The organism is Bradyrhizobium sp. USDA 4341 (genome assembly GCF_054063755.1).
Genome location: NZ_JBSSGO010000002.1, coordinates 1,619,605 through 2,073,389, shown reverse-complemented (window position 1 = coordinate 2,073,389; position 453,785 = coordinate 1,619,605). Strand labels below are relative to the sequence as shown.

The 453,785-nt window shown below is 64.0% G+C and carries 428 protein-coding genes, 8 pseudogenes and 1 riboswitch (2 of these 437 only partly in view); of the genes and pseudogenes, 264 read left to right on the top strand and 172 right to left on the bottom strand.

Going from position 1 to position 453,785, the window contains the following annotated elements:
- Positions 1–600 carry the 5' portion of a GAF domain-containing protein gene (locus ACVIGB_RS15855; RefSeq protein ID WP_456721919.1) on the bottom strand. 339 nt of this gene lie to the left of the window's left edge, so the window shows 600 of its 939 coding nt (coding positions 1–600); its start codon is at positions 598–600; its stop codon lies beyond the left edge, outside the window.
- 112 nt (positions 601–712) lie between these two features.
- A complete protein-coding gene (locus tag ACVIGB_RS15850; RefSeq protein WP_456721920.1) occupies positions 713–1,507 on the bottom strand; it encodes a class II aldolase/adducin family protein in 795 nt (264 codons plus the stop codon).
- 189 nt (positions 1,508–1,696) lie between these two features.
- On the opposite strand from ACVIGB_RS15850, the gene ACVIGB_RS15845 reads away from it, so the two are divergent.
- Together ACVIGB_RS15845 and ACVIGB_RS15840 are read left to right on the top strand one after the other, a co-directional pair.
- Positions 1,697–3,193, top strand: coding sequence for a M81 family metallopeptidase (locus ACVIGB_RS15845; RefSeq protein WP_456721921.1), 1,497 nt, complete (start codon positions 1,697–1,699; stop codon positions 3,191–3,193).
- Complete coding sequence (locus tag ACVIGB_RS15840) at positions 3,190–4,200, top strand: glutathione S-transferase N-terminal domain-containing protein (RefSeq protein WP_456721922.1); 1,011 nt, start codon at positions 3,190–3,192, stop codon at positions 4,198–4,200. Before ACVIGB_RS15845 ends, ACVIGB_RS15840 begins: the two co-directional genes overlap by 4 nt.
- Before the next feature lie 39 nt (positions 4,201–4,239).
- Here the strand turns inward: ACVIGB_RS15840 and ACVIGB_RS15835 are convergent, their stop codons facing one another.
- From ACVIGB_RS15835 to ACVIGB_RS15815, 5 genes are all read right to left on the bottom strand, one after another.
- On the bottom strand, positions 4,240–4,869 hold the full coding sequence (locus ACVIGB_RS15835) for a DsbA family protein (RefSeq protein WP_456721923.1): 630 nt from the start codon (positions 4,867–4,869) through the stop codon (positions 4,240–4,242).
- A 505-nt stretch (positions 4,870–5,374) separates the two neighbouring features.
- A complete protein-coding gene (locus ACVIGB_RS15830; RefSeq protein WP_456721924.1) occupies positions 5,375–7,297 on the bottom strand; it encodes a flavin-containing monooxygenase in 1,923 nt (640 codons plus the stop codon).
- A 9-nt stretch (positions 7,298–7,306) separates the two neighbouring features.
- The gene (locus tag ACVIGB_RS15825; protein ID WP_456721925.1) at positions 7,307–8,080 is read right to left on the bottom strand and encodes an SDR family NAD(P)-dependent oxidoreductase; all 774 of its coding nucleotides are present in this window, start codon (positions 8,078–8,080) and stop codon (positions 7,307–7,309) included.
- Positions 8,077–8,721, bottom strand: a complete 645-nt coding sequence (locus tag ACVIGB_RS15820; RefSeq protein ID WP_420965222.1) for a TetR/AcrR family transcriptional regulator — start codon at positions 8,719–8,721, stop codon at positions 8,077–8,079. The genes ACVIGB_RS15825 and ACVIGB_RS15820 overlap by 4 nt, the downstream gene beginning before the upstream one ends.
- The gene (locus tag ACVIGB_RS15815) at positions 8,718–10,214 is read right to left on the bottom strand and encodes an AMP-binding protein (protein WP_456721926.1); all 1,497 of its coding nucleotides are present in this window, start codon (positions 10,212–10,214) and stop codon (positions 8,718–8,720) included. Before ACVIGB_RS15815 ends, ACVIGB_RS15820 begins: the two co-directional genes overlap by 4 nt.
- Positions 10,215–10,383: 169 nt before the next feature.
- Between ACVIGB_RS15815 and ACVIGB_RS15810 the strand changes: the two genes are divergently transcribed.
- The 9 genes from ACVIGB_RS15810 (at position 10,384) to ACVIGB_RS15770 (ending at position 18,529) form a co-directional block, all read left to right on the top strand.
- On the top strand, positions 10,384–11,643 hold the full coding sequence (locus tag ACVIGB_RS15810) for an ABC transporter substrate-binding protein (RefSeq protein WP_456721927.1): 1,260 nt from the start codon (positions 10,384–10,386) through the stop codon (positions 11,641–11,643).
- A 95-nt stretch (positions 11,644–11,738) separates the two neighbouring features.
- Entirely contained in the window at positions 11,739–12,641 is a 903-nt protein-coding gene (locus tag ACVIGB_RS15805; protein ID WP_092125855.1) for a branched-chain amino acid ABC transporter permease, read from the top strand.
- Entirely contained in the window at positions 12,638–13,657 is a 1,020-nt protein-coding gene (locus ACVIGB_RS15800; protein WP_456721928.1) for a branched-chain amino acid ABC transporter permease, read from the top strand. The genes ACVIGB_RS15805 and ACVIGB_RS15800 overlap by 4 nt, the downstream gene beginning before the upstream one ends.
- 2 nt (positions 13,658–13,659) lie before the next feature.
- Positions 13,660–14,418: an ABC transporter ATP-binding protein gene (locus ACVIGB_RS15795; RefSeq protein WP_456721929.1), complete on the top strand. Its 759-nt coding sequence runs from the start codon at positions 13,660–13,662 to the stop codon at positions 14,416–14,418.
- The gene (locus ACVIGB_RS15790) at positions 14,415–15,131 is read left to right on the top strand and encodes an ABC transporter ATP-binding protein (RefSeq protein ID WP_456721930.1); all 717 of its coding nucleotides are present in this window, start codon (positions 14,415–14,417) and stop codon (positions 15,129–15,131) included. The genes ACVIGB_RS15795 and ACVIGB_RS15790 overlap by 4 nt, the downstream gene beginning before the upstream one ends.
- Before the next feature lie 84 nt (positions 15,132–15,215).
- On the top strand, positions 15,216–16,442 hold the full coding sequence (locus tag ACVIGB_RS15785; RefSeq protein WP_456721931.1) for a CaiB/BaiF CoA transferase family protein: 1,227 nt from the start codon (positions 15,216–15,218) through the stop codon (positions 16,440–16,442).
- A complete protein-coding gene (locus ACVIGB_RS15780; protein WP_456721932.1) occupies positions 16,439–17,215 on the top strand; it encodes an enoyl-CoA hydratase/isomerase family protein in 777 nt (258 codons plus the stop codon). Before ACVIGB_RS15785 ends, ACVIGB_RS15780 begins: the two co-directional genes overlap by 4 nt.
- Positions 17,216–17,671 carry a MaoC family dehydratase gene (locus tag ACVIGB_RS15775; RefSeq protein ID WP_018272840.1) on the top strand — a complete coding sequence of 152 codons (456 nt, stop codon included), beginning with the start codon at positions 17,216–17,218 and terminating at the stop codon, positions 17,669–17,671. It abuts the gene before it with no gap.
- A 3-nt stretch (positions 17,672–17,674) separates the two neighbouring features.
- Positions 17,675–18,529 carry an HpcH/HpaI aldolase/citrate lyase family protein gene (locus ACVIGB_RS15770; protein ID WP_456721933.1) on the top strand — a complete coding sequence of 285 codons (855 nt, stop codon included), beginning with the start codon at positions 17,675–17,677 and terminating at the stop codon, positions 18,527–18,529.
- Here the strand turns inward: ACVIGB_RS15770 and ACVIGB_RS15765 are convergent, their stop codons facing one another.
- The 8 genes from ACVIGB_RS15765 to ACVIGB_RS15730 all read right to left on the bottom strand — a co-directional run bounded on the left by ACVIGB_RS15765 (position 18,530) and on the right by ACVIGB_RS15730 (position 27,897).
- Entirely contained in the window at positions 18,530–19,732 is a 1,203-nt protein-coding gene (locus tag ACVIGB_RS15765; RefSeq protein ID WP_456721934.1) for a CaiB/BaiF CoA transferase family protein, read from the bottom strand.
- Between the two features lie 29 nt (positions 19,733–19,761).
- Positions 19,762–20,805: a TRAP transporter substrate-binding protein gene (locus ACVIGB_RS15760; protein WP_456721935.1), complete on the bottom strand. Its 1,044-nt coding sequence runs from the start codon at positions 20,803–20,805 to the stop codon at positions 19,762–19,764.
- Positions 20,806–20,845: 40 nt separating this feature from the next.
- A complete protein-coding gene (locus ACVIGB_RS15755; protein ID WP_456721936.1) occupies positions 20,846–22,135 on the bottom strand; it encodes a TRAP transporter large permease in 1,290 nt (429 codons plus the stop codon).
- Complete coding sequence (locus ACVIGB_RS15750) at positions 22,132–22,692, bottom strand: TRAP transporter small permease (RefSeq protein WP_456721937.1); 561 nt, start codon at positions 22,690–22,692, stop codon at positions 22,132–22,134. Before ACVIGB_RS15750 ends, ACVIGB_RS15755 begins: the two co-directional genes overlap by 4 nt.
- A 17-nt stretch (positions 22,693–22,709) precedes the next feature.
- The gene (locus ACVIGB_RS15745; RefSeq protein WP_456721938.1) at positions 22,710–23,741 is read right to left on the bottom strand and encodes a TRAP transporter substrate-binding protein; all 1,032 of its coding nucleotides are present in this window, start codon (positions 23,739–23,741) and stop codon (positions 22,710–22,712) included.
- A gap of 346 nt (positions 23,742–24,087) precedes the next feature.
- Entirely contained in the window at positions 24,088–25,680 is a 1,593-nt protein-coding gene (locus ACVIGB_RS15740) for an ATP-binding protein (RefSeq protein WP_456721939.1), read from the bottom strand.
- The gene (locus ACVIGB_RS15735) at positions 25,677–26,381 is read right to left on the bottom strand and encodes a response regulator transcription factor (RefSeq protein ID WP_456749159.1); all 705 of its coding nucleotides are present in this window, start codon (positions 26,379–26,381) and stop codon (positions 25,677–25,679) included. The genes ACVIGB_RS15740 and ACVIGB_RS15735 overlap by 4 nt, the downstream gene beginning before the upstream one ends.
- Positions 26,382–26,409: 28 nt before the next feature.
- On the bottom strand, positions 26,410–27,897 hold the full coding sequence (locus tag ACVIGB_RS15730) for a DUF4153 domain-containing protein (protein ID WP_456721940.1): 1,488 nt from the start codon (positions 27,895–27,897) through the stop codon (positions 26,410–26,412).
- Between the two features lie 245 nt (positions 27,898–28,142).
- On the opposite strand from ACVIGB_RS15730, the gene ACVIGB_RS15725 reads away from it, so the two are divergent.
- Positions 28,143–29,447: a glycoside hydrolase family 3 N-terminal domain-containing protein gene (locus ACVIGB_RS15725; RefSeq protein ID WP_456721941.1), complete on the top strand. Its 1,305-nt coding sequence runs from the start codon at positions 28,143–28,145 to the stop codon at positions 29,445–29,447.
- Between the two features lie 10 nt (positions 29,448–29,457).
- On the opposite strand, the gene ACVIGB_RS15720 is transcribed toward ACVIGB_RS15725, so the two are convergent.
- The 3 genes from ACVIGB_RS15720 to ACVIGB_RS15710 all read right to left on the bottom strand — a co-directional run bounded on the left by ACVIGB_RS15720 (position 29,458) and on the right by ACVIGB_RS15710 (position 31,854).
- Positions 29,458–30,612 (bottom strand): OpgC domain-containing protein, encoded by a 1,155-nt coding sequence (locus ACVIGB_RS15720; protein WP_212310258.1) that lies wholly within the window; start codon positions 30,610–30,612, stop codon positions 29,458–29,460.
- A gap of 166 nt (positions 30,613–30,778) precedes the next feature.
- Positions 30,779–31,054 (bottom strand): hypothetical protein, encoded by a 276-nt coding sequence (locus ACVIGB_RS15715; RefSeq protein ID WP_212310257.1) that lies wholly within the window; start codon positions 31,052–31,054, stop codon positions 30,779–30,781.
- Positions 31,055–31,215: 161 nt separating this feature from the next.
- Entirely contained in the window at positions 31,216–31,854 is a 639-nt protein-coding gene (locus ACVIGB_RS15710; protein ID WP_456721942.1) for a LexA family transcriptional regulator, read from the bottom strand.
- Between the two features lie 127 nt (positions 31,855–31,981).
- Here ACVIGB_RS15710 and ACVIGB_RS15705 point away from each other — a divergent pair, with 127 nt between their 5' ends.
- The 5 genes from ACVIGB_RS15705 to ACVIGB_RS15685 all read left to right on the top strand — a co-directional run bounded on the left by ACVIGB_RS15705 (position 31,982) and on the right by ACVIGB_RS15685 (position 36,100).
- Complete coding sequence (locus tag ACVIGB_RS15705) at positions 31,982–32,542, top strand: GcrA family cell cycle regulator (RefSeq protein ID WP_456721943.1); 561 nt, start codon at positions 31,982–31,984, stop codon at positions 32,540–32,542.
- Between the two features lie 95 nt (positions 32,543–32,637).
- On the top strand, positions 32,638–33,213 hold the full coding sequence (locus ACVIGB_RS15700) for a DUF6456 domain-containing protein (RefSeq protein ID WP_456721944.1): 576 nt from the start codon (positions 32,638–32,640) through the stop codon (positions 33,211–33,213).
- 362 nt (positions 33,214–33,575) lie between these two features.
- Positions 33,576–33,998: a GFA family protein gene (locus ACVIGB_RS15695; protein WP_173637763.1), complete on the top strand. Its 423-nt coding sequence runs from the start codon at positions 33,576–33,578 to the stop codon at positions 33,996–33,998.
- 295 nt (positions 33,999–34,293) lie between these two features.
- On the top strand, positions 34,294–35,556 hold the full coding sequence (locus ACVIGB_RS15690; protein ID WP_456725164.1) for a CaiB/BaiF CoA transferase family protein: 1,263 nt from the start codon (positions 34,294–34,296) through the stop codon (positions 35,554–35,556).
- A 361-nt stretch (positions 35,557–35,917) separates the two neighbouring features.
- A complete protein-coding gene (locus ACVIGB_RS15685; protein WP_092115610.1) occupies positions 35,918–36,100 on the top strand; it encodes a hypothetical protein in 183 nt (60 codons plus the stop codon).
- A gap of 23 nt (positions 36,101–36,123) precedes the next feature.
- Here the strand turns inward: ACVIGB_RS15685 and ACVIGB_RS15680 are convergent, their stop codons facing one another.
- Genes ACVIGB_RS15680 through ACVIGB_RS15665 form a run of 4 tightly spaced genes read right to left on the bottom strand, consistent with a single transcriptional unit; the run spans position 36,124 to position 39,227 of the window.
- Positions 36,124–36,444 carry a cupin domain-containing protein gene (locus ACVIGB_RS15680; protein ID WP_456721945.1) on the bottom strand — a complete coding sequence of 107 codons (321 nt, stop codon included), beginning with the start codon at positions 36,442–36,444 and terminating at the stop codon, positions 36,124–36,126.
- Positions 36,441–37,181 carry a YqcI/YcgG family protein gene (locus ACVIGB_RS15675; protein ID WP_456721946.1) on the bottom strand — a complete coding sequence of 247 codons (741 nt, stop codon included), beginning with the start codon at positions 37,179–37,181 and terminating at the stop codon, positions 36,441–36,443. Before ACVIGB_RS15675 ends, ACVIGB_RS15680 begins: the two co-directional genes overlap by 4 nt.
- 40 nt (positions 37,182–37,221) lie before the next feature.
- Positions 37,222–38,514, bottom strand: coding sequence for an MFS transporter (locus tag ACVIGB_RS15670; protein WP_456721947.1), 1,293 nt, complete (start codon positions 38,512–38,514; stop codon positions 37,222–37,224).
- Positions 38,514–39,227, bottom strand: a complete 714-nt coding sequence (locus tag ACVIGB_RS15665; protein WP_171948176.1) for a hypothetical protein — start codon at positions 39,225–39,227, stop codon at positions 38,514–38,516. Before ACVIGB_RS15665 ends, ACVIGB_RS15670 begins: the two co-directional genes overlap by 1 nt.
- A 63-nt stretch (positions 39,228–39,290) precedes the next feature.
- On the opposite strand from ACVIGB_RS15665, the gene ACVIGB_RS15660 reads away from it, so the two are divergent.
- From ACVIGB_RS15660 to ACVIGB_RS15650, 3 genes are all read left to right on the top strand, one after another.
- Complete coding sequence (locus ACVIGB_RS15660) at positions 39,291–40,310, top strand: GlxA family transcriptional regulator (RefSeq protein WP_456721948.1); 1,020 nt, start codon at positions 39,291–39,293, stop codon at positions 40,308–40,310.
- 165 nt (positions 40,311–40,475) lie between these two features.
- The gene (locus tag ACVIGB_RS15655; RefSeq protein WP_456721949.1) at positions 40,476–41,609 is read left to right on the top strand and encodes an alpha-hydroxy acid oxidase; all 1,134 of its coding nucleotides are present in this window, start codon (positions 40,476–40,478) and stop codon (positions 41,607–41,609) included.
- A gap of 148 nt (positions 41,610–41,757) precedes the next feature.
- Entirely contained in the window at positions 41,758–41,961 is a 204-nt protein-coding gene (locus ACVIGB_RS15650; protein ID WP_456721950.1) for a hypothetical protein, read from the top strand.
- A 13-nt stretch (positions 41,962–41,974) separates the two neighbouring features.
- On the opposite strand, the gene ACVIGB_RS15645 is transcribed toward ACVIGB_RS15650, so the two are convergent.
- On the bottom strand, positions 41,975–42,160 hold the full coding sequence (locus ACVIGB_RS15645) for a hypothetical protein (RefSeq protein ID WP_050419149.1): 186 nt from the start codon (positions 42,158–42,160) through the stop codon (positions 41,975–41,977).
- A gap of 228 nt (positions 42,161–42,388) precedes the next feature.
- Here ACVIGB_RS15645 and ACVIGB_RS15640 point away from each other — a divergent pair, with 228 nt between their 5' ends.
- Entirely contained in the window at positions 42,389–42,742 is a 354-nt protein-coding gene (locus ACVIGB_RS15640) for a phasin (protein ID WP_456721951.1), read from the top strand.
- A gap of 25 nt (positions 42,743–42,767) precedes the next feature.
- On the opposite strand, the gene ACVIGB_RS15635 is transcribed toward ACVIGB_RS15640, so the two are convergent.
- Positions 42,768–43,028 (bottom strand): hypothetical protein, encoded by a 261-nt coding sequence (locus tag ACVIGB_RS15635; RefSeq protein WP_176530039.1) that lies wholly within the window; start codon positions 43,026–43,028, stop codon positions 42,768–42,770.
- A 196-nt stretch (positions 43,029–43,224) separates the two neighbouring features.
- Between ACVIGB_RS15635 and ACVIGB_RS15630 the strand changes: the two genes are divergently transcribed.
- Positions 43,225–43,527, top strand: a complete 303-nt coding sequence (locus tag ACVIGB_RS15630) for a hypothetical protein (RefSeq protein ID WP_456725165.1) — start codon at positions 43,225–43,227, stop codon at positions 43,525–43,527.
- Between the two features lie 99 nt (positions 43,528–43,626).
- Here ACVIGB_RS15630 and ACVIGB_RS15625 read toward each other — a convergent pair whose 3' ends face one another.
- Positions 43,627–43,812 (bottom strand): hypothetical protein, encoded by a 186-nt coding sequence (locus ACVIGB_RS15625; protein WP_229164048.1) that lies wholly within the window; start codon positions 43,810–43,812, stop codon positions 43,627–43,629.
- Between the two features lie 716 nt (positions 43,813–44,528).
- Here ACVIGB_RS15625 and ACVIGB_RS15620 point away from each other — a divergent pair.
- From ACVIGB_RS15620 to ACVIGB_RS15595, 6 genes and pseudogenes are all read left to right on the top strand, one after another.
- Entirely contained in the window at positions 44,529–44,690 is a 162-nt protein-coding gene (locus ACVIGB_RS15620) for a hypothetical protein (protein ID WP_456721952.1), read from the top strand.
- Between the two features lies 1 nt (position 44,691).
- Positions 44,692–44,946 (top strand): hypothetical protein, encoded by a 255-nt coding sequence (locus tag ACVIGB_RS15615; RefSeq protein WP_456721953.1) that lies wholly within the window; start codon positions 44,692–44,694, stop codon positions 44,944–44,946.
- Positions 44,947–45,466: 520 nt separating this feature from the next.
- Entirely contained in the window at positions 45,467–46,429 is a 963-nt protein-coding gene (locus ACVIGB_RS15610; RefSeq protein WP_456721954.1) for a PBSX family phage terminase large subunit, read from the top strand.
- Positions 46,430–46,868: 439 nt separating this feature from the next.
- Positions 46,869–48,027 (top strand): annotated as a pseudogene (locus ACVIGB_RS15605) (acyl-CoA dehydrogenase family protein).
- A gap of 10 nt (positions 48,028–48,037) precedes the next feature.
- Entirely contained in the window at positions 48,038–48,592 is a 555-nt protein-coding gene (locus ACVIGB_RS15600; RefSeq protein ID WP_456721955.1) for a flavin reductase family protein, read from the top strand.
- On the top strand, positions 48,589–49,275 hold the full coding sequence (locus tag ACVIGB_RS15595; protein ID WP_456721956.1) for a TetR/AcrR family transcriptional regulator: 687 nt from the start codon (positions 48,589–48,591) through the stop codon (positions 49,273–49,275). The genes ACVIGB_RS15600 and ACVIGB_RS15595 overlap by 4 nt, the downstream gene beginning before the upstream one ends.
- 6 nt (positions 49,276–49,281) lie before the next feature.
- Here the strand turns inward: ACVIGB_RS15595 and ACVIGB_RS15590 are convergent, their stop codons facing one another.
- Together ACVIGB_RS15590 and ACVIGB_RS15585 are read right to left on the bottom strand one after the other, a co-directional pair.
- Entirely contained in the window at positions 49,282–50,157 is an 876-nt protein-coding gene (locus ACVIGB_RS15590) for a polysaccharide deacetylase family protein (RefSeq protein WP_456721957.1), read from the bottom strand.
- A gap of 16 nt (positions 50,158–50,173) precedes the next feature.
- Positions 50,174–51,268 (bottom strand): LLM class flavin-dependent oxidoreductase, encoded by a 1,095-nt coding sequence (locus tag ACVIGB_RS15585; RefSeq protein WP_456721958.1) that lies wholly within the window; start codon positions 51,266–51,268, stop codon positions 50,174–50,176.
- Positions 51,269–51,435: 167 nt separating this feature from the next.
- Between ACVIGB_RS15585 and ACVIGB_RS15580 the strand changes: the two genes are divergently transcribed.
- The 8 genes from ACVIGB_RS15580 (at position 51,436) to ACVIGB_RS15545 (ending at position 59,914) form a co-directional block, all read left to right on the top strand.
- Positions 51,436–52,317, top strand: coding sequence for an FAD binding domain-containing protein (locus ACVIGB_RS15580; protein ID WP_456721959.1), 882 nt, complete (start codon positions 51,436–51,438; stop codon positions 52,315–52,317).
- Entirely contained in the window at positions 52,314–52,799 is a 486-nt protein-coding gene (locus ACVIGB_RS15575) for a (2Fe-2S)-binding protein (RefSeq protein ID WP_456721960.1), read from the top strand. Before ACVIGB_RS15580 ends, ACVIGB_RS15575 begins: the two co-directional genes overlap by 4 nt.
- Positions 52,796–55,186, top strand: a complete 2,391-nt coding sequence (locus ACVIGB_RS15570; protein WP_456721961.1) for a xanthine dehydrogenase family protein molybdopterin-binding subunit — start codon at positions 52,796–52,798, stop codon at positions 55,184–55,186. Before ACVIGB_RS15575 ends, ACVIGB_RS15570 begins: the two co-directional genes overlap by 4 nt.
- A gap of 65 nt (positions 55,187–55,251) precedes the next feature.
- The gene (locus tag ACVIGB_RS15565) at positions 55,252–56,505 is read left to right on the top strand and encodes an ABC transporter substrate-binding protein (RefSeq protein WP_456721962.1); all 1,254 of its coding nucleotides are present in this window, start codon (positions 55,252–55,254) and stop codon (positions 56,503–56,505) included.
- Between the two features lie 54 nt (positions 56,506–56,559).
- Positions 56,560–57,444, top strand: a complete 885-nt coding sequence (locus ACVIGB_RS15560) for a branched-chain amino acid ABC transporter permease (protein WP_456721963.1) — start codon at positions 56,560–56,562, stop codon at positions 57,442–57,444.
- 7 nt (positions 57,445–57,451) lie between these two features.
- Positions 57,452–58,438, top strand: a complete 987-nt coding sequence (locus tag ACVIGB_RS15555) for a branched-chain amino acid ABC transporter permease (RefSeq protein ID WP_456721964.1) — start codon at positions 57,452–57,454, stop codon at positions 58,436–58,438.
- Positions 58,435–59,205, top strand: a complete 771-nt coding sequence (locus ACVIGB_RS15550; RefSeq protein ID WP_456749158.1) for an ABC transporter ATP-binding protein — start codon at positions 58,435–58,437, stop codon at positions 59,203–59,205. Before ACVIGB_RS15555 ends, ACVIGB_RS15550 begins: the two co-directional genes overlap by 4 nt.
- Before the next feature lie 4 nt (positions 59,206–59,209).
- Positions 59,210–59,914, top strand: coding sequence for an ABC transporter ATP-binding protein (locus ACVIGB_RS15545; protein ID WP_092115584.1), 705 nt, complete (start codon positions 59,210–59,212; stop codon positions 59,912–59,914).
- A 45-nt stretch (positions 59,915–59,959) separates the two neighbouring features.
- On the opposite strand, the gene ACVIGB_RS15540 is transcribed toward ACVIGB_RS15545, so the two are convergent.
- The gene (locus tag ACVIGB_RS15540; protein WP_456721965.1) at positions 59,960–61,111 is read right to left on the bottom strand and encodes a zinc-dependent alcohol dehydrogenase; all 1,152 of its coding nucleotides are present in this window, start codon (positions 61,109–61,111) and stop codon (positions 59,960–59,962) included.
- A gap of 194 nt (positions 61,112–61,305) precedes the next feature.
- Here ACVIGB_RS15540 and ACVIGB_RS15535 point away from each other — a divergent pair, with 194 nt between their 5' ends.
- The 7 genes from ACVIGB_RS15535 to ACVIGB_RS15505 all read left to right on the top strand — a co-directional run bounded on the left by ACVIGB_RS15535 (position 61,306) and on the right by ACVIGB_RS15505 (position 67,304).
- Positions 61,306–62,313: an ABC transporter substrate-binding protein gene (locus ACVIGB_RS15535; RefSeq protein WP_456721966.1), complete on the top strand. Its 1,008-nt coding sequence runs from the start codon at positions 61,306–61,308 to the stop codon at positions 62,311–62,313.
- A 37-nt stretch (positions 62,314–62,350) separates the two neighbouring features.
- Positions 62,351–63,166, top strand: coding sequence for an ABC transporter permease (locus ACVIGB_RS15530; RefSeq protein ID WP_092115581.1), 816 nt, complete (start codon positions 62,351–62,353; stop codon positions 63,164–63,166).
- Positions 63,167–63,170: 4 nt separating this feature from the next.
- The gene (locus ACVIGB_RS15525; RefSeq protein ID WP_229164081.1) at positions 63,171–63,956 is read left to right on the top strand and encodes an ABC transporter permease; all 786 of its coding nucleotides are present in this window, start codon (positions 63,171–63,173) and stop codon (positions 63,954–63,956) included.
- A complete protein-coding gene (locus ACVIGB_RS15520) occupies positions 63,953–65,011 on the top strand; it encodes an ABC transporter ATP-binding protein (RefSeq protein WP_456721967.1) in 1,059 nt (352 codons plus the stop codon). Before ACVIGB_RS15525 ends, ACVIGB_RS15520 begins: the two co-directional genes overlap by 4 nt.
- Before the next feature lie 9 nt (positions 65,012–65,020).
- A complete protein-coding gene (locus ACVIGB_RS15515) occupies positions 65,021–65,860 on the top strand; it encodes a phosphodiesterase (protein ID WP_456721968.1) in 840 nt (279 codons plus the stop codon).
- A 295-nt stretch (positions 65,861–66,155) separates the two neighbouring features.
- Entirely contained in the window at positions 66,156–66,893 is a 738-nt protein-coding gene (locus tag ACVIGB_RS15510; protein ID WP_092115577.1) for a Crp/Fnr family transcriptional regulator, read from the top strand.
- A 141-nt stretch (positions 66,894–67,034) separates the two neighbouring features.
- Positions 67,035–67,304 carry a hypothetical protein gene (locus ACVIGB_RS15505; protein WP_092115576.1) on the top strand — a complete coding sequence of 90 codons (270 nt, stop codon included), beginning with the start codon at positions 67,035–67,037 and terminating at the stop codon, positions 67,302–67,304.
- A gap of 15 nt (positions 67,305–67,319) precedes the next feature.
- On the opposite strand, the gene ACVIGB_RS15500 is transcribed toward ACVIGB_RS15505, so the two are convergent.
- The 5 genes from ACVIGB_RS15500 to ACVIGB_RS15480 form a co-directional block, all read right to left on the bottom strand.
- A complete protein-coding gene (locus tag ACVIGB_RS15500) occupies positions 67,320–68,411 on the bottom strand; it encodes an amidohydrolase family protein (RefSeq protein WP_456721969.1) in 1,092 nt (363 codons plus the stop codon).
- Between the two features lie 184 nt (positions 68,412–68,595).
- Positions 68,596–69,891, bottom strand: a complete 1,296-nt coding sequence (locus tag ACVIGB_RS15495) for a TRAP transporter large permease (protein WP_176530067.1) — start codon at positions 69,889–69,891, stop codon at positions 68,596–68,598.
- 15 nt (positions 69,892–69,906) lie between these two features.
- A complete protein-coding gene (locus ACVIGB_RS15490) occupies positions 69,907–70,419 on the bottom strand; it encodes a TRAP transporter small permease (RefSeq protein WP_207831406.1) in 513 nt (170 codons plus the stop codon).
- Between the two features lie 42 nt (positions 70,420–70,461).
- Positions 70,462–71,493: a TRAP transporter substrate-binding protein gene (locus tag ACVIGB_RS15485; RefSeq protein ID WP_456721970.1), complete on the bottom strand. Its 1,032-nt coding sequence runs from the start codon at positions 71,491–71,493 to the stop codon at positions 70,462–70,464.
- A gap of 41 nt (positions 71,494–71,534) precedes the next feature.
- Positions 71,535–72,278, bottom strand: a complete 744-nt coding sequence (locus tag ACVIGB_RS15480; protein ID WP_456721971.1) for a GntR family transcriptional regulator — start codon at positions 72,276–72,278, stop codon at positions 71,535–71,537.
- An 81-nt stretch (positions 72,279–72,359) separates the two neighbouring features.
- On the opposite strand from ACVIGB_RS15480, the gene ACVIGB_RS15475 reads away from it, so the two are divergent.
- Positions 72,360–73,166 (top strand): SDR family NAD(P)-dependent oxidoreductase, encoded by an 807-nt coding sequence (locus ACVIGB_RS15475; RefSeq protein WP_456721972.1) that lies wholly within the window; start codon positions 72,360–72,362, stop codon positions 73,164–73,166.
- Here the strand turns inward: ACVIGB_RS15475 and ACVIGB_RS15470 are convergent.
- Together ACVIGB_RS15470 and ACVIGB_RS15465 are read right to left on the bottom strand one after the other, a co-directional pair.
- Positions 73,163–73,861: a molybdate ABC transporter substrate-binding protein gene (locus ACVIGB_RS15470; protein ID WP_456721973.1), complete on the bottom strand. Its 699-nt coding sequence runs from the start codon at positions 73,859–73,861 to the stop codon at positions 73,163–73,165. The genes ACVIGB_RS15475 and ACVIGB_RS15470 overlap by 4 nt on opposite strands.
- Positions 73,862–73,900: 39 nt before the next feature.
- Complete coding sequence (locus ACVIGB_RS15465) at positions 73,901–74,851, bottom strand: Bug family tripartite tricarboxylate transporter substrate binding protein (RefSeq protein WP_456725166.1); 951 nt, start codon at positions 74,849–74,851, stop codon at positions 73,901–73,903.
- A 175-nt stretch (positions 74,852–75,026) separates the two neighbouring features.
- Here ACVIGB_RS15465 and ACVIGB_RS15460 point away from each other — a divergent pair, with 175 nt between their 5' ends.
- The 3 genes from ACVIGB_RS15460 (at position 75,027) to ACVIGB_RS15450 (ending at position 79,179) form a co-directional block, all read left to right on the top strand.
- Positions 75,027–76,097, top strand: a complete 1,071-nt coding sequence (locus ACVIGB_RS15460) for an ABC transporter substrate-binding protein (protein ID WP_456721974.1) — start codon at positions 75,027–75,029, stop codon at positions 76,095–76,097.
- A gap of 123 nt (positions 76,098–76,220) precedes the next feature.
- A complete protein-coding gene (locus tag ACVIGB_RS15455; protein ID WP_456721975.1) occupies positions 76,221–78,320 on the top strand; it encodes a molybdopterin oxidoreductase family protein in 2,100 nt (699 codons plus the stop codon).
- Positions 78,321–78,399: 79 nt separating this feature from the next.
- Entirely contained in the window at positions 78,400–79,179 is a 780-nt protein-coding gene (locus tag ACVIGB_RS15450; protein WP_456721976.1) for an enoyl-CoA hydratase/isomerase family protein, read from the top strand.
- Between the two features lie 392 nt (positions 79,180–79,571).
- Here ACVIGB_RS15450 and ACVIGB_RS15445 read toward each other — a convergent pair whose 3' ends face one another.
- The 3 genes from ACVIGB_RS15445 to ACVIGB_RS15435 form a co-directional block, all read right to left on the bottom strand.
- The gene (locus ACVIGB_RS15445) at positions 79,572–80,000 is read right to left on the bottom strand and encodes a GlcG/HbpS family heme-binding protein (RefSeq protein WP_194460084.1); all 429 of its coding nucleotides are present in this window, start codon (positions 79,998–80,000) and stop codon (positions 79,572–79,574) included.
- Positions 79,993–82,971 (bottom strand): FAD-binding and (Fe-S)-binding domain-containing protein, encoded by a 2,979-nt coding sequence (locus ACVIGB_RS15440; RefSeq protein ID WP_456721977.1) that lies wholly within the window; start codon positions 82,969–82,971, stop codon positions 79,993–79,995. The genes ACVIGB_RS15445 and ACVIGB_RS15440 overlap by 8 nt, the downstream gene beginning before the upstream one ends.
- Positions 82,972–83,066: 95 nt before the next feature.
- Entirely contained in the window at positions 83,067–83,819 is a 753-nt protein-coding gene (locus ACVIGB_RS15435) for a GntR family transcriptional regulator (RefSeq protein ID WP_456721978.1), read from the bottom strand.
- A gap of 132 nt (positions 83,820–83,951) precedes the next feature.
- Here ACVIGB_RS15435 and ACVIGB_RS15430 point away from each other — a divergent pair, with 132 nt between their 5' ends.
- The 10 genes and pseudogenes from ACVIGB_RS15430 to ACVIGB_RS15385 all read left to right on the top strand — a co-directional run bounded on the left by ACVIGB_RS15430 (position 83,952) and on the right by ACVIGB_RS15385 (position 95,100).
- Positions 83,952–85,154, top strand: coding sequence for a pyridoxal-phosphate-dependent aminotransferase family protein (locus tag ACVIGB_RS15430; protein ID WP_456721979.1), 1,203 nt, complete (start codon positions 83,952–83,954; stop codon positions 85,152–85,154).
- A 67-nt stretch (positions 85,155–85,221) separates the two neighbouring features.
- A complete protein-coding gene (locus tag ACVIGB_RS15425) occupies positions 85,222–86,505 on the top strand; it encodes an MFS transporter (protein ID WP_176530080.1) in 1,284 nt (427 codons plus the stop codon).
- Between the two features lie 129 nt (positions 86,506–86,634).
- Entirely contained in the window at positions 86,635–87,030 is a 396-nt protein-coding gene (locus tag ACVIGB_RS15420) for a GFA family protein (protein WP_456725167.1), read from the top strand.
- A 276-nt stretch (positions 87,031–87,306) separates the two neighbouring features.
- Positions 87,307–88,503 (top strand): pyridoxal-phosphate-dependent aminotransferase family protein, encoded by a 1,197-nt coding sequence (locus ACVIGB_RS15415; RefSeq protein WP_456721980.1) that lies wholly within the window; start codon positions 87,307–87,309, stop codon positions 88,501–88,503.
- 46 nt (positions 88,504–88,549) lie between these two features.
- Entirely contained in the window at positions 88,550–89,347 is a 798-nt protein-coding gene (locus ACVIGB_RS15410) for an enoyl-CoA hydratase/isomerase family protein (RefSeq protein WP_456721981.1), read from the top strand.
- 539 nt (positions 89,348–89,886) lie between these two features.
- Positions 89,887–90,864: a tripartite tricarboxylate transporter substrate binding protein gene (locus ACVIGB_RS15405; protein ID WP_456725168.1), complete on the top strand. Its 978-nt coding sequence runs from the start codon at positions 89,887–89,889 to the stop codon at positions 90,862–90,864.
- A 108-nt stretch (positions 90,865–90,972) separates the two neighbouring features.
- Positions 90,973–91,848, top strand: coding sequence for an S-methyl-5'-thioadenosine phosphorylase (locus tag ACVIGB_RS15400; RefSeq protein ID WP_456721982.1), 876 nt, complete (start codon positions 90,973–90,975; stop codon positions 91,846–91,848).
- On the top strand, positions 91,845–92,945 hold the full coding sequence (mtnA, locus tag ACVIGB_RS15395) for an S-methyl-5-thioribose-1-phosphate isomerase (protein ID WP_456721983.1): 1,101 nt from the start codon (positions 91,845–91,847) through the stop codon (positions 92,943–92,945). Before ACVIGB_RS15400 ends, mtnA begins: the two co-directional genes overlap by 4 nt.
- 76 nt (positions 92,946–93,021) lie before the next feature.
- Positions 93,022–93,564: a tripartite tricarboxylate transporter TctB family protein gene (locus tag ACVIGB_RS15390; RefSeq protein ID WP_456721984.1), complete on the top strand. Its 543-nt coding sequence runs from the start codon at positions 93,022–93,024 to the stop codon at positions 93,562–93,564.
- Positions 93,565–93,587: 23 nt separating this feature from the next.
- Positions 93,588–95,100: pseudogene (locus ACVIGB_RS15385) on the top strand (tripartite tricarboxylate transporter permease).
- Between the two features lie 4 nt (positions 95,101–95,104).
- Here the strand turns inward: ACVIGB_RS15385 and ACVIGB_RS15380 are convergent.
- Positions 95,105–96,298 (bottom strand): CaiB/BaiF CoA transferase family protein, encoded by a 1,194-nt coding sequence (locus ACVIGB_RS15380; protein ID WP_456721986.1) that lies wholly within the window; start codon positions 96,296–96,298, stop codon positions 95,105–95,107.
- A gap of 305 nt (positions 96,299–96,603) precedes the next feature.
- Here ACVIGB_RS15380 and ACVIGB_RS15375 point away from each other — a divergent pair, with 305 nt between their 5' ends.
- The 7 genes from ACVIGB_RS15375 to ACVIGB_RS15345 all read left to right on the top strand — a co-directional run bounded on the left by ACVIGB_RS15375 (position 96,604) and on the right by ACVIGB_RS15345 (position 104,428).
- A complete protein-coding gene (locus ACVIGB_RS15375) occupies positions 96,604–98,157 on the top strand; it encodes a lipopolysaccharide biosynthesis protein (protein ID WP_456721987.1) in 1,554 nt (517 codons plus the stop codon).
- Between the two features lie 2 nt (positions 98,158–98,159).
- Entirely contained in the window at positions 98,160–99,998 is a 1,839-nt protein-coding gene (gene asnB / locus ACVIGB_RS15370; RefSeq protein ID WP_456721988.1) for an asparagine synthase (glutamine-hydrolyzing), read from the top strand.
- Between the two features lie 3 nt (positions 99,999–100,001).
- Positions 100,002–101,099, top strand: coding sequence for a glycosyltransferase family protein (locus tag ACVIGB_RS15365; RefSeq protein ID WP_456721989.1), 1,098 nt, complete (start codon positions 100,002–100,004; stop codon positions 101,097–101,099).
- A gap of 146 nt (positions 101,100–101,245) precedes the next feature.
- Positions 101,246–102,085, top strand: coding sequence for a methyltransferase domain-containing protein (locus ACVIGB_RS15360; protein ID WP_456721990.1), 840 nt, complete (start codon positions 101,246–101,248; stop codon positions 102,083–102,085).
- A complete protein-coding gene (locus ACVIGB_RS15355) occupies positions 102,082–102,651 on the top strand; it encodes an acyltransferase (protein ID WP_456721991.1) in 570 nt (189 codons plus the stop codon). Before ACVIGB_RS15360 ends, ACVIGB_RS15355 begins: the two co-directional genes overlap by 4 nt.
- Positions 102,641–103,492: a class I SAM-dependent methyltransferase gene (locus tag ACVIGB_RS15350; protein WP_456721992.1), complete on the top strand. Its 852-nt coding sequence runs from the start codon at positions 102,641–102,643 to the stop codon at positions 103,490–103,492. The genes ACVIGB_RS15355 and ACVIGB_RS15350 overlap by 11 nt, the downstream gene beginning before the upstream one ends.
- 3 nt (positions 103,493–103,495) lie before the next feature.
- Complete coding sequence (locus ACVIGB_RS15345; RefSeq protein WP_456721993.1) at positions 103,496–104,428, top strand: NAD-dependent epimerase/dehydratase family protein; 933 nt, start codon at positions 103,496–103,498, stop codon at positions 104,426–104,428.
- On the opposite strand, the gene ACVIGB_RS15340 is transcribed toward ACVIGB_RS15345, so the two are convergent.
- Positions 104,395–104,805, bottom strand: a complete 411-nt coding sequence (locus ACVIGB_RS15340; RefSeq protein WP_456721994.1) for a hypothetical protein — start codon at positions 104,803–104,805, stop codon at positions 104,395–104,397. The two genes, ACVIGB_RS15345 and ACVIGB_RS15340, sit on opposite strands and share 34 nt — an antisense overlap.
- A gap of 84 nt (positions 104,806–104,889) precedes the next feature.
- Between ACVIGB_RS15340 and ACVIGB_RS15335 the strand changes: the two genes are divergently transcribed.
- On the top strand, positions 104,890–105,609 hold the full coding sequence (locus ACVIGB_RS15335; RefSeq protein ID WP_456721995.1) for a glycosyltransferase: 720 nt from the start codon (positions 104,890–104,892) through the stop codon (positions 105,607–105,609).
- Between the two features lie 23 nt (positions 105,610–105,632).
- Here the strand turns inward: ACVIGB_RS15335 and ACVIGB_RS15330 are convergent, their stop codons facing one another.
- The gene (locus tag ACVIGB_RS15330; RefSeq protein ID WP_456721996.1) at positions 105,633–106,781 is read right to left on the bottom strand and encodes a glycosyltransferase; all 1,149 of its coding nucleotides are present in this window, start codon (positions 106,779–106,781) and stop codon (positions 105,633–105,635) included.
- Positions 106,782–106,826: 45 nt separating this feature from the next.
- Positions 106,827–108,131, bottom strand: coding sequence for a hypothetical protein (locus ACVIGB_RS15325; protein ID WP_456721997.1), 1,305 nt, complete (start codon positions 108,129–108,131; stop codon positions 106,827–106,829).
- 287 nt (positions 108,132–108,418) lie between these two features.
- Here ACVIGB_RS15325 and asnB (ACVIGB_RS15320) point away from each other — a divergent pair, with 287 nt between their 5' ends.
- The 27 genes from asnB (ACVIGB_RS15320) (at position 108,419) to ACVIGB_RS15190 (ending at position 142,712) form a co-directional block, all read left to right on the top strand.
- The gene (gene asnB, locus ACVIGB_RS15320) at positions 108,419–110,233 is read left to right on the top strand and encodes an asparagine synthase (glutamine-hydrolyzing) (protein WP_456721998.1); all 1,815 of its coding nucleotides are present in this window, start codon (positions 108,419–108,421) and stop codon (positions 110,231–110,233) included.
- 76 nt (positions 110,234–110,309) lie between these two features.
- Positions 110,310–111,527: a glycosyltransferase family 4 protein gene (locus tag ACVIGB_RS15315; protein ID WP_456721999.1), complete on the top strand. Its 1,218-nt coding sequence runs from the start codon at positions 110,310–110,312 to the stop codon at positions 111,525–111,527.
- 136 nt (positions 111,528–111,663) lie between these two features.
- Positions 111,664–112,302: a winged helix-turn-helix transcriptional regulator gene (locus ACVIGB_RS15310; RefSeq protein ID WP_456722000.1), complete on the top strand. Its 639-nt coding sequence runs from the start codon at positions 111,664–111,666 to the stop codon at positions 112,300–112,302.
- Between the two features lie 5 nt (positions 112,303–112,307).
- Entirely contained in the window at positions 112,308–112,817 is a 510-nt protein-coding gene (gene nusG, locus ACVIGB_RS15305; RefSeq protein WP_456722001.1) for a transcription termination/antitermination protein NusG, read from the top strand.
- Between the two features lie 116 nt (positions 112,818–112,933).
- Positions 112,934–113,872, top strand: coding sequence for a Gfo/Idh/MocA family oxidoreductase (locus tag ACVIGB_RS15300; RefSeq protein WP_456722002.1), 939 nt, complete (start codon positions 112,934–112,936; stop codon positions 113,870–113,872).
- On the top strand, positions 113,869–114,462 hold the full coding sequence (locus ACVIGB_RS15295; RefSeq protein ID WP_456749157.1) for an acyltransferase: 594 nt from the start codon (positions 113,869–113,871) through the stop codon (positions 114,460–114,462). Before ACVIGB_RS15300 ends, ACVIGB_RS15295 begins: the two co-directional genes overlap by 4 nt.
- 5 nt (positions 114,463–114,467) lie before the next feature.
- Positions 114,468–115,463 carry an NAD-dependent epimerase/dehydratase family protein gene (locus ACVIGB_RS15290; RefSeq protein WP_176530103.1) on the top strand — a complete coding sequence of 332 codons (996 nt, stop codon included), beginning with the start codon at positions 114,468–114,470 and terminating at the stop codon, positions 115,461–115,463.
- A gap of 54 nt (positions 115,464–115,517) precedes the next feature.
- Entirely contained in the window at positions 115,518–117,389 is a 1,872-nt protein-coding gene (gene asnB / locus ACVIGB_RS15285; RefSeq protein WP_092115540.1) for an asparagine synthase (glutamine-hydrolyzing), read from the top strand.
- Positions 117,390–117,536: 147 nt separating this feature from the next.
- The gene (locus ACVIGB_RS15280; protein WP_456722003.1) at positions 117,537–118,280 is read left to right on the top strand and encodes an ABC transporter permease; all 744 of its coding nucleotides are present in this window, start codon (positions 117,537–117,539) and stop codon (positions 118,278–118,280) included.
- Positions 118,264–119,583 (top strand): ABC transporter ATP-binding protein, encoded by a 1,320-nt coding sequence (locus tag ACVIGB_RS15275; RefSeq protein WP_092115538.1) that lies wholly within the window; start codon positions 118,264–118,266, stop codon positions 119,581–119,583. Before ACVIGB_RS15280 ends, ACVIGB_RS15275 begins: the two co-directional genes overlap by 17 nt.
- The gene (locus ACVIGB_RS15270) at positions 119,583–120,410 is read left to right on the top strand and encodes a class I SAM-dependent methyltransferase (protein WP_456722004.1); all 828 of its coding nucleotides are present in this window, start codon (positions 119,583–119,585) and stop codon (positions 120,408–120,410) included. Before ACVIGB_RS15275 ends, ACVIGB_RS15270 begins: the two co-directional genes overlap by 1 nt.
- Positions 120,407–122,944: a lipid II:glycine glycyltransferase FemX gene (locus tag ACVIGB_RS15265; RefSeq protein ID WP_456722005.1), complete on the top strand. Its 2,538-nt coding sequence runs from the start codon at positions 120,407–120,409 to the stop codon at positions 122,942–122,944. The genes ACVIGB_RS15270 and ACVIGB_RS15265 overlap by 4 nt, the downstream gene beginning before the upstream one ends.
- Before the next feature lie 2 nt (positions 122,945–122,946).
- Positions 122,947–123,471, top strand: coding sequence for a metallophosphoesterase family protein (locus ACVIGB_RS15260; protein ID WP_456749156.1), 525 nt, complete (start codon positions 122,947–122,949; stop codon positions 123,469–123,471).
- A gap of 168 nt (positions 123,472–123,639) precedes the next feature.
- Positions 123,640–124,695: an ATP-grasp domain-containing protein gene (locus tag ACVIGB_RS15255; protein ID WP_456722007.1), complete on the top strand. Its 1,056-nt coding sequence runs from the start codon at positions 123,640–123,642 to the stop codon at positions 124,693–124,695.
- A gap of 50 nt (positions 124,696–124,745) precedes the next feature.
- Positions 124,746–125,900, top strand: coding sequence for a class I SAM-dependent methyltransferase (locus ACVIGB_RS15250; protein ID WP_456722008.1), 1,155 nt, complete (start codon positions 124,746–124,748; stop codon positions 125,898–125,900).
- 64 nt (positions 125,901–125,964) lie between these two features.
- Entirely contained in the window at positions 125,965–127,098 is a 1,134-nt protein-coding gene (locus ACVIGB_RS15245; RefSeq protein WP_456722009.1) for a DegT/DnrJ/EryC1/StrS family aminotransferase, read from the top strand.
- Between the two features lie 21 nt (positions 127,099–127,119).
- Positions 127,120–128,580: a glycosyltransferase gene (locus ACVIGB_RS15240; RefSeq protein ID WP_456722010.1), complete on the top strand. Its 1,461-nt coding sequence runs from the start codon at positions 127,120–127,122 to the stop codon at positions 128,578–128,580.
- Positions 128,581–128,658: 78 nt separating this feature from the next.
- On the top strand, positions 128,659–130,605 hold the full coding sequence (locus tag ACVIGB_RS15235; RefSeq protein ID WP_456749155.1) for a glycosyltransferase: 1,947 nt from the start codon (positions 128,659–128,661) through the stop codon (positions 130,603–130,605).
- 47 nt (positions 130,606–130,652) lie between these two features.
- Positions 130,653–132,071: a glycosyltransferase family 4 protein gene (locus tag ACVIGB_RS15230; protein WP_456722013.1), complete on the top strand. Its 1,419-nt coding sequence runs from the start codon at positions 130,653–130,655 to the stop codon at positions 132,069–132,071.
- A 56-nt stretch (positions 132,072–132,127) separates the two neighbouring features.
- On the top strand, positions 132,128–133,525 hold the full coding sequence (locus ACVIGB_RS15225; protein ID WP_456722014.1) for a glycosyltransferase: 1,398 nt from the start codon (positions 132,128–132,130) through the stop codon (positions 133,523–133,525).
- Between the two features lie 22 nt (positions 133,526–133,547).
- Positions 133,548–135,095 carry a glycosyltransferase family 4 protein gene (locus ACVIGB_RS15220; protein ID WP_456722015.1) on the top strand — a complete coding sequence of 516 codons (1,548 nt, stop codon included), beginning with the start codon at positions 133,548–133,550 and terminating at the stop codon, positions 135,093–135,095.
- 12 nt (positions 135,096–135,107) lie between these two features.
- Positions 135,108–136,286, top strand: coding sequence for a glycosyltransferase (locus ACVIGB_RS15215; protein WP_456722016.1), 1,179 nt, complete (start codon positions 135,108–135,110; stop codon positions 136,284–136,286).
- Positions 136,287–136,292: 6 nt separating this feature from the next.
- A complete protein-coding gene (asnB, locus tag ACVIGB_RS15210; RefSeq protein ID WP_456722017.1) occupies positions 136,293–138,155 on the top strand; it encodes an asparagine synthase (glutamine-hydrolyzing) in 1,863 nt (620 codons plus the stop codon).
- 62 nt (positions 138,156–138,217) lie between these two features.
- Positions 138,218–139,303, top strand: coding sequence for a class I SAM-dependent methyltransferase (locus ACVIGB_RS15205; protein WP_456722018.1), 1,086 nt, complete (start codon positions 138,218–138,220; stop codon positions 139,301–139,303).
- A 7-nt stretch (positions 139,304–139,310) separates the two neighbouring features.
- Positions 139,311–140,222 carry an NAD-dependent epimerase/dehydratase family protein gene (locus ACVIGB_RS15200; protein ID WP_456722019.1) on the top strand — a complete coding sequence of 304 codons (912 nt, stop codon included), beginning with the start codon at positions 139,311–139,313 and terminating at the stop codon, positions 140,220–140,222.
- Between the two features lie 8 nt (positions 140,223–140,230).
- Positions 140,231–141,280 (top strand): non-hydrolyzing UDP-N-acetylglucosamine 2-epimerase, encoded by a 1,050-nt coding sequence (wecB, locus tag ACVIGB_RS15195; RefSeq protein WP_456722020.1) that lies wholly within the window; start codon positions 140,231–140,233, stop codon positions 141,278–141,280.
- 127 nt (positions 141,281–141,407) lie between these two features.
- Entirely contained in the window at positions 141,408–142,712 is a 1,305-nt protein-coding gene (locus ACVIGB_RS15190; RefSeq protein WP_456722021.1) for a nucleotide sugar dehydrogenase, read from the top strand.
- A 46-nt stretch (positions 142,713–142,758) separates the two neighbouring features.
- On the opposite strand, the gene ACVIGB_RS15185 is transcribed toward ACVIGB_RS15190, so the two are convergent.
- On the bottom strand, positions 142,759–144,120 hold the full coding sequence (locus tag ACVIGB_RS15185) for a hypothetical protein (RefSeq protein WP_456722022.1): 1,362 nt from the start codon (positions 144,118–144,120) through the stop codon (positions 142,759–142,761).
- A gap of 364 nt (positions 144,121–144,484) precedes the next feature.
- Between ACVIGB_RS15185 and ACVIGB_RS15180 the strand changes: the two genes are divergently transcribed.
- From ACVIGB_RS15180 to ACVIGB_RS15170, 3 genes are read left to right on the top strand one after another with little or no spacing between them, the layout of a single operon-like run.
- On the top strand, positions 144,485–145,546 hold the full coding sequence (locus ACVIGB_RS15180) for a Gfo/Idh/MocA family protein (RefSeq protein WP_456722023.1): 1,062 nt from the start codon (positions 144,485–144,487) through the stop codon (positions 145,544–145,546).
- Positions 145,543–146,010, top strand: coding sequence for an acyltransferase (locus ACVIGB_RS15175; RefSeq protein WP_456722024.1), 468 nt, complete (start codon positions 145,543–145,545; stop codon positions 146,008–146,010). Before ACVIGB_RS15180 ends, ACVIGB_RS15175 begins: the two co-directional genes overlap by 4 nt.
- A gap of 10 nt (positions 146,011–146,020) precedes the next feature.
- Positions 146,021–147,118 (top strand): DegT/DnrJ/EryC1/StrS family aminotransferase, encoded by a 1,098-nt coding sequence (locus ACVIGB_RS15170; RefSeq protein ID WP_456722025.1) that lies wholly within the window; start codon positions 146,021–146,023, stop codon positions 147,116–147,118.
- A gap of 32 nt (positions 147,119–147,150) precedes the next feature.
- Here the strand turns inward: ACVIGB_RS15170 and ACVIGB_RS15165 are convergent, their stop codons facing one another.
- Complete coding sequence (locus ACVIGB_RS15165) at positions 147,151–147,681, bottom strand: HAD-IIIA family hydrolase (RefSeq protein ID WP_456722026.1); 531 nt, start codon at positions 147,679–147,681, stop codon at positions 147,151–147,153.
- A 94-nt stretch (positions 147,682–147,775) separates the two neighbouring features.
- On the bottom strand, positions 147,776–148,999 hold the full coding sequence (locus ACVIGB_RS15160; RefSeq protein WP_456722027.1) for a phenylacetate--CoA ligase family protein: 1,224 nt from the start codon (positions 148,997–148,999) through the stop codon (positions 147,776–147,778).
- A 95-nt stretch (positions 149,000–149,094) separates the two neighbouring features.
- Here ACVIGB_RS15160 and ACVIGB_RS15155 point away from each other — a divergent pair, with 95 nt between their 5' ends.
- Positions 149,095–150,243: an AGE family epimerase/isomerase gene (locus tag ACVIGB_RS15155; protein WP_456722028.1), complete on the top strand. Its 1,149-nt coding sequence runs from the start codon at positions 149,095–149,097 to the stop codon at positions 150,241–150,243.
- Between the two features lie 64 nt (positions 150,244–150,307).
- On the opposite strand, the gene ACVIGB_RS15150 is transcribed toward ACVIGB_RS15155, so the two are convergent.
- The 6 genes from ACVIGB_RS15150 to ACVIGB_RS15125 form a co-directional block, all read right to left on the bottom strand.
- Positions 150,308–151,147, bottom strand: a complete 840-nt coding sequence (locus tag ACVIGB_RS15150; RefSeq protein ID WP_456722029.1) for an ABC transporter ATP-binding protein — start codon at positions 151,145–151,147, stop codon at positions 150,308–150,310.
- A gap of 160 nt (positions 151,148–151,307) precedes the next feature.
- Positions 151,308–152,591 carry an ABC transporter substrate-binding protein gene (locus tag ACVIGB_RS15145; RefSeq protein ID WP_456722030.1) on the bottom strand — a complete coding sequence of 428 codons (1,284 nt, stop codon included), beginning with the start codon at positions 152,589–152,591 and terminating at the stop codon, positions 151,308–151,310.
- A 50-nt stretch (positions 152,592–152,641) separates the two neighbouring features.
- Complete coding sequence (locus tag ACVIGB_RS15140; RefSeq protein ID WP_173637664.1) at positions 152,642–153,715, bottom strand: branched-chain amino acid ABC transporter permease; 1,074 nt, start codon at positions 153,713–153,715, stop codon at positions 152,642–152,644.
- Between the two features lie 3 nt (positions 153,716–153,718).
- A complete protein-coding gene (locus ACVIGB_RS15135; RefSeq protein ID WP_456722031.1) occupies positions 153,719–154,612 on the bottom strand; it encodes a branched-chain amino acid ABC transporter permease in 894 nt (297 codons plus the stop codon).
- Positions 154,613–154,754: 142 nt separating this feature from the next.
- Positions 154,755–156,683, bottom strand: coding sequence for an AMP-binding protein (locus tag ACVIGB_RS15130; protein WP_456722032.1), 1,929 nt, complete (start codon positions 156,681–156,683; stop codon positions 154,755–154,757).
- The gene (locus ACVIGB_RS15125) at positions 156,680–157,501 is read right to left on the bottom strand and encodes an ABC transporter ATP-binding protein (RefSeq protein WP_456722033.1); all 822 of its coding nucleotides are present in this window, start codon (positions 157,499–157,501) and stop codon (positions 156,680–156,682) included. Before ACVIGB_RS15125 ends, ACVIGB_RS15130 begins: the two co-directional genes overlap by 4 nt.
- 397 nt (positions 157,502–157,898) lie before the next feature.
- On the opposite strand from ACVIGB_RS15125, the gene ACVIGB_RS15120 reads away from it, so the two are divergent.
- From ACVIGB_RS15120 to fcl, 3 genes are all read left to right on the top strand, one after another.
- On the top strand, positions 157,899–158,573 hold the full coding sequence (locus ACVIGB_RS15120) for a Crp/Fnr family transcriptional regulator (protein ID WP_092115508.1): 675 nt from the start codon (positions 157,899–157,901) through the stop codon (positions 158,571–158,573).
- 142 nt (positions 158,574–158,715) lie between these two features.
- Complete coding sequence (gene gmd, locus ACVIGB_RS15115) at positions 158,716–159,816, top strand: GDP-mannose 4,6-dehydratase (protein ID WP_456722034.1); 1,101 nt, start codon at positions 158,716–158,718, stop codon at positions 159,814–159,816.
- Entirely contained in the window at positions 159,797–160,753 is a 957-nt protein-coding gene (fcl, locus tag ACVIGB_RS15110) for a GDP-L-fucose synthase (protein WP_456722035.1), read from the top strand. The genes gmd and fcl overlap by 20 nt, the downstream gene beginning before the upstream one ends.
- A 114-nt stretch (positions 160,754–160,867) precedes the next feature.
- Here fcl and ACVIGB_RS15105 read toward each other — a convergent pair whose 3' ends face one another.
- Entirely contained in the window at positions 160,868–161,710 is an 843-nt protein-coding gene (locus ACVIGB_RS15105; RefSeq protein ID WP_456722036.1) for a uroporphyrinogen-III synthase, read from the bottom strand.
- Between the two features lie 135 nt (positions 161,711–161,845).
- Here ACVIGB_RS15105 and purU point away from each other — a divergent pair, with 135 nt between their 5' ends.
- Complete coding sequence (purU, locus tag ACVIGB_RS15100; RefSeq protein WP_173637658.1) at positions 161,846–162,709, top strand: formyltetrahydrofolate deformylase; 864 nt, start codon at positions 161,846–161,848, stop codon at positions 162,707–162,709.
- A 65-nt stretch (positions 162,710–162,774) separates the two neighbouring features.
- The gene (locus ACVIGB_RS15095) at positions 162,775–163,575 is read left to right on the top strand and encodes a metallophosphoesterase (RefSeq protein WP_456722037.1); all 801 of its coding nucleotides are present in this window, start codon (positions 162,775–162,777) and stop codon (positions 163,573–163,575) included.
- On the opposite strand, the gene ACVIGB_RS15090 is transcribed toward ACVIGB_RS15095, so the two are convergent.
- Entirely contained in the window at positions 163,565–163,927 is a 363-nt protein-coding gene (locus tag ACVIGB_RS15090; RefSeq protein ID WP_456722038.1) for a hypothetical protein, read from the bottom strand. The genes ACVIGB_RS15095 and ACVIGB_RS15090 overlap by 11 nt on opposite strands.
- A 290-nt stretch (positions 163,928–164,217) precedes the next feature.
- On the opposite strand from ACVIGB_RS15090, the gene ACVIGB_RS15085 reads away from it, so the two are divergent.
- The 6 genes from ACVIGB_RS15085 (at position 164,218) to ACVIGB_RS15060 (ending at position 170,061) form a co-directional block, all read left to right on the top strand.
- Positions 164,218–165,399, top strand: coding sequence for an ABC transporter substrate-binding protein (locus ACVIGB_RS15085; protein ID WP_456722039.1), 1,182 nt, complete (start codon positions 164,218–164,220; stop codon positions 165,397–165,399).
- 157 nt (positions 165,400–165,556) lie between these two features.
- Positions 165,557–166,426, top strand: coding sequence for a branched-chain amino acid ABC transporter permease (locus tag ACVIGB_RS15080; protein ID WP_456722040.1), 870 nt, complete (start codon positions 165,557–165,559; stop codon positions 166,424–166,426).
- Between the two features lie 7 nt (positions 166,427–166,433).
- Positions 166,434–167,465: a branched-chain amino acid ABC transporter permease gene (locus ACVIGB_RS15075; RefSeq protein WP_456722041.1), complete on the top strand. Its 1,032-nt coding sequence runs from the start codon at positions 166,434–166,436 to the stop codon at positions 167,463–167,465.
- Positions 167,462–168,214, top strand: a complete 753-nt coding sequence (locus tag ACVIGB_RS15070; RefSeq protein ID WP_456722042.1) for an ABC transporter ATP-binding protein — start codon at positions 167,462–167,464, stop codon at positions 168,212–168,214. Before ACVIGB_RS15075 ends, ACVIGB_RS15070 begins: the two co-directional genes overlap by 4 nt.
- Positions 168,207–168,923, top strand: coding sequence for an ABC transporter ATP-binding protein (locus tag ACVIGB_RS15065; RefSeq protein WP_456722043.1), 717 nt, complete (start codon positions 168,207–168,209; stop codon positions 168,921–168,923). Before ACVIGB_RS15070 ends, ACVIGB_RS15065 begins: the two co-directional genes overlap by 8 nt.
- 19 nt (positions 168,924–168,942) lie before the next feature.
- On the top strand, positions 168,943–170,061 hold the full coding sequence (locus ACVIGB_RS15060; RefSeq protein WP_092115497.1) for a cobalamin-independent methionine synthase II family protein: 1,119 nt from the start codon (positions 168,943–168,945) through the stop codon (positions 170,059–170,061).
- A 116-nt stretch (positions 170,062–170,177) separates the two neighbouring features.
- Here the strand turns inward: ACVIGB_RS15060 and ACVIGB_RS15055 are convergent, their stop codons facing one another.
- Positions 170,178–171,908 (bottom strand): caspase family protein, encoded by a 1,731-nt coding sequence (locus ACVIGB_RS15055; protein ID WP_456722044.1) that lies wholly within the window; start codon positions 171,906–171,908, stop codon positions 170,178–170,180.
- A gap of 197 nt (positions 171,909–172,105) precedes the next feature.
- Between ACVIGB_RS15055 and ACVIGB_RS15050 the strand changes: the two genes are divergently transcribed.
- The 3 genes from ACVIGB_RS15050 (at position 172,106) to ahcY (ending at position 176,347) form a co-directional block, all read left to right on the top strand.
- A complete protein-coding gene (locus tag ACVIGB_RS15050) occupies positions 172,106–173,461 on the top strand; it encodes a hypothetical protein (RefSeq protein ID WP_092115496.1) in 1,356 nt (451 codons plus the stop codon).
- Between the two features lie 60 nt (positions 173,462–173,521).
- On the top strand, positions 173,522–174,718 hold the full coding sequence (gene metK / locus ACVIGB_RS15045) for a methionine adenosyltransferase (RefSeq protein ID WP_092115495.1): 1,197 nt from the start codon (positions 173,522–173,524) through the stop codon (positions 174,716–174,718).
- A 201-nt stretch (positions 174,719–174,919) separates the two neighbouring features.
- Complete coding sequence (gene ahcY, locus ACVIGB_RS15040; RefSeq protein ID WP_092115494.1) at positions 174,920–176,347, top strand: adenosylhomocysteinase; 1,428 nt, start codon at positions 174,920–174,922, stop codon at positions 176,345–176,347.
- Positions 176,348–176,839: 492 nt separating this feature from the next.
- Here the strand turns inward: ahcY and ACVIGB_RS15035 are convergent, their stop codons facing one another.
- The 4 genes and pseudogenes from ACVIGB_RS15035 to ACVIGB_RS15020 form a co-directional block, all read right to left on the bottom strand.
- On the bottom strand, positions 176,840–177,634 hold the full coding sequence (locus ACVIGB_RS15035; protein ID WP_456749154.1) for an IclR family transcriptional regulator: 795 nt from the start codon (positions 177,632–177,634) through the stop codon (positions 176,840–176,842).
- A gap of 29 nt (positions 177,635–177,663) precedes the next feature.
- Positions 177,664–178,053: pseudogene (locus tag ACVIGB_RS15030) on the bottom strand (SDR family NAD(P)-dependent oxidoreductase); the annotation flags it as partial.
- Between the two features lie 17 nt (positions 178,054–178,070).
- The gene (locus tag ACVIGB_RS15025) at positions 178,071–179,789 is read right to left on the bottom strand and encodes an FAD-dependent oxidoreductase (protein WP_456722045.1); all 1,719 of its coding nucleotides are present in this window, start codon (positions 179,787–179,789) and stop codon (positions 178,071–178,073) included.
- A 10-nt stretch (positions 179,790–179,799) separates the two neighbouring features.
- Entirely contained in the window at positions 179,800–181,002 is a 1,203-nt protein-coding gene (locus ACVIGB_RS15020; RefSeq protein WP_456749153.1) for an ABC transporter substrate-binding protein, read from the bottom strand.
- 361 nt (positions 181,003–181,363) lie between these two features.
- Between ACVIGB_RS15020 and ACVIGB_RS15015 the strand changes: the two genes are divergently transcribed.
- Positions 181,364–182,293 carry an aspartyl/asparaginyl beta-hydroxylase domain-containing protein gene (locus ACVIGB_RS15015; RefSeq protein WP_456722046.1) on the top strand — a complete coding sequence of 310 codons (930 nt, stop codon included), beginning with the start codon at positions 181,364–181,366 and terminating at the stop codon, positions 182,291–182,293.
- 87 nt (positions 182,294–182,380) lie between these two features.
- Here ACVIGB_RS15015 and ACVIGB_RS15010 read toward each other — a convergent pair whose 3' ends face one another.
- On the bottom strand, positions 182,381–182,536 hold the full coding sequence (locus ACVIGB_RS15010; RefSeq protein WP_171947661.1) for a hypothetical protein: 156 nt from the start codon (positions 182,534–182,536) through the stop codon (positions 182,381–182,383).
- A 466-nt stretch (positions 182,537–183,002) separates the two neighbouring features.
- On the opposite strand from ACVIGB_RS15010, the gene ACVIGB_RS15005 reads away from it, so the two are divergent.
- The 3 genes from ACVIGB_RS15005 (at position 183,003) to ACVIGB_RS14995 (ending at position 186,674) form a co-directional block, all read left to right on the top strand.
- Positions 183,003–184,700 (top strand): NAD-dependent malic enzyme, encoded by a 1,698-nt coding sequence (locus ACVIGB_RS15005; protein ID WP_456722047.1) that lies wholly within the window; start codon positions 183,003–183,005, stop codon positions 184,698–184,700.
- A gap of 200 nt (positions 184,701–184,900) precedes the next feature.
- On the top strand, positions 184,901–186,271 hold the full coding sequence (locus ACVIGB_RS15000; protein WP_456722048.1) for an MFS transporter: 1,371 nt from the start codon (positions 184,901–184,903) through the stop codon (positions 186,269–186,271).
- Between the two features lie 25 nt (positions 186,272–186,296).
- Positions 186,297–186,674, top strand: coding sequence for an SPW repeat protein (locus ACVIGB_RS14995; RefSeq protein ID WP_456722049.1), 378 nt, complete (start codon positions 186,297–186,299; stop codon positions 186,672–186,674).
- A 3-nt stretch (positions 186,675–186,677) separates the two neighbouring features.
- Here the strand turns inward: ACVIGB_RS14995 and ACVIGB_RS14990 are convergent, their stop codons facing one another.
- The gene (locus tag ACVIGB_RS14990; RefSeq protein ID WP_456722050.1) at positions 186,678–186,950 is read right to left on the bottom strand and encodes a hypothetical protein; all 273 of its coding nucleotides are present in this window, start codon (positions 186,948–186,950) and stop codon (positions 186,678–186,680) included.
- A gap of 207 nt (positions 186,951–187,157) precedes the next feature.
- Here ACVIGB_RS14990 and ACVIGB_RS14985 point away from each other — a divergent pair, with 207 nt between their 5' ends.
- Entirely contained in the window at positions 187,158–187,391 is a 234-nt protein-coding gene (locus ACVIGB_RS14985) for a hypothetical protein (protein WP_092125827.1), read from the top strand.
- A 178-nt stretch (positions 187,392–187,569) separates the two neighbouring features.
- Positions 187,570–187,836, top strand: a complete 267-nt coding sequence (locus ACVIGB_RS14980) for a hypothetical protein (RefSeq protein ID WP_176530158.1) — start codon at positions 187,570–187,572, stop codon at positions 187,834–187,836.
- Positions 187,837–187,897: 61 nt separating this feature from the next.
- Here ACVIGB_RS14980 and ACVIGB_RS14975 read toward each other — a convergent pair whose 3' ends face one another.
- Positions 187,898–188,599, bottom strand: a complete 702-nt coding sequence (locus ACVIGB_RS14975) for a fumarylacetoacetate hydrolase family protein (RefSeq protein ID WP_456722051.1) — start codon at positions 188,597–188,599, stop codon at positions 187,898–187,900.
- A 153-nt stretch (positions 188,600–188,752) separates the two neighbouring features.
- Here ACVIGB_RS14975 and ACVIGB_RS14970 point away from each other — a divergent pair, with 153 nt between their 5' ends.
- Positions 188,753–189,928, top strand: coding sequence for a dipeptidase (locus ACVIGB_RS14970; protein WP_456722052.1), 1,176 nt, complete (start codon positions 188,753–188,755; stop codon positions 189,926–189,928).
- A gap of 9 nt (positions 189,929–189,937) precedes the next feature.
- On the opposite strand, the gene ACVIGB_RS14965 is transcribed toward ACVIGB_RS14970, so the two are convergent.
- Positions 189,938–191,749 carry an ABC transporter ATP-binding protein gene (locus ACVIGB_RS14965; RefSeq protein WP_456722053.1) on the bottom strand — a complete coding sequence of 604 codons (1,812 nt, stop codon included), beginning with the start codon at positions 191,747–191,749 and terminating at the stop codon, positions 189,938–189,940.
- Between the two features lie 97 nt (positions 191,750–191,846).
- On the bottom strand, positions 191,847–192,860 hold the full coding sequence (gene galE / locus ACVIGB_RS14960; protein WP_456722054.1) for a UDP-glucose 4-epimerase GalE: 1,014 nt from the start codon (positions 192,858–192,860) through the stop codon (positions 191,847–191,849).
- A 137-nt stretch (positions 192,861–192,997) separates the two neighbouring features.
- Between galE and ACVIGB_RS14955 the strand changes: the two genes are divergently transcribed.
- Complete coding sequence (locus ACVIGB_RS14955; RefSeq protein WP_456725170.1) at positions 192,998–194,038, top strand: glycosyltransferase family 4 protein; 1,041 nt, start codon at positions 192,998–193,000, stop codon at positions 194,036–194,038.
- Here ACVIGB_RS14955 and waaF read toward each other — a convergent pair.
- Positions 194,020–195,084, bottom strand: coding sequence for a lipopolysaccharide heptosyltransferase II (waaF, locus tag ACVIGB_RS14950; RefSeq protein WP_456722055.1), 1,065 nt, complete (start codon positions 195,082–195,084; stop codon positions 194,020–194,022). The two genes, ACVIGB_RS14955 and waaF, sit on opposite strands and share 19 nt — an antisense overlap.
- Positions 195,085–195,219: 135 nt before the next feature.
- Between waaF and rfaD the strand changes: the two genes are divergently transcribed.
- The 6 genes from rfaD (at position 195,220) to ACVIGB_RS14920 (ending at position 203,178) form a co-directional block, all read left to right on the top strand.
- Complete coding sequence (gene rfaD, locus ACVIGB_RS14945; protein WP_456722056.1) at positions 195,220–196,200, top strand: ADP-glyceromanno-heptose 6-epimerase; 981 nt, start codon at positions 195,220–195,222, stop codon at positions 196,198–196,200.
- 18 nt (positions 196,201–196,218) lie between these two features.
- On the top strand, positions 196,219–197,691 hold the full coding sequence (gene rfaE1 / locus ACVIGB_RS14940) for a D-glycero-beta-D-manno-heptose-7-phosphate kinase (RefSeq protein WP_456722057.1): 1,473 nt from the start codon (positions 196,219–196,221) through the stop codon (positions 197,689–197,691).
- Positions 197,692–197,699: 8 nt separating this feature from the next.
- Entirely contained in the window at positions 197,700–198,980 is a 1,281-nt protein-coding gene (locus tag ACVIGB_RS14935) for an O-antigen ligase family protein (RefSeq protein WP_456722058.1), read from the top strand.
- A gap of 83 nt (positions 198,981–199,063) precedes the next feature.
- A complete protein-coding gene (locus ACVIGB_RS14930; protein ID WP_092115479.1) occupies positions 199,064–200,977 on the top strand; it encodes a nucleoside-diphosphate sugar epimerase/dehydratase in 1,914 nt (637 codons plus the stop codon).
- 48 nt (positions 200,978–201,025) lie between these two features.
- Entirely contained in the window at positions 201,026–202,240 is a 1,215-nt protein-coding gene (locus tag ACVIGB_RS14925) for a glycosyltransferase family 4 protein (protein ID WP_456722059.1), read from the top strand.
- The gene (locus tag ACVIGB_RS14920; RefSeq protein WP_456722060.1) at positions 202,237–203,178 is read left to right on the top strand and encodes an NAD-dependent epimerase/dehydratase family protein; all 942 of its coding nucleotides are present in this window, start codon (positions 202,237–202,239) and stop codon (positions 203,176–203,178) included. The genes ACVIGB_RS14925 and ACVIGB_RS14920 overlap by 4 nt, the downstream gene beginning before the upstream one ends.
- Before the next feature lie 67 nt (positions 203,179–203,245).
- Here ACVIGB_RS14920 and ACVIGB_RS14915 read toward each other — a convergent pair whose 3' ends face one another.
- Together ACVIGB_RS14915 and ACVIGB_RS14910 are read right to left on the bottom strand one after the other, a co-directional pair.
- Positions 203,246–204,256, bottom strand: coding sequence for an MraY family glycosyltransferase (locus ACVIGB_RS14915; protein ID WP_456722061.1), 1,011 nt, complete (start codon positions 204,254–204,256; stop codon positions 203,246–203,248).
- Positions 204,257–204,266: 10 nt separating this feature from the next.
- Positions 204,267–205,253 carry a lysylphosphatidylglycerol synthase transmembrane domain-containing protein gene (locus ACVIGB_RS14910; RefSeq protein WP_456722062.1) on the bottom strand — a complete coding sequence of 329 codons (987 nt, stop codon included), beginning with the start codon at positions 205,251–205,253 and terminating at the stop codon, positions 204,267–204,269.
- Between the two features lie 352 nt (positions 205,254–205,605).
- On the opposite strand from ACVIGB_RS14910, the gene ACVIGB_RS14905 reads away from it, so the two are divergent.
- The 7 genes from ACVIGB_RS14905 to ACVIGB_RS14875 all read left to right on the top strand — a co-directional run bounded on the left by ACVIGB_RS14905 (position 205,606) and on the right by ACVIGB_RS14875 (position 215,089).
- A complete protein-coding gene (locus ACVIGB_RS14905; RefSeq protein WP_092115474.1) occupies positions 205,606–207,018 on the top strand; it encodes a mannose-1-phosphate guanylyltransferase/mannose-6-phosphate isomerase in 1,413 nt (470 codons plus the stop codon).
- Positions 207,019–207,267: 249 nt separating this feature from the next.
- Positions 207,268–208,284 (top strand): Gfo/Idh/MocA family protein, encoded by a 1,017-nt coding sequence (locus ACVIGB_RS14900; RefSeq protein WP_092115473.1) that lies wholly within the window; start codon positions 207,268–207,270, stop codon positions 208,282–208,284.
- A gap of 33 nt (positions 208,285–208,317) precedes the next feature.
- Positions 208,318–209,469 carry a DegT/DnrJ/EryC1/StrS family aminotransferase gene (locus ACVIGB_RS14895; protein ID WP_456722063.1) on the top strand — a complete coding sequence of 384 codons (1,152 nt, stop codon included), beginning with the start codon at positions 208,318–208,320 and terminating at the stop codon, positions 209,467–209,469.
- 103 nt (positions 209,470–209,572) lie between these two features.
- Positions 209,573–211,102, top strand: a complete 1,530-nt coding sequence (gene murJ / locus ACVIGB_RS14890; protein WP_456722064.1) for a murein biosynthesis integral membrane protein MurJ — start codon at positions 209,573–209,575, stop codon at positions 211,100–211,102.
- 83 nt (positions 211,103–211,185) lie between these two features.
- Complete coding sequence (locus ACVIGB_RS14885) at positions 211,186–212,124, top strand: DUF1152 domain-containing protein (protein ID WP_456722065.1); 939 nt, start codon at positions 211,186–211,188, stop codon at positions 212,122–212,124.
- A 105-nt stretch (positions 212,125–212,229) separates the two neighbouring features.
- The gene (locus tag ACVIGB_RS14880) at positions 212,230–214,539 is read left to right on the top strand and encodes a xanthine dehydrogenase family protein molybdopterin-binding subunit (protein ID WP_456722066.1); all 2,310 of its coding nucleotides are present in this window, start codon (positions 212,230–212,232) and stop codon (positions 214,537–214,539) included.
- Positions 214,540–214,642: 103 nt separating this feature from the next.
- Positions 214,643–215,089: a c-type cytochrome gene (locus tag ACVIGB_RS14875; protein ID WP_092115469.1), complete on the top strand. Its 447-nt coding sequence runs from the start codon at positions 214,643–214,645 to the stop codon at positions 215,087–215,089.
- Positions 215,090–215,179: 90 nt separating this feature from the next.
- Here the strand turns inward: ACVIGB_RS14875 and ACVIGB_RS14870 are convergent, their stop codons facing one another.
- Positions 215,180–215,602 carry a CHRD domain-containing protein gene (locus tag ACVIGB_RS14870; RefSeq protein ID WP_092115468.1) on the bottom strand — a complete coding sequence of 141 codons (423 nt, stop codon included), beginning with the start codon at positions 215,600–215,602 and terminating at the stop codon, positions 215,180–215,182.
- 166 nt (positions 215,603–215,768) lie between these two features.
- Between ACVIGB_RS14870 and ACVIGB_RS14865 the strand changes: the two genes are divergently transcribed.
- Positions 215,769–216,698 carry a c-type cytochrome gene (locus ACVIGB_RS14865; RefSeq protein WP_456722067.1) on the top strand — a complete coding sequence of 310 codons (930 nt, stop codon included), beginning with the start codon at positions 215,769–215,771 and terminating at the stop codon, positions 216,696–216,698.
- An 81-nt stretch (positions 216,699–216,779) separates the two neighbouring features.
- Here ACVIGB_RS14865 and ACVIGB_RS14860 read toward each other — a convergent pair whose 3' ends face one another.
- On the bottom strand, positions 216,780–217,025 hold the full coding sequence (locus tag ACVIGB_RS14860) for an Lrp/AsnC ligand binding domain-containing protein (RefSeq protein WP_016845986.1): 246 nt from the start codon (positions 217,023–217,025) through the stop codon (positions 216,780–216,782).
- 181 nt (positions 217,026–217,206) lie between these two features.
- Between ACVIGB_RS14860 and thiD the strand changes: the two genes are divergently transcribed.
- The 4 genes from thiD (at position 217,207) to ACVIGB_RS14840 (ending at position 221,284) form a co-directional block, all read left to right on the top strand.
- Positions 217,207–218,004, top strand: coding sequence for a bifunctional hydroxymethylpyrimidine kinase/phosphomethylpyrimidine kinase (gene thiD, locus ACVIGB_RS14855; RefSeq protein WP_456722068.1), 798 nt, complete (start codon positions 217,207–217,209; stop codon positions 218,002–218,004).
- 347 nt (positions 218,005–218,351) lie between these two features.
- Positions 218,352–219,164, top strand: coding sequence for a UDP-2,3-diacylglucosamine diphosphatase (locus ACVIGB_RS14850; RefSeq protein WP_050403538.1), 813 nt, complete (start codon positions 218,352–218,354; stop codon positions 219,162–219,164).
- Positions 219,161–220,252 carry a glycosyltransferase family 4 protein gene (locus tag ACVIGB_RS14845; protein WP_456722069.1) on the top strand — a complete coding sequence of 364 codons (1,092 nt, stop codon included), beginning with the start codon at positions 219,161–219,163 and terminating at the stop codon, positions 220,250–220,252. Before ACVIGB_RS14850 ends, ACVIGB_RS14845 begins: the two co-directional genes overlap by 4 nt.
- A 42-nt stretch (positions 220,253–220,294) precedes the next feature.
- A complete protein-coding gene (locus tag ACVIGB_RS14840; RefSeq protein ID WP_456722070.1) occupies positions 220,295–221,284 on the top strand; it encodes a threonine/serine dehydratase in 990 nt (329 codons plus the stop codon).
- Between the two features lie 73 nt (positions 221,285–221,357).
- On the opposite strand, the gene ACVIGB_RS14835 is transcribed toward ACVIGB_RS14840, so the two are convergent.
- Both ACVIGB_RS14835 and ACVIGB_RS14830 read right to left on the bottom strand, forming a co-directional pair.
- Entirely contained in the window at positions 221,358–222,917 is a 1,560-nt protein-coding gene (locus ACVIGB_RS14835; protein ID WP_456722071.1) for a caspase family protein, read from the bottom strand.
- Positions 222,918–223,055: 138 nt separating this feature from the next.
- Entirely contained in the window at positions 223,056–224,339 is a 1,284-nt protein-coding gene (locus ACVIGB_RS14830) for a hypothetical protein (protein ID WP_456722072.1), read from the bottom strand.
- 75 nt (positions 224,340–224,414) lie between these two features.
- Between ACVIGB_RS14830 and ACVIGB_RS14825 the strand changes: the two genes are divergently transcribed.
- Positions 224,415–225,614, top strand: coding sequence for an MFS transporter (locus ACVIGB_RS14825; RefSeq protein WP_456722073.1), 1,200 nt, complete (start codon positions 224,415–224,417; stop codon positions 225,612–225,614).
- On the opposite strand, the gene dgcA is transcribed toward ACVIGB_RS14825, so the two are convergent.
- A complete protein-coding gene (gene dgcA / locus ACVIGB_RS14820; RefSeq protein WP_456722074.1) occupies positions 225,584–226,585 on the bottom strand; it encodes an N-acetyl-D-Glu racemase DgcA in 1,002 nt (333 codons plus the stop codon). The genes ACVIGB_RS14825 and dgcA overlap by 31 nt on opposite strands.
- Before the next feature lie 134 nt (positions 226,586–226,719).
- On the opposite strand from dgcA, the pseudogene ACVIGB_RS14815 reads away from it, so the two are divergent.
- The 3 genes and pseudogenes from ACVIGB_RS14815 to ACVIGB_RS14805 all read left to right on the top strand — a co-directional run bounded on the left by ACVIGB_RS14815 (position 226,720) and on the right by ACVIGB_RS14805 (position 229,624).
- Positions 226,720–227,854 (top strand): annotated as a pseudogene (locus tag ACVIGB_RS14815) (MlaE family ABC transporter permease).
- A 2-nt stretch (positions 227,855–227,856) separates the two neighbouring features.
- Positions 227,857–228,627 (top strand): ABC transporter ATP-binding protein, encoded by a 771-nt coding sequence (locus tag ACVIGB_RS14810; protein ID WP_173637607.1) that lies wholly within the window; start codon positions 227,857–227,859, stop codon positions 228,625–228,627.
- Positions 228,628–228,748: 121 nt separating this feature from the next.
- Positions 228,749–229,624, top strand: coding sequence for an MlaD family protein (locus ACVIGB_RS14805; protein ID WP_106328293.1), 876 nt, complete (start codon positions 228,749–228,751; stop codon positions 229,622–229,624).
- 39 nt (positions 229,625–229,663) lie between these two features.
- On the opposite strand, the gene ACVIGB_RS14800 is transcribed toward ACVIGB_RS14805, so the two are convergent.
- The 3 genes from ACVIGB_RS14800 to ACVIGB_RS14790 all read right to left on the bottom strand — a co-directional run bounded on the left by ACVIGB_RS14800 (position 229,664) and on the right by ACVIGB_RS14790 (position 236,051).
- Complete coding sequence (locus ACVIGB_RS14800; RefSeq protein ID WP_456722076.1) at positions 229,664–230,026, bottom strand: hypothetical protein; 363 nt, start codon at positions 230,024–230,026, stop codon at positions 229,664–229,666.
- 105 nt (positions 230,027–230,131) lie between these two features.
- Entirely contained in the window at positions 230,132–235,852 is a 5,721-nt protein-coding gene (locus tag ACVIGB_RS14795) for an apolipoprotein A-IV repeat region-like domain-containing protein (RefSeq protein ID WP_456749152.1), read from the bottom strand.
- Positions 235,803–236,051 carry a hypothetical protein gene (locus ACVIGB_RS14790; RefSeq protein WP_456749151.1) on the bottom strand — a complete coding sequence of 83 codons (249 nt, stop codon included), beginning with the start codon at positions 236,049–236,051 and terminating at the stop codon, positions 235,803–235,805. The genes ACVIGB_RS14795 and ACVIGB_RS14790 overlap by 50 nt, the downstream gene beginning before the upstream one ends.
- A gap of 379 nt (positions 236,052–236,430) precedes the next feature.
- Here ACVIGB_RS14790 and ACVIGB_RS14785 point away from each other — a divergent pair, with 379 nt between their 5' ends.
- On the top strand, positions 236,431–236,808 hold the full coding sequence (locus ACVIGB_RS14785; RefSeq protein WP_092115455.1) for an Hpt domain-containing protein: 378 nt from the start codon (positions 236,431–236,433) through the stop codon (positions 236,806–236,808).
- Between the two features lie 161 nt (positions 236,809–236,969).
- Entirely contained in the window at positions 236,970–237,290 is a 321-nt protein-coding gene (locus ACVIGB_RS14780) for a 2Fe-2S iron-sulfur cluster-binding protein (protein WP_092115454.1), read from the top strand.
- A gap of 6 nt (positions 237,291–237,296) precedes the next feature.
- Here the strand turns inward: ACVIGB_RS14780 and ACVIGB_RS14775 are convergent, their stop codons facing one another.
- Positions 237,297–237,758: an acyl-CoA thioesterase gene (locus ACVIGB_RS14775; protein ID WP_028337718.1), complete on the bottom strand. Its 462-nt coding sequence runs from the start codon at positions 237,756–237,758 to the stop codon at positions 237,297–237,299.
- 163 nt (positions 237,759–237,921) lie between these two features.
- Here ACVIGB_RS14775 and ACVIGB_RS14770 point away from each other — a divergent pair, with 163 nt between their 5' ends.
- Both ACVIGB_RS14770 and ACVIGB_RS14765 read left to right on the top strand, forming a co-directional pair.
- Positions 237,922–238,950 (top strand): NAD(P)/FAD-dependent oxidoreductase, encoded by a 1,029-nt coding sequence (locus ACVIGB_RS14770; RefSeq protein ID WP_212310100.1) that lies wholly within the window; start codon positions 237,922–237,924, stop codon positions 238,948–238,950.
- 127 nt (positions 238,951–239,077) lie between these two features.
- Complete coding sequence (locus ACVIGB_RS14765; protein WP_456722078.1) at positions 239,078–239,650, top strand: DUF2147 domain-containing protein; 573 nt, start codon at positions 239,078–239,080, stop codon at positions 239,648–239,650.
- Between the two features lie 43 nt (positions 239,651–239,693).
- On the opposite strand, the gene ACVIGB_RS14760 is transcribed toward ACVIGB_RS14765, so the two are convergent.
- Positions 239,694–241,652, bottom strand: coding sequence for a hypothetical protein (locus tag ACVIGB_RS14760; protein ID WP_456722079.1), 1,959 nt, complete (start codon positions 241,650–241,652; stop codon positions 239,694–239,696).
- Positions 241,653–241,767: 115 nt separating this feature from the next.
- Positions 241,768–242,844: a lysylphosphatidylglycerol synthase transmembrane domain-containing protein gene (locus tag ACVIGB_RS14755; RefSeq protein WP_456654859.1), complete on the bottom strand. Its 1,077-nt coding sequence runs from the start codon at positions 242,842–242,844 to the stop codon at positions 241,768–241,770.
- Positions 242,845–243,462: 618 nt separating this feature from the next.
- Here ACVIGB_RS14755 and ACVIGB_RS14750 point away from each other — a divergent pair.
- The 3 genes from ACVIGB_RS14750 (at position 243,463) to ACVIGB_RS14740 (ending at position 249,516) form a co-directional block, all read left to right on the top strand.
- Complete coding sequence (locus ACVIGB_RS14750) at positions 243,463–244,881, top strand: MFS transporter (RefSeq protein WP_456722080.1); 1,419 nt, start codon at positions 243,463–243,465, stop codon at positions 244,879–244,881.
- Positions 244,882–244,959: 78 nt separating this feature from the next.
- Positions 244,960–246,966 (top strand): alpha/beta fold hydrolase, encoded by a 2,007-nt coding sequence (locus ACVIGB_RS14745; protein WP_456722081.1) that lies wholly within the window; start codon positions 244,960–244,962, stop codon positions 246,964–246,966.
- A gap of 147 nt (positions 246,967–247,113) precedes the next feature.
- Entirely contained in the window at positions 247,114–249,516 is a 2,403-nt protein-coding gene (locus tag ACVIGB_RS14740; protein ID WP_456722082.1) for an EAL domain-containing protein, read from the top strand.
- On the opposite strand, the gene ACVIGB_RS14735 is transcribed toward ACVIGB_RS14740, so the two are convergent.
- A complete protein-coding gene (locus ACVIGB_RS14735) occupies positions 249,513–249,947 on the bottom strand; it encodes a hypothetical protein (RefSeq protein ID WP_092115447.1) in 435 nt (144 codons plus the stop codon). The two genes, ACVIGB_RS14740 and ACVIGB_RS14735, sit on opposite strands and share 4 nt — an antisense overlap.
- Positions 249,948–250,030: 83 nt before the next feature.
- On the opposite strand from ACVIGB_RS14735, the gene ACVIGB_RS14730 reads away from it, so the two are divergent.
- Positions 250,031–250,639, top strand: a complete 609-nt coding sequence (locus ACVIGB_RS14730) for a hypothetical protein (RefSeq protein WP_456725171.1) — start codon at positions 250,031–250,033, stop codon at positions 250,637–250,639.
- An 89-nt stretch (positions 250,640–250,728) separates the two neighbouring features.
- A complete protein-coding gene (locus tag ACVIGB_RS14725) occupies positions 250,729–251,085 on the top strand; it encodes a hypothetical protein (protein ID WP_143046638.1) in 357 nt (118 codons plus the stop codon).
- Between the two features lie 110 nt (positions 251,086–251,195).
- On the opposite strand, the gene ACVIGB_RS14720 is transcribed toward ACVIGB_RS14725, so the two are convergent.
- Positions 251,196–252,539 carry an aminotransferase-like domain-containing protein gene (locus ACVIGB_RS14720; protein WP_456722083.1) on the bottom strand — a complete coding sequence of 448 codons (1,344 nt, stop codon included), beginning with the start codon at positions 252,537–252,539 and terminating at the stop codon, positions 251,196–251,198.
- Between the two features lie 181 nt (positions 252,540–252,720).
- Between ACVIGB_RS14720 and ACVIGB_RS14715 the strand changes: the two genes are divergently transcribed.
- A complete protein-coding gene (locus ACVIGB_RS14715) occupies positions 252,721–252,957 on the top strand; it encodes a DUF1127 domain-containing protein (protein WP_456722084.1) in 237 nt (78 codons plus the stop codon).
- Between the two features lie 488 nt (positions 252,958–253,445).
- Positions 253,446–255,776: an EAL domain-containing protein gene (locus ACVIGB_RS14710; protein WP_456722085.1), complete on the top strand. Its 2,331-nt coding sequence runs from the start codon at positions 253,446–253,448 to the stop codon at positions 255,774–255,776.
- Positions 255,777–256,153: 377 nt separating this feature from the next.
- Here ACVIGB_RS14710 and bfr read toward each other — a convergent pair whose 3' ends face one another.
- Positions 256,154–256,636, bottom strand: coding sequence for a bacterioferritin (bfr, locus tag ACVIGB_RS14705; protein ID WP_456722086.1), 483 nt, complete (start codon positions 256,634–256,636; stop codon positions 256,154–256,156).
- A 224-nt stretch (positions 256,637–256,860) separates the two neighbouring features.
- Here bfr and ACVIGB_RS14700 point away from each other — a divergent pair, with 224 nt between their 5' ends.
- Together ACVIGB_RS14700 and ACVIGB_RS14695 are read left to right on the top strand one after the other, a co-directional pair.
- Complete coding sequence (locus ACVIGB_RS14700) at positions 256,861–257,229, top strand: VOC family protein (RefSeq protein ID WP_092115441.1); 369 nt, start codon at positions 256,861–256,863, stop codon at positions 257,227–257,229.
- A gap of 123 nt (positions 257,230–257,352) precedes the next feature.
- Complete coding sequence (locus ACVIGB_RS14695) at positions 257,353–258,273, top strand: complex I NDUFA9 subunit family protein (protein WP_456722087.1); 921 nt, start codon at positions 257,353–257,355, stop codon at positions 258,271–258,273.
- A gap of 258 nt (positions 258,274–258,531) precedes the next feature.
- Here ACVIGB_RS14695 and ACVIGB_RS14690 read toward each other — a convergent pair whose 3' ends face one another.
- From ACVIGB_RS14690 to ACVIGB_RS14675, 4 genes are all read right to left on the bottom strand, one after another.
- Entirely contained in the window at positions 258,532–260,964 is a 2,433-nt protein-coding gene (locus tag ACVIGB_RS14690; RefSeq protein WP_456725172.1) for an arylsulfatase, read from the bottom strand.
- Positions 260,965–261,517: 553 nt separating this feature from the next.
- Positions 261,518–262,306 carry a Crp/Fnr family transcriptional regulator gene (locus tag ACVIGB_RS14685; RefSeq protein ID WP_456725173.1) on the bottom strand — a complete coding sequence of 263 codons (789 nt, stop codon included), beginning with the start codon at positions 262,304–262,306 and terminating at the stop codon, positions 261,518–261,520.
- A gap of 391 nt (positions 262,307–262,697) precedes the next feature.
- Complete coding sequence (locus ACVIGB_RS14680; RefSeq protein WP_456722088.1) at positions 262,698–263,447, bottom strand: bestrophin-like domain; 750 nt, start codon at positions 263,445–263,447, stop codon at positions 262,698–262,700.
- 432 nt (positions 263,448–263,879) lie between these two features.
- The gene (locus tag ACVIGB_RS14675) at positions 263,880–265,202 is read right to left on the bottom strand and encodes a TAXI family TRAP transporter solute-binding subunit (RefSeq protein WP_456722089.1); all 1,323 of its coding nucleotides are present in this window, start codon (positions 265,200–265,202) and stop codon (positions 263,880–263,882) included.
- A gap of 377 nt (positions 265,203–265,579) precedes the next feature.
- On the opposite strand from ACVIGB_RS14675, the gene ACVIGB_RS14670 reads away from it, so the two are divergent.
- Together ACVIGB_RS14670 and ACVIGB_RS14665 are read left to right on the top strand one after the other, a co-directional pair.
- Positions 265,580–267,025 (top strand): DUF1254 domain-containing protein, encoded by a 1,446-nt coding sequence (locus ACVIGB_RS14670; protein WP_456722090.1) that lies wholly within the window; start codon positions 265,580–265,582, stop codon positions 267,023–267,025.
- Between the two features lie 206 nt (positions 267,026–267,231).
- On the top strand, positions 267,232–267,588 hold the full coding sequence (locus ACVIGB_RS14665) for a transposase (protein WP_456725174.1): 357 nt from the start codon (positions 267,232–267,234) through the stop codon (positions 267,586–267,588).
- Between the two features lie 240 nt (positions 267,589–267,828).
- Here the strand turns inward: ACVIGB_RS14665 and ACVIGB_RS14660 are convergent, their stop codons facing one another.
- On the bottom strand, positions 267,829–268,254 hold the full coding sequence (locus tag ACVIGB_RS14660; protein ID WP_021077991.1) for a universal stress protein: 426 nt from the start codon (positions 268,252–268,254) through the stop codon (positions 267,829–267,831).
- 157 nt (positions 268,255–268,411) lie between these two features.
- Complete coding sequence (locus ACVIGB_RS14655; RefSeq protein WP_456722091.1) at positions 268,412–268,954, bottom strand: SixA phosphatase family protein; 543 nt, start codon at positions 268,952–268,954, stop codon at positions 268,412–268,414.
- Positions 268,955–269,048: 94 nt separating this feature from the next.
- Between ACVIGB_RS14655 and ACVIGB_RS14650 the strand changes: the two genes are divergently transcribed.
- The 5 genes from ACVIGB_RS14650 to ACVIGB_RS14630 all read left to right on the top strand — a co-directional run bounded on the left by ACVIGB_RS14650 (position 269,049) and on the right by ACVIGB_RS14630 (position 277,039).
- Positions 269,049–270,536 (top strand): NAD(P)/FAD-dependent oxidoreductase, encoded by a 1,488-nt coding sequence (locus tag ACVIGB_RS14650; protein WP_456722092.1) that lies wholly within the window; start codon positions 269,049–269,051, stop codon positions 270,534–270,536.
- 85 nt (positions 270,537–270,621) lie between these two features.
- Positions 270,622–271,122, top strand: coding sequence for a peptide-methionine (R)-S-oxide reductase MsrB (msrB, locus tag ACVIGB_RS14645; protein ID WP_456722093.1), 501 nt, complete (start codon positions 270,622–270,624; stop codon positions 271,120–271,122).
- A 269-nt stretch (positions 271,123–271,391) separates the two neighbouring features.
- Entirely contained in the window at positions 271,392–273,227 is a 1,836-nt protein-coding gene (locus tag ACVIGB_RS14640; RefSeq protein WP_456722094.1) for a flagellar hook-basal body complex protein, read from the top strand.
- 46 nt (positions 273,228–273,273) lie between these two features.
- Positions 273,274–275,151 (top strand): flagellar hook-associated protein FlgK, encoded by a 1,878-nt coding sequence (gene flgK / locus ACVIGB_RS14635; protein ID WP_456722095.1) that lies wholly within the window; start codon positions 273,274–273,276, stop codon positions 275,149–275,151.
- Between the two features lie 7 nt (positions 275,152–275,158).
- A complete protein-coding gene (locus tag ACVIGB_RS14630; RefSeq protein WP_456722096.1) occupies positions 275,159–277,039 on the top strand; it encodes a flagellar protein in 1,881 nt (626 codons plus the stop codon).
- 133 nt (positions 277,040–277,172) lie between these two features.
- On the opposite strand, the gene flbT is transcribed toward ACVIGB_RS14630, so the two are convergent.
- Positions 277,173–277,604, bottom strand: coding sequence for a flagellar biosynthesis repressor FlbT (gene flbT / locus ACVIGB_RS14625; RefSeq protein WP_456722097.1), 432 nt, complete (start codon positions 277,602–277,604; stop codon positions 277,173–277,175).
- A gap of 368 nt (positions 277,605–277,972) precedes the next feature.
- Between flbT and ACVIGB_RS14620 the strand changes: the two genes are divergently transcribed.
- From ACVIGB_RS14620 to ACVIGB_RS14610, 3 genes are all read left to right on the top strand, one after another.
- On the top strand, positions 277,973–279,142 hold the full coding sequence (locus ACVIGB_RS14620; RefSeq protein WP_092125809.1) for a flagellin N-terminal helical domain-containing protein: 1,170 nt from the start codon (positions 277,973–277,975) through the stop codon (positions 279,140–279,142).
- 205 nt (positions 279,143–279,347) lie between these two features.
- Complete coding sequence (gene flaF, locus ACVIGB_RS14615; protein WP_050403500.1) at positions 279,348–279,713, top strand: flagellar biosynthesis regulator FlaF; 366 nt, start codon at positions 279,348–279,350, stop codon at positions 279,711–279,713.
- Between the two features lie 28 nt (positions 279,714–279,741).
- Positions 279,742–280,104: a hypothetical protein gene (locus tag ACVIGB_RS14610; RefSeq protein ID WP_092115432.1), complete on the top strand. Its 363-nt coding sequence runs from the start codon at positions 279,742–279,744 to the stop codon at positions 280,102–280,104.
- Positions 280,105–280,121: 17 nt separating this feature from the next.
- On the opposite strand, the gene ACVIGB_RS14605 is transcribed toward ACVIGB_RS14610, so the two are convergent.
- The 4 genes from ACVIGB_RS14605 to ACVIGB_RS14590 all read right to left on the bottom strand — a co-directional run bounded on the left by ACVIGB_RS14605 (position 280,122) and on the right by ACVIGB_RS14590 (position 282,672).
- Positions 280,122–280,508, bottom strand: a complete 387-nt coding sequence (locus tag ACVIGB_RS14605) for a hypothetical protein (RefSeq protein ID WP_456722098.1) — start codon at positions 280,506–280,508, stop codon at positions 280,122–280,124.
- Between the two features lie 162 nt (positions 280,509–280,670).
- On the bottom strand, positions 280,671–281,168 hold the full coding sequence (locus ACVIGB_RS14600) for a hypothetical protein (RefSeq protein ID WP_092115430.1): 498 nt from the start codon (positions 281,166–281,168) through the stop codon (positions 280,671–280,673).
- Positions 281,169–281,191: 23 nt separating this feature from the next.
- On the bottom strand, positions 281,192–281,548 hold the full coding sequence (gene flgJ, locus ACVIGB_RS14595; protein ID WP_456722099.1) for a flagellar assembly peptidoglycan hydrolase FlgJ: 357 nt from the start codon (positions 281,546–281,548) through the stop codon (positions 281,192–281,194).
- Positions 281,548–282,672 carry a flagellar basal body P-ring protein FlgI gene (locus tag ACVIGB_RS14590; protein ID WP_456722100.1) on the bottom strand — a complete coding sequence of 375 codons (1,125 nt, stop codon included), beginning with the start codon at positions 282,670–282,672 and terminating at the stop codon, positions 281,548–281,550. The genes flgJ and ACVIGB_RS14590 overlap by 1 nt, the downstream gene beginning before the upstream one ends.
- 265 nt (positions 282,673–282,937) lie before the next feature.
- Here ACVIGB_RS14590 and ACVIGB_RS14585 point away from each other — a divergent pair, with 265 nt between their 5' ends.
- Entirely contained in the window at positions 282,938–283,351 is a 414-nt protein-coding gene (locus tag ACVIGB_RS14585; protein ID WP_456722101.1) for a flagellar assembly protein FliX, read from the top strand.
- Positions 283,352–283,376: 25 nt separating this feature from the next.
- Here ACVIGB_RS14585 and ACVIGB_RS14580 read toward each other — a convergent pair whose 3' ends face one another.
- Positions 283,377–283,763 carry a winged helix-turn-helix transcriptional regulator gene (locus tag ACVIGB_RS14580; RefSeq protein WP_074131694.1) on the bottom strand — a complete coding sequence of 129 codons (387 nt, stop codon included), beginning with the start codon at positions 283,761–283,763 and terminating at the stop codon, positions 283,377–283,379.
- Between the two features lie 102 nt (positions 283,764–283,865).
- On the opposite strand from ACVIGB_RS14580, the gene ACVIGB_RS14575 reads away from it, so the two are divergent.
- The 3 genes from ACVIGB_RS14575 to ACVIGB_RS14565 all read left to right on the top strand — a co-directional run bounded on the left by ACVIGB_RS14575 (position 283,866) and on the right by ACVIGB_RS14565 (position 286,127).
- Positions 283,866–284,477: an NAD(P)-dependent oxidoreductase gene (locus ACVIGB_RS14575; protein ID WP_456722102.1), complete on the top strand. Its 612-nt coding sequence runs from the start codon at positions 283,866–283,868 to the stop codon at positions 284,475–284,477.
- Between the two features lie 222 nt (positions 284,478–284,699).
- Positions 284,700–285,065, top strand: coding sequence for an RNA polymerase-binding protein DksA (dksA, locus tag ACVIGB_RS14570; RefSeq protein WP_021077973.1), 366 nt, complete (start codon positions 284,700–284,702; stop codon positions 285,063–285,065).
- A gap of 255 nt (positions 285,066–285,320) precedes the next feature.
- Positions 285,321–286,127 carry a phytanoyl-CoA dioxygenase gene (locus tag ACVIGB_RS14565; RefSeq protein WP_456722103.1) on the top strand — a complete coding sequence of 269 codons (807 nt, stop codon included), beginning with the start codon at positions 285,321–285,323 and terminating at the stop codon, positions 286,125–286,127.
- Positions 286,128–286,311: 184 nt separating this feature from the next.
- Here ACVIGB_RS14565 and ACVIGB_RS14560 read toward each other — a convergent pair whose 3' ends face one another.
- The gene (locus tag ACVIGB_RS14560) at positions 286,312–286,740 is read right to left on the bottom strand and encodes a winged helix-turn-helix transcriptional regulator (RefSeq protein WP_456722104.1); all 429 of its coding nucleotides are present in this window, start codon (positions 286,738–286,740) and stop codon (positions 286,312–286,314) included.
- Positions 286,741–286,838: 98 nt separating this feature from the next.
- On the opposite strand from ACVIGB_RS14560, the gene ACVIGB_RS14555 reads away from it, so the two are divergent.
- Positions 286,839–287,867 (top strand): SDR family oxidoreductase, encoded by a 1,029-nt coding sequence (locus ACVIGB_RS14555; RefSeq protein WP_456722105.1) that lies wholly within the window; start codon positions 286,839–286,841, stop codon positions 287,865–287,867.
- 108 nt (positions 287,868–287,975) lie between these two features.
- Entirely contained in the window at positions 287,976–288,761 is a 786-nt protein-coding gene (locus ACVIGB_RS14550; RefSeq protein WP_092115423.1) for a 2-keto-4-pentenoate hydratase, read from the top strand.
- A 228-nt stretch (positions 288,762–288,989) separates the two neighbouring features.
- On the opposite strand, the gene ACVIGB_RS14545 is transcribed toward ACVIGB_RS14550, so the two are convergent.
- Together ACVIGB_RS14545 and ACVIGB_RS14540 are read right to left on the bottom strand one after the other, a co-directional pair.
- On the bottom strand, positions 288,990–289,349 hold the full coding sequence (locus tag ACVIGB_RS14545) for a ClpXP protease specificity-enhancing factor SspB (protein WP_456722106.1): 360 nt from the start codon (positions 289,347–289,349) through the stop codon (positions 288,990–288,992).
- Positions 289,350–289,445: 96 nt separating this feature from the next.
- Positions 289,446–290,198 carry a carbonic anhydrase gene (locus tag ACVIGB_RS14540; protein WP_456722107.1) on the bottom strand — a complete coding sequence of 251 codons (753 nt, stop codon included), beginning with the start codon at positions 290,196–290,198 and terminating at the stop codon, positions 289,446–289,448.
- 548 nt (positions 290,199–290,746) lie between these two features.
- Here ACVIGB_RS14540 and ACVIGB_RS14535 point away from each other — a divergent pair.
- The 5 genes from ACVIGB_RS14535 to ACVIGB_RS14515 all read left to right on the top strand — a co-directional run bounded on the left by ACVIGB_RS14535 (position 290,747) and on the right by ACVIGB_RS14515 (position 292,918).
- Positions 290,747–291,070 (top strand): ArsR/SmtB family transcription factor, encoded by a 324-nt coding sequence (locus ACVIGB_RS14535; RefSeq protein ID WP_050403489.1) that lies wholly within the window; start codon positions 290,747–290,749, stop codon positions 291,068–291,070.
- On the top strand, positions 291,067–291,498 hold the full coding sequence (locus ACVIGB_RS14530) for an SRPBCC family protein (protein ID WP_456722108.1): 432 nt from the start codon (positions 291,067–291,069) through the stop codon (positions 291,496–291,498). Before ACVIGB_RS14535 ends, ACVIGB_RS14530 begins: the two co-directional genes overlap by 4 nt.
- Before the next feature lie 177 nt (positions 291,499–291,675).
- On the top strand, positions 291,676–291,909 hold the full coding sequence (locus ACVIGB_RS14525; RefSeq protein ID WP_092115417.1) for a hypothetical protein: 234 nt from the start codon (positions 291,676–291,678) through the stop codon (positions 291,907–291,909).
- Between the two features lie 33 nt (positions 291,910–291,942).
- Positions 291,943–292,377 (top strand): DUF1801 domain-containing protein, encoded by a 435-nt coding sequence (locus ACVIGB_RS14520; protein WP_092115416.1) that lies wholly within the window; start codon positions 291,943–291,945, stop codon positions 292,375–292,377.
- A gap of 40 nt (positions 292,378–292,417) precedes the next feature.
- On the top strand, positions 292,418–292,918 hold the full coding sequence (locus ACVIGB_RS14515; protein ID WP_456722109.1) for an N-acetyltransferase family protein: 501 nt from the start codon (positions 292,418–292,420) through the stop codon (positions 292,916–292,918).
- A 401-nt stretch (positions 292,919–293,319) separates the two neighbouring features.
- Here ACVIGB_RS14515 and ACVIGB_RS14510 read toward each other — a convergent pair whose 3' ends face one another.
- The 7 genes from ACVIGB_RS14510 to flgF all read right to left on the bottom strand — a co-directional run bounded on the left by ACVIGB_RS14510 (position 293,320) and on the right by flgF (position 298,531).
- Positions 293,320–293,781, bottom strand: a complete 462-nt coding sequence (locus ACVIGB_RS14510) for a hypothetical protein (RefSeq protein WP_456722110.1) — start codon at positions 293,779–293,781, stop codon at positions 293,320–293,322.
- Between the two features lie 212 nt (positions 293,782–293,993).
- Entirely contained in the window at positions 293,994–294,287 is a 294-nt protein-coding gene (locus ACVIGB_RS14505) for an antibiotic biosynthesis monooxygenase (RefSeq protein WP_092125805.1), read from the bottom strand.
- A gap of 96 nt (positions 294,288–294,383) precedes the next feature.
- Positions 294,384–294,818 carry a hypothetical protein gene (locus ACVIGB_RS14500; RefSeq protein ID WP_456722111.1) on the bottom strand — a complete coding sequence of 145 codons (435 nt, stop codon included), beginning with the start codon at positions 294,816–294,818 and terminating at the stop codon, positions 294,384–294,386.
- A 327-nt stretch (positions 294,819–295,145) separates the two neighbouring features.
- Positions 295,146–295,898 carry a flagellar basal body L-ring protein FlgH gene (flgH, locus tag ACVIGB_RS14495; RefSeq protein WP_456722112.1) on the bottom strand — a complete coding sequence of 251 codons (753 nt, stop codon included), beginning with the start codon at positions 295,896–295,898 and terminating at the stop codon, positions 295,146–295,148.
- A 5-nt stretch (positions 295,899–295,903) separates the two neighbouring features.
- The gene (gene flgA, locus ACVIGB_RS14490) at positions 295,904–296,959 is read right to left on the bottom strand and encodes a flagellar basal body P-ring formation chaperone FlgA (RefSeq protein WP_456722113.1); all 1,056 of its coding nucleotides are present in this window, start codon (positions 296,957–296,959) and stop codon (positions 295,904–295,906) included.
- Between the two features lie 2 nt (positions 296,960–296,961).
- Positions 296,962–297,750, bottom strand: a complete 789-nt coding sequence (flgG, locus tag ACVIGB_RS14485) for a flagellar basal-body rod protein FlgG (RefSeq protein ID WP_092115411.1) — start codon at positions 297,748–297,750, stop codon at positions 296,962–296,964.
- Positions 297,751–297,766: 16 nt separating this feature from the next.
- Positions 297,767–298,531 carry a flagellar basal-body rod protein FlgF gene (flgF, locus tag ACVIGB_RS14480; protein WP_456722114.1) on the bottom strand — a complete coding sequence of 255 codons (765 nt, stop codon included), beginning with the start codon at positions 298,529–298,531 and terminating at the stop codon, positions 297,767–297,769.
- A gap of 383 nt (positions 298,532–298,914) precedes the next feature.
- Here flgF and fliL point away from each other — a divergent pair, with 383 nt between their 5' ends.
- From fliL to ACVIGB_RS14455, 5 genes are all read left to right on the top strand, one after another.
- Positions 298,915–299,403 (top strand): flagellar basal body-associated protein FliL, encoded by a 489-nt coding sequence (fliL, locus tag ACVIGB_RS14475; protein WP_050403480.1) that lies wholly within the window; start codon positions 298,915–298,917, stop codon positions 299,401–299,403.
- An 18-nt stretch (positions 299,404–299,421) separates the two neighbouring features.
- Positions 299,422–300,624, top strand: a complete 1,203-nt coding sequence (gene fliM / locus ACVIGB_RS14470; RefSeq protein ID WP_092115408.1) for a flagellar motor switch protein FliM — start codon at positions 299,422–299,424, stop codon at positions 300,622–300,624.
- Positions 300,621–301,088 (top strand): DUF6468 domain-containing protein, encoded by a 468-nt coding sequence (locus ACVIGB_RS14465; protein ID WP_456722115.1) that lies wholly within the window; start codon positions 300,621–300,623, stop codon positions 301,086–301,088. Before fliM ends, ACVIGB_RS14465 begins: the two co-directional genes overlap by 4 nt.
- A complete protein-coding gene (locus tag ACVIGB_RS14460) occupies positions 301,085–301,897 on the top strand; it encodes a MotE family protein (RefSeq protein ID WP_092115406.1) in 813 nt (270 codons plus the stop codon). Before ACVIGB_RS14465 ends, ACVIGB_RS14460 begins: the two co-directional genes overlap by 4 nt.
- Positions 301,898–302,358: 461 nt before the next feature.
- Positions 302,359–306,198: a tetratricopeptide repeat protein gene (locus ACVIGB_RS14455; RefSeq protein WP_456722206.1), complete on the top strand. Its 3,840-nt coding sequence runs from the start codon at positions 302,359–302,361 to the stop codon at positions 306,196–306,198.
- 12 nt (positions 306,199–306,210) lie between these two features.
- On the opposite strand, the gene ACVIGB_RS14450 is transcribed toward ACVIGB_RS14455, so the two are convergent.
- Positions 306,211–307,056, bottom strand: coding sequence for a glyoxalase superfamily protein (locus tag ACVIGB_RS14450; protein ID WP_456722207.1), 846 nt, complete (start codon positions 307,054–307,056; stop codon positions 306,211–306,213).
- Positions 307,057–307,326: 270 nt separating this feature from the next.
- Between ACVIGB_RS14450 and ACVIGB_RS14445 the strand changes: the two genes are divergently transcribed.
- The 5 genes and pseudogenes from ACVIGB_RS14445 (at position 307,327) to ACVIGB_RS14425 (ending at position 310,975) form a co-directional block, all read left to right on the top strand.
- Positions 307,327–307,563, top strand: coding sequence for a hypothetical protein (locus ACVIGB_RS14445; protein WP_092115402.1), 237 nt, complete (start codon positions 307,327–307,329; stop codon positions 307,561–307,563).
- Positions 307,564–307,589: 26 nt separating this feature from the next.
- Positions 307,590–308,538: pseudogene (locus ACVIGB_RS14440) on the top strand (LysR family transcriptional regulator).
- 88 nt (positions 308,539–308,626) lie between these two features.
- Complete coding sequence (locus ACVIGB_RS14435) at positions 308,627–309,337, top strand: SDR family NAD(P)-dependent oxidoreductase (RefSeq protein WP_420964952.1); 711 nt, start codon at positions 308,627–308,629, stop codon at positions 309,335–309,337.
- Positions 309,338–309,359: 22 nt separating this feature from the next.
- Positions 309,360–309,611, top strand: a complete 252-nt coding sequence (locus ACVIGB_RS14430) for a tautomerase family protein (RefSeq protein ID WP_456722208.1) — start codon at positions 309,360–309,362, stop codon at positions 309,609–309,611.
- Positions 309,612–309,733: 122 nt separating this feature from the next.
- On the top strand, positions 309,734–310,975 hold the full coding sequence (locus tag ACVIGB_RS14425; RefSeq protein ID WP_456722209.1) for a YbfB/YjiJ family MFS transporter: 1,242 nt from the start codon (positions 309,734–309,736) through the stop codon (positions 310,973–310,975).
- On the opposite strand, the gene ACVIGB_RS14420 is transcribed toward ACVIGB_RS14425, so the two are convergent.
- The 4 genes from ACVIGB_RS14420 to ACVIGB_RS14405 form a co-directional block, all read right to left on the bottom strand.
- The gene (locus tag ACVIGB_RS14420) at positions 310,972–312,123 is read right to left on the bottom strand and encodes an aminotransferase class V-fold PLP-dependent enzyme (protein WP_456722210.1); all 1,152 of its coding nucleotides are present in this window, start codon (positions 312,121–312,123) and stop codon (positions 310,972–310,974) included. The two genes, ACVIGB_RS14425 and ACVIGB_RS14420, sit on opposite strands and share 4 nt — an antisense overlap.
- Positions 312,124–312,178: 55 nt before the next feature.
- Positions 312,179–313,066 (bottom strand): hypothetical protein, encoded by an 888-nt coding sequence (locus tag ACVIGB_RS14415; RefSeq protein WP_456722211.1) that lies wholly within the window; start codon positions 313,064–313,066, stop codon positions 312,179–312,181.
- An 88-nt stretch (positions 313,067–313,154) separates the two neighbouring features.
- Positions 313,155–313,907, bottom strand: coding sequence for a flagellar type III secretion system pore protein FliP (gene fliP / locus ACVIGB_RS14410; protein ID WP_092115397.1), 753 nt, complete (start codon positions 313,905–313,907; stop codon positions 313,155–313,157).
- Complete coding sequence (locus ACVIGB_RS14405) at positions 313,904–314,839, bottom strand: flagellar biosynthetic protein FliO (protein ID WP_456722212.1); 936 nt, start codon at positions 314,837–314,839, stop codon at positions 313,904–313,906. Before ACVIGB_RS14405 ends, fliP begins: the two co-directional genes overlap by 4 nt.
- Before the next feature lie 371 nt (positions 314,840–315,210).
- Here ACVIGB_RS14405 and flgB point away from each other — a divergent pair, with 371 nt between their 5' ends.
- The 9 genes from flgB to ACVIGB_RS14360 all read left to right on the top strand — a co-directional run bounded on the left by flgB (position 315,211) and on the right by ACVIGB_RS14360 (position 323,587).
- Complete coding sequence (flgB, locus tag ACVIGB_RS14400) at positions 315,211–315,621, top strand: flagellar basal body rod protein FlgB (protein WP_092115395.1); 411 nt, start codon at positions 315,211–315,213, stop codon at positions 315,619–315,621.
- 111 nt (positions 315,622–315,732) lie between these two features.
- Positions 315,733–316,158 (top strand): flagellar basal body rod protein FlgC, encoded by a 426-nt coding sequence (gene flgC / locus ACVIGB_RS14395; protein WP_097675999.1) that lies wholly within the window; start codon positions 315,733–315,735, stop codon positions 316,156–316,158.
- Positions 316,159–316,184: 26 nt separating this feature from the next.
- Entirely contained in the window at positions 316,185–316,496 is a 312-nt protein-coding gene (gene fliE, locus ACVIGB_RS14390; RefSeq protein WP_092115393.1) for a flagellar hook-basal body complex protein FliE, read from the top strand.
- Positions 316,497–316,599: 103 nt separating this feature from the next.
- Entirely contained in the window at positions 316,600–316,863 is a 264-nt protein-coding gene (gene fliQ / locus ACVIGB_RS14385) for a flagellar biosynthesis protein FliQ (protein ID WP_050401183.1), read from the top strand.
- Positions 316,864–316,881: 18 nt separating this feature from the next.
- Positions 316,882–317,652 (top strand): flagellar biosynthetic protein FliR, encoded by a 771-nt coding sequence (gene fliR / locus ACVIGB_RS14380; protein ID WP_092115392.1) that lies wholly within the window; start codon positions 316,882–316,884, stop codon positions 317,650–317,652.
- 107 nt (positions 317,653–317,759) lie between these two features.
- Positions 317,760–318,833 carry a flagellar biosynthesis protein FlhB gene (gene flhB / locus ACVIGB_RS14375; RefSeq protein WP_456722213.1) on the top strand — a complete coding sequence of 358 codons (1,074 nt, stop codon included), beginning with the start codon at positions 317,760–317,762 and terminating at the stop codon, positions 318,831–318,833.
- A 141-nt stretch (positions 318,834–318,974) separates the two neighbouring features.
- The gene (gene cckA / locus ACVIGB_RS14370) at positions 318,975–321,554 is read left to right on the top strand and encodes a cell cycle histidine kinase CckA (RefSeq protein ID WP_092115390.1); all 2,580 of its coding nucleotides are present in this window, start codon (positions 318,975–318,977) and stop codon (positions 321,552–321,554) included.
- Between the two features lie 246 nt (positions 321,555–321,800).
- Entirely contained in the window at positions 321,801–322,760 is a 960-nt protein-coding gene (locus ACVIGB_RS14365; protein ID WP_092115389.1) for a Tim44 domain-containing protein, read from the top strand.
- A gap of 200 nt (positions 322,761–322,960) precedes the next feature.
- Positions 322,961–323,587 carry a lectin gene (locus tag ACVIGB_RS14360; RefSeq protein ID WP_456725176.1) on the top strand — a complete coding sequence of 209 codons (627 nt, stop codon included), beginning with the start codon at positions 322,961–322,963 and terminating at the stop codon, positions 323,585–323,587.
- A gap of 216 nt (positions 323,588–323,803) precedes the next feature.
- Here ACVIGB_RS14360 and ACVIGB_RS14355 read toward each other — a convergent pair whose 3' ends face one another.
- Complete coding sequence (locus tag ACVIGB_RS14355) at positions 323,804–324,211, bottom strand: DUF3606 domain-containing protein (RefSeq protein ID WP_456725177.1); 408 nt, start codon at positions 324,209–324,211, stop codon at positions 323,804–323,806.
- Between the two features lie 153 nt (positions 324,212–324,364).
- Here ACVIGB_RS14355 and ACVIGB_RS14350 point away from each other — a divergent pair, with 153 nt between their 5' ends.
- Positions 324,365–325,072 (top strand): glutathione S-transferase, encoded by a 708-nt coding sequence (locus tag ACVIGB_RS14350; protein ID WP_456722214.1) that lies wholly within the window; start codon positions 324,365–324,367, stop codon positions 325,070–325,072.
- Between the two features lie 143 nt (positions 325,073–325,215).
- Here ACVIGB_RS14350 and ACVIGB_RS14345 read toward each other — a convergent pair whose 3' ends face one another.
- Both ACVIGB_RS14345 and ACVIGB_RS14340 read right to left on the bottom strand, forming a co-directional pair.
- The gene (locus ACVIGB_RS14345) at positions 325,216–325,575 is read right to left on the bottom strand and encodes a GFA family protein (protein ID WP_212310033.1); all 360 of its coding nucleotides are present in this window, start codon (positions 325,573–325,575) and stop codon (positions 325,216–325,218) included.
- Positions 325,576–325,584: 9 nt separating this feature from the next.
- Entirely contained in the window at positions 325,585–326,259 is a 675-nt protein-coding gene (locus ACVIGB_RS14340; protein ID WP_456722215.1) for a methyltransferase family protein, read from the bottom strand.
- A gap of 155 nt (positions 326,260–326,414) precedes the next feature.
- Here ACVIGB_RS14340 and ACVIGB_RS14335 point away from each other — a divergent pair, with 155 nt between their 5' ends.
- Positions 326,415–326,741 (top strand): ArsR/SmtB family transcription factor, encoded by a 327-nt coding sequence (locus ACVIGB_RS14335; protein ID WP_050421144.1) that lies wholly within the window; start codon positions 326,415–326,417, stop codon positions 326,739–326,741.
- A complete protein-coding gene (locus ACVIGB_RS14330) occupies positions 326,741–327,181 on the top strand; it encodes an SRPBCC family protein (RefSeq protein ID WP_456722216.1) in 441 nt (146 codons plus the stop codon). The genes ACVIGB_RS14335 and ACVIGB_RS14330 overlap by 1 nt, the downstream gene beginning before the upstream one ends.
- 100 nt (positions 327,182–327,281) lie before the next feature.
- Here ACVIGB_RS14330 and ACVIGB_RS14325 read toward each other — a convergent pair whose 3' ends face one another.
- Positions 327,282–327,743, bottom strand: coding sequence for a hypothetical protein (locus ACVIGB_RS14325; RefSeq protein ID WP_456722217.1), 462 nt, complete (start codon positions 327,741–327,743; stop codon positions 327,282–327,284).
- 105 nt (positions 327,744–327,848) lie between these two features.
- Positions 327,849–328,166, bottom strand: coding sequence for a Kazal-type serine protease inhibitor family protein (locus ACVIGB_RS14320; RefSeq protein WP_456722218.1), 318 nt, complete (start codon positions 328,164–328,166; stop codon positions 327,849–327,851).
- A 234-nt stretch (positions 328,167–328,400) separates the two neighbouring features.
- Here ACVIGB_RS14320 and ACVIGB_RS14315 point away from each other — a divergent pair, with 234 nt between their 5' ends.
- Together ACVIGB_RS14315 and ACVIGB_RS14310 are read left to right on the top strand one after the other, a co-directional pair.
- Positions 328,401–330,053: a fumarate hydratase gene (locus tag ACVIGB_RS14315; RefSeq protein WP_456722219.1), complete on the top strand. Its 1,653-nt coding sequence runs from the start codon at positions 328,401–328,403 to the stop codon at positions 330,051–330,053.
- A gap of 9 nt (positions 330,054–330,062) precedes the next feature.
- Positions 330,063–330,737: a DUF429 domain-containing protein gene (locus ACVIGB_RS14310; RefSeq protein ID WP_456722220.1), complete on the top strand. Its 675-nt coding sequence runs from the start codon at positions 330,063–330,065 to the stop codon at positions 330,735–330,737.
- Positions 330,738–330,745: 8 nt separating this feature from the next.
- Here ACVIGB_RS14310 and ACVIGB_RS14305 read toward each other — a convergent pair whose 3' ends face one another.
- The 5 genes from ACVIGB_RS14305 to ACVIGB_RS14285 form a co-directional block, all read right to left on the bottom strand.
- Complete coding sequence (locus ACVIGB_RS14305) at positions 330,746–331,042, bottom strand: hypothetical protein (RefSeq protein WP_092115378.1); 297 nt, start codon at positions 331,040–331,042, stop codon at positions 330,746–330,748.
- Positions 331,043–331,121: 79 nt separating this feature from the next.
- A complete protein-coding gene (locus ACVIGB_RS14300) occupies positions 331,122–331,676 on the bottom strand; it encodes an inner membrane-spanning protein YciB (RefSeq protein WP_212310026.1) in 555 nt (184 codons plus the stop codon).
- Between the two features lie 43 nt (positions 331,677–331,719).
- Positions 331,720–332,295 (bottom strand): hypothetical protein, encoded by a 576-nt coding sequence (locus ACVIGB_RS14295; protein ID WP_456722221.1) that lies wholly within the window; start codon positions 332,293–332,295, stop codon positions 331,720–331,722.
- A 120-nt stretch (positions 332,296–332,415) separates the two neighbouring features.
- On the bottom strand, positions 332,416–332,910 hold the full coding sequence (locus ACVIGB_RS14290) for an MAPEG family protein (RefSeq protein ID WP_456722222.1): 495 nt from the start codon (positions 332,908–332,910) through the stop codon (positions 332,416–332,418).
- A gap of 45 nt (positions 332,911–332,955) precedes the next feature.
- Entirely contained in the window at positions 332,956–334,359 is a 1,404-nt protein-coding gene (locus ACVIGB_RS14285) for a carotenoid oxygenase family protein (protein WP_456722223.1), read from the bottom strand.
- Positions 334,360–334,472: 113 nt separating this feature from the next.
- On the opposite strand from ACVIGB_RS14285, the gene ACVIGB_RS14280 reads away from it, so the two are divergent.
- Entirely contained in the window at positions 334,473–335,195 is a 723-nt protein-coding gene (locus ACVIGB_RS14280; protein ID WP_456722224.1) for a TetR/AcrR family transcriptional regulator, read from the top strand.
- A 24-nt stretch (positions 335,196–335,219) separates the two neighbouring features.
- Here ACVIGB_RS14280 and ACVIGB_RS14275 read toward each other — a convergent pair whose 3' ends face one another.
- A complete protein-coding gene (locus ACVIGB_RS14275) occupies positions 335,220–335,822 on the bottom strand; it encodes a hypothetical protein (RefSeq protein WP_456722225.1) in 603 nt (200 codons plus the stop codon).
- 165 nt (positions 335,823–335,987) lie between these two features.
- Here ACVIGB_RS14275 and ACVIGB_RS14270 point away from each other — a divergent pair, with 165 nt between their 5' ends.
- A complete protein-coding gene (locus ACVIGB_RS14270; protein WP_456722226.1) occupies positions 335,988–336,725 on the top strand; it encodes an SET domain-containing protein in 738 nt (245 codons plus the stop codon).
- A gap of 29 nt (positions 336,726–336,754) precedes the next feature.
- On the opposite strand, the gene ACVIGB_RS14265 is transcribed toward ACVIGB_RS14270, so the two are convergent.
- Complete coding sequence (locus ACVIGB_RS14265; protein WP_456722227.1) at positions 336,755–337,189, bottom strand: RrF2 family transcriptional regulator; 435 nt, start codon at positions 337,187–337,189, stop codon at positions 336,755–336,757.
- Positions 337,190–337,272: 83 nt separating this feature from the next.
- On the opposite strand from ACVIGB_RS14265, the gene ACVIGB_RS14260 reads away from it, so the two are divergent.
- Positions 337,273–337,743 carry a group III truncated hemoglobin gene (locus ACVIGB_RS14260; RefSeq protein ID WP_456722228.1) on the top strand — a complete coding sequence of 157 codons (471 nt, stop codon included), beginning with the start codon at positions 337,273–337,275 and terminating at the stop codon, positions 337,741–337,743.
- A gap of 206 nt (positions 337,744–337,949) precedes the next feature.
- Here the strand turns inward: ACVIGB_RS14260 and ACVIGB_RS14255 are convergent, their stop codons facing one another.
- A complete protein-coding gene (locus tag ACVIGB_RS14255) occupies positions 337,950–338,348 on the bottom strand; it encodes a hypothetical protein (protein ID WP_456722229.1) in 399 nt (132 codons plus the stop codon).
- 30 nt (positions 338,349–338,378) lie between these two features.
- Positions 338,379–338,588, bottom strand: a complete 210-nt coding sequence (locus tag ACVIGB_RS14250; protein WP_456722230.1) for a hypothetical protein — start codon at positions 338,586–338,588, stop codon at positions 338,379–338,381.
- A gap of 94 nt (positions 338,589–338,682) precedes the next feature.
- Here ACVIGB_RS14250 and ACVIGB_RS14245 point away from each other — a divergent pair, with 94 nt between their 5' ends.
- From ACVIGB_RS14245 to ACVIGB_RS14235, 3 genes are all read left to right on the top strand, one after another.
- Positions 338,683–339,507 carry a helix-turn-helix domain-containing protein gene (locus tag ACVIGB_RS14245; RefSeq protein ID WP_456722231.1) on the top strand — a complete coding sequence of 275 codons (825 nt, stop codon included), beginning with the start codon at positions 338,683–338,685 and terminating at the stop codon, positions 339,505–339,507.
- A 62-nt stretch (positions 339,508–339,569) separates the two neighbouring features.
- Positions 339,570–340,235 carry a DsbA family oxidoreductase gene (locus ACVIGB_RS14240; RefSeq protein ID WP_456722232.1) on the top strand — a complete coding sequence of 222 codons (666 nt, stop codon included), beginning with the start codon at positions 339,570–339,572 and terminating at the stop codon, positions 340,233–340,235.
- Positions 340,236–340,320: 85 nt separating this feature from the next.
- On the top strand, positions 340,321–340,959 hold the full coding sequence (locus tag ACVIGB_RS14235; RefSeq protein WP_456722233.1) for an NIPSNAP family protein: 639 nt from the start codon (positions 340,321–340,323) through the stop codon (positions 340,957–340,959).
- A gap of 255 nt (positions 340,960–341,214) precedes the next feature.
- On the opposite strand, the gene ACVIGB_RS14230 is transcribed toward ACVIGB_RS14235, so the two are convergent.
- From ACVIGB_RS14230 to ACVIGB_RS14220, 3 genes are all read right to left on the bottom strand, one after another.
- Complete coding sequence (locus tag ACVIGB_RS14230; RefSeq protein WP_456722234.1) at positions 341,215–341,451, bottom strand: hypothetical protein; 237 nt, start codon at positions 341,449–341,451, stop codon at positions 341,215–341,217.
- Between the two features lie 53 nt (positions 341,452–341,504).
- Entirely contained in the window at positions 341,505–342,689 is a 1,185-nt protein-coding gene (locus tag ACVIGB_RS14225) for a GNAT family N-acetyltransferase (protein ID WP_456722235.1), read from the bottom strand.
- A gap of 183 nt (positions 342,690–342,872) precedes the next feature.
- Positions 342,873–343,514, bottom strand: coding sequence for a TetR/AcrR family transcriptional regulator (locus ACVIGB_RS14220; protein ID WP_143046636.1), 642 nt, complete (start codon positions 343,512–343,514; stop codon positions 342,873–342,875).
- A gap of 257 nt (positions 343,515–343,771) precedes the next feature.
- On the opposite strand from ACVIGB_RS14220, the gene ACVIGB_RS14215 reads away from it, so the two are divergent.
- From ACVIGB_RS14215 to ACVIGB_RS14200, 4 genes are all read left to right on the top strand, one after another.
- On the top strand, positions 343,772–344,389 hold the full coding sequence (locus ACVIGB_RS14215) for a hypothetical protein (protein ID WP_456749150.1): 618 nt from the start codon (positions 343,772–343,774) through the stop codon (positions 344,387–344,389).
- 208 nt (positions 344,390–344,597) lie between these two features.
- Positions 344,598–345,866 carry an MFS transporter gene (locus ACVIGB_RS14210; RefSeq protein WP_456722237.1) on the top strand — a complete coding sequence of 423 codons (1,269 nt, stop codon included), beginning with the start codon at positions 344,598–344,600 and terminating at the stop codon, positions 345,864–345,866.
- Between the two features lie 33 nt (positions 345,867–345,899).
- Entirely contained in the window at positions 345,900–347,174 is a 1,275-nt protein-coding gene (locus tag ACVIGB_RS14205) for a DUF1254 domain-containing protein (RefSeq protein WP_456722238.1), read from the top strand.
- A 68-nt stretch (positions 347,175–347,242) separates the two neighbouring features.
- Positions 347,243–349,366 (top strand): hypothetical protein, encoded by a 2,124-nt coding sequence (locus ACVIGB_RS14200; RefSeq protein WP_456749149.1) that lies wholly within the window; start codon positions 347,243–347,245, stop codon positions 349,364–349,366.
- 125 nt (positions 349,367–349,491) lie between these two features.
- Here the strand turns inward: ACVIGB_RS14200 and ACVIGB_RS14195 are convergent, their stop codons facing one another.
- Positions 349,492–349,923 (bottom strand): hypothetical protein, encoded by a 432-nt coding sequence (locus ACVIGB_RS14195; RefSeq protein ID WP_244549519.1) that lies wholly within the window; start codon positions 349,921–349,923, stop codon positions 349,492–349,494.
- 181 nt (positions 349,924–350,104) lie between these two features.
- Here ACVIGB_RS14195 and ACVIGB_RS14190 point away from each other — a divergent pair, with 181 nt between their 5' ends.
- The 4 genes from ACVIGB_RS14190 (at position 350,105) to ACVIGB_RS14175 (ending at position 354,479) form a co-directional block, all read left to right on the top strand.
- Positions 350,105–350,332: a hypothetical protein gene (locus ACVIGB_RS14190; RefSeq protein WP_097676049.1), complete on the top strand. Its 228-nt coding sequence runs from the start codon at positions 350,105–350,107 to the stop codon at positions 350,330–350,332.
- Positions 350,333–350,460: 128 nt separating this feature from the next.
- Positions 350,461–351,891, top strand: a complete 1,431-nt coding sequence (locus ACVIGB_RS14185) for a caspase family protein (RefSeq protein ID WP_456722240.1) — start codon at positions 350,461–350,463, stop codon at positions 351,889–351,891.
- Between the two features lie 72 nt (positions 351,892–351,963).
- Positions 351,964–353,988: a pyrroloquinoline quinone-dependent dehydrogenase gene (locus tag ACVIGB_RS14180; protein WP_456722241.1), complete on the top strand. Its 2,025-nt coding sequence runs from the start codon at positions 351,964–351,966 to the stop codon at positions 353,986–353,988.
- A gap of 197 nt (positions 353,989–354,185) precedes the next feature.
- Complete coding sequence (locus tag ACVIGB_RS14175; RefSeq protein ID WP_092125797.1) at positions 354,186–354,479, top strand: HdeA/HdeB family chaperone; 294 nt, start codon at positions 354,186–354,188, stop codon at positions 354,477–354,479.
- 84 nt (positions 354,480–354,563) lie between these two features.
- Here ACVIGB_RS14175 and ACVIGB_RS14170 read toward each other — a convergent pair whose 3' ends face one another.
- From ACVIGB_RS14170 to ACVIGB_RS14160, 3 genes are read right to left on the bottom strand one after another with little or no spacing between them, the layout of a single operon-like run.
- Positions 354,564–355,025, bottom strand: coding sequence for a PaaI family thioesterase (locus tag ACVIGB_RS14170; protein ID WP_456722242.1), 462 nt, complete (start codon positions 355,023–355,025; stop codon positions 354,564–354,566).
- A gap of 44 nt (positions 355,026–355,069) precedes the next feature.
- Positions 355,070–356,545, bottom strand: a complete 1,476-nt coding sequence (locus ACVIGB_RS14165) for an amidase (protein WP_456722243.1) — start codon at positions 356,543–356,545, stop codon at positions 355,070–355,072.
- A gap of 54 nt (positions 356,546–356,599) precedes the next feature.
- On the bottom strand, positions 356,600–356,857 hold the full coding sequence (locus ACVIGB_RS14160) for a hypothetical protein (RefSeq protein WP_456749148.1): 258 nt from the start codon (positions 356,855–356,857) through the stop codon (positions 356,600–356,602).
- Between the two features lie 90 nt (positions 356,858–356,947).
- Here ACVIGB_RS14160 and ACVIGB_RS14155 point away from each other — a divergent pair, with 90 nt between their 5' ends.
- Positions 356,948–357,253 carry a hypothetical protein gene (locus ACVIGB_RS14155; protein WP_092115351.1) on the top strand — a complete coding sequence of 102 codons (306 nt, stop codon included), beginning with the start codon at positions 356,948–356,950 and terminating at the stop codon, positions 357,251–357,253.
- A 99-nt stretch (positions 357,254–357,352) separates the two neighbouring features.
- On the top strand, positions 357,353–357,583 hold the full coding sequence (locus tag ACVIGB_RS14150; RefSeq protein WP_456722244.1) for a hypothetical protein: 231 nt from the start codon (positions 357,353–357,355) through the stop codon (positions 357,581–357,583).
- Between the two features lie 22 nt (positions 357,584–357,605).
- On the opposite strand, the gene ACVIGB_RS14145 is transcribed toward ACVIGB_RS14150, so the two are convergent.
- The 4 genes from ACVIGB_RS14145 to ACVIGB_RS14130 form a co-directional block, all read right to left on the bottom strand.
- Positions 357,606–357,812, bottom strand: a complete 207-nt coding sequence (locus ACVIGB_RS14145) for a hypothetical protein (RefSeq protein ID WP_092115349.1) — start codon at positions 357,810–357,812, stop codon at positions 357,606–357,608.
- A 738-nt stretch (positions 357,813–358,550) separates the two neighbouring features.
- Positions 358,551–358,730, bottom strand: a complete 180-nt coding sequence (locus ACVIGB_RS14140; protein ID WP_456722245.1) for a hypothetical protein — start codon at positions 358,728–358,730, stop codon at positions 358,551–358,553.
- A 936-nt stretch (positions 358,731–359,666) separates the two neighbouring features.
- On the bottom strand, positions 359,667–359,879 hold the full coding sequence (locus tag ACVIGB_RS14135) for a hypothetical protein (RefSeq protein WP_212310003.1): 213 nt from the start codon (positions 359,877–359,879) through the stop codon (positions 359,667–359,669).
- 885 nt (positions 359,880–360,764) lie between these two features.
- Complete coding sequence (locus ACVIGB_RS14130; protein ID WP_276327620.1) at positions 360,765–360,887, bottom strand: hypothetical protein; 123 nt, start codon at positions 360,885–360,887, stop codon at positions 360,765–360,767.
- 1,253 nt (positions 360,888–362,140) lie between these two features.
- Here ACVIGB_RS14130 and ACVIGB_RS14125 point away from each other — a divergent pair.
- From ACVIGB_RS14125 to recA, 6 genes are all read left to right on the top strand, one after another.
- Positions 362,141–362,488 carry a transposase gene (locus tag ACVIGB_RS14125; protein WP_456721483.1) on the top strand — a complete coding sequence of 116 codons (348 nt, stop codon included), beginning with the start codon at positions 362,141–362,143 and terminating at the stop codon, positions 362,486–362,488.
- On the top strand, positions 362,485–362,829 hold the full coding sequence (tnpB, locus tag ACVIGB_RS14120; RefSeq protein ID WP_071916490.1) for an IS66 family insertion sequence element accessory protein TnpB: 345 nt from the start codon (positions 362,485–362,487) through the stop codon (positions 362,827–362,829). The genes ACVIGB_RS14125 and tnpB overlap by 4 nt, the downstream gene beginning before the upstream one ends.
- A 74-nt stretch (positions 362,830–362,903) precedes the next feature.
- Positions 362,904–364,496: an IS66 family transposase gene (gene tnpC, locus ACVIGB_RS14115; protein ID WP_456721485.1), complete on the top strand. Its 1,593-nt coding sequence runs from the start codon at positions 362,904–362,906 to the stop codon at positions 364,494–364,496.
- A 303-nt stretch (positions 364,497–364,799) separates the two neighbouring features.
- Positions 364,800–365,096: a hypothetical protein gene (locus tag ACVIGB_RS14110; RefSeq protein ID WP_092115346.1), complete on the top strand. Its 297-nt coding sequence runs from the start codon at positions 364,800–364,802 to the stop codon at positions 365,094–365,096.
- Positions 365,093–365,224, top strand: coding sequence for a hypothetical protein (locus ACVIGB_RS14105; RefSeq protein ID WP_276327619.1), 132 nt, complete (start codon positions 365,093–365,095; stop codon positions 365,222–365,224). The genes ACVIGB_RS14110 and ACVIGB_RS14105 overlap by 4 nt, the downstream gene beginning before the upstream one ends.
- Positions 365,225–365,870: 646 nt before the next feature.
- The gene (recA, locus tag ACVIGB_RS14100) at positions 365,871–366,959 is read left to right on the top strand and encodes a recombinase RecA (protein WP_456722246.1); all 1,089 of its coding nucleotides are present in this window, start codon (positions 365,871–365,873) and stop codon (positions 366,957–366,959) included.
- Positions 366,960–367,069: 110 nt separating this feature from the next.
- Here the strand turns inward: recA and ACVIGB_RS14095 are convergent, their stop codons facing one another.
- The 4 genes from ACVIGB_RS14095 to gcvT all read right to left on the bottom strand — a co-directional run bounded on the left by ACVIGB_RS14095 (position 367,070) and on the right by gcvT (position 372,115).
- Complete coding sequence (locus tag ACVIGB_RS14095) at positions 367,070–367,507, bottom strand: acyl-CoA thioesterase (RefSeq protein WP_456722247.1); 438 nt, start codon at positions 367,505–367,507, stop codon at positions 367,070–367,072.
- A 180-nt stretch (positions 367,508–367,687) separates the two neighbouring features.
- Positions 367,688–370,561: an aminomethyl-transferring glycine dehydrogenase gene (gene gcvP / locus ACVIGB_RS14090; RefSeq protein WP_456722248.1), complete on the bottom strand. Its 2,874-nt coding sequence runs from the start codon at positions 370,559–370,561 to the stop codon at positions 367,688–367,690.
- 22 nt (positions 370,562–370,583) lie between these two features.
- Positions 370,584–370,949 carry a glycine cleavage system protein GcvH gene (gene gcvH / locus ACVIGB_RS14085; RefSeq protein WP_456722249.1) on the bottom strand — a complete coding sequence of 122 codons (366 nt, stop codon included), beginning with the start codon at positions 370,947–370,949 and terminating at the stop codon, positions 370,584–370,586.
- Between the two features lie 20 nt (positions 370,950–370,969).
- Positions 370,970–372,115: a glycine cleavage system aminomethyltransferase GcvT gene (gene gcvT, locus ACVIGB_RS14080; RefSeq protein WP_456722250.1), complete on the bottom strand. Its 1,146-nt coding sequence runs from the start codon at positions 372,113–372,115 to the stop codon at positions 370,970–370,972.
- Positions 372,116–372,256: 141 nt separating this feature from the next.
- Positions 372,257–372,345, bottom strand: a riboswitch (glycine riboswitch).
- Positions 372,346–372,550: 205 nt separating this feature from the next.
- Between gcvT and alaS the strand changes: the two genes are divergently transcribed.
- A complete protein-coding gene (alaS, locus tag ACVIGB_RS14075) occupies positions 372,551–375,238 on the top strand; it encodes an alanine--tRNA ligase (protein ID WP_456722251.1) in 2,688 nt (895 codons plus the stop codon).
- An 11-nt stretch (positions 375,239–375,249) separates the two neighbouring features.
- The gene (locus ACVIGB_RS14070) at positions 375,250–376,500 is read left to right on the top strand and encodes a cyclic nucleotide-gated ion channel (protein ID WP_456725178.1); all 1,251 of its coding nucleotides are present in this window, start codon (positions 375,250–375,252) and stop codon (positions 376,498–376,500) included.
- Here ACVIGB_RS14070 and ACVIGB_RS14065 read toward each other — a convergent pair.
- From ACVIGB_RS14065 to ACVIGB_RS14055, 3 genes are all read right to left on the bottom strand, one after another.
- The gene (locus ACVIGB_RS14065; protein WP_456722252.1) at positions 376,497–376,997 is read right to left on the bottom strand and encodes a DUF3455 domain-containing protein; all 501 of its coding nucleotides are present in this window, start codon (positions 376,995–376,997) and stop codon (positions 376,497–376,499) included. The two genes, ACVIGB_RS14070 and ACVIGB_RS14065, sit on opposite strands and share 4 nt — an antisense overlap.
- A 37-nt stretch (positions 376,998–377,034) precedes the next feature.
- On the bottom strand, positions 377,035–378,249 hold the full coding sequence (locus ACVIGB_RS14060) for an NADP-dependent isocitrate dehydrogenase (RefSeq protein ID WP_092115336.1): 1,215 nt from the start codon (positions 378,247–378,249) through the stop codon (positions 377,035–377,037).
- Between the two features lie 161 nt (positions 378,250–378,410).
- Complete coding sequence (locus ACVIGB_RS14055) at positions 378,411–380,138, bottom strand: alpha/beta hydrolase family protein (RefSeq protein ID WP_456722253.1); 1,728 nt, start codon at positions 380,136–380,138, stop codon at positions 378,411–378,413.
- 318 nt (positions 380,139–380,456) lie between these two features.
- Here ACVIGB_RS14055 and ACVIGB_RS14050 point away from each other — a divergent pair, with 318 nt between their 5' ends.
- From ACVIGB_RS14050 to ACVIGB_RS14040, 3 genes are all read left to right on the top strand, one after another.
- Positions 380,457–381,656, top strand: a complete 1,200-nt coding sequence (locus ACVIGB_RS14050) for a TrmJ/YjtD family RNA methyltransferase (RefSeq protein ID WP_456722254.1) — start codon at positions 380,457–380,459, stop codon at positions 381,654–381,656.
- 618 nt (positions 381,657–382,274) lie between these two features.
- Positions 382,275–382,847 (top strand): hypothetical protein, encoded by a 573-nt coding sequence (locus ACVIGB_RS14045; protein WP_456722255.1) that lies wholly within the window; start codon positions 382,275–382,277, stop codon positions 382,845–382,847.
- 370 nt (positions 382,848–383,217) lie between these two features.
- Positions 383,218–384,150: a c-type cytochrome gene (locus ACVIGB_RS14040; RefSeq protein WP_456749147.1), complete on the top strand. Its 933-nt coding sequence runs from the start codon at positions 383,218–383,220 to the stop codon at positions 384,148–384,150.
- Here ACVIGB_RS14040 and ACVIGB_RS14035 read toward each other — a convergent pair.
- From ACVIGB_RS14035 to ACVIGB_RS14020, 4 genes are all read right to left on the bottom strand, one after another.
- On the bottom strand, positions 384,101–384,871 hold the full coding sequence (locus tag ACVIGB_RS14035; RefSeq protein WP_176530295.1) for an SDR family NAD(P)-dependent oxidoreductase: 771 nt from the start codon (positions 384,869–384,871) through the stop codon (positions 384,101–384,103). The genes ACVIGB_RS14040 and ACVIGB_RS14035 overlap by 50 nt on opposite strands.
- Before the next feature lie 11 nt (positions 384,872–384,882).
- Entirely contained in the window at positions 384,883–386,547 is a 1,665-nt protein-coding gene (locus ACVIGB_RS14030; protein WP_456722257.1) for a thiamine pyrophosphate-binding protein, read from the bottom strand.
- A 118-nt stretch (positions 386,548–386,665) separates the two neighbouring features.
- Positions 386,666–387,892 carry an ABC transporter substrate-binding protein gene (locus ACVIGB_RS14025; protein ID WP_456722258.1) on the bottom strand — a complete coding sequence of 409 codons (1,227 nt, stop codon included), beginning with the start codon at positions 387,890–387,892 and terminating at the stop codon, positions 386,666–386,668.
- Between the two features lie 217 nt (positions 387,893–388,109).
- Positions 388,110–388,571, bottom strand: a complete 462-nt coding sequence (locus ACVIGB_RS14020) for a PACE efflux transporter (protein WP_456722259.1) — start codon at positions 388,569–388,571, stop codon at positions 388,110–388,112.
- An 85-nt stretch (positions 388,572–388,656) separates the two neighbouring features.
- On the opposite strand from ACVIGB_RS14020, the gene ACVIGB_RS14015 reads away from it, so the two are divergent.
- From ACVIGB_RS14015 to ACVIGB_RS14005, 3 genes are all read left to right on the top strand, one after another.
- Positions 388,657–389,547, top strand: a complete 891-nt coding sequence (locus ACVIGB_RS14015; protein ID WP_456722260.1) for a LysR family transcriptional regulator — start codon at positions 388,657–388,659, stop codon at positions 389,545–389,547.
- 95 nt (positions 389,548–389,642) lie between these two features.
- The gene (locus tag ACVIGB_RS14010) at positions 389,643–390,371 is read left to right on the top strand and encodes an SDR family oxidoreductase (RefSeq protein ID WP_456722261.1); all 729 of its coding nucleotides are present in this window, start codon (positions 389,643–389,645) and stop codon (positions 390,369–390,371) included.
- A 111-nt stretch (positions 390,372–390,482) separates the two neighbouring features.
- Entirely contained in the window at positions 390,483–391,757 is a 1,275-nt protein-coding gene (locus ACVIGB_RS14005) for a tetratricopeptide repeat protein (protein WP_456722262.1), read from the top strand.
- Positions 391,758–391,801: 44 nt separating this feature from the next.
- Here the strand turns inward: ACVIGB_RS14005 and ACVIGB_RS14000 are convergent, their stop codons facing one another.
- Together ACVIGB_RS14000 and ACVIGB_RS13995 are read right to left on the bottom strand one after the other, a co-directional pair.
- Positions 391,802–393,019, bottom strand: a complete 1,218-nt coding sequence (locus ACVIGB_RS14000; RefSeq protein WP_456722263.1) for a diguanylate cyclase domain-containing protein — start codon at positions 393,017–393,019, stop codon at positions 391,802–391,804.
- Positions 393,020–393,272: 253 nt separating this feature from the next.
- Positions 393,273–393,933 (bottom strand): annotated as a pseudogene (locus ACVIGB_RS13995) (TetR/AcrR family transcriptional regulator).
- Positions 393,934–394,200: 267 nt separating this feature from the next.
- On the opposite strand from ACVIGB_RS13995, the gene ACVIGB_RS13990 reads away from it, so the two are divergent.
- From ACVIGB_RS13990 to cynS, 7 genes are all read left to right on the top strand, one after another.
- Positions 394,201–394,743 carry an OsmC family protein gene (locus ACVIGB_RS13990; RefSeq protein ID WP_456722264.1) on the top strand — a complete coding sequence of 181 codons (543 nt, stop codon included), beginning with the start codon at positions 394,201–394,203 and terminating at the stop codon, positions 394,741–394,743.
- 36 nt (positions 394,744–394,779) lie between these two features.
- Positions 394,780–395,907, top strand: coding sequence for an acyl-CoA dehydrogenase family protein (locus tag ACVIGB_RS13985; RefSeq protein WP_456722265.1), 1,128 nt, complete (start codon positions 394,780–394,782; stop codon positions 395,905–395,907).
- Between the two features lie 47 nt (positions 395,908–395,954).
- Positions 395,955–396,833 (top strand): sulfurtransferase, encoded by an 879-nt coding sequence (locus ACVIGB_RS13980; protein WP_092115324.1) that lies wholly within the window; start codon positions 395,955–395,957, stop codon positions 396,831–396,833.
- A 106-nt stretch (positions 396,834–396,939) separates the two neighbouring features.
- Positions 396,940–398,331 (top strand): CmpA/NrtA family ABC transporter substrate-binding protein, encoded by a 1,392-nt coding sequence (locus ACVIGB_RS13975; RefSeq protein ID WP_456722266.1) that lies wholly within the window; start codon positions 396,940–396,942, stop codon positions 398,329–398,331.
- A gap of 157 nt (positions 398,332–398,488) precedes the next feature.
- Complete coding sequence (gene ntrB, locus ACVIGB_RS13970) at positions 398,489–399,328, top strand: nitrate ABC transporter permease (protein ID WP_456722267.1); 840 nt, start codon at positions 398,489–398,491, stop codon at positions 399,326–399,328.
- Between the two features lie 2 nt (positions 399,329–399,330).
- Entirely contained in the window at positions 399,331–400,242 is a 912-nt protein-coding gene (locus ACVIGB_RS13965; protein ID WP_456722268.1) for an ABC transporter ATP-binding protein, read from the top strand.
- A gap of 18 nt (positions 400,243–400,260) precedes the next feature.
- Positions 400,261–400,749, top strand: coding sequence for a cyanase (gene cynS, locus ACVIGB_RS13960; RefSeq protein ID WP_092115321.1), 489 nt, complete (start codon positions 400,261–400,263; stop codon positions 400,747–400,749).
- Between the two features lie 56 nt (positions 400,750–400,805).
- Here the strand turns inward: cynS and purB (ACVIGB_RS13955) are convergent, their stop codons facing one another.
- A complete protein-coding gene (gene purB / locus ACVIGB_RS13955; RefSeq protein ID WP_456722269.1) occupies positions 400,806–402,236 on the bottom strand; it encodes an adenylosuccinate lyase in 1,431 nt (476 codons plus the stop codon).
- Positions 402,237–402,452: 216 nt separating this feature from the next.
- Positions 402,453–403,277, bottom strand: a complete 825-nt coding sequence (locus ACVIGB_RS13950; protein ID WP_456722270.1) for an isocitrate lyase/PEP mutase family protein — start codon at positions 403,275–403,277, stop codon at positions 402,453–402,455.
- 112 nt (positions 403,278–403,389) lie between these two features.
- Between ACVIGB_RS13950 and ACVIGB_RS13945 the strand changes: the two genes are divergently transcribed.
- Both ACVIGB_RS13945 and ACVIGB_RS13940 read left to right on the top strand, forming a co-directional pair.
- Positions 403,390–404,337: a LysR family transcriptional regulator gene (locus ACVIGB_RS13945; RefSeq protein WP_456722271.1), complete on the top strand. Its 948-nt coding sequence runs from the start codon at positions 403,390–403,392 to the stop codon at positions 404,335–404,337.
- 103 nt (positions 404,338–404,440) lie between these two features.
- Positions 404,441–404,833 carry a hypothetical protein gene (locus tag ACVIGB_RS13940; RefSeq protein WP_456722272.1) on the top strand — a complete coding sequence of 131 codons (393 nt, stop codon included), beginning with the start codon at positions 404,441–404,443 and terminating at the stop codon, positions 404,831–404,833.
- Between the two features lie 39 nt (positions 404,834–404,872).
- On the opposite strand, the gene ACVIGB_RS13935 is transcribed toward ACVIGB_RS13940, so the two are convergent.
- Positions 404,873–405,196, bottom strand: coding sequence for a DUF1476 domain-containing protein (locus tag ACVIGB_RS13935; protein ID WP_456722273.1), 324 nt, complete (start codon positions 405,194–405,196; stop codon positions 404,873–404,875).
- A 349-nt stretch (positions 405,197–405,545) separates the two neighbouring features.
- On the opposite strand from ACVIGB_RS13935, the gene purC reads away from it, so the two are divergent.
- The 6 genes from purC to ACVIGB_RS13905 all read left to right on the top strand — a co-directional run bounded on the left by purC (position 405,546) and on the right by ACVIGB_RS13905 (position 409,559).
- Positions 405,546–406,313, top strand: coding sequence for a phosphoribosylaminoimidazolesuccinocarboxamide synthase (gene purC / locus ACVIGB_RS13930; RefSeq protein ID WP_016843454.1), 768 nt, complete (start codon positions 405,546–405,548; stop codon positions 406,311–406,313).
- Between the two features lie 15 nt (positions 406,314–406,328).
- A complete protein-coding gene (purS, locus tag ACVIGB_RS13925) occupies positions 406,329–406,571 on the top strand; it encodes a phosphoribosylformylglycinamidine synthase subunit PurS (RefSeq protein WP_029083848.1) in 243 nt (80 codons plus the stop codon).
- 12 nt (positions 406,572–406,583) lie between these two features.
- On the top strand, positions 406,584–407,180 hold the full coding sequence (locus ACVIGB_RS13920) for a hypothetical protein (protein WP_456722274.1): 597 nt from the start codon (positions 406,584–406,586) through the stop codon (positions 407,178–407,180).
- Positions 407,181–407,184: 4 nt separating this feature from the next.
- Positions 407,185–407,886, top strand: coding sequence for a phosphoribosylformylglycinamidine synthase subunit PurQ (purQ, locus tag ACVIGB_RS13915; protein WP_092115316.1), 702 nt, complete (start codon positions 407,185–407,187; stop codon positions 407,884–407,886).
- A 5-nt stretch (positions 407,887–407,891) separates the two neighbouring features.
- Positions 407,892–408,872 (top strand): tripartite tricarboxylate transporter substrate-binding protein, encoded by a 981-nt coding sequence (locus ACVIGB_RS13910; protein WP_456722275.1) that lies wholly within the window; start codon positions 407,892–407,894, stop codon positions 408,870–408,872.
- Between the two features lie 81 nt (positions 408,873–408,953).
- Positions 408,954–409,559 carry an invasion associated locus B family protein gene (locus ACVIGB_RS13905; protein WP_456722276.1) on the top strand — a complete coding sequence of 202 codons (606 nt, stop codon included), beginning with the start codon at positions 408,954–408,956 and terminating at the stop codon, positions 409,557–409,559.
- 42 nt (positions 409,560–409,601) lie between these two features.
- Here the strand turns inward: ACVIGB_RS13905 and ACVIGB_RS13900 are convergent, their stop codons facing one another.
- Complete coding sequence (locus ACVIGB_RS13900) at positions 409,602–410,531, bottom strand: DMT family transporter (protein WP_456725180.1); 930 nt, start codon at positions 410,529–410,531, stop codon at positions 409,602–409,604.
- A gap of 139 nt (positions 410,532–410,670) precedes the next feature.
- Positions 410,671–411,045, bottom strand: coding sequence for a winged helix-turn-helix transcriptional regulator (locus ACVIGB_RS13895; protein ID WP_229166542.1), 375 nt, complete (start codon positions 411,043–411,045; stop codon positions 410,671–410,673).
- Positions 411,046–411,152: 107 nt separating this feature from the next.
- Here ACVIGB_RS13895 and ACVIGB_RS13890 point away from each other — a divergent pair, with 107 nt between their 5' ends.
- Positions 411,153–411,866, top strand: coding sequence for a glutathione S-transferase family protein (locus ACVIGB_RS13890; RefSeq protein WP_456722277.1), 714 nt, complete (start codon positions 411,153–411,155; stop codon positions 411,864–411,866).
- A gap of 73 nt (positions 411,867–411,939) precedes the next feature.
- Here the strand turns inward: ACVIGB_RS13890 and ACVIGB_RS13885 are convergent, their stop codons facing one another.
- Together ACVIGB_RS13885 and ACVIGB_RS13880 are read right to left on the bottom strand one after the other, a co-directional pair.
- On the bottom strand, positions 411,940–414,174 hold the full coding sequence (locus tag ACVIGB_RS13885) for an alkaline phosphatase family protein (protein ID WP_456722278.1): 2,235 nt from the start codon (positions 414,172–414,174) through the stop codon (positions 411,940–411,942).
- Between the two features lie 346 nt (positions 414,175–414,520).
- Positions 414,521–415,012, bottom strand: a complete 492-nt coding sequence (locus tag ACVIGB_RS13880; RefSeq protein ID WP_092115310.1) for a PaaI family thioesterase — start codon at positions 415,010–415,012, stop codon at positions 414,521–414,523.
- A gap of 186 nt (positions 415,013–415,198) precedes the next feature.
- Here ACVIGB_RS13880 and purL point away from each other — a divergent pair, with 186 nt between their 5' ends.
- A complete protein-coding gene (gene purL, locus ACVIGB_RS13875; RefSeq protein WP_456722279.1) occupies positions 415,199–417,418 on the top strand; it encodes a phosphoribosylformylglycinamidine synthase subunit PurL in 2,220 nt (739 codons plus the stop codon).
- A 110-nt stretch (positions 417,419–417,528) separates the two neighbouring features.
- Here the strand turns inward: purL and ACVIGB_RS13870 are convergent, their stop codons facing one another.
- Positions 417,529–417,789, bottom strand: coding sequence for a GlsB/YeaQ/YmgE family stress response membrane protein (locus ACVIGB_RS13870; protein ID WP_092115308.1), 261 nt, complete (start codon positions 417,787–417,789; stop codon positions 417,529–417,531).
- Positions 417,790–417,889: 100 nt separating this feature from the next.
- Positions 417,890–418,366 (bottom strand): redox-sensitive transcriptional activator SoxR, encoded by a 477-nt coding sequence (gene soxR / locus ACVIGB_RS13865; protein ID WP_456722280.1) that lies wholly within the window; start codon positions 418,364–418,366, stop codon positions 417,890–417,892.
- A 135-nt stretch (positions 418,367–418,501) separates the two neighbouring features.
- Between soxR and ACVIGB_RS13860 the strand changes: the two genes are divergently transcribed.
- Both ACVIGB_RS13860 and ACVIGB_RS13855 read left to right on the top strand, forming a co-directional pair.
- Positions 418,502–419,617, top strand: a complete 1,116-nt coding sequence (locus ACVIGB_RS13860; RefSeq protein WP_456722281.1) for an efflux RND transporter periplasmic adaptor subunit — start codon at positions 418,502–418,504, stop codon at positions 419,615–419,617.
- Between the two features lie 31 nt (positions 419,618–419,648).
- Positions 419,649–422,726: an efflux RND transporter permease subunit gene (locus ACVIGB_RS13855; RefSeq protein WP_456725181.1), complete on the top strand. Its 3,078-nt coding sequence runs from the start codon at positions 419,649–419,651 to the stop codon at positions 422,724–422,726.
- Here the strand turns inward: ACVIGB_RS13855 and ACVIGB_RS13850 are convergent, their stop codons facing one another.
- Positions 422,727–423,911 (bottom strand): acyltransferase family protein, encoded by a 1,185-nt coding sequence (locus tag ACVIGB_RS13850; protein WP_456722282.1) that lies wholly within the window; start codon positions 423,909–423,911, stop codon positions 422,727–422,729.
- Positions 423,912–424,095: 184 nt separating this feature from the next.
- Here ACVIGB_RS13850 and ACVIGB_RS13845 point away from each other — a divergent pair, with 184 nt between their 5' ends.
- The gene (locus ACVIGB_RS13845) at positions 424,096–424,269 is read left to right on the top strand and encodes a DUF1328 domain-containing protein (RefSeq protein ID WP_021077845.1); all 174 of its coding nucleotides are present in this window, start codon (positions 424,096–424,098) and stop codon (positions 424,267–424,269) included.
- A 126-nt stretch (positions 424,270–424,395) separates the two neighbouring features.
- On the opposite strand, the gene ACVIGB_RS13840 is transcribed toward ACVIGB_RS13845, so the two are convergent.
- A complete protein-coding gene (locus ACVIGB_RS13840) occupies positions 424,396–424,755 on the bottom strand; it encodes a DUF427 domain-containing protein (protein WP_456722283.1) in 360 nt (119 codons plus the stop codon).
- Between the two features lie 186 nt (positions 424,756–424,941).
- Between ACVIGB_RS13840 and ACVIGB_RS13835 the strand changes: the two genes are divergently transcribed.
- Together ACVIGB_RS13835 and ACVIGB_RS13830 are read left to right on the top strand one after the other, a co-directional pair.
- Positions 424,942–425,178, top strand: a complete 237-nt coding sequence (locus ACVIGB_RS13835; protein WP_021077843.1) for a BolA family protein — start codon at positions 424,942–424,944, stop codon at positions 425,176–425,178.
- Positions 425,179–425,208: 30 nt separating this feature from the next.
- Positions 425,209–426,390: a low temperature requirement protein A gene (locus ACVIGB_RS13830; RefSeq protein WP_456722284.1), complete on the top strand. Its 1,182-nt coding sequence runs from the start codon at positions 425,209–425,211 to the stop codon at positions 426,388–426,390.
- Between the two features lie 9 nt (positions 426,391–426,399).
- Here ACVIGB_RS13830 and ACVIGB_RS13825 read toward each other — a convergent pair whose 3' ends face one another.
- The 3 genes from ACVIGB_RS13825 to egtB are packed head-to-tail and all read right to left on the bottom strand — an operon-like array spanning position 426,400 to position 429,100.
- Positions 426,400–426,795 (bottom strand): DUF4345 domain-containing protein, encoded by a 396-nt coding sequence (locus tag ACVIGB_RS13825; protein WP_092115302.1) that lies wholly within the window; start codon positions 426,793–426,795, stop codon positions 426,400–426,402.
- A 29-nt stretch (positions 426,796–426,824) separates the two neighbouring features.
- Positions 426,825–427,793, bottom strand: a complete 969-nt coding sequence (egtD, locus tag ACVIGB_RS13820) for an L-histidine N(alpha)-methyltransferase (protein WP_092115301.1) — start codon at positions 427,791–427,793, stop codon at positions 426,825–426,827.
- Positions 427,794–427,846: 53 nt separating this feature from the next.
- The gene (gene egtB, locus ACVIGB_RS13815) at positions 427,847–429,100 is read right to left on the bottom strand and encodes an ergothioneine biosynthesis protein EgtB (RefSeq protein WP_456722285.1); all 1,254 of its coding nucleotides are present in this window, start codon (positions 429,098–429,100) and stop codon (positions 427,847–427,849) included.
- A gap of 292 nt (positions 429,101–429,392) precedes the next feature.
- On the opposite strand from egtB, the gene grxD reads away from it, so the two are divergent.
- The 4 genes from grxD to ACVIGB_RS13795 are packed head-to-tail and all read left to right on the top strand — an operon-like array spanning position 429,393 to position 432,873.
- Positions 429,393–429,725: a Grx4 family monothiol glutaredoxin gene (gene grxD, locus ACVIGB_RS13810; RefSeq protein WP_212309969.1), complete on the top strand. Its 333-nt coding sequence runs from the start codon at positions 429,393–429,395 to the stop codon at positions 429,723–429,725.
- Positions 429,726–429,727: 2 nt separating this feature from the next.
- Positions 429,728–430,273 carry an O-acetyl-ADP-ribose deacetylase gene (locus tag ACVIGB_RS13805; RefSeq protein ID WP_456722286.1) on the top strand — a complete coding sequence of 182 codons (546 nt, stop codon included), beginning with the start codon at positions 429,728–429,730 and terminating at the stop codon, positions 430,271–430,273.
- 49 nt (positions 430,274–430,322) lie between these two features.
- A complete protein-coding gene (locus ACVIGB_RS13800) occupies positions 430,323–431,609 on the top strand; it encodes a serine hydrolase domain-containing protein (RefSeq protein WP_456722287.1) in 1,287 nt (428 codons plus the stop codon).
- A gap of 1 nt (position 431,610) precedes the next feature.
- The gene (locus ACVIGB_RS13795; RefSeq protein ID WP_456722288.1) at positions 431,611–432,873 is read left to right on the top strand and encodes a serine hydrolase domain-containing protein; all 1,263 of its coding nucleotides are present in this window, start codon (positions 431,611–431,613) and stop codon (positions 432,871–432,873) included.
- Positions 432,874–432,985: 112 nt separating this feature from the next.
- On the opposite strand, the gene ACVIGB_RS13790 is transcribed toward ACVIGB_RS13795, so the two are convergent.
- The 6 genes and pseudogenes from ACVIGB_RS13790 to murI form a co-directional block, all read right to left on the bottom strand.
- On the bottom strand, positions 432,986–434,053 hold the full coding sequence (locus ACVIGB_RS13790; protein ID WP_456722289.1) for a threonine aldolase family protein: 1,068 nt from the start codon (positions 434,051–434,053) through the stop codon (positions 432,986–432,988).
- A gap of 92 nt (positions 434,054–434,145) precedes the next feature.
- Complete coding sequence (rpsD, locus tag ACVIGB_RS13785; RefSeq protein WP_092115295.1) at positions 434,146–434,763, bottom strand: 30S ribosomal protein S4; 618 nt, start codon at positions 434,761–434,763, stop codon at positions 434,146–434,148.
- Between the two features lie 268 nt (positions 434,764–435,031).
- Positions 435,032–435,816 (bottom strand): annotated as a pseudogene (locus ACVIGB_RS13780) (acyltransferase).
- Between the two features lie 117 nt (positions 435,817–435,933).
- Entirely contained in the window at positions 435,934–436,323 is a 390-nt protein-coding gene (locus ACVIGB_RS13775; protein WP_092115293.1) for a cupin domain-containing protein, read from the bottom strand.
- A gap of 302 nt (positions 436,324–436,625) precedes the next feature.
- A pseudogene (locus ACVIGB_RS13770) lies at positions 436,626–437,403 on the bottom strand (HpcH/HpaI aldolase family protein).
- A 60-nt stretch (positions 437,404–437,463) separates the two neighbouring features.
- Complete coding sequence (murI, locus tag ACVIGB_RS13765) at positions 437,464–438,261, bottom strand: glutamate racemase (RefSeq protein ID WP_456722291.1); 798 nt, start codon at positions 438,259–438,261, stop codon at positions 437,464–437,466.
- Between the two features lie 171 nt (positions 438,262–438,432).
- On the opposite strand from murI, the gene ACVIGB_RS13760 reads away from it, so the two are divergent.
- On the top strand, positions 438,433–438,996 hold the full coding sequence (locus tag ACVIGB_RS13760) for a cytochrome b (RefSeq protein ID WP_456725182.1): 564 nt from the start codon (positions 438,433–438,435) through the stop codon (positions 438,994–438,996).
- A 141-nt stretch (positions 438,997–439,137) separates the two neighbouring features.
- Here ACVIGB_RS13760 and ACVIGB_RS13755 read toward each other — a convergent pair whose 3' ends face one another.
- From ACVIGB_RS13755 to ACVIGB_RS13740, 4 genes are all read right to left on the bottom strand, one after another.
- Positions 439,138–440,310, bottom strand: a complete 1,173-nt coding sequence (locus tag ACVIGB_RS13755; protein ID WP_456722292.1) for a M20 aminoacylase family protein — start codon at positions 440,308–440,310, stop codon at positions 439,138–439,140.
- Positions 440,311–440,494: 184 nt separating this feature from the next.
- Complete coding sequence (gene purB, locus ACVIGB_RS13750) at positions 440,495–441,802, bottom strand: adenylosuccinate lyase (protein ID WP_456722293.1); 1,308 nt, start codon at positions 441,800–441,802, stop codon at positions 440,495–440,497.
- A gap of 166 nt (positions 441,803–441,968) precedes the next feature.
- Complete coding sequence (locus ACVIGB_RS13745) at positions 441,969–442,637, bottom strand: response regulator (RefSeq protein WP_092115288.1); 669 nt, start codon at positions 442,635–442,637, stop codon at positions 441,969–441,971.
- Position 442,638: 1 nt separating this feature from the next.
- Positions 442,639–444,009, bottom strand: a complete 1,371-nt coding sequence (locus ACVIGB_RS13740) for a sensor histidine kinase (RefSeq protein ID WP_092115287.1) — start codon at positions 444,007–444,009, stop codon at positions 442,639–442,641.
- A gap of 220 nt (positions 444,010–444,229) precedes the next feature.
- On the opposite strand from ACVIGB_RS13740, the gene ACVIGB_RS13735 reads away from it, so the two are divergent.
- The 5 genes from ACVIGB_RS13735 (at position 444,230) to ACVIGB_RS13715 (ending at position 447,645) form a co-directional block, all read left to right on the top strand.
- On the top strand, positions 444,230–445,009 hold the full coding sequence (locus ACVIGB_RS13735) for a MotA/TolQ/ExbB proton channel family protein (protein WP_092115286.1): 780 nt from the start codon (positions 444,230–444,232) through the stop codon (positions 445,007–445,009).
- Positions 445,006–445,677 carry a hypothetical protein gene (locus ACVIGB_RS13730; RefSeq protein WP_092115285.1) on the top strand — a complete coding sequence of 224 codons (672 nt, stop codon included), beginning with the start codon at positions 445,006–445,008 and terminating at the stop codon, positions 445,675–445,677. The genes ACVIGB_RS13735 and ACVIGB_RS13730 overlap by 4 nt, the downstream gene beginning before the upstream one ends.
- Positions 445,670–446,278 (top strand): hypothetical protein, encoded by a 609-nt coding sequence (locus ACVIGB_RS13725; RefSeq protein WP_092115284.1) that lies wholly within the window; start codon positions 445,670–445,672, stop codon positions 446,276–446,278. The genes ACVIGB_RS13730 and ACVIGB_RS13725 overlap by 8 nt, the downstream gene beginning before the upstream one ends.
- A 642-nt stretch (positions 446,279–446,920) precedes the next feature.
- Entirely contained in the window at positions 446,921–447,055 is a 135-nt protein-coding gene (locus tag ACVIGB_RS13720) for a hypothetical protein (protein ID WP_256375171.1), read from the top strand.
- The gene (locus ACVIGB_RS13715) at positions 447,052–447,645 is read left to right on the top strand and encodes a TetR family transcriptional regulator (RefSeq protein WP_092115283.1); all 594 of its coding nucleotides are present in this window, start codon (positions 447,052–447,054) and stop codon (positions 447,643–447,645) included. The genes ACVIGB_RS13720 and ACVIGB_RS13715 overlap by 4 nt, the downstream gene beginning before the upstream one ends.
- Positions 447,646–447,777: 132 nt before the next feature.
- On the opposite strand, the gene ACVIGB_RS13710 is transcribed toward ACVIGB_RS13715, so the two are convergent.
- Positions 447,778–448,638 carry an SDR family NAD(P)-dependent oxidoreductase gene (locus ACVIGB_RS13710; protein WP_456722294.1) on the bottom strand — a complete coding sequence of 287 codons (861 nt, stop codon included), beginning with the start codon at positions 448,636–448,638 and terminating at the stop codon, positions 447,778–447,780.
- Between the two features lie 74 nt (positions 448,639–448,712).
- On the opposite strand from ACVIGB_RS13710, the gene ACVIGB_RS13705 reads away from it, so the two are divergent.
- From ACVIGB_RS13705 to ACVIGB_RS13695, 3 genes are all read left to right on the top strand, one after another.
- Entirely contained in the window at positions 448,713–449,177 is a 465-nt protein-coding gene (locus ACVIGB_RS13705) for a MarR family winged helix-turn-helix transcriptional regulator (RefSeq protein WP_456722295.1), read from the top strand.
- Positions 449,178–449,305: 128 nt separating this feature from the next.
- Positions 449,306–450,046, top strand: coding sequence for a metallophosphoesterase family protein (locus ACVIGB_RS13700; protein ID WP_456722296.1), 741 nt, complete (start codon positions 449,306–449,308; stop codon positions 450,044–450,046).
- A gap of 5 nt (positions 450,047–450,051) precedes the next feature.
- Positions 450,052–451,524 (top strand): serine/threonine protein kinase, encoded by a 1,473-nt coding sequence (locus tag ACVIGB_RS13695; protein WP_456722297.1) that lies wholly within the window; start codon positions 450,052–450,054, stop codon positions 451,522–451,524.
- Here ACVIGB_RS13695 and rpe read toward each other — a convergent pair whose 3' ends face one another.
- Positions 451,525–452,226 carry a ribulose-phosphate 3-epimerase gene (gene rpe, locus ACVIGB_RS13690; RefSeq protein WP_342728189.1) on the bottom strand — a complete coding sequence of 234 codons (702 nt, stop codon included), beginning with the start codon at positions 452,224–452,226 and terminating at the stop codon, positions 451,525–451,527. It lies immediately after the preceding gene.
- A gap of 250 nt (positions 452,227–452,476) precedes the next feature.
- Between rpe and ACVIGB_RS13685 the strand changes: the two genes are divergently transcribed.
- On the top strand, positions 452,477–453,304 hold the full coding sequence (locus tag ACVIGB_RS13685; RefSeq protein ID WP_456722298.1) for an EF-hand domain-containing protein: 828 nt from the start codon (positions 452,477–452,479) through the stop codon (positions 453,302–453,304).
- A gap of 127 nt (positions 453,305–453,431) precedes the next feature.
- Here ACVIGB_RS13685 and ACVIGB_RS13680 read toward each other — a convergent pair whose 3' ends face one another.
- Positions 453,432–453,785: the end of a P1 family peptidase gene (locus ACVIGB_RS13680; protein ID WP_456722299.1), read on the bottom strand. The gene runs 642 nt beyond the window's last position; only the last 354 of its 996 coding nucleotides appear in the window; the start codon falls outside the window, past its right edge; it ends in the stop codon at positions 453,432–453,434.

The window sequence follows — 453,785 nt, the reverse complement described above, 5'->3', positions numbered from 1 at the left end:
CTGGTCGCCGGTTGTGTAGGGGATGCCGACACCGCAACTGATGCCGATTTCGGATGCGTCCTCCCAGCGCAGGAATCCCTTGGAATTGTGCAGGTCCTTGATGATCAGCGGCATGCCGGCCTTCCAGGTCCGGCCGGTCAGGCCGAAGCCGCGCGGGAATTTGGTGTGACGCGAGTTGAACTCGAACATGTCGGCGGTGCCGTAGTAGCCGTCGACCAGCGCCATCTCGTGGGATTTGTTGGGATCGTTGTGCCAAAGTTCGATCGCGCCGACATGCTTCCTGTCGTCACCGCAGAGCAGCACCATCACCGCCATCAGGAATTCGCCGGCGAACACCGGAAGCGCGACGCCGCAGGTCAGGCCGGCTTCGCGCGCCTCGTCGGTTCGCTTGAAATAGGAATTGGCGAATTCGGTCAGGATGACCGGATGGCCGCTCGCCCAGGCCTTGCCGGGAAGGCCCTCGTCATAGGCGAACAGCGCGTTCTCGCTGATCGCGTTGAACTCGGCGAACTCGGAGCTGTGCAGGCTGCCGCCGAATTCCAGCCGCGTCCGCGTTGGATCGGGCACCCAGAGCTCAACAACGCGAATGAAGGTTTTCATCGCACGCACCTGCCGTCTCGCCGACGGCTAGCATCGGCGATGTCACGGCAAAATGTGCGCTCAAATAGCGGGCAAGCGACGCCCAAAGTTGATGCGAAGGCGCGATTTCGTCTCAGTCCTGGTACGACGGATCGACGCGATCGAGCTTGCGGAGCAGCGCCGGCCAGGCGAGTTCGCCGTTGCGCGCGGCGCGGCCGGGCTTGGGCAGCATCCGCTCATAGGTGTCTTCGAGGATGTTTTGCGGCGGATAGATCAGCTTGGTGTTGCAGGACAGCGCCATCACCTGGGTCTGGCAGGCGCGCTCGAGCCGGAACAGCACGTTGAAGGCGGCGGGCACGGTGCGGCCGACGACGAGTAGGCCATGGTTGCGCAGAATCATCGCCTCGTGGTCGCCGAGGTCGCGCACCAGCCGCTCGCGTTCGTCGACATTGTCGGCGATGCCTTCGAAGTCGTGATAGGCGATGCGCAGGAAGCGCATCGAGGTCTGCGCCAGCGGCAGCAGGCCGCATTCCATCGCGGAGACCGCCATGCCGGCCGGCGTGTGGGTGTGCGCGACGCAGTCCATGTCGTGCTTGGCCATGTGGATGGCGCTGTGAATCACGAAGCCGGCGACGTTGACATCATAGTCGGTGGCGTTGAGCAGCGTGTTGCCCTCGACATCGACCTTGATCAGGCTGGAGGCGTCGATCTCCTCATACAGCATGCCATAGGCATTGATCAGGAACTGGTCGGTGGTGCCGGGCACGCGGCAGGAGATGTGGTTCGCGATCATCTCGGTCATGCCGTACATCGCCGTCAGCCGATAGCAGGCGGCGAGATCGACACGGGCCTGCCACTCCTCGGCGCTCACCTGCTCGCGAACGGATTTCACGACCTTGATCGCGGGCGAGCTGACGGGGGGATTCATGGCGTTCTCTCCTTGAGACATCTGCGGGGCCGGGGCCCGATCGTTGGCGTGGACCATAGCAGAATCGGCACGGCGGCAAGCCGCGCCGCGTCTGCTTATTTGCAGGTCTGGCGGGCAAAAACCGAATGCGGCATTGGCGCACCGCGCCTTCGATGCCAGTATGCGGAGAAACAGTCGAGGCGCACCAAAATGAGCGATCGCAAGATACGTATCGCCGTCCTGCATTTCTCCCACGAAACCGTCTCGTTCCTGCCGAACGAGACCACGCTCGACGACTTCATCTATCCGGGCTCGCCGGCCAAAGGTGAAGCGCTGCTGCAGTTCGATCCGAAGAACTACATGGGCGGCTTCGTGCAGGTGGCGCGCGAGTTCTCCGAGGTCGAACTGGTCGGCATCGAGTCCCCGCTCTGGCCGAAGACCTATACTGGGTCGGGCTGGATCACCCAGGAAGCCTACCGGACCTTCACCGGCAAGATGATTGCCGGGCTCAAGGAGGAGGGGCCGTTCGACGGGGTCTATCTGTGCCTGCATGGCGCGATGGCCGTGCGCGACGTGCCGCGGCCCGAGGCCGATCTGGCGCGGCAGGTCCGCGAGGTGGTCGGCCGCTCCGCCTTCATCGCCGCGACCTTCGACCCGCACGGCAATGAGGATGAGGCGTTCCTCGAACAAGCCGACATGGCGTTCGCCGTCAAATACTTCCCGCACTATGATGCGCATCTGCAAGGCGAACGGGCGGCGCGCATGCTGGTGCGGGCGATCCGCGGCGACTACAGACCGGCGCACAAGACCATCAAGGTTCCCGTGATCTCTCCCACCGTGCTGCAATGGACCGGTGCGCGGCCGTGGATGGATCTCGTGCAGCGCGCGCTGGTGTGGGAGGCCCGCGAGGTCGACGTCTATGTCAACATCTTCTTCGGCTTCCCATTCGCCGATGTTCCCGATGTCGGCATGACCGTGCAGGTCCTGACCAACGACAACCCAAAGCTCGCCGAGCAGGTTGCGCGCGATCTCGCCGGCACGATCTGGCGGCTGCGCGAGGCCTTGCTGCAATCGACCAAGCTCCACAGCATCACCAAGGGCGTCGCGTTGGCCAGGCAGGCCGTCGCCGATGGCAACACGCCGGCGGTGCTGGCCGATCACAGCGACCGGTCGGGATCGGCGACCTGGCTGCTGCGCGAGATCATCGCGCAGGACCTCGCCAACACCGTGATCGCGACCATTGCCGATGCCAGGGCGACGGCAAGCCTGAAGGCGGCCGGCGCCAAGGCCGGCGATGCCTTCGACATGGAGATCGGCGGCCGTGCCGACGAGTCGGCGGGCGATCCGGTTCGCATTCAGGGCACGATCTCGGCTGCAGCCGAGGGGTACGGGCAGTTCTGGGTCTGCGTGCGCTTCGGCCGCAACAATGTGCTGATCCTCTCCACCTATCTGGTGCAGATCATGGAGCCGTTCTCGCTGAAAGCGCTGGTGCCTGACATCGGTGGATTCGAGGTCATGGCGATCAAGTCTCGGGTGCACTTTCGGCGCGGCTTCGACGACAACGGCTTTGCCAAGACGATCGTGCTGGTCGAGCCGGATGAGCCGTTCCTCGGCACGACGCGGCTCGACAAGCTCCCTTACAGGAATGTCGACCTCACACGGTTCTATCCGTACGGCAATCCGGCGTTTTCGGAGGGGGCGTCATGACGGAAGGCCGCTACCGCCTGATTGGCTCGACCGCATCGCCCTATGCGATCAAGTTGCGCGCGCTGATGCGCTACCGGCGGATTCCGCACGACTGGGTCATCATGACCAAAGCGTTGCGCGCGGCGACCGCGCATCTGAAGCCGATGCTGATCCCGGTGCTGCAATATCCCGACGGCAGCTATCACGGCGAGACCACGACGCTGGCCTATGATCTGGAGGCTCGTCACCAGGGGCGGTCGGTGATCCCGGAGGATAAGGCCACAGCCTTCGTCTGCGATCTGCTCGAGGACCTCGCCGACGAATGGGCAGTGAAGCCGCTGTTTCTGTATCGCTGGTGGGATCCGGAAGATCAGACCTATGTCTCGCGCTGGGCCGGCGAGGAGTGGTCGACGTCGGAGGCCGCGGCCGGCAGCCGCGCGGAGATCGAGGAATTCCGGCAGCGGCAGATTTCGCGCATGGTCATTCTCGGCGCCACCGAGGAGAACCGTCCGCTGCTCGAGGAGAGCTATCGCCGGACGCTTGCGGCGTTCGAACCGCATGTTGGCATGAGGAATTATCTGTTCGGCAGCCGGCCGTCGCTGGCGGATTTCGCCTGGTTCGGCCAGCTCAGCGAGATGGCGACCGACCCGACTCCGATGCGGATCATGCGCGAGCGCGCGCCGTTCGCCGATCACTGGGTGCGCCGGCTCGATGATGCCTCCGGTGTGGAGGGCGACTGGTATCCGCGCGAGCAGGCGCTCGGCGGATTCGCCGAGGCGCTGCTGCGGATCGCGGGCGAACTCTATCTGCCGTTCCTTGCCGCTAACGCGGATGCATTCGCCAAAGGCCTCGCGCGCCTTGAGATCAGCGTCTGGGGACTGCCTTACGCGCTGGCGCCATTCAAATACCAGGTCAAGTGCCTGCAGCAGCTGCGCGAGAAATTTGCAGCACTGGATGCCGGCGATCGGGCGGCGTTGAAGTCCGTGCTGGAACGCACCGGATGCTGGGCGATCCTGGATGGAGGGTGATCGATCAGGGACGTTAAGCAGATTAGAAACGCCCGTCGTCTAGGTTCGATGCCTGCTGCCGAGCGCGACCGCGACCGAGTCCGGATGCCTGATCCGCTCGATCAGCATGTCGATGCGGTCGCCGCCCCAGAACAGTTCGCCGTTGAACACGATGCTGGGCACGCCGAAAACGCCGAGCGCTTCGGCCTCGTCGATGATGCGATCGTGTTCTGCGCGGGCAGGGCCGCGAACGTAGGCCTCGAAGGCCTCAGTGGAACCGCCGATCGCGGAAATCACGCCGGCGATCTCCGACAACTCGTCGATCTCCAGCTCGTGGTTCCAGAACCTCCGGAACACCGTGTCATGATAGGGCCGGAACAGCCCATGGCGTTGCGCGAACAGCATTCCGGCGCTGGAGTAGAAGGCGTCGTAGATCCGGCGCGGGCCCTTCATGGTCAGTCCCTGCGCATTGGCGAACCGCCGCGCATCCATGTAGGAGTAGCGCACCTTGCGCCAGAAATGCGGCGTGCGCGCCTCGACCGTGCCCATGAACTCGGGAATGCGAAGCGTGTAGGGCAGCCATTCCAGCTCGACGCCAAAGGTCTCCTCGAGCTCGAACAGCCGCTTGTTGGCGACATAGGCATAGGGAGACTTGTAGTCGGTGTAGATGCGTACAAGCGGCTTTTCCATCATCGCTCCTCACTCCGCGAGGACAATTGTTCCCGATCCCGCGCGGTGACGCAATGCGGTGCGACGAGGGAGAGATGGCGCGCAAACGAATGGGCCCCGGTGCATTCAAGCATCGCGGGGCCCTGCTACTTCGTTTTAGCGAAGGATCTCTGGTGTAGACCAGTGGTGTTTCGGGATCTAAAAGCGCTTGGCCTTTGCGCTCTCGTCCTGCGGATACGTTCAGATTGTCGGCAGTGCACGCGGCTAGCAGCTGCTGTTCGCCTCAACGTGCACCGAGACCTTGCCGCTGAGCAAGGTCGCTGGCTTTCGCCGGTGGCGTCATGCTCCTCTCCAAGGGTGGGCCGACGGACCTCTGTCCGCTTCTCTGCCTGACGGCCGATTCCAAAATCGTCCGTCAATTCCTGCGACGCGGGGAGCAGCCGCTCCCGCACCCCAACAGGTGCAGTCGCCGAAATGCTGCGGCAGATATCGCCTGCTGTCAAGTTAACGAGCGGGGTAATTCAGGTCAGCTTTCCTGTCGCGCCTTGGTCTTTCGATACTGCGTGAAGTCCGGATCATGCGTCATTTTCCAGTAGTCGACGAACCGCCACGGCATTGCCGAGAACACCCGGCCGCTTCTGTTGCGGTAGTAGGTCGTCATGCCCGGATGCGTCCAGATCAGCTGCTCATGCTCGGCATCGACGTTGCGGATGTATTCGTCATGCGCGTCGGGATGCACGTCGATCGCAGCGATATCGTTCTCGATCATCTCGACGAGACAGGCGGAGATGTAGCGGCTCTGGCATTCCGACTGGAAGATTACGCTGCCGCCATGCGCGGGTCCCGAGTTGGGGCCGAGCATCAGAAACAAATTAGGGAAGTCGGGCACGGTGAGACCGAGATACGCGGTCGGATTGTCGTGGTGCCACGCCTGCTTGAGGTTCTTGCCGTCGCGGCCGGTGATGTTGAGACGCGCGGCCATCTCGGAGACCTTGAAGCCGGTCGAGATCACGATGACATCGTGCGGCCGGGATGTGCCGTCGGCCGTGACGATTCCGTCCGCAGCGAAATGGTCGATCTTGTCGGTGACCAGCTCGACATTCGGCCTGGTCAGCGTCTTGAACCAGTTGTTGTCAAGCAGGATGCGCTTGCCGTAAGGCGGATAGGTCGGCATGCACTTCTCGATCAAATCAGGGCGGTCCTTCAGCTCGGAGAGGATGAAGTCGGCCAGCTCCTGGCGATGCCGGTCGTTGCCCTTGTTGACGGCGCGGTCCGGATGCGGCCAGGCCGGATCCTTGCGCAGGAACGGCAGCAGCCCGTCGCCGTAACGCCAGAACATGTTGAAGCGATACCACTGCACATAGAACGGCAGATGGGCGAGCAGCCACTGCGCGCCGTCAGTGATCGGGTCGGAATAGCCCTTCACCGGCCGCGCCCACTGCGCGGTGCGCTGGTAGACGGTGACCGAGGCGACGCGGTCGGCGATCGACGGCACCAGTTGCATCGCAGTCGCGCCGGTACCGATCACGGCGACATGCTTGCCGTCGAGTTTGATGTCGTCGGACCACAGCGCCGAATGAACCTTTTGGCCGGTGAAATCCCCGTCTCCCTTGAAAGGGGCAGGCGAGGGATCGTTGAGTTGCCCGATCGCGCTGACCAGCGCGGTGGACTCGAAGGTCTCTTCACCGCTCGGGGTCTTCAGCGTCGAGATCCAGCGGCGCTTGCCTTCGTCCCAGCGCGAGGCGACGAGCTCGGTCGAGAGGCGGACGTGCTCGCGGATGCCGTATTCGCGCACGACCTTGAGCAGATAGTCGAGCAATTCCTGGCGCTGCGCAAAATAACGCGTCCACGGATTGCGGGCGCCGAACGAGAAGGAATAGGAGTGGTTCGGCGTATCGACGCCGCAACCGGGGTAGCGGTTGACGTACCAGGTGCCGCCGATCTCGTCCTGCTTCTCGACGATCGTATAGGGAATGCCGAGCCGTCCCAGCGCAACGCCGAGCGCGATCGCGCAGACACCGGCGCCGACGATCAGCACATGCTGCTGCGCCAGTCGTTCGTCGGAAGGGCGCTCGCGCCATCGGGCCTCGCGGGGAACGAATCCCATCTCCTCACGCATCAACGGGGCATATTCCGGCGCGACGTTCTCGCCGAGCGTCGCGCGCATCATCCGCAGCATCAGCTCATCGCCGGGATCGGTGATGACGGGTTTCGGCGTTCCGTTCGCGAACAGGTTCAGGACGGCGGCGCGGATCTCGTCCTGGATCTCCTTCGGCACGCCGGCATCCGGATCGGGGATCAGGCGGACGTCGCGCTTCGGCTTGTACGGCGGCTCGAGCCACTTCTCGTCGCCGGTCATGTGCACCAGCACCATCAGCAGCACGCGGATATCGCCCTCGGCGATGGCGGAGGACAGATCGAGGTGTTGGCGCGAAAGCTCGATATTCATGCGTTGTCCTCAGCTGGCCGGTGTGTCCGGCAGACCGCCATAGGCGGCCCAGGTGGTGCCCACGATGTAGCCGGCATCGACCGGCAGGTTGATGCCGGTCACGCCGCTGCTCTGCGGCGAGAGCAGCCAGGCGATCGCCTGCGCCACCTCCATCGGCTCGACCAGCCGGTTCATCGCTGTCGGGCGGGCCAACAGATCCTTGTTCAGGGCGCCCGACGCGATGCCCGCCTCGAGCGCCACTGTGCGGGTGAAGCCGGGCGACACCGCGTTGACGCGTACGCCGGAACGGCCCCATTCGGCGGCGAGCGTCTGCGTGATCTGGATGACGCCGGCCTTCGCCGCGGTATAGGCGTGGATCGGACCCGACGTCATGCCGGCCACCGAGGCGACGTTCGCGATCGCACCGTGACGCCGCTTGGCCATTCCGATGCCGACGCTGCGCGCGACCAGAAAAGTGCCGCGCAGGTCAATATTGACCTCGCGGTCCCATTGCTCCATCCGTACCCGCTCGATCGTGTGCATCTTGCCGAACACGCCGGCCGCGTTGACGAGGCCGGTGATCGGGCCGTGCGCTTTCTCGATATCGGCGACGCCGGTGACGACGGCGCTTTCGCTCGCGACGTCGAACGGCGCCGGCCAGAGGATGGCGGCCGTTCCGACCAGCGGCTCGGGCGCGATGTCGACGATGACGACGCGGTGTCCTTGATCCGCAAGCAGCGTTGCGGTCGCCGCGCCAATGCCGCGACTGCCGCCGGTGACGAGGATAATGCCGTCGGCGCTCATGACTTTCTTCCCTTGTCGCTCGTGGTGAACAGGCCGCGCGTGACCAGCTTCTGGTAGGCCGTGATGACGTAGTCGGGCACGGCGGTGACGCCTTGCTCGGAATAGGAATAGCGGCGGCTGAGATAACCGCGTGCACCCATCAAGACCTGGACGATGGCCTCGAACTCCTCGTCGCTGAAGGTGTTGGTGGCGCCCGCGGCCCGTGCACGCTGCAGGATCCGGACATAGGCATTCGAAATATTGTCGAAATGCTTCTGGTAGCCGATCGGCGCGAAGAACTCGGCCTCGTTGAGGATGCGGAGAAACTCGGGGACCTCGCGGATGAAATCGAAGAAGGCGCTGAAGCGCTCGACCTCCTGCCGGGCTTCGTTGGCAGTGCCGGTGCGTGCATGGATGAAGCGGACCATGTCGAGGCCGATCTTCGGCAGCAGTTGGTCGAGCAGTTCCTGGCGGTTCTCGAAATGATTGTAGAAGGTGCCTTGCGCCACACCGGCGGCTTCGGTGATGCGCGCGACCGAGGCTTCGGCATAGCCGTATTTGCCGACGACCTTGGTTGCGGCGTCGAAGATCTTCTGCTTGGTCCAGGCGTTGCGCTCGACCCGGTTCAGTTTTGTCACTTTGGCGGATGTCGCTTGCGTCATGCGGTGGCCTCGAGTTCGGCGCGGAGCACGCGTTTGAGCACCTTGCCGGATGGATTGCGCGGCAGGCTGTCGCGGATGATCAACTGCCGCGGCACCTTGAAGCCTGCGAGCCGCGCACGGCAGAATTCGGTGAGATCAGTCAGGTCGAGCCTTGCGTCGTCCGCCAACACCACGATGGCGACCGGCTTCTCGCCCCAGCGGTCGTCGGGCAGGCCGATCACGGCGACCTCGCGTACCCCGGGGATTTCGTAGATGGCGCGCTCGACCTCGGAAGAGGCGATGTTCTCGCCGCCGGAGATGATCATGTCCTTCTTGCGATCGGTCAGATAGAGGAAGCCGTCGTCATCGAGATGGCCGACGTCGCCGGTGCGGAACCAGTCGCCGAAGAAGGCCGATGCCGTCTTCTCCGGATCCCTCCAGTAGCCCTGCGTGATCTTCGGGCCGCGCAGGCAGATCTCGCCGTTCTGGCCGGCGGGCAGGCGCTTGCCGGCGTCGTCGCGGATCTCGATCTCGACATGAGCGATCGCGCGGCCGGTCGAGCCGATCTTCTCGATCTCGCGGCCGGCGTCCATGAAGGTATCGCCGCCGCAGCTTTCAGTGAGGCCATAGGCATCGATGTAGCGCGCGTTCTTGAAATAGTCAGAGAAGGCGCGGATGCGGACTTCCGGCGTCTTCTCGCCGCCGCCGATTGCCCATTTCAGGCTCGAGACATCGTAACGCTCGCGGTTCGGGCAGGTGAGGAGGGCCGTGGTCATGACCGGCGCAAACCACGCCGCATTGAGCTTCTCGCGCTCGATGGCGGCCAGCGCCGGCTCGGGCTCGAAGGTGCGGTGAATGCACAGCATGCCGCCATGCCAGAGCACGGCGATGCCGGGCAGGTCGAGCGCGCCGACATGATAGAGCGGGCCGACGACGAGCAGCCGCGTGTCGGCGTTCAGCCCGAGCACCACGGTCTGGTCGGCGGATTTCCAATAAATGTTCTCGTAAGTGAGCATCACCCCCTTGGGGCGATCCGTCGTGCCCGAGGTGTACATCAACCGCATCAGGTCGCGTGGTTGGCGTACATGGATCGGCGCCGGCGCAATGTCCGGCGCAAGATTGGTGACGCTGGATTGCGCGGCTTCATCGAGCAGCACGACCGGTGCATCGCCAGCTGCGATCGCGGCAAATTCCTCGTCGGCGACGAGCAGGCGCGCGCCGGAATTGCCGACGATGTAGCCGACCTCAGCGGCCGACAGGCGATAATTGACCGGCAGGAACACCGCGCCGATATGGCTGGTCGCGAATACCAGTTCGAGAAAGGCCGTGCTGTTCTTCATCAGGACCGCGACGACGTCGCCGGGCGCAATTCCGCGTGTCGCGAGCCAGCTGCCGACCTGCCGGATCCGCAGATCGAAATCTGCATAGGAGACGTCTTCGCCGCGATATTTCAGCGCACAGCAGTCCGGAGTCCGCCTCGCATGAAATGCGATGAAGCTGGAAAGATTGATCATTTGCCGCTCGTCGGGCCGATTCCGGCGCCGCTTTCTCCCTAGATGAATTGTGAGTCGTAATTCATCTTTGGCTTGACGTCACCCCCCTTGCTCTGAAAACATCGTGGCCATGGAGACGAAACGATCTCCGACAGGGATTTGGGAACGCGAACCCGACAGGGAGGGGAATATGACGAGGACCCGGAAACCGGGCATCAGCCGGCGCTCGACGCTTGCGCTGATGGGCGCCGGCGCGGTGACCTTTGCTGCGCCTTGGGTGGCGCGCGCACAGGCCAAGACCATCAAGATCGGCATGCCGACCATTCTATCGGGTCGCGTCGCGCAACTCGGGACGTCCTCGCGCAATGCGGTGATGCTGGAAGTCGAGAAGGTCAATGCCGCAGGCGGCCTTGCCGGGCGGCAGATCGAGATGGTGATCCGCGATTCCAAGGGACAGCCGCAGGAAGCCGCGCGCATTGCGCGCGAGCTCGTCAACACCGACGGCTGCGAGATGCTGCTCGATGGCGAGGCATCGTCGGGATCGTTCGCGGTTCACGAGGTGGCGCGCGATCTCGGCGTGCTCTGCATCCACACCTGCTCGGAAGCATCGTCGCTGACCGCCGATCCCAAGCAGCACATTCCGAACGCCTTCCGTTGCGTGCGGCAGGGCATTCATGACTCGATCGTCGGCGCCGGCTACGCGGCCGGGATCGCCAAGGCCAAGGGCCTGAAGAAGTGGGCGACCTGCTCGCCGGACTATGCCTATGGCCGCGATACCACCGGCGAATTCGTGCTGTACCTGAAGAAATTCGCGCCCGATGTCGAGATCATCAGCGAATCCTGGCCGAAGCTGTTCCAGCCCGATTACACCGAGGTGGTGACCAAGATCCTGCAGGCCAAGCCGCAGGCGCTCTATTCCTGCTTGTGGGGTGGCGATCTCACCTCCTACATCGACCAGGCTAACATCTACGCGATGTTCAACCAGATGGAGGTGTTCGCGGTCAACATGGCCGACTACACCGCGCTCACGGTGGTGAAGAACCTGCCCAAGGGCATCCACTCCGGCGACCGTTACATCAAGACATTCCCGCCGACCCCGGAGAATGCAGCCTGGGGCGATGCCTACAAGGCGAAGTACAACGAGTACCCGACCAACTGGTCCTGGCAGAACGCGACGGCCGTCATGTTCCTCAACGAGGCCGTCAAGAAGGCGAACTCGACCGACGGCAAGAAGGTCGCAGAGGCTCTCACAGGGTTGACTATCAAATGCCCGTTCGGTGCCGACGGCACCGTGACCATGCGCGCCGACGACCACACGTTGGTCGGCTACGCAATCGGCTGGGGCACCACGATCCCGCAGGAGCCCTACGTGCCCGACGTCAAGGCCGGAGACTGGAAGACCATCTTCGAACTCGAAGCCGAGTGGAAGAAGAGCAAGGGCTACACCTGATCCGCATGCGGGGGCGGAGGCAGCGTGCTGTCTCCGCCTTGCATCTGATGTTTGTCGCGCGCCGGCGTTGCGGCCCGCCGTAATGGATGATTCTCGTGGACCTCGACGCGCTCGCCAGTTGCCTCACCAGTCCTGCATGCCTGGTGACGCAGACCACCAGCGGCCTGATCATCGGCATGCTGCTGTTTCTTGTCGCCGTCGGGCTGACGCTGATCTTCGGCGTGCTCAAGGTGGTCAATTTCAGCCACGGCGCCTTCTATATGTTCGGCGCCTATTTCGCGATGACGGCCTATCAGCTCACCGGCAGCTTTGCGCTGGCGATCCTGAGCGGCGCCGTCGGCACCGCGCTCCTCGGCCTGATCTTCGAGCGCGCCTTCATGAGCCGGGTCTACGGCCGCGACGTGCTGATGCAGCTCCTGGTCTGCTATGCCTTCGTCCTGATCTTTGATGACGTGGTCCGCATGATCTGGGGGCCTGAATTCAGGTCGATGGGCATGCCGGCCGCGTTCCAGGTTCCGCCGTTGTTCATCGCCGGCGGCGTGGTGCCGCCATATTATCTGCTGCTGATTGGCGTGGCGCTCGTCGCTGCCGTCGTTCTCGGGCTGGGGCTGGCGCGTTCCCGGATCGGCAAGGTGATCCGTGCGGCTGCGCACAATCCCGGGATGGTGTCGGCGCTCGGCATCAACACCGGGCTGATCTATGGCGGCGTGTTCGCGCTCGGCGGCATGCTGGCGGGACTGGCGGGAGCGCTTGCCGCGCCGGTGCGCTCGCTGACGCCGGGCATGGGTTTCTCGGTGCTGATCGAGTCCTTCATCGTGACCGTGATCGGCGGCATGGGCTCGATCCTGGGGGCCCTGATCGGCGCGCTCCTGATCGGGCTGATCCGCTCGTTCGGATCGCTCGGCTTCCCGCTGTTCACCGAGGGACTGATGTATCTCTTCATGGTGATCGTGCTGGTGTCGCGTCCGACCGGCCTGTTCGGCAAGGAGGTCGCATGACCGAGTTGCAGGCAGGCCAAGGCGCGCAACCCCTCGAAGTGCCCCGGATCGACGCCAGGCCGCAGCGCTATCGCGATCTTTTGATTGCGCTCGCGGCGTTTGTCGTGCTCGCGCTTCTCCCGATGTTCTTCGGCAGCAAGCAGCTGCTCGACTTCGTGATCCGCTGCGCGGCCTATGGCCTGTTCGCGACGTCGCTCAACCTTCTGGTCGGCTGCACCGGGCTGATCTCGTTCGGGCATGGCATGTTTTTCGGCCTCGGCGCCTATGGTTTCGGCCTCATGATGCAGAAGACCGGTGTGCCGATCCCGGTGGCTTTTGTCGCCACGCTGGCGATAACCTTCGTCGTTGCCGTCGTCATCGGCGCGATCTGTGTGCGGCTGAAGGAGATCTATTTCGCCTTCGTCACGCTGGCGTTCCAGATGCTGATCCACTCCACCATCCTGTCGTGGCAATCGCTGACCGGCGGCGACCAGGGCCTGCGCGGTGGCATTCCGCGGCCGCCGTTTCTCGGCATCGACCTCTCGAACCATCTGCATCTCTACATCACGAGCTGCGCGCTGCTGGTGATCGGGCTGCTCTTGATGCGCCAGATCGCGCAGTCGCCGTTCGGCTACACGCTGCGCATGATCCGCGACAACGCCACGCGGGCGAGCTTCATCGGCATCGATGTCTGGCGCGCGAAGCTGACAATCTTCGTGCTGGCGGCGCTGTTCGCGGCGACCGGCGGCATCATCATGGCGCTGTTCGTCTCCGGCGCCTATCCCGAATTCGCTTACTGGACGATCTCCGGCGAGGGCATTTTCATCAACATGCTCGGCGGCGTGACGACCTTCCTCGGGCCGATGGTCGGAACGGTGCTGCTGCTGATCCTCAACGACACCGTGACCCGCCTGACCGAGTATCACGGCATCGTGCTCGGCATCGTGATCCTGTTCTTTGCCATCGGCCTGCGGAAAGGGCTGATGGACTTTGTCGTCGAATGGTTCGCGCAGCGCCGCGGCGAGGGGCACGGTTAGCCATGCTGAAAATTCGCGCCCTCTCGAAATCCTTTGGCGGCGTCAAGGCGACGGACAACGTCTCGCTCGATTTCGCCGACGGTTCGCTCACCGCCGTGATCGGCCCCAATGGTGCCGGCAAGAGCACGTTCTTCAACCTGATCACGGGCGCGCTGCGCCCGGACGCCGGGCAGATCCTGCTCAACGGCATCGACATGGCGGGCAAGACGCCACCGGAGATCGTGCGCCACGGCATCGGCCGCGCCTTCCAGGTCGCGAGCATCTTCCCGTCGCTGACGGTCGAGGAGACGATGCTGGCAGCGGTTTGCGCCGATCAGCGCCGTGCCGGCGTGATGCATCGCCGCTTTCCATTGGCCGAGACGCGCGACCGCGCCGAGCACGCGATGGAGTTGCTCGGCCTTGCCAGCAAGCGCAACAGGACCGCGGCGACGATGTCGCATGGCGACCAGAAGCTGCTCGATATCGCGCTCGCGCTGGTGCTCGATCCCAAAGTGTTGCTGCTCGACGAGCCGACCGCCGGCATGGGTACCGAGGAGCGCTGGCGCATGATCGACAAGGTGCGCGAGCTCTGGGAGGAGCAGAAGATCACCGTCGTGTTCATCGAGCACGACATGGATATCGTGTTCAAGATCGCACCTGAGATCGTCGTGCTGTGTTACGGCCGGATCCTGGCGACGGGGACGCCTGATGCGATCCGCAGGAATGAAGCCGTCATCGAGGCCTATCTCGGCAGCGACGACCACGCGGGAGCGGTGGTATGAGCACGCAGCCGGTGGTGCAGGTCGAGGATCTCGACGTCTACTACGGCACCAGCCAAATATTGTTCGGCGTCGGCCTCTCGGTGCGGAAGGGCGAGACCATGGCGCTGCTCGGCCGCAACGGGGCCGGCAAGTCGACCACCATGAAGGCGATCATGGGATTGGCGCCTGCGCGCCGCGGCAAGGTGACCTTGCGCGGCAACGTGGTCTCCGGGATGAGGCCGCATCACATCGCGCGGGCCGGGCTCGGCTTCGTGCCGGAGGACCGCCAGATCTTTCCCGAGCATACGGTCGAGGACAACCTCGTCATCGGCCAGAAGACGGGGCCGGACGGCGAGGACGAGTGGTCGATCCGCCGCGTCTATGACGTGTTCCCGCTGCTGGAGCCGCTGCGGCACCGGATTGCCGGACGGCTGTCCGGCGGCGAGCAGCAGATGCTGGCGATTGCCCGCACGCTGATGGGCAATCCGGTGCTGCTGCTGCTGGACGAGCCGAGCGAGGGGCTGGCGCCGATCATCGTGCAGCGCATCGGCGAACTGCTGCGGCAGCTCCGCGGCACCGGTGCCACAGTATTGATCGCCGAGCAGAACATGCATTTTTGCCTTGGCCTTGCGAGCCACGCGACGGTTATCGACAAGGGACAGATCGTCTACACATCCTCCATCGATGAGCTGAAGGCCAACGATAACATCCGGCAGCGCTATCTGGCGCTGTAGGCATGATCCGGAAAAGTGTGGAGCGGTTTTCCGAGAGGATCATGCACAAAAGAATAGGGCTCTTCGACAGCTGTGGGAGGACAAATGGCGGGCGAACGCAAGCTGATGCCGACGCACGAGGCGCCGTATCGCGGGCTGAAAGTGCTGGATTTCGGGCAGGGGATCGCCTCGCCCTATTGCGCGATGCTGCTCGGGGTCTACGGCGCCGACGTCATCAAGGTCGAGCCGCCTGAAGGCGACTGGTCGCGCTATTTGGGCACGACCTACGGCAACCACACGACTCTGTCGGCGGTCTATAACCGCGGCAAGCGCAGCCTGTGCCTCGACATGAAGCACAAGGACGGGATCGCGATCGCGCAGCTTCTGGCGCGCGAGGCGGACGTGCTGATTGAAGGGTTTCGTCCTGGTGTCGCGGAGCGGCTCGGGCTCGGCTACGAGAGCCTGTCGCGCGACAATCCGGGCCTGGTCTATCTGTCGGTCAGCGGCTTCGGGCAGAGCGGGCCCTATGCAAAGCGGCCCGGCTCGGATTCGGTGGCGCAGGCGTTTTCGGGACTGGTGTCGGTCAATATCGGGACCGATGGTGTGCCGCACCGGGTCGGCACCACGATCTCTGACGTCGTCACCGGCGTGTACGCGTTCCAGGCGATTGCGACGACGCTGTTCGCACGTGCGACGGTCGGCACAGGCCGCTGGATCGACGTCAATCTCTGCCAGTCGACGTCGGGGCTGCTTGGCCATAAGGTCGCGGAGTTCATCCTCGAGGGCGGTGCCCCGCGCGCGCTCAATGTACCGGCCGGCACCTACCAGACCCAGGACGGCTGGATGATGGTCACGCTGGTGAACGAGCCGCAATACAAGCGGCTGTGCGGTGCGATCGACCGCGAGGATCTCGCCAGCGATCCCCGTTTCGCCGACTTCGCCCGACGTGCGGACGCTGCCGACACGCTGATCCCGCAGCTGCGCGAGGTGTTCCTGACGCAGCCGACGGATGCCTGGCTCGCGCGGCTGCACGCCGCCGATATCATCGCGGAGCGCATCCTCAATCCCGGCGAATGGCTGCGCAACCCGCACGTCGAGGCGACCAGGGCGTCGGTTCGCCAGGATACGCCGGGCGTCGGCGCGGTCTATTCGCCTCGGACGCCGGGGATCGCGAGCCTGTCCGAGGATCATCTTTGTCCTGCGCCGGACGTCGGGCAGGATAGCCGCGCGGTGCTGACAGAGGCTGGTCTTGGCTCGGCCGAGATCGACGGCTTGCTGCTGTCGGGCGCGGTGCGGCAGGCCAAAGCGATGACAGGAGGCAAGACATCATGAGCACGGACCTCGTTCGTTACTCGATCAGCAACCAGATTGCGGAGATTGTGCTGGACCGCGGGCCGGTGAATGCGCTCAGCATCCCCTTGATCGACGCGTTGCTGGCGGCGCTGGCGAAAGCGCGCGATGATGACACGGTGCGCGCCGTCATCATCAGCAGCGCCCACAAGGTGTTTTGCGCCGGACTCGACCTTGACATCGTCAGGGGCAAACCCGCGATCGAGACCAAGGCATTCCTCGAGCGGCTGTATTTCGCGCTGAACGATACGCAGTACCGCATGGGCAAGCCGACGATAGCGGCGGTCGATGGCGCGGTGCGCGCAGGCGGCATGACGATCGCGATCTCATGTGACATGATCATCGCGGGCGACAGTTCGACCTTCGGCTATCCCGAGATCGATGTCGGCCTGATCCCGGCGATCCACTTCGTGCAGTTGCCGCGGCTGGTGGGGAAGCACCAGGCGTTCGGCCCGCTGTTCCTCGGCGAGCCCTTCGATGCCGCGACCGCCTACCGCATGGGGCTGCTCAGCGAAGTGGTGCCGAAGGGCACTGCGCTCGATCGAGCCCGCGAGATCGCGCGGAAACTTGCGGCGAAATCGCCGATCGTGATGAAGATCGGCCGCGATGCCTTCATGCGCGCGGTCGACGCCGATTTCCGCCGCTCGGTGGAGAACACGGCGGAAAGCTTTGTTGTGGTCGCGTCGACGGAAGACTGCCAGGAAGGGCTGAATGCGTTCGTTGAGAAGCGAACGCCCAACTACAAGGGACGTTAAATGGCTGGATTGTATTTCGAAGAGTTCGAGGTCGGGCAAGAATTCCATCACGAGTTCAGCCGGACCGTGACGGAGATGGACAACACCATGTTCAGCCTCCTGACCATGAACCCGCAGCCGCTGCACATCGATGCGCATTTCTCAGAGAAGACCGAGTTCGGCCAGCGGCTGTTCAACAGCCTCTATACGCTCGGCATCATGATCGGTATGAGCGTGTACGACACGACCTTGGGAACCACGGTCGGAAACCTCGGCATGACCGACGTCAAGTTTCCGAAACCAGTCTTTCACGGCGATACCTTGAAAGCGCATACCAGGATCATCGGCAAGCGCGCCAGCAAGTCGCGGCCGACCCAGGGCATTGTCGAATTCGAACACACCATGACCAACCAGCGCGGCGAGGTGGTGGCAAGCTGCCGCCGCACCGGCCTGATGCACTGCAAGCCGAAGGCATAGACGATGCGATCGTTCCTGTTCGTTCCCGGCGACAGCACCCGGAAATATGAGAGCGCGAAGAAGACCGCGGCCGACGCATTGATCCTCGACCTCGAGGATTCCATCGCACCGGAGCAGAAGGTCGTTGCGCGCGGCATCACGCGCGAGATGCTCGATGCGCGCAATCCGGACCAGAAGCTCTATATCCGCGTCAACGCGCTCGACACCGATCTGACGCTCGGCGACCTCGCGGCCGTGATGCCCGGAAAGCCTGATGGCATCGTGCTGCCGAAATGCGCCGGCGCCGCCGACGTCAACAAGCTCGCGCTCTATCTCGATGCATTCGAGGCCGCCTCAGATATCGCGCAGGGCACCACGCGGATCGTTGCGGTCGCAACCGAGACGGCGCGGGCGGTGCTGAAGATCCTGGACTTCGAGAACATGAGCCCGCGGCTCTGGGGCATGATGTGGGGTGCGGAGGACCTTGCGGCCTCGCTCGGCGCAACGCGCAACCGCACCGACCGCCGCTATCATTCGCCCTTCATCCTCGCCCGCGATCTCTGCCTGATCGGCGCAGCAGCGGCCGGCGTGGTTGCGATCGACACGATCGCCACCGATATCAACGATCTCGACGCGTTGGAGGCGGAGGCGATCGCGGCGCGGCAGGACGGCTTCCTCGCCAAGGCCGTGATTCATCCCAAGCATGTCGATGTCGTCAACGCGGCCTTCATGCCGACGGACGAGGAGATCGCATGGTCGGAGCGCGTGATCGCCGCGTTTGCCAACAATCCGTCCGGGGTCGCCAAGATGGACGGCAAGATGCTGGACAAGCCGCATCTGCGCGCCGCCGAGAAAATCTTGGCGTCGCGCAGGAAATAGTCAGTCGGGTTCGATCAGCGCGCCCTCCTTGAGGAGGGCCGCAATCTCGGCATCCGCGAGTCCAGCCTCGCGCAGGATCTCCCGGCCATGCTCGCCGAGGTTCGGCGGATAGGTCCGGATCGATGGCGGCGTCTTGCTCCAGGTGGCGGCCGGGCCGGCCACGCGCAGCGTGCCTTCGGTCGGATGCTCCATTGATTGGATCAGCCCGACGGCGGTCAGATGCGGATCGTCGATCAGGCTGTCGAGGTCGTGCAGCGGCGCGTGCGGAATGTCGGCTTCTTCGAAGAAGCGCATCCATTCGGCGGTGCTACGGGTCTTCATCATCTGCGAGAACCAGTCGTAGACGAAGTCGTAGTTCCGGGTTCGCGCAGAGATGCTGTTCAGCCGCGGGTCGCGGTCGGCTTCGTTCGCAAGGCCGATCTTGGCGAAGAACGCGTTCCATTGTTTGTCGGAATAGACCAGTGCGCAGATGTAGCCGTCGCTGGTTTGATACGGACGGCGGTCGGGCGACAGCAGCCGGGAATAACCCGGCGGGCCGATCGGCGGCTCGAAGCTGCGCCCGGCCATGTGATCGCCGAGCACGAACTGCGCCATGGTCTCGAACATCGGGATTTCGATCGCCTGGCCTTCGCCGGTGCGCTCGCGGTGGAACAGCGCCGCGAGGATAGCGTGAACGGCATTGAGGCCGACGATGCGGTCGGCCATGGTCGCCGGAGAGTAGCGCGGCTCACCGGTGATCCTGCCGGTCAGCGCGGGCAGGGCGGTCAGCCCCTGGATCAGGTCGTCATAGGCGGGCCGGCCGGCATAGGGCCCGGTCTCGCCGAAGCCGTGCAGGCTGGCATAGACCAGCCGCGGGTTGGTCGCGAGCAGATCGTCGGCTCCGAGCTTCAGCCGCGCCATCGCCGCGGGGCGGACGTTGTGGACGAACACGTCGGCATCCGTGGCAAGACGCAGCAGGGCCGCGCGGCCGACGGCCTTCTTCAAATCGAGCACGATTGAGCGCTTGTTGCGATTGCCCTGCAGATACATCGCGCCCATCGCGGAATGGCGCATCGGGGCGGCGTGGCGCATCACATCGCCATCGGGGCTCTCGACCTTGATCACGTCGGCGCCGTAGTCGCCGAGGATCATGGTCGCGTAGGGTCCCATCATCACGCTGGTGAGGTCGATGATCCTGACGCCGGAGAGCGGGCCCGCCGGCACGGATGGTTTGTCTCTCGTCGGCGCCTGGCTCAATGGGTAGCGGCCAGTGCTTCGGTGAAGGCCTTGAAGACGTCGGTGCCGGGCTTGCCGCGCTTGTCGACATCTTTCACCCAATCCTGTGCCACCGACTTGAAGGCGGTGTCGAACACCTTCTTGTCGTCGGCGCTGAAGTTGATGACCTTCATGCCCTGCGACTTGATCTTGTCGGCCGCAGCCTTCTCTCCGTCCTCGAACCGCTTGCAGGCCTCGCGCGTGGTCTGCTCGCCGGCCTCGACCAGCGCCTTGCGCACATTCTCGGGCAGCGACTTGAATTTCAGCTCGCCGATCGAATAGGTGAAGATCGCGGTGCCGAAGTTCAGCCCCTCGGTGCCCGACTTCAGGATCTTGCCGAAGTCGTAGGATGCCGAGCTCTGGTAGGAGAAGATCAGCCCATCGAGCGTGCCGCGGGTCAGCGATTCATAGATCTCGGGCGCGGCCATCCGCACCGGCACGCCGCCGATCGAGCGCATCATCAGGTCCATCGCGCCGCCGGTGGTGCGGATCTTCAGGCCTTCGAGGTCCTTTGCCGTCTTCACATCGCGGCTGGTCGCAAGCTGGACCTGGTAGGCCGGCAGCGCGAGCGTCACCAGCGGCCGAAGCTGGTTCGGCGCGAATTCCTTCGTCTCCAGGATGCCGCCATTGTGCGAGACTTTGTAGAAGGCGAGTGAGCCCTGGCACTCGCTGTCGAAGATGCCGGGCAGTTCGGCGACCGCCGTCAGCGGAAACTTGTCCGACGAATAGGATGGCACGATGTACGAGACGTCGGCGACGCCGAGCGCGGTAAGCTGGGCCATGTCCTTGGCCTTGCCGAGCTGCTCCGCCGGGAAGTGCTGGAACGTGACCTGGCCATTGGTCAGCTTGGTGACGAGCTCTGAAAACGGCTTGCCGACGAGTTCATGGATCACGTGGCCGGACGGCAGGCTGTCGGCAAGGCGCAGGATGATCTTCTCCTCGGCCAGGCCCGGTGATGCGGAGGCTGCCAGCAATGCGGTGCCGACACCTGCGCCGGCGAGGAAACGGGAATAGAAATTCATAACGGTCTCCCAGAGATGGCCGTCTCGACCGACGGCTTCTTCAATGTTGCATGTGGTTCGGCAGCCAGAGGATGATCTCCGGAAATGCCACGAAAATGGCGATTGCGATCAGATGCGCGATGAAATGCGGGAATGTGCCGCGGAACACCTCGCCGACGGGGCGGTGTGCATAACGGGCCACGATGAAGCAGTTCAATCCGATCGGTGGCGTGATCATGCCGACCTCGGCAGTCACGATCTTGATGACGCCGAACCAGATCGGGTCGAAGCCGAGCGACTTGATCAGCGGCAGCACGATCGGAACCGTCAGCACGAGGATCGCGATCTGATCCATGAACGAGCCGAGCACGATGTAGCCGCACAGGATCAGCGTGATGATGATCCAGCGCGAGACGTCGAGCCCGCCGACCCACCCGACGATGTTCTGCGTGACCTGGGTGAGGGTGAAGAAATAGCCGAAGATGTGCGCGCACATGATGATCAGCACGATCATGCAGGTGCCCTGGGCGGCATGCCGTAACGTCGTGTAGAGCGACGTCAGGTTGATCTTGCCCTTCCAGCAGGCGAGACAGAAGGCGCCAAACGCACCAAAAGCCGAGGCTTCGGTCGGCGTCGCGATCCCGAGATAGATTGTACCTGTGACGATCGAGAACAGGACCACCATCGGGCTGACCTGCCAGAGCAGGCTGAACCGCTCCGACCATGTCACGGCCGATATCGTCGGTGCGCGCGAGGGATCGAGCAGCACCAGGATATAGATCGTCGACATGATGATGATGGTGACGAAGACCGCCGGGATGATGCCGCTGATCAGGAGCTTTCCGATGTTCACCTCGGCAAGCAGCCCGAAGATCACGAGCGCCACCGAGGTCGGCAGCAGCATCGCCAGCGTGCCCGAGATCGCGACGACGCCAGCGGCCATTTTGGGCTCGTAACCCTGGCGGATCATCGCGGGCAGGCTGGTCGAAGAGAGTGTCGCGGCGGAGGCTGTGCTGGTACCGCAGATCGAGCCGAAGCCCGCGCCAGCCAACGCGGTCGCCATGCCGAGACCGCCGGGGATGCGTCCAACCCAGGCTGCGGCGGTCTTGAACAGATCGTCGGCGACGCCCGACAGCAGCACCAGGTCTGCCATCAACAGGAACATCGGGATCGTGATCAGCTCGTAGGAGGTGACGGCCGACAGTGGCGTGGTCTGCAGCACGCCGAGCAGGATGGGCAGGCCGCCGGTCAGATAGAGGCCGAGCCCGCCGGAGAATGCCATGGCGAACGCGACTGGTGTTCCGATCGCGAGCAGGAAGAACAGCAGCGCGAGGATGAAGGTCGGGATCATTCGAAACCTCCGGCAGCCTTGTCCGAATGACCGGAGATGGCCGGCAGCGGCAATAAATTCTCGCCGGTCAGGAGGCTAGCGGTATTGGCAATGAGATGAACGGCAAGGCGCAGCGCGAGAATTCCCGCGCCGACCGGCACGAAGATCGAGGACGCCCAGGTCGGCCACGGGATCGCACCGGCCATCACGTCGCCCGATACATAATTGTCGAGCGCGCGCTGATAACCGAGCCAGGCGATCGGAACGAAGATCGCGAGGCCGACGAGGTTGGAGATGATGACGCACAGGCGCTGCATGATCGCCGAGAAGCGCGGCAGCAGGATATCGACGCTGATATGGCCGTTGACCGCGTAGGTGCCGGAGAGGGAGAGAAAGAACACGCCGGCCATCACGTAGAGCGAGATCAGGTCATAGGCCCAGGAGAACGGCCGGTTGAACACGTAGCGCATCACGACATCGGAGAAGACGATGATCATGATCGCAAACATCAATGCCGCGGCGATGGCCGAGGTCACCCTCTCGATGGCGCTCAGAGCCTTCAGGCTTGTCTTGATCACGTTGGGCTCCGTCCGCGTTACTGGGCCGGCACGGCTGCAACGGCAGCACTGAATTCCTTCAGGGCGTCGCTGCCGCGCTTGCCGCGCGCATCGAGCCCGTCGGCCCATGCCTTACCCACGCCTTTCGTCAGGTCCTTGAGCTTTGCGACGACGTCAGGCTGCAAGGTGTCGAAGTGGACGCCTGCGGCCTCCATCGACTTCATGGTCTCGCTGTCCTGCTTCTGCACTTCCTTGCAGGCAGACGGCAGGATTTCCTCGGCGGTGTCGATCATCGCCTTCTGGATCTCCGGCGACAGTTTCTTCCAGGCGTTCTCGCTGATCGAATAGGCGACCACGAAGCTCGCGAAGCCAAAGCCGTCGGTGGAATGCTTCACGAGCTTGTCGGCGCCATAGGCGACGACGCTCTCGAGCGGAAACAGCAGACCGTCCATCGTGCCGCGGGACAGCGACTCATAGGCGTCGGGTGCCGCCATGCGCACCGGCACTGCGCCGATCGCGCGCAAGGTGAGGTCCTGTGCGCCGCCGGTCGACCGCAGCTTCAATCCATTGATGTCGGCTGTGTCCTTCACCGGCTGCTTCACGGTCAGGATACGATAGGGCGGCAGGCTCACCGCGAGCAGCAGGCGTATGCCGTTTGCGGTATAATCCTGCTCTGCAATCACGCCGCTCCGCGCGGCCTTCCAATAGGCGAGCGTGCCCTGGCAGGAATGCTCGAACGCGCCAGGGAGCATCGCGACTTCGGAGACCGGCATCTTGTCGGACACATACGCGGGCGCGATATAGCCGATGTCGGCGACGCCGGTTTGCGTCAGCTTGAGCATGTCGGCGGCCTTGCCGAGCTGCTGGGCCGGATAGTGCTCGAACATCACGGCGTTGTTGGTGCGCTTCTGCACCTCGGCCATCCAGGGCTCGAGCACGAGGCGGACGAGATAGTGTCCCTTCGGAAAGGAATCTGCCACCCGCAGCTTGATCGGCTCGGCTGCGGCCGCCAGATTGATCGATGCGATGAGGAAGCCGTAACCGGCCAGCGCTCGCCGAAGCCCGCCCATATGTCCTGCCCCTGAGTAGCCTTGTTGTTTTGCGCAGCTGCGCACAAACGAATTTGCGCGTCAAGCAGGGCTCGGCTGAGCATGCCTGATCGGACAACCGGAGAGCGCGGGCCACCATGCGCCGACGCGATTGCGAGGGCGGAAGGGATCACGCGAGGACGTCGATGCGCTTGATTTCAAGCCGTAAGCGCGCGACGGCCAACCGGTTGGAAGCTGATGCTGAGAGGCAACCAGATCGCGCTGTCAATTTTGTCCACCACGCGGGAAATTCCTCCGGTGTGCTCGACGGCTCAGCGCCGCTGGCGGCATGGCGCCCGCGATCATCATCGAGCGGGTCTGATCCCGTTCAGACCGCCGGAAACTCCAGCGCGAAAGCGACGCCTCGGCCTGAGGGCAGGAGACGGATCGCGCCGCCATGGGTCACCATGACGGCTTGCGCGATGGCGAGGCCCATGCCGGTGCCGCCGCTGTCGCGGCGGGTGGTGAAGAAGGCATCGAAGATCTTGTCGCCGTTGGCGTCGGAGATCGGGTCGCCATCGTTGCTCACCGTCACCCAGACGGTCGAGGCTTCGGCGGTCGCTTCGAGCTGCACCAATTTGGCATTGTGACGGAACGCGTTGTCGGCCAGGTGCGCCAGCACGATCAGCGCCTTCTCGCCGGACATCCCGATCGGGCGGTCGAGGTCGCCGCTGGCCACGATCGTCCGCTGCGCAAAGCGGCTCTTCAGGTTCGCGATGACGCCAGAGAGTGAGGTCTGCTCGTTCTGCGGAGCGCTCTCCGCGCGCGCCAGCTCGCGCAGCCGCTGGCTCATCGCATCGAGCCGCGCGACGTCGGCAAGGATGTTCGAGATGAAGCTCTGTTGCTCGAATCGGGTCAGCGTATCCGACTTGCTTTGAAGCGAATCCTGCAGCAGCTCGGCCGCGCCCCTGATCGATGTCAGCGGCGATTTCAATTCGTGCGTCAGGTGTGCCGAGAAGGTGGCGATGTAGTCGGAACGCCGCGACAGCTGCTGAGCCATGTCGAGGAAGCTGTCGGAGAGCTGGGCTAGCTCGCGGGTCCCATAGTGCTGCAGGGGCTGAAACGCATTGCGGTCGCCGCGGCCGATCCGCACGGCGCGATCGACGAGCTCGCGCATCGGACGCGTGACCGTACGGGAGAACATCAGCCCGATTGCAACGGTCGCCAGCAGCACGGCCAATGTGGCGAGCAGGAACTTGCCGCGCTCCTGATAGAGATGATCGAAGATGTTGCTCGGCGTCCGCGACGTGTAGATCACGCCGGCGACGTGATCGTTGACGATCACGGGCATCGCGGAGAAGACATGGACACCGACGCCGCGGCTGATCGAATAGATCGGTGGCGGAGGCTTGTCCGGCATGCGGATCCGGAGCGCGGCGCTATACTGGCCGCCAAGCGCCGCGGCCACTTCCTCGATATGGGCAAGCGACTGCCCGACCTCCTGGCGTCCGGCGATCACCACGCCTTGCGGATCGAGAATACGGAAACCCGCCAGCGTGACCTTCTGGGTCTCCAGGATGATGGGCATGAGCGCGGTACCGATCTCGATATAGGCTGGATCCGCCGGCTTCGCCGCCGGCAGCGCGTCGGGCCGCCGCCGCAGCAGGTCGTTGCCGGCGAGATCGAGCGCGGGACGGATCGGCGTCACCTGGTCGTCGGGGTCGGGCAGGGCCTCCTGAGGGACTGTAGCGCCGAGCGGGATGCCATCGCCAAGCCGTGCCTTCACGTGTTCGGCGTAGATCGCGGCAAGGACGCGGCTTTGCGCGATCAGCTCGGCTTGCGTCTGGTGAATCAGCTGATTGTCGTAGAAGCGAAAGAAAAACAGCCCCATCAGTGGCAGGACCGCGACCGAGGCAAGCACGGTGAAGATGACCAGACCAAGCGACGGTCGCCACTTCTGGCGGGCGCGGAACGATGTCATGCTTGTTGCTCGCAGCGACCGAGCTTGAAGCCAACGCCGTGAACGGTTTCGATAACGTTGTCGCAGTTAACGGCTGCGAGCTTGGCCCGGATGTTGCGGATGTGGCTGTCGATGGTGCGGTCGGAGACCTGGATGTTGAGCTGGTAGGCCGCGCTCATGATCTGCTCGCGGTTGAACACCGCCGTTGGCCGCGTCAGGAAGGCGCACAGAATTCCGAACTCGATCGCGGTCAGGCGCAGCGGCGCGCCTGCGAATGCCGCCACGTGCTGCTCGGGATCGACCGAGAGATGTCCCCGGGAGAGCACGCCGGCCTCTGTCCTTGTCTCCGCCTTCCGCGGGGTCAGGCGCCGCAGGATGACATTCACCCGCGCGACGAGCTCGCGCGGGCTGAACGGCTTGGTCACGTAGTCGTCACCGCCGATCTCCAGGCCGAGGACGCGGTCGATCTCGTCGTCACGGGCGGAGAGGAACAGGATCGGCACGTCGGACGATTTGCGGATCTCGCGGCAAACCTCGAGGCCATCGAATTCCGGCATGCCGATATCGAGCACGATCAGGTCCGGCCGCTCGCCGGGAAACCGGGTCAGCGCCTCCTTGCCGTCGCGGGCCTCGGCCACGTTCATGCCGGCCTTCTTGAGCGCGACGCGGATGACCTCGCGGATATGCAGGTCGTCGTCGACGATGAGGATGCGGTGCGTCACGAGTCGTCTCCGAAAACCGGCGCTTCGACTATCCCGGCGCGTTGCTCTGCCGCCCGTCCAGGAAACGCTGAAGCCGCCAGCCGCGAAAGCTCCAGCTGCGCCATGAGGCCATCTGCTGGCGTTGCTGTTCTACAAGGCTATTGCGGCGAGAGACAAGGACCGGGTTGGTGTAACGCAGTTGGATCGCCTGGTCGATGGCCGGAAGCGCGTTCGGGCCGAGCTGCATCAGGTAGTCCATATCCAAACTGACGCCACTGCCCGAGGCTTCGTGGCTGTGACTGACATTATAGTCGGCGATGACGGCGGCGAAATTGATCAGAGAGCCGACATAGAGCACGATGGTCAGTACCAACAGATTGCCGCGGACGAGCCATTCATTCGATGCCCGCAGGGCAATGCGCACCAGAATCAGGATCAGCCCGACGGCGACGAGCAGCATCCAGACGAATGCCGCGACGCGCCAGTAGGTGAGCAAATAGGTTTGGACATAGAGATCAAGCCGGAGCATCGAGGAGATCACCAGTAGAACATTCTGCCCGACCCAGAGGTAGACGAGCGGTCGGATCACCCGCGATTGTTCGGCCGGGCCGCCCGGCCGCATCGCGACCAGAACGAAGGCCGCGGCCAGGAGCGCCGTGACAATCAGTGGATAGGCGCCGCGGTGGGCGTAGGACGCGTAAGTGATGGCGGCGGGAAGCGTTGCGTTGCCCCAGAGATAGATCGCATCGAGAATTGTCTGAATCGAGAACAGCAAGTTGAACAGGATCAGAGAGCGCAGGATGGTGCCTGCGCCGAACAAGTCGATGAAATGATCGGGTTCGGCCGGACCCTGTGCGGAAGATCGCGGTCCGCTGGGCGCGACATTGGTGTGGCGCCGCCACTTGATATGGACGAATGGCCAGACCAGCGCCGATACGAGGATCCAGAACAGCGTGCGACCGAGGCTGAGGCTGGCGGCGGGATTGCCGGGGTTCAGCTGGCTGATCCATATCTCCAGCACCGGATTGGCTGCGACGAACAGAAAGACAAACACGGTTCCGAGCAGCAACGGCACGAACCATAGGATGAACCCCCTGGTGAGGCCCGGCAGGTCGAATGCGCTGACGACGTCCCGGAACAACCTGAAAGGGCTGACCAGAAGGAGATCCACCAGCGAGGCAGCTCCCCTGGTTACGCTGTCAAGACAGGGATTGGTCGTCAGAGCAAGCGCGGTGCCGAGCGCAAGAATGGCGAAGGCCAGCGAGACTGCGTTGACCTCCTCCAGGGCAGGGAGTAGCCCGGCCACAACGATCGCGCCGGCGATCGGCAGCCTGTGGCGAGCGACGTGACCGAAGTTGGCGGCCAGTGACACGCCGGCCAGCGCGAAGGCGAAGAGGACCACCGAGAGTCCGGCGTTCTGATCATAGAACAACCAATCGGCCAGCGCGGCGAGCGCAAGCGCGGCGGCGGCCTTGGCCGGCGGCAAACCATTGGCAATCGAGTGGGTCTCGGTTTCCGGTGACTCTAGGCTTGTCATCATGACCTCTGGGCTGAAGGACGTGTGGACTTCAGCGGTTGCGCTGACGTCATCGACGGGTGTGCGAACGCAATCCTGGTTGCGGCAGGGCGCACCTTGGGTTGGCCGCGTGCAGACGGCGGGAAGGCGATCAGCAGGAGTTCAGGATTGTTATGCAGATTGCGTGCAGAGCGGTCTTATCCGCTCGCTGCGGCGAGTCCGGTCTGATACGGACGATACGTTCGGTCCGTTCACCCGTCGTCCCCATGCAAGTCATCAAGCGCGTCGGCATTGCCCTGGCCTGGATCGTCGGGCTCGTATTCGTCTTGGCCGGCGTCAACAACAACGATCCCTATCTGGTCCCGTTGCGCGGGACGGGCAATCTTCTCCTCGTGCTCGCGAGCATCGCCGTCGCGTTCATGCTGGTCCGCGGCGCCACGTGGCGGAGGCGGACGCGGTCAGGAAGGCTCCTGGTTATCCTGTGGTGCCTGCCGCCGCTTGCGATGCTCGCCGCGCATGGCGTGTTCGAGGTGCGGAAGCACCGCGTTCTCCAGACCGAGCCGGTCCTCGCGCGGTCGCTGGGGCAGCATTTTATCGTCGGCTATCGGTCGTTCGACGAGGTCGCGCCGCTTGTGGAGAAGGGGTTCGTTGTGGGCATCTATGTCACCCGGCGCAACATCGCCGGCAGGACGGCTGGTGCCTTGAAGGCGGAAATCGCCACACTGCAGGCGAGGCGGCGGGCCGCGGGGCTGCCGCCGCTGATGGTCGCGACGGATCAGGAGGGCGGCATCGTTTCGCATCTCGCACCGCCGCTGACAAGGCTGCCAGCATTGGCCTCCCTGGCCGAGCTGGCGCCGGATGAGCAAAAGGCGAAAGCCGAGGAGTTCGGGCGCATCCATGGACGCGAGCTGGCGTCGCTTGGCATCAACCTGAATTTTGCCCCGGTGCTCGACCTGCGACCGGCGGCGAAGCACAACCGGCTCGATTTCAATACGCTGATCAATCAGCGCGCGATCTCCGATGATCCGGCCAAGGTGAGCGCGATCGCGGGCGCCTACATCCATGGCCTCGAGTCCGCGGGCGTCAATGCCACCGTGAAGCACTTTCCGGGATTGGGCCGCGTGCGCGCCGATACGCATCATTTCAACGCCGATCTCGATACGCCGGTCAACGAACTGGAGGCGACGGACTGGCGTCCGTTCCGCGATGTGCTGTCGTCGACCGATGCGCGCCTGATGGTTGGGCATGTCGCGGTGAGTGCGGTCGACCGGGGGCGGCCGGCGTCGCATTCAAAGGCCGTGGTCGACGGGCTGATCCGGAAGAGCTGGAACTACCAGGGCATCGTCATGACGGACGATCTGGTGATGGGCGCGATCTATCAGCACGATGTCTGCACCGCAGTCGTTGAGGCGTTGAACGCGGGCGTCGATCTGTTGCTGGTCGCCTATGACGGGTTGCAATTCTACCGCCTGTTCGCTTGCGCGACGGATGCAGCTGCGCGAGGGGGCCTCGACACCGCCATGCTGCACGACAGCGAGACGCGGCTAAGGCGCGCGCTGCTGGTCGACTAGATCGATGGATTCAGGAATGAGCGCCGACCGCCGATTTGTTGTCCTGCTGCTTCGACCACGAGACGTAGTAGGCGACAGCCGTCATCGCCGCGAGACCGGCGAGGCTGACCGCGACCTGCCTTGTCAGTGAGTAAGGGCCGGTGATCAGAATCAGGTGCGCGGCGAAGGAGAGGAACACGCCTGCACAGAACACGGCCAGCCATTCCTCGCCGCATTTGATGATCGGCTGCAGGGCGTAAGATCGCAGATATCCCCAGTCGCGCGGCACCAACCAGGTGAACAGGAATGTCAGGGTCAGGAAATGCAGGATGCGGTGAGGTGCGACATCCTCCCGGTCGTTCTGCAGCAGCATGTCGCTCAGTCCGCTCGGCATCATTTGGGCGAGTGCCGGGATATCGCTACTGGAGACGATCGTCAGCGCGAACAGCAGGTACAGCAACGCCGTGGCGCGCAGCGCGGCAACGGCCTGCATCGCGCGGATCGCGGGTGCATAGCGCGTGCCGATGAGCGCGAGCCAGCCACCCATCACGAACAGCAATTGCCAGCAGAACGGATTAAGGTACCAATCCCCGTACGGATATGAAGTCAGGTTCCAGTCGAACACGCGGGCGGTAGCGTAAAGCGCCACGGACGCGAGAAGCGTTGCGTTTGGCACGTAGAGCAATCCGAGTACGACGAACGGCTGGAAGGCCATCAGGGCGATGGTGAGTTGCAGCACGTCGAGATTGAGGGGTTTGGCCTGCAGGAACAAGCCGTAGATCAGCGTCCGGATCGGGTGGTCGATGAATCCTGTGATGTTGAACTCGCTGATGATCTCGGGCGCCGCGGTCCGCGTGGCGACATAGCTGATCAACTCGACATAGATCACGAACAGGACGATATAGGCAGCATAGAGCTGCCATACGCGCTTGAAGATCCGGGTTGCTGCCACGACGAATCCGCGCTCCAGCGCCATCCGGGCGTAGATGAGCGTCACCGCATAGCCGCCGATGAACACAAAAAGGTCGGTCGCGCCGCTAAAGCCGAAATTGCGCATGGTCAGCGCACTGACGACGTTGTGCGGAACGTGATCCAGGAACAGAAACCAGTTTGCGATGCCAAGCAGCAGCGCGATCCTGAGATCGCCATCGGCTCTCGCGATCTCGGCGTTTGTTGTCGAAGTCATCTGAAGCTGAAATCTGCCGGCCCGAGAAAACGATTTCGCGAATCTAGTGGGAACCCACGCCCGGTCCGAATAGACTCTGCGTGAACCCTATCTAGTCTGTTTCGGGTTCCGGCCAAGTGGCCGGTCCAAGAAAGATCACGTTCTCGCAATCGCCGCGTGAGCGCGGTCAGACCGGCTCGTGTTTGCGCAGGTCGCGGGCGTGATCCAGTGTACTGGCTTGCAGGTTTGCGCCGGTCGGGGCGACCTCCGGCAGGGCAGCCTCCGCGAGGATATCGTCCGTGATATCCTCGACCGAGCACTCGGCAACCTCGTGGATGAAGCTGATGTTGGTGTATTCCCCTGACGCGACCCGTGAGATGACCTCGCGCCGCGTCATTTCGGGATCGACGATCGCCTCGCGGCCACGGCGGCCATAGTCGATCATCACAACAAAATACTGCATTGCCTGGCGGTTCGATGCGTTGACTTTCGTTGTCCATTATTTCCGATAATCGGAATTATGTCAAGGGAAATTGACGATAATCGGAACTCGGGCGCGGTCGCACCGACCGATTCGGGCCGAAGGCACCCGAATCGGTCAGGTCGGCCCCTGCAGCCGGGCGGCTATTTCTCGGACGACCGTCCGCCCTGCGCCCGGGCTGATTTGCGGCCCTTAGCCGCTGTCTTGCCGCGCAGCCTTTCGATCTGGCCGCGGGGCAGGGTGACGCAGATCTCGCCGATCCATTCGAGCTTGACGCCGTTGATCGGCTTGGCATTGAAGCTCTTCAGGTTGACCGTGCCGGATGAGCTGCCCCGCTCGATCGTCTTCAGATAGCGCTCGCCGCTCTTCAGCCGGACCGCAGCTTCCTCTCCGTAGAAGCTCGACAGCGGATAGCGCTGCTCGCGATACACCACGATGACATCGCCGTTCTCGTATTTCGGCAGCATCGAATCGCCCGAAACCTCGAAAGCGACGGTTTCCTGCGTCATCGGGAAGGGCAGCTCGATCTCGCCGAGACCCTCCGGCGGGACCTGCTCAAGTTCCGGCTGGATCGAGGCACCGGCGCCGACCCGGCCCACGATCGGCACCGCGTTCAGCTCCAGGTATTCCATGATCGGGGCGATCTCCGATGCCTTGATCAAGCGGATTCCCGACAGGATTTCGGACACCGCCCCGGCCCGAACCCCCATTGCGCGGGCAAGCCCGCCCTTGCTCTTTCCCGTCTTTTCCAGAGCTCGTTCGATAAGTGCCGCGTCCAGCATGTTTCATCCTCTCCAAAGCTGGACATACTCTTACCGTTACGATTATCAGAATTCAAGCTTGACTTTTTCTTCGGAATATCGGAAGGTATGCGAGGCGCCGGCGGAATGACAAAAATGGGAATTTGGAATGGATATGGTGAACTGGCTGCCGGAGCATTCGGCTGCCTTGCAGGACCTGCGCGCCCGCGGCTTGTCCTATTCGGAAATCGCTGACACGATCAACGCAACCTTCAGCACGGCCTATACACGCAACGCCGCCCTCAGCCGGGCGCAGCGCATGGGGCTGGCGGGCCTCGATCGGCCAGAGCCATCCCTGCCAGGGCATCTCGATCCACCCAAGCCGGCCTTGCCGGAGCCACCGAGGATCGGGCGCCTGCGTGAAGGGCGGGCCGAGCTCAAGCCCGATCTGCTTCGCTGGCCGAAAAGCTTCACCGAAACGGTGGAGCTGCCCCAACTTCGTTGCGCGGCGGTCGCGCCACGGCACCTTTCACTGTTCGACCTCAAGCGCGGAGACTGCCGCTATCCCTATGGCGGGGATGCCGACGGCGAAACCATGACCTTCTGTGGTCACCCGCGCCGGCCGGGCTCGAGCTATTGCACCCCGCATTTTCACCTGAGCCGCGATCCCGAAGCATCGACGAGGCCGGTACTGAACGACGCCTGGCTTCAAGCCATCGGGGCCATCTGAGGCCGCTCACCTCCCGACCGATCGATGTCGGTCCACACAACCACGGTCGCGCGGACGCCGCCGCGCGCTTTCATCACACATTTCGGAGGTCACCAATGCCGCGCGCAAAACGCCGCAAACCGTACGATCCCGCTGGAACACATGATCGGCGCTCCCAGGATCTGCCCTTCAACGCCGAGGTGGCGACCGTCGAAATCGACGATCCCCTCGCGCTCGAGCCGGGCGAGAAGATCGTTGCCTTTCGCTCGATACGCAACGACCCGCTCGGCCGGTTGCATGCACACCGGCAGATCGACGACACACTGTACCGAAGCGGTCGGGCCTTCCAGAACGATTGGGAGAAGGCCGAGCGCGGCCCTCGCGCGGTGGATACGACGCGTGAATATGTTGACGGCGGTCAGCAACGAGAGCCGATCACGGAGGGACAGCGCCAGGCGACCTTGCGCCTGAATCGCGCCGAGCATGAGCTTGGTGCCGACGGTTCGGCGCTGGTGCACGACGTCCTGATCCTCGGCATGACCATGGAGCAGGTGGGGCAGCGGCGCGGCTTGCGTACGCAGCGCTGGCAGGACTATTTTGCGCGGCGCCTCAAGGAATGCCTGGATCGGCTGGCGCTGATGTACGGGCTTGCCACGCCGAACAAGGTTCCCGTGAAGCACCGTCAATGCTGACTTGAAGTGATGTGCTCACGTGCCGGGTGCCGCTCAGGCATCTGGCGCGGCAGTGATTCATCATGTTGCGGCACTGTGCTTTGCCTCACACTGAGCTCATCCTGATCTGCGTCGAAGACGGTCGACAGCAGCGCGGACTCTCATGTAACTTCGCTCGCGTCGACGACCTGTCCGCATTGGAGCGCCGCGTGATTGCCTCCCGTGCGAGGAATGGTCTGGTACGTCCACAAGGGAGTTCGCAGCGGCTATGCCCGCCTTGATCTTATCCTGCATCGCGAACATCACGAGTAACGTGGGTCGATGCCGGCGCGGAGTCTGATCAATTCACCCTCCGATCAATTCACCCAAGGGAGAACCGAGCGATGAATCACACTGGAACCTGCTTTTGCGGCGCCGTCGAACTCAAGGTCACTGGGGAGCCTGAGGCGATGGGCTACTGCCACTGCCGTTCATGCCGTTCCTGGTCCGGCGGCCCAGTGAATGCGTTCAGCCTCTGGAAGCCCGAGGCGGTCGAAGTCACCAAGGGCGCCGATCATCTCGGAACGTTCGAGAAGACCGCGATGAGCCAGCGCAAATACTGCACCAAGTGCGGCGGTCACTTGATGACGAACCACCCGACGCTTGGGCTCGTCGACGTGTTCACGGCAACGATCCCAACGCTGAAGTTCAGCCCCGGCGTTCACGTCAACTATTCCGAGGCAGTGCTGCCGATACGCGATGGCCTGCCGAAGCTGAAGGACTTTCCGGCCGAGTTCGGCGGCTCCGGCGAAATGATCGCCGAATAGTGCGACGGTTCTCGAGCGGGTGGCGACGAAGCGTCGCTACCCGCCGATGTCCATTCTTCCGCTCGCCGGACGCGCTGACGGATCCGGTATCCGGCGGGTTTCCTTGACATTCGAATCGTTTGACCGTGTCGGCACTGCGGGACCCCCTTGCCGGTGACAGCCATGTCCGGCGAAGGTCCCGCCCTGCAAAATCCGGGTTTGGTTTTGGTGACGCCCTTCCGCTAAAAGGCAGGCAGCGCCGGTCCTGGCAAGGGCCGTCGTATTTCGCCTGACAAAATAACAGAGGAAGCGTCAGATCATGACCAAACCAGAATTGCCAGGGCGCGCGCCGCGCGGGGAGGGAGTTCCGACGGCGCTCGATGGCCTGCTGGTGGTCGATTTCACCCGCGTCGTTGCCGGCCCGGCCTGCACGCAAACGCTGGCCGATTTCGGGGCCGAGGTCATCAAGATCGAGAATCCGGACGGTGGGGACGACACGCGAGCCTACGAGCACGCCGAGATCGGCGGGGAGAGCGCGGCGTATCTGAGCCTCAACCGTAACAAGCGCGGCATTGCGCTCGATTTCAACAATCCGGCCGCGCTCGAAGTCGCGCGCGCGTTGGTCGCCAAGGCAGACGTCGTGGTGGAGAATTTCTCCGGCGGCGTGATGAAGAAATTCGGTCTCGACTATGCGTCGGTGTCGCCGACCAATCCGCGGCTGATCTATTGCTCGATCTCCGCCTATGGCCGCAAGGGTGATTTCGCGCTGCGCCCGGGCTTCGACCCGATTACGCAGGCCGAAAGCGGCTTCATGTCGCTCAACGGCTTTCCGGATGGCGAACCGGTGCGCACCGGGCCACCGATCGTGGACATGGCAACCGGCATGTCGGCCTGCAACGCCATCCTGCTCGCCTTGATTGCGCGGGATCGGCTCGGTCGCGGGCAGCAGGTCGAGGTCGCGTTGATCGACACCGCGGTGTCGATGACCGGCTTCTACGGCATGGCCTATCTCATCAACGGCAACAACCCCGGCCGTTTCGGCAACTCACCTAACGGTTCGCCGACCGTCGGCGTCTACCGGGCGTCCGATGGTCCGCTCTATATGGCCTGCGCCAACGACCGGCTCTATCGCCGGCTCGTGACCGACGTACTCGAGCGCCCGGATCTCGTCACCGCCCCCGAGTTTGCTCACCGCAAGGCGCGGACCGCCAACAAGGAGAAGCTGCGCGCCATCATCGCCAGCGTGTTTGCAAGCGACACGCTCGAGCACTGGATGGCAAAGATGAAGAAGGCCAATATTCCGGTTGGCTATCTGCGTACGGTCGAGGAAGGCTTCAACGCACCCGAGGTGCGCGACCGTCATCGCCTGAGCAAGATCGCGCATCCGACCGCCGGCTCGGTTCCGAACATCGAGTCGCCGGTCAATATGAGCCTGACGCCGACGGTCGATCCCGTTGCGGCTCCGCTGCTCGGTCAGCACACTCGGGATGTGTTGAGCAAGACGCTTGGCTACGACGACCGGCGCATCGCCGCTTTGGCCGAGGCAGGCGCGTTCGGCAAGCCAGGTAACACCGGCTAGCCGTTTGGTCTGAACCAAAGATCAGATGCGCGCTAACCACCTGACCTGAGGCGAGAGGGAAGCCTCTCGCCTCGCAAGATGTCGTTCAGACGTCACGGGCCCCCACCGCGTGCCGGCGGCCTCCGACCCGGAACTGGCCCGTTCGGGACCTCAGTTCGGCTTGCTGCGCAAGTTGTTCCTTGGCATACTTTCAACTTCCTCGGGCTCCGCCCGATCAATCTCGAGACGGGCCATCCGGAGTATGAGGGTTGCCGTGGTCAGGCCAAGGCGTTCGGCCTCTTGCGCTGCGGTGTCGACCTTCTGGGCCAAGCCTTCACGTTTACCTGGGTATGCCATTCGTAATCCTCACCTAAGGTGCGAGATGAAAAATCCCACATACGTTGCAGAGCTGCAGAACAAGCTCGGAGCTCCATCGAGCGAAACACTGGAAAGCCTGCGACTGTTGAAGGCTTTCCTTCGACTTGCGCCCGACCAGCGTTCCGAGGTCATCGAGCTGGTCGAACGTTTGGCGGTTGAGCCGCCGCGCGATCCCTCACTGTCCTGAGGTGTTCGCGTTTTTCCTGGATGTCAGTTGTTCATTGGCCTGGCGGGCGGCTGTGTCGCGATCACGTAGATTGCACCGCCTTCGAGCGCTTCGGATTGATGCCGCGTGCCGGCAGGCAGCAGGATGGTGTCGCCGGCGCCGACGACCCGCTCACCGCCGTCCCAGATGAAGTTCAACCGGCCGCTGATGATCATCAGGATTTCATCGACCGGATGGGTATGGAAGTGATGCACCTTGCCGGCTGAATCATGCTGCAGCTCGACGGACCCCTGGGCCGGGAGCAGGTTCAGGATCTCCGGATCGATGGCAAATTCGGTCTTCGTGCCCGCGATGATTTGGGTCATGCTGCCTGTTCCTTGTTCGCGATAGCTGGCGTCTTGTTCTGCGCGAGCTTGGCAAAGGGGCAGCCTCCGCTCGCATTGTTGTCGTCGTGCAGGAAGTACTGCAGATATTCGCGGCCATCGGTCGCGCCGTAGCGGCCAAGAAGCGGAGAGGGGCTCGCGCTGTCGTACGGGATCAGGCGCTTGCGCACCTCGGCGAACGCGGCGGTCGCCGCCTTTTCCGTCCCGAGGATCTTGTCGAACACCCAGCGCGGCTGGAACGTGAGCATGAAGGCGCTGGATCGGCGGCTCTGGCGCATCACATGAGCGGGCGTCGTGCACACGACGAAAATGGGCTCACCCGCGAACGAGAACTCCCACATCGGATGGTCGATCTGCTCCGGAATCTCTGACGGCCACGGGTTCTTGTCCAGGCGTGCGAGCTGGTCGAGCGTCAGCCACATCTTGCGATAGTAGGCATCGAGCGTCTGCACGGGGCGGGGACGCGTGAACACGATCAAAGAGGTGTTGGGGCCGAACGAGCGCGCCTCCGAAACATATTGTGCGAGCTGCTCGCCGAGCACTGCGACGTCATACGGATCGAGGAAAAGATAGCGGAGCTGATCCTGGCGATGTCCGGTCACCCCGAACACGCAAGGGAACGGTCTTGCCTCGCTGCTCATCTGCGCTTCAAATTCGGAGAACATCACGCTCTGCCAGCTGCTGACCGGAAAGTTTGACCCGACTTCGCCTTTTCTCAAGAACAAGCGCTCCATAACACCCCCTACACTCATAACGACACTAACGAGTTATCAACTTGCTTCTCATCAATAGCGGCCCGGCAATGCCCGGCAGCGACATGAGAAGCAGAATGACGATCAAGGCGCTGTAGCCGCCGTCACCGATCGCGGCCGTGTTGTGCACGGCGTCGGTTCCGGAGGCGTTGCTGGCGGCAAGCATCGCAAAGCCGATGATCGGCTGCGAGACGCCGGCGAAGATCCCGGCCGCGGTGGTGTTCACGGAAGCGCCGACACCGATCAGTTCGGAGGTGTAGAGCTTCTTCACGCATTTCAGCACCAGCGGGACGGTGCCGCCGGCGACGAGCCCCAAGGCCGTGAACACGACGGTGACGTAGGCGAGACCAAATGTCCGGGCGACCTGAGGCAGCAGCATCGCGATCAGCAGCATGCGCAATACGCAAATGCCGATCAATGCGCGGTCGAGCGCCGCCGCGGCACGATCGGCGGCGTGACCGAGGAAGATCGAGCCGAACGCATTGCCGATCATGAAGGCGAGCAGCGGCGTGCCGGCGGCCGTCGGAGAGATATGGAAGAAGTGGGCGACCATCGGAATGCCCCAGACGCCCGACAGCGTCGTCACAACCGCGAAGTGCGACGCGAACGTCATCGCACAACCCCAGTTCGCGATATGAGCCAGCGATTGCCGCGCAGCGATCACGACGCCCTTCAGCGTCTTGTTGCTATGCGATGCCGGATCAGGCTTGAGCGCGAGCTTGGCGAAGGCGAGGTTGGCGAGACCAATGCAGGCGATGAACAGGAAGCAGGCCCGCCAGCCGAACCCCGAGACGGCGGCTGCCAGCGGCGTGGTCGCGATCACGCCTCCGACATAGCCGGAGACCTGCGAGATGCCCGACATCATGCCGAACCGCTCGTCGGCGAAGCTTTGTGCCACGAGCTTGAGGAGTGCCGTGAAGACCAGTGCATCGCCGCAGGCGACAATCAGGCGCGCAGCAAAAACGTCGAGCAGGTTCGGCGCCAGCGCGAACGCTGCGCTGCCGAGCGACGAGGCGATCATGCTGAGGAGGACGACGCGCTTGACGCCGTAACGATCGACCAGCAGGCCGGCCGGAATCTGCATCAAGGTGTAGCCCCAGAAATAGCTCGAGGCGAGCATCGCAACACCGGCCGCATCGGTGTTGAAGTCGTGCATGAAACTGAGGCTTACCGATTGCGGTGACACCCGCTGCAGGAAGGCAATGGCGTAGGCGATGGCCACTGCCGTCCAGGCGAGATAGGCGCGGTCAGTGAAGCGCGACGTCGGGGCGTAAACGGCTTGTTGTCCGAGCATCGACATCACACCCTCGCGTAACCCACCGAGAACAGGGCATCTGCTGAATTCGGAATCTTCCGCGACATCGCAGCATCGACCAGCGACGCGGTGCCACGATAGGCCTGCCGATGGTGTTTAATGTGGCCGTAAGCGCCCCGCATGATCATGTCGGGCAGTTCGAGCGGCTTGCCCGGATAGAGTGAGGTGCACATCTCGACACAGGCCGCCTGCAACGCCGGGTCCTGCGCATCATCGAGCAACGATGGAGTCACTTTTTCGCAAATTTTAGCGTTCGCTGCCCAGACGATCGGATTGCGGGTCCGCCAGCCGTAGAGCACGTTGCCGTCGGCCCTCTCGGCGGCGCCCGAGCACTTCAGAACTTCCGCCGTAAAGAAGCCGTAGAGGCCGCGGCCCTGATGCGCCGGGAGTACTTCTGTCCCGCTGCGATAGATTCCAAGTCCGGCCGACATGTGCAGGATGCGGTAGACCGAGAAGGCCACGAGGCCGGACCCGTCATAGACGAGGATCAGGCTGTACTTCTGGTCGAAGGGTGAGGAGGTTGCCGTCCAATGCGGCTCGGTGGCCTGCCAGTTGACGGCAATGATGCCGTTCATGGCGTCCATCAGCGGCTGGCGGTCGCGGCCTTCGACCCGGGAGGCATCGGGTAGACTGTAGATCGCGTAATCCGCCCAAGGCGATTTGATCGCCTCGTATCCGCTGCCCAGATTTCGCGACATGGCAGAACTCCAGAATTCCATTGCAAGCTATACAGGGCAGCCTCGAATGGCTTAAAGGACAATATGCCCTCGAAAACTGCCAAGCCGCCCCGGCCCGAGCCGCGCGACAAGAAAGCGACACGGCGGATCGCGATCGTTGCCTTTCCGGGCGTGACCTTGCTTGACATTTCGGGGCCGGCTCAGGTGTTCGCGGAGCTGGAGGCGATCGAACTGCCCGGGCCGGACTATTCGCTATCCTATCTGTCGACTTCAGGCGGCTTGGTGCCGACCGATGTCGGTATGATGATCGACACGGCGCCGATCGCCAGTGTTGCGCCCGCCGAGGTCGACACGCTGGTAATCCCCGGCGGACCCGGCATCTGGAAGATCCGCAACGACGCCGAGTTGATGAACTGGATTGCGGAGGCGCTGCCGAAGGCGCGCCGTATCGCATCAGTCTGCCTCGGCGCATTTGCGTTGGCCTGGACCGGGATTCTGGACGGCAAGCGTGCTGCGACGCACTGGCGCTATTGTCCGCGTTTGCAGGACAGCTTTCCCGACATCCGCGTCGAGCCCAACGCGATTTTCGTCAAGGACGGACATGTCTGGTCGTCGGCGGGTGTCAGCGCCGGCATCGATCTGGCGCTCGCGATGATCGAGGAGGATTTCGGCCACACCATCGCGCTCGATGTCGCGCGCAGACTTGTGGTGTTTCTGAAGCGGCCGGGCGGTCAGAGTCAGTTCTCGACCGTCCTTGCGGCCCAGGCGTCGGACGTCGAGGGACGCTTCAGCGCGCTGCACGCCTGGATCATCGAGAACATCACGAGCGACCTCAAGGTCGAGACCCTCGCGGAAAAGGCCGGGATGACGCCGCGCACCTTTGCTCGGACCTATGTCAGCCGCACCGGCATGACACCTGCTAGCGGTGTCGAGGCGCTGCGCGTTGAGACCGCGCGCTTGCTGCTCGAAAGCCGCCAGATCGGCGGCGTGGTCGAGGTTGCCAAGCGCGCGGGATTTGGCGACGACGAACGAATGCGGCGGGCCTTCCTGCGCCACCTCGGCGTGTCGCCGACCGAGTACCGAAACCGGTTTTCGGGCAGCTAGCGCGTGTCGGACGGCTCAGTTCGGAGCCGGCCGCTTCGTGTCGAAACCCGATCTATCTCACAAGCGAATAGCTGGCCTTCGCTGGCCGGATTCGTCGGTCAAGGTGGTAGCTTTTCCGGTTTGTCTGCGGCTAATGTGCCGGCCAAATCGGGAGAAGAAACGACCATGAATGACGGGACCCCCATTCAGCAGGCGCGCAATGTCGAACTCGGCGCCAGCGGCGAGGAATTCCAGAATCTGCACGAATTCGCGCAAAAGGCCCGCGCCAGGCTGAACCAGAACGCCTGGGACTATATCGTCGGCGCCTCGGAAACCGAGACCACGATGCGCCGCAACAGAATGGCGCTCGACGAGATCGCGTTCCGGCCGCGCGTGCTGCGCAACGTCATCAATGTGGATCCATCCACCGAGGTCTTCGGCCGCAAGCTCCGGCTTCCCGTGATGATCGCGCCGGTCGGCGCGCTCGAGATTTTCGATCCGGACGCCGGCGCAGCCGTCGCGCGCGGAGCGGGAGCGTTCGGCGCGGCGCATATGCTGAGTTCGGTGTCGGAGCCGGGGCTGGAGAACACCGCCAAGGCGGCGCCTGACGCCTTGCGCATCTTCCAGCTCTATGTGCGCGGCGACGATGCGTTCGTCGAGGATGTGGTCAGCCGGTCCATCGACAACGGCTACGCCGCGTTCTGCCTCACCGTGGACACAGCCCATTACAGCCGGCGCGAGCGCGACATCGCCAAGCGCTATGTCCGCGAAAGCCGCATCCGCGCCACCGGCGGCGATTTCCAGAAGGGTCTGGAATGGCGGACGGTGAAGTTGATCAAGGACAAGTTCAAGATCCCGCTCATCCTCAAAGGAATCGCCACCGCGGAAGACGCCAAGATCGCGCTCGATCACGGCGTCGACTGGATCTACGTCTCAAATCATGGCGGACGGCAGCTCGACCACGGCCGCGGGTCCATGCACGTCCTGCCCGAGATCGTTCAGGCCGTCGCAGGCCACGCCAAGATCATGGTCGATGGCTCGATCTGCCGTGGCACTGATATCGTCAAGGCCATCGTCTCGGGGGCCGACCTTGTCGGGATCGGCCGTCTGCAATGCTGGGCGCTCGCCGCGGCGGGCGAGGCAGGCATCGTCCGGATGCTTGAATTGCTGGAGGACGAGGTGATCCGCTGCCTTGGGCTGCTCGGCGTCACCAGCTTCGCCGAACTGGACAAGTCCTATCTGCATCCGGCGACGCCGACCAATCTGCCGAGCGTGTTCAGCGCATTCCCGCTGCTCGATATCGATCCCTACCGCTACTGAGCCGCGCCGCTACGAAGACATATGGAGTGATGACGCGATCGGGGCGCCGGGCACCTCGATCGCGCCGGCTCGCCGTCAAACTGTGGTGTCCATGAAGCCGCCGCGGCAAAGACAAAGTCTGATCCAAATGCCGCACTAGTCGAAGCGAATGGCAAACAATCCATTCGCTGAATTTTCACTTGAGCGCGCGATCGCCTTGCGCTGGACCCTCCGTGATATCCAGGCCGGCCGGCTCAAACTGTCGCCGGTCAGCGACGAGGATCTGCGCGCTCTCACGGAGCTCGGTCTGGTCGAACTGTATGACGGCGAGCCCGAGCTGACGGAGGCGGGGGCCTCGGTGCTGAACGACTGAACGGGCCGATAGCCTAGCGCGCGTTCAGGAAGCTTTCGCCGGAGTTGCACGGCGCGCACTGATAGGTCAGCACGTCGTAGACTTGGTCGCGCGGCTCGATCAAGGCGAGCCGCATTTGCGTGCCGCACTTCATGCACGGCATCTCTATGCTGGTCTTGAAGCGGGTGCAGGTCGGTGTTGGACGAACGGCGCGCAGCATCGGATCCCCTTATTCCCCACAAGAGACGCGAACGCGACCAACGACGAGGCCGAATCACTATGCCACAGTGCTGACACGATTGGAATCGGCCTGCGGTGCAGTCCAGTCGCTGCTAGGTAAATTTTCCTTGGCTGCAACAAGTGGGCCTCTCAAGGCTTGGCGATACAGCGCTGACGCCGTCACAATCTATGCTAACCTTGGCAGACGCTTTTTTCAGGGGGCGCGATCATGATTGAGCCGAAGCTTGAAGTTCCCGCCGAGTTGCGCGATCTGGCGGAAAAGACCATTGACCAGGCCGAGCAGGCCTTCAGCCTGTTCTTTGATGCCGCGAGCAAGTCGATGACAGCGATGCCAGGCACCGGGACCGAGATTTCAAAACAGGCGCTGTTGTTCACCGAGCAGAATATGAAGGCGGCGTTCGAGCACGCGCGCAAGCTCGTGCACGCGACCGATCTGCAGGAGGCGATGCGCATCCAGTCGGAATTTCTGCGCAGCCAGTTCACCAATGCCGGCGAACATATGCGGCAGATCAGCGGAAGCGTGATGTCCGCAACCAAGGACGCGACGAAAGGCAAGTTCTAGGGCGGCCTTCGCGGCGCGTCGACGCCTAGCGCCGGCGCGCTGCGGCAACGCCGAGCAGAAAAGCGACAAACAGGCTTGCGAGCGGCGCTTCGCGCGTGACCGCGCTCACGGTGGCGAGGACGCCGCCCGGCCTGCGCGAGGTTGCGATCGCGTCGCTGAGGCGATCAGCCGCCGCTCGAAGTCCGTCCGACACCTCCGTGATGGTACGCGAAACGTCCGTCGCGGTGTCGATCGCCCGCTCACCGAGTGTGGGCTGAAGCGGAGACTCGGGTGTTTCAGAGCTCATGTGCCGTGCCGCGATTTCACTAAAGGTGGGGTGGCCGTTACCCTGGCTATCCGCGCGTGCGCGTAGCGACGTCCACATATCGGGGAAATTCAGCAGCTGGGGATTGGTTCCACCAACATGCCTCGCATTCGCATCGCGGAACCGGAAACTTACACGCCGGTTGCGGCTTGTTTCCGTAGAGGAGACGATGATGACAATGCAGGCGTATGGCATATCGGATGGTCGTTCGGTCAAGCATCGAGATCGGCAGGGCGGAACGCCGCTATTGATCGCGGCCCTGGTTGCGATCCTCGGCGTGCTGGGCATGCTGGTGGTCGACCACGGTCCGTGGAGCAAGCCGAAGGTGCAGCCGGCCGCTTCCGCCAACTACTCAACGACTGGCGAGGCGGCGCGCGCGGCCGGCGCAAAGGTGATGCCGACCGAGCCCAAGACACCGATTGAGCCTGATCCACCCGGCCCAAAGCCCGTTCAGCCGGCAAATCCTAGCACACCGCAATAGATGCGGGCGCTCCCGAGATTGCATCCGACGCAAAGTGCAGGAATTGACTCGTCGGGCAAATCAGCGGCACAAAGCTATAGCCGAAATACTGCGGGACGATCAGCGCACGCTGACGAGCATGCCCCACGCCGCGGCGAACCCGGCACCGACGAGAACCAGCACCGGACTGTCGCAGAAGATACCGCCATACTGGCACATGGCGGTACCGATCGAACCGATCTCATGATGGCCCGCTGCATAGAACAGGCCGGACAGGACCGCGAGCACGGCAGCAACGAAATACATCGGCGCTTCCTCCTTGCAATCTAACTGCGGCGCGGGTCGACCGACGCGAGCCAAAACTGTCCTGATGTCGATCCAAATGTTGTGAGCCACTTGTCCGCTTGACGCGTCGGGCAACTCACCGGCACACTGACATCATCGCAACAAGCATATGGCCGATCGGCGCAACGCGTGTTGCGATTCCGGATCATGCGTCAACTTTCGGTCGAAGCGGTTTCTCACCGTCGAAGCCGACGCATCACATTTTACCGATCGCATTCAGTTCGCAAAAACATTTGACACGTCGGGCAACTCAGGGGCATAATCCGAAAATCAGAAATTGTTGAGCCCGCGCGGAGCAATCCGCGGCGGGCTTTTTGTTTGCCGTTTCACCAATCGGACGGCGGCCGCAACGTCACGACGCCACATCCTCCCAGCCCGTCGCCTGAGCGTCGCAAGCGAGCCGCCGTCCGAACCCATTGAAACGAGCATGAAATTGGCCGGTGCGCGCGAACGCGCCGGCCCTGCGGCGCGGCGAAAGCCGGCGCCGCCCGCGGCCCCACTCGTCAGGGATAAGGTTCGCGCCCCAAAGATCGCCGCCAACTGCGCGATCTGCCGCACATTCCATTCGATGGCCGCATCGCGCGTTGACGGCCGATCAACGAGGTTCGCATGACTGCATATTTGATATCGCTCGCGCTTGCGGGCTTGTTAGCCCTCGTCCTGTGGGAGACAGCCGCATGAGTGCTGAGATCATTCAGTTCATTCCGCGGCCGCGTCACGAACGCGAGCAGACGGACTTCCCCACGATCGTGTTTCGCTCGGTGGTGCCCGATCCCGACACGGATCACTCTGACACCGCCCCAAGCGAATATCTCCCGTCCGATTGGCAGGAGAAGTAAGTTGGCAAAGTCGATTACGCAAATCCGTTCGCTGGCGCGGAGCCATACGAGAAGCGCACTCAACGTACTGGTCGGTGTGATGCGATCGACCAGCGCAACTCCGGCTGCCCGCGTATCCGCAGCCAATGCCATCCTCGATCGCGGCTGGGGCAAAGCGCCGCAGGCGATCGAGAACGGCGACGGAGCGTTCGAACTTGTGCACCGCATCGAGCGAGTCATCGTTGAGCCCGAGGAGGTTGAGGGCGAAGATACCTGACAGCCGCCGCCGCAGTTCATCCAGCTCCAACGGATCGCTTGAGTTGCTTCGTCGAACGTCTTTCCCAAACGTTCAATCACGTCATCGAGAACCCGGACCTATCGTGGCCACTCGCGGCATCGTGTGCTCGGTTCTGCGTTGTTCTGGTCGCGATCCTGGCTGCGATCCGCCGGATAGCCCGCGTAGGCTTATGGAGTACGGTCGTCTTGGCGTGCGTCATCTTGGATTGGGCGGGACTGTCTGTTCTTTTCAGGATCGTTTTGTAAGCATCGACCGGCTGATCTGAAATCTCTCATACCCAGCGATGAGGCCGTCGAGCCCGTTCAGCGGACATCCGATGCGATATCTGCCGCCGTCGGCGTTTGTGATTCCGGACACTTCCGGCGCAGCGAATAGCAATCTGACCGACTGGCTTGCCGACCAGATCAGGGCGCGCCCTCGTCCATGACCGTTCAAGCGAGATGATCACCGCGAGGCGACAGACGGGTGAGCAAGCCTCTTTGCCCTATCGAGAGCAGCCTTGTCGATACTGAAAATTCCAACCGCAAAAGTCTTTGAGCCGCTGCTTCGGCCCGCGCGTTACAAGGGGGCATTCGGCGGCCGAGGATCGGGGAAATCGCATTTCTTCGGCGAGCTTCTGGTCGAGATGTGTCAGGCCGAGCGCGGCACGCTGGCGGTTTGCATCCGCGAGGCGCAGCGAACGCTGGCGCAATCATCGAAGCGGCTGATCGAGAGCAAGATTGCATCGCTCGGTGTCGGTCAAGGGTTCAAGAGCTACTCGGACAGGATTGCGACGCCCGGTGACGGTGTGATGATCTTCCGGGGCATGCGCGATCATACGGCCGACTCGATCAAGAGCCTCGAGGGGTTCAAGATCGCTTGGATCGACGAAGCGCAGTCGCTGAGCGCGCACAGTCTCGCGCTGCTGCGGCCGACGGTCCGTGCGCCAGGCTCGGAATTGTGGGCGAGCTGGAATCCGCGACGGAAGTCGGACGCGGTCGATGATTTCCTCCGGGTGCGCAAGCCGCCAGGGGCTATCGTCGTCAACGCGAACTGGCGCGATAATCCGTGGTTTCCCACGGTGCTCGATGAAGAGCGGCGCACTGATCTTTCGCTCTATTCCGATCGCTACAATCACATCTGGGAAGGAGGTTACGTGCAGGCGTTCGACGGCGCGTACTTCGCGGAGCTCCTGACCCAGGCGCAAAAGGACGGCCGCATCGGCAAGGTGGCCGCAGATCCGCTGCTGCCGTTGCGCGCCTTCATCGACATCGGGGGCGCCGGTGCGACCGCCGACGCCTTCACGATGTGGATCGTGCAGTGGGCCGGTAGTGAAATAAGGATACTGGACTATTATGAGAGCGCCGGCCAGGTGTTGGCGTATCACGTGAACTGGCTGCGCTCGCGCGGCTATCGGCTCTTCCAACCGGCCTCGCCCTGGGCATGGCAGCACACGCTGTATTGGCGGAAGCAGCTCGTCTAGATCCTGCGAGGTGGATCTGACCGTTGCCGAAAGTTCGACGAGGTAGAGCGCCCGGTGGTCGAATGGCCGCCGGGCTTTTTGGCGTTTCTGGTTCGTAGGCCGCACCCTTCGGCAAGCCGCCGTCGTTGGCCGGAGCTTGGCCGCGCATCGAATCTTGGACGAGAGAATGCTAGAGTGCCGCGTCCCGCGCGGACGAAACTTGGCTGAGAGCGTTCCCGTCACCGGACGCCCGGTGGCGGCAGTTGAGAGTTCTGCGCCTTGAATTCGCCGGACGCAGGCTTGCGCGCCTTGATATCTGGTGATCGCTCGATAAACTGAGCCGAACGACCGGTCGCGCGAATGTTTCGGAGATCGAACGAAGGAAGAGACCATGGTTGAGGTTGGCCGCGGGCTCGACACCAAGGTGCCGCTAGGGTCAGATCGGGACCATTATTCGCTCATGGTCGCACGAGCCCGAGCGCTGGCCACCGGCTTTGCGTGAACGGGCTGCGCGGACCGAAGAACTGCGCCGTTTGCCGCCCGAGACCGAGCGGGATCTACACGATTGTGGGCTTTTCCGAATTCTGCAGCCCAAGCGCGTCGGAGGCAGTGAGCTCGACTATGTTGCGCTGGTCGATTGCGCCGACGCCTTGGGGCAGGGCGACGCCTCGGTTTCCTGGAATTTTGCCAATCTTGCGAGCCACCACTGGATGCTGGGTATGTTCGCGCCCGAGGCGCAGAGCGCCGTGTGGGGCGAGAATCCCGATACGCTGATCGCGTCTTCCTTTGTTTTCCCGGCAGGACGGGCCAGGAAGACAAGTGGCGGTTATTTGCTGAGCGGTCATTGGCCGTTCTCGTCCGGGGTGGAAGCGTGCGGGTGGAACATGCTCGCGAGCGTGGTTGCCTCGGATGATGAGGCCGACGGCGTCGAGTATCGGCTCTTCCTGTTGAACAGACGGGACTACAGCATCGACGACACCTGGAACGCGGCGGGCCTGCGCGGAACAGGATCGAACGATGTGCGAGTAACTGACGCATTCGTTCCCGAGCACATGACGGTTGCCGTCAACGATCTTGCGGGTGGCGCAACGCCAGGCAGCGTCCTCAATCCGAACGCGCTCTACATGCTTCCGGTTTTCTCGTTGTTCCCCTATGTGCTGTCTGGGGTCGGTCTGGGAAATGCCCAGGCTTGCCTTGATGATTACGTTGAGATCGCGCGACACCGTGCCTCGACATACAATCGGGCCAAGCTCGGCGATCTGCAGAGCACACAGATCAAGATCGCTGAGGCCTCCGCGAAGATAGATGCCGCACGGCTGATCATGCGCACGAATTGCGTTGACGTGCTTGCAGAGATTCGGCGTGGTGATATCCCCAGCATTGCGGCGAAGACGAAGCTCCGGCGCGATGGCGCGTTCGCGGTCAATTTGTGCACCGAAGCGGTTTCTCTTCTCTTTGCAGCGAGCGGGGCGCGCAGCCTGTTCACCTCGGGAGCACTGCAGCGCCAATTTCGCGATGCGCATGCAGTGAACGCACATCTCGCCTTCAATTTCGACGCGGCGGGCACCAACTATGGGCGAGTAGCTCTTGGGCTGCCGTCTGAAAACCTGACACTTTGAGGCGAGCCGGATGTCTGACTTACCCAAACATCCGCCGGACCCGGCCACTGAACTCGCAAGCGACAGCTCGACGATCGATCCCCGTGACTTCCGCCATGCCCTCGGTATGTTTGCGACCGGTGTGACGATCGTCACCGCGATGTCGACCGAAGGACGTCCGTACGGAATCACTTGCAATTCCTTTGCGTCGGTGTCGCTCAACCCTCCACTCGTGTTGTGGAGTCTGGGGATGTTTTCGCAGGGACTGCCGATCTTCCAGAATGCCAGTCATTTCACGGTCAACGTTCTTGACGCGTCGCAGCAGACGCTGGCGGTAAAGTTTGCCAGATCATCGGGTGACAAATTCGCCGGTGTGAGTTGGTCACCAGGCCTCGGGAACGCCCCCGTGCTTGCCGACGTAGTCGCGAATTTCCAATGCCGGGCCGCCAACCGCTACTACGGCGGCGATCATGTCATTTTCCTTGGGGCGGTGGAGGCCTACGCCTATAACCGGAATCATCCGCTGCTGTTCGCGCAGGGAGGTTTTGGCCGGTTTCTGGCCGACGATGACGGCAACGCATCATGAATCGAAAGGCGTCCGTCAAGCGAACTCGTGCCAAGCAGAGACGGCTGTCGGCCGACGATCGTCGCAGTGAATTCGTCACCAAGGCGACAGAGCTTTTTGCGGAGGAGGGGTTCGGCGGCGGCACGCGAGCCCTTGCTCGCAGGCTCGGTGTGACGCAACCGTTGCTCTACCGCTACTTTCCGAGCAAGGATGATCTCATCAAGGAAGTCTACCGTAAGGTCTATCTCGAGCCCCTTGAAATCGGCTGGGAAAAGTTGCTCTCCGACCGGTCGCGTCCACTCCGCGTGCGGCTTCAGCAATTTTACGAAGGCTACACGGACGCAATCTTCAACCGAAAATGGCTGCGGATCTATCTCTACTCTGGACTGAAGGGCCTCGATATCAATCGTTGGTATGTTGGTATGGTCAAGGACAAGATCCTGACACGCATTGTCAGGGAATGTCGCCACGACGCCGGCCTCGCCACGCAGAGCAGGCCCAGCGCGGCCGAACTGGAGCTGGCCTGGGTGTTTCACGGCGGCATCTTCTATTACGGCGTACGCAAGTACATCTACGAAGCGCCCGTCCTCGAGGACAAGGCGCAGATGATCACTGATGCGCTGGATCTCTTTCTGGCGGGATTTGAGAGGATGTCGGAGAGCGCAACCGATCGTCGGGGGGCACCGATCAAGGTCGTCGGCTGAGCCGGATTACCTTGCCGCCATCTGGTTCCGATACCAATCTCCAATCTCGCTCGCCGTCATGAGCGCGACGCCATCATGGCCAATCACGTAATCGAGCAGGGCCTCCAGATATTTGATTCGATGTGGTACGCCTGTGATGTAAGGATGCACCGAAATTGCCATGATCCGCGCGTTCTCTGCGCCTTCGAGATACAGCCGATCGAACTGGTCGGTACAGCGCGTCAGGAACTGTTCCGAGGGCAGGTGCTGTAGCGCGTGAATGACAATGTCGTTGGTCTCAACGGAATAGGGAATCGTCGTCACAGTTCCGTGCGGTGTCGCGATGTCCTGAGGAAGATCGTCGATCACCCAATCGGCCACGTATTCGATCCCGTTGAGGCGCAGGAGATCGAGTGTTTCTTCGGTCTCGGTCAGGCCCGGGCTTTCCCATGATCGCGGTGGCTTGCCCGTAAATGCGGCGATCGTGTCGACAGCACGCTTGATCGCATCCGCCTGGTTCTCGACCTTGTGCATTGGGCCCTGGACGAACCCATGCCCCATGAATTCGAAGCCCGCCTCGCGCGCCGCCGATGCCACGCGCGGATAGCTGTTGCAGACGTTGGCATTCGTGGCCAGCGTCACCGGTATCTTTCGGTCGGTGAGGGCTTTGAATTGCCGCCAGAAGCCGGCGCGCATGCCGTATTCATGCCACGACCAGTTCGGCACGTCAGGCAGCAGCGGCTGGCCCATTGGTGGACTCAGCACGGTGCGTGGCATCGCATTTTCGATCCGCCATTCCTCGACATTGAGGATGATCCAGACAGCAAGCTTCTTGCCATCAGGCAATGTCAGTTTCGGTCGGTCGACCTGAGCCTGGTACGGAATGCGATCAGTGAAAGCCACGTCGAAACTCCTTAGGTTACGCGGATGATCCGGCGGCGGCGTTGATCTGTGGCAAGACCTTCTCGGCCATCAGGATCATCGATTGGCGGCCAAGCTCGCGATCCTTCCAGTCCTTGCCAGCATAGAGCAAGGTTCCGAAGGTGCCGATCTCTTCCTGGAATGCCAGCAGCTGATCGGCCACGCTCTCGGGCGTGCCGTAGACGATCAGCTTGTCGCAGATCGATTCGAGGGTGACCTCCGAGTCTGGTTGATCTCGCCTCGTCTTGAACAGTTCGAGCCGGCCGCCGCGCTTCAGCTTCGTAAACAACTGGTGATAATAGTACACGTAGGGGCTATCGGGCGACGTGGCATAGGCCCTCGCCGTTGCTGCGTCCTTTGCAACGAACACGCTCTTGGCAACGCGCCAATTGGCGGGGTCGGCGACCCGGTTCACACGCGCGCAACCTTCGACGTATTTGGGCCAGTGGCTCTTCACCCAGGCAGGCATCAGGAAATTCGCCGAGATCGGATCCCAGCCGCGCGCAGCGGCTTCCGTAACGCCTTTTGAGAACGGCGCGACCGCGGTCACCACGATCGGCGGGTGAGGGGTTTGCAATGGACGGGCAATCAATCCTTGGCCAATGTCCTCGATCAAGGTTCGCTGGACCGAGACATTCCAGTATCTGCCCCGCAGATCATAGGGCGGCTTGCCTGCCCAGATATCGAGAACCTGATTGATCGCCTCCAGGAACATGGCATTGCGGTCGGCATCGAGATTGCCGAACGCCTCCGCGTCGGACTGCAATCCGCCGGGGCTTATTCCGAGTATGAAGCGGCCATCAAGCATGTGATCGAGCATGGCGACGGATGCGGCGACCGCTGCCGGATGAGTGTTCGGCATGTTGATGGTGCCGGTTCCAAGCTTGATCTGCCTGGTTGCGGCTGCGAGCCAGGCAATGAATGCAATGCTGGAGGTGATGTTCTCGGCTTTGTCGGTGACATGCTCGCCGACATACGCCTCCGCGAACCCGAGCTCGTCCGCGAGCAGGAAGGCCTCGCGATCCTCCCGGAGCGATTGCCGCCAATCCTTGTCGAGAGGATGGATCGGCATCGTAAAGAATCCGAGCTTCACATCCGCCTCCCTGCGCGTTGAGCTTTAGTTGACAAGGAACCTGCGGCCTTCCCAGGGCGAAGACAAGTCCTGCCGCACAAATAATCACTCGATAAACAAGCTTGACGTTTAATGGGGGCGGCCCTCTAATCGGGCAAACCAAAATTGGGCCGGGAGGCCACGCCCACATGAAAGCTGCGGCTTTCGCCTACGCCCGCGCGACCAGCGTCGTGAATGCGCTGGAGTTGCTTGCCGCGCATGGCGACAAGGCGAAGGTTCTGTCGGGTGGCCAGAGCCTGATGCCGGCCATGAACCTGCGGCTCATCTCCCCGGACATTCTGGTCGATATCGGTGGCCTCGCCGAGTTGCGTGGCATCGCCGTGAGGGGAGACCTGCTGGTTGTTGGTGCGCTGACCCGACATGTCGACCTGCTCAGATCGACAGACGTCGCGCTGCATGCGCCGCTGCTGCGGGACGCCGTTGGCTACGTCGCTCACCCCGCAATTCGCAATCGCGGAACGATAGGCGGTAGTCTTGCGCATGCCGATCCGGCATCGGAGCTGCCGGCCTGCGCTATCGCGCTTGACGCCACGATCGTTGTTCGCGGCCCGACGGGCGAGCGCCGGATTGCTGCGACCGAATTTTTCAAGGGCATCTACGAAACGGCGCTGTCGCCGGACGAATTGCTTGTCGCGATCGAGGTGCCAATCGCAGACCAGGGCTCGACATTCTTCTTTCAGGAGTATGCCCGGCGGCATGGTGACTACGCCGTCGTTGGTCTTGCTGCGCGTGCTGCTGTTGCAACTGGCAGGTTCACTGATCTTCGGCTCGGCTTCTTTGCAGTTGGCGACCGGCCTCTGCTGGCGGCGGCCGCAGGTCGGTTGATCAATGCATCCGTGACCTCTGCCTTGCTTGCAGAAGCGGCAACGGTGCTGGCCGATGAACTCGATCCACAGGAGGATCAGCAGGCTAGCGCGGCGATGCGCCGACATCTTGCTACGGTCTTGCTCCGGCGCTGCGTGGCCGCATTGCTGGCGCGGCCCGATCTGGCAGCGGGAGTGACCGGATGAGCACTCCGGTGTCGGTTTCGCTTCTGGTCAACGGCGAGCCCATTGATGCATTTGTATTGCCGCGTCTCAATCTGGCTGATTTCCTCAGGGAGAATCTGAAGCTGACTGGAACCCATGTCGGTTGTGAGCACGGCGTTTGTGGTGCCTGTACGGTCCGGATCGATGGCGAGATCGTCCGCTCTTGTCTGGTGCTGGCGGTCCAGGCGCAGGGGGCGTCAGTCGAGACAATCGAGGGGCTGTCCGACAGCGGCGAAATCACCGATCTTCAGGCGGCCTTTCGCGAACGCAATGCATTGCAGTGCGGCTATTGCACGCCCGGGATGCTGATGACGGCGCAGGACCTGCTGAAGCATTCGCCCGTACCTGATCGCCAAGCGATCCGCGAGCACCTTTCCGGCAATTATTGCCGGTGCACCGGCTATCAAGCCATCGTGGATGCGGTGGAGGCGACAGCCAGGACGCGCGCGGAGCGGCGGGCATGACGGTGACCCGCACGCCCGCTGAGACACTCTCAGTGCTCGATCGCCCGAATTCCTATATCGGCAAGACGGTGCCACGGCCGAACCTCGACAGGTTGCTGCAAGGGCGTGGACAATATGTCAGTGACCTGGAATTGCCGCGGATGGCGCACGTGGTTTTCCTGCGGTCGCCCTATGCTCACGCCAGAATTGTGGCGATCGATGCCGACGCGGCATGGCGTATCTCCGGCGTCATTTCTATCGTCACGGGTCGAGAGCTTGAGGCTGTCATCACGCCGTGGGTCGGTGTGCTTTCGCACCTGAAGGGATTGAAGTCGGCGCCGCAGCATGCGATCGCGGTCGACAGGGTCTGCTGGCAGGGTGAGGCAGTCGCGGCGATTGTCGCAACCAGCCGTGCGGTGGCTGAAGATGCAATGGAGCAAATTGCCGTCGACTACGAGGGACTCGAGGCGGTCACGGACATGCGCACCGCGCTCGATCCGGCAACGCCAGTCATTCACGCTTCGCTCGGTGACAATCTCGCCTTTGAACGGACCCTCAACGCCGGCGATGTCGACCTGGCATTGTCAGGGTCGGAGGTCATCGAAGCCGACTTCGTATTCGGGCGCCACACCGGCGTGACGCTTGAACCGCGGGCGGTCGTTGCCGACTGGAATGCGGCTGAGGCGCGGCTGACGATCTACCAGGGCACGCAGGCCCCCCATATGGTGCAGAACATTGCAGCCCTGCATCTCGGACTAAGGGAGGCGCAGGTCCGGGTGGTCTGCAAGGATGTCGGCGGCTCGTTCGGTATCAAGGTCCACATCTACGCCGACGAAATGGCCACCTATGCGCTGTCAAAGCTGCTACGGCGGCCGATCAAATTCGTGGCTGACCGTGTGGAGAGCTTCAACACCGACATTCACGCTCGCGATCATCGATGCAGGGGTAGGATCGGCGTCAGGCCGGACGGCACCATCACGGCCTTCGAGATCGACGACCTGACGGGGATCGGCCCCTATTCGATGTATCCGCGCACCAGCGCCATCGAGGCCAATCAGGTGGTCAATCTGGTTGGCGGGCCGTATGTCACGGCGAACTATCGGGCGCGAGCGCGGGTCGTCTTCCAGAACAAGAACGTGATGTGCCAGTACCGGGCGGTCGGACACCCGATTGCCTGTTCGGTCACCGAGGGTCTGGTCGACCTTGCCGCAGCGAAGATCGGCATGGACCCCGTCGAGATCCGCCGGCGCAATTTGATCGCCGACGACGCCTATCCTTGTGCATCACCCTCCGGCATGAAGTTCGAGCAGCTTTCGCATCAAGCTTCGCTGGCCAAGCTGCTGCAGATGATGGATTACGACGCGTTGCGTGCTGAGCAAGCGACATTGCGCGCCAGAAATATTCACCGGGGTATCGGAATCGCCAGCTTCATCGAGGTCACCAATCCCAGTGCCGCCTTCTACGGCGTCGGCGGCGCGAAAATCTCGTCGCAGGATGGCGTTGCGGTTCGACTCGACGCGCAAGGCTCGGTGATCTGCCAGACCAGCATCACGGAGCAGGGGCAAGGGTCGGAATCGCTGACCGCCCAGATTGTGGGCAGCGTGCTGGGCGTTTCGATGGAACGGGTCCGCGTGATCCTGGGCGACACCGACAACACGCCCTATGGCGGCGGCACCTGGGCCTCGCGCGGTGCCGGCATCGGCGGCGAAGCCGCATTGCAGGCCGCCAAGGCTCTGCGCCAGAATATCCTTGATATCGCCGCGGCCATCCTGCAATCGACGCCGGGCGGGCTCGATATCGTCAACAACAGCATCGTCAGTGCCGACGACGGTGCGTCACGGATCGAGCTGAGCGAATTGGCGCGGATCGTCTATTTTCGACCGGACACCCTCCCGCCAGGCATCCAGCCCGAATTGATGGCGACCCGGCATTTCGTTCCGCGCCAGTATCCCTTTGCATTCACCAACGGGGTTCAGGGCTCTTGGCTCGAGGTTGATACCGAGACCGGGTTCGTGACGCTGCTGAAGCATTGGGTTGTCGAAGACTGTGGTACCATCATCAACCCGCAACTGGTCGACGAGCAGATCCGGGGCGGGGTCGTGCAGGGGCTCGGCGCGGCGCTGTTCGAGAAATGCATCTATGACGAGCGCGGCCAGCTGACCAACGCCAACATGGCGGACTATCTGGTCCCGATGTCCGGCGAGATGCCCGATATCGAGATTGGCCACGTGGTGTCTCCGACGCAGGAGTCGGAGCTCGGAGCCAAAGGGGCAGGCGAGGCAGGGACAGCCGGTGCGGCAGCTGCGGTTGCCAACGCGGTCAACGACGCGCTGCGGCCGTTCGGCGCAATAATTACCGAGATTCCGCTCACGCCTCAGGTTATCCTGACGGCCTTGGGACGAATCTGAGGTGGAGACGTTCCGGCAAAGATAACGATAAACAAAACACAGACAGTTCTTGGGGAGGAATAGTCATGACGAACAAGGTCACCAAAGCTGGATCGATATCGCGGCGTCGTCTGCTGACGACGGCAAGCGCCGGCGCCGCTCTCGCCGTCTCGCCTTTTCGCATCAATCTGCTCCAGGCCGAGGAAGCGCCCATCAAGATCGGCTTCCCCGTTCCCTTGACCGGTCCGTATGGCACCGAGGCCCAGGACCAGGTGCGGGCGGGGCAGCTCGCTGTCGCCCAGTTCAACGATGCCGGCGGTCTCAACGGCCGCAAGGCCGAGCTCGTCGTGCGCGACGACAAGCTCAATCCCGGTGAGGCGGCAACGCGGACATTGGAGCTGGTCGAGAAGGAGAAGGTGAATTTCGTCGTCGGCAGTCTGTCCGCGGCAGTTCAGCTTGCGATCAACAACGTCACCAAAGAGCGCGGCGTCATCTTCAATTCGATCAGCCAGTCCGATGCCATCAACGAGGCGGCCGACTTCAGCAAGTACACATTCCACGAAGCGCTGAACCCGCACATGACGTCAGGCGCGGTCGGCCGCTATGCCTTCGCCAAATTCGGCAAGAGGGTTGCGTTTCTCACGGCGGATTACGCCTACGGGCACGAGATGGTTCGCGGCTTCCTCGAGGTCGGCAAGGAGTTCAACGTCGAGAACCTTGGCGACATCCGCCATCCGCTGGGAACGACCGACTTCTCCACCCTGCTGCCGCGTCTCCAGGCGCTGAAGCCCGATATTCTGTGCATCAGCAATTTCGGCCGGGACCAGCAGATTGCGCTGAAGCAGGCGACCGACTTTGGCATCAAGAAATCGATCCAGATCATCGCGCCGCTGCTCTCGCATGCCAGCCGCGTCGCGGCTGGCCCCCAGGCATTCGAAGGCGTCGTCGGCGGCTGCTCGTTCTACTGGGGTATCGAGGACAAGTTCGCCTCGACCAAGGCGTTCAACGATGCGTTCAGCAAAATGTACGACGGCAAGTTGCCCACCGATTACGGTGCGCTCGGCTATGGCGGTGTTCGGACCGTGCTCGAGGCGGTCAAGGGCGCCGGCAGCGTCGAGACCGGCAAGGTCATCGTTGCATTGGAAGCTCTGAAGTACGACGACTACAAGGGGCCGCAATATTATCGCAAATGCGACCACCAGTCGGTGCAATCGGTGCTCGTGATCAAGTCGAAGTCCAAGGACATGAAGAACGAGTCCGATGTGTTCGAGGTCTTGTCGACCGAAGAACCCAACGAGAAGTACCTGCGCACCTGCGAGGCGCTCGGCCACAAGAGCTGAGTTCGTGCGACGGCGCGCGCCGCGGGGCGGTGCGCGCCCTGCTGAGGGGGACAAATGGCGGGCCTGAGCTTTGACCTGATAGCGCTGCAACTGTTTGCCGGGCTGGCGCTCGGCGCCATCTATGTGCTGTTTGCGATCGGCCTCTCGCTGATCTTCGGGATGTTGACGGTCGTCAACTTCGCCCATGGCGCGTTCTACATGGTCGGCGCTTATGTCGGGCTCTATCTGATCTCGATCGGGGGCAATTTCTGGATCTGCCTCATGGCGGTGCCGATCGCAATCGGACTGTTCGGCCTTGCCGTCGAGCGCGTGCTGATCCGGCCGCTTTACGGTCGCGGCATCGACTATCCGCTGCTGCTGACCTTCGGGCTCAGCTACGTGATGGTCGAATGCGTGCGCATTGCCTTTGGCAAGACCGGCTATCCTTTCGACACGCCCGAGGTTCTGCAGGGCGCTGTCGACATTGGCGTCGGCTATTTTCCGCTCTACCGCCTGTTCGTGATAGGCGCGACGGCCGTCGTGCTGCTTGCGCTCTGGCTGTTTCTCGAGAAGACCAGCTTCGGGCTGATTATCCGCGCCGGGGCACGCGATCCGCAGATCGTCCGTGTTCTTGGGGTCGACGTTTCCAAGGTCTGGTTGATCGTGTTCGGGATCGGTACTGCGATCGCGGGCTTTGCCGGCCTGTTGGCCGCGCCGCTTCAAGGCGTCATTCCCGAGATGGGCGGCACGATCCTCGCCGAGGCATTCGTGGTAACGGTCGTTGGTGGGATGGGGTCGATCGGCGGCGCCGTACTGGCAGGCATGCTGGTCGGTGTGGTGGTCAGCATGACCTCGCTGTTCGCTCCCGAGATGGCCAAGGTTTCGATCTTTGCCTTGATGGCGATCGTTCTGATCGTCCGTCCCCAGGGCTTCTTCGGCCGCGCCGGATTGATGAGCTGAGCCCGGCATGACCGAAACCACTCAATCGATCAAACAGGCCGGTGCCAGGACGGGCAGTTGGTATGAGTTCGCGACGCGGCATCGTGCCAGCATTGTCGCGGCGGTTATCCTGGTTTTCCCGCTGGTGATGCCGTTCACGGCTCTCGCCGTGAACATCCTGATCTATGGCTTGTACGCCCTCGGCTTCAACCTCGTGTTTGGATATCTGGGTCTCCTGTCGTTCGGTCATGCGGCGCTGTTCGGGACGGGTGCCTACCTCTGTGGTATCGCCATCGTGCACTTCGGTTGGCCGTGGTATGCGGCGATCGCCGCCGGGGTCGCCGGCGGATTGTTGATGGCGCTGTTGATTGGCGTGCTCGCGATCAGGACCCGAGGCATCTACTTCGCCATGGTGACCATGGCGCTGTCGCAATGTGTCTACTACCTTTTCTACCAGGCGGTTGACTTGACCGGTGGCGAGAACGGCCTTCGCGGCATCAACGTCCGCAACATCGATCTGTTCGGCCTGCGGATCGATTTCATCAATCCGATGGTTCGCTACTACGTCATCGCGGCTTTCGTGATCGCCGCATTCTTTGTGATGTCACGCATTCTGGCGTCGCCCTTTGGTGCCGTCATTGAAGCGGTGCGCGAGAACGAGATGCGTGCCCGCGCGTCCGGCTACGACGTGACCCTGACGCGATTGCTGACCTTCGTCCTGTCAGGCGGTTTCTGCGGCCTTGCGGGTGCGCTGCAGGCCCTGCATTTGTCGATCGTTCCGATCGAAATCCTGCATTACGAGACCTCGGGCCTGGTCGTGATGATCGCTCTCCTGGGCGGTATGGGGACGTTCTTCGGGCCGATGATTGGTGCTGCGGTCTTCCTGGTCCTGGAGAATGTGGTCTCGGTGTGGACCGTTCACTGGCAACTGATCGTTGGAGCCATCTTCATTGCATGCGTGCTGTTCTTCCCGGCGGGCATCTGGGGCACGCTGATCGCGCGGGGCAGACGATGAGCGCCGCAGAAGGCCACGCAGGAGAAATCATTCTGCGCACCAGGGGCGTCGGCAAGACGTTCGGGAAGTTTGTCGCCCTCAACAATATCTCGGCCGAGTTTTCCAGAGGAGCGATCACCTCCATTATTGGTCCGAACGGGGCTGGAAAGAGCACCTACTTCAATCTGCTGTGCGGCGCATTTCCGCCGACGAAAGGCAGTGTTGAGTTCGAGGGCAAGGATGTCACCGGTCTGCCGCAACACCGCTTTGCACATATGGGGATCGCGAAATCCTTTCAGATCACCAGCGTGTTTCCGCAGCTTACGACACGAGAGAACATCCGCGTCGGCCTGCAGGCGCTGGTGTCGCGATACGATATCTGGCGTCCCCGTGCGCGCCTGACCGAACTTGTTGAGCGGGCGGACGAACTGCTGGCGCTCGTCGGGTTGTGGGAATCCCGGGAACGTGCGGCCAAGACGCTGGCCCATGGCGAGCAGCGGGCACTGGAGATCGGCATGGCGCTTGCCAGCCAGCCCCGCTTGCTGCTGCTGGACGAGCCGACGGCCGGCATGAGCCCGGAAGAAACCCGGACCATGATGGATCTGATCGTGAAACTCGCCAAGGAGCGTACGGTCATCCTCGTCGAGCGCAAGATGAAGCTGGTGCTGGGCATCAGCGATCGCATCCTCGTGCTGCACCACGGAGAATTGCTGGCCGAGGGAACGCCACAAGAGGTCCGGCAGAACGAGGCGGTGAAGCGGGTCTATCTCGGTCAGCGGGAGCATTGATGGGATGCTGCAGATCAGCAAGCTCAATGCCTGGTATGGCGCAAGTCACGCGTTACAGGACGTCAGTCTCGAGGTGAGCAAGGGCGAAATTGTCTGCCTGATCGGCCGCAATGGGGCCGGCAAGACGACGACGTTGAAATCGATCATGGGGTTGATGGGGCGGGCGCGCGGCTCGGTTACCTTCAAGGGTGAAGAGCTGCTGCGCCAGCCGGCGCATGTGCGCTTCGCGTTGGGTCTGGCCTACGTTCCGGAGGAGCGGCGGATTGTGCAGGGGCTCACAGTGCGGGAGAATTTGCGGCTCGGGCTGGTTGCCTCGAAGGAGAAGAAGCGGGAAGCCGAGCTGATCGACGAGATCGCTGCGATCTTCCCCCGGCTGGCCGAGCGCATGGATCAAGAGGCGGTCACGATGTCCGGCGGTGAGCAGCAGATGCTGGCAATCGCGCGGGCGATGATCGCAAAGCCCGACCTGATCATGCTGGACGAGCCATCGGAGGGCATCATGCCGGTCCTGGTCGACGAGATGTTCGAGCTGTTCAGCAGCATGAAGGCGCAGGGAACGACGGTTCTGCTGGTCGAGCAGAATGTCGAGCTCGCACTCGGCATCGCCGATCGTGCCTATGTGCTGGACCAGGGGGCGGTGGTGCACCAGGCCTCTGCGCAGGCGCTGCTCGCCGACGACGAGATCAAGGAGCGCTACTGCTCGGTGTGAGCAGGCTCTCGGATCAGCGCGCGTGCCACCGGCACGTACTGAACTTTATTCCGCAGCGCTCGCGATCGCGTCGGCTTTCCGATTGGTGACGACGACCTTGATCGCGTCATCGACGCGGTCCCGCGCATATCTCAGCGCCGTCGGCAGGTCGCCCAGCGGAAACGTGTGCGTGTGGATCCTGGTCGCGTCGAATCGCTTCGCCGCCATCAATTCCATCGCGCGGTGCGTGGCGCTGCGGCCTTCGCCGCGGATGCCGTAGGCGTAGATGTTGTTCCGTACGAGGTGCGCGATGTCCAGCGTCGCGGCCTCGTGCGGGAAGGCGGCCAGGCAGATCTTGCCGCCGCGATTGGTCATATGAATGGCCTGGTTGAGTGTCGCTTCGGTGCCGGCACATTCGACGACATAGTCCGCGCCGATCCCCCCTGTTAGTTGCTTCACGACCTCAACGACGTCTTCGTCGTTGATGTTGATGACGCGGTCGGCCCCCAGTTCCTGGCCGATCGCCAGCCGCTTGTTGCGCGTCCCGGTCAGGATGACCGGGCTTGCACCAAGCGCCTTGGCCACAGCAACTGCGAGAAGTCCGATCGGCCCTGGGCCGATCACCACGACGCTCTCGCCGGCCACCAATCCCCCCAATTCCGTCAAGCCATACATCGATGTCCCGGCAGTCACCACGAGGGTTGCTTCCGCATCGCTCATGGTATCCGGGACGCGCGCCAGCGTATTGATATGATTGACCGCGTATTCGGCGAATCCGCCGTCGGTCGTAAAGCCGTTGGCGCGGTGACCCTTCTCCGGCTTTCCATAGTTGAGGCACGACGTGTACATGCCCTGGCGGCAGCGTTTGCATTGGCCGCAGCCGGCGTGAATCTCGACGCTGACCCGCTCTCCGATCCTGAACTCGTCGACGTTTGGGCCAAGCGCCGCAACCGTGCCCATGTATTCGTGACCCGGCGTAAAGTTCTTGTTGAAGGGCGCGCCGCCTTGAATGCTTGCCGGCGACCCGGCATGGATGATTTCGAGATCGGTGGCGCAGATCGCAACCGCGTCGACGCGCACGAGCACTTCGGTACGCGACGGAATCGGCGTCGGCTTCTCGCGAAGCAGGAGCTGGTCGGGGTCACCAAGGACCCAGGCTTTCATCAGGTCGGGGACGGGAAGATCGGGCGATGTCTTGACGCCGGGCGGCTGGTACATGGGCGCTTCCTCATTCGGCTCGCAGCCTAGCGCGAAACGACGGTTTGCCGCGAGCCTCCGGTCATTGGCATCCGGGCTGCTGCATTTGCTGCACGGCAGCAAGCGCGTCGCAAAACATTCATACGCGGCCTATACTTGGTCGCTCCGTTGATGTTGAAATCCGCATCGCATCCTCTCCCAGACCGGAGCCTGCCATGAAGACCGTCCGCCTTGTCCTTGCGTTGCTGGCGCTGACACTGCTCGCGCCGTGGCAATCCGCCAAGGCGGCCGACGTGATCTGCTACAATTGCCCGCCGGAATGGGCAGATTGGGCATCGATGCTGAAGGCGATCAAGGCGGACCTCAACTACGATATCCCGCATGACAACAAGAATTCCGGCCAGGCGCTGGCCCAGATCCTGGCCGAGAAGAGCAATCCGGTCGGCGATATCGGCTATTTCGGCGTGACCTTCGGCATGAAGGCCAAGGCCCAGGACGCGCTTGAGCCATACAGGCCCGCGCATTGGGATCAGGTGCCCGCCGGCCTCAAGGATTCGGACGGCTATTGGACCACGATCCACTCCGGGACGCTCGGCCTGTTCGTGAACAAGGACGCGCTTGGCGGCAAGCCGGTGCCGGCCTGCTGGAAGGACCTCCTGAAGCCTGACTACAAGGGCATGGTGGGCTATCTCGACCCGTCGTCCGCGGCGGTCGGTTATGTCGGCGCGGTCGCCGTCAATCTCGCGCTGGGCGGCTCGCCCACCAATTTCGATCCGGCGATCACCTTCTTCAAGGAACTGCGCAAGAACGATCCGATCGTGCCCAAGCAGACGTCATATGCCCGCGTCGTCTCGGGCGAGATGCCGATCCTGTTCGACTATGACTTCAACGCCTACCGCGCGAAATATTCAGAGAAGGGCAACTTCGAGTTTGTCATTCCCTGCGAGGGATCGGTGGTGTTTCCCTATGTCGTTGGTCTCGTGAAGAACGCGCCCGACAAGGAAAAGGCCAAGAAGGTGATGGACTATCTGCTGTCCGACAAGGGGCAGGCGATCTGGACCAATGCCTATCTGCGGCCGGCCCGCCCGATCGAGCTGCCGGCTTCCGTGAAGGGCAAATTCCTCCCCGACAGCGACTATGCCCGCGCCAAGAGCGTCGACTGGGGCGAGATGGAGAACGTGCAAAAAGCCTTCGTTGACCGCTATCTCGCCGAGGTCCGCTGAGGCAATATGGTGCCCTCGCAGGGGCACCAATCTTCCGATGTCGCAAAAATCCTTCGTCTGGCTCTGCCTGCTGCCGCTTGTGCTGGTGACGACGGCGTTCTTCCTGTTGCCGATGGCGCGGCTGGTGGTGGCGGGCGCCGAAGGGCCGCACGGGCTTGCCGGATATCTCGCCATCCTGACCGAAGGCCGCTATCGCGCAACGCTGATCAATACGGTGCTGCTGGCGGCGGCAACCACGGTCGTCACGCTGATCGTGGCGACGATCGCCGGAATGTTTCTGCAGCGGCACCGCTTTCCCGGGCGGGCCGTGCTGATTGCGATGCTGACCTTTCCATTGGCCTTTCCCGGCGTGGTGGTCGGCTTCATGATCATTCTGCTGGCGGGGCGGCAAGGGCTGATCGGCGATCTCTCGAACCGGATCTTCGGCGAGAAGTTCGTTTTCGCCTATTCGATCTACGGGCTCTTCCTCGGCTATCTCTACTTCTCGATCCCGCGCGTGATCCTCACCATTATGGCGGCGGTGCAGAAGCTCGATATCGGTCTGGAGGAGGCCGCGCGTTCGCTCGGCGCAAGCCCCTGGGCGGTCCAGCGTGACGTCGTGTTGCCGGCACTGGCGCCGGCCTTCGTTGCGTCCGGCGCGATCGCATTTGCGACCGCAATGGGCGCCTTCGGCACCGCTTTCACGCTGGCGACGAATATCGACGTGCTGCCGATGCTGATCTACACCGAGTTCACGCTGGCCGCGAATTTCGCGACCTCGGCGGCGCTGTCGGTGGGGCTCGGCCTGATCACCTGGCTCATTCTCGCGCTGGCCCGCACGTTCAGCGGCAGCGCGGTCGCGGCGGCTGGGTGAAAGCATGCGCGATCGCCTGATCTTCACCGGCCAGTTCATCTTCACGCTGCTCGTTGCAGCATTCCTGGTGGTGCCCGCTGGGCTTTCGATCTCGGCCGGCGTCACCGTGAATTATTTCCGGGGCATCCAGTCCGGCGTGACCCTGCAATGGGTCGCGCAGGTCTGGGAGCTCTATGCCGGCACCATCCTGCTCTCCTTCGTGATCGCCTTCGCGACACTCGCCGTCACATTGCTCGCCGGCGTTCCCGCGGCCTACGCGCTGCACGCGCGGGGAGGCCGCCTTGCCCGCATCGTCGAGGAGATCATCACGCTGCCCTTGGCGATCCCGGGGCTTGCGATCGCGCTTGCGCTGTTGCTCGCCTATGGGAGCTTTGGCGGCTTTCGCCGCTCCTGGCTCTTCATCCTGGTCGGCCACGTGATCTTCACCATGCCGTTCATGGTGCGCTCGGTCATGGCGGTGTTTGCGACCGTGGACATCAAGACGCTCGATGAAGGGGCTGCCTCGCTCGGCGCATCGCCATGGCGACGCTTTTGCGATGTCATCGTGCCGAACGCGCTGCCGGGAATTCTGGCCGGCGCACTGATGGTGGTCACGCTGTCGCTCGGTGAATTCAACCTGACCTGGATGCTGCATACGCCGCTGACGAAGACGCTGCCGATCGGGCTCGCCGACAGCTACGCCTCGATGCGGCTCGAAGTGGCCTCGGCCTACACGCTGATCTTCTTCGTGATGATCATTCCGCTGCTGGTCGCGATGCAGCTGCTGGCCGACAGGAATCACAAGCGATGAATACGACCGGGCACGGTGCAGCAGTGCGGATCGAGGCCTGCGGCAAGACCTTTGCCGACGGCACGCGCGCTCTTGATCCCGCAACCCTCGACATCGCGCGCGGCGAGACGCTGGTGCTGCTTGGACCATCCGGATGCGGCAAGACCACGATGCTGCGCATCATCGCCGGCCTCGAGTTGCCGGATGCGGGCGGCAAGGTGCTGTTCGACGGCAAGGACATGACCTCGGTCCCGATCGAGCAGCGTAATGTCGGCATGGTGTTTCAGTCTTACGCCCTGTTCCCCAACATGACGGTGGCGGACAATATCGCCTACGGCCTGAAGATCCGGGGTGTTGCCTGGGGCGAGCGTGCCGCACGCGTCGCCGAGCTGGTGGCTCTCACGAACATCACGGGGTTGGAGAACCGCCGCATCGACCAGCTTTCGGGCGGCCAGCGCCAGCGTGTGGCACTGGCGCGCGCCGTCGCGATCCGGCCCGGCATATTGCTGCTTGACGAGCCCTTGACCGCGCTTGATGCCGCCTTGCGGGACCGGTTGCGAGGCGAGCTCAACCGGCTGTTGCGAGCACTCGGAATCACGGCGATCTATGTCACCCATGATCAGTCCGAAGCCATGGAATTGGGCGACCGCATCGTCGTGATGCGGAAAGGTGCGATCGCCCAGATCGGCACGCCGCGCGAGGTCTACTTCGCACCGAAGGACCGCTTCGTGGCGGAGTTCATCGGAGCGGCGAATATCGTGGAAGCTCCGATCGAAAACGGCATGCTGATCCTGCCCGGCGGGCGATTGCCGATCGAGGGTGGCGCGACGGCTGCGAACGCGACCGTCATGATCCGTCCCGAAACCATTCGCGTGACGGACGCCGGGGCAGGGCTGCTCTCGGGAGCAGTTGATTCCGTCAGCTTCATCGGCGACCGGCAACGAATTGTCGTGAGTGGTGCATCGAGCAAGCCGCTCAATGTCGACGCGCCCAATACAATTCAGGCCAAGGTCGGCGATCGAATCGGGCTTTCGATTGCGGCCGACGCCGTTCGTCTGCTCCCTTCCGAACCCTGAGATTGATCGATGCCGCCGAAACCGGTTCTCATCGCACAGATATCCGACCTCCACATCAAGCCGCCGGGAGTGCTGGCCTATGGCCGGGTCGATACCGCGAAGGCGCTTGAACGCTGTGTGGCGGCGCTCGGAGCGTTCGAGCCGGCGCCCGATTTCGTCGTCGTCTCGGGCGACCTTGTCGATACGCCGTCGGTCGAGGAATACGACTATCTCAAGCGATTGCTGGCGCCGCTGCGCCTGCCGTTTGCCGGCATTCCCGGCAATCACGACTCGCGTCAGTGGATGCGCGAAGCGTTTCCGGCCGCGCCCTATGTTCACGCAACAGGCCCGCTCGACCAGAAGATCGAAGTGAATGGCCTCGATCTCCTGCTGCTGGATTCAAGCGTCGCCGGCAAGCCGCACGGCATGCTCGAAGCGTCCACGCTGCAATGGCTGGACGCGGCGCTCGCGACGGCAGCCGACCGGCCGGCGCTGCTTTTCCTGCATCACCCGCCATTCAAGGGCGGCATCTGGCATATGGACCGGCAAGACCTCTTCAATGCCGACGCATTGGCGGAAATCGTCAGGCGTCACCCGCGTGTGCGGTTGATCGCGTGCGGGCACGTCCATCGCGCGATGCTGACCACCTTCGCCGGGATTGCCGTGACAATATGCCCCGCGCCGAACCATGCGGTCGACCTGGACCTCGGACAGCTCCGCGAACCATCGTTCAAGGTGGAACCGCCTGCATTTCATTTGCACACATGGTTTCCCGGGCAGGATTTTGGACAGCTGGTCACACACCAGATCCCCATCGGTCAGTTTGACGGGCCGCATCCGTTCTTTGGGCCGGACGGCAAGCTGCTGTGAGCGGGTGGCGCAGACCCGTCACACGAACGGGTCTTGCCAGGCGAGATTGCGGTTGATGGCGGGTTTTCCAGACCAAGGGCGGCCGTTGCCTACAATTGAGCGTTGCAACTAGCGGCATATTTATTCCAAATTGTACCTTGGATGCCTTCTAGCCCGATTTCACCGGCTCGGACCTTTTGTTGCTGTAGGCCCCCGGTGGGGCTATAGTCCTTTCCGCTTTCATTGATCGATGGCTTGTCGGTGTGTCGCGCTGCTGGCGCGCCGATTGAACGCAACACAATCAGTCTGGATCACAATGACCGGTGCGCTGCCCATAGAACGAACTGCCGGCGCGCCGTTGTTTTCAAACAACAAGCTATCGGTGCTGCGCAAGCATCCGTACTTTGCCGATCTCGAGCCCGAGGCATTCGATCAGCTCTGCCGCTATGCCAAACACACCACGCTGAAGCGCGGAACGACGATCTTCTCCAAGGGCGATCCGGGCACCAGCCTGATCGCGGTGATCTCGGGCACGGTGAAGATCAGCATCTCCTCGCCGGACGGTCGCAACGCGATCCTGAACCTGATCGAGGCGGGAGAGATATTCGGCGAGATCGCGCTGCTCGACGGCTTGTCGCGGACGGCCGACGCCACCGCCAACACCAATTGCGAGCTGTTCGTCATCGACCGGCGCGAGTTCATTCCGTTCGTGCGCAGCCAGCCGACGCTTGCGATGAAGTTCATCGAGCTGCTTTGCGCAAGGTTGCGCTGGACCAGCGACCAGGTCGAGCAGGTGATCCTGCAGGATTTGCCGGGCCGCCTGGCGAGCGCGCTGCTGCGCCTGAGCGACAAGCACAAGCCGCAGGGGCGCACCATCTCGATCACCCAGCAGGAGATCAGCGAGATGGTCGGGATGACCCGCGAGAGCATCAACAAGCAGCTCCGCGCGTGGGCGACACGCGGTTGGGTCAGGCTCGAGCATGGTGCGATCGTCGTGCTGAAGCCCGAGTCGCTGCAGGCGTTGGTCGACGCCGGGGCTGATGACGGCGAGTAGTCGCTCTCCCGTCTGCGCGGTCGCTCCGGCATTTCACGAAATGGTGAACCGGACAAAGCCTGTGAAACCATTCACATCGGCCGCGCGTGCCCTGCGGTAAGTGACGCTTCGGTGGAGCACACTCGCACTGTGGAGGCATCCATGCAGGGCTCTTTCGACAACCGGCAGCAGGATCCGGAAAGCAACTACGGGAGCTTCAGCATCAAGCTGATCGCTCTGCCGGTGCTCGTGATCGTTGCATTGATCGGGATGCTGGTCAGCCACCCCGCCGCAGTGAAATGGATATCGGACGCGGCACAAGCGGAGTTCGCGGGAACCGACGTCGTCGACGTCGATCCATTGACCAAGATTGCGCAGCCGGCACCCACGGCGCTGCCGCACAATGAGATGCGGACGGTGAAGGCCAACTGATCGTCGGCACCGTCGTCACGCGGCAATGCCGAGCAGCTTCGCTGCAGTCCGGCCGAGAATGTTGGCCTTGTCGTCGTCGCTCAGCGATGAGCAGCCGAAGATGTGGTCGGCCGGTGCCATTTGCCATGGATAGGGATAGTCGCTTCCCAGCACAATCTGGCCGGCGCCAACCTGGGCGGCGAGATGCCGGATCGCTTCGGGCGTGAAGACCAGAGAGTCGAAGTAGATCCGCTTGAGATATTCGGTCGGCGCCTTCTGGAGCTTGATCTCGGGATTGCATCCCTTGGGTCCGACCAGGCAGGGATGATCCGAGCGATCGGCATAGGAGGGGAGATAGCCGCCGCCATGCGCGGCGATGATCCTCAGTCCCGGGAAGCGGTCGAGCGTGCCCTCGAAGATCAAATGGGACAGTGCGATCGTGGTCTCGAGCGGGTTGCCGATGGTGTTGCCGAGCCAGCCATTGCCGGTGAGCCGCCTGCCGAGCTCGGGCACGCCCTGCGGATGGATGAAGAGGGGGACGCCGAGTTCCTCGGCCTTGGCCCACACGGGATGAAACCTGGGATCGGAGAATTCGACGCCATCGACCACACCGCCGATCGCGGCGCCCTTCAGCCCCTGTTTCTTCACCGCCGTCTCCAGCTCCTGCACCGCAAGGTCCGGCGCCTGCAGCGTCAGCGACGCGAAAGCCGCGAACCGGTCGGGCTTCGAGGCGCAGAGTTCGGCGAGCTTTTCATTCTGGATCTTCACGATCTTTCCGGCGAGATCGCGATCGCGGTCGTACCAGAACGGATTGATCGAGAGCACCTCCATATCGACGGCCTGCGCGTCCATCGCAGCGAGGCGCTTGTCGACTTCGACGAAGGCCTCGGAGGCGCCGTTGACCGGCGGCAGTTGCAGTTTTCCGGCGTCGGCGCCGAGCAGGGCACCGGCCTCGCGGAAGTGGCAATGCGAGTGAATATCGATCGTCTTGATACGCTTGCCGTCGACGGTGACCGGCAATTTCTGGCGCGATTGCTGCGCATTCGCATTGTGGACGAGCCCGCAGCCGCAGAACACGATGCCCGCCGCCGCTGCTCCCGCTTTCAGGAAATCCCGCCTTGTGGTCATGACGATTGCCTCCCTTGTCTTTTTGTTATGGACGGGGAGCCTAGGGGTGCCGGCGAGCGGTCGCAAGACAACACGCTGTGCGTGTCGCGCAATGTTGATCTGCTCAGACCGGCTTGATCCCGGCCTTGGCGATGATGTCGATGGGTCCGGTGACGGCCGCGGTTCTGCAAGACGCCGCTTGCCCTCAGTGCAGCACCTGGAGTTGCCGCGGCAGCCATAGCGAGATCTCCGGCAGATAGGTCACGCACATCAGGACAAAGAACATCACCGCGTAGAACGGCCAGATCTTGCGCATGACCTGCTCGATCGTGACCTTGCCGACCGCGCAGCCGACAAAAAGAATTGCGCCGACCGGTGGGTGGCACAGGCCGATGCCGAGATTGAGCAGCATGATCATGCCGAAATGGACCGGATCGACGCCGAAGTTCTTCATGACAGGCAACAGGATCGGCGTTGCGATCAGGATCGATGGCGCCATATCGACGAGTGTGCCAAGCACCAGCAGCAGCACGTTGATCAGGAGCAGGATGACGTATTTGTTATCGGAGATCGACAGGAAGAAGGCGGTCATCTTGGCCGGCATCTGCGTCAGGGCCATGATGTAGCCGACGCTGGAGGCGCACGCGATCAGCGTCATCACCATCGCGACGGTGCGCAGTGTGCGATGGAGCAGCACCGGCAGGTCGCGCCAGCGATAGTCGCGATAGATGAACATTGTGACGAAGAAAGCCCAGATGCAGGCGACGGCGCCGGCTTCGATTGCCGTGAAGATGCCGCCGAGAATGCCGCCAAGGATGATAACGAGGGTGATGAGACCCCAGGAGGCATCGATGGCGATCCGGATCGCGTCCTTGGCCGGCACGGTCTGGCCGTGCGGATGCTTTTCGCGATAGGCGACCGCCAGGCAAAGGATGATCAGCGAGAAGCCGAGCAGCAGCCCGGGGAATACGCCGGCCATGAAGAGGGCGCTGATCGAAATCGTTCCGCCCGTCGCAAGCGAGTAAAGCACCGCATTGTGGCTCGGCGGCACCAGAAGGGCCTGCACCGACGAGGTGATCGTGAGATTTGTCGCGAACACGCGCGGATAGCCGTTCTTCTCCATCTGCGGGATCATCACCGAACCGATGGCAGATGTATCGGCGACGGCCGATCCGGAAATGCCGCTCAGGAATGTCGTCGCAAGCACGTTGACGATCGAGAGGCCGCCACGCAGCCGGGTCAGTCCAACCAGCACGTCGGCAAACGCAACCAGGCGGCGGGCCATGCCGCCCTCGGCCATGATCGCGCCGGCCAGCACGAAGAACGGGATCGTCAGCATCGCGACCTTGCTGACGCCGTCGGAGATCTTCAGCATCACCGCTTCCAGGGGAATGCCGATCCACAAGGCGCCGACGATGGCCGCCATCGCCAGCGAGTAGGCGATCGGCATGCCGATCAGGAAACAGAGCAGCATGGTCGCGAGCAGAATGAGGATATCCATGATGGCCTCGCGCGATCAGTCGGCGGAAAGGTCGCGGTGCGGTGCGATCGGATCGGGTGGCGCACCCAGGAAAATCCGCTCGATGATGAACAGGAGCAGACAGGCGCCGCCGATCGGAATCGGAAGATAGGTGACGCCGACCGAAAGCGACGGGAAGTCGGCGATCGTGTTGTACCAGGTCACCTCGACGAGCCGAGCGCCCCAGATGACCATGAACAGTGCGATCAGGCCCATCAGCAACTGGACCACAAGGTCGGTCAGATTGCGAAGCGGATCAGGCAGCTTGTTGGCAAAATATGCGACGTTCATATGCAGATTGAGCCGATATCCGGCGGCCGCACCGATGAACGTCACCACGATGGTGAGCAGCACCGCGAGAGGTTCGGGCCAGGATGCGGCGCTGTTCAGGACATAGCGCGTGAACACTGCCCAGGGGATGACGGCTGAAATCAGGATCAGCGCGACAGAGCCCGTGATGACGCAGGCGAGATACAAATAGTCCATCGCGCGGCGATATGATCCGGCCATGTCCGTTTCCTGCAAGAGGACGATTTCCCGTATGGCGTGACGTCAGGCAGACTGGATGCGCCCGATCATGTCCTCGTATTTCGGGCCGTATTTGTCCCATACCGGTTTGACCGCGTTCTGGAACGGTGCCTTGTCGGCAATCTCGATGATCTCGCACCCGGCAGCCTTCGCCTTTTCCATCGCCTGCTGCTCGTATGTGTTCCAGAGCCCGCGCTCTTCCATCTGCGCCTCGCGGGCAAGCTTCCTGATCAGCGTCTGGTCATCGGCTGCCAGCGCGGACCAGGCGCGTTTCGAGAACACCAGCAGCTCGGGAACGATCAGGTGCTCGGTGAGCGAAAAGTGCTTCGCTGCGGTGTAGTGATTGCTGAAGACGTAGCTCGGGGGATTGTTCTCGGCGCCGTCGATGACGCCGGTCTGCAGCGCGCTGAACACCTGATCGTAGCCCATCGCGACACCGTTGCCGCCCAGCGCGTTCATCATGTCGATGAAGATCGGATTGCCGATGACGCGGAACTTGAGGCCCTTGATGTCGGCGATCGTCTTGATCGCGTGCTTGGTGTTGTAGAGGCTACGTGCGCCGGAATTCATCCAGCACAACGCGACCAGTCCGGCATTCGGGCTTGCCGTGATCTTGTCCAGCAGCTCCTGGCCGATCGGGCCGTCCATCATCCGCTCGGCGTGCGCCATGTTCTTGAACAGGAAGGGCATGTTGACGACGTTGATGTCATCGACGATCGGGCCGATCGAGCCGGCGCTGACGCGCAGCATCTGGACCGCGCCGATCTGAGTCTGCTCGATGGTTTCCTTCTCGCCGCCGAGCTGCATCGAGGGGAACATCTGCAGCGACAGGCGGCCGTTGGTCGCCGCCACAAGCTTCTTGCCGAGGTTTTCCGTTGCGACCACAGTCGGGTAGCCCGGCGGCTGTACGTCCGACGCCTTGAAGACCGCTTTCGACTGGGCGAGGACTGTTTGCGCCGAGGTCGCAACGACCGCGCCAAGGCCGGCGCCGATCTTGATGACGTCGCGACGGTTGAGCCCGGCACCGCGGTGCTGCGATCGATCTGTACGGTTCATGTCATTCCTCCCAAAAATGCCTGGCCGGAGCCCGGCCGCGGTCATGCCGGCTGGCTTTGCTCGTCGAAGAACTCCGGATTGTTGTGCTGGGTGGCCGAGATGTCGGCCAGGAGCCGTTCGAGATGTCTGGCCATCGCGGCTCCGGCGGATGCCGGGTCGCGCGCCTCGATCGCAACCATCACGGCCTCATGCTCGGCGATGACTTCGGCCATCCGTCCACGCTGCGGCAAGGTGAGCCACCGGAAGCGGTCCACGTGAACCTTGACCTGCAGGATCAGCTTCCAGATGCCGGGATGTCCGGCAATTTCGGCGATGGCGGCGTGAAAGGCTTCGTCGGCCTGATGGAATGCTTCGCGATCGGCGGCCATCTCGGCCTCGCGTTGGCGTTCGAGGATCGCGTGCAGGCTGAGGATCTGGCTCGCGCTGGCGCGCTCGGTTGCCATGCGGGTCGTGGTTTCCTCCAGCGACCTACGGACGATAATCGCCTCCGGAAGTGCGGCGAGCGGGATGCGCGACACGAAGATGCCGGATTGCGGGAAGATCTCGACCAGGCCCTCGTCCGACAGGCGCAGGATGGCTTCCCGTACTGGTGTCCGGCTGACGCCATATGCGCGCGCGATCTCAGCCTCGATGATCGGATCGCCAGGCCTGCGCTTCAGCGAGACCAGTTCAGCGCGCAGCTCAGCATAGATCCGCGCCGCCGCAGTTGCGGTCCGCGGACGACCGGTCCGCCGGTGGCCGGCGAGGTTGCGGATCTCCGACTTTTTCGGCGAGCGGGCGGGCATTCTTGCTCCGAAAATTGATATATTAGTATATGAAGTCGTCACGGAAGGCAAACGAGCACCGCTCGCATCCCCGGAGATCACATGACCGACTACCGCAAGCTGTTCGATCTCACCGGCAAGACCGCCGTCGTGTTGGGCGCCGCCTCAGGCATCGGCAGGTCCTCGGCCGAAGCGCTGGCGTCGCTCGACGCACGCGTGCTGTGTGCCGATCGCACGCTCGAGGGCGCGGATGCGACCGCCGCGGCAATCCGGGAGCAGGGCGGAGCGGCAACGGCCGCAGGTTGCGATGCCGCCGACCATGCGGACGTCGAGGCGCTGGCGGCGAAGGCGCTCGCGGAGTTTCGGCGCGTCGACATCGCGGTCACCACGCCGGGGCTGAACATCCGCAAGACCATCCTCGACTACACCGACGAGGACCTCGATCGCGTCATCAACCTCAACATCAAGGGCACGGTGTGGTTCTTCCAGGCGTTCGGCCGCATCATGGTCCAGCAACAGGGCGGTAGCCTGATTGCCTGCTCCTCGGTGCGCGCGGTGACCATCGAGCCGGGGCTTGCAGTCTATGGTTCGACCAAGGCGGCGATCGGGCTGTTGGTCAAGGGCTTCGCGTCCGAGGTCGGGCGGTCCGGCGTTCGCGTCAACGCCATCGCGCCGAGCATTGCGGAGACCGCGTTGACCGGCCCGTTCAAGCAGCGGCCGGATATCTACAACCTCTATGCCGGCCACACCGTGTTCAATCGCTGGAGCAGCGCCGACGAGGTTGCCACCGCCGTCGCTTACCTTGCATCTGATGCGGCGAGCTATGTCAGCGGCAGCACGCTGTTCGTCGACGGCGGCTGGACCGCGGTCGATGGACCGCCGACGGGCCTCACGCAACTGGCGCGTTAGGAGACAAAGCCCGCATTGCTGCGTAGCTCCGACGCATCTGACGACGTCAGCAGTGCGATCAGGCGCTGCGCCTGCGATGCAGCCGAGGCCTGCGTCGCAACGGCAGCCGTATACATGGTTGCGAGCCCGCATCCCGGCGGCAACGTGCCCGATAGCACGACACCCTGCGTGCTGATGATCTCGGTGGATTGCGTGCAACCAATCGGCCGCCGGTCGCTCGACTTGGCCAGATGCCGCATGGCCGTTGCGCCGTTCGGAAAGACTTTCAGCCGATCGGCGACGGCATCGGCGATATCGAGTTGCGCCAGCACCCTGGCGACATGAATTCCAGCGGTTGACGCCTTGGTATCGGGCACGAAGATCGCATCCGCAGCGAGCAGCACCGCGCGCAGGCTGGCGGCGTCCTCCGCGCTCGCCGGCGGGTCGCCGGCGCGGACGGCGAGGGCGGTTTCAACGCGGCCGATGTCAGCGATCGAACTGCGCAAAACCAGCCCTTCGTCGGCAAGCTTCGCGATCAGCGCAGCGGTCAGGATGGCGATGTCGGTCGGAACGCCGGCCCGCAATCTGTCGGCCATGACGCCGACCGCGCCAAAATCACCGGCAATGCCGAGGCCGGTTTCGGCTTCAAACGCTGGCGCAAGGCTGCGCACCAGGCCCTGCGCCGCGCCGCCGCTCAGGATGTTCAACGTCTTCATTTGCACCTGTTCTGTCACCACCGTTTGGCCGCTACGTGCCTATTCGGCCTTGTCCAGTCTTTTGACGACGTCTGCCCACTTCACGATATCGGCGCGCAGAAATTTGTCGAAGGCATCCGGCGTCATGGTCATCGGCACCGCGCCCTGCTCGGCCCAAAACTTCTCGACCTCCGGCCGCCTGACCGCGGCATTCACGGCCGTGTTGAGTTTCTCGATGATCGGCTTCGGCGTACCTGCTGGGGCCATCAAGCCGAGCCAGATCGTCGCCTCATAGCCGGAGACGCCGGCCTCGATGACCGTGGGAACACTGGACAGCACTGCGGAACGCGTCTTGCCGGTTGTTGCCAGCGCGCGCACCTGGTTCTCGGCAACATTCGGTGCCATCGCCGGAACGGCGTCGATCATCATCTGGACCTGGCCGCCGATGACGCCGCTGCGGGCCTCGCCACTGTTGCGGTAGGGCACATGCACGATGTTGATCCCGGCCGTGGCTTTGAACAACTCGCCCGCCATGTGATACGGCGTCCCCTGACCCGACGAGGCGTAGTTCAGCTTTCCGGGCTCTGCCTTTGCAAGCGCGATGAATTCCTGCAGCGTCCTGGCCGGCACGGCGGGGTGGACCACGATCACCAGATCCGAAGTGTTCAGGGTTGCGACCGGCGTCAGGTCGCGCATCAGCTCATATTTGCGCTGAGGCACCAGCGATTCATTGGCGGTCTGGGTGTTCGACATCACCAGAAGGGTGTAGCCATCGGCCGGCGCCTTCGCGGCCTCGAGCGTGCCGATCACGCCGCCGGCGCCGGTGCGGTTCTCCACCACGAAGGGCTGGCCGAGGTTTTCCTGCAAGATGCTGCCGATCTGGCGCGCAACGACATCGGCCGGACCGCCGGGACCAAACGGAACGATGATCCTGACCGGCCGCGCCGGGTAATCCTCGGCGTCCGCATGTGAGCCTGACATCGACACGATCAGCAATGCCGCGACACACATCAAGGCGTACCGAAAGTCCGCCATTGATCGTCTCCCCCAACTTTAGTCTTCTTTCTTGACCAGAAGTCTAGCTGCAACCTGAAGCATCTGTCGACGACAGACATCGTCTTCGCGCATCGGAACAAGGGCGGGAGGACGGTGTACTCAAACTTCGCCATCGCGTGCGGGGAATCAAATGAGGAAACATCCTGGACTATCGCGCCGCGATCTGCTGAAGGGCGCCAGCACCGTGCTGGCGGGGACCGCCTTTTCAACGCGCGTGATGGCCGCCGCGCCAGCTGCGGAACCGGTTACGCCAGCGCTGATCGAGGCGGCGAAGAAAGAGGGCCAGGTCGTCTATTACACCTCGACCGATCTGCCGGTCGCGGAGAAATTGGCGAAAGCATTCGAGGCAAAATATGCTGGGATTACCGTGCGTGTCGAACGCACCGGCGCGGAGCGCGTGTTCCAGCGCGTCGGCCAGGAATACGCCAGCAACATTCATGCGGCCGATGTCGTCAATTCTTCCGACGCCGCGCATTTCATCGTGTGGAAGCGCGACGGCATCCTGGCGCCCTATGTCCCGGAGGAGGTCGCGAAATATTATCCGGAGGAGCATCGCGATGCGGACGGGCAGTTCGCAAGCTTTCGGGTCTGGCTTTCGATCATTGCCTACAACACCAATCTCGTGAAGGCCGAGGATGCGCCGAAGAGCTTCGCCGATCTGCTCGATCCGAAATGGAAGGGCAAGATCGTGAAGGGGCACCCCGGCTATAGCGGCACCATCATGACCGCGACCTATCAAATGCAGCGCGACCTTGGCTGGAGCTTCTTCGAGAGGCTCGCAAAGCAGAACATCATGCAGGTGCAGTCCTCGACCGATCCACCAAAGAAGCTCGACCTCGGCGAGCGCGCGGTGATGGCCGACGGCAACGAGTACAACATCTTTCAGCTGAAGGAGGCCGGCCGCCCGGTCGAGCCGGTCTATGCCACCGAAGGGTCGCCGATCATTGTCGGCCCCAATGGGATCTTCAAGGACTGTCCGCATCCGAATGCGGCAAGGCTGTTTCAGTCGTTCGCGCTCGGACGAGAGGGGCAGCAGCTTAACGTCGAGATCGGCGGCCTCAGGTCGGTCCACGCGCAGGCCCAGGAGAAGGCCGGGCGCGCGCCGTTGAAGGACATCAAGACGATGAAGGACGACCCGGTGGCGGTGGAGAGGGAAGGAGAATCGATCAAATCGCACTACACCCGGATCTTCCGCGTTTGACGAACGGAGTGGGCCGGTAGCCGAGCATTTCGGCGTTTGCCGCATGGCTTATGCGCGGTTTTCGCCCGGACTAAGTCAATAATGCCCCTCGGCGGAGCGGATATTTGATGTTACCAATTTGGCATGAACCAGCATGCCAAGGTCGATATCCGCCATTCCACCTGTCCGCACGACTGCCCCTCGGCATGTGCGCTCGACGTCGAAGTGATCGAAGGACGCTCGATCGGCAGGGTGCGCGGCTCGAAGCGGCAGACCTATACGGCCGGCGTGGTCTGCGCCAAGGTGGCGCGCTACGCCGAGCGGATCCACCATGCCGAGCGGCTGATGCATCCGCTGCGCCGGACCGGCCCGAAGGGCTCCGGCCAATTCGCGCGGATTTCCTGGGACGAGGCGCTGGACGAGATCGCGGCGCGTTTCGACGCTGCCGAGCGGGAGTTCGGCGCCGAGTCGGTCTGGCCGTATTACTACGCCGGCACCATGGGGCTCGTGATGCGCGACGGCCTCAACCGGCTGTCGCATGTGAAGAAGTATTCGCGCTTCTACGGAACGATTTGCTCGACCATTGCGCGCATCGGCTTCGCCGCCGGGACCGGCAAGATCGCCGGCGTCGATCCGCGCGAGATGGGCGTCTCTGATCTCGTCGTGATCTGGGGCACCAATCCGGTGAACACCCAAGTCAACGTGATGACGCATGCGTCGCGCGCGCGCAAGGAGCGCGGCGCCAAGATTGCCGCGGTCGACGTTTACAACAACGAGACTATGAAGCAGGCGGATATCAAGATTCTGCTGCGGCCGGGAACCGATGGCGCCTTCGCCTGTGCCGTGATGCACGTGCTGTTCCGCGAGGGATTTGCCGATCGCGACTACATGGCACGCTATACCGATTGCCCCGGCGAACTGGAGGCACATCTGAAGATGCGCACGCCGGAATGGGCATCAGCGATCTCGGGCGTGCCGGTCGAGGAGATCGAGGCGTTCGCGCGGCTGGTCGGACAGACCCAGCGCTCCTTCTTCCGTCTTGGCTACGGGTTCACCCGCAGCCGCAACGGCGCCGCGCAGATGCACGCCGCGCTGTGCATTCCTGCGGTGACCGGCGCCTGGCAGTATGAGGGCGGCGGCGCATTCTTCAACAATGCCGGCATCTGGCGCTTCGACGAGTCGATCATTGAAGGCCACGATGCGATCGATCCCACCACGCGGGTGCTCGACCAGTCGAAGATCGGCCGCATCCTGACCGGCGATTCCGAGGCGCTGCGCGGCGGCGGGCCGGTGAAGGCGATGCTGATCCAGAACACCAATCCGATGACGGTCGCGCCCGAGCAGGCGCTGGTGCGCCAGGGCTTTGCCCGCGAGGACCTGTTCGTCGCGGTGCACGAGCAGTTCATGACCGAGACGGCGCAGATGGCCGACATCGTGCTGCCGGCGACGATGTTCATGGAGCACGACGACCTCTATTACGGCGGCGGTCATCAGCACATCTCGGTCGGCCCGAAGCTGATCGATCCGCCCGGCGAGTGCCGCTCCAATCACGAGGTGCTGCAGGGGCTCGGCCGTCGCCTCAACGCGGTGCATCCCGGTTTCGACATGACGCCGCGGCAGTTGATAGACGCAACTTTGAAGAAAAGTGGGCATGGCGATATCGAAGCGCTGGAGGCTGATATTTGGCGCGACTTGCAGCCGGATTTTCGCACCTCGCATTATCTCGACGGCTTCGCCCATTCCGACAAGAAGTTCCACTTCAAGGTCGATTGGGGCAAGGTGCCGGTCGGCGCGGGCGGGCTGATGGGCGCGTGGGACAAGATGCCCTCGCTGCCCGACCACTGGACCATCATCGAGGAGGCGGACGCGCAGCATCCGTTCCGGCTCGCGACGTCACCGTCGCGCAGCTTCCTCAACACCAGCTTCAACGAAACGCCGTCGTCGCAGGCCCGCGAGGGCGCGCCGACCGTGATGATTCATCCCGACGATGCGGCCGCGCTGTCGATCGCCGACGGGGAGGCCGTGACGCTCGGCAACATGCGCGGTGAGACCACGCTGACCGCAAAGCTGTTCGATGGCGTTCGCCGCGGCGTGCTGATCGCCGAGTCGATCCATCCCAACAAGTCCCACATCGGCGGGCGCGGCATCAACATGCTGACCGGGGCGGAGGCGGTCGCACCGCTCGGCGGCGCCGCATTCCACGACAACAAGGTCTGGATCAGGAAGGCGTCCGCCGCCGCATAAATCCTGCTTGCAGTCGGCGCCGATCCTGCCGCAAATGTCGGCTGGCAACAGCGCACAGGCAAGAAAACAGGCAGGAAACATGACCGAAAACAGCGCTCTTCTCGAGAAGCGCGGGCAGGCGTTCTGGATCACCATCAACCGCCCGGACAAGCGCAACGCGCTCAATGCCGGTGTGATCGCGGGCATCGCCAGGGGCTACCGCGAGGCGCATGACGACAAGGACGTGCGCGTCATCGTGCTGACGGGCGCGGGCGACAAGGCGTTCTGCGCCGGCGCCGATCTGCAGAACAGCGGCGCGGCATTCTCAATGGATTTCTCGCGCCCGAATATCGACTACGCCGATCTGCTGCGGCTGTCGCAGAACGCGACCAAACCCGCGATTGCGCGGGTCGGCGGCGTCTGCATGGCCGGCGGCATGGGCCTGCTGTGCATGACCGACATGGCGGTGGCCGGCGATCAGGTGATCTTCGGTCTGCCCGAGGTGAAGGTCGGCGTGTTTCCGATGCAGGTGCTGAGCCTGCTGCAGTCGATCGCCCCCGCACGCCTCATCAACGAATGGGCGCTGACCGGCGAGCCGTTCGACGCCAAGACGGCGCAGGCCGCGGGTCTTCTCAACTACGTCGTGCCGGCGGCCGAGCTCGATGCCAAGGTCGATTGGCTGATCGGCCGCATCGTCGACAAGTCACCGACGGCGATTCGTCGCGGCAAATATGCGATGCGGGCGATCGCGTCGATGTCGTTCGACGAAAGCATCGCCTACACCGAAAGCCAGATCGCGCTGCTTGCGATGACCGAGGATGCCAAGGAAGGCCTCAAGGCCTTCGGCGAGAAGCGCAAGCCGACCTGGACGGGGCGCTGAGGCATCACTGTGCCGCTTCGCCTCGCTGCATACGGCCGCTCAGGGTGACGGAATTGGCTTGCTCAGTGTCATCACCCGCGCATGCGGGTGATCCAGTATTCCAGAGACGGTTGTGCTTGAGCCGATAGGCCGCGGCGTACTGGGTCGCCCGGTCAAGCCGGGCGACGACAACAGTGGATGAGGACAAAGCTTCACGTCCTCTCAGGCGCGCAGTATCAAAATATCGAAAACAACCCCATGCAAAGTAGCCGGGCGGCTGCCGGCGTTCGACACGGCAACTTGACACGTCGGGCAAATCAGCGGCATTATTCTATTATACCGAAATCGCGCGAGCGCGCCTCGCTCCCTCTCCCCGGGAGAACGGGGTGAGGGAGCGCGATGCCCATCGCACGCTAGCCCGCGTTGGCTTTCAGGCCGGCGGCTTCGATGCCGGCCACGGCGCAGATCTCGTCATTGTCCGAGGTGTCGCCGCTGACGCCGACGGCGCCGAGCAGGGTCGCGCCGTCCATGATCAGCACGCCGCCGGGGACCGGCACCAGCCGGCCCTGCGCCAGCGTGTTCACGGAATCGATGAAATAGGCCTGCTCCTGTGCGCGCTGAAACAGCGCCCGCGATCCCATGCCCAGCGCCAGCGCACCATAGGCCTTGCCGTGGGCGATCTCGGCCCGCATCAGGCTGGTGCCGTCCTGCGCGGCCGTCACCTTCACCGCGCCGCGCGCGTCGAGGATGGTGACCACCAGCGGCTTCAGCTTCTTCTCGACGCCCTTGGCCAGCGCGGCATCCAGAATCTTGCGGGCAATTTCGAGAGTGAGTTCAGCCATGGGCCTCTTCCTTTGTCGGTAACAATGTGTCGGAATGCGATTTCGCACGTTTCAGGCTTATCGCCAATACGCTGGCGACATGCAGCGGCGTGCGCCCGCTGCCGTCCTTGATCTGGTGCCGGCATGAGGTGCCGTCAGCCACGACCAGCGTGTCCGGATCGGCGCTGCGAACCGCGGGGAGCAGCGACAGCTCGGCCATCTCAATCGAGGCCTGATAGGTCTCCGCGCCATAACCGAACGCGCCGGCCATGCCGCAGCAGCTTGATTCAATGGTTTTAACCTCAAGGCCCGGCACCAGCCGCAGCACCTTCTCCACCGGCTTGAACGCACCGAAGGATTTTTGGTGGCAATGACCGTGCACGACGGCCTTGCCGGCAACCACCCCGAGCGGCAGAGCGAGGCGGCCGGCCTCGGCCTCGCGCACCAAAAATTCCTCGAACAGCAGGGCATGGGTGCTGACGGTCTTGGCGGCGTCATCCGAACGCAGCGACAGCAGCTCGTCGCGCAAGGTCAGCAGGCAACTCGGCTCCAGGCCGATGATCGGCACGCCGCGCGCCGCGAACGGCGCGTAGGTTGAAACCAGCCGGTTGAGCTCGGCACGCGCCTGCTCAACCAGTCCAGCCGACAGGAACGTCCGCCCGCAGCACGGCGGGCGGGCGCTGTCCAATGGCTTCGGCAGATGCACGCGATAGCCGCCGGCGACCAGGACCTCGATCGCGGCGTCGAGATTCTCCCGCTCATAGCTGCGGTTGAACGTATCGGCGAACAGCACCACCTCGCGTCCGTCGGACGGACCCATCACCTCGGCGTCCGGCCGGAAGGCGTCGCGGCGAAACGCCGGCAGCGCGCGCTTCGCGCTGATGCCGGCGAGTTTCTCGAACAGCGCGCGCAGCAGCGGGCTGCGGTTGCGCCAGTTCGCAAGCGGGGCGAAGCGCGAGGCGAGATCGACATAGCGCGGCAGATAGCCGACCAGCCGGTCGCGCAGCGACAGACCATGCGTCGCGGCGCGCGCAGCCAGCACCTCGACCTTCATCTTGGCCATGTCGACGCCGGTCGGGCATTCATGGCGGCACGCCTTGCAGGAGACGCAGAGCTTCAGCGTGTCCATCATCTCGTCGGAGGCGAGCGCGTCCGCACCCAACTGGCCCGAGATCGCCAGCCGTAGCGTATTGGCGCGGCCACGGGTGACGTCCTTCTCGTTGCGCGTCGCCCGATAGGACGGGCACATCACGCCGCCCTCGAGCTTCCGGCAGGCGCCGTTGTTGTTGCACATCTCGACGGCGCCCTGGAAACCGCCGCCGGCGCCGGGATAGGTCGACCAGTCCAGCGCCGTCTTCAATTCGCCGACGCGATACTCCGGCGAATAGCGAAACAGCGAGCGGTCGTCCATGTCAGGCGGATCGACGATCTTGCCCGGATTGAGTGTATTGTCCGGATCGAAGCGCTGCTTGACCTCGCGGAAATCGGCGACGATGCGCGCGCCGAACATCGTCTCGTGGAATTCCGAGCGCACCAGGCCGTCGCCGTGCTCCCCGGAATGCGAACCCTTGTACTCGCGCACCATCGCGAAGGCTTCCTCGGCAATGGCGCGCATTGCCTTGACGTCCTTCTCGAGCTTGAGATTGAGCACCGGGCGCACATGCAGGCAGCCTTCGGAGGCGTGCGCATACATCGTGCCGCGGGTGCCGTGCTTGGCGAAGATGGCATTGAGCCGTTCGGTGTAGTCGGCGAGATGCGGCAGCGGCACCGCGCAATCCTCGACGAACGAGACCGGCTTGCCCTCCTGCTTCATCGACATCATGACGTTGAGGCCGGCGGCGCGGAAATCGGCGATGCCGGATTGCAGCGCGGGCTCGACGATCTCGACCACGCCGCCCCATTTGCGCGGTGGCTTGTCCCAGCCGAAACCGAGGTCGGCCATCAGCTCGTCGAGCTGCTTCAGGCGGGCGAGGTTGTCGGCCTGATCTTCCTCGGCGAACTCGACAACCAGGATCGCGTCGGGATCGCCGCGCACCGCCGCGGAAATGATCGGCTGGAACATCGCGATCTCGCGGCCGAGCGCGATCATGGTGCGATCGACCAGCTCCACTGCGATCGGCCGCAGCTTCACCAGATGCTGGGCCGCGTCCATCGCCTCGTAGAAGCTGCCGAAATGGCAGACGCCGAGCGCCTTGTTGCGGATCACAGGCCACAGCTTCAGCTCGACCTGCGTCGTGAAGGCGAGCGTCCCCTCCGAGCCGACGAGGAGATGCGCCATGTTGTTCGGCGCATTGCGCGGCACCAGCGCGTCGAGGTTATAACCGCCGACGCGTCGCTGCACCTTGGGGAATTTGTCCGCGATCTCGGCCGCCTCGCGCTCGCCGAGATCGAGCATGTAGCGGAACAGCTTCGATCCGCTGTCGGACGCATTGATCCGCGTCAGGTCGCGCGGCACCTCGCCGAAATGCAGCAGCGTGCCGTCGGCGAGCGCTGCATCCATCGACAGCGTATTGTCGCGCATGGTGCCGTAGCGCAGCGAGCGGCCGCCGCAGGAATTGTTGCCGGCCATGCCGCCGATGGTGGCGCGCGACGCGGTCGAGACGTCGACCGGAAACCACAGCCCATGCTTCTTCAGCTGACGGTTGAGATCGTCGAGCACGATGCCGGGCTCGACCACGCAGATGCGGTTCTCGACGTCGAGCGACAAGATCCGGTTCAGGTGCTTGGAGAGGTCGACCACGATGCCGTCATTGACGGTCTGGCCGCATTGCGAGGTGCCGCCGCCGCGCGGGGTCACGATCCGCCCGGCGTCGCGGACGATCGCAAGCGTGCGCAGCGCCTCGTCGACGGTGCGCGGCACCACCACGCCGGCCGGCATGATCTGGTAGAACGAGGCGTCGGTCGCGTAGCGGCCGCGGTTGAAGGCATCGAAAAACACGTCGCCGGTCAGGTCGGACCGCAGGCGCTGTTCGAGCGATGAGGCGTTCTTCATCCCAGATCCGATGTGATCCGCGGCGCAACCCATATTGCCCGGGGATTATTCATTCGATTGAGCCGAGAATTACATTATGAATTCAAAATGAGCAACTAGCTGCCTTGAGGCGTCGCCTCTTGGCCGCTGTCCGGTCCCTCGGCAAGGTGCTCGATGGCAGCGCTCCGCTTGTTGCGCAGATGTCCGAACAGGATGTCGCTGAGCTCGCTGCCGGCGCGGCGGCGCAGCGCATCGAGGATCGCCTCGTGCTCGCGCATCGCCTCGGCCCAGCGTTGCCGCTTGCGGGCGAAATTGGCGGAGTAGCGCACGCGGCGGATCCGGCCCGCGAAGTTGGCGTAGGTTGTCTTCAGCGTCTCGTTGCGCGCAGCCGCGACGATGCTCTCGTGGATCTGCTGGTTGGTCTGGAAGTAGCCGTGCATGTCGCGGTGCAGATAGTGACCGTACATCTCGTAGTGCAGTCGCTCGATCGCCGCGATTTCCTCGTCCGTGATGTTCTCGCAGGCCAGCCGTCCGGCCAGGCTCTCCATTCCGGCCATGACGTCGAACAGTTCCTCGAGGTCGCGCTGGCTGAGCTGGCGCACCCGCGCGCCGCGATTGGGCAAGAGCTCGATCAGGCCTTCGGCGGCCAGCACCTTGAGCGCCTCGCGCAGCGGCGTCCTGGAGATCCCCAGCATTTCGCACAGCTGGCGTTCCGGAACGCGCCCGCCCTCCGGAATGTTGCCTTCCACCACATAGTCGCGGAGCCGCAGCAGGATTTCGCCGTGAAGCGAGACCTCCTGGCGGTCGCTGCCGTTGCCGGCGGCGGGCTGGGTGATCGGAACCCCGGTCTCGGGAATCGCAGATTTCATATTCTGAACAATAATTTGCCGGCGCGGTCGCGTCGATCTCCACAATCGAATACCAAAATTGGATTGAAAATACAAAAAATGAATGCAAAATAGTTGGCCAAGGAGCCGAAATCCGGCAATTGGGAGGTTCTCATGCATCAAGGACGCCATTTTCTGCAGATTCCAGGGCCGAGCCCCGTGCCGGATCGCATTCTTCGCGCGATGGACATGCCGGTCATCGATCACCGGAGCGCGGAGTTTGCCGAGCTTGGCCGCACCGTGCTCGAGGGAAGCGGCAAGATCTTCCAGACCGCGGGCCCGGTGGTGATCTTCCCGTCGTCGGGCACCGGCGCCTGGGAAGCTGCGATCGTCAACACGCTGTCGCCCGGCGACAAGGTTTTGATGGTCGAGACCGGCCACTTCGCGACCCTGTGGCGGCAGCTGGCCGGCCGTTTCGGCATCGAGGTCGACTTCGTTGCCGGCGATTGGCGGCGCGGCGCCGACCCTGCGTTGATCGAAGCAAGGCTTGCCGAGGACACCGCGCACAGCATCAAGGCGGTGATGGTCGTCCACAACGAGACCTCGACCGGCGCGACCAGCCGGATCGCCGACATCCGTGCCGCCATCGACCGCACCGCGCATCCGGCGCTCTTGATGGTCGATACTATTTCCTCGCTCGGCTCGGTCGATTACCGGCACGACGAGTGGAAGGTCGATGTCAGCGTCAGCTGCTCGCAGAAGGGTTTCATGCTGCCGCCCGGCCTCGGCTTCAATGCCATTTCGGACAAGGCCCGCGCCGCGTCGTGCACCAACAAGATGCCGCGCTCCTATTTCGATTGGGAGGAAATGCTGAAGCCGAACGCCAAGGGCTTCTTCCCCTATACGCCGGCGACGAACCTGCTCTACGGGCTGCGCGAGGCGATCGCGATGCTGCTGGAGGAGGGGCTCGACAACGTGTTCGCCCGCCATCGGCGGCTCGCCGCTGCGACGCGTGCCGCCGTCAATCAATGGGGGCTCGAGAATCTCTGCCAGGAGCCGTCGGAGTTCTCGCCGGTGCTGACCGCGGTGATGATGCCGCCCGGCCATGATGCCGATCAGTTCCGCAAGGCCGTGCTCGACAATTTCAACATGTCGCTCGGTGCCGGCCTGTCGAAGGTCGCCGGCAAGGTGTTCCGCATCGGTCATCTCGGCGAGTGCAACGAGCTGACGCTGCTGGGTGCGCTCACCGGCGTCGAGATGGGGCTGTCGGTTGCCGGCGTGCCGCACCGCTCGGGCGGCGTCGAGGCAGCGATGCGGCTGCTCGAGCAGCGCGATCAACGCAACGCGTCGTCGCACCTGAAGGTGATCAGCACATAAGCGCCGACCAACGGCATCCCGCACGCCAACGGCTCAGAAAAATCGCGGATCAGGGAAGGGGAGGGATATGAGGCTTCGGTTCAAGGCCACCCATGTCGTGTTGGCCATGCTCTGCGTGATGTATTTCATCACCTACGTCGACCGCGTCAACATCGGCACCGCGGCCAGCGAGATCCAGAAGGAGCTTGGTCTGTCCAACACCGAGCTCGGCCTGGTGTTCTCGGCCTTCGCCTATCCGTATCTGCTGTTCCAGGTGATCGGCGGCTGGGTCGGCGATCGCTTCGGGCCACGCCAGACCTTGTTCTGGTGCGGCATGATCTGGGCTGCGGCCACCATCATGACCGGCTTCGTCCATGGTCTCGCGGCGCTGTTCATCGCGCGCTTCGCGCTCGGGTTCGGCGAAGGGGCGACGTTCCCGACCGCGACGCGCGCCATGCAGTACTGGACGCCCGCGAACCGCCGCGGCTTCGCGCAAGGTCTGACACACGCGTTTGCACGGCTCGGCAACGCGGTGACCCCGCCGGTGGTCGCGCTCCTGATCCTCTGGCTGACATGGCGCGGTGCATTCGTCGTGCTCGGCGTCGTCAGTCTGATCTGGGGTGTTGCGTGGATCTGGTACTTCCGCAACGAGCCTAGGGACCACGGTTCCATCACGGAGGCCGAGCTTGCGACGCTGCCGCCGCGCCCGCAGGGCGAGCGGCCTAAGGTGCCGTGGGGACCGCTGTTGCAGCGGATGTGGCCGGTGACGCTGACGTATTTCTGCTACGGCTGGTGCCTGTGGCTCTACCTCAACTGGCTGCCGCTGTTCTTCAAGAACAACTACAGCCTCGATCTGAAGAACTCGGCCCTGTTCGCATCCGGCGTGTTCTTTGCCGGCGTCGTCGGCGACAGCATCGGCGGCGTCCTCTCCGACCGCATCCTCGAGCGCACCGGCAATGTGCGGCTGGCGCGGCTCAGCGTGACGATCGTGGGATTCGCGGGCGCGCTGCTCTCGCTGATGCCGATCCTGTTCGTTCACGACATCACGGTGGTCGCGCTCTGCCTGTCGGCCGGCTTCTTCTGCGCCGAGCTCGTGATCGGCCCGATGTGGTCGATCCCGATGGACATCGCGGCGAAATATTCCGGCACCGCCGCGGGGATCATGAATAGCGGCTCGGCGTTCGCGGCAATCGTCTCGCCGCTGGTCGCCGGTTTCGTCATCGACGCCACCGGAAACTGGTACCTGCCGTTCCTGATGTCGATGGGCCTGCTGCTGCTTGGTGGTTTCTCGGCGTTCCTGATGCACCCCGAGCGCCCGTTCGAGGAGGCCGGCGAGTTGGCCGCGCCGCGAAAGGTGGTGGCCGCCGAATGAGCGGCTGAAGGTGTCGGCATGGCGCTCCCGGATATGCATGACTGCCCCCCGCCGGGCGGAGGACAAACCCGGCGAGAATGATGACATGGATACAGTCTTGAAGAGAGGCTGGGAGTAGTGAGCTTGGGTATGCTTAGCGGCGGCTGCCATTGCGGTGAGATCAGGTTCGAAGTCCCCGATCAGGCGGCTTTCAGTACCGTCTGCCATTGCCACGATTGTCGGAGGCAATCTGGAGCGCCGATGCTGGCGTGGGCAATGGTCCCGAAGGCCGCGGTATTGATCCAGGGGAAGCCGAAGATCTATTCGTCTTCAGAAAGCGGCCAGCGCTCGTTCTGCCCGATGTGCGGCGCGGGGCTGTTCTTCAGCAATGGCATTCTCGACCGGATGGGCATGATGCAGGTCAGGATCGCTGCGCTCGACGATCCCAATTCGATCTCGCCCCGGGTTCAGGTGCAGACTGCCGAGCGCGTCGGATGGGTAGGGTCCCTTCACGATCTCCCGGCCTTCGAGCGCTTCCCGAGTTGAGTCGTCGGGATCGCCGGGATTTGGGCCGGTACCCATCAGGGCGGCCGGTACGGTTGGGGCGGGTCCCGCTCCAACAGGCGTGGTCCAGCATTCGTCCAGTCGGCGTCGCGCCGGATCGGTCCGGCCGGGTATGGCCTCGGATGCCAACTCACTGAGCCATCTCAAGAAGAGCTAAGCCATGTGGGCCGCTATGGGCTGATATGGTTGGCTTCGATTTCCGGATAGTGATATGCGAGCGGCTCGCGAAGAGACTGAGCAAGACCGGGAAGGACGCCGATGACCGTGCACACTGGAAGGCATTTTCTGCAGATTCCGGGACCGACCAACGTGCCGGACCGGGTGCTGCGGGCGATGGACATGCCGACCATGGACCATCGCGGTGCCGAATTCGCCGAGATCGGCTTTGCCGTGCTTTCTGCGATGCAGCGTGTGTTCCGCACCAAGCAGCCCGTGATCATCTACCCCTCGTCGGGGACCGGCGCCTGGGAGGCCGCGATCGTCAACACGCTGCAGCCGGGCGACGAGGTCTTGATGTGCGAGACCGGCCAGTTCGCCGTGCTGTGGCACGGCATCGCCGACAAGTTCAAGCTCGACGTTGATTTCATTCCGGGCGACTGGCGCCATGGCGCCGACCTCGAACAGATCGAGGCCAGGCTGTCCGCCGACAAGGCGCACAAGATCAAGGCCGTCTGCGTGGTCCATAACGAGACCTCGACCGCCTGCGTCACCTATCCGCGCGACGTCCGCAAGATCCTCGACACTTTGAAGCATCCGGCGCTCTTGATGGTCGACACCATCTCGGGCCTCGGCTCGCTCGAATATGAGCACGATGCCTGGGGCATCGATGTCTCGATCGCCGGCTCCCAGAAGGGGCTGATGCTGCCGCCCGGCCTGGGCTTCAACGCCGTGTCGGAGAAGGCGCTGGCGGTGGCCAAGGCCAATCCGGGGATGCGCTCCTATTGGGATTGGCAGGAGGTCATCAACATCAACAAGGCCGGCACCTGGCCGTATACGCCCGCCACCAACCTGCTGTTCGGCCTGCGCGAGGCCGTGAAGATGCTGGAGGAGGAGGGCCTCGAGAACGTGTTCGCCCGCCACAAGCGCCACAGCGAGGCGACGCGTGCCGCCATCAAGGTCTGGGGGCTGGAGACGCAGTGTCAGGAACAGGGCGCGCATTCGCCGGCGCTGACGGCGGTGCGCGTGCCTGACGGCCACGACGCCGACCACTTCCGCAAGGTCGTGCTCGAGAATTTCGACATGTCGCTCGGCACCGGCCTCAACAAGGTCAAGGGCAAGGTGTTCCGGATCGGGCACATCGGCCACTTCAACGACCTGATGCTGATGGGCACGCTGTCCGGCGTCGAGATGGGCCTTGATCTTGCCAAGGTGCCGCATCGCAGTGGCGGTGTGCTGGCGGCGATGGAGGTCCTCAAGGGACGCGACCCATCGCAGGTGTCGAAAGCCGTTGCTTGAGTAGGCTGGCCTGAAATCTTATCGCAAAGAACCGAAAGAGCGAGACATGAACGCGCCTGTCGCACCGACCGAAGACCTGATCTACTCCGTCGCGGACGGGATCGCGCGCATCACGTTCAACAGGCCGCAGGCCCGCAACGCGCTGACCTTTGCGATGTATGAGCAGATGGCCTCGATCTGCGAGAACATCAATCAGGACCACTCCATCAAGGCGCTGATCCTGACCGGTGCCGGCGAGAAGGCGTTCGCCTCGGGCACCGACATCTCGCAGTTCCGGGAATTCAAGACCGCGCAGGATGCGCTGGACTACGAGGCGCGGATCGACCGCGTGCTGGGAACGCTCGAACAGTGCCGCGTGCCCGTCATCGCGGCGATCGCCGGCGCGTGCACCGGCGGCGGCGCCGGCATCGCCGCATGCTGCGACATCCGCATCGGCACCGAGGCGACCCGGATCGGCTTCCCGATCGCGCGCACGCTCGGCAACTGCCTCTCGATGTCCAACATCTCGCGGCTGGTCTCGCTGATCGGCCCGGCACGGACCAAGGATCTGATCTTCAAGGCGCGCCTGGTCGAGGCGCCCGAAGCGCTGGCGCTCGGGCTGCTGAACGAAGTCGTCCCCGATGTGGAGACCTTGCAACGCCGTGCCACCGAGACGGCGCAGCTCGTCGCGAGCCATGCGCCGATCACGCTCGAAGTGACCAAGGAAGCGGTGCGCCGCATCCGCCGCACGCTGTCGCGCGACGAAGGCGAAGACCTGATCCTGCGCGCCTATATGAGCGAGGATTTCCGCGAGGGCATGGACGCCTTCCTCAACAAGCGCACGCCGAACTTCAAGGGCAAATAGCGGCGGCGCCAAATCCCTGAGTTGCCCGACGGGTCGACGCCCCCCGCAGCAAAAGTATTTCGCTTTATCAGAAGTGCAACTCAGCGCTATGGAAATAGGCGTCTCACCGATCGAGGGGCGCTGCGCATCGTCACGGCCGCTGCGGTGAGATGCGGTGCACGCCGGTTGCGCGACTGACGAGTGCGCAACGTCGATGTATGATTCACAGTCAGTCCAGCATACTCGGCGTCGTCCCGGCGAAGGCCGGGACCCATAACCACAAATGCCGATTGTTGCGCGATGTTGGAACGACGAGTCCCGTTCACAACCTCTGCCGCAGCGTATGGGTCCCGGCCTTCGCCGGGACGACGATGGTGTGTGCGGTGCTTGCGAGACTCAGGTGACGAGGACCATGTCGCCCACCTCATTCCAAAGTCATAGGTCATGCGGCAGTTCGGCGGCTTGAACTCACCTGCATTCTCGGCACAATGACACCAACCCGCCACCTCGACGGTTTTGCGAAGCCGAACAAATAGATAGGGAAGAAACACGTGGGACAGATTGTGAAGACCACGGCAGCCATCGCGGCCTTGCTGCTGAGCGCGCCCGCCTTCGCCGGCTGGGAGCCGAGCAAGCCGGTCGAGATCGTGGTTGCGGCGGGCGCCGGCGGCGCCTCCGACCAGATGGCGCGGATGATGCAGGCGGCGATCCAGAAGAACAATCTGATGAAGCAGCCGATGGTGGTGTCGCTGAAGGGCGGTGCGTCGGGTGCAGAAGCGCTGATGTACATGAAGTCCAGCGAGGGCGATCCCAACAAGGTGCTGATCGCCTATTCGCTGATCTACATGCTGCCGCTGTCGGCCAAGATCCCGTTCAACTGGCGCGACCTCACGCCGGTGTCGGTGATCGCGCTCGACCAGTTCGTGTTGTGGGACAATGCGTCGGGCCCCAAGACCGTCAAGGATTTCATCGCGGCCGCGAAGGCCGCGAGCGCGCCGTTCAAGATGGGCGGCACGGGATCCAAGCGTGAGGACCATGTGCTGACCGTCTTCATGGAGCAGAAGACCGGCGCGAAATTCTCCTATCTGCCCTACAAGTCCGGCGGCGAGGCCGCGACCCAGCTGGTCGGCGGCCACACCGAGTCCAACGTCAACAATCCGAGCGAAAACCTCGAAGTCTGGCGTGCCGGACAGGTTCGTGCGCTCTGCGTGTTCGACAAGGAGCGCATCGCCTACAAGACCAAGGTCACCGACACGCAATCCTGGAACGATATCCCGACCTGCAAGGAGGAGGGGCTGGACGTGCAGTATCTGATGCTGCGCGCGATGTTCCTGCCGGGCAAGGTCACGCAGGAGCAGCAGGCATTCTATGCCGATCTGTTCCAGAAGGTGACGCAGACGGCGGAATACAAGGACTACATGGAGAAGCAGGCCTTGAAGCCGATCTTCCTCACCGGCAAGGATATGGTCGAGTTCCTCGAGGATGACGACAAGCTCAATGCCTCGCTGATGAACGCGGCGGGCTTCGTCGCGAAATAGCGGTCGCGGTTTGCTTACCTTCGGGTCCGAATTGGCTTGCAAGCGGCAGCGGCGCAGTGATTATTGCGCCGCAGTATGGCCGAACGTCCGGCGAGCCGTGGAGCGATCATGACCAAAGCCGTGTTGGGGATCATCGGCGGATCCGGCATCTACGATCTGCCGGGACTGGAAAATGTCCGGGATGAAACCATCGCGAGCCCGTGGGGCGAGCCATCCGCGCCGCTGCGCCGCGGCGAGATGGCCGGATTGCCGATCGTGTTCCTGCCGCGGCACGGCCAGGGACACGCGCTGTCGCCGTCCGACATCAACTATCGCGCCAATATCGACGTGCTGAAGCGGGCCGGGGTCACCGACCTGGTCGCGCTGTCCGCATGCGGCTCCTTCAAGGAAGAGCTGCCGCCGGGCACCTTTGTGCTGGTCGACCAGTTCGTCGATCGCACCCACAAGCGCGAGAGCTCGTTCTTCGGCAAGGGCTGCGTCGCGCATGTGTCGATGGCGCATCCGGTGTCGCCGCTGCTCGTCAAGCATCTCGCCGCCGCTGCCGAGGCCGAGCGCATCGCGTTCGCGCGCGGCGGCACCTATCTCTGCATGGAGGGGCCGCAATTCTCCTCGCTCGCCGAAAGCCTGACCTACAAGGCGCAGGGCTATTCGGTGATCGGCATGACCAACATGCCCGAAGCCAAGCTCGCCCGCGAGGCCGAGATCTGCTACGCCAGCGTGGCGATGGTCACCGATTTCGATTGCTGGCATCCGGCGCATGATGCCGTGACGGTGCAGGATATCATCCGCGTGCTGAATTCGAACGCCGAGAAGGCCAAGGCGCTGGTCGCGCGTCTGGCGCGGGATTTCCCGCGCGAGCACGAGCCGTGTCCGATCGGCTCGGATCGCGCGCTGGACACCGCGCTGATCACGGCGCCCACGGCCCGCGATCCGCAGCTGCTTGCCAAACTCGATGCCGTTGCCGGACGGGTGCTACGCGCATGAAAGTCGACGGACGACATTTTCGCAGTATCTGGCTGGAGCCCGACGGCTGGTCCGTCGGTGCGATCGATCAGCGACGATTGCCGCATGAATTCATCGTTGCGAAGATCACGACGGCGGATGAGGCCGGCGAGGCCATCAGCTCGATGCTGGTGCGCGGCGCGCCGCTGATCGGCGCCACCGCAGCCTACGGCATGGCGCTCGCGATACGTGCCGATTCCTCCGATGCGGCGCTCGACCGCGCCGGCAAGATGTTGGCTGCGACCCGGCCGACCGCGATCAATCTGAAGTGGGCGATCGACGAGATGCAACACGCGCTCGCGCCGCTCGCAACTTCAGCCCGTGCGGACGCGGCCTATGTCCGCGCCCGCGAGATTGCCGACGAGGACGTCGAGATCAACCGCGAGATCGGCCGCCACGGGCTCGGCCTGATCGAAAAAATCGCTGCGACCAAGAAGCCGGGCGAGCCGGTGAACGTTCTGACGCATTGCAATGCCGGCTGGCTTGCAACCGTCGACTGGGGAACGGCGACGTCACCGATCTACCAGGCGCATGATCGCGGCATTGCGGTCCATGTCTGGGTCGACGAGACGCGCCCGCGCAATCAGGGCGCTTCGCTCACCGCGTGGGAACTCGGTCATCACGGTGTGCCGCACACCGTGATCCCCGACAACACCGGCGGCCATCTGATGCAGCACCGCATGGTCGACCTTGCGATCGTCGGGACCGACCGCGTCGCCGCCAATGGCGACGTCTGCAACAAGATCGGGACCTATCTGAAAGCGCTCGCCGCGCATGACAACGACGTGCCGTTCTACGTTGCACTGCCATCGCCGACCATCGACTTTAGCATCGACGACGGCGTCAGGCAGATTCCGATCGAGCAGCGTGCGGCCAGCGAGGTGACGCACCTCACCGGGCGCACGGCGGATGGACGGATCGAAACCGTGCGCGTGGTTCCGGACGGCTCTTCGGTGGCCAATTTCGGCTTCGATGTCACGCCGGCGAGGTTGGTGACGGGATTGATCACCGAGCGCGGCGTGCTCAGCGCGGATCGTGCTGCGCTTGCGAGCGCATTTCCCGAACGGTCCGGGCGTTAGCTGAAGGCTGCATTGACGGTGGTTGGTTCAGCGCGCTATCCCAATCGTTGCCCTCGCAACCCAGACCGTTCAGTCCATGTCCAATACCGAACTTGAGATCGTCGTCGACGATCCGACCGCGCCTGAAGAGAACTCGCCCGCCGTCGTCAGCACCGGCGTCGTCGACGTCGTCGTCTCGCTGCTGCTGCTTGCGCTCGCATTGGTGCTCGGCTGGGACAATTGGCGCACCGGCGCGTCGTGGGATTCGACCGGGCCGCAACCGGGCTATTTTCCGTTCTATCTCTCGGTGATCCTCGGCGCCGCGAGCCTCTATGGCCTCGGCGCTGCCTTCGTCTTGCGCCGGGAAGCTGCCGAGACCTTTGTCACCCGGGCCCAGTTTCGCCGGGTGATGGCGGTGTTCGTGCCGACCTTCCTGTTCTGCCTCGCCACCCAATATCTCGGCCTCTATGTCGCGAGCTTTCTCTTGATCGCGGGCTTCATGCGCCTCGTCGGCAAGATCGCGCTGTGGAAGTCGCTGCTCACCGCCTTCGTCTTCACCGCGGCGATGTTCGTGACCTTCGACATCGCATTCGACGTCATCATGCCGAAGGGGCCGCTCGAAGCGGCCTTCGGTTACTGAGCTAACCGACAGGATTTCGAAACATGGAAGCCTTCGGTCTCCTGCTGCATGGCTTTGCCGTCCTGTTGACGTGGAAGACACTGCTGTTGATGATGGTCGGCCTCGTGCTCGGCATCTTCGTCGGCGTGCTGCCCGGACTTGGCGGCCCCAACGGCGTCGCGATCCTGCTGCCGCTGACCTTCACGATGGATCCGACATCCGCCATCGTGATGCTGTCCTGCATCTATTGGGGTGCGCTGTTCGGCGGCGCCATCACCTCGATCCTGTTCAACATCCCCGGCGAAGCCTGGTCGGTCGCGACCACGTTCGACGGCTATCCGATGGCGCAGCAGGGCAGGGCGGCCGAAGCGCTGACCGCCGCGTTCACCTCGTCCTTCATCGGCTCGCTGGTCGCGGTGCTGCTGATCACCTTCCTGGCGCCGATGATCTCGTCGTTCGCGCTGAAGTTTGGCCCGCCGGAATTCTTCGCCGTCTATCTCCTGACCTTCTGCTCTTTCGTCGGCCTCGGCCGCGAGGCCAAGCACAAGACCGTGATCTCGATGTCGCTCGGGCTGCTGCTTGCCGGCGTCGGCATGGATACGGTGTCCGGGCAGCTGCGCATGACGTTTGGCTCCGCCGAGCTGCTGCGCGGCATCAACTTCCTCGTCGCTGTCATCGGCCTGTTCGGCATCAGCGAGATCCTGCTCACGATGGAGGAGCGCCTGGCGTTGCGCGGACACGCCGCCAGCATCAGCCTGCGCGTCGTGCTCTCGGTGTGGAAGGACCTGCCGAAATACTGGGTGACGTTGCTGCGCTCGTCCGTGATCGGCTGCTGGCTCGGGATCACGCCGGGGCGGCGCGATCGCGGCGTCCTTCATGGGCTACAACCTCGCAAAGCGTTTCGCCAAGGATCCGGAAAGTTTCGGCAAGGGCCGCATCGAGGGCGTGTTCGCGCCGGAGACCGCCGCGCATGCATCGGGCACCGCGGCCTTGTTGCCGATGCTCGCGCTCGGCATTCCCGGTTCGGGGACCGCGGCGATCCTGCTTGGCGGCCTGATGGTGTGGGGCCTCAACCCCGGGCCGCTGCTGTTCGTCGAGCACAAGGACTTCGTCTGGGGCCTGATCGCCTCGATGTATCTCGGCAACGTCGTCGGCCTGGTGCTGGTGCTGACCACGGTGCCGATCTTCGCCTCGATCCTGCGGGTGCCGTTCGCGGCCGTGGCCCCCATGATCGTGGTGTCCTGCGCGATCGGCGCCTACGCGATCCAGAATGCGATGTTCGATATCTGGCTGATGCTGGGCTTCGGCGTCGTTGGCTACGTCTTCAAGAAGATCGGGATCCCGCTTGCGCCGTTCACGCTCGCTCTGGTGCTCGGCAGCCGTGCCGAGGACGCATTCCGGCTCTCGATGATCGGGTCCGGCGGCGACATGAAGGTGTTCTGGTCGAACGGCCTGGTCGGCACCATCACGAGCCTGGCGATCGTGCTGTTGTTCTGGCCGGTGATCGATCGGGCCTTTGCCGGCGTCGCGCGTCTGGTGCGGCCGGCAAAGGCGTGAAGCGTCAGACGACCTTGCGCTGGCGCAGCTCGGCGATCTCGTCCTGGCCGAAGCCGAACTCAGTCAGCACTTCGTCGGTCTGCTCGCCGAATTCCGGCGGGCGCGCCGCCATCTTGCTCGGCGTTCGCGACAGCGTGACAGGCTGGCTGACCAGCTGGATGTGCCGGTTCTCGTCATTGGGGACGTGCTGGGCCATGCCGAGATGCTTGACCTGGGCGTCCTCGAACATCTGGTCGATCGAGTAGATCGGCCCGCACGGCACACCGGCGGCGTTCAGGTCATGCACCCAGGTCTCGGTCGACTTTGTCTCGGTCAGCGCGTTGATTCGTGCATTCAGCGCGTCGCGGTTCTTCGAGCGCGCCGGTGCGGTCGCGTAGTCGGGGTCGGTGACCAGATCGGGCGCGCCGATCGCCTGTGCGCAGCGCTCCCAGATCCGCCCGCCTGTCGTGGCGATGTTGATGTAGCCGTCGGTGGTCTTGAACACACCGGTCGGGATCGAGGTCGGATGGTTGTTGCCGGCCTGCTTGGCGACTTCCTTTTCCATCAGCCAGCGTGCCGCCTGGAAATCCAGCATGAAGATCTGCGCCTGCAGCAGCGAAGTCTGCACCCACTGGCCCTCGCCGGACACGTCGCGTTCCAGCAGCGCGGTGAGGATGCCGATCGCGCAGAACAGCCCCGCGGTGAGGTCGGCCACGGGAATGCCGACCCGCATCGGGCCGCCGCCGGGCGCGCCGGTCACCGACATCAGGCCGCCCATGCCCTGCGCGATCTGATCGAAGCCCGGCCGCTTGTGATACGGGCCGTCCTGGCCGAAGCCGGAGATGCTGCCATAGACGATCCGCGGATTGATCTTGCGCACGCTCTCATAGTCGATGCCGAGCTTGCCTTTCACGTCCGGCCGAAAGTTCTCGACGATCACGTCGGCCTGCTCGGCCAGCCGCTTGAACACCTCGAGCCCCTTGGGATCCTTCAGGTTCAGCGTCATGGCACGCTTGTTGCGATGCAGGTTCTGAAAGTCCGATCCACCGCGCGGACCGCCCGGCTGCTCGCCGCCGCCGTCCTCCAGCAGCGCGTCGATCTTGATGACGTTGGCACCCCAATCGGCGAGCTGACGCACGCAGGTCGGCCCCGACCGGACCCGGGTCAAATCCAGCACGGTGAACCGGGACAGGGCTTGGGATGCGCGGGGAAAGGGCATTGAGACACCTCTTGTTTGGCGGGCCGCTCTGGGGCTACTGCCTATCTGCCATAGACAATTTGGCTGACCTTTCCAACTGTTACCCGGACAACAAACCGGGCTGGAAACAAACAGGCATGGTTCCGTGCAGATCGGCCTCCGCCTCGGCTGTCGTTCAGGTTTCCCCACACCTGCTTGCAGGCCCCGCCATCCGCCAACCCTCGACAATCACTGCGCCGGCTGCTAGCCCGTCGCCATCCGAGTGAGTTTTTGCCCTTATGGAAGAGGCACTTGAGGCGCATCGAGGCGATGGACCGAAAGCGGGCATGGCGGTGAAAAAGGGTCCATCCCATCTGCTCGGCAATTCGGCATGGAACGCGACGGCGTTCGCGGTCGCGGTGCTGCTCAATCTCGCGATTCTGCCGTTCGTGATCTTCCGGCTCGGCCTTGCCGCGTTCGGGGTTGCGGGCTTGGTGACTGCCTGCGTCGCGCCTGCGCTGATGTTCAGCAATGCGCTTGGCCTCTCGACGGCGCGCGAACTCGCGCAAAGGCTGGAACCGTCCGATCGCGACGAGGCGCGGCGTTTCTTCGCGACCGCCCTTGCGCTCGCGATCGCCGTGGGCAGCCTGATCGCGGCATTGCTCATCCTTGCCGGACCGCCGCTCGCGCGATTGGGATTTCACCTGGGTGGTCCGGCGTCCGACGACCTCGGGCTTGCCTTTGCGCTGGCCGGTGCCGGCTGGCTGTTCCAGTGCCTGTTTGCGGTCTTCCTCTCGCTGTTCACGGCGCGCCAGGATTATCGGCGGATCGCGTCGATCAGCATCACCGGCACGGTGGTGACGACGATGTCGATGTTGCTGCTGATCCCATACGCCCCGCGCGCCTCGACCTTCCTCGGCTGCCAGGCCTTGGGCTTCGCGACGAATCTGCTGATGGCCTTCGCCTGGTCGCGGCACGCCATCAGCGACTGGCTGGCACGGCCCGCGCTCGATCGCAGTGCGCTGCGCGCACTCGTGAAACTTGGCGGCTGGCAGGTCGCGGCGCAAAGCGGCGCGCTGTTTGCCGGACAGGCGGACCGCTATCTGCTCGGTGCGCTGCTGCAGCCGCAATTCGTCGGCTTCTACAGTGTCGCGCAGCGGCTGGAGGAGGCGGTCTACATCGGTGTGCTGAAGATCGGCGAGATCTTGTTCCCGTTCTTCAGCACGCTGCAGAAGGAAGATGACGACCGCAAGGTCGACCTGCTGCTTCGCTCCTCCTGGATTCTCAACGTACTTGCCGCGAGCGCGCTTGGCGGCCTGATCCCGGTTGCAGGCGCGCTGCTGTATCGATGGACCGGCGCCGAGGTCGCCGCCGAGGCGCAGCTGGTGCTGGTGATGCTTGCGATCAGCGGGATATTGGGGTCGAGCGCCAACGTGTTCGCGTTCTATCTGCTGTCGCAGGGACGTTCCAGCTTCAACGCGTTGATCTCGCTCGTCACCGGCGTCTTCACACTGGCGACCAGCGCCATTGCGTTGCCGTATTTCGGCTGGCAGGCAGCCGGCTGGAGCTCCTGCGTCGGGATGGTTGCCCAGATGGTCGTCACGGTGCTGCTGCTGCGGCGAACCTTCAAGCTCTCGGCCATGTGGTCACGGATGCTGCATTTCGTCTTGATCCCGCTCGGCACCGGCATCGCCGTTGCGCTGGTGCTGCGCGCGCAGCTTGGCCATGTGTCGTTCGACCAGGCGCCGTCATGGTGGTATGTGGTGTCGCTCTACGGCGTGTCGGCGGCGGCGATCTTTGTCGCCGCCGTCGCCGTGTCGCAGCTTGGTCCCTATCGCGCCGTCTGCTGGCGGGATCTCCGCGTCATCATCACTCGCTTCTTGCCCTTCAAGGCCGCCTAGACATGTGTGGTATCGCAGGCATCGTCAATCTGCGCGGCGGCCCCGTGGACCCAGCCGACATCTCGCGGCTCACCAGCCTGATTGCGCATCGTGGTCCGTTCGGCGAGGGCACCTGGTTCAACGCGAAGCGAAACGTCGCCTTCGGCCATCGCCGGCTCGCCATCATCGATCCCGGCGAGGGCGGCTATCAGCCGATGGCATCAGGCGACGGCCGCCATGTGATCGTCTACAACGGCGAGATCTACAACTTCCTCGAATTGCGCCGTGAGCTCGAGGCGAAGGGCGCGGTCTTCCGCAGCCAGTCCGACACCGAGGTGATCCTCGCCGCCTGGCAGGCATGGGGCGAGGACATGCTGCTGCGCTTCAACGGCATGTGGGCGCTGGCGATCTACGATACGACGACGGACGAACTGTTCCTTGCCCGCGATCGCTTCGGCATCAAGCCGCTGTTGTACGCGCTGTCGTCCGATCGGTTCGTGTTCGCGTCCGAGCAGCGGGCGCTGGCGCGGAGCGGGCTGGTTGAGACGTCGCTCGATGTCGACGTGGCGCGGCGGCTGTTGCTTGACCCGTTCGGGATCGAAGGCAGCGAGCGCACCCTGTTCGCGCAACTGCGTCGCCTGCAGGGCGGCCACTGCATGTGGTTGCGCCAGGGGCGCGTGCAGGTGCGCCGCTGGTGGCGGACCGTGGATCATCTGCCCGCGATCCCTGATACTGAATCCGAACGCGTCGAGCGGTTTCGCGACCTGTTTCAGGATTCCGTTGCCCTGCGCATGCGCAGCGACGTTCCGATCGGGACGTGCCTGTCCGGTGGCTTTGACTCGTCCGCGGTGATCTGCGCGATGGCGACCCATGAAAAGGCCGGCATGGGGCCGCGCGACTCTACCGCCTGGCGGCACGCCTTTGTCGCGACCTTTCCCGGCGCCAGCAATGACGAGCGGCCGATGGCGGAGGAAGCGGCCGCGTGGGCCGATGTGGCGCCGAGCTTTCTCGAGATCGGGCGCTCTGATGCGCTCACCGACCTCGATCGGATCCTTGACGACAACGACGATGTCTATATCGGGCTGCCGAGCGCGCCTTGGCTGATCTATCGCGAACTCCGGCGCCAGAACGTCACCGTGTCGCTTGACGGCCACGGCGCTGACGAATTGATGGGCGCCTACCTGCAGGAGGGGCAGTCGACCGCATTCCGGATCCGGAACGCTGCCGCCGCGCTCACGTCACGATCGCAGCTGGCGCAGCGCGGCATCGACTTCCTGCGGGCGCAGATGATCAGGCGCCAGGGGCATTATTTCCTGCGGGGAGGCTTGACGGCGATGCCTGCAGCGCTGCCGCTGGTCGCCGAGGATGACGAGTTGCCGAACACGTGGGGCGCGCTGAACCGGCGTCTCTATCGCATGTTCCACTCGACTACTCTGCCGACCATTCTGCGCAATTTCGACCGGCTCTCGATGGCGCACGGGATCGAGGTGCGCATGCCGTTCATGGACTGGCGGCTGGTGACCTACACGATGGCGCTGCCGGAAACGAGCAAGTCGGCCGACGGCATGACCAAGGTGGTCGCGCGGCAGGCGATGGCAAACCTGATGCCTGAGAGTATCCGCACCGCGCGCCGCAAGGTCGGCTTCAACTCGCCGATGCCGGAATGGCTGAACGGGCCATTGGCGGGCTGGACCAATGAGCTGCTCAATCGCAATGTCCCGGCGTTTGCCGAGTTCGTCGACGAAGCGCCGCTTCGAAAGACCGTCGGCCACTTGACGGCATCGCAGAGCTGGGATTGGGAATCCGTCGGCCGGATCTGGCCATACCTGAACATGAAATGGATGTTGGCAAGGTCCGTATAACCAATGCGTCTATTCCAGAATAGCGGTCTCTATCCGTCTTATCTGCCGCGGCTGAACCAGCTCGCGGCAAAAGCGTCAACCTTTGTGGCACGTCGCGACGTGTTCCTGCACGATCGCTTCGGCGCGGCACATTTTCTCGAGCCCGTGCTCGACGGTGCGCCTGAAGCCTTCTTCACCAATGGCGACGACGAAGTGCTGCAGCGCCAGTGGGCGCGTGAGCAGGGCATGAAGGGGACGCCAACGCTCGACGCCATTCTGCTCGCGCAGATCGAGCATCACCGGACCGACGTGTTCTACAATCTCGATCCGGTGCGTTATGCGAGTGCGTTCATCGCCAGGCTTCCGGGCTGTGTGAAGAAGACATTGTGCTGGCGCGCGGCGCCTTCCGGCAATGCCGACCTGACCGCCTACGGCGCGGTGCTTGGAAACTTCCCCTCGATCCTCGAGGCCTGGCGCAGCAAGGGCTGCCGGGCGGAGCTGTTCTTCCCCGCGATCGATCCTGTCATGGAGCAGTACGGCCACGGCGAACGGCCGATCGATGTCGCGTTTGTCGGTGGATATTCGCGGCATCACAGTGCGCGGGGCAGGACGCTCGAACAGGTCGCGGCTCTGGCCGCTGAACGCAAGATCGTGTTCTGCCTCGACGCGTCGCGGCTGACACGGCTTGCCGAAAGCGCGGTCGGTCGGTTGCTGCCGCTGCAAAAGCACCGCAGGCCCGATGTCATCGCGCGAATAGCGCGCCTGCCGCTGTTCGGCAGGGACCTCTACGAGCTGTTCGGGTCCGCCAAGATCGTGCTCAACGGCGCAATCGACATGGCCGGCAACGACCGTGGCAACATGCGTTGCTTCGAGGCGATGGGCTGCGGGTCGCTGCTCGTGTCGGATACCGGCAACTATCCGGAGGCGATGCAGGAGGGTGTCACGATGCGCACTTACGACGCTCCTGAAAGGGCAGCCGAGGCGATTTCGAGCAGCCTGCAGGATTGGCCGCAATGGGCCGCCATCGCCGCGTCCGGCCGAAGCCGCGTGCAGCAGACCTACAGCAAGGCCTCGCAATGGGCCCAGTTTACCGATCTCGTCGCGCGGATTGACCCGTGCTAGAGCGTTTTCGAGCGAAGTGATGCCGGTTCGCGCAAGGAAATCGCGTCAAAACACCAGTCTGGAGCCCCGTTCCGATTCCATCGGGACGGAAAAGGCTCTAGACGGTGCACAGAGCCGGCCAGAGGGCGGGCGATCGGGCCGAGATGATGTCTGCAAGTGACTTGATCCATCAACTGAAATGGGTGGCCGACGGGCTTGCCGTGCCGCTGTTCAGGTTGCGGCCGCGGCCGTTCGGGCCGGGCTATCAGACGGTCAAGCGCGATACGATCACCGCAGCCATCGACGCCGGCCTGCTTCAGGCGGGAAAGGAGCTTCCACCGGGCTACGGTGTCGCCATGGACGAGCGCGTGGTGGAATATCCCTGGGTCTATGGCCGATTGAAGAACGTCGGCAAGATGCTGGACGCGGGATCGACCTTCAACCACGACTTCCTGCTGCAGCGTCCGCCGTTGCGCGGCGCGGATCTCACCATCATGACGCTGGCACCCGAGCGGCGGTGCTATTGGCATGACGGCTACTCCTATGTGTTCGGCGATCTCCGGAAGACGATGTTCGGCGATCAGGTCTTCGACACCGTCGCCAGCATTTCGACGATCGAGCACATCGGACTCGATAATCAGATGCTGTACACGGGCGATCCGCGCGACGCGGAGACCGATCGGGACGGCTTTGTGCCGGCGGTGCAGGAGTTCAAGCGTATTCTCAAGCCCGGCGGGACCTGCCTGATCTCCGTGCCGTTCGGCAAGCGCGAGAATCTCGGTTGGTATCAGGTGTTCGATCTTGCCATGATCGAGCGGATCATCGAGGCATTCGGCGCGGTGTCTCACCATGTCGACTATTTCGGCTATTCGCGACAAGGCTGGTCGCGCCAGAGCGCCGAGGCGCTCGCCGACGCCACCGTTTTCGACATCCACACCGGCAAGGGGCAGGGCAACGACCTTGCGGCGTCGTCGCGCGCCGTCGCGTGCCTGCAGTTGACGGCATGAATCTCGATTATCTGATCCAACGTCTGGTCGGTCGCGCGACGTGCCGCTTGCAGCCAGACGCTGCGCTCGGCCGCTATGCCAGGATCAGAAACATCCGTGGCGATTCCGACAAGATCGTCGTCGGCCGCAATAGCCGCATCCTGGGCGAGCTCCTGACCTTCGCGCATGGTGGGGAGATCAAGATCGGCGAGTGGTGCTATGTCGGCGAGGGCACCCGGATCTGGTCGGCGGCCTCGATCGAGATCGGCAACCGCGTTCTGATCTCGCATTCGGCAAATGTTTTCGACAATCTCACGCATCCGTTGCGGGCGACGGAGCGGCACCGGCAGGTCCAGCAGATTTTCACGCGCGGACATCCGGACGATATCTCGCTTGACGAGAGCCCGGTGAAGCTCTGCGACGACGCCTGGGTCGGCGCGGGCGCAATGGTCTTGCGCGGTGTGACGGTTGGGCAGGGCGCCATCGTCGCGGCGGGCGCGGTCGTGACCCGGGATGTCGCGCCGTTTTCGATCGTGGCGGGCAATCCGGCCGTGCTGGTAAGGGAGCTTGGCCCCGATGAACGGTAAGCGCAAGTTTACCACCTGGGAGGATGCGGTGGTCTGGCTGCGCAATCAGCCGGAGCAGCGCCAGCTTGTGCTCGACGCTTTCTACGACGATCCGCTGGTTGGTGCTGCCGAGCGCTATTTCCAGAGCTCCGAGTGGCAAGCGGTCGCCACGCTGCTCGCCGGCCGGTCAGGTACCGCGCTCGACGTTGGAGCCGGTCGCGGTATCGCGAGCTACGCGCTCGCCCGAACCGGCTTTGCTGTCACGGCGCTCGAACCGGACCCGAGCGCGATCGTGGGAGGGGCGGCGATCCGCGGCCTGGCGCAACAGACGCAACTGCCGATCCAGGTGGTCGAAGAGTTTTCCGAGCGGCTGCCGTTCGCCGATGCGACGTTCGATCTCGTCTTCGCCCGCGCTGTGCTGCACCATACGCGCGATCTCGAGGGGGCGTGCCAGGAGATGTTTCGCGTACTGCGGCCCGGTGGCATGCTGATCGCGGCGCGCGAGCATGTCATCAGCAAGGAGACGGACCTTCCGCAGTTCCTGGCGCAGCATCCGCTGCATCATCTTTACGGCGGCGAACATGCCTTCCTGCTCGATCGCTACACCGGCGCGCTGACCAAGGCCGGGTTTTCCGCGGTCGACACGCTGGCGCCGCTGCAAAGCCCGATCAACCTGTTTCCCTATACGTCGGAGACCCTGAAAGCCGCGATCGTGGCCAAGTTGTCGCAAAAGATTCCGGTTGCTCCGCTATGGCGAACTGCGCTTGCCTCAAATTGGCTGTTCGGCTCGCTGCTGTCGATGGCCGAACGATTCGATCATCGACCGGGCCGGCTCTACTCCTTTGTCTGTCACAAGGCTTAAGCGATGATCGTCTGGGTTACAGGCGCGAATGGGTTCATCGGCCGCCATCTGGCGCATGCGTTGGCGGGGGCAGGCCATGCGGTGCATGGCGTCGGACACGGCGCGCTTGACGCAACGGAAGCCCGGCGGCTCGGCTTGCAGAGCTGGATCAACGGCGAGATCGATGCGGCCAATCTCAACGCGCTCGCGACGGCGCACGGGCTGCCGACGCGTGTCTTTCATCTGGCTGGCGGATCGTCCGTCGGCGTCTCTATCGAACGGCCGTTCGAGGATTTCTCGCGCACTGTCGCGAGCACCGCGCGGCTGCTCGAATGGCTGCGCGGATCCGCGCCAGACTGCGCGGTGATCGCGGCGTCGAGTGCGGCCGTCTATGGCGCCGATCATTTCGGCCCGATCGCTGAAAGCGCGATCGTAACTCCGATGTCGCCCTATGGGCAGCATAAGCTGATGATGGAGCAATTGTGCGCGAGTTACGCGCGGTCGTTCGGGTTGCGTTGCACGGTCGTGCGGCTGTTCTCTGTGTATGGGCCCAACCTACGCAAACAATTGCTCTGGGATATCTGCTCGCGGCTCGACGCCAAGGAGCAGGTGCTCATGCTCGGTGGGACCGGCAACGAGATACGGGACTGGACCGACGTTCGCGATGTCGCGAGGCTGCTTGCAAGCGTCGCGGAAACGTCGTCGTCACAGGAGGCCTTCCGGGTCATCAATGGTGGTTCGGGCCGGGGGACGAGCGTTGCCGACATCGCCGCCGGTCTCATCGGACAGTGGGGGAGCAACACGGTTGTGCGGCACTCGGGTGTAAGCCGCCCCGGTGATCCCATGAGCCTGTTGGCCGATGCTGCGATGCTGCGCCAGATCGGCTTCGATTGGCGCATTCCGCTCGATCAGGGCCTCGCCGATTACGTGGCCTGGTTCAAGGGGCAGGCTTCGTGACGTCCCGCCCATTGCGGTTCGCGTTCAATCACATCTCGCGACGGATTTGGGCCGGCGGGTTCAACTATCAGCGCAATCTGTTCGCGGCGCTCGATCGGTTTCTGCCTGGCGAGTTCGCCCCGGTCGTCTTTGCCGGGACGCGGGCCGACGAGAGTGAACTCGACGAGCTTGATGCGATACCGGGCGTCGAGATCGTCCGATCGGAGGTGTTCGACGGGCAGCCGGGTCTCGCTGCGGCACTCGCGCTTGGTCTGGACCGCGGCGCCGCGGCGGCGTTTCGCTCCGCGCATGTAGATGTTGTGGTTGAATCCGCGCGCTTCTTCGGTTGGCGGCTGGCGATCCCTGCAGTGGCGTGGATTCCGGATCTGCAGCACCATTCTCTGCCTCAGCTGTTTCCGCGGACGGCACGCTGGCGCCGCGAGATTGGCTTTCGCGTTCAGATCGCGTCAGGGCGGACCATCATGCTGAGCAGCGAGAGCGCCTTCCGCGATTTCAGGGCTTACTACCCACACGCCAGCAACCCCGTCAGCGTCGTTCGCTTCGCGACCCAGCCGCCGGCCGCATTCCTGGACATCGACCCGTCAGAGGTCATCGCGGCGTACAATCTGCCGACGAACTACTTCTATCTGCCCAATCAGTTCTATCGCCACAAGAACCATCAGCTTGTCGTCGACGCCCTGGCGATCCTGAAGCGTCGTGGGGTCGAGGTCGTTGTCTGTGCATCCGGCAGCACGGAAGATCGGCGTGAGCCGGGCTACTATGATCTGGTCAACTCCGAGATCCGGAAGCGCGGCCTCGATACGCATTTTCGTCACCTCGGCGTGATCCCGTTGCCGCACGTCTACGCGCTGCTGCGGGCTTCGACAGCCCTGCTCAACCCGTCGCGCTTCGAGGGCTGGAGCACGACGGTCGAGGAGGCGAAGTCGTTCGGCGTTCCGATGATCCTGTCCGATATCGACGTGCACCGGGAGCAGACCGCCGGCGCTGCGCGCTATTTCGGCGTCGATGATCCGGTCGCGCTGGCGGATCATCTGGCGCAAGCCTCACAGGAGGCTCGCGGGCTCGTGGTTCGAAATGTCGCCCCGCATCAGGATGACAACGTCAGGGCGTTTGCGGCAAGCTTTTCAAGAACCGTGCGGCAGGCCGTTCGTCAGAATGCTGGTGAGCCCGTCGCAAAATAGAAGGCGGGGGCTCAAACCTCTGATCACATCGTCATGTTCGGGATCAGCTCGAAGCTGCTATCGGGGCTTTGATAGGCATCCAGCATCGCTTTGGCGATTGACTTCGGGTTGTGCCATCGTTCGACATAAAGTCGCGACGCTTGTCCGCGCATGGACCACTCGGAACGGCGATCAAGAACCGCGGCAATGCTCTCTGCAAGGTCTCCCGGGTTCAGCCGGTAGACAGGCAGTTCGCGCCTGATCGCGTCCGGAACGAACATCATATCTTCTTCCCGGATGTAGCATGCGGCCGGTTTTCCCATCGCCATCATCTCGACCGCGAATCCCCCGTACCATCCCGCCAGCACCTGGTCGATTGCGAGGTCTGCCGACCGATAAATCTCCAGCGCCTGCTCGTGGCTCGTCTTTTCGACAAGGATGAGGTCGAAGTCGTACCGTGACCGCAATTGTTCGAGGGCCTTCAGGATCATCGGTGTACCCTTGATCCGTCCGGCGGTCGGGGCATGAACGATCTTGAGCCGCCCCTGTTCGGAAGGCGGCACAACGTCGAACTTCTCGATCTCGACGTTTGAATATGGGAGGAACTGGCCGTTCGGTACGATGTGTCCGAGTTCCGGATTCAGATAGAAGACCCGGTCGAACAGCGGCAGAACCTTTTCGATCAGAAAGTGCCGCCGATGGTCGAGAGCGTCCGTGCATCGTTGATACAGCTCGCAGTGTTGCGGGGCGCACATCGTCCATTCGTTTCGCCTGTTTCCCTCGTTCGCCAACCGGACATCACAACCTTGCAGGGTCATGAACAGCTTCTTGTCGAACAGGCGGGCGGCGTGCAGGTCTGCGGTCGCCAGTCTGTTGATGATGTCCGTTAGCAGCGATGGCCGGGAGAGCACTGATCCCGGCGCGGAGAGGGGGAAACCCGGCGACAGAAAGGTCTGTCCAAAATAGTAGTGAAGAACATCGTAATGCCACTGGTTCTTCAGACCGAACGCCGCGCTGCGAATGGCCGTCTCGAGAAATCCGGCATCCTTTGCCGATAGCATCCGGTCTGCCGAGTATCCGAGCCATGTGTCGTTGCGAACGACCACGTCGCTGGATGCTCCCAGCTGCCGCTCGGCGCGGGACAGCACCCAGGGCTGATTTCCGACATTGACTGGTCCGTGCAGGATTCTCATGTGCGCGCATTCAGATCCGCCGACGGGCGCGAAGGCCGCACAGGGCTACGAGGCATGATTATCTCTCGCGAACTCGCCGACATGCCTCGTCAGGCTTGCCCGCAGATCCTCGGGCAGATCAGCGGTTTCACAATAGAGCCTTCCGAGCCTCGCTGCGACCGCTTGCAAGCTGTAATGCGCTTCGACATAGCGGCGCCCCGCCTTGCCGATTTCGTTCAGGTCGAGCTCACCCCTCAAGCATCGCTTCAGCACATCATAGATTTCGTCGGGACGCGTGTTGATGATCGGGCAGGTTGCCGGATCGACCATCATTCGGTCGTCGCGCAGAAAGCACAGAACCGGTTTGGCCATGGCCATCGCTTCCAGGGCCGTATAGCCGTGAAAGCCTGCGACGAATTGATCCGCAACGACGTGCGAGGCGCCGAAAAGCTCGATGACCTTCTTGTTGGGAACGCCCTGCACGGAGACCAGCTCGATCTTCTCTCCCTCCTTCACCAGCCGATCAATCGCCTCGATCAGAAGCCTGGTTCCCTTGAAGTGCCCGTGGTTCGGCGCATGCGCGACTTTCAGGACGTCGCCGGCCTTGTAGGTTGGCGGCCGCGCGACGAGCTTGCTTGCGTCAATCGGCCAGTAGTGCATGTCCCGGCAGCCGGGCACGTACGTCACCATATCGCCCATCGCGATCTGCGCGGTCGCACGGCCCTTGAGGCGGTCGATCGACGAGGCGTGCATCTCCGTCGTGCAGACGCAGAACTTGCCCGGAGCCGGGCATTCTTCGCACAAGTTGGGATGACCGAGTTCGAGCGTTGATTCCCGTGCTCGGACGTCGGCGCCGTAGGCGTAGGTATACAATCGCTTTCCCGACCGGAACAGGAGGTCGAGTTCCTCGGGGTTGATGCCATAGCGTCCATCGCTCAGCATCAGGCCGCGGTCATAGAAGTAGTTGAAGAAATCGTAGCGCAGCAGGGCCCACGCCAGAACCAGGCGACGAAACAGGCCGAGGCCTCTTCGGCTGCGCAGCAGTCGAAGGAATCCCTCGAACAGGATGAGGTTGATGTCGAATGATCTCGTCACATAGTAGGTGTTGAACACCAGCGACGAGGAGCGAAAACCCAACATTCGATCGCAGCGTGCGAGAAGCGGCAAGGTCAGGATCGGAGTGGAGGCCCACAACGTACGCACCTTTCCCTTCGCAAGACGCTTCTCGGTGGCGCGCCGCGCCGCGCGAACAAGCACGCGCGTGACGAAACCTGCGATGGCAGATTGGGCCGGCCGGGAAGTTGCAACGTCGTCGGCGGGAAGCGGCGCTTCCGTCAGGGACGTCGGTCCGATGGGTTCGATCTTGTTCACTCAGGGATCCGATGGATGCCAACTCAACATCAGCCAGCAGCTTCTAGCACAGGTTTGGTCCGAAGCGGCCATGCGATGCAGGCCCGGAGAGGCGGTGCAGAATGGGCGGGCGGCCCTCGCTATCTCAGGTTTCAGCCGCGTATGAAAACAGCTTGGACTGGTTCGGGAACGTTGACGTTCAATGCACGAACAGGTTAAGACAGCGGCGGTTTGTTCCAAATGCGCGCATATTCTGACGCGGCGGTTATACCGAGCTCCGCCATCGAATCAATCTGGATAGGCATTTCGTGTGCGGCATATTTGGCCTCATAGATAAGACCGGGCCCGTCGATGCCCGCCAAGTGGACCAGATGACCGATCTCGTTGCCCACCGCGGTCCGGATGGGCGTGGGGTGAGGATCAACGGGAACGTCGGGATCGGACACCGGCGACTGGCCATCATCGATCTGACCGATGACGGCGCGCAGCCGATGCGCGACAGACGGCTCCCGATCTGGATCACCTACAACGGCGAGATCTACAATTACGTCGAGCTCCGCACGGAGCTCGAGGCGCTCGGATACACCTTTCATACGGCTTCGGATACCGAGGTCCTGCTCACAGCCTATGTTTGCTGGGGTGCAGCGTGCCTCGAACGCTTCAACGGCATGTGGTCGTTTGCGATTCACGATGAGCGCGACAACACGCTGTTCTGCGCTCGCGACAGGTTTGGCGTGAAGCCGTTCTACTACGTCAATACGGCGAAGCAGTTCGCGTTCGGCTCGGAGATCCGCCAGCTTCTTCCGCTGATCGAGCGCCCGATCGCGGATGATGATCTGATCAACGATTTCCTCGTTTGCGGCATGACCGACCATACCAGCCGGACCTTCTTCAAGGGCGTCGAGAAATTGCCTCCCGGGCATCGGATGCGCGTCGATGTGTCGACGGGGCAGGTCGAAATCGAGCGCTACTATTCACTCGCGCCTGGGCTGGCCGTGTCTGATGAAGGCAGCGCGGCGAAATCGTTGCGGGAGCTGCTCGATGACGCGACGCGTCTGCGGCTGCGTTCGGATGTTCGGGTCGGAACCTGCCTGTCGGGTGGGCTGGACAGTTCGAGTGTCGCGACGCTGGCCGCGCGGCGCTATGCGCCAGGCTCGAGCGAGCGCTTCTTTGCCATCACGGCCGTGAGCGAGCAGGCGTCCAACAATGAAGAGGCGTACGCGGCGGAAGTTGCAGAACGGGCAGAGTTGAACTGGCTGCGCACCAAGCCGACCTATCAGGAATTTGCATCGACGGCGGAGACTTTGCTCGACGTTCAGGAGGAGCCGTTCGCAGGTCCTTCGATCATGATGCAGTATGCGGTGATGAAGGCCGCGCGATCGAATGGCGTCATCGTGCTGCTCGATGGTCAGGGCGGTGACGAAACGTTGCTGGGGTACCATCGCTACTATGCGGCCTGGCTGCTCGACCATCTTCGCAGCGGTGGCGTCCGTGGATTCCTGTCCGCCTTCGGCGCCGCCACGCGGGCGGGGATTTCGCGCCGGCGGTTGCTGATGTATTTGTTCGGTGCCGGTTCGGCAGGGCTGCGCGCTGCCTATTATCGCTTGCGTTACACTTTCCTGCGAAATCCCGACTTGCCGGAGCCGCTTCGCCGCTTTGCGTCGAAGACGAGGGATGCGCAGGCCATGCAAGTGCTGGAGATTACCGAGACCAATTTGCCGATGCTGCTGCGCTTCGAGGACAAGAACTCCATGCGGTTCGGCATCGAAACGCGACTTCCATTCCTCGACTATCGCTTCGTCGAGTTTGCTTTGGCGCTTCCCACACGCATCAAGCTGAACAAGGGATGGGCAAAATGGCCGCTTCGCGCAGCCATGAGCGATCTGCTGCCGGCCAGCATCACCTGGCGGAGGGACAAGATCGGTTTTGCTGCTCCCGACCGGATCTGGCTCACGCGACACTCCGCCGAGATGTACGACAAGGTGATCGGAAGCGAGCTCTTGGCCCGCTATGTCGACATGCCGAAGCTCAAGAGGAAATTTCACCGGCTCGATCTTGGAATGCGCTGGAGGCTTTATTGCGTTGCGCTCTGGGGTGAGCGCTTTCGGGTCGAAGCGCCATGAGGCCTGATGATTCCTGGATGTCATCGTCGCCGTCGATAACCGCCGGCTTGTCGGCCGCTGCTTTCCGGGCGGCCCGATGAACATCTGGCTATTGCATCCGTTCGCAGGCGGGCCGGGCCTTGGCCGTCACTGGCGTCCGTTTTGGCTCGCAGATGCCTGGGGAAAGATGGGGCATCGGGTCGTGGTGGTCAGTGCCGGCTTCCATCATCTGCACCGGCAGCCGCGCGCTCCGGGGCCGCAGCAGATCAACGGCGTCGACTTCTGGTTCCTCGATACTCCGCGCTATGATGGCGGCAATCTGGGGAGGCTGCGCAACAATCTGAGCTTTGCGCCGGCCTTTCGCTCGGCGACATCGGCGATCGCCACGCAATTCGGCGAGCCGGATCTGATGATCGCGTCCAGCCCGCATCTGTTCTTCATTTCGGCGGCGCGTCAGATCGCGCAGCGCTTCGGTGCCAGGTTCTGGTTGGAGGTTCGTGACCTCTGGCCGGAGAGCATCGTGGCGCTTGGAATGACCCCGACCTGGCACCCGCTCGTGAGGTTGCTCGGCTGGAAGGAGCGGTCCGCCTATCGCGCCGCGGATCGCGTGATCTGTCTTTTGGCCGGTGCGGAAGCCCATATGCGGGCGCGTGGCTTGAGCGCCGGCAAGTTCATCTGGATCCCCAACGGGGTGTCCGACGGTGAGATCCAGAGCGCGCTGACGATCGAAACTCTCGGTCATCCGTTGATCGACCGTATCAATCAGTTGAAGCAGCAGGGCAGGCGGGTTGTCCTCTATGCCGGCGGCATGGGGCCGCCAAACGCAGTGGAGGTCGTTCTCGACGCCGCCGCTGTCCTCGGCAGCACAAGCCCCGAGATCAGTTTCGTTCTGATCGGTTCAGGCACTTCGCTCGCCGCGCTGAAGCAGCGGGCGGCAGGGCTTGCCAACGTGGAGTTTCACGACGAAGTCGATCGGTCGATCGTGCATGGTATGCTGCACGCGTCCGATTGCGCGGTCGTCGCCTTCCACAAGAACGCGCTCTACCATCACGGCATCAGCCCCAACAAGCTGTTCGACTACTGCCTGTTCGCACCGCGCAGCGTCATTGCCTGCGAAGCGCGAGCGCTCGCCGGGCTCGAGGATTTGGTGACTGCGCGATGCGCGCCGGACGACCCCGGCGCACTCGCCGCGTCCCTGCGCGCCGCGCTGGACGGTCCGGCGCGTTCGCGGGCCGAACGCGTCGCTATCGCGCAGCGGTACAGCTATTCGACGCTTGCCGCGCGGTATCTGGCCGAGGCCGGGGATCCGGCCTAGGTGTGGCTGCGGCGACACACGTACCTTGAGTAAATTTGTTTATTATCAATAGCTTACGGTGTTCACCGCGTGAACGAATTCGCTTGACGTTCATCCGGTGAACGCGCTATCAGCCTTTCCAGTGGGGATAGGCGTGATGGCGGGCATTCTACCGACAGATGAGAATGACAGCGACCGGCTGGTGCTCGGTCTGCTCACCTCGCTTGAAGCCGATGGTGCGCAGTCGCAGCGGCGGATCGCGGCCGATCTCGGCGTCGCGCTCGGCCTGGTCAACGCCTACCTGAAGCGGGCGATCAAGAAGGGCTTCGTCAAGGTCGGGCAGGCGCCGGCGCGGCGTTATGCCTATTACCTCACGCCGCAAGGCTTCTCCGAGAAATCGCGACTGACCGTCCAGTTCCTGTCGGACTCGTTTTCGCTCTTCCGCAAGGCGAAGGAGGAGTATGGCAGGCTGTTTGAGCGCGCTCAGGCGCTCGGCTTCAGGCGGGTGGTGCTCGCCGGACAATCCGACCTCTGCGAAATCGCGATCCTGTGCGCGGTCGATGGGCCAATTTCCGTCATTGCGATCGTTGATCCCGATGCAACCGCGACCCGGTTCATTGGTGTCAAGGTCGTTTCCTCCTACGCGTTGGTGGACGAGCCGTTCGATGCGGTCGTTGTGACGCATCTGACGGCGGCGCGCGGTGTATTCGAGCAGGCGGTCAGCAATTTCGGGGCGGAGAAAGTCCTTGCGCCGGATCTGCTGGGCCTGCGTCCAAAGCAATCGTTGGGGGCGTGATGGCCATGGAGCTCAGTTCACGCTGGTACGTCGTTCAGACGCAGGTCAATGCCGAAGCAAAGGCGGCCGCCAACCTCGAGCGGCAGGGATTTTCGATCTATTTCCCCCGTTACCTGAAGCGTCGCAGCCACGCCAGGAAGGTGGAGATTGTGCCGCGTCCGTTGTTTCCGCGCTATCTCTTTGTCGGGATCGATCTCGCGTCGCAGCGGTGGCGTGCCATTCAATCGACGCTCGGCGTGTCGCATCTTGTGTGTGTGGGAGATCGGCCGGCGGTGGTGGAAGACCGCGTCATCGATGCCCTGAAGGGGCGCGAGGACGAAGCCGGCTTCATCACGCTTGCGCGCGGGCCGGCGTTCTCGCCCGGGGATAAAGTGCGAATTGTCGAAGGTGCGTTCGTCGACAGTCTTGCGCTCGTTGAAGACGCCAGCGATCAGCATCGCGTTGCGGTTCTCTTGAACCTGTTGGGCCGCAAGGTCCGTGTTCTTGTCGGGACGGACCTGATCGCTGCGGCGTAACTGCGTCTGCCTCCGGGCAGGCGCAATGGACATGTTTGGCTTGGGTGTGATGTTCGATTCACCCCGAGTGCGGTAGCTTTGCCTGAAGCAGGCAGAAACGTTTGAGAGAGGGGCCCATGACGACTTACGCATTGATCGGCGCTGCCGGCTACATCGCGCCGCGGCACATGCGGGCGATGGCCGAGACCGGCGGCAATCTGGCCGTGGCGTACGATCCCAACGATTCCGTGGGCATCATGGACAGCCATTTTCCGGATGCCGAGTTCTTCACCCAGTTCGAGCTGTTCGATCGCCATGTCGACCAGTTGCGCAGAGGCGGCCGAAAGATCGACTATATGTCGATCTGCTCGCCGAACTATCTGCACGACGCACACTGCCGGTTTGCGCTGCGCTCGGGCGTGGATGCCATCTGCGAAAAGCCACTGGTCCTCAATCCCGGCGACATCGACGAACTGGCCGCCATCGAGCAAGACACCGGTCGCCGCATCTCGACGATTCTGCAATTGCGGCTGCATCCGGCGATCATCGCGCTGCGCGATCGTTTCGCGAACTCGCGCAAGCGCCACAAGGTTGAACTGACATACATCACCTCGCGCGGGCGCTGGTATCACACCTCCTGGAAGGGAGCAGACGCCAAGTCGGGTGGTGTCGCGACCAATATCGGGGTGCACTTCTTCGACATGCTGAGCTTCGTGTTCGGCCCCGCCAGCCGCAACGAGGCGCACCTGCGCGAGGCGGAGAGGGCGGCCGGCTCTCTGGAGTGCGAGCGCGCGGATGTCAGCTGGTTTCTGTCCCTGGACCGCAACGACCTGCCCGACAGCGTGAAAGGCAAGAAGACGACCTATCGCTCGATCACCGTCGACGGCGAGGAGGTCGAATTCTCGGAAGGATTCACTGATCTCCATACGCGCAGCTATGAGGAGATCGTCGCCGGCCGCGGCTTCAAGCTGGACGAAGTCCGCCCCTCGATCGATATCGTCTCCACGTTTCGCGATGCGCCGATCGTCAGAAGCAACGGCGTTCACGCCTTTGCCCAGAAGGCGATGCACAAATGAGCGAGATGCGCGAGGATCCGCGCTTTCCAGGCGTCCTGATCCATCAATCGAGCTACGTTGACGATGGGGCGGTGCTCGGGCGCGGCACCAAGATCTGGCACTTTTGCCACATTCTGGCGCGGACGGTGATCGGCGAGGACTGCTCGATTGGCCAGAACGTGATGATCGGTCCGAACGTTCGGATCGGAAACGGCTGCAAGATCCAGAACAACGTCTCGATCTATGATGGCGTCGAACTTGAGGATGACGTGTTCTGCGGACCGAGTTGCGTCTTCACGAACGTGAACAATCCGCGCGCCGGCGTGTCGCGGAAGGACGAGTTTCGCAAGACGCCGATCGGACGCGGCGCCAGCATTGGCGCCAATGCGACCATCGTCTGCGGACATTCGCTGGGCGAGTACTGCTTCATCGGAGCCGGTGCTGTTGTCACGAAGAATGTCGCCGCATTTTCGTTGATGGCAGGCAATCCGGCCCGCCGGATTGGTTGGATGAGTAGAGCAGGCGAGCGGCTGGGCAGCGATCTGGTCTGCCCACGCACTCACCGTCGTTATGAGCTTCATAATGAAGCGCTGGTTGAAATTGAGGGTTGAAGAAGATGGACATTCGCGGAAAGAAGGTTGTCGTTATCGGGGGCGCCGGGCTGATCGGGTCGCATGCGGTCGATCAGCTGACGCAGACTGATGTCGGCGAGATCGTCATTTACGACAACTTCGTGCGCGGCACGCATGAGAACCTTGCCGGCGCGCTGCGCGACCCTCGCGTCAAGATCTTCGAGGCCGGCGGCGATATCACCCAGGTCGATATCCTCGATGCGGCCCTGAAGGGCGCCGACGGGGTGTTTCAGTTCGCAGCGCTCTGGTTGCTGCAGTGTCACGAATTCCCGCGGACGGCCTTTGACGTCAACGTCAACGGAATGTTCAACGTCCTGGACGGATGCGTGCGCAACGGCGTCAAGCGGCTGGTCTGGTCGTCGTCGGCCTCGGTCTATGGCGATGCCGTCGAGGAGCCGATGACGGAAGACCATCCGTTCAACAACAAGAACTTCTATGGTGCGACCAAGATCTGTGGCGAGGCCATGGCCCGTGCCTACCACTTCCGCTACGGCCTCGACTATGTCGGCCTCCGCTATATGAACGTGTACGGACCGCGTCAGGATTACCGGGGTGCGTATATCGCCGTGATCATGAAGATGCTCGACGCGATCGACAAGGGAGAGGGACCGACGATCCTGGGGGATGGCTCGGAGGCGTTCGATTTCGTCGCGGTGGAGGATTGCGCGCGCGCCAATCTGTGCGCCATGGGCGCGAGCGCGACGGATCGCTTCTACAATGTCGGCACAGGACACCGGACCTCGCTGAAGCAGATCGCCGAGAAGCTCCTGAACCTCACCGGCTCCAATCAGCCGATCAACTATGCGCCGCGGAGCCAGGCCACGCTGGTGCGCAATCGGATCGGATCGCCGAAGCGGGCGCAGGAGGAGATCGGCTTCACCGCCGCGATCGACCTGGACGAAGGGTTGCGGCGGCTGATCGACTGGCGCAGGAGCCATATCGATCAGGTCGATCAGCGTCGTGCCAAGGCTCAAATCTGAAGGTTCAGATCTGACCTCGCACCCGACATCATTGAATAGATCGGCCAGAATAACATGTGTGGCATAGCCGGAATTCTGCACCGCGACGGGCGGCCCGCTTCAATCACCACGTTGACGGCAATGACCGATATCATTGCTCATCGCGGGCCGGACGGAGAGGGCCACTACTGCAACGGTCCCGTTGGACTCGGTCATCGCCGGCTGTCGATCATTGATCTGACCGACGCCGCGCGGCAGCCGATGGAGATGCGCGACGGCCGATTTGTGCTGACCTACAATGGGGAGATCTACAACTTCAAGGAATTGAAGGTCGAGCTTTCGGCGAGGGGCCACGTCTTCAACTCTTCCGGCGACAGCGAGGTGTTGCTGCACGCCTTCGCCGAGTGGGGTCTTGGTGCGCTTCTCAAGTTCAACGGCATGTTCGCCTTTGCGATCTGGGACAATCACGAGCGGAAGCTCACGTTGGCCCGGGATCGCTTCGGCGTGAAGCCGCTCTACTATGCCGAACTTGGGCAGACCTTCGTGTTCGCCTCCGAGCACAAGGCCTTTCGGGCATTTTCGGAGTACAAGCCGCGCGTCGACATCAGGGGGCTGTCGGAATATCTGAGCTTTCAGAACTTCTTCGCTGAGCGGACACTGTTTGCCGGCGTGAAACTGTTGCCGGCCGGTTGCTATCTGCAGATTTCGCAGGACAGCAGGGCCGTTGAGCCGGTGCAGTACTGGGATTTTCATTTCGAGGAGCCCGGGTACGCCGTCGATGAGAATGAGGCGACCGACGAGCTCGATCGGCTGTTCAGGCAGGCGGTCAACCGGCAGCTTGTGAGTGACGTCGAGGTCGGGTGCTATCTTTCCGGCGGCATGGATTCAGGCTCCATCACCGCGCTGGCATCGAGCCAACTGCCGTTCATGCGGACGTTTACGGTCGGCTTCGATCTCAACTCGGCCTCCGGCGTCGAACTCGGATACGACGAGCGGACGAAGGCCGAGCATATGTCGTATCTGTTCAAGACCGAGCACTACGAAATGGTCTTGAAGGCCGGCGACATGGAGCGGGCACTGCCTCAGCTTGCATGGCATCTGGAAGAGCCTCGCGTCGGCCAGTCCTATCCGAATTTCTATGCGGCAAAACTCGCATCCAAATTTGGCAAGGTGGTCCTGACCGGGACCGGGGGAGACGAACTCTTCGGCGGATACCCCTGGCGTTACTACCGCGCTGTCGTGAACGACGACTTCGATCATTATATCGAGAAGTACTTCGGATTCTGGCAGCGCATGGTTCCGAGCGGAACGATGCCGAAGCTACTGGGGCCGGTATGGGATGAGGCCAGGCAGACCTCGCCGATCGACATCTTCAGGGGGGTGTTCAAGGAGCACGCCTCCGAGCTGCGGCGGCCTGAGGATTACGTCAATCACTCGCTCTACTTCGAGGCCAAGACGTTCCTGAACGGGCTGCTTATCGTCGAGGACAAGCTGGCGATGGCGCATGGACTTGAGAGCCGAGTGCCGTTTCTCGACAATGATCTCGTCGATTTCGCAATGAAGCTTCCCGCCAAGATGAAACTCGGCAATCTGACCGAGGTCATTCGTCTCAACGAAAACGAGCCCGGCGGAAAGGCGCAGCGCTATTACGAGCGCACGAAGGACGGCAAGTTGATTTTGCGGAAGATGATGAGCCGGCATATCCCCGACGAGGTGGCGGAGCGCGAGAAGCAGGGCTTCTCCGCGCCGGATGCCAGCTGGTTCAAGGGCGAGAGCATCGAGTATGTCAAACGGAGGCTCTTCAGCAACACGGCCCGCATATACGACCTGGTCGACCGAAAGACCGTTCGCTCGTTGGTCGACGAACATCTGGAAGGACGGGAAAACAGGCGGCTGCTGATCTGGTCTTTGCTCAATCTCGAGCAGATCATGGAAAGCAGCTTTTAGGCACGCACAAATGGGAGCGCGCTGCAGATGAACGGTCTCTTCCCGGCGGCAAGATGGGTGCGGGTTGGCCTCTCGCCATACCGCAACTCCCAGGCCTTATGGACCACGATCAGCCAGATCCGGCGATATCCCGATCTCTTGCGGGAGATGGTCGATCGTGACTTGAGCGCTGCGCATGCGCGGCACGGGTTTGGCGCCTTGTGGATTTTCATTCATCCACTCGTTGTCGTCGGAACATACCTGCTCATCTTCGGCTTCGTGTTGGGCAGCAAGCTGTCGATCAGCGCGGATTTTCCCGGCGATTTCTCTGCCTACATCCTGGCAAGTCTGGTTCCGTGGCTGATGATGCAGGCCGCGCTTGTTCGCGGACCCGGAGCGCTGATAGGGAGCGCAAGTCTCGTCAAGCAGGTTGTGTTTCCGATCGAGCTGCTTCCGATCGCGGCAACCATTGCTGCAACGGTCCCTCATCTGCCGGCGCTTGCGCTCGTCATTCTCTACAAGGCTTATGTGGGCGGGCTCAGCTGGATGCTCCTGCTGCTGCCGGTCGTATTTGCCGTTCATGCAATTCTGGCGATCGGATTGAGCTTCGCCCTTGCTGCAGTCACTCCCTTCTTTCGCGATCTGCGCGAGATCGTCACGGTGTTCACCTCGATCGCGATGTATTTGATGCCGACGGTGTACCTGCCCGACTGGATGCCGCGTGCCCTTCGTCCGTTGATCTATTCGAATCCCTTCAGTTACCTCGTCTGGGTCTACCAGGACGTCCTCTTCTTCGGTTCGTTCAAGCATCCATACGCCTGGGCGGTTACAATCGTGTTCGCGCTGCTAAGTCTGGGGCTCGGATACCGCATGTTTGAAAAGCTGAAACCGTACTATGGCAATGCTCTCTGACAATCGAGACGCCGGCGAACTGATCGCACTTGCCGGGTCATTGGACCCGCAGTGCGCCATTCGCGTCACTGACCTGGGAAAGGCCTATCGGCTCTATCAGCAGCCGTTGGACTTCCTGAAGGAGATCATCACCGGAAAGCCCCGGCACCATGAGCATTGGGCGGTCCAGAATGTTTCCTTTGAAGTGTTGCGCGGGCGCGTAGTCGGCATCATCGGGCCGAACGGCGCGGGAAAAAGTACCCTCCTGAAGATCATTGCCGGACTGCTGGATGCCACAACCGGGCGAGTTGAAGTGGCCGGAAAGCTGTCCGCGATTCTGGAATTGGGGACCGGCTTTCATCCGGATGTGTCGGGTCGCGACAACATCGTGCTCGGCGGCATGTGCCTGGGCATGACGAGAGCGGAAATCGAGGCGAAGGTTCCCTGGATCATCGATTTCAGCGAGCTTGCCGAGGTGATCGATCAGCCGTTCCGGACCTATTCCAGCGGCATGCAAGCGCGGCTCACCTTCGCCACGGCGATCAGCGTCGATCCGGAGTTATTCATCGTCGACGAGGCTCTCGCTGCCGGCGACACCGCATTTGTCAACAAGTGCATGAAGCGAGTTCGTCAGATCTGCGAAAGCGGCGCCACCGTCCTGTTCGTCTCGCACTCGAGCGGGTTGATCAGTGAGCTGTGTGACGAGGCGATCTGGATCGACAAGGGGCGGGTGCTGATGCACGGAAATGCCCAGCGCGTCAGTAAGGCCTATGAGCAGAGTGTTTGGGATATCGAGGAAGCGCGCAATCTCCGGGAAACCAAGAAGCTGAGCGAGTCGATTGAGAGCACGGCCGAAACCGGAAAATACGAGCTTGGCGGCGACACCCTGCAGATCACTGCCGTCGAGGTGATCGACGTCGAAGGCAAGCCGATCGGCGTTGTCAAGAATGGGCAGCCGCTTCGAATCCGGGTGTCGTGGTCGGGCTTCTCCGAGCACAAGCAGATCTACGCAAGTCTGCGGATCGATACCGCGCGGCTTCAGGCTGTGACCGGAATCGAGGGGTACGACGGTGGCCTGTTTCTCGATGGGGAGGATGGTCTGCCGGAACGCGGCAGCGTCATCTACGAGGTGCCCGAGCTCGCTCTTGGCGAAGGACAATATTACATCTCTGCCGCTCTGTGCCGGCACATGCTGCCGAAGGGGGCGGAAGCCATTCTGCATTATGTCGAGAAGGCGGCGCAGTTCTCGGTGTCGCGTAATTCACTGTGGCATTTCAATTATCTCTACGATCCGAAATTCACCTGCAGTATCGAGCGAAGCTGATGACGATGACGGATGGTGATTGGCAGGAGAGGCTCGAGGCGTTCTTTGAGCTTCGCGCACGGCAGATATCGGAGAAACCGACGCTGGATGACCTCTGTTACGTCGCCGGCAGAAATCCGTTTCTCTGGACCGATGAGGACCTGCTTTCCGATCTGAAATCGCACATGTCGAGCCTGATGCAGCTCGACCAGAACTGCAAGGTTCTGGAGGTGGGATGCGCCGCCGGCCTTCTTGCGTTGCTCGTTGCGCCGAACGTCGGCAAGTACGTGGGCGTCGATCTAGCGGAGACCCCGCTCGGCGTTGCGCGACGGCTTGAGCTCCCCAATGCCGACTTCCGCCAGGCGGCCGGGGAGAATTTGCAGTTCGGTGACCGCGAGTTTGACGCCGCCTTTTGCTATGATGTGTTCTCGAACTTTCCGAAGTTTCAGACCGGCGAATTGATCATTCGAGAGATGCTTCGGGTCGTGCGCCCTGGCGGGCGCGTTCTCATCGGCTCCGTGCCCGATCGAAGCAAGCTTGAACAGTCTCAGCAGATCGCGGCGCAACTGGCGGCTGGATTTGGCGCCCAGCTAGCCGCTCGCCCGCCGCTGGAAACCATGGTCAAGCAACGGAAGCCCAATTCCTTGGCCAAGGTTGCAAGCTATCTTGGATTCGCCAAAGACGCGCCCTCCGCACAGATCAAACCGGAAATCGTATCGTATGACTTCCTCAAGGAGGACTTCATCGATCTCGGGAAGCGCCTTCGGGTCGAGACAGAGATAGTCGACATCCACCCGCGCAATCCCTATCTCGGCACCCGCTTCAACGTCATTTTTGTCGCTAGATGAGAATCGTCGGATTTCACGACGTCGATCGTGGCCGCTGGAACGCGTTGGCGGCGTCTTCGCCCGAGGCCTGGCTGAACCACGATACGGCGTGGGTTTCGATCGAGGAGCGTTTCTTTGTCGATGCGAACCTGTCGTTCGCGCTGATCGAGAACGACGAAATCGTCGGTATTCAGCCGTTGTACCTGAGTGACGGGACGGGTATGCCGTTCGGTGAGCGCCTTCTGCATTCAGGAATCCATCGTCATACCGGGTTGGCTACGAGTGGGCGGATCGACCGCGGTACCAGGAAAGCCCTCCGCACGGCGGCCATGGACGAGATATTTCGACTGGCCGAACTGTACGATGTCGATCGAATCCAGCTCAACTCGCACAATCTTGCGCCGAGCAATCGCGCGGACTCGCGTGAGGAAATTCCTTTTTGGGTGACAGATTTTGGATTCCAGTTGGGAATAGCATTCGGTCCGAATGGAATGAGCCCCTTCCCGGGGCACTCGACGGTCAATGCCGATCAGTTGGTCGAGCTTGACCAGTCCGAAGACGACATGTTCTCGAATTTGGACGAAGGGTGCCGAAGGGCCGTTCGGAAGGCGCTCAAGGCCGGCCTCGAGTTCGAAGTCGCTACCGATCGATCAGCTCTGAAGGACTACTTGGAAATAGCCGAAGAGTCGGCCGTCAGGACGGGAGAGGCGCTGCCACCGGTTTCGTACTACGAAGCGGTCCTGGATGGCTTTTTCGCACAGGGCCGGGCGCATCTGCTCTTCGTGCGTGAACGAGCCGCCCGGTTGGCCGGGTTGATCGTGCTCAGCGACAAGACGGCCGTGCACTTCATGGCCGGAGCCGCCCGATCTGATGCCTTGAAGCTCCGACCCAACGATTTGCTTCATTGGAACGCGATGTTGTGGGCCAAGCGAGCCGGGTTTCGAACGTATCGTCTGGGGCCGTGGTTTCCGGAAGTGCCGCGAGACTGGCCGATCTCGAAAGTATCGTACTTCAAGACGAAGTTCGGATCGACGTCGTTGCCGATCATTCAGGGGAGCATGTTTCGTCGCCCGGAAAGATACCGTCGGGAATTGCCCGCGTTGGAAGAGAACGTCAGAGGCGTGGGCTATCGCGCCGCAGAGTCTTTTGTGTCCGCGCGAGCCGGTAGTGAGTTTGTTGCCCACCTTCTGCGCGTCTTCGGATTCCCTGGTGCCTCGGCGTCGCCGGACGGCAGGCCTCTGGTTCTGTATCGTCCGCAGCGCGAGGATGTGAGCCGAGCGTCCGACTTTCTTGGTCGCTGTGGCTCCGTCGTTGCCGTATTGCCGGCCGTTGGGTTTACCAAGGCATTCGCCGTCAGATCGGAAGCAAGGGCCGTCGATTCGCCGCGGGTCCTGCGGGCCGAAATGGCGGGGCAGAAGCCCTGGAAGAGGTTGCGGACGCTTCACTCGTATATGCGATTTGTGGCGGCGGAAGGCGTGCCTGTCGTAACCGATGACGAGGGGCGAGCTGCCTGGCTCTGCTTACGCACCTCCGCAGGCGGGTCGATGATATTCGCCGGCACCGATATCGTTTCGGACCTCGTTCGGTATCGCCAGGGCGATCCGGCGGCCGCCGACAAGCGGCCTACGGATGCGATGTGGGGCTTTGCTGGCGAGCGGCCAAACTATCTCTTCGAAGGCCAGCTTGCCGGCGAGGATGCGCGTGAGCGGCATGCCGACTGGTGGTGCGAAGCCTTGTCGGACGCGCTGACGCGCCTGTGCGGCGAGACCAGGCTTCCGATGTTGCCGAATGGGGCGCCGGGTGCGATCGTCATCACGGGCGATGACGATCAAGCCGCGCTCGATCGGTATGCCGAGCAGCTGGAAGCGCTCGGCTCGCTGCCGGTTACATATTTTCTTCATCCGCTTACCAAGCATACACCGGAGACGTTGGCGCAACTCAAGTCGCGCGGGCGCGTCGAACTTGGTTTGCATCCCGACGCGCTTGAAGAGCCGCAAAAATATGCCGAGCTGTTCTCGGAACAGGCGAACTGGTTCAAGCAGCTGACGGGAGAGGACGCGCGGACTGTCCGAAATCATGGATTTCTGAACGACGGGTATTGGAAACATGCCGAGCCATGGAATGCGCATGGCGTGAAGGGGAGCTCCAATCTGCCCGGGCTTGATGGTCGCATGCTCAACGGCTCGCTGCTACCCGGAAGACTTTTGCTCGATGACAAGCTCACGGATCACTGGAGCATCCTGACCGCCATCGGCGACGGGATCGTGTTTGTGCACGGCTGGAATGATGATCAATCGGCGGATTGCATTGTCGGACTTGCGGACGATATTCGGAAGAGCGGCGTCCCCGGCGTGATCGTCGTCAATCTGCATCCGGAGAATATCGACAAGGCCCGAGGGATGCATCACGCGGTTCGCAAGGTCGTCAACGACGGATTCGTTCCGTGGACGATGAGCGAATGCCTCGCATGGTTCGATAGCCGTCCCGAGCAGCGGCAGGCTGACGTTCGGCCGGCTTTCTCCTGGGCGCGGCTTTTGGGCCGACGGAGCAGCTGAGTATGCGCCTCGGCATTCTGTCCGACGCTCACGGGAATATCGAGGCGTTTGAGCTGGCGCTGGCCGTTCTGGCAGACGCGAAAGCTGACGTGATCTACTTTCTTGGGGATTCGGTGGGATACATCCCGGAGAAGGGGGTGGTCAGCGCACTCCGGGCCGGCGGCATTCACGTCGTGAGAGGAAATCACGACGACATGCTGGTCCGGCAGACGACGACTGCGGACCGTGAGGCGATCTATCGTCATCGCGAGACGTTTGCGCTGCTGAGCGACGATGAGCGCGACTTTGTCAGCAGCTGGCCGTCGAAATTGACCATCCGTGATGACCGTGGGACGATCCTGTTTGTTCATGGCAGCCCAAAGGATCCGTTGGGAGGCTACGTGTATCCGGACAGCAGCCTGTCGGACTATGCGGAGGTCGACGCAGACGTCGTCTTCATGGGACACACACACCCATCCCTTTGTGCGGCAGCACGCGGACAAGCTCTTTGTCAATGTCGGGAGTTGCGGCCTACCGCGAGGAAGTGACCTTCGGGGATCGGTCTGCATCTACGATCCAGGCGAGCAGGCCGCAGAGATCATCCGGTTCGATATCTCAGGCCCCTGTCGTCGAATCCTGTCGCGCTATCCGCTTGCGCCCCCGGTCGCTTCGCTGCTTGAGAGGTGCGCCGATTTCAAAGCGAATGAGGTGCAATCTTGAAGAGCAGACGCGCAAAAGTTTTGCTGACGGGCATCGGCGGAGGCGGTCACGGCGAACAAATACTCAAGGCTCTCCGGTTGGGGGAGCTCGAGTACGACATTGTAGGCACGGACGTGAGCGATCTGTGCGCAAACCGAAACCTCGTCAATAAGTTTGTGCAATTGCCGCGGGCGAGCCACCCCGCGTATCTGGATGAGCTTCGATCGCTGGCCCTATCGGAAAAATGTGTTGCCATCTTTCATGGATCAGAACCCGAGATGGCTGTTCTGAGCCGAGCGCGATCCGCGCTCGAGGCTGACGGCCTGTACGTGCCCGTAAATCCGCCGACCGTCCTTGAGATTTGTCAGGATAAGACGAAAACGATGGCTCACCTGGCCTCGTGCGGATTGTCGGCGCCGAGCTTCATGGAAGTGCGCGCGCTGTCGGATCTCGACCAATGGGAGACACTGCCGGCAATCCTCAAGCCGTCGGTCGGCGGTGGTGGGTCGGCGAATGTCTTCATCGTTCAATCGCGCGAAGAACTGTTGGCCTTCGCGCGTTATCTGCTTGCGACCTGTGAAGCCTTCATTATCCAGGAATACATCGGAACCTCGGACGACGAATATACGGTCGGCGTGCTGTTCGGTGCGGATGGTACCCTCCTCAATTCGATTGCGATCAGGCGGGTCATCAACAACGCCCTGACGATCCGTACCCAGGTCCCCAACCGGTCGGGCCGTCCCGATCTCGGGTCGCGGCTCGTGATATCGACCGGCATTTCTCAGGGACATATTGCCGACTGGCCTGACGTGCGAAGCGCGTGCGAGAAGATTGCCGGCTCGCTCTCGCCGAGAGCTCCGATCAACGTGCAATGCCGTGTCGTGGACGGTGCCGTGATCCCGTTCGAGATCAACCCCCGATTTTCGGGAACGACCTCGCTGAGGGCAATGGCTGGATACAACGAACCGGACATTCTCGTCCGAAGAGATGTCTACGGAGAGAATATCCCGGTCCGGTTTCCATACAAGGAAATGACAATCCTGCGGGGTTTGCAGGAGCACCCGCTTGGCTAATTGGCGATCTGAACTCGACAGACGGCAGCGGATCAACAAGGAGTGAGCTTATGACAGCGCAATGTCCGGTGTGCGAATCGACGCACCTAAGCGATATCTACCCGTCCTTTTCCGGGACCTGCATCACATCCGACATGATGGTGCTTCGAGAGGCATCCCTCGACAATCGGCTGTGCAAGCAATGCGGCCTCATATTCAACGCCGGCGGGACGAGGGGGCGGGCCGAAGCCTTCTACAAGGACAGCTACAATCTGATGATGAAGAGCCCGGACGCTGCAATCCAGAGCTTCTCGGGTCCGGCTCCCATCTCGCAAGCGGAGCGCACGCACCAGATTCTGAGGGAAATGACCAATCTGCCGACCGGCGGATCGGTGCTGGAGATAGGCGCCGGAAAGGGCGACTTCCTGGGACATTTTCTTGAAGAATCTGGCGACTGGCGCGCGGCGGCATTCGAGCCGAGCTCGGCATTCGACGTGCTGCAGAAGAGATTTCCCGCCGCTCGGCTTCGACGCTGCGACTACAAGGATTTTGACGCCGAACCGGCAAGCTTCGATCTGATCGTCGCCCTGGGCGTCCTGGAGCACGTCGAGAATCCGCTCGACATGTTGAAGTGGGCGCATAGGCACCTCAAGGAGGCAGGCCTCTTCTACATTCGCGTTCCCAACTTTGCGAAGAATCCGAACGACCTGTTTTGCGCAGACCACCTTTCGAAGCTTACCCTGCATTCATTGGAATCGCTGGCGCACGCCGCCGGATTTGATGTGGTCTCTTCAAAAGAGGCAGGTGTGCCGATCTTTGTTCTGCTAAGGAAGATTGACGCTCCGAAACCGCATGCGGTGAACGTGGCAGAGCTCAATCAGCACACGGTCGATCAGAACGCGACCGTGGCCAGGAGCGCGATGGATGCGATCGATCGGTGTCGCAAGGCCGCTGATGCGTCCGGAGAGCCATTCGCCATTTTCGGCCTCGGGTCGTCGGGCTTGTTTGCACCGTTCTACCTTGGCTTCGACGCCGGGAAGATCGCGGCCTATCTCGATGAAAATCGTTCCACGTGGGGAAGCGGCTTGAACGGACGTCCGGTGGGCGGTCTCGACAAGATCAAGGAACTGGGGATCCGGCACGTGGCGTTGGCGATTAGCCCGGTCTATTTCGATCAAGTGAAGGCGAAGCTGGCACCTTACGGAGTGGAAGTGTATTCGGCCTAAGGTCAGGTCGAAGACCTGTCCCTCAGCGCACCGCCGGATTCCAGGCATCGAGAGTAGCGATCCAATGAACATCACAGAACCGAGTTTCGACGAAGCTGAAATTGCGTTGCTGCGAGAGTGCCTCGACTCGAAATGGGTTACGCAGGGGCCGCTCACAGAACGATTCGAGCGGCTCATTGCAGAGAAGCACGACGTCAAGCATGCCCTTGCGTGCACGTCATGCACCGCCGCGCTGCATCTGGCGACCATGGCCCTGAAGCTTGGGCCGGGAGACGAGGTGATTGTTCCCGCTTTCACGTGGGTCACAAGCGCGCACTCGGCTGAATACGTCGGTGCCAAGCCTGTCTTCGTCGATGTCGATCTGTCGACCTTCAATATCGATCCGGAACGGCTGGAAGCCGCGATCACACCACGCACGAAGGCCATCATCGCGGTCCACCTGTTCGGCCTTGCCGCCCCAATGGACGAGATCCTGGCCATTGCGCGGCCGCGAGGCATTCAAGTGATAGAAGACGCCGCATGCGCGATCGGCACGACCTACAAGGGCAGACTGGTTGGCGCGATTGGCGACATCGGCTGCTTTTCGTTTCACCCGCGCAAGGCTGTCACAACGGGAGAGGGCGGTGCCGTAACCACCAACCGCGATGATCTTGCGGAACGCGTGCGATCGCAGCGCAACCACGGCTCGACAGGCGCTCCGGATCCGTCGATTGAGCCTCACGGCCCGTGGACGATGGCGACGTTTGACAATCTCGGCTTCAACTTGCGCTTGTCCGACATTCAGGCAGCGGTCGGCGTGGCGCAAATGGGCAAGCTCGAGCGGCTGCTGGCAGAACGCCGGCGTCTCGGGCGTCGCTATTCCGAGTTGCTGGCAGGAAACAATTCGATTGCGCGACCGCTCGGCGGGGACGTCGATGGGCATGCATTTCAATCCTACGTTATCCGTATCGTTGACGGGCATCGCGAGCGCCGCAACGCGGTGATGGCGGCGCTGGCTGCCGCAGGAATTCAGACCCGACCGGGCACGCATGCGGTGCATCGGCTCGGCTACTACAAGAACAAGTATGGCCTGCGCCCTGAGCAGTTTCCGAACGCGGCACTTGCGGAGGACACGACGATCACATTGCCGATTTTTCCGAACATGACGGAGGAGGATCAGCGCCGGGTGGTTGATTGCATCAATCGAGCCAGCGCTTGAGACAGGTGCGGAACGCAGCCGGTGTCTTCGAAGCTATTTCGGTCGGTTCGCTACGCGTTGGGGGGCTCGCGTTTTCCCAGGCTCTCCCAGCTCGCGCGAAAGAACCATCATTTTGGCGCGGCCGTCTCGGCGCTTTCCCCGACACCGCAGCGAAGACGCGTAGATCAGGCGATCATCGAGAATGTGAATCGGGTTGCTGCCGAGGGCGACTACGAGCTCCTCACTTCCATGCTGGATGCGCTGCGACCGTTTCTAAATCCCGATCAATCCCCTGATGCGCGCGACTTCTGGGATGCTCTGGTGGCCGATTGTCGCGTGATCGCTGCGGATCGATTGCTGCGAGGCGAGATGAACTCTCTCTGGGGGGTTACGCCGATCGTCAATCTGAGCGCGGGCGTTGCGGCAGATCGCGCTCTGGGCGTGAACGCCCGCTCGCTGGTGTTCACCACCTACCACACTTCGTCGAACTTTGATGTCGTATGTTCGGAAATTCAGGCGCGTCTCGTAGCTGAGCGTGGCGAGGATTGGTTCCTGTTTCGATGGCTCATGCTGATTTGGGCCATTGCCAACTTCGATTTTTTTCATCTCTACAATGATCGCGGCATCATCGAACCGGCCGGTGGCTATGGTAGTCCCCGCTTTGGAATTGCGGTGCGCGAGATGGAAATATATCGCCAGGCTGGCAAGCGGCTCTATACCTACGCATATGGTGCCGACCACAGAATGCGCGAGAAGAACCTGGCGCTTGGAAAATGGAACTTCTGCTCCGAATGCCCTGATCCGGGGGTTTATTGTGTCTGCGACGATGCCGGCGGCGCTGCCATGCTGCAGGTCATCAGAGAATACTCGACTGCCGTGGTGGCGCACGGGCTGGCCATGAAGCTTATCCCTGGCGCTCGAAACGTGCCGTACCTGACGGTCGATATTAATAAATTCTCTCCCCGACAATCCTGGTCTCAAGGGGATGGAAAGCTGGTTGTGGGTCACTTTCCGAACCACGGCTATTTCAAGGGGACAAAATATCTGGAAGGCGCAATCCACTCCCTGCAGGCTGAAGGTCATGCAGTCGAACTCTTGCTACTGAGCGGAAAGCCGCACCATGAAATACTGGAGGCGATGCAGAAGATCGACGTTCTTGTCGACCAGCTCATAAGCGGATCCTTCGGCTTGACTGCCGTGGAGGCAATGGCATCGGGCTGTCCTGTCATCTGCTATTTGCACGATGGAGTAGCGGTCGCCGATCGCGAAACCTGCCCGGTCATTGAGGCAAATCCGGATACGATCAAGGAAGTCTTGGGTCGGCTGATCTCGGACCGCACACGGCTTTCGGAAGCCGGAGCCGCCGGCCCTGATTACGTCCGGAAGAACTACTCTGTGGAGGCGCTCGGCAAGCATTTGGCGGATCTATATGTGGAGACCGCAGAGTTGCCAAAGCCGCTGAAAGCAACAATCGCCGCAAGCGCGAAGTCGCTGAATTCGTGATGCCGTCAAAACGATCCCTGCTCGAACATTCGAACTGCTCTTGCAGGCGCGTTACCAGTGCGCGGGGCGCCTAAACCAGTGTCAATTCCCTATGTTGAAACCGGCCTCGGGAGTAGCCTGAATCAAATCGACTCAACGCAGGCGATCGAGGCGGAAAACGCACGCGCCTTGCGTTTGATCGACGACTTTCAGCGCAGAATGGGCCGGCCGCTTCGCGTTCTTCACATCGGCAACATAGCCAACAATGCCTACAACAATGCCCGCATTCAGCGGAAGCTCGGCATCCAGGCCGACGTGTTGTGTTACAACTACTACCACATCATGGGGTGCCCCGAGTGGGAGGATGGCGCGCTGCAAGAGGGGTCCTCGGCGCTTGGGCAGGATCATTTCAGGCCGGATTGGTGGGCGACAAGCCTGAAGGGATGGAAGCGGCCCCGTTGGTTTGTTCAGGGCCCATCCGCGCTTTGCATCGAATACCTTCGCGCCCGGAACGCGGGTTGGAGATCCACGGCATATTTGAAATGGTTGGAACTGGAATTGACCGCCCTTCAGGACGCTCGTTCCGGCGACAACAAAGGCTTCCTCGCCAAATATGCTCCTCGGCATCTGAGATTCCTGCTCTGGCTCAGCGGACCGGGGCGGTCATGGTATCGGAACAGGCAACCTCTCAGCCTGTACAGAATATGGCTTGGAACGTTCGTCGCAAACGGCGTGCTCGGACGTGAATCCAGCACAGGTCAATTCAAGACGAATTGGCTCGACAGAATCTCGGCTGCTGCGTGGTTGAAGATTGCGCGACGGGGTCCGCAAGCTGATGCGGAGGCGCGCTCCGCCCTCAGTGCGTTACGGGAGGATGTTCGCTGGCTACGCACCGGCGGGATTCGGGAGAGGTCGTCGTCGCTTGCCCGCTCGCTGACCCTCAGCTTCCTAGCGCTGCTGGAGCGCGTCATGCTCAAGTTCATTCCGGTCTCGGAAACCGGCTGCGTGGCGCGATCGATGTCCGATCCCGTCACGCGAGCACGGGAAATCGAGACGTTGCTGGATGAAATCAGGAGAGATCCCGCCGAGCTCGATGGTCAGTCACTTAGTTATCGCGAGGAGTATGTAACGATACATCCAAAGCCCTTCGAAGATGTCCTCTTGTACTATGACATCATCCAGGGATATGCGATCGACGGCCTGATACCGATGATGAACGGCGTCAAGAATTTCTGCTGCTATGAGCATGGAACGCTGCGCGAAATTCCGTTCGAGAACAATCTGACCGGGTTGATCTGTCGGATCTCGTTTCAGCGCGCGCCCGCCGTGTTCGTAACCAATTCGGACGTGCTGCCCTCGGTCGAGCGGTTGGGACTAAGGAAGGATAGGGTGGTCTACCTCCCGCATGCGTTTGACAATCACAAGCTGCGCGCATTCCGCGATGCGCACCCGGAACTAAGTCCCCCGACGGGTGGACCTGTGATTTTCTTTAGTCCCTCGCGGCACCATTGGAAGCGGGGAAATTCATCCTGGCTGAAGGGCAACGACGTGATCATCCGCGCCGCGGCCGAAGTCGCGCGCGAAACGAGAAACTTCAAGCTCGTATTCGTCGAATGGGGTCAAGAGGTCGCAGACAGCAGGGATTTGATCCGGGAACTCGGCCTGTCCGAGCTGGTTGAATGGATCCCGACCATGTCCAAACGGGAGCTATGGCAGCGCTACTGCGTATCGCATGCCGTGGTTGACCAATTCGTCGTTCCTGCTCTCGGTGGCGTCGGGTTTGAGACAATGGCGTTGGGCGTCCGGTTGATTTCAGCCATCGACCAGCAACAGACAGCCATGTTTTTCGGCCAGGAGCCGCCGTTGCTCGCGGCCGCCAACGTCGCGGAATGTGCTGCGCGAATGCGGGAGGTCATCCAGGATCCTCTTGATGCTCAAGGCCGAGGCCAGGCTGCCTCTCAATGGATGTCGACCTACCATTCCGCGGAAAGAATAGTTGCTCTCCAGTGCAAGGCGTATAGCAATTTGCTGGTGGGTCAGTGGTGATGGCGTTTCCCGCAGCACCGATGCAGATTTCCTAGAGTTGCCATATAATGATGCTTAAGCAGATCTCATCCTTCATCAAGCAGTATCCTCCCGTTTTTCGCGCGTTGCGGCCGGTATTCTATTTCCTTTTCGGCCGGTGGAATGCGCTGGTCTCAGAGCTTGTGATCCGTCGCGCGCAGTTCGCGCAGGCTCGAATCCCGAAGATGTCCGCTGCGGGTGATGCTACGTCGCGCAACAGGCAGATTGGCAGATCTGCCTCTGGTCGCGAAGTGGTGATGCTTGTCGTCTCCGATCTGCGCGTGGACCCAAGAGTTGAACGAGAAGCCCGTGCCCTCGGCGCCGCCGGATATGACGTGACGGTGATCTGTCCCGAACCTACGAAGGGGGCAGGGGCAACCTTCAATCTTGATTGGGGACCGCGCGTTCATATTCAGCATGCCGATTGGACGGCTGCGACGTTCATGAGCGAGCAGCCGGGCTACTTTGCGGAACAGCTTTACCTGGAAGCGGTGAAGCGGAAGCCGTTTGCGTTCCATGCGCATGATCTCTCCACCGCCTACGCCGCGATGGCGGCTGCAAAGTACCGAGGCGCGCACCTTGTGGTCGACTTCCACGAGTGGTTTTCGGAGAATGTTCATTGGGATACGAAGCAGTCCGCCTGGGCTCCGTATCCTCCCGAGTGGAAGCGGGCGCTTCAGGAGTTGGAAGTTCGTTGTCTCAACGAGGCGTCCGCCACGATCACCGTATGTGACTCGATTGCGGATGCGATGGAGGCCGAGCTCGGCGGTAGCCGTCCCGTCGTGGTCCGCAACATTCCCGATATCGCGGTCACGCCGTCGCGTGAGTATCCGCCGCTGAAGCAGCAACTGGGGCTACCGGAATCGACGTTCGTTCTGTTGTGGCAGGGAGGAACCGGCCCGACGCGCCTGATCGAGCCGATTATTGAAGCCCTTGCCTATGCACCTGATTGTGTTTTCGTCATTCGGGGTCCGTCTCTGGATCTGTTTGGCCCCAATTATCTGGAATTAGCGCAGCGCACCGGCGTGGAGGGCAGGGTCGTGCTTGCTCCGCCGGTGCCATCGAAGGACGTTGTTGCGGCCGCCCGCGGAGCGGATGCCGGGATCTGGACGTTGCCGGCCTTGTGCCGCAACTTCACCTTTGCGCTTCCCAACAAGATCTTTGAGTACCTCGCCGCCGATCTTCCCGTCCTCGTTGCGCAATACCCCGAGGCGAAGCGCCTCGTCGTCGAGAACGAGGTCGGGTTGACGTTCGATCCCTACGATCCGCGTTCCATCGCGGATTCGATCAACCGCCTGGTCCAGGATAAGCAACTCCGAGCGGCCTTCACCGCCAGCACGCGGAAGACTCTCGCAAGGCTGGATGCAAAGTCGGAGTGGCGGAAGGTCGTTTCGCTCTACGACAGCCTTTCGCCGAGAAAGCCGCCGCAACGCGGATCCACGCAATGAGAGATCGACTGAGATCGCTCGCGCGGCTCGTATTGCCGCGGAGCGTTCGAAGGTGGATGCTCACGACCTGGTCGATTGCGAGATCGCCGGGTCGGTGGACAATCGTCCGCCGCAAGCTGCAGGCGCTGCCGCAGAGGCTTCTCAGCCTGGTCGCTACTGCACTTTCGATTGCCGTCCTGAAACACGCGATTTGGCTCGCTCCGGCAGTTGGAGCCGTGCGCCTGCGGCGCGGGCAGCCCAGGAGCTTGTGGGGTGTAACGCCGATCCTGACCCTGCAGCTCAAGGCCAGGGCAGATCGGGAGCTTGGCTTTCAATCGACCTCTCTTGTCTACGTAACCTATGTCATAACGTCGCGCTTCGATCTGAATCTCCAACGGCCTTACATGCTGGCGCTCAGGTTTGGCCTGGGCCTCGCGTTCCAGCGTTTGGTGCTCGCGTGGGCCCTGGTTCGGTATGATGTGTTTCACTTCTTCGCCGACCGCGGGTTGCTCGATTCGACGGAGCGCTTGCAGATCAATTCCGAGGAGCTTGCCGCTCTGCGGCGGGCCGGCAAGCGGGTCTATGTTTATGCGTACGGTGCCGATGTTCGTACCAGGCTTGCGACCCTGGCCCTCGGCAAATGGAACTTCTGCGTCGACTGCACGGAGCCGCCAAAATATTGCACGTGTCACGACGCAGAGGCTCAACATTATGTTTCCGAATTGACCAAGTCCGTAACGGCCCTGGTCTCGCTCGGCGATATGCTGACCTACATGCCTGCGGCAAAACATATCAACTACTGGCCGTTGGATCTGGATCGGTTCAATGCAGTTCTCCCGGACGCGCCGCCATCCGGTCCCCTTCGCATCGCCCACGCACCTAATCATACGCACTTCAAGGGCTCGAAATACCTGGAGCGGACGATCGACAGGCTGAAGGTGCAGGGATACGACATCGAATATTACAAGATACAAGGCGTTCCCAACAGCGAGGTTCTCGCGCTGTTCGCCCAGTCCGACATCGTGGCGGATCAGTTTATCGGTGGTGCTTACGGCTACACCGCGCTCGAGGCGATGGCGCTCGGCAAGCCGGTCCTGAGCTTCGTGAGAGGTCCGGATCTGGTCGAAGCGCCGGAGGAATGCCCGATCATCACCGCAACGCCCGATGAACTTGAGCAGGCATTGCTGTGGGTAATCCGCAATCGGGATAGCCTTCGCACAATCGGCGAGCAGGGCCGGCGCTACGTCGAGCGATGGCACGGCATATCGGCGATCGCTGCGCGGCTTGGACAGCTCTATCGGGACACTGCAAACTTTCCGCCTGCCGTCGTCGATCGCATTCGGTGCCAGCAGGAGCAGGAGGAAGCCCGGCGCAACGCCATTCCCCTCGTGAGGAATTGGCAGCATCCATTCCAGATTGCGAGGCAGCCTGCTTCAGAAGGTCTCAGTGCGCTCGCCGGGACGACTCCCCGATGATCGGACCGCAAGGGCATGTCCGGTGACATCGGTCGACACATCAGGCGTGATCACGCGCTCGCCACAGCTACAGGAGCTGGATTGGCATCGGCGTTTCCAGGAACAGCATGGGCGAGCGCTGCGCGTGCTGCACCTCGGCAACATCGCGAACAACGCGTTCAATAATGCCAGGATCCAGCGCAAGCACGGCATCGACGCTTATGTCATCGCCTACGAAAACTACCACATCATGGCTTCGCCTGAATGGGAGGAGGCGACGTTTGAGGGAGACCTCGGCGATCCATTCTTTCCGGATTGGACCAAGGTCGATCTCGGAGGCTACCGGCGGCCGAGATGGTTTGCCTCTGGGCCTCTGAATTTGTGTTGCTCAATGATTGCCGCTGAGGTTGGCGGCCAGCCGGACCTCGCCGAGGAATTCCGACGCTCGCTGGATCGAGCCCGACAGTCCGTGTGTTCGCAGAGAGCGTCTGCCCGCGTGATCCGTCTTGGCCAGAAGATAAGACGGAGGATTCGTCGATCCCCCGCAATGGCGCGCGACATCTTCATGCGACGCGTTCTGGCAAGGGATGACCCGCAGCAGCAGCGGCTTGTTGATGTCTGGCGGCAAGGGCGTGCGCCGGGTTCTCCGCCAAGCGCCGCGGACTTTGGCAGCTACCGGGCGCGGCTCGCGCCGCTCATGGGTCTGCTGGACCGGTTTGACGTCATCCAGGCTTACGCAACAGATGGTGCCTGGCCGCTGCTCGCGCAGCGCCCCTATTTCGGATATGAGCATGGAACGTTGCGCGCAATCCCGTTTCAGGACGACGGCCTCGGGCGGCTCACTGCAACGGTGTTCCTCGGAGCCGACCACGTCTTCGTCACCAACATCGATTGCGTGGCTGCCGCCCGACGGCTTGGCGTGCCGCCGGATCGGATTACGCCGCTTCCGCATGCGTTCGACGATACGAAGCTCGTTGAATTCGGGGCCAGAAACAGCGCGATCAGGCCGCCCGATGACCAGGTCGTTGTTTTTCATCCGACCCGACAGGATTGGCGGGACTCGGACCCCAGCCTGGTGAAGGGCAATGACCGGCTGATCCGTGCCTTCGCGCGCGTTGCGCAGCAAGCGCCTCAGCTGCGACTTGCGATGATTGCCTGGGGACGCGACCTTGACGCCTCGCGGGAGCTCATAGGAAGTCTGGGGCTCGACGATAAGGTGCAGTGGCTTGCGCCGATGCGCAAACCGGAGTTGTGGAGAACGTATCTCCGCAGCCACGCTGTGCTGGATCAGTTCGTTCTTCCATCATTCGGTGGAATCACCTTTGAGGCCCTGGCGCTTGGCAGGCGAGTCATCACGAACGTGGATGCGGGTACGGCCAAAGAGTTCTTTTCCGAAGCCCCTCCCACCCTGTCGGCATCGACGGAGAGTGAGATCGCCGAGGCGCTTCGCAAGATCGTCGCGGATCAGGACGACCGGCATGGACTCGGTGCTGCCGGAGCAGCCTGGATCCAAAAGTATCATTCCGCGGCGAGAATCGTCGAGCTGCAGTTGGCCGCGTATCGACGGCACATCGAATCCGTTCGGGCCTGAACCGCCATCGCGATGCAGGACAGCAACGCGCACAGATCATCACATTCGCTCAGCAAGATGAAAATCCTTCACGGCCCCTTCAACATCGGTAATCAGCCCTGGTCACTCTCGCGTGCCGAGCGCCGGCGTGGAAATCGGAGCGACCTAGTCATTCGAAGCGGAACCTGGTTTCGATACCCGGCCGACAAGGTTCTGTATGACGACACGGCAACCGACTTTCAGAAGGTGGCCCGGAGCGCGTGGTTCGGGTTGTCGGCGCTCCTGCGCTACGATGTGCTCCACTACTATTTTGGAACAACGTTCCTGTATCCGGGCTACGCGTTCGAGGGCGTTGGCCGGATGGGACCGCTGCTGAATCGGCTCGTGACGATCGATCTCAAGCTGGCCAGGGGGTTGGGCAAGAAGAGGTTCATGACCCTGCAGGGATGCGACGCAAGGCTTGCGGGCGAGGGCAATCGGCGAAACGAGTGGACCATGTGCGCCAGCGGGCGTTGCTCCGCCTATGAAGCTTGCGTCACCTCGCTCGATGCGCGCCGGTCCCGCCTGATCGATCGCGTGCTTCCGCTGTTTGACCGCGTATTCTATCTCAATCCGGAACTGGGGCACGTCGTCCCCGGAGGGCAGTTCCTGCCTTACGCCAACGTGGAGATCGGTCATTTCTCGCCCGAGTATCCCCGCGCTGAAGGCAAGCCGAGAATTGTCCACGCGCCGAGCGATGCGAGTATCAAGGGCACCCAGATGATACTCGATGCGTTGGAGCGTCTGAAGTCCCGGTTCGACTTCGAACTGATCCTGGTTGAAAAGAAAACGCATGAGGAGGCGATGGCCATTTACAGGTCCGCCGACCTTGCCATTGACCAGGTGCTTGCGGGTTGGTACGGCGGCTTTGCCGTCGAGATGATGGCCATGGGAAAGCCGGTGGTATGCTACGTCAGGGAAAGCGACCTGCAGTTCATCCCGCCGGCCATGCGGGATGATCTTGCGATCTTGAACGTCGATCCCGGGCGGCTCACGGAAGATCTTGCGGCTATCCTCGAGCGTCGAGCCGAGTGGACAGAGCTCGGGAAGCGGGCGCGTCGCTATGTCGAGCGATGGCATGATCCTGATCATATTGCCGGGGCGATGATCGCAGCTTATCGCAGCCCTGACAGTACGTTTGTGCTGGCGCCGGCAGGCGCCGAAGTCGAGTAGATTCAGATGTGTGGCATTGCTGGCATTCTGCATTTTGGCGCCTGTCCGGACGCGAACGCCCGGATTCGGAATATGGCGGCCAGCATCGAACACCGCGGCCCCGATGACAGCGGCTTCCATTTGTCGCCAGACGTCGCATTGGGTTTCCGCCGGCTTGCGATCGTCGACCTGGCCACCGGCAACCAGCCGATGTGCAACGAGGATGCAACCGTATGGGTGGTCTTCAATGGAGAGATCTACAATCACCGCGAGCTGAGAAAAGAGCTCGAGGCCGCCGGGCATGTCTTTGCGACAGACCACTCGGACACCGAGGTTCTGGTCCATGGCTGGGAGCAGTGGAAGGACAGGTTGTTCAACAAGCTGAACGGCATGTTCGCCTGCGCCATCTGGGACGAAAACCAGCGTGAGCTGGTGATCGCCCGCGACCGATACGGGATCAAGCCGGTCTACGTCACGGAGTTGCCTGGCAAGGGTCTCGTGTTTGGCTCGGAAGTGCGTGCGCTGTACGCCAGCGGATTGGTGAACAAGCAGTTCGATGCGTCAGCGACGTTGGAGTACTTCACGCTGATGAACAATTGGGGAGGGCGCACGCCGTTCCGGGGTGTCCGTCTTCTCAAGCCTGGTACGTTCGAACGATTTACGGCGAATGGGAGTTCGAGCGGCACCTATTGGGCTGCCGCTTACCATCGCAAATACGCGCCTGGTCTGGCGCGGGCTTCGGGCGAATTCGGCGAAATATTGCAGGCGGCGTTGCGCAGGCAGTTGGCTGCGGATGTGCCTGTTATGGCGTATCTGTCCGGCGGGATCGACAGCTCGGCGATCACGGCAGGCGCGCACCAGATCGATCCGGTCGTGCGCGCCTATTCGTGCATCTTCGATCTTGAGAATGTCGGTGTCGACAAATTCGTCGACGAGCGCGAGTTCTCCCGGGAGGTCGCCAAGCAGCTCGACATCGAGCGTGTCGAGCTGATGGTGCCGCAGGTTGCCTTGGCCCGTCATCTCGATGCGACGGTTGGCGCGATTGAATATCCTCGCATGGGAATGGCCTATGTGAATTATCTGATCGCGCAACGCGTCGCTCAGGATGCAAAGGTCGTGCTGTCGGGTACGGGCGGTGACGAGGTCACCGGAGGGTATGTCGGCAGATACGCCATCGTGCCGAGGGCGGCTCCGGCCTCCCTGATGCAGCGTGTCATGCAGCGTTTTCGCGCCGCGGCGGGAGATCCGGCAGCGTCACGGGATGCCTTTGCCCTCTACCGCGCAAGCCTCAACGTCCCGGTATCGGCGGACAAGATCGGCGAGGCCTTTACGCCGGAGTTTCTGCGAGCCGCAGGAGGTTTCGATCCGCTCGCGGCGATCGGAGATGCGATCGGGTCGGTTCCGTCGCGGGATCCCTGGGACGCCGTCATGCACGTCGACCTGACCACCTATCTTCCAGGTCTTTTGTCGCTGGAAGACAAGCTGTCTATGGCGCATTCCCTTGAGACCAGGGTGCCACTTCTGGATAACGAGCTGGTCGACTATCTGCTCGGCGTGGATTGGGGCCTGCTGTCCGACGGCACCACGGGCAAGATCCTGTTTCGCGAGGCTGTCCGGCCGCTGGTCCCCGACACGATTTACCGGAAACCGAAGATGGGATTTGGTCCTCCGGACGCGTCTTGGTACAGAGGGATTCTGCGTTCATGGATCGAGGAGCAACTCTCGGAATCCCGCATTAGGCAGCGAGGCGTATTCCAACACGACTTCGTACGTCGGATTCTGGACGAGCATTTCGAGCAAAAGGCAAACCATGTCGCGTTGATCTGGTGTTTGCTCAGCTTCGAGTCCTGGTGCAAGCAACATGGTGCCTATGGCGGCGCCGTCCATTAGTTGCAGTTGTAGGAGCTAGATTTATGCGAACCGTTGCGTCTTCACGTCTCCGTCCGAACGGAATGGAGCTTCAGCTTGAGGCTTTCACGCAACAGGAAGGCCAGGTCATCGAAGGCGTGCTTCGGACGCCCGATGCATCGCTATGGTATCCGATCCTGCACGGGGTTCCCTGCTTCCTGAGCGGCCCGATGCAGCCCGACCTGACCGATTTCTGCTCACGGTACGGCTTGCCGAAGCCGGCGACCGCGCAGAGCCGGCCGGAAGCCCATGAGCAGGCCAAAACAAATCAGACCTTCTCGGACAAGTGGCGCCGCTTCAAGCAGTATGGGCTGCAACCCGAGCACAAGGAATTCCTGTTCGGCTGGTATTGCAAGAAGCTTGGGCTGCCCGATCTGGACGCCTTGAAGGCTTTCTACCGGTCCAAGCAGCGCGTGCTCGAGGTCGGTCCAGGGTCGGGCTTCAATACAAGGTTCATCGCCGAGAACTGCCCGGGCGAGGTGTTCGCGCTCGACGTGTCTGATGCTGCGTTGACGACGTTCGAGAACACCCGCGATCTCGAGAACTGCTCGGTCGTCCAGGCCGATTTGATGGAAGCTCCGTTCCCCGATGACACGTTTGATTTCATCATCGCGGACGGGGTGCTGCATCACACACCCAACACCAGGGCGGCGGTGGAGGCCCTGTACCGGAAGGTCAGGCCCGGCGGCCAGTTCTTCTTTTACGTCTATCGGAAGATGGGCGCCGTGCGCGTCTTCGCCGACGACCATGTCCGCCAGAATTTCATGCCGCTCTCCGCGGAGGAATGCTATGCGGCGTGCGAAGGGATCACGGAACTGGGCCGGGAGCTATCGCGGCTGAACGCCACGATCACGCTTGAAAAGCCTATACCGGTGCTCGGGATTCCCGCAGGAACGCACAACGTTCAACGATTGCTGTACTATAACTTCCTGAAATGCTTCTGGAACGAGGCGTTCGACTATGAAACAAACAATATGGTCAACTTCGATTGGTATCATCCGCATAACGCCTGGCAGCACAGCGATGACGAGGTTGCGGGCTGGATGAAGGAGCTTGGAGTCAAGGACTGCACCTTCAATGACTCCAATCCGAACGGGATTTCAGTCTTGCTGACGAAGCCAACGGTCTGACACGGGCATGCGGATATTATTGACGGGCTGTAGCGGTTTCGTCGGCTCTGCTCTCGGCCCTCGGTTGGTGGCCGAGGGGCACGAGCTCTTCTGCGTTTGCCGGCCGGGAACGTCGGTCGCCTTCGGAACGACCGTGGTTTGGGACGGAGCGGCTTCGATCGAAGCTTCCAGCTTCCCGAAGACGATCGATGTCGTTGTTCATGCCGCCCAGTCGCGGCGCTACCGCGATTTCCCCGCGGATTCGCGCGAGATGTTTGACGTCAACGTCGGCATGACGATGCGGCTGCTGGATTGGGCGGCTCGGGCGGCGGTCAAGCGTTTTTGCCTGCTGTCGTCGGGGGCGGTCTACGAGCCGTTCGCGGCAGCGCTGAGAGAGGATGCCGGCCTTGCGCCCCCCGGCTTCCTCGGCGCGAGCAAGTTTGCCTCTGAAGTCGTTGCGAAGCCGTTCTCCAGCATTCTTTCCTTGAGCATTCTGCGGTTGTTCTTTCCGTACGGCCCGGGCCAGCGCGATCGGCTCATTCCGCAACTGATACGCAGGATCCAGGACGGCGGGGCGATCCAGCTCTCCGGCGGCGAGGAGGGGATTCGCCTTGCTCCCACCTTCATCGAAGACATCGTCGAGGTCATCCTTGCGAGCATTGCGTCGTCCTGGACGGATACGCTCAACGTGGCGGCCTCCGAGACGCTCTCAATCCGGCAGATCTCGAACACGATAGGTCAGCAGCTCGGCCTCGAACCGAAGTTCGAGATCGTGAACCCGAACACCCCTGCCGTCGATATTGTTCCTGACCTGAGCCGCCTTGCATCTCGTTTGGACTTGCGGCGATTTGTGCAGTTCAAGGAAGGGATTCAAAAGACGATCTCTGCGAGCCCTGTCGACGCACCGGATCATCGTCTGGCTGAATCGCAACACCGTTAGTGAAGTCCATGACGCTGAAGATTTTGACCATAGTTGGTGCCCGGCCGCAGTTCATCAAAGCCGCGGCCGTCAGTCGCGCGATCCGGGAGACCGACGGGCTCTCGGAAGTGATGGTGCATACCGGCCAGCATTTCGATCCCAACATGTCCGACGTCTTCTTCGAAGAGCTCGACATTCCCAAGCCGCGACATCATCTCGATATCAATGGCGGCGGCCATGGCGATATGACGGGACGCATGCTGATGGCGATCGAGCCGATCCTGCTCGAGGAAAAGCCCGACTGGGTCGTCGTCTACGGCGACACCAATTCGACGCTGGCCGGTGCTCTCGCGGCGTCGAAGCTGCACATTCCGGTCGCGCATGTCGAGGCGGGGCTCCGATCGTTCAACCGCCGCATGCCGGAAGAGATCAATCGGGTCGTGACAGACCATCTCTCCGCTCTGCAGCTCTGTCCGACGACGACTGCCGTCACCAATCTTGCCGCTGAAGGCGTGACGGCCGGCGTACATCACGTCGGGGACGTGATGTACGATGCGACCCTGTTCGTGACCGACAAGGCAGAGAAGAGCTCGACGATATTGACCAATCTCGGGTTGGCCTCGAAGACATATGCGCTCGCGACGATCCATCGCGCCGAGAACACCGGCGATCGGCAGCAGCTTCTCGCGGTCGTGCAGTTCTTGCAGGATCAGTCGCGAAAGTTTCCCGTTGTCCTCCCGCTGCACCCACGCACCCGACAGGCTGCGTTGGCGATGGGGGTCGATCTGGACGGCTTGAAGGTCATCGATCCAGTGGGCTACCTCGATATGGCGAAGCTTCTGCACAACGCCCTCGAAGTCTATACGGACTCGGGAGGGGTGCAGAAGGAAGCCTATTTCCATCGTGTGCCGTGCATCACGTTGCGTGACGAGACCGAGTGGACGGAGACCATCACGCACGGGTGGAACCGGCTCTGGAAGCAGTCGTCGCAGGCCGTTCGGCGCGATATCGACGAGTATGGGACTGGTCGCGCCGCCTACCACGTCGCGCGCCTATTGAGCTCAGGCGGCCCGCGATAGCCTTGCCGTCGGGAGAGGCCTCCAGCACGGCTTCCAGGGTTGTGGCTTTGCCGCTATGGCGCTATCAGAGGCCCAGTTAGATGGTTTTCAGGCCGATTATCCGTAACAACCCCGTACGAGTGATGAAATGAATTCCGAATTGATCGCGAAGCTCAACGAGAGAACGGCCAAGATCGGCATCGTCGGTTTGGGCTATGTCGGCCTGCCTCTGATGCTTCGCTATTGCGAGGTCGGCTACAAGGTGATCGGCTTTGATATCGACCAGACCAAGGTCGACGCGCTTCGCGCCGGCCGCTCCTATATCGAGCATATCTCGAGCGCCAGCATCAAGAATGCGACGGAGCTTGGGTTCGAGCCGACGACCGATTTCTCGCGCGCCCGCGAGGTCGATGCGCTTATCCTTTGCGTTCCGACGCCGCTCAACAAGTATCGCGAGCCCGATCTCAGCTTCGTGCTGAACACCACGGAGTCGCTGCTGCCGTATCTCCACCAGGGAATGGTGTTGTCGCTCGAAAGCACGACCTATCCCGGTACGACGGAGGAGGAACTGAAGCCGCGCATCGAAAAGTGCGGCTTCACCGTCGGCAAGGACGTATTTCTCGTTTTCTCGCCGGAACGCGAAGATCCCGGCAACCAGAATTTCACGACGCGTTCCATTCCGAAAGTCTGCGGCGGCTGCACGCCGGCATGTCTCGAGGCCGGCATCGCGCTCTATGGCCAGGTGATCGACAAGGTCGTTCCGGTGAGCTCGACGCAGGCCGCCGAGCTGACCAAGCTCTTGGAGAATATCCATCGCTCGGTGAACATCGGTCTCGTCAACGAGATGAAGATGGTTGCCGACAAGATGGGGATCGACATTCACGAGGTGATCCGCGCGGCCGCAACCAAGCCGTTCGGGTTCGTTCCGTACTACCCCGGTCCCGGCATCGGCGGTCACTGCATTCCGATCGACCCGTTCTATTTGACGTGGAAGGCGCGGGAATACGGCATGCACACGCGCTTCATCGAACTCGCCGGAGAGATCAATTCCTCGATGCCGGACTACGTGGTGTCGAAGATTTCGCTGGCGCTCAATCAGAGGCACAAGTCGATCAGCGGCAGCTCGATCCTGGTTCTCGGCATCGCCTACAAGAAGAATGTCGACGACGTCCGCGAATCGCCGTCGGTGGCCTTGATGGAACGGCTTCGCGATCTTGGCGCCAAGGTGTCCTACAGCGATCCGCACGTCCCCTCGTTCCCGAAGATGCGGGCGCATTCGTTCGATCTGTCGAGTGTCGCGCTCACCGAGGACAGTCTGCGCGGATTCGATTGCGTCCTGCTTGCGACCGACCACGACAAGTTCGACTATCAACTGCTCGGCGCGCATGCGCCGCTGCTGGTCGATTGTCGCGGAAAGTTTCCTCAACCGGCGGACAATATCATTCGCGCCTAGGCGATCTCGCAGGCGCTCCGGCTGCCATTCGCCCAGAACCGTAGCACTAGGCGGCCTCAGCACCTGGTCGATGATCGCTCACTGCGACTGTCGACGCTGCCGTCTGGTCGAAGGCCGACCGCGGTGCAATGTACCAGAGCAGGAAGAGCAGCCCGGTGCCGTTCGTGAGCAGGGCTGTCGAAAGTGGTACGTTGAGGAGAACTTGCGGGAGAAGTCCGGCGGATAGCAGTACGAATTGCGGCGGCAACCCGGACGAGAGGCGATTGCCGAGAGCAATGATCAAGCCGCAGCCCAGTGCGGACACCGGCGCGAGCACGAGGCCGACCGATGCGATGCCTTCGGTGGCAAAGAGCGAAGCATTGAAAGCACCGAGATCGTAGGACCTGGCCATGACGGCCCATATCGGCTCGTCGTAGGCGCACGCGACCACGAGCTTCACCGCGTTGATCTGGCAGAAATGGGTCAGCGGATGTGCTGAGAAGTAGTTGTTGTAGATCTCGAGGGCGAGCGACGGGATCGCAACCATCCTGGTGTTGACGGTGCCGAAATAGATCAGTCCGGGCTTGAGTGGAAACAGATCGGTCTTGACCAGGACGAACAGGATCGTGCCAATCAGCACAGGCAGGAAGAACGATAGGATCGTTGCAACCCTGGCCTCGGCCAGCTTGCAGACGAGCGCGAGAAACAGCAGCCAGACCGGCGCAAACAGCGCCATCTTGGTCAGCATGATTGGGTAGATCAGGAGCATCAGAGCGAGCGCGATCCCTGCCTGCCAGAACCGCTTGCTGGTGACGAAGCAGGCAAAGGCGAGCGGCAACAGGGCGTTTGAGACGATCCAGACCGCATATCGCAGGATGCCCGGCAACGCGACCTCGGCGCGATATTTGTACATCTCGTTGAGATCGACCAGCTTGAGGTTGTAGAGGGCGCCGATGCCGATGATCGCGGCCGAGGCGATCAGGATGACGGAAGGCATCATGTAAAAGGCGCGGGCCGGCATGACGACAGCCTGCCGCATCGGCGAGGTGATAAACAGTGTGGGGACAAGGAAGGCGAACGCCGACAGCACGATCGAGATGAGTGCCAGGCGGTGATCGTAGTCGAGCAGCGAGAACTCGATCAGCCAGAGATATCCCAGGACCATAATGTAGAAGTAGAAGCCGACGAGATAGCCGAAACTGAAGCGGCTGATTGCGAACAGGATGACGACGGGACTGAACACCAGAACGTTCAGGATCGCAGATGTCAGGTGCGATTTGTCGAAGCCGATGACGCCCGGGAACGAATCTGTGATCGTGATGCAGTACAGCGAGATGCAGCAAATCGCGACGTGGGCATAGGCGAGCAGGGCAAGCTTGGCTTGGCGCCAGCCCAAATCCGGCTCCAGCTGCATGACGCGATGGTTCATCCTCATTTGCCGCCGTACCGGGCTCCGCGTTTGGACTATCTCGTTGGTGATCGTATTCGAGCAGGCTGGGCCCGAATAATCACCACACGATGACGCCTCCTGTGTCCAACGACATGGCACGGCGCCGCTAGGACGACAAGGATAGGCTGGTGCTTCTTGCCGCTTTTCCTGCCGGTGATGCAGGGCGGCGTTGCCTTGAGCAACAAATCCGCCGCGGGTCGTGCTGTCCGATCGGGGCAAGGCCTTGCCTTATCCCGAGTTTTCTGGGTAATGGACGCTATGCTGCGGCTCGCAAGGCCGCTTGTTCCCTCGGCTCTTCGGCTGGCTGCAATGGCTGGTCACGAGACAAGACAGGGCCTGTTGCATGATCAGATTTGGCCTGCTCGGGTGCGGGCGTATCGCCAAGCGCCATTCCGATCTCCTGGGTGGCAATCACATCGCGGGAGCGAGCCTGGTTGCAGTTTGCGATCCGCTTCGTGCGCGTGCCGATGCGATTGCCGGGAAGTTCGCCGTTCCCGCCCATTACGACTTGGACGAGTTCCTGGCGCGCAAGGATATCGACGCCGTTGCCGTGCTGACGCCGAGTGGGCTGCATCCCGCGCATGTGATCGCCTGCGCCAGGGCGGGCAAGCACGTCGTGGTCGAGAAGCCGATGGCGCTGCGGTTGCAGGACGCCGACGACATGATCCGGGCCTGCGACGAGGCCGGCATCAAGATGTTCATCGTCAAACAGAACCGCTTCAACGTGCCGGTCGTCAAGGCGCGCGAGGCGCTCGATGCCGGGCGCTTCGGCAAGCTCATCCTGGGGACGGTCCGGGTGCGCTGGTGCCGCGACCAGGCCTATTACGACCAGGACGATTGGCGCGGCACCTGGGCCTATGACGGCGGCGTGCTGACCAACCAGGCGAGCCACCATGTCGATATGCTGGAGTGGTTCTTCGGCGACGTGGTGAGCGTGCATGCGCGTGCGACGACGGCGCTGGCCAACATCGAAACCGAGGACACCGCCGTCGCGACGCTGAAGTTCCGCAACGGCGCGCTCGGGATCATCGAGGCGACCACCGCGGCGCGCCCGACCGATCTCGAAGGCTCGCTGTCGATCCTGGGCGAAAAGGGCACGGTCGAGATTTCCGGTTTCGCGGTCAACCAGATCCGGCACTGGCGCTTTGTCAATGAGCTGCCGTCGGACAAGGACGTCGTGGAGAAGTTCTCGGTCAACCCGCCCAACGTCTACGGCTTCGGCCATCAGGCTTACTATCATCATGTGGTCGATTGCCTGGAGAACCAGCGCGCTGCGCTGGTCGACGGGCTCGAGGGCCGCAAGAGCCTGGAGCTGATCTCGGCCCTCTATGAGTCGATCGAGACCGGAGAGGAAGTTGCGCTGCGCTTCACGCCGCGGTTGAGCCGGCTGGGTGTCGTTTCGTGAATCGGCCGGAAGTGCATCAGGCCAGCGTGCGCGAGGTCGCGTTCGGCGAACGCGTCAAGATCGTCGAGCCCTGCAACCTCTACGGCTGCAAGCTCGGTGACGACTGCTTCATCGGGCCTTTCACCGAAATCCAGAAGGGCGTGGTCGTCGGGGCACGCACCCGCGTGCAATCGCACGCCTTCGTCTGCGAGCTCGTCACCATCGGCGAGGACTGCTTCGTCGGACACGGCGTGATGTTCGTCAACGACACGTTCTCCATCGGCGGCCCGGCGCGCGGCCGCAAGGAGCTGTGGCGCGAGACTGTCATCGGCAACCGGGTGTCGATCGGCTCCAACGCCACGATCATGCCGGTCAGGATCACTGATGACGTCGTCATCGGCGCAGGGGCTGTCGTGACCAAGGACATCACGATATCAGGCACCTATGCGGGCAATCCGGCGCGCCGGCTGCTGGCGAGCCAATAGGGGAATATCGATGCCGGTGCCGTTTGCCGACCTGCAGCTGCAATACCAGTCCATCAAGAGCGAGATCGATGCGGCGATCGCCGGCGTGATCCGCGACAACGCCTTCATCCGCGGCAGCTATGTCGATGCCTTCGAGCGCGAATTCGCCGCGGCCGTGGAGGTCGCTCATTGCGTATCCTGCGCCAACGGCACCGATGCGCTTTACCTCGCCATGCGCGCGCTGAAGGTGAAGCCGGGCGACGAGGTGATCACGACGGCGCATTCCTGGATCTCGACTGCGGCGATGATCACCCATTCCGGCGCCACCGTCGTGTTCTGCGACACCGACGACGCGACGTTCACGATCGATCCGGCGGCGATCGCGGCCGCGATCACGCCGCGCACGGTCGGCATCATCCCGGTGCATCTGTACGGCCAGCCAGCGGACATGGACGCGATTATGGCGATCGCGCAGAAGCACAAGCTCTGGGTGATCGAGGATTGCGCCCAGGCCCATCTCGCGCGCTACAAGGGCCGCATGGTCGGAACGTTCGGCGAGGCCGCGACCTATTCATTCTATCCCGGCAAGAATCTCGGCGCGATGGGTGATGCCGGCGCGGTCGTCACCAATGATGCGGCGCTCGCCGAGCAAATGGCGATGCTGGCGCGCCATGGCGGGCTGGTGAAGCACCAGCACCACATCGAGGGCGTCAACAGCCGGCTCGACGGCATGCAGGCCGCGATCCTCTCCGCCAAGCTGCCCCATCTCACCGCATGGACCGAGGCCCGGCAGGCCGCAGCCGAGGTCTACGACGCCGGCCTCAACCAGATCGAGGATGTCGTGGTGCCCGAGGTCGCGCCGGCGCGAAGCCACGTCTACCACCTCTACACGATTAGGCACCCGCGCCGCGACGCGCTCGCCGCGCACCTCAACGCCAATGGTGTGCAGACCGCGATCAACTACCCCACCGCGCTGCCATTCCTGCCGGCCTATGCACGGTTTGGCCACCGGTCGGAGCAATTTCCCAACGCCCATCGCGATCAGGGCCAGATTCTCTCGCTGCCGATCTTCGCCGAGATCACGCGCCAGCAGCAGGATGAGGTGATCGACCTGGTTCGAAAGTTCTGATCGCGATGGTGGCCTCGCACCGGGTGCGGGGCTCAGCTTCGCTGCAGCAGCGGCTTCAGGAATGCTTCCAGATTGGGGCCTGAGAACAGGTAACCCTTCAGGCCCGCTGCGCGTGCGGCCTCCAGATCGGTCGGTTGATCACCGACCAGAAAGCTTCGTTCGACATCGACCGGAAAGCGCTCCAGCAGATCGGTGATCATACCCGGCGACGGCTTGCGTCGGGGGCTGACCTGCCGATATCGCTCAACGGTTCCTTCCGGATGGAACGGGCAATACTCAAAGGCGTCGATATGCGCGCCGATCTTGCCGAGCTCGGCGGCCATCCAGTCGTGGAGCTGCCGGATGTGCGCCTCCTCATAGAGGCCTCTTGCAACGCCTGACTGGTTGGTCACGACAAACGCGAGATAGCCCATGTCGTTGACGGCCTTCACCGCCTCGCGGGCGCCTTCGATCCAGACCAGCCTGTGGCTCTCGAACAGGTAACCAATATCCCGGTTCAGGACGCCGTCCCGATCGAAGAAAACCGCCGGCCGTCGCGGCTCACTTTCGGAAGCGCTGCTCATGAGGTGATGATCCCGTCTCCGCGAGGCATGAGCCAGCTCAATAGTTCACAATGCCGCCCGCGACAATGCGGACTGGACCACAACGGGGAGCGGTCTATCGCTCGTCCGCAATCACCTTGCCATCGTTCGGCAGCGAGCCCGCGCCGACCAGCTCGACGGCGCCGCCGAGTTTTGTCACGGTACGCAGCGTGGCCGCAACTTCGTTCAGCAGGGTAGCCGGCGCCGAAGCGCATTCGGCTTTCAGCGTCATCGCGTCGGCCTCGCCGGCGCGCGTGACGACGAGGCGCAGCCGTCCGAGCTCGGGATGGCGCTTGCCGATCTCGGCGATCTGCTCGGGGCGCACGAACATGCCCTTGACCTTGGTGGTCTGGTCGGCGCGGCCCATCCAGCCCTTGATGCGCATGTTGGTGCGTCCGCACGGGCTCGCGCCGGGCAGGGCGGCAGTCAGATCGCCGAGCGCGAGGCGGATCCACGGATGATGCGGATCGAGCGAGGTCACCACGATCTCGCCGACGTCACCGGGCGCAACGGGATCGCCGGTGCCGGGCTTGACGATCTCCAGGATCAAATCCTCATTGACCGTCATCCCCTCGCGCGCTGGCGTCTCGAATGCGATCAGGCCGATATCGGCCGTGCCGAACGCCTGGTAGGCCTCGACGCCGCGCGACTTCATCTCCTCCTGCAACGATTTCGGAAAGGCGGCGCCGGAGACCAGGGCGCGCTTGATCGAAGACACGTCGCGGCCGCCCGCTGCGGCGGCGTCGAGCAGGATCTTCAGGAAATCCGGTGTGCCGCTATAGCCGACCGGGCGATAGGCCTCGATCAGCTCGAATTGCTGCTCGGTATTCCCTGGGCCAGCCGGGATCACCGCGCAGCCGAGCGCCCGCGCGGAGGCGTCGAAGATGAAGCCGCCGGGGGTGAGGTGATAGCTGAAGGTGTTGAGAACCACGTCCCCTTCGCGAAAGCCGGCCGCAAACAGCGCCCGCGCGCCGCGCCAGGGGTCCGCCTGGCGGCCTTCGGGCTCGAAGATCGGTCCGGGCGAGGTGAACAGCCGGGCAAACGAGCCGGGCTTGTCGGCCACGAAGCCGCCGAAGGGCGGGGCGGCCTTGTGCAGGGCCGGGAGTTCCGATTTGCGCAGCACCGGCAACCCCGCCAGCGCCTCCCGGCTGGTGATGGACGCTGGATCGATGCCCCTCAGCAGGTTGGCATAGGCGGGCGCTGCCATCGCCTTGCGCAGCACGTCCGGCAGCCGGGTGAACAGGGCGGCCTCGCGCTCGGCCGGCTCGCGCGTTTCAAGGGCATCGTAATGGTCGGTCATGGCAGGTCCTTGAGAGGATTTGCGCAGGTGGCGTGTCGGTCCGCCCGTGCTATCAGACGGGGACCGCTGACATTGGGACGGTTCCAGGGAGCACGATGGCTGAGGCAGAGAGCGTTGCGGCGGACGGGGCCGCCGACGTCGTCGCGAGGTTGAAGCACCGCATCATCGACCACGCCTTGCCGCTGTGGTCGACGGTCGGCTGGGACGGCACGGCCGGCGGCTTTGTCGACCGGCTGCATCAGGATGGGACAGCCGACAGCACCGCGCCGCGCCGCCTGCTTGTGCAGGCGCGCCAGATCTATTGCTACGCCAAGGCGGCCCAGATGGGCTGGTATCCCGAGGGCCGCGCGATCGCGCTGAAGGGGCTGGACTACCTGCTGGCCAAGGCGAAGGCGCCGGATGGCCGGCCGGGCTTCGTGTTCAGCCTGACGCCGGAAGGCGGCGTGCATAATCCGCTGCGCGACACTTACGGCCATGCCTTCGTGCTGCTCGCGCTGGCGACCGCCTACGGCCTCGACCAGGACGCCCAGATCCGCGCCGAGATCGACGCGCTGCTGTCGTTCCTCGACACCCAGCTGCGCTCGCCCCATGGCGGGTTTCAGGAGGGCCTGCCGCCGTCGATGCCGCGCCGGCAGAACCCGCAGATGCATCTGTTCGAGGCGATGATCGCCTGCTTCGACGCGACCCACGATTTGTCGTTCCAGAACCGTGCCGGCGATTTCTTCGCGCTGTTCCTGGCCAACCTCTACGACAAGCAGACGCACACCCTCGGTGAATATTTCGAGGAGGACTGGTCGAGGATACCGCCGGTCAGCGTCGAGCCCGGGCACCTCGCGGAATGGGTCTGGCTGCTGAAGGGATTTGAACGGATCACCGGTTGCCCCACGGGACGCCCGCGCGGCGAGCTCCTGGCCTCTGCGCTGCGCTATCGCGACGCCACCGGCTGCCTGATCGACGAGGGCGATGCCGAGGGCAACATCCGCCGCCACAGCAGGCGGCTGTGGCCGCAGAGCGAGCTGGCGAAGGCCTGGATCGCGCAGGCCGAGTCGGGCGAAGCTGGCGCGGCGGACGAGGCCCGCGCGGCGCTGGTGCTGCTGGAGCGGCACTATCTCGGCCATCCCGTGGCCGGCGGCTGGTACGACCAGTTCGACCGCGAGGGCAGGTCGCTGGTCGCCACGATCCCGGCGTCCTCGTTCTACCATGTGCTCTGCGTGGTCACTGAGGCCGAGCAGGTGCTCGGATAGAACCGCCTTTCTGGTCTGACGCGTTTTCTGCACACGCAACTCCGCCCGAAAACGCCCGATATCCTCACAGCCAGCGCTTGCGCCGCTTGAAGCTCTTCAGGTTCTTGAAGCTCTTGCGCTGGTCGCCGGCGCCGCCGAGGTAGAATTCCTTGACGTCCTCATTGTCGCGCAGCTCGTCGGCGGAGCCGTCGAGCACCACCTTGCCCTGTTCCATGATGTAGCCATGGCTCGCGACCGACAGCGCGGCGCGGGCGTTCTGCTCGACCAGCAGGATCGTGACCCCGAGATCGCGGTTGATCTCCTTGATGATCGCGAACACTTCCTTGACGAGCAGGGGTGACAATCCCATCGAGGGCTCGTCCATCAGGATCATCTTCGGGCGCGCCATCAGCGCGCGGCCGATCGCGAGCATCTGCTGCTCGCCGCCGGAGAGGTAGCCGGCGAGGCCGGTGCGCTCCTTCAGGCGCGGGAAATATTTGAACACCATGTCGATATCGGCCGAGACCTCGCGGTCGCGCCGGGTGAACGCGCCGAGCCGCAGATTCTCCAGCGACGTCATGTCGGCGACGATGCGGCGGCCTTCCATCACCTGGAAGATGCCGCGGCGGACGATCTTGTCCGGATCGATGCCGTTGATGCGCTGGCCCTCGAACAGGATCTCGCCGCGGGTGACTTCGCCGTCCTCGGTCTTGAGCAGGCCGGAGATCGCCTTCAGCGTGGTCGACTTGCCGGCGCCGTTGGCGCCGAGCAGCGCCACGATCGCGCCCTTCGGCACCTCGAGGCTGAGGCCGCGCAGCACCAGGATGACGTCGTCATAGACGACCTCGATATTGTTGACGCTGAGCAGTGGCGGCGGCGGGACTGCCGTCGGCACCGGGCGGGCCGTTTCGAGGGTTTCGTTCATGGTCTCGATCACTCTCCACTGTCGTCACCCGCGTTTCGTGCGCAACTGCGCACGAGAGCGGGTGACCCAGTATTCCAGAGGCGCCAGCGATCAATCGAGAGGCCGCGGCGTACTGGATCCCCCGCTTTCGCGGGCGATGACGACTTCCTGAGTTACGGCCTCACCAGCCAAACCATTCCGGCTTGCGCGGCAGTTCGACGGTCTTCACCTTCTCGAGCTTGATCGTGCCCTTGCCCATCAGGTCGTTGATGTCGCCATCGGTCGCGCCGGAAACCTTCGCGCGATAGAGGTCGACCTTCGTCGTCGGGCGATGATCCTTCTCGGTCCAGTTCGAGGGATTGCACACGCCGTCCATGCCGGCCGGCACCCAGTCCTTCTTCTGGTAGAAGCCCTTGGCGACGTTCTCGCCGGTGGCGCCGCCGTTCTTGGCGGCCCAATCCAGCGCTTCCTTCATGTAGAGCGCGCTGCAGACCGCGGCGATGTAGTGCACCGGGCGATAGACCTTGCCCGACGGATCGGACATCTTCGAGATTTCCATCACCGTCTTCATGCCGGGCGCATTGCCGCCCCAACCGACCGCCGTGCGCAGCGGGAAGATCACGCCGTCGGCGGCATCGCCCGCGGTCTTGGCGGCATTCTCATCCATGCCCCACACGTTGCTGAGGAACTGGACGTCGACGCCGGCGGTCTTGCAGGCCTTCATGACCGAGATGTTGGAAGCCGCGGTATTGCCGAGATAGGCGTAATTGGCGCCGGAGCTCTTCAGGCTCAGGCACTGCGCCGAGTAGTCGCCGGGCGACAGCGCGAACACCAGCGGCGGCAGCACCTCGAAGCCGAGCTCGGTGGCGAGCGCCTCACCGGCGGCCTTCGGCGCGTTCGGATAGGGGTGGTTGGCGCCCATGTGGACGAATTTGGGCTTGCCGGGTTTGCCCTTCGCCTTCCAGTCCTCGGCCGCCCAGGTCAGCTCGGCGCGCAGCGCATCCGAGTAGCTCGGGCCGTAGAAGAAGTTGTACGGCGCGGGCTTGGCCTTGCCGCTGGTGCCTTCAGGATCGGTCAGCGCGGCCGCGTAGGAGCCCGACATGTCGGGGATCTTGTCCTGGGCGAGGAAGCCGGTCAGCGCCTCGGTGTCCGCCGTGCCCCAGCCCATGATCGCCGCGACCTTGGCGTCGGATGCCGACCACTTCTTGTACAGCGCGATCGCGCGCGGCACCTGGTAGCCGTAGTCGTTGCTGTCGACGCTGAGCTGCTTGCCGCCGACGCCGCCGTTCTTGTTGACCCAGGCGAAGGTGTCGGCGACGCCCTGGCCATAGGGCGTGCCGACGTCGGAGGTGCCGCCCGAGAGGTCCTGCAGATGGCCGATGGCGATCTGCGCCTGCGCGGTGGCGGCCGCGCTGCTGACCAGCAGCGCAAGCGAGACCGAGCTCAAAAGGGATCTAATCGTCATCGTTGTTTCCTCCTTTTATTCGTTGAACCGAATTTGAGTTGTTCCAAGCGCTAGTGCGAGAACGGATAGAGCTTCCAGTAGGCCTTGATCTGCCGCCAGCGATGCGCGAGGCCGTCAGGCTCGAACATCAGGAAGCCGATGATGATCAGGCCGATCGCGATCTCGCGCAGGAAGGTGATGTTGTTGTTGAGCTGCAGCGCCTTGTCGATCGCGCTGCCCTTCAGCCAAGCGCTTAGCCATTCCATCGATTCCGGCAGCAGCACCACGAAGGCTGTGCCCATCAGCGTGCCCATCACCGAGCCGGTGCCGCCGATGATGACCATCGCCAGGAACAGCACCGAGCGCTCGATGCCGAAGCCTTCCTGGGAGACGACGAGCTGATAGTGCGCGTAGAGCGCGCCCGCGATGCCGGCAAAGAAGGCGGCAAGTCCGAACGACAGCGTCCGATACTTGGTCAGGTTGATGCCCATGATCTCGGCGGAGAGATAGTGATCGCGGATCGCGACCAGCGCACGGCCGTCGCGGGTGCGCATCAGATTGGTGACCAGCAGATAGCTGATCACCATGTAGGCGAGCACGACGTAGAAATACTGCCGGTCGCCGCGCAGCGTGTAGCCGAAGATCGAGAACGGATTGGCGCTGGCCGGCACCGAGCCGCCCGAGAACCAGTCGGCGCGCGAGAAGAAGTCGAGCAGGATGTACTGCGCGGCGAGCGTTGCGATGACGAGATAGAGCCCCTTCAGCCGTGCCGCCGGCACGCCGAACACCAGGCCAACCAGCGCCGTGATCACGCCGGCGAGGGGGATCGCGAAGAACACCGGGATCGGCGCGTTGTTGGAGATGTAGGCCGAGGTGAAGGCGCCGAACAGGAAGAACGCGGCGTGGCCGATCGAGATCTGGCCGGTGAAGCCGACCAGCACGTTGAGGCCGAGCGCCGCGATCGCGAAGATGCCGATCTGGATCGCGATCGAGAGCAGGTAGTTGGACAGCAGCATCGGCGCGAAGCAGGCGAGCGCGATGCCCAGAATCGCGAAGTTGCGGCTGGTCGCGGTCGGGAAGATCGTGGTGTCGGCCGCGTAGCTGGTGCGGAAGTCGCCCGACGGAATGAGGGTGCTCGTTGCCATTGATCAGACCCGCTCGATGTCCTTGGTGCCGAACAGCCCGTACGGCTTGATCATCAGGATGATGATCAGGACGTAGAACGGCGCGATCTCGTACAGATTGCCCCAGTGCAGATACTCGCTGTCGACATACTGGGCGACGTTTTCCAGCAGCCCGATGATGATGCCGCCGAGCACCGCGCCGCCGACCGAGTCGAGCCCGCCGAGGATCGCGGCCGGAAACACCTTGATGCCGTAGGCGGAGAGGCCGGACGACACGCCGTTGACCACGGCGACCACGACGCCGGCGACCGCCGAGACCGTGGCCGAGATCGCCCACGCCATCGCGAACACGCTCTTCACGGAGATGCCGAGCGATTGCGCGACCTGCTGGTTGAAAGCGGTGGCGCGCATCGCCAGGCCGTATTTGGAGGCACGGAAGAACCAGGCCATGCCGACCATCATGGCAAGCGAGACCACGAGGCTCATCACATAGACGGTCTGGATCTGCAGTCCGAACAGGCTGACTGACTGGCTCTGGAATATCTGCGGGAACGGCTGCGGGTTGACGCCGAAGATCCACTTCAGCGCGGCCTGGAACACGGTCGAGAGGCCGATCGTCACCATGATGACTGAGATGATCGGTTCGCCGATCATCGGCCGCAGGATCACGACCTGGATCGCGATGCCGAAGATGAACATGAACACCAGCGTGATCGGCATGCCCACCCAGAACGGCAGCTGGTACTTCGTCAGCAGCGCCCAGCACACCCAGGCGCCGACCAGCAGCAATTCACCCTGCGCGAAGTTCACGACCTGCGTCGCCTTGTAGATCAGCACGAACGACATCGCGACCACGCCGTAGAGCGTGCCGACCACGAGGCCATTGACGATCAGCTGGATCAGGAACTGGATGTTCATGGGGTGTTGCCAACCTTGCAGATCGTCATCGCCGGGCTTGACCCGGCGATCCATCGCGAAAGAGGACCCTTGCGAAGGGGATGGATGCGCGGGTCAAGCCCGCGCATGAGGGCCAAATATGCGGATCGCGCGGCTTGAATAGTCATTCCGCAGCCTCCGCGATCGCGGCGCGGCCGAGATCGACGACCTCGAGCATGGTGCGGACGCGCTGCGTGGTGCCGTCCTGGAAGCGGATCACGGTGTCGACGGGAATGTTGGCCTTGCCGCGGTAGATCGCCTCGATGATATCGGCGTATTTCTCGTTGATCACGCCGCGGCGGACCTTTCGGGTCCGCGTCAGTTCGCCGTCGTCGGCGTCGAGCTCCTTGTAGAGCAGCAGGAAGCGCGAGATGCGTTGCGCCGGCGGCAGGGTGGCGTTGACCGTCTCGACCTCTTTCTTCAACAGCGCGTAGACCTCGGGCCGCGAGGACAGGTCGGTATAGGTCGTGAACGAGATCCGGTTCTTCTCCGCCCATTTCGAGATGATCGAGTAGCGGATGCAGATCATCGCGGCGAGCGCGTCACGGCCGGCGCCGAGCACGACGGCCTCGGCGACATAGGGCGAGAACTTCAGCTTGTTCTCGATAAATTGCGGCGAGAAGCGCTCGCCGCGCGAGGTCTCGGCGAGATCCTTGATGCGGTCGATCACCACGAGCTGCCGATTGTCGTTGTAGTAGCCGGCATCGCCCGAGTGCATCCAGCCGTCCCTGATGTCGGCGACCGATGCTTCGGGGTTCCTGTAGTAGCCGTGGAACATGTTCGGGTGCCGCACCACGATCTCGCCGACGCCGTTGACGTCGGCATTGTCGATGCGGATCTCGATGTTGTCGGCCATCGGCACGCCGGTGGTATCGGGATCGACCTTGCCTTCGGGATGCAGCGTGTAGGCGCCGAGCAGCTCGGTCTGGCCGTACAGCGTGCGCAGCGGCACGCCCATCACCTGGAAGAACTTGAAGGTATCCGGTCCGAGCGCCGCGCCGCCGGTTGCCGCCGAGCGCAGCCGCGTGAAGCCGAGCCGGTCGCGCAGTGCACGGAACAAGACCTGGTCGGCGAAGACAGAGCGCTTGCCTTCGGCGAGCGCCGCAAGCCCGGTCTTCATGCCGAGGTCGTAGAGCTGCTGCTTGAACGGCGAGGCGTCCATCACGCCGGCGCGCACGTCGGCCGCGATCGATTCCCAGACCCGCGGCGCGAACAGCACGAAGGTCGGCGCGATCTCGCGGAAGTCGTTCATCATCGTGTCGGGCTCTTCGACGAAGTTGACCTTCATCCGGGAGAGCAGCGCTTTGCCCAGCGCGTAGATCTGTTCCATGATCCAGGGCAGCGGCAGCACCGAGACATATTCGTCGTCCGGCCCCTTCGGATCGAAGGCGAGATAGGTCGCGCAGTGCCGCAGCACGCGCCCGGCCGAGAGCATCGCAAGCTTCGGGTTGGCCGTCGTGCCCGAGGTCGTGCAGAGGATCGCAACGTCCTCGCCGCGTGTGGCGTCGACCAGCCGCTCGTACAGGCCGGGCTCGCGCGCGGCGCGGTCGCGGCCCAGTGCGACGAGCTTGCTGGCCTCCATCAAGCGCGGATCGTCGTATTTGCGCATGCCGCGCGGGTCGGAATAGACGATGTGCTTGAGATTGGGCACGCGGTCCGCAAGCCCGAGCAGCTTGTCGACCTGTTCCTCGTCCTCGGCGAAGACCAGCTTGGCCTCGCCATAGATCAGGAGATAGGAAGCTTCCTCATCCAGCACGTCGCGGTAGAGGCCGAGGCTCATCGCGCCGATCGCGTGGCTGGCGATCTCGGCGGCGACCCAGTCCGGCCGGTTGTCGCCGATGATGCCGATCACGTCGCCGCGGCCGAGGCCGAGCTCGACCATGCCGAGCGCGAAATCATGGCTGCGGGTCTGGTAGTCGTTCCAGGTGAATTCGCGCCACAGCCCAAGATCCTTCTCGCGCAGTGCGATCTCGCCTCCGTGCTCCCTGGCGTTCAGGCGCAGCATCTTGGGAAAGGTGTCGGCCCGCGCGGCCCGACCGGCATAGTCCATCATGCCGCGCTCTCCCGCACCGCCGGCTTGTCGTCGGGACCGACCAGCACATCGTCCTCTTCGCCGAGATAGGCGCGCTTGACGTGGGGATCGGCGAGCACGGCCGCCGGATCGCCCTCGGCGATCTTGCGGCCGAAATCCAGCACCATGACGCGGTGGGAGATATCCATCACGACGCCCATGTCGTGCTCGATCATCATGACCGTCATGCCGAACTCTTCGTTGAGATCGACGATGTAGCGCGCCATGTCCTCCTTCTCTTCGAAGTTCATGCCGGCCATCGGTTCGTCGAGCAGGATCAGCTGCGGCTCCAGCGCCATCGCGCGGGCGAGCTCGACGCGCTTGCGCAAGCCGTAGGGCAGGGTGCCGGCGGTCGCCTTGCGCACCGACTGCAGATCGAGGAAGTCGATGATCTCCTCGACCTTGCGGCGGTGCTCCAGTTCCTCGCGGCGCGCGCCGGTCAGCCAGTACAGCGATCCTGTGATGAAGTTGTTCTTCAGCAGGTGATGGCGGCCGACCATGATGTTGTCGAGCACGCTCATATGGTGGAACAGCGCGAGATTCTGGAAGGTCCGGCCGATGCCGAGACGGGGCCGCGCGTTCGGGGTGAGGTCGGTGATGTCCTGGCCGCGATAGAACAGCTGCCCTTCGGTCGGCCGGTAGCGGCCGGAGATGCAGTTGACGATCGAGGTCTTGCCGGCGCCGTTCGGGCCGATGATGGAGAACAGCTCGCCGTCGTTGACGCCGAAGCTCACTTCGGTCAGCGCGCGGACGCCGCCAAAGCGCAATGAGACTCCGCGCACCTCGAGACTGTTAGCCACCCTGTTCCCTCCAGATACGGGCGCTTTGGCGCTCTTTATCTTCGCTTCGATCCTGCTTCGATCTTACATGGGCCGCCGGAGGGAGACCATCCGACTAATGAAGCCGGCGCTCGGGGGCATCGCTCGCCCCGATCGCCTGCGTCATGTGCGGTAACGCCGCACCCCGCCTGCAAGCCCGTCTCTCGCGTCGTCCGCGGTCAGCGATCCATCAAGGCGCTGCGCGGCGATAGGCGAGGTGGCTCTGAATACGAGAAAGCGATAGGTTGAATTGTCATGTGCCCGACAATTGGTCAGGAATTTTCGTTGGCATTCCAGGAAGCGGGTTCCTGGCTTCGCGCACGGCGTTGCTGCGGTGCAATATCGTGTCAGTATCTTGGGGTGGGATGCCGTCGCTAGAATGATTGCTGCTGACTACCTCAAGCGCATTGCGGCCTGGTCGCGCGAACTGAGCGAGCAAGAGATCGAAATCGCGCGCGCCGGCATTTCCGAGAAGTCCTACCGTGCCAACGAATTCATCTTCATGCGCGGCGACAATTTCCAGTACTGGACCGGCATCGTCACCGGGCTGGCGCGGATGGGCATCGTGTCGCGCGGCGGCAAGGCGGCGAGCTTCGCAGGCCTCACCGCCGGCGCCTGGTTCGGCGAGGGGACCGTGCTCAAGAACGAGCTGCGGCGCTACGACGTGGTCGCGCTGCGCGACACGCGCCTCGCGATGATGGATCGCCGGACCTTCGTCTGGCTGTTCGAGAACAGCGTCGGCTTCAACCGCTTCCTGGTGGGACAGCTCAACGAGCGGCTCGGCCAGTTCATCGCGCTGCTCGAATATGGCCGCACGCTGGACGCCACCGCGCGGCTGGCGCGCTCGATCGCCTCGCTATTCAATCCGATTCTCTACCCCGAGCTCACCTTGCACCTGGAGATCACCCAGGAGGAGATCGGGGCGCTGTCGGGTATCTCCCGGCAGAACGCCAATCAGTGCCTGAAACGGCTCGAGCGCGAGGGCCTGCTGCGGCTCGAATATGGCGGGGTGACGATCATCGAGCTCGACCGGCTGCGCCATTACGGGGAGTGACCGGCTCGGGGCCGAACGACGCCACTTTTCGAGGCTCTAAAGTCCTGATTTCAAACGATTATGCCATTAGACTTGAAGCAGGCCGGATGCTACAGACCGGCCTCGTCGGGACCGCGCGGTTTTCGCGCTCTCTGGAGATGACATGGCGGTTAAGGATTCGGCGGCTCAGGACTCAAAGCGGCGCGTTGCGCTGATCACCGGCATCACCGGGCAGGACGGCGCGTATCTCGCCGAATATCTGCTCGGCCTCGGCTATACCGTGCACGGGATCAAGCGCCGCTCGTCCTCGTTCAACACAGCGCGGGTCGACCATCTCTACCAGGACCCGCACGCCGGCAACGTGCCGTTCCTGATGCACTACGGCGACATGACCGATTCGACCAATCTGATCCGGCTGATGCAGCAGATCCGGCCGACCGAGATCTACAACCTCGCCGCCCAGAGCCACGTTCAGGTCAGTTTCGAGAGCCCGGAATACACTGCCAACGCCGATGCCATCGGCGTGCTGCGCCTGCTGGAGGCGATCCGCATCCTCGGCATGGAAAAGGAGACCCGGTTCTACCAGGCCTCGACCTCGGAGCTGTACGGGCTCGTGCAAGAGGTGCCGCAGAAGGAGACCACGCCGTTCTATCCGCGCTCGCCCTACGGCGTCGCCAAGTTGTACGGCTACTGGATCACGGTGAACTACCGTGAGGCTTACGGCATGTTCGCCAGCAACGGCATCCTGTTCAACCACGAGAGCCCGATCCGCGGCGAGACCTTCGTGACGCGCAAGATCACCCGCGCCGTCGCCCGCATCGAAGTCGGCCTGGAGAACAAGCTCTATCTCGGCAATCTCGATGCCAAGCGCGACTGGGGCCACGCCCGCGACTATGTCGAGGGCATGCACAAGATCCTGCTGGCGGACGAGCCCGGCGACTTCGTGCTCGCGACCGGCGAAACGCGCTCGGTCCGTGAGTTCGTCGAGCTGGCATTTGCGGAGGTCGGCCGCAGCATCGAATGGCGCGGCAAGGGCGTCGAGGAGGTCGGCGTCGACAAGGCGACCGGCAACACCCTGGTGCAGATCGACCCGGTCTATTTCCGTCCGACCGAGGTCGATCTTCTGATCGGCGACGCCAGCAAGGCGCGCGCCAAGCTCGGCTGGGCGCCGAAGACGCCGTTCGCGCAACTGGTGAAGGAAATGGTCGCCAGCGATCTCGTCGAGGCCAGGCAGGATGCGGCCAATGGCAAGCACGGCGTTTGAGCTGAAGGGCAAGTCGGTTTTCGTCGCCGGCCATCGCGGCATGGTCGGCTCGGCGCTGATGCGCCGTCTGGCGCGCGAACAGGCGGATCTGCTGACCGTGTCGCGCGGCGAGGTCGATTTGCGCGACCAGGCCGCGGTCAACGCCTGGTTTGCCGCGAAGCGGCCGCAGGCCGTGTTCCTCGCCGCCGCCAAGGTCGGCGGCATCGTCGCCAACAACACGCTGCGGGCGGAATTCCTCTACGACAATCTGGCGATCTCGACCAATGTGATCCAGGCGGCACACGCCAACGGGTGCGAGAAGTTGATGTTCTTCGGCTCGTCCTGCATCTATCCGCGCCTGGCGCCGCAGCCGCTGCGCGAGGATTCGATGCTGACCGGCCCGCTGGAGCCGACCAACGAGCCCTATGCCATCGCCAAGATCGCCGGCATCAAGATGGCCGAGGCCTATCGCAGCCAGTATGGCGCCGATTTCATCAGCGTGATGCCGACCAATCTTTACGGTCCCGGCGACAATTATCATCCCGAATACAGCCACGTCGTCGCCGCGCTGATCCGCCGCTTCCACGAGGCCAAGGTTTCCGGCGCTGGTAACGTCGTGGTGTGGGGCACCGGCACGCCGCGCCGTGAATTCCTCTATGTCGACGATCTCGCCGACGCCTGCATCCATCTGATGAAGGCCTATTCCTCGCCGGAGCTGGTCAATATCGGCACCGGCGAGGACATCACCATCGCCGAATTCGCCCGCGTGGTCGCCGCTACTGTCGGCTATCGTGGTGAGATCAGCTTCGACTCCTCACGCCCGGACGGCACGCCGCGCAAGCTGCTCGACGTCAGCCGGCTCGCCAAACTCGGTTGGCGCGCCGCGACTTCGCTCGAGGATGGCATCAAGCTCGCGTACCAGGCCTATCTGAACGAGACCAAGCAGGCGGCGAAATAATCGTTGGATCGCTCCGAGTCGTCATTGCGAGGAGCGAAGCGACGAAGCAATCCATCGTCTCGTCACGTCCCGAAATGGATTGCTTCGCTGCGCTCGCAATGACGGGGGCGAGCGTTACCTCGCCGTCGCGCGCGGCGGTGCCTTCGCCAGCGCAGTCGCCATCGCGGAGATCAGCGGCTTCATGAAGAACGCGTCGTTCGCCGGGTAGATGTCGGTGGATAGGCCGTAGGTCTTCAATTCGTCCGACACCACCGGCCCGACGGAAGCGATCGGGGTCTGCTGCAAGCCCTCGCGCAATTGCGCCTCGCAGCGATGCGCTTGGGCCACCTCGATCAGGCGACGAACCTGACCCGAACTGGTGAGCGCGACGGCGTCGATGCGGCCTTGCGCCATCTCCTCGATCGCGGTCACGATGTTGGCGTCGGCGGCTTGCGCATCGTAGATATAAGGCAGCACCGTATCGACTTCGGCACCCTGCGCCTTGATCGCGCCGATCAGCGTGGCGTGATCCTTGTCTGGATAGAGCTGCAGGCCGAGCCGATGACCGCTCAGGTCGAGCTTCGACAGCATCTCGGCGACGCCTTCCGAGGTCGGCTTCTCCGTCGTCATTTGCGGCTTCAGGGCGATCTCGCGCAGCGCGCGGCCGGGCTTGGGGCCGCGGGCGAATTTGCGCGCCTTGCCGAGGCTCGTGACAAACTCCGCCTCGACCCCGATCCGGCGTACGACCTTCATCAGCCGGCGCAGGCCTTCGCCGGTCATCAGCACGAGGTCGTCGAGCGGCCGCTCGATGGCGCGGCGAATCCAGGCCTCGATCGGCGCCGGATCCGGCGCGTCGTGGATGGTGAACATCGGGCATTGCAGCACGTCGGCACCCTGCTCGGCGAGCAGGCGCGAAAACTGCGCCTCCTCGCGCGTCTCGAGGATCAGGATGCGGTAGCCGTTCAGCCGGTCAGCCATGATGGTCCCTAACAAACATTGTCGTCATTTGTTCGATTTGACCCCCGCGCCGGGATTGGCGCAAGGCCGCCTGCGGTGTAGACGGAGGCCGAAAATGAACGTTCCACGCATCTGCTCAAGCTTTGGTCAATTGGCATGCCCGACCATCAATTCGTTCTGACCCTGTCCTGTCCGGATCGACCCGGGATCGTTTCTGCGGTCTCGACGTTTCTGGCGCATAATGGCCAGAACATCCTGGACGCCCAGCAATTCGACGACATCGAGACCGGCAAGTTCTTCATGCGCGTGGTGTTCACCGCGGCCGACCTCGCGGTCGGGCTGCCGGCGCTGCAGACCGGCTTTGCCGCAATCGCCGAACGCTTCGGCATGGAGTGGCAGATGCGCGATCGCGCCAGCCGCCGCCGGGTGATGCTGCTGGTGTCGAAGTCCGATCACTGCCTGGTCGACATCCTCTATCGCTGGCGTACTGGCGAGCTCGAGATGATCCCGACCGCCATCGTCTCCAATCATCCGCGTGAGAGCTACGGATCGCTCGATTTCGGCGATATCCCGTTCCATCATCTGCCGGTGACCAAAGAGACCAAGCGGCAGCAGGAAGACGCGGTTTGGAAGCTCGCCCAGGACACCAATACCGACCTCGTGGTGCTCGCCCGCTACATGCAGATCCTGTCGGACGAGATGTCGGCGCGGCTGTCGGGCCGCTGCATCAACATCCATCATTCCTTCCTGCCGGGCTTCAAGGGCGCCAAGCCCTACCACCAGGCGCATGAGCGCGGCGTCAAGCTGATCGGCGCCACCGCGCATTACGTCACCAGCGATCTCGACGAGGGGCCGATCATCGACCAGGACGTCGAGCGTATCAGCCATCGCGACACGCCCGAGGATCTCGTGCGCAAGGGCCGCGACATCGAGCGCCGGGTGCTGGCGCGCGCGATCCGCTACCATCTCGCCGACCGCGTCATCCTCAACGGGCGCAAGACCGTGGTGTTCGTGGACTGATCCGCAGGTTCGCCCGGTTGCCGCGCTTTTGACGGCGATGGTGTCGCTCTGCATCGAGGTGCTGCATGAAACTCATCCACATGAGCGACATCCATCTGACGGCGCCGGCGAGGACGATCTTCGGCCGTGATCCTCTGCTGAATTTCGAGCGTGCGCTCGATCATGTGCTTGCCGATCATCGCGACGCCGAGCTCATGGTGATCTCGGGCGATCTTTCCGATCTCGGCGACCTCGCCGACTATCAATTGCTGCGCGAACGCCTGAGCCGGTTTCCGATCCCGACGCGGCTTTGTATCGGCAACCACGACCATCGCGAGACGTTTCTCGGCGTGTTTCCCGAATGCGCCGACGCGGACGGCTTCGCGCGGGGCGTTCACGACGCTCCGTTCGGCCGTTGCCTGCTCCTCGATACCTACGAGCCGCAGACCGCCACCGGCAGTTTCTGCGAGAGGCGGCAGGCCTGGCTGGAGCGGCAGCTATCGGAGCATGACGGTCCGTTCGTCCTGTTCATGCATCACAATCCATTCCCGACGCATATCGCCCCGGTGGACCGGATCGGCCTGCTCGACGATGCCGCGTTCCGGTCGATCGTCGCGAAGCACCGAAGCAAGATCCTGCACATCTTCTTCGGTCACTGCCACATGGTGCTGAGCGGTTCGGTTGCCGGTGTCCCCACGACCTCGCTGCGCGGAACGAACCATGCCAGCTATCCCGTGTTCGCGGAGGTCTTGACCGTCGCCGATCTGCCGGAGTCCTATGGCGTCGCGTTCATCGGCGCGGACTATGTCACCGTACATATGGTGGAGTTCGGCTACCGCGGCGAAATCCTCAGCGAGGATTCGCCCAGCCAGGCAGTCATTGGGTAGCGTTCTGCGCCGGCGCCGCCGGCTTGGCGTCGTCGCCACGCTCCGCCGCTGGCATAAGGCGCTTGCGTTCCCGCTCCTGCATGAACTTGTCGTATTCGGGGGTGCCCGCCCGCGGCGGTGCGTCTGCGGGCAGGCCGCCGGCCCAGGCCGGGATGGTGTCGGCCATGCCGGCCGAGACCTTCTGGTTCATCGTGCTGCATCCCCCGAGCGCGCAGGCCGCGAGCGCGAGCGCAGTCAGGGCAGGGATGTGGCGTGTGAAGATCGGCATTGGCGGCAGCATACAGCCCTGGTCTTTATGGATGATGATCTCGGGCGCGACCGTTCGGCTGCAATTGTGCTTGTTTGTTGACATTACTGATTGATTTGTACGATCGTACAAATGAAGCGGGCCGACGGAGGCCTGAGAGGCGAGAGCGGTTCTTGTGGGGGCGTTGAGTTTCGGGGAATGATTCTGGTATCCTGATACTTGTCTCTGCGGCGGGCCAAATCGCGGCGCGCGACACACGTCCATCGTCCGATTGACAGAGGGCGCGGGGAAACGCCTTGTCGCGTTACGGCTCGGCCGTGACATGCTTGGGTTAAGGTAAGGCAAGGGCCGGGCACTCGGCTCGACGCAGAACAATGGAAGGGGGAGGGACGTCGATGTTCAATCGTCGCAAGATATTGCTGTGGGGCGCCGCTTCGGCCGTGCTTCCGGGTTTGTACGCCAGCGTGCCGGCACGGGCGGACGACGCCGTCAAGATTGGCCTGATCCTGCCGATGACCGGCGGCCAGGCCTCGACTGGCAAGCAGATCGATAACGCGATCAAGCTCTACATGCAGCAGAAGGGCGACACCGTCGCCGGCAAGAAGATCGAGATCATCCTGAAGGACGACGCCGCGGTGCCCGACAACACCAAGCGGCTCGCGCAGGAACTGATCGTCAACGATAAGGTCAATTTCATCGCCGGCTTCGGCGTGACGCCCGCGGCGCTGGCCGCGGCGCCGCTGGCGACGCAGGCCAAGATCCCGGAAGTCGTGATGGCCGCCGGCACCTCGATCATCACCGAGCGCTCGCCCTATATCGTGCGCACCAGCTTCACGCTGGCGCAGTCCTCCACCATCATCGGCGACTGGGCGGTCAAGAACGGCATCAAGAAGGTCGCGACGCTGACCTCCGACTACGCACCGGGCAACGACGCGCTGACCTTCTTCAAGCAGCACTTCACCGCCGGCGGCGGCGAGATCGTGGAAGAGGTCAAGGTGCCGCTCGCCAACCCCGACTTCGCGCCGTTCCTGCAACGCATGAAGGATGCCAAGCCCGACGCGATGTTCGTGTTCGTGCCGGCCGGGCAGGGCGGCAACTTCATGAAGCAATATGCCGAGCGCGGGCTCGACAAGAGCGGCATCAAGGTGATCGGCCCCGGCGATGTGATGGACGACGACCTGCTCAACAACATGGGCGATGCCGCGCTCGGCGCGGTGACGGCGCATCTCTATTCGGCGGCGCATCCGTCCGCGATGAACAAGGATTTCGTCGCCGCCTACAAGAAGGCGTTCGGCAACCGGCCGGGCTTCATGGCGGTCAGCGGCTATGACGGCATCCATCTGATCTACGAGGCGCTGAAGAAGACAGGCGGCGCGACCGACGGCGACAAGCTGATCGAGGCGATGAAGGGCATGAAGTGGGAGAGCCCGCGCGGTCCGATCTCGATCGATCCGGAAACCCGCGACATCGTCCAGAACATCTATATCCGCAAGGTCGAGAAGGTCGACGGCGAACTGTACAACGTCGAGTTCGCGACCTTCGAGGCCGTCAAGGATTCCGGCAAGACCAAGAAGTGACGCGCGAAAGCGCGTCATCCCGGGGCGCGCATTAGCGGGAACCTCAGATGCGCAATTGCGCATCGGGGGATCTCGAAATTATTGCAGAAGATTCCAGGTTCAGCGCATGCTGGCTGTACCGGAATGACGCGTTAATATTGGGATTCGTCATCTCTCCATGGCCTCTATCCTCACCAACCTGTTCGACGGCGTCGCCTACGGCATGCTGCTGTTCGTGCTGGCCTGCGGGCTTGCGGTGACGCTCGGGCTGATGAACTTCGTCAACCTCGCGCATGGCGCCTTCGCGATGGCCGGCGGCTATATCTGCGCCGTGCTGGTCAACAATTCCGGCTGGCCGTTCTTCGCAGGCCTGCCACTCGCCTTTGTCGGGAGTGCTGCGATCGGCGTCGCGCTGGAGCGCACGCTGTACCGCCATCTCTATGCCCGCAGCCATCTCGATCAGGTGCTGTTCTCGATCGGTTTGGTGTTCATGTCGGTCGCGGCGGTCGACTACATCATGGGATCGTCGCGGGTCTTCATCAAATTGCCGGCGGCGCTGGAGGGCCAGATCGATCTGTTCGGCGTCGGCATCGGGCGTTACCGGCTGATGATCGTCGTGATCTGCGGCCTGCTCACGCTGGCGCTGCAGTTGATCCTCGCCAAGACGCGGTTCGGCAGCCGCCTGCGCGCCGCGGTCGACGATCCGCGCGCCGCGATCGGGCTCGGCATCAACGTGCCGCAGGTGTTCGCGTTCACTTTTGCCTTCGGCTGCGGCCTCGCGGGGCTCGGCGGCGCGCTGAGTGCGGAAATCCTCGGGCTCGATCCGTACTTCCCCCTGAAGTTCATGATCTACTTCCTGATCGTGGTCACGGTCGGCGGCTCTTCCTCGATCACCGGGCCGTTCCTCGCATCGCTGCTGCTCGGCATCGCCGACGTCGCCGGCAAATATTACGTGCCCAAGGTCGGCCCCTTCGTGATCTACACCGTCATGATCGTGATCCTGCTCTGGCGTCCGAACGGTCTGTTCGGCCGCACCGCGGCGCGGTGAGGCGGGCATGACCGCGCTGTCCGACGTCTCCACTCATGCGATGGCCAGCGCGCGCTGGCGGATCAGCGAGGTCGCCTTCTGGGTGCTGGCGCTCGCCTGCGCCTTCCTGTTTCCGTCGCGCTATCTGATCATGACCGACATCGTGCGGCTCGGCCTGTTCGCACTGTCGCTCGACCTGATCCTCGGCTATGCCGGCATCGTCTCGCTCGGCCATGCGGCATTCTTCGGCGTCGGCGCCTATTCGGCCGGCTTGCTGGCGCTGCACGGCATCATCAACGAGCCCGTCATCGCGCTGGTCGCCGCCGGCCTCGTTGCGGCCGTGCTCGGCTTCCTGACCAGCTTCCTGGTCATTCGCGGCGTCGATTTGACGCGGCTGATGGTGACGCTCGGCATCGCGCTGTTGCTGGAAGCGCTCGCCGAACGCTTCTCCGACATCACCGGCGGCACCGATGGCCTCCAAGGCATCGAGATGCACCCGATCCTCGGGCTGTTTGCCTTCGACATGTTCGGCAAGACCGGATTCTTCTACTCGCTGATCGTGCTGTTCATCCTGTTCCTGTTTGCCCGTCGCGTGGTGCATTCTCCGTTCGGCTTGTCGCTGCGCGCGATCAGGAACAATCCGCTGCGCGCGGCCGCAATCGGCATACCGGTCAACCGCCGCCTGATCGCGGTCTATACCCTCGCCGCCTTCTATGCCGGGATCGCCGGCGCGCTGTTTACCCAGACCACAGCGCTGGCCTCGCTCGACGTGTTTTCTTTCGAGCGCTCTGCCGACCTGATGCTGGTGCTCGTGATCGGCGGCACCGGCTATCTCTATGGCGGGCTGATCGGCGCTGTTGTGTTCAAGATGCTGCAGGAGCTGTTTCAGAGCATCACCCCGCAATATTGGCTGTTCTGGATCGGCCTCGTGCTGGTCGTGATCGTGATGGTCGGCCGCGCGCGTATCCATCGCTGGGCGCTGTTCGTGCCGAACCTGATCATCCGCCAGCTCGCCGGCCGCAAGGCCGCAGCCGCCGTGCCTGAGGGCGACGCGCCATGACGATCGCGCTCGAAACCCGCGGCCTCGAGAAATCCTTCGGCGGTCTTCGCGTCACCCGCGACCTCTCGCTGAAGGTGATGCAGGGCGCCCGCCACGCGCTGATCGGACCGAACGGCGCCGGCAAGACCACCGTCATCAATCAGCTGACCGGTGTGCTGACCCCGAACAGCGGACAAATCCTGCTCGAGGGCAGCGACATCACCGGCCTCTCCGTGCACAAGCGGGTGCTGCGCGGGCTGTCGCGTACCTTCCAGATCAACCAGCTCTATCCCGACCTGACCCCGCTCGAAACCATCGGGCTTGCGGTCTCCGAACGGATGGGCCGCGGCGGCGACTGGTGGCGGCGGATGGGAACGCGCGACGACGTCAACACCGAGATCGCCGCGATCCTGTCGCGCTTCCATCTCCTCGACGTGATGACCGAGCTCACCTCGACATTGCCCTACGGCAAGCAGCGCCTGCTCGAGATCGCGGTCGCGATCGCCGCCAAGCCACGCGTGCTGCTGCTCGACGAACCGGCGGCCGGCGTGCCCGAAAGCGAGCGCCATGATATCCTGGCGGCGGTCGCAGCATTGCCGCGCGACGTCACTGTGCTGCTGATCGAGCACGACATGGATCTCGTGTTCTCCTTCGCCGACCGCATCTCGGTGCTGGTCAATGGCGGCCTGCTCACCGAGGGCGCGCCCGACGAGGTCGCGCGCGATCCGCAGGTGAGGGCGGTCTATCTCGGCGAGGCGGCCGATGTCTGACCTGCTCTCCATCAAGGGCTTGCGCGCAGGATATGGCGAGGCGGTGGTGCTGCCCGACATGTCGCTGGCGCTTGCCGAGGGCCAGGTGCTCGCGCTGCTCGGCCGCAACGGCACCGGCAAGACCACGCTGATCAATTCGATCGTCGGCATCGTCAGGCGCCTCAGTGGCAGCGTCGTGCTCGCAGGCCACGACATCACGGCACTGCGGCCCGACCAGCGCGCCCGTGCCGGGATCGGCTGGGTGCCGCAGGAGCGCAACATCTTCCGCTCGCTGACGGTGGAGGAGAACATGACCGCGGTGGCGCAGCCCGGGCCGTGGACGGTCGAGCGGGTGTACGAGATGTTTCCGCGGCTGAAGGAGCGGCGCGGCAATTTCGGCAACCAGCTGTCGGGCGGCGAACAGCAAATGCTGGCGATCGGCCGCGCGCTGACGCTGAATCCGAAAGTGCTGCTGCTCGACGAGCCGACCGAAGGCCTCGCGCCGATCATCGTTGAGGAATTGTTAAAGGCGATCGGAACCATCACGCGCTCCGGTGGCATCTGCTCGATCATCGTCGAGCAGAATGCACAAAAGATTCTCGGGCTCGCCGACCGCGTTGTGATATTGGAGCGCGGAACGATTGTGCACGATGCCGCAAGCAGCGCGCTGAAGGCCGATCCCTCCGTCCTCGAGCGCCATCTCGGCGTCGCCGGGACCAAAAAACACTGACGCCCTCAGGGAGTTGACCATGCAGCGAACCAAGCCCCCGTTCCGCGCCGACGAGGTCGGCAGCCTGTTGCGTCCGCCGAAGATCAAGGAAGCGCGCGCCAGGCTGGAGAAGGGCGAGATCTCGGCCGACGAGCTGCGCAAGATCGAGGATATGGAGATCGAGAAGGTCGTGCACAAGCAGGCCTCGGTCGGCCTGAAGCTTGCGACCGATGGCGAGTTCCGCCGTTCCTGGTGGCACTTCGATTTCCTCAGCCATCTGACCGGCTGCGAGCTGTTCCACCCCGACATGGGCATCCAGTTCGCGGGCGTGCAGACCCGGCACGACGCCATCCGGGTGATCGGCAAGCTCGACTTCTCCGATCATCACCCGATGCTCGATCACTTCAGGTTCCTGAAGAAGTACGCCGACCAGGCGCATGTCACCCCGAAGATGACGATCCCGTCGCCGGCGGTGCTGCACTTCCGCGGCGGCCGCAAGCTGATCTCGAAGGAGGTCTATCCGGACCTTGAGGAGTTCTACCAGGACCTCGGCAAGACCTATCGCAAGGCGGTGAAGGCGTTCTACGACGCCGGTTGCCGCTACCTGCAATTCGACGACACGGTGTGGGCCTATCTGTGCTCGCAGGAGGAATTGCAGAAGTCGCGCGACCGCGGCGACAATCCCGATGGCCTGCAGGAGATCTATGCCCGCGTCATCAACTACGCGATCGCCGATCGTCCATCCGACATGGTGATCACGACGCATGTCTGCCGCGGCAATTTCCGCTCGACCTGGATCTCCTCCGGTGGCTACGAGCCGGTCGCCGAGACCATGCTGGCCGGCACCAATTACGACGGCTACTTCCTCGAATATGATTCCGATCGTGCCGGCGGCTTCGAGCCGCTGCGCTTCCTTCCCAAGGGCAACAAGGTTGTGGTGGTCGGCGTCATCACCTCGAAGTTCGGCGAGCTCGAGAAGAAGGACGACATCAAGCGGCGGCTGGAGGAGGCATCGAAGTTCGCGCCGATCGCGCAGCTCGCGGTGTCCCCGCAATGCGGCTTTGCCTCGACCGAGGAGGGCAACATCCTCTCCGAGGAAGAGCAGTGGGCCAAGCTGCGGCTCGCGGTCGAGGTCGCAAACGAGGTGTGGGGCAAGTAGGCTTCGCAGTCTCGTTTTCGTCATTGCGAGCGAAGTGAAGCAATCCATCTGCCCGCGAGGGCGGAATGGATTGTTTCGTCGCTTCGCTCCCCGCAATGACGGGAGAAGGCGCACCATCACTGCTCCGCCAGATAGACCTCGCCGAGCAGCGAGGAGTTCGACCACGGCACCTGCTTGCCCTTGGTCGCAGCGACGACCTCGGCGCGGACTCGCGTCAGCATCTGCTGCACCTCGAGGCCGGGCGTGCCGACATGGCGCGACAGCGCCGCCGAGAATGGGCTGTTGGCGCCTTCGCCGTCGAGCGCGACCTGGCCCGGCGCGGTCGCGAACGCGATCAGCGTGCCGGCGCCGAGCGTCGAGCCCGATCCGAGCGAGGCCGGTGCGGCAAGGCCGGAGCCGGCCTCGATACCGCGGCTCGGCCCTGCGGATGCCACCTGCGGCGCCATCGGATTGTTGCGGCAGGCATCGAGGATCAAAATGTTGGTGCGGATCTGGTCGTCGAGGCCGGCCATGATGGTGTCCATGTCGACCATCGCGTCGGTCATGCGGGCTCCCGCCTTGAACTCGATATCGACCGGCACGAGGTAGTTGCGGCCGTCGACCTGCACGCCATGACCTGCGTAGTAGACCACGGCGATCTGCGATCGCGCCGCCTCGCGCAGGAATTCGTGGATCGTCTTTTGCATCGTGTCGCGATCGAGATCGAGTCCCTCTGAAACGGTGAAGCCGATGTCGCGCAGGCTCTTGGCGATGGCACGCGCGTCGTTGGGCGGATTGGGCAGCGCCTTCACATGCGCATAGGCGCCGTTGCCGATCACCAGCGCGACGCGCCGGCCGGTTGCCGCGGCCTGCACGCGTGCCGCTGGTGCGGCTGGAGCTGCTGCCGCGGGCGCCGGCGGTGCGGGCGCAGGGCTGCTTTCGGCCGCAGGTGCCGCCGCGGTCTTGCGCGGTGCTGCGTCGGCCTCTTTCAGCAGTGCGAGCCGCACCTTGGCGGTGGCCTGGTTGGCCTTGCTGCCGGCATCGGAGGCCTGGCCCTCGAGCACCGCGGCGTAGTCCTCCTTGGCGTGCGCTGCATCGCCCTTGGCCTCATAGGCGAGGCCGCGCTGGGTGTAGGCCGAGATCAGCACGCTGCCGGGCGGCGTCATGATGTTGACGGGCGCTTTCGCCTTCGCCAGCCGGATCGCTTCCGACGTGTCCGCAATCGCGCGCGCGATGTCGCCCTTGGCGCGCCAGATCACGGCGCGGCTGATCAGCGGCTGCGGCAGCGACGGGTCGATCCTGACGGCCTCGTTGATGTCGGCGAGCGCGCCGTCGAGATCGCCGAGCGCCTGCTTCGAGGCGCCGCGGTTCTGATAGGAGAAGGCCGACTTCGGACCGGCCTTGATCGCGGCGTCATAGTCGGCGATCGCCTTGGCGTAGTCGCCCTTGCCGCGATAGGCGTTGCCGCGGTTGTGAAAGATGATGCCGCTTGGGGGCCCCATGCGCAGCGCGTCGTTGAAGTCGGCAATCGCGATGTCGTACTCGCCCTTGTCGTAATAGGCCGAGCCGCGCAGATTGTAGACGGCAGTGCTCGGCTTCAGACGCAACGCCTCGGTGGCGTCAGCGATCACCTGCGCGTAGTTGCCCTTCTTGTTCCAGCCCACCGCGCGCCAGAAATAGATCGTCGCGAGCTTCTCGCCGGAGAACACCTTCAACGCGATGATCTTGGTGCAGGCGTCGATCATCTGGTCGGCCGGCGTGGTGTCGGTCGTGCAGAGCGGGCCGAGCTGGGAGCGCGCCTGGGCGAAGCAGGGCGCCGACCACAGGATGGCCACGAGCAGGCAGGGCATCAGAAGCAGGCGGCGCATCGGTCATCCAGGGGTAGGGCCGTCACGGTGGTCGGCGGCGGCAAGGTGGTCCAAGAGGCGGTCCAGGAGGCTATCCATGACTGTTTGGTGATCGGCCGTGGAGGGGGGTTCAACTGGTGGGAAAATGGTGATAAGACCTCGCCGCACACTATCACTGCCCACTTTTGTCCCACTGGCCTCTGCCCACTCCAGGCACCATGAAGAACGACGAAATCCTTAGTCAGATCACGGATTTCTGCCGTCACTCCGACATGGCGGAGACGACGTTCGGCCGCCGTGCCGTCAACGACGGCAAGCTGGTGCACCGGCTGCGCGAGGGCAAGCGCATCACCATCGATACGCTCGACCGCATCAATGCGTTCATTGCGACCTCGACGCCGGGCGGCGTGGCGCCGCCGCGCGGCCTCGTGGTGCCGCCGGAAAAGCGCGATCCGAGGGGCAATTTCCGCTTTTTCGAGAACCGCCAGCGCTATCTGCTGTTCGTGCACACCTGCAGCGAGAAGCGGGTGATCGCCGACCGGGTCGCGCTCGAACTGGCCGCCATCCACCCGCGGCCGCCGGCTTTGCGGGTGTTCGATGCCGGCATGGGCGACGGCACGGTGCTGGCGCGGGTCCTGCGTGCCATGCATGGCCGCTTCCCACATATGCCGTTCTATGTCGCCGGCAAGGAACTGAGCCTGGAAGACGTTCGCCTCACCCTCGACAAGGTCCCCGACCGCCTGTTCGAGCACCCGGCCAGCGTCTTCGTGTTCACCAACATGTATTACGCCGAGGCGCCCTGGCTGACGCCCAAGAACTCCGCGGCGGCGGCCAGCATGATCTGGCACGAGGTGGCCCTGCGGGGCGCTTCCTCCGGCGAATTCGAGACCCAGATCGCGGAACTCGGTCCATTCCTGGAGCAGAACTGGCGGGCCAACCTCAGCCCCGGCAATGCGATGCCGATCTACGAGCGGCCGGTGGCGCTGGTGCTGTACCGCGACGACCACCGGTTCCTGCTCGATTCCATCATTCCCCGCGCCGGCCGGACCGAGGCCAATTTCGACCTGGTGATCGCCTCGCAGCCCTATCGCGCCAAATCCTCGGTGAATTTCCGCGCCAAGCGGATCATCGCGCCGCTGGCGCGCGCGCTGCGCGGCGGCGGACGGCTGATAGGAATCCACTCCCACGGAAGCGATCCCGGACTTGAAATCATTCAAGCCGTCTGGCCCGGAGAAAATCCTTTCGCCGTCAGCCGTCATGAGATACTGCGCGCGGTGAAATACGAGTTGGGCTCGGCCGGCCGCGAGCTGAACTTCAACGCCTACGCCGATAACCGTTCGATCTTCCGATATGATATGGAAGCGCTGCCTAATGAGGTGACCGGCTCGATCGGAACCTCGACCGCCTTCGCCGCCTGGAACGCAGCAGTGTATGTCGCGCAGATCGAAGATGAGCGGTTGACTGAAACGACCGAAAACGGACGAGCTCTCGAGGCCACACGCGAGGTTCTCCGGAAACACAACGGGCTGTGGTTTTACGACGAATCCTACGTCATCTCGCGCCGACGAGACTGACATTCCGGGGACATATTCACCAACCAACGTCGGACTTCGACGAAACAAGGGGTTTGCTTGATGCGCGCGTCTTATCTCTTCACCAGCGAGTCGGTCTCGGAAGGCCATCCGGACAAGGTCTGCGATCGCATCTCGGATGAGATCGTCGATCTGTTCTATCGCGAGGGGCCGAAGGCGGGCATCGACCCGTGGCAGATTCGCGCGGCGTGCGAAACGCTCGCGACCACCAACAAGGTGGTGATCGCCGGCGAAACCCGCGGTCCGGCCTCGGTCACCAACGAGCAGATCGAGGGCGTGGTTCGCTCTGCGATCAAGGACATCGGCTACGAGCAGGACGGCTTCCACTGGAAGACCTGCGACATCGAGATCCTGCTGCATCCGCAGTCGGCCGACATCGCGCAGGGCGTCGACGCGCTGCAGCCGGGCGAGGTCAAGGAAGAGGGTGCCGGCGACCAGGGCATCATGTTCGGTTACGCCACCAACGAGACGCCGGACCTGATGCCGGCGCCGATCTTCTACGCCCACAAGATCCTGCGGCTGATCTCCGAAGCGCGCCACTCCGGCAAGGAGAAGGTGCTCGGTCCGGACTCCAAGAGCCAGGTCACTGTGCAGTACGAGAACGGCAAGCCGGTCGGCGTTCGCGAGATCGTGGTGTCGCACCAGCATCTGGTCGAGGACCTCTCGTCCAGCCAGATCCGCGACATCGTCGAACCCTATGTGCGCGAGGCGCTGCCGAAGGAGTGGATCAACGGCAAGACGATCTGGCACATCAATCCGACCGGCAAGTTCTTCATCGGCGGTCCCGACGGCGACTCCGGCCTGACCGGCCGCAAGATCATCGTCGACACCTATGGCGGCGCGGCTCCGCATGGCGGCGGTGCGTTCTCCGGCAAGGATCCGACCAAGGTCGACCGCTCGGCCGCCTATGCCGCGCGCTATGTCGCCAAGAACATCGTCGCGGCCGGTCTCGCCGACCGCTGCACGTTGCAGCTCGCGTACGCGATCGGCGTGGCGCGTCCGCTGTCGATCTACATCGACACCCACGGCACCGGTAAGGTGTCGGAGGATGAGCTCGAGAAGGCGGCGGCCAAGGCGATGGATCTGACGCCGCGCGGCATCCGCAGCCATCTCGATCTCAACCGTCCGATCTACGCGCGCACCTCGGCCTACGGCCATTTCGGCCGCACGCCCGACAATGAGGGCGGCTTCTCCTGGGAGAAGACCGATCTCGTCGAGCAGCTGAAGCGCGCGCTCTGACACTCTTACCTCGCCCCGCTTGCGGGGAGAGGTCGCCACGAAGTGGCGCGTGAGGGGGATTCTCCGCGGACTCAGTGCGCGGATGGAGCCCCTCACCCCGACCCTCTCCACGTAAGAACGGGGAGAGGGAGAAGATCGTGCCACATCGCGTTCCGCTCGCTTTGTTGCTGACACGCTGAACTCACCCATTAGGAAACCGACATGAACGCCCCCACGAAGCCCGGCTTCACCGACTACATCGTCAAGGACATTGCGCTTGCTGATTTCGGCCGCAAGGAAATCTCGTTGGCCGAGACCGAGATGCCCGGCCTGATGGCCACCCGCGAAGAGTTCGGCCCCAAGCAGCCGTTGAAGGGCGCGCGCATCGCCGGCTCCCTGCACATGACGATCCAGACCGCAGTGCTGATCGAGACGCTGGCTGCGCTCGGCGCCGACATCCGCTGGGTCTCCTGCAATATCTACTCGACCCAGGATCACGCCGCCGCCGCGATCGCCGCCGCCGGCATTCCGGTGTTCGCCGTGAAGGGCGAGACGCTGACCGAGTATTGGGACTACACCGCAAAACTGTTCGACTGGCATGGCGGCGGCACGCCCAACATGATCCTCGATGACGGCGGCGACGCCACCATGCTGGTGCACGCCGGTTATCGTGCCGAGCAGGGCGACACCGCCTTCCTCGACAAGCCGACCTCCGAGGAAGAAGAGATCTTCTACGCGCTGGTCAAGCGCCTGCTGAAGGAGAAGCCGAAGGGCTACTTCGCCGAGATCGCCAAGAACATCCAGGGCGTCTCGGAAGAGACCACCACGGGCGTGCATCGCCTGTACGAGATGGCCAACAAGGGCACGCTGCTGTTCCCGGCGATCAACGTCAACGACAGCGTTACCAAGTCGAAGTTCGACAACCTCTATGGCTGCCGCGAGTCGCTGGTCGACGGCATCCGCCGCGGCACCGACGTGATGCTGTCGGGCAAGGTCGCGATGGTCGCGGGCTTCGGCGACGTCGGTAAGGGCTCGGCGGCTTCGCTGCGCCAGGCCGGCTGCCGCGTCATGGTCTCCGAAGTCGATCCGATCTGCGCGCTGCAGGCGGCGATGGAAGGCTATGAGGTTGTGACCATGGAAGACGCCGCGCCGCGCGCCGACATCTTCGTCACCGCGACCGGCAACAAGGACATCATCACCATCGAGCACATGCGCGCGATGAAGGATCGCGCCATCGTCTGCAACATCGGTCACTTCGACAACGAGATTCAGATCGCTTCGCTGCGCAATCTGAAGTGGACCAACATCAAGCCGCAGGTCGACGAGATCGAATTCCCCGACAAGCACCGCATCATCATGCTGTCGGAAGGCCGCCTCGTGAATCTCGGCAATGCGATGGGCCACCCGTCCTTCGTGATGTCGGCCTCGTTCACCAACCAGACGCTGGCGCAGATCGAGCTGTTCGCCAACAACAAGGACGGCAAGTACGCCAAGAAGGTCTACGTGCTGCCGAAGACGCTCGACGAGAAGGTCGCTCGCCTGCACCTCGCCAAGATCGGCGTCAAGCTGACCGAGCTGCGCAAGGACCAGGCCGACTACATCGGCGTCAAGCAGGAAGGTCCGTACAAGTCGGACCACTACCGCTACTGATCTGCGCTCGCAGCCATCGATCACGTGAAGAGCCCCGGCATCGTCCGGGGCTTTTTGCTGGGGTGGCGTGCAGGCGGGCCCTCCATTCGTCGTCCTGGCGAAAGCCAGGACCCATAACCAACGTATTCAATTGTGAAAGGGATCGCGGCCCCAGCATCGCGCAACAATGACCATTCGGGGTAATGGGTCCTGGCTTTCGCCAGGACGACGCCGATTGTGTGGCGCGGCCTGCATCTACAAATCGTCGTCCCGGCTGCCGCCGGGACGACGATGAGGATGGTTCTCGCGCGATACGATGCACCGTCATTGCGTACTTCATCTCGGTGTCATCGCCCGGCTCGACCGGGCGATCCAGTATTCCAGAGGCGCCAGCGATTGAATCGAGAAGCCGCGGCGTACTGGATCGCCCGGTCAAGACCGAGCGATGACAGATGTAGGCTGGGACGCAGCTTCGCATTCGCACCGGGGAATGACGGCGGAAAAGCTGGAGCATCACCCGGACGCCCGCACCGTGCCGTGCCCGAGCTGCCGCGAGATGTCGCTCGCGCAATCACGCAGCGCGGCTGCGATCGCGCTGTCCCAGCTGGCGTCGAAGGTGCCCTCGGGTCCCATCGCGGTGATGACCAGGGCGACGTGGCCGGCGTGATCGAACACCGGCGCGGCGAAGGCGTTGACGCCGGGCAGGGGATCGCCGATCGCGCGCGCGAGACCGCGGCTCTGAACCTCGGCAAGCATCTCCGTGGTCTTCGCGGTGAGGGTCTCGCGTTTCGGATTGTAGCCGACGCCGAGGCGGTCGAGGCCGCTCTCGAGCGCCGTCTTGACGGCGTTCGGCGGCATGAAGGCGGCGAAGGCGCGGCCGGTCGCGGTTTCGAGCAGTGCCACCACCGATCCGACGCGCATCGCGATATGCACGGGATGGCTCGGCTCCTCGAGCCGCACCACGGTCGCGCCGTGGGTGCCCCAAACCGACAGCGACACCGCATGATTGATGCTGTCGGCGAGCGCGGCGATCCGCGGCGTCGCGATCCGCACGGCGGAGAGCCGGCGCAGGCTGATCAAGCCGAGCTCGAGCGCCAACGCCCCGATCTCATAGCGGCCGGTGGTCTCGTCCTGCTCGATCAGGCCGATGCGGGAAAAACTCACGAGATAGGGATGCGCCTTGGCCGGCGGCATGCCGGCCTCGCGGGCGAGATCGCGCAGCATCATCGGTTCGCCGCTGCGGGCGAGCGCGCGGAGCAATTCTCCGCCGACCTCGATCGATTGTATGCCGCGGCTTTCTCTCGTCATGTCGCCCTGTCAGTTCTTCGACAATTTGCTTATACGGCGAGAAACCCTCCGTCGACGGGCAGCGTCACGCCGTTCACATAAGATGCCAGTTGCGACGCCAGGAACACCACCGGGCCGACCAGCTCCTCCGGCTGTCCGACGCGGCCGAGCGGCGTGCGGCCCAGAAAGCCGGCGAGCCGCGCAGGGTCGTTGCGGGTTGCTTCGGTCATCGCCGTTTCGATCACGCTGGGCGCGATCGCATTGACTCTGATGCCGTCGGCCGCAAGCTCGCGGGCCAGCGCCTGGGTGAGCAGCTTCACGCCGCCTTTCGACTGCGCGTAGCCCAGCGTATCGGCCACCCCGAGGAAGGAGGCGATCGAGCCGAGATTGATGATCGTGCCGCGCGTCTCGCGCAGCGCCGGCAGGAACGCGTGGGCGAGCAGGGTCGCCATCGTGCTCATGCCGCGCTGCTTTCTGCCGCTGCACCGGCGATGTGCTTGCCCGCGATGTAGCCGAAGGTCAGCGCGGGCCCCAGCGTGATACCGGCGCCGGGATAGTTGCCGCCCATGATGCTCGCCATGTCATTTCCGGCGGCATAGAGGCCGGCAATCGGCTGGCCGTCGGCATCGAGCGCGCGGGCATTGGCGTCGGTCCTGATGCCGGCATAGGTGCCGAGATCGCCGACCACCATCTTGATGGCGTAGAACGGTCCGTGCCGGATCGGCGCGATGCACGGATTGGGACCGTGCAGGGCATCGCCCTGGTAGCGGTTATAGGCGCGCGAGCCCTTGCCGAAGGCGGGGTCGCGGCCCTCCGCCGCGGTCGTGTTGAACGCCGCAACCGTCGCCTCGAGCGCTTTCGCATCGATGCTGGCCTGCGCGGCAAGCTCGGACAGCGTCGCGCCGCGCTTGAGATAGCCGGTCTTCAGATGGTGGCCGAGCGGCATCGGGCGCGGCGGCACGCAGCCGAGGCCATATTTGCGCAGCGTCTCGTGATCGCAGACGAGATAGGCCGCGATCTCCTCGCCGGGCTTCGCCGCCTTGATCATCGCCTGCACGAAGTCGTGGTAGGAATTGCCTTCATTGGCAAAGCGCTTGCCGTCGCGCATGACCGCGATCACCCCGGGCTTGGCGCGATCGATGAAATGCGGCATCACGCCCTTCGAGCCGTCCTTGCGGGTGGTGACCGAGACCGGCACCCAGGCCGCGGCATTCGGCAGCGAGTCTTCGACATGGCCGCCGGCCGATTCCGCGAGCCGCAGACCGTCGCCGGTGTTGCCGACAGGGCCCGGCGAATAATGCTCTTTTCCGGTCGGCGCATGCGGAAACATTTTCTGCCGCCGCGCGACGTCATGCGGGAAGCCGCCGCAGGCGAGCACGACGCCACGCTTGGCGTTGACGCGGATGGTGCGGCCTTCGCGCGCGATCACCGCGCCGCGCACTACGCCGTTCTCGACGATCAATTCGCGCACCGGCGAATTGAGCCAGAGCGGGATCTTCAGGTCGAAAGCGGATTTCGCCAGCCGGCCGGCCAACGCATTGCCGTTGGTCAGCGTCATACCGCGGCCGTTGCGCATCACGTCCACCGCGTGCTTCGACAGCCGCCTGGCGACATAGGCCGCCGAGGTCAGCGACCGCGTCGCGCGCATGAAATGGACGATCTCTTTGCCGGAGCCGAGCATCATGCCGAACACGGTGAGCTCGGGCAGGGGGCTGCCGAGATTTTTGAGGGCGTCGCCGAGCTCGTGGGCGTCGAACGGCCGCGTCACCATCGAGCGGCCGCCCTGCGCGCCGCCGGGCGCTTCGGCATGATAGTCCGGGAAGGTCAGCGGCATGTCGAAGCGCACCGCGGTCTTCGTCGTGAAGAAGTCGACCGCCTTCGGCCCTTCGGTCAGGAACGCATCGACGCGCGCGGCATCGAAGCTGTTGCCGGCCTCGTGGCGCAGGTAGGTTTTGGCCTGATCGGGGCTTTCTTCGATGCCCCAGGCCTTCGCCAGCGAGGTGCCGGGAATCCACAGCCAGCCGCCGGAGCGCGCGGTGGTGCCGCCGAAGCGCGGCTCCTTCTCGACGACGAGGACTTTCAGGCCATGATGGCCGGCGGTGACCGCCGCCGACAGCCCGGCGCAGCCGGAGCCGACGACGAGCGCGTCGCAGTCATACGTTTCTTCGTTGGCCACGCGATCGATCCTATTTCTTGAGCAGCGGGCACTTGGACTCTGACACCGGACGATAGGCGTCCTCGCCCTTCACCGTCTTGATGATGTCGAGATAGTCCCACGGCTCCTTGGATTCCGAGGGCTTCTTCACCTTCGCCAGATACATGTCGCGGATGACGCGGCCGTCCTCGCGCAGCTTGCCGCCATGCACGAAGGTGTCCTCGATCGGCAGCTCGCGCATCTTGGCCATCACCGCTTTCGGATCATCGGTGCCGGCGGCCTGGATCGCCTTGAGATAGTGCAGCACCGAGCCATAGACGCCGGTCTGGATCATGGTCGGCATCACGTTGGTGCGGGCGTAGAATTTCTTCGACCAGGCGCGGGTCTTCTCGTCCATGTTCCAGTAGGACGCCGTCGTCATGTAGGTGCCTTGCGCGGCATTGAGCCCGATCGCATGCACGTCGGTATCGAACATCAGAAGACCGACCAGCTTCTGGCCGCCCTGCACGAGGCCGAACTCGCCGGACTGCTTGATCGAATTGTCGGTGTCCTGGCCGGCATTGGCGAACGCCACCACGTCGGCCTTCGAGCTCTGCGCCTGCAACGCAAAGGAGGAGAAGTCGGCCGTGTTGGTCGGGTGCCGCACGCTGCCGAGCACCTTGCCGCCCATCTCGTTGATGAAGCGCGTCGCATCCTTCTCGAGCTGCTGGCCGAAGGCATAGTCCGCGGTGATGAAGTACCAGGACTTGCCGCCTTCCGCGATCACCGCCGAGGCCGTGACCTTCGACAGCGCGTAGGTGTCGTAGGTGAAGTGCACGGTGTTGGGGCTGCACAATTCGTCGGTCAGCGAGCTCGCGCCGGGGCCGGACAGCAGCGCGATCTTGTTGCGCTCGCGCACCATGTTGTGGACGGCGATTGCAATGCCGGAGTTGGGAATGTCGACGACGGCGTCGACCTTGCCGTTGTCGAACCAGCCGCGGACGATCTGGACGCCGACGTCGGTCTTCATCTGGTGGTCGGCGGAGATGATCTCGATCGGCTTGCCGAGCACGGTGGGGCCGAACTCCTCGACCGCCATCTTGGCCGCTTCGACCGAGCCCGGGCCGGAATTGTCGCGCCCCCAACTCGACAGGTCGGTCAGCACCCCGATGCGCACGACGTCATCGGAAACCTGGGCGTGCGCGGCCGTCGTCACCGCCGCGAGAATGGCTGCTGCCGCCAAAACGTGTCTCATCATTCCTCCCTCTGGATGTCCGCATTCTTCGGCGGGTCACCTCTGGATTAGGAATTATCAAATCGGTTTGTCAATGGCGAATTACGGTGTGGGAATGTTGCCACACCGCCGCCTGCTCGAATGAGGCGGTGCTTCACATTTGGTGAGCATACGCTTACATGGCTCATCCGGGATGGCACCGCGGCAAGACTTCCGGCTCGCGCCAGAATTCAGCGGCAGTGCCAAGTCACTATGAAACAGGGGAATTTTCGCGGACGGCGTTGCGATTCGCCGCCCGGGGCTAAGCCGCCCATCGAGGGTCTAGGCTGCTACGGGGGACGGTGCATGGAGAGCATCGGCGCGCTGCGATCATAGACGGATCATGTTGAGACAGCTCTTCGCGCCGCAGCTCGTCATTCTGTACGTGCTGGCGGCCTCTACGCTCTACGTTCACTTCCGCGGCAAGCAGCGGTTGCGCTTCGCCCGCCAGCTCGGCGATCACTCGACCTACCTCGCGCCCTACAATGTGCTGATGTATGCGGGCTCAGCGGTGCCCAACACGCCGGTGATTCCGGTCGAGCAGTTTCCCGAGCTCAAGAAGCTCTCCGACAATTGGGAGACGATCCGCGACGAGGCGACGCGCCTGTTCGACGAGGGCTTCATCCGCGCCGCGGCCAAGAACAACGACTGGGGCTTTTATTCGTTCTTCAAGAGCGGCTGGAAGCGGTTCTATCTGAAATGGTACGACGACTTCCTGCCCTCGGCGCGCACGCTGTGCCCGAAGACCGTGGAGCTCTTGAATTCGATCCCGAATGTGCACGGCGCGATGTTTGCGATGCTGCCACCTGGCGGCAAGCTCGGGGCGCATCGCGATCCCTTCGCCGGCTCGCTGCGCTATCACCTCGGCCTGGTGACGCCGAACTCGAACGCGTGCCGCATCCTGGTCGACGGCGTCGAATGCGTCTGGCGCGACGGCGAAGCCTTCATGTTCGACGAGACCTTCATCCACAGCGCCGAGAACAAGACCGACGTCAACCGCATCATCCTGTTCTGCGACGTCGAGCGCCCGATGAAGTACGGCTTCATGACCCGGATCAATCGCTGGGTCAGCCACAACATCGTCAAGGCGTCGGCGACCCAGAACGTCGACGGCGAACATGTCGGCGCGCTGAACAAGGTGTTCGGCAAGCTCTACGAGATCCATCTCGCCAGCCGGAAGGTCAAGGAGTGGAACCGGAACGTGTACTACACGCTGAAGTATTCCGTGACCGCGCTGATCCTCGGCCTGATCGTGGTGTCGGCGCTGCGGTGAAGGCAGCGGCCGCGCCGCGTTGAACGCAAAAGCCCCGGAGCAAACCGGGGCTTTTTGTCTGGGGGGTGAGCTGTGAAGCGCACGGCATCAGTCGCGTTCGAAAACCTTGGCGCCGGGGTAGACTCGCCGGGCATAGGCGACAACCCACTCCCGGTTCTGGGTTTCCAGGAACGGAGTGCGGATCGTGCACGAGCCGACGACGAGGTGCCACAGGCCGTTCAGCTTCTGAATGTTGACGATCATGTGAGTGCTCCTCGATAACCCGCGTTCCCAGTCGACACTTACTACTCGTGATAGTCCTGCGCTTCACGCCTCGGTGCAGTGATCCCGATCACAGATTTCGGAACACTTTTTGCGCCCGCAGTCGTTGGTCGCCCGTTGGAGTGGCCGCGAGTATAAAAATCGCCCGCCATCGCTCAACTGTACGAGCGTAGGTACAGGGCATCACAAGGAATCAGAGAGGCCATACCAAGGTATGTTGATGTCTGTCCGGAGGCGCAGCGGGAGCGCGTTGCCTCAGTCCGGATGAGCGCTGATGGCCGCCTGGCCGAAACTCCACCGGGCTGATGCAGTCTTCTACGAGGTCCATCTCGCCGGCCGCGACGTCGGCGCCGTTCAACTTTGCGCAGCATGACGTCTTCGCGCTCCGATCCGTTACACGGGCGTGATAGAGTCCGATCAGGCGTTTCGCATTGAAGGGGATCTTGCCATGTCGGAGACTACTGGAGCTTTTGCGACGACTGCGCTGAGCGGTTACGAGCTGTTGGCTGATCCGCAGTTGAACAAGGGCACGGCGTTCTCCGAGGCCGAGCGCGAGGCGTTCGACCTGCATGGCCTGCTGCCGCCCAATATCCTGACACTGGACGAGCAGGTCTCGCGCCGCCTCGAGGCGCTGCGCGGCTACGAGACCGACATCGAGCGCTATGCCTTTCTGCGCGAACTGCAGGATACCAACGAGACCTTGTTCTACGCGCTGCTGGTCGAGAATCTCGAGGAGCTGTTGCCGATCGTCTACACGCCGACCGTCGGCGAGGGCTGCCAGAAATTCAGTCGGCTGTTTCGCAAGCCGCGCGGGCTGTTCCTCAGCATTCCGCACCAGCACCGGATCGACCGCATTTTCGCCCATCCGCGCTTCGATCACGTCGAGGCGATCGTGGTGACCGACGGTGAGCGCATCCTCGGCCTCGGCGACCAGGGCGCCGGCGGCATGGGCATCCCGATCGGCAAGCTCGCGCTCTATACCGGCTGCGGTGGCCTGCATCCGGCGACGACCTTGCCGATCCTGCTCGACGTCGGCACCGACAATCCCGACTGCCTGGCCGATCCGCTCTATATCGGCTGGCGCAACGAGCGCGTCCGCGGTCAGGCGTATGACGACTTCATCGAGGCGTTCGTCTCGGCGGTGGTGAAGCGCTGGCCGCGCGTCCTGCTGCAATGGGAGGATTTTGCCAAGAACAACGCGACGCGCATGCTCGAGCGCTACCGCGACCGGCTCCTCACCTTCAACGACGACATCCAGGGCACCGCGGCGGTCGCGACCGGCGCGTTGCTCTCGGCCATCAACGTCACCGGCGTGCCGCTGACCGAGCAGCGTGTCGCGGTGTTCGGTGCGGGCTCTGCGGGCTGCGGCATCGCCAGCCTGATCCGCGCGGCGATGATCGATGCCAGCCTCTCCGAGAGCGAGGCGGCGAAGCGCTTCTTCATGGTCGACCGCGACGGACTGCTGCTCGAGGGCATGAGCGGGCTCGCCCCGTTCCAGCTGCCGTTTGTCCAGAACAAGCAGGCGATCGCGGGCTGGCAGCTCAACCATCCCGACAAGATCGCGCTGCTCGACGTCGTGCGCAACGCCAAGCCGACCGTGCTGATCGGCGTCTCCGGCCAGGCCGGCGCGTTCTCCGAACCGATCGTCCGCGCGATGGCCGAGTGCAACAAGCGGCCGGTGATCTTCCCGCTGTCCAACCCGACCTCGCGCGAGGAGGCGACGCCGGTCGATATCGAAGCCTGGACCGAAGGGCGGGCGCTGATCGGCGTCGGCAGCCCGTTCCCGCCGATCACGCGCGACGGCGCGCGCTTCAAGGTCGACCAGACCAACAACTCCTACATCTTCCCGGGTGTCGGTGTCGGCGCGCTCGCGGTCGGCGCCAGCCGGGTCAGCGACGGGATGTTCATGGCTGCCGCCAAGGCGCTGGCCAGCGTCTCGCCGGCCCGCAACAACCCGAAGCACAATCTGCTGCCGCCGGTCAGCGCGCTGCGCGATGTGTCGCTGACGGTGGCGCTGGCGGTCGCGCTGCAGGCGCACAAGGAAGGGCTCGCCAAGGATATTCCGATCGATCAGGTCGAGGCGCGCATCCAGGCCAAGATCTGGACCCCGCGCTACGTGCCGTATCGGCGCAGCGATCGGGCCTAGAGTCCGCGGGGCGTATCAGGTGGCGCGATCCTTCGCGCCATCTATGGGCGGGCGATGGCTTCGGCCGTCGCCACGGCCGACTAAAGTTCTAGCCTCCACGTTCCGTTGCGTTGGAACTTTCCGGGGCGCGATGTCGTTTGTGTTCAAACGACCCAAACGGTCAAAATCCATCCGGGGGCTTGTCCGAGGGAGACGCTCCCATGGTAACGCTCGGCCCGACACTCGGTCTAACACTCGGCCTAACCCCTGGCCTCGACGCCAACCAGCTCTCGCCAGCCGAACATCAGCTCCAGATGCGCCGCGCGGTCATCGCCTCCACGGTCGGGACCGCGATCGAATGGTATGACTTCTTCCTCTACAGCACCGTTACCGGCCTGGTGTTCGCAAAGCTGTTCTTTCCGAATTCCGACCCTCGGGTCGGCACGCTGGAGGCTTTCGCCATCTATGCGGTCGGCTTCATCGCGCGGCCGATCGGCGCCGCGATCTTCGGCCACTTTGGCGACCGCATCGGACGCAAGTCGACGCTGATCGCGACGCTGCTGTTGATGGGACTGGCGACCGCGGCGGTCGCGTTGGTGCCGACCTATTCCAGCATCGGTATCTGGGGCGCGGTGATCCTCACTGTGCTGCGTTTCATTCAGGGCGTCGGGGTCGGCGGCGAATGGGGCGGCTCGGTACTGATGTCGATGGAATGGGCGCGCAACGATCGCTCCCGCGGCCTGATCGCGTCATGGCCGCAATTCGGCGTGCCCTGCGGGCTGTTCCTCGCCAACCTTGCCGTGCTGGCGTTCAGCCAGATGTCGGGCGACCAGTTCCTGGCATGGGGCTGGCGCGTTCCGTTTGCGCTCAGCATCATCCTGGTCGGCGTCGGCCTCTACATCCGGCTCGGCATTCTGGAGACACCGGTCTTCGCCAAGCTGGTGGCCGAGCGTCAGCTCGACCGCACGCCGATGCTGACGGTGATCCGCGACCATCCGAAGGAGATCCTGCTGTCCGCCTTCGCGCGGATGTCCGAGCAGGCGCCGTTCTACATCTTCACCGCCTTCGTGTTCTCCTACGGCATCGGCACGCTGCACATGTCGCGCGACTTCCTGCTGACCGCGGTGCTTTCGGCCTCGGTGCTGTCGTTCGTCTCGATCCCGGTGTTCGGACATCTGTCCGACCAGATCGGCCGCAAGAACATGTACATGATCGGCGCGTTGGTGACCGGCATCTTCGGCTTCATCTACTTCGCGATGCTCAATACCGGATCGGCGTCGATCATCTTCCTCGCGATCATTCTCTCGCTCATTCCGCACGACATGCAGTACGGGCCGCAGGCCGCCCTGATCGCCGAAAGCTTCACCGGCCGCCTGCGCTACAGCGGTGCCTCGCTCGGCTACCAGCTCGCATCGGTGATCGCCGGCGGTCCGGCGCCGCTGATCGCCGCATGGCTGTTCGGCACCTATCATTCGTCGATTGCAATCGCGGCCTACATCGCGCTCTGCGCCGTCATCACGCTGGTCGCAACCGCGCTGATGACCGACTACACCGGAAAGGACATCAATGCCGCGACCGCGCATCAGCGGTGAGTTCGAGACAGCACGGGAGGAGCAAATGGTGAAATGGCGAAAGGAATCGGCGCTCGATCTCTATAACCTCGTCGCGGCGATCTTCCTGCTCGCAGCGCCGTGGCTGTTTGCGCACGCCAACCCGACGGCGGCGATCGATCTGTGGATCAGCGGTGCCGCGATCGCGATCATGTCGCTGGCGGCGATCTTCGCGTTCTCGATCTGGGAGGAATGGATCAATCTGTTCGTCGGATGCTGGCTGATCGCCTCGCCTTGGCTGCTCGGCTTCACGCACACCCGCGCGATGCATTTTGCCATCGCGGCGGGTGCGGTGGTCGCATTCATGGCACTGCTCGAACTGTGGCTCGAATACGAGAAGACGCATCTCGGCCCAGCCGAGTCGCAGGCCGCAGCAAAGCATTAGAAGCTAGCAGCCGCGGCAAATGCCCTTGATCTTGCGGTCGACGATCGCGTCTTCCTGATCGATGATCTGCTGCGATGCCGCCGCCGCTGCCGGAATGTCGGCGGCGCGCGGCTGGCGATGACCGACCGGCGCCGACCATGGCCGCGTCGCGGTTTCATTTGAGGCAAATACACCGGGCACCTGGACCGTCGCCTGTGCGAAGCAGGAGGTCGTCACTGCCACGGACAGGATTGCAGCCAGGCCAAGTCTTGTGCCGAGTCGCCGAAGATCGATCATGAGAATCTCCATACCGTCATCGCCGCGTTTGTGCGCGGCCTTGATGAAATAGAGCGTCTCTGTCGTCCCGGTATTCCCCGGTCCGTCCGATGTGATCGGGTGCTCGCGGTTCGGTGATCGCGCGTGATGAAATAATTATCCGGCATCCACAGTCATTGGTCACAGGAGCCGAGCTTGGTCGGCTTCATCCACGTGCGGAGAAACCCGATGACCAAATTGACCTTCGTGACGCTTGCTCTGGTTGCGGCAGCTGCGTTCTCGGCTCAGGCCTCGGCCGCCAGCAACAATGCTGCGGTGCGGCGCGCCCATGCTTCGATGACGTCGACAACGACGACACCGGTCAGCAGCAAGACGACTGATTGCGTGCGCGCGCCGAACGTCGGATCGTTCGCAACCGCGCCCTTCACCGAGCCGCCCTGCATGCCCGGCACGATGCGCTGACCACGCGCAGCGGAAAGCCCCGGACCTCTGGTCCGGGGTTCCCGGGCGATGCGATGTCGCCCGGAAGTGGCCGCGGAATGGGCGTGACCCACCTCACAGCCAAGCCGGTGCGATCGTGCGAAGCGTGCGGCGTCGGAGCTGGCGCATGGTGCCCGGCCCGAGTTCAAGGAGACGTCGCATGACACGCAATTCACTTCTTGCCTTCGCTGCCGTTGTCGCATTCGGCGTTACCGCGCTGAGCTCTGCGCATGCCGGCGGACTTCACATGGCCCCCCCGAAGAACGTGGGCGCGAAACTGCCCCCGGGCGGTTCGGGCGGCCCGCATCGCCAGCCGGTCGATCCGCCGCCCTATCTCGGAACGGGTTACAGCGGTGACAGTGCCGGTGGCAGTGGAGGCGGCGGATATCTCGGCGACCCCAACCATCCCGGCCACGAGCAGTTCTGAAAAAGCAACGGCCCCGAACCAGGTTCGGGGCCGCGGTCTGCTGGTGAATCGGATCCGGAGTCTACTCCGGCTTGCCGATCGATACTTTCAGTGTGCCGACGCCGTCGACGCCGCATTCGAGCTTGTCGCCGGGTTGCAGCTGCGAGACGCCGGCGGGCGTGCCGGTCATGATGATGTCGCCGGCGGCGAGCTTCACCTGCTGCGAGAGCTGCCAGATGATCTCAGGCACGTTCCAGATCAATTCGGTGAGGTCGCCCTTCTGCGCTTCCTTGCCGTTGACGGTGAGCCAGATCTTGCCGCTGGAGGGGTGGCCGATCTTCGAGGCCGGCTGGATCGCGGAGCAGGGCGCTGAATAGTCGAACGACTTGCCGATCTCCCAGGGCCGCTCCTTCTTGCGCGAGGCGATCTGCAGGTCGCGGCGGGTCAGGTCGATGCCGACTGCATAGCCGTAGACATGCTCGAGCGCCTTGTCGGCGGGAATGTTGAGCCCGCCGCTCTTCATCGCCACCACCAGCTCGACCTCGTGATGCAGGTCCTTGGTCAGCGGCGGATAGGGGATCGTCGCACCATCCGGCACCAGCATGTCGGCATGCTTGCCGAAGAAGAACGGCGGCGCACGCTCGTCATTGCCCATCTCCCTGATATGCTCGAGGTAGTTGCGGCCGACGCACCAGATGCGGCGGACCGGATAGACGCCGGATTCGCCGACGACGGGGAGCGAGGGCTGCGGGGGAAGCGGAATGACGGTGGAGGCGGCGTTCATGAACGGGTCCCGGAGGGTTGAAGGAGGGAGCGCGGGCCGTATTTACGCGGTTACGGCGCTGGGGGCTAGGGGCTGCGGCTGCACCAGGCGCAGACGTGAGGCCAGCTTTCCGCCGGGCGCGGCCGCCCTTGGCCGGCGAGAGCGGTGACACCGATGCGAAGGTGGCTTTCGATCGGCCTTGCCCTGGTTGCCGCGGTCTTGTTCGCCTCCGCTGTTCGCTTTTTTGTGGTGACCCCGGAACGGATCGACCGGGGGCAGAACAAGGTCCAGCGCGTGACCGTGGATATCACGCCCGCCGCGCAGGCCTTGCAGGCGACGCTCGACGTGGCGGACATGCACGCGGACAGCCTGTTGTGGAAGCGCGACCTGATCGCACGATCCGATCGCGGCCATATCGACCTGCCGCGCCTGATCGAGGGCCGCTACGCGTTGCAGGTGTTTTCGTCGGTCACCAAGTCACCCGAGGGCCAGAACTATGATGCCAACGCCGGCGACACCGACACGATCACGAACCTTGCCATCATCGATCTGCAGCCGATGCGGACGTGGTTCTCGTTGCTGCAGCGCTCGCTATGGCATGCCGAGAAATTGCGCAGCTTCGCCGACAAGTCCGCCGGACGGCTTCGCGTGATCACGACACCGGCCGACATCGATCGCCTGCTGGCGGATCGCAAGAACGGCATGACGGTGGTTGGCGGAATGCTGTCGATCGAGGGCCTGCACGATCTCGAGGGCAAGATCGACAATCTCGACGTACTCTACGCCGCCGGATTCAGGGTGGCCGGTCTCGCGCACTTCTTCGACAACGACGTCGCCGGCTCGATGCACGGCGTGGCAAAGGGCGGCCTGACGCCGCTCGGCCGGCAGGTGGTGCAGCGGATGGAGGCGATGGGGATGATCGTGGATCTCGCCCATGCGAGCCACGCGGCGGTCGCCGACGTGCTGGCGATGGCGACGCGTCCGGTGGTCTCGAGCCATGGCGGCGTTCAGGCGATCTGCAGGGTCAACCGCAATCTCACCGATGATGAGGTCCGGGGTGTCGCACGGACCGGCGGCGTGATCGGCATCGGCTTCTGGCAAGGCGCGGTCTGCTCGCTCGATCCGAACAATGTCGCGCGGGCGATTGCCCATGTTCGCGACCTGGTCGGGATCGACCATGTCGGCCTCGGATCGGATTTCGACGGCTCGACCACCACGAGATTCGATGCGAGCGGGATCGCCGCCGTGACCCAGGCGTTGATGTCGAGCGGGTTCTCCGAAGACGACATCCGCAAGGTGATGGGCGGCAACGTCCTGCGCGTGCTGCGCGCAGGCCTTGTCGCGAAGTGACGGTGAGCCTCAGCCGGTGGCGCTGATCGGCGCCAATGCCAGCGGCGATGGGTCGTGGTGGTGCTGCAGACGGAAGAACGAGGCGTAGCGGCCGCTGCGGCGCAGCAGCTCGTCGTGCCGCCCGCGCTCGACGATCTCGCCGCCCTCGACCACCAGGATCGCGTCTGCATGCATGATGGTGTGAAGGCGGTGCGCGATCACGATCGTGGTGCGGCCCTGGCAGAGATGCTCGATCGCCTCCTGCACCTGCTTCTCGGACTCCGAGTCGAGCGCGGCGGTGGCCTCGTCGAGCAGGATGATCGGCGCGTTCTTGACCAGCGCGCGGGCGACCGCGATGCGCTGGCGTTGTCCGCCGGACAGTTGCGTGCCGTGCTCGCCGACCGGCGTGTCGTAGCCGAGCGGGAAGCTCATGATGAAGTCGTGCGCGCAAGCGGCCTTGGCGGCGTCGACGATCTCGGCCTCGGTGGCGCCCGGCTTGCCGAACGTGATGTTGGCGCGGATGGTGTCGCGGAACAGATAGACGTCCTGGCCGACATAGGCGGTCTGCCGGCGCAGCGACTTGCGCGAGACCGACAGGATCGACTGTCCGTCGATCAGGATGTCGCCCTCGCGCGTCTCGTAGAAGCGCAGCAGCAGGGCGAGCACCGTCGATTTGCCGCCGCCGGAGGGACCGACCAGCGCGGTGACTTTGCCGGGCTCGGCCATGAAGCTCAAGCGGTTCAGCACCGGCTCACCGGGGCGATAGGCGAAGCTGACGTCGCGCAGTTCGATCCGCGCGTCGGAGAGTTTGAGCGCCGGCTTGTCGTCGTCGGCCTGCTCGCTTGCGGGACTGTCGACGACCTCGAGCAGCATCCGCGCGCCGACCAGCTGGCTGTTGAGATCGATGTTGAGCCGCGCCAGGCGCTTGGCCGGCTCGGTCGCCATCAGGAAGGCGGTCAGGAACGTGAAGAACTGGCCCGGCGTGGAACCGAGCGCCACCACGCTGTAGCCGCCATACATCAGGCAGCCGGCGACCGCGAAGCCGCCGAGCATCTCCATCAGCGGGTTGGAGCGGTTGGCGACATGCGCCATCTTGTTGGCGTTGCGCTCGACGATCGCGATGTTCTCGTCGATCCGCTGCTGCATGGTGTCTTCCAGCGTGAACGCCTTCACGGTGCGGATGCCCTGCAGCGATTCCTGCATCGTCTCCATGATGTCGGCGGTGCCGGTGAACTGGTTGTAGGCGAGGCCCTTGATCCGCTTCACCAGCTTGCGCAGCACCAGCATGGCCGGCGGCACCGCCACCAGCCCGATGAACGACATCAGCGGGTCCTGCCACACCATGACGGCGACCATGCTGATCAGCATCAGGAAGTCGCGGCCGATCGCATTGACCAGCATGTTGAGCACGTCGGTGATCGACTTGGCGCCGGCTGTGAGCCGCGCCAGGAATTCCGACGAGTGCCGCTGCGAGAAGAAGCCAATGCTTTCGCTCATCAGCTTGGCGAATAATTGCCGCTGGTTCCGCGCCAGGATGGCATTGCTGATCTTCGACAGGATCACCATGTGGCCGTAGGTCGCCACGCCCTTGATGAACAGCAGCACCACGGTGACCCCGGCAAACATCGCGATGCCGGGGATGTTCTTGTCGACATAGGCCTGGTTGATCACCTGGCCGAGCACGTAAGTGGCGCCGGCCGTCGAGCCGGCCGCAACGGCCATCAGGGCGAACGCCGTCAGATAGCGCCGCCAGTAGGTGATCCCCTGTTCCGTGACCAGGCGGCGAATCAGGATCGCCGCGCCATAGGGATCGTCGGTAATTTTCTTTGGAAACTGAGCCATCCGCGTTCCATTGACGGCGGGCGGCGCCGGCCGTCAGGGTTGCGGACCTCCTTGCCCGCTTGGCGGGGCTTTTTCAAGCCCAATAACGGCTTGATTTTTAGGCCGATTCTGCCTGTCGCGCGGCGCCCCCGCGCTCCCGGAACAGCTTCTCCTCCCAGGCCAGCGCGTGGTTCGCGATGGTCTCGAGATCGTCGTAGCGCGGGGTCCAGTCGAGCAGCGAGCGGATCCGGGTGGTGTCGGCCACCATGGTCATGATGTCGCCGGGCCGGCGCGCGGCATAGGCGACCGCGAAATTGCGCATCGAGACCCGGCGCACCGCCTCGATGGTCTCGAGCACGGAATAGCCGCGGCCGTAACCGCAGTTCATCGTCACCGATTGCCCGCCGGCGCGCAGATAGGACAGCGCCGAGCGATGCGCCTCGACGAGGTCGCTGACATGGATGAAGTCGCGCACGCAGCTGCCGTCCTCGGTCGGATAGTCGGTGCCGAACACGTCGATCTTGGCGCGCTGGCCGGTCGCGGCCTCGACCGCGATCTTGAGCAGATGGGTGGCGCCGATGGTGGCAAGACCGACGCGGCCCTTCGGGTCGGCGCCGGCGACATTGAAGTAGCGCAGCACGACGTAGCTCATGCCATGGGCCGAGGCGACATCGTGCAGCATGATCTCGGTCATCAGCTTCGACGAGCCGTAGGGTGACAGCGGACGCGTCGGCGCGATCTCGGGCACCGGCACCTGGTCCGGATTGCCGTAGACGGCCGCGGTCGAGGAGAAGATGAAGCGATTGACGCCGCCCTTCACCGCCGCGTTGAGCAGGCTGCGCGTCGTCATGGTGTTGTTGCGGTAGTAGCCGAGGGGATCGCGCATCGAGTCCGGCACCACGACAGAACCTGCGAAATGGATGATGCTGTCGATGCCGTGCTGTGCGATCACGCCCTCGACGAGGTTCTCGTCGCCGGCGTCACCGATGAACAGCGGAACACCTTGGGGCAGGAACGCGGAGAAGCCGGTGGAAAGATTGTCGACGACGACGACGCTTTCGCCGGCATCGACCAGCGCATGAACCATGTGACTTCCGATATAGCCGGCACCGCCGGTCACAAGCACGGTCATGGATAGAGCTCTCCCGATATCTTTAACCGGTGATGCTAGCGGGAGTGCGGTGAAGAGGGGGTTTCGCCGCGGCCGAACTGGCCACTATGCTTAATGTTGCGTATAGGAACTGGCACGAAACGGAGACTTGCGTGCCGATCGAGAACACACCTGCCGGCGAGCTCGTGCTCATCGTGCCCAATCTGCACCGACGCTATTCGGGTGTCACCGCGACCAACCGGATGGTCGCGCCGAAGCTTGCCAAAATGTTTCGCGCAGGCTGGCTCGGCTCGCACCGGCCGGACGGCATCGACGCGATCGGATTTGTCGATCTGATGCGATTGTGGCGGCGCGCCTCGCCGCTGATCTGGCATGCGCGGCGCAATGACGAGATGCTTGCCGGACTTTTGCTGCGCGCGCTCGGCTGGCCGCTGAAGCTGCTGTTCACGTCGGCCGCGCAGCGCCATCACACCTGGCTGACGCGCTGGCTGATCCGCAACATGGAAGCGATCATCGCTACCAGCCCGCTGTCGGCCTCCTATCTGAAGCGCGACGCCACCGTGGTGATGCATGGCGTAGATACGGACCGTTATGCGCCGCCGGCCGATCGTGCGAACGCCTTCGCGGAAAGCGGATTGCCGGGGCGCTATGCGATCGGCTGCTTCGGACGGGTGCGCGCGCAGAAGGGTAGCGATGTCTTTGTCGAGGCGATGTGCAGGTTGCTGCCGCGCTATCCCGATTTCACCGCCGTGATCGTCGGCGCGGTGGTGCCGGAGCAGCTGGCCTTTGCCAACGAGCTGAAGCGGAAGATCGAGACCGCCGGGCTGCAATCGCGCATCATCATCACGGGTGAGCTACCGATCGAGGATGTCGTGCGCTGGTACCAGCGGCTGACGATCTACGCCTTCACCTCGCGCAATGAAGGTTTTGGCCTGACCTTGATCGAGGCGATGTCGGCAGGCGCGGCGCTGGTGGCCGCGCGCGCCGGCGCTGCCGAGTTCGTGGTCGAAGACGGCACGACCGGCGTGCTGACGCCACCCGGCGATGCCGACGCGCTGGTGGCGGCACTCGAGCCCCTGATGCGCGATCCGGCCGCGGCCGCGGCGATGGGCGTGCGGGCACGCCAACGAGTTGTGGATAAGTTCAGCCTCGATGCGGAGGCGAACGCGATCGCGGCGGTCTATCGCGCGCTGATCTGAGCCAGCACGCGCTCGGCGATCCCGACGATGTCTTCGGGGGCGATGTCGCGCATGCAGCGATGGTCGTTCATGGTGCAGACCGTGCGCTGGCACGGCTGGCACGGCAGCTTGCTTTTGGTCTGCCGCACCGTGGCGGCGAGGCCGTTGAGGGGCGCCCAGAGATAAGGGTCGGTCGGGCCGAAAATGCCCATGGTCGGGGTGCCGATCGCGGCTGCGATGTGCATCAGCCCGGAGTCGTTGGTCACAGCGACGCTGGCCGCGGCCATCGCCAGCACGCCGTTGCGCAGATCGGTGCCGGTGAGATCGCGGACCCGCGGACCGCCGACGGCGGCGATCTCCTGCGCCAGCGCCTTCTCGCCGGGGCCGCCAACCACCCAGACGTCAAATCCGTGTTCGGCGAACAGCCGGGCGGCTTCAGGATAATAGGTCCAGCGTTTCGAGACCCCGACCGAGCCGGGTCCGAGTGCGATGGCCGGACCGGTGCCGAGGCCGTTGGCCTGCCGCCATCGGCCGACCTCGTCGGTGGGAACCCGCAGCTGCGGCACCGGCCATTCGGGCGGCCGAGGGGTGCCATCGGGCAGCGCCAGGATGGCGTTCTTGTCGATGAAGCGCGGCTGCTTCTTCTCGCCCCATCGCATCGCGTTGATCAGGCCGAACCGCGCCTCGCCGAAGAAGCCGACCCGCTCCGGGATGCCCGCCAGGGCCGGCGCGATGGCAGCCTTCCAGGTGCGCGGCAGCACCAGCGCGGTGGCATAATTCCGGGCGCGAAATTCGGCTGCCAGCGCCCGCTGCAGGGCCAGCGCCAGCCGGCTGCGCGGCAGGTCGAACACGACACCGGCACGGACCCCGGGCATATAATCCACCAAAGGGGCGCAAAGCCTAGATGTCAGGAGGTCGACCGGCCGGTTGGGCCAGCGCTTGCGGAGCACCCTGACCACGGTGTGGCCACGCACGAAATCGCCGATCCAAACATAGGGCACGACGAGGATCGGTCTGGTATCCTCGGTATCCTGCGTTTCGATATCAGATATTGAATCCATATTCATTTCTAACCAGGCCAAAGCCGGATCGGCGCGGCCAAGTCGGTAACCGGTTCGCGAAGTGAGGTAAAGCCGTCGTTGCCTGTCGCGCAGGAGTGGGGCAAAGCTGGCGGCTGCAAAGGAATCTGGCGGGATTTCATCATGTTTCTGGTAACCGGGGGCGCCGGTTTTATCGGATCGAACGTCGTGGCCGCGTTGAATGACGCCGGGCGCAGCGACGTGGCGGTCTGCGACATTCTTGGGGACGACGGCAAGTGGCGGAACCTGGCCAAGCGCCAGATCGCCGATTTCGTGCCGCCGGCCGAATTGATGGCTTGGCTGCAGGGCCGGCGGCTGGATGCCGTCCTCCATCTCGGTGCGATCTCGGAGACCACCGCGACCGACGGCGATCTGGTGATCGAGACCAATTTCCGTCTCTCGATGCGGCTGCTCGATTGGTGCACCGCGACCGGAACCCCGCTGATCTATGCCTCCTCGGCCGCCACCTATGGCGACGGCGACCAGGGTTTTGACGACGATGGTTCGGTGGAGGCGCTCAAGCGGCTGCGGCCAATGAACCTGTATGGCTGGAGCAAGAACCTGTTCGATCTCGCCGTCGCCGAGCGCGCTGCGAAAGGCGAACCCCTGCCGCCGCAATGGGCGGGGCTGAAATTCTTCAACGTGTTCGGCCCGAATGAATATCACAAGGGCACGATGATGAGCGTGCTGGCGCGCCGCTTCGACGACATCAAAGCGGGCCGCGTCGTGCAGCTGTTCAAGTCGCATCGCGAGGGCATCGCCGATGGCGATCAGCGCCGCGACTTCATCTATGTCGACGACGTCGTGCGGGTGATGATGTGGCTGGTCGCGACGCCGCGGGTCTCCGGCCTCTTCAATGTCGGCACCGGCAAGGCGCGCAGCTTCAAGGACCTGATCGTCTCGGCTTACGGCGCGCTCGGCCTGCAGCCGAACATCCAGTATGTCGACATGCCCGAGCAGATTCGCGGCAGTTACCAATATTTCACCCAGAGCGTCGTCGATCGTCTCGGGCGCGCCGGATACAATGGCGGTTTTACGCAGTTGGAAGACGCGGTCGGAGCCTATGTGAACGGCTTTCTCGATCGCGCGGATCGCTATCGCTAGAGCGGATGACGGTGACTGATGTTCGATTTTGAAGCGATCTCGCGTGCAATGTCCGGCCAGACCGTGCTCTGCGTCGGCGACCTCATGCTCGACGAGTTCGTCTATGGCGAGGTGTCGCGGATCTCGCCGGAAGCGCCGGCGCCGGTGATCGCGGTCAGGCGCAGCGAGATCAATATCGGCGGCGCCGGCAACGTCGCGCGCAATATCGCCGCACTTGGCGGCCGCTGCATTTTCGTCGGCCTGATCGGCGAGGATGCCGCCGGGACGGTGTTGACCGAGGCGCTGGCCAAAGAGGCGGGGATCGAGACCGTGCTGGTGCGCGACGCCGCGCGTCCGACCACGCGCAAGGTGCGCTTCGTCTCGGAACAGTTCTCGACCCACATGCTGCGCTCCGATTGGGAGCTGGCCGCGCCGGCCGCCCCCGCCATCGAGCAGCAGCTGATCGATGCGATCCTGCCTCGCCTGGTGCGCGCCGACATCGTGCTGCTGTCCGATTACGCCAAGGGCGTGCTCACCGCGCGCGTGATCCGCAATGTGATCGACGCCGCGCGCCAGGCGGGCAAGCGCGTGATCGTCGACCCGAAGAGCGCCAACCTCGCGATCTATCGCGGCGCGACCGTGTTGACGCCGAACCGGAAGGAATTCGCCGAGGCGACCCGCAGCCGTGCCGACAGCCAGGACAGCATCGCGCAGGCCGCGCCTGATGCGATGGTCCTCGCCGATTGCGAGGCGATGCTGGTGACGCAGGGCGAGCGCGGCATGACGCTGGTGACGCGGGACGGCGGTTCGATCCATGTGCCGGCGCTGCCGGTCAAGGTGCGCGATGTCTCGGGCGCCGGCGATACCGTCGCTGCGGCACTGGCGCTGGCGCTGGCTGCTGGTGCCGACTGGGACGGCGCGCTGCGGATCGCGAGTGCCGCAGCTGCGGTCGCGGTCGGCAAGACCGGTACCGCGATCGTCAGATCCGCCGAGTTGCGGCGAAAGATCCTGCCGCACGCGTCGCTGGCGGCGGAGGAGAAGATCGTCCCGGCCGGCGGCGATATCGACGCGTATCTCGAGGAGTGGCGCAGGCAGGATCTGCGGATCGGCTTCACCAATGGCTGTTTCGACATCCTGCATCCCGGCCACGTCAAGGTGCTGACCGCCGCGCGCGGCGCGTGTGATCGCCTGATCGTCGGATTGAACAGCGACGCCTCGGTGAAGCGGCTGAAGGGCGAGGGGCGTCCGGTGCAGAACGAGCGCGCCCGGGCCGAGGTGCTCGCGGCGCTGGAAGCCGTCGACCTCGTCGCAATTTTCGAGGAGGACACGCCGATCAACCTGATCACGAAGGTGCGGCCGAGCGTGCTGGTCAAGGGCGGCGACTATACCCGCGAGCAGGTGGTCGGCCACGAGATCGTCGAGGCCGCCGGCGGCGAGGTGGTGCTGGTCGAGATCCTGCAGGGCCACAGCACGACGTCGCTGGTTGCCCGGGCCCGTGAGGGCAAGGCGTGAGTGCGAGCATGGCATCCCCGGCAGGCGCCGCGGCGTGCCCGGCCTGGCGCGATCCGGCGCGCTGGCAGAGCACGACCGACGTGGTCGCGGTCCTGATTGCGCTGTCGCTGCCGTGGTCGACCTCGCTGGTCGGCATCTTCGGCGTGGTGCTGCTGATCTCGATTGCGCCGACCGTCGACCTGTGGGCGTTCTGGACGCTGCTGAAGCGGCCGATCTGCGTGGCGCCGATCGCGCTGTTTTGCCTCGCGCTCGCTGGCACGCTCTGGTCGGACGCCGCCTGGGGCGCGAGATTGTACGCGGTCGGGCCGACCGCAAAGCTGCTGGTGCTTCCGGTCCTGCTCTATCACTTCCAGCGCTCGAGCCGCGGGACATGGGTGTTCGTGGCTTTCCTCGTCTCCTGCACGCTGCTGATGCTGATGTCGTGGCTGGTGCTTGCCTGGCCCCATCTCGCGCTGCGGGCGCCGGCCCCCGGCGAGCAGGGCGTCTTCGTCAAGAACTACATCGACCAGAGCCAGGAATTCACGCTGTGCGCGGTCGCGCTGGCCTATCCGATCGTGATGCTGTTGCGGGCCAATCGCGTCCTGCCGGCCGTGTTGCTGGTCGGGATCGCGCTCAGCCTGCTTGCCAACATGGCGTTCGTGGTGGTGTCGCGGACCGCGCTGGTGACCATTCCGATCATGTTCGCGGTGTTTGCACTGCTGCATCTGCGCTGGCGCAGCATCGCCCTGATCCTGTGTGCGGCCGGTGCGTTGTCCGTGGCGGCGTGGTACGCCTCGCCACAACTGCGCGCGACGGCCGATTCATTCCAGCGCGACTACAAGCTCTACATGGAGCGCAACGAGCCGACGTCGCTTGGTCTGCGGCTCGAATTCTGGCGCAAGTCGCTCGGCTTCTTTGCCGAGGCTCCGGTCATCGGCCACGGCACCGGCGCGACGCGGGGCCTGTTCGAGCGCGTCGCGGCCGGCGGCGTGAACCAGGCTTCCGCCGAAGTGATCGGAAACCCCCACAATCAAACGTTGAACGTCGCCGTGCAGTGGGGCATTGTGGGTGTGGCGATACTCTACGCGATGTGGCTGCTGCACCTGTTGCTGTTCCGCGGCGACGGTCTCGTCAACTGGATCGGGCTTCTCGTCGTGGTACAGAATATTTCAAGTTCGTTGTTTAATTCACACATCTTCGACTTTCATGAAGGCTGGATGTACGTGCTGGGCGTCGGCGTTGCGGGCGGTATGGCGTTGAAGGGGCGATTGGGGACGGATATGGAACCCGAGCCTCCGATCCGTCCATGATCGCTGGCAAGGGCTCCGCAGATACGCTACAGCCTGCCAATGTCTCGTCGCCAACTCCCAGTTGCCAGCAACCCGTCCGTTAGATGACGCGCCTTTCACAATTCCACCTGCGCAACTTCCTGATTCTGGCACATGACGCGCTCGCGACGACGTTTGCGTTGCTGGCGAGCTTTTATCTGCGCTTCGAGGGCAGCCTGCTTACCGATCGGCTGCCGCATTTGCTGCGCATTCTGCCCTGGTTCGTGCTGTTCAGCGTCGTGGTCAGCTATTTCTCCAATCTGACCACGGCGAAATGGCGCTTCACCTCGCTGCCGGACGCGGTGAACATCCTGCGGGTCGCAGCGGTGCTGACGCTGGCACTGGTCGTGGTGGACTACGTCTACTTCTTCACCGGGGCGAATTCGCCAAGTCCGGTGTTCCTCGGCCGCGTCACGATCATTCTGTTCTTCTTCCTTGAGGTGTTCGCGCTGAGCGCGCTGCGCCTCGGCTATCGCTACTTCCGCTATTCGCGCACGCGACTTCATGCCCGATCCGACAATGCCGCGTCGGCGCTGCTGGTCGGACGCACGGCCGACGCGGAAGTCGTGCTGCGCGGCATCGAGAACGGCGCCATCAAGCGGCTCTGGCCGGTCGGCGTGCTCTCGCCATCGGCCGCGGACCGCGGCCAGATGATCCGCAACATTCCCGTGCTCGGCGGCGTCGATGATATCGAGGCCGTGATTAGGGATTTCGAGAGCCGCCAGCGGCCGATCAAGCGCGTGATCATGACGCCCTCGGCCTTCGAGCCGGATGCGCATCCGGAAAGCGTGCTGATGCGCGCCAAGCGGCTCGGTCTGATGGTCAGCCGCCTGCCGTCGCTGGAGGGCGGCGATACGCCACGGCTCACCAATGTCGCGGTCGAAGACCTGCTGCTGCGCCCGAGCCAGAAGATCGACTACGCGCGGCTCGAGACGCTGGTGAAGGGCAAGTCCGTCATCGTGACCGGCGGCGGCGGCTCGATCGGCGCGGAGATCTGCGAGAGGGTCGCGACCTTCGGCGCGGCGCGCCTCTTGGTCGTCGAGAACTCGGAGCCCGCGCTCTATGCGGTCACCGAGGCGCTGTCCGCGCGCGACACCGGCCCCGAGATCGAGGGACGGATCGCGGACATCAGGGATCGCGAGCGCATCACGCGCCTGATGAGCGAGTTCAAGCCCGACATCGTGTTCCATGCCGCGGCGCTCAAGCATGTGCCGATCCTGGAGCGCGACTGGAGCGAAGGGGTCAAGACCAACATCTTCGGGTCCGTGAACGTTGCCGACGCGGCGCGTGCCGCGGGCGCGAGCGCCATGGTGATGATCTCGACCGACAAGGCGATCGAACCGGTGTCGATGCTCGGCCTGACCAAGCGGTTCGCCGAGATGTACTGTCAGGCGATGGATCATGACCTGATGGCCGAGGCCAGGGGCAAGTCGCACATGCGGCTGATCTCGGTGCGGTTCGGCAACGTGCTGGCGTCCAACGGATCCGTGGTGCCGAAATTCAAGGCCCAGATCGAGGCCGGCGGACCGATCACGGTGACCCATCCGGACATGGTCCGTTATTTCATGACGATCCGCGAAGCCTGCGATCTCGTGATCACCGCCGCGACGCACGCCATGACGCCGGCGCGGCCCGACGTCTCGGTCTATGTGCTGAACATGGGGCAGCCGGTGAAGATCGTCGATCTCGCCGAGCGGATGATCCGCCTGTCGGGCCTGCAACCGGGCGCCGACGTCGAGATCGTGTTCAGCGGCATCCGCCCCGGCGAGCGGCTGAACGAGATCCTGTTCGCAAGCCAGGAGCCGACGCTCGAAATCGGCGTTGCCGGCGTCATGGCCGCCAAGCCGAACCAGCCTCCGATGTCGACGCTGCGCAAGTGGCTCGCGGCGCTGGAAGATGCGATCGAGAGGGATGACCGCGTGACCATCCGTGCCGTCCTTCAGGACGCCGTGCCCGAGTTCGGGTCGAATGCCGCCTGACCGCGCCGTCCTGCGGGCGATCAGGCAGGACCGTTTCGAAAGCCATTGATGCCCAGTTCTCGAAAAGTCGTGGTCGCCAGCCAGCATTATCCGCCGGACCACAGCACGACCGCCGCGATCATGTCCGCGATCGCCGAACGGATCGCGCAGGAGGCGGAGGTGGTGGTGGTGTCCGGGATGCCGGGCTCGGCGCGGGCGCCGGCGCCGGGGCGGCCCGCCGTCGTCGAGATCAGGAACCGACTGCCGGGCAAGGCGGCGCTGATCAAGCGCGCGCTGGCCGAGGCGCTGTTCACCGGACGGATGTTCTTTGCGTTGTTGTCGCGGCTGCAGCGGGGCGACGTGGCGCTGACGGTGACTGCTCCCTTCGCGCTGCCCTATGCGGTTGCCGCCGCGGCGAGGCTGAAGGGGGCGAAGTCGGCGTTGATCCTGCACGATTTGTTTCCGGATGTTCTCGTGATGGCCGGGCTGCTGCGGCCGTCCTCGCTGGTCGCGCGCGCGATGCGTGCGATCAACGCGCTGATGTTCCGTGCCTTGAACGCCGTCATCGTGATCGGCCGCGATGCCGAGAAGCTGCTGCTGCGCTATCGCGGAATGACACCGGACAAGATCAGGTTCATCCCGAACTGGGCCACGCTCGACCCCGGCAATCGTCCCGTCAGCCCCGATAATCCGTTTCGCAAGGCGATCGCCGCCCGCTTCGTCGTCGGCCTGTCCGGCAATCTCGGCTTCACCCACGATCCGGACATCGTCTTCGGGGCCGCGCGGCTGTTGCGTGACGAACGCGACATCCATTTCCTGCTGTCGGGATGGGGCATGGGCTTTGCGCGGCTGAAGGAGATGCAGGCCGAGGCGCAGCTCGCCAACGTCACGCTGGTCGAGCGCGTCGCGGATGGCGAGCTCGATGCGCTGCTCTCCAGCGCGGACGTCTGGCTCATTCCCTATCGCAAGAACGTTGCCGGTGTATCGGTCCCGAGCCGGTTCTATAATCTGCTCGCAGCCGGCCGGCCCGTCATCCTGGTCTCCGAACCCGAAGCCGAGGCCGCGCTGACCGTCAGCGAGAACCGGCTGGGCTGGGTCGTCACGCCGGGACGGCCCGACCAACTCGCCGATGCGATCAGGATGGCGTCGCAATCGCAGGACGCCGCGATGGCCGAGCGTGCCGTCGCGACCGCGCGGACCTTCAGTCCCGAGCGGGCCCTGTCGAGCTACGCTGCGCTGGTTGCGGAGCTGTTATCCAATCACGATGTGGAGCGGACAGCATGAATGATCGCCGCCCGACGGTTCTGGTGACGGGTGCGAGCGGCTTTGTCGGTCGCCACGTGGTGCCAGAGCTGGAGCAGAACGGCTGGTTGGTGCGACGCGCGGTGCGCACCCCGCTGCAGGATGCAAACGACGTGGCGATCGGCTCGCTCAGTCCCGCCACCGATTGGCGCGCCGCGCTCGATGGCGTGGACGCCGTTGTTCATCTTGCAGCTCGCGTTCACCAGCAGTCCGATGAACAGGCGATCGAGCTCTATCGCAACGTCAATATCGAAGGCACGCTGCACCTGGCGCGTTCGGCGGTTGCGGCAGGCGTTCGGGATTTCATTTTTGTCAGCACGATCCTGGTGCATGGGCGCAGCAACTATGGACGCCCGCCGTTTCGCGAGGACGATGTCCTGACGCCTCGCGGCCTCTACGGAAACTCGAAGGCGGCCGCCGAGGTTGGTCTGAAGGGGATCGTGCCGGGCAGCGGCATGAGGGTGACCGTGATCAGGCCGCCGCTGATCTACGGCGCCGGCGCGAAGGGAAATTTCGCCCTGCTCAAGCGTGCGGTGATCAATCGCATGCCGCTTCCGCTCGCCTTTGTGAAGAATCGCCGCGCGTTCCTGTCGGCGGAAAACCTGGCGTCGTTCATTCTGTACCGGTTGTCGCGACCGGGAAATGATTTCGACGTCTTTCTGGTGGCCGACCGCGAGCAGGTCTCGACGCGGGAGTTCGTCGAGCGCCTTGCCCGCGCGGCAGAAACCTCGCCGCGTCTGTTCTGGCTGCCGTCGCCGCTCCTGAGAGTGTCGCTCACGGTGGGCGGCCGCAAGGAAGCCTATGACAGCCTGTTCGCCTCGCTTGAACTTGATCTGTCCAAGGTCGCGAGCACCGGATGGCAGCAGCCGATCAGCCTCGATGAAGGGCTTAAGCGTGCGCTGAGCCGAACGGATATCTAGATTTTATTTTGACGCGTTTTCTTCACGCGAACCGGTATCCACTTCGCTGGAAAACGCTCTGGCCCGATCAGAACGGCCGCGAGAACCGGCGCAGTTGCCAGGCGACGGCGAGCGCGCCGGCCAGCAGCAGGACGATGTCTGCGACGAGGGAATTGAGGGCGACCGAGGCGAATGCGAGCAGCGCCAACGCCACGTTGAGTGCAAAGACCTCACCGACGACGCGCCACACCACAAATCCGTTGTCGGTCGCGCGCTGATAGAAGTGCGAGCGGTGCGCGGACCAGAACGGCTCGCGCCGCGCGATGCGGCGAAACAGCGTGACCGTCGCATCGGTCAAATAATATAGCGGCAGCAGCAGCGCGGCGGCGAATTGCTGATGCAGGGCAAGCTCGAGCAGGCACCAGCCCAGCAGCAAGCCGATCGGCAGGCTGCCGACATCGCCAAGGAATATCTTTGCCACCGGCCGGTTGAACGGCGCGAAGCCGAGCAACGCGCCGCACAGCGCTGCCGCGATCAGCGCGCAAGCCGCGGGAACATGGCCGAAGCTGCCGAGCAGGGCGACGGCCACCGTGATCGGCACGGCCTCGGCCGCCGTCATCAGGTCGAGCCCGTCCATGAAGTTGACGAGGTTCACGAACCAGAGGCCGGCGATCAGCAGCAGGCCGCGTTCGAGCCAGACCGGGCAGGCCGGAACGAGCCTGAGATCGGCCGGCGCCGAAAACACCACGGCCGCAACGGCGGCCGCCTGCAGCAACAGCCGCGGGACGACAGGTAGCGACCGGATGTCGTCGGCAAAGCCCACCACCGCGATGAACAGGCAGGCCGCGAACACCGTGAATGGTATTGTCAGGTCCGGCGATCCCGCCAGCACGATGACGATCCCGCCCGCCAGCAGCGTGGCTGCGACGACCGCGATGCCGGCGCCCTGCGGCGTTGGAATGCGGTGCGACGAGCGCGCATTCGGCTTCGCCAGTGCCACGCGCAGCAGCAGAGGCCGCGTTGCCCGGATCAGGACGGCCGAGATCGATGCGGCCAGTACCGCTGCGATCAACGACAGGAGGGTCTCGAAACTGCTCATTCTGGCCCGGTCACTGCGATCCCGGGACTCGCGATTGCGATCCCGGGACTTCGATCGGCTCGGCGCCCTTGGCGGCCTTCTCCGGGCTCAGGATCCACACCAGGCCGCCGAACACACCGACCACGAACGACACCGCGCCGAACAGCAGCGAGATGTTGACGCCTTCATTCGCGATCAGGCCGGCATAGCCGAAGGCGAGCGCCATCGTGGCCTCGCGCACCCCCCAGCCCGCGATCGAGATCGGCATCATCGTGATCAGCATCACCGGCGGCAACAATTGGAAGATCTGGCCGAAGGTGACGGGAGCCGTGATCGACTTCACCACGCACCAGCCGATCACGACGGTCACCACGTGAATGGCGATCGAAAGGGTCGCGACCCGCAATCCGTGCTTGCGGCTGAACAACACCCGGTTCGCGATGACCGCGCAGGCGTGGATGTGGTGCGTTGCCCACCACTGCTTCAGCCAGGGCCACGGCAACAGGCCGATCACGAGGAAACCAAAGCCGGCCGCAAGCGCGGCGATGTCGAGCAGCAGCAACGCCATCCAGCCGTGTGTATCGGAGATCAGCCGATAGCTCCAGGGCAGGGTGGCCGCGATGACGACGGCCAGCGCGATCAGTCCGACTGCGCGATCGACGAAGATCGAATAGGTGGCTGCGCGCCAGCCCGCACCGGCGCGCGCGACAAGCCAAAGCCGCACGGCGTCGCCGCCGATCGAGGACGGCAGTGTCTGGTTGAAGAAGGTGCCGATCACGTTGAAGCGCATCGCCTGCGCGGTTTCCAGCGGCGCGCCGCACTCCACGCTGATCTCGCGCCAGCGCAGCACCCCGAGAAAGATCTGCAGGAAGGTGACCGCGATCGCGAGGCCGAGCCAGCCCAGGCTCTCGACCTGGATGCGGGAGGCCAGATCATACAGGTTGACCTTGCGCAGCGAGAAATAGAGCAGCGCAGCCGAGATCAGGATCTTGACGGTCGAAAGCAGGATTCGGCGCATTTCCGTTCGCGCTGCCAGGTTTTCAGGATGTGTCAAAAACAGCGCAAAACGCTTTCGCGCGCCCAAATTCGCCGCCTTGGTATGGTTTCCGCACCGATCTGGCAATACCCGTACTGGTCCCTATTGCGGCAGGCGCGAAGGGGCGGCTAAAGATGCCGGGACGGGGAACGGCCAGCCGTTCACCGGGAGTTTACAAGACCGGTAAGATCCGACCAGACGCGTGGGGGCGCGTGACTGCCCGGATAGTGCTTCCCAGGCAACAGGGCTGCCGGCCACGGCGGCACCGGGCCATTTTGGTGTGCCGTCCGCGGATGGATACGACCGGACTGGCGCGACAGGACTTGAGGCATCGATGGATCGACGAATTATTCCCCTGATCATGTGCGGCGGCGCAGGCACGCGGCTCTGGCCGGCGTCACGCGAGGTGCATCCGAAGCAGTTCCTGTCCCTGTTCGGGGCGCGCTCGACCTTCCAGGAGACGCTGCTGCGGGTCTCCGACGCCGGCCTGTTCGAGCGGCCGATCGTGATCACCAACGAGGCCTATCGCTTCATGGTGCTGGAGCAGCTGGCCGAAATCGGCCGCGAGGCAGACGTGCTGCTGGAGCCGATGCGCCGCGACTCCGGGCCCGCGATCGCGGCCGGTGCGGCATTCGCGCAGAGCCGTGACAGCGAAGCGATCGTGCTGGCGCTCGCCGCCGACCATCTGGTGCGGGATACGCCGGCCTTCGTCGCCGCCTGCCGCGGTGGATTGGTGGCTGCCGAAGCCGGCCGCATCGTGACCTTCGGCGTCAAGCCGGAACGGCCCGCGACCGAATACGGCTATATCAGCCCGGGTGAGGTGGTCGCCGGCGAAGTGCGCGCGGTGGCAAAATTCGTCGAGAAGCCGGATGCCGCGACGGCGGCCGGCTATATCGATGCGGGCTATCTCTGGAACAGCGGCAACTTCATGTTCCGCGCCGGCGTGCTGCTCGACGAGTATCGCAACGTCGATGCCGACAGCATTGCGTCGGTGGAGCGGTCGGTTGCGTCAGCGACGCGCGATCTCGGCTTCGTCAAGCTCGATGCAGCGGCGTTCGGCGCCGCAAAGGCGATCTCGATCGATTACGCCGTGATGGAGAAGACCGCTCATGCCGCGGTGGTGCCGGTGGCGTGCGGCTGGTCCGACATCGGCTCGTGGCGCCAGGTCTGGGAGCTCTCCGACAAGGACAGCCTGGGCAACGCGGCGCGCGGCGCGGCGGTGTTCGAGGACTCCCGCAATTGCAACGTCTCGACCGACCGGGCGCTGGTTGCGCTCGAAGGCGTCGACGACCTCGTCGTGGTCGCGACCCAGGACGCCGTGCTCGTGTCACGCCAGAAGGACGCCAACGGGCTGAAGCGGCTGGTCGCGAAATTGAAAGTGGCGGCGCCCGAGGTGACCGAGAACCACATCAAGGTGCATCGCCCCTGGGGCTCCTATCAGTCGGTCGACAACGGCGACCGCCACCAGGTCAAGCGCATCATCGTCAAGCCCGGCGGGCGGCTGTCGCTGCAGAAGCACCATCACCGCTCCGAGCACTGGATCGTGGTGCGCGGCACCGCGCAGGTCACCGTCAACGAGCTGATCAAGACGGTGCACGAGAACGAGTCGATCTACATCCCGATCGGCGCGGTGCACCGGCTGGAGAATCCCGGCAAGATCCAGCTCGAGCTGATCGAGGTGCAGACCGGCAGCTATCTCGGCGAGGACGACATCATCCGCATCGAGGACGACTACCGGCGCAGCTGAGGTGAGCCGGTTCCCGCGCCAATCGCCGGGCGCGGGACGATGTAACTCTTTGAATCAAAACGTGTCCGGATTTCGCCGTTGGCATTCGCCACATTTGTGACGCCGTGCTATAGCGGCTGCCAACGAAGCGGGGTGATTTGCGCCGGAGGCGCAGATCGGGACGAGGGGCCTTGGTCTGATTCCCTCGGAGCCTGGATGGCTCCCTGAGGAGCCGGGACAACCGCCAGAACGCTACTTGGGGTCTACGATATGAATGCAAAAGTGTCCGCAGCCGGCGCGAGGGCCGATATCGGCCGCGCATTGCGCGTCGGCGTGATCGGCGCCGGCGTGATGGGCAGCAACCATGCCCGCGTACTGGCCGGACTGCCCGGCGTCGTGCTGATCGGCATCGTCGATCCGCTGCCGGAGCACCGCGCACGCGCCATCGACCTGGTCGGTTGCCGCGCCTTCGAAAACCTCGATCAGCTGCTTGCCGAGGGCGTCGATGCGGTGACGATCGCCGCACCCACCCACCTGCATCACGAGATCGCGCTCGCCTGCATCGCGCGCAACATCCACATCCTGGTCGAGAAGCCGGTCGCATCCACGGTCGAAGAGGGCCGCGAGATCGTCGCGGCTGCCGAGCGGACCGGCGTCACGCTGATGGTCGGCCATGTCGAGCGCTTCAATCCGGCGGTCGCCGCGATCAAGCAGGCGATCTCGGGCGAGGATATCCTGTCGATCGGCATCACCCGGGTCGGCCCGTTCCCGCCGCGGATGTCCAATGTCGGCGTCGTGATCGACCTCGCCGTACACGACATCGACCTGATCCGCTGGTTCACCGAGTCCGACATCGTCGAGGTGCAGCCGCAGCTCTCGAGCGCGGTCGCCGAGCGCGAGGACATCGCGCTGCTGCAGTTCCGCACGGCGTCCGGCGTGCTCGCCCACATCAACACCAACTGGCTGACGCCGTTCAAGGCGCGCAACGTGACGGTCGCAACCCGCGGCAAATACGTGATGGGCGACCTGCTCACGCGCCAGGTCACCGAATGCTTCGGCTTCAAGCCGGACGGCAGCTATTCGATGCGTCATCTGCCGGTCGGTCACGACGAGCCGCTGCGCGCCGAACTGATCGCTTTCCTCGATGCCGTACGCAGCGGCAAGCTGCCGGCGGTGTCCGGCGACGAAGGCGTGGCGAGCCTCGAGATCGCGATCCGCTGCCTGGAATCGCCCGCGCGGCCCGCCGCCTCGACGATGCGCAAGGGGCCGCGCCGCATCGCCGGCTGATTGTCATTCATTCAACACGTGCAAAGAGCTTCCATGAGCCAGCATATGCAGCTTGAGCCCATTCCCTTCATCGATATCGCCGCGCAGCGCCGGCGGCTCGGCAAGTCGATCGATGACGCGGTCGCGCGCGTGCTCGACCATTGCCAGTTCATCAACGGCCCGGAAGTCACCGCGCTGGAGAAGGCGCTGGCCGACTATAGCGGCGCCAAGCACGTGGTGAGCTGCGCCAGCGGCACCGACGCGCTGCTGATGGTCCTGATGGCGAAGAATGTCGGGCCGGGCGATGCGGTGCTCTGCCCGACGTTTACCTTCTGCGCGACCGGCGAAGTCGTGACGCTGACCGGCGCGACGCCGGTTTTCGTCGACGTCGACGAGGAGACCTTCAACATCGACGTCAATTCGCTGAAGCGCGGCATTGCGACGGCGCGGGCGCGCGGGCTGAAGCCGGTTGCCGTGATCCCGGTCGATCTGTTCGGCCAGAGCGCCGATCACGACGCGATCGGCGCGGTCGCCGAGGCCGAGGGCCTGTTCGTGCTCGACGATGCCGCGCAGGGCTTTGGCGCAACCTACAAGAACCGCAAGCTCGGCACCTTCGGGCTCGCGACCGGAACCAGCTTCTTCCCGGCCAAGCCGCTCGGCTGTTTCGGCGATGGCGGCGCGATCTTCACCGACGACGAGGAGCTCGCGCGCACGCTGCGCAGCATCCGCGTCCACGGCCAGGGCTCGGACAAGTACGACAACGTGCGGCTCGGCCTCACGGCGCGGCTCGACACCATGCAGGCCGCGATCCTGCTCGAGAAGCTGAAGATATTCGACGACGAGATCGCCGCGCGCAACAAGGTGGCGGAACGCTATTCGCGGGCGCTCGGCAACCTGGTCGCGGTGCCGCGCGTTGCTCCCGGCTGCACCTCGGTGTGGGCGCAATACACCATCCGTCTGACCAACGGCATCGATCGTGACGCCTTCGCGGCCGCCTTGAAGGCGCAGGGCGTGCCGACCATGATCTACTATCCGAAGTCGGTCCACCAGCAGACGGCCTACAGCCACTATCCGGTTGCCGACGGCGGCCTGCCGGTCAGCGAGCGCCTGTCGAAGGACGTCATCGCCCTGCCGATGCACCCCTATCTCGACGAGGCGGCGCAGGACCGCGTCATCGCGGCTGTGCGCAGCGCGCTGCAGGCATGATCCCGAAAAGTGGCTCCCGGTTTTCGGGCTGGATCATGCCTAGATCGTTAGCGTCCTGAATACGTCATTTTGACGTAGGGTGATGATGCGCTAGAAGCAGCGCATGCTTGGGCGCATCTTCACCGTCGGCGGCTATACCTTGCTATCGCGGGTCACCGGATTCGCGCGCGACATCATGCTCGCGGCGATCCTCGGTGCCGGGCCGGTCGCCGACGCCTTCTTCGTGGCGCTGCGGCTGCCCAATCATTTCCGCGCGATCTTTGCCGAAGGCGCCTTCAACGCCGCCTTCGTGCCGGCCTATGCCCATGTCCATGGCGAGCGCGGCGAAGCGTCCGCGCGGCTGTTCGCCGACCGCATCTTCACGCTGCTGTTCGCCTCCCAGGTGGTCCTGCTGGTGGTGGCGATGGCGTTCATGCCGCAGGCGATGAGCATTCTCGCACCGGGCTTCACCGAGGACGCATCCCAGCGCCAGCTCGCGATCGAGCTGACGCGGATCACCTTTCCCTACCTGCTGCTGATCACGCTGGTGACGCTTTATGGCGGCATGCTCAACGTGATGCATCGCTTCGCCAGCGCTGCCGCGGCGCCGATCTTCCTCAACCTCGCCATGATGATGACGCTGGCACTCGCGGCGTTCTTCCCCAGCGCCGGCCACGCCGCGGCCTGGGGCGTCCTGATCTCGGGCTTCCTGCAATTCTTCCTGCTCGCCGGTGACCTCGGGCGCCACGGCGGCCTGCCGCGATTCGCGCCGTTGAAGCTCGACGAGGACGTCCGCGCCTTCTTCCGCGCGCTGGGGCCGGCAACCCTGGGCTCGATGGGAACGCAAGTGGCGCTGTTCGCCGATACCATCATCGCGACCTTCCTCCCCGCAGGCGCGCTGTCGGCGCTCTATTATGCCGACCGACTCAATCAATTGCCGATCGGCGTGATCGGGATCGCGATCGGTACCGTGCTGCTGCCGGAGATGTCGCGGCGCCTGACCGCCGACGATCACGCCGGCGCCATGGCCGCGCAGCGCCGCGCCTTCGATTTCACGTTGCTGTTCTCGGTGCCGTTCGTGGCGGCGTTCCTGACTGTCGCCGATCCGATCATGCGCGCGATGTTTGCCCGCGGCGCGTTCTCGAAGGCCGATGCCGCAAGCGCCGGCGCCACGCTTGCGGCCTATGCGGTCGGATTGATTCCCTTTGTGATGATCCGCAGCGCGGTCGCGACCTTCTATGCCCGCAAGGATACCGCAACCCCGGTGAAGGCGGCGCTGACCGGGGTCGCGATCAATGTCGCGCTGAAGATCGCGCTGGTCGGCTCGCTGGCGCAGGTCGGGCTCGCGCTCGCGACCGCGGTCGGGGCCTGGGTCAATCTGCTGCTGGTGCTGTTGTTCGCGGTGCGCCGCGGCTATCTCGCGTTCGATCGCGCGCTGATCCGCTCGTTCGGCACTTTTGCGCTGTGTGGCGTGCTGCTCGCGCTCGCGCTGTGGCTGACCTCGCATTTCGCCTATGTGTGGTTCGCGCCGATGCAGATCTTTCGCGATGAGATGATCCTGCTGTTGCTGATCACGGTCGGCGCCTTCGTCTACGCCTTGCTGATCCTCACGCTGTTCGGCCGCGGCTGGCTGTTCGCGCTGCGGCGCGTATAGATTTCTTTAATCTTGTCAATTGCTTGGAATAATGCCCGAATGCGGCAAGGGCTGGCACGCCCGGTGGCAATTGGCTGCATCACATGATCCCATTTCTCGATCGCCTGGAGCGGGCAACCAACGTCCTTATCGCAGGCTGCGGCGGAGGCTTCGACGTATTCGGTGGCGTGCCCATCGCCGAGCACCTTTGGTCGCGAGGCAAGCAGGTCGTCTTCGGGAATTTTTCGTTCACCAATCTCTGGCTTTGCGGTGGCGAGCGCATCAATCCGACCACGTGGCGGGTCGATCGGAGGTCTGCCGAGATTCCATACTTTCCCGAGAAGTGGTTGGCGGAGTGGCTTGCGACGCGTGAGCGTGCAGTACCCATCTACGCCTTTGCCAAGAGTGGCGTCCGGCCGCTTGCTGCCAGCTACCGCTGGATCGTCGAGCAACACCAGATCGATCTGGTTGTGCTGGTCGATGGCGGTACCGACAGCATTCTTTTCGGCGACGAGCCTGGACTCGGTACCATCATCGAGGATGCGGTATCGATCGTCGCTGCGCAGAATGCCACTGATGGGCGGGCACTTCTTGCTGCGATCGGTTTCGGCATCGATCATTTCCATGGCGTCTCGCACCACGCCTTCCTCGAGAACGTTGCGCGATTGACAACTGATGGGGGATTTCTCGGCGCCTTTTCCCTGTCGTCTAAGACGGCGGAAGGGGTGGCGTTTCTCGATCTGGTCGACTACGCCAACCAACGCCAGCCCGCGCATCCGAGCATCGTCTCCAATTCGATCGCAAGCGCCGTGCGCGGAGAGTTCGGAAACTATCATGCCACCAATCGCACCAGTGGCAGCGATCTGTTCATCAGCCCGCTGATGTCCCAGTATTGGACCTTCGCGACGTCGCAGCTCGTCGAGCGGATGGCTTATGCGGGCGGGCTGATGGAAACAGATCGGATGGAGGAGGCCGGCCGGGCTATCGAGCTTTACCGGCAGACGATCGAGCCAAGGCCGCTCCGCCCCATCCCGCTATGGTGATCGAGGCCCGCTCCGCAAGGGGCAAAACGACCCGAGAAAGGCGTTTGCGCTTCGCTGACAACCACGCCAATATGCACGCAAACAACCAAGGCAATTGGAGAGACGATGGCAGCTCCCATCAAGTTCGGCGTCGGACAAAGTGTGCGGCGCAAGGAGGATGACGCTCTGATTCGCGGCAAGGGCCGCTATACCGACGACGTTGCTCCGTCTCCCGCATTGCACGCGCTGATGCTGCGCTCGCCGCATGCGCACGCGACCTACACGATCGATGCCGGCAAGGCCCGCGGCATGCCCGGCGTTGCGCTGATCCTGACCGCGGCCGATGTCGCCGAGCTCGGCGGCCTGCCGTGCCTGTTCAATCTCGAAACCGATCCGTTCACCGCACCACCTTATCCGATCCTCGCCAAGGATGAAGTGCGCCATGTCGGCGACGCCATCGCCTTCGTGGTCGCCGATACCGTCGATCACGCCCGCGACGCGATCGAGGCGATCGACGTCAAGTGGACGCCGTTGCCGGCAGTGGCCGGCCTGATCAATGCGGTGAAGAAGGGCGCGCCGCAGGTGTGGCCGGACAAGCCCGGCAATCTGCTGTTCGACGTCTCGATCGGCGACAAGGGCGCCGCCGAGGCCGCCTTCGCCAAGGCGCATGCGGTGGCCGAGATCACCATCGTCAATCCGCGCGTCATTACCAATTTCATGGAGACGCGCGCCGCGGTCGCCGAATACGACGCCAAGAAGGACCACCTGACGCTGACGATCGGCAGCCAGGGCAGCCATCGCCTGCGCGAGATCCTCTGCGACATGATCCTGAAGATGCCGAAGGAGAACATGCGGGTGATCTGCCCGGATGTCGGCGGCGGCTTTGGCACCAAGCTGTTTCCCTATCGCGAGTATGCGCTGATCTCGGTCGCGGCGCGCAAGCTCAAGAAGTCCGTCAAATGGACCGCGGAGCGCTCCGACCATTTCATGGGCGACGCGCAGGGCCGCGACAACCTCACCACCGCGAAGATGGCGCTCGCCGAGGACGGCAAATTCCTCGGCATGGATGTCGATCTGATGGGCGACATGGGTGCCTATCTCTCGACCTTCGCGCCCTACATCCCGCATGGCGGCGCCGGCATGCTGCCGGGTCTTTATGACATCAAGGCCTTCCACTGCCGCGTCCGCACCGTGTTCACCAACACGGTGCCGGTCGATGCCTATCGCGGCGCCGGCCGGCCGGAGGCCGCCTATGTGATCGAGCGGCTGGTCGATGCTGCCGCGCGAAAGCTCGGCATGACGCCGGATGCCATCCGGCGGAAGAATTTCATTCCGCCGAAGTCGCTGCCCTACACGACCGCAACCGGCAAGGTCTACGACTCCGGCGACTTCGTCGCGCATATGAAGCGCGCGATGGAGATCGCCAATTGGAAGGAGTTTCCGAAGCGCGCCAAGGCCGCCAAGAAGGACGGCTTGGTGCGGGGCATCGGCATGGCGAGCTATGTCGAGGTCTGCGGCACTATGGGCGAGGAGACCGCCAATGTGGCGCTCGATCCCAACGGCGACATCTCGATCCTGATCGGCACGCAGTCGAGCGGGCAGGGCCACCAGACCGCTTATGCGCAGATCGTTGCCGAGCAGTTCGGCGTGCCGCCGGAGCGCGTCCATGTGCTGCAGGGCGACACCGACAAGATCGCGACCGGCCTCGGCACCGGCGGTTCGGCATCGATTCCGTCCGGCGGCGTCAGCGTGCAGCGGGCGACGCACGAGCTCGGCAACAAGCTGAAGGAGCTTGCGGCGCAGGCGCTGGAAGCCGGAGCCGGCGACCTCGAAATCGCCGACGGCCGCATCCGCATCGCTGGCACCGACCGCTCGGTCAGCTTTGCTGATCTCGCCAAGCGTCCCGGCGGCGATACCTCGAACATGAACTCGAGCGCGACCTTCGCCAGCGCCGACGGCACCTATCCGAACGGCACGCATCTCGCCGAGGTCGAGATCGATCCCGCCACCGGCATCATCAAGATCGTCAGCTACGTCATCGTCGACGATTTCGGCGTCACGCTCAATCCGCTGATGCTCGCAGGCCAGGTTCATGGCGGCGCGATGCAGGGCATCGGGCAGGCGCTGATGGAGCAGGCGGTCTACAGCCCATCCGACGGTCAGCTCGTCACCGGCACCTTCATGGACTATGCGATGCCGCGCGCCGCCGACGGGCCGTCCTTCGTGTTCGAGACCCACAACGTGCCGTGCACGACCAACCCGCTTGGCGTGAAGGGCGCAGGCGAAGCCGGCGCGATCGGCTCGTGTCCGGCGGTCGTCAACGCGATCGTCGAGGGGCTGCATCGCGAGTTCGGGATCGACCACATCGACATGCCGGCGACGCCGGAGCGGGTCTGGATCGCGATCCGCGAGGCGCAGCGTCGCCATAATCTCTGATAAATTGCCGCAGGCGGAATGAAGATTCCGCCTGCGGTGTTTGCAAACCAGGCCGGCCGCGTACCTGCGGACCGGGACAGAGCAGGATTGAGGGGTTTTGCCGATGAAGCGGATTGTCGTCGTTGCAGCGATGCTTGCGTTGAGTGCAGGGGCGGTCGTGGCCGACCAGAATCAGGTCAAGCAGACCCAGGCCCAGATGAAGGAGACCGGCAAGAACGCCGGTGCGCTCGGCGCCATGATCAAGGGGGAGAAGCCCTACGACCAGGCAACGGTCGACGCCGCACTGGCGAAGTTCGAGGACACTGCCAAGAAGCTGCCGACGCTTTTTCCTGATAGCAGCAAGGGCCTCAAGACGGAAGGCGATTACTCTGCTGGGCCGAAGATCTGGGAAGACAAGGCCGGCTTCGAGCAGCACATCGCGAGCTTTGCCAAATCCGTCGCTGATGCCAAGGGCAAGATCAAGGATGTCGACACGCTGAAGGCCGAGCTGACCGTGATCGGCAAGCAGTGCGGCGGCTGCCACGAGACCTATCGCCTCAAGAAGGGCTGATCGCCATTCGGTCGATCAAAGGGCGGATGCCGTGAAGCATCCGCCCTTTGTTGTGCCGGCCGTTTCTTGTTGAAGTTTACTTCGTGAGATCTACTTCGTCACCTGGCCGCGGATCTCGCCGCCCGGGTTGGCCGCGGTGTGGACGTTGACATAGTACTTGCCGGCGAGGAGATCGGCGGCCTGCGCGTCGGTCAACGTCGCGCTTCCCTCGACCGGGCTCGACGTCGCGTTCGGGATGGCAACCGCGACACCGGAATTCTTGCCGGCTTCGGCGGGGCCGTGGAAATGCGCGGCGGTCGCGGGGCCCGAGAGGCCGGAATAGGTCAGCTTCCAGCTCAGCTTCTTGGAGGCGGCGTCGTAGTCGATGTCGGCAGTGCCGGTGCCGGCGCTGGTGGTGGCAGGCACTTCGGACTTGCCGTCGAGCTTCGCCGTCAGCTTCTCGGCAAAGGCCGGACCGGCGAGCGCGATTGCGGCGCCCAATGTCAGCGTGGCAAGCAAGGTCTTGTTTGGCATGGTTCTCTCCCCTTTGACGTCACACGATGGTTGCAAATCTTCAAACCGCGGCTCTCCGGATTTATTCCCAAAATGATCGTGAGTGCGGCAAATTTGATGCGAGCTTGTGCGATCGGTTGCCATCATACTGGTTGATGAACTGACGCGACCAATGACGGATCGGTGAATGTTGCGACGAATTCTCCTCCTGGCCGTCTTGGCCGGCTTGATCGGCTTCGGTGTGTTCTGGTGGCTGACGATCCCGGCGACCGTTGCCGCGAGCGCGCTGCCCGCCTACCAGCCCAATCTGGCCAACGGGCTCACAACGTTCAATGCGGGAGGATGTTCCTCCTGCCACGCGGTGCCGAAGCAGGACGATCGCACCAGGCTTGGCGGCGGCCTCGCGATACCGTCGCCGTTCGGTACCTTCTATGCGCCGAACATCTCGCCCGATCCGAACGACGGCATCGGCCGTTGGAGTGAGGCTGATTTCGTCACCGCGGTCATGAAGGGCACCTCGCCGTCGGGGACGCACTATTTTCCGGCGTTTCCCTACACATCCTATCAGCACGCCAGGCTCAATGACGTGCGCGACCTGTTCGCCTATCTGAAGACCTTGCCGCCGGTCGCCGGCAAGGTGCGCGACCACGATGTGCCGTTTCCCTTCAACATCAGGCGCAATGTCGGTGTCTGGAAATTCCTGTTCATGGACGGCAAGCCGTTCGTCGCGGATGCGAGCCGCTCGGCGCATTGGTATCGCGGCGCCTATCTCGTCAACAGCTTCGGCCATTGCGCCGAGTGTCACAGCCCGCGCAATTTCCTCGGCGGCATCGTCAGCTCGCAACGCTTCGCCGGTGGCCCGAATCCCGAAGGCGAAGGCTGGGTGCCCAACATCACGCCGCGGGGGATCGCCGACTGGAGCGCGAAGGACATCGCCTATTTCCTCGAGAGCGGACAGACGCCGGACGGCGATAGTGCCGGCGGATCGATGGTGCGCGTGATCCGCAACACCTCGCAGCTCTCGTCGAGCGACCGCGACGCGATCGCCGACTACATCAAGTCGCTGCCGCCGGTCGAGGGACCGCCGAAGCCGGTGAAGAAGGAGAAGCAGTCCTGAGAGGCTCGCATCAAGATGCGGCCGATGTAGTTGCGCACTCTTGCCTGGTCATGCCGCCAGGATGAAAAGTGAGCTAGCAGTCTACTTCGCGCCGAACGCCTTGAAGGTGATGATGGTGAGGGTGTCCTGGATGCCCGGGATCACCTGAACCTTCTCGTTGATGAAATGGCCGATGTCGGTGTCGTGGTCGACGTAGAACTTGACCAGCAGATCGTAATTGCCCGCGGTGGAGTAGATCTCGGACGCAATCTCGGCTTCCGCCAGCGCATTGGCGACCGTGTAGGACTGGCCGAGCTTGCATTTGATCTGGACGAAGAAAGGAACCATCAAAGTCGTCTCCGGGGATTTCCGTGACTATAGGCCAAAAACCGGCGGCCAAGGCAAGGGTCAAGGCAACGCCAACTCGCGGTAAAGTCAGGCGAACTTGCTGCCAATGGGCGGCCGGGCTAGGACAGGCCATGATCTCGTTCGTAATGATCTCATTTCAATCAACCGCCGGTCCCGCGAGATGACGCCGGTCGCGCTCACCATTGCCGGCTCGGATTCCTCGGGCGGGGCGGGCATCCAGGCCGACCTCAAGAGCTTTGCCGCGCTCGGGGTCTATGGCGCCTCCGCCATCACGGCGCTGACCGCGCAGAACACCGCGGGGGTCAGCGGCATCCATCCGGTGCCCGCGGCGTTCGTCACGGCCCAGATCGATGCGGTGTTCTCCGACCTCGACGTCGGCGCTGTCAAGATCGGCATGGTGGCGCAGGCCGAGACCATCGTGGCGATTGCCGACGGGCTGAAGCGCTGGGCGCCGCGCCATGTCGTGCTCGATCCGGTGATGGTCGCAACCTCAGGCGATCGGCTGCTGGCAGCCGAGGCCGTCGATGCGCTGAAGACCATGCTGTTTCCGCTCGCCTCGCTGATCACGCCGAACCTGCCGGAAGTGGCGGCGCTGCTCAACGAGCCGGTCGCATCGAGCGAGGCCGACGTCGCGCGACAGGGCCGGCAATTGCTGGCGATGGGATGTCGCGCGGTGCTGGTCAAGGGCGGCCATGGGCACGGCGCGGAGAGCATCGACTATCTGATCGACGGCGAGCGCAGCATCGCGCTCGCGGCGCCGCGCATCGCGACATCGAACACGCACGGCACCGGCTGCTCGCTGTCATCGGCGATCGCGGCAGGACTCGCAAAGGGCGAGGCGATGGAGACCGCCGTGCGCAACGCCAAGGCCTGGATTACCGAAGCGATCGCCGCCGCCGATCGCTTCGCCGTCGGACGCGGCCACGGGCCGGTGCATCACTTCCACAAATATTACTGAAGCTATCGTAGCCCGGATGAAGCCAACGGGTCGCGCGAATGCGCGCCCGATGACAGGCTCCGCGAAATCCGGGAACAGATCATCCGCGGACGCAAGACCCCGGATTGCGCTCCGCTTCATCCGGGCTACGCACCATCGCCTCTTCGAATACGCGTTGTTCCTCTGCGATATGCAGGCAACACAACGCCTGTTCCGCACAACCGCGTCCATCCATGTCGCCAGATTGTCGCACGCCGCTGTTATCCGCACTGGAGGGGCGTGCTGCTGATTCTCGTTAACTGTTAGTGAGGCCTTGGGTCGCGGGGATCGTCATCGCCTTGTCACAGGAATCTGTTAGGTGCACAGGCATGGGAAGTGACTCCTTGAGTGAAGAAAGCCCCGAGCGGCGCTTTCGCACTTTGTTTATCTCCGACGTTCATCTCGGAGCCCGCGGTTCGCAAGCCGACCGCCTGCTGGACTTCCTCCGCTCTCACGATGCCGACACGATCTACCTCGTTGGTGATATCGTTGACGGCTGGGCGCTGAAGTCGAACTGGTACTGGCCGCAGACCCACAACGATTTCGTGCAGAAGATGCTGCGCAAGGCGCGCAAGGGCGCCAAGGTGATCTACGTCCCGGGCAACCACGACGAGTTCCTGCGCAAATATTACGGCACGCATTTCGGCGGCATCGACGTGGTGGAGAACACCGTTCACACCGGTGCCGACGGCAAGCGCTACCTCGTGATCCACGGCGACATCTTCGATCTCGTGGTGCAGAATGCGCGCTGGCTCGCCCATCTCGGCGACAAGGCCTACGACTTCGCGATCCAGATGAATCGCTTCGTCAACTTCTTCCGCAAGATGTTCGGCGTGCCGTACTGGTCGCTGTCGCAATGGGCCAAGCTGAAGGTCAAGAAGGCGGTGAACTATATCGGCGCGTTCGAGGCGACGCTGGCCGGCGAGGCGCGGCGCCACGGCTGCGACGGCGTGATCTGCGGCCACATCCATTACGCGACGATTCATGACGAGCACGGCATCCGCTACATGAATTGCGGCGACTGGGTGGAGAGCTGCACGGCGCTCGCCGAGCATGAGGACGGCCATTTCGAGATCATCACCTGGACCGACCCGGTGCGCCGGATCGCGCCAGTTCCGCGAGTGACGGCACGCGCTGCATGACGCATATCCTGGTCGCGACCGATGCGTGGCATCCCCAGGTCAACGGGGTTGTCCGCACGCTGACCATGATGGCACAGGCGGCGAAATCGCTCGGCGTCGAGGTGAGCTTCCTGACGCCGGACGAGTTCCGCACCTTCGCGATGCCGAGCTATCGCGATCTCCGGCTGGCGCTGCCGTATCAGGCCAAGGTCGCCAGTCTGATCGAGGCGGCCAGGCCCGACAGCATCCATATCGCGACCGAAGGCCCGATCGGGCTGTCGGTCCGCCGCTATTGCCGCAAGCGCGGCGTGCCGTTCACGACGAGCTTCCATACCCGCTTTCCGGAGTACGTCTCGGCACGCACGCCTGTTCCGGAAGCCTGGGTGTGGCGTGCGCTGCGCTGGTTCCACAGGCCGAGCCGGGCGGTGATGGCCGCGACCCCGGCGCTGGCCGCCGAACTGCGCCAGCGCGGCTTCCGCAACGTGGTGCTGTGGTCGCGCGGCGTCGACACCGCGCTGTTCCACCCGCGCGATGTTGATCTCTGCCTGCCGCAGCCGGTCTATCTCAGCGTCGGCCGGGTGGCGGTGGAGAAGAACCTCGAGGCGTTCCTCGATCTCGATCTGCCCGGCACCAAGGTGGTGGTCGGCGACGGGCCGGCGCGGGCGGCGCTGGAGCGGAAATATCCGGAAGCCCTCTTCCTCGGCGCCCGCCATGGGGAAGAATTGGCCGAAATCTATGCCGCGGCCGATGTGTTCGTTTTCCCCAGCCGCACCGATACGTTCGGTTTGGTGCTGCTCGAGGCGCTGGCCAGCGGCCTGCCGGTTGCCGCTTTTCCGGTCACCGGTCCCCGCGACGTGATCGGCGCGGCGCCGGTCGGCGTGCTCGACGAGGATCTGCGCCACGCTTGCCTGGAGGCGCTTAGCATCCCGCGGCAGGCCTGCGTCGATTTCGCCGCGCTCCACACCTGGCAGGCGTCGGCCCGGGTGTTCATCGACCGCTGCATGAACGTCCGCCCCGCGGCGCCCGACGGCGAGGGCCAGGCGCTCGAATTCGGCGCCGAAGAGCATCATTTCGCGGCCTTGCCGGCGCCTCAGCCAAACTCACGCTAAAGCGTCTTGCCGTGCTCCGTCCCGACGCGATACAAATCGCGGATGACGGACATCACTCTCAATCCACCCGTCGCTGCTGCGGACATCGATGCCGCCGCAAGGGTGGTCGCGCCGTTCGCGGTGCGCACGCCGCTCCTGACTTTCCCCGTTCTCAACGAACGCGTCGGCACCCAGGTCTTCCTCAAGCCCGAGATGCTGCAACGGACCGGATCGTTCAAGTTCCGCGGCGCCTTCAACAAGCTCGCCTCGATTCCGCAGGACAAGCGGAGCGGGGGCGTCGTCGCGTTCTCCTCGGGCAACCACGCCCAGGGCGTTGCCGCGGCGGCAAAGATCCTCAACATGCAGGCGACCATCGTGATGCCTGCGGACTCGCCGATCACCAAGCGTGAGCGGACCAAGTCCTATGGCGCCGAGGTCGTGCTGTACGATCGTGATCGCGACGACCGCGAGGCGATCGCCAATGGCATCGCCAGCAAGCGTGGTGCGACATTGGTGCGTCCCTATGACGATCCCTTCGTGATCGCGGGCCAGGGCACCGCCGGCCGCGAGATCGCCGAGGACATGGCGGCGCTCGGGCTCGTGCCCGACATCGTGGTGGCGCCGGCTTCGGGCGGCGGCCTGATCGCAGGTGTTGCTACCGCGGTGAAGGCAAAATATCCGCAGGCCCAGGTGATCGTCGCCGAGCCCGCGGGCTATGACGATCACGCTCTGTCGCTCAAGGTCGGCCATCGCGAGGCGCATCCGGTCGCGGCGCGCACCATCTGCGACGCGCTGATGGCGACGATGCCGGGCGAACTGACCTTCGCTATCAACAGCAAGCTGCTCGCAAATGGCGTCAGCGTCTCCGACGACGAGGTCGGTGCTGCCGTCGCGTTCGCCTATCGCGAGCTGAAGCTCGTGGTCGAGCCCGGCGGCGCGGTCGGGCTCGCGGCGCTGCTGGCGGGACGGATCGACGCCAAGGGCAAGAACGTCGTCATCGTGCTCTCGGGCGGCAATGTCGATGCTGACCTGTTCGCGAAGCTCGTCGCCTGAGACCAGCATTTCGAAAAGAAACGGGGGAGGGCGGTACTCGCTCTGCCCCCGTTTCGTTGTGGAGCGCGGCTGATCAGTGCCTGAAGCCGCCACGGTGGCTGGCGCCCATTCCGCCGAGATGTGAGCCGGACGGACTTGGGTGGAACGCTGTATGGCTACCACCCGATCCCGTCCGGTTGACTTGCATGCTCTGCCGCTCGGCGCGGAAGTGCTGCCCGCCATTATCTTTCATGATCCGGTTCGAGGTGGTGTTGCCGGCATTGGCTCCAGGAAGGCTTGCGACCTTGCTCTTGCCGATTGAGCTTGGCATGCCGACCGGCTTCGCTCCAGGCGCGGGCATGGTCACGATCTTGCCGACGGCACCCTGCGCGCCGGCATTAATCGGCCGGAAGGCTGGACGACTAGAAAGCCGCGTGAACTGCATCAGCGGAATTGCTTTCGGCTGCGTCTGCAGCTTCAACGCCGACTGCGCGTAGGGGCTGTTGCCGAAATTGTCATGGAAGGTCTTGTAGGCGAACGGCGTGTTGGCGAGCACCGCCTTGTGCCAGGCCGCGACCTGCAACCAGTTCGTCAGCAGGAAGCGAATGCGATCGCAGAGCGGATCGCGCGGATAGAGCCGGATGAATTCTTCATAGTATTCCGGCCGCCCCTCCGACAGCACGAAGTCATAGGCCTGGTGCACCGAGCGATTCGGCAGGTTCGATGCCATCTGCACGACCGGGCCATTCGCCGGTGCACGGGTCGACGCGACCGCGGTGTCGCCGAAGAAATAGAAGTCGGAGGTCAGCGACGAGCTTTCCCACGGCGTCTGGCGGCCATCGGTCGTCGAGTTGACGTCGAGGCGAATGCGCTTGAACAGCTGCTCGATCGGCAGATTGGGCTCGCGCGCCAGACGCAGGAAGGCGTTGGTGTAGGGGCTGTGGCCGTTGCTGCCGTCCTGCGCTTCCATGCCGGGTGCGGTCGAATAGCCGACGATCGAGCCGCTTGGGGCATCGACGACGGCAAGGCCGCGGCCCGCGTCGTTGACGTTGGGAAACGGGTTGTTACGGCAGGCATCGAGCACCACGATGCGCATCCGGCTCGGAATGTTCTCCAGTGTGCCCATCACGTCGACGAGGCGCACCGAATTGCCGTCGAGGTCGGACGGCGTGGCGATCCTGGCATCGACCGGAATCAGATAATTCTCGCCGGCGAGCTGCACGCCGTGGCCGGCGTAATAGATCATCGCGACCGTGCCGGGGCCGCGCGCCGCGACCTTGTCGGAGAAATCCTGCAACACCTTGACCATGTCGCCCTGCCTGAGGTCGGTCGCGGAGATCACCTCGAAGCCGGCCGCGTTCAACAATTCGGCCATCGACTGCGCGTCATTGCCGGGATTGGCGAGTTTTGGCGCATTCTCATAGTTCGCATTGCCGATCACGAGCGCGACGCGCTGCTCGGGGCCGCGTAGCGCAGCCGGCGTCGCTGCAGTGGGCGTCGCCGGCGAAGCGGCTTGATCGATCGATTGTGCCGGCGTCTGCGTTGCATTGCCGATGGTGGCGCCGCTGGTCTCGGCAGATGCTGTGCCCGACACACCGAGGCTCAACAGACCGAGCAATGCGGCCGATATCATGATGGATGTCAGGCGGACCATCGCGCGCTCCCAAAAGCTGGTCCCGGTGCGGGACCGGTCGCGGCGAGGCTAGGCGCGGACACGCCCGCCGTATGTGAGCTGGGTCACGCTGCGTGGGTGGTCAATGGAAGGTGAGTGCGCAGCGCGCACACGTCGCGTCTACGAGAAAAACGCGATTCTCTCGACCTGGCTCATGCGGCGGATCGGCGCGAGCGGATCGTTGGCCGCGACGCTCGGCTTTTTCAAAAGGCCACTCGCGATGATGGTCGAGCCGAGTGAGAGTTCTGCTGCGGGAGCAACGGCAGCCTCGACGGCGGGTGGGAGAGGCGGCGGCTCGGTTGCCGGAGCCGCGGCAACCGGTGCTGCAGCAATCGGCGCTGCAGCCATCGGCTCGACCTTGACCTCGATCGGCTCGGGCGCCGGTGCGGGCTCGGGCTGAATGGCCGGTGCAACCATCTCGGGCTCGTCAGCCATCGCCTCGGCGACGCGCATCTCCTCGGCAGCATGCATTTCCTCGGCGATCGCTTCTTCGTCGATCGGATCGGGCGCGCCCATCTCCATCGCGATCAGGTCGAGCATCGCTTCGTCCTGGGCGTCAGCGGCGGCCTCGGTGACGCGGGCGAGCTCTGCGGCTTCGGCTTCGGCCAGTGCGGCCTCCGCCTTGAGCCATGCTTCGCTCGGCTCCGGCATTGCGGCCGTGGCAGCCTCAGCGCTCGGCGTTGCAACGGCTTCCCGAGGCGGCGCGGTCGCCGTGGCGGCAAGAGCAGCATCGGGGACAGCAGCACTCTCGGCGGCAGCGCTTTCCGCTACTGGTTGCGGCGAGGGGGCAGCAGCGGGCGGTTCCGCAACCGGTGCTTCGGCCACATCAGGTTCGGCCACTGGCGTTTCCGCCTGGTCCGGATCGAATTCGCTGAGCCGGCGGGCCAGCGCCGCGAAGGCGGCATCCAGCACGGCCTTGGCGTCGTCCATCGAAACCTCGGTCGCACCGGCCTCGATCGCGCTGGCCTGCGAATCGATGATGTCGCAGATCCGGCCGTCATTGCCGATCTCGCGCAGCCGCCAGGAGATCTCCCTGATCACCCGCACGCCCTTGCGCACCGGCGCGAGGTTTGGTTCGAAGCTGATGCCGTCGAGCGCCGCGATGGCGGTGGCCTGGGCGGCCTCGATCGCGCCGCGCAGGGCGGCCAGCGCCTGTGCCAGCTGCTCGTCCCTGATGGCCGCTGCGGCGGCTTGCCGCTGCGCGCTGAGGCTGTCCTCGATCCGCGCCACGGCATCGAGCACCATGCGGGTGTCGGCATTGCGGTTGCGCTTGGCGTATTCGCCGAGGAACCAGCGGCCCCGCGAGGTCTCCATGAAGGCCGCGCTGATCGCAGCATAGTCCTCCTCGCTCGGCAGGGCCGCGCGGGCGGATATCGGCGACAGGGCGAATGCTTCTTCGGCCATCACAATCTCTCCGCGCAAATCACTGCGCGTTACGCTAACGATCACCACGATATCGCGCGAATCGCAATTGAATTGATGTCTTCCGAATCACAAATCCCCATTGCAGCCAAGGTTGCGCCGCGGCGATTCGCGCGCAGCCTCGCGGCATTCTATGCCACGACGTTCGGGATGACCGGGGTCCATCTGCCGTTTTTCACGGTGTGGCTGAAGGCGATCGGGATCGATGCCACCTGGATCGGCATCATCACGGCGGTGCCGCCGGTGACGCGCTTCACCGTCCTGCCGCTGCTCACTGCGGCGGCGGAGCGCCGCCAGATGCTGCGCGGTGCGATGATCGCCACGGGATTCGCCACCGCACTGGGCTTTGCCGTGATCGGCACCCAGCACCAGCCGTTGGTGCTGCTCGCGGTCTATGCGCTGACCTGCTGCGTCTGGACACCGATGGTGCCGCTCACCGACGCCTATGCGCTGCGCGGCGTCAGGCAATTTGGCCTGAGCTACGGACCGTTGCGGCTGTGGGGTTCGGCCGCCTTCGCGGTCTGCGCGCTCGTCAGCGGGTTCTTGCTCCGCTATGTCGCCGAGGTCGATCTGATCTGGATCATCACCGCCGTGACCGTGCTCGGTGCGCTGGTCGGGCTGACGCTGCGGCCGCTGGGCCGTCCAGCGGCCGCAGTCGCGCACGCGGTCGGCGCGCCGCGGCTGCTGCGCAATCCGACGTTCCTCGCGATCATCGTGTCCTCGGCGCTGATCCAGGGCAGCCACGGCGCCTATTACATCTTCGCATCGATTGCCTGGCAGCAGGCCGGCTTCAGCGGCCTGACGATCGCGGCCCTCTGGGTGCTTGGCGTGATCGCCGAGATCGTGCTGTTTGCGCTATCGCCGCGCTTCACGCTGCCTTCGGCTGTCCTGGTGATGATCGCGGCCGCCAGCGCCGTGGCGCGCTGGGCGATCACCGCGCAGGATCCGCCGCTTGCCGTGCTTGCTGTGGTCCAGCTCGGGCACGGGCTGAGCTTCGGTCTGACCCAGGTCGGCATCATGGGGCTGATGGTGCATCACGTGCCGGTTCATGTGATGGCACGCGCGCAGGGCTATCTCACCGCCTGCGGCGGCATTGTCGCAAGCACCACGGCGATCGTCAGCGGCATGGTCTATGCGCGCTTCGGCCTCGGCGTCTACGACATGATGGCGGTGATGGCAGCGACGGGCGGGCTTGTGATGTGGCTGGCACGCAAGCGGTTAACCCATTATCCCCAGAGTGCGGCGTCGGGCGGATAGACCAGGCTGCCGTCGTAGCGCAGGCCGTTGTCGCGGTCCTTGGCCAGCAGCAGCGGGCCGTCGAGATCGACGAAGCGCGCGGCTTGCGCGATCAGCATCGCCGGCGCCATCGCAAGCGAGGTCGCGACCATGCAGCCGATCATGATCTCGAAGCCGAGCGCGCGGGCAGCATCCGCCATCGCGAGCGCTTCGGTCAGCCCGCCGGTCTTGTCGAGCTTGATGTTGACGGCGTCATAGCGGCCGCGCAGGCCCTCGAGAGAGGCGCGGTCATGCACGCTCTCGTCGGCGCACACCGCAACCGGGCGCTTGATCCGCAGCAGCGCCTCGTCGTTGCCCGCCGGCAGCGGCTGCTCGATCAGCGTGACGCCGGCATCGGCGCAGGCCGCAAGGTTGGCGGCGAGGTTGTCCTCGGTCCAGGCTTCATTGGCGTCGACGATGAGTTCGGATGCCGGCGCGGCCTTGCGCACCGCGACGATCCGCGCGGCGTCGCCATCGCCGCCGAGCTTGATCTTGAGCAGCGCGCGATGCGCGGCCTTCGCGGTGGCCTCCGCCATCGCCTCAGGCGTTCCGAGCGAGATCGTATAGGCGGTGGTGCGCGGTTCGGGCGCAGGCCGGCCGAGCAGGTTCCAGATCCGCCTGCCGGCGCGTTTGGCCTCGAGGTCCGCCAGCGCGCAATCCAGCGCATTGCGGGCCGCGCCGGCGGGCATGCTGGCCTGCAAGGCGATACGGTCCATGCCGCCGGCGAGCGGCTCCTGCATCGCCTGGATCGCCTGCAGCGTCGCCTCGGGCGTTTCGCCGTAGCGTGGGTAGGGCACGCATTCGCCGCGGCCGGTGAGGCCGCCCCGGCTCACCTCGGCCACCACGACGACCGCCTCGGTCTTGGTGCCGCGGCTGATCGTGAAGGTTCCGGCGATCGGCCAGCGCTCGATCCGCCCTGTCAGGGAAACGGCTCCGGGAGGGGTGGAAGTCATTTTAAAGTCTACTATTTCCTGAACCGTAGCTTGCGACGCGCAACCAACTATGGCTGGTTAGCGGCAGATTCGACAAGCCGATCCGGCAAGCCGCCGGAGATCAACGGCCAGCCGGCTTGAGGGGTAGGCAAAAGGTGAGCGGCGACCCGACACTGGAGCGGATAGCCCAAGGCGAAGGACTGGCGTTGTGCGCGGCGGGCAATTGGACAGCCCGCTTTGCTCCCGCGCTCGAGCGGATCGTCTCCGACGCCGAGAAACTGCGCGGCAGCCGTCCCCACATCTTCATCGATGTGTCGCAGGTCGCGAGCCTCGACACGTTCGGCGCGTGGCTGATCGAGCGGCTGCGCCGCAGCCTCAGCGACGCCAGCGCCGAAGCGGAGATCGCCGGCCTCTCTGCCAATTATTCCAGCCTGGTCGACGAGGTCCGCCGCGTCGGCCCTGCGCCCAGGGTCGTCAGCGACCGGCTGTCGATTACGGGCATGCTCGAGCAGATCGGCCGCACCGTGGCCGGGGTCAGCGGCACCATCATCGGTCTCGTCGACATGCTCGGTGCCGTGCTGGCCGCCGCCGGCAAGGTGCTGATCCATCCGCGTAGCTTCCGTCTGACCTCGACGGTGCATCACCTCGAGCAGGTGTGCTTGCGCGCCGTGCCGATCGTGGTGCTGATCACCTTCCTGATCGGCTGCATCATCTCGCAGCAGGGCATCTTCCACTTCCGCAGGTTCGGCGCCGACATCTTCGTGGTCGACATGCTCGGCGTGCTGGTGCTGCGCGAGATCGGCGTGCTGCTGGTCGCGATCATGGTCGCGGGCCCGCTCCGGCTCGGCCTATACCGCCGAGCTCGGCTCGATGAAGATGCGCGAGGAGATCGACGCGCTGCGCACCATGGGCTTCGATCCGATTGAGGTCTTGATCCTGCCGCGGATGCTGGCGCTGGTGCTGGCGCTGCCGATCCTGGCCTTTCTCGGCGCGATGGCCGCGCTGTATGGCGGCGGCCTGGTGGCGTGGCTCTATGGCGGCGTCGATCCGGAGGCCTTCCTGCTCCGCCTTCGTGATGCCATATCGATCGATCATTTCATCGTCGGCATGGTCAAGGCGCCTGTCATGGCCGCGGTGATCGGCATCGTCGCCTGCGTCGAGGGGCTTGCAGTGCAGGGCTCGGCGGAATCGCTCGGTCAGCACACCACCGCGTCGGTGGTGAAAGGGATCTTCTTCGTGATCGTGATGGACGGCGTGTTCGCGATCTTCTTCGCCTCGATCGGGATGTGATCATGGCCGAGCAGGACATCGACGCCATCATCCGGGTCCGCGACATCACGGTTCAATTCGGCAACACGCGCGTGCTCGACGGCCTCGACCTCGACGTCAAGCGCGGCGAGATCCTCGGCTTCGTCGGCCCGTCGGGTGCTGGCAAATCGGTGCTGACGCGCACCATCATCGGCCTGGTGCCGAAGGTCTCCGGCCGCATCGAAGTGTTCGGCGTCGATCTCGATGCCGCGAGCTCGGCGCAGCGCCGCGCCGTGGAGCGGCGCTGGGGCATCCTGTTCCAGCAGGGCGCGCTGTTCTCCTCGCTCACGGTGCGCCAGAACATCCAGTTTCCGGCGCGCGAATATCTGCGGGTCTCGCAGCGGCTGCTCGACGAGATCATGGTGGCGAAGCTGGTGATGGTCGGCCTGAAGCCCGAGGTCGCCGATCGCTATCCGTCGGAACTGTCCGGCGGCATGATCAAGCGCGTCGCGCTGGCGCGCGCACTCGCGCTCGATCCGGAGCTCGTGTTTCTCGACGAGCCGACGTCGGGTCTCGATCCGATCGGCGCAGGGGATTTCGACGAGCTGGTGCGCACCCTGCAGCGCACTTTGGGGCTGACCGTTTTCATGGTAACCCACGATCTCGACAGTCTATACACCGCGTGCGACCGTATCGCCGTTTTAGGGAACGGTAAGATCATTGCTGCAGGATCGATCGCCGACATGAAGGCATCGCAGCATCCGTGGCTGCAGCAATATTTCAACGGCAAGCGCGCCCGAGCCGTTGTGGCCTAGCCCATGATCCCGAAACGAAAAGACCGGTTTTCGGACGAGATCATGCGCCAACAGGGAATTCGACGGGCTCGAACGCAGGCCGACTGCGCGAGCGCCCAAGAGTGATGAACGCGAGCAATTGATGGAAACGCGGGCGAACTACGTCTTGATCGGGGCTTTCACGCTGGCGGTAATCGCTGCGGCGTTCGGCTTCGTGCTGTGGTTCCAGAGCCTGCACACCACCAAGCAGCGCAGCCCCCTGCGGGTGATCTTCGAGGGGCCGGCGTCGGGTCTGCGCAATGGCGGCAATGTCAATTTTAACGGTATCCGGATAGGGGAAGTGGTCTCGGTCAAGCTCGACAACCCGCGACGCGTGGTCGCGCTGGCGATGATCGAGAACAACGCACCGCTGCGCAAGGACACCCTGGTCGGCCTCGAATTCCAGGGCCTCACCGGCGTCGCCGCGATCTCGCTGAAGGGCGGCGAGGAGGCCGCCCCGCCGGTGCCGCTGGATGAGGACGGCATCCCGGTTTTGACCGCCGACCCCAACGCGCTGCAGGACGTCACCGAAGCGATCCGCGCCACCCTGCAGAACGTCAACCGCATCGTCGCCGACAATCAGCAGTCGGTGAAGAATTCGCTGAAGAATCTCGAGGTCTTCACCCAGGCGCTGGCGCGCAATTCCGAGAAGATCGACAACGTCATGCTCAAGGTCGACGGCGTGATGGGCAAGGCCGACAATCTGATGCTGGGCCTCAATGCGATCGCGGGCGGCAACAATGGCAGCGAGCTGAACCTGATGGTGAAGTCGATCCGCGAGCTCGCCGACGATCTCGATAAGCGCTCCAATCTCCTGATCAACGACGGCCGCCGCACGCTGTCCGACATCAGCCGCGCCGTGAACAATTTCGACCGCAACCCGAGCCGGGTGATCTTCGGCGGCAGCAACAACGCCGCACCCGAGCCCGCGCCGGCTCCGGCCGCAGCACCGGCCGGGCCGCGGCGCCGGCAGCAATAGGCTACGCGCCCTCCGTTCGTCCCGACGATCGCCGCAGTGCTACTGGGGCGCTGCCTCAGATGGCTCGGCTGCTTCAGGAACGAAGCGGCGATAGCGGTCGTCCGGATACGTCTGCTCCGAGCGGATCCTCAAGCTGCGAATATGGTGGGGATCGGATGCCGCATTGACGAGGCCCTGTGTTGCCGGCCATGCGCGGCTGGTCGTATCGTGGGTCGCATCGCCTGCCAGGCTGACAGGCGTCGTTCGAACGACGCGCGCACCGGCCGCAGGTTTGCTTTCTTCCTTTATTCTGATGGTCCGGATTTTGGACGGCTGGATCGGGTCCGCCGTCGCAACCACGGGCACCCCAATTGTCCCGAGCATCGTCAGCGCGACGATGGGCCGCCAGCGTGCGAGCAACATCTGAACCCTCCCAGCTCGTTCTCCCGCAAATTTAGTCTTGCGGCGGTCAAAAGCAAAACGGAGGCATCGCTGCCTCCGTTTCTTGTACTGCGATGGCTCGAACGCTTACCCCAGCCGTCCCGCGGCATGGGCGAGCAGGGTGTAGACCAGCCCGGTTTCCGAGGTCAGGTGGCTGCTCAGTTCCTGCTGGCCGCGGCCTTCGCGGGCGACTTCGTCGAGCAGGCGCTCGAACTCCGCGATGTAGCGGTCGACCGTCTGCTTGAAGCCGCGGTCGGCGCGGTACTTGCGGGCCACCTCGTCGAAGGCCTTCTGGCCGGCCGGCGTGTAGAGGCGCTTGGAGAACGCCTTGTTCTCGCCGCGCTGGTAGCGATCCCACATCTCGGCCGCAAGCGTGCGGTCCATCAGCCGGCCGATGTCGAGCGACAGCGATTCCAGCGGATTGGCGGCCGGCTGCTGCTGCGGACGCGGGCGCTGCTGGGCGTCGCGGTTCTGCGGGGCGGGCGACGGCGCGTCACTGCGGTTGAGCAGGTCGGACAGCCAGCCATCGCCGTTGTTGGGGCCGGCCGGGCTGACCGACGGGGCCTCGGTGCGGCGCGAGGTCGCCATGCCGAGATCCGGCGGCGGCAGCGTCGAGGCGCTGTTGCCGTTATCCCGCATGCGCACGTCGCCGCGGCCACCGGCGGCAGCCATCACCGGCTCCTCGTGGCGGACGCTGGCGCGGTTGGACGAGACCACGTCGAGCCCGCGGCCGTGATGGGCGACGATGCGGTTCAGCTCGGCCAGGGCCTCGATCTGGTCGACGATCACCTTGCGCATCTGCGCGGTGTTTTCGGCGGCCTCCTGCGGCATTTCCAGCACGCCGCGGCGCAGCTCGTTGCGGGTGGCCTCGAGCTCGCTGTGCATCTCGCTTGCCATCTGCTTCATCGCCGTGACCATCGCGGAGAACTTCTCCGTCGATTCCTTGAACATCGCGTCGGTCTCGGCGTTGCTCTGCTGGTAGAGGTCGCTCATGGCGTCGACGGTCTGCTGACGCTCGTTCTCGGCGGCCATGCGCACCGCCTCGAACTGCTTGCTGATCGCAGCCGAACCGGCGCCTGCGGTCTCCGCCACCACGCGCGCGATGTCGCGGGCGCGTTCCTCGGCCGCGCCGAGCGATTCATCGAGCAGGCCGGTGAAGCGCGACAGCCGCTGGTCGAGATCGGTGGTGCGCAGGTCGATGGTGGTGACCAGCGATTCCAGCGCCGACTTGCGCTCGCTGACGGAGGCCGTCGTCGAACGGTTGGCCTGCTCGACCACGGCAGCCGCCTCGATCAGCGCCTTGCCGTGGGTCTCGAACTGGCTCGACAGCGCGCCGAGATCTTCCAGCGCCTTGCCGGTCTTGCTGTTGAACACCGTGAGCTGGTCTTCCAGCGTCTGGGTCGCCACGCCGTTGCGCGACGTCACGTCGTTCATGGCGGACACGAAGTCGGCCACGCGGGTCACCAGCGCGCGCTCCAGCGAGTTGAGGTTGTCGTGGGCGCCGGTCAACACTTCCTGCAGCAGGATGTTGCCCTCGCGCAGCCGCTCGAACAGCGCCACCGTATCGGTGCGCAGGATCTTGCTGGTCTCCTGCATTTCCGTGACGGCCGAGATCGAGACCTGGCGCGACTGGTCGATCGCCGCGCGCGAGGCCTGCTCGAGCTCCTTGAGCGACTTCGCCACCGCGCCGGTCGCCTGATCGCCGGCCGAGGTGATGTTGCGCGCGACATCGCCGCCATGTGCCGCCATCGACTGCGAGAAGGCGAGGCCGCGGGTTTCGATCGCCTTCAGCGCGTCCGCGGTGGCGCGATCCATGTCGTTCGACAGCTGTGTGGTCTTGGCGGTCAGCGCCTCGACCAGCGAGCCGCGGCGGCCGTCGACCATCTGCGACAGCCGCTCGGTCTGCTGCTGCACATAGGTGACGATCTCGTCGGTCTTGCCGGTCATGGCCGAGCCGAATGCGCTGGACGCAGACAGCACCGAACGTTCGATGTCGGCGGAGGTCGTCTTGACCTTGGTCGTGACCTCGTTGGACATGTTGATCAGCGCGGCCTGTGCGTTCTGCGCAGAGGTCTGGATGTTGTCGGTGGTCTTGGCTGTGACCGAACCCAGCGCGCGCTCGATATCGGTCGAGAGCGTGCGGATCTGGGCGGCCGCGTCGGCGGAAGTCGCCGCAAACGAGCTCTGGGCCTCGCGGGCGCTGCCCAGGATGGTCTGCGCAGTCTCGGCGCTGGTCGTGGTCAGCGAGCGCTCGATCTCGACCGAGATCGCGCGGATCTGGGTTGCGGCCTCGTTGGACGTTGCCACGAACGAGTTCTGGGCATCGCGGGCGCTGCCGAGGATCGTCTGGGCGGTGTTGGTGCCGACCGACGTCAGGGTGCGCTCGACATCGGCTGCCAGCGACTTGACGTGGTTGGCTGCTTCGGTCGACGCGGTGACGAGGGTATTCTGCGCCTCGCGAGCGCCGGCCGTCAGCACCTCGACGGTGCCGGAACCGGCCATCGACAGCGCGCGCTGGATATCGGCGGCAAGCGCCGTCACCTTTGTCGCAGACTCGGTCGATGCATTGACCAGCATGCTCTGGGCTTCACGCGCACCTGATGTGATCGATTCCGCGGTGGCGGAGCCGGCCATCGACAGCGAGCGCTCCATGTCGGCCGCCAGCGTGCGGACCAGATCGGTGGCCTCGGTGGATGCGCCGGCCAGCGTGCTCTGCGCCTCGCGCGCGGCGGCGACGACGGCTTCCGCGGTGGCGGAGCCGGCCATCGACAGCGAGCGCTCGATGTCGGCCGACAGGGTGCGGACCAGATTGGTGGCGTCGGTCGACGCGCCGGCCAGCGTGTTCTGCGCCTCGCGGGCGGAGGCGACGACGGCTTCCGCGGTCGCGGTGCCGGCGGTCGAGAGCGAGTGCTGGATGTCGGCCGCGAGCGTGCGGGCGAGGTTGGTGGCTTCGGTCGACGCACCGGCCAGCGTGCTCTGGGCTTCGCGGGCGGAGGCGACGACGGCTTCCGCGGTCGCGGAACCGGCCATTGACAGCGAGCGCTCGACGTCGCTGGCGAGCGACTTGACCTGGCCCGTGACGTCGGCCGACGTCGCGATCAGCGTGGTCTGGGCCTCGCGGGCACCGGTCATGATCGCTTCGGCGGCCGCTGAGCCGGACATCGACAGCGATTGCTCGACGTCGGCGGCCAGTGACTTGACCTGGCTTGCGGCTTCGATCGAGGCCGAGACGAGCGTGGTCTGCGCGTCGCGGGCGCCCGACAGCACCGAGGCTGCGGTGGCGCTGCCGGCCGCCTGCAGCGTGCGCTCGACGTCCTCCGACAGCGCCTTGATCTGCGAGGCGACGTCGCCGGATGCGGAGACCAGCGAGACCTGGGCGTCGCGGGCACTGGTGAGGATCGAGTTGGCGGCGCTGGTGCCGACCGCGGTCAGCACGCTCTCGACCTCGGCGGAGCTCTGCTTGAGCTGGTTGCCGACATCCGCGGACACGGTGAGCAGCGCCTGCTGCGCCGTGCGCGCGCCGGTCTGGATGGTTTCGCTGGTGTTGACCACGAGGTTGGTCAGCGAGCGCTCGGCGTCCTCGACATGGGACTTGATGCTCGACGACAACATTTCGGCGCGGGACATCAGGTCCTCGCTCGCCTGGCGGCCGCTGCTCTCGATACGGCCGGCGACGGCCTCGACGCGCGAGCCCAAGAGGTCCTCGAACTGCGCGACGCGGGTGTCGATGTCACCGGCGATGACGCCGACGCGGCTCTCGATGCCCTGCTGGATATCGGCGAAGCGCGCCGAGATGGTGTCGGTCACGTTCGAGCTATGACCACTGATGGTCTCGACGAGGCGGGTGTTGTGACCGTTGATGGTATCGGCGAGGCGGGTGCTGTGGCCGTTGATGGTGTCGACCAGGCGGTTGCTGTGGCCGTCGATGGTCTCGGTGACGCCGTTGATGCGATGGTCGACCGCGGCGATCGCCTGCACGGTGCCCTCGGTCAGGGTCGTGGTGAGCAGGCCGAGGCGCGAGTCGATCGAGTGGATCGCCTGGGTGGCGCCTTCGGTCAGCTGGGTCGCGAGCGTGCCGAGATGGCCGTCGATGGTGTCGGTGACTGACTTGGCGCGGCTCTCGAAGGTGACTTCGATCGTCCGCATGCGGCCGTCGATCGCGTCATCCAGCGACTGCAGGCGGCCGTCGAACGAGCCGATCTTGGTGGCGAGCGAACTGTCGAACGACGACAGCTTGTCGGTCAGCGAGGCGTCGAGGTTGGTGACGCGGCTGCCGAGCGTGGTCTCGAACTGCAGCAGGCGCTGGTCGAGCGAAGCGGTGATCTCGCCGCTATTGGTGGTGACGCGATTGTCGAAGGTGTCGACATAGGTCTTCAGGCTGTCGGCGATGTCCTGGGTCCGCTGGCCCATGCGCTCGACGATGTCGCCGCCGAACGTCTTCACGGTGCGGTCGAATTCAGAGATGTGGCGGGTGATCAGCGCGCCGAGCGTGCCGGAGTCGCGGGCGAATTTCTCGGCGAGCTCGCTGCCGTGGTTCTTCACCAGGTCGTCGAACGCACTCATCTGCAGCGACAGCGAGTCGTGCGCGGTCTCGGTCTGGCCCACCACCTTGGCGACCAGCGAATTGACGGTGACGTCGAGCGCCTCGCTCGCGCGGTCGCCGGACGTCATGATCTGGCCGGCGAGGCGGTTGCCGGCGTCGTCGATCTTGCTGACCAGGTCGTTGCTGCGCAGCTCGAGCTCGAGCAGCAGCGAGTCCGCGGAATTCTTCAGGGAGTCGTGGACCTCTTCGGTGCGGTCGGAGATGCCGTCGACGATCGCAGACGAACGCTGCTCGAACTCGCCGGTGATGCGGTCGATGCGCTCGTTCAGCATCTCGTGGACGCGATCGGCCAGATCGACGAACTCGTCATGGACGTGGCCGGTCTTGAAGTTGAGGCTGGTGGTGAGCCGTTCGGAGGCGTCCATCACCGCGCGCGTGGTCTCGGCGCTGGCTTCCTCGAGGCGGTCGAGCAGGTCGCCGCCGCGCTCGCCGAGCGCGAGGATCATGTTGTCGCCGGCATGGCTCAGTGCGGTCGTGATGTGCTGGCCGCGCTCTTCCAGCGCGCCGGTGATGCTCTTGGCGACCTCGTCGACGCGCGAGGCAATCGCGTCCGAGATCAGCGCGATGTCATGGCGCAGGTCGATCTGCACGCCGGAGATCGCGCTGCGCACCTGCTCGGCCTGGCCGACCAGATTGTCGCGCTGGTGGGCGATGTCCTGCAGCAGCGCGCGGATGCGCACTTCATTGTCGGAATAGGCACGCTCCAGCGCCGCCACCTCGTTGGCAACCAGGGTCTCGAGTTCGCCGGCGCGCGCGATCGCGCGTTCGACGCCGTCGCCCATCGCCGCGACCTCGCGGCGGATCGCCTGGCCTACCGTCACCATGGAATCGGCGGCGGCGTTTTCCGGCTCGGAGAATCGCATTGCGACCTGCGCCATCGATTGCGCGATCATCTGCATGCGCTGACCGTGCGAGGCGAGGCTGGCGAGATAATAGAACAGCAGCACCGGAACGGCGAACAGCGCGGCGAGGCCGGCGAGTACCAGGACGCCGGTACCCTGGGCCATCGAGGCCTGCAGGGCCGGCCAGAACGCGATGGTGAGGATCACGCCGCCGAGCAGCCACGCGCCGGAGCAGACGAAGAACAGCGTGAAGGCGTTGCGGGCACGCCCTCCCTGCAGCGTCTGCAGCATCTGGCCGATGGTCTCGCGATCATCATTGGCGGCGCGGCGCGGCGCGCGCGGTTCCTCGATCGGCTCGAACACCGAACGATCGGTATTCGAGCGGGACTCGAACGATGCGGCTGAAAAAATCCGGAGCTGAAGGCGGCAGGCTCAACGGCGCGGCGCCTTCGTTGAGGGGGCTGCGGCTCTCCGCGCCTTGCTCGCTGATGTTGAGGGCTTCCTGGATGGCAGAAAGCGCGACTTCGGTGGGATCTTTGACCTTCTTGGGAGTGTTCGCCATGTTCAGTCTGAGCCCTCTCACTATTTTACGCGTCGGCGAGCCTGCGATCGTCCCCACGCAAGCTCGAAGCCGGTGCCCACAAGCGGAGCGCAAGCGCCCCCTCGGCGGCTTGTCCGCTACATCCGCAAACATCCTATTGGGAGAGCGATGCGAATGAAATGCTTGCGATTAATACTTTCTTAATCATCGTTAACAGCTTTGCGCCATAAGGCCTTATGGGTACTCGAAATTCCTGCCTTAGAGGGCCGATTGTGTCCGGAAATTGTCCAGAATCGGGCGGTTTTGCCGATCATCCCGACAACAATTCGTTAACCAGTTTCGTGATTGGCTGGGCGAACGGTCCGCCGGTGAAGCCCGGCAGAGACGACAGGGACAGGCTATGCCGCTTCATCTCGAACGGGTTGAATGGACGCAATCGCCGCCGCTCGCGCCTGGCGACGGGCCGATCGATGTCGATCACCTTCGACGGATGACGCTGGGGGACCCGGGGCTGGAGCGGGAAGTGCTGGCGATGTTCTCGACCCAGTCGGCCCGGATCCTTGGCGAACTGGCTGCCCTGCCGCCCGAGGCTCCGACCCACGCCCACACCCTGAAAGGATCGGCGCGGGCGATTGGCGCCTTCGGCGTTGCCGAGGCTGCCGCCAACCTGGAAACCGCGCTCACCGCCGGTTCCGATCCGGCCCAGCCGCTCGCCGCGCTCGGGGCCGCGATTGCCGAGGCGCGCACGGCGATCGAGCTGATTCTGGGCCGCTCCTAAGGCTTCCGGCATCTCCACGGCCTGCGGCAACGGGTAGGGCGCCGCCCTGGCCGGCCGGCAGGTTTTCGGTCTCCGCGCTAGCGCTGTACGGATCGACCCGTTATACGACTGCCGGGACCTTTCCAACCATCGTCCGGCGCATTCCGGCAGCACGAGCAATCATGGCCAAAATACACTTTATCGACCATTCCGGAGAGAAACGCTCCATTGATATCGAGAACGGCGCGACGGTGATGGAAGGTGCGATCCGCAACGCCATTCCCGGCATTGAAGCCGAATGCGGTGGCGCCTGCGCCTGTGCGACCTGCCATGTCTATGTCGATGACGCGTGGCGCGAGAAGGTCGGCGCGCCGTCGCCGATGGAAGAGGACATGCTGGATTTCGGCTTCGACGTGCGTCCGAATTCGCGGCTGTCCTGCCAGATCAAGGTGACCGACGATCTCGACGGACTGGTCGTGTCGACGCCGGAGCGGCAGGCCTGACCTGATTTATTCGCCGTCCGGGTTCACACCGCGACGGACCCAGCGGCGGAAGTTCTGCTTGACCTCCGCCGGCAGCGGCGTCGGTCTGCGCGTGGCCTCATCGATCATCACGGTGACCGCCTTCGCCGACGCCACGCATCTCCCTTCCGAAAATACCACCTGATCGAAAGTGGTCGACGTCCGTCCGAACTTGACGAGACCGAGCCCAAGCTCGATCTGTCCCGGCCAGTGCAGCTCGGCGCGGAAATGGATGTCGAGCCGCACCATGATCCAGCCTAGCCCGGCCGGCATCAGCCCCATGCTGAGGTCCTTCACCAGCGTGACGCGGCCGGTCTCAAAATAGCTCGCATAGACGGCGTTGTTGACGTGCCCGTTCGGGTCGAGATCGGCAAAGCGCACATTGTCGGACAGGCGATAGGGAAAGTCTTCCAGGCGCGGTGCATCGTCGGCGCGGACAGGGGCATTCACGAGGGGGATCTCCGTCGGTTTCCCGCCCATACAGCCGAGTTGCGCAGGTTCGGCAAGGGGTTGCCGCGCCAGCCGCTGTCCCTATTATGCATGTCCCGATCCGGCCATACTTGGCTGGGCAGGCGAAAGCCGTCCAGTCGATTTCAACTGAAAAGAAGCGGATATGAGCGAAGCGATCAAAACCGATGTGCTGATAATTGGCGCGGGTCCCTGCGGACTGTTCGCCGTGTTCGAACTGGGCCTGCTCGACATGAAGGTGCATCTGGTCGACATCCTCGACAAGATCGGCGGGCAGTGCGCCGAGCTCTATCCCGAGAAGCCGATCTACGACATTCCCGGGATTCCCTTTGTCACCGGCCAGGGCCTGACCGAGCAACTGCTGGAGCAGATCAAGCCGTTCGGCGCGACCTTCCACCTCAACGAGATGGTGGAGAGCATCGAGAAGATCGGCGATCCCCTGTTCCGCGTGAAGACCGATGCCGGCAAGGAGTTCGAGGTCAAGGTCGTCGTGATCTCCGCGGGCGGCGGTTCGTTCCAGCCGAAGCGTCCGCCGGTGCCGGGCATCGAGGCCTATGAAGGCACGTCGGTGTTCTATGCCGTGCGCAAGATGGAGCAGTTCCGCGACAAGAACATCCTGATCGTCGGCGGCGGCGACTCCGCGCTCGACTGGACGCTCAATCTGCATCCGATCGCCAAGCGCATCACGCTGCTGCATCGGCGCGACGATTTCCGCGCAGCGCCGCACAGCGTCGAGCAGATGCGCTCGCTGGTTGCCGACGGCAAGATGGATCTGAAGATCGGCCAGGTCACCGGGCTCGAAGGCGCCAACGGTCAGCTCTCGGGCGCCGCGCTGAAGGGCAACGACAATGCGATGTCGACGATCACCTGCGATACGATGCTGCCGTTCTTCGGGCTCACCATGAAGCTCGGTCCGGTCGCGAACTGGGGCGTGGCGCTGGAGAACAATCTGGTGCCGGTCGACACCGCAGCGTTCGAGACCAACGTTTCAGGCATCTTCGCGATCGGCGACATCAACACCTATCCGGGCAAGCTGAAGCTCATTCTCTCCGGCTTCCACGAGGGCGCGTTGATGGCGCAGAAGGCGCACCGCTACGTGTATCCCGACAAGCGGCTGGTGTTCCAGTACACAACCTCGTCATCAAGTTTGCAGAAGAAGCTTGGGGTGAACTGATTCCACTTCAGCAGCGACCAATGCCAGGGGCATGGGCCATTGCCCGCGCGGCGCGGGTACTGGAACACTCCGCGAAATGGCCGTAGTCTGCTCGTAATCGAGTTTGTCGATTGATCAGGTGATGATGATGCGGAACACGCGATCCAGACTTCGGCTGATCCTGGCGATCGCTACGGCCTTTGTGCTAGCTGCTCCGCTTGCAGCTTCCGCGGCCGAGCTATCGGCGGCCGGACTCTGGCAGAAGATCGAAGACGGCAAGCCCGAAGGCTGGTTCCTGGTGATCGAGCGCAACGGCCTGTTCGAAGGCATGATCGCAAAGATGTTCTCAGCGCCCGGCGATCCGCCCAATCCGGTCTGCTCGAAATGCACGGACGATCGCAAGGACATGCCGTGGCTTGGCATTCCCTTGATCCGCGACATGAAGCGCAACGGGCTCGCCTATGAAGGCGGCAACGTGCTCGATCCGCGCAACGGCAAGGTCTACAAGGCCAAGATGACGCTGAGCGCCGATGGACAGACGCTGACCATGCGCGGCTATCTCGGCATCTCGCTGTTCGGCAAGGACGAGGTCTGGACCCGGCTGCCGGACGCGGCGCTGGCGCAACTCGATCCCACAATCGTCGCCAAATATCTGCCCGCGCAAGCCGCAGCGATGAAGCCGCCGCCACCGGCGCCCTTGCCGGCGACGAAGCGGCACTAGGACCCTCATTGGGATCACGTTCGTTCGCGGCCGCACGCAGCGTTCAGCGTTGCACCGGTGCAGTCGGCAACGGCGCGACCGGCTCGGAGATCACCTCAGGCACCGTGGTGTTCAATTGGAGCACGGTGGCGGCTGCGGGGACCGCGGCATCGGCCATCGCCGCATGGCCTTCGGCGCTCGGATGCACCGCGCCGCCATACACCGCCGACAGGATGCCCCATGTCGCATCGTGGATGTCGGTTGGCTGCATCGAGGACGGCAGGCCCTGCGGGTAGGTCATCGCCGCGAAATAGCTGTCATTGGCGTCGCGGATCCAGCGCGCACGCGGCAGATAGGCGCGGTATTCGCCGGCGCTGCGGCCGCATTTGAGCGGCTGGTTGGCTGCGGCGACGATGTCGGAGACGAAGCTGTCGCCGTTGGCGGCGAAGCAGTCGCGGTCGAACTCCGGATCGGTCGACGCGCGTGCGCAGAAGCCGTGGCTTGCAAACGCATCCTGATGCGCATCGACGAAGGTCATGCGGTCGGCCTGCGGATTGCGGCAGATGATGCCGGACTGGCACTGCGCGATCGCCTTGAGCTGCGGCAGAAACTCGTTCTGCACGAAGCCCGAGACCGCCGCGAGCCGCTTCGGATCGGCGTTGAACGAGGGATGGATCTCGAAGCCGGCGCGGCCGCCGGGGCAGGCCGCGCCGCCATTGGCCAGCGCCGGATTGGCGTAGGCCGTGTAGACCACATGCGAGAGGTCGCCGCCGACCAACGGCTTCAGCGCATCGCGCAGCTTGGCGAAATCGGCCGGCAGGTCGCGCGCCAGTGCCGAGCGGGCATCGTCGACGCTGGCCATCGAGCCGCCCTGGCTGAACAACGCGCGTTCGGTCGGCGTGTCGACGATCACGTTGGCGACGAGGCCGGAGAAGTAGATGTCGTTGGCGCCGACCGACAGCAGCACGAGATCGAGCGTACGGTCCGGCTGCCGGCGCTTGGCGGCTGCGAGCACCGTGCGCAGCTCCGCGATCTGGCCGTTGACGGTGCCCGAGCAGGTGTTGGCGGTTTTCGTCGGCAGACATTCCCGCGCCTGCTGCGAGCCGAGCAGGCCGTCGGCGATGGTGGCGCCGGTGCAGGCCAGCGGCAGATAGGTCACCGCGATGTGCGGATATTGCACGGCGAGTGCAAGCGCGGTGCGGGTCTGGTAGCTGTACAGCGAACGGTGACAGGCCGAGTTGAGCCACAGCGCGCTCTGGCGCTGCCAGTTGGTCAGGGTGTCGGGCGCTTCGCAGGCGCGGCCGCCTTTGAAGCCGGCGCGGCTCGGCCGGTAGTATTGCGCGCCGCCGAGATAGGAGCGGAAGCAGAACCCCTCGTCGGAGAGTGCGATCGCGCGATCGGGATTGCCTTCGCCGGATGCGATGCTGTCGCCGAGGCCGGCGATCAGCAGATCGCGCACCGCGATCTGGGTCGTCACGCGCTGGTTGGCGTCCGAGCCGCTGGCGACATCGACGGTCGCGACCGTGGTGCGGCCGTAGCGGACGCGCAGATTGACCGGCTCGGCGCAATCGAATGTCGAGGATTGCGGCCCGTCGCCATCGTCGAACGACCAGGCGCAGGTCGCGCCGACCGGAACCGGACCTGCGAGCCGCACCACGATCGGATGATCGATCGGCGTCAGATAGCTTTCCTTGACGTTGTCGCGGGTGCAGGGCTCGCTGACGCGGCCCTGCAGGTCGATGCAGAGCCGGTTGACCGTGTTGCGCGCCCAGCCGCGGCCGTCGCTTTGCAGTTCCAGCGCCTGCTCCGAGGCCAGCACGCTGCGGCCGAGCCCGCTTTCGACATGCAGACGGAAGTCGCGTTCCTCGCGGAACAGCCGGAAGCGGTTGCGGACCTCCCAGGAGATCGAGAGCTGGGTATCCTGCGCGTCGGCGGCTGAAGCCAATACCGCCGCGAGCGCGCTGCCGAGCAGCACGCTGCAGACCGTGACACGAAACGAAAATCGAACCAGAAAGCCAATCATGGCGCGGTTTGACGCGAGTGGTACGGCGAAAATAAGAGAAGCGGCTGCAGAGACCAACAATCGGGGATCGAAACCGGGACTCAAAACAGGCACTTCGGGCTGATAACGTTCGCTGTTACCGCCTCAGCCGCCTGATCTGCTGCTGCCGGCTTTCGATCGGTTGCCGCACGGTCGCCGAAGCCGTGCAGGCTTGGCTGAGTCTTTTTCGTTCCTGCCAGGGCCGCACCACGTTGAGCCACAGCTCGCGCATGCCCATGATCGAGATCGAGATCCCGAACGGGATCAGGAAATAGAGGATACGGAACACGACCAGCGTCGCCAGCAATTGCTCCTTGCTGAACTCCGGCAGCGCCACCAGCATCGCAGCGTCGAACACGCCGATCGAGCCGGGGGCGTGGCTCGCAAAGCCGAGCAGCGTCGCCAGGATGAACACCACCGCCAGCGAGACGAAGTCGATATGCGGCTCGGTCGGCATCAGGAGATACATCGCGAGCGCGCAGAAGCCGAGATCGACCACGCCGATGATGATCTGCAGCAGCGTCAGCTTGGCCGAGGGCAGCACCACCTTCCAGCCGTTCTGGCCGAGCTCGCGGCGCTTCTCGCCGGTCAGGAGCCAGACGAAATAGGCGCCGATGCCGGCAAGGCAGCCGAGCGCGATCAGCCGGTTCATCGCCGGCGGCAGCAGGTCCATGGCCGATGCCGCCGCGGGGTGCCAGGCCATGCCGAAGCCGAGCACGAACAGATTGCCGAGCCAGAAGGTCAGGCCCGAGAGAAAGCAGATCTTGGCGACGTCGATCGCGGAGAGGCCGTAGTCGGAATAGATCCGGAAGCGGATCGCGCCGCCGGTAAAGACGGTGGCGCCGATATTGTGGCCGATCGTGTAGCTGGTGAAGCTCGACAGCGCTGCGATGCGGTAGGGGACGTGGGTCTTGCCGATCGTACGCAGCGCGAAGAAGTCATAGAAGGTCAGCGTGCAGAACGCCCCGACGACGCAGAGCGCCGCCAGCGCGATCCGGTGCGGCGCGATGTCGGTCAGCGCGGTGAGGATGATACCGGTGTCGACGCCCTTCAGGGTGTGGACCAGCGTCGTGACCGCGAACGCGATGATGAGCACGCTCGCAGCGACCCCGAGCCGTTTCCAGCCGATCTTTTCCTTGAAGCCACGCCCAAGCGTGGTCAGCAGCCGAAGCATTCATCCTCCCGGCAGGGACAATTTCAGTGGGACCCGGTCACGGACGGCGACGGGTGACGGGCAAACGCACCGTACGCGATGACCCATAAGGCAAAACCGATGCGTTGTGCAGCCCTTGACAAGCCAACCTTCGGCTCCCGTCCAGCGTTGTTGTCATACTGGCTACATATGTTCTCGCGCTGCGGAATGTGAGTCGCAGCTAGGTCGTCGTCCGCGACGGGACCACCGCATGTTCCGTCGTCCTTCAGCCGTTCCTGGCGATTTCGTCGGTATTTTTGCCGATTTTGCCGTCGTCGCAGCGCTACTGCAGGGCCGTCGGAGCGGAGCGAATAGACGTTATGCATCAGCGTGGGGGACGTCCGGGCCGGCTGCGCCGTTTACCAAAGCGTGAAGTCGATGTGCGCATGTGCGTGATCCGGCTGTGGACCGCCGTTCGGGCCGGAAATGAGGCGCCCGGGGGGCGGTCCGTAGGTCTATTGAGGCAAAACGCCGCGCAACATCGCCGCGGCCACGCGGTCCCGGCCGGCACGACGATGCCACACTTCGATCCACAGCGAAGTATCATTGAGAAACGAAGACCTATCTCTCGCATTGGTTGCCCAGAGCGAGGTCAAGACCATGCAACAGACATCCCCGAACCTCCGTCGCGTGCCGGACCAGCGCGCGGGGTCGCATCAGCAGTCGACCGGGCTTGCGGCGACGTTGACGCTCGCCGCGATGAGTCTCGGTTATGGCGTCGTGCAACTCGACGTCACCATCGTCAACACGGCGCTCAACGCCATCGGCGGCTCGCTCGGCGGCGGCGTTGCCGAGCTGCAATGGGTGGTCAGCGCCTACACCATCGCTTTTGCCGCCTTCATCCTGACTGCGGGCGCGCTCGGCGACCGGATCGGCGCCAAGCGCGTTTTCATGGCCGGCTTTGCCATCTTCACCACGGCGTCGGTTGGGTGCGCCGTCGCGCCTGATGCCGTGACGCTGATCGCCGCGCGCTGCGTGCAGGGGCTGGCCGCGGCCATCCTGGTGCCGAACTCGCTCGCGCTGCTCCGCCACGCCTATGCGGACGAGAAGGCGCGCGGACGTGCGGTCGGCGTCTGGGCCGCAGGCGCGAGCCTTGCCCTGACCGCAGGCCCGCTCGTCGGCGGCGGGCTGATCACGCTGGTCGGCTGGCGCGCGATCTTCCTGGTCAATCTGCCGATCGGCCTGGCCGGGCTGTGGCTCGCCTGGCGCTTTGCCGGCGAAACCACGCGCCATCACCAGCACCGGCTCGATCTGCCGGGACAAATTGCGGCGATCGCGGCGCTCGGCACGCTGGCCGGCGCGCTCATCGAGGGCGGCGCGCTCGGCTGGGACAGCCCGTTCGTGGTCGCAGGCTTCGCTCTGGCGGCCGCCTTCTCCGTGCTGTTCGTTTGGCATGAGGCGCGCACGGCGCAGCCGATGCTGCCGCTCTCGCTGTTCAGCAACAGGATGTTTGCCCTGACCTCGCTGGTCGGCCTGCTGGTGAACGTTGCGTTCTACGGGCTGATCTTCGTGCTCAGCCTCTACTTCCAGCAAGTCAACGGGCTGTCGGCGTTCGCCACCGGCCTCGCGTTCGTGCCGATGCTCGGCGCCGTGCTGCCCGCCAATTTGATCGCGCCGCATGTCGCGGAGCGGATCGGCGCGCCGAGGACGATCGCGCTCGGCGCCGCGATCTCGGCCGCCGGATGCCTGGCGATGCTGTTCATCGGTGCAGGTACCGGCTATCTCGCGATCTGCCTGCAACTGCTGGCGATCAGCGGCGGCCTCGGCCTGCTGGTGCCGCCCCTGACATCGGCACTGCTCGGCAGTGTCGAGCCGCAGCATGCCGGGATCGCGGCCGGGGTGCTGAACGCGACCCGGCAGACCGGCAGCGTGCTGGGTGTCGCGCTGTTCGGCTCGATGGTCGGCCGGTCCGCAGCCTTCATCGCCGGCCTGCATGCGGCACTCGTGATCTCCGCCGGCGTACTGCTTGCCGCCGCCGCGCTGATCTGGATCGGCGCATCATCACAAGCGCGGCAATGAGCGAGGCGGTCGTTGCGCGGTCGCGGCGCGGCATCTAACCTTGCGCGGTCGGGGACTGTCGCCGAGGGGGCTGGTCAGATGCCTGCACCAATCGACCGTCGTCTGTTGCTGCGCCGCGCCGCCATGCTCGGCGCCTCGCTGCCATTTGCCAACCTGATCGGTCCGGCCCGCGGCGAGGCGCCCGGCCTGATCGCGCGCAGGGTGTTCTTCGACAATCCCGATTACATCAATGTCCGCCTCAGCCCGGACGGGACGCAGCTGTCCTATGTCGCGCCGCTCGACGGTGTGAACAACCTCTGGGTCGCCCCGCTGTCCGATCTCAAGGCGGCGCGGCCGGTGACCCGTGTCACCGATCGCAACATCTCAGCCGGCTATCGCTGGGCGCATACCAACCGCCATGTGGTGTTCTTCCGCGAGCGCGACGGCGACGAAAACTGGCGTGCCGCCAGCGTCGACATCACCGACGGGAAGATTGTGCCGTTGACGCCGGAGACCGGCGTCAAGGCCTTCCTGCAGGAGTCCGATCGCAAATTCCCCGAGGAGATGCTGCTGCGGCACAACCAGCGCGACAAGCGCTACTTCGACATGTACCGCGTCAACATCGTGACCGGCGCCAGCGAACTCGTCTACGAGAACCACGACTATATCGCGCTGATCACCGACAGCACATTCCAGCTCCGGCTGGCGTCGCGCCTGATCGCAGACGGCTCTGCCGAGGTGTTCGAGCGCGGTCCGGACGGCAGCTGGGCGCCGTTCATGACAGTGCCGATCGCCGAGACCGATACGACCCAGCTGCTGGATTTCAGCGCCGACGGCAAGACGCTGTACCTGATCGACTCGCGCGGCCGCGACAAGGCGGCGTTGTTCGCCCTCGACATGGCGACGCGCCAGACCACGCTGCTTGCCGCCGATGATGATGCCGACATCGTGCGGGCGATCTTCGACGAGAATCGCCGGCCATTGGCGGCGCTGGCGATCACAGACCGGATGCGCTGGCACGCCGTCGATCAAAGCGTCGCCAACGACCTCGCCGATCTGGGCCGCTATGGCGGCGGCGACATCAGCTTTGTCAGCAATAGCGACGATCTTCGGCTCGGCACGGTCCATTTCGAACGCGACACCGAGAGCGGTGAATACGCGCTGCTCGACCGCAAGACGCGCGAGGTGCGCAAGCTCTACACCCAGCACCGTGCGCTCGACGGTCTCGCGTTGCGCAGGCTCGAGCCGGTCGTGATCCCCTCGCGCGACGGCCTGCATCTCAACTGCTACCTGACCCGGCCGGTCGAGGCCGCAGCCGGCACGGTGCCGCTGGTGCTGGTGATCCATGGCGGGCCGTATTACCGCGACACCTGGGGGTTCAGCCCGGTCCATCAATGGCTCGCCAACCGGAGTTATGCGGTGCTTGCCGTCAACTACCGCGGCTCGACCGGCTTCGGCAAAGCCTTCATCACCGCCGCCGATCACGAGTGGGGCGGCAAGATGCATGACGACCTGATCGATGCGGTCGATTGGGCGATCGCGCAAGGCATCGCCGATCCGAAGCGTGTCGGCTTCTTCGGCGGCAGCTATGGCGGCTATTCGGCGCTGGTCGCCGCGACCAAGACGCCCGACGTCTTCGCCTGCATCGTCGACCTGTTCGGCATCTCCAATCTCGTCACCTTCATGGCGACGATCCCGCCCTATTGGGGTCCGTGGATCAGCGTCTGGAAAAATCGGCTCGGTGATCCCGGCACCGAGACCGGTCGCGCGTTCCTGGTCGAACATTCGCCGCTGACCCACATCGACCGTGCCGTGAAGCCGATCCTGATCGCGCAGGGCATGCGTGACGTCAGGGTTGTGGCGGCCGAGTCCGAGCAGATGGTCAATGCGCTCAAGCAGCGTGGCGTGCCCGTGACCTACATCACATTCGCCGACGAGGGGCACGGCTTTGTGCGGCCGGAAAATCGGCTTGCCTTCTACGGCGTCACCGAAGCGTTCCTCGCCAAGCATCTCGGCGGTGGTTGCCAGCCGATCGGAAACGATTTCGCCGGCTCGTCGCTCAAGGTCGAGACCGGGGCTGAACTGGTGCCAGGGTTGCGCGGCTAAGACGAACTGCACCAGCGGATTGCGGGTTTCCCCGATTGCCTCGCGTCCATTCAAGGCTTTTTCACCATGCGTGAAGCCTTGTTGCGGTGCGGTTACCGTTCGTACACGAATGCGCCTGTTTTTATGGGTCCATAAATGGGGCCTATAATGTTTCGCGTTCTAACCTGTCTCACCCTGGAACATGACTGGCGGTTGGTCGTCCTCGGTGGCGTGATCTGTCTGCTCGCCAGCGCCGTCGCGATCAGCCTGTTTCACCGCGCCCGCGCGGCAGAAGGCCGAGCCCGCGAGATCTGGATCGGTCTCGATGCGGCGGTCGGCGGTTGCGGCATCTGGGCCACCCATTTCGTCGCGATGCTGGCGTACGATCCCGGCATCGAGGCCGGATACAACATTCCGATCACGCTGCTGTCGCTGGTGCTCGCGGTTGCGATCCTGGCCGTCGGCCTGGCGGTCGCAACGCTCAACGAACGCTGGCAGACGGCCGCCGCCGGTGGCGCGATCGTCGGCGTCGGTGTCGCGGCGATGCATTACACCGGCATGCTGGGGCTGGAACTGCCCGCGCGCATCGTCTGGTCGCCCGGCATCGTCATCGCATCGATCGTATTCGGAAGTCTGTTTGGCGCGCTTGCGCTGGTCGTCGCCACACGCGGCGAGCGCCTTGGCACCACAGCGGCTGCGACCGGTCTTCTGACGGTTGCGATCGTCTCGCATCATTTCACCGGGATGGGTGCGGTGACGCTGGTCCCGGATCCGACGATCGTTCCCGACGGACTCTCGGTCTCGCCGCGCGTGCTCTCCTTCATGACCGCGGTTGCGGCCTTCGCGATCCTCGGCCTCTCGCTGATCGCCTCCATCCTCGATCGTCGCGCCAAGACCGAGCTTCACAAGCAGAAAATGGTGCTGGATACCGCGCTCGAGAACATGTCGCAGGGACTGTGCATGTTCGATGCCGATGGCCGCATCATGCTGTTCAACGAGCGCTACAGCGAGATCATGGGGCGCAATCGCGTGCCGCTGCAGGGACGCCTCTTGATCGACGTCCTGCAGGACCTCCATTGCATCGGTGAGTGGGACGGCGATCCCGAGGAATTCTGCAACGCGCTCCTCGCCGAGGCAAAGGCCGGCCACAGCGCGACGCGGATCGTCAGCCGCAACGAGCGCGCGATTCGTGTCGTCGATCAGCCGATGAAGGGTGGCGGCTGGGTCGCGACCTTCGAAGACATCACCGAATGGCAGCAGGCCCAGGAACAGATTTCACACATGGCGCGGCATGACGCGCTGACCAATCTGCCGAACCGGACGTTGTTCCGCGAGCAGCTGGAGAAGGCCTCGAGACTGGCCAAGCGCTCCGACCAGCTGGCGGTGCTCTGCCTCGATCTCGATCATTTCAAGGAGATCAACGACACGCTCGGACATCCGATCGGCGACGCCCTGCTGCGCGAGGTCGCGCGCCGGCTGGGCGAATGCGTGACTGAGCACGACACCGTGGCGCGGCTCGGCGGCGACGAATTCGCCATCGTGCAGTTCTGCAGCAACTGCGAGCCGTCCGTGGTGTCGTCGTTGGCAAGTGCGGTGGTCGAGCGGATCGCAGCACCCTACGAGATCGGGGGCCATCAGCTCGTGATCGGCGTCAGCATCGGCATCTCGCTCGCGCCCGAGGACGGCAAGGATCCCGACGAGCTGCTGCAAAAGGCGGATCTGGCGCTGTATCGCGCCAAGGCCGACGGCCGGGGCACCTATCGGTTCTTCGAGACCGGGATGGATGCGCGAGCGCAGGCGCGCCGCCTGCTCGAGCGCGACCTGCGGCTCGCGCTGCAGCGCGACGAGTTCGAGGTCTATTATCAACCGATCCGCGATGTCGTGGGCGATCGGGTCGTCGCCTTCGAGGCGCTGGTGCGCTGGAATCATTCGCTGCGCGGGCTGATCGCACCGAACAATTTCATTCCCGTCGCCGAAGAAACCGGGCTGATCGTGCCGCTGGGCGAGATCGTGCTGCGCAAGGCTTGCGCCGAGGCGATGAGATGGCCTGCGGACATCGCGGTCGCCGTCAACCTGTCTCCGGTGCAGTTCAAGAACCCGAATCTGGTGCCGTCGGTGAAGGCGGCGCTGGAGGCGTCAGGCCTGTCGGCGGACCGGCTCGAGCTCGAGATTACCGAATCGGTGCTGCTGCAGAACAGCGAGGCGACGCTCGCGGTGCTGCACGAGCTGCGTGGTTTCGGCGTCCGGATCTCGCTGGACGATTTCGGCACCGGCTATTCCTCGCTGAGCTATCTGCGCAGCTTCCCGTTCGACAAGATCAAGATCGACCGTTCGTTCGTGACGGACCTTGCGACGCGCGAGGACTCGATGGCGATCGTGCGCGCCGTCACCGGTCTCGGCAAAAGCCTCGGCATCGTCACCACCGCCGAGGGGGTCGAGACCGATACCCAGTTCGACCTGCTGCGTCGGGAAGGCTGCACGCAGGCGCAGGGCTATCTGTTCAGCCCGCCGCGGCCGGCGGCTGACGTCGCCAAGATGCTGCGCCGGGCGCCGGAACGGTCGGTCGCCTAGTTCCTGCGCTGGGCAAAATAGGCGCCGCAAAACGCCATCACGGCGCCGAGGCACAGCGCGGCGAGACCGGCGAGCACGGCGGAAATGGTCGAGACCGTGCTCGGCGCCGCCGCGGCCTGGCCGGCGCCGGCCAGCATCAGCACGCCGACGACGATCAGGAACTGGCGCATCCGCTGCGGGATCTGGCCGGCGACCGCGCTGTGCATCAGATTGGCGGTGAAGTAGCCGCCCGAAAACCCGACGCTCGCAATCAGCCACCACGCGATCGCCGCGCCTGCCGGCATGAACTCGTGGGTATCGGAGCGCCACAGGCCGCCGAGATCGAGCCCATACCGCGCGCCGAGCATGTGCACGGCAAGCGCCAGCAGCACGCCGGATATCATCGCGCCGCCGAGGATGAGGTAACGCGGAAAATAGGTCGTCTCGGGCATGGCTCGCTTGTAGGATAGGCGTGACATCCCATGCAAGCGCGCGGATGTGTCTGAACAGGTGGAACGGCGGATTGCCAACAACGTTGCAGGACCGGCCGGAGGCAGGCGAGGGCGCGCCGGTGCGCTATGCCTACAAGGCCTCATTGATCGGCTCGGCGCACCAGTTCGAGCTGACCGACGACGGGTTGTCGTGGCGGATCGCCGGCAGGTCGGGCGTGTGGGATTACAAGGACATCTCCGCCGTCAAACTGTCCTATCGCCCGGTCTCGATGCAGCAGCAGCGGTTTCGCGCCGACATCGACAATGCTAAAGGCGGGCGGATCGCGATCTTGTCGACCACCTGGCAGACCGCGACGCTGGTCGCGCCGCAAGGCCATCTCTACCGCGACTTCATCGTCGAGCTGCATCGCCGGATGCAGGCGGCGGGCAGCACGGCCAGGCTGGTCGGAGGCCTCGGGCCGAAGACATATACCGCAGCGCTGGCGCTGCTGGCGTGCCTTGCCGTGGCGATGACCGGATTGCTGGTGATGGCGCTGCTGGCTGCGAACTGGATGGGCGCGCTGTTCCTGGTCGGCTTTGCCGCGCTGTTCACCTGGCAGGTCGGCGGCTTCGTCACCCGCAACCGCCCGCGGCGCTACAGCTTCGATCAATTGCCTGATGGGCTTTTGCCGAAGGCGGTTCGCAATCGGTGAGGCGGCCGCTCTCGCGACCGGACTGTAAGCGGGCTGTAAGCAACACGCTGTAAACTCAGCAACCGATTTGCTTCAAGCTGGAGTGTCAGATGACAATCCGGACCCCCCTTCTGGCTCTATGCCTTGCGCTCTTGAGCATCTCCCCGGCTCTTTCCAAGGGCAGCGTAGGCAACAAGCATGATCCGCTTGATCACAATCACGTCGACAATCTGCCGCCCGACGTGCGGCAATATGTTGCCGGAATTTGCAAGGGAACGCCTGTCGCGCAGCACGACTTTGCGACCTACTCACCGCAAGAGAAGCGCTGGCGGATCAACCTCGAATATCTGCAGTGCGGCGTGATCGGGGAATATCGCAGGGGCAACCAATGCCTGGATGTGGATTTCGTAGCCGAGGGCGCGCATTTTCGTCTCGTGAGAAAGACGTATGCGGCCTGTGGCTTTTGATGCTCTGGCGCTCGGATCAACGAGAATAGGCCGCTGCGAGTGCCGCGATCGCGAGTGCCGCCTGTATTCGATTCTGGGCCGCTGCGCCGCTTCGGAGTGAGCGTGCGCTGTCATTCCGTCGAATCAAAATCCTCCTCGGTCGCGCTCAGCATTCCCGCCAACGTCCGCAGGCCGAGGTCGAGTTGCTCCATCGGCGGCGCGGCGAGCGCGAGTCGCACCGCATTGGGCGCGTGTCCCGGCGTGGCGGCGAAGGTGGTCGACGGCGTCAGCGCGATGTCGCGTCGTGCCGCGGCCGCGACCAGGGTCTGCGAGCGCCAGTGCGGCGGCAAGGTCAGCCACAGATGATAGGATTTCGGGTTGGTCTGGATCTCGAAATCGGCCAGATGCTTGGCCGCGATCTGCTGGCGGCGGCCGGCGTCGATCCGCTTCAGCCGTGACAGTTCGGCGGCGGTGCCGTCGGCCATCAGCCGCTGCCCGGCGGCGAAGGCGTAGCCCGATGCGGTCCAGCCGCCCGAGCGCACCGCGGCCATGATGCTTTCGCGCAGCCGCGGCGGCGGGACGATGAAGCCGAGCGCGAGACCGGGCGCGACCTTCTTCGACAGGCTGTCGAGCACGATGCAGCTGTCCGGCGCGAGCGCGGCCAGCGGCACCTCATCGTCGAGGAATCCGTAGACGCCATCCTCGATGACGACGAGGCCGAGCTTCTCCACCACGCGCAACAGCTCGGCGCGGCGCTCGGCCGGCATCGTGATGCTGAGCGGGTTCTGGATCGTGGGCTGGATGTAGAGCGCGGACAGATGCGCCTCGCGGTGCGCCTTCTGGACCGCGTCAGGGCGTACGCCGTGCTCGTCCATCGCAAGCGGCACCAGCGCGATGCCGAGCCGTGCGGCAATGCCCTTCACGAACGGATAGGTCAGCGCCTCGACGCCGCAGCGTCCGCCGGGCGGCACGACCGCGGCGAGCGCAGAGGCGATGCATTGCCGGCCATTGGCCGTGAACACGATCTGGTCGGGATTCGGCGCCCAGCTCTTGCGTGCCAGGAATTCCGCGGAGATCGTGCGCGCCGCCCGCGTGCCGAAACTGGTCGCCGGCCGCAGCGCGCCCTCGAGCACCTCGGGCCGCTCCAGCCCTTCGAGGCTCTTGGCGATCATCGTCGCCTGATGCGGCAGCAGCGGATAGTTGAATTCGAGATCGATGCGGGCGCCGCGCGGCTCGGTCGGAGCGGCGATGCCGCGGCGCGCCTCACCGGACACAAAGGTGCCGCGGCCGACTTCACCGACCACCAGCCCGCGCCGCAACAGCTCGGTGTAGACCCGGCTCGCAGTCGAGACCGCGATGTTGCGGTCATAGGCGAAATGGCGCTGCGGCGGCAGGCGGTCGCCCGCCTTCAGCGCGCCGCTGGCGATCTCGGCGGCCACCGCATCCGCCAGCTTCAGATATTCGAACCTCGACATTATTGCACCGAGAGCAATGTTTTGCTTGCTCCGAGCAATGTACCGGATCATTTAAGAAGGAACAAGCCCATGATTGCACCGAGGAGCGCGCAAGCGATCCGAGGTTACGACGGCGCAGGTGTCGAAACGGCATTTGCGTCAACGGCATAGATTTGTCGTTTGGGCATCGAAGGAGATGACAATGACGACGATATACTCAGCTGCGACATCGCCCGCGCGGTCCAGCATGATGGACGGATTGCTCCGATTGATCCGAGTGTGGGGCGATGCACTCGCGACCTATTGGGTGCGCCGGGAGGCGATCAAGACGCTGCGCCAGCTCGATGACCGGACGCTGCGCGATATCGGAATCTCGCGCTGCCAGATCGAGCCCGCCGTCGCCGGCGATCTCGATATGGAGCTGGTGCGGATCCGTTGAACAGGACCTTGGTGCGACGGCTTCGCGTGATCGGAGCGATCGCATCGCGGACGGCCGCGATGGTTCGCGGTGCGGCTTCGAGCAACCAGTGTTTGAGCGTGGCGAAGAACTGTTCCGATTAGGTCGCGTCCGGACACCTGGTGCCGGTTGCAGAATTCACCGAAACTACACCAAAGAAGCGGAACAACCCCGGTTTGTCGCCGCCGTCGCTCCAAGGTTGTGGCGCTCTATGCTAGCGTATTAGTTGCGTACGCTAGCGTTGTAGTTGGGGACCGATGGCCGCTCGCAAATTGTCGCAAGGGCAGGCCCCGACCCGGGAAGCGCGCCGCCGCTGGCATGAGGAGCGGTCGCTGCGGTGCGCCATCAGATTGGCCCGCATGGGTTACTGGGAGTCGCAGAGTGCCGCGGCGACCGATTTCTGGATATCGCCCGAGCTTGCTGCCTTCTACGAATTCGAGACGGTCGACGGCTACGTCCCCATCGCCACGGTGCGCGAGCGCTATCTGCCTGAAAGCCGGAAGATTCTCGCGGCGCATTACGCGGCCTGCTGGGCGGAGGGGCAGCCCTATGCGGTGCGGACGAGGCTCCGCAGTTCCGATGGCAGCCTGCTCGACTGCGTGGTGCATGGCGAGCCGGAATTCGACGCGCGCGGTCAGGTCCGACGCGTGTCCGGCATTGTCCGCGACGTCACGGAGGAGACCTCCGCGCTGCGGCGCCTGACGGAGAGCGAGCAACGGCTGGCCGATTTTGTCTCTACCGCCTCGGACTGGTGCTGGGAGAGCGACGCTGCCCACCGGCTGCTGCCCTATCCCAAATCGCTTGCCGGCAATGCGGCCTTCCAGACGGTGGCTTCCGGCGGCAAGGCGCGCTGGGAACTGGCTTATGCACCCGAGGACGGGGAGGCCATGGCGCGGCACCGGGCCGACATGGAGGCCCATCGCCCTTTTCGCGACTTCACCTATACGCTGATCGGCCAGGACGGGTCACGCGTCAGTATCTGCACCAGCGGCAAGCCCATCTACGCCGATGATGGCACCTTTCTCGGCTATCGCGGCACGTCCAGCGACATCACCCAGCTCAGGGCGGCCAAAGCTTTGCTCGACCAGCGCACGCGGGCGCTGGAGGAGGCCCACCGGCTCGGCAAGATCGGCACCTGGAGCTACCGTCTGGACACCGGCCGTACGACCTGGGCGCCCGAGCTCTACCAGCTTCTCGGCTTCGGCCCCGACAGGTTCGAGCCGACCGATGAGAGCATGAGGCCCTATTTCGTGGACGGCGACGCCGACCGCTTCAAGGACCTGCAGAGGAGGGTCGTCCGCACCCGAAGGACCGAGGCCACCGACCTGCGCATCCTGCACGCGGACGGCACGGCCCGCGATCTGGCTGTCATCTGCAAGGCGGAGGTTGCCCACGACAAGGTCATCGGCATCATCGGCACCGTGCAGGACGTCACCGAGCGCAAGGAGGCTGAGCGCCAACTCGAGCAGCTCGCCTATACCGACCCTTTGACCGGGCTCGCCAATCGCGCGCTGTTCACGCGCCAGCTCGCCGCCCTGATCGAGGGCTGCACCCGGCACGACCGGGGTGCCGCGCTGCTGCTCATCGATCTCGATCGCTTCAAGGAGGTCAATGATTCCCTCGGCCATGCCGCCGGCGACAAATTGCTGATCCAGGTAGCGGCTGCGCTGCGGCAGGAGCTGGGGCCGCGCGCCTTCATCGCCCGGCTCGGCGGCGACGAATTCGCCGTGCTGGCGGAGGGACGCGGCACGTCCGACGCCGCGCTGACCGGGCTTGCCGATCGGCTCATCGGCAAGCTGTCCGTCCCCGTCGATCTCGCCGAGGGCGAGGCCTTCGTCGGCGCCACCATCGGCATCGCCCGGCTGCCGGAGCATGGGGCGACGGCGGAGACCGCCGTGCGCAATGCGGACTTGGCGCTCTATATGGCCAAGGAGGCCGGGCGCGGCCGGGCGCAACTGTTCGAGCCGGTCTATGCCCAGGCAGTCGATCAAAGGCTCGATCTCGGCCGGCATCTGCGCCACGCGGTTGAGGCTGGCACCCTCGAGGCCCATTACCAGCCGCAGGTGGACCTGAGGACCGGCCGCGTCACCAGCTTCGAAGCGCTGCTGCGCTGGACCCATCCCGAGCGCGGACCAATCTCGCCGGCGGAGTTCATCCCGATCGCCGAAAGCTCCGGGCTCATCGTCGATCTCGGCCTGTGGGTGCTGCGCGAGGCCTGCCGGCAGGGCCGCGCCTGGCTCGATGCCGGGTTGCCGCCGCGCTCCGTCTCGGTCAACGTCTCGCCGGCGCAGATCTGGAACGTGGATTTCGATGCGGCCGTCTCGGCGGTGCTGGCGGAGACGGGCTTTCCGGCGAAGCTGCTCTGCCTGGAGCTGACCGAAAGCCTGTTCGTGGATCATACCGAGCAGCGGATCAGCCGCACGCTGTCGGCGCTCTCCGGTCTCGGCGTCCGGCTGGCGCTGGATGATTTCGGCTCGGGCTATTCCTCGCTCGGCTATCTGACGCGCCTGCCGTTCCACTGGCTGAAGGTGGACCGCGCCTTCGTGGACGGCATTTCCACCGCGCCGGAGAAGCGCAAGCTGCTCGGCGGCATCATCGCCCTGTCGCACGGCCTGGGCATGACTGTCGTGGCGGAGGGAGCCGAATTGCCGGCCGAAGTGGACGTGCTCGGCGGGCTCGATTGCGATCTGGTGCAGGGCTTCGTGTTTTCCCCGCCCGTCACCGCCGACAAGGCGCCGCTGGTGGCGGCCAGCATCGAGCGCGCGGCGTGCCGGATCCAGCCAAAACGCAATCGCCTTTAGGCGAACACCGCTTTGGCAGCATTCTTTTGCCCGTGGCTTTGCCTCGATGGTGGCCGCTGACCAATTAGCTAGGCCGTATTCTCACAAATCGGAGTTGGATGAGGGGCGCTTGACGTCCGCTTTCACCCTGACAGCGGCGAGAAGGCGGACCTCGCCGGAGGTTCGAGAAGGGTCAGCTTCAGACTCATGCATCGCAGCAGATGGAGCCCTTATTCGGTCCCTCGTTGGCGAGGGTAGCCTTGCCGGCTCTTCAACCCAGAGCGCTTTTGCGGTCTTGAGATTGATCACAACTCTAACGAGGCGGTGAGCCTTGCCGGAACGGACCTTCGTCAGCCAGCGCGGCATGACTGAGAAGGGCCAAAGCAGTTGTTGGCACTTTAGTCCTTGTCGAGCTCTCCGATATGACGCTGGGCATATAGCTCAAGACCGATCCTCGCGACAAGTTCGATCTGGGTTTCCAAAAAATCGATATGCTCTTCCTCATCGTGCATGAGTTGCTCAAACAGATCCCGTGTCACGTAGTCTTCGACCTGATGGCAATGGGTCGCGGCTTCAGCGTAGAGGGAGCGCGCCGACAATTCGGCTTGCAAGTCGCTATCGAGCACGCCCTTCACGGTCTTCCCGATATGAAGGGATTCCAGCGTCTGCATATTGGGAGATCCATCGAGGAAGATAATGCGTTCGATGAGCTCGTCTGCATGTTGCATCTCTTCAATCGATTCCTTGCGCCACATCTTGGCCAGCACCTTGTAGCCCCAATTGTCGAGCAGGCGGTAGTGCAGCCAGTATTGGTTCACCGCGGTGAGCTCGTGGCGAAGCGCTTTGTTCAGGTATTCGATAACATTTTTATCGCCCCTCATGCTCTGCTCCTTTTCGCGTGTGCTGTTCGGATCGACTGGTTAGAGTTTAGCCTCTCCATGTTCGGTTCGAACTGTTTGGGACGTCTACCGTTCGCCGTGAGCGGCGACGCATGGAAAGGGCTGCTCGGCGTTGACTTGCTGCCGTTCGTCACACATGAGGTGGAGATTAATCCCGCTGCCGCGGCAAAAAAAGGCGCAGCGAAATCGAACAGGGGAGTTTGGCCATGATCGAGGGAGTCAGCGCGGTCACACTCGGCACGCATGAAATGCCACGGGCTGTCCAATTCTACCGTGCGCTGGGGTTTGAGGTACTGCATGGCGGTGAATGGTCGTCGTTCACTAGCTTTCGAGTAGGTACGAGCTACCTCAACCTCATCGACCAACCTGCCGAACGACGCTGGTCCTGGTGGGGTCGGGTCATCTTCTACGTCACCGATGTTGACGCGCTTTACGAACGCGCGCTCGCGGCAGGTTACAAGCCGGCGACCGTGCCCCGCGATGCCGAATGGGGTGAGCGCTTCTTCCACCTGGTTGATCCCGACGGCCACGAACTCAGTTTCGCTCGACCTTTGCTTCCGGCTTCCGTCCAATAGCGGATCGAAGCAGCCTGCATTCCAATAGTCGCTGCGAGAGGGTATTGTTCCGACAGACGGCCATCGCCCTGACGTCGGCTTCGGCTCGGGCTATGGCGCGGTCTCTCGAGCAAAGATCAAAGGATGGCAACGAACGGTCGCACCGTCACCGTATTCGGCGGAACCGGTTTTCTCGGCCGCCGTATCGTTCAGCATCTGCGCGGTCGCGAGTTTCCCGTCCGGATCGCGTCAAGGCATCCAGATCGCGGGCGCAGTCAGTCTGGCCCTCATGATCCGCAACTTCAATTGGTCCAGGTCGATATTCACGACGTACGGTCTGTCGCGGATGCACTTGCCGGCGCTTACGCCGCCGTAAACGCGGTCAGCCTTTACGTCGAGCACGGTCGGGAGACGTTTCATTCCGTTCATGTCGAAGCCGCCGAACGGGTAGCAGCCCAAGCGCGCCGGACCGGAGTCAAAAGGCTCGTTCACATTTCAGGCATCGGCGCCGATGCCGCGTCTCAATCGCGGTACATCCGAGCGCGTGGCGAAGGCGAATTGGTGGTCAGGGCTGCCTTCGCCGACGCACATATCATCCGACCGGCCGTCATGTTCGGACCGGACGATGCGTTCGTCACGACCATCCTCAAGCTTCTCCGCCGGCTCCCAATCTACCCGATGTTCGGCCGCGGCTTGATGAGTCTGCAGCCTGCCTATGTGGAAGATGTGGCGGAAGCGACGGTTCGGATCATCCAGCGAGCCGAGACGCGACCGACGATCTTCGAGTGCGGCGGCCCTCGCGTCCACTCTTACGAGGAATTGGTCGGAATCGTCGCGCGCCAGGCTGATCTCGCGCCCATCCTGGTCCCCATCCCGTTCGCCGTTTGGCACGTGCTGGCATGGGCCTCCGAAATACTCCCGGAGCCACTTCTCACGCGCAATCAGGTGGAGCTCATGCAGATCGACACCGTGTCATCGCCGGAGATGCCTGGCTTTGTCGAACTTGGGATTTCGCCGTACTCGGTTGAGGCGATGCTCCAAGAGATGCTGTCGAAGCGCGGATGAAGAGGGCTCATCGGTTAAATCCGCTTCAGATGGCGGGTTCGCGCGCTACTGTTACAGGACGCTATGGTGTATCCGCCGTTCGGCGGCAGCGATATGACTGTGCGCCGTCGGCTGCTGCAGATGACGCGATGGGTCAATCGCGTCGTCTTTGCAGTCGGCCAGCTATTTCTGGTCTACCCTCAACTCCGGACATGTCGCTGCATTGCGCCAACTGACGGGATGGGCCAAGAGCAGACATTGAAGCGAGTCGTTTCGCGCTCAATCCCTCGCTCTTTCGAACGCGTGCCGCATAACCTTTTGCTCATCGCTCGTCATTTGCGTCGCGCCAAGCTTGTAGGTCAGCTTGTCGATCTTGCCGGTGAAGCGGAACGGCAGCTTGTAGCTGTCATCCACCGCCGTGCGGGTGTCACTCCCGATGTCAAAGGTTTCGTCGATCGCCATCAGGAAGGGAATCGAGTGCGGCATCGACTTTTTGGCGACCTGCTTGCCATCCACCGTGAGCACGCCGGTGCCGCCCTTGCCGGGGCCGGGACCGTCATACTTGAAGTCAAACACAATCGTGTGCTTGCCGGGCTTGAGCGCGTCGCCAAGGACATCGCGATTTCCCACGCCGCCCTCCCAGCGATACCGCTTGAGATTGAGCATGTTGTAGGAAAACACCGGCTTGCCCTTGAGCAGATAGAGACCGTATCCGCCGAAGCGGCCGCCGTAAGTAGCGATCATTCCTTCCGCGCCGCCCTGGGGAACGGTTATCTCGGCGGTGATGGTGTAATCTTTGTTGAGGATGCTCGGGGTGTTGCCGTCGGGGATGCCGGCATTCTCCCCTTTGAAGGTGAACTCCGTTCGTCCGGCGGTAGCGCTCGGCCGCGGTGTCACAATGCGCGGCAGGATCGAGTTGTCCAGCGGCAAGACCTGGTATTTTGCCGCCTCGGTCAGGAACAACGCCTGCATCTCCTTCAGCTTGTCGGGATTCTTGGCGGCGAGGTCGTTGTTTTGCGAGAAGTCCTCGGTGATGTTGTAGAGTTCCCATTTGTATTCGTTGATCTCAGGCAGCTTCGCCGTTCCCAGGATCCACGGCGGCACCGGCGGCGTCGTATTGGCATACCAGCCGTTGTTGTAGATTCCGCGATTGGCGAACATCTCGAAATACTGCGTCTCGCGTTTTGATGGTGCGTTGGCGTTTGCCTTGTCGAACGTGTAGGCCATGCTTACGCCTTCGATCGGCTTTTGCGCGATGCCGTTGACCGTGGCGGGCGCCTGGATGCCGGTGGCCTCGAGGATCGTCGGCACGATGTCGATCATGTGGTGGAACTGGGTGCGGATGCCACCGGCGTCCTTGATGTGGCCTGGCCATGATATGGCCATGCCTTGCCTTGTGCCACCGAAGTGCGATGCCACCTGCTTGGTCCATTTGAACGGCGTATCAAACGCCCACGACCACGCGACCGACATATGCGGGTAGGTCTTGTCGGAGCCCCAGGCCTCATAGTTCAGCATCAGCTCGGCTTCCGGGAGGTCCAGAATGCCGTTGTAGGCGGTCATCTGGTTCGGAGTTCCTTCAAGCGTGCCTTCGGCGCTGGTGCCGTTGTCGCCGCTGATATAGATGATCAGCGTGTTGTCGAGCTTGCCCATGTCCTGAACGGCCTGGATCACGCGGCCGATCTCATAGTCGGTATAGGCAGCGTAGCCGGCGAACACCTCGGCCTCGCGCGCGTACAGCTTCTTTCGCACGAAGGACAGCGAGTCCCACTTCGGCAGCGAATCCGGCCAGGGGGTGAGTTGGGTATTCGCGGGGATGACCCCGAGCTTCTTCTGGTTGGCAAAGATCTGCTCGCGGAGCTTCTCCCAACCCATGTCGAACTTGCCCTTGAACTTGTCGATCCATTCCTTCTTGGGCTGGTGCGGCGAATGCGTGCCGCCCGGCACGTAGTAGACGAAGAACGGCTTGTCTGGCGCGGCGGCGTTCAAGCTGTTCATGTAGTTGATGGCATCATCTGCCATGTCGGTGATGAGATTGTAGTTTTGCTTGCCGATCCATGGAAATACCTGGGTCGTGTTGCGGAACAGATAGGGTGTCCACTGGTCGGTCTCGCCGCCCATGAACCCGTAGAAGTATTCGAAGCCCATGCCGACCGGCCACTGGTCGAACGGACCAGCCGCGCTGTACAGATAGGTCGGAGTGTTATGGTTCTTGCCGAACCACGACGTGGCATATCCGTTGTCGCGGAGAATGGTTCCGATCGTTGCGCTCTCTTGGCCAATAACGGAATTGTAGCCGGGGTAGCCGGTCGACATTTCGCCGATCACACCATACCCCACCGAGTGGTGGTTGCGGCCGGTGATCAGCGCCGCCCGCGTCGGCGAGCAAAGCGCGGTTGAGCAGAACTGCGTGTAGCGCAGCCCCGACTCGGCGATGCGATCCATGTTCGGGGTCGGGATGACCCCGCCAAAGGTGCCGGAAACGCCATAACCCTGGTCGTCGGTCATGATCAGCAGCACGTTTGGCGCGCCCTTGGGCGGCACGACCGAGGGTGGCCAATACGGTTTGGAATCTTTGGCAGTCTCGTTGATCACGCCGCCGAACTTTGGCGGCTCAGGCGGAAGCTGCTTGCCGTCGAGCGTGATGGTGGCACTGGGCGCGCCCGGCGTGCCCGTGATCTGTTGGGCCGAGGCGTCCGGCGAGAGCGACATGCACAGAAGGATACTTGTCGATGACAGGAAACTCGCAATTTTGATCACGATGCTCTCCCTACGACTGATAGAGGCGCCGAAATAATATTTCGCCGTGGAGTAGCTTAGAGGTATCGCCGCGCGTGTCTATGCAAATTCGATCCACCGGAGCGCGCGCGGGGTTTATCTGGGCGAGGATGGTCCGTTCTGGGTCAAACTGAGACCTCGCACCGACGGGTCGGCACTTCCCGTCTTCATTCGGAAGCGGACATCGTCACGGCCGTCCGGCATGTCTCAAGAGGGCCAACAACAGACTCATGCACTGCAGCAAGACGCTCTCGATTTTGGCTTCGCTTTATCGGCGATGGCCGCAGGCAGCGTGTAATGATCGGACTTCAAGCCCTCCCGAAGCATGAGCGGGAGGCCTGTTGCCAATCTGCTCGCCAATGTGGCGCTCGATCCGCTTGGAAAGGTCCCCGAATTCAAGTTTTGCGCCATGCGCGTGAAGCCAGTGGCGATTAGGACAGCGGCGGCCGAGCAGACGACGGCCGCGATCAATCGCCCGGGGCCGCTGTCAGTTGGCGAGAGGCGGCTGCGGCGCGATTTTGTTCTGCGCGATGATGGCTTCGGCCCGCGCGAGATTTTCCAGCAGGCGCTGGCTGGTCAAGACAAGGAAGTAATAGCCGAACTGCGGGTTTTGGAAGTAGATCTCGAGCAGCTTTTCGTAGCTGATAGTTAGAACGCGGCCATCCTCGATACATTCGATCGTCGCGGTCCGGCGGTTGTCGGGCGTGAGGAAACCAAGCTCGCCCATCAAACGCCCCGGCGAAAGTTCGACGTTGATTTCGACGACCCGGAATTTGCCGGTGACGGTCAGCAGCATTTCTTTGGCCGCGTCACCTTTCCTCATCAAGATATCGCCCTTGCGATACTTGCGGTCAGTCATGAACGGCTTGAGCCACTCCATCGACATGTCGCCCTGCGTTGCGGTGCGCGCCTTCTTCACGAGAGCGAGCATTTGACGGAGACGGTAGGCATTGATGGGAATCATCAGGAAATACAGAAGAAAGGTCGTGACGGCTCCGGTGAGCGCACCGAAGATGGCGAAGAACGCGCAACCGATCATGTTCGCGACCCGCAGCGGCACCATCGTGTGGGTCAGCAACGTGGCGACGAAGAAGATCGCGCCGATCAGGGCGAACATATTGGCAAGGGTGATGTTGTGCAGGAAGAGCTCCAGCAGGCGGTTGAAGATGGCGTCCCAGGTCACGTTGTTCGGATCGAGGCCCATTTGGACCAGAATCTTCGCGAACCTGAGGTTGTCGGTTGCTGCATCGAGGATGCGGTCCAGCATGATGGACATATCTCCTTTTGGAGCCGGTGAGGCCAGCTTACCGGAAGTTGTTATTCCCAGCGCAGCAAACTTGACCACCCGACTTCCGAGATGGGTCAAACTCGGAAGTCGCGCGGCCTTCCGCCGAAGTCCGCTGGTCCCCGGTGAGCAGTCATCCGTGGGCCGCGCGATGAGGTCCGAAGAGGGCCAACAACGGACATAGAGGCAGGCTTCGGATCGCCGAGTTTGCATAGTCAGCGGTCGCGGAGGCGCCTGACTTCTCGAAGCTAGATCGATCTGGGAGCAGCGCACGCGCGCTTGAGCAAAAGCCATAAACTGGAAGGGAGTCCGAGAATGTTTGCGACGACCGCGATAGCAGTCGGAGCTTGCTCTGGCCGGCAACCCCGATCATGCGAATGGCTTAGGGACTGAGCGGCGTGAGGGCGTTGCGCAGTGGCGCGCTGGAAATTTGCATCAAACCCGCAAATGGCTGACCCAGCTCCAGGACTAGGTAGATCGCCCCGGCGGCCGACACTGCAAAAACGAACAGCGAGACGAAAACGGTTGCGCTGGGTTTGGCAAACAAGCCGAAGCTTCCAAAGATGATGGTGAGCCAGAAAATCAGCACCACCAGGAACGGCATAGGGATTGAGTTGCTCGTCTGTGCGAACAGCAGCAGGCGGGTTTGCGCAATGTCGGTGGCGATCTGTATGGCCCTGGCTTGCAGGGAACGCTGGGAATCGTTCTGCGGCGAAAGCTGTTGAAGCTTCGCAAAGAATGCGTCGCTTGCGCCGCTCACCTCGAAGGGACGCGTCTTGGCAACATCGGAACTGTTCTCGCGCCACATTCGATCGGCTAAAACCGCCGTGCCGCGCCGTAACAGATTGCGTAGTTCGGTCGCCTCGGGTCCGTACTCCGCCAGGAGATTGTCGAGCAGGACAATTTTGCTCGTCATCTGCGTGACTTGAGTGCTCTGCGTGTCGTAGGAGCCCTTCGCCGAGGCGATCAGCAGGCCAAGGACAAGCGCGGCTATCGTCCCGATGAGGCCGGTGCCGAGCCTGACCACATCCTTGTCATCTGTGCTCAGGTGATGCCCAGGAAGGAACATACCGACCAGGGCGCCGCCTGAGATGCATACAAACGTGATGCACGATAACGCGATTGCATTCATGATTCACCAGCGTCGCGAGGCAGCGGCCGTCTCTCTGTTGGTCGTCCAGCTTAGCAACAAAGCGGCGAGCTCGATAGGCCGTAGGTTCAAGCTCGTTCGCCTGAGCGCAGCCTCGGTCTCTGCCGCGTATCGTTGACGGGGCATCGTCGTGGCTTGTCAGTACACCCTGCGCCGAACAACGGGCGCCCGCGGCGCGACAACCGCACCAGCAGGACGGACGACTGGCGCTCTCACCACGGCAGCCCCGCCGCCGGCGGCGACGCAGCCAGCGCGGACCACTCCACGCGCGCAAACGACGGCGCTCGCTTCCATCGTGCTTAGGGCAATGAGGCTTGCTGCCAGCAATACAGGAACTATCAGATGTTTCATGACTGCTCTCCTTGGGTTGCTGTCAGTCAGTTCCGCGTCGTGCGGCGATTTATTGCGTATCGCTCAAGCCGCTGAGGCAATGGCGGGTTTCTTCGCCAGCAAGGTGCGTCGGTCGTGAATCAAGCTCTCCAGCCTGTGGGCTGCCACGTTCAGTGTGGCATCATCCACCGCGCTCTCGTCTCCGGCCGCGGATTTGGCACGTTCCGCCTTTAGAATGCTGTCGATTTCTTCTTCGATATCCGACAGCTCGGCCTCTGCTTCGACTTTCCGGATCCGCCGCGCCAGGGCATAGAGAGAATCCAGCGGGCCTTCGGTCGTGCGGTTGCCGATGCCCAGGAATTTCCACGCCGCCGCAAGCATGGTGGCAGCACCACCCAGCAGCATCGGCGTCAGATAGATCCAGTTGCCGTATTCATCCATGAAGCTCTGCGTGGTGCTGTTGTAGACGGCTGCCGCTCCAGGGTGCAGCGGAAGGTAGGCATCCTGGTCGGTGCTGGGCGCGGTGATCTGCGCGAAAATCGGCTGCTCGCGCAGAAGATCCCTGCGCACGCTCATGATCGCCTGCGTGAGGTGGGTTACCAGATCAGTGCCGAGCTTCTTGTGCGCAACCAGGTATAGCGAGGTCCTCAAGGTTGTCAGGTCGTCTTCCGGGACCGGAGGCGATCCTCGCAGCGTGCCCTTCGGGACGTCGAAGCTTTCAAAGGCACGTTCGGCCTCTGCAATTGCCGCCGCAGACTCGATTGGGATCAGTACCGGGACCTTTTTATGGTCGAGCTGAAAAAATCCGCGAACGAGCGAGAGGTATTTCTCGGCAAGCGGGATCGTGACGAGCAGGGCACTGACCTGTTTTGACAGAACGGCTTGCCGGACATCCGTCAAAGCAAGGTTCTTGAACGTAACTTTTGCGCTGGTCAGATCATATTCCCTGGTCAACGCGTCTACAATTTTGGCGTTCGCTGCTCCGCCGATCACGCCGATCGTGCGTCCCTTCAGGCTGCCAATGCTGTCGATGGACGATCCCGGCGGCGCGATGATCAGTACGACCATATGGCTGACGACGACAACGGCTTGCGCCTGCGACAAGTCACCAACATCGCCCCGAACCACGGCGAGATCGACCTTACCCGCGGAGAAGGCGTTAGCGGCCTCAAGTGCGGTGCCGCTGTCGATAACCTTGAGGCGCACCGGTGCGTTCGTCGAGAGGAGCTCGCTTGCTATCGCAGACATTGCCTTGGCGGCCTCGCCGTCGATCGAGCCGACCGCCACGGTCAGCGTTGCGGGGCGGGTGTAGTACCGATAGGCAAGGAGACCTGCGCCTGCCGCAAAAACGGCGACACCGATAAGCAGAAAAAAGCGAAGCCAGAGCGGCAATTTTATCGACATCATGCTCGTCACTCCAGACGCGTCAGCCGACGGACATTGCTTCGTGCCTTAATTGCAGCGCGTACAACCGCCCGCAAGCTCGGGGAAATTGAATGGTATATAACAGAATTGTGGGCCGATGTCCGGCTAGGCCCAAGTCCGAAACGGGTCAAACGCGTCGGTTTGACCCTGCGTCAATCACTTCCGGTCTACAACCCATAAGCAGACAATTTCAGAGACGTCGGCATGTCTCAAAGGGGGGGCCAATAAGCGACGTCCAGCAGCGTTGGGGTCATCCAATTTTGTATAGTCTTCCAAATCGACTAGGCGTAGGCTTATTGAGCCCCTCTGGAAGTGGACACACTCCGGCTTGAGCAGAAGCTGCAAGAGAGGATGCTCAAATGTTGACGAAACGTGATCTTCTTCGTTCAGCCGCCCTGGTCGCCATCACTGCATCAACGGCAAAGTCCGTCCCAACGTACGCACAGACGAGCATCGACCGCCCAGGGTTTTTCAAGGCAAAAGACATAGCAGAGGCTGGCTTCATCTACGGCCTGCCGATCGTGATGAACTATGCCGTCATGTACGAGTATGCCGTCGATCGCAACTCCGGGCAGTTCAAAGCTCCGTTCAATCAGATCAAGAACGAGCCCAATGTCTTCACCTACAAAGACACCGCTATTCCGACACCGAACAGCGACACTCCCTATTCGTTCGTATGGATGGACTTGCGGGCAGAGCCCGTCGTCTTGTCAGTCCCGGCGGTGGACCCGAAGCGCTACTACTCGGTCATGCTTTGCGACGGCAATACATACAACTATGGCTATATCGGCAGCCGCGCCACCGGAAGCGAGGCCGGCGAGTACATGGTTGTCGGACCGGATTGGAAGGGCGCGACCCCGCCCGGGATCAAGAAGGTGTTCCGGTCGAGCACACAGTTTTCGGTGGCAGGATATCGCACCCAGCTTTTCAACCCGGACGATCTCGACAACGTGAAGAAGGTCCAGGCCGGCTACAAGGCGCAGACGCTCTCTGCCTATCTGAAGCAGCCGGCTACGGCGGCTGCTGCGGCGGCCATCGACTTTCCGAAGATCGACAAGGAACTCGTGAAGACGAACTTCTTCGAGTTTCTTGACTTCGCGTTACAATTCGCTCCGCCGCAGGAGAACGAGAAGGAGATACGAGCCCAGCTTGCCAAGATCGGTGTCGGACCGGGCAAGACCTTCAACTTCAAGGACCTTCCGCTGGAGCAAAAACTCGAAGTTGGCCTCGGCATGAAGGAAGGCGAGAAGAAGGTCGACGAGGCTATCGCCAACGCCGGCAATGCAATCAACGGCTGGCGGGTTAGCGGTCTTCCGGGTGACAGTGCCCACTACAATGGTGATTGGCTGAAGCGCGCCGCTGCAGCAAAGGCCGGTATTTACGGCAATGACCCCGCGGAAGCGACCTATCCGCTCACGCGCATTGACAGCGACGGACAGACGCTCGACGGCAGCAAGCACAACTACACCCTGACCTTTCCGCCGGGCCAGCAGCCGCCGGTCAACGCTTTCTGGTCGCTGACGATGTATGATGGCAAGTCGCAGCTTCTGATCGAAAACCCGATCAACCGCTATCTGATCAACTCGCCGATGCTGCCGGATATGAAAAAGAACGCGGATGGATCGCTGACGCTGTACATCCAGAACAAGTCGCCGGGCGCGGACAAGGAGTCGAATTGGCTGCCGGCGCCCAACGACACGATCTATCTCGTGATGCGGCTGTACTGGCCGAAGACGGAGCCACCTTCGATCCTGCCCCCGGGCGATGGGACATGGCAGCCGCCTGGCATAAAGCGGGTCTCATAGAACGACCGAGATAGCGGCCACCCGCAGGTACGAGCACCGCGCTGGTGAATTTCATCGCCAGTGCGCGCGGCTGCCTGAAAGGATGGATTGTCGCCTTTGGGTCAAAACGTGAAGAACTCGATGTGAGCACAATGCGTCCGCTTTCGGGTGCATAGCGACCAATCGCCGTCGGTTTGAGCCTGACTGCCGAGCCGTGGTTCCAGCGCCTGACCGAAGGGGCCGAATCATGCGAACTCTCCGGCGATGAATGGACTGCCATCGAGCCGATGCTGCCCAACAAGCGGCGCGGCGTGCCACGAGCGAATGACCGCGGCGTCCTCAACGGCATCTTCTGGATCCTGCGATCCGGGCGCCATGGAGCCGACCTGCCGAACAACTGCGGTCCGTACACGACGGGCCCGTATCTCCATCGAGCCAGGAATCTGGTCTGGCGGTTCGTCAACAAGATCAAGCACTCCCGGCGTGTGGCAGCGCGCTGCGACAAACGCGCTGCCAACTGCCCCGCGTTCGTCCAACTCGCGTCAGTCCGGTTGTGGCTGCGCGTTAATGAGTCCACGTCCTGATTGGATTAAAGCAGAATGAGATCAGGCTGCGGCCGCGAATAGGGCGCATTCTCTCTCCCGCCTGCGACGTGCGGGGCGAGCGGACGCGGGCGCAATTTCGGAATATTAGAAGAATATCCCTGAGTTGCCCGACGTGTCAAGTCGCCTGGTCAACGCTGGCAGCCGCCGGCTACTTTGCATGGGGTTGTTTTCGATATTTTGGCAGCGCCGCCTGCGACGGCCCCCATAACTCATCCCGCTTTAGTGCCGCACCACGAGCACCGAGCATTTGGCGTAGCGCACGACGTGCCCGGCATTGGAGCCGAGGAAATAGGTGCGCATCGCCGGGCGGTGCGAAGTCATCACGATCAGGTCGGCCTTCATGGTCGCGGCCTCTTCGAGGATCTCGTGATAGATGCCGCCCTGGCGGACCACGCCCGAGATGCGCCCGGGCGCGATGCCGGATTCGCGCGCGACGATCGCGAGCGCTTCTTCCGACGTTTCACGCTGCTGGCTGTCGAAATCCGCCGGGACATATTCGGCGAGCATCACCGGCGTCATCGGCAATACGTTGAGCAGACGCACCGCTCCGTTCCAGGTTTGCGATAATGTTGCAGCGGTTGCGATCGCCGGTTTCGCCAGATCGGTATCGGCGAGGTCGATCGGCACGAGAATGGACTTGTACATCTGCGCCTCCTGTCCGCGATTGGTCTGGAGCCGTTTGGTCCCTGTGCCGGGACGCGCGCCTTCTTTTTCTTGGAGTAGCTTGTCGTGTCGCCGCGAACCGGTCCCCCTGTCGCGCCGAGATCAATATAGCATGGCAGAGCGGCGCTGTCCGCTTGCGTCAGCCGCGCGAGGCCTGCTTCAACAGTTTAGGGCTAACGAACAGCACGAGCTTGCCGCGCCGGAAGGAGACGTCGTTCCAGTCGTCGGTCGCGAAGTCGAAGACGGCGAGCCCCGAGGTCGGCAAATTGTCGCCGAGCGCGCGCTTGGCGGCCTCGTCGCCGCTGCCGGTCAGCGTCAGCGCGAGCTCGTGCATGCCGGGATTATGGCCGATCAGCATCAGCCGCTTCGGGTCGGTGACGGAAGCCATCCGGATCGCGGTGAGTAGATGCGCTGGATCGGCACCGTAGAGTTCCGGCACGAATTCGACTTTCGGCGCAGGTCCGGAGCCCTTCAGCGCCTCGCGCACGATCTCCCAGGTCTGCGTGGTGCGGACCGCCGGCGACACCAGCGCCAGATTGGGCAGGGGCGGGTGGCGGGCGATCCAGCCGCCGATCTCCGCCGCATCGCGGTGGCCGCGCTCGTCGAGACGGCGGTCCTGGTCGTGCCCCGAAGGCGCGTCGGTTTCGGTCTTGGCGTGACGCAGCATCAGCAAACGGCGCATGGACTTCCATCTCGATTCGGTCTGGTCGAATTAATTCTACAGGCTCATGCCCTGGACAAGGTGACAAGCGCCGCAGCGGTTCGTAAGAAACGACATGAGCGAGACTTCCACAAGTGCGGCGGACGGCCCCGACGAGGCGGCCCGCGACCGGCTGGCGTTCGACCTCGACGTCGACATTTGCGTGGTCGGGGCGGGGCTCGCCGGCCTGACCGTGGCACGCGAGGCGGCGCGGCTTGGTGCCAGCGTCGCCGTGCTCGAGGGCCGCCAGGTCGGCTGGAACGCCTCCGGCCATCATCTCGGCACGGTGATGCCGGGTTTCGGCCTGCCGATATCAGATGTGATCGAGCGCGTCGGCCTCGATGATGCCCGCGAATTGTGGGCGCTGTCGAAGGAGGGCGCCGATTATGTTCGCGCCACCGCCACCGAGGACCTGATCCCGGGCATCAGCCTGAGCGACGGCGCGCTGGAAGTCTCCAATGTCGATGTTGGCGAGGCATTGATCAGCCGCCTGCAGACGCTGGGCGAGGAATTTGCCACCGAAGTCGAAGGCTGGCAGGTCGATCGCGTGCGCAGCGTGCTCAGGACCGGGCGCTATTTCCACGGCATCTATTATCCGAAGGCGTTCCAGATCGACGGCCGCAAATATGTGCACGGTCTCGCCGCGCTGGCGATGCGGGCGGGCGTGCGGATCTTCGAGGAGACGCCGGTCGTCAGCATCGATTTTTCGGGCATCCGCAAACGCATCGTGACGCCGACGGCGCGGTTGCGTGCCAACCATATTGTCCTCGCCGGCAATATCCATCTCGGCGCGCCGCTGAAGCGTTTGTCGGATACGCTGCTGCCGGTGTGGCGCTACGCGGCGTTGACCGAACCGCTCGGAGAACGGCTGGCGGAGGCGATCGCCTTCTCCGGCTCGGTCGTCGACAGCGACGGCATCGACCATTTCCGTGTCGTCGATGGCGATCGCCTGTTGTGGGCCAGTCCAGAGACCACCTGGGACGCGCGGCCGAAGCGGCTCGGTACGGCGGTGCAGCGTCGCATCGCCACGGTGTTTCCTCAGCTCGGCAAGGTTCCGATCGCCGACACGTTCGGCGGCGCGGTCGGCGTCACCGTGCATGGCATGCCGCAGATCGGGCAGTTGCGCAGGGGCCTGTGGGTGGCGAGCGGCTTCGGCCGGCAGGGGCTCAACACCTCGGCGCTCGCCGGGCAGTTGATCGCGCGCAGCATCCTGTGGGGCGACGACCGCTGGCGGCTGTTTTCGCCGTTCGAGCTGGTCTGGGCGGGCGGCACCACCGGCCGGGTCGCCGGTCATTTCATCAGCCTGTGGGCGAGGGGCGCCGCATCCGCGTCGGGCGTGCTGGCGCGCTACCGCGAGGGTGCTCGTGCGAAGGAGCGCCGCCGCGAGGCGCGGCTGGCCGAGGCCAATCTCAAGGCGGGAACCCGGGGACCGCCGCCCCGCCGCCCGCCGCCGTCGGCCGTGCGGCCGGTGCCGCCGCCCGCGCCGCGGCAGGTTGAGGACGGTGAGCCGCCGTCTGCCCATCCCTCGCAAGAAAGTGAGCGGATCTCCGACGGGCGGATGTAACGTCTGGCGGCGGGGTTCGTATTTGGTGACGAGCCAGTTGCCAGTCTTGTTCGCCAGCCTTGGCCGTCCGCATCGGAGATGATTGATGATCGATCGCCGCATCCTGCTTGCTTCCGTCGCCGGCCTGTTCGGCCTCGCCGCCTTCCGCTGGCTGCGCGCCTCGCCGGCGCAGGCCGCCGAGAAATTCGAGATCGAGAAGACCGACGCCGAATGGCGCGCGCAGCTGACGCCGCAGCAATACGAGATCCTGCGCAAGGAGGGCACCGAGCGCCCGGGATCGAGCCCGCTGCTCAAGGAGCACCGCAAGGGCACTTTCGCCTGCGCCGGCTGCGACCTGCCTCTGTTCTCGTCCGAGACCAAATATGAGAGCGGCACCGGCTGGCCGAGCTTCTGGAAGCCGCTGGACAATGCGATCGGCACCACGTCGGACCGCACCTTCGGCATGCTGCGCACCGAGGTGCATTGCCGCCGCTGCGGTGGCCATCTCGGCCATGTCTTCGACGACGGCCCGAAGCCGACCGGGCTGCGCTACTGCATGGACGGCTTTGCGCTGGTGTTCCACCCGGCCGCACCCTCGGCGACCTGACGGCCCGTAGCGTTTTCGAGCGAAGTGGTTACCGGTTCGCGTCAAGAAAGCGGGTCCAACCAAGACGAATGAGCGCGGTCAGAACCGCGCTCTGTCCCGGCAATTGTTGCCTGCCCGGCAATTGTGCCCCGGTTAAACGGCCGGGGCTTTTTTTTCAAGCGCATGATTTTGTTACGTTTCGTTTCGTGGCACGACCTTTGCGACATGCTCCGCCGATGCGGCCATTCCTGTGATTGCCAGCCGCCGGGAATCGAATTGGAGAACATGTCATGGGTATCTTCGGCGCTCTTACGACGGCGGTCGGTGGCTTGCGCGCAGGGTCGTACGCGCTCGAAAACATCTCCGGCAACATCGCCAACTCGCAGACCACGGCCTTCAAGCGCATCGATACCTCCTTTCTCGACCTCGTTCCGCAGACCGCGCTGACTGCGCAGCTCGCCGGCGGCGTCACGGCGCAGTCGCGCTCGACCAACTCGGTGCAGGGCGACGTGCAGTCGGCGTCGGTCGCGACCTTCATGGCGATCAACGGCAACGGTTTCTTCGCGGTGCAGAAGCCCGGCGGCTTCACCGACGGCTCGCCGGTGTTCGACGGCGTCGACCGCTACACCCGCCGCGGCGATTTCCAGCTCAACAAGGACGGCTACCTCGTCAACGGCGCCGGCTATTATCTCGAGGGCGTCCCGATCGATCCGACCACCGGCAACCCCTCGGGCTCTTCGCCGCAAACGCTGCGGTTCAAGAACGACTTCCTACCGGCGCAGCAGACCACCAAGATCGATTATCGCGCCAACCTCGCGTCCTACCCTCTGACCACCGCGCACGACACCTCGGTTCCGGGCTCCGAGCTGATCCGGCCAGGCGCATTCAGCGCCGGACATAACCCGCTGGTGCTGGGCACGCCGGCCGCGCCGTATACCGATTCCTCCGTCACCGGCACCGCGCAGAACAACAAGGCGACGCCGTCGGTCGCCAATACCACCGCGACCCTGCTTTCGGGTGCCGCGGGCAGCGATTCGATCAATGCCAGCTTCAGCGCCGGCTCTGCCGGCCCCCCTGTCGTGCCCGCCGATACGATCACGGTCAACGGTACCGTCATCACCTTCGTGGCTTCAGGGGCGACTGGCAACCAGCTCAACGTCACCGACAGCATCGGGACGCTGCTCGCCAAGATCGACTCGATTACCGGTACCGCGACGCCATCGACGATCAGCGGCGGCAAGATCACCCTGCACTCCGGCACGTCGGCCGACCTCAACGTGACCAGCTCGAACTCGACCGCGCTTGCGGCGCTCGGCTTCACCGGCTCGGCGGTTGCGACCCGCGGCGGCGGCGGCACCGTGGGCACCGGCCAGGTCGTCGGCAACGACAATTCCACCTTCCTGAACGAATCCGTCTCGGGCGGCGCCGTCACGGCTTACGACGTGTCGGGTGCGCCGGTGAACCTGCAATTCCGCTGGGCCAAGACCGACAGCTCCTCGCTCGGCTCCGGACATACCGATAGCTGGAACCTGTTCTATCAGGTCAATCCCAACGCAACCGGTACGCAGGTCTCCTGGCAGAACGCCAACATCAACTTCACCTTCGCCTCGAACGGCCAGATGTCGCCGGCGATCTCCTCGGTGGCGCTCAACAATGCCGTCGTCAACGGCGTGTCGCTCGGCAGCCCCGTGATCAATTTCGGCTCCGGTGGCGTGACCCAGTTCGCGGACGCCAACGGCAACGTCCAGGTCAACCAGATCCAGCAGGACGGCTTTCCGGCCGGCCAGCTGCAGTCGGTCAGTGTCTCGACCAATGGCCGCATCGTCGGCAACTACACCAACGGCCGCAATATCGACCTCGCCGAAATCTCGGTGGCGACCTTCAACGGCACCAACTTCCTCAAGCGCATCGACGGCGGTGCGTTCGAGGCGACCGACGAGTCCGGTGGCGCGCTGTTCGGCAAGGGCGGTAGCACCATCGTCGGTTCATCGCTCGAGAGCTCGAACACCGATATCGCCGACGAGTTCACCAAGCTGATCGTGACCCAGCAGGCCTATTCGGCCAACACCAAGGTGATCACGACAACCAATTCGATGGTGCAGGACCTCTTGAACGTCGTGCGCTGATCGCATCTGTCATGCGCGTGTGAAGAAGTAAAGGCGAGTACACATCATGGGTTTGAGCCAAGCCCTTTCCACCGCGATGTCGGGCCTGCGCGCCACGCAGGCCTCACTCTCGCTCGTGTCGTCGAACGTCGCCAACGCGGAGACGCCGGGCTACGTCAGGAAGACGCTGAACCAGGATACCGGCACCACCGGCCAGTTCGGGTCGAGCGTTCTCATCACCGGCGTCAACCGCCAGCTCGACGAATTCCTGCAGACCCAGCTTCGCACCGAGACGTCGGGCGCGTCCTACGCTGACGTCCGCTCGAGCTTCCTTGCCAATCTGCAGGGCGTCTACGGCAATCCCGACTCCACTGGCACGATCGAGGACGCCTACAACAAGTTCCTGACCGCGGTGCAGGGCTTGTCGACCAGCCCGGACTCGCAGTCGGCCCGGATCGGCGTCGTCAATGCCGCGCAATCGATGGCGCAGCAGCTCAACGCGACCTCGCAGGGCATCCAGACGCTGCGCGCCAGCGCCGAGGCTGGCATCAGCGACTCCGTCAGCACGGCCAACAATGCGATGCAACAGATCGCGCGACTCAATGTCCAGCTGCAGGCCACTGGCGGCACGGCCGATGCCTCGACCGCGGCATTGCTCGATCAGCGCGATCGTTACGTTACCCAGCTTTCGCAGCTGATGGACATCCGCACCGTCACCAACAGCCAGAACCAGGTGACCGTGTTCACCAATTCCGGCGTGCAATTGGTCGGCACCGAAGCGGCGACGCTCAGCTTCAACGCTCAGGGCACGATGACGCCCAACACGCAATACAATACCGACCCGACCAAGAGCACCGTCGGCACCATCACCATCAATTTCCCGCATGGCGGCACCTATGACATGGTGTCGACCAACTCGATCCGGTCAGGCAAGATCGCCGCCTATCTCGAGCTGCGCGACAACACGCTGGCGCAGGCCCAGACGCAGATCGACCAGTTCGCCGCCGCGATGTCGAGCGCGCTGTCGGACAAGACGACGGCGGGCACCACGGCGACGGCGGGGGCTCAATCCGGCTTCGACCTCGATCTCTCGGGGCTGCAGAGCGGCAACACCATCCACGTCTCCTACAAGGACAACACCAGCGGCATCACGCACAATCTGTCGATCGTCCGCGTCGACGATCCGAGCGTGCTGCCGCTCAGCAACACCGCAACCGTCAATCCGAACGACGAGGTGCTGGGCGTGGATTTCTCCGGCGGCATGAGCTCGGTGCTGTCGCAGCTCAACGGCGCGCTCGGCGGAACCGGCCTGCAATTCTCCAATCCCTCCGGGTCGACGCTGCGCGTGCTCGACGACGGCGCCGCCAACAAGGCCGACGTGACCGCGGCGTCGGTCACATCAACCGTTTCGTCGCTGACGTCGGGCGATCCGCAGCTTCCGCTGTTCACCGACAATGGCGGGCTCTACACCGGCGCGATCACCGCGAACGGCTCGCAGTCGACCGGCCTTGCCGCACGCATCAGCGTCAACACCGCGCTGGTCGGCGACCCCTCGCGCATGGTCGTGTACGCGACCAATCCGCAGACACCGGCCGGCGACACCACACGCGCCAACCTCATCCTGAACCAATTGTCGAACGCGTCGTACAGCTATTCGCCGAAGACCGGCCTCGGCACGTCGGGCGCGCCGTTCACCGGCACGCTGTTGAACTTTGCCAAGCAGTTCATCAGCCAGCAGGGCGAATCGGCGACGGCGGCCAAGCAATTGGCCGACGGTCAGGACGTCGTGCTGAATACGCTGCAGAGCAAGATGGACTCGACCTCCGGCGTCAACATGGACGAGGAGATGGCGCATCTGCTGTCGCTGCAGAACGCCTATTCCGCCAATGCGCGCGTGATGTCGTCGATCAAGCAGATGTACGACGCGCTGCTGCAGCTCACGTGAGGGTAACATGTCGATCGACGGCGTAAGCGGCAGAACTTCCTATATCGGCACCACGATCCTCAACCTGCGCAGTCAGCTCAACGACCTGACGACGCAGCTCGCGACCGGTAAGGTATCGACGACCTATGCGGGGCAGGGGCTCGATCGCGGCTTTGCGCTCAGCCTGCGCGCCCAGATCAGCGGCATCAACGCGTTCTCGGACACGGCCACCAACCTCAACACGCGCCTCAGTGTCGCCAACCTCACTTTGCAGGGGCTGTCCGACGTCGGGAGCCAGGTGAAGAACGCCGCGACGACCGCGACGCTGACGCTCAACAACAGCGGGCAGACGTCGGGCCAGATCACGGCGCAGGCCGCGTTCTCCAATGCGGTCGCGATGCTGAACAGCCAGTCGGGCGACCGCTATCTGTTCTCCGGCCGTGCGATGGATACGCCGGCCACGGTGTCGGCCGACACCATGTTGAAGGGCACGGCAACCCAGGCCGGCCTCACCCAGCTCATCAACGAGCGCAAGCAGGCCGACCAGGGCACCAATTTGATGGGACGCCTGAGCGTCTCGTCGCCGCCGGCGACCACGACGGTGACCAGCGTCGCCGAGGACGGCTCGCCGTTCGGCCTGAAGCTGCTGTCGGTGCAATCGTCGTTGACCGGCGCCACCGTGACGCAGCCGGCCGGCACGCCGAAGTCCACCACGGTCGATCTCGGCGCCGTCAATCCCAAGGATGGCGACAAGATCAAGTTCAACTTCACGCTGCCCGACGGCACCACCGATGCGATCGAGCTCACGGCGACGACCACGAACCCGCCGCCGGCGGGCTCGTTCCTGATCGGTGCCGACACCACGGCAACGACGGCCAACCTTCAATCGACGCTGACCTCGTCGATCAAGACGCTGAGCGACACGTCGCTGGTCGCGGCCTCCGCGGTCGCGGCGTCCAACAACTTCTTCAATCCGGTCGCGACCGTCGCGGGTGCCGCCGTCAACAACCAGAACACGCCGCCGGCGCCAATCAGCGGCGCCACCGCCCTTTCGGGCGCGGCGGGCACCAACTCGCTGTCTACGAGTTTCGCGGCCGGCGACACCATCACGGTCAACGGCACCCCGATCACCTTCGTTGCCTCGGGCGCTACCGGCAACCAGGTCAACGTCACCGACAGCGTGCAGACGCTGACGGCGAAGATCGACCAGATCAGCGGCACCAAGAACCCGTCGACCATCAGCAATGGTGCGATCACGCTTCACGGCGCCGATGGCGCGAGCCTCTCGATCTCGAGCTCCAACACGGCCGCACTCGGCGCGCTCGGCATCGCCAACAACACGACTGCGACCCCGGCGCCGCTCAGGGTAGGGGGACCGCCATTCGATACCGCGACCAACCTGGTCGCTGGCACGCCGGATAACACCGTGTACTGGTACACCGGCGAGAACGGCCCGGGATCGGCGCGCGGCACCGCCGTCGCGCAGGTCGATCAGTCGATCACCGTGCAGTATGGCGCGCGTGCCAATGAGCAAGCGTTCCGCTACCTGCTGCAGAACGTCGCGGTGTATGCGGCGGTCACCACCAACGCCAGCAATCCGAATGCAAGCGCGCAGGTGACGGCGCTCGCGCAGCGCGTCAGCGGGAATCTTGCGCCGCAGAACGGCCAGCAGCAGATCCAGGACGTGCAGGCCGAGTTCGCCGGCGCGCAGACGGCGACCAAGGCGGCCACCGATCGTCAGACCCAGCTCAAGGCCATGGCGGAAACGATGCTCGACTCGGTCGAGGGCGTCAATCAGGACGAGGTCGCGACCAAGATCCTGGCGCTGCAGACCAGCCTGCAGGCGTCGTACCAGACCACGTCGATGCTGTATCAGACCACGCTGTTGAAATATCTGCCGATCGCCTGATCGCTTGCCGCTCATCTCCAGCCAGCAAAAAGGCCTCCCTCGCGGAGGCCTTTTCGTTCAGGCGGGGGCTAGAGCGTTTTCAAGCGAAGTGGATGCCGGTTCGCGTGAAGAAAACGCGTCAAAACGGGAAGCTCTACGCGCTCTTGCGGGTATCGTCCTGATCGCCGTTCTGCTGACCGCGTGCGGTTTCCAGCAGCTTCTCCTCGTGCGCGATCAGCTTCTTGGATTCCTTCAACGCGTGATAGAGATCGCCGTTGAGGATGAAGTTGTTGACGCTCTCGATGAACGGCCATGCGCTGGGCATCGCGGTGATGATGTCGCGCACCAGGCTGAAATAGGTCGGGTGGTGCGCCATCGGGTCCGGCGACAGATACATCAGCTGCACCGCGAGATAGATCAGCTTCGCCGGCGTGTCCGCGGTCTCCGGCGTCAGGATATCCTTCTCGCGCAGGATCGGGATGCGGTCGCCGTCGATCAAGAGGCGGGCACGCTGATCGGTGTTGGTGATCACGCAGTTGCCGACGATGATGCGCTCGTTCGGTTTGAGTTCGACCTTCAGGGCCATGACCGTTCTCCTTTGCCGGGCAGTCGCGCGATATCGTTGCAGCGGAACGAAGTTGAGTTCGGCACTGCTTAGCAGCCGCCGTTGCGGCCCGGGGCCGATGCGACAGCGATCCTTTCCCATGATAGTTAACGCTTGGTGAACAAAGAGGCGGCGCGAGTTGCGGCCCGCGGCCGAAATCAGCAATCGTCTCAGTAGTTTTCGCGGCGAACTTCGCCCAGTGGCGACAATTTTATTCTTCGGCATTTGCCTCAAATGCCGCGCTGGAGATTTCTTTTTCCTTGGCGGCTTAACCGCAGGATCGGCCATCCGCCCGGTCAGAAAGGATTGGCGCGGTTTTTTCCTCAGTTTCACACCAGAAAGGTATGAAAATGTCCGGTATCATTCTCTCCTCCTCCGTTCGTCAGAACCTCCTCTCCCTCCAGTCCACCGCCGATCTGCTCTCCACCACGCAGAACCGTCTTGCCACTGGCAAGAAGGTCAACACGGCGCTCGACAACCCGACCAACTTCTTCACCGCACAGTCGCTCGACAACCGCGCCAGCGACATCAACAACCTGCTCGACGGCATCGGCAATGGTGTGCAGGTGTTGCAGTCCGCCAACACCGGCATCACCTCGCTGCAGAAGCTGGTCGATACCGCAAAGTCGATTGCCAACCAGGTGCTGCAGAGCCCGACCGGCTACACCTCGAGGTCGCAGGTCACCTCCACCGCGGCGCTCGGCGGCACGGCAGCCAACCTCGTCGACGGCACCACGATCAAGAGCGGCGACGTGCTGGCAATCGCGGCCTCGGCTGGGCAGCCCGCCTTCAGCTTTACCTTTGGGGCCAGCAGCTCGCTGACGCAGCTGAATACGTCGCTCGCGGCCAGCAACCTGACGGCGAGCCTCGACAGCTCCAACAAGCTCGTCATCACCACGACCAACGACGCGGCGTCCTCGACAATCGGTGCGGTGACCTTCACCAACACCGGCGGCGGCACTGCGACGTTCAGCGCAGCCGGCACGGCTCCGGTTGCCGATCCGGCCTCGCAGTCCGCGCGCGCCGCCTTGGTGACTCAGTACAACAACACCATCGCGCAGATCACGACCACGGCGCAGGACGCCTCGTTCAACGGTATCAACCTGTTGAACGGCGACAACCTGAAGCTGACCTTCAACGAGACCGGCAAGTCCACGCTCGCCATCAGCGGCGTCACCTTCAATGCCACCGGCCTCGGCCTGAACACGCTGACCGCGGGCACCGACTTCCTCGACAACAACTCGGCGAACAAGGTGCTGACGGCGCTGGGCTCGGCGAGCTCCTCGTTGCGCAGCGAAGCCTCGACGCTGGGTTCGAACCTGTCGATCGTGCAGATCCGCCAGGACTTCTCGAAGAACCTGATCAACGTGCTGCAGACCGGTTCGTCCAACCTGACGCTGGCCGACACCAACGAGGAAGCGGCCAACAGCCAGGCGCTGTCGACCCGCCAGTCGATCGCGGTCTCGGCATTGGCGCTGGCCAACCAGAGCCAGCAGAGCGTGCTGCAGCTGCTCCGCTAAGCACGCCGACAAGTGGTTCAAGAGCGGCGGGGGAAACCCCGCCGTTTTTTTTGTCTCCGGAATATTACGGTATCTTTCGATGCCGTCAGAACGGCGCATTCCGTAACGCCTGCTAACCATATTTAAAGGCGCCGGATGCATAAATATCGGGCGCTAGAATTGCGTCTCCGCGGCCCGAGAAATCCGCATCCCATCGAGGTCATTAATGTCGAATGCAGCCCAGGCCTACGCCCGTACGTCAACGACGACGGCCTCCCCACGTGAAATCGAAGCGCAGGCGCTGTTGAAGGCCGCGCGGCAGCTGCAGGAAGTCCAGGCGAACTGGAATGGGCTCGACAAGGCGCTCGACCACGCATTGCTGTTCAATCGCCGCCTGTGGTCGATCTTCCTCAGCGCGGCAGAGGGCGCCGACAATCCGCAGCCGCTCGAGGTGCGTCAGAACATCGCGAACATCAGCGTGTTCGTGATGAAGCAGACCATCGACATCCAGATGAATCCGGATCCGGCGAAGCTGAAGTCGCTGATCGACATCAACTGCAACATCGCCGCCGGCCTTTCGGGCCGCGGCTGATCGGCCGGTTCACAACGGAGCTCTCGGCATGGCCGACGTGTTGAGCATCCTGTCCGCGAACTACAAGGCCGCCGGCCTGACGGTTCCGTCGAAGACGCCCTATGTGGCGGTCGATCCGAAGCTCTATGAGGGCAGCTGGAGCGGCAAGTACGCCAACAACAAGTCGTTCAACATCTCGGTGTCGAACGTCGATGGCTTCCGCGCCAAGGTCCATTATCAGAGCGACGCCACCAGCAAGTATCAGGACGTCCTGATCAAGGACGGCTCGTTCCGGATCGGCGATACCAAGTTTTCGCTGGTGCAGCAGGGGACGGCATTGATCGCCAATGTCGTCACCGATCCGGCCACCGGATCGACCTATCTCGACAAGGCCTACGCCACACAGAAGTGAGGGTCCAGTCGCTTGCGTTACGCGCGACGGTCGGTTGCGCGCGCCCGCGTCGGCGCGTCCTTGCTGAGATCGAGCGCGTGGAAATAGGCGCGGCGGCGCAATACGGCTTCTTCCGGAAACTGTCTCACCACCAGATTCGTGCGATTGTCGACCACCTGGTAGACCACGGCGCGCGCGTCGCGGTCGATGATGACCTGGTCGGTGACCGACGGGGCCTGATTTGAGAGCGACGCATTGACGGTGTTGGGATCGATCGTGACGCGCACGCTCGGCTCCGGAGCGGTGACGCTCTGGCTCGCGGGCAATTCGGTCTTCACCGCCTTCTGCGCCGTATCACTCACAGGAGTGATCATCGGCGCTGCAACCGGTGCCCCCACCGGCTTGATGTTGAAATCTGTACTCATGGCAGCCTCGTAGTGCACAGGCACTAGTTTGCTTGAGTCAAATCCCAACCCCTCACGATCCGCAACTCTACGGGGAACCTCTCAACAGGCTGTTAGGGAACACGCTGAATGCCGCGCTGCCGGGAGCGCGTCGAATTGAGCTAAATTGTCGGCGTGTGCGCGTCAGAGCGTGCGGCTGACGGCGATCGGCGTCATGTTGCGCGGGCCCGGCGTGGCGCGCTGTCCGTTCGCGGTATAGGTGTTCGGGATGTTGCGGCGCTGCACCTCGGCATTGACGCCGCGCACGATGCCTTCGGAGACCGCGTGTGCGGTCGCAAGCACCGTCAGGTTGACCTGCAGCATCGCGCGGAACGTCTCGTGATGACGCCGTAGCGTTGCGAGCAGTTCGGGGTCGGTCTGCGACAGCATCTTCTGCATCGATTTGAGGTGCTCCACCGCGAGCATGTAGCGCCGCGACAGCTCCGACTTCTGCGCCTCGAGCAGCATGGCCTCGCGGATCTTGCCGGCGCGGACGAACTCGGTCTCCTGCTCGACGACGGTGAGCAACGCGCTCATCACTTCGGTCAGTTCGTTGGCGAGACGTGCGACATCGGGGGGCGTCGTCGTCGCGGGCCGCGCCGCGGGGGCGGCTGGCCGATGCTGCTGTGGACGCTGATTCATCGCGCTGCTCCTTGAGAACCGAATTAGCTCTTGTTCGCCTGCTGCAGGATCAGCGAGCGGAACACTTCGTTGGAAATGCCGACGCCGCCGGCCTTGGCGAAGTTCTTCGAATATTCGTCGGTCAGCATCGACCGCCACGCACCGGTGCCGACCGTGTCGCCGTAGGGGCCTTCACCCTTCAGGCCGGTGGTCATCTGCGAGAACATCGTATTGAGGAACATCGATTCGAAATCGGTCGCGGTCGCCTTCGCCTTGGTGAGTTGCTGCGGCGTGACCTTCTTCATCGCGTCCTGCAGCACGGGATCGGGGCGGCCTTTGAACGTCGGCATCAACGCTTTGTTCGGCATGCTGCCGGTGCTGCTGTTGATCAGGCTTGCCATCACATCACCTCAATGTCGGCTTCGATCGCGCCGGCGGCCTTGATCGCCTGCAGGATGCTGATGAGGTCGCGCGGTCCGATACCGAGGCCGTTGAGGCCGTCGACGAGCTGCTGCAGCGAGACGCCGTCCTTGACGACTGCGAACTTCTTGCCGTCCTCGCTGACGCCGACGTTGGTGCGCGGTGTCACGACCGTTCGGCCGCGCGACAGCGGATTGGGCTGGCTGACCTGCGGGCTCTCGGAGATCGAGACGGTGAGATTGCCCTGCGCGACGGCGACGGTCGCGACGCGGACGTCGCGGCCCATCACGATGACGCCGGAGCGTTCGTCGATCACGATCTTCGCCGCGAGATCGGGATCGACCTGCAACTGCTCGATCTCGGTCAGGAAGGCGACGACGTTGCCCTTGAATTCCGACGGGATCGAGAGCTGCACGGTGGAGGGATCGATCGGTTCGGCGGTCTTGACGCCGAGGTAATCGTTGACGGCCGCGGCAATCCGCTTGGCGGTGGTGAAGTCGGCGTTTCGCAGCGCCAGCCGCACATTGGGTAGCCGGTTGAGCGCGAACTCGATCTCGCGCTCGATGATGGCGCCGTTGGCGATACGGCCCACAGTCGGCACGCCACGGACGACACTCGCGGCGGCGCCTTCGGCCGCGAAGCCGGCGACCGCGACCGATCCCTGTGCCACCGCATAGACATTGCCGTCGGCGCCGAGCAGGGGGGTGACGAGCAGGGTGCCGCCCTGCAGGTTCTTGGAATCGCCGAGCGCGGAGACGGTGACGTCCATGCGCGTGCCCTGGGTGCCGAACGCCGGCAGGTTGCCGGTCACCATCACGGCGGCGACGTTGCCGGTGCGGATGGTGGCGCCGCGGATGTTGACGCCCATGCGCTCGAGCATCGCCTGCAGTGACTGCTTGGTGAAGGGGATGTTGTTCAGCGTGTCGCCGGTGCCGTTGAGGCCGACCACGAGGCCGTATCCGATCAACTGGTTCTGGCGCACGCCCTCGATATTGGCGAGATCCTTGATCCGCGACGTCGCGGCCGCCGGCATGGCCGAAGCCGCCAGCGCAAGCAGCGCGGCGCAGGCCAACCCGAATATGCTTACGATGCGGATGCCGGGCATCCAATGCTCCCCTCGAACTTCAACTCGCGGATCGCGCGACACTCCCATGACGGCGATCCGCCATTAACCATGCGAGCCTCGTGCCACGCCGTTTCGTCGGAGCAGTATGTTGATATCTTTATCGAAATTGTCGGGTCGTCGTTCGGTTCCGGTTCGCCAGGGAGCGCGAAACTGCCGTGCGGCGGCAGAAATTGCCGGGTCGTTTACGCACCGTTAACCATAAAACGGCGATGCTCGCGGCATTCAGGCCTGCGGGATCATGACGATGCGCATCTACGGACCGAACGGCACCACGCTTGGCACGTCGACCAGCTCGACGCGGCGCACCTCCTCGAGCGGCTTCTCGCTGCCGGATGCGACCAGCGCACAGGAGGAGGTCCGCTCCACGGCCGCGCCGAAAGCCGCCACGAGCCTCGATGCGCTGCTCGCGCTGCAGGGCGTCGAAGATCCGACCGAACGCCGCAAGCGCTCGGTGGCGCGCGGCAAGGGCGCGCTCGATGTGCTCGACGCGCTCAAACTCGGATTGCTGTCCGGCAATTTCGATTCCTCGACCGTGAACCGGCTGCGTGATGCAGCGGCGAGCCTGAAGGAATCCTCCGGTGACCCCGGCCTCGATGCCGTGCTGGGCGAGATCGAGCTGCGCGTCGAAGTCGAGCTCGCCAAGACCGGGCAGTATTAGGCTCCTCTCGATCAAATAACCTGCATCAAGCCGCCAGTGCCTTGCGCTGCGCGTCGTAGCGGCGTTGTGCGGCCAGCACTTCCTTCAGATTCTGCTCGGCCCAGTCGCGCAGCGGATCGACCGCTTCGGCGAGCGTCGATCCGAGCGGCGTGATCGAATACTCCACGGTGACCGGAACGGTTGCGATCGCGCGGCGGCGCAGCAGCCCGTCGCGCTCCAGGCTCTTCAATACCTGCGACAGCATCTTCTGCGAGATGCCTTCGATGGCGCGGCGGAGCTGGTTGAAGCGCATCGGCTCGCTGCGCAGCAGCAACAGGATCAGCACCGCCCATTTGTCGCCGACCCGGTCGAGGATCTGGCGCGTCGGGCAATTGGCGGCATAGGCGTCCGGCTTCAGGCTGGCGGCTTTCATCGGGTTACTCCGGCGTAATCAGGTGAGACAAGAGTGCCTTCTTCACACCTACATCCATTTCGCTATCTAGTCACTATTGGAAACTATCAATCGGAGACTTTGATGAAGATCGCCATCGCCGGCGCGTCCGGCCAAGCCGGCTCGCGCCTCACCGCGGAACTCGCCCGCCGCGGCCATGCCGTCACCGCCATCGCCCGCAACCCGGAGAAGATCGCAACCCTGCCTGGTGTCACCGCCGTGAAGGGGGATGTGAACGACCAGGGCGCCCTGACCGCGCTGTGGGCCGGCCACGATGCCGCGATCAGTTCCGTCCATTTCACCGTCAGCGACCCGGCCAAGCTGATCGGGGCGGCCAAGGCATCCGGGATCGGCCGCTATCTCGTGGTCGGAGGCGCCGGCAGCCTCGAGGTGGCCCCGGGCGTCCGCCTGGTGACCACGCCGAGCTTCCCGGCCCAGTACAAGGCCGAGGCCTCGAAGGGGGCTGAGTTCCTCGACCTGCTGCGCCAGGAAAGGGACCTGAACTGGACCTTTTTGTCGCCCTCGGCGCTGTTTGTGGCGGGCGAGCGGACCGGCAAGTTCCGGCTCGGGACCGACCAGCTTTTGACCGCAGCCGACGGGACGAGCTCGATCTCGTTCGAGGACTTCGCAGTTGCACTCGCCGACGAAATCGAGCGCCCGGCCCATATCCGCCAGCGCTTCACGGTCGGCTACTGACGGGCCAGGAGAAGGGAAAAGCCGGCCCCCGGGCAGCACGGATAAGTTTGCCTGTGCAAGGCCTTGGGGGCAGGCCGCCTTTCGCGGTGGCAGATATTGTCTGTCACATGACGTGGCTATATAAGGCGCCGCGCGGAGGGCTCTTGTTCCCTCCGCCTGACAGGGACATGGCTGCCTTTGGAAAAGCTGAAGAACTACCGGCCGACTGAAAAAGAGCCTTTCATGAATGAGCGGCAGCGCGACTATTTCCGCGCCAAGCTGCTGGCCTGGAAGGATGAGATCCTCCGCGAATCGAAGGTCACGCTGCAGACGTTGCAGGAAGAGAACGTCAATCACCCCGACCTCGCGGACCGAGCTTCCTCGGAAACCGACCGCGCGATCGAACTTCGTGCCCGCGATCGTCAGCGCAAGCTGATCTCCAAGATCGACGCGGCGCTCCAGCGCATCGAAGACAACACCTACGGCTATTGCGAAGAGACCGGTGATCCGATCTCGCTGAAGCGGCTCGAAGCCCGCCCGATCGCGACGCTGTCGGTGGAGGCGCAGGAACGCCACGAGAAGCGTGAGAAGGTCTATCGCGACGAATAGTGGCGGTGGACCGCTACAGATTGATTCCGGCGCGCACCGGTCGTAGGTTCGCGCCGCCATGATGACACCTACTCTCAACGTCGCATCGGTCTTCTTCCTGGGCTGATCTCGTTTCCGCAAGGAAACACGCTTCCACGCGGAAGCGCTGATCGTCCCCGCGAGCTCGGGCTCGCGGGATTCCAGTGAACCGAATGAGCCGGCCAAACTCCGCGCCTCGCGGAGCATCGACGGCTGGCGACGATTTGAGAGACAATCATGACCGATCGAGACGACACGCGTGCGCTCAGCGACGCGCAAATCGAGCAATTCATCGAACAGGGCTTTGTCCGGATCGACGACGCTTTTCCCCGCGAACTCGCCGATGCGGGACGTGCCATCATGTGGCGCGACCTGCCGTGCAGCGAGCATGATCCCTCGACCTGGACGCGCCCGGTGGTGCGGCTGCCCGGCTATGGCGAGGAACCATTCCGGCAGGCAATCAACTCGCCGCTGCTGTATCGGGCGTTCGACCAGATCGCAGGCCCCGGCCGTTGGTCTCCGCGTCACAACATCGGGACCTTCCCGGTGCGGTTCCCGCATCCGGACGATCCCGGCGATGCCGGCTGGCATGTCGATGCCGGCTTTCCCGGCGACGATTGCGATCCACGCGAGCGGAGCGACTTCTCGGCATGGCGGGTGAATGTCAACTCGCGCGGCCGGGCGCTGCTAATGCTGTTCCTGTTCTCCGATGTCGGCGACGACGATGCGCCGACCCGGATCAGGGTCGGCTCGCATGTCCCGATGGCGCGTTACCTCGCGCCGGCCGGCGAGGCCGGACGTGGGCGCATGAACCTCTCGCAAATGGGCGCCGACTGCGAGCTCGCGCTGGCGACGGGTGAGGCGGGCACGGTCTATCTGTGCCATCCCTTCCTGGTGCATGCCGCGCAGAAGCACGGTGGAACGAGGCCGCGCTTCATGGCTCAACCGTCGCTCAGTCCCGCCGAGCCGTACCGGCTCGAGCGTGACGACGGCGATTACTCGCCGGTCGAGATCGCGATCCGGCGCGCGCTTGGCATGGGTTGAACCGATATCTCCACTGCCTTCCTTCACCTCTCCCGCTTGCGGGGGAGGTCGGATCGCATCGTTAGATGCGATCCGGGTGGGGGGCTCTCACCACGATGCGACTCGTGGAGAAACCCCCACCCCAACCCTCCCCCGCAAGCGGGAGAGGGGGCCGAGCCCCGATGCCGTCGCAGCTCGACGTCATTCAGCCGATCGCCGCCCCGACTGTCGTTTCGCTTGCCTCAGCATGACGGCGCGGTCCGTGGATTTTCGACCACGCCAGCAATTCGCGGAAAGCCGGCGTCAGGCTCCAGGCCGAATCCGTCAGCTCGTATTCGACCCGCAACGGCTTTTCGGCGAGCACCTTGCGCGACACCAGCCCATCGCGCTCGAGTTCGCGCAGTTGCGCGGTCAGCATATGTTGGGTGATCGGCACCAGCGCGCGGCGCAGCGCGCCGAACCGCACGCCGCCGTTCATCAGCGTGAACAGGATCTCGAGCTTCCATTTGCCGCCGAGCGCGCGGATCGCGTGCTTGAACTCGATCAGCAGATTGGGGTCGGTCGGGCAGCTCTCGCATTCACCGCCGTCACATGGTTCGCTGGTATTGTTTTCCATACCGGTCTCGAATTTCATTCTACTTGTCCAACGTCAGATAGTGACCAGATGCGGCCTGTGCAGGGTGGGCGGTGCAATGTGTGCCCCATCTGCCGAACCATGAAGAGGCTAGGGACATGAGCACGGTTTTGGTCACGGGGGGATCGGGTTTCATCGGCGTGCATACCATCCTGCAGCTGCTCGCCGACGGGCATACGGTGCGAACCACGCTGCGAAATCCGGACCGCAGCAAGGACGTGATCGCGATGCTGCGCGAGGGAGGCGCGCACGCGGCCGACCAGGTCGGCTTTGCCACCGCCGACCTGCTGCGCGATGCCGGCTGGCGTGAGGCGGTCACAGGATGCGACTACGTGCTGCATGTCGCATCGCCGCTCGGCGCGCATGTGCCGGAGGACGAGAACGAGCTGATCGTTCCGGCGCGCGAAGGCACGCTGCGGGTGTTGCGCGCGGCGCGCGACGCCGGCGTCAAGCGCGTCGTCGTGACGTCGTCGTTTGCGGCGATCGGCTATGGCCATCCGTCGCAAGCCAAGCCGTTCGATGAGACCACCTGGTCGAACCTGGATGGCCCCGATGTGCAGGCCTACCCGAAATCCAAGACGCTCGCCGAGCGCGCCGCCTGGGATTTCGTCGCGCGCGAAGGCAACGGCCTCGAGCTTGCCGTGGTCAATCCGACCGCGGTGTTCGGCCCCGCGCTCGGCGCCGACTTCTCCGAATCGATCGGCATCATCAAGGCGCTGCTCGACGGCGCGATGCCGGCGGTGCCTCGGATCCATTTCGGCCTCGTCGACGTGCGCGATGTCGCCGACCTGCATCTGCGCGCCATGACCTCGCCCAAGGCCGGCGGCGAGCGGTTCCTCGCGGTCGCCGGCGAGACCATATCGATCCTGCAGGTGGCCCGGCTGCTGCGCAGGAAACTCGGCAGCAAGGCGCGGCGCGTGCCCCGGTTCCAGGCGCCGGACTGGATGATCCGGCTCGCCGCGCGGCGCAACCCGTTGGCCCGCGCCACCCTGCCGCTGCTCGGCAAGGTGCGCCGCTCGACCAGCGCCAAGGCGCAGAACCTGCTCGGCTGGCGCCCGCGCGGCAATGAGGAGATGATCGTCGCGACCGCCGAGAGCCTGATCAGGCTCGGCCTGGTCAAGGCCTGACGGCGTCTCCCGTCCGGCGTGCTTGCCAGACGCGTCGGCGAGTGCTGAATTGCCACGAGCAGACGGAGGCGCCACCGCGCCGCCGAGAACATCAGGGAGGCTGCGCAGATGGATCGGGTCCTCGCGGCCGCAAAGGCGATTGCCAGCGCGCGCCGCAGCCGCGCGCCGCTCAAGGCGCTCGCCAAAGACATTGTGCCGCTCGACGAGGCCGAGGGCTATCGTGTGCAGTACGCACTGCACGATCTGCTGCAGCCACAGGTCGGCAGCCTGGTCGGCTACAAGATCGGCTGCACCAGCGCCGTGATGCAGGAATATATCAACATCCCGCACCCCTGCGGCGGTGGCGTGTTTGAGAAGGTCGTGCATGACAGCGGCGTGCGGCTGCCGGCAGCCGACTTCGTCCATGTCGGCGTCGAATGCGAGATCGCGGTGCGGCTGGCGCGCAGTCTCGCTCCCGGCGAAGGGCCGTTCACCGCCGAATGGGTCGCGGAGGCGATCGAGGCCTACCATCCGGCGATCGAAATCGTCGACGACCGCTACGTCAAATGGGAGACGCTCGGCGCGCCGACGCTGATCGCCGACGACTTCTTCGCCGCCGGCTGCGTGCTCGGCGAGGCCGTGCCGCGCAACACCGTGCCCGATCTGCGCAAGGTCGCCGGACGCGCGCTCGTCAACGGCAAGGAGGAGGGGCGCGGCACCGGCGCCGATGTGCTCGGCCATCCCCACAACGCGCTCGCCTGGCTCGCCAATCATCTCGCCGCCGAAGGCCGTGGCCTGCATGCCGGCCAGATCGTGCTGACCGGCAGCCTGGTCAAGACGGTGTGGCTGAAGGCGGGCGACACGGTCGTGATGGAGCTCGATGGGCTCGGCAAGGTGGAAGCGACGTTCACGTGAGGTGACGTCGTGCTGACGAGCTTGCCTCCACATGGGGATGTCGTCCCGGCGAAAGCCGGGACCCATAACCACGAACGTTGATTGTTGCGCGTCGCCGGAACGACGAGCGCCGTTCACGACAGCCGCCGCGGGTATGGGTCCCGGCTTTCGCAGGGACGACACTGAGTGTGCACGGAAGCGACGGTCACCTGATTTTTCATCTTCCTCCAGCTTGAAGGTCACTGTTTCCTACAGTTGATTGTTCGTGCACATCAGAACCTTGCCGTCCCACAGGCTCCTGATCGCGTCGAACGGCACGGCGAGCCTTGCATATTTCCGCTTGAACCAGACGCCGACCTCGAAGCCGTCATCCCTCACCACGAGGCGATCGAATTCGTGCTGCAGGATGATCGTGATCTCCTCGGGATATTTCTCGATCACGGCGGCGGGCAGCTTCACGCCGTCGGCCCGGGTTGCGAAGGTGATGTTGACCGGCCGGTCCTCCGCGGCATGGCGCAGCAACGCGGTCATTTCAATCCGCTTCTGCGCCGTGTTGCAGGGCTCGACGCCGGCGCGCGCCGGCAACGAGGCCACGACCAGGAGCAGCACTCCAGCAATCCATCGGCGCCGGCGCCACATCCGTCTTCTCCATGTCGCTCACGCGATGTCGTTCTTGGCTTCAGTGGTCGCGGGCCGCGCCGAGGTTCAAGTCGCCGGTCGCTTGGCGTCCGTGACAAGCTCGACCTTGCCGTCGGTCAGCCGGTAGACCGCGCCGACGATCCGGAGCTTGCCCTGATCGACTGCGGCGCTGAGGATCGGCGTCGCCGCCTTGAGCCTCGCGACGTTGTCGATGACGTTTTGCCTGATGGCGTTGGCGAGCCGGTCGCCAGGCTTGCCCTCGGTCGCCTTCACCGCAGGCGCGATCGCGGTGACCAGCGAGGGCAGATGGCCGGGCAGGGTGGTGTTGTCCTTCAGCGACTTGATCGCGGCGTCGACCGCCCCGCAGCTGTCATGACCGAGCACCATGAATAGCGGCACGCCGAGCACCGACGACGCATATTCGAGGCTTGCGATCATTTCGTCGCTGGCGAAATTGCCGGCGACGCGGCAGACGAACAGATCGCCGCGGCCGGTATCGAAAGCGTATTCCGGTGCGATGCGGGAGTCCGCGCAACTCAGGATGCCGGCGAACGGGTTCTGTCCACCGGACAGCGCCTCGCGCTCGTGCTTGAAATCATGCCGCCGCGAAACGCCTTCGACATAACGCAGGTTGCCCTTCACCAGCCGGTCGAGCGCGGCGTCCGGCGGCAGCACGTTCTGCGGCTTCGGCGGCGGTTTTGTCTCTTTGGCCGTCACAGCCGGCGCAAGGGCGAGGCTGACCGCGGTGCACGCCGCGCCAGCGAGGAAGACACGCCGGGAGGTTCGGCTGGGAGGCGTGATTTCGCAGAGCTGGCACATCAAGGTTCTCCGTGAACGAGGACCGCATCCGCGCGATATGTGTAGGTCATGCGCCGCGCCATCGCAACGACGTGAATTCGTAGGCTCGCGACCGCCACGTCCACAATCGTCGTCCCTGCCTGGTGCGCAATTGCGCACGGGAGCAGGGACCCATACTCCGCGGCGGATGTCATGAAGGGACTCGTCGTTCCAGCTTCGTTCAACAATGTCGATCGGTGGTTATAGGTCCCTGCTTTCGCAGGGACGACACCAAGCATGTTGAACGGTCTGTGAGCCAACATCCGCATGCTCGCGATGAGTTGGGTCAGACGCCAGGCGGAATATTTTCTTATTGCGGGATTGAAGGTTTTGCTGAGTTGCCCGAACGGGCAAATCAGCGGCTGATGGATAGCCAATCAGTTATGAGTATGTCGGCGCGGCCAATTCCGCGCCAAGCATACCGAAGGTATTGCAGCATGGTCACCAGTCAGAGTTCCCCAACTTCCCGCTTGACCGATCCATAGCTCGTCAGTTATGCATTAATCCATAACCAACGGGCTATTGATCCGATGCCGGACGCTCACGACGTGCTGTTTCGAACCCTCGCAGACCCGACCCGCCGGGCGATCTTCGAGCGCCTGTGCCGCGAGGGCGAGCAGACCGTCGGTGCGCTGACGGCGCGGGCAAAGATCTCGCAGCCGGCGGTGTCAAAACATCTCGGCGTGCTGAAGCAGGCCGGGCTGGTGCGCGATCGGCATGAAGGAAGGCAGACGCATTACAGCGCACAGCTCGGCGCGCTGGCGCCGCTGATCGACTGGACCAGTCAGATGGCGGGCTTCTGGCAGAACCGGTTCGACCACCTCGAAGATCTTCTCAAAAGGATGGACCAATGAGCAAGACCACCGCTGAAACGCGCTCCGCCATCGTGGAGCGCGAATTTCCCCATCCGCCGGAAAAGCTCTGGCGCGCGCTGACGCAACCGCATCTGATGGAGGAGTGGCTGATGAAGAACGACTTCAAGCCCGAAGTCGGGCACAGCTTCAATCTGCGCGGCGAGTGGGGCGGCGTTCTGGACTGCAAGGTGCTCACTGCGGAGCCGCACAAGACGCTGTCCTACACTTGGAATTTCGCGCATGCGGATGCCGCCTACAATCTCGAGAGCGTGGTGGTCTTCACGCTGACGCCGACAGCGAAGGGTACCCATCTGCGCGTCGAGCAGTCCGGCTTCCAGCCGCATCAGAAGCAGGCCTATGGCGGCGCCCATGCCGGGTGGAAGCAGTTCCTGGAGAATCTCGATCAGCTGCTGGTGCGGCCGGAGTGAGAATTGCTGCCGCTCCATCCCCGTCATTGCGAGCCAACGGGTCGGCGCGTAGCGCCGCCCGATGACAGGCTCCGCGAAGCAATCCATCGTGCCGCATGCACGGATAGATGGATTGCTTCGTCGCTTCGCTCCTCGCAATGACGGCCTAATCAGACACACAACCCAACAGGAGGTCACATGAACTGGAACAACTGGATCAGGCAATTTCACCGCTGGCTTTCGATCGCCTTTACGGTTGCCGTCATCATCAACATCGTCGCGATGGTTCTGCAGCAGCAAGCCGTCTGGATCGGCCTGCTGGCGCTGTTCCCGCTGATCTTCATGCTGCTGAGCGGCCTCTATCTGTTCGCGTTGCCCTATCTGGCGCCGCGGCGGATGCAGGGGGGATCGACCTCCGCATCACAAGTGTGATTGCATGGGACAGGCTGGGACCACGAGGCAGCAATGACGGCATCGGAACGTATCGACCAGATGATCGAGGATCTCACCGACTGGCGCGGCAAGACGCTCGCCAGCCTGCGCAAGAGCATCCTCGCCGCCGACTCCGAAATCATCGAGGAATGGAAGTGGATGGGCAGCCCGGTGTGGTCGCGCGACGGCATCATCGCGGTCGGCAACGCCCACAAGGGCAAGGTGAAGCTCACCTTCATGTATGGCGCGCAACTTCCCGACCCCGACAAGCTGTTCAATACGGGCTTCGAAGGCAATGTGCGGCGCGCGATCGACCTGTTCGAGGGCGACAAGATCAACGACCGCGCGCTGAAGGCCCTGATCCGCGCTGCGATCGAGCTCAACCAGGCCAAATCCAGCAAAACTGCGAAGAAGCCGGCGAAGAAGGCGGCCGCAGGCGCTCGCGCAACCGCGAAGAAGAAGGCATGAGCTGCGCCGGCATGCGGCCTGCCGATCCGGTCCGTCCCTGATGATCGAGACCAGGCTCGCCACATCGTCGGATGCGGAAGCGATCTCAGCGCTGCTGACGGCCAACGCCGGCGACCGCGGCGGCATGCTGCTCGGGCAATGGCCGCGCGAGGTGATTGAGACGCGCATTGCATGCGGGCAATCGATCGTCATCGCGACCGGCGATGAGGGCAGGCTGCTCGGCGCGCTCCTGACGTCGGAGAAAGGATTCGGCGAGGCCCGGCCGGTGCAGGCCATGCTGAAGGCCTGGCCAGGGAGTCCCGGTGCGTACGTGTATGGCCCCATGTGCGTCGCCCCGGACGCGCGCGGCCTCGGCGTCCTCGACGCGCTCTACGCCAGGCTTCAGGCAACCTTTCCCGGCCGCGAGGCGATCCTGTTCATCAGGGAAGACAATCCGCGCTCGCTCAAGGCGCATCTGCGGCTCGGCATGCGCGCGGTCGCGCGATACGACTTCGGCGGCAAGGTTTTCGTGGTCCTGAGCGACAGGCCCGACCCCGAATAGCCCGGATCGCGCCGGGGACCTGAGTTCTGCGCACGGGAACTCCAGTCCCGTTGTCAGCAATATCAATCTGCAGGGCGTCGTGACCTTTCCGTCGTTCCACACCTGTCTTGCCTTGATGACGGTTTTCGCAACGATCGGCACACGGTGGCTGTTCGGCATCACGCTGATCTAGAATCTCCTCGTCCTCGTCTCGACGCTTCCGATCGGCGGCCATTACGTCATCGACCTGACCTGCGGTGCGCTGCTGTGGCTGGCGGCGATGAAGATCGAGGCGATGCTCGGCAGATCGCTCATGACCTTGCGCGGAATGCCGATGCCGGAAGCCGTGTCCGCCTAGCGATCGAGGCGAGGCGGCAAGGCCTGCTAAGATCAAGGCCTGCTGAGATCAAGGCCTGCCGAGATCAAGCGATCGTCCGCGGCTCCACTGTGTCGGCAAGGCGTTTCGCGTCGCGGACGAGCGGGTAGATTCCGATGCACGTCAGCACGCCGAACACGATTGCGCCGAATGTCCGCGTGAAGTCTGCCGACTGCAAGATCACGGCCATCACCGCGATGCCAAAACCCGACGAGAGCATGGCGAAGAAGAGATAAGACCAGAGGAATTGAGTTGCCTGCTGATTGGCCATATCGCCGGCGGCGAGCCGGCGAACCTCGCGGCGCGTCCAGAACCAGTCGGAGATGACAGGGACCGCGAATAGAATCGTGACGGCGAGGGAGAGGCCATCGAAGCGCTTGATCGTGCTTGCGAGGCACAGGCCGAACACAAAGGCGCCGACGGCGCCGCAGGAAGCATGCGCGACGAGCTTCATGACCGTGGTCGGCCTGGTGCCCATTGCGGTCGTGTCCGTGCTCGTTCCGCTCATGTGGCGTTCGCGCCACCATACCGCGAACCCCGGCGATTGTCGCATGGATCGGGAGCTTTCGTCCGGGCGCCTGTAACCCCAGAGCTATCGCATCTGGCATCAACCGGGCTTTTCGCGCCGTCATGGCCGGGCTTGTCCCGGCCATCCACGTCCTTCTTCGCAAGGAGACGAAGACGTAGATGCCCGGGACAAGCCCGGGCATGACGAGCTCATCACGCCTTGGTGTGCACGATCACCGGACCGGCAATTGCGGTGACTTGCCCGATCAGCAATGGGCCGAGATTGTCATCGATCCAGGCCAGTGCGCGGCGGTTGGCTTCCTCGGCGCCGGCATGGTTGTTGAAGACGCTGATCGCGGTGACCGTGTCGTCGCCGGCATAGACCACGTAATAGGCCATGAAGCCTTCGACATCGCTGATGATCGGAATTGCGCCTTCCTTGATCCGGCGCGCGAGTTCTTCGGCGCTACCAGTCTTCGCCTTGGCGTGACGGATGGCGGCATACATGCGTTCCTCCTTCCGGCTGCATCGATCGGGCTGCGCTTCGCGCATGCGCGATGCTACGCCTGAAGGGGCGGAGATGCCAACGGGATTGCGGACGGATCAGCTGAAACGCCGGGTCACGATGGCCGTGCGGCGGTCGGGGAGCTTCGGCAGCCTCGTCACATCCGCGCGCGTTGCCGTGGTTTTTGGGCCGGGGGCGGGCGCCTGCTCCTGTTGCTGCAGAAACAGCGTGGCTTCGAACAATACGCCGGGGGCCTGCCTGGCGGTGCCCGAGCACACCGCGCGATTGCCGCTGAAGGTACCGGTCAGCTGCGCCTCGACCTCGTCGCATCCGAACACGGTGGTGAACGGGCCGTCGGCATATCTGTGCGTCGTCAGGACCGCCGTGAAACGGTCCTCATCGAGCTGATAGGAGCCGCCATAGGTGAACATGGCGTCCCCGCCTGTGATCCTGCCGTTTGCGAGCTGGACTATTCCGGTGCCTTCGCCGCGCGGCGTGCGAAACCACGCCGCATATTGACCGTCTCTTTGCATGACCGTCACGAACTGCAAACCCTGCGTTGTCGTCTAGCTACGTTGCAAGTGGAGAGACTGCTACTTAACCTTCGCCCAACGGTTAACGAACCCAGAAGGCGATCGCGCGACTTGCGCGAAGCGGTATTAGACTGTCGTGGGACGATTGTGCGAGTGCATTCGACCGGTCACAAGAATGCCACGGCCCTCGCCAGGGGAGCTAGCGAGGGCCGTGTTGGTACACCGCGCCGCGCCTAGGTTCGCGACGAGATGTGGGAGCTCGTAAAAATCTTACTTAGGCATGATCGTTATCCGAAAACCGGTTTCCACTTTTCGGGATCATGCCCGTTAGAAGGGCAAGAGCACGTCGAGAACCTGCTGGCCGTAGCGCGGCTGTTGCACATCGGTGATCTGGCCGCGGCCGCCATAGGCGATGCGGGCCTGGGCGATCTTCGAGGAGTCGATGGTGTTGTCGCTCTGGATGTCTTCCGGGCGCACGATGCCGGCCACGATCAGCTCGCGGATTTCGTAGTTGACGCGGATCTCCTGCTTGCCTTCGACGACAAGGTTTCCGTTCGGGAGAATCTGGGTGACGACGGCGGCGACGCTGGTCTGCAGCGCTTCCTGGCGGTTGACCGAGCCCTTGCCGTCGCTCGAGGCCGTGGATTCGGCGGTCAGGATCTTGCCGGGCAGAATCTTGTTCGCTTGCGTGATGGTCTGCGAGCCCAGGAAGTTGGTCACGCCGGAGTCTTCGGAGTTGCTGCGGCTGCGCTGGGTTTCGTTGGCGATCGCGGCCTTGTCGGTGAAGTTCACCGTGACCGTCAGGATGTCGCCGACGCGCGCGGCGCGCTGGTCCTTGAAGAAGGCGCGCGAGCCGCTGCGCCACAGCGAGTTCGGGCTGTAGGAGGCGACCTCGGGCTTCGGCATCGGCATCTGCACCGGCTTGTAGCCGGGCTGCGCCGTCGGGTTCTCGATCTCCGTCAGCTTCGGCTTTTCACCGATCTGGGAGAGACGGTCGATCGACGAGCAACCGCTGGCGATCATTCCGAGTGCGAGCAGCGCACCGGTCAGGATGAGGCGGTTGATGCGGTACTGGGACATGAACTTTACTCGGCGTTTGGTGCGACTGAACTCAGCTTGACGGGAGCGGAATCTGAAGAGGCGGCATCGGCGGCCGGCGCTGCGCGCGGGGTCGCGACCGAGATCGAAACCTCGCCGCGGCCGGTGACGACGCCGGAGACGGCGCGCTTGGACTGCAAATTCATCACGTTGACGACGTCGCCCTCGGCGCCGCCATCCATCGCCTTGCCGCGGATCGTGAGGTAGAGACCGGAGGTGCGGTAGACCAGCGTGACGTTCTGGTCGCGGGTGACGAGATCGGGTTTTGCCATGTCGGCTGTGCGCAGCGCCTGGCCGGCGCGGATCTGGCGGCGCATCTGCATGCCGACGGCGCCGTCGCGCACCGCCGCGTCGTTGCCGATTTCGGCTTTCGGACGGCGCTCGACCACCACGTCGGAGGCTTTCAGCACGTCGCCGCGTTCGACATTGCGCGTCAGCACGGCGGCGTCGATGGTCTCGATCGCGGTGCCGGTGAGGCGCAGCTTGTACGGAGCCGTGCCGGCTTCGTTGCTGACCTCGAAGGTAACGTCGAAACGCGTCGAGCGTTGGTCGTAGCGCACGGCGACGGGCTGCATCGCGCCGGTGCTGGTTGCCTCGAGGCGGAGGTCGCCGGGATCGCGGTCGAAGGTCAGCGCGATGTTGCCGGCCCTGCCGAGCCCGTGGCGGCCCTCCAGCGCGCGCGACAGCTGCTGCTCGATCTCCTTGCTGTCGATGGTGCGCGCGAGCCGCGTGACGGTGATCTCCTTCAGCTCGCGGGTGTCGACGCCGATCACCTGGTGGGAGCGCAGCACGTTCAGCACCTGCGCGACCGGCAGCGTGCCTGTGGTGCCGAGGTCGGGCGCGCGGTAGATCGCGGTGCTACCGGCGCTGCCGGCATTGTCGATGAGGTCGCCGACCCGCACGATGTCGTCCGCGACCGCGACGCTGGCGCGCAGCGTCGGCACCGCGATGCTCTCGCCGCGGCTTTGCGCGGCGGCTGGTAGCGCGGTCACCGCGAGGAGCGCGGCTGCGATCAGGAGTGAGCGGGCGATCATCGACATCATCCTCAGCGGAACAGATTGGAGGTCGACTGCATCATCTGGTCGGCCGCGGAGACCACCTTCGAGTTCATCTCATAGGCGCGCTGCGCGGCGATCAGGTCGGAGATTTCCGAGACCACTTCGACGTTGGCCTGTTCGAGGTTGCTCTGCTGCATGTCGCCATAGCCGTCGGTGTTGGCGATGCCGTCCTGCGGCTGGCCGGAGGCCGGCGTCTCCTGGAACAGATTGTCGCCGATCGGCATCAGGCCGGCCTTGTTGATGAAGCGGGTCAGGCCGACCTGGCCGATGTTGGTCGATGCGGTCTGGCCCGGCAGCGTCACCGAGACCTGGCCCTGCGCATTGATGGTGAGGCCGGAGGCGTTCTGCGGGATCGTGATCGTCGGCTGCAGCAAATTGCCCTGCGCGTTGACGATGCGGCCCTGGTTGTCCATCTGGAACGAGCCGTCGCGGGTGTAGGTGAAGGTGCCGTCCGGCATCAGGATCTTGAAGAAGCCTTCGCCGCGGATCGCGATGTCGAGATCGTTGCCGGTCGGCGACAGCGTGCCCTGGGTCATCATCCGCGGCGTGCCGACGGTCTTGACGCCGCCGCCGAGGTCGATGCCCATCGGCATGATGGTGTTCTGGTCGGAGGCCTGCGCGCCGACCCGGCGCACATGGTCGTAGATCAGGTCCTGGAACGCGGCGCGCTGCTTCTTGTAGCCGGTGGTACGCAGGTTCGCGATGTTGTTGGAGATCACCTGAACGCTGAGTTCCTGTGCCGCCATTCCGGTCGCCGCGGTATAAAGTGCGCGCATCTGTCAGTCCCCCGGATCAGTTCGGCACGTCGGCGAGTTTCTCGATCGCCGATTTGTGCAGGTCGCTCTGCTGCTGGAGCAGCGAGGCGATTTGGGTGTAGGTCCGCGTGATCTCGATCATGCGGCTCATCTCGACGACGGAATTGACGTTCGACTTCTCGATGAAGCCCTGGCGGATCTGCGCCTTGGTGTCCGGCTGCGGCGTCGCGCCTTCGCCCGGCACATAGAGGTTGGAGCCTTCCTTCAGCAGGCGCTGGGCCTGCGCGAACGAGACCAGGCGCAGCTTGCCGCGGATCGAATCGAGCCGGGACGTGCCCTCGAGCACGCTGACGTTGCCGTCGGGAGCGATGTTGACGTCGTGATCGGTCTGCTGGAACGTGATCGGGCCGGCGGTGCCGAGCACCTGGTAGCCCGAGGCGGTGACGAGCTGGCCGCGATTGTTGATCTGAAGGTTGCCGTCGCGGGTGTAGCGCTCGCCGCCCGGCGTCTGCACCACCAGGAAGGCGTTGCCGTCGATCGCGACGTCGAGCGGGTTCTTGGTCTCTTCGGTCGGGCCCTGCGAGAAGTCGTGGAAAGTCGCGCGGTCCTGCACGAAGGAGACGCGGCGGTCGGAGGACGCGAAATTGTCCTCATGCGCGTTCGAGGACAGATATTCCTGGAACAGCGACCGGTCGGCCTTGTAGCCGTTGGTGTTCATGTTCGCGATGTTGTTGGAAACGACATCCATCTGCCGTTCCAGCACCATCTGCTTCGATAGTCCGACCAGAAGCGTATTCTGCATCGGTGGTTCTCCCCTGTGAGGTGATCCGATGCGAATGGTTCTCCCAAACCTTCACGCCGGACCGTCGGTAACCATTGGGTTCTCCCAAACCCGCCAGTCACGTCGTCCTCTCAGCGAAACCCGTGCCAACTTAAAATAATCAGATATTTGAATGGGTTAGGTGTTTCGCAGGCCGCCGTGCCGGGCGGCAGAAAGGTCTTGTTGACCATGTTTGCCCGGCAGTTTTTTCCTAGTGGAAGGTAAATCCTAATCTTCCGTTAACCATTATGACCCCAGTGTTGCCGGCATTGGGGCGCGTGTGCGCCGGCGGCCTTTGTATCGCGTCTTCAAGCCAAAGCTGGGGCAAATCGCGTTCGCATCCTTCAGGTTGAAGCGAGCGGACGATGGCGGACGAGGAAAAGACGGATAGCGGCGAGGGCGCGGCCGCTCCGAAGAAGGGCAAGCTCAAGCTGATCATTGCCGTCGTCGGCTTCCTCGTCGTGCTCGGCGCGGGGGCGGGCGGATGGTTCTTCTTCATGCGCGGTCACGGCGAGGAGCAGCACGCCGAAGCGCCGCCGCCGAAGCCGCCGAGCTTTGTCGACGTGCCCGACATGCTGGTCAATCTGGTCGGCGCGCCCGGCGAGCGGGTGCAATATCTCAAGCTGAAGCTCGTGCTCGAGATCAAGGAAGAGAAGCAGGTCGAGGCGATCAAGCCGGCGCTGCCGCGCGTCACCGACCTGTTCCAGACCTATATGCGCGAGCTGCGCCCGAGCGATCTCAACGGCTCGGCCGGCCTGTTCCGTCTCAAGGAAGAGCTGACCAAGCGCGTCAACCTCGCGCTGGCGCCCAACCAGGTGAACGCGGTGCTGTTCAAGGAAGTCGTGATCCAGTGACGGGGCGGATGTAAAGCCATGGCCGGCAACGACCAGATGGACCAGGACGCCATTGCGGCCCAATGGGAAGCCTCGCTCGATTCCGAGGATCCCGCGGCGGCCGCGGCGGAAGCTGCCAAGAACGAGCTCACCGAGAACATGGCGCTGCAATGGGCCGCCATGGTCGAGGACGGCAGCCGCGACTTCGGCGGCAAGAACACCAATGGCGAGCGGGTGCTGTCGCAGGAGGAGATCGACAATCTCCTCGGCTTCACCGTCGGCGACGTCAGCCTCGACGATCATTCCGGCATCCGCGCCATCATCGATTCCGCGATGGTGTCCTACGAGCGTCTGCCGATGCTCGAAATCGTGTTCGACCGCCTGGTGCGGTTGATGACGACCAGCTTACGCAATTTCACCTCCGACAACGTCGAAGTCTCGCTCGACCGCATCACCTCGGTGCGCTTCGGCGACTACATGAACTCGATCCCGCTGCCGGCGGTGCTCTCGGTGTTCAAGGCGGAGGAATGGGAGAATTTCGGCCTCGCCATGGTCGACTCCAACCTGATCTATTCGATGATCGACGTGCTGCTCGGCGGCCGCCGCGGCCAGACCCAGCTCAAGATCGAGGGCCGGCCCTACACCACGATCGAGACCAACCTCGTGAAGCGGCTGGTCGAGGTGGTGCTGTCGGACGCCGAGCAGGCGTTCCGGCCGCTGTCGCCGGTGACCTTCACGATCGACCGGCTCGAGACCAATCCGCGCTTCGCCGCGATCAGCCGTCCGGCTAACGCCGCGATCCTGGTGCGCCTGCGCATCGACATGGAAGACCGCGGCGGCAATGTCGAATTGCTGCTGCCCTATGCCACCATCGAACCGATCCGCAACGTGCTGTTGCAGATGTTCATGGGCGAAAAGTTCGGCCGCGACCCGATCTGGGAAGGCCATTTCGCCACCGAGGTGGCGCAGGCCGAGATTGCGGTCGATGCGGTGCTGTACGAGGCCGATATCCCGCTCAAGGAGCTGATGAAGCTCAAGGTCGGCGACACGCTGCCGCTGGACATCCGCTCCGACGCGCTGGTCTCGGTCCGTTGCGGCAATGTCACCTTGACGGAGGGCCGCATGGGCCGCGTCGGCGACCGCGTCGCGATCCGCGTCACCAAGAATTTGCGTAAACCCCAAACCACCTTCGCGATGTTCGAGAAGGCTGATGAGCGGACCAAGATGATGGAGGCACCATGAGTCATGTGCTTGGACTAGCAATCGAGAGTCTGGTAGCCGTGCTGCTGATGCTGACGATCGGCTATTGCTGGCTGCTCAACAAGCGGCTGCAGCGGCTGAAGGCGGACGAGCATTCGCTGAAGGCGACGATCGCGGAATTGATCACCGCGACCGAGATCGCCGAGCGGGCGATCGGCGGATTGAAGCACGCGGTGCGCGACGTCAACGAGAACCTCGGCAACCAGCTCGACGCGGCGGTGCAGATGTCGGCGCAGCTGAAGAACCAGCTGGCGGAAGGCGACCATGTGGTGCGCCGCCTGTCCAAGATCGCGCTGGCCGCGCGGCCGCCGGAGCCCGCGCATGCGTCGGCACCGGCGCCCGCCGCACCGGTGGCGCAGGCGCCCAGGGTTTCGGCCGCGCGCGCGGTTGCCGCGGCGGCTGAAGCCTTCACCGAGCGCAGGAGGGCCGGCGGCCTCGCTGCATGAAGTTGCTTCGTGACATCAGAGTGATGCCCGTGGTGCTGGTCGCGATCTTCGGCCTGATGGTGCTGAAGGTCGCGGGCCTCGTGCTCGATGGCGGTTACGTGTTTGCCGACGACGCGCCGCCGGCCGGCCCGGCCGGCCCGTCTTGGGCGCAGCAAAACTTCAACTTCCCCGGCGCTCCCAAGGCGGTTGCCGACAGCAAGTTCAAGGCCGATCCCGGCGACATCACGGGATCGGTCGAGGGCAAGGACGCGAAGAAGGACGAGGCACCGAAACCGGCCGCACCGGCCGCGGAGGCGCCCAAGCCCGACGGCGTGGTGGTCAATCTGGATGCGCCGCCGCCGGTGTCGGCCTCCGAACGCGCGATCCTGGAACGGCTGCAGTCGCGCCGCCAGGAGCTGGAGACGCGTGCCCGCGAGGTCGAGATTCGCGAAAGCCTCCTGAAGGCCGCGGAGAAGCGCATCGAGGCCAAGGTCGAGGAGGCCAAGGCCAATGACGCCAAGACGAATGCCGATGCGGCGGCCAAGGCAGAAGCCGACGCCGCCCGCTTCAAGGGCATCGTCACCATGTACGAGAACATGAAGCCGAAGGACGCCGCAAAAGTGTTCGATCGGCTGGAAATGACCGTGCTCTACCAGATCGCCTCGCAGATCCAGCCGCGCAAGATGTCGGACATCCTCGGCCTGATGCAGCCCGAGGCCGCCGAACGGCTCACGGTCGAACTCGCCCGCCGCGCCGGCGGCGACAAGTCGGTATCAACAGACGATCTTCCCAAGATCGAAGGCAAGATGCTCACGCCGAAGACGAATTGACGGAGCGCGTTAGCCTCAGAGGCTAACTTTCGGCGGGTTTGCGCCCGCGAGCCAGGCGCCTTCGCGACGTCGGCGATAGCCGTAGCGACGAAAGATGGATCGTCCTCATCCAGCACCGCTGCGATACAAGCGGTTTGCTGCTCAAGTGCTTTCAGATGATTCTGGATGTCGAATCTTGTCGTATAGAGCGGCAGCTTGAACCACCCATTTCCGCGAGCCGTTCCAATGTGATGGCAAGTGTTCTTTAACCATACCGCAAAGACGTTCGACTGACAGATTACCGCAGGGGCGAAGCCGCCTCCGAAACCCGCTTCAAAGACACCTTCCTGGTCCCCTCGCAGCGTCCTCTGAAACAATCAATTGACGTTAACAGCTCCTTAACGCCGCCCGATCCAAGATCGGGACGCGTGGGCGAGGGCGCTTCGCGCTGGTATGGCTGAGGTCCGAGAAGACGTTTCGAGATGGCGCGAACGGCTGCCGCTGAAACATGGTCGCTAGGCCGCGCCTGGGCGCGGACTGCGCGTCTGTGCCTGCTCGCCACCGGCCTTGCCCTTGCAACCATCACATATCCAGCCACGGTGCGGGCCCAAGACCCGCCGCCCGTGCCGGGCGAGGCGACATTCTCGGCCGCGAACGGCTATGCCCGGCTGGTGCTGAAGCTGAAGGAGGATGTCGAGTCGGAGGTCACGACCGCCGGCTCGATCATCGTGATCCGCTTCAAGCGTCCAGTCGATATCCCCGTCGAGAAACTCTCCGATGCGGTGCCCGATTATGTCGGCGCCGCGCGCCGCGATCCCGACGGTTCGGCGATCCGCCTGTCGCTGGCGCGCCGCGTCACCATCAACACCATGACCGCCGGCGAGCGCATCTTCGTCGACTTCCTGCCCGACGGCTGGACCGGCCCGCCGCCGTCGCTGCCGCAGGAAGTGATCCGCGAGCTGGCGGAGCGCGCCCGTGCCGCCGAGCGTCTGCTGCGTATCCAGCGCGCCGCCGATGCCGCCAAGAAGAAGCCGCCGATCCGGGTTCGCGCGCTGGTGCAGCCCACCTTCGTCCGTTTCGTGTTCGAGGTTCCCGACGGGGTCAGCGTCTCCTCGGTGCTGAACGAGCAGAAGCTGACGCTGTCCTTCAACTCGGTCCTGAGCTTCGACCTGGCCGATGCCAAGGTTGCCGCTCCCCCGAACGTCGCGTCGATCAGTTCGCGCGCCGACACGGATACCTCGGCGGTCGACGTGACGCTGATTGGCGATGTCGACGTGCATTCGTTCCGCGACGAGAAGAACTACATCGTCGATGTCGCCTTCCAGCAGAGCGAGCAGCAGCCGGCGGCGAAGCCCTCGCTGAGCTCGTTGTTGCCGACGCCGCGCGGCAAGCTGAAGGGGGCGGCTGCGATCGCGCCGGTGACGTCGGAGAGCATCGCGCAGCAAGCCAAGATTGAGATCAAGTCCGAGCAACCCAAGTCCGAGCAACTCAAGGCAGAGCAACCCAAGGCGGAGCCGGCCAAGTCGGAACAGGTAAAGTCCGAGCCGGTAAAGTCCGAACAGGTGCAGTCCGAGCCGGTCAAGCCCGAACAGGCCACGATCGAACAACCGGCGCCCGTGCCCGCCAAATCGGAACAGCCGAGATCCGAGCTGCCCAATTCGGAGCTGCCGAAGATCGCCGCGGCGCCGGCGGCTGACGTCGAGAAAGCCGCTGCACCGGCCGCGCCGCGCGAGGGCAGCGCTGCGACGGCACAGAGCGACGCGCCAAAGCCTGCGCCTTCTGTCGCGGCCGTGCCGGCCATGGAGGCGCCGAAGCCAGCGGCGCCATCGCCGCCTGCAGAGGCCCGCGCCAGCGCCACGTCCGCGGTCGAAGCCCTGCGCGACAGCGACGGGTTGCGGGTGACGTTCTCATTCCCCGGCGCGACGCCGGCGGCACTGTTCCGTCGCGCCGACACGGTATGGATGGTGTTCGACACGCCTGAGACGATCGACGTCGATCCGATCCGCGCCAAGGCCGGCTCGCTGATATCAGACGTCAGCCGGATCGCGCTGGAGAAGGGGCAGGCGGTACGCTTCCGCCTCAACCGGCCGCAGATGCCGTCACTCGAGAGCGACGATCGCTCGCGCGGCGTGAGCTGGACGCTGACCTTCGCCGACCGGGTGCAGAAGCCGCCGCTGCCGCTCAGCGTGGTGCGCAATATCAGCGAGCCCTCGCTCGCCAATGTCAGCGTGCCGCTCGCCAATCCCGGCCAGCTCCACAGACTGATCGATCCCGACGCGGGCGATACGCTCTGGGTCGTGACCGCGCCGCCGCCGACCCGCGGCATCATCAAGCGGCAGGACTTTGTCGACCTCTCGTTGCTGGAATCGATTCACGGCGTCGTGGTTCATCCGAACGCCGACGACGTCAAGGCGGAGGTCGGTGCCGACAAGGTGATGCTGGGCCGGCCCGGCGGCCTGACGCTGTCGTCGGCCGACGTCGCCGCCGAGCGCGCGACCGCGGCGGTGAAGCCGCTGTTCGATCCGGACGAGTGGCGCAAGAACCAGTCGGAGAATTTCCTCAAGCAGCTCGACGGCCTGATTGCGGCGGCTTCGACGGCCAATGCCGAGCAGCTGCCGCAGGCGCGGCTCGATCTCGCCGATTTCTACATGGCGCGCGGCATGTACCAGGAAGCCCATGGTGTCGCCAATCTGATGCTGTCCGAGAGCAAGCGCGGCAGCGAGGCGGCGTCCGTGGTGATGGTGCACGCGGTTGCCAGCATCCTGATCGGGCACCCGGCGCAGGGCCTCAAGGACCTCGCCAATCCCGTGATCGGCAACGGTTACGATTCCCAATTGTGGAAGGGGCTCGCTTTCGCCCGCGAGGGCAAATGGCCCGAGGCGCGCGAAAAGTTCAAGAACGCCGAATTCGCGGTTGCGACGCTGCCGCCCGATCTGCAGCGCATCGTCACGATCGACTCGATGAAGGCCTCGCTCGAGGTCAAGGACTATGCCGGCGCCGCGCGGCGCAAGAGCGATCTCGACGTGGTCGGCGTTCCCGACGCGCTCAAGCCCGCGGTTGCGGTGCTGCGCGGCCGGCTCGCCGAAGCGCTCGGCCAGGAGAAGGATGCGCTCGACGCCTATCGCTTCGCCGCCAATTCGCCCGACCGTCAGGCCGCCGCCGAAGGCAGACTGCTGGAGACGCTGCTGCGGCAGAAGCGCGGCGAGATCGGCCGCGACGATGTGCTGAAGGAGCTCGAGCTCTTGTCGATGCTGTGGCGCGGCGACAATATCGAGCTGAAGACGCTGTACGTGCTGTCGAAGATCTATGCCGAGACCGCGCGCTATGCCGATGCCTTCGCGGTGACCCGTGCGGCGACCCGGCTGCAGCCGAACGCGCCGGAAGCGCGCCAGGCGCAGGATGCCGCCTCGGCGCTGTTTGTGCAGCTCTATCTCGGCCCGAAGGGCGACGAGATGGCGCCGATCGATGCGCTCGGCACCTTCTACGATTATCGCGAGCTGACGCCGATCGGCCGCCGCGGCGACGAGATGATCCGCCGTCTCGCCGACCGTCTCGTCGGCGTCGATCTGCTCGACCAGGCCGCCGACCTCCTGCAGTACCAGGTCGACAAGCGGCTCGAAGGCGCGGCGCGCGCCCAGGTCGCCGCGCGGCTTGCGATGGTCTATCTGATGAATCGCAAGCCCGACCGCGCCATTGGCGCGCTGCGCTCGACCCGGATCGCGGATCTCTCCGGCGAACTGCGCCAGCAACGGCTGCTGCTCGAGGCGCGTGCGCAGAGCGACGTCGGCCGACACGACCTCGCGCTCGACATCATCTCGAACATCACCGGCCGCGAGGCGATCCGGCTGCGTTCGGACATCTATTGGGCGTCGCGGCACTGGCGCGAGGCGTCCGAGCAGATCGAGCTCTATTACGGTGACCGCTGGCGCGATTTCACGCCGCTCAACCCGAGCGAGAAGGCCGACATCATCCGCGCCGTGGTCGGCTACGCGCTCGCCGAGGATGCCATCGGGCTGTCCCGGTTCCGCGAAAAATACGCGCCGCTGATGTCCGGCGACGCCGACAGACTGGCGTTCGACGCGGCCAGCAAGCCGGTCGCCACCTCGAGCGCCGAATTCGCCCAGATCGCGCGGATGGCCGCCAGCGTCGACACGCTGGACGGCTTCATCCGCGAGATGAAGACCCGCTTCCCCGACGCCACCGCCCGCGCGCCGCTGCCCGATCCGGTTACGACCGGATCGCTGCCGGAGAAGCCGAAGGCCGCGCCGGTCAGCACGCTCCCGCTCATCAAGGGCGAGCGCCGCGCCGGCGCGACGCCGTAGCGGAACGGGCTGTTACGGACCGGGAGTCACCCACGCGGTCGAAACGATCCCCTTGTCGTCGAGCGCGATGCGCCAGTGCGCGGCGCCGTTCGCCTGTCTGACGCTATAGACGTCTTCGCCTTGCTCGCCGACACCGAGGAAGCGGATCGACTGGATCGTGCCGAGGTCCGCGAGGGGCTGAAGCCACGCCATCTGCTTGCGGGTCGCCGCCGCCAGCGCCGGGCTCATCTCATTGTAGTTGGGATTCCCCGAGGCGATCCCATCGATCAGGCGGTGCAGCGCAGCCTCGGTTCCAGGACTGGCCGACTGGTTCTTGACGCGCTCCGCCGTCTGGTCGGCGATCTTCCGTGCCGCCGCGGCGTCGATACGCGCCATCGCAATATCGCTGCCGTTCTGATGCAGAATCAGCGAGGTGGCCCGTCCGTCCGGTCCGACGACGAAGCTGACCTGAGCGTCGACAATCTTGGCGAAGAATTCGGTCACGCTCTCCGCAAAGAACCGCACCGAGCGCTGTCCGGTCAGTTGCATCACCAGATGATGTTCGTCGGGTGTCACCGTGAACACGGCGCGGTCGTTGAGCTGGTAGAACCCGGCATAATTGTCGAGCGCGGCTGAATCCACGGCGATCTCCTGCCGCGCGGCGATCGGCGGTGATTCTGTAGTGAAGTCCGCAGCCTGGGCCGGCGTGCTCGGCGGTCCGGCCGACTGTATCCGCGCCGCCAGCGTGTTCCAGTCGCGCTGACCGAACAATCTGGCGATCAGCTCCAGGCTGTCGCTGTGGGTGAGGGGGATCGATTTGGCGGCGAGCGCTTCGCGCAGCGTCTGCGCCATGGCCTTGGCATCACGAAAGTCGCGCATGGGATCAACCTTTGCATCGACGAACGGAAAGCGTCAGGGGCTTGCGTTGCTGACCCGTTCGTGCGGGCAAAGGAAGCCTGAAACCTGGCTTGATACGTTTACCATCCCCGGGCGGGGTGCAAGCGGCGGGTGGTATCGACCCGGCCGAATGTTCGCCGGGGACCTGCAATTTGTCAATTGCAACAACCCGTGATCGGGGGCGTCCTCTCGACATTCGGCTGCCAAATCGGCAACCATGGCTGATGTCGCCAGCCGGGAGGACGTCGTCACATGAGCAAGCCGATCAAGACCGAAGCCGAACTCATCGCGATGGCGCGGGCCGAGTTGAAAGTCCATGCCGACTGCCCCGACGGCATCGACATCTCCGTGCTGCGCGACGGCGACAGCTGGGAATTCCGCGCCAGCGCCAACGAGGCCACGGTGGCGCGGCCCGGCTACCCCGAATGCGTCGCGATGCTGGTGCAGATCGGCGATCACCTCAGCAAGCAGTATGACGTAGAGGGCTAGCGGCTGCAGCGAACCCGGGGAGAGCGATGGACCGCATCGACGCCATGAAGGTCTTCGTCGCGGCGGTCGACGAGGGCAGCCTTGCCGGTGCGGGGCGGAAGCTGCGGCGCTCGCCGGCGGCGGTCAGCCGGGCGATCGCGTTCCTCGAACATCATGTCGGCGCCGAACTGCTTCATCGCACGACGCGGTCGCTGAAGCTGAGCGACGCCGGCCAGCGTTACGCGGCGGCGTGCCGGCGGATCCTCAGCGAGCTCGAGGAGGCCGACATCTCGGCCGGCGGCGAGCGGTCGGTGCCGCGCGGCACGTTGACCATCACCGCACCCGTCGTCGTCGGCGAGGACGTGCTGCGGCCGCTGCTCGACGGAATATCCGGCTGTGACGGTGCGGCTCGTGATGCTCGATCGCACCGTCAATCTGATCGACGAGGGCATCGACGTCGCGCTGCGCATCGCGCAGCTCGCCGATTCCAATTTTGTCGCGATCAAGCTCGGCGAGGTGCGCCGCGTAGTCGCGGCGTCGCCCGGCTATCTCGCGCAGCACCCTGATATCAGCGAGCCGGCTGATCTCGCAAAACACCAGATCATCGCGATGACCCATTTCGGGCTCGACTCCTGGAGCTTTCCGCCGGCCGCGAAGTCGAAGGTCGCGCGCGCGGTCCAGTTCGCGCCGCGCCTGGTCGTCAACACGGTGCGGGCGGCGGTCGCCTCGGCCAGCGAAGGGCACGGCGTCACCCGGCTGTTCTCGTATCACATTGCCGAGGAAATCCGCGACGGGCGATTGCAGATCCTGCTTGCCAAGGACGAGCATCCGGCCTTGCCGGTGCATCTGTTGGCGCCGCAGGGTCGCTTCGACGTTCCGAAGGTGCGCGCCTTCGTCGATTTCGCGACGCCGCGGCTGAAGCGCGATTTCGAGCGGCTGACGCGTGAGGCCAGCCAGGCCAGTCGTTCGCGTCGCGGAAGAGTGTCTGCCGAATAGCGGGCATTCGCACGAAATGCGGATGTATCTAGGTTGCTCTCCATCGAGGCGGTGCTGATGCCGCTTCAGCAACAGATGGAGAGAGATCATGGGTGCAGAGCAGAAGGTTGCCATCATCACCGGTGCGTCGCAGGGGATCGGCGAGGCACTCGTCAAGGGCTATCGCGACCGGAACTATCGCGTCGTCGCCAATTCCCGCAGCATCAAGCCGTCGACCGATGCTGATGTGCTGGCGGTCCCGGGCGATATCGGCGATCCCGAGGTAGCCGATCGCATCGTCAAGCAGGCGCTGGCGCGCTTCGGCCGCGTCGACACGCTGGTCAACAACGCCGGCATCTTCGTCGCCAAGCCGTTCACCGATCATACCGACCAGGACTACGCGTCGGTGCTCGCAACCAACCTCAACGGCTTCTTCTACATCACCCGCCGCGTGGCGAAGGAGATGGTCAAGCAGGGGTCGGGGCATATCGTGCAGATCACGACGAGCCTCGTCGACCATGCCAACAGCAACGTGCCCTCGGTGCTGGCCTCGCTGACCAAGGGCGGGCTGAGCGCGGCGACCAAGTCGCTTGCGATCGAATATGCCGCCAAGGGCATCCGCGTGAACGCGGTGGCGCCCGGCGTGATCAAGACGCCGATGCACGCCCCCGAGACCCACGACTTCCTCGCCAAGCTGCATCCGGTGGGCCGCATGGGCGAGATGAAGGACATCGTCGACGCCGTGCTGTTCCTGGAAGGCGCGGGCTTCGTCACCGGCGAGATCCTGCATGTCGACGGCGGCCAGAGCGCCGGTCACTGACGAGCACGATCGGGAGCGTGTGATGCCTGTTGTCACCATCCAGGTCACGCGTGAGGGGACGGCGCCGGGTGCGTCGTCCACCACGCCGGAGCAGAAGGCGGCGCTGATCAAGGGCGCCAGCGAATTGCTGCGCGACGTGCTCGGCAAGCCGATGGAATCGACCTTCGTCATCATCGAGGAAGTCGATACCGACAATTGGGGCTGGGGCGGGCTGCCCGCGCTGGAATTTCGCAAGAAACTCGCGGCCGCTGCGGCGTCGAAATCTTCCCGCTGACGGCCTTTGCCACGTCGAACTGGGCGCCTCTCCCGATCGGGAGAGGTGAGCTGTGATCGCTGCAAGCGATTGCTGCGATCGCAACTAATCATTTTTCACGAACGGCCGGTGGGCCTACTGCCATGTCCATGTCAGCCAATGTCGATCATGACAGGCGCCATCACGCCGAGCCGCATCGCGATGCAGGCGGGCCGCTGTGGCTGTCCGCAGCCGCGGGACTGTGCGCCTCGCTGGTCGGGCTTGGGCTGGCGCGCTTTGCCTACACGCCGCTGATTCCGGCGCTGATCGCAGCGAAATGGTTCACGCCGGCGGAAGCGGTCTATCTCGGTGCCGCCAACCTTGCCGGCTATCTCGCCGGCGCGCTGATCGCCCGCGATCTCGGCGCGCGAATCGGCTCGGTGTGGGCGCTGCGCAGCATGATGGTGCTGGCGGCCGTCACCTGCTTTGCCTGCGCGGTGCCGATCTCCTTCATCTGGTTCTTCGGACTTCGCTTCCTCGCCGGCATCACGGGCGGCGTGATCATGGTGCTGGCGGCGACCGCGATCCTGCCGCATACCGCGCCAAGCAAGCGCGGCTTGATTGGTGGCGTGATCTTCGCAGGTGTCGGACTGGGCGTCGCCGCGTCAGGCACGCTGGTGCCGCTGTTGCTGCAGCAGGGCATCAAGCAGGCCTGGTACGGCCTTGGCGTGCTGTCGGCGGTGTTGACATTGATCAGCTGGAAGGCATGGCCGGCGGAAGTGCCTGCCGCGCATGCTGCGGCCGAGCAGCCCGTTGCTGCACATAGTGTGCGCTCGCTGCTGGTGATCGCGCTGTGCGTGGAATATGGCCTCAACGCGCTGGCGCTGGTGCCGCACATGGTGTTCCTGGTCGATTATGTCGCCCGCGGCCTCGGGCAGGGGATCGCGGCAGGGTCGTATTACTGGGTGCTGTACGGCATCGGCGCCGTGGTCGGCCCGCTGCTGACAGGACATCTCGCCGATCGCGCCGGCTTCGCTGCGGCGCTGCGCGCTGCGTTCCTGATCGAGGCGGTTGCGGTCGCGCTGCCCGCTGTGACGAACTCGCCCGCCGCGCTGATCGTGTCGAGCCTCATCGTAGGCGGCTTCACGCCAGGCATCGTGCCGCTGGTGATCGGCCGCATCCACGAGCTGATCCCGCATTCCGCCGCGAGCCAGCGCTCGGCCTGGGCGCAGGCGACCACGACGTTCGCGCTGTTCCAGGCGGCAGGCGCCTACGGCCTGTCCTGGCTGTTCGCGCAGAGCGGCGGCGATTATGCGCTGCTGTTCGTGATCGGCGCGGCGGGCGTCGCTGTCGCGCTGGCGATTGAATTGTTCAGCGTCGTGGCGCTGGGACGAAAGCGCGGCTAGCCGCGCAGCGCTCTCGTCAAGACGGCGATGAGGCGGTCGACATCCGCCTCGTCGTTGAAGACGTGCGGCGAGATCCGCATCCGGCCGAGCCGCAGCGCCACATGGATGTTCTCCGCGGCGAGCCGCGCGATCAGCTCCTTCGGAATTCCGCCGGCCATGCCGAGGCTCAGGATGTGCGGCGCACGCAGGCCGCGCGCCAGCTGATTGAGCCCGAGATCGCGCACCCCATCGGCGATCCGCTCGTTCAGCATCGCGAGCCGCGCGCTGACGGCAGCGGCGCCCCATTCCGCCATCATCTCCATGCCGATCGAGGCCATCTCCAGAGTGATGAAATGATCGCGCTCGCCCATGTCATAGCGCCGGGCGTTGTCGATATAGGCGAGATCGCCGAAATAGACCGGGTTCTCGGAGTTCACATTGCGGCGGCCGGCGGCGGTCTGCTCCAGCGGCACGCCGTTCTGGTGGCGCTTTGCAACGTAGAGGAAGGCGCGGCCGTAGGGGCCGATCAGCCATTTGTAGGTCGGGAAGATCACGGCGTCCGGATCGAGCCGCGTCACATTCATCGCGACGACACCCGCGCTTTGCGTCGCGTCGATCACGAACGTCGCACCCTGCCGCCGCAGTGCGACCTGCACCTTGTCGACGTCGATGATGCCGCCGTCGGACCAGTGCACCGACGAGATCGAGGCGAGGCCGACCGGCGGCGCGCCCGAGCGGTCGATCGCTGCGAGCACCGCCGACGTCCAGTCGCCGTCGGCGGGCTGGCGCACGGTGTCGACGACGAAGCCCTGCGCCTCGGCGCGGGCGTGCCATTCCAGCACCGGCGAGGAGTGATCGTTCTCCAGCACGATGACGCGGGTGCCGCGCGGAATGGTCAGCGCCTTCGCCACGGTCGCTATGCCGTAGCTGATCGCCGGGATCAGCGCGATGTCATTCGCGTCGGCATTGATCAGGCGCGCTGCTGCGATGCGGGCGCGTTCATGCTGGCGGCCGGCGAAACCGGCGTCGATCGTCCAGGGCTGGCCCTTGCGTCCGACCGCGGCGCGGCCGGCGTCGAGCGTCTTCAACGGCAGCGGGCTGTAGGACGCGGAGTTCAGGTAGCAGATCTCGCGAGGAATCTCGAACAGATGGCGCTGGGAGGGAAGCATGTGGTCTCGTGGCTGGGGATGCTGATGATGTCGCGATGCGGATGAGCGCGCGCGCTCATCCGTCATACTGGTCCGGCCCCATCGCCCATGGCGCCTGGTCGTAGCCGCTGGCGAAGGTGCGGTTGGTCTGCGCCGGATTGCGGTTGATCAGCGGCCGCAGATACATCGGATGGGTGGCGCTGCGCACCTCATGCTCGACGGTGAACAGGTGCCGGCCATTGGCAGGATCGACGATGTCGCAAAAGCGGTACTGATATTGATTGTCCTCGCGGGACACCAGGTTGCGCTCGCGCAGCCGCTTGTAGGGGCCGGAGAAGTCCGTGATGTAGATCTGGACGTGATGGCCGTCGAACTCGCCCTGCGCCTGGTCGGTCTCGCGGAATTGCAGATACTGGTCCTTGCCGACTTTTGCGCGCGCGACGACGGCATCGCCGTTCACGACGCTGGCGGGGATGCCCATGATTTCAGGATAGAACCGGCTGATCGCTTCAGCGGTGCCGCGCGGCACCTCGAATTCGACATAGGGCATGCCGAGCGCGATGCGCCCGAACCGCGAGGCGTCCGGCTCAAAGCAGCGCAGCCGGTTGCCCCACGGGCAGGTGGCCTCGACGTGATCGTTGTGCTCGCGATAGCCGAACGCGGTGCCTTCGAGCTTGGGCGCGACCGCAGCGAGCCGCTGGAGCAGGGCCTGCCGTCCGGCGATCACGATCGCCGTGTGGCCGCGCAACACCTGCGGCCGTCCGCTCGGCAGATGAAACTGGCTGCGGCCGGCATTCACCCACATGTTGCTGTCGGAGACCATCAGATAGGGATCGCGGGTCAAGCCGATGCCGGCGACATAGAACAGCGTGGCGAGGCGCTGGTCCGGCACCTGCACGTTGACATGCTCGAGATGGATGGCGTTGCCGAGATCTTCTGCGGCGCGGTCGAATGGCTGCTGCACGGCACGGCTCCCTGGATGCGGTGCCGCGCATGATAATGCAACGGCACGGCCGATCCAGCTGACGGGCCATGAATGTTTCGCGGGGCTGCTACCCCCCGTAACTCTGCACCAGGCTGCCGGCGACCAAGGCCCAGCCGTCGACCAGCACGAAGAAGATCAGCTTGAACGGCAGCGAGACCACCACCGGCGGCAGCATCATCATGCCCATCGACATCAAGACCGAGGCGACGACGAGGTCGATGATCAGGAACGGCAGGAACAAGAGGAAGCCGATCTCGAAGGCGCGCTTCAGCTCAGAGATCATGAAGGCCGGGACCAGGATGCGCAGCGACATCTCCTCCGGCGTCGCCGGTGGCGGCTCGCCGGAGAGGTCCATGAACAGCTTCAGATCCTTCTCGCGGACGTTCTTTTGCATGAAGCCGCGCAAGGGGACCGAGGCGCGCTGCAGCGCTTCCTCGACGCCGATCTGGTTGGCGACCAATGGCTTGATGCCGTCGTCATAGGATTTCTGCAGCACCGGCCCCATCACGAAGGCGGTGAGGAACATCGCAAGCGCGATCATCACCGAGTTCGGCGGCGCGGTCGCGGTGCCGAGCGCGGTGCGCAGCAGCGAGAGCACGACCACGATGCGCGTGAACGACGTCATCATGACGAGGATCGACGGCGCGATCGACAGTACCGTGAGCAGCGCGATCAGCTGGATCGCGCGCTCGGTTACGCCGCCATTGCCGCCGCCGAGATTGATGCTGATATCCTGCGCCATCGCCGGATCGGCGAAGGATCCGGCGGCGATCAGGACAGCGATGAAAAAAACTCTACGCGGGACGGTCCCTGATCTCACGAAGGATTCTTCGGTCGGCCGAGCAGCGATGCCATCTCGTCCTCGAGATTCTCGAAGCCGCTCTTCTGCCCGCCGGCGGGCGGGGCAGGCGGCTCGCTACGCGGCGCGCGGACCGGCGGCGCCTCGGGCGCAACCGGCGGCGCGACGGTCTCGTTGGTGCCGGTCGGGCGGCGCAGTGCCGCCTCGAGCCGCTGCGCCATCTCGGCCAAATTTGCATCGGCGTTCGATGCAGGCGGCACCGGCGGAGGCGCCTGGGTTGCGACCGGCGGCGGAGCAGGGGGAGGCGGTGGCGGTGGTGTGACGGCACGCTCGGGCGCGCGCGGCGGGGCCTTCGGCGGCTCGGCAGCGCGCGGCGGACGCGGGATGACCGATTCGGAGCGCGGCGGCAGGCGCGGCGGCATCGGATCGGGCCGCGGTTCGCTGCGCTCGGCGGTGAAGCCCGCGAGCGGATCGTTGCGACGCTCGGCGATCGGCGGCGGAGGCCGGCGCAGCTCGTCGGCAAACGAGGGCCGCGCCTGACGCGGCGGCAGCTCCGGCTCGGGAAGGTCGAAATTGTCGGAACGGGCGGCCTCGCTCTCGTTCCAGGCGGCATCCGGAAGCGGCGCCACGCGCGGCGGCGCGGCATCGGCTGCGACCGCGGGGCGGGCCGACATCTGATCGCGCCCCGGCATCGCCCGGACGATATTCGGCTCGACGACGATGTCGGTCGGACCGCCGATCATCAGCAGATGCTCGATGTTGTCGCGGCGGACCAGCACCAGCCGGCGGCGGCCATCGACGGCAGCCGCGTCGATCACCGCCAGTCGTGGCATCCGTCCGCGGTTGGCGTTGGCCCCGAGGCGGTTCCCGGCGAAGCGGCGGACGAGCCATGCGGTGACGCCGATCAGCGCCAGCACGACAACGAATGCCAAGACGAATGTAATGACCTGCATATTGGAGTCCCCGGCCATCGTGGCCTTCCTCAGCTTCCGCCATCAACGAGCGCGGATTGATAGGTGCGGTTTTGCGCAGCGAATCGCGCCCGAGATTCGCCTTATTTCTTAATTCCCAGCAGCTTGCGGCCGGCTGTTCTATTAATAAACCAAGAATCGCTTGTCCCAAAACGACTTCTCAGCGCCCCACGCTGTCTTGGTTTGTGCTGGTTAACGCAGCATTCGTGGCGAAAATGCGCTCGCCGGCCGCAGTTGCGGCGTTCTCCACGGCTCCGTCCGACATTTTAACCACCCGTTAACCATACACCGGGCAAATTCTGCCTACCTCGGAAGGCCCAAGGGTCGTCCAAGAGGTTAACGGAGCCGCGGCGATGTCCATGAACGATCTGCCGATCCTGTCGGCGTTGCGCAGCAAGATGCAGTGGCACCAGGAGCGCCAGCGGGTGCTCGCCGAGAACATTTCCAATTCCGACACGCCGAACTTCCGGCCGCGCGACCTGGTCGAGCCGAAGTTCGACCGGACCGGCACCACGGTCGGCGGCGGCATGGGGACGCTGCCGATGATGCAGACCAGCGCGACCCACATGGCGGCGTCCGGCGCGCCCGACACGTTCGACAATGATCGCGGCAAGAGCGGGTTCCAGACCCGCCCGGCCGGCAACGCGGTCAATCTCGAGGATCAGATGCTGAAAGTGTCGGCCAACCAGATGGACTACGCGGCCGTCACCTCGCTCTACAGCAAGAGCCTGCATCTGCTGAAAACCGCCATCGGCAAGGGTTAGGGCATGATCCGGAAAAGTGTGAAGCGGTTTTCCCTCGCGACAAACGCGGAACGCGTTTGCGCGGAGATCATGCCCAAACCAGCAAAAGCCTGACGGCGGCGGGAGGATCCCATGGCAGACGGAACAAGCGATTTCACCCGCTCGATGAGCATCGCGACGTCGGGCCTGCGCGCGCAGGCGGGGCGGATGCGGGTGATTTCGGAAAATATCGCCAACGCCGATTCGACGGCGCAGACCGCAGGCGGCGATCCCTACCGCCGCAAGGTGCCGACCTTCTCCTCCGCGCTCGATCGTTCGCTCGACGCCCAGGTCGTGACGCTCGGTCGGATCCGCCCCGACCAGTCGTCATTCCGCATCAAGCACGAGCCGGGCAATCCGGCGGCGGACGCCTCCGGCAACGTCAAATATCCGAACGTCAATTCGATGGTCGAAATGACCGACATGCGCGACGCCCAGCGCTCCTATGAGGCGAACCTCAACATCATCAGCGCGACGCGGCGAATGATCCAGCGCACGCTCGACATCCTCAAGTCCTGACGCAGCAAGAACAGGGAACGTAAATCATGGCTACACCGACAGTCGCTGCCAACGCCTACGCCAACCTCGCGAAATTGATGGAGCGCGGCGGTGTCGAGAAGGCCGGGCAGGCCGTCGCGGGCCCGTCCTTCAGCGCGCTGCTGAAGGACTCCGTCGGCAGCGTGCTGGAAGCGGGCAAGAAGTCCGACGCGCAGACCATGGCGATGGCCTCAGGCAAGGCCAATGTGATGGATGTGGTGACGGCGGTCGCCGACACCGATGTTGCGGTGTCGACGCTGGTCTCGGTGCGCGACCGCGTGATCCAGGCCTATGAAGACATCATGAAGATGCCGATCTGATTTCACTGTCGTTCCGGGGCGCGAAGCGAACCCGGAACCTCGAGATTCCCGGTTCGCGCTTCGCGCGGAATGACGAAGCAAGTTGCAAGAAGCGAGAACAACAATGACCGGCCCTGAAACTCTCGACGTGGCACGCGATGCGATCTGGACCATCGTGCTGGTGTCGTCGCCTTTGATGGTGGTCGGCCTCGTGGTCGGCGTCGTGGTGTCGTTGTTCCAGGCACTGACCCAGATCCAGGAACAGACGCTCGTCTTCGTGCCGAAGATTCTCGCAATCTTCGTCACATTACTGCTGGCGCTGCCCTTCATGGCGGACGCGCTCAGTAGCCACATGATGCGGATTTCGTCGCGAATCATCGGCGGTTGATGCACTAATGCGGCGGTCATGCGCATCGATGTCTCCCTGCTTCCGGCGCTGGCCGCAATCTTCGTGCTGGTCTTCGCGCGCGTGGGCGCGATGGTGATGCTGCTGCCCGGTTTCGGCGAGAGCAACATCCCGGCACGGGTCAAGCTGTCGATCGCGCTGCTGCTGACACTGATCATCCTTCCCCTGCATCGCAACGCCTATCATGTCGACCTGACGTCGATCTCCTCGCTCGGCGTCCTGATGGTGCACGAGCTGATCATCGGCATCGTGCTCGGCGCGACCGCGCGGGTGACGCTGTCGGCGCTCAACGTCGCGGGCTCCGTGATTGCGCAGCAACTCGGGCTCGGCTTCGTTACCGCGGTCGACCCGACCCAGGGGCAGCAGGGCCAGATCGTCGGCAACTTCCTCACCATCCTCGGCCTGACGCTGCTGTTCGCCACCGACAGCCACTATCTCGTCATCGCGGCGCTGAGCGAAAGCTACCGCATCTTCTCGCCGGGCGAGATCATGCCGACCGGCGACGTCGCCGCGCTTGCGACCTCCGCGTTCTCCGCCGCCTTCAAGATCGGCCTGCAGCTGTCGGCGCCGTTCCTGGTGTTCGGCCTCGTCTTCAACATCGGGCTCGGCGTGCTGGCGCGGCTGATGCCGCAGATGCAGGTCTACTTCGTCGGCGTGCCGCTCTCGATCGTGGTCGGCTTCCTGATCTTCGGCGTCGTGCTCGCGGCGATGATGAATACCTATTTCGACTACTTCAACGGCGTCATGCGCCAACTCGCTCCAATGAACTAGAGCGTTTTCGAGCGAAGTGGGAACCGGTTCGCGTGAAGAAAACGCGTCAAAAATAGGTACCGCAGAACATGATGCGATCAAGTCGCATCATGTTCTAGGGAGAAGAGATGGCCGACGATACCGAAGACAAAACAGAAGATCCTACGCAAAAACGTCTCGATGACGCCCTTGAAAAAGGCGACGTCGTCAAGAGCCAGGAGGTCAACACCTGGTTCATCATCGCCGGCGCCACGCTGGTGCTGTCGACCTTCTCGGGCTCGATCGGCGGTGGCATCTTGATGCCGCTGCGCAATCTGATCGCCAATTCATGGATGATCCGCACCGACGGTGCCGGCCTGCTGCAACTGACCCAGACGATTGGCTACGCCGTGGTCGCCGCGATCGGCGTGCCGTTCCTGATGCTGGCGCTGGCCGCGATCGCAGGCAACATGATCCAGCATCAGCTGGTGTGGTCGGGCGAGCAGCTGAAGCCGAAATTCTCCAAGATCTCGCCGGCGGCCGGCTTCAAGCGGCTGTTCGGCAAGCAGGCGGTGGCGAACTTCCTCAAAGGCCTGTTCAAGCTGATCGCGCTCGGCGTCGTGATGGTCATGGTGCTGTGGCCCGATCGGCTGCGGATGGAATCGTTCCTGCGGGTCGACCCGGCCGAGCTGCTGCCCGCCATCACCGGCATGACGGTGCACCTGCTGGCGGCGGTGGTCGCCCTCCTCGCCGTGGTTGCGATCGCCGACTACTTCTTCCAGTACCGGACCTGGTACGAGCGTCACAAGATGTCGCTGCAGGAGATGAAGGAGGAGTTCAAGCAGTCGGAAGGCGACCCGCACGTCAAGGGCAGGATCAAGCAGTTGCGGGTCCAGCGCGCCAAGAAGCGCATGATGGCCCAGGTTCCGAAGGCCTCGGTGATCATCACCAACCCGACCCACTATTCGGTGGCGCTGGCCTATGACCGCAGCATGTCGGCGCCGATCTGCGTCGCCAAGGGCGTCGACAGCCTCGCCTTCAAGATCAGGGAGATCGCCAAGGAGCACGACATCCCGATCGTGGAGAACGTGCCGCTTGCCCGGGCGCTCTATGCGACCGTCGAAATCGACAAGGAAATCCCGGTCGAGCACTACCATGCGGTTGCCGAAATCATCGGCTACGTGATGCGGCTGAGGCGCGGCCTGTCCGGCCTGCGCCAGTAAGGGGCGGAAAACCGCTTGAAATGCGCGTAACTTGCGAAATTGCCGCCTGATGGACTTGCGTTTTCGGGTCCGATTCAGGCACTCAGGGGCGAGGTGGCCGGCCGGTCGCCTTCGTGATGCAGACGAGCCATGTCTCTCCAGATGACCGCCGATAGCAACGAACCTCCCGCGACCGAGCCGTTCGTGGCTCACGGGCCAGCGCGGCGGAGCGGCAGTATCCTGCTGGTGCTCCTGATCGCCACCGGCATCGTCGCGGTGGCGGTCTGGCTCATGACCATCGGCCGGACCCAGGCGCAGCCCTATATCCTCTTTGTGCTGGCGCTGCTCGCCACCGTCGGGCTGTTCAACCTGTTCGCCCTTGCCGCCGGCATCATCCGCTTCTCCGACCGCACGAGCGACGACCCGGTGATGGGGCGGATCGCCGACCACGCCCATGAAGGGCTCGTCGTCACCGACTCCCGCGGCCACGTGGTCTATTCCAACGCCGCCTATCTCGCGCTGACCGGCGCGGCCGGTCCGCAGGACGTCCGCCCCGTCGAACGCGTCTTCATCGGCAACCCCGACGTCTCCGAGGCGGTGTTCCGCCTCCTGAAGGCGGCGCGCGAGGGCAAGCGTCAGCAGGAGGAGGTCCGTGTCGCCGGGCACGAGGCGGGGCAAGGTGGTGGACAGGGTCGCTGGCTGCGGCTCAGGGTCCGACCGCTCGGCGAGGGCAAGCGCGACGCGAAATATGCGGTGTGGTCGATCGCCGACGTCACCCGCGACCGCGAGCGCCAGGAAGACGTGTTCCAGGAGCTGCGGCACGCGATCGAGTATCTCGATCACGCGCCGTGCGGCTTCTTCTCGGTCAATCCGGCGGGCGAGATCGCCTATATCAACGCTACGCTGGCCAACTGGCTGGACTACGATCTCGCCGAGATCGGCTCGGGCGGCCTGAAGCTGACCGACATCGTCTCAGGCGACGGCGCGGCGCTGCTGACCTCGATCGCGGCGGTGCCCGGCGAGGTCAAGACCGAGGTGTTCGACATCGACCTGCGGATGCGCGGCGGCAAGACCGTGCCGGTGCGGCTCTATCACAAGCTCGCCTTCGGCGCCGATGGCGCGGCAGGCGCCTCGCGCACGCTGGTGATCAGCCGCGCCCGCGACGAGCATTCCGATCCGGAGCGTGCCGCCGAGGTGCGCTTCATGCGCTTCTTCGACCATACGCCGATGGCGATCGCGACCGTCGATCGCGGCGGCAATGTAGTCGGCGCCAATGCGCGCTATGCCAAGCTGGCGCAGGGGCTGAACGGCGACGGCGGCGCGGCCAAGTCGATCTTCCGCGCGGTCAATCCGCGCGACCGCGGCCTGTTGATCGCCGCGATCAACCAGGCTGCCGAAGGCCAGGGCGACATTGCGCCGGTCGAGGTGATGCTCGACGGGCCTAAGGAGCGCTCCGCCCAGTTTTTCGTCACCACCGTCGAGAAGGACGAGCGCGACGCCGAGACCGCGATCGTCTACATGCTCGAGACCACCGAGCGGCGCGCGCTGGAAAACCAGATCAACCAGTCGCAGAAGATGGAGATGGTCGGCCAGCTCGCCGGCGGCATCGCGCACGACTTCAACAACGTGCTGTCGGCCATCATGATGGCGAACGACTTCCTGCTGAACGCGCACAAGCCGACCGACCCGTCGTTCCAGGACATCATGCAAATCAAGCAGAACGCCACCCGCGCCGCGACGCTGGTGCGGCAGCTGCTTGCGTTCTCGCGCCGCCAGACGCTGCGGCCGCAGGTGCTCGATCTCGGCGATGCGCTCTCTGACCTCACCATGCTGCTGCGCCGGCTGATCGGCGAGAAGGTCAAGCTCGACCTCGTGCATGGCCGCGATCTGTGGCCGGTCAAGGTCGACGTCTCGCAGTTCGAGCAGGTGGTGGTCAATCTCGCAGTGAACGCGCGCGACGCGATGCCCGACGGCGGCAAGCTGATCATCCGCACCACCAACGTGCCGACCGAGGAAGCCGCGCAGCTCGCCAACAAGGGCATGCCGGCTGCGGACTACGTGAAGATCGAGATTTCGGACACCGGCACCGGCATTCCGCACGAGATCATCGACAAGATCTTCGAGCCGTTCTTCTCGACCAAGGAAGTCGGCAAGGGCACCGGCCTCGGCCTGTCGACGGTCTACGGCATCGTCAAGCAGACCGGCGGCTTCGTCTATGTCGATTCCGTGCCGGGCGGCGGCACCACGTTCCGGATCTATTTGCCGCGGCATCACCAGGAGCAGGAGGTCGCACCGGAGGCGCAGGCCGGCAACGGCGCGGCGAAGGAGACCGCCGCCGCGGATGCAGCCAAGCCGAAGCCGGATCTCACCGGGCAGGGCACCATCCTGCTGGTCGAGGACGAGGACGGCCTGCGCTCGCTCAATGCGCGCGGCCTGCGTTCGCGCGGCTACAGTGTGATCGAGGCGGCGAACGGCGTCGAGGCGCTGGAGGCGTTCGAGGAGAACAACGGCAAGGTCGACCTCGTCGTCTCCGACGTCGTGATGCCGGAGATGGACGGGCCGACGCTGCTGAAGGAAATGCGCAGCCGCAATGCGGAGCTGAAGATCATCTTCGTCTCGGGCTATGCCGAAGACGCCTTCGAGAAGAGCCTGCCGGAGAACCAGCAGTTCGCGTTCCTGCCGAAGCCATTCACGCTGACGCAGCTGGTTGCCGCGGTGAAGGAAACCATGACGGCGAACTAGGCCCCGGTGACGAGCCACGATGCCCCTTCGCTTCCGCAGGGCAGGGGCAATGTTGCAATGCGGTCGCGGTTGAACCTGAGCCCCATCTCGCGCTAGGACGCGCTGTCGCATCCAAAAGGACCATAGTGTCACATCGCCGCGACCGAGGGCCGCAGCCGCGGTTCCCGTTTCCCGCTTCACTTTTATCGGGCGCTGCCCATGTTAAGGGCGTTTCCCCATGCCGGGGAATCCTTTGAGGAAACCAACATGAATTTCTCGCAACGCACGCGTGGAATTGTCCGGGCGATCGCCGTCGCGATGGCGCTGGCGCTGCCCGTGATGATGACCGTTTCGGCGGCCGACGCCCGCGTTGGCGGCGGCGGCTCGCGCGGCTCGCGGACATTCTCCGCGCCGCCCTCGACCAGCACCGCGCCGGGCTCGGTTGCTCCGATGAACCGTACCTTCAGCCAGCCTGGTAGCCCCAGCATGGGCTCGCCGGCGGCGGCGAATTCCGGCGGCCTGTTCGGCCGCGGCGGAATGGGTCGCGGCCTGCTCGGCGGCCTGGCCGCGGGCTTCCTTGGCGCCGGCCTGTTCGGCATGCTGTTCGGCGGTGGCCTGTTCTCGGGCCTCGGCGGCCTGTCGTCGATGTTCGGCCTGCTGCTGCAGATCGGTCTGATCGTGCTGGTGGTCCGGCTCGCGATGTCGTGGTGGCAGCGGCGCAATACGCCGGCCGCCGCCTACGCGGGTGGCCCCGACGTCGGCCCTGGTCCGCAGGCCAACGCCCGTTCGGGCTTCGGCTTTGGCCTCGGCGGCGGCTCGAATGCGCCGGTCGAGATCACGCCCGGTGACTACGAGACGTTCGAGCGGTTGCTCGGCGACATCCAGGCCGCGTGGTCGAACGAGGACATTGCGAAGCTGCACACGCTCGCGACGCCGGAAATGGTGTCGTACTTCTCGAAGGATCTCGAGGAGAACAAGGCGCGCAACGTCACCAACAAGACGTCCAACGTGAAGCTCTTGCAGGGCGATCTGGCGGAAGCCTGGCGCGAAGGCGACAGCGAATATGCGACGGTCGCGATGCGCTACGCGCTGGTCGACACCATGCTGGAGCGCGGCACCGGCCGCCAGGTCAGCGGCGGGCAGCCGGAGGAGATCACCGAGGTCTGGACCTTCGTGCGCCAGCGTGGCGGCAATTGGGAGCTCTCGGCGATCCAGCAGACCAATTGATCGATTGCCTGACATGACAATACAAGGCGCCGCGGCATCAACCGCGGCGCTTTCGTTTTGTGCGCTTCATTCGCGTGTCGCGGCGCCGGAATATCCGGACGAGCAGCGGGTTGATGTCAGCGGACCATAACAACCATCGGGAGGAAGAGATGAAGAACATTGCGCAAATTGCGGTTCCCGCCTGTCTTGCGTTTGTCGTCATGGCCGTGTCCCCGGCAAAAGCGCAGACCGCCGACACCAGCTTCTTCGTCACCAGCAACGGCATCGGCAATGGCGGCAATCTCGGCGGCCTCGCCGGCGCCGACAATCATTGCCAGGCGCTGGCGCAGGCCGCGGGCTTCGGTGCGCCGAAGACATGGCGCGCCTATCTCTCGACCCAGGCGGCCGATGGCCAGGTAGCGGTGAATGCGCGCGATCGCATCGGCAAGGGGCCGTGGAAGAATGTGAAGGGCGTCATGGTCGCCAAGGACGTCGCCGATCTGCACAGCGCCGGCAACAATCTCACCAAGCAGACCGCCCTGTCCGAGAAGGGCGACGTCGTCAACGGTGCCGGCGACACGCCGAACCGCCACGACGTGCTGACGGGATCGCAGGCTGACGGTACGGCGTTTGCGGCCGGTGAGGACCGCACCTGCAAGAACTGGACAAGCAGCACGCAAGGCGCCGCGATGGTCGGACATTTCGACCGCAAGGGCCTGCGCGATGACGAGCCGTCAAAATCCTGGAATACGTCGCATCCTTCGCGCGGTCCTGACGGCGGCTGCTCGCAAGCCGATCTGAAGAGCACCGGCGGCGACGGCCTGCTGTACTGCTTCGCGGCGAACTGAGGGAGCGGCGAATGGGGTGGAGCCTGTGAGCTCATGTCCCTGTCATTGCGAGGAGCGATAGCGACGAAGCAATCCATCTTTCCGCGTATGCCGCGCGATGGATTGCTTCGCGGAGCTTGTCATCGGGCGGCGCTTCGCGCCGACCCGTTGGCTCGCAATGACGCGGATAGTACGGCGGGACACCAATAACCGCCGCTCGTCGTCTTGCGGCCGCGCTCAGCTCTTCTTGCGCTTGCCGGCCTTCTTGACTGTCTTCTTGGCAACCTTCTTTTTCTTCGCGGTTTTCTTCTTCGTCGCGAAATGGGCCTCGACCTTCTTCGAGGAATGTCCGACCTCGGCCACCGCGGCCTTGAGGCGGGCAGGGGTCACCTTGAACTTCTTCGACCAGTAGCGGACCTCGTAGGGCTCGCTGATCGCGATCCGCGCGCGGTCGGCGGTCATGTGCCGCTGCTCCTTGAAGTGGGCTTCCACCTTCTTGGCGGAATGCCCGACCTTCTTGACGGCCGCCTTGAGCTTTGCCGGTGTGACCTTGAACTTCTTGGACCAGTACGCAACTTCGTAGGACTCGCTCAACGCGATCAGGGCGCGATCTTGTGCGCCCCGCTTTTTCTTGTTGTCCGCCATAAGTTGATCCTTCATCGAAGATTCGACGCTGGAACCTTAGCAGTCTCCGCGCGGTTCGGACAGACGCGCGGTGCGCGGTGGACGATCTGACCGTGGCACGGCTACGATCACCGTGAAGCAAAGCGATGCGATGAAGTTTGTGGAGGTAAGTGCATGCACTATCAGCTTTACTACTGGCCGATGATCCAGGGCCGCGGCGAATATGTCCGCCTCGCGCTCGAGGATGCGGGTGCTGAATATACCGATGTCGCGCGCGGCAAGGGCGGCACCGGCGCCATGATGAAGATGATGGACGCGCACAAGGGCACGCCGCCATTTGCGCCGCCGTTCCTCAAGGCCGGCCAGCTCGTGATCGGGCAGACCGCCAACATCCTGCTCTATCTCGGCGCGCGTCATGGCCTCGCGCCGAAGGCGGAAGGTGGGAAGCTCTGGGTGCACGAGCTGCAATTGACGATTGCGGACCTAGTGCTGGAGATCCACGATACCCATCACCCGCTCGGGCCGTCGCTGTATTACGAGGACCAGAAGGCGCCGGCGAAGAAGCGCACGGAAGAGTTCTGGAAATCGCGGGTGCCGAAATATCTCGGCTATTTCGAGGATCTTGCGCGGGCCAATGGCGGTGGCTTCGTCACCGGACGCCGATTGACCTACGCCGATCTGTCCCTGTTCCAGATCGTGGAAGGCCTGCGCTACGCCTTTCCGAAGCGGATGGCCGCGTTCGAGAAGAAGGTCCCGCGCCTGATTGCGCTGCGCGACCGCGTCGCCGAACGGCCGAACATCAAGACGTATCTGGCAAGCGCGCGGCGGATTCCGTTCAACGAGGAGGGGATCTTCCGGCGCTACAAGGCGCTGGATCTGTGATCGCTTGCGGGCAGTCTTCTGCTCTCGTCATGGCCGGGCAGAAGCGCGAAGCGCGTCTTCGCGCTAGATGACCCAGCCATCCACGTCTTAAGATGATGGATGCCCGGGTCAAGCCCGGGCATGACGGATGTGGGCGGTGAGTTCTATCGATTCCGCCCGTCCACCGGCGTCATCGCGATCTTCGACAGGTCGATGCCGTCGATGCAGTTGACATTGAGCGCGATGATGTCGGCACCATCGGGCTTCTTGCCGCGTGCGAACACGTCGACGCCGCAATCGACGCAGAGCTGGTGGCGGATCGCATGGCGGTTGAAGAGATACTCCTTCAGGTTCTCGGCGCCGGCGCGAAGCTGGAAGCTCGATGGCGGCATGAATACGAAGTGTAGGCCCTTCTTGGTGCAGATCGAGCAGTTGCAGGCGGTCACCATGGCCATGTCGGTGGTGCATTCGAAGCGGACCTGGCCGCAATGGCAACCGCCGGTGTAGGTCTTGCTCTCTGCCATGATGGTCCCTCACCACAGTCCGGGCACGAGGCGATAGCGCACCCGTGCCGCGTAATCGGCATAGCCTGACAACCCCGCCATCAGCGTGCGCTCCTCGATCCCGGTGCGGAACGCGAACATCGCGAAGAACACCGGCGCGAAGGCAAGGCCCCACCAGGAGCCGAGCGTCAGCGGCACGCCGATGAAGAACAGCATCACGCTCATATACATTGGATGGCGGACCAGCGCGTAGGGCCCGGTCGAGATCACGTGATGGTGGCGCTCGGTCTGCACCTTCACGACCGGCGCGGCGAACGAATTGGTGCGGAACACCCACAGGATCAGCGCGGTCGAGGCCAGATACAGCACCAGGCCGAGCACGATCAGCAGCACGCCGGCATTGGCGCCGCCAAACCGGCGATCGAGGCCCATCGCGACGAACCACAGCACGGCAATGACCAGGAAGACCAGCATGAAGCGCTTGTCCTCGGCGGGCTGGCCTTCGCGCGCGGTGAGCCGCATGCGCTCGGCCAGCAGGCCGGGATCGACCTTGGCAAGCCATAGTCCGCAGGCCGGGCCGATCAGCGCCGAGGCGATGAGGTAGGCCCACGCGCCGGGCCAGTGCAGCGTGCCGGCGAAGCCAAACAGCAGCGCGGCCATGGCGAGGACGAACAAGGTGTTCTGCAGGAGGAGCTTTGCGATCATGGGCGGGCTCCGTGATTCCAGCCGCGATTATCGCACCCTTTTTCCGGCAAACATGCGACCGCATTCATCAACTTTCGGAGCAGGCCAGTGTTCCTGCGCCGCGACTGCATCGTCTCTGCATTGACATTCGTATAAGCAGTTGCTTATATATTTCTATGACCGCCGCCATGCAGCTGACCAATGTGCTCAAGACCCTCGCGGACCCGACGCGGCGGGCGGTGTTCGAGCGGATCATCCGGGAGGGGGAGATCGCCGCGACCGGTCTGGTGCAGGGCTCCAAGGTGTCGCAGCCGGCGGTGTCGCAGCATCTGCGCGCGCTGCGCGATGCCGGGCTCGTCGCCGAGCGGCGCGAGGGCCGGCACATCCATTATCGCGTCGCGCCGAAGGGGCTCAGCCCGCTGATCGACTGGCTCGGCCATTACGAGACGTTCTGGGCCGAGCGCTTCGCAAATCTGGAACGGCTGTTGAAGGAGAGTGAGTGATGGGTGAGACGCACGCGATCACGGTCGAGAAGGTGCTGCCTTATGCCGCCGACAAGATCTGGCGGACGCTGACCACGAGCGAACTGCTGATGAAATGGCTGATGCCGAACGATTTTCAGCCGAGCGTCGGACACAAGTTCAACTTCCGCACCAAGCCGATCGGCGACTGGGACGGTGTCGTGCATTGCGAGGTGCTGGATTGCGATCCGCCGCGGCTGCTGCGCTACTCCTGGAAAGGCGGCGCCGACACCAATCCGGAATTCGGCTCCAAGCTCGACTCGGTCGTCACCTGGACGCTGACGCCGGTCGAGGGCGGCACGCAGGTCCGCATGGTGCATGACGGCTTCGTCTTCCCCGGCAACCGCTATGCCTTCGACACGATGAGCCCGGGCTGGGGCAAGATCGTCGATGCGATCGGACGGGTCACCGCGGAAGCTTAGAGCACTTTCCGTTCCGATTGAATCGGAACGGGGCTCTAGATTTTAGTTTTGACGCGTTTTCTTCACGCGAACCCACTTCGCTCGAAAACGCTCTAACGGATCACTCGTTCTTGCCGCGCCGGACCGTGATCGATGCGTCGGTCCGGTTGCGCGTGCATTCGAGGTTGAGGCGGCGATAGCGCATCGTGATGGTGTTGCCGCGCAGGATGCCCATGCGCTTCAGGCAGCGCGAGGTGCCGGTGGCGGCGTCATCCTTCGGCACGGTGAAGACCAGCGCGGTGGCCGAACCGACCAGGTTGAAGAACTCGGGCTTCATCTTGCGATCGGTCTTGGCAAAGAGCTCGATCGAATAGTCCTTGCCGCGGCAGCCGAGCGACAATTCCTTCGCCGCCGGGTGTGTGAGGTATGTGATGTTGGCGGCGCTGAAATTGACCTTCAGCCCGTCGATCTGGCCGGCGAGCTGCTTGGCGATGTCCTCGCAGGGATCGGCATGTGCAGGCGCCGCGGCGAGGGCCGTCGCCAGCGCGATCAGCGCGGCCGGTATGAAAGAGCGGATGCTCAAGGCAAAGCGTCGGCGCAACGGTGCTGTCACGAAATACCCCCGCGGTATGAAAATACGCGAAGCTACATGCAGGCTCCCGCGCAGCGCGTCAATATGGGCGGTCCGTCAGGATGCGCACTTGCCGTCCTGCGCCTTGGAGGCTCCGGCGGCGCGGCGCTCGCAATCATTGCCGTAGGTCTTGCCGTCGCAGCCGCACACCGGCTTGAAAATCTTGTTGCAGATCGTTGGCCGGAACGCGCAGGTGCCGGTCTGGTCGGCCCGGCCGCATTGTCCCGGCTTGAACTGGCAGAACTGGCCGCTACGGCTGCATTGAACGCCGGCGAGGCCGCCGCACGCCTTGCCGAGGCGGGCCGCATCGGCGCCGGTCGGGACCGCGATCAACAAGGCCAGCGCCGCGAACCAGATCAAAAGCGCTGTCTTCATGATGGTCTCCTGATCGCTTCCTTGGCGGTTTCGCGGATCGCTGAAGCGTTGTGGCAACCAGAGATTACGGAGGGATGAAACATAGCACGCGGATTGCCGGTCCCGCGCATGGCTGGAAGGCGGCCGGCTTCCCTTTCCTTTGTCCGAAAAAGGCTTAGAACGGCTCTACATTGGCGACGGCCCCGCGGCCGGACCGGCCTTACGAACCCGACCTGCAAGCCCAAAGAGCAGCTCATGAACGCCCCCTCAGCCTTCCCCGACCAGAAGCCCGTTCCGCCCTACAAGCACACCCCGCTGTTCCCGCTGGGTGCTGACACCACGCCCTACAAGAAGGTGACGAGCGAGGGCGTCCGGGTCGAGAAGGTGTTGGGCAAGGACATGCTGGTGGTGTCGCGGGAGGCGCTGCGGGTGCTGTCCGAAGCTGCCTTCGGCGATATCAACCACTATCTGCGGCCGGGCCATTTGAAGCAGCTGCGCTCGATCCTCGAGGACAACGAAGCCAGCGACAACGACAAGTTCGTCGCCTTCGACTTCCTGAAGAACGCCAATATCGCGGCCGGCGGCGTGCTGCCGATGTGCCAGGACACCGGCACCGCGATCATCATGGGCAAGAAGGGCTGCAACGTCATCACCGACGGCGACGACGAGGCCGCGCTCTCTGAAGGTGCGCGCGACGCCTATCTGCGCCGCAACCTGCGCTACTCGCAGGTCGCGCCGCTGTCGATGTATGAGGAGAAGAACACCGCCAACAACATGCCGGCGCAGTGCGAGATCTACGCCGAGGGTGATGATGCCTACAAGTTCATGTTCATGGCCAAGGGCGGCGGCTCCGCCAACAAGAGTTTTCTGTTCCAGGCGACGCCCTCGGTGCTGACCAGGGACCGGCTGCTTGCGTTCCTGAAGGAGAAGGTGCTGACGCTTGGCACCGCGGCGTGTCCGCCGTATCACCTCGCTATCGTGATCGGCGGCACCTCGGCTGAGCTCTGCATGAAGACCGTGAAGCTCGCTTCCGCGCGCTATCTCGACGCACTGCCGACCCACGGCTCGGCCGACGGCAACGCCTTCCGCGATCTCGAGATGGAGCAGGAAATCCTCAAGATGACGCAAAGCTTGGGGGTAGGCGCGCAGTTCGGCGGCAAGTATTTCTGCCACGACGTGCGCGTGATCCGGATGCCGCGCCACGGCGCCTCGCTGCCGATCGGCCTGGGCGTCTCATGCTCGGCGGACCGCCAGGTGCTTGGCAAGATCACCAAGGACGGCGTCTATCTCGAGGAGCTCGAGCACAATCCGGCGCAATATCTGCCTGCGGTGGAGCAGTCGCTCGGCGGCGACGTCGTCAAGATCGACCTCAACCAGCCGATGAAGGATATCCTCGCGACGCTGTCGCAATATCCGATCAAGACCCGCGTCTCGATGACCGGCACCATGATCGTGGCGCGCGACTCCGCCCACGCCAAGCTGCGCGAGCGGCTGGAGAAGGGCGAGCCGCTGCCGGATTATTTCAAGAACCATCCGGTGTACTACGCCGGCCCGGCCAAGACGCCCGATGGCTACGCCTCCGGCGCGTTCGGCCCGACCACCGCCGGCCGCATGGATTCCTTCGTCGACCAGTTCCAGGCCGCGGGCGGCTCGATGGTGATGGTCGCCAAGGGCAACCGCGCGGTCGCGGTGCGCGAGGCCTGCAAGAAGCACGGCGGCTTCTATCTCGGCTCGATCGGCGGCGCGGCAGCGAACCTTGCCGAGCACTGCATCAAGAAGGTCGAGGTGGTCGAGTATCCCGAGCTCGGCATGGAAGCGATCTGGCGCATCGAGGTGGTCGACTTCCCGGCCTTCATCATCATCGATGACAAGGGCAACGACTTCTTCAAGGAATTGAATCTGGGTTGAGGATCCGGGTTGAGGGCAACAGGCCTCGACGGATTCTCCAAAGGCTGGGTCGCCGTCAGCATCGACGGCGACCAGCGTACGATTTCCTTCCACAGCGATATTGCGGACGCGCTGGCGCGTCCGTTCGATCGCGCCGGCATCGATATCCCGATCGGCATGACCGATGACGGCGAGCGCGATTGCGATCGTCTCGCCCGCGAGCGGCTGCGCCCGCATACCTCACGCGTCTTCAGCGGTGCGCGGCGCTGGCTGTGGCAGGAATTCCGTGATCCTGATCAGGCGAATGAAGAAGCGCTGCGCCGCGGCCAGACCCGCGTCTCGCGCCAGCTCTGGCACCTCGGCATCAAGATCATGGAGGCCGACGCGTTCGTGCGCGCGAACGCCGCACGCGACATCCGCGAGGTGCATCCCGAACTGGTGTTCCTGCGGCTGAACGGCGACACGCCGTTGCCGCGCAAGAAGTCGGAGGAGGGCGATACGCTCCGCCGCAGGCTGCTGAAGCGATCAGGCTTTCGCGAGATCGATCGCTGGCTCACCGAGACGCGGATCGGCACCGGCGCGAAGCGTGACGATGTGCTGGATGCCTGCGCGGTGGCTTTGGCTGCTCATCAACCAAGCGGCTGCGTTCCTGAGGGATCGCCGCCGCTGGATGCGCATGATCTGCCGATGCAGATCTGGTTCTAGATTGAGGATTACGCCCGCGTGCCGGTGAAGGGGAAGCTGCCCATCGGGCCGATGCCCATCTCGCCGGAGATGCCGTCGCCTGCGACCGTGCCGGAGAATTCGAGCGTCAGCGGCATTGGGTTGGTGATGGAGACCTTCCAGGCGACGCTGTCGCCGTTCACGGTGCCGTCGAAGATTTCGGTGGAGTTGCCCTCGGCGCCCTGCGTGCCGGTGAGCGTGCCGCCCGAGCTCGCCAGCGACAAGGTCGCCTTGCGCTCGCCCATCGGCGTCGTCATGGTCAAATTCCAGTTTCCGTCCACCGCCATTGATGTCTCCCCTCCGGTAAAAAAGCGTGCGCGGGTATAGCCTATCTTGGCGCGCGCGCCTAGTTCGCGGCTGCGGCGATCAGGCGCGGGCGGCGGCGCGCAGCCGGTTGCCGACCAGGAAGCGGAAAGCGACGTACTGGATCGCGAAGGCCGCGATCTTGGCGCCGACCAGCACCACCGACACGTAGAACGCCCACAGCTTGATGTCGCCGGTCGCCGCGATCGCGATGGTGCCGGCGGCGAGGATGAACATCAGCCCGGCCCACGCGTAGCCGGCGAGGGTGGCGTATTCCGGAATGGTCTCGGTCACGATCGGCGGCAGATAGCGCAGCATCCAGCCGCGCTTGAGCATGATCGCGCCGATCGCGATGTGGCCGATCGCGGGCTTCGCCAGCACGAAGCGCGGATCGTTGGTGAGCAGCGTCGCGCCGCCGAGCACGATCACCAGTCCAAGGCTCGCCCAGGTCATGTAGCCGAGCGCCTGTCCCTTGACGCGCGCATAGACCACTTGCGCAATCGCACCCACGATCGCAACAGCGGTGGCGATCAGGACATTGTCGGTGGCGAGGTAGACCACCAGGAACACGATGGTCGAGAGGAAGTCGCTCGCGAGCCTGGCAAATACGCTCTTCATTGTCGTGGTTTCCGTTTCCTCGGGCAGGATGATCGTCTTATGTTCAGCGTGACGGCAGCGCGCCGGCCGGCGGCGTCCCGTACTTGGCCGCGCGATATTGCGGATACCAGCGCGTGAAGCACACCGCGGCGTTACGCGCGGCGAAGGCGATCAAGAGGCCGGTCCACAGCGGCAGGGCCGGCACATAGAGCACCGCGATGTTGCCGATCAACATCAACAGCGTCGCAGCGGTCCAGGCTCCGGTGATCAGGTAGTTGGCAGTGAGGAAGCCCGGCTGCTTCGCGATCTCGGCATCGACCTGCTCGAGCGCATATTGCCGCGTGAAGGGATGGCCGATCAGGATCGAGGCGAACGACACCAGCAGGATGCCGGCGTCGACGGCGATCTTCACCGCGATGGTGCTTGGCGTCGCATCGACGAAGGTGAGGTAGCTGCCGACCGCGGTGAACACGATCACCGAACCGACGCCGAGGATCTTGATGCTGCGGCCGCGCGCGATATCGAACGCGATCACGGCAAGGCAGATCAGCGCGGCAGCGAGCAAACTCACCGTGGCCGAGGTCACCAGCATCAGCGTGGCGAAGGCGCCGTAGGGAGCCAGGATCAGGAAGATCGTCATGGGGAGCCTCGAAGGCTGATCTTTACATCGTAAAGATACCGTAGAGGCGGGCAGAGGGAGCGTCAAGCGAAATCTTTACAGTGTCAAAATTGTGATGAAGAGTAGGAAAACTAAGATTTATCATTGTGTTGTAGCGACAATCGAATTCATCCCGCCCGAGCCGATCCGCAACAATGTCGTGACCGCGCAGGTGACGAGCAGGCTGATGGTGATGAAGATGCCGCCGGCCTGCCCGATCGCGAACCGCAGCGAGCCCGGCGCCGCATACATCCCGAGCGGATGGATCAGCCGCGACAGCAGCAGCGCCCCCATCAGGAGGTGCACCCGCGACGGCGGTGCTCCCGCCATTTCGAGGAAAGCGACCATCAGCGTGATGATCGGGACATACTCCGTGAAGTTGGCATGGACGCGGATCGCGTTACGCAGCGGGATGTTGCCGCCGTCGCTGAACGGCGCGCGGCTGCTTCGCCGCAGCCGGATCACCTGCAAGGCAAGGACGGCGTAGAGCAGGGCGAGGATCGCGAGGTAGCCTGCCGTGATCGAAGGGCATGTGCATGCGAACCTCCCCTGATGCCGTTGCAGTGTCCTTTCACAACGCCAGTCAGAGGCGTGCATCGGCCCGCCCCTGACATCGCGACGTCGGTTACGTTACGCCCGGATCTACTCCGCCCCGACCCAATTGCCGTGGAATCCATCGGGCACACGGTGGCCGAGATGAACCAGCGCGGTCGGACCCGCCTCGACATCCTGTGCGTTGAAGACGGCGAGGTCGCTGCGGTTTTCGCGGGCGCGCCAGATCGCGGCGAGCAGCCAGCCGTCGCCCTCGGCGGCGCCCGAGCCGCGCTCGACGAAGACAGGCTCGGAGATCGTGTCGCCGGCGGGCAAGAGGTACTTGCCAAGCCGCTTGCCCGCGCCGTCGACATGCACGATGCCGGACAGCGCGCCGGCCAGCGGCATGTCAGGGTCGGTGCTTGCGTGCCAACCGTGGCTATTCCTGAGACCGGCGCGGCGGTCGTCGATGCGCGGGAATTCGCCGGTCAGATCGTTGAGATAGGTTTGGGTGAAGCTGTCGGTATTCCCGGCCAGATCAAAGCTCCAGCGGCACAGCCGGGCGCTCGATTTCTTCTCATCCGTCGGCGAGCCGTCGGGATGGGTGAACAGCGGCGGCTCCTCGTACTGCATCACGTCGGCGACAATGCGGTTGCCGTCTTCCCATGCGTTCATGACGTGGAAGACATAGCAGTTCTCGGCGCGGAACCAGACCAGATCGTTGGCTGAGCCGTTGCGCTTCATGACGCCGACATAGGCGCCTTTTCCTGGCTCCCAGGCGTAGGGCGGCTTGCCGCGCATCGCGCGTTCCATGCTGCCGGTGATAGGGAGGATCGGAAACAGCACGTGGTTCTCGGTGACGATGAAGTCGTGCACCATGCTGGCATAGGGCGCCTCGAATCGCTCGAACCGCGTCACCACGCCGGATGAGCTCACCGCGCCGAACGACAGCGCCGGCGTCAGCGGACCCGCGGCGTTGTAGCCGAAGAACACCATCTCGCCGGTGACCGGATCGATCTTGGGATGCGCGGTGAAGGGACCCGATATCGCGCCCTTGTAGTCGCAATAGCCAAGGCGATTGAGCGTGCCGGGATCGATCTCGGTCGGCAGATGGCCTTCCTCAAGCGCGAGCAGGCGGCCGGCGTGGAAGATGATGTTGGTGTTGGCGACGCCGCTGTCGGTGAGGGGCGTTTCTGGCGCATCAGGCAGCTTGCGGCCGAAGCCGCCGAACAGCGCGCGTCCGGCGTCGTGCTCGGCCTGCCATTTCGGGGTGCGTACCCAGCGATTGCGATAGCTGGCGCGGCCGTTCTCGAGATGGAAGGCGTGCAGCATGCCGTCACCGACGAACCAGTGCGCGCCCGGCACATTGAACTGCGGATTGGGGCCGTTGCGGTACAGCGTGCCGTTCAGCTCGCGCGGCAATTCGCCTGTGATCTTCAGAAACGGCGCGTCGGCTTCAAATGGAATCGGCGCCAGATTGGTTCGCGCCGTGTTGGATGTGACCTGATCGAGCATTCCGCATCTCCCTGCATTATAATCTTTACATCGTAAAGATATCAGTAGAAGTGACGCCGCCGATCGTCAAGCAAAATCTTTACAGTGTAAAAATTGCGACATATAAGGGCCGCATGGCAAGATTATCCAAAGAAAACAAGGCGACTCGTCCAACACGGGCTCCGACCCGCCGGGTTGCGCGTGTAGCCGATCGCTCGGCACCGCGGCGCCGGACCAATGACACGCCGTATCATCATGGCGATCTGCATGAAGCGCTATTGAAGGCCGCGGAGTGCGTGCTCGAGCGTGATGGACTGGCCGGACTGACACTGCGTGCGGTGGCGCGCGAGGCCGGCGTGTCGCATGCCGCTCCCACGCATCATTTCGGCGATCTCACCGGATTGCTCAGTGAGCTCGCGGCGATCGGCTTCCGGCAATTCGGCCAGGCGATGGCAGCGGCGGACGCTTCAGCGGCGACACCGCCCGAAAAGGGAGTGGCGAGCGCCAAGGCTTATGTCGCCTATGCGCAGGCGCATCCCGGCATGTATGGGCTGATGTTCCGCAGCGAGCGGCTCGATCATGAGCGGCCGTCGCTGCACGAGGCGTCCGAGGCGTCGTTCGCCGGGCTGACCCGCGGCGTCGGCGCCAGCCGACATGAGCAGATTTCCAAGGAGTCGCTTTCATTGGACCAGGCGGCCGCGATCGCGTCGGCCTGGTCGCTGGTGCATGGCTTTACCATGCTGCTGCTCGACGGCCGCCTCAAGACGATTCTGGATCGGTCGCCCGAGGGCACATCAGTGGAAGCGTTGTTGACCGCGATGCTGCGTTTGTCAGCGGGCCGCTTAGCGCGGCCGTAACCGATATTGCGCCTGCGGCGGCTTCTAGCGTTTCGTCAGCGACGTCGAGCGGCCGCTCTGGCCGATCGTTTTCACCGTGTCCGCGCCGCATTTGAAATCGCGGGCGAAATCGTCGGCGGCCTGCCGCGCCAGCTCGTTGGCGTTGGGATTGGCGGCGACGTCGACATAGGCGACATGACAGACCTCGCCCGGCGGCAGCCGCGTCACGGCGAGCATCGCCCGTGAGACCGGGCCGCCGCGCTTGTCCTGCTCGCTGCCGTCGGCGATCTGCCAGCGCTGGATGATCGCGAAGGGCTTGCTGCCGGCGGCACGCCATTCGACCGTATCGCCGGTCGAGCTGAACGGGCCGAACCAGGCCTGCGCCGCTGGTTCCCTGGCTGCTGCCGCGCGGTTTCGGCCCACCGAGACCACTTCGCGCAGGTCGCCCTTGTTGATCAGCACCACAAGGCCGGATTTTCCCGGGCAGACCCGCGTGGCGCTGCCGTCCTCCTCGTTGGGCTTGCCGATCATCCGGCAGGCCTCCGGCGCGGTCGACGTATAGCTGCTGCTGATCGCTTGAGCACCAGCCTGACCAGGATTTGCGCTGGCGAGCGCCACAACGATTGTTGCAAAAGCAGGGTATTTCATCGGGGGAAACCTGGGATCCGGACGTTACTTTGTGTCTGACATATGCAATCTGGGGAAGGTTCAACAGACACGCGGGAAACACCTGACAGGCGCGCGGAATCGTCCTAGAAGGGCGGCTTCGCAACTTCTGTCGCGTGCACCTTGCGTGCCTTAGCCTCGATCGTCATGCCCGCATCATCATCGCAAAAGCCCTATCGTGTCGGCCGTTCCCGTACTGGCCTTGGCCTTTTCGCCACCAAGCCGATCAAGAAAGGCACCAAGATCATCCGTTATTTCGGGCCGTTGCTCGACTCGAAGAAGAAGGATGAGGACGCGATCGAGAACAAATATTTGTTCGAGCTCACCAACCGATGGACCATCGACGGCTCGATCCGCGAGAACGTCGCCCGCTACATCAACCATGCCTGCCGGCCGAACGCGGAATCCGACGTCAAGCCGCGCAAGCGCAAGGTCTTCATCCGCGCCATCAAGGACATCGAGCCGGGCGACGAGATCAACTACGATTACGGAACCGACTATTTCAAGGCCTATCTGAAGCCGATCGGCTGCAAGTGCGACGCCTGCGAGAAGAGGCGCAAGAAGAAGCGCGCGGAGGCGAGGGCGGAGCGGCTGCGGCTGAAGGAAAAGGCCGAGCGGAAAGCCAAGCGCGAGGCCGAGAAGCTCGCTGAAATGCGGGCGAGGCAGAGGAAGGCCGGCGCGAAGAAAGCTGCCAAAGCAAACGGCAAGCTCGGCAATGGCAAGACGTCGAATGGCGCGGCTCTGAATGGCAACGCCCTGAACGGCAAGGCCCTGAATGGCAAGGCCCTGAACGGCAAGCACCTCAACGGCCACAGCCTGACGGCCGCTGCCGGCAAGCGGGTGGCCCCTTCAAAGCGCGGCGCCGCGCGGGTGCTGCAGGCCTGAGTTTCGAAACCGATCCGGTTCGATGATCGTCATGACGCGCGCGCCGAATGGCGCGCGGGACGCGGCAGATAGGCGCATTCGGCGAGCGTGGTTCCGTCGAGTTCGCGCATGAAGGCCTCGCGGGCCGCCGCGAGCCTCGCCTTCAAGCGGCAGCGTGGCAGCAGCACGCAATCGCCGCCATCATCCCTGAAACATTCCACCAGTGCACTGCCGCCTTCGAGTGCGCGCACCACTTCGCCGAGCGTGATCGCCTGCGGGGCGCGCGCCAGCGAAAACCCGCCGCCGGCGCCGCGCTGGGTCGCGATGAAGCCGGTCTCGGCGAGGTCGCGCACCACCTTGGCGAGATGATTGCGGGAAATGCCGAACTCGGCCGCGATCTCGCTGGTCGCGAATGAGCGGTCCGGCTCACTGGCCAGCCGCATCAGCGCGCGCAGCGCAAAATCCGTGAACGATGTCAGGCGCATGGAAGCCCTTCGAAATCAGCACTTGGCGGATCCGCTATAGCAGTCTAAATAGGTATTTAAAATACCTATTTAGGATGTGAGGCATGACAGGAGCAGAGCGCCGCGAGCAGATCACCGCCGAGATTGTAGCGCGAACCGGGATCACCGAGGCCATGATCGAGCAGCTGGTGCACGGCTTCTACGCCGAGGTCCGCAAGGACCCGATGATCGGGCCGGTGTTCGAGGCCAGGATCACAAATTGGGAGCCGCATCTGGCCCAGATGTGCGCGTTCTGGTCGTCGGTCGCGCTGATGACCGGGCGCTATCACGGCATGCCGATGGTCAAGCACATGCCGCTGCCGGTCGATGCCGCGCATTTTGATCGCTGGCTCCAACTGTTCGAGGCGACGGCGCACGAACTGTGCCCGCCGGTCGCGGCACTTCATTTCATCGAGCGCGCGCGGCGCATCGCCGCGAGCCTCGAGATGGGCATCGCCAGCGGGCAGGGCGTGATGCTCGGGGTTGGCGAACGTTACAGGCGAAGCGAAGCAGGCGACACCGCAATGACTTTGTAGGGTGGGTAGAGCGCAGCGAAACCCACCATCTCTGCCGCGGAACGAAGCCGATGGGTTTCGCTTCGCTCTACCCATCCTACGCAGCTGTCATCGCCCGCGAAAGCGGGCGATCCGGTATTCCGGAGACGTCAACGATTGATCCGATAGGCCGCGGCGTACTGGATACCCCGCATGCGCGGGGTATGACAGCGTTGTGTTGGCTGCCGTTACGCCGTCACCGCGCCCTGGCTCTTCCGCAAGCCCATGTATTGCAGCTCGGCGAACACGCCGGTGGCGATCGCCTGGGCGAGGATCACGATGATGCCGAGCAGGTTCGGCGACACTGCGCCCGAGAGCAGCAGCGCGATGCTGGCAAGCGTCCAGGCCGCATTGCCGGCGACCACGAGGATCACGGGTCCTTTCGGCAGCGAGGTTCGCGCGCCGAGCCAGCCGACCAGCGCCGTGTAGGCGATCAGGAACAGCCCGGTCTCGCGCAGCAGCGCTTCCGGCAGGCCGAGCAGCGAGGCCAGCGCGCCGGTGTCGAGCACCATCGCGATGGCGGATACGCCACTGAATACGGCATCGGCAAGCAGGGCGCGGCGCAGCAGCTGGGACGAATGGATCATGGCAGTGTCTCCTCGGGTTGGGATGGGTTTTCAGCGCATCAGGGACTGCAGCTGACGCCACAGGCCCTTGCCGACCCGCATCTCGACCGCATAGACCTGCGCGAACACGAAGATGCTGGTCGCGTGCACGAGCGGCTGTGGCATGTTGAGCGAGCGCGCGACCAGCCAGGTGGCCAGATGGACCAGCCACGGGATCAGGACGGCGAGGGCGCGGATAAGGGACAGCATCAGCATGGTCATCTCCTGTGCCGTGGAAGATGAGCCGGCCCGCGCGCCAATTCGATTACCTCAGGCGTAATGGAACGGGCGAATTTCGCATGGTAGGTTTTGCACCATGAACGCACATGCATCCATGGCGCGGGCCGAGCCCGCAAAACCCGTCCTGATCGGCGAGCAACTGCGCGAGTGGCGGCAGCGCCGCCATCTCAGCCAGCTCGACCTTGCCGTCGATGCCGAGATCTCGGCGCGGCATTTGAGCTTCGTCGAGACCGGCCGCTCGGCGCCGTCGCGCGACATGGTCCTCAAACTGGCGGAGCGCCTCGACGTGCCCCTACGCGAACGCAACGTGCTGCTGGTCGCCGCGGGGTTCGCACCCGCATTCCCGCAACGCTCGCTGGAGGATCCCGCGCTGAAATCGGCGCGCGAGGCGATCAACCTGGTGCTGAAGGCGCATGAGCCCAATCCGGCGCTGGCCTATGACCGGCACTGGAATCTGGTCTCCGCCAACCGCATGGTGGCGCCGCTGCTCGAGGGCGTGCCACAGCGGCTGCTCGGGCAGCCCTTCAACATCCTGCGGCTGGCGTTCCACCCGGAGGGCCTCGCGCCGCGGACCGTGAACCTGGCGGAATGGGCCGCCCATCTGTTGGAGCGGCTGCATCGGCAGTGCGAGGCAACGGCTGATCCGGAGCTGCTCAAGCTCTATCAGGACCTGAAGTCCTATCCGATCCCGGCGCGGGCCGCCCCGATCACCCCCGACAACAACGTCGCGCTCCCGTTCAAGCTCCGCCTCAATGGCGAGATCCTGAGCTTCATCTCGACCACCATGGTGTTCGGCACGCCGGTCGACATCACGCTGCAGGAACTGGCGCTGGAGACCTTCTTCCCGGCCGATGAGCTGACCGCCGAGCGGATGCGGCAGATGGCAGCCAGTATGAAATAGCGGCTTGTCTCGGGACACTTTCGGCCTACTTTTGGGGTTCCAATTCCGCCGGGAACCCTGCCATGAGCGATCTGAAGCCGCTTCGCCTCGATATCGTCTCCGACGTCGTTTGCCCCTGGTGCTACATCGGCAAGCATCGCATCGAGGATGCGCTCAAGCTGGTGCCTGATGTGCCGGTCGAGGTGCACTGGCGGCCGTTCTTCCTCAACAATTGGGTGCCGCGCGAGGGCATCAGCCGCGAGGAATATCTCACCGCCAAGTTCGGCTCGGTCGACGCCTACAAGGGCATCGCCGGCCGCGTGGTCGCCGCCGCCAATGAGGAGGGGCTGACCTACCATCCTGAACTCGTCAAGCGGCAGCCCAACACGATCGACTGCCATCGCCTGATCCACTGGGCTGAGGCCAAGGGCAAGGCGGCCGAGATGAAGCAGCGGCTGATGGAGCTGTATTTCCGCGACGGCGGCGATCTCACCGACACCAATGTGCTGGTGCAGGCGGCATCCGATGTCGGGCTCGACGCCGACGACGTGCGCAAGCGCCTCGCCACCGACGAGGATGTGGCGCTGGTGTCCGCGCAAGCGCAGGAAGCCTCCGAGAAGGGGATATCGGGCGTGCCGACCTTCGTGTTCGCGCAGAAATACGCGGTATCCGGCGCCCAGCCGGCGGAGCAGCTCGCCCGCGCCATCCGCGAGGTCTCCGCCGAGATCAACGCGCAGGCGGCCGAGTAGTCCGCAGTCGTTCACGAAAGCCCGGCGCATGCCGGGCTTTTTCGTTTGCCCACACGATCCATCGGAAGCAATCAGGGAGACCATCATGATCTATGAGCTGCGCACCTACACGGTACGTCCAGGGACCGTCGGCGAGATGGTGAAGGCGGCGAGCACGATCTCGCGCGACATCCGCGCCGACAATTTCGGCAAGCTGGAAGGCTACTGGATCACCGAGATCGGGCCGCTCAATCAGGTCATGCACATGTGGAGCTACGCCGATCTCAACGAGCGGGCCCGGCTGCGTGTCGAGCTTGCGAAGAACCCGCGCTGGACCGGCGAGTACATTCCGGCGATCCGTCCGCTCTTGGTGCGCCAGGAGGTCCGGCTGCTGAATGCGATCATTCCGCCGGTGGCGCCTGCGACCAAGGGCAACATCTACGAATTCCGCAACTATCGCGCCAAGCCGCTCGGCGGTGTCAAGCAATGGCTCGATCTCATCACCGGCGTGCTGCCGGAGCGCGAGAAATATTCCAAGATCGTCGGCCTATGGCACACCGATTCCGGGCAGCCTAACGAGGTCTGCCACATCTGGGCGTATCCCGATCTCAACGCTCGCGCGGCGGCGCGCGGCGGGGCGATGAAGGATCCGGCCTGGCTGGAATTTTTGGGCAAGGGGACGCAGCTGCTCGAGGAGATGCACTCGACCATCATGCTGCCGGCCCCGCACTCGCCATTGCAGTAACGCAGAGGATGGTTGGGCCGGGCGTACAGCGGCAGAAAGCCTCACCCGATGTTTCCATCAGATGAAGCTTTCCAGGCAAGGGCATGCGCTGCCTGAGAAACAGCGCACCGCAACGCTAGAAGGGCCAGCTGACACCAACCTGACGGCGGGAACTTATTGTTTCCTGATGTGTCTGCATGGCTACGAAAAGGTAAACCATTGGTCGCGGTGAAGGAGGCGAGCTCGGTGCGCCGTTCTGCCGGGCCACCCGGCGCATTACGAAAGCCAGGGCGGCATCAAGTTGCGTGATGCCGCTTCATCCAGCACGGTGAACTGGTCCGAGCCATCCTCGAACGCCGCAACCATGTCTGCGAGCCGGTCGAGCTCGGCAAGGGCGTCGACCTTCAAGACCTTGCTGGCCGGCGCAACGTCGCGCCAGCTATCCCAGGCCGACATTTGCCGGTTCGTGAGCGACAGCAGGTCGCGGTAGACGTTGACGTGAAGAAACCACAAACCGGTGGCCGCGCCATGTCCGAAGGCTCCGGCCTCGCGTAAGGGGGACCGTGTTATCCGGGCTTGCCGCGCCGGCTGCGGATGAAGTGGACGGCGCTGCGCGCGGCCTCGTAGCCGAAATTGTTCAGGGTCAGCGCGGCATGAACGGCGGCGACCAGTGGATCGCGCCGCCGCAGCGGCAGCAGCACGTCGCCGATCGCGAAGCGGCCGCGCCAGATCGGGTCGATCATGGGGTGGCCGGGCGCCGCGGTCGAATCGGCCGAATTGATTGCGGGATCGGCGCAGAGATGGCGCGTCAGCTCTAGCGTCAATTGTGTGCCCGGCGAATGCTTCGCAAAGCGCTCGTCGATGCCGATCTTGAAGAAGAAGGCGCGGTCCTGATGGTGCACCACGATGCCGCCCGCAACCGCCGTGCCGCCCGCATGCAGCATGACGATCTCGCAGCGGCCGGTCTCGGCCAGCACCGAGGTCGCGCGGCGGATGAAGGTTGCGTCGCCGGCATGCTGGCTGAGCGCGGTGCCGCGCTGGCCCTTCCAGCCGCCGGCTTCGAGCGCAAGGAAGATCTCGAGCGCCGCCGCAACGTCGCGCGGCGTGCGCGCGACGTCGAAGCGCACCGCGCCGTGGTCGGACAGGCGATGGCGCTGCCGGCGCAGCTCCTTCAGCTTCTTGGGCCCGAGCGCGTCGCGCAGCAATTCATCGGTATCGCGCGTCGCATCGAGCTGGGCGCGCTGATAGGTGCTCAGCAGGCGCGGCTGCAAACCGTCGCGCGCGAGCACCGCGCGGATCGCCGCCATGGCCGGGCCCTCGAGCGACATGGTGCGCAGGATCAGCGCGTGCGCACCGGCATTGCGTGCCTGCTGCAGCATCTTGCTGGCGGCCTGCTCGGCGGCATTGCGGTCGAGCAGCGGCGTGCACAGCGTGCCGTAGGGTTCGGCGCCGACCAGCGCGGGCAGGGGTATCCGGTAGATTCGCCGCAAAGGCACGACCGGCAACAATCCGATCAATTGCCCGGCATCGCCGGTGGCGCTGAGCAGCGATGCACCGGTGCGGCCGCGCGCGGAGGCATCGACCGCCAATTCCCAGTCAGGCTGGTAGTAGCCATTGGCCTCGATCGCGCGCTCGGCAAGCACACGCCATGCGCCGACCGGCGCGGCTGACAGCGGCGGCAACGCGCGATCGTCCGTGGCATCCTTGCGCGATGCACGGCGGATCATTGCCTGGTCAGCAATATCGGCCACGTCCCATGTTTCCCCGGTCGGCAAGGCTGATTAGCCTTACGTTCATCGCGGGCAACGCTAGCGGAAAGAAATGGAAAATGCCGTTGAGGCCATCCGGCAATTTGAGCGGTCATGTTAAGGCGGCGTTCAGCATACCGCCGCGCCAGCCCATGGACCGGCGCTCGCACGGCAAGCGAACCCGGCCTATGACCGTTCCGCTTCCATCTGCCGCAGGGCAGCCTTGAGCAGAAGCGTGAGGCAATCCTTGGCCTCGGGAATGCTTCGGTTCGGATAGGTGCGCAGCGACTGCCACATCTCCCAATCGACCAGGGTCGCAAGGGCAACGAGCCATTTCTGTCGTGCCTCGGCGGACACCTGCTCGAGTTCAGTGGCGAACCACTGGCCGACCACGTCGCGAAACGCCTTGCGTACCCGAAGACGATGCTTCTGCAGCAAGGGCGAGGTTTCGATCATCGCGTTGGAAGCCCGACGATGCGGCGTCATTCGCTCCAGCGCCTGGGCCCGCATGTCGATGAATTGCGCAACGCGAACCTCCACCGTGCCGTGCAGGACGGATTTCGCAGGCGGCGGCTCGATCGATTCGGGGGGCGTCAACTCGTCAAGCACCGCCTGCGTGAGCTGTCCCTTCTCCGGAAAATGCAGAAACAGCGTGCGTATCGAAACGCCGGCCCGCTCCGCGATCTGTTGCGCCGATGGACGTGCCGAGCCCTCATTCTGAAGCGCGATGCACGCGGAGACGATATTGCCGCGGGTGACCTGCGTGCGCTGCCGCCGGCCGTCGGCCGACTTGGCGGAAGAGAGACCTGACGTCGAGCGGGAAACCATGCAATCGCGGTCCTTCAAAAGCTTGATTGCCTCTTAGCAAAATCGAGCACGAGAAAATATTCGCGGCTAGCCAGAGAGCGGATTTTTTCCGCTACCGCAAGTCCTTCGCCTCCCACGTCTTGCGAGACCGCGATCTGTCGAGGCGCGGACGGCGGCTTGACACCGCTCGAGCGGGCGCAATATATTTGCATAGATATATGCAGATATATATTCTCGGACGGAGCGCGTCCGAGGGGGAGCCGACCGGGGAGGAGCCATTGCCGGATATCAATTATCGGGTGCTGCGGTTTGACGAGCTGATCGTTCAACCCAACCGCGGCGAGGAGATCGCCGCGACGCTCAAGGCCGGCGGCGCGCCGTCCCATGCACAGATGCTCGGCGTCTTCGTGCCGCTGATCGGTATCTCGAGCAACGTCGTCACTGTCGCCACAAGCTGGACTGGCGAGCCGGCGGCCGCGGCGTATCAACACACGAAAGTCGTCGGCGTCCGCAGCCGGCTGTTCGACGTGCTGGCGCGCGGGCAGGCGCCGTGCGCCGCGGACGGCATCTACACCCATCGCTGGTTCGTCGTCGCGCCGGATCAGGTGCAGGCGCTGACGGAGATGAGCGTCGAGGCGTGGAAATCGTCGGAAGCCGACACTGCGATGCGCATCGCCGGCTTCTGGCGCTGCCGCGAGCCGAACGCCAATGGCGAGGCGGTGGTGCTGATGATCGTGAACTATCCCAGTCTCGCAGCATGGGATGAGAGCCGCTACTGGAAGCCGAAACCCACGCATCAGGCCCAGCCGAACCGCGACGTCTGGGGCGGACTGTTTGCGCGGCGGCGCGAGATCCTGCGCGATTCCTGGGTCACGGTGCACCGGCTGGCAACCTAGCGCCCGAAGCAGCACCGGCGGCTTGACATCGCTCAAACCGCAAAATTATAAATGCATAAATATATGCAATAATATTTCGGGAGGAGCGCGATGTCGTTCAGCGGCAACAGGAGATCGCGGATTGGTCCGGCGGTCGTGGTTCTCCGGCGCATCGGCGATGTCGGCCATCCGCTGTCAGCGCGCGCCGCTTGTGACTAACGAGGACAGCATGGCGCAGCAGATCATGGATCCCGGCTGGAAGGTCGTCATCGGCTCGGGAATAGGCATTTCATTCGGCGCCGCGCCGATCTTTACCGCGGGCTTTGCGCATCTGACCGGCGCAATGGCGCAGGACTACGGCTGGAGCCAGGTCGAGGTCGCCCGGGCCGCAACCATCGTGCTGTCGTCGACGATGGTCGCCTATTTGTTCTGTGCGTGGCCGCTCGATCGTCTGGGATCGCGAAAGTTCGCGCTGATCAGCATTGCCCTGTTCGCGGGGTCGCTCGCGATTCTGAGCCAGGTTGGAAATTCGCTGCTGCAGTTCGATCTCGCAGCCGCCTTGTTCGGCTTTGTCGGCGCGGGCACCAATGTCGTGTCCTATGCTAAGGCGATCTCCCGCTGGTTCGATCAGCGGCGCGGCCTGGCGCTTGGTCTCGCCGCGAGCGCGCAGGCCGCCGGCAGCTTCATTGTGCCGCTGGCCGCACACTGGATCATCGCAAGATATGGCTGGTCGGCCTGCCTCGTGGCATTCGCCGCCTTCGAACTTGTCGTCTGCCTGCCGCTGGTGGCGTGGCTGGTGGCCGATGGTCCGCCCGCCGGCGATCCGGCGTCGAAGAACGATGGGCCGCGGCCATCCACTGAGGCGCAGGCGCCGGAGGCCGGCATCAGCGCCGCCGAAATCATTGGCACTCCGACCTTCTGGAAGCTCGCGCTTTGTTTTGCGGTGATCGGGATGTCGTTCTATGCGATCGCGCCGAACGTCATGTACATCCTCAAGCGCCGCGCAGATGTGACCGCCGCCGATGTTGCCTGGATTCAGGCGGCCGGCGCCGTCGCCGCGCTGTTCGGGCGAATTGTCGTTGGATATTTGCTCGACCGGTTGCACGCCCGCGTCGTCGGCATCCTGACCGTTCTGTTGATGGCGCTGTCGGCGCTGATCAATGCGACCGCGGACGGAGTGGCTCCGATGGTGCTCGCCTCCGTCCTGATGGGGTTCTCGATCAGCGGCGAGGCGGACCTGATGCCCTATCTGGCCGGGCGCTATTTCGGCACGCGATCGGTCTCGAAGGTCTTCAGCTGGCTGCTGTTTGCGTTCTGCATCGGCGCGGCGATCGGCCCGGTCGCGTTCGTCTGGCTTTCGACATTGAGCGATAGCGTGGTCTTGCCGTTGCTGCTGCTGTCGGCCGTGCAGATCGTCCCCGTGATGCTGTTCCTGTCGCTTGGCCGCTACCGGACCACGCCCGAGCGCGTCCAGAGCCTCGCCGTTGCGCTGACATGAGCCTGGATCGATAGCCCCAGCTGGAGAAGAAGAATGACACTCAGGGATGTGCCGCAGACACCTGCCGGCGTACCGATATCCCAGCCGATCCCGGAGGAAGCCAGCCTGGCCGCTGCGGCGGGCGAGGCCTTCGTCTATGCGTTGCCCCTGATCGAGATGGCCGCGGTTCGCCGCAACTCACTTGGACGCACCGGGCTGCAGAACACGCTGTCGCATCAGCGCGACCTGATCGATCACAGGGCGCGCTGGGTCACGACGCCGAACAACGACACGCTGTATTCGGTCGCATGGCTCGACCTGACGCAGGGCGCCGTCCGGCTGACCATCCCGCCGACGGGAGACCGCTATTTCTCCGCCGCACTGATGGACATGTACACCAACAACAATGCGGTGCTCGGCACCAGGACGATCGGCAATGCCGGTGGCACGTTCACGATCATCGGACCGGACCAGACCGGCTCGGGCCCCGATGTCGTCCGTGTCGCAACCCCGCATGCGTGGCTTCTGATCAGAACATTGGTCGATGGCGCCGCGGATCTCGGAGCCGCACGCCGGATTCAGGATGGCTTCAAGCTGGAAGGCCCGTCAGGCAGCCCGCCCAACGACCATGCGGAGCGCAACGCGGCCGCGCCGGCTATGTTCGCCAGCATTCAGGGCTTGATGGCGTCGGACCCACCCCAGGCGACCGATACCGCTATCCTGCGTCGGATCGCAGCCTCGCTCCAGCCGACGGTGCCGGCGGAGGCGATCGCCCAGGGCGTCGCGGCAGCGCGGACGGCACTGATGTCCGGCGGCAGGCGATTGGAATTCATCGACGGCTGGAGCTATCCGCGCGCGAACCTCGGCAATTTCGATCAGGACTATCGCTATCGCGCCGCCGTGGCCTTGTGGGGCATCGGAGCGCTGCCGGTTGCCGAGGCGATGTACATGCGCGCCGCGGGAAATCTGGAGAACGGCTTCTTCGACGGTGCGGCCGACTATCAGCTTCACTTGCCCGCCAGACTGCCGTTGAACGGTTTCTGGTCGCTGACGATGTACGAAGTCGCCGACGACAATCAGTTGTTCCTCACCGAGAACGCGCTGGGGCGCTACGCCATCGGCGATCGCACGGACGGCCTTCTGCGCAATGCGGACGGGTCGATCACCATCCGGATCGGCCGAGCCGATCCGGGCGGCGATCGGACCGCCAACTGGCTGCCGGCGCCGAAGCGCGGACCGTTCAGCCTGATCATGCGCTGCTACCTTCCGCGGCAGGAGATGCTGGCGGGACGCTGGCGCTTGCCTCCGGTCCGGGAGGCCGCCGGCTAGAGCATTCAACGATCCGAAGGGATCGACAGGGGCGGGTCAATAACAATAACGACAAGGGGGCAATGATGATGCGGAAGGGTATATTCCCCGGCGCAGTCGCTGGGCTGTTCTGCATGCTGGCAGCGGCGGCGCAGGCCGCCGATCAAACGACCGATGTGGCGCGCGAGATGCCGAAGAAGGCCGTCACGCTGAAGGCGTCGCCGCCGGCCGAAAAACCGTTCTTCCTGGTCAACGACAACCGCGTCACCGTTTCGCAGTTTTCGGGAGGCGTTCCCGGATACGCCAAGAACTCGCAGAGCTCGACGGTCGCGTACACGCACTATGACACCTGGGCCTATGGCAGCAACAGCTTCTCGCTGTTGACGTCGAAATACGATCACGGAGCGGCCACCGCGCCATGCCTCGGATCCGTGCTCGCTCCAACCGGACGATGCGCCGGTGGCGTGGCGGCCCTGGCATCGATCCGCAGCACATTCGGGTGGAACGAACTGTTCGACACCAATGCGTTCTCGGTCGGACCGCTGACCAACATCTCGTTCCTCGTTGGCGGAGACGTAGTGGCCACGAATAACTTCACCGCATCCAGCAGCTACGATGTGCTTGCCGGTCTGCAGTTCGGCTTCAGCCTGCCGTACAAGGGCTATTTCAACGTCAGTCCGATGTACTTCCAACGGGTGCAACACGGCGCCCAGCTCATGCCTCCGAGCTTCGGCGGCCCCGTGTCGATGCCGCCGCCTTATCCCGGTCTTCCCGACGGCGTGATGCACTTCTCGCCGACCTGGGGGTTGGATTTCAACTACTACATGGATCTCGGCTTCCTGCCCGAGACCCTGCAGTACTTCTCGATCAGCGGGCGCGGGGCGATCCGCGGCGCTGACGGCAATGGCGGCTACGGCGCCTATCCGAGAAGCCCGCTCAGCAACCGGACCACCGGTTACGCGCTGGAGCCGGTCCGCCTGACGCTCGACGCCGGCAAGCTGTTCTGGGGGGCGAGCTATGCGCACCTCGTCGACGTCTGGGCCGCCTGGCGATACGAGAAGAACATCAGCGGCTATGCCGAGGCCTATGACACGTCCTGCATCACCAAGGGCGTCTACAATGGCAGTTGCTCGAGCAATGGCATCTACTACGGCATGACCGTGAAGCTGGGGGCGCCGGTGCCGGGAACGCCGGCCCTGTCGCCGTTCGGCACGCCGTTCTTCACCAGCGTCGACAACAGCTTTACCTATGGTGTGCTGCCGAGTGCGACCGCTCCCGGCGAAACCGCAAGGACTGAAAAGCAGGTCTACGCCTTCACCCACACCGACAGCTGGGCTTACGGCACCAATCGTCTCTATGCCGAACTGCTGAAGTCCGATCATCGCGATCCGGCTTCGCCCTGTTCGGCGATCTACAGCCATCCGGCCTTTGGTGTCACCGCGCCCTGTTCGGGGAATATGGAGATCAACGCCGCGCTGCGCAGCACGATCGGGTTCAACGAAGTGTTCAACACCACGGCGTTCAGGGCAGGGTCGCTGCGCGACGTGTCCTTCGAGATCGGCGCCGACGGGCGGACGACGCTGGGCTATGCGGCGCCGGCCAAGGAGGCGATCGTCGCCGGTCTGCAGTTTGCGTTCGACTTGCCGTTCAAGAGCTACCTGACCATCGCTCCGCTCTATTACCAGGAGTGGAACCACTCGGCCTATGCGTATCCGAACAACGCGGGCAACAGTCCGTATGGCGTCGGACTCTACGGCGTTCCGCCTTACAAGGGCCTGATGCCGGCCGGCTTCACCGGAACGGTCGACGGCAATCTGCATTACGATCCGACCTGGGCGCTCGAGATCGATTACGGCAGCGCGCTCGACTTTCTGCCGGAGGGCCTGCGCTACTTCTCCGTGAGCGGGCATGTCGGCATCTACGGACCAAAGGGCAACGGCGCCTATGGTGGCTATACGCTTCCGTCGAGCTGGAACACCAGGACGGAGATCAATGCCGAGCCGGTCCGACTGAGCTTCGACGCCAGCAAGGCGCTTTGGGGCGAGAAGTACGCGCACTTCGTAGAGGCCTTCGTGGCGTACCGTTACTGGCACAACAAGTTCGGCCTGGACGGCAGCAACGCCGCCAATGGCATCTGCTTCTTTGCCAACGGTACGAGCAACAAGAGCTGCACCGAACAGACGGTCTACACCGGGGTGACGATGAAGTTCTGAGGGGCTCTCGTGCAGCTTACTTCGGCAACGACGCGCGTTCGCCTACGGCGTCGAGAATTGCGGAGTGGATCGCATTGGCTTTGCAGCGATCGAACTCGGCAAGATCGCGGAGGGCGGGCTGATCGCTAAGGTTTGGGGCTTCGTTGCGCGTCGGCCGTGACGGAGCTTTCGACCGGCTCGTAAGTCTCGGTCACGCAGTTGTCGTCGGCCTCCACCTGCCGGCGATCGAAGATCGCGCCGTCATTGATGAAGACGCGATAGGTCTGCGTCCCGAGCGGCTTGCCGATCACCGAAGTCAGTTCGGCGCGCACGCAGGCGGTCCAGCCGGTGCCGCGGGGGTCGTGCAGCGGAGCGGAGACCCGCACATGGGTCGGCTGCGAGCCCGCCGTGAACACCGAATCCAGCTTGCCGGCCACCAGCCGCTTGAGGTCCGGAGGCGTTTCGAGCGGCGCCGGCTCGGTGGCCTTGACCTTCAATAAGTCAGGCCATACCGCGTGGCTGTCCGCCAGCCCGCACCCGCTCAACATCAAGGCGGCGCCGGCCAGCAGCGCCGCCACTTGTACTTGTCCCTGTCCCATTGAGCTAATTTAATGTGCCGCCGCCCATATTGCGCCCCCCTGGTGGCGCTGAATTCGCATCGCGCGGCGCTTTGTCGATCAACAAATGTCGAGCGACAAGCTATCTTTGGGGTAGAGGTGTTGCCGGATGTTTCTACGGCTGCGGGGGAGAGAGACTGACATGAAAAGCTTCACGGTTGCTGCCGTCATTCTGGCGCTGATCGCGACACCGACCCTGGCCCAGGGCCGGCGAGGCGGCGGGGGCGACGACAGGAAGACGGAGAAGAAGCCCCAGATCGACGAGAAGGCCTACAAGGCCGCACTCGATCGTATTCCCGAGCCCAAGGAGAAATACGATCCCTGGGGCGTCACCAAGCCGGCCGCCGATCCAGCCAAAAAGCCGAAATAGCCGGGCCCATCCGATCCCGCGACGATTCCGGCGCGAGAACCGGTGCCGGCGGCAGCAGATTGCCGCACGGCATGAACCTTCACCTGACGGCTATCGACCCATCTCCGATGTCATTGTCGGAGGCCGCCATGCTTCGCCGTTCCCTCCTCAGCCTGATCGTTCCGGCTGCGATCCTGTTCGGTGCCGTGCCGGCATTGGCGGAAAGCCGTCTGGCGCTGGTGATCGGGCAGTCCGCCTACAAGTCGGTGCCCGCGCTTCCCAATCCGGCCAACGACGCCAGGGCGATGTCACAAATGCTGACCGATGCCGGCTTTGCGGTGACCACGGCATCGGATCTGTCCCAGGATGAGATGCGCGCAAGGATCAGCGACTTCGCCGGCCAGGTGGCGGCGAAGGGCGCCGACACCGTGGCGCTGGTGTTCTATGCCGGGCATGGCCTGCAGATCGATGGCGAGAACTATCTGGTGCCGGTCGATGTCGATCCGAAGCGCGAGGCTGATATCCCAATCCAGGCGGTTCGCCTCAACGACATCCTGAACACGCTGACCTCGGTGCCGAGCCGGATGCGGATCGTGCTGCTCGATGCCTGCCGCAACAATCCCTTCCCGGAGCTCAGCAAGACTGCCGGGCATGGGCTTGCCATCGTTGATGCCAAGATCGGCGCGCCCGGCACCTTTGTCTCGTTCTCGACGTCACCGGGCGCCGAAGCGGAGGACGGCAGCGGCGCCAACAGCCCCTATGCGACCGCGTTGCTGGCCTCGGCGAAGGAGCCGGGGATTCCGATCGAGGACACCTTCAAGCGCGTTCGCCTCGCGGTGAACAAGGCGACCGACGGCCGCCAGACGCCGTGGGACTCCTCGTCGCTCACCGACGATTTCCGATTCATAGCAGGTACGTCAGCGTCCCCCGCAGCCACGCCGGTGCCGGCCGCGGCCCAGCGCACCGTCGACGAATGGAAGCGCGAATTGCAGGGCAAGCCGATCGAGGTTGCAAACGAGCTGATGGTGGTCGACGGCACCGATGAAGCCTATGAAGCCTTCGCCGCGATCTTCGCCGGCACGCCGCGCGGCCTGCAGGCGCGCGACTGGCTCGACCGGCATCGCCGCATGGTGGCTTGGAACGATGCCATTCTCGCCAACACGGCGGCGGCCTATCGCAGCTTCCTCGTGCTGTATCCCGACAGCGATCTCACGGCCACCGCGCGCAAGATGATCGAACGGTTGCGCTACCGTCCCGATCTGACCCCGGCCTTAGCGCTCAGTGTGCCCGCGACCAACGTCGCGCTGGCGGCGCCGACCTGTCCCTGCAACACCGCGCCGCCGCAGGAGCAGCAGAAGGCCGCAGCGCCCGTGAGGAAACGTGCCGATCCCGATCCGCCGCGGCGCGCCGGCAAGCGCCCGCCGCGCGTCGTGGTCGAGGACGACGTCGTGGTGGTGCGGCGGCCGCCTCCGGCCGTGGTCTACGAGCCGGTCGGGCCGCCGATCGGAATCGGGATTGGCATCGGCGGCGGTGGTTATCGCGGCCATTATGGCGGCGGTTATCGCAGGGGTGGATACTGACGCGCCAATCGCGTAAAGGCTTTCCCCGCATGAGATGCGGCGGTTGATGGTCGCATCTCGCGGGAGGACGCAATGCGGTCGCTGTTTCGCCTGCTTGCCGCGCTGGTGCTTTGCGTACAGCCGGCGCTCGCCTGGGAGTATTGGGGCGGCGACCGCGGCGGACAGCGCTTCTCGCCACTGACGCAGATCACATCGGACAATGTCGGCACGCTGGTGCGCGGCTGGGAATTTCGCACCGGCGATCTCGATGCTCGTCCGCCCGAGGTCATGAAGCGCACCAAGTTCGAGGTGACGCCGCTGTTCGTCGAGGACAGCCTGATCTTCTGCACGCCGTTCAACGAGGTGATCGCGATCGATCCCGGCACCGGTGCGCAGAAATGGCGTTTCGATCCGAAGATCAGCATGGCGCAGCGGCCGGCCAATCGCTTTGTCTGCCGCGGCGTCGCGCACTGGACCGATGATCGTGCGGCCGAGGGCACTGTCTGCAAGTCACGCATCTTCACCGGTACCAATGACACGCGCCTGATCGCGCTCGATGCCAGGACCGGCAAGCCCTGCGCCGATTTCGGCAACAATGGCGAGATCAAGATCGACGCCGGGATGAAGCTGGAATGGCCGGGCGAGTTTCAGATCACGTCGGCGCCGGTGACGGGACGCGGCGTGGTCGTGGTCGGGTCCGCGATCGGTGACAACCGGCGGGTCGATGCGCCGGTCGGCGTGGTGCGCGCCTTCGATGCACGGACCGGCCAGCCGCGCTGGACCTTCGATCCGCTCGTGCATGACAGCGTCGAGGCCGGCCACAGCAACGTCTGGGCGCCGATGTCGGTGGACGAGGAGCGCGGCCTCGTGTTCCTGCCGACGACATCGCCCAGCCCCGATTTCTGGGGCGGCAAGCGCCCCGGCAACGACGAGCACGCCAATTCCGTCGTCGCGCTGCGGATCGAGAGCGGTGAGCTCGCATGGGCGTTCCAGACCGTGCATCACGACGTCTGGGACTATGACCTGCCGGCACAGCCGACGCTGGCGCGGATCGACACTGGCAACGGCATGCGCGACGTCGTGATCCAGCCGACCAAGCAGGGCTTCGTCTTCGTGCTCGATCGCGACACCGGCAAGCCGGTGTGGCCGGTCGAGGAGCGCGCGGTGCCGCAGAACGGCGCCGAGGGCGAGAAACTGTCGCCGACGCAGCCGTTCCCGACCCATGTGCCGCCGCTGTTGACGCAGCGCATGACGGCCGATGATGTCGGCGGCCTGCTGCCGGGCGTCGGGAGCGCGGCCTGCGAGACGCTGCTCGCGCAATCCCGCAATGAGGGGCTTTACACGCCGCCGTCGACGCAGGGCACGATCGTCTATCCGATGACCGGCGGCGGCGTGAACTGGGGCAGTGCGGCCTTTGATCCCGTCAACCAGATCCTGTTCGCCAATGTCAGTCACGCGGCGCACGTCATCACGCTGATTCCACGCGACCAGGCCAAGGGTTTCAATCCGCCACCCGGCCATGAGTTCGGCCAGCAGGAGGGCGCGCCGTTTGCGATGTCGCGGGCACTCGCGAAATCGGCGGTCGGGTCGCCGTGCAACAAGCCGCCATGGGGCGAGACGGTGGCGGTCGATCTCAAGGCCGGCAAGATCCTCTGGCATGCGACGGTCGGCACCAGCGAGGATCTCGCGCCGCTCGGCATCGCGCTCAATACCGGCACGCCGCTGCTCAGCGGCGTCGCGATCACCGCGGGCGGACTGGTGTTCACCGGCGCGATGGACGCCTATCTGCGCGCGTTCGATGTCAAGTCGGGCGGGCAGGTATGGCTCGGCCGGCTTCCGGTGCCGGGCGTCGCCAATCCGATGACCTATCTCTGGAAGGGCGAGCAGTATGTCGTGATCGGCGCCGGCGGCCATTCCGAAGGCGGCACATCGATCGGTGACAGCGTGGTGGCATTTCGCCTGCCGCGCCAGGGCGAGGGCGTGTCGCTTCTCGCGCGCGTGATCGATCGTCCCGGCGGACGGTTCGCTGCGAAGGCACTCGCTGTTGGCGTGGTGCTGATCGTGCTCGTCGCACTGCTCTGGCGTTGGCGCAGGAGGCGCCGCGTCAAGGCGGCGTAGTTCGGCGGCACGCGCCGCGCCGCTGCATGACAAATCGGCGACATCGATTCTCAATCCGTGCACCGAAACGACGTGCAGGCAAGCGCGGGCGATGTCATGCTTGCGTTCGCCGCGACGCTTCGCTTACGAGGTCGCGAGCGGGCGCGCCGGGTTTCCGGCGCCTGTTCATTTTCAGATCATTGCCCAAGGAGATTGCGATGAAGATCACTGCCTCGATCATGCTTGCCGCCGCGCTCGCGCTGTCGTCCGCACCGGCGAACGCCACCGTCCTCGATCTCTCGACCATGACCTGCAAGCAGTTCGTCGAAGGCGGCGACGACACCATCAAGATGGTGCTGATCTGGATGGACGGCTGGTACAAGGGCGATTCCGACGAGGCGATCATCGATACCGAGGTGTTCGTCGAGAACGCCAAGAAGTTCGGCACTTATTGCGGAAAGAATCCGACCATCAGCATCGTCAACGCCGCCGAGGCGGTGCTCGGCAAGTAGGCTTTAGTTTGAGCATGATCCCCGCGCAAACGCGTTCGCGTTTGTCGCGAGGGAAAACCGCTTCACAGCTTTCCGGACCATGCTCTATCCCGGCAGCATCGCGAACGCGCTCGACACCATCGCCACCGGCTTGTTGTCGGTGGCAGAGAGCAGCGTGACGCGGCCGAAGCTCATGGTGCGGCCGAGCCGGACCACACGCGCGTCGGCCAGCACATCGGAGGCGGTCGCCGCGCGCATGAAGTGCGTGGTCTGGTCGACCGTCGTCATCGGACGATAGCCCTTGTTGGCCGCGAGATTGGCGAGCACCATCGCGGTGTCGGCGAACGCCATCAGTGCCTGGCCGCAGACGATGCCGCCATTGCGGCACAACCGCTCCGAGAACGGCATGCGCAGGATGGCGCCGGGCTGCCAGTCGGCATCGCCGCCCGCGGGCGGCGCGATTTCGAACTGCTCGATCGACAGATTGAGGTCCTGCACCCATGGCGCAAAGACGTCGCCGAGCACGCGTTTCGCGTCGTCGATCCCGAATTCACCGGCCTGCTGCATGACGTTCCGTTGCCTCCGCTGATGTCTTGTTTGCTGTCTGTTGCCTAGTTGCGCGTGACATGCACGCCAGGCCGCTTGCCGTCATTCCACTTGCCGTCGATCGCCCGTTCGATCTGGGCGGCGAGCTGCAGCAAGAGGCCGTCATCGGCCTGCTTGCCGATCGCCTGGATGCCGAGCGGCAGGCCATGTTCGTTGGTCGCGAGCGGCAACGAGATCGCCGGGATGCCGCAGAGATTGGCGAGCGGCGTGAAGGCGAAGTTGCGCCAGAGATTGCCGAACCAGTCCAGCACCGACGGGTTGTCGCTGATGGTGAGATATTCCGTGGTGCCGATCTTCGGCGTCGGCAGCGCCGTGATCGGCGTCAGGATGATGTCCCAATCCTCGAAGAAGGCGCCGAAGCCGCGCGCGGTCGTGTTGAAGACGGCCTGCATGCGGGCGCGGTCGGCGAAGCTAAAGTCGCGGCCATGCTCCCAGATCCGGATGTTGATCGGCTCGATGAGATCCACTGGGGGCCGCTCGAGTCCGCGCGCCGCGAGCATGTTGCCGATCACGACGGCGAAATTGCTGATGTAGCATGTGGTCTGCGCCGCGAAGGCTTCCGCGTAGTCGATCGACGGCAGTGCGTAATCGACCCGATGGCCGAGGCCCTCGAGGAAGCGTCCGACCCGCTCGAGCTCGGCTGCGATGTGCGGCGTCGCGTGATAGTCGCCCCAGGTGTGCGACAGCGCGATCTTGAGCCGGCCGGGGTCGCGCGCGATCATCGCTGTATAGGGCTCCGGCGGAGTCCAGAACGGCATGAACTCGCCGGGCGCCGGGCCACGGCAGCTATCGACAAAGGCGGCGGTGTCGCGCACCGAGCGCGACTGGCAGCCCTGGATCGAGACGAGGCCGGTGAGATCGGACAGATGCGGCGCGAGCGAGAACACGCCGCGTGACACTTTCAGCCCGATATTGCCGTTGACGCCGGCGGGAATCCGGATCGAGCCGCCGCCGTCGGTCGCATGCGCGATCGGCACCGCGCCGGCGGCGACCATCGCCGCGCTGCCGGCCGACGAGCCGCAGGTGGTGTAGTCGGTGTTCCAGGGATTGCGCGTGACATAGACCGCGGGGTTCTCGGCCGAGCTGCAGACCCCGAACTCCGGCGTGGTGGTGCGGCCGATCAAATTGAGACCGGCCTTGCGCAGCTTCGTGGTCAGGAAGGTGTCGGCCGCGGCGCGGTTGCCGCGCATCATCAGCGAGCCCATTTCCTGCAGCCGGCCTTTCAGCGTAGGGCCGAGATCCTTCATCAGGAAGGGCAGGCCGGCGAACGGGCCGTTGAGATCGGCACCGTCGCGCGCGGGATCGGCGATCACGTCGTCGAACAACTCGACCACGCCGGAGAGCGCGGGATCGACCTTGGCTGTGGCGGCGGCAGCCTGCGCCGCCAGCTCCCGTGGCGTCAGCTCGCCGTTCCGGACGCGCTCGGCGAGCGCCGTCCCGTCGTGCCGCGTCCATTCGTCCCAGCTCATCGCCAAAGTCATGTCGTCGATTCCTTTTCTGCTTTGTTGCGCAGTGTAGTTTGGGGGGCCGTCCGGTCAAACCATCGCGCGGACGCTGAGGTCCGACGCGCGGGCGCTGCGCTCGGGCGCGCGGGCGCTGCGTTGCAAGCGCCGTGCCCGGCTTGAAAATGCCCCAGTTTTGGCGCCCAATTGCCCCTCGTCAGTGGTGGGGGCGTCCATGTTCCGCAGGTTGGTATTGCTGGGCGGCGTGATCGCGATCGGACTTGCGCTTGCCGGCTGCACGCGATGCGGTCCGATCTGGGACGACTGGATGCAGTCGCCGAAATCCTGCAAATCAGACCACCTCTAGGGCAGGGACGGGCGCGCTTGGCGGCGGCTTTCTTGGGGTGATATACCGCTGACGAAAATGCAAGGAGCGTTCTTATGAGAGTTTTGAGCGCAGTTGCGGTTGCGGTGCTGCTGTCGGCGCCGGCCTATGCGCAAATGCCGAACGTCAATCTGATGCCTGAGGTCAAGACCAAGACCCAGGAGGAGAAGGATCGCGACGCGATCAACGACAAGGCCTACAAGGACTCGTTGAGCAAGATTCCGGATGCCAAGGGATCGGCCGATCCCTGGGGCGCGGTGCGCAGCGATGCGCCGAAGGCGGCAGCCCATCCTCCCGCCAAGCCGAAGACCAAGACCGGGAGCTCCGCGCAGCCCGGAGGCTCCGCGCAGCGCAGCCAGTAAGCCCCGTTCGGGCCGGCTTCGCCGGTTTCCCGCAGACTCGGATTCTTGTGGCGCCGCCCCTATATTGGGGGCGTCGTCAGTTGGTCCGGAGTTGCGGCAATGGTGTTTCGTCCGCGCGATCTCGCCAGCCGGATGGCCGCGCGGCGCAAGCCGGATGACGGCTATCTGCGCGAGACCTTCAGCCTGCCGCGCGATCAGGCCCGCCTGCGGGCGCGCGACTTTCTCAATCGCTACCCGAAGGCCGCCTATATGAGCACGGTCGAGAGCTGGCGCGAGCTGCCCGGCGGCGACATCGAGTTCACGATGCGGCGGCTGGCAAGCGCGGACTGATGCTTGCCGGATAGACTGCGCCTCAATCCTGATCGCGGTGTCCGCGGGTCCGTCCGAGCCCGAGATTGTTCAGTTCGCGGTCGATCCGCAGTTGCACGCGGCGGATCGCCAACAGGTCGAGCTTTGCTTCGGTCTTGCCCGTGAAGACCCGATCGCCGATCTGGAAACGCCATTTCCAGACGCCGGGCATGAGCTGCGTGACGCTGAATTCGACGCCCTTGTGAATCATCTGGAACGGTTCCGCGAATGAATGGCGGTCGTCGCCTTGCCTCGCGATGCGCAATCACGCGCAATCAGTGCGTCGGCCGGACAAGCCAATGTCACGAACACTGCCGGAACCCGAGTCTTCCCTTGAACGCTACGTAGTTTTTTTGGGCGTCAGGAGGGGTACCAAGGTAGTATGCAGATTGTGCCAATCGTGATCCGGCGTCGCCAAATCCTTCGGTAACTCGTTGATTATCTGATGAAGTCGAGACGAAGGCCGAGCAGCCTGCTCGCGGAACTTTGTTCTGCCCCGGAGAACTACGGATCGCGCTGGGCCGCCGCCCAAACGCTTCGACAATGGCTTCCGTCGCCGTGCTCGGATCCGCCCGGTTTCATTCGGGCTGATGCCTGACAGCACAACGCCGCCCGCTTGAAATGCTTGCGGACGGCGCTGGCCCTAGCCCCAGGAAGGTGTGCAAAATCCTGATAGCCGGAAGCCTATACAATTTGTGCCACGGCACATGTCCCAAATTGGCTATCACGGGCGATCGGTCGGGACGGCTCGGCCACCGTGTTGGCGCCACCGATGGCGCCGGCGTCACGCGCGAGCGCGCCAGGATACAACGGAGAGGGCCACCAACTGAGGCGGCCTGAACAAAGCTACGCCGCCCGCTTGAAATAAATGCGGACGGCGCTTCTCTAGCCCCGAGAGGGTACGAACAAAATCCCGGACATTGGCACTTTTTGGAGGGCGATAACCTCTTTAGTGGCGGAGCGTATCCTTCTCCTTCTGGATGGCGGCAGCACTTCTGTCGGTCTGCCTGCGCCAGAAGTGATTCAGGACCGCCTTGATTGCCGTATCGCTCTTGTCGGCCCATCGCCTACGGAAATTGGCTACTCTTTTCACGCCGATATGCGCCTGGGCCTGGTATCGGCCCATCATGTCGGCGCTCGCAAACCGGGCGTCCGCAGCCACTCGCTCAACTGTGAGGTGGTTTCGGCCAGACGAGCTCTGCGGATAAGGCTGGAGCGATCGACACCGGGGGGAGTTCCCGAGGCCTCCTTCCGGAGCCGCTGTGCCTCGATGTTGAGACGCTCTTCAAGTGATCCTGTGTGCATGAGACGCGGTCGCTTTATGACCATGGCGCGCTCCATTCCGTTAGAGGAAGGCGGGAGCGCTGCCGGGCGATCTCATCACCGATGAAAGCCACGGGCGGGGCGGTGATGGACTTACCGTGTACCTGTCTGGGGGGAATAGCTATCTATTTCAGGCCTTTTGTCGCAACTCGTGGAACGAATGGCGCTTCAAGGCGGCGGAAACTGTTCCGGCTGTAAAGCGGGGAAGAACAGATAGCGTCCTATGGTCGCCGCTCGCTTGAAACAAATCAGGCCCACTCCAAAATTCGGTTTAGGCCACCAGGGGATAACACCGGCCAGCACCTGCGTCTTGGTGTGTCCCAATCAGGACGCTAGCGATGGCAAATGAGGACAGTCGTGGTTCCGGCATCGGAACACCGTGTTCTTCCGGAGTCCACATAGATTGTGGAAAACTCTAGTCTCATCGTTGCCGGGGCTGGACATTTCATCCCGATCTTATTTTGGAGAATTTTCCCGGTAAGGGGTCGCGGCGTGAGCGGCCCCTTTCGATTCGGCGGAGCGGCGAAGCGGCCCCAGCATCGATCTCCAAGGACGCTGGGGTCGTTTCTTTTGGATTGAAGTCAAGACGCCTTCCAACCGTCAGAACTACCTCAAGCTGATCGCGTGGCGAGATCGTTGAGACCATGCTGGAGGCACTTGAGGATTAGGTGAAGCGCCAGAAGAAGCGGCTGGAACGGGACGCGAAAGAGGCCGCCAACTGAGGCGGCCTAGCTATTGTCGTTCAAGCCTCCGCGCCGACGAAAATATCGAACGCCTCGTAAGCCTGCTGCGGCGTCTTTCCTTCCTTGAATGCGTTTTCGAAACTGAAGATCGCATCCGCTAGAAGGAATTCATCCGGAACAGGAAACAGGGCGCGAAGTTCGGCGAGCCAGCTCGCGTAAGAGGGCGGGTTGAACTTGCCCAACGTGTAGTTATCGCTGAATGAGCTGCGCATTTAGGTCGGAGCCCTCAGGCCGGGCGAGGGAAGCCACTCGCTGATGTACGATGCGGTCTCAATCTGGCGTGCTCTCCGGATCAAACTCCCACGCTCGATACCTGGCGGAGTGCCCCTCGCTTGCTTGCGAAGTCGCTCTGCCTCATCGGCAAGGCGGTTGTAGAGAGGTTCGGCTTCGGGCTGGTAACGGCGGCGTTGCTGCATGGCGCTGCTCCTCTGTTTGCAGAAGGCGGGAGCGCGTGATGACGTTCTCATCACCGATAGGGGCCAACAAGGCGGTGCGGTGATCGGGTAACTTTCGCATGTCAGGTAGCCGACATGCTGGTCAATACAGACCACATCGGCGAAAGCTAATGACTTTCAAAGGGGCGACTTTTCCCAATCCGTTCCGGTGGCGAGTGACATGCGCTAACGGGGAAGAACGGATGAAGGCCACGTCAAACGGATATTCGGTCAACAACTCGAAATGGAAGTTTGAGGAAGAGGCCTCCAACTGAGGCGGCCTCCGCGATGATGTTTGAGTCAGGGTCTTGGCCTATATCGCGGATATGGCGGCGGTTCCGTGATGCATGTGCCCACTGACGACACTCGGCAAGGCACGTCATAGTGCAATCTGCCGCCTGGGGCGTTCGCCCGTACCTTTGGCATCGTGGAATCAACCACGTCATTCGCCCTGGGAGCCGTAGTAGCGGAAGGCTGATTTTGCGCGATAGCCAGAGACGACAAGGCAACCAGCGCGGTCACCGTGAACAACGCAGTCCTCATGACTTGTGTCCTCCTCCGTAATGCTGCACCCAGACCCGGATTAGGTCACTAGTTACCACAAACTAGGACCCGGCTGGGAACTCGGTTCACCCACGGAGAGAAACCCCGGTAACGCTTCAATTAATGCGCGATGAAGGCGCCCAATAGCATCACCGCGATAAGCAGTGAGCCGCCGAAAATAGCAATGCCAAGACTGACGCGGGCTGGAATTGAATATGAATCGAGATGGGGCTGTTCGATCATGCCACGCTCCCTTGTCTCTGGGGGGGGGAGGGCGAACGGCTCTCGGTCGCCGGCAGACGCCGTTACAGGGCGGTGATGGCCGAAGCTTGGAACAGCCGACGTTCCAAGGCTGATCAACTTTGATCACTCTCGAAAAGAAAACTAGCGATTTGGGCGCGACTGCCGAGACCCGGAAGGCAGGCGTGCGGCTCCAGAGCGGATTCACGCAAGGAACTCCGTTCGCCCACGGAGAACCCCGGTAACACTTCTACTCTGTGGATTGAGAACAGTTGTCGGACCATAACGATTGCTATGGGTAGAACGTTGGATTGCCGACTCAGTAGTCCTATCGAGAACAACGGCTAACCCATGGTTGCGACGGGGTTAAACCCAAACTAGGCCACTCGAAATTTCAAAGCAGGCCACTAGGGATGGAGGCAGGCCAGCACCTGCATCGTGGTGCTGTCCTAATTCGGACACTCGCAAAGCGGAACTAGGACACCTTCCGGCTGTTTAATAGTCGCAGCAATCCTTTGTCGCCGGGAGGGCCACTTCGATGCGGCTGTATTCTGATCGGATCGATAATGTGGAGATTGCCTTCGCCAGCGCTGTGGTGCTGTCATTCATCGCGCTTCTTGCCAGCATGGCGTGGCTTCTGTTTGGGTGACCATTCCTGGAGGGCCCCCTTTTGATTTTAGCGTGCACCCTCGCTGGGGCCGTTCTTTGGGGCGGTCGCAGTCGTAAATCAGACATAAAATTCTGGTAATCGTAAGTTGCGACCATCGTGGATGAGACGGAAAAACTTGTCTACGTCGTCAATCCAAACTCGCTGGAAAGGGCGGCGGCCGGCGAAACTGAGCCGGTGGGGGTGCCCCGAGAGGATGTGTTGGACGGCTGGCGGAAAGAGGCCGCCCACTGAGGCGGCCTTGCTTCATATAAAAACGCCGCCCGCTTAAAATGTATCGCAGGCGGCGGCTTTCCAGCCCCGGGAGGTGAGCAAAACCCGATGGGGGCACAAATTGCATATCCACGTCGTGGGGTCTGAGCAAAATTGCTCACTTTTCCTCTCTTGTAGGGGAGCGCTCGACTACACCGTAAGGATGACGATGAGGATCAGCACGGAAAGTGCGATTGAGACGCAACCGGCGATCGTTAGTAAGCGGCAAGGAAACCCCGTCTGGCGGAGTGGTAAGCGATCGGCTATCGGCTGCTGAGTTTGTGAGCCGATGTGAGCTTCTATGTCTGCGCCTAGTTCTGGAACTAGAACCTTCCATATGATCGAAGCGGTCGCCGACCGTCTTGAGGGAGCGCCGCGGCAGCTTCGCCGAAGCTGGTCGGACGAGTTCAAAGCGCAAGTTGTGACGGAGGCGCTGGAGCCTGGCGCGAGCGTCTCGGCGATCGCCCGCCGGATCGGCATTCACCCGTCGCAGCTGTTCGCCTGGCGCCGTGATGCTCGGGCCGAGCGGCATTATCGCTTGCGGCACTCGAGTTGCGAGGGCGTGGTGGCGTCTGCGGCAGGCACAGTGATTGAGATTGCCATTGGCGAGGTCGTCGTGCGTGCCGGCCTGGACGTCGACGAGGCGCACTTGCAGCGGGTGATCCGAGCGGTGCGTTCGGCATGATTCCCTCGGGCGTGAAGGTGTTCCTCGCCAGCCATCCAGTCGACTTCCGCAAGGGTATCGATGGCCTTGTTGCGCTTGTGCGCGATGCGGGCTCAGATCCGTTCGACGGTGCGCTTTATGTCTTCCGGGCCAAAAGAGCCGATAGAATAAAGATCGTATGGTGGGATGGGTCCGGCGTGTGCCTCTATTTAAAGCGTCTTGAAAAGGCGAAGTTCTGCTGGCCGCGGATCGGGCATCATCGGGTGCAGCTCAACCCCGCGCAGTTGATGGCACTGGTGGATGGGATGGACTGGAAGCGGGTCCGGACCGTGGCGGTCAAGCCGCCGGAGATTGTTGGGTAAAAGAGCTGCGGCGAAGTGAATCAGTGAGCTGAAAGGGCAAGAGAAACGGAGCAAAATGTGCTCTGGTCGGGCCAATGACGCCGCCCGATCTCAACCTCCCGAATGACGTAGAGATGTTGAAAGCCATGGTGCTTGCCATGGCTGAGAAGGCGGCCCGCGCCGATGCTCTGGAGAGCGAAGTCACCGATCTCAGGGCGCGCAACGCCGACGCCGATGCGCGCATCGAGCGGCTGACGCAGATCCTAAAGGCCTTCGACCGCGCCCGGTTCGGCCGACGATCGGAAAAGCTCGGCTCTGCGAACGGTGACGATGAACAGCAGGCCTTTGTCTTCGAGGAGATCGAGACCGGCATCGCTGCAATCAAGGCCCAGGTCAGCAAGGGCCGTGAGCAAGCGGATGGCAAGCGTGCACCGCGTCGGCGCAAGGGCTTTGCGCCCCATCTGGAACGGATCGAAACCGTCATTGAGCCGGAAGACCTTGCTGAGCATGCCGGCAAGCAGAAGGTGCTGATCGGCGAGGACGTGTCTGAGCGCCTGGATGTGGTGCCAGCGAAGTTCCGTGTGATCGTCACGCGCCGTCCCAAGTATGCCTTCAAGAACGCGGACGGCGTAATCCAGGCGCCGGCTCCGGCCCATATCGTTGAAGGAGGCATTCCGACGGAAGCGCTTCTGGCCCAGATCGCCGTCTCCAAATATGCCGATGGCCAGCCGCTCTATCGGCAGGAGGCCATCTACGCCCGCGACAAGGTCGAGCTCGACCGCCAGTTGATGGCGCAATGGATGGGCAAGCTCGGCTTCGAGCTGGAGATCGTGGCCGACTACATCTTCAGCGAGGTCAAGAAGGCCGAACGGGTCTTTGCCGACGAAACCACCTTGCCGACGCTCGCTCCCGGCTCCGGATCGGCGAAGACGGCCTACTTATGGGCCTATGCCAGAGATGACCGAACTTTTGGCCGCAGCGGTCCCGCGATGGTGGCTTATCGCTTCGAAGACAGCCGCTCCGGCGAATGCGCGGTCCGCCACCTCAATGGTTATCGCGGCATCCTGCAGGTGGATGGCTATGCCGCCTATAACAAGTTGGCGCGACCCGATCGCGGCAATGATGGCATCACATTGGCTGGCTGCTGGTCACACAGCCGGCGCAAGTTCTACGAGCTGCATGTTGCAGGGAGCTCGAGAGTCGCAACGACGACGGTCGAGCGGATGGCAAAGCTCTGGCAGGTCGAGAAGGGCGTGCGCGGTCAAAGCCCCAACGCACGCGTTGCCGCGCGCCAGCAAGCCTCCGCAGCGGTCGTCGCAGATCTCTTCGATCTCTGGCAGCAGACCTTGCGGCGGATCTCCGGCAAATCAAAACTGGCCGAGGCGATCCGCTATGCCGTCTCGCGCCGTGCCATCTTCGAACGCTTCCTGACCGATGGTCGCATCGAGCTCGACTCCAACATCGTCGAACGCGCCATCAGGCCGCAAACAATTACGAGAAAGAATAGCCTCTTCGCGGGCAGCGACGGCGGCGGACGAACCTGGGCGACCATCGCAACGCTGCTGCAGACGGCCAGGATGAACAACGTCGATCCGTTCGCCTGGCTCACCCTCACGCTTCAGCGTATCGCCAATGGCTGGCCGAGCAGCCAAATCGACGTACTTATGCCATGGAACCACGCCGCCTGACGGCCTCAGCTTGCCGCTTACGATCGTTATCCCGTCCCATTTCATGCTGTGAAGCTGAATCTGTTGTCGCCCATCTCGTTGATTTGGATCAAAGAACGAATAGCGTCCTATCGAAATTTATATGCCTAGAACAAGGAATAGGCCCTCGGTAGTCCTACTGAGAACATCGGCCAAGCCTTGGTTTCCGTTCGCTTAATCGGAATTAGGACACTCCCAAAATCAACTTAGGACACCGAGGCTTCACCCGCATCGTGGTACTGGCCGAAATAGGCCACTCGCCAGAACAAAACAGGCCACTGTGAAATGAACATTCAGAAAGGACTGGAGCAATTCGCCCCGGCGACTGATTTGGAGTTGGACTCCGGAATCCGCCATGCGGTGCTGGCCCTCCGGGTGGCCGGTATCGAGACGTTCGAATCCTGCGAGGGCGGACATGGCCACGCCTTCCCTGATCCGACGATCAAATTCCATGGCGGGGCTTGGGCGGGACAGATGTCGGGTCACCGTTCGGGGCAGCGTTCCACCGCGCTGCCGCTGCCGTTCCATCTGTCTCCGCAAAAGGAATGGTGGCGGGTGAGGCTAAAGCGCCGTTTCAGATGACGATGGGGCCCGGCCGAATTTGGGGGACATTTGACCTCAGCCGTCAGGACGAGGCTGATGAAGTGATCCGCGCGCTTACGGCGATGAAAGCCTTTTTGAAGCCCAACGACGAAGAGGCCGCCAACTGAGGCGGCCTTAATCGTCCCAGATGCGCTCACCGCACTGGCATTGATATAGGCGAACGATTTTGCCCCGGCGCGGGTCAAGCATTGAAAGTGTCAAGCGCGGGAAGGCGGCACAGGTCGGGCAGCGCGGCAGGTGTTCTTGTGCGGGTTGCGCGAGTAGCTCACTCTGGTGATGCTCAGTCGTCGTCACTTGTATGAACCTCTCAATGAGAGGGCTTAAGTTACAAAGTGAACACTTGTTCCTAGGGCGAGGGTCGGAATCCATAGCTTGCATGGAACGATTTCCCGCGAGGCCACTCGGAACTCCGTTCACCCACGGAGAACCTCGGTAACACTTCTCCCCTGTGGATGGAGAACAGTTGGCGGACCATAGCAATTGCTAAAGCCAGAACACTCGGCGCGCTACTCAGTAGTCCTACCGAGAACAACGGCTAAGCCATGACAACCGTTCGGTTAATTCAAAACAGGCCACTCCGAAAATCAAATTAGGCCACTGAGGGTTAAAACAGGCCAGCACCTGCATCGTCGAAAGAACATATTGCGAACGAAGAACAAACGTGGTACGCAGGTTTCTATCAACAACGTTCTGCCCGATCCCTTCGCCCGTTTTTCCCGCTAGCGAATCCCCGCCATAAGGAGCACATCCCAAATGTCTGCCACTGCACTGCGTATCGTCGAAGGATCCTCCATGGACAAGTCCAAGGCCCTCTCAGCCGCGCTCTCCCAGATCGAGCGTCAGTTCGGCAAGGGCTCGGTGATGAAGCTCGGCAAGAACGACCGTTCGATGGATGTCGAGACGGTGTCCTCGGGATCGCTGGGGCTCGACATTGCGCTCGGCGTCGGCGGTCTGCCGAAGGGACGTGTCGTCGAGATCTACGGGCCGGAATCGTCGGGCAAGACCACGCTGGCGCTGCACACCGTGGCGGAAGGCCAGAAGAAGGGCGGCATCTGCGCCTTCATCGACGCCGAACACGCGCTCGACCCGGTCTATGCGCGCAAGCTCGGCGTCAACATCGACGAGCTCCTGATCTCGCAGCCCGACACCGGCGAGCAGGCGCTGGAGATCTGCGACACGCTGGTGCGCTCCGGTGCGGTCGACGTGCTGGTGATCGATTCGGTTGCGGCCCTGGTGCCGAAGGCCGAGCTCGAGGGCGAGATGGGCGATGCGCTGCCGGGCCTGCAGGCGCGCTTGATGAGCCAGGCGCTGCGCAAGCTCACCGCCTCGATCAACAAGTCCCACACCATGGTGATCTTCATCAACCAGATCCGCATGAAGATCGGCGTGATGTACGGCTCGCCGGAGACCACGACCGGCGGCAATGCGCTGAAATTCTATGCCTCGGTCCGCCTCGACATCCGCCGCATCGGCGCGATCAAGGAGCGCGACGAGGTGGTCGGCAACACCACCCGCGTCAAGGTGGTGAAGAACAAGCTGGCACCGCCGTTCAAGCAGGTCGAGTTCGACATCATGTACGGCGAGGGCGTCTCCAAGATGGGCGAGATCCTCGACCTCGGCGTCAAGGCCGGCATCGTCGAGAAGTCCGGCGCCTGGTTCTCCTATGACAGCCAGCGGCTCGGCCAGGGACGCGAGAATTCGAAGGCGTTCCTGAAGGCGAATCCCGACATCACCGCCAAGATCGAAGCTGCGATCCGCCAGAACTCCGGCCTGATCGCCGAGCAGATCCTCGCCGGCACACCCGAGCGCGACGCCGAGGGCGAGGAGCCCGTGGAGGAGTAAGGCCTCAAGGCTCAATCATTTCGCTGCAAGCGGGCGCTGAGGACGTTGAGTTGCCGACGTGTTCGGCGCCCGTTTGGTTTTGGTGCGGTGTTGAAACCGATATCTGGCGCTTACCCGCGCGCCAGCGCCTTTTCCCGGCTCGCGATCAGCGCGCGCAGGTCTTCCGTCACGGCGACCGATTGGTGGGTCTTCTGATCTGTGGCGACCCAGATGATCTCGCCGGTCGCGCGCAGGTCGTCGGAGCCCTTGGCGAAGATCGCGAGTGTAAGCACGATCGAGGAACGGCCGATCTTCGCGACCCGCACGTAGACCTCGATGTCCTCGTCGAACCGGATCGGCGCCTTGTACTCGACCACCGATTTCACGGTGTGGAAGTCGATGCCGGTCCGCGCGACCTCGCCGAGATAGTCGTAGCCGAGCGCGCGGAAATATTCTGTTATCGCGGTATCGAAGTAGGTCAGGTAGTGCGCGTTGAACACCACGGCCTGCGCGTCGACTTCGGAATAGCGGACGCGAAACGGGAAATGAAACCAGAATTCCTCGCGCATGTTTCCTCCTGCCGCGGCGCTGCTTCTCATCGTTCGTCCGCCGCCAGCGGGGACGTTATGGTGGCCGGATCGTAGGATGGGTAGAGCGAAGCGAAACCCATCACTTCACAGTCCGGATGCAATTGATGGGTTTCGCTGCGCTCTACCCATCCTACAATAGTCGCTAGAGCAATGGCCGCTTTACTCCGCCGCTTGCGCGTAATCCTCGATCGGCGGGCACGAGCACACCAGATTGCGGTCGCCGTAGACGTTGTCGACGCGGCCGACCGGGCTCCAGTATTTGTCGGAGCGCGACACGCCCGCCGGGAAGCAACCCTCGGCGCGGGTATAGGCCCGGTTCCAGGCATCGTCGGCGATGTCGTGGACGGTGTGCGGCGCGTGGCGCAGCGGCGACGCCTCGACCTTCCAGCGGCCCTTCTCGATCTCCGCGATCTCGCCCCGGATCGCGATCATCGCGTCGCAGAAGCGGTCGATCTCGAACTTCGATTCCGATTCCGTCGGCTCGATCATCAGCGTGCCCGCCACCGGGAAGCTCATGGTCGGCGCATGGAAGCCGTAGTCGATCAGCCGCTTGGCGATATCGTCCACGGTGACGCCGCTGGTCGTCTTCAGCGCCCTGGGATCGACGATGCACTCATGCGCGACGCGGCCGCGCTCGTTGCGGTACAGCACCGGGAAGTGCGGCTGCAGCCGCGCTGCAATGTAGTTGGCATTGAGGATCGCAACCTCGGTCGCCCGCGTGAGCCCTTCGCCGCCCATCATCAGGATGTAGATGTAGGAGATGGTCAGGATCGACGCCGAGCCGAACGGCGCGGCCGACACCGGGCCGATGGCGTGTGCCGTCGCGCCGTCGGTTGCGGGATGACCCGGGAGATAGGGCGCAAGATGCGTCTTCACGCCGATCGGGCCCATGCCGGGGCCGCCGCCGCCATGCGGGATGCAGAAGGTCTTGTGCAGATTGAGATGGCTGACATCGGCGCCGTAATCGCCGGGCCGCGACAGCCCGACCTGCGCGTTCATGTTGGCACCGTCGAGATAGACCTGTCCGCCATGCGCATGCACGATGTCGCAGATCTCGCTGATATGCTCCTCGAACACGCCGTGGGTCGACGGATAGGTGATCATGACCGCGGCGAGATTGGCGGAATGCTTCTCTGCCTTGGCGCGGAGATCGTTAACGTCGACGTCGCCGCGCGCATCGCACGCCACCACCACCACATCCATCCCGACCATCGCGGCCGAAGCCGGATTGGTGCCGTGCGCGGAGGAGGGGATCAGGCACACCTTGCGGTGCGGCTCGCCGCGCGCGAGGTGATAGCCACGGATCGCCAGCAGCCCGGCATATTCGCCTTGCGCGCCGGAGTTCGGCTGCAGCGAGATCGCGTCATAGCCGGTGATGTCGCACAACCACTGCTCCAGCCGCTTGAACAGCGCGTGATAGCCCTTGGCCTGATCTGAGGGGGCGAACGGATGCAGATTGCCGAACGCCGGCCAGGTCAGCGGGATCATTTCGGTGGTGGCGTTGAGCTTCATCGTGCAGGAGCCGAGCGGGATCATCGCGCGGTCGAGCGCGAGGTCGCGATCGCTGAGCTTGCGCATGTAGCGCAGCAGCTCGGTCTCCGAACGGTGGGTGTTGAACACCGGATGGGTGAGGAAGGCGCTGGTGCGCCGCAGCTCCTTCGGCAGCGCCTCGCGCGCGGCCGCCTCGATCTCGGCAAAGCTGAGCTTGCCGCCGAATACGCGCCACACCGCCTCGACGGTCTCCGGCGTCGTGGTCTCGTCGAGCGCGATGCCGAGCGTGGTCGCACCGACCCGCAGATTGATCCGCTCCGCCTGCGCCCGCGAGACGATCTCGATCTGCTTGTTTCCGGCCTCGACCGTCACGGTGTCGAAGAAGGCCTCGCTGGTCGGCGCAAAGCCGAGCTTGCGCAGCCCCGCGGCGAGCACGGTGGCGCGGCGATGCACGCCGCGTGCGATGTGGGTCAAGCCTTCGGGGCCGTGATACACCGCATACATCGAGGCGATCACGGCGAGCAGCACCTGTGCGGTGCAGATGTTGGAGGTCGCCTTCTCGCGGCGGATGTGCTGCTCGCGGGTCTGCAGCGCCAGGCGATAGGCCGGTGCACCGCGCGAATCCACCGAAAGGCCGACGATGCGGCCGGGCAGCGAGCGCTTCAGCGTGTCGCGCACCGCCATGTAGGCGGCGTGCGGTCCGCCATAACCCATCGGCACGCCGAAGCGCTGTGCCGAGCCGATTGCGATGTCGGCACCGAGCTCGCCGGGCGAGGTCAGCAAGGCCAGCGACAGCAGGTCCGCCGCCACGATCGCAAGCGCACCCTTGGCGCGCAGCGATGCGATCGCCGGCCGGAGGTCGCGCACTGCGCCTGTCGTGCCGGGATATTGCAGCAGCGCGCCGAGCACGTCGGCCTTGTCGAGCTCGGTCAGGGGATCGCCGACGACCAGTGCCCAGCCGAGTGGCGCGGCGCGCGTGCGCATCACCGCCAGCGTCTGCGGATGCACCTCCTTGTCGACAAAGAACACCTTCGCCTTCACCTGCGAGTGGCGCTCGGCGAGCGCCATTGCTTCGGCGGCCGCGGTCGCCTCATCGAGCAGCGAGGCGTTGGCGACGTCGAGCCCGGTGAGATCGCAGATCATGGTCTGGAAATTGAAGAGGGCCTCGAGCCGGCCCTGGCTGATCTCCGGCTGATACGGCGTATAGGCGGTGTACCAGGCCGGGTTCTCCAGAATGTTGCGCTGGATCACCGCGGGCAGAATGGTGCCGGAATAGCCCTGGCCGATCAGCGAGGTGAACACCTGGTTCTGCGCGGCGAGCTCGCTCATATGCGCGAGCGCTTCGGTCTCGCTCAGCGCCCGGCCGAGATCGAGCGGCGCCTTCTGAAGGATCGACGCCGGCAGCGTCTCATTCATCAGCGCCTGCAGGCTCGCGGCGCCGACCGTCTCCAACATCGCGTTGACGTCGCGCGGGGATGGTCCGACGTGTCGGCGGACGAAATCGGTGGCGGCTTCGTTGATCGGCTTGAAGGGCGCGTTCATGGGCTAATCCTTGGGGTGATCCTCAGGCGGTGTGCGCGGCGTAGGCGACCTCGTCCATCAGGCCGCCGAGCTCGCCCTTGTCGGCAATCTTCAGCTTGAAGAACCAGGCCTTGCCGCCGGCATCCGAATTGACCAGCGCGGGCTCGGCCGCGAGCGCCTCGTTGACCTCGATCACTTCGCCGGTGATCGGCGCGTAGACGTCCGAGGCCGCCTTGACGGATTCGACGACCGCGGCGGCCTCGGCCTTCTTCAAGCTGCGGCCGACCTTGGGCAGTTCGACGAACACGACGTCGCCAAGCTGTGATTGCGCGTAATCGGTGATGCCGATCGTGGCGACGTCGCCCTCGATGCGGAGCCATTCGTGGTCGGACGTGTACAGCGTCGTCATGGGGGGCGATCCTTTGGCGTTTAGCGTTTGTAGGTGTTGGGAACGAAGGGCGTGGCGGCGACCTTGAGCGGTAGCCGTTGGCCGCGCACTTCGGCGAAAACGGTGGTGTCGAGTGCGGAAAGGGATGTTGGCAGATAGCCCATCGCAACCGGCGCATTGAGGCTCGGGCCGAAGCCGCCCGAGGTCACCTTGCCGATTGGCTCGGTCGAGGTCGGATCGGCAAATAGCACGGCGCCTTCGCGCACCGGTGCGCGGCCATCGGGCTTCAGGCCGACACGGCGGCGGGCGGCGCCCTGCGCGAATTGTGCGAGAATCTTTTCGGCGCCCGGAAAGCCGCCGGCGCGGGCGCCGCCGCTGCGGCGGACTTTCTGCACCGACCATTCCAGCGCGCCTTCGACCGGCGTCGTCGTGGTGTCGATGTCATGACCATAGAGGCAGAGCCCGGCCTCGAGCCGCAGGCTGTCGCGCGCGCCGAGCCCGATCGGCAGCAGGTCGGGATTGTCCAGCAGTGCGGTGACCAGGGCCTCCGCCTTGTCTGCGGGCGCGGAAATCTCAAAACCGTCCTCGCCGGTATAGCCGGAGCGCGAGACGAAGCAGTCGATGTCGCCAACGCGGCGCGGACCGGCGTCCATGAATTTCATCGAACTGACATCTGCACAAAGTTTCACCAGCGCCGATTCGGCCTTCGGCCCCTGCAGCGCGATCAGCGCGCGGTCGGCCAGCGACACGATCTCGCAGGCATCGGAGAGATGCGCGCGCAGATGCGCCTCGTCCTCGGCCTTGCAGGCGGCGTTGACCACCAGGAACAGGTGATCGCCGAAATTCGCCACCATCAGGTCGTCGAGCAGTCCGCCGTCGTCGTTGGTGAATTGCGCGTAGCGCTGCCGTCCCGGCGCGATGCCGACGATGTCCTGCGGCACCAGTTTTTCCAGTGCGAGCGCCGCGTCGCCGACCTTGCCGGATTTGGCCTTCAGCACGAGCTGTCCCATGTGGGACACGTCGAACAGTCCGGCTTCCTTGCGGGTGTGCAGATGCTCCTTCAGCACGCCGGCGGTGTATTGCACCGGCATGTCGTAGCCGGCGAACGGCACCATCTTGGCGCCGCGTGCCAGATGCAGCGCGTGCAGCGGGGTCTGTTTCAGCGGGGAAGTTTCGCGCGCAGACATCTCAGGGCCCTCGCGGTTCCCGCAGGGGACCTATTTCCCCTTGAGAAACCTGCAGAAAGCCCCATCTGTCGCTGTGCCTGAGAGTATTATCCCGTCGGCGGACGCATCGGGGAGAACCCCAGCGCCTCTTTCCAGATGTTAGACGTCACGCGGTCCTTTTGCCTGAGAGTTTCCGGGGCGGTTGCTCCTTCGGCGCCGGCAGTAAGGCCGGTCTCTCCCGACGTGACGGGGTAACAGGTAGGTAGAAAACACGGCGCCACCAAGACTGTCAACGCAGCTCTTGCTGCTATCCAATGGGGCTTTGTGCTGCCGCGGCAAGCCCATGATCCGCCTGCACAGTTTCTGGACACCGCAGCTGGCAATGTCTAAAAGCGTTCGGCCGGAAAATGACGCCTTTTTGCGGCTGGCCGGCCCCTTTTTTCCGATTGGATGAACATGAGCAGCGTCAACGACATCAGGTCGACATTTCTGAACTTCTTCAAGGAGAACGGCCACGAGATCGTGGCGTCGTCGCCGCTGGTTCCGCGCAACGACCCGACCCTGATGTTCACCAATGCCGGCATGGTGCAGTTCAAGAACGTCTTCACCGGCGTCGAGAAGCGCGGCTATCAGCGCGCCACGACGTCGCAGAAGTGCGTCCGCGCCGGTGGCAAGCATAACGACCTCGACAATGTCGGCTACACCGCGCGCCATCTCACTTTCTTCGAGATGCTCGGCAACTTCTCGTTCGGCGACTACTTCAAGGAGCGCGCGATCGAGCTCGCCTGGAATCTGATCACCAAGGATTTCGGGCTGAAGAAGGACAAGCTGCTCGTCACCGTCTACCACACCGACGACGAGGCGGCCGGCTACTGGAAGAAGATCGCGGGCTTCTCGGACGATCGCATCATCCGCATCGCGACCTCGGACAATTTCTGGGCGATGGGCGATACCGGCCCGTGCGGTCCGTGCTCCGAGATCTTCATCGATCGCGGCGAGCATATCTGGGGCGGACCTCCGGGCAGCCCGGAAGAGGACGGCGATCGCTTCCTCGAATTCTGGAACCTGGTGTTCATGCAGTACGAGCAGGTGACGAAGGAGGAGCGCGTGGCGCTGCCGCGTCCCTCGATCGACACCGGCATGGGACTTGAGCGCATGGCCTGCATCCTGCAGGGCGTCGAAAGCGTGTTCGAGACCGACCTGTTCCGCCATCTGATCGATGCGGCCGCTTCGGCCCTCGGCCATGGGCCGAACGCGCAGAACGTGGCGTCGTACCGGGTGATGGCCGACCATCTGCGCTCTTCGGCGTTCCTGATTGCCGACGGCGTGCTGCCGTCGAATGAGGGCCGCGGCTACGTGCTGCGCCGGATCATGCGCCGTGCGATGCGCCACGCGCAGCTCTTGGGCGCGGGCGAGCCGCTGATGCATCGCCTGGTCTGGGCGCTGGTCCGCGAGATGGGCCAGGCCTATCCGGACCTGGTGCGCGCGGAGAAGCTGATCGAGGAGACGCTGCAGCTGGAAGAGACCCGCTTCCGCAAGACGCTGGTGCGTGGCCTGTCGATCCTCGACGAGAAGAGCGCCGGCCTCAAGAACGGCGACATGTTCGACGGCGACACCGCGTTCACGCTGTACGACACCTATGGTTTCCCGCTGGACCTGACGCAGGACGCGCTGAAGTCGCGCGGCATCAGCGTCGACCAGGCCTCGTTCACCGACGCGATGAACCGTCAGCGCGAGAAGGCGCGCGCCTCCTGGGCAGGCTCTGGCGAGGCGGCGACCGAGGCCATCTGGTTCCCGCTGCGCGAGAAGCTCGGCGCAACCGAATTCCTCGGCTATGAGACCGAGAGCGCGGAAGGCGTGGTGACGGCACTGGTCAAGGACGGCGCCGAGGTCGACGGCCTCAAGGCCGGCGAGAGCGGCGCGATCGTGCTGAACCAGACGCCGTTCTATGCCGAGTCCGGCGGTCAGGTCGGCGACGTCGGCATCCTCACGGGCGAGGGCGTCAAATTCCGCGTCACCGACATGCAGAAGAAGGCCGGTGACCTGTTCGTGCATGTCGGCACGGTGGAGCAGGGCACCCTGAATGTCGGCACCGCGCTGCAGCTCGAGGTCGACCATGCCAGGCGTTCGTCGATCCGCGCCAACCACTCGGCGACGCATCTGTTGCACGAGGCGTTGCGCCAGGTGCTCGGCGATCACATCGCGCAGCGCGGCTCGCTGGTCGCGCCCGATCGCCTGCGCTTCGATTTCGTGCATCCGAAGCCGATCACGCCGGAAGAGCTCGCCCGGGTCGAGGACATCGCCAACGACGTCGTGCTGGAGAATGACGAGGTGACGACCCGCGTCATGGGCGTCGACGACGCCCGCGAGGCCGGTGCGCGCGCACTGTTCGGCGAGAAGTATGGCGACGAGGTTCGCGTCGTCTCGATGGGCAAGAGCGCCCGCGAGCACGGCCAGAACGCGCTCGGCTGGTCGGTCGAGCTCTGCGGCGGCACCCATGTTCGCCGCACCGGCGACATCGGCCTGATTTCGGTGACCAGCGAGAGCGCGGTCGCCTCCGGCGTCCGCCGCATCGAGGCGCTGACCGGACATCATGCGCGCAAGCACGCCAACGACACGATGACACTGGCGAAGACCGCGGCGGCCGAACTGCGCACCACGATCGAGGATGTGCCGGCGCGCATCGCGGCTCTGATGGAGGAGCGCAAGAAACTTGAGCGCGACCTGTCGGATGCCCGCAAGAAGCTCGCGATGGGCGGCGGAGCGTCGTCGAATGGTGCGGCTTCCGGCGTTCGCGAGGTCGGCAACGTCAAGCTGCTCGCGCGCGCGGTCGAAGGCGTCGAGACCAAGGACCTCAAGAGCCTGGTCGACGACGGCAAGAAGCAGATCGGCTCCGGCGTGGTCGCGATCGTCGGCGTCACCGAGGACGGCAAAGCCGGCATCGTGGTCGGCGTCACCGCCGACCTGACCTCGCGCTTCAACGCGGTCGAGCTGGTGCGCAAGGGCTCCGAGGTGCTCGGTGGCAAGGGTGGCGGTGGCCGGCCCGACATGGCGCAGGCCGGCGGGCCAGATGGCGCCAAGGCCGACGCCGCGCTGTCGGCGATTGAGCAGGCCATGACTCAACAGGCATCGGCCGGCGCCTGACGGAGAGGCTGATCGTGGCGACGGCTCCGCTCAAGCCCACGATCAGCGATCCCGGACTGCGGGGGCGTCTCTACGAGCTGCTCGAGCAGGACCACCTGCCATATTCGGTCGGCGCGCGATTTGTCCGGCTCGTCGTCGCGATCATCACCGTCGATGTGCTGGCGGCGATCCTGGCGTCGGTGCCGGAGATCGACGTCCAATTCTGGTGGCTGTTCACGGCGATCGAGATCACCGCGGTGACCGCCTTCGCGCTGGAATATGCCGCGCGGCTCTGGAGCGTGGTCGGCCGCTCGCTGCGCGACATGACGCCGCTTCAGGCGCGGCTGGAATACGCCTTCTCGGCGCTCGGCGTGATCGACCTGCTCGCCTTCCTGCCGTCGGCCGTCGCGCTCGCGATCGGTGACAAGACCGCGCTGGTGCTGTTCGGTATGCTGCCGTTCCTGAAGCTGGTGCGCTATTCGACCGCGATGCGCTCGCTGCTGGCTGCATTGCACGCCGAGCGGCGCACGCTGTTCGGCTGCGTCGTGATCCTGACCGGCGCGGTGCTGCTGTTTGCCTCGCTGCTTTATGCGATCGAGCACAAGGTGCAGCCGGACAAGTTCGGCACCATGCCGCAGGCGATGTGGTGGGCGATCGTGACGCTCGGGACCGTCGGTTACGGCGACGTCGTCCCGGTGACGGTGCTCGGCCGCATCGTCACCGTGGTTGCGATCGTGGTCGGGTTTGCGATGATCGCGCTGCCGGTCGCGATCGTCTCGACCGCGTTCGCCGACGAGGTGCGGCGCCGCGACTTCGTCGTGACCTGGGGCATGCTGGCGCGGGTGCCGCTGTTCTCGCATCTCAACGCTGCCGAGATCGCCGACATCATGCGGCTCTTGCGGTCGCAGACCATCGAAGCCGGCGAGGTGCTGGTGCGGCGCGGAGATGCGGCGTCGTCGATGTATTTCATCACCGCCGGCGAGGTCGAGATCGACCTGCCGAGCCAACGGGTGCGGCTTGTCGACGGCGCATTCTTCGGCGAGATCGCACTGCTCCGGCGGACCAGCCGTTCCGGCACGGTGACGGCGATGCGGAAGACCAAGCTGCTGCTGCTCGATGCGCAGGACTTCCATGCCCTGATCGAGCGGATGCCGGCGCTCGCTGCGCATGTCCGGGAGACGGCGGAGGCGCGGCTCGCCGATCCGCTCGCGGTCGGTGGCGACCTTGCCGCCAGCGAGATTGCGCAGGCGCCGCACGAGACCGACGGCGGCATCCGCGATTAGTCGCGGCGCAGGAACACGTAATCCGCCGAATACGCCGCGCCCTTCAAGGCGCCGGCCTTGTCGCAGGCGCCGCCGAGCTCGCCGCCTGAGGTGTTGATCCGCTGCACGGTGTCAACGCTCGAGAGCACGCCATTGCCGCGGTGGGAGATCACCTCGAGCTTCAACCAGGCAATGTCTGCTGGCGTCGCGCCGGGAGCGCTGCCGGCGGTGCGGGCGGTCACGGCGCTGCCGTCCACATGCTCCCAGTTCGGCCCGGCATAGTGCCGGCCGACGGTGCGGCCATCGGCGATCAGGGTGGCGACCGGTTCGCGGAACGACCAGGCGAGCTTGCCGTCGGTGACCGGCTTGCACTCATAGACCTGCACGCCCTCGGCATGGACGGTCAGGACCGCGGTCTCGTCGGGCGCGGCAACGGGGGCGGGCAGCGGGTCGGCAGCGAGTGCCGCCGATCCGGTCAGCAACAAGGATGCGAGCGTCACCCGGCCGGGAAAGGTCATGGTCACGCTCGCTGCTGTGTTCGGCAACAGGCGGCCGTTAGGCCGCCATCGCCTTTCCGAGATTCTCGGCGACCTTGTCGAGGAAGCCGGTGGTGGAGAGCCAGCGCTGGTCGGCGCCGACCAGGAGCGCAAGGTCCTTGGTCATGTAGCCCTCTTCGACGGTCGCGACGCAGACCTTTTCCAGGGTGGTGGCGAACTTCGCCAGTTCCGGGTTGTTGTCGAGCTTGGCGCGGTGCGCGAGGCCACGGGTCCAGGCGAAGATCGACGCGATCGAGTTGGTCGAGGTCTCCTTGCCCTTCTGGTGCTCGCGGTAATGGCGGGTCACGGTGCCGTGGGCGGCTTCGGCTTCCACCGTCTTGCCGTCCGGGGTGAGCAGCACCGAGGTCATCAGGCCGAGCGAGCCGTAGCCCTGGGCCACGGTGTCGGACTGCACGTCGCCGTCATAGTTCTTGCAGGCCCAGACATAGCCGCCGGACCATTTCAGCGCCGAGGCCACCATGTCGTCGATCAGGCGGTGCTCGTAGGTCAGGCCCTTGGCCTCGAATTCCTTCTTGAACTCGCGGTCGTAGATGTCCTGGAAGATGTCCTTGAAGCGGCCGTCATAGACCTTGAGGATGGTGTTCTTGGTCGAGAGGTAGACCGGGTAGTTGCGCAGCAGGCCGTAATTGAGCGAGGCGCGGGCGAAATCGATGATGGAGTCGTCGAGATTGTACATCTCCATCGCGACGCCGGCGCCCGGCGCCTTGAACACTTCCCGCTCGATCACGGTGCCGTCCTCGCCGACGAACTTCAGCGACAGCGTGCCCTTGCCGGGGAACTTGATGTCGGTGGCACGGTACTGGTCGCCATAGGCGTGGCGGCCGATGATGATCGGCTTGGTCCAGCCGGGAACCAGGCGCGGCACGTTCTTGCAGATGATCGGCTCGCGGAAGATCACGCCGCCAAGGATGTTGCGGATGGTGCCGTTCGGCGACTTCCACATCTGCTTCAGGCCGAACTCCTTCACCCGGGCCTCGTCGGGGGTGATGGTGGCGCATTTGACGCCGACGCCAACCTTCTTGATGGCTTCGGCGGCGTCGATGGTCACCTGGTCATTGGTCTCATCGCGGTATTCCATGCCCAGATCGAAATAGAGCAGTTCGACATCCAGGAACGGGTTGATCAGCTTGTCCTTGATGTACTGCCAGATGATCCGGGTCATCTCGTCGCCATCGAGCTCGACGACGGGGTTGGATACCTTGATTTTTGCCATGACGGGGAGGCCCTCTTGGGAACGGCGCGCTTTTGACGGCGGGGGTGGAATACGCCTGCGCTATAGCACCGCCCGGGGACGGGCGGAAGCGCACCGGTTATGCACTTTCAGCGCATCTTTTCACCGAGAACCGCCATTCTGACGACGGCGCGTGACCCCCTCTAAATCGGGACCTGTGTCGCCGTCCCGGCCACGATGTACCAGGTCACGAACAGGCCCGCGATCAGGGCCCCCGGCAGGCTCGATCCGGTCCGCCGCCAGGTGAAGGTCGCGATCACGGCGACGATTGCCAGGAGCGGTACGAACTGGATCGCGACGATGGTCGAGAGCGGCACGAAGCTGGGGTCCGGGATCGGGTTGAACAGTTTACCCGTCAGCCACAGCGTGCCGTATTGCAGCACCAGCAACACGATGAAACCGAGCGTCAGCGCCAGGATATTGGTCAGATAGAGCGCTGCGCGCGGGGCGCCCATGGTCGAGAAGTTCCGGTGCAGCACGTGCAGCGCCACCACGAAAAACGCCGTGAACGGAATCAGATAGATCAGGAAGATGAGGAATTGCTTCGCGCTCATCAATTTGAGTGCGACGATCCAGAATCTGAAGTCGATCTTGAAGGCGAGGTCGGCGAGCCAGAGCGCGGCGTAGCCGACCGCAACTGAGGCCACCGCGATCACGACGGATTGACCGACGAGGCCGGCCCGGCTGGCGCGCTTCGGGGCGAACCACATCAGCGCCAGCGTGATCAGGCCGTTGATGATGGCCCAGACCAGGATCTGGTTGGTGATGCCCTGCGGCAGGAACGCGCTCGGGGTGACAACAGTGCCGCCCAGTGCAAAGGCCGGGTAGTAGGTCAGCGCCGGGATGAAGGCCGACAGGATGAACGCCGTGGTCCAGCGCCGGCCGCTCGCAGCCACGTGCGCCGGCATGGTGCCGTCGGCAACCGCGGGCAGCCGCAGGCGGGAGAACATCGGTGCCTCCAGCAGCCCGTCGAACGTCCCGATCATGAGCGCCACGAAGCCGATGAGAGCGATCAGGGTGCCGATCTCCTTGCGGAACCAGATCTGGTCATCGACCGGACGAGGGGTGCCCCCCTTCAACGTCTTGGCGAACCAGTCGAGGCTGTAGCCGATCGCCTCATGCGAGATGTGCTCGGCCGGATGGGTCATCGCGGGGGTGTACAGCACCCGGGCGGTGCCATTGGCCGGATCGCCGTAGACCTGGCCCGGCTCGACCGCGCCTTGCGTGCCGAACAGCGCCCAGAGTTTCGGGCTCTTTGTGACGTCGCGGGCGAGGTCGACGCCCCACATCAGGGTTGAGAACTCCTCGTACTGGGCGAACACCAGCGCGGTGTTGCGCGGCCAGCTCGCAGTGCCCTCGGCGGCGAACGGCTTGCCGGTGGACGAACCCTCCAGCACCATCGACTTGTAGTCGTTGGGCTGAGCTGCGGCCGCCGCCAGCACGGTCCAGCCACCCATCGAATGGCCCTCGAGCCCGATGTTCTCCTTGTCGACGAATGGCAGGCTGCGGAGATAGGCAAGGCCGTCAGGTCCGCCAAAACCGTTGGCGAAGGAGGGCGGGTCGCTGTAGCCGTGGCCGGTCTGGTCAAGCGCCAGCACGACATAGCCGCGGCGGGCGAACTCGATCGCGAAGCCGTCCTGGGTCTCGCGCGAGTTGATGTAGCCGTGGACCGCGAGGATGCCGGGCGCCGGGATCTGCGGCGTCGCGTTCGGCGGGATGTAGAGCAGGGCGCTCATGGTGTTGCCCTTGGCGCCCTTGAACCTGACATCCTCGATCCGGATGCCGCCTGCGGTCTGCGTGAGGTGGGCGAGCAGGCCCCCCGCCACGATCAAGACCACGCCCACAATCGCCAGCGTCCATCTGCCCCGCATCGTCGTCCCCCCAAGTGCTTCGACCCAAGCGCCTCGCCGTTCAAGCGGCGTCTCAAGCGTGCCTTTACAGCTTCGCTTTGGTTGTGGTTGATAGCCTATCCGAAGGCGAAGCGCGCGCAAGCGGCAGTCTTCGCTCCGTGCGATTGGGATTCCGATTGAGGATTCGCAAACGCCGCTAACCCTGTTATCTCCTTGGAGAAAATGGTCCCGCGCAAAACCGGTGCAAAGCTGGTTGCGTCGCCCTGCATGAGAGTTTGAATCAGGCGCTTCGGAAGCTGATTCAAAATCTTCAGACGTTGAATCAGAAAGTGAAGTGAGATGTCCGGCACCGACAAGACCAAGGCAGGGCACGACCTTGCCGGTCCCGTCGTCATCCTGGTCGAGCCGCAGCTTGGCGAGAACATCGGCATGGCCGCGCGCGCGATGGGCAACTTCGCGCTGACCCGGATGCGCATCGTCAATCCGCGTGACGGGTGGCCGAATGTCGCCGCCCAGCGCGCCGCCGCCGGCGCCGACCACATCATCGGTTCCGTCGAGCTGTTCGACACGGTCGAGCAGGCGATCGCCGATCTCACGCTGGTGTTCGCGACCACCGCGCGCGCCCACGACCAGGCCAAGCCGGTGGTCGGGCCGGAAGGCGCGGCGAACGAGATCGTCGGCCATGTCGCCTCCGGCGGCGGGGCCGGCATCCTGTTCGGGCGGGAGCGCTCCGGCCTGACCAATGAGGAGGTCGCGCTCGCCAACCGCATCATCACCTTTCCGGTCAACCCGGGCTTCGCCTCGCTCAACCTCGCGCAGGCCGTGCTCTTGATGGGTTACGAGTGGTTCAAGCTCTCGACCGCGGGCGCGCTCCCCTTCGCGATGCCGGAGCGGTCCGAGCCGGCCTCCCAGCACCAGATGCAGGCCTTCTTCGACAACCTCGTCGCCGAGCTCGACAAGGTCGAGTTCCTGCGGCCGGCGGAGAAGCGCGACACCATGCTGGTGAACCTGCGCAACATCTTCACCCGGATGGATCCGACCAAGCAGGACATGCATACGCTGCACGGGGTGGTGATGGCGATCGCCGAGGGCCGCAAGGGCCCGGCCAAGGGCGGCGTGCTCGACGGCGCACAGGCCACGCGGCTGCGGGCGCTGCTCGCCGAGCAGGGAGGGGGCGGCGGCGGCGCCGACAACTCCAGCACCGTGCGCGGCCTCGCCCGGCTGCTCCGCCGCAACCCGACCGACGCCGAGCGGATCCTGTGGCAGGCCCTGACGCGAGATCGCCGCTTCGCCGGCCAGTTCAAGCGCCAGACCCCGGTCGGCCGCCACATCCCCGACTTCGTCTCCTTCGTGCACCGGCTCGCGATCGAGCTGGTCAATCCGAACGAGAGCGACGCCATCGGGACGGACCGCGCCAATCGCCGCGCCTGGCTCGAGGCGCGCGACTATCGGGTGGTCGACATGCAGGTGGCCGATGTCGAGCGCGACCTCGACGGCGAGTTGGCGCGGCTGGAGGGGAGTCTTCAGCAGGGGCGGTGAGCTTTCGCCGGCTGAGAGTCTGATTGCGTCGAGATCGATCGCGGGCCTCTCCACACGTCGTCCTTGCGAAAGCCAGGACCCATAACCACCGCATTCGGTGATGAACGGGACCGCGGCCCCAGCGTCGCGCAACAATGAGACTTGGGGTAATGGGTCCTGGCTTTCGCCAGGACGACACTGAATGTGGCATTGCCGACATCCTCAATCGTCGTCCCTGCGAAAGCAGAGACCCATACTCTGCGGCCGGTGTTGTGAACGGGACTCGTCGTTCCAGTATCGTTCAGCAATGAGCATCTGTGGTTATGGGTCCCTGCTTTCGCAGGGACCACATCGAATGTGTTGTGCGGTCCGCGAGTCACACATCCGCATTCTCGCGACATGATTGCCCGAGCTTTGCATCTCGTTCTGCCCTCTCATTGAACAGAGGGCGCAGGGAAAGCCGGGTGCCGATCGCACCCATGGGTATGAAGATAAAGAGGGGATCGTTTGCGGCGATCATCTTTCTTGCGTGCGCTGCGGCGCCGGAGCTTGAACAGGTCGTGATGAAGGAAATCTAGGGTTGCGCGCGGCGACCGACGCTCCACATCTTAGTGGCAGTGGAGCGTCGAGGATAAACTGATGAGGCCAGCCACTTTCAAAGAAGGATTGCGCTCTAACGTCCAATTCATGCTGGTTTATGTTGGTGTCGAGGCGTTTGTCTGGGTCGGTGCTTTCCTGGTCGCGTTGGGATGTGTCTTCAGTGTCTACCTCGGACTGGCCGTATTCATATGTTGGGCGCTAGCTCCCGCCCTGTTGTTGCGGCGAGAGCTCAAACTCGACATCAAAGCCCTCGATGATCCTAACGACAATCCCCGTGCGAACCGATTGATCGGCAACACCTACCCGAGCGCCTCGATCAGAGAGGAATCGGACGCGGGTCGCCCGGCCGCCCCTAATCGTATGACCCGCGCGCTCGGCGCCTTAGAATACATTGCACTTCGATTTGCGGTCGAATTGCTCAAATTCCTTGCAATCATCATTGCTCTGCCGCTGGGGATGGGCTTCGCGGCTGAGATAATCGCGTTCGCGCTATCCGACCGGGATGTAAGCGGTGCCTTTGGTTCTGGCCTGGCCGGAGTTGCTGGCGGCGCACTTGGCCTGGTTCTCGCAGTCGTGATCGTCCTCGGGCGAATTGCCGATATCGAGGACTGATCGGCGCCCTGCGGCGTTTGCGCCTCAATGCTGCACTGGTTGCAAGGTGCTCGAGCGGATACCGATTGGTCGGTAAGGTGTCGATCCTATCCTGCCCCTCTAACTTCAGCGTGGTCTTGCTGCCTTCTCACGCGCGTGAAATCTGCTAGATTTTGTCTAGCCAGCCCTCCGGCAATCGGATCTGTAGAAGAGAGGGCGGCGATCGTACCATCGATCCGCGCGCGGCGTTTCTTGCGCGCCAGCTACGTAATGTTGCACATAGCCTTCGCAGCGTTGAAACCGGTGCGCACACATTTTGCTGACGTACTTCTTTGAAGCCAGAAATTGATCAGAGTTCTATCGCCATATTTAATTGATTGGAGGCGTCGTCATGATCCGTATCGGATCGCTAGCGCTCGTTATCGGTGCGGTATTGAGCAGCCCGGTCAGCGCACAATCGGAATTGGTCGCGCGCGGTGATTACCTGGTCAACGGCATCCTGACCTGCGGCAATTGCCATACCCCGAAGGGACCGTCAGGCGAGATCAGGGACAAGGCTTTTTCGGGCGGCGCGTCATGGGATCAGCCACCGTTCAAGGTCACGGCCTCGAACATCACGCAAGACAAGGAAACCGGCATCGGCAATTACACCGACGCCGAACTCCGGCAACTGCTGCGCAAGGGCGTCAAGCGCAACGGCGCGCGGGTCGCCATGATCATGCCGAGCGGCTTCTACGAGATCATGACCGATCGCGATCTCGATGCGGTGATCGCTTATCTGCGCACGATCAAGCCGATCAGGAATGCGGTGCCGGAGCCGGTCTACAAGATGGCACAAGAACATCCTGTTCCCCCGGGCGGTGAAAGCCCGTACACCGAAGCGGTGTTGAGCGACAAGGTGCAGCAAGGATTCTACCTCGTCACGATTGCACACTGTATGGAGTGCCATACCCCGATGGGGCCGCAAGGGCGAGAATTTGCCACCAGCATGGGCGCTGGCGGCGGCAAGTTTACGGGACCCTGGGGCGTCTCGGTTTCGCGGAACATCAGCTCCAGCAAGACCAACAAGGCATTGGCGGTTGGACTGACGACGAGATCAAACGCGCGATCACTCAGGGCGTCAGCAAGGACGGCAGCAAGCTCAATCCGCCGATGGGCTTCCATTACTACGCCACTGTGTCGGCTGCCGATCTCGACGCCATCGTCGCCTATCTGCGCACGGTGCCGCCAAAGGAATAGCCTGAAAGCCGCGACGCGCCCCGCTGAAGCGCACCTCAGGCGGCGCTGTAGCCGCCGTCGACCACCTGCGATGCGCCTGTCATGAAGGATGCCTTGTCCGAGCACATCCAGACCACGGCCTCCGCGATTTCCTCGGGCACGCCCAGGCGACGTGCGGGCACCTTGGCGATGATCTCGTCGTAACGTTCGTCCATCGTCTCCTTGGTCATCGGCGTCTTGATGTATCCGGGATTGACGCAATTCACTCGGATGCCGTCCTGGGCGTATTCGATCGCCGCAGACTTGGTCAGGCCGACGACACCATGCTTGGCCGCGACGTAGTGGCCCGACGTGGCAAGGCCGACCAGCCCGGCGATCGAGGCGGTGTTGACGATCGCGCCGCCGCCGCCCTGCCTCAGCATCTGCGCGACCTCGTATTTCAGGCACAGGAACACGCCCATCAGATTCACCGAAAACATCTTCGCCACCGAGGGCTGCGTGAGCTCATGGATGCGTTGGCCGGGCGGGCCGACGGAGCGCCCGGCCACGCCGGCATTGTTGAACGCGCAATCGATGCGCCCAAACGCCGACACCGTGCGTGCCACCATGTTGGCGATGTCAGCCTCGTCGGTGACGTCGCCCTGGATCGCGATCGACTGGCCGCCTGCGGCGTTGATGAGCGCGACTGTCTGTTCGATTCCGTCCTTTGACAGGTCGGACACCGCGACGCGCGCGCCTTCGCGCGCCATGGCAATCGCTGTTGCCCGACCGATGCCCGAGCCGCCGCCCGTCACCAACGCAGCCTTGCCGTCCAGAATGCCTGCCATCAGAAGCTCCTCTAGCGCTTTCCTTCGATCGCAATCTCGACGAGGTACGGACGCTGCGCCGCGGCAGCCTTTGCGACTGCGCCAGCGATGTCGTCCGCCTTCTCAACCCTGACCGCCTCGACGCCCATGCCGGCCGCGAGATGCACGAAGTCGAGCGCGGGACCGGTGATATCCATGTTCTGATAGGGATGCTGGGTGCCGGCTTCGAAGTTCTGTCGCCAGACGTCCACATTATGCTTGAGAATGCGGTACTCGCGGTTCGCGAGCACCACGAACACGATCGCAAGCTTGTGGTGCGCGGCAGTCCACAGCGCCTGGATCGCATACATCGCCGAGCCGTCGCCGGAGATCGCGACAACGGGACGGTCCGGCATCGCGACCTTGACGCCGATGGCGCCGGCAAGACCCTGGCCGATGCCGCCGCCACGTCCGCTGAAATAATCGCCGAAGCCGCGATAGTCGAAGGCGCGCGCGAGATCCAGGCTCGCCGTGATGCTCTCATCGACGATGACCACATCATCAGGCAGCCCGCGACGCAGTTCCGCGGTGACGCGCGGCATGGAGCTCGGCTCGCGGTTCCAGCTCTTCTCGACGCGCGCGCGATAGGCTTCCGTTTCTTTCGCCTGCAGTTCGGCCAGCGCAGCATTGCGGTCTTGCGCAGCCTGCCTGAAGTCCGCGCTCGCCTTGGCGCGCAACGCGTCCGTCAATGCGCCGAGGCTGACCGCGATGTCACCGACGATGCCGGCATCGAGCCGATTGTTGAGCGCGAGACGTTCAGCCGAGGCTTCGATCTGGAGCACGGACGCGCCGTGGGGAATGTGGCCATCAGGCGCGAACCAGATGTCCTCGAAGAAGGGACCGCCGATCAGCAGCACGAGATCGGTATCGCCGAGCACCTTCCGTACCTGCCGGGCGTCGCCGGGGAGCGACTGACGATAGCTCGGGTGGCCGGTCGGGAAGGACGCGTGATGCCGCAGCCCTTCGAACCACACCGTCGCACCGATCGTTTCCGCAAGCGCGACCAACGCCTGCTCGCCGCCCGATCTCGCGACGTCGTCGCCGGCGATGATGGCCGGATTGTGTGACTTCAGAAGCCGCGCGACCAGCGCTTCGATACCTGCCGGATCGGGGCGTGTCGACCGCCACAAATTGTCCGGCGTCGATGCATCGATCGCGGTCTCCTGTTCCAGGACGTCGATCGGGAGCGATACGAACACCGGCCCCTGCGGCGCATCGGTCGCCACCTTGAACGCGCGTCGCATGATTGGTGCGATCTCGTCGGCGCGCTCGATCTGAACGCTCCACTTTGTCACCGGTGCTGCCATCGCAGCGAGGTCGTGGCCGAGGAGCGGATTGTTGAGCCGTATGCGCGTGTCCTGCTGACCCGCCGTCACGACCACGGGCGAATTCGCTTTCAGCGCGCCATAGAGCGAACCGATACCGTTGCCAAGACCGGGAGCGACGTGCAGGTTGGCAACGGTGACGCGGCCCGATGCCTGCGCGTAGAAGCTGGCTGCGCTGACTGCGACGCCTTCATGCAGCGCCATGATGTATTCGAGTTGCGGAAATGCCGGCAGGCTGTCGAGCAGCGGCGTTTCCGTCGTGCCGGGATTGCCGAAGATATGACGCACGCCGTGCGACACGAACGATTCCATCAGCACACGGCGTCCACGCATTCACTTCCTCCCGGTTGGTTCGGCTCCGTTTCGCGCATCATCGGCCGATGAGCGGCAGATGGCAACTGCGAGACGGTTCGCGTACGCCGCGCCGGTTTTCGCGGAACGCCGTGGACGATCATGCCTTCGAAATGCCGCCGTCGATCACCGGTCCCATCGGCTCGTAGCGTTCGCCGCTGAAGCGCGTCAGTTGCAGTTGCTCGAGCGGATAGTAGTCGGTCGGCGAGGTGTTGATCTTGATGCCCGGCAGCAGCATGTCGGATTCGACATCCCTGAGGTTCGCCGCCTGCTTCATGATGCTTTCGGGCGAGACGTCGTCGCCGCATTGCTTGAGCACCTGAACCAGGATCTGGCTGGTGAGATAGCCGGTGACCGCGTAGATGTCGTTCTTGGCCGCCGCCGGATCGTATTTGTCGAGGAAGGCGCGCCATTTCTGAATGGCGGGATCGCTGTCCCAGGCGGCGTCGACGGGATCCTTCAAATAGGCGCTGGAAATGATCCCCTTGGACACGTCGAAGCCCGCGGCCTTCAGTGTCGAACCTGCGGAGGAGGCGTTGTTGCCGATGTAATGCGCCGGCTGCCAGCCAAGCTCGGCGATCTTCTTGATGCCTTGCGCGGCGAATTTCGGCGTGGTCATGCTCATGAACACGTTGGCACCGGCGGATTTGCAGCGGACCACCTGGCTGTCGATGGTCGGGTCGGCGGTCTCATAGGACAACTCGGCGACGATTGCTGACGCCTTCGCGCCAAGTCCGTCCTTGAAGCCCTTGAGCACGTCGCGTCCGAAATCGTCGTTCTGGTAGACGATGCCGATCTTGGGATCACTCTGTGTCGACAAGACATGTTGCGCGAAGGCCCGGCCCTCGATCTGGTAGCAGGGCTGGAAACCCATCGTGTACGGGAAATTCTTGTAGTCGCCGAATTTGGTGGCGCCCGAGGCGATGAAGAGGTGCGGGACCTTCTTCTGGTTCATGTATTTCATGATCGCGGCATTGGTGGGCGCACCGAGCGGCGCAAACAGCACATCGATCTCGTCGCCCTCGACCAGCTTGCGCGCCTGCTCGACGGTCTTGGCCGGGCTGTAGGCGTCGTCATAGGTGATGTACCTGATCATGCGGCCGTTGATGCCGCCTTGCTCGTTGATCATCTTGAAATAGCCACCGGGCGTGCGGCCGATCGACGAATAGACCGCGGCCGGTCCGGAATAGGCGTCGATGTTTCCGATCACGATCTCGGTCTTGCCTTTGGCAATCGCAGGCTTGCCGAGCAGCAGCGTGGCCGACGCGGCGGCAGCGCCCTTGATGAGATGACGGCGGGTGAACTGGGGTGAACGGTTCGTTGTCAAAGTAATCCTCCGCTTCTTCTTGTTGGCCGTTTTGGCAGCCTCTGACGGGCATGTCGGCTTCAAGCATCGTACAGCGCTCAAGCCGGATCAAACCAGTGTATGAGCGCTGCGCAGCGGAACTTGTGCGCAGTCGCTACCATCAGGAATATTGCTGCGGTGTCAGGGTCCGGCGCGGCGCGACAGATCACATGATCCGAAGCGCCACGCCGAGTACCGATCAGGCCGGCAGGGCCCGGCTTGCCGTGTGACCGTGCGGGCTGAGCTCGCGCACCGGAAACACGCGATCGTAAGCGATGTTGAAGACGAACGCGTAGACCAGATAGAACGCGACGATCGAGATATCCATCATCAGCGCGGCCCACAGCGAGATGCCGAGATACCAGGCGACGAACGGGATCAGCAGCACGATCAGGCCGGCCTCGAACAGCATCGCGTGCGCGAAGCGGATCGGTATCGTCTTGGCGACACGGCCGGTGACGCGGGCCAGCGCGTGGTCGAAGCCGAGATTGAACAGCAAGTTCCAGATCGTCGCCACCGTCGCCGAGACGACACCGATGACGCCCATATGGGCCACCGGCTGATTGAACAGCCAGGCGGCTGCCGGCGTGAAGATGGCGATACCGATCAGTTCGAACAGGACTGCGTGCCTGATCCGGTCGGAGAAGGAACGCATGGACATTTTGAAACCCTTTCTGTCGTTGTGACCGGGTTTCTATCTGATATTGTGGGATTACAAAGTTAGATAATATCTGGAAAAGAGATAGATGGCCGTTTCCATGGACCAGCTCGAATCCTTCGTGGCGGCCGCCGAGCAGGGCTCGTTCTCCGGCGCGGCACGGCTGCTGAAGAAGGCGCAATCGGCGGTCAGCACCCACGTCGCCAATCTTGAGACGGACCTCGGGATTGCGCTGTTCGACCGGACCGGCCGCAACCCGGTGCTCACCGAAGCCGGTGTGCGGCTGTTGCCGGAAGCAAGATTGATCCTCGATCGCCGCGAACACCTGATCGGCGTCGCCAGCAGTTTCGAGGCGCATGTCGAGAAGCGCCTGGTGGCGGCGATCGACGAGCTCTATCCGGAGAGCGCGGTCGGGGAGCTGTTTGCGGAATTCGCCAAGCGCTTTCCCCATGTCGAAGTGGAGCTGTTGTTTCCGATCATGGAGGACGTCAGCCGTCTCGTGCTCGACGGCAAGGCCGATGTCGGCGTGATGTGGCGGCAGGAGCATCTGCCGCCCGAACTCGGCTTCAAGACCATCGGCTGGGTGCCGCTGCAGCTCGTCTGCGGCAAGAACCATCCGCTGGCGCGTGGGCGGGTGGATTGGGAGGAGCTCAAGCGGCATCGCCAGATCATGGTCACGGTGCGCAACGAAGGCACCGAGCGGCACCGGCTGCGTGTCGCCGCGGAGGTGTGGTGGGTGGAGAGCCACTGGGTGATCCTGCAAATCCTCAAGCAGGGCGTCGGCTGGGCGCTGATCCCGGCGCACATCATGGCGAGCTCGCAGGTTGCCGACGAACTGGCAATTCCCGAACTGGAATTCGACGAGGGCGCGCATCCCGTCGCGCTGGAAGTGGTCTGGCACAAGCAGCGGCCGGCGGGGCCGGCGGCAAAATGGCTGCGTCGCCGCTTCGCCACGCGACCGCCGATGCTCCGCATGTGACAGACATGCGCGCCGCCGTTCATCGCATGGTAAGCTGACATCGCGGCCGCGATGTGTTGCCATGCGTGCCGCACTGACCGGACAGGGTGGAGACGATGGCGAAGCAATTGGAAGGCAAGATCGCAGCCGTGACCGGGGCGGCGTCAGGCATTGGACTTGCGAGCAGCGAGGCGATGCTGGCCGCGGGCGCGCGCGTGGTGATGGTCGACCGCGACGTAGCCGCGCTGCAAGCGCTCGCCAGCAGGCACGGTGATGCGGTGATCCCGCTGGTCATCGACCTGCTCGATCCGAAGGCCTGCGCGAGCCTGCTGCCAAAAATCCTCGAGAAGGCCGGCCAGCTCGACATCCTGCACGCCAATGCGGGGATCTATGTCGGCGGCGACCTCGTCGATGCCGATACCGGCGCGATCGACCGGATGCTGAACCTCAACGTCAACGTCGTGATGAAGAACGTGCACGACGTGCTGCCGCACATGATCGCGCGCGGGACCGGCGACATCATCGTGACGAGCTCGCTTGCCGCGCATTTCCCGACGCAGTGGGAGCCGGTCTATGCGTCGTCGAAATGGGCGATCAACTGCTTCGTCCAGACGGTGCGGCGCCAGGTGTTCAAGCACGGCATCCGCGTCGGCTCGATCTCGCCCGGGCCCGTGATCAGCGCGCTGCTCGCGGACTGGCCGGCGGAGAAGCTGCAGGAGGCCAAGGCGGCGGGCAGCCTGCTGGAAGCGAGCGAGGTCGCCGAGGTCGTAATGTTCATGCTGACCCGGCCGCGCGGCATGACCATCCGCGACGTCGTGATGCTGCCGACGAATTTCGATCTGTAGGCAACATCGTGCCAATACCGTCGCCGGCGCGCCGTTGTGGCACAGGCAACGAAAGGTTGTGTTGCGGGCAGGGGCTTTGCTACTAGTCTCCCAGTGGGCGTGGGGGACAAAGTGACAGAACGGGTAAAACGTGCATTCGTCGCCAAGGCGATGATGATCGCGCTTGGTGTGCTGCTGGCGCCGATTCCGGCTGCTCGTGCACAACTTCTCCTGCCGGCCAAGTGCACCGTGGCCGGGAATATCAGCCTGGATGATCGCATCGCAGGTTGCACTGCGTTGATCGACGCGATGTCGACCAATTTGCAAGAGGCGATCTCCGCGCATTTTCGACGCGCCGCGCTCTATCTTGATAAGGGCGACGTTGATCGGGCAATCGAGGACTACAATTTCGTCATCGAGCGCGATCCGAACAATCAGATCTCCCTTCTCCGCAGGGCGTGGGCGTATAAACGGAAGGGCGAGGTCGATAGGGCGCTTGCCGACTACGGTCGAGCCATAGAACTCGCTCCAAAAGACACCTACGCATACCTGGGACGGGCTGGCGCCCACTTGATCAAGAAGGATGTTGACAGCGCGATCGACGACTACGGCCGAGCCCTTCTAACCCATCCCGACAATGTGGCTGCGTATGTCGGCCGCGGGCGCGCCTACAATCTCAAGGACGAGCCCGATCGGGCCATAGCTGACTGCAATCGTGCGATCGAGATCAGCCCAGAACGCGGGGCGGGGGTGGGCCTCATTTGCCGCGGACACGCTCACATTATCAAGGGCGACATCGAGCTCGCATTGGACGACTTCAATCAAGCTATCCGTTTCAATCCAAAAAATCCCCTGCCTTATGTTGGTCGCGCCAGCATCCTTCGCGCTCGCGGCGACCTCGAACTGGGATTATCCAACATCAAACAGGCGATCGAGCTGACCCCGAACGATCCTCAACTTCATCGCTGGGCGGGGAGCGCCTACTTTCAAGGCGGGCTCCTGTCGGAAGCGCACGACGAGTTCGTCCGCGCCAGCGAGCTCGATCGGAAGGATGTTTACACACTGCTATGGCTCGACCTCGTGCGCCAGAAGACCGGCCAACCAAGCGGACTTGATGAGGCCTCCGGGCGGCTCGACCAGTCGCAATGGCCGGCGCCGATCGTTCGCTTGTTCCTCGGCGCCACAACGCTGGAGGCGGTTATTAAAGCCGCCGACGATGCCAATCCGGTCAAGGTGAGAGGGCAGCTTTGCGAAGCGCATTTCTATGGTGGTGAGCTGGCGCTGGCGAAAGGTGCGACGGACGAAGCGGTGCGGCTGCTTCGCCTCGCCGCGGACGGATGCCCGAGGATCTACTTTGAGTGGGCGCCAGCCAATGCCGAGCTTCACAAGCTCGACACCAGACACTGACGGCGTTTGCCGATCGCTGCGCCACGGTCCTGCCGGATTTCGTCTCAGGCGGCACCGCGATCGAGAGCCGGCGTGGGGTCCATTTTCGTCAGCCGGCGCAGCGCCGCGACATTGGTGGCGACGGACGCCAGGCGGCACTGTGCCTTGCCGTCGGATTTGGCTTCATAGAGCGCGGCATCGGTAACGGCCAGGAGCTCCTCGGCCTCGGTGCCGTGCTCGGGCGACACGGCGACACCGACGCTGACGCCGACCTTGGCGAAGATGCCGTCGGCCAGCCGGTAGGGCATCGTGACAGCCTGGATGATGCGCTGGCCGATCCCGAGCGCCTGCTCCGCGGTGACGCCGTTCGCCAGCACCACGAATTCATCGCCGCCGAGCCGCGCGATCACCGCGGTCTCGGGCAGAGCGCGCCGCAGCCGCTCGGCGGCTAGCATCAGCACCTGGTCGCCGGCCGCATGGCCGTAGGTGTCGTTGATCGGCTTGAAACTGTCGAGGTCGAGGAACAGCAGCGCGAACGGCTTGCCATTTCCGGCCGGAGCCGCCAGCTTCGTGTTCAGCGCAGCGACGAAACCGGCGCGATTGCGCAGGCCGGTCAGGGTGTCGTGATGGGCAAGATGGCCGTTCTCGCGCTCGGCGCGCATGGTTGCGATCAGCATCTTGTTGAGGCGGAAGGCCGCGACCGACATCGCCGCGAGATACATCGGCACCTGCAGGAACACGATGAACAGCAGCGGCTCGCCGGCCAATGCCGCGCCGGGCACGATCGGGCCGAGGCTGAGCAGGATCATGGTGCCGGCAAGGCGGGGGGCGCTGAAGTTGCGGAAGCAGATGCCGCCGACCATCGCCGCCGCCGACAGCGAGGCCAGCATCGCAACCACCCAGTCGCCGCTTGCAAGGCTGATCAGGATGCCGAAGCCGACGCTGGCGCTCCAGGCGACCGCAAGGACGAGGTGCGGATCGGTCGGCGTCGGCCGCCCTTCGCGTGCCGCGCGATGCGCAGCCACGAGCACTGCCAGTCGCGAGAGGCAGATGACGAGTTCGAGGATGACCCAGGCGATGAACGGCGTGGTCGGTTCGCGGATCGCAATCACGGCTGCGACGGCGACCGTATTGACCGCGCCGGCTGCGAACACCGGCAGCGAGCCATAGAGATCCCCGATCAGCGCCGAGCGGATGTCGTCGGGTACGCCCGGACCCGCATCGGCGAGCCAGCGCGTCACGCCCCAGCGCGGCTGGCTGTATCGTCCTTTTTCGGACTGCATTGTTCTTGCCCCGTACTTTCACGTGGCAACTGACCCGGTCGGAGCTAACAGGCGTTTAAGGCCGCGGCGGATCGCGCCGTGTGATTGACGACAGGTAAATCTGGCGGGCGATCGTGCCGCTGAATACCGATGCCGGCGGCAGCGATGCGACCGTTGGTCGCGACGGTCCATTCGGCCGGCGGTTGATTTTCGGGCGGGCGTGCCGATCAAGGCGGGCAACGAGGTGATCGAGGGCGTCGCTCTATCGCGGCGCCTAGACTGCCATGAGTTCGTCCGCGCGGCCCGTGCGCTTCGCCTTCTTCAGCTTGGCCGGCGCGAACAGATTGCTTGCGGCGAGGCCCGCGGTGTCGGCGACCGTGGGGTCACATGACACACATGGCGGCGACGATGGCGCCGTCGATCAACAGCGCGAGCTGATGCGCGAGCACGGCCGGCTCAGTCGCGCCCATCTCGCCGGCTAGCTTCTCGATATGCGCCAGCACCACCTTCTTGTGCTTCAGCGCGATGTTGCGGAACTGCTTGGCGTCCTTGTCGTGCTCGGCGACCGCGTTGATGAAGGGGCAGCCGTAGAAGCGTTCCTCGGCGAACCAGGACTTCAGGGCGGGGAAGATCCGTGCCAGCTTGGTCTGCGGATCGCCGCCGCCGGCCTCGATCGCGCCGATGAACCACTCACGCCACTGCTTGCCTTCGCTTTCCAGCACGGCATGAACAAGGTTGGTCTTCGAGCCGAACAGCTTGTAGAGCGTGGTCTTGGCGGTTCCGGCCTCGTCGATGATCGCATCGATGCCGGTGGCGTTGATGCCGTTCTTGCAGAACAGATGCGTCGCCGCATTCAGCAGGCGCCCGCGCGCCGATTCGTCGTCGCCGGCGGTGGACGCCGCGGCAGGTTTTTTCTTCGCAAGCGATTTGGCCATGCGCGGCAGTAAATCGGAGCGCGGCGAAATCATCAAGCCGCATCTTCACGGGGACGGGCATGTGCGCCGTCCTGCGCTCAAAATAATCGCTGCGGCGCGGCAGATGCACCGCGTTTGAGCAGCCGCGCCCTGATCAATCCGCAGGCAGGCACAGCTAAGCGTTTGCGGGATTTCGCCTTTTGATTTGGGGCGGGACTGGCACGCTTCGTGCAGGAAACAGACCGTTCGGTATCCTGACCCAATCCATCGCTCCCAGGGAGAAAACTGATGACCGCTGTCGCTCAAAAAACCGCACTGACCGGCTGCCTCGCGCCGATCGACAGAGGCGGGCTCGAGCAGCTCATTGCCAACGGCAAGGCCAACCCGAAGGTCATCAAGACCTTGAAGTGCAGGACGGTGGCCGAGGGCAAGTTCCGTCATGCCAACTACATCCGCAACCTCGCGCCCTACATCGTCGACGAACCGCCGGGCCTGCTCGGCGACGACACCGCGCCCAATCCCTCCGAGGCCTCGCTCGCCGCGCTCGGCTCCTGCCTTGCGGTCGGCCTGCACGCCAACGCCGTGCATCGCGGCTGGATCGTCAACAAGCTCGAGCTCGAGCTCGAAGGCGATCTCAACATCACCGCGGTGTGGGGCACCGGCGACGTCAGCGAGAAGCCGGTCGGCTTCACCGATGTCCGCGTCAAGGTCGACATGGAATGCGAGGGCGTCCCGCAGACCGAGATCGACGCGTTGGTGGCGCATGTGAAGAAGTGGTCGCCAGTCGCCAACACCTTCACGCGCCCCGTCAATCTCGAGGTCGGCGCCTAGGCGCTCGATCGGCAATTCCAGGTGCGGAGACCAACCATGGGTTCACTGGCATTATCGCGGGTCGCAGCTCAAGATCCCGCACCGACCATCACGGACGAGGTCGCGCGCCTCGCCCGTCAGGAGCTGGCACCGCTCGCATCCGCGATCGATGCCGGCTCGGTCTATCCCGGCGAATTCCTGCGCCGACTCGGCAAGGTCGGCGCGTGGAGCAGCCACGTGCCGCAGGAGGGGCCTGCCGACCTGCGCTGGGCGATCCAGTCGATGGCCGCGCTCGGCGAAGTCTGCGGCGCCACCGCTTTTATGGCGTGGTGCCAGAACACGCTGGTCTGGTACGTCGCGAACTCCACCAACATGAAGCTCGCCGCGCGCTTCGGCAATTGCTTCTCCAGCGGGCGTGCGCTCGGCGGCACCGGGCTCTCCAACCCGATGAAGAGCTTCTTCGGCATCGAGCGGCTGAAGCTGAAGGGCCGCAAGGTCGATGGCGGCTACATCGTCCGCGGCGCGCTGCCCTGGGTGTCCAATCTCGGCCCCGACCATTACTTCGGCACGATCTTCGAGCGCGAGGACGAGGGCACAAAGGGCGAGCCGGGCAGCACCGTGATGTTCCTTGCCGATTGCTCCGACCCCGCGATCACGCTGACGCCGTGCAAGCCGTTCCTGGCGATGGACGGCACCGGCACCTACGGCGTCCAGTTCCGCGACGTGTTCGTGCCGGACGAGCTGATCCTCGCCGAGCCGGCTGCGCCGTTCGTCAAGAAGATCCGCGCCGGCTTCATCCTGCTGCAGGCCGGCATGGGCCTCGGGCTGATGAAGGATTGCATCAACATCATGGACGAAGTCCATGCGCCGCTCGGTCACGTCAACCGCTATCTGCCGCAGCAGCCGCTGCAATTCCGCGAGCTCTATGCCGAGTTCGAGAAGGAGGCGATGACGCTGGCAAGCGATCCCTACAACACCGATGACAGCTATTGGCGCCGCGTCGTCGCGCTGCGCCTGCGGATCGGCGATGCCAGCGTCGCGTTCGCGCATGCGGCGATGCTCCATTGCGGCGCGCGCGGCTATCTGATGAGCCATCGCGCCCAGCGCAGGCTGCGCGAGGCCTATTTCGTCGCCATCGTCACGCCTGCCACCAAGCAGCTGCGCAAGATGCTGGCGGACGGGTGAGGAGAGTTCGGGACCACCACAACTGCAACCACAAACAGGAGAGAGCCATGACGGACGTTCTGATCACCGCCGGCGAACTTGCCGAGCTCGTCAAGAAAGAACCATGTGTCATCATCGACACGCGGAATCCGGATGCCTATGCGGCCGGCCATCTGCCGGGCGCCGTCAATGTGCATGACATCTTCACGTTCCTTGCGACCTCGACGCCGGAAGGCATCCACGAGCTGAAGACCAAGTTCGCCGACGCGTTCGGCGCCGCCGGTCTCTCCGGCAAGGAGACCGCCGTGATCTACGAGCAGTCGATGAATTCCGGCTTCGGCCAGTCCTGCCGCGGCTATTACCTGCTGACGATGCTCGGCTATCCCAAGGTGAAGGTGCTGCATGGCGGCTTCGATGCCTGGAAAGCCGCCGATCTGCCAGTCACCACCGACGTTGCGGTGCCGCCGAAGGCCTCCTTTGCGATTGTTCCGGAGGCCGGCGACATCATGATCGACGCCAAGGCGATGCTGGCCGCGGTCGGCAAGCCCGGCGTCGCGATCCTCGACGTGCGTGACGTCGACGAGTGGATCGGCGAGAGCTCCTCGCCCTACGGCAAGGATTTTTGCCCGCGCAAGGGCCGCATCCCCGGCGCCGTCTGGCTGGAATGGTACCGGATGATGAAGCCGACCGGCGAAGGTCAGCGCTTCAAGTCGAAGGACGAGATCCTGGCGGAATGCGCCACCGTCGGCATCTCGCAGACCACGCCGGTCTATCTCTACTGCTTCAAGGGCGCGCGCGCCTCGAACACCTTCCTGGCCCTGAAGAACGCCGGCGTGAAGGACGTGCGGATGTACTTCGGCTCATGGAACGAGTGGTCGCGCGACCCGGCGCTGCCGATCGATGAGGGTCTGCCGACCGCGGCCGTCGTCACGGACAAGGCGGCATAGAACCTGCATGTTTGTTGGCGTCCGGCGGCGCAAAACGCGGCCGGACGCCGATCAATGCACCGGATCGCGGAGCTCTCCGTGGTTCGGTGCGACAATGGGGCGCAGCATGTCCACGTCAGATGATCCCTTCGACGCCGACCGCGCGCTCGTGCGATCCGGCTGCGCCTGCGGCCGGCATCGCTCAACCTCCGAGCATGAGCATGCCGCGCGCACGCTGCGCTGCGAGCCGGTCGCCGATCTCAGCGAGCAGAAGCGCTACGAAGGCATCGTCGCGTCGGCGGTGATGCGGGCCGTGTTTCCGCAGGATGTCGCGCGCCGCGCCTTCCTGAAATCGGTTGGCGCTGCGACCGCGCTTGCTGCGCTGTCGCAGTTCTTCCCGCTGAAGACGGCGACGGAGGCGTTCGCCGACGCCGGACCGCCGGAGAAGAAGGACCTCAAGGTCGGCTTCATCCCGATCACCTGCGCCACACCGATCATCATGGCGGCGCCGCTCGGCTTCTATGCCAGGCAGGGCCTCAACGTCGAGGTGGTGAAGACCGCCGGCTGGGCTGTCATTCGCGACAAGACCATCAACAAGGAATACGACGCTGCCCACATGCTGGCGCCGATGCCGATCGCGATTTCGCTCGGGCTTGGCGCGAACGCCATACCCTTCACCGTGCCCGCGATCGAGAACATCAACGGGCAGGGCATCACGCTTGCCATCAAGCACAAGGACAAGCGCGATCCGAAGGATTGGAAAGGCATGAAGTTCGCCATTCCGTTCGACTACTCCATGCACAACTATCTGCTGCGCTATTATCTCGCCGAGCACGGGCTCGATCCGGATACCGACGTGCAGCTCCGCTCGGTGCCGCCGCCGGAAATGGTCGCCAATCTGCGCGCCGACAACATCGACGGCTTCCTCGCGCCCGACAACATCTGCCAGCGCGCGATCTATGACGGTGTCGGCTTCCTGCACATCCTGTCCAAGGAGATCTGGGACGGTCATCCCTGCTGCAGCTTTGCCGCGAGCCGCGAATTCATCACGACGGCGCCGAACTCCTTCGCGGCGCTGACCCGCGCGATCGTGGACGCCACCGGCTTTGCTGCGAAGGCCGAGAACCGCAAGCAGATCGCGGAGGCGATCGCGCCGGCCAACTACATCAACGCGCCGGTGACGGTGCTGGAGCAGGTCCTGACCGGCACCTATGCCGACGGCCTCGGCGGCGTGAAGACCGATCCGAAGCGCGTCGACTTCGATCCGTTCCCTTGGCAGTCCTTTGCGGTGTGGATGCTGACGCAGATGAAGCGCTGGGGCCAGATCAAGGGCGACGTCGACTACAAGGCGGTCGCCGAGCAGGTCTATCTCGCCACCGACACGAAAAAGGTGATGGCCGAGATGGGGCTCACGCCGCCGACGAGTTCCTACAAGTCGTTCTCGGTGATGGGCAAGACTTTCGATCCGGCCAAGCCCGACGATTATCTCGCGAGCTTCAAGATCAGGAAGTCGTCGTGAGGGGGCGCTCCTACCTATCCACGTCGTCCCGGCGAAGGCCGGGACCCATACGCCGTACTCTCTCGGTTAGGCGCGCGGGGAGACACTCAGCGCAACAATTGGGGCCGGTGGTTATGGGTCCCGGCTTTCGCAGGGACGACGCGGGGAGGGAACGCACATGACGCTCTCCCTCCGTCTCCGCGCCGCCATCGTCTCGCTTGCGCTGCTTGTCGCCTTTCTCGGCGCCTGGCACCTCGCGACCCGCAGCAGCGGCACAACGGCGGCCATGAGCCCCGAATACGCCAAGCTGATGGGGCTGACCGCGACGCAGGGCAAGTCGGCGATGCCCGGGCCGCTCGATGTCGGTGCCAAGCTGTGGGAGCACCTGAAGCGGCCGTTCTACGACAACGGGCCGAACGACAAGGGGCTCGGCATCCAGCTCGCCTATTCGATCGGGCGCGTCGGGCTCGGCTATCTCATCGCGGTCGTCGTCGCGATCCCGCTCGGCTTCATGATCGGGATGTCGCCTTTGATCAGCAAGGCGCTCGATCCCTTCATCCAGCTGCTGAAGCCGATCTCGCCGCTGGCCTGGATGCCGCTCGCGCTCTACACCATCAAGGACTCCTCGATCTCGGCGATCTTCGTGATCTTCATCTGCTCGGTGTGGCCGATGCTGCTCAACACCGCGTTCGGCGTCGCCGGCGTGCGCAAGGAGTGGATCAACGTCGCGCGGACGCTCGAGGTCGGCACGATCAGGCGCGCCTTCACCGTGATCCTGCCGGCGGCGGCGCCGACGATCCTCACGGGCATGCGGATATCGATCGGGATCGCCTGGCTCGTGATCGTCGCTGCCGAGATGCTCGTCGGCGGCACCGGCATCGGCTACTTCGTCTGGAACGAGTGGAATAATCTGTCGATCACCAATGTGATCATCGCAATCCTTCTGATCGGCCTCGTCGGCATGCTGCTCGACCAGGTGCTGGCGCGCTTCACGCGCATGGTGACGTTTCCGGAGTAGCGATGACCGACAAGTTCATCTCCATCGAGGGAATCGCCCGGCGTTATCCCGGCGCCGGCGGCGTCACCACCACTGTGTTCGAGGACTTCTGGCTGTCGATGACGCGCGGCGAGTTCGGCTGCGTGATCGGTCATTCCGGCTGCGGCAAGACCACGGTGCTGAACATCCTCGCCGGGCTCGACGAGCCGAGCGAGGGGACTGTCATCGTCGACGGGCAGGGCATCGAGGGCACCAGCCTCGACCGCGCCGTGATCTTCCAGAGCCATGCGCTGCTGCCGTGGCGCACGGTGCTCGGCAATGTCGGCTATGCCGTGAGCTCGAAATGGCGCAAATGGGACCGCGCCCGGGTCAGGGCCCACGCGCAGAAATTCATCGATCTCGTCGGGCTGACCGGCTCCGAGCACAAGCATCCGTCGGAGCTGTCGGGCGGCATGAAGCAGCGCGTCGGCATTGCGCGGGCACTGTCGATCACCCCGAAGATCATGCTGATGGACGAGCCGTTCTCGGCGCTGGACGCGTTGACCCGCGGCACGCTGCAGGACGAGGTGCGGCGCATCTGCCTGGAGACCGGGCAGACCACCTTCATGATCACCCACGACGTGGATGAGGCGATCTTCCTCGCCGACAAGATCTTCCTGATGACCAACGGGCCCGGCGCGGTGCTGGCCGAGATCGTCGAGAACCCGCTGCCGAAGGAGCGCGGCCGCATCGACCTGCACCGTCATCCCTATTACTATGCGCTGCGCAACCATATCGTCGATTTCCTGGTGAGCCGCAGCAAGAGCTTTGCCGCTGAGGTGACCGATCACGATCCGCGCCACGTGCCGACGGTGCGGCCCGGTGTCGGCGAGCCGGTGATCGTCTCGCCGCCGCGCGTCGTTGAACCCAATCCCGCGCAGAGCGTTGCGCGCTGAACCGAAGGAGGAAACCCCATGAAACGCGAAGACCTCACCGAGAAGCTGCTCGACATCAAGCGCGAGAAGGGCTGGAGCTGGAAGCATATCTGCGAGAAGATCGGAGGCTATTCCGAAGTGCTGATCGTTGGCGCGATCCTCGGCCAGATGAAGCTGACAAAACCGCAGGCGGCGAATGCCGGCGAGCTGTTCGGGCTGTCGAAGGCCGAGACCGCCATGCTCAACGAGGTGCCGATGCGCGGCGCCGGCACGCCGATGCCGCCGACCGATCCGCTGATCTACCGCTTCTACGAGATGGTGATGGTGAACGGCCCGGCGTGGAAGGCGCTGATCGAGGAGGAGTTCGGCGATGGCATCATGTCGGCGATCGACTTCGACATGGCGATGGAGCGTGTCGCGAATCCGAAGGGCGATCGCGTCAAGATCACGATGTCGGGCAAGTTCCTGCCCTACAAATATTACGGCGCCAGCGGCAACGTGCCGGAATACGGCTTCAAGGAGGAGTGAGACCGCGCGAATGGCGAGTAGCGAATGGAATCGCTACTCGCCCGTAGCGAATGACCTCACAGAATCGTACCCGGCGTGTAGCTCGCGGCTTCCGGCTTGGCGCGGGCGAGCGCCTCGACCTGCTCGGCGAAGAAATCGACCTGGGCGCCGGCGTCGCCGGAGTTGGCGCGACCCTGGTCGAGCACGAGCTGCAATTCGGCTTCGCTCAAGCCAAGCCGCTGATCGGCGGCGAGACGCTGCAGCAGATCGTTCTGCACGATCTTGCCGGTGCGCAGGTCGCCGATGGCGGCGACGGCGTGCTCCTTGATCGCCTCGTGTGCGCCTTCACGACCGGCGCCCTTCTTCACCGCTTCCATCATCACCGTGGTGGTCAGCAGGAAGGGCAAATAGCGGTTGAGCTCGGTCTCGACGACGGCTTCGAACACCTCCATCTGATCGAGCACGGTGAGCAAGGTCTCGAGCAGGCCGTCGGTGGCGAGGAAGGCATCGGGCAGCATGACGCGGCGGACGACGGAGCAGGAGACGTCACCCTCGTTCCACTGATCGCCGGCGAGCCCGGCGGCCATGGCGAGATAGCCCTTCAGGATCACATGCAGGCCATTGATGCGCTCGCAGGAGCGGCTGTTCATCTTGTGCGGCATCGCCGAGGAACCCACCTGGCCCTTGGCAAAGCCTTCGCTGGCGAGCTCGTGGCCCGCCATCAGGCGGATGGTCTTGGCGAAGTTGCCGGGACCGCTGGCGAGCTCGGTGAGCACGCTGACCGCACGGAAGTCGAGGCTGCGTGGATACACCTGGCCGACGGCGTCGAGCGCTTTCGGCAGACCGAGGTGAACGAGGATGCGCTCCTCGAGCGCGCGCGCCTTGCCGGCATCGCCATTGAACAGGGTGATCTGGTCGAGACGGGTGCCGACTGCGCCTTTCAGGCCGCGCGCGGGGTAGGTCTGCAGCATATTGATCAGGTTCTGATGCGCCAGCAGCATTTCCTCGCCTGACATGGCGATGCGCTTGCCGAGCGTCGTGACTTGCGCGGCCACGTTGTGGGTGCGTGCGGTGAACGGGATGTCGCGCAACTGCTGGGCGCGCTTCGCAAACCGAATCAGCGCGGCTATACTCTTGGTCTCGACCAGCTGCAGCGCGCGGTAGACCTGCAATTGCTCCACGTTCTCCGTGAGGTCGCGGCTGGTCATGCCCTTGTGCAGGTGCTCATGGCCGGCCAGATCGCAGAACTCCTCGATGCGCGCCTTGACGTCGTGGCGGGTGACGCGCTCGCGCTGCATGATGGAGGCCAGGTTGATCTGGTCCTTCACGCGCTCATAGCTTTCGATCACGCCGTCCGGAACCGGAATCCCGAGATCGCGCTGGCCCTTCAGCACGGCGATCCAGTAGTCGCGTTCGAGGCGAACCTTGCCCTCGCCACTCCAGATGGCGCGCATGGCGGGTGAGGCATAACGTTCAGCGAGAACGTTGGAAATGTGATCCTGGGACATGATCCCGCTCTCTTGGCATTGCCCGAGGCTGGCTGCAAGTCGCGACCTGTGATGAATCGTCAGGTCTGACAGCGCCTTGGCCGGACTTGCGGTGTTGGCGCTACCATACCAGATTATTGCAGTCGCCGCCTCAGGCGATCCGGGGCGGCGCCGGCCTGCTTCGCGCCGGCCAACGGCTCGCCGCCAGCGCCCCTGCGATGACCGTCGGCGGTTAGGTCATGCCTGACCAGCTGCAAACATATCCCTTATCTCCTTCACCGGCGCCATGTCGCGCACGAAACTGAACGCGCCCTGATCCTTCATCTCGCGGGCACAACGCAGGAACGCGGCCAGCGCGTGACGCTCCATCGCGCCACCAACGCTGATGCGCTTGACGCCGGCGGCGGAGAGTTGCTCGACCGTCAAGGTCGGATCGGCAAAGCCCATTACGAGATTGAACGGCCGCTTCACGGCCGAGACCACGGTCTTGATGGTGCCGATGTCATACAGACCAGGCGAATACAGCACGTCGGCGCCGGCGGCCTCGAACGCCTGCAGCCGCTTGATCGTGTCGTCGAGATCCTTGCGGCCGTACAGGAAGTTCTCCGCGCGGGCGGTCAGCGTGAATGGGAACGGCAGCGCCCGCGCGGCCTCGACGGCGGCCTGAACCCGCTCCACCGCGAGCGAGAAGTCGTAGATCGGGCGCTGCGGATTGCCGGTCGAGTCCTCGATCGAGCCGCCAACGACGCCGGCTTCGGCGGCGCGGGTGATCGCCTTTGCCGCGGTCTTCGGATCATCTGCGCCGCAGTTCTCCAGATCGGCGTTGACCGGCAGGTCGGTGGCATCGGCGATCACTCGGCAGTTCTCGATGATGGCATCGAGGCTGACGGTCGCGCTGCCAAGCGTGTTGGCGAGCCCGAGGCTGGTGGTCGCGAGCGCCTCGAAACCCATCGCCGCGAGCAGCTTCGCCGTGCCGGCATCCCAGGGATTCGGGATGATGAAGGCGCCGGGGCGCTGATGCAGTTCCCGAAACCGTGCTGCCTTGTCTGCCTGGGTGCGCATATGAACTCCTGACGATTGGAAAAAGCGACTGGCCCAGCGATAGGGCGGTTTCGGTCATCAGACAAATTTGTTATTTCTCTCGATATCATCAGTTTTTTGCATGAGGTGAGGAATGGACAGCGACGCACTCAACACGTTCCTGGTGGTGCATCGCCGCGGCGGAATCTCGAACGCCGCGAAGGCGCTGCATCGTTCGCAGCCGGCGATCTCAAGGCGCATCGCGCTGCTCGAGCAGGAGCTCGGCGTGCCGTTGTTCGAGCGGATCGCGGGCAAGACCAGATTGAGCGATGCGGGGCGGGTGATGGTGCCCTATGCCGAACGCGCGGTGGCGGCGGCGCAGGACGCCGAGAATGCGGTGCGCGCGCTGCTGCGCGACAATTCCGGCCCGGTGGCGTTGGCGGTGACCGGCACGCTTGCGGGCGAGCGGCTCTCGAAGGTGCTGAAGCGCTTTGCCCGCCGGCATCCGGATGTCGCGCTGACGCTGCGCACCGCGACCAGTGCCGAGGTCAGCGATCTGATCCGGCGCGGCGAGGCGACGATCGGGCTGCGCTACGACCGCGACCGCTCGGGCGACCTCGATTGCGAGGTGCTGTTCGCCGAGCCGCTCGGGGTGGTCTGCGCGCCGGACCATCCGCTGGCGGGACGCCGGGTCGGCCGTCTCGCCGATCTCAGGGACGAGCGCTGGATCGCCTTTCCCGAGGTGCCCGGACGGCGCGAGATCACCGCCTCGCATGTATTCGCCCTGTTCCTGACGCACGGGCTCGGCGAGGTCGCCTGGACGCCGGTCGACAGCCTCACGGCGCAGAAGCGGCTGGTCGAGGCCGGGCTCGGGATCGCCCTGCTGTCACGGAGCAACGCGGCGGAGGAGCTGCGCGCCTCCTCGATCGCGACGATCCGCGTCGGCAATCTCACCGCAAGTCACGAGGTCGTCGCCGTGACGCGGCATGGCGGCTTCCTCAGCGCCGCGTCGCGCCGCCTGCTTGACATCATCCGCACTGACTTCAGCAAGGTGGAATCGGCCGCGAAGCCGCGCCATCCGTCGCCACAGCGTCACCGTTAACCGGCGATGAAGCGGCATCGGGGTTTTTGCCGGCCGCGGTTTGTCTTGTTGCAACCGGAGGTGGTTAGAAACCCGTCACGTTCCCTCGGTGCAAGGATCCGCCATGACCTCGATGACACGCCTGTCTGCAACGGCCATCAGCCTGCTGCTCCTGACGGCTCCCGCTTTCCCTCAGACTCCGGGCGGTCGCGTCACCCTGATCGAGCAGCCCGTTCCGATCCGCCAGGAAGGGACGGTCCGCGTCCAAAGCAACGTCAACCTGTTCCTGCCGGGGCCGAGCGGTGACGGCGAGGAGGCGCAGAAGCTGCGCGACCGCGCCCGCCGCACCGTCTATGAAATGGCGGCGCACGAATGCGACCTGTTGCGCGAGGTGATCGCGAAGGATTGCCGGCTCGAATCGATCAACGTCAATATCAACGTCGCCCGGCAATACGGCCAGCAGCAGGAAGGCTTCAACGTGAACGGCTCGATCAGCATGCAGATCACGTTGAAATAGATGCCGGGAATCGCTGTCGCGGGGACTTACGCCCCGCCTTCAAGTTCCAGCTTTGACCTGGGCCGCCGCCACGGCCAGCAGTTCGTCCATCTTGGCGCGGACATCGCGCTGGGTGACGGCCTGGCCCTTGGCGGTGAGGTCCCTCAGAACCTTGTGCAGGACGTCATTGTCGCCGGCTTCCTCGAAGTCGGCGGCCACCACTTCCTTGGCATAGGCGTTGGCGGCATCGCCCGTGATCCCGAGCTTCTCGGCGGCCCACAGCCCGAGCAGCTTGTTTCGGCGCGCTTCGGCCTTGAACTTCTGCTCCTCGTCGAGGGCGAACTTCTTCTCGAAACCTTCCTCGCGCTTGGTGAATTCGTTCATGGCCGAAGTTCCAATCCCCTGCTGAATGGTGGGCTGCTGCTCGTTGCGGCAGCCCCGATGCCTGCCTAGATAGGGGGGAGGAATCGGCAAGACAACGAGCCGTTAAGCCGCAGGCAAAACAGGCGGAATCGGGCCCTTTTGATAGCGCGGTATAAGTGCCCCGAAGGGGGCACTATCGATTGTGCTGGATGGGCCAATCGGATAGGTTGCCAACAGGCATGGTTCTTGTTCTGTTTCCAGTTGGATTGCCCAGGTTCCAGGCCTCCGCGGCAGCTCCGTCGTGGGTCGTAACCCCAAGTCATCCGGAGCACCCAAATCCATGGATTTCAACAAAACACGGTACATCCCAATGAGCCGTCGACGCCGTATTTATGAAGGCAAGGCCAAGGTGCTTTACGAAGGCCCCGAGCCGGGAACCCTGATCCAGCACTTCAAGGACGACGCGACCGCGTTCAACGCCAAGAAACACCAGGTGATCGAGGGCAAGGGCGTCCTCAACAACCGGATTTCGGAGTACCTGTTTCAGCACCTCAATGACATCGGGGTGCCGACCCACTTCATCCGCCGCCTCAACATGCGCGAGCAGCTGATTCGCGAGGTCGAGATCGTGCCGCTCGAGGTGGTGGTGCGGAACGTCGCCGCCGGCTCGCTGTCGCAGCGGCTCGGGATCGAGGAGGGCACCCAGCTGCCGCGCTCGATTATCGAGTTCTACTACAAGAACGACCAGCTCAACGACCCCATGGTGTCGGAAGAGCACATCACCGCCTTCGGCTGGGCCACGCCGCAGGAGATCGATGACATCATGGCGCTCGCCATTCGCGTCAACGACTTCCTGACCGGTCTCTTCCTCGGGATCGGCATCCGCCTCGTCGACTTCAAGATGGAGTGCGGGCGGCTGTTCGAGAACGAAATGATGCGGATCATCGTCGCCGACGAGATCTCGCCTGACTCCTGCCGGCTGTGGGACATCAAGTCGAACGAGAAGCTCGACAAGGACCGTTTCCGCCGGGATCTGGGTGGCCTGCTTGAGGCCTACACCGAGGTCGCGAAGCGGCTCGGCATTCTGATCGAGAACGAGCGGCCGGCCGGCAGCGGCCCGGTGCTGGTGAAGAGCTAAGCTTAAGGGGCGACCGTGAAGGCACGTGTGACTGTGACATTGAAGTCGGGCATCCTCGATCCGCAGGGCAAGGCGATCGAGGGCGCGCTGAAATCGCTCGGCGTCGACGGCGTCGCCAGCGTTCGCCAGGGCAAGGTGTTCGACATCGAGCTCGCCGCGACCGACAAGGCCAAGGCGGAGGCGGCGCTGAAGGCCGCCGCCGACAAGCTGCTGGCCAATACCGTCATCGAGAATTACCGGGTCGAGGTTCTGAGCTAGCGAGCGCGCCAAATGATAACAGCCGCTCCCGCCGCTGCTCGCCGTGACCGAATCTTCGTCGGAGCGCTTTTGGTCGGCTTGCTGACCGCAGCTGGAATCGGCGGGGCCTCGGCTCAACCGGCACCGGCACCGTTGCCGGCGCCTGCCGCGCCTGCCGCGACGACGCAGCCGCCGTTCACGGTCAGCGGGTGGAGCTACGAGCGCCGCGGCTCCGATGTGCATATGTTCCGCTGCGCGCAGTCGTCCTGCGGTGCGGGCTCCAAGGTGAGCTACCGGTATTATACCGGCGGAAAACAGATGACGCTCGACCAGTTCCGCGAGGGGCAGGAGCAGATCATCAAGGCGCTGGAGCAGCGGACGCCGGGGCAGCGCATTACGCTGCTCGGCGTTGATGGCGACAAGGGCACCGCGGGGCCGCGCATGTTCAAGGCACGGCGCCTGACCGTGACAGCCAACGGCGCAAGCGAGTATCAGGTCAGCGGCTTGCTGCTTGCCGGACAAGGCTCCGCCAGCCTGATCAGCTCGGCGCGTGACGAAAAGGCCAGCAACGACAATTACGCGAAGTTTGCCGCCGCAGTTAAGCTCGTGCTGGCACCCAAAACCAGGTGATGCAATGAAATCAGCCGTCCTCGTCTTCCCCGGCATCAACCGCGAGCGCGACATGGCCCGCGCGCTCAAGCTTGCATCCGGCAATGAGACCGCGATGGTCTGGCACGCCGAGACCGCGCTGCCCAAGGGCACCGACCTCGTGGTGGTGCCCGGCGGCTTCTCCTATGGCGACTATCTGCGCTGTGGCGCGATCGCGGCCCGCGCGCCCGTGATGGACGCGGTGCGCGACTTCGCAGCCTCGGGCGGGCTGGTGCTCGGCGTCTGCAACGGATTTCAGATCCTCTGCGAGTCCGGGCTGTTGCCGGGCGTGCTGATGCGCAATGCCGGGCTGAAATTCGTCTGCCGCGACGTGCATATGCGAATCGAACGCTCCGACACGCCGTTCACCCGCGGCTACAATGCCGGCCAGGTGATCCGCGTGCCGGTCGCGCATGGCGAGGGCAATTACGAGGCGGACGAGGAGACGCTGAAGCGGCTCGAGGGCGACGGGCGGGTGCTGTATCGCTACTGCTCCGCCGAGGGCGTGGTCGACGAGACCTCCAACTTCAACGGCGCCGCGCATTCGATCGCCGGCATCGTCAACGAGCGCGGCAACGTGCTCGGCATGATGCCGCATCCGGAAAACCACGTCGAAGAGATCATGGGCTGCACCGACGGCCGCGGCCTGTTCGCAGGGCTGGTCCAGCAGTTCGACAAGGCGGCGTAACCACCATGTTTGGAAGGTGCCTTGCCGTGGCGACAGCCGCGGTCCTGCTGCTTGCGACGGCGGCCAACGCCCAAGATACCTCGAAGCTGGACTTCCCGAAGCGTCCGATCACGATGATCGTGCCGTTCACGGCCGGCGGCACCTCGGATGTGATCGCCCGCGCAGTGGCCGACCAGATGAGCGCTGCGCTCGGCCAGACCATCATCATCGAGAATGTCGGCGGCGCCGGCGGCTCGACCGCGCTGACCCGCGCCGCGCGTGCCGAGCCGGACGGCTACACGATCGCGATCGGCAACGCCGGCACCAATGCCGCGACCTACACGATCTATCCAAAGCTGTCGTTCACGCCCGACTCCTTCGCGCCGATCGCCGTGGTCGCAAAGACGTTCGGCATCGTCGCGCTGCGCAAGGATTTTCCGGCCAAGGACCTCAAGGAATTCATCGACTACGCCAAGAAGAATCCGGGCAAGGTCAATCTCGGCCATGCCGGCGTCGGCTCGTCGAACTATTTGATCTGCAAGAGCTTCGTGCATGCCGCCGGGATCGACGTGCAGCTGGTCGGCTATCGTGGCGCGGCGCTCGCGCTGACGGACGCGATCGGCAGCCAGATCGACGGCGTCTGCGATGCGGCCGCGTCGGTGTCGCAGGCGATCGACGACAAACTGGTGAAGGCGGTCGTGGTCGGCTCGACCGTGCGACTCGCCTCGCTGCCGAACCTGCCGACCTCGGCCGAGGCCGGCCTAGCCGAGTTCGAGGCGCAGGGCTGGAACGGCCTGTTCGCGCCGAAGGGCACCCCGCCTGAGATCATCGCCAAGCTCAACGCCGCCGCGCGCACCGCGGTCGCGAGCGAGGCAGTGAAGAAGCGCTTCGTCGAGCTGTCGACCGTTGCGCCTGACGCCGATGAGCTCGCACCCGAAGTGCTGCAGCAACTCGTGACCCGCGACGTCGCGAAATACCGCGCGTTGCTGGCGGACGACAAGAAGTAGCGTTTCCGCGACGTGCAACGCCCTCATGCGGACACAGTCCGCGGCAAGCCTGAGTTCAGGTCTGCTCGGGGAGGGGCGGCTATGTGCCCTGTGGTGTTGCGCTGCTGCGCCAGCATGGCGCTTGCTTGGCTCGTAGCCGCACCGGTGGCGGCCGAACAGGCGAAATTACCTGCAATCACTTATACTCCCTGGACAAAGTTCTGCCTGGGCGACGCCTGCTTTGTCGGGCGAGAAGGTCGATCGAAGGTAGATGACGTAGACTGTGGACCGGTTGTCGCGGCTGCGCTCATCGCGCGCACCGGAGATTCCAGGAAGACGTTGCGCGTCACCCTGCCAATCCGGGTGAAGGTGGAACGTGGCGTTCGGATCATCATTGATCAGGGGCAAGCGATTGAGCGGCCCTACACGAACTGCTTTGCCAACGGTTGCATGGCCGATTACGACGCCGGAGCGGAATTGGTCGATCAGCTCAAGCAAGCGCACACACTTGCTCTGGAAGCCTTCGATACGGCCAATGCGCCGATCAGCTTGAGCGTACCGCTCGTCGAATTCGCTAGCGCCTACGATGGACCTGCAAAAGAGATGAAGGTCATTGAGGAGGTGCTTTCGGCGGAGGAAATGCAGGCGAAATCAGAGCGCGCAAAGCGCGCCGAGGAGGAACGCAAAGCGCGCTGCGAAGCGAGATAGGTGACCGCAAATCGCAGGTTTGTTGTACGCGACGAGCTGCAGCTACAGCCTTCGCAGCCAGCGCTTGACGGCCTCTGTCGGCACCGTCATCGCCGCGACGCCGGCCATCACCAGCAAGAGGCCGAGCGCCAGGTTCGACGGCACGGATTCCCCGAGCAGGATCACCGACAACGCGACGCCGATCGGAATCCGCAAGTAGCCTTGCGCGTTCGTGGTGAGCGTGCCGAGCCGCGTCAGGCACATGTAGAACAGCATCAGGCCGAACGCGCTCGAGAAGATGCCCATCACGACGGTGGCGACCAGCGCCTGCGGTGTCGGGTGCAGCGTCCAGGGATGGTCGACGATCAGGGCGACCGGCAGCAGCACCGTGCCGCCGAACAAGAGCGAGCCGGCGGCCACCACCATGGGGTCATAGTCGGAGAGACGAAGCCCGAAGATCGTGGCGCAGGCGAACGAGACAGTGGCGAGCAGGATCGCGATCTCGGCGACAATCTCCTTGCCGAAACCCGAGAGCGCGTCGAGGCCGATGATCGCGACGGTGCCGGCGAGACCGAGAATCGCGCCGACGAATTTGAGCGGCGAGGCCGGCTCGTGCCGCGTGATCGCCCAGGTGATCAGGAAGGCAAAGATCGGCGTCGTCGAGGCCAGCACCACGGTGTTGGATGCCGGCACGTAGAGCTGCGCCCAGGTGATCACCAGGAACGGGATCGTCGAGTTGATGGTCTGCTGGAAGGCGAACAGCTTCCACGCCTTGATGTCGGTCGGGATACGGATGCCGCGAATCCGCAGCACCACGATCAGGAAGGCGGCTGCGACCAGCGAGCGCGCCGAGATGAAGGTGACCGGTGGGATCGAGCCGAGCCCGATCTTGGTTAGTGGATAGGTCGAGCTCCAGCAGCAGGCCAGCGCCAGCAGCAGCGCATAGTCGCGCCAGCCGCGCGCACCCGGCGCGGTGGACAGGATCGGCGTCATCGCGGGAGCCGTCACGCCGCCCGTCTTAGCTGTGCACTGCGGCACCTTGATTGGCTCCCCCGCGCATTGTCGCGCATCAAAACTGATACTTCGGGAGCCTATCCGATGCCAGCGCAAGTTTGACGGCGCTTCGTGCCGTTCAATCCCGCGAGACGGTATTCGGAATGACCGGCTCGGCATCCACGGAACTGCACTGGGCTGCGGCACTCGACGTCGTTTCCCACCACTCGCCCAGCGCGTCGATCAGCGGCACGAGCCGGTGGCCGGCCGGCGTCAGCTGGTATTCGACGCGCAGCGGATACCCGTCGAATTCGGTGCGCTCGACGATGCCGGCGTCCTCGAGCTTGCGAAGCTCCAGGGTCAGCATCTTGTGCGAGATGGTCGGGTTGTCGCGTCGCAGGTCGCTGAAGCGCTTGGTGCCCTGCTTCAGATAATAGATCAGGAGCGTCGGCCAGCGGCCGCTCAGGATCTGCATCACTTCCTCGATCGGGCAGCGGGAGACGAGAGATTTCATGGCGGCTCGTGGTTACAAAAAGGTGCGTAATTTACTTCACGGATGTGGCGAATAGGGTCCGGCTCCGCTGCGCAGCGTGATCGTCAGACATCACCGGAGACCACATCATGGAACCTATCCTCATCTATGGCTTCCCGTTGGGAAGCTCCATGGGGCTCGTTGCAGCTCTCGAATGGCTGCGCAAGCCCTACCGCCTTTGCCGCGTCGACATGCTCGGCGAGATGCGCGATCCCTCCTATGCGCGGATCAATCCGCGGCATGAGACGCCGGCCTTCGTCACGGACCAGGGCAGGGTGCTCACCGAGAACGTGGCGATCGCAAGCTGGCTCGCGGCACGCGATACCGAGCGCCGCATCAGCTTCGAGCCGTTGTCGCCGCAGGCCGACCGGATGCGTCAGCTGATGGCCTTCGTGAACACCGGCTTCACCGCCGCGTTCAGTCCGCTATGGGCGGCGCTGGAGATGCAGACGCCGAATCCCGCGATGCAGTCCGCGCTGCGGCAGTGGGGGCGGGGCAATGTCGTGCAGCGGCACGACAGGCTCGAGCAACTGATCGGCGATACGCCGTTCCTGCTCGGCGATTACCCGACATTGGCGGATGGGCTGCTGATCGGTGTCGCACGCTGGCTCGAGTTCCACGCCGTCGCCGACCGCAATCGCTGGCCGAAACTGGCCGCACTTCGCGCGCGCCTGGAGGCCGATCCGGCCGTGATCTACGCGACGGCGCTGGAGAAGGGCGAGAGCAGCCCGGGGTCCGGCGCCTGCACCGGTCACGTCGCGCTCGCCGAGGTGATCGAGCGGTTCGGCACGCCGCACGCGTGATGATTCCGGGCCGTGATTGGAGAGGCGGTGGACGCCGGTCTGACGTCCACCGCACGGAATTTGCCGAAGGATCCTAGCGCAGGACCTCGCTCAGCACCTCGCCATCGACCTGGTGCGGTGTGGTGCCGAGGAGCCGCATGATGGTCGGCGCGACGTCGATATTGCGCATGTGCCGCACCACGGTGTCCCTTCGGATCTGCGGCCCCGCGGCGATGAACGTCGCGCTCATCACTGGAAGCTCCGGATCGTGACCGTGGGCACCATAGAAGTTCGGCATCGACAAGGCGGTGGTTGCCGCGTTGAACGGCGCGTCGCCCTGGCGCGCGACGCCGGGATTCTGCACGCCGTCGAAATTGTAGCCGGGCGCCATCAGCGCGAACACGTCGCCATAGTCCTGGCCGACGGTCTTGCTGGTGCACTGCCCGGTACCGGCGTCGCATTGCAGCGGCCGGGTCTCGACGACGGTGAAGATGCGCTGCTCCTTGAGCGAGTAGTTGAAGCGCGCATTGGGATCGACCGCGTTCTTCACCGCATCGGTGATCTGCGCCACCAGGCTACGGTAGGTCGCCAGATCGACGGTGCCGCCGAGCTCGCGGTTCTGCAGGTTGACGTAGATGTCGGCGGCCGGGCCGGAGGTGCGGATCCCGACCTTGCTGGTGTCGATGCCGGCGTTGCGGAGGATGTTGGTGAGGTTGACCGAGGTGTGGAACGGCGCGAAGCCGTGGTCCGACACCACGACGACGTTGCTGTCGCGGCCCGCCGCGTCGGCAATCTGCTTCACCGCCCTGTCGGCCGTCTGGTAGGCGAAGCGGATGTAGGAGCCGTAGCGCTTGACCTTGGCGGGATCCTGGTTGGCGCCGATCGAATTCGGGTCGGTCGGGTTGGTGCCCTGGCGCGGATCGGTGAGCAGGAACTGGTGCTCGGAGCCGTCGGGCTGTTCGATATAGACCATGACGAGGTCGGCGTCCGGATGGGTCTTGATCGCGTGCTCGCCGATATTGGCCTGGTAGCGCACGAAGGTCTTCACCATGTCCTCGTACATCGTCTCGATCTCGACGTCGGGGAAATTGGTGAAGCCCGGGCTGAGGCGCTCCGGAATGCGGAAGTCGGCCTGCGGACGCCAGAACCCGATATTGTTGTTGATGTCGTCGACATCGGCCAGCACGGGAGTGTTGCGCGGGATGAAGTTGGCGCCGTAGCGGGCGAAGCGCACCACCGAGAGGTCCGGCGACAGCGCCGAGACGAAGTAGGCGGCGCCGACCTTCGCGCCGCTGCCTTCGAAGAAGAACGGTGCGTTCTCGCCGCCGAACTTGACGTAGGCCGGCCCGGTCGATGGTGCGTGGAACGGTCCTGCGGTGATGCCGCTGTTCGCATCGAAGAACACCAACGTGTCGTAGTTCACCTTGCGATCATTGGTGGTGTCGATGGCGGCGACGCGGATCGAATATTTGACGTCGAGCGTCGAGGCATTGGTGCAGGTCGCGGTCGCCGCCGCGGAACATGAGAACGTCTCGATCGGCGCCGAGGTCACCAGCACCGGGCTGAACGAGAAATGGCCGGCAGCCTGCAGCGCCGCCACGATGCCCGGATCGGTCGTGAAGTCGCTGCGCGACAGCGTGAAGCCCTGGGCACCGATGCCGCCGAACGCGCCGAACGGCACCGTGAAGTCGGTCACGCGGGTGGGCTGGGCCGGCTGCACCACGGTCTTGTTGATCGAGATGTCGGCGCCGTCGCCGCCGGGCCACGTCGCGGTGATGACCTTCTTGCCCTGCTGGCGCAGTTGCACCCAAAGGGGCTGTGCCGTCGGGTGCGCCGACGGCCCGAGCGGGCTTTCGTTGTAGCCGCCGATCGGCGCGGCGAAGCCGCTGATGCTGCTGGAGATCGGGCCGACGATCGGCTCGAACGTGTTGGAGGGGATGTCGTTATGGACCGCCGTCGAACCGGTCGCGATCGCAATGTGCGAGACCGCGGTGAGCGACGGTGACGCCGTCACGTTCTGCAGCGCCACTGCGCCGCGCCGGCTGAGCCGGGCGAGGCCGCCGTCGCGCGGCAGCACGCCTTCCTCGATGAACTTCTGGATGAAATCGGGCTTGGCACCATCGAGCGAGATCATCACCACGCGCGGCTTGCGGCCATGATGGTCGCCGTCATGGTCCTGATCCTGATCGTGATCGTGACCGCGGGACTCGCCGACGCCGCGATCGCCATTGTCGCCGTCCTGGCCGGCGCACGCCGGAGTTGCAACGCACGCCAGCGATGCGACAAGCGACATCACCGACGTGACGGACACAAACGTCTTCAATTTCATGAGAATGCCCCAACCTCGCTGCGCGAATGCACAAACAGAAACCGTTCAGCAATCTTCGGGGGCTTGGCTGACGTGCATGTGACGCGCGCGCGACGAGGCAACGACAGTATGTCGTCGTGTCACAGCCGGCGTGTGCATGGCTTCACGCAAGGAACGCGCGTGAACACAACGCGCTAGCGCGGTGCCTTCGATTCAACCCGCGGCGATGTAACGGCTGGATGACGGCGGGTGTCCACAGGCGCGAAGCGTTTTCGCGCGAAGTGGGTAGCGGTTCGCGCGAAGAAAACGCGTCGAAGAAAAATCCGAAGCCCGTTCCGATTCAATCGGAACGGCCTCCTAGCGCGCTTTACGCTGTCGTCGCCGCCGGCGCCTTGCGCTTCGTCCGCTTGATGGTGCCGGAGAAGCTGAACAGCGGCCGCTCGGCCGATGTCAGCATGCCGCGCACGAAGATTAGCGATCCGCCGGCGCGGGTGACCTCGCCGGTGCATTCGATCAAGGCACCCTCGCGGGCCGCATCGAGGAATTCCGAGGCGAACGAGACCGTGACCCCGGGGCCCTGGAGCACCGGGGAGGCGAGCGCGAACAGGCAGTAATCCGCGAAGGTCATGAGGCAGCCGCCATGGACGTTGCCGGAGCCGTTGAGGTGCTTCGGGCCGACCCGAAATGCGCAGGCGATGCGGCCGTTCTCGTCCATGCGGTGGTAGAAGGGGCCGGTATGAGTCTCGAAACTGTCCCGGGTCCAGGTTCGCCAGCCGGCGAATTCGCCTTCGGTCTCGACGTGCAGGTCGGGGCGGCGGTTGAATGCCGTAGTGAGTGCGGTCTTGGCGAGCTCGTTCACGAAATCTGGCCTTCAATTATCGGGTTCGGGACCTTAAATCCGATCCATCCCCATTGTGCAAATCCGAGGTGCAATTCCGGGCTGCAAATCCCGGGCCGCGCCAAACCGCCGCAAAGCTCTGGACAGGCCGGAAATGGGCCGTAAAAGGCCTTTTCGCCCCCGTTCGATCTACCTATTAAGGGTCCCATGACCGCGCCCAAGAACGAACCCAAGATCACCCCCGAACTGGTCGCCGGCCACGGGCTGAAGCCGGACGAGTATGAGCGCATCCTGAAGCTGATCGGGCGGGTTCCGACCTTCACCGAGCTCGGCATCTTCTCGGCGATGTGGAACGAGCATTGCTCGTACAAGTCGTCGCGCATCCATCTGCGCGGGCTGCCCACCAAAGCCCCCTGGGTGATCCAGGGCCCCGGCGAGAATGCCGGCGTGATCGATATCGGCGACGGCCAGGCCGTGGTCTTCAAGATGGAGAGCCACAACCACCCGAGCTACATCGAGCCCTACCAGGGCGCGACCACCGGCGTTGGCGGCATCCTGCGCGACGTCTTCACCATGGGCGCCCGCCCGATCGCCTGCCTGAACGCGCTGAGCTTCGGCGCACCGGAGCACCCCAAGACCCGGCATCTGGTGTCCGGCGTGGTCGCGGGCGTCGGCGGCTACGGCAATTCGTTCGGCGTGCCGACGGTCGGCGGCCAGGTGCGCTTCCACACCCGTTATGACGGCAACATCCTGGTCAACGCGATGGCGGTCGGCCTCGCCGGCGCCGACAAGATCTTCTACGCGGCGGCCTCCGGCGTGAACATGCCGATCGTCTATCTCGGCTCCAAGACCGGCCGCGACGGTATCCACGGCGCCTCGATGGCCTCGGCCGAATTCGACGACGCCTCCGAGGAGAAGCGCCCGACCGTGCAGGTCGGCGATCCCTTCGCCGAGAAGCTTTTGCTGGAAGCCTGCCTCGAGATCATGGCGGCCGATTGCGTGGTCGCAATCCAGGACATGGGCGCGGCCGGCCTGACCTGCTCGGCGGTCGAGATGGGCGCCAAGGGCGATCTCGGCGTCGACCTCGATCTCGATGCGGTGCCGACCCGCGAGACCGGCATGAGCGCCTACGAGATGATGCTCTCGGAGAGCCAGGAGCGCATGCTCATGGTGCTCAAGCCCGAGAAGGAGAAAGAGGCCGAAGCGATCTTCCGCAAATGGGGGCTCGATTTCGCCATCGTGGGCTACACCACGCCGAGCAAGCGCTTCGTCGTCAAGCATGGCGGCGACGTGATGGCCGATCTGCCGATCAAGGAGCTCGGCGACGAGGCGCCGGTCTATGACCGTCCGCACGTCGCCTCCAATGCGCTGCCGGTGATCCGCGGGCAGGACGTCAAGCCGCCGCTCGGCCTCGCAGAGGCGCTGACCAAGCTGATCGGCACGCCCGAATTGTGCTCGAAGCGCTGGGTCTGGGAACAGTACGACCACGTCATCCTGGGCAATACCATGCAGCGTCCCGGCGGCGATGCCGCGGTGGTCCGCGTCGAGGACGGGCCGAAGGGGCTTGCGCTCACCGTCGACGTCACGCCGCGCTATTGCGAGGCCGATCCGTTCGACGGCGGCAAGCAGGCGGTCGCGGAAGCCTGGCGTAATATCACCGCGGTCGGCGGCCGGCCGCTCGCGATCACCGATAATCTCAACTTCGGCAATCCGGAGCGGCCCGAGATCATGGGCCAGTTCGTCGGCTGCCTGAAGGGCATTTCGGAAGCCTGCCGCGCGCTGGACTTCCCGGTCGTGTCCGGCAACGTCTCGCTCTACAACGAGACCAACGGCCGCGGCATCCTGCCGACACCCTCGATTGGCGGCGTCGGCCTGCTCGATGACTTCACCAAGTCCGCGACCCTGGCCTTCAAGGCGGCCGGCGAGGCGATCCTGCTGGTCGGCGACACCCAAGGCTGGCTCGGCCAGTCGGTCTACCTGCGCGATGTCTGCGGCCGCGAGGAGGGCGCTCCGCCGCCGGTCGATCTCGCCACCGAGAAGCGCAACGGCGACGTGGTGCGCGGCATGATCCACGCCGGCACCGCGACCGCGGTGCATGACGTCTCCGACGGCGGGCTCCTGATCGCGCTCGCCGAGATGGCGATCGCAAGCGGCATCGGCGCGCAGCTGTTGGCGGCGCCGTCCTCGATCGTGCCGCATGCCTACTGGTTCGGCGAGGATCAGGCCCGCTACATCGTCACCGTGACTGCGGCCGACGCAGGCCTCGTGCTGGCCAAGATGAAGGGCGCCGGCGTGCCGTGCGCACGCATCGGTACCACCGGCGGCGAGGCGATTGCGGTCGCCGGCGAGCCGCCTGTGACGATCGAAAGCCTGTCCCGCGCCTTCGAGCACTGGCTGCCGAACTACATGCACAACACCGCCGCCTGATCCGGCAGGATCAGGTGCTGCAACGCCGAGCGAACAAGATCTGAATAGCGCGATGAACCCATCATCGCGCTATTGCCTTATGTCCAGGCGCGATCCCTTCGGATCAAGCGCTAGGTAGCGCCGCGGATCGCGCGCCACGCAAAGATGATGATGCAGGCGCCGATGAAGCCGGCGACGAGAAAGCCGATCCATCCGCCGCCGAGCGACACGCCGAGCAGACCCAATAGCCAGTTCGCCAGCGTGGCGCCGACGATGCCCAGGATGATATTCATGAAGATGCCGGTTCCGGTCTTCATGAACATCTCGGCGAGCCAGCCGGCCAATCCGCCGACGATGATAGCGGCGATCCATCCAACTTGAGGGTCGTTCATCTCAGGACTCCCTAGGGTCAGCAGTCCGGCCAGCATAGCCGAGAATCACATGGCCACATGTGACCAATGGCAGGTTGTGCGCAACTTGTTGGCGACGGGCTCAACCTTGCCGTCCCCGGCGCTGCCGGCGTTCGGCCGCCGTGATCAGGATGCGCGGGCCCGGGCCCTGGGTGCCGAGCCTGTCATCGCCGTTGCGCAGCGGGCAATCGGTGACGGACAGGCAGCCGCAGCCGATGCAACTGAACAGCTTGTCGCGGAGGTCGGTGAGATCGCTGATGCGCTGCTGCAGTGCCTCGGTCCAGGCGCGCATCGCGCGCTCCCACTCGCGCATCGTCGGGGCGCGATCGAGCGGTATCGCGGCGAAGGTCTGCCTGATCTCTTCCAGCGGAATCCCGGCGCGCTGCGCGATCCGGATCACCGCGATGCGCCGCAACACGCCGCGCATGTAGCGGCGCTGGTTGCCGCTGGTGCGCCGGCTCGCGATCAGCCCCTTGCTCTCGTAGAAGTGAAGGGTGGAGACGGCGAGGCCGCTGCGCCGCGCCACTTCGCCGACTGAAAGCTCCTGTGCAAGCGCCATGGATCGGAAATCCCGGATTAGAAGTCCTGCAAACTGTCAGCCTTGACCTCAACCATACTTGAGGTTCTATACCAGTTGCGGGCTTGCAGGAGCAAGCTTCCGGCCGAGACGCCGGGGTTCGTTCTTGGAAGCGAAATGCCGTCCGCATCATCCTCGTCGCGCCGCTGGCTCGGGCTTCGCGCCAAGCCGTTGGGCATCACCCTTGTCTTGCTGATCTGTGCCGCGGCCGCGTTGTTCGCCTGGCGTGCCGGCGGCTCCAGTGCGTCCGCCAAGGCCACGACTGAGGCCCCGCCCACGCCGGTGGCGGCCATGGTGGTGCGGACCGAAACCTTGCCGCGCTCGATCGAGGCGATCGGTTCGTTGCAGGCGGTGCGGCAGGTGATTCTGGCGCCCGAAGTTGCCGGCCGCGTCACCGCGATCAATTTCGATGCCGGTACCGATGTCGCCGAGGGCGCAGCGCTGGTGCAGCTCTATGACGCGCCGCTGCGTGCCTCGCGCGCGGTTGCGGTTTCCAAGGGACGCTTTGCGCAATTGCAGGAGAAGCGTTCGCAGGGGCTCGCGCCCTCCGGCTTCGTGACCCAGGAGACGCTGCAGCAGCGGCAGGAAGACCTGAAGCAGGCCGACGCCTCGGTCGAGCAACTCGACGCGCAGATCGCGCAGACAACGATCCGCGCGCCGTTCGCGGGCCAGATCGGCCTGCGCAAGGTCAATCTCGGTCAATACGTCAATGCCGGCGATGCGCTCGCCACGCTGACCGCGCTCGACCAGCTCTATGCCAATTTCACCGTTCCGCAGCAGCGCCTGTCAAATCTGAAGGTGGGAGGCACGGTGACGATCCGTACCGATGCTTTCCCCGATCGGGTGTTCGAGGCCAAGATCAACGCCATCGAACCGCAGGTCGCCGAGGACACCCGCAATGTCCTCGTGCAGGCTTTATTCAGCAATCCCGACCGGCTGCTGCGGCCTGGGCTCTTCGTGATGGTGAACGTCGTGCTGCCGCCACAGCTCGATGCCATCGTGGTGCCCGTCACCGCGATCCAGACCAGCGCGTCCGGCGAGAGCGTGCTCGTGGTGCGCGACAACAAGGCGATCGGCGTCGCCGTCAGGACCGGGCAGCGCATCGGCGACCGCGTCGTGGTGGAGCACGGGCTTTCGCCGGGCGATCACATCGTAACCGCGGGCCAGCTTCGCGTCATGCCGGGTGCTGCCGTCCAGATGACCATGGCGGAGACGCCGGAGAAAGGGCGCTAACCCGCGAGGGGCAGTGTCCGGGGCAAGCATCATGCATTTCACCGACATCTTCATCCGCCGGCCGATTCTTGCGACGGTCGTCAGCCTGCTGATCCTCTTGATCGGCACCGCCGCGATGGTCTCGCTGCCAGTGCGGCAATATCCCAGCATGGAGAGCGCCACCATCCAGGTCGACGTGTCGTTTCCCGGCGCGACCCAGGACGTCATGCAGGGCTTCGTCACCTCGGTGATCGCGCAATCGATAGCGACCGCCAACGGCATCGAATACATGACCTCGAACTCGACGCTGGGTCTCAGCCAGATCAAGGCCAAGCTGGTGCTCAACGCCAATGCCGACCGCGCCATGACCGAAGTGCTCGCCAAGGTGCAGCAGGTCAAGTACCGCATGCCAGCCGGCGTGTTCGACCCCGTCATCACCAAGATCACCGATGGCGCGTCGGGGGTGCAGTACATCGCCTTCACCAGCGATACGCTGACGCCCGCGCAGATCACCGACTTCGCCACCCGCGTGGCGCAGCCGCTGCTGACCTCGGTGCCCGGCGTCGCCTCGGCCGACACGTCAGGCGGATCGTCGCTGGCGATGCGGGTGTGGATCGATCCGTTCAAGCTCGCGGCGCGCGGCCTGACAGCGGCCGATATCGCCGCTGCGCTGCGCTCCAACAACGTGCAGGCGGCGCCCGGACGGCTGCGCGGCGAGATGACCGTGACCAACATCACCGCGGCGACTGACCTTCGCAATCTCGACGATTTCCGCAAGATGGTGATCAAGACCGCCGGCGGCGGCGGCCTGGTGCGGCTCGGCGACGTCGCCACCCTCGAGATCGGCGGCGAGAACTACGATTCCAATGCGCGCGACAGCGGCAGGCCCACCGTCTATATCGCGGTGCAGCCGACGCCCGACGGCAACCCGCTGGAGATCGTCGCCGCCACCGCCAAGGTGATCGAGGACCTCAACCGCGTGGCGCCGCCCGGATTGCAGGTCGCGGACGTCTTCAACATCGTGCACTTCGTCAAGGCCTCGATATCAGAGGTGCAGCACGCGCTGGCCGAGGCGATCGCGATCGTCGTGGTGGTGATCCTGCTGTTCCTCGGATCGTTCCGCTCGGTGCTGATCCCGGTCGTCACCGTGCCGCTGTCGCTGGTCGGCACTGCTGCGATGATGTTGGCGCTCGGTTTCTCCGTCAATCTGTTGACGTTGCTCGCGATGGTGCTGGCGATCGGGCTCGTGGTCGACGACGCGATTGTCGTCGTCGAGAATATCCATCGCCACATCGAGGAGGGCCTGAGCCCGGGCGATGCGGCCCTGATCGGCGCGCGCGAGATCATCGGCCCCGTGATCGCGATGACGATCACGCTGGCCGCGGTCTATGCGCCGATCGGCCTGATGGGTGGCCTGACCGGCAGCCTGTTCCGCGAATTCGCGTTCACGCTGGCAGGCTCGGTGGTGGTCTCGGGCGTCATCGCGCTGACCCTGTCGCCGATGATGAGCGCGCAGCTGCTGGGCGAGGCGACCTCGCACGGACGGTTCGCCGGCTTCGTCGAGCATCAATTCTCGAAGCTGTCGCGCGGCTACAGCCGGCTGTTGGCCGCCACGCTGAAGATGCGCGTCGCGGTGCTCGTGGTCGCGGTCAGCGTGCTGGCGGCGATCGTGGTGCTGTTTCTCGGCAGCCAGCGCGAGCTCGCGCCGTCCGAGGACCAGGGCTATGTGTTCACCGTGCTCCGGGCGCCGCAATATGCCAGCGTCGACTACACCACGCGCTACACCGACCAGGTCGAGCAGCTGTTTCGCTCGCTCCCGGAGTATCATGCGAGCTGGGTCATCAACGGCACCGACGGCCAAAACCACGCTTTCGGCGGCATTACGCTGACCGACTGGGACAAGCGCAAGCGCTCGGCGAACGACATCCAGAACCAGCTCTACGGCATGTCCTATGGCGTGCTCGGCGCCAGCGTGACGCCGTTCCAGCCGGCCGCGCTGCCGGCGGCGACCGGCGGTCTGCCGTTCCAGATGGTGGTGCGCTCGGCCGGCGATTTCTCAACCATCTATCTGGAGGTCGAGACGCTGAAGCAGGCGGCCTGGAAGAGCGGGCTGTTCGTCTTCGTCGACAGTGATCTTGCGTTCGATAGTCCGACCGCGCGGATCACCATCGATCACGCCAAGGCGGCCGAGGCCGGCGTCAGCATGCAGACCATCGCCGACACGCTCGCAGTGCTGGTCGGCGAGAACTACGTCAACCGCTTCAATTTCTTTGAACGTTCCTACGAGGTGATCCCGCAGGTGCGCCAGGCCGACCGGGTCACGCCGGAAAATCTCGGAAGCTTCAATGTCCGTTCGAGCTCGGGGCAAATGTTCCCGCTGTCGACGGTGATCAAGGTCAACGTCAAGCCCGAACCCAACCGGCTGCCGCAGTTCAACCAGATGAACGCGGCGACGATCTCGGCTGTGCTGAAGCCCGGCGTCACCATGGGGCAGGCGGTGGCGTTCATGCAGGCGCAAAAGCTGTCGCCGGGCATGACGGTCGACTGGCTATCGGACAGCAGGCAATATGTTCAGGAGGATAACCGCCTGATCGTCACCTTCGGCATGGCGCTGATCGTGATCTTCCTGGTGCTGGCAGCGCAGTTCGAAAGCTTCCGCGATCCGCTCGTCATCATGGTAACGGTGCCGCTCGCGGTCTGCGGCGCGCTGCTGCCGCTGTATTTCGGCTTCACCACGCTGAACATCTACACCCAGATCGGCCTCGTCACCCTGATCGGGCTGATCTCCAAGCACGGCATCCTGATGGTGAGTTTCGCCAACGAGATCCAGCACCACGAAGGGCTCGACCGCGTCGCCGCGATCCAGAAGGCGGCCGCGGTACGCATGCGTCCGGTGCTGATGACGACCGCCGCGATGGTCGCGGGCCTTGCGCCGCTGCTCTATGCCGACGGCGCCGGCGCGGCCAGCCGCTTTGCCATCGGCATCGTCGTGGTGATGGGCATGCTGATCGGCACGCTGTTCACGCTGTTCGTGCTGCCGACCTTCTACATCCTGATCGCCCGCGATCATCGCGCCGCGGCCGCCCCGCGGCTGGAAAGCGTGGCGGTGAGGGACGAGATCGCTGCATAGCTAAAGCACGTATTTCGATCCGGGAATCTTGCGCAGCACCGCGGTGGCGGCCCAGCTCAGCGCAATGGTGGCGAAGAACGCGATCGCGGCCTTGGCGATCGCCGGCAATTCCATATCGAACAGCCAGTATTGCAGCCACAGCACGATCGGATAGTGCACCAGGAACATGCCGTAGGCGTCGCCCTGCATGCGGTCGAGCAGCGTCGGTCCCTGCGCCTTCGATTGCAGGAAGTAGGCCAGGATCGCAAACAGGATCGAGGCGCTGAACAGCACGTAGAAGGTGCCGTAGGACGCGAGATACCAGCCCGGCAGCGGGTCGGGGTTACCGATGACCCCGCGCTTGATGTAGATCATCACCCACATCAGACAGTAGGGGATCAGCGTGATGCCGGTCCAGAACCAGCGCCGCTCGGTCAGCCGTCCGTGCGCGCTGAGCAGGCCGCCCTCGAGGTTTGCCGCTCCGATTCCTGCACCGATGAAGAAGTAGGACGCATACAACAGCACCCGGCTCGCCTGCACCGAGAACGGTCCGAGCTCGAACCAGTAGTTCTGGCCGTAATAGACCAGCATCGGCAAATAGAAGACGGCACTGACGACGACGAGGAACAGCCAGAACTTCGAGGGACGTTCAAATCCCTTGATCGACAGGCGGTTGATCGGCTCGAGCAGGCGCGACGACACCCGGTACAGCACGCTCGCCGTGACGTCGAAGGTCATCAAGACCCAGACGAACCAGATCGGGCCGCTCGGCCACGGCCCGAAAATCATGGTCTTCCACCAGAATTCGGAGAAAGTCAGCTCCGGCGTCGCACGCAGCGCGATCGCGTAATAGGCGATCGGAATCACGGTGAACGCGCAGATCACGAAGGGCAGGCCGAGCCGCAGCAGCCGGTCGCGCAGGAAGATCAGCCACGGCTTGTGGCCGAGTCCGGGCCAGACGAACAGCCCCGACAGGAAGAAGAACATCGCCATGAAGAAGCTGTCGGTGGCGAGCACCACGCAGTCGAAGCCGATCCAGGATGTCGGGTCGGTGTGTCCGAAATGGGTGTAGGGGATCACCGCATGATGCAGCAGCACGACCAGCGTCAGGAAGGTACGTGCACGGTCCAGGGCGACGTTGCGCTTGTGGAGCTTCGGTGCTGCCTGGACGTCGACGGCCGGAGCCGCGTGAGCAATCGATTTCATGGTGCCCCCAGCCGGGTCTGCAGCCGGATGTTGCAATCGGGAACCCGATTCAGCAAGGCCTAATCGTCCCGATTCCGTGGTGTCGAGGTCGGTCATTTCAGTGGATCTGTTTCGTTCTGGAACCGGGGTCGGTGGCGGGCGTTGTCGGACGGACGTGCTGCGCGCGCGGTTTGTGGAGCAAGCAATGACACTGCTGAAATGGGCGTTGGTCTTCCTTGTCGTCTCGATCATCGCGGGCCTGCTCGGCTTCACCGGCATTTCCGCCGCCTCCGCCGACATCGCGCGTTTCCTGTTCTATGTGTTCGTCGTGATCTTCCTGGTGCTGCTGATCCTTGGGCTCACGATATTCAGAGTCTAGCGGCGATCCGGCCCAACACTCCCGTCGTCATGCCCGGGCCCCGCCCGGGCATTTCCGCTTTCAGCTTGGATGGCACGAGCCAAAACCGCCAGGCGAGGCCCGGCGGTTTGCGGCAGGCGTGACGGTCTAGGCGACTTCCTCGATCTTCACCTTGTCCGGATAGAAGGCGAGGTGGCCGGCGATCTCGGTCATGGCCGGAAAGGGCGCCTCATAGGTCCAGATCGCATTGTCCAGCGTCTTGCCGTTGGCCTTGATGCTGAAATAGTTCGCATCCCCCTTGTAGGGGCAGTGCGTGGTCCGCTCAGTGCGGGTCAACAGCTCCATGTTGGCGTCCTGCCGGGGGACGTATTGCACGGCCGGATAGCTCGCTTCCTTCAGGGTCAGCGCATGGGTGGTCTCGGCGATGACGACGCCGTCGGCGGTGATGCGGACGCGCCTGGCATTGGGCGTGATCGTGATCGGATGGTCGGGGCCGGGGAGCTTCATGATTCTGCGCCTCTTATGGTCATTTCGGCGTGACGGCTTGTGACCGATTGATGCAGGTTTAAATCGCTGGGAATGGGAATATAGTGTGCCCCAGGATGACCTAGAAGACCTCAAGCGCCGGGTTTTGTCTTGGTTTTCCTGGCCGAATCGGCCCTGATTCGAATGACCTGACGGAGGTGGACTGGGATGCCGATGGACGCCCGTGATATCGAATCGATGATCAAGGCAGCGATCCCTGATGCCGAGGTGACGATCCGTGATCTGGCCGGCGACGGCGACCACTACGCGGCCACTGTCGTTTCCGAGTCATTCCGCGGCAAGTCCCGCGTTCAGCAGCACCAGATCGTCTACCAGTCACTGAAGGGCCAGATGGGCGGCGTGCTGCACGCGCTGGCCCTGCAGACCGGCGTGCCGGAAGGTTAGTCCCCGGCAACCGGGCGGGGGCCTCAGGCGATGGCAGATAATCCGCGCGGCGCGATGTTTCGCGTCATCGTGCCGAACCAGCACAGCCGCGTCACCAATGCCGAGCTGTTCTTCGACCTCGTCTTCGTCTTCGCCGTCACGCAGCTGTCGCACACGCTGCTGCACCACTTCACCCCGCTGGGCGCGGTGCAGGTCACGGTGCTGTTCCTCGCGGTGTGGTGGGTGTGGGTCTACACCACCTGGGTCACCAACTGGCTCAATCCCGACCTGACGCCGGTCCGCCTGCTGCTGTTCGTGCTGATGCTGGGCGGGCTGCTGCTGTCGACCTCGATACCGTCCGCCTTCGAGGGCCGCGGGCTGTGGTTTGCCGGGACCTATGCAGCGATGCAGGTCGGCCGCACCGCGTTCTGGCTGCTGGCGACGCCGCGGCACCGGACCGCGGTGCGCCACAACGCAATCCGTATCCTGACCTGGCTGTCCTGCTCGGCCGTGCTCTGGGTTCTCGGCGGCTTTGCCGAGCACGAGACGCGGATGTGGCTCTGGATCGCAGCGCTGGCCATCGAGTACGTCGCGCCGGCTCTGCGGTTCTGGACCCCTAGGCTCGGCTTTTCCTCGATGGAGGCCTGGTCGGTCGAGGGCGGCCACCTGGCCGAGCGTTGCGCCGGGTTCATCATCATTGCGCTCGGCGAGGCGATCGTGGTCGACGGCGCGACCTTTGCCGAGCTGACCTGGACGCCGGAGAATGTCGCCGCGTTCATCTCGGCGCTGGTCGGCAGCATAGCGATGTGGTGGATCTATTTCCACAAGGGTGCCGAGGCCGGCGCGGACATGATCTCCAAGTCGGAGGAATCCGGCCGCGTGGCGCGGATCGCCTACACCTATCTGCACATGCCAATCGTCGGCGGCATCATCCTCACCGCAGTTGCCGACGAACTGGTGCTGAAGCACCCGTCCGGCCATTCCGACCTGAAGACGATCGTGAGCTCGGTCGGCGGTCCCGCGCTGTTTTTGGTTGGGACCATCCTGTTCAAATACGTGATCCGCAACTTCCTGCAGCTCTCGCACGGCATAGGCATCGTGGCACTTGCGATCACGGCCTATTTCGCCCGCGAGATGTCGCCGCTGGTGCTCTCGATCGTCACCACCGCGATCATGATCGTGGTTGCGGCGTGGGAATCGATTTCGCTGCGGTCGAGCGGGGAGGAAGAATAGCGCGGGTCGCTACCTGCGACCGGCCGTGGCCACGCGGTGCTGCCAGTAGACGAACAGCGGGGCGCCGATCACTTCCAGCGCGGTGAAGCCCACGAAGGGCAGCGGCGGCAGGCCGACCATCGCGATCGACAGCAGCCGGCCGATGCCGCCGAGGAAGATGCCGCCCCAGACCACGCGGAAGAGCACGCTCTCGCTTTCGATCCGCGGCACCAGCCAGAGCAAAGCGAGGCCGAGACCGAGCCAGACCCCGCCAAAGAAGCGCAGATTGCTGTCGAGCACCGGCAGCGCCGGAACACCCGACGAGGCGTAGAGCGGATCGCTCACGCCGAGCATCGTGATGATGCCGGTCAAGATAGGGACGAGGGCGAGCAGGGCCGTCGCGATCTGCAGCGCACGCCGGCCCATGATTGTTGCCCCATCCCGCGGTTTTGGTTTTAGTCCGCGACCAACGCGTGCACCGAGAACATCGTGTTGGCGTCGGTCCAGCTATCGCGCACCGTCCAGCCCGCGCTGCGGGCGAGCGCGGCGAATCGCTCGAGCGAGTATTTGTAGCTGTTCTCGGTGTGAATGCTCTCGCCCGGACGGAACGCGAAGGTGTTGCCGAGGATGCGCACGGTCTGCGCCTTGCGGCTGATCAGGTGCATCTCGATGCGGTGGCGGTCGCGGTTGTAGATCGAGCGGTGGGTGAAGCCCGACAGGTCGAAATTGCCGCCGAGCTCGCGGTTGATCCGAACCAGCACATTGAGGTTGAAGCGCGCGGTGACGCCGGCCGCGTCGTTATAGGCGTCGTACAGCACGCGTTCGTCCTTCTCGAGGTCGACGCCGATGATCATCTGCGCGCCGTGGCCGAGGATCTTGCGGGCGCTGCGCAGGAAGGCCAAGGCCTCGCTTGGCTCGAAATTGCCGAGCGTCGAGCCCGGGAAGAAGCCGACCTTCGGCATGTCCGCGACCGCCTCGGGCAGCGCGAACGGCGTGGTGAAATCGGCCGCGACCGGATAGATGCCAAGACCTGGGAAATCCCGGCGCAGGCCATCGGCCTGGGCCTTGAGGAAATCGCCGGAAATATCGACCGGCACATAGGCGGCGAATTCGCAGTGCTCAAGCAAGAGGCGCACCTTGGTGGTCGCGCCGGCGCCGAACTCGACCAGCGCTGCGCCGTTCGGAATGATCGCGGCGATCTCGCTGCCGCGGTCGCGCAGGATGCCGAGCTCGGTACGCGTCGGATAATATTCCGGCAGCACCGTAATCTGCTCGAACAGCTCCGAGCCCGTGGCGTCGTAGAAATATTTCGGCGACAGCCGTTTCGGGTGACGGGCGAGATCGCCGATCACATCGCCGGCAAACGCCGAGGTCGCTTCGTCGAACGGATACGCTTTGGCCAAAGCGGCGGCATGCACATTCATGATACTCTCCCGAACGCGCTTACCGACGCGTCATCGATGTCGACAGGACTCAATCAGGCATAGTCGGCGAGGCGTAACCCCGTGAATTGCCAGCGATGGTGCGGATAGAAGAAGTTGCGGTAGGTGACACGGCTGTGACCGGCCGGCGTCGCCAGCGACGAGCCGCGCAGCACAAGCTGGTTGACCATGAACTTGCCGTTGTACTCGCCGAGCGCGCCTTCGATCGCCCGGTAGCCCGGGTAGGGCGAATAGGCACTGCGGGTCCATTGCCACACGATGCCGTAGGCGTCGTTGAGCAGGCCGGCGCGCGCCGCGACCTCCCATTCCATCTCGGTCGGCAGATGCTTGCCGGCCCAGCGGGCGAAGGCGTCGGCTTCGTAGTAGCTGACATGGCAAACCGGAGCCTGCGGATCGATCGGCTGCAGACCGCCGAGCGTCATGATCTTCCATTCGCCGTCGATCTCGCGCCAGTGACCGGGCGCCTGCCAGCCCTCGTTGGTCACGGTGCCGAAGCCATCCATCAGCCACAGCGTGGCGGTGGAATAGCCGCCGTCCTTCATGAAGGCGAGCCAGTCGGCATTGGTGACGAGGTTTTTCGCAAGCTTGACCGGGCCGACCAGCGCGCGATGCGCGGGCTTCTCATTGTCGAAATGGAAGCTGTCGTCGCCGTGGCCGACGGTGTGGATGCCCTCGTTGAGCGTCACCCATTCCTCGGGCCCGCGCTGCGATGCCGGGAAGCGCCACGCCGGATCGTAGGCCGGCGGGATCGGGTTCTGTGCGAAGGCATGCAGGATGTCGGTGTACATCAGCTCCTGATGCTGCTGCTCGTGATTGAGCCCGACCTCGACCAGCGGCACCAGCGCCTCGAGCTTTTCTGTCGGGGCGGTCTGGAAGAATTTCACCACCTCAGCGTCGACATGACGGCGGTAGGCGGTGACTTCGTCGGCGGTCGGGCGGGTCAGATGGCCGCGCTGGTGGCGGGCATGGCGGGGGCCGGCGCTGACGTAATAGGAATTGAACAGATAGGCATAGTCCGGGTGGAACGGCGTATAGCCCTTGACGTGCTCGCCGAGCAGAAACTGCTCGAAGAACCAGGTCGTGTGGGCGCGGTGCCACTTGGCGGGGCTCGCATCCGGCATCGACTGGATCAGCTGGTCTTCCGCCGACAGCGGCGCGGCCCGGCGCTCGGTCTCGTCGCGGACCGCGCGATAGGCGTCCACCAGCCGCTGCGCGAGCGAACCGGATTCGGAGGACACTGACGGGGAGGTGCCGGGAACGGCGGCCGCGGCAGAGGCTGGTTTCGTCAACGATGGTCTCCGATTCAAGGGGAGAACGTTGCTTCGGTAAACTGGTTCCAGACGGACAGTTCGTCCTAGATAGGGGCTCCGTTACGGGAAAAAAGCCTCCCCCATGATGATATTGGGCCCGTCAGATAATCCCGGCCCTTTTTGCGGTGCCGTCCGGCCCCCGCCGCATGCCAGATTTCCGCCATTTTGCTTTGGATGCACAATGGTTTGAGCTACATATATAGCCAGTCACGGGTTAGAAGGGTGGGCCGGCCCACAAGGCTTGAGAGCGCCGCCCCCGAAGGAAGCGAAAATGAGCATCGAGCAATTCATCGACAACGAAGTGAAGTCGAACGACGTCGTGCTGTTCATGAAGGGCACGCCGCAATTCCCGCAGTGCGGGTTTTCCGGTCAGGTCGTGCAGATCCTCGACCACATCGGTGTCGGCTACAAGGGCCTCAACGTTCTGGAATCGGCCGAGCTGCGCGACGGCATCAAGGTCTATTCGAACTGGCCAACGATTCCGCAGCTCTATGTGAAGGGCGAGTTCGTCGGCGGTTGCGACATCATCCGCGAGATGTTCCAGGCCGGTGAATTGCAGCAGCTGTTTGCTGACAAGGGCATCCCGGTCGACGTGGTTGCCTGACCTTGACGGCGCGCCAGATCGGCAAGGCGCGGCTCGAAGTCATCGTTACCGACATCACGACCCTGCGCGTTGACGCCATCGTCAACGCGGCCAATTCGTCGCTGCTTGGGGGCGGCGGCGTCGACGGCGCGATCCACCGCGCGGCGGGGCCGGATCTGGTCGCCGAATGCCGTATGCTTCACGGTTGCAAGACTGGCCAGGCCAAGATCACCAAAGGGTATCGGCTGCCTGCCAGGCACGTCATCCATACGGTCGGCCCGGTGTGGAATGGCGGCAAGCTCGACGAGGACAGTCTGCTTGCATCCTGCTATCGCCGCTCGATAGAGCTCTGCGAAAAGCACGGGCTTGAGTCTGTCGCTTTCCCTGCGATCTCCACCGGCATCTACCGCTTCCCCGCGGATCGCGCGGCCGGCATTGCGATCAAGGCCGTGGTCGACGCGCTGACGGCTGCACCCGGCGTGACGCAGGTGATCTTCTGCTGCTTCTCGGCCCAGAGCGGCGAACTGCATCAGGAGGCCCTGGACGCCTTCGGGAGCCCTTGTGCCTGATGATACCGCCGCTACACTTCCCCGTGATTTCCGGGGAGGGATCGATCAAATGCATTCACTTCGTTTGACGTGCGCCGCCGCAGCCGGCGCAGTGTTGCTGGCGGCATCGTTGGCGTACGCGCACACCGAGGGCACCTACGAGATTCCGGCGGGCGCGCACTTCAACCCCGACAAGCTCGCCAAGATCGGCGAGTTCTTCAAGAACGAGGTCGCGACCGGAAAGATTCCCGGCGCCATCGTCCTGATCCAGCAGCACGGCAAGCCGGTGTATCACGAGGCCTTCGGCGTGCAGGACGTGGTCAGCAAGGCGCCGATCACCGACAAGACCATCTTCCGCCTGGCTTCGATGTCCAAATCGATCACCGCCGTGGTCTCGATGCAACTGCTGGAGGAGGGTAAATACAAGCTCGATGATCCTGTCTCGAAATACATCCCGTCCTTTGCCGACGTGAAGGTCGGCGTCGAGAAGAAGGCCGAGGACGGCACCAAGACGCTCGAGCTGGTGCCACTGAGGCGGCCGATGACGATCCTCGATTTGATGACGCATACGTCGGGCATCACCTACGGCTTCTACGGCGACAGCCTGGTCCGCAAGGCCTATAAGGATGCCAACATCTATGCCGGCGACTTCGACCTCGCTGAATTCGCCGAGCGGATCGCCAAGCTGCCGCTGCACAACCAGCCCGGCGAGCTTTGGCAATACGGCCATTCCACCGACATTCTGGCGCGCGTGATGGAGGTAACCACCGGCGAGAAGCTCTCGACGATCGAGCGCGAAAGGCTGCTCGACCCGCTCGGGATGAAGGACACCGGCTTCTTCGTCACCGATCCCGAGAAGCAGAAGCTGATGGCGGAGCCGATGCCGAACGACAGCGACTTCCGGGTCGGCCGGGTCAACGATCCGACCAAGGTCAAGAAATGGGAATCCGCCAGCGGCGGCATGGTTTCGACCATGGCGGATTATTCGCGCTTCGCCCAGATGCTGCTCAACGGCGGCACCCTTGATGGCAAGACCATCATGAAGCCCGAAACGTTCAAGGAATTGACGACGGATCGCGTCGGCCCGGCCTCCGGCGTCGCGCGCGACTTTTTCTACTTCCCTGGCGATGGCTTTGGCTTCGGGCTTGGGATTGCGGTGCGTACCGATCCGGGCACGGCGAAGCCGCCGCCGCCCGGCGATCTCGGCGAGCTCAAATGGGATGGCGCGAGCGGCTGCTATTATGTCATCGACCGCAAGCAGGACTTCTTCTTCGTGCTGCTGGAGCAGACGCCGACCGAGCGTCAGCGCACCCAGCGGACGCTGAAGCAGCTCGTCTATGAAGCCATGGAGAATTGACATGCGTGGGTGCCGCGCAGTCGTCGCGGCACTTGTGCTCGCGTTGGTCGCAACGGTTGCGCAGGCCGGCGCCGCGGGGCCGGCCGCGCACAGATTCTCTCCGGAGGGCCTCGCCAAGGTCTCCGACTATGTCAGGAACGAGGTCGCGACCGGGAAGATCCCCGGCGCGATCCTGCTGCTGCAGCAGCACGGCAAACCGGTCTACTACGAGAATTTCGGCGTTCGCGACGTCGCAACTGAATTCTCGATGAGCGCGGAGACCATCTTCCGCCTCTATTCGATGTCGAAGCCGATCACGTCAGTCATCGCGATGATGCTGGTGGAGGAGGGCAAGCTCGCGCTCAGCGATCCGGTGTCGAAATACATCCCGGCCTTTGCCGACATGAAGGTCGGCGTCGAAAAGCGCGGCGATGAGGGCAAGGCGACGATGACGCTGGAGCCGCTCAAGCGTCCGGTGACGATCGAAGACCTGATGCGCCACACGGCAGGACTGCCCTACGGCTATTATGGCGGCGGTGTCGTGAACAAGACCTACGCCGATGCCGGCCTGTTCGACAACAATCCCGACAATGCCGAATTCGTGGCGCGGCTCGCGGCGCTGCCGCTCGCCGAGCAACCCGGCACGCAATGGGACTACGGCCATTCCACCGACGTGCTTGGCCGTATCATCGAGGTGATCACAGGGAAATCCCTGTTTCAGGTCGAGAAGGAGCGGCTGCTCGGTCCGCTCGGGATGAACGAGACCGCATTCTATGTTGCCGATCGGGCGAAATGGCCGCTGATCGCCGAGCCGATGCCGAAGGATCGCATCATCAGCCCCGTCGCCGACGTCAGCGACCCGCGCCAGCCGCTGCGACGGGAATCCGGCGGCGGCGGCATGGTCGGCACCGTCGGCGACTATGCACGCTTCTCGCAGATGCTGTTGAACGGCGGCAGCTATGGGGGGAAGCGCTATCTGAAACCGGAAACCATCGCGCTGATGGCTTGGGATCACATCGGTCCCGAAACCGGTGTCGTGCGCGACAAGAACTATTATCCGGGGCCGAACTCCGGCTTCGGCCTCGGTTTTGCGGTCCGTACCTCGGTGCCGCCGAACACGTCCTGGCCGCTCGGCGAATATCGCTGGGACGGCGTCGGAGGCACGTTCTTCTTCATCGACCCCGCCGATGATCTGTTCGGGATCTTCATGGTGCAGACGCCGTCACAGCGCGGCCGCATCCAGCAGGAGCTGAAGACGCTGATCTACCAGGCGATGGGGCGGTAACCGGCTTCGTAGCCCGGATGGAGCGCAGCGCAATCCGGGGACGGTCTCGTCCGAGGCGCCAATCGCCCCGGATTACGCTTCGCTGCATCCGGGCTACAATCTGCGGCCGTAGCTACGCCCCGCGCACGATGTCCCTGACGTGACCGACCGCTTCCTCGATCATCGCGGCCGTGACGTCGAGATGTGTGCAGGCCCTGATCCGGCCGTCCATCATTGCGAGCGTCACCCCGCGCTTGCGCAGCTCGGCGACCATCTTGTCGCCGGAGACGCCGGCGCCGTCGGGCCTGAAGAACACGAGGTTGGTCTCGGGCGCCTGCACCGCGATGCCGTTGATCTGCGACAGCCCGCGCGCCAGCGCCCGCGCATTGGCGTGGTCGTCGGCGAGGCGATCGACATGGTGATCGAGCGCGTAGATGCAGGCGGCGGCACAGACGCCGGACTGCCGCATCGAGCCGCCGAGCCGCTGCTTCCAGCGCCAGACGTCGTCGATGAAGGCGCGGGTGCCGGCGATCACGCCGCCGATCGGCGCGCCGAGGCCTTTGGAGAAATCGATCCAGGCGGAATCCCAGCCCGCCGTCATGTCGCGCGGCGCGATGCCGGAGGCGACTGTCGCGTTCAGCAGTCGCGCACCGTCCATGTGGGTCACAAGCCCATGGTCCTTGGCGATGCGCACGACCTCATCGAGCGCCGCCTTCTTCCAGATCGTGCCGCCGCCGATATTGGCGGTCTGCTCGACGCTGACCAGCACCTGCGGCGGCTGGTAGCGGGTGCGCGGATGCAGCGCGGTGCGGAAGGTGTCAGGCGTGAACTGGCCGTCATCGCCCGGCAGCTGCGTGATCTGGAAGCCGCCGAGCGCGGCATGCGCGCCGCCCTCGCGGGCGATGATATGCGCGGTCGCGTGCGCCAGGATCTCGTCGCCGGGGCGACAATAGGCCAGCGTCGCCGCGACGTTGCACATCGTGCCCGACGGCATGAAGACGGCAGCTTCCTTGCCGAGCAGATCGGCGACGCGGGCGTTGAGCTCATTGGTGGTCGGATCGTCGCCGACCTGCTCGTCGCCGACCTCGGCCCTTGCCATCGCCTCGCGCATCCCCGGCGTCGGCTTGGTTTGTGTGTCCGACAGCAGGTTGATGCGGACGGCGGGCGCGTTGGGATCGGGCCGGGCAGGGGTGTAGTGCATGATGGTTCTCTCGGTCGGTGTGCCGCGACTTTAGCCAAACAAAAAGGCCCCGGCAAAACCGGGGCCTTTCGGATCTCGCATGCGTGCTGTGATCAGCGCGAATAGAATTCGACGATCAGATGCGGCTCCATCTGCACCGGGAACGGCACGTCGCCGAGTGCCGGGATGCGGACGAACTTCGCGGTCATCTTGCCATGATCGACCTCGAGGAAGTCGGGCAGGTCGCGCTCGGGCAGCTGGGCGGCTTCCAGCACCGGGGTGAGCTGCTTGGAGGCTTCCTTGACCTCGATGGTGTCACCGACCTTCAGCTTGTAGCTGCCGATGTTGACCTTGCGGCCATTCACCTTGACGTGGCCGTGGTTGATGAACTGGCGCGCGGCGAACATCGTGGCGACGAACTTGGCGCGGTAGACCACGGTGTCGAGACGACGCTCGAGCAGGCCGATCAGGTTCTCGCCGGTGTCGCCCTTCAGGCGGCTGGCTTCGACATAGATGCCGTGGAACTGGCGCTCGGAAATGTTGGCGTAGTAGCCCTTGAGCTTCTGCTTGGCGCGCAGCTGAACGCCGAAGTCGGAGAGCTTGCCCTTGCGGCGCTGGCCGTGCTGGCCGGGGCCGTATTCGCGGCGGTTCACGGGGCTCTTCGGGCGGCCCCAGATATTCTGGCCCATGCGGCGATCGATCTTGTACTTCGCCTCACTGCGCTTTGTCATCGCGTCCTCTTTGATAGCCGTCGCACGAAGCGCCCGGCGTTTTGTCAGTTTCAGGTTTGAGGAGACGCGCCCTCCTGTGTACCGGCCAAAAGGCCCGTACCGACAGGTCCGCCTCGAAAGCTCGGGGAGAACCACGGGTCGCGAAACGCATCGCGGGCCGAAACCGGCCCGCGAGCAAGGGTGGTCTTAAGGAGAAAGTCCGGCTCTGTCAAACAAAACGCAGGCCGATTTGGGCCGAATCGGCGTCAAAATCGGTCCCTTTCGCCGCTCAAAGCCGGGTTCCGGCGGCCCGGACCGGCCGGGCGTCGGCTTGCGGCCGGATCGCGCCCATTTCCGCGGCGATTTCGCCGCTGAGCACCTGCTCGAGCCGGGTCAGGGTCTTGGCGATCAGCGCGGCGTCACAGACCAGATGGTCCCAGCGCAGCACCACATCGACGGTCAAGTCCGGCTTGATCACGCCATAGCTCAGCAGGAATGGCCCGGGGCTCAGCGCATGCAATTCGTCCGGGCCGTAGGCCGCGACCGAGGTCACGCCGAAGCTGCCGCAGAAATTGGCGCGCTGCCGGCCGAAATTCATCCCGATCGCCCATGCCAGGCGGCGCAGCGGAAACGGCAGGCGCGTCACACAGAGGGTTTTGCGGAATGAAGGGATCTCGTGCAGCGGCGCGGTCTTGGCGCGCCGGATCAGCGCATCGACATCGCCGAGCGCCATCTCGTCGGCTGCGCAGACGCGCTCGAACAGCACGCAATCCTCGCCCTTCTCAACGCGCGCAACGGCCACCATGCCGACGCTGCGCGGCAATTCGTAGAGGCAGGGCCACGGCCATTTGACGTGCAGCGTGCGCAGGGTCGGCTCGGTCTTGGCGACCAGCGCGAATGCCTTGACGAAGATCGAGGCCCAGCCCGGCGCCTGCGCCGCGCGTGCGCGGGCCTCGACCACCGCACGAACGTTCAGCGAGCGTGTCAGGGAGACGAACGGCACGCCGGCGGACGCGTACATCAGATCGGCGACGAACGGCGCGGCAATGAAATCCGACGAAATTTACCGCGCATCTGTTCGGTTCATATCCCTGCAATCAGGCAAAAATCAAAGGCCCGGCGAGCTCGAATGGTTGCTCGCCGCACCTGAAGCCAACATGAACCAACTGGTCGGAAGCCAACAGGTTCGGCTTACGGTGCCGGTTTGGCCAAGGGCTCGCCGGCCTTGACCACGTAGACCCCTAGCACCTTGAGCGGTTTGTCGCCGGAAGTTTTGGCATCGTGCACCGCACCTTCCGGGATCTGGTAGGAATCGCCTGCCTTCAGCTTCAGCGGCGGCTTGCCGTCGATCACAAGTTCCAGCTCGCCTTCGAGCACATAGCCGGTTTCAGCGCCGGGATGGCTGTGACGACCCGACGCACCCCCCGCTGGAACCTCGGCAATCGCCGTGACCGTGTTGTAGCCCGCCGGGAAGTCGACCTTCTGCAGCGGTGTCCGCTTGATGCCGCTCTGCTGCGCAAAGGCAGCGCCGGCACCGGCAAAGGCAATCACGGTAAGACCGAGCAGCAAGTTCCTGAACATGCATTTTCCTCCCAAGGCGCGAAAGTCTAGCAGCGCGGAATCGCGGCGGAAAGCAAGCGTTGTGTGATCTGCGGTTTCGACATTGGGATTAGTCCGTTCATCCAATAGCGCAGGCTATCGTGGAATCATGCGGCCTTGATTACGCGGGGCTTACAAGCTGTTTCGGCAATTGCCATGCTCACCCACAGGCACGATGCTGAAGGCACGACGCTGAGCGTCGGCCGTGGCTCCTCGATGACGTGATTGGAACCCGCTCGTCGGCAGGTGAGCGCGCGAAGCGCGTGGTCAGCCACGCGTCACGCCTACCGCTTGATCCCGGCGAACGCGGCGGCGATGCCGCGCTGGAACAGCGACCAGTCGAAGCCGAGCGCGAGCGCGAGGTAACCCCGCTCGATCATCGCATTGGCCTGCTCGGCGGTGCGCGCGACGCCGCCGATCGGCACGCCGCTCTTCATGATGCCTTCTTCGGCGCGCTGCATCAGCGCGACCACTTCGGGATCGTCGGGCAGGCCGCGCTTGTTGATCGAGGTGGCGAGATCGCCGGGCCCGATCACCGCGAGGTCGATGCCGGGGTGTCGCCATGATCTCGTCGATCCGGTTCACGGCATCGACATGCTCGATCGTGATCATGCAGATCATGTCGTCGTCGGCAGTCGCCATGTAGTCGTTCATCGAGACGCCCCAGCGGAACGGCGCATGGAACGGGCCCCAGAGCCGGTCGCCCTTCGGCGGATAGCGCACGCTGCGCGCGGCCTTCTCGGCGTCGCCGCGATTGCAGATCATCGGGAAGTTGATGCCGAGCGCGCCGATGTCCATCGGCGCCTTGGCGAGGTGCGGCTCGTTGGCGGCGATCCGCACCATCGGCACGCATGGCGTCCCTGACGTGGCCACGATCATCGCATGCGCGGTGCCGAGATCGATCGGTCCGTGCTCGAGATCGACGATAATCCAGTCCAGCGACTGCGCCATGATCTGCACGGTCTGGATGCTCGGAATGGTCGCGATCGCGCCGAAGGTCGGGCGCTTGTCGCGCCACGCCTTGCGCAGGCGGTTGAGCGGCGTCAGCGGTGCTGAGGTCAATGGAGTGCTCCCTCGATGAGGCGAGGGGAAGCTAGCAGCACATGGTGACGGCGAAAAGGATCAGGCCGGGACACGGCCGCCGAAGAACGGCGTCAGCGCTTCTGTCAGTCTGTGCGGGCGCTTCGAGGTGAAGATCATCTCGGCGCCGGCCTCATCGCTCTCCATGCCGGCAGGACCGAGCAAATCGGCGACGCGGCGGGCGATCGCGGGCGCCGGATCGATCCAGTCGACCGGCCAGGGCGCGAGCCTGGTCAGGCGTTCCAGCAGCAGCGGATAATGCGTGCAGGCGAGCACGACGGTGTCGGTGCGGGCGGGGTCATTGGCGCCATCGCCGACGAAGCAGGGCGCGAGCTCGGCCGCGATGTCCTCGTCGCGCACGCTGTCGCCGCTGAGCGCGGCTTCGGCGAGCGAAGCCAGCTCACCTGAGCCGACCAGCGTCACCTCGCAGCCCTGTGCAAAATCCGAGATCAGCTTGCGGGTATATTCGCGCTTCACGGTGCCTCTGGTGCCGAGCACCGAGACGCGCCTGGTTTTCGACGAGGCGCAGGCCGGCTTGATCGCGGGCACCGTGCCGACGAAGGGCAGGCGGTAGGCGTCGCGCAGATGCGACATGACCAGGGTGGATGCCGTGTTGCAGGCGATCACGACGAGGTCGGGCGCGTGGGTCTCGATCAGCTCGCCGACCAGCGGCACCACCCGGGCGATGATCTCGTCCTCGGTGTGGTGGCCATAGGGGAAGAAGGCGTCGTCGGCGACATAGACATAGTGCGCGTCGGGCCGGGCGCGGACGATCTCGCGCAGCACCGTGAGGCCGCCGAGGCCGGAATCGAAGACGAGGATGGTCGGGGGACTGGACACGGTGAAAAGTCTATCCGAAGCAGGGTTACCATTCAGTTGTTTGGCTATCCGGCCTCTGCGGCCGACAAAAGGCGGTGAAGGCGGGAATTTCATATGGCCTTGACCCATCCCTGCAAGTATCACGGCAAACTATTGCTGCGACGTGCGAAATCCAAACGGGGCAACTCGACCATGATCCGCAATACGACCGCGAGCTGGGGCGCGCTCGCCCGCGCGTTCCACTGGGTGCTGGGCATCACCATCATCGGCATGCTGGCCTATGGCTGGTGGATGAACCACTTCCCGGCACGGGCGGACAAGTTCTTCTACCGGTCGATCCATGCCGATATCGGCTATCTGGTGCTGCTGCTGACCGTGCTGCGGCTGGTCTGGCGCGGCGTCAATCCGACGCCGGCGCTGCCGGCCGACATGCCCGCCTGGCAGCGGATCGCCGCCCGCGTCAACCATGGCGCGCTCTATGCCGTTACCATCCTGGTGGCGATGCTGGGCTGGGCGCATTCCGGATCCCGCGACCAGGACTATTCGAGCTTCTTCGGCCTGTTCCACGTTCCCCAGATCACCTCGCCCGACAAGGCGGCGGCGGATGCCTTTGAGCACCGCCACATCTTCTTCGCCTACGTCTTGCTCGCACTGATCGTGCTGCACCTTGCCGCGGTCGCGTTCCATCATTTCGTCAAGCGCGACCGGGTCGCCGCGCGGATGATGGGAGCGGGCGAGGTCGACGGCGCTCGTTAGGCTCACGCGCCAAGTCACGGCATCGCTGCAGCCGGCGGCATTCACTGCATGTCGCAACAGCAGCCGCGCTCGTGAAAACGATGACGCCGGCGCGAATTGATCGCGACCGGCGTCATGTTCGTCAATGGCGCGTGGGCGGTGCTAACCCGCCGGCATCTGCTTCTCGACCAGGCGCACCCAGTACGAGGCGCCGTGGCCGAGGATGTTGTCGTTGAACTTGTAGGCCGGGTGGTGGCACATCGGGCCGTCGCCCATACCGAGGAAGACGAACGCGCCGGGGCGCGCTTCCAGCATGAACGCGAAATCCTCGGCGCCCATGACCGGCACCAGATTGTCGTTGACGCGGTCGGCGCCGGCCACATCGCGGGCGACCTCGGCGGCGATGCCGGCCTCGCGCTCATGGTTCAGCGTCACCGGATACATGCGTCCATAGTCCGTCTCCGCCGATCCGCCGTAGGCCTTGGCGATGTTGGAAGCAACCTCGCCGATCCGGCGCTCGACCAGATCGCGCACGCCGGGATCCAGCGTGCGCACGGTGCCGCCCAGCGTGACGGTCTCCGGGATCACGTTGAACGCGGCGCCGGCCTCGAACATGGTGATCGAGATGACCGCCGATTTCAGCGGATCGACATTGCGCGACACGATCGATTGCAAAGCATTGATGATCTGGGCGCCGATCAGCACGCTGTCGACCGCCTCGTGCGGGGCGGCGCCGGCGTGGCCGCCCTTGCCGTGGACGACGATCTTCAAGGTGTCCGACGAGGCCAGCATCGGGCCGGGCGTGGTCGCGAAATAGCCCTCGGGCAGGCCGGGCATGTTGTGCAGGCCATAGACCTCCTGGATGCCCCAGCGGGTCATCAGCCCGTCGTCGACCATCGCCTTGCCGCCGGCGCCGCCTTCCTCGGCGGGCTGGAAGATCACGACCGCGGTGCCGTCGAAATTGCGGGTCTCGGTGAGGTATTTCGCGGCGCCGAGCAGCATCGCGGTGTGGCCGTCATGGCCGCAGGCGTGCATCTTGCCGGGGATCTTGGAGGCGTAGGCGACGCCCGAGGCCTCGGCGATCGGCAGCGCATCCATGTCCGCGCGCAGCCCGATGGTCTTGCCCGAACCGGACTTGCGGCCGCGGATCACGCCGACCACGCCGGTGCGTCCGATCCCCGTCACCACCTCGTCGCAGCCGAACTCGCGCAGTCTGTCGGCGACGATGCCGGCGGTGCGGTGGACCTCGTAGAGCAGTTCGGGGTTCTCGTGGAAGTCGTGGCGCCAGGCGGCCATTTCATCCGAGAGGGCGGCAACGCGATTGACGATGGGCATAGGGAGCGTCCGTTTCTTGTGAGCTTTGGTTGGCTGGGCAGCGTAGCGTAACCCGCCGACTTGTCACGCGGGAATGGCATCGAATCCGCGGCCCGTAGCCCGGATGGAGGCCAGCGCAATCCGGGGTCTGCGTCCGCGGCACGATTCCCGGATTTCGCTTCGCTCCATCCGGGCTACGAGGTCTTCAGCTCTCCCCGAACACCCGCCGGAAGATCGTGTCGACATGCTTGAGGTGATAGCCGAGGTCGAATTTTTCCTCGATCTCGGCATCCGTCAGGTATTTCTTCACGTCCGCGTCCTGCTTCAGCAGCGTCTGGAAGTCGCCTTCGCCGCGCCAGACCGGCATCGCGTTGCGCTGCACGAATTTGTAGGCGTCCTCGCGGCTGGCGCCCTTCTGGGTCAGCGCGATCAGCACGCGCTGCGAATGCACCAGGCCGCCGAGCCGGTCGAGGTTCTTCTGCATGTTCTGCGGATAGACCAGCAGCTTCTCGATCAGGCCGGCGAGCCGGACCAGCGCGAAGTCGAGCGTGACGGTGGCGTCGGGGGCCATCATGCGCTCGGCCGAGGAGTGCGAGATGTCGCGCTCGTGCCACAGCACGACGTTCTCCAGCGCCGGCGTCACATAGGCGCGCACCATGCGCGACAGGCCGGAGAGGTTCTCCGACAGCACCGGGTTGCGCTTGTGCGGCATCGCCGACGAGCCCTTCTGGCCCTCGGAGAAGAATTCCTCGGCTTCCAGCACTTCGGTACGTTGCAGATGGCGCACTTCCACCGCAAGCCGTTCGACCGAGGCGGCGATCACGCCGAGGGTGGCGAAATATATCGCGTGGCGGTCGCGCGGGATCACCTGCGTCGAGACCGGCTCCGGCCGCAGGCCCATCGCTTTCGCGACGTGCTCTTCGACCCGCGGGTCGATCTGGGCGAAGGTGCCGACCGCGCCGGAGATCGCGCAGGTCGAGATTTCGTCGCGCGCGGCGACCAGGCGGGCGCGGGCGCGCGCGAACTCGGCATGGGCATAGGCGAGCTTGAGGCCGAACGTGACCGGTTCGGCATGGATGCCGTGGGAGCGGCCGATGGTCGGCGTCATCTTGTGCTCGAAGGCGCGCGTTTTCAGCGCCGCCAGCACCCGGTCGAGATCGGCGATCAAGAGGTCGGCAGCGCGCTTGAGCTGGACGTTGAGGCAGGTGTCGAGCACGTCGGAGGAGGTCATGCCCTGGTGCACGAAGCGCGCCTCGGGGCCGACGATCTCGGCGAGATGAGTCAGGAAGGCGATGACGTCGTGCTTGGTCTCACGCTCGATCTCGTCGATCCGCGCGACGTCGAAGGTGGCGTCCTTGCCCTTGGCCCAGATCGTCCTGGCGGCTTCCCTGGGGATCACCCCGAGCTCGGCCAGTGCGTCGGCGGCATGCGCCTCGATCTCGAACCAGATCTTGAAACGCGTCTGCGGCTCCCAGATGGAAGCCATTTCCGGGCGGGTATATCGGGGGATCATTGCGCACTCCGAATCGAGCGGGGCGGGGCCACGCACAGGGAATATAGTGCGGAAAACCGGCCAAAATAGCCGGCGTGGTGGCGGTAGCCCGGATGAGCGCAAGCGATATCCGGGGCATCGCGGGCCGATCCCGGGTGTCGCTGCACTCACCCGAGCTACAAGGCGGCTACAAATTCGCCAGCCCGCATTCGACGGCGAGGCGGACCAGCTGGGCGTCGGTCCGCATGCCGGTCTTGGCCTTGATCAGATAGTGGTAGTTCTGCACGGTCTTGGTGCTGAGGTTGAGGTTTACAGCGATCTGTTCCTTGGTGTGGCCTGCCGCAAACTGCCGGAGGATCTCGATCTCCCGCTCGCCGAGCTGGTCGAGCGCCGATTTGGCCGGCGCCAGGCTCTCCAGCGCGAGCACCCGGGCGATGTCGTCGCTCATCGCATGCTCGCCGCGCGCCACTGAGCGGATCGCCGCGATCAGCTCCGCCGGCTCGCTGCCCTTGGTGACGAAGCCGCTGGCGCCGGCGCCGAACGCCGCCTTCACCTGGGCGGCCTCGCTGTGCATGCTGAAGACCAGGATACGGGCGTCGGCATCGCGCGCGCGGATGTTGCGGATCGCTTCCAGTCCGCTCGCGCCGGGCATCGAGATGTCCATCACCACCACATCGGGCTGGTGCGACTTGAACGCGCGATAGGCATTGGCGGCGTTGTCGGCCTCGGCGACCACGCGGAAATCGTCCTGATGCTCGAGCACGCGCCGGTAGCCCTGACGGACGACGGGATGATCGTCGACCAGCAGGATCGAGATGCCCCGAGTCTTTACAGTTGTCGTCGACACGGTCGTCATCTCAGGCGGCGAGCGGGATCGTGGCAGCGACGGAGAGGCCGCGGCTGGCACGCGCGATCGACAGCGAGCCGCCGAGCGCTGCGACGCGCTCGCTCACGCCGGTGAGGCCGAAGCCCGCCGACTGCGCCACCTTGACGGCATCGCCGCCGCCATCGTCCTCGACCCGCACCAAGAGCGCGTTCTCGGCTCCGGTCCGCCGCTCGATCCGCAGCACGATCTCGCGCGCGGCGCTGTGGCGCAGCGCATTGGTCAGGCACTCCTGCGCGATGCGATAGGCGGTCGCTGCGACCGTGCCGCTGATGTCGGCCAGATCGCCCTGCAGATCGAGCTGGATCATCGGCTGCGTCGTGCGCGATCGCCAGCTGTCGACCAGATCGACCAGGCTTGCCTCCAGCCCGAGCTCCTCGGCCGGCGGATGGCGCAGGCGGTTCAACGTATCGCGCAGGCAGGCGATGATGCGGCGCGTGGCCTGCGAGATCATCCGTGCATCCTGCGCAATTTCGGTGCCGGCGGCATATTTGTCCCCGGCGCTTGCCTCGATCGTGGTGGCGAAGGCGAGGATCGCGGTGAGATTCTGGCCGAACTCGTCGTGCAGCTCGCGGGCCAGCGCGCGGCGTTCGTCGCTGCGGATTTCGAGCAGCCGCCGCGTCAGCATCGTGCGCTCTTCCTCGGCCTGCGCGAGGCGGTCGCCGAGATCGCCGACGGCGCGTCCGATCATCGCGAGATCCATCGAGCGGACGCGCGGCAGCGGCGTGCGGTACTCGCCGTCGGCCATGCGCCGCAGCGCTGAGACGATCGAGTGCGCCGGTGCCAGAGTATGCGCGATCGCCAGCGAGGCGAGCAGCGCGATGGCGAGCGCCATCAGGAGCGCGACATGGATGTTGTCCAGGATGTGCTGCCAGGCGAGCGCGATCGCGGCGTCCGGATCGGAGACGGCGCGGACGGTGCCGGCGGTGGCAGTGCGGGCGCTGATCGGCCGCTCGACGGTGGCGTGTTCGCCGAGCACCGTCTGCACCGAGGCCGCGAACCAGCGCGGCGGCGCCTTGCCGATCCCCTTGCTCTGGCCGCAGAGCGGCTTCTCGAAGGCGCCGGCCGGTTCGAACTGCACGCAGATCCCCGGCGCGATCAGTCCCATGGTTTCGATGGTGCGCCAGTCCGGCGCCGGGAGCAGTTGCTCGCGCATCCGGTTACTGCGCAGCAGCAATTCGCGCCAGTACAATGCTTCAAGCGCCTGCGAGACCCGCTCGGCGGAGGCCGACGTGGCGCGATCGACGCTGCGATAGGCATCGATCGTGGCCCAGACGGTAGCCGCGCCGAGGCACAGCGCGACGATGACGAGCAGGCGGGCGACCAGTTGAAGCACGAGGCGCATGCGATCACTCCACGGCCGGAGCACGATCCAGAAAGAGGGGGAAGCGTAACAGCAACCCCGTTCCCGGCAAGTGCAAGCATGCCCAGCGATGCAGGTCGGGAAATTTGCCCGACGAAACTTGGGCAGATGTCTTTGGACGGCGCCCGCCGGCTCTGCTCTAACGGGAGGCGAGGCCGTCGCGGAGCCTCATGGAACAATCGTCACAGGGAGCTCACGCAGCATGAATGCCAAGGTCGGCGCCGCCGCCGCATCGGCCGGCACGGATGCGGCGGAGCGCAGCGTCCTGTTGCTCTGGATGATCTTCACCGGCCTTTCGGCGTTCGCCGCCTTCCTACTGTGGCGCTACGGGCTGATCCGCCTCATGGTCAGTTCCGACCGTACCTACATTTCCAGCGTCATCGCCGTGCTCTACATCGTCACCTGCATCCATTGCTTCTGGCGGACACGGGCGATTGCGCGGGAAGGGGAGGTCGCGCGCGGCTGCCGCGCCATCCTCGCCGCGCCCGATGGCGCCAAGGTGTTGGCATCGGATGCGCGCGGCCTGCCCGGTGGCCTCGTCACCGATCACATCAAGAGTCTGGTGCAGAAGGCCGATGCGCAAGCCAAGGGCCGCATCGACCAGACCCTGCTGCTGCGGACGCTGGCGGATCGCCTGCGCGGGTCGAACGGGTTTGGCGCCTTCGTCTCCGACACGCTGATGAAGCTCGGCCTGCTCGGCACCATCATCGGCTTCATCATCATGCTGGCGCCGATCGCCTCCCTCGATGCCGCCGACAAGGTCGCGATGAAATCGTCGATGGGCCTGATGAGCGACGGCATGGCGGTCGCGATGTACACGACGCTGGCCGGGCTGATCGGATCGATCCTGGTCCGGATCCAGTACTACATGCTGGATTCCGCGACCCAGCGGGTGTTCTCCGATGCGGTCGTGCTGACCGAGACGCACGTCACCCCGGCCCTGGAACGCCGCCTTGGTACGCCCGTTGGAACGCCGCCATGATGGACGAGTTCGGGCTCTATCCGCGCGAGGAGCCGTTCGACCCGCTCGGCGTCATGCTGTTCAAGGCGCTGCAGGTGATCGCCTTCCTGTTCTTCCTGGCACTGCTTGCGGTGTCGCCGGACTCCAAGGAAGGCAAGATCGACTCCAAGGCGGAGTTCATCATCACGATGGACTGGCCGGACAACCATCCCGATGATCTCGACCTGTTCGTGCAGGACCCGGCCGGCAACATCGCCTGGTACCGGCATCGCGAGGCCGGCTTCCTGACGCTCGATCGCGACGATCGCGGCGGCGCCAACGACTTCATCGTGGTCAACGGCAAGAAGATCGCATCGCCGATCCGCGAGGAGATCGTCACCTTGCGCGGCATCGTCGCCGGCGAATACACCGTCAACGTTTCGCATTTCCAGGCGACGACCGGTGAGCCGGTGCAGGCCAATGTGAAGGTGCAGAAGCTCAACCCGACGGCGCAGGTGATCTTCGACGACAAGCTGACCGTCACTCACACCGGCGACGAGAAGACCGCGGTCAGGTTTCGCATCGACGCTGAGGGCAAGGTGATCAACGTGGACCAGCGGCCGAAATCGCTGCTGGAGACGTTTCGTAACGTCCACGCCAACGGCGCCGATCTAGACCCGAAGACCGGGGTGAGGATGCGTCGTGATTAGTCTGCAGTCGGTCATTCTCACGCTTGCGGTCGCCTACGCGGCGGTCGGTGCGCTGCTCCTGATCGTGCTGGTCTACGCGCGGCTGCACTGGTCGCTGAAGGCTGTCGTCATCGTCGTGACCAGCGCGTTCTATTTCGTCAGCTTCGGCGGGATGCGCGGCCTGCTCGGCTGGGCCTCCGCGGAAAGGCTGCCGGCGAACTTCAAGCTGCTGTCGACGCGGATCGTGGAGCCGCATTCGCTGGAGGGCGATCCGGGCTCGATCTATCTCTGGGTTGAGGAGCTTGATGAAGACAACCGGCCGAGCGCGGTGCCGCGCGCCTTCCGGATTCCCTACAGCGACGCGTTGGCCGAGCAGACCCACACGGCCGACAACGAGATCAAGGCCGGGCATCCGCAGGGTGGACGGGCAGCCGATTTCGGCGGCGGCGACGGCACCATCATGGATTTCGTCAGGGAGTACATCACGCCGAAGACGATTCTGGAGACCACCGGCGGCGATTCCACGACCGGGACCTTCGTGCCACCGCCGGCGGGTGCGCAAGGATCGGTCTTCACGCCGCTGCCACCGCCCCGAATGCCGCCCAAGGACGAGCAGCAATAGATGGATGCGCACCGACACGCGGATGGCATAAAAATAGGGATCGCCAATAATCGGTCAGCCGGGTGGACAGTAGTCATCCGGAATTCCTCAATTCCCTGAACCGTGTAGTCTTGGGTCAACCGGGGCTAGATTTCATCCCCAAGCCATTTTCCCGGCAAAGGGGCCGCTGCGTGAAGCGGCCCCTTTCGATTCCGGAGCCAATTCCAACACTTGAGGTTCCGGTGCTGTGAGGTGGCCTCAGAGCACCGTCAGGAATGCGATCGCGAGAACCATCAGCCACCCGACGATGACGAGCGAGACCACCGCGCCCGCGGTGATCTTGGCGATCTCCTTGAAGGTCATTGGACGATCCATACGGGCCTCTCCCGGGGGTGCCGTAGCGAGACATAGGCACCGGACCTGCTGATCGCGCCGCTTCTCACGGAACGGTGTAGCGCGCCATACGGCCGGGCCGCAGGGGCCCGGTGGGCCCGTCCGGACCGCATAGCTGTCATCTCGCAAAGTTTGTCTGACAGATATTGAAATCTGTCAGCGGGATGGTGTATATACTCAACAGCCCAAGGGAGGAGGGCGCCCAGTGGCTGTTCCGGCGTTTGGCCGGGGGAGCCGTACTTAATTTGACTACCTCGAAGGACTACCTCCATGACGATAGAAATCTTTCAATTGACCGCCCAGATTCAACAGTGGCTCAACCTTCGCGTCGCCCGCCATTTGGCAGCCCAGGCCGCCAAGTTCAGCCGCGGGCAGGACAGCGATAACCAGACGGTAAACGCATGAACGAGGCGGTGGTTTTGACACCCGAGCGGATCCTCGAAGCAACCGAGGATGTTTTGAGGCGCTTCGGGCTCGCCAAGGCCACCGTTGTCGACGTTGCCCGTGCGCTGGATGTCAGCCACGGCAGCGTCTACCGCCATTTCCCCAGCAAGGCCTCGCTCCGCGACGCGGTGGCCAAGCGCTGGCTCGACCGCGCCAACGAGCCGCTGTGCAAGCTCGCGGCAAGCGATGGCCCTGCGCCGGAACGGCTGGAGAAATGGCTGCGCACCGCCTTCACGATCAAGCAGAAGAAGGTCTGCGACGATCCCGAGATGTTCGCGACCTACCTCGCACTCGCGCAGGACGCGCGTGAGGTGGTGGAAGCCTACAAGGACAAGCAGGTCGATCTGATCGCGAAAATCCTGTCCGACGGTGTCGCGCAGGGCGTGTTCGAGGTCGACAATGTGAAGGCGACCGCGCGAGCCGTGTTCGACGCAACCGTCCGCTACCACCACCCGGCGCATGCCGAGGAGTGGGCCAAGCCGGAATGTCCGGCGCGGATCGACGCCCTGATGGCCCTGCTGCTGCGGGGCGTGCGGGCGTGCAAGCCCTAGCTCGTCTCCGAAGGGCACACTGCCGCAGAAACAAGCGACGATGCTTTGGCATGTGGACAGCCGGACCGTGCGAGGCAGCGGTACGCGATAGGTCCTTCCAACCGCAAGGACTCACATGCATGAGGGGATCACTCAGAGCACGTCTTTGGTGACTGCCCACAAGGCCCGCCGCACATCAGGGTCGTCGGCGGGTGACGCAGGCTTCAGTGGCTTTGCGCCCTTCACGGAGAAATACCCACCCGAGACGGCTCTGAACTCTGCGTCCTGAGCAAGGCGGACGATGATGTCCGCGCCCCGACGGGGATCGCCAATCCTAAGCTTCGTCAGGATTCGTTCGAGGATCGGAGCAAAGCGCAGCTCCCGCCCCAGACCGGTGACGTTGAAGCCCGGGTCGAGGCAGTTCGCTGTGACCCCCGTTCCCTCCAACTGCCTCGCGAGTTCGAGCGAGAACATGATGTCCAGCAGTTTCGTCCGTCCGTAGATCCTTGAGGATCCCAAACGGGAAAACTGCGTGGGCGCGAACATATCACCCGTCAGCTCGACCATTGCGTGATGGCGGGATGCTTCCGATGCCGTGGTCACAATGCGCGAAGGCGCCGAGCGGATCAGCGTCTCGCGCAGGGCGCTCGTAAGCAGCCAGGGCGCGAGGTAGTTCACCGCCATCATTTCGTCGTAGCCGTCAATCGTGGTCCGCGGCGCGAAGGCGTGAATGCCGGCGTTGTTGATCAGCACGTCGATCCTGTCATATCGCGCGGCGATCGTCCGGCCGGCAGCGGCAACCGTCTTCAAACGCGTCAGGTCCGCAAGATGAAAATCGATCTGCGCCTGCGGTGCGATCCGCCCGATTGCCTTTCGCGTGGCTTCGGCGTTGACCTCGGAGCGGGCGATCAAAACGAGATGTGCGCCTCGACCGGCCATCTCGGTCGCAGCCAGGCGTCCGATCCCGCTCGTGGCGCCAGTCATGACGATGATGGGGGCAGGAATATCGGGCATGGACACCGCACGGATATAATGGATATATGTCCATCATATCCGTAGCGCCAAGGAATGGAAGGCAGCCCGGCGCCATGGCGCCCTCAGCTGAGAACGAAATCAATGAGATGCCGCCGCTCTGGCTGTCGCTCGGCGAACAGCTCAATGCATTGCTGAGCGCGTCCCGCGCAGTCGCGGCTGAAATGGCCGCCAGCTTCGACGCCGATCTGCAGCCGGCGGCCTATCACATCATCCAGTGGCTTCACGCGTTCGGGCCTGCCCAGGCGAGCCATGTGGCGGACGCGTTGGCCATGGACCGAAGCGCGACCAGCCGCCTGGTTGGGCAGCTCAAGCAAGCCGGAATCGTCGAGTCTCGTCCCGATCCAGCCGACAAGCGCGGAGTTTTACTGTCCCTCACAGACCAGGGTTCGAACAAGATGCGCGCGGCGATCAAGCACAAGGGCGAGGTCTTTCGCCGTCGTCTCGATGGCTGGAGCGAGGCGGATCTACGCCTCTTCACGGCCCTGCTTCGTCGCTTCAACACGGGCATGGCAGACTAGCTTGCTCCCCTCCCGAATTCACGGCGTCCAGATGCCGCCTTCTGCCCGATTGCGAGCCGGAGGCCGCTTGTGCTTGATGGCGGTCAAGATCAGGCTCGCTCCCTTGAGGCCAACTGCTGCGGAAGACGATGCGGCTCGCGCTCTTTGCGGATATCCACGCCAACCGGCAGGCCTTCGCGGCCTGTCTCGATGCTGCGCGTGCGCGCGGCGCCGAACGGCTGATCTGCCTCGGCGATATCGTCGGCTACGGCGCCGATCCCGAATGGGCCGTCGATACGGTGATGGACCTCGTGGCCAAGGGCGCGATTGCGGTGCGCGGCAACCATGACAATGCGATCGGCGTGCCGAGCGACAGCATGAATGCCGATGCGCAGGCCGCGATCGACTGGACCCGCAACCGGCTCAGCGCCGGGCAGAAGGAGTTCCTCGCCGAGCTTCCGATGTCGCGCGAAGAGGACAATCGGCTCTACGTGCATTCCGAGGCGTCCGACCCCGTGAAGTGGCGCTACGTCCGTGACACCTCCGACGCCGCGCGCAGCATGATGGCAACCGAATTGCAGATCACGTTCTGCGGCCACATCCATCGTCCCGGCCTCTACTCGATGTCCTCGACTGCGAAGATGACGAGCTTCGTTCCGACCGCGGGCGTCGCGGTGCAATTGTTGACGGGGCGGCGCTGGCTCGCCGTGCTCGGCTCGGTTGGCCAGCCGCGCGACGGCGATCCCGCGGCATCGTTTGCGATGTTCGACACCGCAAGCCGCGAGATCACCTATCACCGCGTGCCCTACGACGTCGCGACCGCCGCCGCGCGGATCAAGGCCAACGGCCTGCCGCTCTGGCTCGCCGATCGTCTTTCGATCGGCAGGTAATGCCGATGGCGGCGCTGACGATGCAGGCGGGTGCCGAGATCGATGGCTTCACCATCGGCGAGCGCGTGCATCGCGGCGGCATGGCGACGTTGTGGAGCGTCACCCATCCCGGCATCACCGTGCCGCTTTTGATGAAGGTGCCGCTCACCTCGGAGGGCGAGGATCCGGCCGCGATCGTCAGCTTCGAGATGGAGCAGATGATCCTGCCGCGGCTGTCGGGGCCGCACGTGCCGGCCTGTTTCGGCACCGGCGATTTCGAGCGCCAGGCCTATGTGGTGATGGAGCGCATCCCCGGCCAGACGCTCTACAAGCGGCTCGACGCGCTGCCGTTGCCGTATGAGGAGGCGAGGGTGATCGGCGGCAAGGTCGCCAGCGCGCTCGCCAACCTGCACCGGCAGAACGTCATCCATCACGACATCAAGCCGAGCAGCATCATGTTCCGCGAGCGCGGCGAGGCGGTGCTGATCGATTTCGGCCTCTCGCATCACCAGCATCTGCCCGATTTGTTGCAGGAGGAGTTTCGCCTGCCTTACGGCACCGCGCCCTATATGGCGCCGGAGCGCCTGCTCGGCGTGCGCGACGATCCGCGAAGCGACCTGTTTTCGCTCGGCGTGCTGCTCTATTTCTTCACCACCGGCGTCCGCCCGTTCGGCGAGACCGAGAGCCTTCGCGGCATGCGCCGGCGGCTGTGGCGTGATCCCACGCCGCCGCGCAAGCTCATGCCCGACTATCCGCCGTGGTTGCAGGAGATCGTGCTGCGCTGTCTGGAGATCGATCCAGTGGCGCGCTATCCGACCGCCGCGCAGCTTGCGTTCGATCTCGGCCATCCCGAACAGGTCAAGCTGACGGCGCGGGCGCAGCGGCAGAACCGCGATCCGTTCGGCACAGTCTGGCGCCGCCGCTTTAATCTCGGCGCGGCGCCGCCGCAGCCGAAGTCCGATGTCGCAGCGCAGCTCGCCTCGAGCCCGATCGTTGCCGTTGCGCTCGATCTCGGCGAGGGGACCGAGGCGCTGAACGAGACCATCCGCGTCACCGCTGAGCAGGTGCTGTCGACGTCGCCGTCGGCGCGGCTCGCCTGCGTCAACGTGCTGAGGCTCAATCGCCTGGCGATCGACCGCACCCATGACGAGCAGGGCCAGAACAAGCATGTCGACCGCCTGGTGGCGCTCCAGCATTGGGCGCGGCCGTTCAGGCTCGAGGAGGGACGGTTGACCGTGCATGTGCTGGAGGCGATCGATCCCGCCGCCGCGATCCTGGAATTCGCCGCGGTCAATCTGGTCGACCACATCATCATCGGCGCGCGGCAGAACTCGGTGCGGCGCGCGCTGCTCGGCAGCGTGTCCGCCAAGGTCGCCGGGGAAGCGCCGTGCACGGTGACCGTGGTGCGGCCGTCGCGGCTGACGCCGGCGACGGACGCTGAAGACGGCGCGGCGGACCCAGCGGCCAGTGCCGCGGTCACGCCGCCCACGCTGTTTTGATCAGATCGCTTCGCCGCGCGCTTCGGCCGCGGCATGGCGGATCGCGGCGATGTTGGTCTTGTAGGCCTCGACGGTGCCGCCCTTGAAGACGGCAGATCCGGCGACAAAGGCGTTGGCGCCGGCGGCGGCGAGCTGGCCCGCGACATCGGGCGCGACGCCGCCATCGACCTCGATGTCGATCGGGCGGCCCGCTGTCATCGCCCTGACGTCAGAGATCTTGCCGATCGCCGAGCGGATGAAGGCCTGGCCGCCGAAGCCGGGATTGACCGACATCACGAGCACCAGGTCGATCAGGTCGAGCACATATTCGATCGCGCTCGCCGGCGTTGCCGGATTGAGCGAGACGCCGGCCTTCTTGCCGAGCGCGCGGATCGCCTGCAGCGAGCGATGCAAATGCGGGCCGGCCTCGGCATGCACCGTGATGTGGTCGCAGCCCGCTTTGGCGAACGCCTCGAGATAGGGATCGCAGGGCGAGATCATCAGATGGGCGTCGAAGATCTTCTTGGTGTGCGGCCGCATCGCCTTGATGACATCCGGGCCATAGGAAATGTTCGGCACAAAATGCCCGTCCATCACGTCGAGATGGATCCAGTCGGCGCCGGCCTGGTCGACGGCGCGGACCTCCTCGCCGAGCTTTGAGAAATCCGACGCCAGGATCGACGGGGCGATGACGAGGGGACGCGGGGTGAATGACTGAGTCATAGCGCAGTTCCGAAAGGCTTCAGGGGGCGACGGGTGATCCCGCCTAACACGCGGACGCGTGGCGGGCAATGCGAGCGGACCGCGCCTCGGAGCCGGAAAATTCTGCCGCCGGCGGCAGCTCTTGCCGGGTGCGCGGAACCTGCATGATGCGCCAAGGCCTGGTTTTATTGGGTTTTTGCCATGGCACGCCGCTTGCTGCGCCTTTGGCAAGCGTTTGAGCCGCCATGCGCGGCCTTGTTGGAGTATTGCCATGTTATTTGCCATTGGCGCTGCGTCATCCGCCATCGATCTTTTGAGCTCGCTGATGTCGTCGAAGTCGACGACACAGACCGGCAGCTCCACGCAGGGAAATCAGTCGACCGGGCTGTTCTCGGCCTCGACCGATAGCTCGACATCGACCAGCAGCAGCACGGGCACAGGCTCGGGCAGCAGCAGCTCAACGCAGATTTCGCCGCTGACCATGAGCGCGCTGCTCGACGCGCAGAGCCAGTCGCAGACCACGGCTTCGACCAGCACGGCTCCGACCAGCCGGTCCGATGCGCTGAAGGACCTGTTCTCGCAGATCGACGCCGACGGCAACGGCCAGATCACCAAAGCGGAATTCGAGAAGGCGCTCGGCGCCGGCGGTACCAACACCGCGCAGGCCGACGACGTGTTCTCCAAGCTCGATACCAATGGCGACGGCAGCGTCAGCCTCGACGAGATGTCGCAGGCGCTGCAGGGCCACAAGGGCGGCGGCCATCACCATCACCACGCGGCCGGCGGCTCGACCGACGGATCCGGCGCCAGCAGCGGCTCGGGCGGATCGAGCTCCGATCCGCTGATGCAGGCGCTGAACGGCGCGACCTCTACGTCGGTGACCAACAGCGACGGCTCGACCACGACGACGACGACCTATGCCGACGGCTCCAAGGTGTCGATGACGTCGGCGGCCACGTCGTCGACCACCAGCGGCGCGACCTCGTCCTCTGCCGGCAGCAACGCGACCTCGTCCTACAATTTCATCGAGCAGCTGATCCAGCGCCAGTCGCAGGCGATCTCGGCCCAGGCCTCGTCGTCACTGTCGGTCAGCGCTTAATTCGGATTTGCTCCTAGCCGTCATTGCGAGCGAAGCGAAGCAATCCATCTGTCCGCACACGTGGACAGATGGATTGCTTCGTCGCTACCGCTCCTCGCAATGACGGCAGAACCGGCAGAGCGCTGACCTAACCGAATTCGTCCTGCCAGCTCGGCAGCGCGCCGGGGAAGGGCAGGGCGGTGGCTGAATGGACGCCGCGTGCGATGGCGCGTGCCACCGTGTTGGCGGCGATCGCGCCGAGCTTGGTCAGGCCGAACAGCGGATCGACCGGCTTTGCGCCGGTGGCGGCGGCAAACACCACGTCGCCATCGAGCGGGGCGTGCACCGGATAGATCGCGCGTGCCATGCCGGTCTGCGCGATCATCGCGAGGCGCTTCGCCTGCGGCTTGGTCAGCTGCGCATCGGTCACGACAACGACGAGCGTGGTGTTCTCGGCGGCGGTGGCGTCCGCGCCGCCCTTCAGCCGCAGCTTCAGCATGTC

Coding starts and splice junctions, on each gene's coding strand:
- ACVIGB_RS14715 (WP_456722084.1), top strand. CDS start 252,721: ATGACGACGATATACTCAGCTGCGACATCGCCCGCGCGGTCCAGCATG.
- ACVIGB_RS14805 (WP_106328293.1), top strand. CDS start 228,749: ATGGAAACGCGGGCGAACTACGTCTTGATCGGGGCTTTCACGCTGGCG.
- ACVIGB_RS14600 (WP_092115430.1), bottom strand. CDS start 281,168: ATGAATCAGCGTCCACAGCAGCATCGGCCAGCCGCCCCCGCGGCGCGG.
- ACVIGB_RS15665 (WP_171948176.1), bottom strand. CDS start 39,227: ATGTCGCGAAATCTGGGCAGCGGATACGAGGCGATCAAATCGCCTTGG.
- ACVIGB_RS14420 (WP_456722210.1), bottom strand. CDS start 312,123: ATGCTTCCCTCCCAGCGCCATCTGTTCGAGATTCCTCGCGAGATCTGC.
- ACVIGB_RS14660 (WP_021077991.1), bottom strand. CDS start 268,254: ATGTACAAGTCCATTCTCGTGCCGATCGACCTCGCCGATACCGATCTG.
- ACVIGB_RS14610 (WP_092115432.1), top strand. CDS start 279,742: ATGGCCGACGTGTTGAGCATCCTGTCCGCGAACTACAAGGCCGCCGGC.
- ACVIGB_RS14040 (WP_456749147.1), top strand. CDS start 383,218: ATGATCCGTATCGGATCGCTAGCGCTCGTTATCGGTGCGGTATTGAGC.
- ACVIGB_RS13885 (WP_456722278.1), bottom strand. CDS start 414,174: ATGAAATTGAAGACGTTTGTGTCCGTCACGTCGGTGATGTCGCTTGTC.
- ACVIGB_RS15540 (WP_456721965.1), bottom strand. CDS start 61,111: ATGTACCAGCCGCCCGGCGTCAAGACATCGCCCGATCTTCCCGTCCCC.
- ACVIGB_RS14355 (WP_456725177.1), bottom strand. CDS start 324,211: ATGGCGGACAACAAGAAAAAGCGGGGCGCACAAGATCGCGCCCTGATC.
- ACVIGB_RS15060 (WP_092115497.1), top strand. CDS start 168,943: ATGCAGCGAACCAAGCCCCCGTTCCGCGCCGACGAGGTCGGCAGCCTG.
- tnpB (WP_071916490.1), top strand. CDS start 362,485: ATGATTCCCTCGGGCGTGAAGGTGTTCCTCGCCAGCCATCCAGTCGAC.
- flgB (WP_092115395.1), top strand. CDS start 315,211: ATGTCCATGAACGATCTGCCGATCCTGTCGGCGTTGCGCAGCAAGATG.
- ACVIGB_RS15460 (WP_456721974.1), top strand. CDS start 75,027: ATGAGGAAACATCCTGGACTATCGCGCCGCGATCTGCTGAAGGGCGCC.
- ACVIGB_RS14265 (WP_456722227.1), bottom strand. CDS start 337,189: ATGCGCCTGACATCGTTCACGGATTTTGCGCTGCGCGCGCTGATGCGG.
- ACVIGB_RS15215 (WP_456722016.1), top strand. CDS start 135,108: ATGCAGGACAGCAACGCGCACAGATCATCACATTCGCTCAGCAAGATG.
- ACVIGB_RS15090 (WP_456722038.1), bottom strand. CDS start 163,927: ATGTCAACAAACAAGCACAATTGCAGCCGAACGGTCGCGCCCGAGATC.
- ACVIGB_RS15020 (WP_456749153.1), bottom strand. CDS start 181,002: ATGAGACACGTTTTGGCGGCAGCAGCCATTCTCGCGGCGGTGACGACG.
- ACVIGB_RS14885 (WP_456722065.1), top strand. CDS start 211,186: ATGATCCCATTTCTCGATCGCCTGGAGCGGGCAACCAACGTCCTTATC.
- ACVIGB_RS15135 (WP_456722031.1), bottom strand. CDS start 154,612: ATGAACATCCAGTTCCTGATCCAGCTGATCGTCAATGGCCTCGTGGTC.
- ACVIGB_RS15470 (WP_456721973.1), bottom strand. CDS start 73,861: ATGAAGACGTTGAACATCCTGAGCGGCGGCGCGGCGCAGGGCCTGGTG.
- ACVIGB_RS15625 (WP_229164048.1), bottom strand. CDS start 43,812: ATGTATTTCGTTGCTGCCGTGCTCGCGGTCCTGTCCGGCCTGTTCTAT.
- ACVIGB_RS15430 (WP_456721979.1), top strand. CDS start 83,952: ATGCATCAAGGACGCCATTTTCTGCAGATTCCAGGGCCGAGCCCCGTG.
- ACVIGB_RS15190 (WP_456722021.1), top strand. CDS start 141,408: ATGAATTCCGAATTGATCGCGAAGCTCAACGAGAGAACGGCCAAGATC.
- ACVIGB_RS13745 (WP_092115288.1), bottom strand. CDS start 442,637: ATGACGACCGTGTCGACGACAACTGTAAAGACTCGGGGCATCTCGATC.
- ACVIGB_RS15075 (WP_456722041.1), top strand. CDS start 166,434: ATGACCGCGCTGTCCGACGTCTCCACTCATGCGATGGCCAGCGCGCGC.
- ACVIGB_RS14180 (WP_456722241.1), top strand. CDS start 351,964: ATGCGGTCGCTGTTTCGCCTGCTTGCCGCGCTGGTGCTTTGCGTACAG.
- ACVIGB_RS15475 (WP_456721972.1), top strand. CDS start 72,360: ATGACCGACTACCGCAAGCTGTTCGATCTCACCGGCAAGACCGCCGTC.
- ACVIGB_RS15310 (WP_456722000.1), top strand. CDS start 111,664: ATGGCGGGCATTCTACCGACAGATGAGAATGACAGCGACCGGCTGGTG.
- ACVIGB_RS15415 (WP_456721980.1), top strand. CDS start 87,307: ATGACCGTGCACACTGGAAGGCATTTTCTGCAGATTCCGGGACCGACC.
- mtnA (WP_456721983.1), top strand. CDS start 91,845: ATGAAAGTCGACGGACGACATTTTCGCAGTATCTGGCTGGAGCCCGAC.
- ACVIGB_RS14190 (WP_097676049.1), top strand. CDS start 350,105: ATGAAAAGCTTCACGGTTGCTGCCGTCATTCTGGCGCTGATCGCGACA.
- ACVIGB_RS14630 (WP_456722096.1), top strand. CDS start 275,159: ATGTCGATCGACGGCGTAAGCGGCAGAACTTCCTATATCGGCACCACG.
- ACVIGB_RS14905 (WP_092115474.1), top strand. CDS start 205,606: ATGGATCGACGAATTATTCCCCTGATCATGTGCGGCGGCGCAGGCACG.
- ACVIGB_RS14765 (WP_456722078.1), top strand. CDS start 239,078: ATGCGGAACACGCGATCCAGACTTCGGCTGATCCTGGCGATCGCTACG.
- ACVIGB_RS15145 (WP_456722030.1), bottom strand. CDS start 152,591: ATGACGATTAGATCCCTTTTGAGCTCGGTCTCGCTTGCGCTGCTGGTC.
- ACVIGB_RS15095 (WP_456722037.1), top strand. CDS start 162,775: ATGAAACTCATCCACATGAGCGACATCCATCTGACGGCGCCGGCGAGG.
- flhB (WP_456722213.1), top strand. CDS start 317,760: ATGGCCGACGATACCGAAGACAAAACAGAAGATCCTACGCAAAAACGT.
- ACVIGB_RS14165 (WP_456722243.1), bottom strand. CDS start 356,545: ATGACTTTGGCGATGAGCTGGGACGAATGGACGCGGCACGACGGGACG.
- ACVIGB_RS14290 (WP_456722222.1), bottom strand. CDS start 332,910: ATGCACGCCTCTGACTGGCGTTGTGAAAGGACACTGCAACGGCATCAG.
- flaF (WP_050403500.1), top strand. CDS start 279,348: ATGTCGAATGCAGCCCAGGCCTACGCCCGTACGTCAACGACGACGGCC.
- fliQ (WP_050401183.1), top strand. CDS start 316,600: ATGACCGGCCCTGAAACTCTCGACGTGGCACGCGATGCGATCTGGACC.
- soxR (WP_456722280.1), bottom strand. CDS start 418,366: ATGGCGCTTGCACAGGAGCTTTCAGTCGGCGAAGTGGCGCGGCGCAGC.
- ACVIGB_RS14030 (WP_456722257.1), bottom strand. CDS start 386,547: ATGCGTGGACGCCGTGTGCTGATGGAATCGTTCGTGTCGCACGGCGTG.
- ACVIGB_RS15535 (WP_456721966.1), top strand. CDS start 61,306: ATGAAGACCGTCCGCCTTGTCCTTGCGTTGCTGGCGCTGACACTGCTC.
- ACVIGB_RS14200 (WP_456749149.1), top strand. CDS start 347,243: ATGCGGAAGGGTATATTCCCCGGCGCAGTCGCTGGGCTGTTCTGCATG.
- ACVIGB_RS15265 (WP_456722005.1), top strand. CDS start 120,407: ATGAGAATCGTCGGATTTCACGACGTCGATCGTGGCCGCTGGAACGCG.
- ACVIGB_RS14860 (WP_016845986.1), bottom strand. CDS start 217,025: ATGGTTCCTTTCTTCGTCCAGATCAAATGCAAGCTCGGCCAGTCCTAC.
- ACVIGB_RS14435 (WP_420964952.1), top strand. CDS start 308,627: ATGGGTGCAGAGCAGAAGGTTGCCATCATCACCGGTGCGTCGCAGGGG.
- ACVIGB_RS15780 (WP_456721932.1), top strand. CDS start 16,439: ATGAGCACGGACCTCGTTCGTTACTCGATCAGCAACCAGATTGCGGAG.
- ACVIGB_RS13895 (WP_229166542.1), bottom strand. CDS start 411,045: ATGAAATCTCTCGTCTCCCGCTGCCCGATCGAGGAAGTGATGCAGATC.
- thiD (WP_456722068.1), top strand. CDS start 217,207: ATGACGCCGGTCGCGCTCACCATTGCCGGCTCGGATTCCTCGGGCGGG.
- ACVIGB_RS14320 (WP_456722218.1), bottom strand. CDS start 328,166: ATGAAGACAGCGCTTTTGATCTGGTTCGCGGCGCTGGCCTTGTTGATC.
- purU (WP_173637658.1), top strand. CDS start 161,846: ATGCCCGACCATCAATTCGTTCTGACCCTGTCCTGTCCGGATCGACCC.
- ACVIGB_RS14170 (WP_456722242.1), bottom strand. CDS start 355,025: ATGCAGCAGGCCGGTGAATTCGGGATCGACGACGCGAAACGCGTGCTC.
- ACVIGB_RS13870 (WP_092115308.1), bottom strand. CDS start 417,789: ATGAACGACCCTCAAGTTGGATGGATCGCCGCTATCATCGTCGGCGGA.
- ACVIGB_RS15120 (WP_092115508.1), top strand. CDS start 157,899: ATGATTGCTGCTGACTACCTCAAGCGCATTGCGGCCTGGTCGCGCGAA.
- purB (WP_456722293.1), bottom strand. CDS start 441,802: ATGATCCCCCGATATACCCGCCCGGAAATGGCTTCCATCTGGGAGCCG.
- ACVIGB_RS13775 (WP_092115293.1), bottom strand. CDS start 436,323: ATGTTCAGGAACTTGCTGCTCGGTCTTACCGTGATTGCCTTTGCCGGT.
- ACVIGB_RS14680 (WP_456722088.1), bottom strand. CDS start 263,447: ATGAATGCAATCGCGTTATCGTGCATCACGTTTGTATGCATCTCAGGC.
- ACVIGB_RS14450 (WP_456722207.1), bottom strand. CDS start 307,056: ATGCGCGACTTTCGTGATGCCAAGGCCATGGCGCAGACGCTGCGCGAA.
- ACVIGB_RS14745 (WP_456722081.1), top strand. CDS start 244,960: ATGCCTGCACCAATCGACCGTCGTCTGTTGCTGCGCCGCGCCGCCATG.
- ACVIGB_RS14060 (WP_092115336.1), bottom strand. CDS start 378,249: ATGGCAAAAATCAAGGTATCCAACCCCGTCGTCGAGCTCGATGGCGAC.
- ACVIGB_RS13710 (WP_456722294.1), bottom strand. CDS start 448,638: ATGCCCGATATTCCTGCCCCCATCATCGTCATGACTGGCGCCACGAGC.
- ACVIGB_RS15835 (WP_456721923.1), bottom strand. CDS start 4,869: ATGGAAAAGCCGCTTGTACGCATCTACACCGACTACAAGTCTCCCTAT.
- ACVIGB_RS15560 (WP_456721963.1), top strand. CDS start 56,560: ATGGCGGGCCTGAGCTTTGACCTGATAGCGCTGCAACTGTTTGCCGGG.
- ACVIGB_RS14255 (WP_456722229.1), bottom strand. CDS start 338,348: ATGATCCATTCGTCCCAGCTGCTGCGCCGCGCCCTGCTTGCCGATGCC.
- ACVIGB_RS14785 (WP_092115455.1), top strand. CDS start 236,431: ATGCCGCTTCATCTCGAACGGGTTGAATGGACGCAATCGCCGCCGCTC.
- ACVIGB_RS14360 (WP_456725176.1), top strand. CDS start 322,961: ATGGCCGTGTCCCCGGCAAAAGCGCAGACCGCCGACACCAGCTTCTTC.
- ACVIGB_RS14335 (WP_050421144.1), top strand. CDS start 326,415: ATGACCGCCGCCATGCAGCTGACCAATGTGCTCAAGACCCTCGCGGAC.
- ACVIGB_RS15650 (WP_456721950.1), top strand. CDS start 41,758: ATGGCAAACAATCCATTCGCTGAATTTTCACTTGAGCGCGCGATCGCC.
- ACVIGB_RS14835 (WP_456722071.1), bottom strand. CDS start 222,917: ATGGTCCGCCTGACATCCATCATGATATCGGCCGCATTGCTCGGTCTG.
- ACVIGB_RS15340 (WP_456721994.1), bottom strand. CDS start 104,805: ATGGTGCTGCAGATCCGGAATCCACGCCACTGCAGGGATCGCCAGCCG.
- ACVIGB_RS15600 (WP_456721955.1), top strand. CDS start 48,038: ATGTCTGACTTACCCAAACATCCGCCGGACCCGGCCACTGAACTCGCA.
- ACVIGB_RS15410 (WP_456721981.1), top strand. CDS start 88,550: ATGAACGCGCCTGTCGCACCGACCGAAGACCTGATCTACTCCGTCGCG.
- ACVIGB_RS14035 (WP_176530295.1), bottom strand. CDS start 384,871: ATGGCAGGCATTCTGGACGGCAAGGCTGCGTTGGTGACGGGCGGCGGC.
- ACVIGB_RS15845 (WP_456721921.1), top strand. CDS start 1,697: ATGAGCGATCGCAAGATACGTATCGCCGTCCTGCATTTCTCCCACGAA.
- ACVIGB_RS15850 (WP_456721920.1), bottom strand. CDS start 1,507: ATGAATCCCCCCGTCAGCTCGCCCGCGATCAAGGTCGTGAAATCCGTT.
- ACVIGB_RS13940 (WP_456722272.1), top strand. CDS start 404,441: ATGACCTCGATGACACGCCTGTCTGCAACGGCCATCAGCCTGCTGCTC.
- ACVIGB_RS14000 (WP_456722263.1), bottom strand. CDS start 393,019: ATGCAGTCCGAAAAAGGACGATACAGCCAGCCGCGCTGGGGCGTGACG.
- ACVIGB_RS14515 (WP_456722109.1), top strand. CDS start 292,418: ATGATCGAGACCAGGCTCGCCACATCGTCGGATGCGGAAGCGATCTCA.
- bfr (WP_456722086.1), bottom strand. CDS start 256,636: ATGAGGGGCGATAAAAATGTTATCGAATACCTGAACAAAGCGCTTCGC.
- ACVIGB_RS13965 (WP_456722268.1), top strand. CDS start 399,331: ATGACCGACAAGTTCATCTCCATCGAGGGAATCGCCCGGCGTTATCCC.
- dksA (WP_021077973.1), top strand. CDS start 284,700: ATGAATGAGCGGCAGCGCGACTATTTCCGCGCCAAGCTGCTGGCCTGG.
- ACVIGB_RS15510 (WP_092115577.1), top strand. CDS start 66,156: ATGACCGGTGCGCTGCCCATAGAACGAACTGCCGGCGCGCCGTTGTTT.
- ACVIGB_RS14315 (WP_456722219.1), top strand. CDS start 328,401: ATGAACGCCCCCTCAGCCTTCCCCGACCAGAAGCCCGTTCCGCCCTAC.
- ACVIGB_RS14695 (WP_456722087.1), top strand. CDS start 257,353: ATGGCAACGAACGGTCGCACCGTCACCGTATTCGGCGGAACCGGTTTT.
- ACVIGB_RS15445 (WP_194460084.1), bottom strand. CDS start 80,000: ATGGCTGAACTCACTCTCGAAATTGCCCGCAAGATTCTGGATGCCGCG.
- ACVIGB_RS14185 (WP_456722240.1), top strand. CDS start 350,461: ATGCTTCGCCGTTCCCTCCTCAGCCTGATCGTTCCGGCTGCGATCCTG.
- ACVIGB_RS14845 (WP_456722069.1), top strand. CDS start 219,161: ATGACGCATATCCTGGTCGCGACCGATGCGTGGCATCCCCAGGTCAAC.
- ACVIGB_RS15715 (WP_212310257.1), bottom strand. CDS start 31,054: ATGCAGTATTTTGTTGTGATGATCGACTATGGCCGCCGTGGCCGCGAG.
- ACVIGB_RS15085 (WP_456722039.1), top strand. CDS start 164,218: ATGTTCAATCGTCGCAAGATATTGCTGTGGGGCGCCGCTTCGGCCGTG.
- rfaD (WP_456722056.1), top strand. CDS start 195,220: ATGTTTCTGGTAACCGGGGGCGCCGGTTTTATCGGATCGAACGTCGTG.
- ACVIGB_RS14245 (WP_456722231.1), top strand. CDS start 338,683: ATGAACGCACATGCATCCATGGCGCGGGCCGAGCCCGCAAAACCCGTC.
- ACVIGB_RS13935 (WP_456722273.1), bottom strand. CDS start 405,196: ATGAACGAATTCACCAAGCGCGAGGAAGGTTTCGAGAAGAAGTTCGCC.
- ACVIGB_RS15495 (WP_176530067.1), bottom strand. CDS start 69,891: ATGGATATCCTCATTCTGCTCGCGACCATGCTGCTCTGTTTCCTGATC.
- ntrB (WP_456722267.1), top strand. CDS start 398,489: ATGACGCTCTCCCTCCGTCTCCGCGCCGCCATCGTCTCGCTTGCGCTG.
- waaF (WP_456722055.1), bottom strand. CDS start 195,084: ATGAATATGGATTCAATATCTGATATCGAAACGCAGGATACCGAGGAT.
- ACVIGB_RS14505 (WP_092125805.1), bottom strand. CDS start 294,287: ATGTATGCCGCCATCCGTCACGCCAAGGCGAAGACTGGTAGCGCCGAA.
- ACVIGB_RS14850 (WP_050403538.1), top strand. CDS start 218,352: ATGGGAAGTGACTCCTTGAGTGAAGAAAGCCCCGAGCGGCGCTTTCGC.
- ACVIGB_RS14295 (WP_456722221.1), bottom strand. CDS start 332,295: ATGACGATCTTCCTGATCCTGGCTCCCTACGGCGCCTTCGCCACGCTG.
- ACVIGB_RS15515 (WP_456721968.1), top strand. CDS start 65,021: ATGCCGCCGAAACCGGTTCTCATCGCACAGATATCCGACCTCCACATC.
- ACVIGB_RS14990 (WP_456722050.1), bottom strand. CDS start 186,950: ATGATCGATCTTCGGCGACTCGGCACAAGACTTGGCCTGGCTGCAATC.
- ACVIGB_RS14755 (WP_456654859.1), bottom strand. CDS start 242,844: ATGCTTCGGCTGCTGACCACGCTTGGGCGTGGCTTCAAGGAAAAGATC.
- ACVIGB_RS13685 (WP_456722298.1), top strand. CDS start 452,477: ATGTTATTTGCCATTGGCGCTGCGTCATCCGCCATCGATCTTTTGAGC.
- ACVIGB_RS14830 (WP_456722072.1), bottom strand. CDS start 224,339: ATGGCCGAAGAAGCATTCGCCCTGTCGCCGATATCCGCCCGCGCGGCC.
- ACVIGB_RS14655 (WP_456722091.1), bottom strand. CDS start 268,954: ATGCGCCGTTTGCTGATGCTGCGTCACGCCAAGACCGAAACCGACGCG.
- ACVIGB_RS14790 (WP_456749151.1), bottom strand. CDS start 236,051: ATGGCGAACACTCCCAAGAAGGTCAAAGATCCCACCGAAGTCGCGCTT.
- ACVIGB_RS15700 (WP_456721944.1), top strand. CDS start 32,638: ATGCCGCGCGCAAAACGCCGCAAACCGTACGATCCCGCTGGAACACAT.
- ACVIGB_RS15185 (WP_456722022.1), bottom strand. CDS start 144,120: ATGAACCATCGCGTCATGCAGCTGGAGCCGGATTTGGGCTGGCGCCAA.
- ACVIGB_RS15180 (WP_456722023.1), top strand. CDS start 144,485: ATGATCAGATTTGGCCTGCTCGGGTGCGGGCGTATCGCCAAGCGCCAT.
- ACVIGB_RS15465 (WP_456725166.1), bottom strand. CDS start 74,851: ATGTGTGTCGCGGCATTGCTGATCGTGTCGATGTCAGGCTCACATGCG.
- ACVIGB_RS14560 (WP_456722104.1), bottom strand. CDS start 286,740: ATGAAATTCGAGACCGGTATGGAAAACAATACCAGCGAACCATGTGAC.
- ACVIGB_RS15350 (WP_456721992.1), top strand. CDS start 102,641: ATGAACGGTAAGCGCAAGTTTACCACCTGGGAGGATGCGGTGGTCTGG.
- ACVIGB_RS14640 (WP_456722094.1), top strand. CDS start 271,392: ATGGGTATCTTCGGCGCTCTTACGACGGCGGTCGGTGGCTTGCGCGCA.
- ACVIGB_RS15705 (WP_456721943.1), top strand. CDS start 31,982: ATGGATATGGTGAACTGGCTGCCGGAGCATTCGGCTGCCTTGCAGGAC.
- ACVIGB_RS13905 (WP_456722276.1), top strand. CDS start 408,954: ATGTGCCCTGTGGTGTTGCGCTGCTGCGCCAGCATGGCGCTTGCTTGG.
- recA (WP_456722246.1), top strand. CDS start 365,871: ATGTCTGCCACTGCACTGCGTATCGTCGAAGGATCCTCCATGGACAAG.
- ACVIGB_RS14565 (WP_456722103.1), top strand. CDS start 285,321: ATGACCGATCGAGACGACACGCGTGCGCTCAGCGACGCGCAAATCGAG.
- ACVIGB_RS14020 (WP_456722259.1), bottom strand. CDS start 388,571: ATGTCCATGCGTTCCTTCTCCGACCGGATCAGGCACGCAGTCCTGTTC.
- fcl (WP_456722035.1), top strand. CDS start 159,797: ATGGCAAGCACGGCGTTTGAGCTGAAGGGCAAGTCGGTTTTCGTCGCC.
- ACVIGB_RS15530 (WP_092115581.1), top strand. CDS start 62,351: ATGTCGCAAAAATCCTTCGTCTGGCTCTGCCTGCTGCCGCTTGTGCTG.
- ACVIGB_RS15545 (WP_092115584.1), top strand. CDS start 59,210: ATGCTGCAGATCAGCAAGCTCAATGCCTGGTATGGCGCAAGTCACGCG.
- gmd (WP_456722034.1), top strand. CDS start 158,716: ATGGCGGTTAAGGATTCGGCGGCTCAGGACTCAAAGCGGCGCGTTGCG.
- ACVIGB_RS14875 (WP_092115469.1), top strand. CDS start 214,643: ATGAAGCGGATTGTCGTCGTTGCAGCGATGCTTGCGTTGAGTGCAGGG.
- ACVIGB_RS15355 (WP_456721991.1), top strand. CDS start 102,082: ATGAATCTCGATTATCTGATCCAACGTCTGGTCGGTCGCGCGACGTGC.
- ACVIGB_RS15105 (WP_456722036.1), bottom strand. CDS start 161,710: ATGGCTGACCGGCTGAACGGCTACCGCATCCTGATCCTCGAGACGCGC.
- ACVIGB_RS14650 (WP_456722092.1), top strand. CDS start 269,049: ATGAGCGAGACTTCCACAAGTGCGGCGGACGGCCCCGACGAGGCGGCC.
- ACVIGB_RS14800 (WP_456722076.1), bottom strand. CDS start 230,026: ATGTTGCTCGCACGCTGGCGGCCCATCGTCGCGCTGACGATGCTCGGG.
- ACVIGB_RS14590 (WP_456722100.1), bottom strand. CDS start 282,672: ATGCCCGGCATCCGCATCGTAAGCATATTCGGGTTGGCCTGCGCCGCG.
- ACVIGB_RS15455 (WP_456721975.1), top strand. CDS start 76,221: ATGAACCAGCATGCCAAGGTCGATATCCGCCATTCCACCTGTCCGCAC.
- ACVIGB_RS14015 (WP_456722260.1), top strand. CDS start 388,657: ATGGCCGTTTCCATGGACCAGCTCGAATCCTTCGTGGCGGCCGCCGAG.
- ACVIGB_RS14140 (WP_456722245.1), bottom strand. CDS start 358,730: ATGATGGGCCGATACCAGGCCCAGGCGCATATCGGCGTGAAAAGAGTA.
- ACVIGB_RS13990 (WP_456722264.1), top strand. CDS start 394,201: ATGACCGCTGTCGCTCAAAAAACCGCACTGACCGGCTGCCTCGCGCCG.
- ACVIGB_RS14900 (WP_092115473.1), top strand. CDS start 207,268: ATGAATGCAAAAGTGTCCGCAGCCGGCGCGAGGGCCGATATCGGCCGC.
- ACVIGB_RS15155 (WP_456722028.1), top strand. CDS start 149,095: ATGGCTGAGGCAGAGAGCGTTGCGGCGGACGGGGCCGCCGACGTCGTC.
- ACVIGB_RS15130 (WP_456722032.1), bottom strand. CDS start 156,683: ATGATGGACTATGCCGGTCGGGCCGCGCGGGCCGACACCTTTCCCAAG.
- flgH (WP_456722112.1), bottom strand. CDS start 295,898: ATGTCCCAGTACCGCATCAACCGCCTCATCCTGACCGGTGCGCTGCTC.
- nusG (WP_456722001.1), top strand. CDS start 112,308: ATGGAGCTCAGTTCACGCTGGTACGTCGTTCAGACGCAGGTCAATGCC.
- ACVIGB_RS14270 (WP_456722226.1), top strand. CDS start 335,988: ATGCCCGCATCATCATCGCAAAAGCCCTATCGTGTCGGCCGTTCCCGT.
- ACVIGB_RS13790 (WP_456722289.1), bottom strand. CDS start 434,053: ATGCACTACACCCCTGCCCGGCCCGATCCCAACGCGCCCGCCGTCCGC.
- ACVIGB_RS13735 (WP_092115286.1), top strand. CDS start 444,230: ATGAATGCCAAGGTCGGCGCCGCCGCCGCATCGGCCGGCACGGATGCG.
- ACVIGB_RS15820 (WP_420965222.1), bottom strand. CDS start 8,721: ATGACGCAAGCGACATCCGCCAAAGTGACAAAACTGAACCGGGTCGAG.
- ACVIGB_RS14675 (WP_456722089.1), bottom strand. CDS start 265,202: ATGATGTCGATAAAATTGCCGCTCTGGCTTCGCTTTTTTCTGCTTATC.
- ACVIGB_RS14970 (WP_456722052.1), top strand. CDS start 188,753: ATGCGAAGGTGGCTTTCGATCGGCCTTGCCCTGGTTGCCGCGGTCTTG.
- ACVIGB_RS15555 (WP_456721964.1), top strand. CDS start 57,452: ATGACCGAAACCACTCAATCGATCAAACAGGCCGGTGCCAGGACGGGC.
- ACVIGB_RS15520 (WP_456721967.1), top strand. CDS start 63,953: ATGAATACGACCGGGCACGGTGCAGCAGTGCGGATCGAGGCCTGCGGC.
- ACVIGB_RS15825 (WP_456721925.1), bottom strand. CDS start 8,080: ATGAGCGCCGACGGCATTATCCTCGTCACCGGCGGCAGTCGCGGCATT.
- ACVIGB_RS14720 (WP_456722083.1), bottom strand. CDS start 252,539: ATGTCGAGGTTCGAATATCTGAAGCTGGCGGATGCGGTGGCCGCCGAG.
- ACVIGB_RS15380 (WP_456721986.1), bottom strand. CDS start 96,298: ATGCCCTTTCCCCGCGCATCCCAAGCCCTGTCCCGGTTCACCGTGCTG.
- ACVIGB_RS14205 (WP_456722238.1), top strand. CDS start 345,900: ATGACACTCAGGGATGTGCCGCAGACACCTGCCGGCGTACCGATATCC.
- ACVIGB_RS13950 (WP_456722270.1), bottom strand. CDS start 403,277: ATGCGCACCCAGGCAGACAAGGCAGCACGGTTTCGGGAACTGCATCAG.
- msrB (WP_456722093.1), top strand. CDS start 270,622: ATGATCGATCGCCGCATCCTGCTTGCTTCCGTCGCCGGCCTGTTCGGC.
- asnB (WP_092115540.1), top strand. CDS start 115,518: ATGTGTGGCATAGCCGGAATTCTGCACCGCGACGGGCGGCCCGCTTCA.
- ACVIGB_RS15565 (WP_456721962.1), top strand. CDS start 55,252: ATGACGAACAAGGTCACCAAAGCTGGATCGATATCGCGGCGTCGTCTG.
- ACVIGB_RS15730 (WP_456721940.1), bottom strand. CDS start 27,897: ATGACAAGCCTAGAGTCACCGGAAACCGAGACCCACTCGATTGCCAAT.
- ACVIGB_RS14130 (WP_276327620.1), bottom strand. CDS start 360,887: ATGATCGAACAGCCCCATCTCGATTCATATTCAATTCCAGCCCGCGTC.
- ACVIGB_RS14935 (WP_456722058.1), top strand. CDS start 197,700: ATGGCATCCCCGGCAGGCGCCGCGGCGTGCCCGGCCTGGCGCGATCCG.
- ACVIGB_RS15400 (WP_456721982.1), top strand. CDS start 90,973: ATGACCAAAGCCGTGTTGGGGATCATCGGCGGATCCGGCATCTACGAT.
- flgF (WP_456722114.1), bottom strand. CDS start 298,531: ATGCAGAATACGCTTCTGGTCGGACTATCGAAGCAGATGGTGCTGGAA.
- ACVIGB_RS15760 (WP_456721935.1), bottom strand. CDS start 20,805: ATGAATTTCTATTCCCGTTTCCTCGCCGGCGCAGGTGTCGGCACCGCA.
- ACVIGB_RS14510 (WP_456722110.1), bottom strand. CDS start 293,781: ATGAGCGGAACGAGCACGGACACGACCGCAATGGGCACCAGGCCGACC.
- ACVIGB_RS13695 (WP_456722297.1), top strand. CDS start 450,052: ATGGCGGCGCTGACGATGCAGGCGGGTGCCGAGATCGATGGCTTCACC.
- ACVIGB_RS14280 (WP_456722224.1), top strand. CDS start 334,473: ATGGCAAGATTATCCAAAGAAAACAAGGCGACTCGTCCAACACGGGCT.
- ACVIGB_RS14670 (WP_456722090.1), top strand. CDS start 265,580: ATGTTGACGAAACGTGATCTTCTTCGTTCAGCCGCCCTGGTCGCCATC.
- cynS (WP_092115321.1), top strand. CDS start 400,261: ATGAAACGCGAAGACCTCACCGAGAAGCTGCTCGACATCAAGCGCGAG.
- ACVIGB_RS14750 (WP_456722080.1), top strand. CDS start 243,463: ATGCAACAGACATCCCCGAACCTCCGTCGCGTGCCGGACCAGCGCGCG.
- ACVIGB_RS15435 (WP_456721978.1), bottom strand. CDS start 83,819: ATGAAATCTGCGATTCCCGAGACCGGGGTTCCGATCACCCAGCCCGCC.
- ACVIGB_RS15270 (WP_456722004.1), top strand. CDS start 119,583: ATGACGATGACGGATGGTGATTGGCAGGAGAGGCTCGAGGCGTTCTTT.
- ACVIGB_RS15160 (WP_456722027.1), bottom strand. CDS start 148,999: ATGACCGACCATTACGATGCCCTTGAAACGCGCGAGCCGGCCGAGCGC.
- ACVIGB_RS14700 (WP_092115441.1), top strand. CDS start 256,861: ATGATCGAGGGAGTCAGCGCGGTCACACTCGGCACGCATGAAATGCCA.
- ACVIGB_RS15245 (WP_456722009.1), top strand. CDS start 125,965: ATGAACATCACAGAACCGAGTTTCGACGAAGCTGAAATTGCGTTGCTG.
- ACVIGB_RS15620 (WP_456721952.1), top strand. CDS start 44,529: ATGAGTGCTGAGATCATTCAGTTCATTCCGCGGCCGCGTCACGAACGC.
- ACVIGB_RS14910 (WP_456722062.1), bottom strand. CDS start 205,253: ATGCGCCGAATCCTGCTTTCGACCGTCAAGATCCTGATCTCGGCTGCG.
- ACVIGB_RS14870 (WP_092115468.1), bottom strand. CDS start 215,602: ATGCCAAACAAGACCTTGCTTGCCACGCTGACATTGGGCGCCGCAATC.
- ACVIGB_RS14240 (WP_456722232.1), top strand. CDS start 339,570: ATGAGCGATCTGAAGCCGCTTCGCCTCGATATCGTCTCCGACGTCGTT.
- ACVIGB_RS15005 (WP_456722047.1), top strand. CDS start 183,003: ATGTCGGAGACTACTGGAGCTTTTGCGACGACTGCGCTGAGCGGTTAC.
- ACVIGB_RS15490 (WP_207831406.1), bottom strand. CDS start 70,419: ATGGCCGGATCATATCGCCGCGCGATGGACTATTTGTATCTCGCCTGC.
- ACVIGB_RS15165 (WP_456722026.1), bottom strand. CDS start 147,681: ATGAGCAGCGCTTCCGAAAGTGAGCCGCGACGGCCGGCGGTTTTCTTC.
- ACVIGB_RS15390 (WP_456721984.1), top strand. CDS start 93,022: ATGTCCAATACCGAACTTGAGATCGTCGTCGACGATCCGACCGCGCCT.
- ACVIGB_RS13705 (WP_456722295.1), top strand. CDS start 448,713: ATGGCGCCCTCAGCTGAGAACGAAATCAATGAGATGCCGCCGCTCTGG.
- ACVIGB_RS14045 (WP_456722255.1), top strand. CDS start 382,275: ATGAGGCCAGCCACTTTCAAAGAAGGATTGCGCTCTAACGTCCAATTC.
- ACVIGB_RS13980 (WP_092115324.1), top strand. CDS start 395,955: ATGACGGACGTTCTGATCACCGCCGGCGAACTTGCCGAGCTCGTCAAG.
- galE (WP_456722054.1), bottom strand. CDS start 192,860: ATGACCGTGCTTGTGACCGGCGGTGCCGGCTATATCGGAAGTCACATG.
- rpsD (WP_092115295.1), bottom strand. CDS start 434,763: ATGACAAAGCGCAGTGAGGCGAAGTACAAGATCGATCGCCGCATGGGC.
- alaS (WP_456722251.1), top strand. CDS start 372,551: ATGAGCAGCGTCAACGACATCAGGTCGACATTTCTGAACTTCTTCAAG.
- ACVIGB_RS14220 (WP_143046636.1), bottom strand. CDS start 343,514: ATGGTTTCCCGCTCGACGTCAGGTCTCTCTTCCGCCAAGTCGGCCGAC.
- ACVIGB_RS14350 (WP_456722214.1), top strand. CDS start 324,365: ATGCACTATCAGCTTTACTACTGGCCGATGATCCAGGGCCGCGGCGAA.
- ACVIGB_RS14430 (WP_456722208.1), top strand. CDS start 309,360: ATGCCTGTTGTCACCATCCAGGTCACGCGTGAGGGGACGGCGCCGGGT.
- ACVIGB_RS14770 (WP_212310100.1), top strand. CDS start 237,922: ATGAGCGAAGCGATCAAAACCGATGTGCTGATAATTGGCGCGGGTCCC.
- ACVIGB_RS14050 (WP_456722254.1), top strand. CDS start 380,457: ATGTCCGGCACCGACAAGACCAAGGCAGGGCACGACCTTGCCGGTCCC.
- grxD (WP_212309969.1), top strand. CDS start 429,393: ATGAGCATCGAGCAATTCATCGACAACGAAGTGAAGTCGAACGACGTC.
- ACVIGB_RS14010 (WP_456722261.1), top strand. CDS start 389,643: ATGGCGAAGCAATTGGAAGGCAAGATCGCAGCCGTGACCGGGGCGGCG.
- ACVIGB_RS15225 (WP_456722014.1), top strand. CDS start 132,128: ATGCTCACGACCTGGTCGATTGCGAGATCGCCGGGTCGGTGGACAATC.
- ACVIGB_RS15775 (WP_018272840.1), top strand. CDS start 17,216: ATGGCTGGATTGTATTTCGAAGAGTTCGAGGTCGGGCAAGAATTCCAT.
- ACVIGB_RS15260 (WP_456749156.1), top strand. CDS start 122,947: ATGCGCCTCGGCATTCTGTCCGACGCTCACGGGAATATCGAGGCGTTT.
- ACVIGB_RS14550 (WP_092115423.1), top strand. CDS start 287,976: ATGGATCGGGTCCTCGCGGCCGCAAAGGCGATTGCCAGCGCGCGCCGC.
- ACVIGB_RS14530 (WP_456722108.1), top strand. CDS start 291,067: ATGAGCAAGACCACCGCTGAAACGCGCTCCGCCATCGTGGAGCGCGAA.
- gcvT (WP_456722250.1), bottom strand. CDS start 372,115: ATGTCTGCGCGCGAAACTTCCCCGCTGAAACAGACCCCGCTGCACGCG.
- ACVIGB_RS13715 (WP_092115283.1), top strand. CDS start 447,052: ATGAACGAGGCGGTGGTTTTGACACCCGAGCGGATCCTCGAAGCAACC.
- ACVIGB_RS15330 (WP_456721996.1), bottom strand. CDS start 106,781: ATGAGAATCCTGCACGGACCAGTCAATGTCGGAAATCAGCCCTGGGTG.
- ACVIGB_RS13740 (WP_092115287.1), bottom strand. CDS start 444,009: ATGCGCCTCGTGCTTCAACTGGTCGCCCGCCTGCTCGTCATCGTCGCG.
- ACVIGB_RS15670 (WP_456721947.1), bottom strand. CDS start 38,514: ATGTCGATGCTCGGACAACAAGCCGTTTACGCCCCGACGTCGCGCTTC.
- ACVIGB_RS15770 (WP_456721933.1), top strand. CDS start 17,675: ATGCGATCGTTCCTGTTCGTTCCCGGCGACAGCACCCGGAAATATGAG.
- ACVIGB_RS15050 (WP_092115496.1), top strand. CDS start 172,106: ATGAAGAACGACGAAATCCTTAGTCAGATCACGGATTTCTGCCGTCAC.
- ACVIGB_RS14880 (WP_456722066.1), top strand. CDS start 212,230: ATGGCAGCTCCCATCAAGTTCGGCGTCGGACAAAGTGTGCGGCGCAAG.
- fliM (WP_092115408.1), top strand. CDS start 299,422: ATGGCCGGCAACGACCAGATGGACCAGGACGCCATTGCGGCCCAATGG.
- ACVIGB_RS13700 (WP_456722296.1), top strand. CDS start 449,306: ATGCGGCTCGCGCTCTTTGCGGATATCCACGCCAACCGGCAGGCCTTC.
- ACVIGB_RS15485 (WP_456721970.1), bottom strand. CDS start 71,493: ATGAACCGTACAGATCGATCGCAGCACCGCGGTGCCGGGCTCAACCGT.
- ACVIGB_RS15840 (WP_456721922.1), top strand. CDS start 3,190: ATGACGGAAGGCCGCTACCGCCTGATTGGCTCGACCGCATCGCCCTAT.
- ACVIGB_RS14455 (WP_456722206.1), top strand. CDS start 302,359: ATGGCGCGAACGGCTGCCGCTGAAACATGGTCGCTAGGCCGCGCCTGG.
- ACVIGB_RS14175 (WP_092125797.1), top strand. CDS start 354,186: ATGAAGATCACTGCCTCGATCATGCTTGCCGCCGCGCTCGCGCTGTCG.
- gcvP (WP_456722248.1), bottom strand. CDS start 370,561: ATGAACGCGCCCTTCAAGCCGATCAACGAAGCCGCCACCGATTTCGTC.
- ACVIGB_RS15140 (WP_173637664.1), bottom strand. CDS start 153,715: ATGGCAACGAGCACCCTCATTCCGTCGGGCGACTTCCGCACCAGCTAC.
- purB (WP_456722269.1), bottom strand. CDS start 402,236: ATGTCCCAGGATCACATTTCCAACGTTCTCGCTGAACGTTATGCCTCA.
- ACVIGB_RS15335 (WP_456721995.1), top strand. CDS start 104,890: ATGCTGAGCAGCGAGAGCGCCTTCCGCGATTTCAGGGCTTACTACCCA.
- ACVIGB_RS15375 (WP_456721987.1), top strand. CDS start 96,604: ATGGCGGTGAAAAAGGGTCCATCCCATCTGCTCGGCAATTCGGCATGG.
- ACVIGB_RS13975 (WP_456722266.1), top strand. CDS start 396,940: ATGTCCACGTCAGATGATCCCTTCGACGCCGACCGCGCGCTCGTGCGA.
- ACVIGB_RS15450 (WP_456721976.1), top strand. CDS start 78,400: ATGACCGAAAACAGCGCTCTTCTCGAGAAGCGCGGGCAGGCGTTCTGG.
- ACVIGB_RS15720 (WP_212310258.1), bottom strand. CDS start 30,612: ATGACTTCGACAACAAACGCCGAGATCGCGAGAGCCGATGGCGATCTC.
- rpe (WP_342728189.1), bottom strand. CDS start 452,226: ATGACTCAGTCATTCACCCCGCGTCCCCTCGTCATCGCCCCGTCGATC.
- ACVIGB_RS15345 (WP_456721993.1), top strand. CDS start 103,496: ATGATCGTCTGGGTTACAGGCGCGAATGGGTTCATCGGCCGCCATCTG.
- wecB (WP_456722020.1), top strand. CDS start 140,231: ATGACGCTGAAGATTTTGACCATAGTTGGTGCCCGGCCGCAGTTCATC.
- ACVIGB_RS15500 (WP_456721969.1), bottom strand. CDS start 68,411: ATGACCACAAGGCGGGATTTCCTGAAAGCGGGAGCAGCGGCGGCGGGC.
- ACVIGB_RS14065 (WP_456722252.1), bottom strand. CDS start 376,997: ATGACCTTTCCCGGCCGGGTGACGCTCGCATCCTTGTTGCTGACCGGA.
- ACVIGB_RS15010 (WP_171947661.1), bottom strand. CDS start 182,536: ATGATCGTCAACATTCAGAAGCTGAACGGCCTGTGGCACCTCGTCGTC.
- ACVIGB_RS15280 (WP_456722003.1), top strand. CDS start 117,537: ATGGTCGATCGTGACTTGAGCGCTGCGCATGCGCGGCACGGGTTTGGC.
- ACVIGB_RS15055 (WP_456722044.1), bottom strand. CDS start 171,908: ATGCGCCGCCTGCTTCTGATGCCCTGCCTGCTCGTGGCCATCCTGTGG.
- ACVIGB_RS15815 (WP_456721926.1), bottom strand. CDS start 10,214: ATGATCAATCTTTCCAGCTTCATCGCATTTCATGCGAGGCGGACTCCG.
- ACVIGB_RS14155 (WP_092115351.1), top strand. CDS start 356,948: ATGAGAGTTTTGAGCGCAGTTGCGGTTGCGGTGCTGCTGTCGGCGCCG.
- ACVIGB_RS14685 (WP_456725173.1), bottom strand. CDS start 262,306: ATGTCCATCATGCTGGACCGCATCCTCGATGCAGCAACCGACAACCTC.
- ACVIGB_RS15640 (WP_456721951.1), top strand. CDS start 42,389: ATGATTGAGCCGAAGCTTGAAGTTCCCGCCGAGTTGCGCGATCTGGCG.
- ACVIGB_RS14690 (WP_456725172.1), bottom strand. CDS start 260,964: ATGTCGCTCTCGCCGGACGCCTCGGCCCAACAGATCACGGGCACGCCG.
- ACVIGB_RS15505 (WP_092115576.1), top strand. CDS start 67,035: ATGCAGGGCTCTTTCGACAACCGGCAGCAGGATCCGGAAAGCAACTAC.
- ACVIGB_RS15745 (WP_456721938.1), bottom strand. CDS start 23,741: ATGGGCGGGCTTCGGCGAGCGCTGGCCGGTTACGGCTTCCTCATCGCA.
- ACVIGB_RS13835 (WP_021077843.1), top strand. CDS start 424,942: ATGCCGATGGACGCCCGTGATATCGAATCGATGATCAAGGCAGCGATC.
- asnB (WP_456722017.1), top strand. CDS start 136,293: ATGTGTGGCATTGCTGGCATTCTGCATTTTGGCGCCTGTCCGGACGCG.
- purC (WP_016843454.1), top strand. CDS start 405,546: ATGAGCCGTCGACGCCGTATTTATGAAGGCAAGGCCAAGGTGCTTTAC.
- ACVIGB_RS15810 (WP_456721927.1), top strand. CDS start 10,384: ATGACGAGGACCCGGAAACCGGGCATCAGCCGGCGCTCGACGCTTGCG.
- ACVIGB_RS13795 (WP_456722288.1), top strand. CDS start 431,611: ATGCGTGGGTGCCGCGCAGTCGTCGCGGCACTTGTGCTCGCGTTGGTC.
- ACVIGB_RS15420 (WP_456725167.1), top strand. CDS start 86,635: ATGCTTAGCGGCGGCTGCCATTGCGGTGAGATCAGGTTCGAAGTCCCC.
- purQ (WP_092115316.1), top strand. CDS start 407,185: ATGAAATCAGCCGTCCTCGTCTTCCCCGGCATCAACCGCGAGCGCGAC.
- ACVIGB_RS15755 (WP_456721936.1), bottom strand. CDS start 22,135: ATGATCCCGACCTTCATCCTCGCGCTGCTGTTCTTCCTGCTCGCGATC.
- ACVIGB_RS13800 (WP_456722287.1), top strand. CDS start 430,323: ATGCATTCACTTCGTTTGACGTGCGCCGCCGCAGCCGGCGCAGTGTTG.
- ACVIGB_RS15000 (WP_456722048.1), top strand. CDS start 184,901: ATGGTAACGCTCGGCCCGACACTCGGTCTAACACTCGGCCTAACCCCT.
- ACVIGB_RS15740 (WP_456721939.1), bottom strand. CDS start 25,680: ATGACATCGTTCCGCGCCCGCCAGAAGTGGCGACCGTCGCTTGGTCTG.
- ACVIGB_RS14585 (WP_456722101.1), top strand. CDS start 282,938: ATGCGCATCTACGGACCGAACGGCACCACGCTTGGCACGTCGACCAGC.
- cckA (WP_092115390.1), top strand. CDS start 318,975: ATGACCGCCGATAGCAACGAACCTCCCGCGACCGAGCCGTTCGTGGCT.
- dgcA (WP_456722074.1), bottom strand. CDS start 226,585: ATGACTTCCACCCCTCCCGGAGCCGTTTCCCTGACAGGGCGGATCGAG.
- ACVIGB_RS14210 (WP_456722237.1), top strand. CDS start 344,598: ATGGCGCAGCAGATCATGGATCCCGGCTGGAAGGTCGTCATCGGCTCG.
- ACVIGB_RS13840 (WP_456722283.1), bottom strand. CDS start 424,755: ATGAAGCTCCCCGGCCCCGACCATCCGATCACGATCACGCCCAATGCC.
- fliL (WP_050403480.1), top strand. CDS start 298,915: ATGGCGGACGAGGAAAAGACGGATAGCGGCGAGGGCGCGGCCGCTCCG.
- ACVIGB_RS14275 (WP_456722225.1), bottom strand. CDS start 335,822: ATGAAATACCCTGCTTTTGCAACAATCGTTGTGGCGCTCGCCAGCGCA.
- flgK (WP_456722095.1), top strand. CDS start 273,274: ATGGGTTTGAGCCAAGCCCTTTCCACCGCGATGTCGGGCCTGCGCGCC.
- ACVIGB_RS15790 (WP_456721930.1), top strand. CDS start 14,415: ATGAGCACGCAGCCGGTGGTGCAGGTCGAGGATCTCGACGTCTACTAC.
- ACVIGB_RS15525 (WP_229164081.1), top strand. CDS start 63,171: ATGCGCGATCGCCTGATCTTCACCGGCCAGTTCATCTTCACGCTGCTC.
- ACVIGB_RS15080 (WP_456722040.1), top strand. CDS start 165,557: ATGGCCTCTATCCTCACCAACCTGTTCGACGGCGTCGCCTACGGCATG.
- ACVIGB_RS14825 (WP_456722073.1), top strand. CDS start 224,415: ATGTCTTCCGAATCACAAATCCCCATTGCAGCCAAGGTTGCGCCGCGG.
- ACVIGB_RS14055 (WP_456722253.1), bottom strand. CDS start 380,138: ATGCGGGGCAGATGGACGCTGGCGATTGTGGGCGTGGTCTTGATCGTG.
- ACVIGB_RS15295 (WP_456749157.1), top strand. CDS start 113,869: ATGAGCGAGATGCGCGAGGATCCGCGCTTTCCAGGCGTCCTGATCCAT.
- ACVIGB_RS13755 (WP_456722292.1), bottom strand. CDS start 440,310: ATGCCCATCGTCAATCGCGTTGCCGCCCTCTCGGATGAAATGGCCGCC.
- fliR (WP_092115392.1), top strand. CDS start 316,882: ATGCGCATCGATGTCTCCCTGCTTCCGGCGCTGGCCGCAATCTTCGTG.
- ACVIGB_RS14150 (WP_456722244.1), top strand. CDS start 357,353: ATGGTGTTTCGTCCGCGCGATCTCGCCAGCCGGATGGCCGCGCGGCGC.
- ACVIGB_RS14605 (WP_456722098.1), bottom strand. CDS start 280,508: ATGAGTACAGATTTCAACATCAAGCCGGTGGGGGCACCGGTTGCAGCG.
- ACVIGB_RS15315 (WP_456721999.1), top strand. CDS start 110,310: ATGAACATCTGGCTATTGCATCCGTTCGCAGGCGGGCCGGGCCTTGGC.
- ACVIGB_RS13830 (WP_456722284.1), top strand. CDS start 425,209: ATGGCAGATAATCCGCGCGGCGCGATGTTTCGCGTCATCGTGCCGAAC.
- ahcY (WP_092115494.1), top strand. CDS start 174,920: ATGAACGCCCCCACGAAGCCCGGCTTCACCGACTACATCGTCAAGGAC.
- flgC (WP_097675999.1), top strand. CDS start 315,733: ATGGCAGACGGAACAAGCGATTTCACCCGCTCGATGAGCATCGCGACG.
- ACVIGB_RS15570 (WP_456721961.1), top strand. CDS start 52,796: ATGACGGTGACCCGCACGCCCGCTGAGACACTCTCAGTGCTCGATCGC.
- ACVIGB_RS13825 (WP_092115302.1), bottom strand. CDS start 426,795: ATGGGCCGGCGTGCGCTGCAGATCGCGACGGCCCTGCTCGCCCTCGTC.
- tnpC (WP_456721485.1), top strand. CDS start 362,904: ATGACGCCGCCCGATCTCAACCTCCCGAATGACGTAGAGATGTTGAAA.
- ACVIGB_RS14465 (WP_456722115.1), top strand. CDS start 300,621: ATGAGTCATGTGCTTGGACTAGCAATCGAGAGTCTGGTAGCCGTGCTG.
- ACVIGB_RS14500 (WP_456722111.1), bottom strand. CDS start 294,818: ATGCAAAGAGACGGTCAATATGCGGCGTGGTTTCGCACGCCGCGCGGC.
- ACVIGB_RS15300 (WP_456722002.1), top strand. CDS start 112,934: ATGACGACTTACGCATTGATCGGCGCTGCCGGCTACATCGCGCCGCGG.
- ACVIGB_RS14300 (WP_212310026.1), bottom strand. CDS start 331,676: ATGAAGAGCGTATTTGCCAGGCTCGCGAGCGACTTCCTCTCGACCATC.
- flbT (WP_456722097.1), bottom strand. CDS start 277,604: ATGGCCCTGAAGGTCGAACTCAAACCGAACGAGCGCATCATCGTCGGC.
- ACVIGB_RS14810 (WP_173637607.1), top strand. CDS start 227,857: ATGGCCGAGCAGGACATCGACGCCATCATCCGGGTCCGCGACATCACG.
- flgJ (WP_456722099.1), bottom strand. CDS start 281,548: ATGGCAAGCCTGATCAACAGCAGCACCGGCAGCATGCCGAACAAAGCG.
- ACVIGB_RS13760 (WP_456725182.1), top strand. CDS start 438,433: ATGATCCGCAATACGACCGCGAGCTGGGGCGCGCTCGCCCGCGCGTTC.
- ACVIGB_RS15425 (WP_176530080.1), top strand. CDS start 85,222: ATGAGGCTTCGGTTCAAGGCCACCCATGTCGTGTTGGCCATGCTCTGC.
- ACVIGB_RS15710 (WP_456721942.1), bottom strand. CDS start 31,854: ATGCTGGACGCGGCACTTATCGAACGAGCTCTGGAAAAGACGGGAAAG.
- ACVIGB_RS14840 (WP_456722070.1), top strand. CDS start 220,295: ATGACGGACATCACTCTCAATCCACCCGTCGCTGCTGCGGACATCGAT.
- ACVIGB_RS14125 (WP_456721483.1), top strand. CDS start 362,141: ATGATCGAAGCGGTCGCCGACCGTCTTGAGGGAGCGCCGCGGCAGCTT.
- ACVIGB_RS15645 (WP_050419149.1), bottom strand. CDS start 42,160: ATGCTGCGCGCCGTTCGTCCAACACCGACCTGCACCCGCTTCAAGACC.
- ACVIGB_RS15800 (WP_456721928.1), top strand. CDS start 12,638: ATGACCGAGTTGCAGGCAGGCCAAGGCGCGCAACCCCTCGAAGTGCCC.
- ACVIGB_RS14980 (WP_176530158.1), top strand. CDS start 187,570: ATGACACGCAATTCACTTCTTGCCTTCGCTGCCGTTGTCGCATTCGGC.
- ACVIGB_RS15065 (WP_456722043.1), top strand. CDS start 168,207: ATGTCTGACCTGCTCTCCATCAAGGGCTTGCGCGCAGGATATGGCGAG.
- ACVIGB_RS14740 (WP_456722082.1), top strand. CDS start 247,114: ATGTTTCGCGTTCTAACCTGTCTCACCCTGGAACATGACTGGCGGTTG.
- ACVIGB_RS14535 (WP_050403489.1), top strand. CDS start 290,747: ATGCCGGACGCTCACGACGTGCTGTTTCGAACCCTCGCAGACCCGACC.
- ACVIGB_RS14405 (WP_456722212.1), bottom strand. CDS start 314,839: ATGCAGGTCATTACATTCGTCTTGGCATTCGTTGTCGTGCTGGCGCTG.
- ACVIGB_RS14330 (WP_456722216.1), top strand. CDS start 326,741: ATGGGTGAGACGCACGCGATCACGGTCGAGAAGGTGCTGCCTTATGCC.
- ACVIGB_RS15785 (WP_456721931.1), top strand. CDS start 15,216: ATGGCGGGCGAACGCAAGCTGATGCCGACGCACGAGGCGCCGTATCGC.
- ACVIGB_RS14095 (WP_456722247.1), bottom strand. CDS start 367,507: ATGCGCGAGGAATTCTGGTTTCATTTCCCGTTTCGCGTCCGCTATTCC.
- ACVIGB_RS15015 (WP_456722046.1), top strand. CDS start 181,364: ATGTTGAGACAGCTCTTCGCGCCGCAGCTCGTCATTCTGTACGTGCTG.
- ACVIGB_RS15150 (WP_456722029.1), bottom strand. CDS start 151,147: ATGAACGAAACCCTCGAAACGGCCCGCCCGGTGCCGACGGCAGTCCCG.
- ACVIGB_RS14555 (WP_456722105.1), top strand. CDS start 286,839: ATGAGCACGGTTTTGGTCACGGGGGGATCGGGTTTCATCGGCGTGCAT.
- ACVIGB_RS14930 (WP_092115479.1), top strand. CDS start 199,064: ATGACGCGCCTTTCACAATTCCACCTGCGCAACTTCCTGATTCTGGCA.
- ACVIGB_RS15655 (WP_456721949.1), top strand. CDS start 40,476: ATGAATGACGGGACCCCCATTCAGCAGGCGCGCAATGTCGAACTCGGC.
- ACVIGB_RS13860 (WP_456722281.1), top strand. CDS start 418,502: ATGCCGTCCGCATCATCCTCGTCGCGCCGCTGGCTCGGGCTTCGCGCC.
- ACVIGB_RS15205 (WP_456722018.1), top strand. CDS start 138,218: ATGGAGCTTCAGCTTGAGGCTTTCACGCAACAGGAAGGCCAGGTCATC.
- ACVIGB_RS14620 (WP_092125809.1), top strand. CDS start 277,973: ATGTCCGGTATCATTCTCTCCTCCTCCGTTCGTCAGAACCTCCTCTCC.
- ACVIGB_RS14445 (WP_092115402.1), top strand. CDS start 307,327: ATGAGCAAGCCGATCAAGACCGAAGCCGAACTCATCGCGATGGCGCGG.
- flgA (WP_456722113.1), bottom strand. CDS start 296,959: ATGATGTCGATGATCGCCCGCTCACTCCTGATCGCAGCCGCGCTCCTC.
- ACVIGB_RS14540 (WP_456722107.1), bottom strand. CDS start 290,198: ATGTGCCAGCTCTGCGAAATCACGCCTCCCAGCCGAACCTCCCGGCGT.
- ACVIGB_RS14345 (WP_212310033.1), bottom strand. CDS start 325,575: ATGGCAGAGAGCAAGACCTACACCGGCGGTTGCCATTGCGGCCAGGTC.
- ACVIGB_RS14425 (WP_456722209.1), top strand. CDS start 309,734: ATGTCCATGTCAGCCAATGTCGATCATGACAGGCGCCATCACGCCGAG.
- ACVIGB_RS15275 (WP_092115538.1), top strand. CDS start 118,264: ATGGCAATGCTCTCTGACAATCGAGACGCCGGCGAACTGATCGCACTT.
- ACVIGB_RS14915 (WP_456722061.1), bottom strand. CDS start 204,256: ATGAGCAGTTTCGAGACCCTCCTGTCGTTGATCGCAGCGGTACTGGCC.
- ACVIGB_RS14780 (WP_092115454.1), top strand. CDS start 236,970: ATGGCCAAAATACACTTTATCGACCATTCCGGAGAGAAACGCTCCATT.
- ACVIGB_RS15725 (WP_456721941.1), top strand. CDS start 28,143: ATGCAAGTCATCAAGCGCGTCGGCATTGCCCTGGCCTGGATCGTCGGG.
- ACVIGB_RS14525 (WP_092115417.1), top strand. CDS start 291,676: ATGAACTGGAACAACTGGATCAGGCAATTTCACCGCTGGCTTTCGATC.
- ACVIGB_RS15680 (WP_456721945.1), bottom strand. CDS start 36,444: ATGACCCAAATCATCGCGGGCACGAAGACCGAATTTGCCATCGATCCG.
- ACVIGB_RS14365 (WP_092115389.1), top strand. CDS start 321,801: ATGAATTTCTCGCAACGCACGCGTGGAATTGTCCGGGCGATCGCCGTC.
- ACVIGB_RS15230 (WP_456722013.1), top strand. CDS start 130,653: ATGATGCTTAAGCAGATCTCATCCTTCATCAAGCAGTATCCTCCCGTT.
- ACVIGB_RS14895 (WP_456722063.1), top strand. CDS start 208,318: ATGAGCCAGCATATGCAGCTTGAGCCCATTCCCTTCATCGATATCGCC.
- ACVIGB_RS14110 (WP_092115346.1), top strand. CDS start 364,800: ATGAACATTCAGAAAGGACTGGAGCAATTCGCCCCGGCGACTGATTTG.
- ACVIGB_RS15070 (WP_456722042.1), top strand. CDS start 167,462: ATGACGATCGCGCTCGAAACCCGCGGCCTCGAGAAATCCTTCGGCGGT.
- ACVIGB_RS14760 (WP_456722079.1), bottom strand. CDS start 241,652: ATGATTGGCTTTCTGGTTCGATTTTCGTTTCGTGTCACGGTCTGCAGC.
- ACVIGB_RS15360 (WP_456721990.1), top strand. CDS start 101,246: ATGTCTGCAAGTGACTTGATCCATCAACTGAAATGGGTGGCCGACGGG.
- ACVIGB_RS14975 (WP_456722051.1), bottom strand. CDS start 188,599: ATGAACGCCGCCTCCACCGTCATTCCGCTTCCCCCGCAGCCCTCGCTC.
- ACVIGB_RS15550 (WP_456749158.1), top strand. CDS start 58,435: ATGAGCGCCGCAGAAGGCCACGCAGGAGAAATCATTCTGCGCACCAGG.
- ACVIGB_RS14305 (WP_092115378.1), bottom strand. CDS start 331,042: ATGGCGGTGGACGGAAACTGGAATTTGACCATGACGACGCCGATGGGC.
- ACVIGB_RS13920 (WP_456722274.1), top strand. CDS start 406,584: ATGATAACAGCCGCTCCCGCCGCTGCTCGCCGTGACCGAATCTTCGTC.
- ACVIGB_RS13855 (WP_456725181.1), top strand. CDS start 419,649: ATGCATTTCACCGACATCTTCATCCGCCGGCCGATTCTTGCGACGGTC.
- ACVIGB_RS14105 (WP_276327619.1), top strand. CDS start 365,093: ATGACGATGGGGCCCGGCCGAATTTGGGGGACATTTGACCTCAGCCGT.
- ACVIGB_RS13985 (WP_456722265.1), top strand. CDS start 394,780: ATGGGTTCACTGGCATTATCGCGGGTCGCAGCTCAAGATCCCGCACCG.
- ACVIGB_RS15580 (WP_456721959.1), top strand. CDS start 51,436: ATGAAAGCTGCGGCTTTCGCCTACGCCCGCGCGACCAGCGTCGTGAAT.
- ACVIGB_RS15685 (WP_092115610.1), top strand. CDS start 35,918: ATGAAAAATCCCACATACGTTGCAGAGCTGCAGAACAAGCTCGGAGCT.
- ACVIGB_RS14520 (WP_092115416.1), top strand. CDS start 291,943: ATGACGGCATCGGAACGTATCGACCAGATGATCGAGGATCTCACCGAC.
- ACVIGB_RS13945 (WP_456722271.1), top strand. CDS start 403,390: ATGGACAGCGACGCACTCAACACGTTCCTGGTGGTGCATCGCCGCGGC.
- ACVIGB_RS14965 (WP_456722053.1), bottom strand. CDS start 191,749: ATGGCTCAGTTTCCAAAGAAAATTACCGACGATCCCTATGGCGCGGCG.
- ACVIGB_RS14735 (WP_092115447.1), bottom strand. CDS start 249,947: ATGCCCGAGACGACCTATTTTCCGCGTTACCTCATCCTCGGCGGCGCG.
- ACVIGB_RS14260 (WP_456722228.1), top strand. CDS start 337,273: ATGACAGGAGCAGAGCGCCGCGAGCAGATCACCGCCGAGATTGTAGCG.
- ACVIGB_RS14235 (WP_456722233.1), top strand. CDS start 340,321: ATGATCTATGAGCTGCGCACCTACACGGTACGTCCAGGGACCGTCGGC.
- egtD (WP_092115301.1), bottom strand. CDS start 427,793: ATGAATGTGCATGCCGCCGCTTTGGCCAAAGCGTATCCGTTCGACGAA.
- ACVIGB_RS15480 (WP_456721971.1), bottom strand. CDS start 72,278: ATGCCCGCCCGCTCGCCGAAAAAGTCGGAGATCCGCAACCTCGCCGGC.
- ACVIGB_RS14285 (WP_456722223.1), bottom strand. CDS start 334,359: ATGCTCGATCAGGTCACATCCAACACGGCGCGAACCAATCTGGCGCCG.
- ACVIGB_RS13720 (WP_256375171.1), top strand. CDS start 446,921: ATGACGATAGAAATCTTTCAATTGACCGCCCAGATTCAACAGTGGCTC.
- ACVIGB_RS15035 (WP_456749154.1), bottom strand. CDS start 177,634: ATGACGAGAGAAAGCCGCGGCATACAATCGATCGAGGTCGGCGGAGAA.
- ACVIGB_RS13850 (WP_456722282.1), bottom strand. CDS start 423,911: ATGAAATCGATTGCTCACGCGGCTCCGGCCGTCGACGTCCAGGCAGCA.
- ACVIGB_RS13845 (WP_021077845.1), top strand. CDS start 424,096: ATGACACTGCTGAAATGGGCGTTGGTCTTCCTTGTCGTCTCGATCATC.
- ACVIGB_RS14925 (WP_456722059.1), top strand. CDS start 201,026: ATGCCCAGTTCTCGAAAAGTCGTGGTCGCCAGCCAGCATTATCCGCCG.
- ACVIGB_RS15630 (WP_456725165.1), top strand. CDS start 43,225: ATGCAGGCGTATGGCATATCGGATGGTCGTTCGGTCAAGCATCGAGAT.
- metK (WP_092115495.1), top strand. CDS start 173,522: ATGCGCGCGTCTTATCTCTTCACCAGCGAGTCGGTCTCGGAAGGCCAT.
- ACVIGB_RS15830 (WP_456721924.1), bottom strand. CDS start 7,297: ATGAATATCGAGCTTTCGCGCCAACACCTCGATCTGTCCTCCGCCATC.
- ACVIGB_RS15250 (WP_456722008.1), top strand. CDS start 124,746: ATGACAGCGCAATGTCCGGTGTGCGAATCGACGCACCTAAGCGATATC.
- ACVIGB_RS15660 (WP_456721948.1), top strand. CDS start 39,291: ATGCCCTCGAAAACTGCCAAGCCGCCCCGGCCCGAGCCGCGCGACAAG.
- ACVIGB_RS14995 (WP_456722049.1), top strand. CDS start 186,297: ATGGTGAAATGGCGAAAGGAATCGGCGCTCGATCTCTATAACCTCGTC.
- ACVIGB_RS15290 (WP_176530103.1), top strand. CDS start 114,468: ATGGACATTCGCGGAAAGAAGGTTGTCGTTATCGGGGGCGCCGGGCTG.
- ACVIGB_RS14145 (WP_092115349.1), bottom strand. CDS start 357,812: ATGATTCACAAGGGCGTCGAATTCAGCGTCACGCAGCTCATGCCCGGC.
- gcvH (WP_456722249.1), bottom strand. CDS start 370,949: ATGACGACGCTGTACACGTCCGACCACGAATGGCTCCGCATCGAGGGC.
- ACVIGB_RS14135 (WP_212310003.1), bottom strand. CDS start 359,879: ATGCGCAGCTCATTCAGCGATAACTACACGTTGGGCAAGTTCAACCCG.
- flgG (WP_092115411.1), bottom strand. CDS start 297,750: ATGCGCGCACTTTATACCGCGGCGACCGGAATGGCGGCACAGGAACTC.
- ACVIGB_RS15795 (WP_456721929.1), top strand. CDS start 13,660: ATGCTGAAAATTCGCGCCCTCTCGAAATCCTTTGGCGGCGTCAAGGCG.
- ACVIGB_RS15575 (WP_456721960.1), top strand. CDS start 52,314: ATGAGCACTCCGGTGTCGGTTTCGCTTCTGGTCAACGGCGAGCCCATT.
- ACVIGB_RS14580 (WP_074131694.1), bottom strand. CDS start 283,763: ATGAAAGCCGCCAGCCTGAAGCCGGACGCCTATGCCGCCAATTGCCCG.
- murJ (WP_456722064.1), top strand. CDS start 209,573: ATGCTTGGGCGCATCTTCACCGTCGGCGGCTATACCTTGCTATCGCGG.
- ACVIGB_RS14575 (WP_456722102.1), top strand. CDS start 283,866: ATGAAGATCGCCATCGCCGGCGCGTCCGGCCAAGCCGGCTCGCGCCTC.
- ACVIGB_RS15200 (WP_456722019.1), top strand. CDS start 139,311: ATGCGGATATTATTGACGGGCTGTAGCGGTTTCGTCGGCTCTGCTCTC.
- ACVIGB_RS13730 (WP_092115285.1), top strand. CDS start 445,006: ATGATGGACGAGTTCGGGCTCTATCCGCGCGAGGAGCCGTTCGACCCG.
- ACVIGB_RS15635 (WP_176530039.1), bottom strand. CDS start 43,028: ATGAGCTCTGAAACACCCGAGTCTCCGCTTCAGCCCACACTCGGTGAG.
- ACVIGB_RS14985 (WP_092125827.1), top strand. CDS start 187,158: ATGACCAAATTGACCTTCGTGACGCTTGCTCTGGTTGCGGCAGCTGCG.
- fliE (WP_092115393.1), top strand. CDS start 316,185: ATGGCTACACCGACAGTCGCTGCCAACGCCTACGCCAACCTCGCGAAA.
- ACVIGB_RS15365 (WP_456721989.1), top strand. CDS start 100,002: ATGCGTCTATTCCAGAATAGCGGTCTCTATCCGTCTTATCTGCCGCGG.
- ACVIGB_RS14725 (WP_143046638.1), top strand. CDS start 250,729: ATGACAATCCGGACCCCCCTTCTGGCTCTATGCCTTGCGCTCTTGAGC.
- rfaE1 (WP_456722057.1), top strand. CDS start 196,219: ATGTTCGATTTTGAAGCGATCTCGCGTGCAATGTCCGGCCAGACCGTG.
- ACVIGB_RS15440 (WP_456721977.1), bottom strand. CDS start 82,971: ATGAAGAACGCCTCATCGCTCGAACAGCGCCTGCGGTCCGACCTGACC.
- ACVIGB_RS14460 (WP_092115406.1), top strand. CDS start 301,085: ATGAAGTTGCTTCGTGACATCAGAGTGATGCCCGTGGTGCTGGTCGCG.
- ACVIGB_RS13910 (WP_456722275.1), top strand. CDS start 407,892: ATGTTTGGAAGGTGCCTTGCCGTGGCGACAGCCGCGGTCCTGCTGCTT.
- ACVIGB_RS14340 (WP_456722215.1), bottom strand. CDS start 326,259: ATGATCGCAAAGCTCCTCCTGCAGAACACCTTGTTCGTCCTCGCCATG.
- ACVIGB_RS14250 (WP_456722230.1), bottom strand. CDS start 338,588: ATGACCATGCTGATGCTGTCCCTTATCCGCGCCCTCGCCGTCCTGATC.
- asnB (WP_456721988.1), top strand. CDS start 98,160: ATGTGTGGTATCGCAGGCATCGTCAATCTGCGCGGCGGCCCCGTGGAC.
- ACVIGB_RS14865 (WP_456722067.1), top strand. CDS start 215,769: ATGTTGCGACGAATTCTCCTCCTGGCCGTCTTGGCCGGCTTGATCGGC.
- purL (WP_456722279.1), top strand. CDS start 415,199: ATGACCGCGCCCAAGAACGAACCCAAGATCACCCCCGAACTGGTCGCC.
- ACVIGB_RS15170 (WP_456722025.1), top strand. CDS start 146,021: ATGCCGGTGCCGTTTGCCGACCTGCAGCTGCAATACCAGTCCATCAAG.
- ACVIGB_RS15595 (WP_456721956.1), top strand. CDS start 48,589: ATGAATCGAAAGGCGTCCGTCAAGCGAACTCGTGCCAAGCAGAGACGG.
- ACVIGB_RS13900 (WP_456725180.1), bottom strand. CDS start 410,531: ATGACGCCGATCCTGTCCACCGCGCCGGGTGCGCGCGGCTGGCGCGAC.
- ACVIGB_RS14920 (WP_456722060.1), top strand. CDS start 202,237: ATGAATGATCGCCGCCCGACGGTTCTGGTGACGGGTGCGAGCGGCTTT.
- ACVIGB_RS15695 (WP_173637763.1), top strand. CDS start 33,576: ATGAATCACACTGGAACCTGCTTTTGCGGCGCCGTCGAACTCAAGGTC.
- ACVIGB_RS13890 (WP_456722277.1), top strand. CDS start 411,153: ATGGAACCTATCCTCATCTATGGCTTCCCGTTGGGAAGCTCCATGGGG.